Source organism: Nocardioides sp. LHG3406-4 (genome assembly GCF_049897745.1).
Lineage (GTDB): Bacteria > Actinomycetota > Actinomycetes > Propionibacteriales > Nocardioidaceae > Nocardioides.
The window spans coordinates 835,471-1,161,660 of sequence record NZ_JAFCWV010000002.1 but is presented as its reverse complement, the minus strand read 5'-3'; the positions used below and the strand labels follow the sequence as shown (position 1 = coordinate 1,161,660).

316 protein-coding genes, 2 tRNA genes, 1 rRNA gene, 2 pseudogenes and 1 riboswitch (1 of these 322 only partly in view) are annotated in these 326,190 nt (G+C 70.2%); of the genes and pseudogenes, 159 read left to right on the top strand and 162 right to left on the bottom strand.

All coding sequences use genetic code 11. From position 1 onward, the window contains the following. Both rrf and ACP7BP_RS11695 read left to right on the top strand, forming a co-directional pair. Positions 1 to 111: ribosomal RNA gene (gene rrf / locus ACP7BP_RS11700) — 5S ribosomal RNA — on the top strand; the annotation flags it as partial. 217 nt (positions 112 to 328) lie between these two features. Then, positions 329 to 691 (top strand): single-stranded DNA-binding protein, encoded by a 363-nt coding sequence (locus ACP7BP_RS11695; protein ID WP_426244770.1) that lies wholly within the window; start codon positions 329 to 331, stop codon positions 689 to 691. Here the strand turns inward: ACP7BP_RS11695 and ACP7BP_RS11690 are convergent. Continuing rightward, positions 666 to 1,808: a DUF1015 family protein gene (locus ACP7BP_RS11690; RefSeq protein WP_426244769.1), complete on the bottom strand. Its 1,143-nt coding sequence runs from the start codon at positions 1,806 to 1,808 to the stop codon at positions 666 to 668. The two genes, ACP7BP_RS11695 and ACP7BP_RS11690, sit on opposite strands and share 26 nt — an antisense overlap. Before the next feature lie 52 nt (positions 1,809 to 1,860). Between ACP7BP_RS11690 and ACP7BP_RS11685 the strand changes: the two genes are divergently transcribed. From ACP7BP_RS11685 to ACP7BP_RS11650, 8 genes are all read left to right on the top strand, one after another. Next, positions 1,861 to 2,865, top strand: a complete 1,005-nt coding sequence (locus ACP7BP_RS11685) for an HAD-IIA family hydrolase (protein WP_426244768.1) — start codon at positions 1,861 to 1,863, stop codon at positions 2,863 to 2,865. Between the two features lie 33 nt (positions 2,866 to 2,898). Next, entirely contained in the window at positions 2,899 to 3,081 is a 183-nt protein-coding gene (locus tag ACP7BP_RS11680; protein ID WP_426244767.1) for a hypothetical protein, read from the top strand. A 7-nt stretch (positions 3,082 to 3,088) separates the two neighbouring features. Next, the gene (locus ACP7BP_RS11675; RefSeq protein ID WP_426244766.1) at positions 3,089 to 3,928 is read left to right on the top strand and encodes a TlyA family RNA methyltransferase; all 840 of its coding nucleotides are present in this window, start codon (positions 3,089 to 3,091) and stop codon (positions 3,926 to 3,928) included. Beyond that, positions 3,925 to 4,896, top strand: coding sequence for an NAD kinase (locus ACP7BP_RS11670; RefSeq protein WP_426244765.1), 972 nt, complete (start codon positions 3,925 to 3,927; stop codon positions 4,894 to 4,896). Before ACP7BP_RS11675 ends, ACP7BP_RS11670 begins: the two co-directional genes overlap by 4 nt. Further along, entirely contained in the window at positions 4,889 to 6,631 is a 1,743-nt protein-coding gene (gene recN / locus ACP7BP_RS11665) for a DNA repair protein RecN (protein WP_426244764.1), read from the top strand. The genes ACP7BP_RS11670 and recN overlap by 8 nt, the downstream gene beginning before the upstream one ends. Before the next feature lie 86 nt (positions 6,632 to 6,717). Then, the gene (steA, locus tag ACP7BP_RS11660; RefSeq protein ID WP_426244763.1) at positions 6,718 to 7,905 is read left to right on the top strand and encodes a putative cytokinetic ring protein SteA; all 1,188 of its coding nucleotides are present in this window, start codon (positions 6,718 to 6,720) and stop codon (positions 7,903 to 7,905) included. Then, positions 7,902 to 8,795: a copper transporter gene (locus ACP7BP_RS11655; protein ID WP_426244762.1), complete on the top strand. Its 894-nt coding sequence runs from the start codon at positions 7,902 to 7,904 to the stop codon at positions 8,793 to 8,795. Before steA ends, ACP7BP_RS11655 begins: the two co-directional genes overlap by 4 nt. 11 nt (positions 8,796 to 8,806) lie before the next feature. Further along, complete coding sequence (locus ACP7BP_RS11650; protein ID WP_426244761.1) at positions 8,807 to 10,516, top strand: CTP synthase; 1,710 nt, start codon at positions 8,807 to 8,809, stop codon at positions 10,514 to 10,516. Positions 10,517 to 10,519: 3 nt separating this feature from the next. Here the strand turns inward: ACP7BP_RS11650 and pepN (ACP7BP_RS11645) are convergent, their stop codons facing one another. Next, positions 10,520 to 12,988, bottom strand: a complete 2,469-nt coding sequence (gene pepN, locus ACP7BP_RS11645) for an aminopeptidase N (protein WP_426244760.1) — start codon at positions 12,986 to 12,988, stop codon at positions 10,520 to 10,522. An 89-nt stretch (positions 12,989 to 13,077) separates the two neighbouring features. Here pepN (ACP7BP_RS11645) and ald point away from each other — a divergent pair, with 89 nt between their 5' ends. From ald to ACP7BP_RS11630, 3 genes are read left to right on the top strand one after another with little or no spacing between them, the layout of a single operon-like run. Further along, the gene (gene ald / locus ACP7BP_RS11640) at positions 13,078 to 14,193 is read left to right on the top strand and encodes an alanine dehydrogenase (RefSeq protein WP_426244759.1); all 1,116 of its coding nucleotides are present in this window, start codon (positions 13,078 to 13,080) and stop codon (positions 14,191 to 14,193) included. 8 nt (positions 14,194 to 14,201) lie between these two features. After that, entirely contained in the window at positions 14,202 to 15,149 is a 948-nt protein-coding gene (gene xerD / locus ACP7BP_RS11635; protein ID WP_426244758.1) for a site-specific tyrosine recombinase XerD, read from the top strand. Then, entirely contained in the window at positions 15,146 to 17,704 is a 2,559-nt protein-coding gene (locus ACP7BP_RS11630) for a DEAD/DEAH box helicase (protein WP_426244757.1), read from the top strand. The genes xerD and ACP7BP_RS11630 overlap by 4 nt, the downstream gene beginning before the upstream one ends. Before the next feature lie 7 nt (positions 17,705 to 17,711). On the opposite strand, the gene ACP7BP_RS11625 is transcribed toward ACP7BP_RS11630, so the two are convergent. Then, positions 17,712 to 18,173: an SRPBCC family protein gene (locus ACP7BP_RS11625; RefSeq protein WP_426244756.1), complete on the bottom strand. Its 462-nt coding sequence runs from the start codon at positions 18,171 to 18,173 to the stop codon at positions 17,712 to 17,714. Between the two features lie 72 nt (positions 18,174 to 18,245). Between ACP7BP_RS11625 and ACP7BP_RS11620 the strand changes: the two genes are divergently transcribed. Next, positions 18,246 to 21,365, top strand: a complete 3,120-nt coding sequence (locus ACP7BP_RS11620; RefSeq protein ID WP_426244755.1) for an ATP-binding protein — start codon at positions 18,246 to 18,248, stop codon at positions 21,363 to 21,365. Here ACP7BP_RS11620 and ACP7BP_RS11615 read toward each other — a convergent pair. Continuing rightward, positions 21,349 to 22,173 carry an ABC transporter permease gene (locus tag ACP7BP_RS11615; protein WP_426244754.1) on the bottom strand — a complete coding sequence of 275 codons (825 nt, stop codon included), beginning with the start codon at positions 22,171 to 22,173 and terminating at the stop codon, positions 21,349 to 21,351. The two genes, ACP7BP_RS11620 and ACP7BP_RS11615, sit on opposite strands and share 17 nt — an antisense overlap. Then, on the bottom strand, positions 22,170 to 23,222 hold the full coding sequence (locus ACP7BP_RS11610) for an ATP-binding cassette domain-containing protein (RefSeq protein ID WP_426244753.1): 1,053 nt from the start codon (positions 23,220 to 23,222) through the stop codon (positions 22,170 to 22,172). The genes ACP7BP_RS11615 and ACP7BP_RS11610 overlap by 4 nt, the downstream gene beginning before the upstream one ends. Positions 23,223 to 23,659: 437 nt before the next feature. Between ACP7BP_RS11610 and ACP7BP_RS11605 the strand changes: the two genes are divergently transcribed. The 5 genes from ACP7BP_RS11605 to ACP7BP_RS11585 are packed head-to-tail and all read left to right on the top strand — an operon-like array spanning position 23,660 to position 27,331. After that, positions 23,660 to 24,553 carry a ParA family protein gene (locus tag ACP7BP_RS11605; RefSeq protein WP_426244796.1) on the top strand — a complete coding sequence of 298 codons (894 nt, stop codon included), beginning with the start codon at positions 23,660 to 23,662 and terminating at the stop codon, positions 24,551 to 24,553. Then, positions 24,538 to 24,903 carry a hypothetical protein gene (locus tag ACP7BP_RS11600; protein WP_426244752.1) on the top strand — a complete coding sequence of 122 codons (366 nt, stop codon included), beginning with the start codon at positions 24,538 to 24,540 and terminating at the stop codon, positions 24,901 to 24,903. Before ACP7BP_RS11605 ends, ACP7BP_RS11600 begins: the two co-directional genes overlap by 16 nt. A 26-nt stretch (positions 24,904 to 24,929) precedes the next feature. After that, positions 24,930 to 25,802 carry a segregation and condensation protein A gene (locus ACP7BP_RS11595; protein WP_426244751.1) on the top strand — a complete coding sequence of 291 codons (873 nt, stop codon included), beginning with the start codon at positions 24,930 to 24,932 and terminating at the stop codon, positions 25,800 to 25,802. Positions 25,803 to 25,855: 53 nt separating this feature from the next. Next, a complete protein-coding gene (scpB, locus tag ACP7BP_RS11590) occupies positions 25,856 to 26,548 on the top strand; it encodes an SMC-Scp complex subunit ScpB (protein WP_426244795.1) in 693 nt (230 codons plus the stop codon). A 3-nt stretch (positions 26,549 to 26,551) separates the two neighbouring features. Beyond that, entirely contained in the window at positions 26,552 to 27,331 is a 780-nt protein-coding gene (locus tag ACP7BP_RS11585; RefSeq protein WP_426244750.1) for a pseudouridine synthase, read from the top strand. A gap of 6 nt (positions 27,332 to 27,337) precedes the next feature. Here ACP7BP_RS11585 and ACP7BP_RS11580 read toward each other — a convergent pair whose 3' ends face one another. Continuing rightward, positions 27,338 to 27,709, bottom strand: a complete 372-nt coding sequence (locus ACP7BP_RS11580) for an HNH endonuclease (RefSeq protein WP_426244749.1) — start codon at positions 27,707 to 27,709, stop codon at positions 27,338 to 27,340. 81 nt (positions 27,710 to 27,790) lie between these two features. Here ACP7BP_RS11580 and ACP7BP_RS11575 point away from each other — a divergent pair, with 81 nt between their 5' ends. From ACP7BP_RS11575 to der, 7 genes are all read left to right on the top strand, one after another. Further along, positions 27,791 to 28,627, top strand: a complete 837-nt coding sequence (locus tag ACP7BP_RS11575; RefSeq protein ID WP_426244748.1) for a helix-turn-helix domain-containing protein — start codon at positions 27,791 to 27,793, stop codon at positions 28,625 to 28,627. A 4-nt stretch (positions 28,628 to 28,631) separates the two neighbouring features. Further along, positions 28,632 to 29,018: a VOC family protein gene (locus ACP7BP_RS11570; protein WP_426244747.1), complete on the top strand. Its 387-nt coding sequence runs from the start codon at positions 28,632 to 28,634 to the stop codon at positions 29,016 to 29,018. A gap of 70 nt (positions 29,019 to 29,088) precedes the next feature. Continuing rightward, positions 29,089 to 29,493, top strand: coding sequence for a chorismate mutase (aroH, locus tag ACP7BP_RS11565; protein WP_426244746.1), 405 nt, complete (start codon positions 29,089 to 29,091; stop codon positions 29,491 to 29,493). Beyond that, positions 29,490 to 30,557: a prephenate dehydrogenase gene (locus tag ACP7BP_RS11560; RefSeq protein WP_426244745.1), complete on the top strand. Its 1,068-nt coding sequence runs from the start codon at positions 29,490 to 29,492 to the stop codon at positions 30,555 to 30,557. Before aroH ends, ACP7BP_RS11560 begins: the two co-directional genes overlap by 4 nt. A gap of 67 nt (positions 30,558 to 30,624) precedes the next feature. Then, positions 30,625 to 31,329 (top strand): (d)CMP kinase, encoded by a 705-nt coding sequence (gene cmk, locus ACP7BP_RS11555; RefSeq protein WP_426244744.1) that lies wholly within the window; start codon positions 30,625 to 30,627, stop codon positions 31,327 to 31,329. Continuing rightward, positions 31,326 to 32,072, top strand: a complete 747-nt coding sequence (locus ACP7BP_RS11550) for a lysophospholipid acyltransferase family protein (protein ID WP_426244743.1) — start codon at positions 31,326 to 31,328, stop codon at positions 32,070 to 32,072. Before cmk ends, ACP7BP_RS11550 begins: the two co-directional genes overlap by 4 nt. Continuing rightward, positions 32,069 to 33,451, top strand: a complete 1,383-nt coding sequence (der, locus tag ACP7BP_RS11545; protein ID WP_426244742.1) for a ribosome biogenesis GTPase Der — start codon at positions 32,069 to 32,071, stop codon at positions 33,449 to 33,451. Before ACP7BP_RS11550 ends, der begins: the two co-directional genes overlap by 4 nt. A gap of 3 nt (positions 33,452 to 33,454) precedes the next feature. On the opposite strand, the gene ACP7BP_RS11540 is transcribed toward der, so the two are convergent. Both ACP7BP_RS11540 and ACP7BP_RS11535 read right to left on the bottom strand, forming a co-directional pair. Further along, the gene (locus ACP7BP_RS11540) at positions 33,455 to 33,664 is read right to left on the bottom strand and encodes a hypothetical protein (RefSeq protein WP_426244741.1); all 210 of its coding nucleotides are present in this window, start codon (positions 33,662 to 33,664) and stop codon (positions 33,455 to 33,457) included. Positions 33,665 to 33,733: 69 nt separating this feature from the next. Continuing rightward, positions 33,734 to 34,444: a M23 family metallopeptidase gene (locus ACP7BP_RS11535; RefSeq protein ID WP_426244740.1), complete on the bottom strand. Its 711-nt coding sequence runs from the start codon at positions 34,442 to 34,444 to the stop codon at positions 33,734 to 33,736. 178 nt (positions 34,445 to 34,622) lie between these two features. Here ACP7BP_RS11535 and ACP7BP_RS11530 point away from each other — a divergent pair, with 178 nt between their 5' ends. Next, complete coding sequence (locus ACP7BP_RS11530; RefSeq protein WP_426244739.1) at positions 34,623 to 35,576, top strand: hypothetical protein; 954 nt, start codon at positions 34,623 to 34,625, stop codon at positions 35,574 to 35,576. Between the two features lie 63 nt (positions 35,577 to 35,639). Next, positions 35,640 to 35,713, top strand: a tRNA-Pro gene (locus ACP7BP_RS11525). Positions 35,714 to 35,986: 273 nt separating this feature from the next. Here the strand turns inward: ACP7BP_RS11525 and ACP7BP_RS11520 are convergent. Then, positions 35,987 to 36,394 (bottom strand): hypothetical protein, encoded by a 408-nt coding sequence (locus tag ACP7BP_RS11520; RefSeq protein ID WP_426244738.1) that lies wholly within the window; start codon positions 36,392 to 36,394, stop codon positions 35,987 to 35,989. Between the two features lie 535 nt (positions 36,395 to 36,929). Between ACP7BP_RS11520 and ACP7BP_RS11515 the strand changes: the two genes are divergently transcribed. After that, complete coding sequence (locus tag ACP7BP_RS11515) at positions 36,930 to 37,208, top strand: DUF6221 family protein (protein WP_426244737.1); 279 nt, start codon at positions 36,930 to 36,932, stop codon at positions 37,206 to 37,208. 12 nt (positions 37,209 to 37,220) lie between these two features. Here ACP7BP_RS11515 and ACP7BP_RS11510 read toward each other — a convergent pair whose 3' ends face one another. The 7 genes from ACP7BP_RS11510 to ACP7BP_RS11480 all read right to left on the bottom strand — a co-directional run bounded on the left by ACP7BP_RS11510 (position 37,221) and on the right by ACP7BP_RS11480 (position 43,052). Next, entirely contained in the window at positions 37,221 to 37,427 is a 207-nt protein-coding gene (locus ACP7BP_RS11510; protein ID WP_426244736.1) for a hypothetical protein, read from the bottom strand. 279 nt (positions 37,428 to 37,706) lie between these two features. Continuing rightward, positions 37,707 to 38,342, bottom strand: a complete 636-nt coding sequence (locus ACP7BP_RS11505; RefSeq protein WP_426244735.1) for a TetR/AcrR family transcriptional regulator — start codon at positions 38,340 to 38,342, stop codon at positions 37,707 to 37,709. 97 nt (positions 38,343 to 38,439) lie between these two features. Next, the gene (locus ACP7BP_RS11500) at positions 38,440 to 38,874 is read right to left on the bottom strand and encodes a MaoC/PaaZ C-terminal domain-containing protein (protein ID WP_426244734.1); all 435 of its coding nucleotides are present in this window, start codon (positions 38,872 to 38,874) and stop codon (positions 38,440 to 38,442) included. Next, positions 38,871 to 40,199: an MFS transporter gene (locus tag ACP7BP_RS11495; protein ID WP_426244733.1), complete on the bottom strand. Its 1,329-nt coding sequence runs from the start codon at positions 40,197 to 40,199 to the stop codon at positions 38,871 to 38,873. Before ACP7BP_RS11495 ends, ACP7BP_RS11500 begins: the two co-directional genes overlap by 4 nt. Beyond that, entirely contained in the window at positions 40,196 to 40,666 is a 471-nt protein-coding gene (locus tag ACP7BP_RS11490; protein ID WP_426244732.1) for a MaoC family dehydratase, read from the bottom strand. Before ACP7BP_RS11490 ends, ACP7BP_RS11495 begins: the two co-directional genes overlap by 4 nt. Further along, the gene (locus ACP7BP_RS11485) at positions 40,663 to 41,478 is read right to left on the bottom strand and encodes an enoyl-CoA hydratase/isomerase family protein (RefSeq protein ID WP_426244731.1); all 816 of its coding nucleotides are present in this window, start codon (positions 41,476 to 41,478) and stop codon (positions 40,663 to 40,665) included. Before ACP7BP_RS11485 ends, ACP7BP_RS11490 begins: the two co-directional genes overlap by 4 nt. Then, positions 41,475 to 43,052 carry an AMP-binding protein gene (locus ACP7BP_RS11480; protein WP_426244730.1) on the bottom strand — a complete coding sequence of 526 codons (1,578 nt, stop codon included), beginning with the start codon at positions 43,050 to 43,052 and terminating at the stop codon, positions 41,475 to 41,477. Before ACP7BP_RS11480 ends, ACP7BP_RS11485 begins: the two co-directional genes overlap by 4 nt. Before the next feature lie 185 nt (positions 43,053 to 43,237). On the opposite strand from ACP7BP_RS11480, the gene ACP7BP_RS11475 reads away from it, so the two are divergent. Genes ACP7BP_RS11475 through ACP7BP_RS11455 form a run of 5 tightly spaced genes read left to right on the top strand, consistent with a single transcriptional unit; the run spans position 43,238 to position 48,794 of the window. Continuing rightward, positions 43,238 to 44,767 carry an acyl-CoA carboxylase subunit beta gene (locus tag ACP7BP_RS11475; protein WP_426244729.1) on the top strand — a complete coding sequence of 510 codons (1,530 nt, stop codon included), beginning with the start codon at positions 43,238 to 43,240 and terminating at the stop codon, positions 44,765 to 44,767. Between the two features lies 1 nt (position 44,768). Then, positions 44,769 to 45,599 carry an HpcH/HpaI aldolase/citrate lyase family protein gene (locus tag ACP7BP_RS11470; RefSeq protein WP_426244728.1) on the top strand — a complete coding sequence of 277 codons (831 nt, stop codon included), beginning with the start codon at positions 44,769 to 44,771 and terminating at the stop codon, positions 45,597 to 45,599. Next, positions 45,584 to 46,543, top strand: a complete 960-nt coding sequence (locus ACP7BP_RS11465; RefSeq protein WP_426244727.1) for an LLM class flavin-dependent oxidoreductase — start codon at positions 45,584 to 45,586, stop codon at positions 46,541 to 46,543. The genes ACP7BP_RS11470 and ACP7BP_RS11465 overlap by 16 nt, the downstream gene beginning before the upstream one ends. Next, the gene (locus tag ACP7BP_RS11460; protein WP_426244726.1) at positions 46,540 to 48,291 is read left to right on the top strand and encodes an acetyl/propionyl/methylcrotonyl-CoA carboxylase subunit alpha; all 1,752 of its coding nucleotides are present in this window, start codon (positions 46,540 to 46,542) and stop codon (positions 48,289 to 48,291) included. Before ACP7BP_RS11465 ends, ACP7BP_RS11460 begins: the two co-directional genes overlap by 4 nt. Before the next feature lie 5 nt (positions 48,292 to 48,296). Then, positions 48,297 to 48,794, top strand: a complete 498-nt coding sequence (locus ACP7BP_RS11455) for a MaoC family dehydratase (protein WP_426244725.1) — start codon at positions 48,297 to 48,299, stop codon at positions 48,792 to 48,794. Positions 48,795 to 48,819: 25 nt separating this feature from the next. On the opposite strand, the pseudogene ACP7BP_RS11450 reads toward ACP7BP_RS11455, so the two are convergent. The 4 genes and pseudogenes from ACP7BP_RS11450 to msrA form a co-directional block, all read right to left on the bottom strand. Then, a pseudogene (locus ACP7BP_RS11450) lies at positions 48,820 to 49,008 on the bottom strand (hypothetical protein); the annotation flags it as partial. Positions 49,009 to 49,585: 577 nt separating this feature from the next. Beyond that, positions 49,586 to 50,233, bottom strand: coding sequence for a nitroreductase family protein (locus ACP7BP_RS11445; protein WP_426244724.1), 648 nt, complete (start codon positions 50,231 to 50,233; stop codon positions 49,586 to 49,588). Positions 50,234 to 50,383: 150 nt separating this feature from the next. Further along, positions 50,384 to 51,679: an MFS transporter gene (locus ACP7BP_RS11440; protein ID WP_426244723.1), complete on the bottom strand. Its 1,296-nt coding sequence runs from the start codon at positions 51,677 to 51,679 to the stop codon at positions 50,384 to 50,386. 13 nt (positions 51,680 to 51,692) lie between these two features. Next, positions 51,693 to 52,202 carry a peptide-methionine (S)-S-oxide reductase MsrA gene (gene msrA, locus ACP7BP_RS11435; protein ID WP_426244722.1) on the bottom strand — a complete coding sequence of 170 codons (510 nt, stop codon included), beginning with the start codon at positions 52,200 to 52,202 and terminating at the stop codon, positions 51,693 to 51,695. Positions 52,203 to 52,454: 252 nt separating this feature from the next. On the opposite strand from msrA, the gene ACP7BP_RS11430 reads away from it, so the two are divergent. From ACP7BP_RS11430 to ACP7BP_RS11405, 6 genes are all read left to right on the top strand, one after another. Beyond that, complete coding sequence (locus ACP7BP_RS11430) at positions 52,455 to 53,054, top strand: molybdopterin-dependent oxidoreductase (protein WP_426244721.1); 600 nt, start codon at positions 52,455 to 52,457, stop codon at positions 53,052 to 53,054. A 93-nt stretch (positions 53,055 to 53,147) separates the two neighbouring features. Next, a complete protein-coding gene (locus ACP7BP_RS11425; RefSeq protein WP_426244720.1) occupies positions 53,148 to 53,954 on the top strand; it encodes a ferredoxin reductase in 807 nt (268 codons plus the stop codon). Between the two features lies 1 nt (position 53,955). Further along, a complete protein-coding gene (locus ACP7BP_RS11420; RefSeq protein WP_426244719.1) occupies positions 53,956 to 54,231 on the top strand; it encodes a DUF6510 family protein in 276 nt (91 codons plus the stop codon). A gap of 860 nt (positions 54,232 to 55,091) precedes the next feature. Continuing rightward, positions 55,092 to 56,039, top strand: coding sequence for a GNAT family N-acetyltransferase (locus ACP7BP_RS11415; RefSeq protein ID WP_426244718.1), 948 nt, complete (start codon positions 55,092 to 55,094; stop codon positions 56,037 to 56,039). A 491-nt stretch (positions 56,040 to 56,530) separates the two neighbouring features. Beyond that, complete coding sequence (locus ACP7BP_RS11410) at positions 56,531 to 57,196, top strand: RNA polymerase sigma factor (RefSeq protein ID WP_426244717.1); 666 nt, start codon at positions 56,531 to 56,533, stop codon at positions 57,194 to 57,196. Between the two features lie 106 nt (positions 57,197 to 57,302). Continuing rightward, entirely contained in the window at positions 57,303 to 57,656 is a 354-nt protein-coding gene (locus ACP7BP_RS11405) for a TraR/DksA family transcriptional regulator (protein ID WP_426244716.1), read from the top strand. Between the two features lie 341 nt (positions 57,657 to 57,997). Here the strand turns inward: ACP7BP_RS11405 and ctaD are convergent, their stop codons facing one another. The 6 genes from ctaD to ACP7BP_RS11375 form a co-directional block, all read right to left on the bottom strand. Further along, on the bottom strand, positions 57,998 to 59,719 hold the full coding sequence (ctaD, locus tag ACP7BP_RS11400; RefSeq protein WP_426244715.1) for a cytochrome c oxidase subunit I: 1,722 nt from the start codon (positions 59,717 to 59,719) through the stop codon (positions 57,998 to 58,000). Positions 59,720 to 59,829: 110 nt separating this feature from the next. Next, on the bottom strand, positions 59,830 to 60,156 hold the full coding sequence (locus tag ACP7BP_RS11395) for a DUF427 domain-containing protein (RefSeq protein WP_426244714.1): 327 nt from the start codon (positions 60,154 to 60,156) through the stop codon (positions 59,830 to 59,832). A gap of 71 nt (positions 60,157 to 60,227) precedes the next feature. Then, positions 60,228 to 60,998: an SDR family NAD(P)-dependent oxidoreductase gene (locus ACP7BP_RS11390; protein WP_426244713.1), complete on the bottom strand. Its 771-nt coding sequence runs from the start codon at positions 60,996 to 60,998 to the stop codon at positions 60,228 to 60,230. A gap of 186 nt (positions 60,999 to 61,184) precedes the next feature. Next, positions 61,185 to 61,772, bottom strand: a complete 588-nt coding sequence (locus ACP7BP_RS11385) for a sigma-70 family RNA polymerase sigma factor (RefSeq protein WP_426244712.1) — start codon at positions 61,770 to 61,772, stop codon at positions 61,185 to 61,187. A gap of 470 nt (positions 61,773 to 62,242) precedes the next feature. Next, on the bottom strand, positions 62,243 to 63,001 hold the full coding sequence (locus ACP7BP_RS11380) for a uracil-DNA glycosylase family protein (RefSeq protein WP_426244711.1): 759 nt from the start codon (positions 62,999 to 63,001) through the stop codon (positions 62,243 to 62,245). Further along, on the bottom strand, positions 63,002 to 63,370 hold the full coding sequence (locus tag ACP7BP_RS11375; RefSeq protein WP_426244710.1) for a GNAT family N-acetyltransferase: 369 nt from the start codon (positions 63,368 to 63,370) through the stop codon (positions 63,002 to 63,004). Positions 63,371 to 63,541: 171 nt separating this feature from the next. Here ACP7BP_RS11375 and ACP7BP_RS11370 point away from each other — a divergent pair, with 171 nt between their 5' ends. Both ACP7BP_RS11370 and ACP7BP_RS11365 read left to right on the top strand, forming a co-directional pair. Next, on the top strand, positions 63,542 to 63,910 hold the full coding sequence (locus ACP7BP_RS11370; RefSeq protein WP_426244709.1) for a GNAT family N-acetyltransferase: 369 nt from the start codon (positions 63,542 to 63,544) through the stop codon (positions 63,908 to 63,910). Between the two features lie 3 nt (positions 63,911 to 63,913). Then, positions 63,914 to 64,531 carry a GNAT family N-acetyltransferase gene (locus tag ACP7BP_RS11365; RefSeq protein WP_426244708.1) on the top strand — a complete coding sequence of 206 codons (618 nt, stop codon included), beginning with the start codon at positions 63,914 to 63,916 and terminating at the stop codon, positions 64,529 to 64,531. A gap of 160 nt (positions 64,532 to 64,691) precedes the next feature. Here ACP7BP_RS11365 and ACP7BP_RS11360 read toward each other — a convergent pair whose 3' ends face one another. From ACP7BP_RS11360 to ACP7BP_RS11350, 3 genes are all read right to left on the bottom strand, one after another. After that, the gene (locus ACP7BP_RS11360; protein WP_426244794.1) at positions 64,692 to 65,318 is read right to left on the bottom strand and encodes a TetR/AcrR family transcriptional regulator; all 627 of its coding nucleotides are present in this window, start codon (positions 65,316 to 65,318) and stop codon (positions 64,692 to 64,694) included. Between the two features lie 40 nt (positions 65,319 to 65,358). Next, the gene (locus ACP7BP_RS11355; protein ID WP_426244707.1) at positions 65,359 to 65,790 is read right to left on the bottom strand and encodes a hypothetical protein; all 432 of its coding nucleotides are present in this window, start codon (positions 65,788 to 65,790) and stop codon (positions 65,359 to 65,361) included. 369 nt (positions 65,791 to 66,159) lie between these two features. Further along, positions 66,160 to 66,747 carry a GNAT family N-acetyltransferase gene (locus tag ACP7BP_RS11350; RefSeq protein WP_426244706.1) on the bottom strand — a complete coding sequence of 196 codons (588 nt, stop codon included), beginning with the start codon at positions 66,745 to 66,747 and terminating at the stop codon, positions 66,160 to 66,162. A gap of 324 nt (positions 66,748 to 67,071) precedes the next feature. On the opposite strand from ACP7BP_RS11350, the gene ACP7BP_RS11345 reads away from it, so the two are divergent. Continuing rightward, entirely contained in the window at positions 67,072 to 67,989 is a 918-nt protein-coding gene (locus tag ACP7BP_RS11345) for an NADP-dependent oxidoreductase (RefSeq protein ID WP_426244705.1), read from the top strand. A gap of 33 nt (positions 67,990 to 68,022) precedes the next feature. Here ACP7BP_RS11345 and ACP7BP_RS11340 read toward each other — a convergent pair whose 3' ends face one another. Continuing rightward, positions 68,023 to 69,885 (bottom strand): Na+/H+ antiporter NhaA, encoded by a 1,863-nt coding sequence (locus tag ACP7BP_RS11340; protein ID WP_426244704.1) that lies wholly within the window; start codon positions 69,883 to 69,885, stop codon positions 68,023 to 68,025. Between the two features lie 374 nt (positions 69,886 to 70,259). Here ACP7BP_RS11340 and ACP7BP_RS11335 point away from each other — a divergent pair, with 374 nt between their 5' ends. The 4 genes from ACP7BP_RS11335 to ACP7BP_RS11320 all read left to right on the top strand — a co-directional run bounded on the left by ACP7BP_RS11335 (position 70,260) and on the right by ACP7BP_RS11320 (position 74,528). Then, the gene (locus ACP7BP_RS11335; protein ID WP_426244703.1) at positions 70,260 to 71,504 is read left to right on the top strand and encodes an MFS transporter; all 1,245 of its coding nucleotides are present in this window, start codon (positions 70,260 to 70,262) and stop codon (positions 71,502 to 71,504) included. A 280-nt stretch (positions 71,505 to 71,784) separates the two neighbouring features. Then, positions 71,785 to 72,612 carry an ABC transporter ATP-binding protein gene (locus ACP7BP_RS11330; RefSeq protein WP_426244702.1) on the top strand — a complete coding sequence of 276 codons (828 nt, stop codon included), beginning with the start codon at positions 71,785 to 71,787 and terminating at the stop codon, positions 72,610 to 72,612. An 8-nt stretch (positions 72,613 to 72,620) separates the two neighbouring features. Further along, a complete protein-coding gene (locus ACP7BP_RS11325; protein WP_426244701.1) occupies positions 72,621 to 73,478 on the top strand; it encodes an ABC transporter permease in 858 nt (285 codons plus the stop codon). Positions 73,479 to 73,553: 75 nt separating this feature from the next. After that, positions 73,554 to 74,528 carry an ABC transporter substrate-binding protein gene (locus tag ACP7BP_RS11320; protein WP_426244700.1) on the top strand — a complete coding sequence of 325 codons (975 nt, stop codon included), beginning with the start codon at positions 73,554 to 73,556 and terminating at the stop codon, positions 74,526 to 74,528. 107 nt (positions 74,529 to 74,635) lie between these two features. Here the strand turns inward: ACP7BP_RS11320 and ACP7BP_RS11315 are convergent, their stop codons facing one another. From ACP7BP_RS11315 to ACP7BP_RS11290, 6 genes are read right to left on the bottom strand one after another with little or no spacing between them, the layout of a single operon-like run. Continuing rightward, on the bottom strand, positions 74,636 to 75,241 hold the full coding sequence (locus ACP7BP_RS11315) for a fumarate hydratase C-terminal domain-containing protein (protein ID WP_426244699.1): 606 nt from the start codon (positions 75,239 to 75,241) through the stop codon (positions 74,636 to 74,638). Further along, the gene (locus ACP7BP_RS11310) at positions 75,231 to 76,133 is read right to left on the bottom strand and encodes a fumarate hydratase (RefSeq protein WP_426244698.1); all 903 of its coding nucleotides are present in this window, start codon (positions 76,131 to 76,133) and stop codon (positions 75,231 to 75,233) included. The genes ACP7BP_RS11315 and ACP7BP_RS11310 overlap by 11 nt, the downstream gene beginning before the upstream one ends. A gap of 24 nt (positions 76,134 to 76,157) precedes the next feature. Beyond that, positions 76,158 to 76,529: a hypothetical protein gene (locus tag ACP7BP_RS11305; protein WP_426244697.1), complete on the bottom strand. Its 372-nt coding sequence runs from the start codon at positions 76,527 to 76,529 to the stop codon at positions 76,158 to 76,160. Between the two features lie 11 nt (positions 76,530 to 76,540). After that, entirely contained in the window at positions 76,541 to 77,047 is a 507-nt protein-coding gene (sdhC, locus tag ACP7BP_RS11300; RefSeq protein ID WP_426244696.1) for a succinate dehydrogenase, cytochrome b556 subunit, read from the bottom strand. Then, positions 77,044 to 78,783, bottom strand: coding sequence for an FAD-binding protein (locus ACP7BP_RS11295; protein ID WP_426244695.1), 1,740 nt, complete (start codon positions 78,781 to 78,783; stop codon positions 77,044 to 77,046). The genes sdhC and ACP7BP_RS11295 overlap by 4 nt, the downstream gene beginning before the upstream one ends. Beyond that, positions 78,780 to 79,493: a succinate dehydrogenase/fumarate reductase iron-sulfur subunit gene (locus ACP7BP_RS11290; protein WP_426244694.1), complete on the bottom strand. Its 714-nt coding sequence runs from the start codon at positions 79,491 to 79,493 to the stop codon at positions 78,780 to 78,782. The genes ACP7BP_RS11295 and ACP7BP_RS11290 overlap by 4 nt, the downstream gene beginning before the upstream one ends. 161 nt (positions 79,494 to 79,654) lie before the next feature. Here ACP7BP_RS11290 and ACP7BP_RS11285 point away from each other — a divergent pair, with 161 nt between their 5' ends. The 3 genes from ACP7BP_RS11285 (at position 79,655) to ACP7BP_RS11275 (ending at position 82,080) form a co-directional block, all read left to right on the top strand. Continuing rightward, on the top strand, positions 79,655 to 79,957 hold the full coding sequence (locus ACP7BP_RS11285; protein WP_426244693.1) for a UxaA family hydrolase: 303 nt from the start codon (positions 79,655 to 79,657) through the stop codon (positions 79,955 to 79,957). Beyond that, positions 79,936 to 81,096 carry a UxaA family hydrolase gene (locus tag ACP7BP_RS11280; protein ID WP_426244692.1) on the top strand — a complete coding sequence of 387 codons (1,161 nt, stop codon included), beginning with the start codon at positions 79,936 to 79,938 and terminating at the stop codon, positions 81,094 to 81,096. Before ACP7BP_RS11285 ends, ACP7BP_RS11280 begins: the two co-directional genes overlap by 22 nt. A 225-nt stretch (positions 81,097 to 81,321) precedes the next feature. Beyond that, positions 81,322 to 82,080, top strand: coding sequence for a TSUP family transporter (locus tag ACP7BP_RS11275; protein WP_426244691.1), 759 nt, complete (start codon positions 81,322 to 81,324; stop codon positions 82,078 to 82,080). On the opposite strand, the gene ACP7BP_RS11270 is transcribed toward ACP7BP_RS11275, so the two are convergent. Next, positions 82,045 to 82,839, bottom strand: coding sequence for a FadR/GntR family transcriptional regulator (locus ACP7BP_RS11270; RefSeq protein ID WP_426244690.1), 795 nt, complete (start codon positions 82,837 to 82,839; stop codon positions 82,045 to 82,047). The two genes, ACP7BP_RS11275 and ACP7BP_RS11270, sit on opposite strands and share 36 nt — an antisense overlap. 210 nt (positions 82,840 to 83,049) lie before the next feature. On the opposite strand from ACP7BP_RS11270, the gene ACP7BP_RS11265 reads away from it, so the two are divergent. The 3 genes from ACP7BP_RS11265 to ACP7BP_RS11255 are packed head-to-tail and all read left to right on the top strand — an operon-like array spanning position 83,050 to position 88,611. Then, positions 83,050 to 84,567: a 4Fe-4S dicluster domain-containing protein gene (locus ACP7BP_RS11265; protein ID WP_426244689.1), complete on the top strand. Its 1,518-nt coding sequence runs from the start codon at positions 83,050 to 83,052 to the stop codon at positions 84,565 to 84,567. 43 nt (positions 84,568 to 84,610) lie between these two features. After that, entirely contained in the window at positions 84,611 to 87,478 is a 2,868-nt protein-coding gene (locus ACP7BP_RS11260; RefSeq protein ID WP_426244688.1) for a molybdopterin-dependent oxidoreductase, read from the top strand. Then, complete coding sequence (locus ACP7BP_RS11255) at positions 87,475 to 88,611, top strand: Mrp/NBP35 family ATP-binding protein (RefSeq protein ID WP_426244687.1); 1,137 nt, start codon at positions 87,475 to 87,477, stop codon at positions 88,609 to 88,611. The genes ACP7BP_RS11260 and ACP7BP_RS11255 overlap by 4 nt, the downstream gene beginning before the upstream one ends. Before the next feature lie 24 nt (positions 88,612 to 88,635). Here ACP7BP_RS11255 and ACP7BP_RS11250 read toward each other — a convergent pair whose 3' ends face one another. From ACP7BP_RS11250 to ACP7BP_RS11235, 4 genes are all read right to left on the bottom strand, one after another. After that, positions 88,636 to 90,243 (bottom strand): SulP family inorganic anion transporter, encoded by a 1,608-nt coding sequence (locus tag ACP7BP_RS11250; protein WP_426244686.1) that lies wholly within the window; start codon positions 90,241 to 90,243, stop codon positions 88,636 to 88,638. Then, positions 90,198 to 91,220, bottom strand: a complete 1,023-nt coding sequence (locus tag ACP7BP_RS11245) for an Ldh family oxidoreductase (RefSeq protein ID WP_426244685.1) — start codon at positions 91,218 to 91,220, stop codon at positions 90,198 to 90,200. The genes ACP7BP_RS11250 and ACP7BP_RS11245 overlap by 46 nt, the downstream gene beginning before the upstream one ends. Further along, on the bottom strand, positions 91,217 to 92,215 hold the full coding sequence (locus ACP7BP_RS11240; protein WP_426244684.1) for an NAD(P)-dependent oxidoreductase: 999 nt from the start codon (positions 92,213 to 92,215) through the stop codon (positions 91,217 to 91,219). Before ACP7BP_RS11240 ends, ACP7BP_RS11245 begins: the two co-directional genes overlap by 4 nt. 224 nt (positions 92,216 to 92,439) lie before the next feature. After that, complete coding sequence (locus ACP7BP_RS11235; protein WP_426244683.1) at positions 92,440 to 93,039, bottom strand: TetR/AcrR family transcriptional regulator; 600 nt, start codon at positions 93,037 to 93,039, stop codon at positions 92,440 to 92,442. 142 nt (positions 93,040 to 93,181) lie between these two features. Between ACP7BP_RS11235 and ACP7BP_RS11230 the strand changes: the two genes are divergently transcribed. From ACP7BP_RS11230 to ACP7BP_RS11205, 6 genes are read left to right on the top strand one after another with little or no spacing between them, the layout of a single operon-like run. Beyond that, positions 93,182 to 94,834 carry an ABC transporter substrate-binding protein gene (locus ACP7BP_RS11230; RefSeq protein WP_426244682.1) on the top strand — a complete coding sequence of 551 codons (1,653 nt, stop codon included), beginning with the start codon at positions 93,182 to 93,184 and terminating at the stop codon, positions 94,832 to 94,834. Beyond that, the gene (locus ACP7BP_RS11225) at positions 94,831 to 95,778 is read left to right on the top strand and encodes an ABC transporter permease (protein ID WP_426244681.1); all 948 of its coding nucleotides are present in this window, start codon (positions 94,831 to 94,833) and stop codon (positions 95,776 to 95,778) included. The genes ACP7BP_RS11230 and ACP7BP_RS11225 overlap by 4 nt, the downstream gene beginning before the upstream one ends. After that, complete coding sequence (locus tag ACP7BP_RS11220; protein WP_426244680.1) at positions 95,775 to 96,674, top strand: ABC transporter permease; 900 nt, start codon at positions 95,775 to 95,777, stop codon at positions 96,672 to 96,674. The genes ACP7BP_RS11225 and ACP7BP_RS11220 overlap by 4 nt, the downstream gene beginning before the upstream one ends. After that, on the top strand, positions 96,671 to 97,690 hold the full coding sequence (locus tag ACP7BP_RS11215) for an ABC transporter ATP-binding protein (RefSeq protein ID WP_426244679.1): 1,020 nt from the start codon (positions 96,671 to 96,673) through the stop codon (positions 97,688 to 97,690). Before ACP7BP_RS11220 ends, ACP7BP_RS11215 begins: the two co-directional genes overlap by 4 nt. After that, complete coding sequence (locus ACP7BP_RS11210; RefSeq protein WP_426244678.1) at positions 97,687 to 98,511, top strand: ABC transporter ATP-binding protein; 825 nt, start codon at positions 97,687 to 97,689, stop codon at positions 98,509 to 98,511. The genes ACP7BP_RS11215 and ACP7BP_RS11210 overlap by 4 nt, the downstream gene beginning before the upstream one ends. 34 nt (positions 98,512 to 98,545) lie before the next feature. After that, positions 98,546 to 99,730: a P1 family peptidase gene (locus ACP7BP_RS11205; RefSeq protein WP_426244677.1), complete on the top strand. Its 1,185-nt coding sequence runs from the start codon at positions 98,546 to 98,548 to the stop codon at positions 99,728 to 99,730. A gap of 19 nt (positions 99,731 to 99,749) precedes the next feature. Here ACP7BP_RS11205 and ACP7BP_RS11200 read toward each other — a convergent pair whose 3' ends face one another. Further along, entirely contained in the window at positions 99,750 to 100,898 is a 1,149-nt protein-coding gene (locus ACP7BP_RS11200; RefSeq protein WP_426244676.1) for a CapA family protein, read from the bottom strand. A 42-nt stretch (positions 100,899 to 100,940) separates the two neighbouring features. Then, the gene (locus ACP7BP_RS11195; RefSeq protein WP_426244675.1) at positions 100,941 to 101,552 is read right to left on the bottom strand and encodes a TetR/AcrR family transcriptional regulator; all 612 of its coding nucleotides are present in this window, start codon (positions 101,550 to 101,552) and stop codon (positions 100,941 to 100,943) included. A 135-nt stretch (positions 101,553 to 101,687) separates the two neighbouring features. Here ACP7BP_RS11195 and ACP7BP_RS11190 point away from each other — a divergent pair, with 135 nt between their 5' ends. Together ACP7BP_RS11190 and ACP7BP_RS11185 are read left to right on the top strand one after the other, a co-directional pair. Further along, positions 101,688 to 102,581, top strand: coding sequence for a TIGR03620 family F420-dependent LLM class oxidoreductase (locus ACP7BP_RS11190; RefSeq protein ID WP_426244674.1), 894 nt, complete (start codon positions 101,688 to 101,690; stop codon positions 102,579 to 102,581). Positions 102,582 to 102,636: 55 nt separating this feature from the next. Next, a complete protein-coding gene (locus ACP7BP_RS11185; protein ID WP_426244673.1) occupies positions 102,637 to 103,386 on the top strand; it encodes an SDR family oxidoreductase in 750 nt (249 codons plus the stop codon). Positions 103,387 to 103,485: 99 nt separating this feature from the next. Here the strand turns inward: ACP7BP_RS11185 and ACP7BP_RS11180 are convergent, their stop codons facing one another. The 4 genes from ACP7BP_RS11180 to ACP7BP_RS11165 form a co-directional block, all read right to left on the bottom strand. After that, entirely contained in the window at positions 103,486 to 104,967 is a 1,482-nt protein-coding gene (locus ACP7BP_RS11180; protein WP_426244672.1) for an ATP-binding protein, read from the bottom strand. A 180-nt stretch (positions 104,968 to 105,147) separates the two neighbouring features. Then, a complete protein-coding gene (locus ACP7BP_RS11175; protein ID WP_426244671.1) occupies positions 105,148 to 105,834 on the bottom strand; it encodes a DNA alkylation repair protein in 687 nt (228 codons plus the stop codon). 63 nt (positions 105,835 to 105,897) lie between these two features. Next, complete coding sequence (locus ACP7BP_RS11170) at positions 105,898 to 107,145, bottom strand: MFS transporter (protein ID WP_426244670.1); 1,248 nt, start codon at positions 107,143 to 107,145, stop codon at positions 105,898 to 105,900. Positions 107,146 to 107,209: 64 nt separating this feature from the next. Then, positions 107,210 to 107,710, bottom strand: coding sequence for a carboxymuconolactone decarboxylase family protein (locus ACP7BP_RS11165; RefSeq protein ID WP_426244669.1), 501 nt, complete (start codon positions 107,708 to 107,710; stop codon positions 107,210 to 107,212). A 47-nt stretch (positions 107,711 to 107,757) separates the two neighbouring features. Here ACP7BP_RS11165 and ACP7BP_RS11160 point away from each other — a divergent pair, with 47 nt between their 5' ends. Further along, on the top strand, positions 107,758 to 109,200 hold the full coding sequence (locus tag ACP7BP_RS11160) for a PLP-dependent aminotransferase family protein (RefSeq protein WP_426244668.1): 1,443 nt from the start codon (positions 107,758 to 107,760) through the stop codon (positions 109,198 to 109,200). 37 nt (positions 109,201 to 109,237) lie between these two features. Here the strand turns inward: ACP7BP_RS11160 and ACP7BP_RS11155 are convergent, their stop codons facing one another. Beyond that, positions 109,238 to 109,786 carry a carboxymuconolactone decarboxylase family protein gene (locus ACP7BP_RS11155; RefSeq protein WP_426244667.1) on the bottom strand — a complete coding sequence of 183 codons (549 nt, stop codon included), beginning with the start codon at positions 109,784 to 109,786 and terminating at the stop codon, positions 109,238 to 109,240. Between the two features lie 228 nt (positions 109,787 to 110,014). Here ACP7BP_RS11155 and ACP7BP_RS11150 point away from each other — a divergent pair, with 228 nt between their 5' ends. The 4 genes from ACP7BP_RS11150 (at position 110,015) to ACP7BP_RS11135 (ending at position 116,203) form a co-directional block, all read left to right on the top strand. Continuing rightward, positions 110,015 to 111,025 carry an iron ABC transporter substrate-binding protein gene (locus ACP7BP_RS11150; RefSeq protein ID WP_426244666.1) on the top strand — a complete coding sequence of 337 codons (1,011 nt, stop codon included), beginning with the start codon at positions 110,015 to 110,017 and terminating at the stop codon, positions 111,023 to 111,025. 122 nt (positions 111,026 to 111,147) lie between these two features. After that, positions 111,148 to 112,605: an ABC transporter permease gene (locus ACP7BP_RS11145; protein ID WP_426244793.1), complete on the top strand. Its 1,458-nt coding sequence runs from the start codon at positions 111,148 to 111,150 to the stop codon at positions 112,603 to 112,605. Beyond that, complete coding sequence (locus tag ACP7BP_RS11140; protein WP_426244665.1) at positions 112,602 to 113,648, top strand: ABC transporter ATP-binding protein; 1,047 nt, start codon at positions 112,602 to 112,604, stop codon at positions 113,646 to 113,648. Before ACP7BP_RS11145 ends, ACP7BP_RS11140 begins: the two co-directional genes overlap by 4 nt. Beyond that, positions 113,645 to 116,203, top strand: coding sequence for an AMP-binding protein (locus ACP7BP_RS11135; protein WP_426244664.1), 2,559 nt, complete (start codon positions 113,645 to 113,647; stop codon positions 116,201 to 116,203). Before ACP7BP_RS11140 ends, ACP7BP_RS11135 begins: the two co-directional genes overlap by 4 nt. Here the strand turns inward: ACP7BP_RS11135 and ACP7BP_RS11130 are convergent. The 3 genes from ACP7BP_RS11130 to ACP7BP_RS11120 all read right to left on the bottom strand — a co-directional run bounded on the left by ACP7BP_RS11130 (position 116,175) and on the right by ACP7BP_RS11120 (position 118,280). Then, positions 116,175 to 116,810, bottom strand: coding sequence for an HD domain-containing protein (locus ACP7BP_RS11130; RefSeq protein ID WP_426244663.1), 636 nt, complete (start codon positions 116,808 to 116,810; stop codon positions 116,175 to 116,177). The two genes, ACP7BP_RS11135 and ACP7BP_RS11130, sit on opposite strands and share 29 nt — an antisense overlap. Positions 116,811 to 116,924: 114 nt before the next feature. Further along, positions 116,925 to 117,896 (bottom strand): GlxA family transcriptional regulator, encoded by a 972-nt coding sequence (locus ACP7BP_RS11125; protein WP_426244662.1) that lies wholly within the window; start codon positions 117,894 to 117,896, stop codon positions 116,925 to 116,927. A 69-nt stretch (positions 117,897 to 117,965) separates the two neighbouring features. Next, positions 117,966 to 118,280 carry a hypothetical protein gene (locus ACP7BP_RS11120; RefSeq protein ID WP_426244661.1) on the bottom strand — a complete coding sequence of 105 codons (315 nt, stop codon included), beginning with the start codon at positions 118,278 to 118,280 and terminating at the stop codon, positions 117,966 to 117,968. A 130-nt stretch (positions 118,281 to 118,410) separates the two neighbouring features. Here ACP7BP_RS11120 and ACP7BP_RS11115 point away from each other — a divergent pair, with 130 nt between their 5' ends. After that, entirely contained in the window at positions 118,411 to 119,835 is a 1,425-nt protein-coding gene (locus ACP7BP_RS11115) for a glycoside hydrolase family 16 protein (protein WP_426244660.1), read from the top strand. 51 nt (positions 119,836 to 119,886) lie between these two features. Here ACP7BP_RS11115 and ACP7BP_RS11110 read toward each other — a convergent pair whose 3' ends face one another. From ACP7BP_RS11110 to ACP7BP_RS11100, 3 genes are read right to left on the bottom strand one after another with little or no spacing between them, the layout of a single operon-like run. Continuing rightward, complete coding sequence (locus ACP7BP_RS11110; protein ID WP_426244659.1) at positions 119,887 to 120,933, bottom strand: App1 family protein; 1,047 nt, start codon at positions 120,931 to 120,933, stop codon at positions 119,887 to 119,889. Between the two features lie 31 nt (positions 120,934 to 120,964). Continuing rightward, positions 120,965 to 121,375 (bottom strand): YjbQ family protein, encoded by a 411-nt coding sequence (locus ACP7BP_RS11105; protein ID WP_426244658.1) that lies wholly within the window; start codon positions 121,373 to 121,375, stop codon positions 120,965 to 120,967. A 25-nt stretch (positions 121,376 to 121,400) separates the two neighbouring features. After that, entirely contained in the window at positions 121,401 to 122,831 is a 1,431-nt protein-coding gene (locus ACP7BP_RS11100; RefSeq protein ID WP_426244657.1) for an FAD-dependent oxidoreductase, read from the bottom strand. Between the two features lie 106 nt (positions 122,832 to 122,937). Here ACP7BP_RS11100 and ACP7BP_RS11095 point away from each other — a divergent pair, with 106 nt between their 5' ends. Beyond that, entirely contained in the window at positions 122,938 to 123,900 is a 963-nt protein-coding gene (locus ACP7BP_RS11095) for a TIGR03557 family F420-dependent LLM class oxidoreductase (protein WP_426244656.1), read from the top strand. Positions 123,901 to 124,022: 122 nt separating this feature from the next. Continuing rightward, positions 124,023 to 125,021 (top strand): NAD-dependent epimerase/dehydratase family protein, encoded by a 999-nt coding sequence (locus ACP7BP_RS11090; protein WP_426244655.1) that lies wholly within the window; start codon positions 124,023 to 124,025, stop codon positions 125,019 to 125,021. A gap of 81 nt (positions 125,022 to 125,102) precedes the next feature. On the opposite strand, the gene ACP7BP_RS11085 is transcribed toward ACP7BP_RS11090, so the two are convergent. From ACP7BP_RS11085 to ACP7BP_RS11075, 3 genes are all read right to left on the bottom strand, one after another. Further along, on the bottom strand, positions 125,103 to 126,341 hold the full coding sequence (locus tag ACP7BP_RS11085) for a DUF1501 domain-containing protein (RefSeq protein WP_426244654.1): 1,239 nt from the start codon (positions 126,339 to 126,341) through the stop codon (positions 125,103 to 125,105). A 5-nt stretch (positions 126,342 to 126,346) separates the two neighbouring features. Next, positions 126,347 to 128,044, bottom strand: a complete 1,698-nt coding sequence (locus ACP7BP_RS11080; protein WP_426244653.1) for a DUF1800 domain-containing protein — start codon at positions 128,042 to 128,044, stop codon at positions 126,347 to 126,349. A 106-nt stretch (positions 128,045 to 128,150) separates the two neighbouring features. Further along, on the bottom strand, positions 128,151 to 129,758 hold the full coding sequence (locus ACP7BP_RS11075; protein ID WP_426244652.1) for a sulfatase family protein: 1,608 nt from the start codon (positions 129,756 to 129,758) through the stop codon (positions 128,151 to 128,153). A gap of 207 nt (positions 129,759 to 129,965) precedes the next feature. Here ACP7BP_RS11075 and ACP7BP_RS11070 point away from each other — a divergent pair, with 207 nt between their 5' ends. From ACP7BP_RS11070 to gcvP, 13 genes are all read left to right on the top strand, one after another. Beyond that, positions 129,966 to 131,315, top strand: a complete 1,350-nt coding sequence (locus tag ACP7BP_RS11070) for a hemolysin family protein (RefSeq protein ID WP_426244651.1) — start codon at positions 129,966 to 129,968, stop codon at positions 131,313 to 131,315. Continuing rightward, positions 131,308 to 132,357 carry a hemolysin family protein gene (locus ACP7BP_RS11065; RefSeq protein ID WP_426244650.1) on the top strand — a complete coding sequence of 350 codons (1,050 nt, stop codon included), beginning with the start codon at positions 131,308 to 131,310 and terminating at the stop codon, positions 132,355 to 132,357. The genes ACP7BP_RS11070 and ACP7BP_RS11065 overlap by 8 nt, the downstream gene beginning before the upstream one ends. Positions 132,358 to 132,384: 27 nt before the next feature. Further along, positions 132,385 to 132,618: a hypothetical protein gene (locus tag ACP7BP_RS11060; protein WP_426244649.1), complete on the top strand. Its 234-nt coding sequence runs from the start codon at positions 132,385 to 132,387 to the stop codon at positions 132,616 to 132,618. A gap of 92 nt (positions 132,619 to 132,710) precedes the next feature. Next, positions 132,711 to 133,358 carry a CDP-alcohol phosphatidyltransferase family protein gene (locus ACP7BP_RS11055; RefSeq protein WP_426244792.1) on the top strand — a complete coding sequence of 216 codons (648 nt, stop codon included), beginning with the start codon at positions 132,711 to 132,713 and terminating at the stop codon, positions 133,356 to 133,358. Then, positions 133,355 to 134,233, top strand: a complete 879-nt coding sequence (locus ACP7BP_RS11050; protein ID WP_426244648.1) for a DUF881 domain-containing protein — start codon at positions 133,355 to 133,357, stop codon at positions 134,231 to 134,233. Before ACP7BP_RS11055 ends, ACP7BP_RS11050 begins: the two co-directional genes overlap by 4 nt. Continuing rightward, complete coding sequence (locus ACP7BP_RS11045) at positions 134,230 to 134,562, top strand: small basic family protein (protein ID WP_426244647.1); 333 nt, start codon at positions 134,230 to 134,232, stop codon at positions 134,560 to 134,562. The genes ACP7BP_RS11050 and ACP7BP_RS11045 overlap by 4 nt, the downstream gene beginning before the upstream one ends. A gap of 136 nt (positions 134,563 to 134,698) precedes the next feature. Beyond that, on the top strand, positions 134,699 to 135,355 hold the full coding sequence (locus ACP7BP_RS11040) for a DUF881 domain-containing protein (RefSeq protein ID WP_426244646.1): 657 nt from the start codon (positions 134,699 to 134,701) through the stop codon (positions 135,353 to 135,355). 75 nt (positions 135,356 to 135,430) lie between these two features. Further along, entirely contained in the window at positions 135,431 to 135,814 is a 384-nt protein-coding gene (gene gcvH / locus ACP7BP_RS11035) for a glycine cleavage system protein GcvH (RefSeq protein ID WP_426244645.1), read from the top strand. A 108-nt stretch (positions 135,815 to 135,922) separates the two neighbouring features. Continuing rightward, positions 135,923 to 136,462: an FHA domain-containing protein gene (locus tag ACP7BP_RS11030; protein ID WP_426244644.1), complete on the top strand. Its 540-nt coding sequence runs from the start codon at positions 135,923 to 135,925 to the stop codon at positions 136,460 to 136,462. 69 nt (positions 136,463 to 136,531) lie between these two features. Then, a complete protein-coding gene (locus ACP7BP_RS11025; protein WP_426244643.1) occupies positions 136,532 to 137,230 on the top strand; it encodes a MerR family transcriptional regulator in 699 nt (232 codons plus the stop codon). 43 nt (positions 137,231 to 137,273) lie between these two features. Continuing rightward, on the top strand, positions 137,274 to 137,753 hold the full coding sequence (locus tag ACP7BP_RS11020; protein ID WP_426244642.1) for a bifunctional nuclease family protein: 480 nt from the start codon (positions 137,274 to 137,276) through the stop codon (positions 137,751 to 137,753). Positions 137,754 to 137,946: 193 nt separating this feature from the next. Further along, positions 137,947 to 138,549: a MerR family transcriptional regulator gene (locus tag ACP7BP_RS11015; RefSeq protein WP_426244641.1), complete on the top strand. Its 603-nt coding sequence runs from the start codon at positions 137,947 to 137,949 to the stop codon at positions 138,547 to 138,549. 30 nt (positions 138,550 to 138,579) lie between these two features. Then, positions 138,580 to 138,687, top strand: a riboswitch (glycine riboswitch). 80 nt (positions 138,688 to 138,767) lie between these two features. After that, positions 138,768 to 141,641 carry an aminomethyl-transferring glycine dehydrogenase gene (gene gcvP, locus ACP7BP_RS11010; RefSeq protein WP_426244640.1) on the top strand — a complete coding sequence of 958 codons (2,874 nt, stop codon included), beginning with the start codon at positions 138,768 to 138,770 and terminating at the stop codon, positions 141,639 to 141,641. A 347-nt stretch (positions 141,642 to 141,988) separates the two neighbouring features. Here the strand turns inward: gcvP and ACP7BP_RS11005 are convergent, their stop codons facing one another. Further along, the gene (locus ACP7BP_RS11005) at positions 141,989 to 143,365 is read right to left on the bottom strand and encodes a metallopeptidase TldD-related protein (protein ID WP_426244639.1); all 1,377 of its coding nucleotides are present in this window, start codon (positions 143,363 to 143,365) and stop codon (positions 141,989 to 141,991) included. Continuing rightward, a complete protein-coding gene (locus ACP7BP_RS11000) occupies positions 143,365 to 144,885 on the bottom strand; it encodes a TldD/PmbA family protein (RefSeq protein WP_426244638.1) in 1,521 nt (506 codons plus the stop codon). Before ACP7BP_RS11000 ends, ACP7BP_RS11005 begins: the two co-directional genes overlap by 1 nt. Positions 144,886 to 144,919: 34 nt before the next feature. On the opposite strand from ACP7BP_RS11000, the gene ACP7BP_RS10995 reads away from it, so the two are divergent. Continuing rightward, on the top strand, positions 144,920 to 145,615 hold the full coding sequence (locus tag ACP7BP_RS10995) for a sulfotransferase family protein (protein WP_426244637.1): 696 nt from the start codon (positions 144,920 to 144,922) through the stop codon (positions 145,613 to 145,615). Positions 145,616 to 145,618: 3 nt separating this feature from the next. On the opposite strand, the gene ACP7BP_RS10990 is transcribed toward ACP7BP_RS10995, so the two are convergent. The 4 genes from ACP7BP_RS10990 to pepN (ACP7BP_RS10975) are packed head-to-tail and all read right to left on the bottom strand — an operon-like array spanning position 145,619 to position 153,130. Next, positions 145,619 to 148,612: an AAA family ATPase gene (locus ACP7BP_RS10990; protein WP_426244636.1), complete on the bottom strand. Its 2,994-nt coding sequence runs from the start codon at positions 148,610 to 148,612 to the stop codon at positions 145,619 to 145,621. After that, the gene (locus ACP7BP_RS10985) at positions 148,612 to 149,775 is read right to left on the bottom strand and encodes an exonuclease SbcCD subunit D (RefSeq protein ID WP_426244635.1); all 1,164 of its coding nucleotides are present in this window, start codon (positions 149,773 to 149,775) and stop codon (positions 148,612 to 148,614) included. Before ACP7BP_RS10985 ends, ACP7BP_RS10990 begins: the two co-directional genes overlap by 1 nt. Positions 149,776 to 149,822: 47 nt before the next feature. Next, positions 149,823 to 150,671, bottom strand: coding sequence for a formate dehydrogenase accessory sulfurtransferase FdhD (locus ACP7BP_RS10980; protein WP_426244634.1), 849 nt, complete (start codon positions 150,669 to 150,671; stop codon positions 149,823 to 149,825). After that, a complete protein-coding gene (pepN, locus tag ACP7BP_RS10975; RefSeq protein ID WP_426244633.1) occupies positions 150,668 to 153,130 on the bottom strand; it encodes an aminopeptidase N in 2,463 nt (820 codons plus the stop codon). The genes ACP7BP_RS10980 and pepN (ACP7BP_RS10975) overlap by 4 nt, the downstream gene beginning before the upstream one ends. 195 nt (positions 153,131 to 153,325) lie before the next feature. Between pepN (ACP7BP_RS10975) and ACP7BP_RS10970 the strand changes: the two genes are divergently transcribed. Together ACP7BP_RS10970 and ACP7BP_RS10965 are read left to right on the top strand one after the other, a co-directional pair. Continuing rightward, entirely contained in the window at positions 153,326 to 153,466 is a 141-nt protein-coding gene (locus ACP7BP_RS10970) for a hypothetical protein (protein ID WP_426244632.1), read from the top strand. A gap of 43 nt (positions 153,467 to 153,509) precedes the next feature. Then, positions 153,510 to 154,022 (top strand): OsmC family protein, encoded by a 513-nt coding sequence (locus tag ACP7BP_RS10965; protein ID WP_426244631.1) that lies wholly within the window; start codon positions 153,510 to 153,512, stop codon positions 154,020 to 154,022. 37 nt (positions 154,023 to 154,059) lie between these two features. Here ACP7BP_RS10965 and ACP7BP_RS10960 read toward each other — a convergent pair whose 3' ends face one another. From ACP7BP_RS10960 to ACP7BP_RS10920, 9 genes are all read right to left on the bottom strand, one after another. Further along, positions 154,060 to 154,713 (bottom strand): peptidylprolyl isomerase, encoded by a 654-nt coding sequence (locus ACP7BP_RS10960; protein ID WP_426244630.1) that lies wholly within the window; start codon positions 154,711 to 154,713, stop codon positions 154,060 to 154,062. 71 nt (positions 154,714 to 154,784) lie between these two features. Beyond that, entirely contained in the window at positions 154,785 to 155,960 is a 1,176-nt protein-coding gene (locus tag ACP7BP_RS10955; protein WP_426244629.1) for an SGNH/GDSL hydrolase family protein, read from the bottom strand. 71 nt (positions 155,961 to 156,031) lie between these two features. Beyond that, on the bottom strand, positions 156,032 to 156,601 hold the full coding sequence (locus ACP7BP_RS10950) for a TetR/AcrR family transcriptional regulator (protein WP_426244628.1): 570 nt from the start codon (positions 156,599 to 156,601) through the stop codon (positions 156,032 to 156,034). A 415-nt stretch (positions 156,602 to 157,016) separates the two neighbouring features. Further along, the gene (locus ACP7BP_RS10945) at positions 157,017 to 158,030 is read right to left on the bottom strand and encodes an amidohydrolase family protein (protein ID WP_426244627.1); all 1,014 of its coding nucleotides are present in this window, start codon (positions 158,028 to 158,030) and stop codon (positions 157,017 to 157,019) included. Then, positions 158,027 to 158,875, bottom strand: a complete 849-nt coding sequence (locus ACP7BP_RS10940) for an ABC transporter permease (protein WP_426244626.1) — start codon at positions 158,873 to 158,875, stop codon at positions 158,027 to 158,029. Before ACP7BP_RS10940 ends, ACP7BP_RS10945 begins: the two co-directional genes overlap by 4 nt. Beyond that, positions 158,872 to 159,699: an ABC transporter permease gene (locus ACP7BP_RS10935; RefSeq protein WP_426244625.1), complete on the bottom strand. Its 828-nt coding sequence runs from the start codon at positions 159,697 to 159,699 to the stop codon at positions 158,872 to 158,874. The genes ACP7BP_RS10940 and ACP7BP_RS10935 overlap by 4 nt, the downstream gene beginning before the upstream one ends. Next, the gene (locus ACP7BP_RS10930; protein WP_426244624.1) at positions 159,696 to 160,502 is read right to left on the bottom strand and encodes an ABC transporter ATP-binding protein; all 807 of its coding nucleotides are present in this window, start codon (positions 160,500 to 160,502) and stop codon (positions 159,696 to 159,698) included. The genes ACP7BP_RS10935 and ACP7BP_RS10930 overlap by 4 nt, the downstream gene beginning before the upstream one ends. Beyond that, positions 160,480 to 161,538, bottom strand: coding sequence for an ABC transporter substrate-binding protein (locus ACP7BP_RS10925; protein ID WP_426244623.1), 1,059 nt, complete (start codon positions 161,536 to 161,538; stop codon positions 160,480 to 160,482). Before ACP7BP_RS10925 ends, ACP7BP_RS10930 begins: the two co-directional genes overlap by 23 nt. A 150-nt stretch (positions 161,539 to 161,688) precedes the next feature. Then, positions 161,689 to 162,531: an IclR family transcriptional regulator gene (locus tag ACP7BP_RS10920; protein ID WP_426244622.1), complete on the bottom strand. Its 843-nt coding sequence runs from the start codon at positions 162,529 to 162,531 to the stop codon at positions 161,689 to 161,691. A gap of 84 nt (positions 162,532 to 162,615) precedes the next feature. Between ACP7BP_RS10920 and ACP7BP_RS10915 the strand changes: the two genes are divergently transcribed. Next, entirely contained in the window at positions 162,616 to 164,289 is a 1,674-nt protein-coding gene (locus ACP7BP_RS10915; protein ID WP_426244621.1) for a thiamine pyrophosphate-binding protein, read from the top strand. Here the strand turns inward: ACP7BP_RS10915 and ACP7BP_RS10910 are convergent. Further along, positions 164,286 to 165,134 carry a fumarylacetoacetate hydrolase family protein gene (locus ACP7BP_RS10910; protein WP_426244620.1) on the bottom strand — a complete coding sequence of 283 codons (849 nt, stop codon included), beginning with the start codon at positions 165,132 to 165,134 and terminating at the stop codon, positions 164,286 to 164,288. The two genes, ACP7BP_RS10915 and ACP7BP_RS10910, sit on opposite strands and share 4 nt — an antisense overlap. Positions 165,135 to 165,154: 20 nt before the next feature. After that, on the bottom strand, positions 165,155 to 166,237 hold the full coding sequence (locus ACP7BP_RS10905) for a mandelate racemase/muconate lactonizing enzyme family protein (protein ID WP_426244619.1): 1,083 nt from the start codon (positions 166,235 to 166,237) through the stop codon (positions 165,155 to 165,157). 91 nt (positions 166,238 to 166,328) lie between these two features. Between ACP7BP_RS10905 and ACP7BP_RS10900 the strand changes: the two genes are divergently transcribed. Genes ACP7BP_RS10900 through ACP7BP_RS10885 form a run of 4 tightly spaced genes read left to right on the top strand, consistent with a single transcriptional unit; the run spans position 166,329 to position 169,830 of the window. Then, positions 166,329 to 167,306, top strand: coding sequence for a cyclase family protein (locus ACP7BP_RS10900; protein WP_426244618.1), 978 nt, complete (start codon positions 166,329 to 166,331; stop codon positions 167,304 to 167,306). A gap of 3 nt (positions 167,307 to 167,309) precedes the next feature. Next, on the top strand, positions 167,310 to 167,738 hold the full coding sequence (locus ACP7BP_RS10895) for a Zn-ribbon domain-containing OB-fold protein (RefSeq protein ID WP_426244617.1): 429 nt from the start codon (positions 167,310 to 167,312) through the stop codon (positions 167,736 to 167,738). After that, positions 167,735 to 168,874: an acetyl-CoA acetyltransferase gene (locus ACP7BP_RS10890; protein WP_426244616.1), complete on the top strand. Its 1,140-nt coding sequence runs from the start codon at positions 167,735 to 167,737 to the stop codon at positions 168,872 to 168,874. The genes ACP7BP_RS10895 and ACP7BP_RS10890 overlap by 4 nt, the downstream gene beginning before the upstream one ends. Next, on the top strand, positions 168,874 to 169,830 hold the full coding sequence (locus ACP7BP_RS10885) for an MBL fold metallo-hydrolase (protein WP_426244615.1): 957 nt from the start codon (positions 168,874 to 168,876) through the stop codon (positions 169,828 to 169,830). The genes ACP7BP_RS10890 and ACP7BP_RS10885 overlap by 1 nt, the downstream gene beginning before the upstream one ends. Before the next feature lie 41 nt (positions 169,831 to 169,871). Here ACP7BP_RS10885 and ACP7BP_RS10880 read toward each other — a convergent pair whose 3' ends face one another. Together ACP7BP_RS10880 and ACP7BP_RS10875 are read right to left on the bottom strand one after the other, a co-directional pair. Continuing rightward, a complete protein-coding gene (locus ACP7BP_RS10880) occupies positions 169,872 to 170,696 on the bottom strand; it encodes an IclR family transcriptional regulator (RefSeq protein ID WP_426244614.1) in 825 nt (274 codons plus the stop codon). Between the two features lie 86 nt (positions 170,697 to 170,782). Further along, positions 170,783 to 172,369: an AMP-binding protein gene (locus ACP7BP_RS10875; protein WP_426244613.1), complete on the bottom strand. Its 1,587-nt coding sequence runs from the start codon at positions 172,367 to 172,369 to the stop codon at positions 170,783 to 170,785. Between the two features lie 68 nt (positions 172,370 to 172,437). Between ACP7BP_RS10875 and ACP7BP_RS10870 the strand changes: the two genes are divergently transcribed. Together ACP7BP_RS10870 and ACP7BP_RS10865 are read left to right on the top strand one after the other, a co-directional pair. Further along, positions 172,438 to 173,487, top strand: a complete 1,050-nt coding sequence (locus ACP7BP_RS10870) for a tartrate dehydrogenase (protein ID WP_426244612.1) — start codon at positions 172,438 to 172,440, stop codon at positions 173,485 to 173,487. 59 nt (positions 173,488 to 173,546) lie between these two features. Beyond that, positions 173,547 to 174,359: a phosphotransferase family protein gene (locus ACP7BP_RS10865; RefSeq protein WP_426244611.1), complete on the top strand. Its 813-nt coding sequence runs from the start codon at positions 173,547 to 173,549 to the stop codon at positions 174,357 to 174,359. Positions 174,360 to 174,384: 25 nt separating this feature from the next. On the opposite strand, the gene ACP7BP_RS10860 is transcribed toward ACP7BP_RS10865, so the two are convergent. Both ACP7BP_RS10860 and ACP7BP_RS10855 read right to left on the bottom strand, forming a co-directional pair. After that, positions 174,385 to 174,645 (bottom strand): GlsB/YeaQ/YmgE family stress response membrane protein, encoded by a 261-nt coding sequence (locus ACP7BP_RS10860; RefSeq protein ID WP_426244610.1) that lies wholly within the window; start codon positions 174,643 to 174,645, stop codon positions 174,385 to 174,387. 4 nt (positions 174,646 to 174,649) lie between these two features. Further along, positions 174,650 to 175,504 (bottom strand): class I SAM-dependent methyltransferase, encoded by an 855-nt coding sequence (locus ACP7BP_RS10855; RefSeq protein ID WP_426244609.1) that lies wholly within the window; start codon positions 175,502 to 175,504, stop codon positions 174,650 to 174,652. A 54-nt stretch (positions 175,505 to 175,558) separates the two neighbouring features. Here ACP7BP_RS10855 and ACP7BP_RS10850 point away from each other — a divergent pair, with 54 nt between their 5' ends. The 3 genes from ACP7BP_RS10850 to ACP7BP_RS10840 all read left to right on the top strand — a co-directional run bounded on the left by ACP7BP_RS10850 (position 175,559) and on the right by ACP7BP_RS10840 (position 176,670). Next, complete coding sequence (locus ACP7BP_RS10850) at positions 175,559 to 175,957, top strand: hypothetical protein (protein ID WP_426244608.1); 399 nt, start codon at positions 175,559 to 175,561, stop codon at positions 175,955 to 175,957. A gap of 61 nt (positions 175,958 to 176,018) precedes the next feature. After that, entirely contained in the window at positions 176,019 to 176,429 is a 411-nt protein-coding gene (locus ACP7BP_RS10845) for a VOC family protein (protein WP_426244607.1), read from the top strand. A gap of 25 nt (positions 176,430 to 176,454) precedes the next feature. Further along, positions 176,455 to 176,670, top strand: coding sequence for a hypothetical protein (locus ACP7BP_RS10840; protein WP_426244606.1), 216 nt, complete (start codon positions 176,455 to 176,457; stop codon positions 176,668 to 176,670). A gap of 15 nt (positions 176,671 to 176,685) precedes the next feature. Here ACP7BP_RS10840 and ACP7BP_RS10835 read toward each other — a convergent pair whose 3' ends face one another. Further along, entirely contained in the window at positions 176,686 to 179,244 is a 2,559-nt protein-coding gene (locus ACP7BP_RS10835) for a M14 family zinc carboxypeptidase (RefSeq protein ID WP_426244605.1), read from the bottom strand. Between the two features lie 307 nt (positions 179,245 to 179,551). Between ACP7BP_RS10835 and ACP7BP_RS10830 the strand changes: the two genes are divergently transcribed. Further along, positions 179,552 to 180,871, top strand: a complete 1,320-nt coding sequence (locus ACP7BP_RS10830; RefSeq protein WP_426244604.1) for a PLP-dependent aminotransferase family protein — start codon at positions 179,552 to 179,554, stop codon at positions 180,869 to 180,871. Between the two features lie 27 nt (positions 180,872 to 180,898). Beyond that, positions 180,899 to 181,594: an HAD family hydrolase gene (locus ACP7BP_RS10825; RefSeq protein ID WP_426244603.1), complete on the top strand. Its 696-nt coding sequence runs from the start codon at positions 180,899 to 180,901 to the stop codon at positions 181,592 to 181,594. Between the two features lie 276 nt (positions 181,595 to 181,870). Here ACP7BP_RS10825 and ACP7BP_RS10820 read toward each other — a convergent pair whose 3' ends face one another. From ACP7BP_RS10820 to ACP7BP_RS10805, 4 genes are all read right to left on the bottom strand, one after another. Next, on the bottom strand, positions 181,871 to 182,614 hold the full coding sequence (locus ACP7BP_RS10820; protein ID WP_426244602.1) for a hypothetical protein: 744 nt from the start codon (positions 182,612 to 182,614) through the stop codon (positions 181,871 to 181,873). A 244-nt stretch (positions 182,615 to 182,858) separates the two neighbouring features. Further along, positions 182,859 to 183,269, bottom strand: a complete 411-nt coding sequence (locus ACP7BP_RS10815) for a VOC family protein (RefSeq protein ID WP_426244601.1) — start codon at positions 183,267 to 183,269, stop codon at positions 182,859 to 182,861. Positions 183,270 to 183,279: 10 nt separating this feature from the next. Further along, positions 183,280 to 183,723 carry a helix-turn-helix transcriptional regulator gene (locus tag ACP7BP_RS10810; RefSeq protein WP_426244600.1) on the bottom strand — a complete coding sequence of 148 codons (444 nt, stop codon included), beginning with the start codon at positions 183,721 to 183,723 and terminating at the stop codon, positions 183,280 to 183,282. Further along, positions 183,720 to 184,961: an MFS transporter gene (locus ACP7BP_RS10805; RefSeq protein WP_426244599.1), complete on the bottom strand. Its 1,242-nt coding sequence runs from the start codon at positions 184,959 to 184,961 to the stop codon at positions 183,720 to 183,722. Before ACP7BP_RS10805 ends, ACP7BP_RS10810 begins: the two co-directional genes overlap by 4 nt. Positions 184,962 to 185,057: 96 nt before the next feature. Here ACP7BP_RS10805 and ACP7BP_RS10800 point away from each other — a divergent pair, with 96 nt between their 5' ends. From ACP7BP_RS10800 to ACP7BP_RS10785, 4 genes are all read left to right on the top strand, one after another. Next, on the top strand, positions 185,058 to 185,528 hold the full coding sequence (locus ACP7BP_RS10800; RefSeq protein ID WP_426244598.1) for a winged helix-turn-helix transcriptional regulator: 471 nt from the start codon (positions 185,058 to 185,060) through the stop codon (positions 185,526 to 185,528). Positions 185,529 to 185,611: 83 nt separating this feature from the next. Continuing rightward, on the top strand, positions 185,612 to 186,016 hold the full coding sequence (locus ACP7BP_RS10795; protein ID WP_426244597.1) for a carboxymuconolactone decarboxylase family protein: 405 nt from the start codon (positions 185,612 to 185,614) through the stop codon (positions 186,014 to 186,016). A gap of 177 nt (positions 186,017 to 186,193) precedes the next feature. Next, positions 186,194 to 187,681 (top strand): ABC transporter substrate-binding protein/permease, encoded by a 1,488-nt coding sequence (locus ACP7BP_RS10790; RefSeq protein ID WP_426244596.1) that lies wholly within the window; start codon positions 186,194 to 186,196, stop codon positions 187,679 to 187,681. Then, entirely contained in the window at positions 187,678 to 188,448 is a 771-nt protein-coding gene (locus ACP7BP_RS10785) for an amino acid ABC transporter ATP-binding protein (protein ID WP_426244595.1), read from the top strand. The genes ACP7BP_RS10790 and ACP7BP_RS10785 overlap by 4 nt, the downstream gene beginning before the upstream one ends. Here the strand turns inward: ACP7BP_RS10785 and ACP7BP_RS10780 are convergent. Together ACP7BP_RS10780 and ACP7BP_RS10775 are read right to left on the bottom strand one after the other, a co-directional pair. After that, positions 188,445 to 189,050 (bottom strand): HAD-IA family hydrolase, encoded by a 606-nt coding sequence (locus ACP7BP_RS10780; RefSeq protein ID WP_426244594.1) that lies wholly within the window; start codon positions 189,048 to 189,050, stop codon positions 188,445 to 188,447. The two genes, ACP7BP_RS10785 and ACP7BP_RS10780, sit on opposite strands and share 4 nt — an antisense overlap. Positions 189,051 to 189,057: 7 nt before the next feature. Continuing rightward, entirely contained in the window at positions 189,058 to 190,074 is a 1,017-nt protein-coding gene (locus ACP7BP_RS10775; RefSeq protein ID WP_426244593.1) for a zinc-dependent alcohol dehydrogenase family protein, read from the bottom strand. 92 nt (positions 190,075 to 190,166) lie between these two features. Between ACP7BP_RS10775 and ACP7BP_RS10770 the strand changes: the two genes are divergently transcribed. Then, the gene (locus ACP7BP_RS10770; protein ID WP_426244592.1) at positions 190,167 to 191,705 is read left to right on the top strand and encodes a UDP-N-acetylglucosamine 1-carboxyvinyltransferase; all 1,539 of its coding nucleotides are present in this window, start codon (positions 190,167 to 190,169) and stop codon (positions 191,703 to 191,705) included. A 15-nt stretch (positions 191,706 to 191,720) separates the two neighbouring features. Here ACP7BP_RS10770 and ACP7BP_RS10765 read toward each other — a convergent pair whose 3' ends face one another. Then, positions 191,721 to 191,972, bottom strand: coding sequence for a zf-TFIIB domain-containing protein (locus ACP7BP_RS10765; RefSeq protein WP_426244791.1), 252 nt, complete (start codon positions 191,970 to 191,972; stop codon positions 191,721 to 191,723). Between the two features lie 43 nt (positions 191,973 to 192,015). On the opposite strand from ACP7BP_RS10765, the gene ACP7BP_RS10760 reads away from it, so the two are divergent. From ACP7BP_RS10760 to ACP7BP_RS10750, 3 genes and pseudogenes are all read left to right on the top strand, one after another. Next, positions 192,016 to 192,816, top strand: a complete 801-nt coding sequence (locus ACP7BP_RS10760) for a glycerophosphodiester phosphodiesterase (RefSeq protein ID WP_426244591.1) — start codon at positions 192,016 to 192,018, stop codon at positions 192,814 to 192,816. Then, complete coding sequence (locus ACP7BP_RS10755) at positions 192,813 to 194,186, top strand: MFS transporter (RefSeq protein WP_426244590.1); 1,374 nt, start codon at positions 192,813 to 192,815, stop codon at positions 194,184 to 194,186. The genes ACP7BP_RS10760 and ACP7BP_RS10755 overlap by 4 nt, the downstream gene beginning before the upstream one ends. Positions 194,187 to 194,375: 189 nt before the next feature. Next, a pseudogene (locus tag ACP7BP_RS10750) lies at positions 194,376 to 194,763 on the top strand (RNA polymerase-binding protein RbpA). A 46-nt stretch (positions 194,764 to 194,809) separates the two neighbouring features. Here the strand turns inward: ACP7BP_RS10750 and ACP7BP_RS10745 are convergent. The 8 genes from ACP7BP_RS10745 to ACP7BP_RS10710 all read right to left on the bottom strand — a co-directional run bounded on the left by ACP7BP_RS10745 (position 194,810) and on the right by ACP7BP_RS10710 (position 203,298). Next, entirely contained in the window at positions 194,810 to 195,283 is a 474-nt protein-coding gene (locus ACP7BP_RS10745; RefSeq protein WP_426244589.1) for an FxsA family protein, read from the bottom strand. Positions 195,284 to 195,290: 7 nt separating this feature from the next. After that, positions 195,291 to 196,064, bottom strand: a complete 774-nt coding sequence (locus tag ACP7BP_RS10740) for a polyprenol monophosphomannose synthase (RefSeq protein WP_426244588.1) — start codon at positions 196,062 to 196,064, stop codon at positions 195,291 to 195,293. Continuing rightward, positions 196,061 to 197,617, bottom strand: a complete 1,557-nt coding sequence (lnt, locus tag ACP7BP_RS10735) for an apolipoprotein N-acyltransferase (protein ID WP_426244587.1) — start codon at positions 197,615 to 197,617, stop codon at positions 196,061 to 196,063. The genes ACP7BP_RS10740 and lnt overlap by 4 nt, the downstream gene beginning before the upstream one ends. Before the next feature lie 426 nt (positions 197,618 to 198,043). After that, positions 198,044 to 198,439: a hotdog domain-containing protein gene (locus ACP7BP_RS10730; RefSeq protein WP_426244586.1), complete on the bottom strand. Its 396-nt coding sequence runs from the start codon at positions 198,437 to 198,439 to the stop codon at positions 198,044 to 198,046. Then, the gene (locus ACP7BP_RS10725) at positions 198,439 to 199,194 is read right to left on the bottom strand and encodes an OAM dimerization domain-containing protein (protein ID WP_426244585.1); all 756 of its coding nucleotides are present in this window, start codon (positions 199,192 to 199,194) and stop codon (positions 198,439 to 198,441) included. The genes ACP7BP_RS10730 and ACP7BP_RS10725 overlap by 1 nt, the downstream gene beginning before the upstream one ends. Continuing rightward, positions 199,191 to 200,765 carry a lysine 5,6-aminomutase subunit alpha gene (locus tag ACP7BP_RS10720; protein ID WP_426244584.1) on the bottom strand — a complete coding sequence of 525 codons (1,575 nt, stop codon included), beginning with the start codon at positions 200,763 to 200,765 and terminating at the stop codon, positions 199,191 to 199,193. Before ACP7BP_RS10720 ends, ACP7BP_RS10725 begins: the two co-directional genes overlap by 4 nt. Further along, positions 200,762 to 202,276 (bottom strand): amidohydrolase, encoded by a 1,515-nt coding sequence (locus tag ACP7BP_RS10715; RefSeq protein ID WP_426244583.1) that lies wholly within the window; start codon positions 202,274 to 202,276, stop codon positions 200,762 to 200,764. Before ACP7BP_RS10715 ends, ACP7BP_RS10720 begins: the two co-directional genes overlap by 4 nt. Next, positions 202,273 to 203,298: an L-erythro-3,5-diaminohexanoate dehydrogenase gene (locus tag ACP7BP_RS10710; protein WP_426244582.1), complete on the bottom strand. Its 1,026-nt coding sequence runs from the start codon at positions 203,296 to 203,298 to the stop codon at positions 202,273 to 202,275. The genes ACP7BP_RS10715 and ACP7BP_RS10710 overlap by 4 nt, the downstream gene beginning before the upstream one ends. A gap of 151 nt (positions 203,299 to 203,449) precedes the next feature. On the opposite strand from ACP7BP_RS10710, the gene ACP7BP_RS10705 reads away from it, so the two are divergent. Both ACP7BP_RS10705 and ACP7BP_RS10700 read left to right on the top strand, forming a co-directional pair. After that, positions 203,450 to 204,919 (top strand): KamA family radical SAM protein, encoded by a 1,470-nt coding sequence (locus tag ACP7BP_RS10705; protein WP_426244581.1) that lies wholly within the window; start codon positions 203,450 to 203,452, stop codon positions 204,917 to 204,919. Between the two features lie 174 nt (positions 204,920 to 205,093). Further along, a complete protein-coding gene (locus ACP7BP_RS10700) occupies positions 205,094 to 206,047 on the top strand; it encodes a type IV toxin-antitoxin system AbiEi family antitoxin domain-containing protein (protein ID WP_426244580.1) in 954 nt (317 codons plus the stop codon). Between the two features lie 99 nt (positions 206,048 to 206,146). Here ACP7BP_RS10700 and ACP7BP_RS10695 read toward each other — a convergent pair whose 3' ends face one another. Then, the gene (locus tag ACP7BP_RS10695) at positions 206,147 to 206,599 is read right to left on the bottom strand and encodes an Lrp/AsnC family transcriptional regulator (RefSeq protein WP_426244579.1); all 453 of its coding nucleotides are present in this window, start codon (positions 206,597 to 206,599) and stop codon (positions 206,147 to 206,149) included. A 35-nt stretch (positions 206,600 to 206,634) separates the two neighbouring features. On the opposite strand from ACP7BP_RS10695, the gene ACP7BP_RS10690 reads away from it, so the two are divergent. Both ACP7BP_RS10690 and ACP7BP_RS10685 read left to right on the top strand, forming a co-directional pair. Continuing rightward, the gene (locus ACP7BP_RS10690; RefSeq protein WP_426244578.1) at positions 206,635 to 207,579 is read left to right on the top strand and encodes a 5'-3' exonuclease; all 945 of its coding nucleotides are present in this window, start codon (positions 206,635 to 206,637) and stop codon (positions 207,577 to 207,579) included. Between the two features lie 22 nt (positions 207,580 to 207,601). Next, positions 207,602 to 208,261 (top strand): SDR family oxidoreductase, encoded by a 660-nt coding sequence (locus tag ACP7BP_RS10685; RefSeq protein WP_426244577.1) that lies wholly within the window; start codon positions 207,602 to 207,604, stop codon positions 208,259 to 208,261. Here ACP7BP_RS10685 and ACP7BP_RS10680 read toward each other — a convergent pair. The 15 genes from ACP7BP_RS10680 to dop form a co-directional block, all read right to left on the bottom strand. Next, positions 208,251 to 211,049 (bottom strand): DEAD/DEAH box helicase, encoded by a 2,799-nt coding sequence (locus ACP7BP_RS10680; protein ID WP_426244576.1) that lies wholly within the window; start codon positions 211,047 to 211,049, stop codon positions 208,251 to 208,253. The two genes, ACP7BP_RS10685 and ACP7BP_RS10680, sit on opposite strands and share 11 nt — an antisense overlap. Then, positions 211,046 to 211,927: a diacylglycerol kinase gene (locus tag ACP7BP_RS10675; protein WP_426244575.1), complete on the bottom strand. Its 882-nt coding sequence runs from the start codon at positions 211,925 to 211,927 to the stop codon at positions 211,046 to 211,048. The genes ACP7BP_RS10680 and ACP7BP_RS10675 overlap by 4 nt, the downstream gene beginning before the upstream one ends. 9 nt (positions 211,928 to 211,936) lie before the next feature. Further along, entirely contained in the window at positions 211,937 to 212,377 is a 441-nt protein-coding gene (locus ACP7BP_RS10670) for a hypothetical protein (protein ID WP_426244574.1), read from the bottom strand. 12 nt (positions 212,378 to 212,389) lie between these two features. Beyond that, positions 212,390 to 213,256 carry a twin-arginine translocase subunit TatC gene (gene tatC, locus ACP7BP_RS10665; RefSeq protein WP_426244573.1) on the bottom strand — a complete coding sequence of 289 codons (867 nt, stop codon included), beginning with the start codon at positions 213,254 to 213,256 and terminating at the stop codon, positions 212,390 to 212,392. Between the two features lie 23 nt (positions 213,257 to 213,279). Next, positions 213,280 to 213,558: a twin-arginine translocase TatA/TatE family subunit gene (tatA, locus tag ACP7BP_RS10660; RefSeq protein WP_426244572.1), complete on the bottom strand. Its 279-nt coding sequence runs from the start codon at positions 213,556 to 213,558 to the stop codon at positions 213,280 to 213,282. An 8-nt stretch (positions 213,559 to 213,566) separates the two neighbouring features. Continuing rightward, complete coding sequence (locus tag ACP7BP_RS10655) at positions 213,567 to 214,598, bottom strand: helix-turn-helix transcriptional regulator (protein WP_426244571.1); 1,032 nt, start codon at positions 214,596 to 214,598, stop codon at positions 213,567 to 213,569. Further along, positions 214,595 to 215,542: a helix-turn-helix transcriptional regulator gene (locus ACP7BP_RS10650; protein ID WP_426244570.1), complete on the bottom strand. Its 948-nt coding sequence runs from the start codon at positions 215,540 to 215,542 to the stop codon at positions 214,595 to 214,597. The genes ACP7BP_RS10655 and ACP7BP_RS10650 overlap by 4 nt, the downstream gene beginning before the upstream one ends. Positions 215,543 to 215,617: 75 nt before the next feature. Then, positions 215,618 to 216,571 (bottom strand): FKBP-type peptidyl-prolyl cis-trans isomerase, encoded by a 954-nt coding sequence (locus tag ACP7BP_RS10645; protein ID WP_426244569.1) that lies wholly within the window; start codon positions 216,569 to 216,571, stop codon positions 215,618 to 215,620. A gap of 89 nt (positions 216,572 to 216,660) precedes the next feature. Further along, the gene (gene pafA / locus ACP7BP_RS10640) at positions 216,661 to 218,022 is read right to left on the bottom strand and encodes a Pup--protein ligase (protein ID WP_426244568.1); all 1,362 of its coding nucleotides are present in this window, start codon (positions 218,020 to 218,022) and stop codon (positions 216,661 to 216,663) included. 95 nt (positions 218,023 to 218,117) lie between these two features. After that, complete coding sequence (locus ACP7BP_RS10635; protein WP_426244567.1) at positions 218,118 to 219,074, bottom strand: hypothetical protein; 957 nt, start codon at positions 219,072 to 219,074, stop codon at positions 218,118 to 218,120. A 160-nt stretch (positions 219,075 to 219,234) separates the two neighbouring features. Further along, positions 219,235 to 219,777 (bottom strand): NUDIX hydrolase, encoded by a 543-nt coding sequence (locus tag ACP7BP_RS10630; protein ID WP_426244566.1) that lies wholly within the window; start codon positions 219,775 to 219,777, stop codon positions 219,235 to 219,237. A gap of 10 nt (positions 219,778 to 219,787) precedes the next feature. Beyond that, positions 219,788 to 220,843, bottom strand: coding sequence for a proteasome subunit alpha (prcA, locus tag ACP7BP_RS10625; protein WP_426244565.1), 1,056 nt, complete (start codon positions 220,841 to 220,843; stop codon positions 219,788 to 219,790). Between the two features lie 20 nt (positions 220,844 to 220,863). Continuing rightward, the gene (gene prcB, locus ACP7BP_RS10620) at positions 220,864 to 221,694 is read right to left on the bottom strand and encodes a proteasome subunit beta (RefSeq protein ID WP_426244564.1); all 831 of its coding nucleotides are present in this window, start codon (positions 221,692 to 221,694) and stop codon (positions 220,864 to 220,866) included. Beyond that, entirely contained in the window at positions 221,694 to 221,897 is a 204-nt protein-coding gene (locus ACP7BP_RS10615) for a ubiquitin-like protein Pup (protein WP_426244563.1), read from the bottom strand. The genes prcB and ACP7BP_RS10615 overlap by 1 nt, the downstream gene beginning before the upstream one ends. Before the next feature lie 51 nt (positions 221,898 to 221,948). Further along, positions 221,949 to 223,457, bottom strand: a complete 1,509-nt coding sequence (gene dop, locus ACP7BP_RS10610) for a depupylase/deamidase Dop (RefSeq protein WP_426244562.1) — start codon at positions 223,455 to 223,457, stop codon at positions 221,949 to 221,951. A 70-nt stretch (positions 223,458 to 223,527) separates the two neighbouring features. On the opposite strand from dop, the gene ACP7BP_RS10605 reads away from it, so the two are divergent. Next, positions 223,528 to 224,148, top strand: coding sequence for a class I SAM-dependent methyltransferase (locus ACP7BP_RS10605; protein ID WP_426244790.1), 621 nt, complete (start codon positions 223,528 to 223,530; stop codon positions 224,146 to 224,148). A gap of 256 nt (positions 224,149 to 224,404) precedes the next feature. Here the strand turns inward: ACP7BP_RS10605 and ACP7BP_RS10600 are convergent, their stop codons facing one another. From ACP7BP_RS10600 to ACP7BP_RS10585, 4 genes are all read right to left on the bottom strand, one after another. After that, positions 224,405 to 224,746: a hypothetical protein gene (locus tag ACP7BP_RS10600; protein ID WP_426244561.1), complete on the bottom strand. Its 342-nt coding sequence runs from the start codon at positions 224,744 to 224,746 to the stop codon at positions 224,405 to 224,407. A 7-nt stretch (positions 224,747 to 224,753) separates the two neighbouring features. Then, positions 224,754 to 226,517, bottom strand: coding sequence for a proteasome ATPase (gene arc, locus ACP7BP_RS10595; RefSeq protein WP_426244560.1), 1,764 nt, complete (start codon positions 226,515 to 226,517; stop codon positions 224,754 to 224,756). A 108-nt stretch (positions 226,518 to 226,625) separates the two neighbouring features. Continuing rightward, positions 226,626 to 227,606 (bottom strand): tRNA (adenine-N1)-methyltransferase, encoded by a 981-nt coding sequence (locus tag ACP7BP_RS10590; RefSeq protein ID WP_426244559.1) that lies wholly within the window; start codon positions 227,604 to 227,606, stop codon positions 226,626 to 226,628. A gap of 10 nt (positions 227,607 to 227,616) precedes the next feature. Further along, positions 227,617 to 228,762 carry a site-2 protease family protein gene (locus ACP7BP_RS10585; protein ID WP_426244558.1) on the bottom strand — a complete coding sequence of 382 codons (1,146 nt, stop codon included), beginning with the start codon at positions 228,760 to 228,762 and terminating at the stop codon, positions 227,617 to 227,619. Between the two features lie 68 nt (positions 228,763 to 228,830). On the opposite strand from ACP7BP_RS10585, the gene ACP7BP_RS10580 reads away from it, so the two are divergent. Then, the gene (locus tag ACP7BP_RS10580; protein ID WP_426244557.1) at positions 228,831 to 229,775 is read left to right on the top strand and encodes a RecB family exonuclease; all 945 of its coding nucleotides are present in this window, start codon (positions 228,831 to 228,833) and stop codon (positions 229,773 to 229,775) included. Between the two features lie 130 nt (positions 229,776 to 229,905). Here ACP7BP_RS10580 and ACP7BP_RS10575 read toward each other — a convergent pair whose 3' ends face one another. The 6 genes from ACP7BP_RS10575 to ACP7BP_RS10550 form a co-directional block, all read right to left on the bottom strand. Continuing rightward, positions 229,906 to 230,526, bottom strand: coding sequence for a response regulator (locus ACP7BP_RS10575; protein WP_426244556.1), 621 nt, complete (start codon positions 230,524 to 230,526; stop codon positions 229,906 to 229,908). Continuing rightward, a complete protein-coding gene (locus ACP7BP_RS10570; RefSeq protein ID WP_426244555.1) occupies positions 230,523 to 231,770 on the bottom strand; it encodes a sensor histidine kinase in 1,248 nt (415 codons plus the stop codon). The genes ACP7BP_RS10575 and ACP7BP_RS10570 overlap by 4 nt, the downstream gene beginning before the upstream one ends. A gap of 70 nt (positions 231,771 to 231,840) precedes the next feature. Next, the gene (locus tag ACP7BP_RS10565; protein WP_426244554.1) at positions 231,841 to 232,239 is read right to left on the bottom strand and encodes a hypothetical protein; all 399 of its coding nucleotides are present in this window, start codon (positions 232,237 to 232,239) and stop codon (positions 231,841 to 231,843) included. A 77-nt stretch (positions 232,240 to 232,316) separates the two neighbouring features. After that, positions 232,317 to 232,946 carry an HAD family hydrolase gene (locus tag ACP7BP_RS10560; protein ID WP_426244789.1) on the bottom strand — a complete coding sequence of 210 codons (630 nt, stop codon included), beginning with the start codon at positions 232,944 to 232,946 and terminating at the stop codon, positions 232,317 to 232,319. Positions 232,947 to 233,239: 293 nt separating this feature from the next. Further along, positions 233,240 to 234,823, bottom strand: a complete 1,584-nt coding sequence (locus tag ACP7BP_RS10555; RefSeq protein ID WP_426244553.1) for an alkaline phosphatase D family protein — start codon at positions 234,821 to 234,823, stop codon at positions 233,240 to 233,242. Positions 234,824 to 235,386: 563 nt separating this feature from the next. Then, the gene (locus tag ACP7BP_RS10550; RefSeq protein WP_426244552.1) at positions 235,387 to 235,581 is read right to left on the bottom strand and encodes a hypothetical protein; all 195 of its coding nucleotides are present in this window, start codon (positions 235,579 to 235,581) and stop codon (positions 235,387 to 235,389) included. Positions 235,582 to 235,630: 49 nt separating this feature from the next. Here ACP7BP_RS10550 and ACP7BP_RS10545 point away from each other — a divergent pair, with 49 nt between their 5' ends. The 3 genes from ACP7BP_RS10545 (at position 235,631) to ACP7BP_RS10535 (ending at position 237,397) form a co-directional block, all read left to right on the top strand. Continuing rightward, positions 235,631 to 235,960, top strand: a complete 330-nt coding sequence (locus ACP7BP_RS10545) for a hypothetical protein (protein ID WP_426244551.1) — start codon at positions 235,631 to 235,633, stop codon at positions 235,958 to 235,960. Between the two features lie 83 nt (positions 235,961 to 236,043). After that, a complete protein-coding gene (locus tag ACP7BP_RS10540; protein ID WP_426244550.1) occupies positions 236,044 to 236,649 on the top strand; it encodes a DUF1269 domain-containing protein in 606 nt (201 codons plus the stop codon). Beyond that, positions 236,585 to 237,397, top strand: a complete 813-nt coding sequence (locus tag ACP7BP_RS10535; protein WP_426244549.1) for a hypothetical protein — start codon at positions 236,585 to 236,587, stop codon at positions 237,395 to 237,397. The genes ACP7BP_RS10540 and ACP7BP_RS10535 overlap by 65 nt, the downstream gene beginning before the upstream one ends. Before the next feature lie 11 nt (positions 237,398 to 237,408). Here the strand turns inward: ACP7BP_RS10535 and cls are convergent, their stop codons facing one another. Next, positions 237,409 to 238,851 carry a cardiolipin synthase gene (cls, locus tag ACP7BP_RS10530; RefSeq protein ID WP_426244548.1) on the bottom strand — a complete coding sequence of 481 codons (1,443 nt, stop codon included), beginning with the start codon at positions 238,849 to 238,851 and terminating at the stop codon, positions 237,409 to 237,411. A gap of 48 nt (positions 238,852 to 238,899) precedes the next feature. Between cls and ACP7BP_RS10525 the strand changes: the two genes are divergently transcribed. Beyond that, positions 238,900 to 239,361 (top strand): LURP-one-related/scramblase family protein, encoded by a 462-nt coding sequence (locus ACP7BP_RS10525; protein ID WP_426244547.1) that lies wholly within the window; start codon positions 238,900 to 238,902, stop codon positions 239,359 to 239,361. 56 nt (positions 239,362 to 239,417) lie between these two features. Then, the gene (locus ACP7BP_RS10520; RefSeq protein WP_426244546.1) at positions 239,418 to 239,546 is read left to right on the top strand and encodes a hypothetical protein; all 129 of its coding nucleotides are present in this window, start codon (positions 239,418 to 239,420) and stop codon (positions 239,544 to 239,546) included. Between the two features lie 72 nt (positions 239,547 to 239,618). Here ACP7BP_RS10520 and ACP7BP_RS10515 read toward each other — a convergent pair whose 3' ends face one another. Then, entirely contained in the window at positions 239,619 to 239,852 is a 234-nt protein-coding gene (locus ACP7BP_RS10515) for an RDD family protein (RefSeq protein WP_426244545.1), read from the bottom strand. A 376-nt stretch (positions 239,853 to 240,228) separates the two neighbouring features. On the opposite strand from ACP7BP_RS10515, the gene ACP7BP_RS10510 reads away from it, so the two are divergent. After that, complete coding sequence (locus tag ACP7BP_RS10510) at positions 240,229 to 241,146, top strand: formylglycine-generating enzyme family protein (RefSeq protein WP_426244544.1); 918 nt, start codon at positions 240,229 to 240,231, stop codon at positions 241,144 to 241,146. Positions 241,147 to 241,513: 367 nt separating this feature from the next. Here ACP7BP_RS10510 and ACP7BP_RS10505 read toward each other — a convergent pair whose 3' ends face one another. Further along, entirely contained in the window at positions 241,514 to 242,647 is a 1,134-nt protein-coding gene (locus ACP7BP_RS10505) for a DUF2254 family protein (RefSeq protein ID WP_426244543.1), read from the bottom strand. A gap of 437 nt (positions 242,648 to 243,084) precedes the next feature. Between ACP7BP_RS10505 and ACP7BP_RS10500 the strand changes: the two genes are divergently transcribed. Beyond that, a complete protein-coding gene (locus tag ACP7BP_RS10500) occupies positions 243,085 to 243,408 on the top strand; it encodes an SHOCT domain-containing protein (RefSeq protein ID WP_426244542.1) in 324 nt (107 codons plus the stop codon). Between the two features lie 19 nt (positions 243,409 to 243,427). On the opposite strand, the gene ACP7BP_RS10495 is transcribed toward ACP7BP_RS10500, so the two are convergent. The 3 genes from ACP7BP_RS10495 to ACP7BP_RS10485 form a co-directional block, all read right to left on the bottom strand. Beyond that, positions 243,428 to 245,977, bottom strand: a complete 2,550-nt coding sequence (locus ACP7BP_RS10495) for a LuxR C-terminal-related transcriptional regulator (protein ID WP_426244541.1) — start codon at positions 245,975 to 245,977, stop codon at positions 243,428 to 243,430. A gap of 380 nt (positions 245,978 to 246,357) precedes the next feature. Beyond that, a complete protein-coding gene (locus tag ACP7BP_RS10490) occupies positions 246,358 to 246,597 on the bottom strand; it encodes a hypothetical protein (protein WP_426244540.1) in 240 nt (79 codons plus the stop codon). Positions 246,598 to 246,614: 17 nt separating this feature from the next. Continuing rightward, positions 246,615 to 246,923 carry a hypothetical protein gene (locus ACP7BP_RS10485; protein ID WP_426244539.1) on the bottom strand — a complete coding sequence of 103 codons (309 nt, stop codon included), beginning with the start codon at positions 246,921 to 246,923 and terminating at the stop codon, positions 246,615 to 246,617. A 174-nt stretch (positions 246,924 to 247,097) separates the two neighbouring features. On the opposite strand from ACP7BP_RS10485, the gene ACP7BP_RS10480 reads away from it, so the two are divergent. The 4 genes from ACP7BP_RS10480 to ACP7BP_RS10465 all read left to right on the top strand — a co-directional run bounded on the left by ACP7BP_RS10480 (position 247,098) and on the right by ACP7BP_RS10465 (position 250,075). Continuing rightward, positions 247,098 to 247,571: a DUF7144 family membrane protein gene (locus ACP7BP_RS10480; RefSeq protein ID WP_426244538.1), complete on the top strand. Its 474-nt coding sequence runs from the start codon at positions 247,098 to 247,100 to the stop codon at positions 247,569 to 247,571. A gap of 152 nt (positions 247,572 to 247,723) precedes the next feature. After that, complete coding sequence (locus ACP7BP_RS10475) at positions 247,724 to 248,164, top strand: DUF6325 family protein (protein WP_426244537.1); 441 nt, start codon at positions 247,724 to 247,726, stop codon at positions 248,162 to 248,164. 60 nt (positions 248,165 to 248,224) lie between these two features. After that, a complete protein-coding gene (locus tag ACP7BP_RS10470; protein WP_426244536.1) occupies positions 248,225 to 248,497 on the top strand; it encodes an SHOCT domain-containing protein in 273 nt (90 codons plus the stop codon). A gap of 423 nt (positions 248,498 to 248,920) precedes the next feature. Beyond that, positions 248,921 to 250,075 (top strand): hypothetical protein, encoded by a 1,155-nt coding sequence (locus tag ACP7BP_RS10465; protein WP_426244535.1) that lies wholly within the window; start codon positions 248,921 to 248,923, stop codon positions 250,073 to 250,075. Between the two features lie 436 nt (positions 250,076 to 250,511). Here the strand turns inward: ACP7BP_RS10465 and ACP7BP_RS10460 are convergent, their stop codons facing one another. Continuing rightward, positions 250,512 to 250,991, bottom strand: a complete 480-nt coding sequence (locus ACP7BP_RS10460) for a DUF6325 family protein (RefSeq protein ID WP_426244534.1) — start codon at positions 250,989 to 250,991, stop codon at positions 250,512 to 250,514. Positions 250,992 to 251,199: 208 nt separating this feature from the next. Here ACP7BP_RS10460 and ACP7BP_RS10455 point away from each other — a divergent pair, with 208 nt between their 5' ends. Further along, a complete protein-coding gene (locus ACP7BP_RS10455) occupies positions 251,200 to 251,595 on the top strand; it encodes a DUF1622 domain-containing protein (protein ID WP_426244533.1) in 396 nt (131 codons plus the stop codon). A gap of 330 nt (positions 251,596 to 251,925) precedes the next feature. Here the strand turns inward: ACP7BP_RS10455 and ACP7BP_RS10450 are convergent, their stop codons facing one another. The 3 genes from ACP7BP_RS10450 to ACP7BP_RS10440 all read right to left on the bottom strand — a co-directional run bounded on the left by ACP7BP_RS10450 (position 251,926) and on the right by ACP7BP_RS10440 (position 255,600). Beyond that, positions 251,926 to 252,375, bottom strand: a complete 450-nt coding sequence (locus ACP7BP_RS10450; protein WP_426244532.1) for a hypothetical protein — start codon at positions 252,373 to 252,375, stop codon at positions 251,926 to 251,928. A gap of 70 nt (positions 252,376 to 252,445) precedes the next feature. Beyond that, a complete protein-coding gene (locus ACP7BP_RS10445; RefSeq protein ID WP_426244788.1) occupies positions 252,446 to 254,785 on the bottom strand; it encodes an arylsulfatase in 2,340 nt (779 codons plus the stop codon). Positions 254,786 to 255,111: 326 nt separating this feature from the next. Then, positions 255,112 to 255,600, bottom strand: coding sequence for an SRPBCC family protein (locus ACP7BP_RS10440; protein WP_426244531.1), 489 nt, complete (start codon positions 255,598 to 255,600; stop codon positions 255,112 to 255,114). Between the two features lie 385 nt (positions 255,601 to 255,985). Here ACP7BP_RS10440 and ACP7BP_RS10435 point away from each other — a divergent pair, with 385 nt between their 5' ends. Further along, complete coding sequence (locus ACP7BP_RS10435) at positions 255,986 to 256,111, top strand: hypothetical protein (protein ID WP_426244530.1); 126 nt, start codon at positions 255,986 to 255,988, stop codon at positions 256,109 to 256,111. Positions 256,112 to 256,122: 11 nt separating this feature from the next. Here ACP7BP_RS10435 and ACP7BP_RS10430 read toward each other — a convergent pair whose 3' ends face one another. The 3 genes from ACP7BP_RS10430 to ACP7BP_RS10420 all read right to left on the bottom strand — a co-directional run bounded on the left by ACP7BP_RS10430 (position 256,123) and on the right by ACP7BP_RS10420 (position 259,030). Continuing rightward, positions 256,123 to 256,515, bottom strand: a complete 393-nt coding sequence (locus ACP7BP_RS10430; protein ID WP_426244529.1) for a hypothetical protein — start codon at positions 256,513 to 256,515, stop codon at positions 256,123 to 256,125. 33 nt (positions 256,516 to 256,548) lie between these two features. Continuing rightward, entirely contained in the window at positions 256,549 to 258,216 is a 1,668-nt protein-coding gene (locus ACP7BP_RS10425; protein ID WP_426244528.1) for a SulP family inorganic anion transporter, read from the bottom strand. Positions 258,217 to 258,298: 82 nt separating this feature from the next. Next, positions 258,299 to 259,030 carry a ZIP family metal transporter gene (locus ACP7BP_RS10420; protein ID WP_426244527.1) on the bottom strand — a complete coding sequence of 244 codons (732 nt, stop codon included), beginning with the start codon at positions 259,028 to 259,030 and terminating at the stop codon, positions 258,299 to 258,301. Positions 259,031 to 259,279: 249 nt separating this feature from the next. Between ACP7BP_RS10420 and ACP7BP_RS10415 the strand changes: the two genes are divergently transcribed. Further along, complete coding sequence (locus ACP7BP_RS10415) at positions 259,280 to 259,675, top strand: carboxymuconolactone decarboxylase family protein (protein ID WP_426244526.1); 396 nt, start codon at positions 259,280 to 259,282, stop codon at positions 259,673 to 259,675. A 5-nt stretch (positions 259,676 to 259,680) separates the two neighbouring features. Here ACP7BP_RS10415 and ACP7BP_RS10410 read toward each other — a convergent pair whose 3' ends face one another. After that, positions 259,681 to 261,930, bottom strand: coding sequence for a LuxR C-terminal-related transcriptional regulator (locus ACP7BP_RS10410; protein WP_426244525.1), 2,250 nt, complete (start codon positions 261,928 to 261,930; stop codon positions 259,681 to 259,683). A gap of 392 nt (positions 261,931 to 262,322) precedes the next feature. Here ACP7BP_RS10410 and ACP7BP_RS10405 point away from each other — a divergent pair, with 392 nt between their 5' ends. The 3 genes from ACP7BP_RS10405 to ACP7BP_RS10395 are packed head-to-tail and all read left to right on the top strand — an operon-like array spanning position 262,323 to position 264,057. Continuing rightward, a complete protein-coding gene (locus ACP7BP_RS10405) occupies positions 262,323 to 262,745 on the top strand; it encodes a DUF7144 family membrane protein (RefSeq protein WP_426244524.1) in 423 nt (140 codons plus the stop codon). A gap of 48 nt (positions 262,746 to 262,793) precedes the next feature. After that, complete coding sequence (locus tag ACP7BP_RS10400) at positions 262,794 to 263,078, top strand: hypothetical protein (protein WP_426244523.1); 285 nt, start codon at positions 262,794 to 262,796, stop codon at positions 263,076 to 263,078. 7 nt (positions 263,079 to 263,085) lie between these two features. Next, the gene (locus ACP7BP_RS10395; protein ID WP_426244522.1) at positions 263,086 to 264,057 is read left to right on the top strand and encodes a YhjD/YihY/BrkB family envelope integrity protein; all 972 of its coding nucleotides are present in this window, start codon (positions 263,086 to 263,088) and stop codon (positions 264,055 to 264,057) included. Between the two features lie 545 nt (positions 264,058 to 264,602). Here ACP7BP_RS10395 and metH read toward each other — a convergent pair. Next, positions 264,603 to 268,331, bottom strand: a complete 3,729-nt coding sequence (gene metH, locus ACP7BP_RS10390; RefSeq protein WP_426244521.1) for a methionine synthase — start codon at positions 268,329 to 268,331, stop codon at positions 264,603 to 264,605. A 129-nt stretch (positions 268,332 to 268,460) separates the two neighbouring features. On the opposite strand from metH, the gene ACP7BP_RS10385 reads away from it, so the two are divergent. Beyond that, positions 268,461 to 269,315: a PAC2 family protein gene (locus ACP7BP_RS10385; protein WP_426244520.1), complete on the top strand. Its 855-nt coding sequence runs from the start codon at positions 268,461 to 268,463 to the stop codon at positions 269,313 to 269,315. Between the two features lie 144 nt (positions 269,316 to 269,459). On the opposite strand, the gene mshC is transcribed toward ACP7BP_RS10385, so the two are convergent. The 4 genes from mshC to ACP7BP_RS10365 are packed head-to-tail and all read right to left on the bottom strand — an operon-like array spanning position 269,460 to position 272,806. Then, positions 269,460 to 270,695, bottom strand: coding sequence for a cysteine--1-D-myo-inosityl 2-amino-2-deoxy-alpha-D-glucopyranoside ligase (mshC, locus tag ACP7BP_RS10380; protein WP_426244519.1), 1,236 nt, complete (start codon positions 270,693 to 270,695; stop codon positions 269,460 to 269,462). A gap of 27 nt (positions 270,696 to 270,722) precedes the next feature. Next, positions 270,723 to 271,493, bottom strand: coding sequence for an SCO1664 family protein (locus tag ACP7BP_RS10375; protein WP_426244518.1), 771 nt, complete (start codon positions 271,491 to 271,493; stop codon positions 270,723 to 270,725). 7 nt (positions 271,494 to 271,500) lie between these two features. Then, complete coding sequence (locus ACP7BP_RS10370) at positions 271,501 to 272,076, bottom strand: DUF3090 domain-containing protein (RefSeq protein ID WP_426244517.1); 576 nt, start codon at positions 272,074 to 272,076, stop codon at positions 271,501 to 271,503. 10 nt (positions 272,077 to 272,086) lie between these two features. After that, on the bottom strand, positions 272,087 to 272,806 hold the full coding sequence (locus ACP7BP_RS10365) for a histidine phosphatase family protein (RefSeq protein ID WP_426244516.1): 720 nt from the start codon (positions 272,804 to 272,806) through the stop codon (positions 272,087 to 272,089). 56 nt (positions 272,807 to 272,862) lie between these two features. Between ACP7BP_RS10365 and corA the strand changes: the two genes are divergently transcribed. Next, positions 272,863 to 273,840, top strand: coding sequence for a magnesium/cobalt transporter CorA (corA, locus tag ACP7BP_RS10360; protein WP_426244515.1), 978 nt, complete (start codon positions 272,863 to 272,865; stop codon positions 273,838 to 273,840). 3 nt (positions 273,841 to 273,843) lie between these two features. Here corA and ACP7BP_RS10355 read toward each other — a convergent pair whose 3' ends face one another. Further along, positions 273,844 to 274,665: an undecaprenyl-diphosphate phosphatase gene (locus ACP7BP_RS10355; RefSeq protein WP_426244787.1), complete on the bottom strand. Its 822-nt coding sequence runs from the start codon at positions 274,663 to 274,665 to the stop codon at positions 273,844 to 273,846. A gap of 115 nt (positions 274,666 to 274,780) precedes the next feature. Between ACP7BP_RS10355 and ACP7BP_RS10350 the strand changes: the two genes are divergently transcribed. Beyond that, the gene (locus ACP7BP_RS10350; RefSeq protein ID WP_426244514.1) at positions 274,781 to 275,728 is read left to right on the top strand and encodes an aldo/keto reductase; all 948 of its coding nucleotides are present in this window, start codon (positions 274,781 to 274,783) and stop codon (positions 275,726 to 275,728) included. Between the two features lie 4 nt (positions 275,729 to 275,732). Further along, positions 275,733 to 275,960 carry a DUF5703 family protein gene (locus ACP7BP_RS10345; protein WP_426244513.1) on the top strand — a complete coding sequence of 76 codons (228 nt, stop codon included), beginning with the start codon at positions 275,733 to 275,735 and terminating at the stop codon, positions 275,958 to 275,960. A gap of 207 nt (positions 275,961 to 276,167) precedes the next feature. On the opposite strand, the gene ACP7BP_RS10340 is transcribed toward ACP7BP_RS10345, so the two are convergent. The 4 genes from ACP7BP_RS10340 to ACP7BP_RS10325 form a co-directional block, all read right to left on the bottom strand. Beyond that, positions 276,168 to 277,490, bottom strand: coding sequence for a M20/M25/M40 family metallo-hydrolase (locus ACP7BP_RS10340; RefSeq protein WP_426244512.1), 1,323 nt, complete (start codon positions 277,488 to 277,490; stop codon positions 276,168 to 276,170). A 4-nt stretch (positions 277,491 to 277,494) separates the two neighbouring features. Next, entirely contained in the window at positions 277,495 to 278,289 is a 795-nt protein-coding gene (locus ACP7BP_RS10335) for a hypothetical protein (protein WP_426244511.1), read from the bottom strand. Positions 278,290 to 278,325: 36 nt separating this feature from the next. Then, entirely contained in the window at positions 278,326 to 279,237 is a 912-nt protein-coding gene (locus ACP7BP_RS10330; RefSeq protein ID WP_426244510.1) for a hypothetical protein, read from the bottom strand. A 235-nt stretch (positions 279,238 to 279,472) separates the two neighbouring features. Beyond that, positions 279,473 to 279,558: transfer RNA gene (locus tag ACP7BP_RS10325), tRNA-Leu, on the bottom strand. A 162-nt stretch (positions 279,559 to 279,720) separates the two neighbouring features. Between ACP7BP_RS10325 and ACP7BP_RS10320 the strand changes: the two genes are divergently transcribed. Next, entirely contained in the window at positions 279,721 to 280,299 is a 579-nt protein-coding gene (locus tag ACP7BP_RS10320; RefSeq protein ID WP_426244509.1) for a LysR substrate-binding domain-containing protein, read from the top strand. 1 nt (position 280,300) lies between these two features. Here ACP7BP_RS10320 and ACP7BP_RS10315 read toward each other — a convergent pair whose 3' ends face one another. After that, on the bottom strand, positions 280,301 to 281,737 hold the full coding sequence (locus ACP7BP_RS10315) for a GuaB1 family IMP dehydrogenase-related protein (protein WP_426244508.1): 1,437 nt from the start codon (positions 281,735 to 281,737) through the stop codon (positions 280,301 to 280,303). A gap of 142 nt (positions 281,738 to 281,879) precedes the next feature. On the opposite strand from ACP7BP_RS10315, the gene ACP7BP_RS10310 reads away from it, so the two are divergent. After that, complete coding sequence (locus tag ACP7BP_RS10310) at positions 281,880 to 282,167, top strand: YiaA/YiaB family inner membrane protein (protein ID WP_426244507.1); 288 nt, start codon at positions 281,880 to 281,882, stop codon at positions 282,165 to 282,167. Between the two features lie 63 nt (positions 282,168 to 282,230). Here the strand turns inward: ACP7BP_RS10310 and ACP7BP_RS10305 are convergent, their stop codons facing one another. Continuing rightward, complete coding sequence (locus ACP7BP_RS10305; protein ID WP_426244506.1) at positions 282,231 to 283,448, bottom strand: acyl-CoA dehydrogenase family protein; 1,218 nt, start codon at positions 283,446 to 283,448, stop codon at positions 282,231 to 282,233. Continuing rightward, positions 283,445 to 284,806: an acyl-CoA dehydrogenase family protein gene (locus ACP7BP_RS10300; RefSeq protein ID WP_426244505.1), complete on the bottom strand. Its 1,362-nt coding sequence runs from the start codon at positions 284,804 to 284,806 to the stop codon at positions 283,445 to 283,447. The genes ACP7BP_RS10305 and ACP7BP_RS10300 overlap by 4 nt, the downstream gene beginning before the upstream one ends. Before the next feature lie 81 nt (positions 284,807 to 284,887). Here ACP7BP_RS10300 and def point away from each other — a divergent pair, with 81 nt between their 5' ends. The 3 genes from def (at position 284,888) to ACP7BP_RS10285 (ending at position 287,345) form a co-directional block, all read left to right on the top strand. Next, positions 284,888 to 285,502 carry a peptide deformylase gene (def, locus tag ACP7BP_RS10295; RefSeq protein ID WP_426244504.1) on the top strand — a complete coding sequence of 205 codons (615 nt, stop codon included), beginning with the start codon at positions 284,888 to 284,890 and terminating at the stop codon, positions 285,500 to 285,502. Continuing rightward, positions 285,499 to 286,305 carry a TrmH family RNA methyltransferase gene (locus ACP7BP_RS10290; RefSeq protein WP_426244503.1) on the top strand — a complete coding sequence of 269 codons (807 nt, stop codon included), beginning with the start codon at positions 285,499 to 285,501 and terminating at the stop codon, positions 286,303 to 286,305. Before def ends, ACP7BP_RS10290 begins: the two co-directional genes overlap by 4 nt. A 65-nt stretch (positions 286,306 to 286,370) precedes the next feature. Further along, positions 286,371 to 287,345 carry an IS5 family transposase gene (locus tag ACP7BP_RS10285; protein WP_426244786.1) on the top strand — a complete coding sequence of 325 codons (975 nt, stop codon included), beginning with the start codon at positions 286,371 to 286,373 and terminating at the stop codon, positions 287,343 to 287,345. Between the two features lie 225 nt (positions 287,346 to 287,570). On the opposite strand, the gene ACP7BP_RS10280 is transcribed toward ACP7BP_RS10285, so the two are convergent. The 5 genes from ACP7BP_RS10280 to cobA all read right to left on the bottom strand — a co-directional run bounded on the left by ACP7BP_RS10280 (position 287,571) and on the right by cobA (position 292,056). Further along, complete coding sequence (locus tag ACP7BP_RS10280) at positions 287,571 to 288,215, bottom strand: hypothetical protein (RefSeq protein ID WP_426244502.1); 645 nt, start codon at positions 288,213 to 288,215, stop codon at positions 287,571 to 287,573. 269 nt (positions 288,216 to 288,484) lie between these two features. Beyond that, on the bottom strand, positions 288,485 to 289,315 hold the full coding sequence (locus ACP7BP_RS10275) for a hypothetical protein (RefSeq protein WP_426244501.1): 831 nt from the start codon (positions 289,313 to 289,315) through the stop codon (positions 288,485 to 288,487). Beyond that, complete coding sequence (locus tag ACP7BP_RS10270) at positions 289,308 to 289,655, bottom strand: PadR family transcriptional regulator (RefSeq protein WP_426244500.1); 348 nt, start codon at positions 289,653 to 289,655, stop codon at positions 289,308 to 289,310. Before ACP7BP_RS10270 ends, ACP7BP_RS10275 begins: the two co-directional genes overlap by 8 nt. A gap of 378 nt (positions 289,656 to 290,033) precedes the next feature. Next, positions 290,034 to 290,837, bottom strand: a complete 804-nt coding sequence (locus tag ACP7BP_RS10265; RefSeq protein WP_426244499.1) for a TrmH family RNA methyltransferase — start codon at positions 290,835 to 290,837, stop codon at positions 290,034 to 290,036. Further along, the gene (cobA, locus tag ACP7BP_RS10260; RefSeq protein ID WP_426244498.1) at positions 290,812 to 292,056 is read right to left on the bottom strand and encodes a uroporphyrinogen-III C-methyltransferase; all 1,245 of its coding nucleotides are present in this window, start codon (positions 292,054 to 292,056) and stop codon (positions 290,812 to 290,814) included. The genes ACP7BP_RS10265 and cobA overlap by 26 nt, the downstream gene beginning before the upstream one ends. 49 nt (positions 292,057 to 292,105) lie before the next feature. On the opposite strand from cobA, the gene ACP7BP_RS10255 reads away from it, so the two are divergent. Then, complete coding sequence (locus ACP7BP_RS10255) at positions 292,106 to 292,633, top strand: YbhB/YbcL family Raf kinase inhibitor-like protein (RefSeq protein WP_426244497.1); 528 nt, start codon at positions 292,106 to 292,108, stop codon at positions 292,631 to 292,633. An 18-nt stretch (positions 292,634 to 292,651) separates the two neighbouring features. Here ACP7BP_RS10255 and ACP7BP_RS10250 read toward each other — a convergent pair whose 3' ends face one another. Beyond that, on the bottom strand, positions 292,652 to 293,767 hold the full coding sequence (locus ACP7BP_RS10250; protein WP_426244496.1) for a class I SAM-dependent methyltransferase: 1,116 nt from the start codon (positions 293,765 to 293,767) through the stop codon (positions 292,652 to 292,654). A 130-nt stretch (positions 293,768 to 293,897) separates the two neighbouring features. On the opposite strand from ACP7BP_RS10250, the gene ACP7BP_RS10245 reads away from it, so the two are divergent. After that, positions 293,898 to 296,009, top strand: a complete 2,112-nt coding sequence (locus ACP7BP_RS10245; RefSeq protein WP_426244495.1) for an alpha/beta fold hydrolase — start codon at positions 293,898 to 293,900, stop codon at positions 296,007 to 296,009. Here the strand turns inward: ACP7BP_RS10245 and ACP7BP_RS10240 are convergent. The 3 genes from ACP7BP_RS10240 to ACP7BP_RS10230 form a co-directional block, all read right to left on the bottom strand. Then, positions 295,985 to 299,119, bottom strand: a complete 3,135-nt coding sequence (locus tag ACP7BP_RS10240) for an ATP-binding protein (protein WP_426244494.1) — start codon at positions 299,117 to 299,119, stop codon at positions 295,985 to 295,987. The two genes, ACP7BP_RS10245 and ACP7BP_RS10240, sit on opposite strands and share 25 nt — an antisense overlap. Before the next feature lie 92 nt (positions 299,120 to 299,211). Next, a complete protein-coding gene (locus tag ACP7BP_RS10235; RefSeq protein WP_426244493.1) occupies positions 299,212 to 299,817 on the bottom strand; it encodes an FMN reductase in 606 nt (201 codons plus the stop codon). Continuing rightward, entirely contained in the window at positions 299,814 to 300,899 is a 1,086-nt protein-coding gene (locus tag ACP7BP_RS10230) for an LLM class flavin-dependent oxidoreductase (RefSeq protein WP_426244492.1), read from the bottom strand. Before ACP7BP_RS10230 ends, ACP7BP_RS10235 begins: the two co-directional genes overlap by 4 nt. A 192-nt stretch (positions 300,900 to 301,091) precedes the next feature. Between ACP7BP_RS10230 and ACP7BP_RS10225 the strand changes: the two genes are divergently transcribed. From ACP7BP_RS10225 to ACP7BP_RS10210, 4 genes are read left to right on the top strand one after another with little or no spacing between them, the layout of a single operon-like run. Further along, positions 301,092 to 301,595, top strand: a complete 504-nt coding sequence (locus ACP7BP_RS10225; RefSeq protein WP_426244491.1) for a CAP domain-containing protein — start codon at positions 301,092 to 301,094, stop codon at positions 301,593 to 301,595. A gap of 53 nt (positions 301,596 to 301,648) precedes the next feature. Next, entirely contained in the window at positions 301,649 to 302,446 is a 798-nt protein-coding gene (locus ACP7BP_RS10220) for an ABC transporter permease (RefSeq protein WP_426244490.1), read from the top strand. Beyond that, positions 302,439 to 303,254 (top strand): ABC transporter permease, encoded by an 816-nt coding sequence (locus tag ACP7BP_RS10215; protein ID WP_426244489.1) that lies wholly within the window; start codon positions 302,439 to 302,441, stop codon positions 303,252 to 303,254. The genes ACP7BP_RS10220 and ACP7BP_RS10215 overlap by 8 nt, the downstream gene beginning before the upstream one ends. Continuing rightward, positions 303,254 to 304,213, top strand: a complete 960-nt coding sequence (locus ACP7BP_RS10210) for an ABC transporter ATP-binding protein (protein ID WP_426244488.1) — start codon at positions 303,254 to 303,256, stop codon at positions 304,211 to 304,213. The genes ACP7BP_RS10215 and ACP7BP_RS10210 overlap by 1 nt, the downstream gene beginning before the upstream one ends. 325 nt (positions 304,214 to 304,538) lie before the next feature. Here the strand turns inward: ACP7BP_RS10210 and ACP7BP_RS10205 are convergent, their stop codons facing one another. From ACP7BP_RS10205 to ACP7BP_RS10190, 4 genes are all read right to left on the bottom strand, one after another. Beyond that, positions 304,539 to 305,693, bottom strand: a complete 1,155-nt coding sequence (locus tag ACP7BP_RS10205; RefSeq protein WP_426244487.1) for a PP2C family protein-serine/threonine phosphatase — start codon at positions 305,691 to 305,693, stop codon at positions 304,539 to 304,541. A 70-nt stretch (positions 305,694 to 305,763) separates the two neighbouring features. Next, complete coding sequence (locus ACP7BP_RS10200; RefSeq protein ID WP_426244486.1) at positions 305,764 to 308,244, bottom strand: GcvT family protein; 2,481 nt, start codon at positions 308,242 to 308,244, stop codon at positions 305,764 to 305,766. Then, on the bottom strand, positions 308,237 to 309,142 hold the full coding sequence (locus ACP7BP_RS10195; protein ID WP_426244485.1) for a phosphotransferase: 906 nt from the start codon (positions 309,140 to 309,142) through the stop codon (positions 308,237 to 308,239). The genes ACP7BP_RS10200 and ACP7BP_RS10195 overlap by 8 nt, the downstream gene beginning before the upstream one ends. Then, on the bottom strand, positions 309,139 to 310,731 hold the full coding sequence (locus ACP7BP_RS10190) for an amino acid permease (protein ID WP_426244484.1): 1,593 nt from the start codon (positions 310,729 to 310,731) through the stop codon (positions 309,139 to 309,141). The genes ACP7BP_RS10195 and ACP7BP_RS10190 overlap by 4 nt, the downstream gene beginning before the upstream one ends. 135 nt (positions 310,732 to 310,866) lie before the next feature. On the opposite strand from ACP7BP_RS10190, the gene ACP7BP_RS10185 reads away from it, so the two are divergent. The 16 genes from ACP7BP_RS10185 to ACP7BP_RS10110 all read left to right on the top strand — a co-directional run bounded on the left by ACP7BP_RS10185 (position 310,867) and on the right by ACP7BP_RS10110 (position 323,714). Beyond that, complete coding sequence (locus tag ACP7BP_RS10185) at positions 310,867 to 311,601, top strand: FadR/GntR family transcriptional regulator (protein ID WP_426244483.1); 735 nt, start codon at positions 310,867 to 310,869, stop codon at positions 311,599 to 311,601. Positions 311,602 to 311,626: 25 nt separating this feature from the next. Beyond that, positions 311,627 to 312,997, top strand: a complete 1,371-nt coding sequence (locus ACP7BP_RS10180; RefSeq protein ID WP_426244482.1) for a glutamine synthetase family protein — start codon at positions 311,627 to 311,629, stop codon at positions 312,995 to 312,997. A 1-nt stretch (position 312,998) separates the two neighbouring features. Further along, complete coding sequence (locus ACP7BP_RS10175; RefSeq protein WP_426244481.1) at positions 312,999 to 314,348, top strand: aldehyde dehydrogenase family protein; 1,350 nt, start codon at positions 312,999 to 313,001, stop codon at positions 314,346 to 314,348. A 42-nt stretch (positions 314,349 to 314,390) separates the two neighbouring features. After that, positions 314,391 to 315,170: a 3-oxoacyl-ACP reductase gene (locus tag ACP7BP_RS10170; protein WP_426244480.1), complete on the top strand. Its 780-nt coding sequence runs from the start codon at positions 314,391 to 314,393 to the stop codon at positions 315,168 to 315,170. 7 nt (positions 315,171 to 315,177) lie between these two features. Continuing rightward, positions 315,178 to 315,885, top strand: a complete 708-nt coding sequence (locus ACP7BP_RS10165; protein ID WP_426244479.1) for a gamma-glutamyl-gamma-aminobutyrate hydrolase family protein — start codon at positions 315,178 to 315,180, stop codon at positions 315,883 to 315,885. Between the two features lie 9 nt (positions 315,886 to 315,894). Further along, positions 315,895 to 316,272 carry an ankyrin repeat domain-containing protein gene (locus tag ACP7BP_RS10160; RefSeq protein ID WP_426244478.1) on the top strand — a complete coding sequence of 126 codons (378 nt, stop codon included), beginning with the start codon at positions 315,895 to 315,897 and terminating at the stop codon, positions 316,270 to 316,272. A 51-nt stretch (positions 316,273 to 316,323) separates the two neighbouring features. Next, positions 316,324 to 316,797: a Fur family transcriptional regulator gene (locus tag ACP7BP_RS10155; protein WP_426244477.1), complete on the top strand. Its 474-nt coding sequence runs from the start codon at positions 316,324 to 316,326 to the stop codon at positions 316,795 to 316,797. Next, positions 316,790 to 318,397: a catalase gene (locus ACP7BP_RS10150; protein WP_426244476.1), complete on the top strand. Its 1,608-nt coding sequence runs from the start codon at positions 316,790 to 316,792 to the stop codon at positions 318,395 to 318,397. Before ACP7BP_RS10155 ends, ACP7BP_RS10150 begins: the two co-directional genes overlap by 8 nt. A gap of 99 nt (positions 318,398 to 318,496) precedes the next feature. Next, positions 318,497 to 318,880 carry a hypothetical protein gene (locus tag ACP7BP_RS10145; RefSeq protein ID WP_426244475.1) on the top strand — a complete coding sequence of 128 codons (384 nt, stop codon included), beginning with the start codon at positions 318,497 to 318,499 and terminating at the stop codon, positions 318,878 to 318,880. Positions 318,881 to 318,901: 21 nt separating this feature from the next. Then, positions 318,902 to 319,882, top strand: coding sequence for an alpha/beta hydrolase (locus ACP7BP_RS10140; RefSeq protein ID WP_426244474.1), 981 nt, complete (start codon positions 318,902 to 318,904; stop codon positions 319,880 to 319,882). Between the two features lie 68 nt (positions 319,883 to 319,950). After that, positions 319,951 to 320,340 (top strand): hypothetical protein, encoded by a 390-nt coding sequence (locus ACP7BP_RS10135; protein ID WP_426244473.1) that lies wholly within the window; start codon positions 319,951 to 319,953, stop codon positions 320,338 to 320,340. Positions 320,341 to 320,385: 45 nt separating this feature from the next. Next, the gene (locus ACP7BP_RS10130) at positions 320,386 to 320,847 is read left to right on the top strand and encodes a DUF350 domain-containing protein (RefSeq protein ID WP_426244472.1); all 462 of its coding nucleotides are present in this window, start codon (positions 320,386 to 320,388) and stop codon (positions 320,845 to 320,847) included. Then, a complete protein-coding gene (locus ACP7BP_RS10125; protein ID WP_426244471.1) occupies positions 320,847 to 322,133 on the top strand; it encodes a glutathionylspermidine synthase family protein in 1,287 nt (428 codons plus the stop codon). Before ACP7BP_RS10130 ends, ACP7BP_RS10125 begins: the two co-directional genes overlap by 1 nt. Before the next feature lie 80 nt (positions 322,134 to 322,213). Continuing rightward, positions 322,214 to 322,369, top strand: coding sequence for a hypothetical protein (locus tag ACP7BP_RS10120; protein ID WP_426244470.1), 156 nt, complete (start codon positions 322,214 to 322,216; stop codon positions 322,367 to 322,369). A gap of 23 nt (positions 322,370 to 322,392) precedes the next feature. Then, positions 322,393 to 322,773: a hypothetical protein gene (locus ACP7BP_RS10115; RefSeq protein WP_426244469.1), complete on the top strand. Its 381-nt coding sequence runs from the start codon at positions 322,393 to 322,395 to the stop codon at positions 322,771 to 322,773. Beyond that, positions 322,770 to 323,714: an NAD-dependent epimerase/dehydratase family protein gene (locus tag ACP7BP_RS10110; RefSeq protein WP_426244468.1), complete on the top strand. Its 945-nt coding sequence runs from the start codon at positions 322,770 to 322,772 to the stop codon at positions 323,712 to 323,714. Before ACP7BP_RS10115 ends, ACP7BP_RS10110 begins: the two co-directional genes overlap by 4 nt. 27 nt (positions 323,715 to 323,741) lie before the next feature. Here ACP7BP_RS10110 and lon read toward each other — a convergent pair whose 3' ends face one another. Further along, positions 323,742 to 326,057: an endopeptidase La gene (gene lon, locus ACP7BP_RS10105; RefSeq protein WP_426244467.1), complete on the bottom strand. Its 2,316-nt coding sequence runs from the start codon at positions 326,055 to 326,057 to the stop codon at positions 323,742 to 323,744. Positions 326,058 to 326,159: 102 nt separating this feature from the next. Next, a protein-coding gene (locus ACP7BP_RS10100) for a maleylpyruvate isomerase N-terminal domain-containing protein (RefSeq protein ID WP_426244466.1) crosses the window boundary here: on the bottom strand, positions 326,160 to 326,190 show its end. 578 nt of this gene lie beyond the right edge of the window; the window shows 31 of its 609 coding nt (coding positions 579–609); its start codon lies beyond the right edge, outside the window; it ends in the stop codon at positions 326,160 to 326,162.

The following is a 326,190-nucleotide window of genomic DNA, read 5'->3' as shown; positions in this document are numbered from 1 at the left end:
GGCCATAGCGAAAGGGAAACACCCGGTCCCATACCGAACCCGGAAGTTAAGCCTTTCAGCGCCGATGGTACTGCAACCGAGAGGCTGTGGGAGAGTAGGACGCCGCCGGACATACACTCAGAGAGAGGGATCGCCCCAGGGCGGTCCCTCTTTCGCATTTGGTCGTTTCCTCGCCTGTGCTCATTTGGTTGCGGGGTCCCGTGCCTCGGCCGTGGGCGGCCCCGAAGCCGTCCACAGGAGCCGGCCTTTCGCGGTCATGCACAAGGTTCGAGCCACCGCGGTCGCGTCGACGGTGCCGTCCGGGAGAACTGGTCCTGGAGGTGGTCACATGGACCCACGAGTAGAGAGCACGACGGACGGCCATCCGGCTGTCAACCAGGTGATGCTGCACGGCCGGCTGACTGCCGAGCCGGAATGCCGTGAGCTGCCGAGCGGAGACGTCATCTGGACGTTCCGGGTGGTCGTCGACCGGCCGCCCGGTGGTCGGAGCCGACAGCGGCTCGACTCACTGGAGTGCGTCGCCTGGCTGGCCCGGGTGCGGCGCTCGGTGGCGAGCTGGCGGATCGGCGACGAGGTGGCTGTCGAGGGGGCACTGCGCCGGCGCTTCTTCCGGACCGGCGCGGGGGCTGCGTCCCGGGTGGAGGTCGAGGTGACCTCCGCGAGGATCATTCGTCGTGCAGCGACCGCATGAGCACACCGACGCTCGGCTTCGGCTGGAAGGAGGTCGCCTTCTCCGGCAGGAGTCGGTCCTGCATCAGGATGCGGCCGACCTGGTCGAAGGCCGGCGCCGGCAGGATGAGGGCCACGCCTTCGCCCGTACACGTGCCCACGGCGTCGAGCGCTTCCTCGACGGAGTGGTGGTAGTGGGCAGGGCTGGTCAGCGGAAGTCGGGGGAGCAGGTCGTCATGCACCAGCTCGACCGCGGCCCGCCCGATCAGCTCCGGTAGGTCGAGCACCCGCCAGTGGATCCCGTCCGAGGCCAGGACCGTCGAGGGGGTCAGCGAAGCGAGGGCGTCGTCTGCCTCGGCGACGCGCGAGCTCATGCCGGCCTGGTTGGCCGCAGCGTCGACGTCGTCGAGCGACAGTCCCGGGAGCACCCGGTGGATCGCGCCGAGGTGGAGAGGAGTGTCCTCCTGGTCGACCACCATGGCGAGACCGCGGTCCCATGGGGTGCCGGGCTCGCGCTCCTGGAGGCGCAGGTAGGCGGCGTACCGATGGTGGCCGTCGGCGATCAGCAGCGTGCTGTTCGCCAGGCCGGTGTCGACGACGGCCAGGTCCGCGGGGTCCGTGACGGCCCACAGCCGGTGCCGCTGGCCGACGCGGTCGCTGTAGACGTGGTCGGGTGCTAGGTCGATCAGCCGGTGCACCAGCGCTCGCACTGAAGCAGGTCCTCGATGGACCAGGAGGATGGGTGCTGGGTTCATCCCCATCTCGTGCATCCGCTCGGCCAGCTCGTCGGCCTGCCTGACGTGGATGCCCTCGTGCGGCAGGAGCGCGCGGTCGTCGTGGCCGGTGGCCCTGCTCGAGAGGTCGAGGGCGCCGACGAGGCCGCGCACCGTCATCCCCCCGGAGGTGTACTCGTGGAGGTAGACCGCCGAGGGCCCGTCATGCTCGATGTGGCCCTGACGTTCCCACTCGACGAGACGTCCGGCGACCGCCCGGTAGGGTCGCGCGAAGGCACGCGCGGACGACGGGTCACCGACCCGGTCGCCGTTGAGTCGCAGCGCCCGGAAGGGATGGAGACGGAGGGGTTTCGCGGGCGACGGAGGGGTCACGACCTCCGCGTCGGGCTGCCCGTCCGAGTCCATCGGAGCATCGTAGGGGGCTGTCAAGTTGCGGCCCGGAGAAGGGTGGCGATCCATGCTTGGTGAGTCCGAGAGTCCGTTGAGCGACGGCTACGACCTGGCGATGTTCGACCTCGACGGGGTCGTCTACGTCGGCGGGACGGCCATCGACGGCGTGCCCGAGCGGGTGGATCGCCTGGTGGCCGCCGGTGTGCACGTCGCCTTCGTGACCAACAACGCGTCCCGCACGGCCGCCGAGGTGGCCGAGAACCTCCTCAAGCTGGGGGTGCACGCCTCGGCCGAGGACGTCGTCACCTCGGCACAGGCCGCCGCCCGGGTGCTGCACGACCGGTTCGGCACGGGGGCGAGCATCCTGCTGCTCGGCGGGGCCGGTCTGGTCGGCGCGCTCGGTGACCTCGGACTCGTGCCGGTCACCGACCTCGAGACCCCCGACGTGGCCGCGATCGTGAGCGGCTTCGGGCCGGAGGTGAGGTGGAAGGACGTCATGCGGGCCGCTGTGCTCATCCGCGACGGGCTGCCGTGGGTGGCCAGCAACGCGGACATGACGTTCCCGACGGCGTACGGGCTGGCACCGGGGCACGGGGTGCTGGTCAAGACCCTGGCCGACTTCAGCGGGGTGCAGCCGGTCGTGGCGGGCAAGCCGGCTCGTCCGCTGCTGGACGAGACCATCCGGCGTGTGGGGGGTGAGCGTCCGCTGATGGTGGGGGACCGGCTCGACACCGACATCGAAGGCGCTCGCAACGCTGGCGTCGACTCCCTGCTCGTGATGACGGGGGTCACCGGGTTGCTCGAGCTCCTGGCCGCGACACCGGAGCTGCGACCGACGTACATCTCCCCGACGACGGAGGGGCTGTTCGAGCCCCATCCGGCGCCGAGGATGGACGCCGGGGCTGCGTCGCTTAATGGCTGGACGGCCTCGGTGGTCGACGGGCGGCTGACGGTCGTGGGCGGCGGCTCGCCAGCCGACTGGTGGCGGGTGGTCGCCGTGGCGGCCTGGCAGCACCTCGACACCACCGGCAGCCCGGCCGACACGTCGGGCCTGTCCACGCCCGGAGCCTGAGCACGCCGTCTGGGTTGGGTAGCCTCTACGACCATGAGCGAGCACGCGAACGACCCCGCTGACGCTGCGGAGCAAGCGCCCGGCGACCAGGCGGTGGACCGCGTGCTCGCCTCGCTGTCGGGGCTCGACGAGGCGCCCGTGGCCGAGCACGTCCCGGTGTTCGAGGCGGCCCACGAGCAGCTGCGTCGCGCGCTCGACGCCCCGCCGGGGAGCTGACGAGCCGGTGCCACCCCGACGGTTGCGGTTGGACCAGGAGCTGGTCCGCCGCGGGCTGGCCCGTTCACGCGAGCACGCCAGCACGCTGATCTCTGCCGGGCAGGTGCGGATCGGCGGTGCGGTGGCCACCAAGCCCGCCACCGGGATCACCACGGACGCCGCCATCGTGGTGACGCAGGACCCGGACCGCCCGGAGTACGCGTCCCGCGGCGGGCACAAGCTGGCCGGGGCGCTGAGCGCCTTCGCCGCGCACGGGCTCAGCGTCACCGGCAGGAGATGCCTGGACGCGGGTGCGTCCACCGGCGGCTTCACCGACGTCCTGCTGCGGGCCGGGGCACGAGAGGTGGTGGCCGTCGACGTCGGCTACGGCCAGCTCGTGTGGCGGCTGCAGACCGACGAGCGCGTGATCGTGCACGATCGCACCAATATCCGCGACCTCAGCCTCGAGCTCATCGGCGACCCGGTCGACCTCGTGGTCGGCGACCTCTCTTTCATCTCGCTGTCCCTCGTGCTCGACGCACTGTTCGGGTTGATGAGCGACAGCGGCGAGCTTGTGCTGATGGTCAAGCCACAGTTCGAGGTGGGCAAGGACCGGGTCGGCAAGGGCGGCGTGGTCCGCGACCCGCAGCTGCGGGCCGAGGCCGTGCTCGGGGTCGCGGACGCCGCTGCGCGTCGCGGGTGGGGTGCGGTGGCCGTCGCCACCAGCCCGCTGCCCGGTCCTTCCGGGAACGTGGAGTTCTTCCTGCTGCTCCGCCGCGGTGCGGCCGGGATCGGCGCAGACAAGATCCACACCGAGGTCGAGCGCGCAGAGGGACTGGGGGCGCCGGGTGAGAAGGTGGACCCGTGACCGGAACCGAGGCTGACGACGGCGGCGTGCGCCGCGTGCTGATGCTCGCGCACACAGGGCGTGAGGACGCTGTCGCCGCGGCGCGGGCGTTCATCGACGCGCTGACCGGCCACGGCATCATCGTTCGGCTGCTCGCGCCCGAGGCAGCGGACCTCGGCGTCGACGCGACGTCGTACGACCCGGCGCTGGAGATCGTCGGGACCGAGCAGGACGCAGGGCCCGACTGCGAGGCGGCGCTGGTCCTCGGCGGAGACGGGACCATCCTGCGCGCCGCCGAGATCACCCGAGCCAGCGGGATCCCGCTGCTGGGCGTGAACCTGGGGCACGTGGGCTTCCTGGCCGAGGCAGAGTACGACGACGTCGAGTCGATCATCGATGCGCTGGTGCACCGGCGGTACACCATCGAGGACCGACTCACCATCGACGTCAGCGTCTACCGCGACGGCGAGCTCGTCGCGCGCACCTGGGCACTGAACGAGGCGAGCGTCGAGAAGGCGGCCCGGCAGCGGATGCTCGAGGTGGTGGTCGAGATCGACGGTCGGCCGCTGTCGCGCTGGGGGTGCGACGGCGTCGTGTGCGCCACACCGACCGGGTCGACCGCCTACAACTTCTCCGCCGGTGGTCCGGTGGTGTGGCCGGGCGTCGAGGCGCTGCTGATGGTGCCGATCAGCGCGCACGCGCTCTTCGCGCGTCCGATGGTGGTCGCGCCCACCTCCGTGCTGGCCGTCGAGGTCCTCGCGCGCACCGAGGGGACCGGCGTCTTGTGGTGCGACGGCCGGCGCACGGTCGACCTGCCGCCCGGTGCCCGGATCGAGGTGTGCCGCGGCGACACCCCCGTGCGCCTGGTGCGGCTGCACGAGGCGCCGTTCACCGACCGGCTGGTCGCGAAGTTCGGTCTCTCCGTCGAAGGCTGGCGCGGCGCCAGCGACCGGCGTCGGCGCGCCGGCGCCGGAGGTCGGCATGCTTGAGGAGATCCGGATCAGCTCCCTGGGGGTGATCGACTCCTCGACGCTCGAGCTCGGCCCCGGGCTGACCGTGATCACCGGTGAGACGGGAGCCGGCAAGACCATGGTGGTCACCGCCCTCGGGCTGCTCCTCGGCGGCCGCGCCGACACCGGCGCCGTGCGCAGCGGCGCCCGGGCGGCCCGGGTCGAGGGCGTGGTCACCGCCGATGCCCTGCCGGGACTCGTCGATGCCGTGCACGACGCCGGAGGCGAGGTGGAGGACGACCGGGTCGTCCTTGCTCGCAACATCTCCGCCGAGGGGCGCTCGCGGGCGTGGGTCGGCGGGGCATCGGTGCCGGCGTCGACGCTGGCGGCCGTCGCCGAGCCGCTGGTCGCCGTGCACGGGCAGTCCGACCAGCACCGGCTGCTGCGCAGCCAGGCGCAGCGAGAGGCGCTGGACCGTTTCGGCGGCGCGGACGTGCAGCGGCTGCTCGACACCTGGACCGACCTGCACGGCCGCCTGGCCGCGACCGAGCAGGAGCTTCAGGAGGTGGTGGCCACCGCCCGCGAACGAGCCCGCGAGGCCGACCAGCTCCGGTTCGGGCTCGGTGAGATCGAGGCGGTCTCGCCCGAGCCCGGCGAGGACGCCGCCCTCGCGGCCGAGGAGTCGCGGCTCGGCTCCGCCGACACCCTGCGCGCGGCCGCCGAGCTCGCGCGCGAGTCGCTGTCGAGCGACCAGGACGACCCCGACGCGCTGACGACGACGGCGGCAGCCCGTACGGCGCTGAGCGGGGTGGCGGAGCACGATCCCGAGGCGGCCGGGCTGGCCGAGCGGATCGCCGACATCACCTACCTGCTCTCCGACGTCGCGGCCGACGTGGCGTCGTACGCCGCACGCCTCGACTCCGATCCGGCCCGGCTCGCCGCGGTCTCCGAGCGGCGCGCGGCCCTGACCGCCCTGACGCGCAAGTACGGCGACTCGGCCGACGAGGTCCTCGCGTGGGCCGCGGAGGCAAGCACCCGGCTGCTCGACCTCGACGGCACCGACGAGCGCATCGAGTCGCTGCGCACTCTTCGCACCGAGCTGCGCACCGACCTGGCCGGCGTCGGGACGGCGCTCTCGGCCGCCCGGACGGAGGCCGCCGTCCGCCTGGGGAGCCAGGTGAGCGACGAGCTCACGCTGCTGGCCATGCCGCATGCGTCGGTTCGGGTCGCGGTGTCCCAGCACGAGCAGGGGCCGCCCACCGCCGACGTGCCGGGCGGTCCGCTCGAGGTCGACGGGCGGTGGCTGCGGGTCACCGCGTCGGGGCTGGACGAGGTGGAGTTCCTGCTGGCGGCCAACACCGGTGCGGATGCCCGGCCGCTGCACAAGGGTGCGTCCGGCGGTGAGCTCTCGCGGGTGATGCTGGCCCTGGAGGTCTCCCTCGCCGGGACCAGCCCGGTGCCGATCTTCGTCTTCGACGAGGTCGACGCCGGCGTGGGCGGCAAGGCCGCCATCGAGGTCGGTCGACGGCTCGCCCAGCTTGCCCGCACGGCCCAGGTGCTGGTGGTCACCCATCTGCCGCAGGTCGCCGCCTTCGCCGACCGTCACGTCGTCGTGGCGAAGGCCAGCGACGGCAGCGTCACGACGTCGGGGCTCACCGTGCTGGACGCCGACGATCGCGAGCGCGAGCTCTCCCGGATGCTGGCCGGCCTCGACGAGTCCGAGACCGCCCGGGCGCACGCCCGCGAGCTGCTGGAAGCCGCTCGCTCGGGCTGAGTCAGTGGCGGCCGGCCCGCCACGCGCGGGGTGCGGACCTGCGCGGATCGGCCCCGCTCGGCTGACACGATTGGGAGGCCATGAAGATGCCTGCCCGAACACGTCAGTCCACCGCTCTCCCCGGCCTGCGCGGCACCGCCCGCGTGGACCGGCGGACCCGGAACCTCCTCCCACGGCTCCGCCCCGGCGACGTGGCCGTCATCGACCAGGTCGACCTCGACCGGGCCACCGCACAGGCCTTCGTCGACGCCGGCGTGGTCGCCGTCATCAACGCGGCACCGATGATCTCGGGGCGCTACCCCAACCTCGGGCCCGACGTCCTGGCGAAGGCCGGCGTCGCGATGCTCGACGGGATCGGCGCTCCGGGCCTGTCCGCGATCCGGGACGGCGCCGCCCTGCGCCTCCACGACGGTGGTGTGTACGTCGGCGACGACGAGGTCGCGACCGGCCGGCTGGTCGACGACCTGATCGTGAAGGAGGAGCTGGCTGCGGCGCGCGGCGGTCTGGTCGCTCAGCTCGAGAGCTTCACCCACAACAGCACCGAGTTCCTGCGGCGCGAGCAGGACCTGCTGCTCCACGGCACCGGCATCCCGCGGCCCGCCACCACGATCGCTGACCGTCCGGTCGTCGTCGTGGTGCCCGGTGACCACCATGCCGCCGAGCTCGCCGGCGTGCGCCGGTTCATCCGGGAGCAGAACCCGGTGCTCATCGGCGTGGACACCGGCGCCGACGCCCTGCTCGCGGCCGGGCACAAGCCCGACATCGTGGTCGTCTCGGGCCGGCGTGACGAGGATGACGGACCGTCGGCGAAGGCGCTGCGAGCAGCGCGTGACGTGGTGGTGCAGGTCGACCGCGGTGCGGGCCGCAGCGCCACCGACCGCTGGGACCGGCTCGGGGTGCGACCGCTGCGCTTCGAGAGCGGGGCCACCACCGAGGACGCCGCCCTTCTCCTGGCCGACTCCGGGAACGCCTCGGTCATCGTGGGCGTGGGCATGCACGCCACGCTCGACGAGTTCCTCGACCGGCAGCGCACCGGCCTGGCCAGCACGTACCTCACCCGCCTCAAGGTCGGGCCGAGGCTGGTGGACGCCACCGCCGTGCCGACCCTCTACTCCGGCCGGGTGCGCCCGCGGCACGTCTTCTGGGTGCTGCTGGCCGGCCTGGTCGCTCTCGCCGCCGCCATCGGCACCACCCCCGTGGGCCAGGAGTGGGCAGACAGCGTGCTCGCCGCCGGCTCCGACCTGATCGACTACCTGCAAGGACTCCGCTCGTGATCACCCTGCGCCACCACATCGTCTCGCTCGTCTCCGTCTTCCTCGCGCTGACCGTGGGGGTGGTCCTCGGAGCCGGACCCCTGTCCGAGGTCGGCCGCGCGGAGGGCGATGCCACCAGCGTCGACGCCGGGCTCAAGACCGCGGTGCGGGCCGAGCAGCAGCGGGCCGCCTTCGGTGACGCGTTCGCCGGCGGCGTCGCCGGCATCGTGTACGCCGGACGGCTGACCGACCGGTCCGTGGCCGTGGTGACCATGCCCGGCGCCGATCCCGACGTGGTCAGCCTGCTCGAGGAGCAGATCGGCGTGGCCGGTGGCACGGTCGCCGGCACCTACGCCGCGGGCGACGCCCTGGTCAGCCCGGGTGAGAAGTCGCTGGTGGACACCCTGGGCAGCCAGCTGATGACCCAGCAGCCGGACGGCGCCGTGAGCGCCGAGGCCACGACGTACGACCGGATCGGCGAGCTGATCGGCCTGGCCGTGGCGAGCGCCAAGCCCGAGGGGCAGGGTGCGGACGGCAAGGCCGCCGCGATCCTCGAAGGCCTCGCCGGTGCCGACCTGCTCAGCGGGCCGAAGGAGCAGCCGCGCCGCGCGCCGCTCGTGCTCGTGGTCCTGGGTGACGAGCCGTCGACCGACGGGGGCGACACGATCCTCGCCGGTCTCGTGAGCGGCCTGGACCGACAGGCGACCGGCGTGGTGGTGGCCGGTGACCTCGCCGACGGCGCCGGCCAGCTGGGCCGGCTGCGCACCGCGAGCACACAGGCGGCGACCGTCGACGGCATCGAGTCGCCGGCCGGCCGGGTGGCCACGGTGGTGGCCCTGGTCCGCGCCCTGACGACACCGGGAGGTGCGTTCGGGGCGTCGGGTTCGGACGGACCGCTCCCTCTCGGGTAGGCTAGAACTCCGTGAAGAACCCCTCGCCGACCAAGCATGTATTCGTGACCGGAGGCGTCGCCTCCTCCCTCGGCAAGGGGCTCACCGCCTCCAGCCTTGGCAACCTGCTCAAGGCCCGCGGTCTCCGCGTGACCATGCAGAAGCTGGATCCCTATCTGAACGTGGATCCGGGCACCATGAACCCCTTCCAGCACGGCGAGGTGTTCGTCACCGACGACGGGGCCGAGACCGACCTCGACATCGGTCACTACGAGCGCTTCCTCGACACCGAGCTCAACCAGATCGCCAACGTGACGACCGGGCAGGTCTACTCCGCGGTGATCGCCAAGGAGCGGCGCGGCGACTACCTGGGTGACACGGTGCAGGTGATCCCGCACATCACCAACGAGATCAAGGAGCGCATCCTCGCGATGGGCACCAGCGGCGGGGGCCGGCCGTTCGACGTGGTGATCACGGAGATCGGCGGCACGGTCGGCGACATCGAGTCGCTGCCCTTCCTCGAGGCGGCGCGCCAGACTCGGCACGACATCGGCCGCGACAACTGCTTCTTCATCCACGTCTCGCTGGTGCCCTACATCGGCCCGTCGGGCGAGCTGAAGACCAAGCCGACCCAGCACTCCGTGGCCGCGCTCCGCTCGATCGGCATCCAGCCCGACGCGATCGTGTGTCGCGCCGACCGTGAGCTGCCTGACGGGATCAAGCGGAAGATCTCGCTGATGTGCGACGTCGACGAGGAGGCCGTGGTGACCGCGGCCGACGCCCCGTCGATCTACGACATCCCGAAGGTGCTGCACCGTGAGGGGCTCGACGCCTACGTCGTACGGCGCCTCGACCTGCCGTTCCGCGACGTTGACTGGACCGTGTGGGACGACCTGCTCCGCAGGGTGCACCACCCCAAGGAGGACGTCACCGTCGCGCTGGTCGGCAAGTACATCGACCTGCCCGACGCCTACCTCTCCGTGGCCGAGGCGCTGCGCGCGGGCGGGTTCGCCCACGAGGCGAAGGTGCACCTGCGCTGGATCGCCTCTGACGAGTGCGAGACCCCGGCTGGTGCCGCGCGCCACCTCGCCGACGTGGACGCAGTGCTCGTCCCCGGTGGCTTCGGCGTGCGTGGCATCGAGGGGAAGCTCGGCGCGCTGCACTTCGCGCGCACCCACGGCATACCCACGCTCGGCATCTGCCTGGGCCTGCAGTGCATGGTCATCGAGTACGCCCGCAACGTGGCCGGGCTCGAGAAGGCCGGCTCCACCGAGTTCGACCCCGACACCGTGGAGCCGGTGATCTCGACCATCGAGGAGCAGAAGAAGTTCGTCGACGGCGCCGGCGACCTCGGCGGCACCATGCGGCTGGGCCTGCAGCCGGCCGACCTGCGCGAGGGCAGCGTCGCGCGCGCGGCGTACGGCGGCCAGGGCGTCGTCCACGAGCGGCACCGGCACCGCTACGAGTTCAACGACGCCTACCGCGAGCAGCTCGAGGAGGCCGGCCTGGTCTTCTCCGGCGTCAACCCGGACCTCGGGCTGGTGGAGTTCGTGGAGCTGCCCGCCGAGGTGCACCCCTACTACGTGTCCACCCAGGCGCACCCCGAGCTGCGCTCCCGCCCGACGCGTCCGCACCCGCTCTTCGCCGGACTGATCGGCGCGGCGATCGAGCGGCAGCGCGAGCTGCGGTTCCCGATCGACGAGTCCGGCCTCCGGCGGGCCGGCGAGGACGAGCAGGACTGAGCCCTAGGCGGCGCGGGAGCGGAGCTGGCGGGCCAGCGCGTCCGTGCCGATGAGCAGCCGGGCGCGAGCGAACGCCGGCAGCTCGGGGTCGGTCGCCAGTTCCCGGGCCTGCCCGAGGAACCTCTCGTCGGCGGCCGTGGCCGGGAACATCGAGGACATGATCGACCCCAGCTCGAGCAGGCCACCGGAGCCGAGGTCGGTGACCTCCTCGAGGTAGCGCTGCGTGAACGGGGCGAGGACGTCGTCCTGCCCCGGTCGCCAGAAGGCCGTGGCCAGCACGACCAGGGGCATGCCGACGTGCACAGAGCGGTCGCGGAAGACGGCGTCCCACACCTGCTGCTTGGCGTCGGCGTCGGGCCGGGCAGCCAGCACGGTGAGGGCGCGGATGCCGGACTCCGGGTCGGGGTCGAGCTCGCGCAGCCGCTCGACGGCGGCCTCGTCGTAGGAGCCGAGCTCGGCACGCCGGACCAGCACCCGCCAGGCGAGGTCGACGCTGTCTGCCGCGGCCTCGTCGAGGATCGCGAAGTGGGCGTCGGCGGTGGCGCACGAGGCGAGTGCGTTGAGTGACTGCAGCCTCAGGTCGGGTACGGCGACCAGGCCGGTCAGCACGTCGGCGAGCCCCAGCCGCAGGGACTCCACCTCGGCGGGGGGTGCCCACAGGTCGATGGCGACCCGGAGCAGGCCGAGTGCGGGCTCGACGATGGCCGGGGAGCGCTCGGTGCCGAGGACGCGCAGCCCGAGCTCGACGTACTGCGTCACGGGCAGCTCGCCCTTGAACACGGCGTCCTGGGCGGTGGCCAGGGCGAGCGCCCGCGCCATCGGCGTGGGCAGCTCACCGGCTCGCTCGAACAGCAACCGCTGCGACGCGGCGTCGGTGCGTAGGGCGGCGAAGGTGAGGTCGTCGTCGTTGAGGAGGTAGAGGTCGGCGGCGGGCAGGTCGACCGCCGTCACCGTGCCCTGCGTCGAGACGGTCGTGCTGCCCGAGGGCACGAGCCGGTCACCCTCGACGGAGTAGCCGCCGATTGTGAACGTGTGCGCGCGGGGGGCCTCGTCGGGGCTGGCGAGCTCGACCCGGGCGCCGTCGTCGTCGCGAACCAGCGTGATCGTGTCGGTCCCGGCGCGGTCGAACCAGTCGGTGGTCCAGGAGGCGAGGTCGCGGCCCGCGGCCTCGCCGACGGAGTGCATCAGGTCGGCGAGCCGGGTGTTGCCCCACGCGTGCTGACTGAAGTAGCCGCGCAGGCCGGCCACGAACGCGTCCTCGCCGACGGTGGCGACGAGCTGCTGGAGGACGCTCTCGCCCTTGGAGTAGGTGATGGCGTCGAAGGTGGCCATCGCCGCGGCGACGTCGGGCACCTCACCGCGGATGGGGTGGGACGCCGGACCCATGTCGAGGCGGTAGGCGTCGAGCTTGCGGGTGACGAGGAACCCCGCCCACGCGTCGGTGAACTCGGTGACCGACGCACTGGCCCAGGTGGCGGCCCAGGAGGCGAACGCCTCATTGAGCCACAGGTCGTCCCACCAGCGCATGGTGACCATGTCGCCGAACCACATGTGCGCCATCTCGTGCATCAGCACCGAGGCGCGCAGGGCGCGCTGCGCGTAGGTCGGCGCGGTCCGGAAGAGCACGGCGTCGGTCCAGGTGACGCACCCCCAGTTCTCCATCGCGCCGCCCATGTTGGGCACGAAGACCTGGTCGTAGCGCTCCTGCGGGAAGGCCAGGCCGAAGCGCTCGCCGAAGAACGCAAGCCCCTTCTCGGTGAGGTCGAAGAGCTCGTCGGCGTCGCGCTCGAGGAACCGGGCGGTCGACTGCCGGCTGTAGAGACCGAGGTCGTGACCACCGGCCCGACGGCGGAGCTCGTGGAAGGGGCCGGCGTTGACGACCACGACGTAGGTCGACAGCGGGGGAGTGTCGGGGAAGGTCCACACCCGTCCGTCGCCTGCAGGGTCCTCGCTGACGTCGTCCGGAGCGCCGTTGGAGAGCACGGTCCAGTCGTCGGGCGCCGTGACGGTGAAGGCGTGCGGCGCCTTCAGGTCGGGCTGGTCGAAGCAGGCCCAGGCCCGGCGGGCGTCGTCGCACTCGAAGCTGGTCCACACGTAGACCCGCTCGTCCGAGCTGTCGACGGTGCGCAGGATGCCGGCGCCGTGACCGGTGTCGGACTGGGTGGCGCTGACCACCAGGACGTTGTGGGCTTGGAGGTCGGGGAGGGGCAGACGTCCGTCTGCGGCCGAGGTGACGTCGAGCGGGACGCCGTTGAGGGTGGCCTCGGCGATGTCGGCCACGCAGTCGACGAAGGTCGCCGCTCCGGGCGTCGTACACGTGAAGGTGACGGTCGAGGTCGACGCCCACACCGGGCCGTCCAGCAGGCCGCGCAGGTCGACGGAGATGTCGTAGCGCACGACCTGGATCAGGTCGGCCCGCTCGGCCGCCTCATCGCGGGTGAGGCTGGCAGGGACGATGTTGTTGTGAGCCATCCCCCGAACATATCCGCAGGAGCCGCTGGCGGTAGGTTGTGACAGGCGTCACGACCCGGTGCGCCACGGCTCTTGAGGAGAAGAAGACGGTGAAGGTCGGCGTCCCGAAGGAAGTCAAGAACCACGAGTACCGCGTGGCGCTCACCCCGGTGGGCACGCATGAGCTCACCACGCGCGGACACGAGGTCCTGGTCCAGAAGGGCGCGGGTGTCGGCTCGCAGATCTCTGACGAGGAGTACGTCGCGGCGGGTGCCACGATCATCGACTCCGCCGATGAGGTGTGGGGCTCGGCCGACATGGTGCTCAAGGTCAAGGAGCCGGTGGCCGAGGAGTACCACCGGCTGCGTGAGGACCTGACTCTCTTCACCTACCTCCACCTGGCCGCCGACAAGCCGCTGACCGAGGAGCTGCTGGCGCGCAAGGTCACCGGCATCGCCTACGAGACCGTGCAGCTGCCCTCGGGCGGGCTGCCGCTGCTCTACCCGATGTCGGAGGTCGCGGGGTGCCTGGCACCGCAGGTTGGTGCCCACAGCCTGCTCAAGGCCCAGGGCGGCCGCGGCGTGCTGATGGGCGGCGTGGGCGGGGTCGCGAACGCCAAGGTGGTCATCATCGGGGCGGGCGTGTCGGGTCAGAACGCCGCGAACATCGCGTTGGGCATGGGTGCGGACGTGACTCTGCTCGACAACGACCTGGACAAGCTGCGGATGTCGTTTTGGCGTTACAACAACCAGGTGCACGGGCTGGCGTCGTCGACGCTGGCGATCCGTCAGCAGGTGGTCGAGGCGGACATGGTGATCGGGGCGGTGCTGATTCCGGGGGCGAAGGCGCCCAAGCTGGTGAGCAACGAGCTGGTCTCGCAGATGAAGCCTGGCTCGGTGCTGGTCGACATCGCGGTCGACCAGGGTGGTTGCTTCGAGGACACCCGGCCCACCACCCACGACGACCCGACGTTCCAGGTGCACAACTCGACGTTCTACTGCGTGGCCAACATGCCGGGTGCGGTGCCCAACACGTCGACGTACGCCTTGACCAATGCGACGTTGTCCTACGCGGTGGCGCTGGCCGACAAGGGCTGGGCGCAGGCCTGCCGCGACGACCGCAGCCTCGCGCTGGGGCTGAACACCCACGCCGGCAGCCTCACCAACGCTCCCGTCGGGGAGGCCGTCGGCATCGACGCGATCTCCCTGGACGACGCACTGGCCTGACGCCGGTCGTGCCGTCGGGATCGAGTCAGGCCGGCCCGGGCGAGGTGACCCGGGCGATCCGCATCTACCTCGATCACCTGACGGTCGAGCGCGGGCTCGCGGCCAACACGCTGTCGTCGTACCGGCGGGACCTGCGCAGGTACGCCGCCCACCTCGCCGCCGCGGGCGTCGAGACCCTCGACTCGGTCACCGAGGCGACGGTGGCGGGGTTCCTGATGGCGCTGCGGGAGGGCAACGCCGACCATGCGCCGCTGGGCGCCTCGTCCGCGGCCCGGACCGTGGTGGCGGTGCGGGGCTTCCACAAGTTCGCAGTGCGCGACGGGCTCTCGACGACCGACCCGGCCAGTGCCGTGAAGCCGCCGACGCCGGCCAAGCGGCTTCCGAAGGCACTGCCGCTGGCCGACGTCGAGGCGATCCTGGAGGCTGCAGGGTCGGCAGGCACGACCCTCGCGCTGCGTGACCGGGCGCTGCTGGAGGTGCTCTACGGCACGGGTGCCCGGATCTCGGAGGGGGTCGGCCTCGATGTCGACGACCTCGACGTCGTCGACGGCACCGTCCTCCTCCGCGGCAAGGGGTCCAAGGAGCGGCTGGTCCCGGTGGGCTCCTACGCCCGCGACGCAGTGACGGCCTACCTCACCCGCGCGCGACCCGACCTGGTGTCTACCGCGTCGGGGCCGGCACTCTTCTTGAACTCCCGCGGCGGGCGGCTCTCGCGCCAGAGCGCGTGGGCGGTGCTGGTGAAGGCCGCCGACCGCGCCGGAGTGACCCGCGACGTCTCGCCCCACACCTTGCGCCACTCCTTCGCCACGCACCTGCTCGACGGCGGCGCCGACGTCAGGGTCGTGCAGGAGCTGCTCGGCCACGCGTCGGTGACCACGACGCAGATCTACACCCTCGTCACGGTCGACAACCTGCGCGAGGTCTTCGCGACCGCGCACCCGAGGGCCCGCTCATGACCTCCGACGGCTCCGACGACTTCCTCGCCTGGGTCGAGAAGCAGGGCATCGAGCTCTATCCGCACCAGGAGGAGGCGGTGCTCGAGGTCTTCTCGGGCAACAACGTCATCCTGGCGACCCCCACGGGGTCGGGAAAGTCGCTGGTGGCGACGGCCGCGCACTTCGCGGCGCTGGCCACCGACCGGGTCAGCTTCTACACCGCCCCGATCAAGGCCCTGGTGAGTGAGAAGTTCTTCGCCCTCGTCGAGATCTTCGGCGCCGACAACGTCGGCATGCTCACCGGCGACGCGAGCGTGAACGCAGATGCCCCGATCATCGCCTGCACCGCCGAGGTGCTCGCCAACATCGCGTTGCGCGAGGGCTCGAGTGCCGACGTCGGGCTGGTGGTGATGGACGAGTTCCACTTCTACGCCGAGCCGGACCGCGGCTGGGCGTGGCAGGTGCCGCTGCTGGCCCTGCCGCAGGCGCAGTTCCTGCTGATGTCGGCGACGCTCGGCGACGTCAGCGCCCTGGCGGCGGACATCTCGCGTCGCAACGGGCGGGAGACCGCGGTCGTCGACGACGCCGAGCGTCCGGTGCCGCTGCTGTTCTCGTGGGCGCTGACGCCCGTGACCGAGACCCTCGAGGAGCTGGTCACCACCGGGCAGGGGCCTGTCTACGTCGTGCACTTCACCCAGGCCAACGCCGTCGAGCATGCGGTGTCGCTGCTCAACGCGGGGTTCAAGGTCGACACCCACAAGGACGCTCTCCTCGAGCGCCTCGCCGGCTTCCCCTTCGGCGCCGGCTTCGGCAAGACGCTGCGCAAGCTGCTGGTGCGCGGCCTCGGCGTGCACCACGCCGGGATGCTGCCGAAGTACCGCCGCCTCGTAGAGACGCTGGCCCAGGCGGGCCTGCTCACCGTCATCTGCGGCACCGACACCCTCGGGGTCGGCATCAACGTGCCGATCCGGACCGTGCTGTTCACCGGCCTCGCGAAGTTCGACGGCACCAAGCAGCGGGTGTTGCGAACCCGCGAGTTCCACCAGATCGCGGGCCGTGCCGGGCGGGCGGGCTACGACACGACCGGCTACGTCGTCGTACAGGCGCCCGAGCACGTCATCGAGAACGAGCGGGCCAAGGCCAAGTCGGCGGCCAAGAACGAGGCCAACCCGAAGAAGAAGAGCAAGCCGCAGCTCAAGAAGCCGCCCGAGGGCACGGTCGTGTGGACCGAGCAGACCTACGAGAAGCTGGTCGCCGGCGCGATCGAGCAGCTGCCGTCGCGGATGAAGATCGACAACAGCATGCTCATCAACGTCCTCACCCGCGAGGAGGACGCCTTCCCGGTGCTGCGCGCCCTGCTCACCGACAACCACCAGGATGCGCGCGGTCGGGTGCGGCTCGTCCGCCGTGCGCTGCGGCTGGTCCGGTCGCTGGTGCACTCCGGCACCGTGACCCGGCTCGACGAGCCCGACGAGTTCGGGCGACGCTACGTGCTGACGGTCACCCTGCCCCCCGACTTCGCGCTCAACCAGCCGCTGGCCCACTTCGCGCTGGCCGCGCTGGACACGCTCGACCCCGAGGCCGAGACCTACACGCTCGACGTGGTGTCGGTCATCGAGGCGGTGCTGGAGTCACCGCGCCAGATCCTCTTCGCCCAGCAGCACGCCGCACGCGGCGACGCGATCGGGGAGATGAAGGCCGACGGGCTGGAGTACGACGAGCGGATGGCGCTGCTCGACCAGATCACCTGGCCGCAGCCGCTCGCGGAGCTGCTGGAGGCGACGTACGCGATCTACCGCGAACGCCACCCGTGGCTGCCCGAGGACGCACTGGTGCCGAAGTCGGTGGTGCGCGAGATGTGGGAGCAGGGGATGAGCTTCACCGACTTCACCGGCCGCTACCAGCTCGCCCGGTCGGAGGGGCTGGTGCTGCGCTACCTCACCGACGCCTACCGCACGCTGCGCCAGACCGTCCCCGACGCGCACCGCACCCCGGAGCTCGACGACCTCGTCGAGTGGCTCGGCGAGACCGTGCGCCAGACCGACTCCTCGCTGCTCGACGAGTGGGAGGCGCTCAGCGACCCGGCGCACGTCCGGGCCGACGTCGCCCACCACGCGCCGCCGCCCCCGCCGCGACCGATCTCCCGCCAGCAGCGGCCGTTCGCGGTGATGATCCGCAACGCGATGTTCGCGCGGGTGAGCCTGGTCGCCCGTGACGACCTCGACGGGCTGCTGCGACTCGAGCGAGCGGCCGCCGACCGGCTCGACCCGCCCCGCGAGGTGGTGATGGGCCGCTCGAAGTGGGACTCCGCGATCGAGGACTACTACGGCGAGCACGACACGGTCGGCACCGACGGCGACGCGCGCGGGCCGCAGCTGCTCAATGTGGGGCCCGAGGAGCAGGGCACCCCGGCCGGTGCGGACGAGGACGCCTCGGCACGCATCCGGCGCGTCCGGCAGACGCTGCACGACCCGGCCGGCCACCACGACTGGGTGATCGAGGGGATCGTCGACTGCGACGCCTCCGACGCGGCCAGCGAGCTGGTGCTGGCGACGGTGGCGATGCGCCGCCTCTGAGGTGGCCTCAACCTCCGCCGAGGAGTGCCGCGAGCCGGCTCAGCGACTCCCGCCACCCCAGCTCGTTGTCCTCCGTGGGCACCCCGTCGGGGAGCCCCTCGTGCACGACGGCGAGGTCGGTGCCTCCACCTGGTGAGTCGGTGAGCCGGATCGTGATGGTCATCTCGCCACCCAGGGCGGGATCCGTCGTCTCGAACTCGTCGACCTCGACCACCAGCTCGTCCGGGACGAGCCGCACGAACCGGCCGTGGTAGGTGTCGACGTTCCGGGTGGTCTTCCCCCGGGCGTCCTGGGCGTCGTAGGTGAGGGAGACCCGCACGGCGCCGCCCTCACGTCCCTCGAACTCGTGCACCTCGCAGGACATCCCCGCTGGCACCCTCCACCGGCCCACCGCCTCCGCGTCCAGGAACGCTGCGTAGACACGGGCGCGGTCGGCGTCCAGGTGGAACGTGAGCCGAGTCGACCCCATGCCCCCATCCTCACGCACACGGGGCCTCTCTGGCACCCCGCCGACCAGCACCGGCTCCCTATGCTTGGCCGAGTGCCCTCCCTCCACCTGCTCCCCGGCGTGCGGTGGCGTGACGCGACGATCCCCGGTGAGCGCCTCGCAGCCCTGCTGTCGGCGCTGGCCACCAGCCCGGCGGGAGTCTCCGACCAGAGCCTCGTCGACGGGATCTGGGCCGACGACCCTCCGGCCAACCCGACCAAGGCTCTCCAGGTCCTGGTCTCCCGGGTGCGGGCCGTCTGTGGCGCGGAGGTCGTCGTGCGGTACGACGGCGGCTACCGGCTCGCGCTGGGCGACGAGGACGTCGACGCCTGGCTGCTGCGCCGGCTGACGCGCGACGCCGAGGTGGCCATGGCCGCCGGTGAACCTACGGCGGTGGACCTCGTCGAGCGGGCCTGCCTCCTGGCGAGCTCGGCTGCCGATGCCGGGGGCGACGCGGGGCCGCGTGCGGACCTGCTCGCGCAGGTCCACGCCCTGGTGCCCCGACTGGTGCGGCTGCGCGGCCTCGCCCTGGTCGCGGCGGGACGTCCCGCTGAGGCCGTGGCGCCGCTGACCGAGGCCCACACGATCGCGCCCGACGACAGCCCGGTGCTCGTCGCGCTGCTGCGGGCCGAGGCCGCGACGGTCGGCGCGTCGGCGGCGCTGCACCGGTACGCCGCCTACCGCAACGACCTTGCCGAGCGGCTGGGTGTCGACCCCGATCCCGCTCTGCAGCGGCTCCACCGGGAGCTGCTCTCGGCCGACGACCCGGTGCGCACGGGTCTCCGCTACGACGCCGACCCGCTCCTCGGCCGGGAGGACGACCTGGCCCGGCTGCGGGCGGCCATGTCGACCGGGCGGCTGACCACGATCCTCGGACCCGGTGGGCTCGGCAAGACGAGGATCGCGCACGTGCTCGCGCAGGAGTCGACCGTGCCGCGAGTGCACGTGGTCGAGCTGGTCGGTGTCGCGTCGGGCGACGACGTGGTGGCTGAGGTCGGCGCTGCCCTGGGCGTGCGCGGCTCGGTGACCTCCCGGCACGCGCTCACGCCGGCTCAGCAGGCCGACGTTCGCGGCCGGATCGCTCAGGAGCTCGACGTCGGGCCGGTGCTCCTGATCCTCGACAACTGCGAGCACGTGCTCGAGACGGTCGCCTCCCTGGTGGCCTTCCTCCTGGTCACCGCGCGAGACCTGCGCGTGCTGACCACGAGCCGGGCGCCGCTTCGCATCGGCGCCGAGCGCGTCGTACCCCTCACCCAGCTGGCGCCCCACGACGCCGCCGACCTGTTCTGCCGGCGCGGCCTGGCCGTGCGGCCCGACGCCGACCTCGACGACGCGACGGTCACCGCCGTCGTCGACCGGCTCGACGGGCTGCCGCTGGCGATCGAGCTCGCCGCCGCCCGGCTGCGCACGATGTCGGTCGCGGAGGTGCGCCGCCGACTCGACGACCGCTTCGAGCTGCTGCGCAGCCGCGACCGCGGGGCCCCCGAGAGGCACCGGACGCTCACCGCGGTCATCGAGTGGTCGTGGGACCTGCTGTCGGAGCGAGAGCAGCGCGCCCTGGCCTGGCTCTCGGTCTTCCACGACGGCTTCGACCTCGACGCGGCCGAGAGCGTCCTGGGCGCTGGGGCCGTCGACGACGTGGAGGCCCTGGTCGACCAGTCGCTGCTGGTGGTCGCTGAGACGTCCGGCACGACGAGGCTCCGGGCGCTGGAGACGATCCGCGAGTTCGCCGCCCTGCGCCTGCACGAAGCCGGCCAGGTCCACGACGCCCGTGCCGCCCAGGACGCCTGGGCGGCCGCGCTGGCCAACCGGCACGCCGCGGTCTTCGTCACCGACGAGCAGTTCGAGTCCATCGACGCGCTGCTCCGGGAGGAGAACAACCTCAGCGACGTCCTGCGCCGGGCCCTGGGCCGCGGCGACAGCGAGCTGGTCGCGCGGCTGGTGTCGGTGCTGGGCAGCCTGTGGACCATCACCGGCAACCACGCGCGGGTGTTCTCCGTCGCCGACGCGGCGATCGACGCGCTGGTCGACTGGGATCCGCCGGCGCACCTGGTGAGTGCCGCGCACGAGGCGGCGGCGATGCTGATCATCCACCTGAGCTGGATCCCCAGCCGGCCCTACGACGAGCTGGTCTCGGCCATGGCCCGGTGGGGTGAGCCGTGCACGCCTTGGGGACGTGCGGCGTACGCGATGTTCGCGACCGGGGGCGGCGACGTCGTCGCGCGCCTGGAGGCCCAGGCGGTCGGCGCGGGGGACCCGATGGTGGGAGGAATGCTCTTCATGTGGGCCGCGCTCTCGGCCGAGAACGCCGGCGACGTCGGGAGGGCGGCCGACTTCGCCCGCCGTGGCCTCGCCCTGGGCGAGCTGACGCCGTACCTCGACGCGTCGCTGCACGCCGAGCTGTCCCAGCTCGCGATGATGCTGGGTGACCATCGCGCTGCGGCTCGGCACGCCGAGAAGGCCTGGCCGATCATGATGCGGTTGCACGCGGTCGACGACGCTCGCACCCTGCGCATCTCGACGGCGCTGTGGCCGCTCATCGACGGCGACCTCGTCGCCTGTGAGCGCATCCTCGACGAGGTCGCCGCCATCTCCGACGGCGTCCAGACGGGCTCACGGATGGCGCTGACGGCTGCGCGGGCCGAGGTCGCGCTGTCCCGCGGCGACGTCGAGACCGCGCTGCGCACCTTCGACGAGGCCCTCGCGGTGGTCGCCGACGTCGAGGTGCCGGGTCTCGGGATGACGCCGTGGGTGCTGCTCGCCGCTGGTGGTGCCCTCGTCGCGCGGGTGCACCACGTCTCCGGGACGACCGATGCCCGGGCCGACGAGCTGCGGGACGTGCTCGTCGAGGGCAGCGGCTTCCTCGACCGAGGCGCCCTGACCCTCACCGACCTGCCGCTCAACGGCGTGCTCGTCGTGGCGCTGGGAGCCTGGGCCCTGCGGTTCGGCGCCGAGGAGACCTACGACGACGCGGTGACCCTCCTGGCGACGGCGAAGCGCTGGGCCTACAACCGCAGCTTCCCGACCATGGCGTGGGCGCCGCTGGCCGAGCTCGCCGAGACCCGGCGTCCCGGCCGGCTCGCCGTACTCCACGAGGAGTACGCCGGCCGACCGGGCGCCGAGCTCGTGCCCGGGGTGGAGAAGGCGCTGTCGCGGCTCACATCTTCTTGGTGAACCCCCGCACCGAGAGCGGTGCGAAGATCGCGATGACCGCCAGGCAGCCGAGGAGGGCCCAGCCGACCTCCGCCGTCACGGCGCCGTCGTTGGCGAGGTCGCGGATCGCGCTGATGATGTGGGAGACCGGGTTGATGTCGGCGAACGCCTGCAACCACCCCGGCATCGTGTCGGTGGGCACGAACGCGTTGGACAGGAAGGTCAGCGGGAACATCACCATGAGGGAGATGCCCTGCACGGCCTGCGCGCTGGAGCCGACGGTGCCGAACCAGGTGAAGATCCACGCCAGCGACCAGCCGGCGACGATCGCGAGCAGGATGGCGGCCGCGACGCCGACCACGCCGCCGCCGGGGCGGTAGCCCATCGCGATGCCGGTGGCGAACGTCAGCGTGGCCGCGATGAAGTACCGGATCATGTCGGCCACCATCGGCCCGGCCAGCGGCGCGATCCGCGAGATCGGCAGCACCTTGAACCGGTCGAACACGCCCTTGTCCATGTCCTCGCGCAGCTGGGTGCCGGTCGCGACGCACGCGGTGAGGACGGTCTGCCCGATCAGGCCGGGGATCAGCAGCGGCAGGTAGTTGTCGACGCTGCCCGAGATCGCGCCGCCGAAGATGCCGGCGAACATCGCGGTGAACAGCAGCGGCTGGATCGTGACGTCGAAGAACTGCTCGAAGTTGCGGCGCATCTTCAAGGTGGCGCGCCAGGCCATCGTCATCGTCTGGCCGACGGTGTCGGCCAGGCTGACGTGGCGCGGCAGGGCAGCCGGGTCCACGCGGCCGTGCAGGGGCTGGGTCGTGGCGGTCATCGGACGGCCTCCATCTCGGTCTCGGTCGAGCTGCCGGGGTCGCCCGGGTGGGGGTCGGCGGCGGGATCGGCGGCGGCCCCGGCATCGGACCCGGTGTCGTGCCCCGTCAAGGCCATGAAGACCTCGTCGAGAGACGGCTTCTGGACGTTCAGCGAGTCGATGGCCACGCCCTCCGCGCGGAGGGCGACCAGCACGTCGACGGCCTGGTCGCTGCGTTCGAGGGCGATGTTGAGCCGCCGGGCCTCCGGAGTCGGGACGGCTTCCTCGCCCAGCAGCCGGTGCGCGATCCGGGCCGCGTCGGGCAGCCGGTCCGGGTCGGTGACGGTGAGCTGGAGCGTCGACCGGCCGACGGAGGACTTGAGCTCGTCGGAGGTGCCCTGCGCGACCATGGTGCCGCGGTCGATCACCGCGATCCGGTCGGCCAGCTGGTCGGCCTCGTCGAGGTACTGCGTGGTCAGCAGCACCGTGCAGCCGTCGGCCACCAGCTCGCGGATCGTCTCCCACATCTGGCCGCGGGTGCGGGGGTCGAGCCCGGTCGTGGGCTCGTCCAGGAAGATCAGCGGCGGCCGGGTGATCAGGCTCGCGGCCAGGTCGAGGCGCCGCCGCATGCCGCCGGAGAACTGCTTGATCGGCTTCTTCGCGGCCTCCTCGAGGCCGAACTGCTCCAGCAGCCGGGTGGCCGTCGCGGCGGCCCGCTGTCTGTCGAGCCCCTGCAGGCGGCCGAAGAGGACGAGGTTCTCCGTCGCGGTGAGCAGCTCGTCGACCGACGCGTACTGGCCCGTGACGCCAAGCAGCTGGCGGACCACGTGCGGCTCTCGGCGTACGTCGACCCCGAAGATCTGTGCCTCGCCGGCGTCGATGGGGAGCAGGGTGGCGAGCATCTTGAGGGTGGTGGTCTTGCCTGCTCCGTTGGGCCCCAGCACGCCGAAGACCTCGCCGCGGCGGATCTCCAGGTCGATGCCGTCGACGGCCCGCATGTCGCCGAAGCTCTTGACGAGCCCGTGCGCCGAGACGGCCGGCGCGGAGGTGTCGGAATCGGTTGGGTTCATGGTGGGAGCGTGCCCGCTCGCGGTTTCACGGGGCCTTCACCGGGGCTTCACAGGGCCTTCAGCCGGCCGCGGCGTCGTACACAGGTCTGTCCACAAACTGTCCACAGGGCGGCGACGGCTGTGCACGCAAGCGGGGCCGACTGAACAGATTTCCCTTCGTGGCGTGGGGTTTCCCCCGCCGTCTTGTTGACCGTCGGAGGTGGGCATAGGGTCGCGCAGGCGGAGCAGCGACAGGGCGCCAAGTCGTCGTGTCGACATGTCGGGTGGAACAGCGAGAGGTGCACGAGATGAGCGGTGACGGGTCGTACGCTGGGTATCCCGGCCAGGGCAGCAGTGCTTCCGAGATGCCGCCGTTGCTTCGACCATCCGTCCCGCCGATCTCCCCTGGAGCTGACAGCCCCGTGAGCGACCCGATCCCGTTCGACCGGTCCCCGACGGTGCCTGAGACCGAGCCTGAGACTGAGACTGGGAGTGGGCCTGCCCGGGCGGTCGAGCTGGGTCCCACCGGACGTCCGATGCCGGTGCTCCCGGAGCCGACGGCGATCACCCAGCACGGCAACGCGCGGGTCGTCTCGATGTGCAACCAGAAGGGTGGGGTCGGCAAGACCACGACCACCATCAACCTCGGCGCGGCCCTCGCGGAGCACGGTCGCAGGGTGCTGCTGGTCGACTTCGACCCGCAGGGCTCCCTGTCGGTCGGGCTCGGCCTCAACCCGCACGAGATGGACCTGACGATCTACAACCTGCTCATGGAGCGCGACGTCGCGATCGAGGACGTCGTGGTGCCCTCGGGGGTCCCCGGGATGGACCTGCTCCCCTCCAACATCGACCTGTCGGCTGCCGAGGTGCAGCTGGTGCACGAGGTCGCCCGAGAGCAGACCCTGCAGCGCGTGCTGGCGCCGGCGATCGAGAAGTACGACGTCATCCTGATCGACTGCCAGCCGTCCCTGGGGCTGCTCACCGTCAACGCGCTGACCGCCTCCGACGGCGTGATCGTGCCGCTGGAGTGCGAGTACTTCGCGCTGCGCGGTGTCGCCCTGCTCAAGACCACCATCGACAAGGTGCGCGAGCGGCTCAACCCCAAGCTCGAGATCGACGGCGTGCTCGGCACCATGTTCGACGGCCGCACCCTGCACAGCCGCGAGGTCATGGACCGGTTGGTGCAGGCGTGGGGCGACACCGTCTTCCACACCGTGATCCGGCGCACCGTGAAGTTCTCCGACGCGACCGTGGCCGGTGAGCCGATCACGTCGTACGCCTCCGCCTCCACCGGCGCCGACCACTACCGGATGCTGGCCAAGGAGGTGCTCGCCCGATGGCGCGACGAGTGAGCCTGCCGCGGGCAGACGACCTCTTCCGTCCCACCGCTCCCGGTGCCGCCGAGGCGGGGAAGTCCGTCCGGGCCGTGCCCGACTCGGCCCACGGCGACGAGGAGTCGACCGACCCGGCGACGGGCCCGCGCAGGCCGAGCGGCCGGGTGCGCCACGACGAGAAGATGACGGTCTACGTCACCTCCGACGAGCTGCTCGACATCGAGCACACGCGCCTGTCGCTGCGTCGTGCGCACGGGCTGGCGGTCGACCGGGGCCGGCTCGTCCGTGAGGCGATCTCGCTGATCCTGGCCGACTTCGAGGAGCACGGCGACAACAGCGCCCTGGTGCAACGGCTGACCGAGCAGTGACCCACCCGTGAGGGGAGAACAGGTCGATGACCGAGCTCGCCACCGCTGATCCGGAGACCGCAGCGGCGGCCGGTTTCGAGGTGCGGCTCGACAACTTCGAGGGCCCGTTCGATCTGCTGCTGAGCCTGATCTCCAAGCACAAGCTCGACATCACCGAGGTGTCGCTGTCGCGGGTCACCGACGAGTTCATCGCGCACGTCAGGGCCGCCGGGCCGACGTGGGAGCTCGAGCAGACGACGTCGTTCCTGCTCGTCGCCGCCACCCTGCTCGACCTCAAGGCCGCCCGGCTGCTGCCGCAGGGCGACGTGGAGGACGAGGAGGACCTCGCGCTGCTGGAGGCCCGAGACCTGCTGTTCGCACGGCTCCTCCAGTACCGCGCCTTCAAGCAGGTCGCGCGGGTGCTCGAGACCCGGCTGGCCGAGGAGTCGCGGCGCCACCCCCGGGTGGTCGGCCTCGAGGACCGCTTCGCCACCCTGCTGCCCGAGGTGCTGATCGGCATCGGCCTGGAGCAGTTCGCGCAGCTGGCCGCGAAGGCGATGGAGCCCAAGCCGGTGCTCGAGGTGTCGCTCCAGCACATCCATGCCGCCAAGGTCAGCGTCCGCGAGCAGGCCGCGCTGATGGTCGACCGGCTGCGCCGCGGCGGCACGATGACCTTCCGTGCGCTGTGCGGTGACTCCCCGGACCGGCTCACCACGGTCGCGCGGTTCCTGTCGCTGCTCGAGCTCTTCCGCGAGGGCGCGGTGTCCTTCGACCAGGTCACGCCTCTGGGCGAGCTGAGCGTGCGCTGGACCGGCGCCGAGGACGGCGACATCGAGATCACCGACGAGTTCGACGGGGCACCAGCTGACGACCAGGCCGCAGACGCGACCGAGCAGGCCCAGGACGAGGAGCAGCAGTGAGCCAGGAAGCCACCCCCGGAACCGTCGACACCCTCGACACCCTCGATGTGGCGATGGCCGACCTTCGGCCGTCCCTCGAGGCGATCCTGATGGTCGCCGACCAGGCCCTCGACAAGGTGACGCTCGCGTCCGCAGTCGGCCACCCGGTCGACGCTGTCGAGGAGGCGCTGACCGACCTTGCCCGCGAGTACGACGAACAGCGCCGCGGCTTCGAGCTGCGTGCCGTGGCCGGCGGCTGGCGGTTCTACACCCGCGACGACTACGCCGGCGTGGTCGAGACGTTCGTGCTCGAGGGCCAGCAGGCCCGGCTCACCCAGGCCGCGCTCGAGACGCTCGCCGTGGTCGCCTACAAGCAGCCGATCTCCCGGGCCCGCGTCTCGGCGGTCCGCGGGGTCAACGTGGACGGCGTGATGCGCACCCTGCTCACCCGCGGGCTGGTCGAGGAGGCCGGGCAGGATCACGAGACGGGGGCCAATCTCTACCGCACGACGGCCTACTTCCTCGAGCGCATCGGCATCAGCTCCCTCGACGAGCTGCCCGACCTGGCGCCGTACCTGCCCGACATGGACGACCTCGAGGACGAGCTGGTCGCCATGTCCTCCAGCACGCCGGAGCCTCCCGCCGAGCCCGATCCCGGCCCTGTGCCGGAGCCCGACGCGGAGCCGGACGCCGAGCCCGCGCACGGGCACCCCGCCCCCCACAGCGGCGACGGCACCGAGCCCGACGCCGGCACCGAGATCGGCTGACGGGTGACGGAATCAGGGGACGAGCCCGGCATCCAGACCGACGACGACGGCCTGATCCGGCTCCAGAAGCTGCTGGCCCAGTCGGGGGTCGCCTCCCGTCGCAAGTGCGAGGAGCTGATGCTCGGAGGTCTGGTCGAGGTCGACGGCGAGGTCGTCACGCGGCTCGGCACCAAGGTCGACCCGCGCACGGCGGTGATCCGGGTCGACGGCAAGCGGCTGCCGCCCATCTCGGCGCACGTCTACCTCGTCCTCAACAAGCCGCGCGGTGTCGTCTCGACGATGTCGGACCCCGAGGGCCGGCGCACCCTCGCCGACCTGGTCGCCGACCGCCCCGAGCGGCTCTTCCACGTGGGCCGGCTCGACACCGACACCTCGGGCCTCATCCTGCTCACCAACGACGGCGACTTCGCCCACCAGATGGCGCACCCTTCACACGAGGTCGACAAGACCTACGTCGCGGAGGTGGACGGCGAGGTCTCCAAGGCCACGCTCGCCCAGCTGCGCGCCGGGGTCACCCTCGACGACGGGCCGGTGGAGGTCTCGCGGGTGAAGGTCCTCGAGGCGGGGCGGGGTGACGCGCAGGGCCGTGCCATCGTCGAGCTGGTGATCCACGAGGGGCGCAACCGGATCGTGCGCCGGCTGCTCGACCACGTCGGGCATCCTGTACGCCGCCTCACCCGCACGCGGTTCGGCCCGGTCGACCTGACCGGCTTGAAGCCCGGCGACCTGCGGCACCTGACGACCGACGAGCTCGGGTCGCTGCTCGACACCGCCCAGCTCTGACGCCGATCAGGGCTCCGGGTCGGCCTCGACGGCGAACCGACGAGCGAGCGCTCGGGTGATCTCGTACTGGCGCACCAGGAACGCCTGCTCGTCGAGCCGCTTGCGCCGCAGCCAACCGGTGACCTCGTCGTTGCACTTGCTGGCATTGCACGAGCCGCAGGCCGGCGCGATGTTGTCGAGGGTGTAGCGCCCGCCTCGGGAGAGCGCCAGCACGCAGTCGCGCTGCACCGGCCGGTCGGTGGCGCCGCAGTAGGCGCACCCGCCCCACGCGGCCTTGAGCGCGACCCACTGCTCGTCACTGAGATCGTGCTCGACGCTGTCCATCCGGCGCTTGCGACGACGGGCGATCCGGCTCTTGCGACTGCGGGCGACCGCCATCGCACCAGCCTAGGGGTCGTCCGCCCGGGATCGGCGTTGATCCACGGGTGCCCGGCCGCCGGACGGCGTACCGTCGAAGGCGTGGACACGACGACCCACCTGGCTCCGCCGGTGCCCGAGGCGCTGCGGGCGTACGTGCTCGGCATTGTGGGCTACGACTTGGAGATGCCGGGACCGGGCGTCCACCTCGGGCTGCCGTCGACGAGCGTGACCTTCGTGCTGCCCATCGACGAGCCGCTCGACATCGGCTGGCGTGAGGTGCCCGGCTCCCGTGGACGCCGGTGGTCGACGGTCTCCGGCCTGCACACGGGTCCTGCCGAGATCCACTACGGCGACCGCCAGGCCGGAATGCAGCTCGCCCTGAGCCCGCTCGGTGCGCGGGCCCTGCTGGGTCTGCCCGCTGCCGCCGTCGCGGGGGAGATGCTCACCCTCGACGAGCTGCCCTCCGCGTTGGCTGACCTGCCGGAGCGACTGGCCGGCTGCCGGGACTGGCCGACCCGGTTCGCGCTCGTGCGGCAGCGACTGGCCGTCGTCCTGGCGCGCCACGGCACGCCGGCGGTGCGCGACGAGGTCGGGTGGGCGCTGGCCGCGCTCACGCGAGGGGCGACCGTACAACGGGTGGCCGACGACGTCGGCCTGAGCAGGCGCCACCTCGGCACCCTGGTGCGGGCGGAGTGCGGGGTGTCGCCGAAGGAGTTCCACCGGATCGCGCGCTTCGACGCCAGCAAGACCCGGCTGGTGGCGGCCGCCCGTGCCGGTCGGCCGTCGCTCGCCTCCCTGGCCACCGCCAGCGGGTACGCCGACCAGGCCCACCTGACGCGCGAGTGGCGGGCCCTGGCCGGGTGCACACCGACCCGGTGGTTGCGCGAGGAGTTCCCATTCGTGCAAGACCTGGCGGGGTCGGAGGGGGAACCCTGAGGCCATGACTGCATCCGACGTACGACTCTGGCACAGCATGAGCTTCGACGACGCCGACGCGATGACGACGTGGCTGGCAGCGGTCGGGTTCACCGAGCACGCGACGTACCGCGACGAGGCCGGGAGGATCGCGCACGCCGAGTGGCTCTGGCCGGGCGGCGGCGGGCTCATGTTCGGAGACAGTCGCGGCGAGGGAGGCGCCCTCGAGGGCATGGGGCCGGCCGCGGCGTACCTCGTCTGCGACGACCCCGACTCAGTCTTCGACGCCGCCGTGGGGGCCGGAGCGACCGTTCAGCGCCCGATGGTCGACCAGGACTACGGAGGCCGCGGCGGGACCGTGCTCGACCCCGAGGGCAACCACTGGTCGGTGGGCAGCTACCAGCCGTCCTGAGACGCGGCGTCCTGCCCGCATCCGGCGTCGCTAGCCTTGCAGTGTCAACGGACGACGGAGGGCGGGCGACATGGCGGTACGAGCGGTGCGAGGGGCGACACAGCTCGATGTGGACACCCGCGAGCACATGCTCGACCGGGTGGCCGAGATGGTGCAGGACGTCCTGGACGTCAACGGCCTGACCGCCGACGACTTCATCTCGGTGATCTTCACCGCCACCTCCGACCTGGTCGCCGAGTTCCCGGCGTACGCCGCCCGCCAGCTGGGCTTCGCCGACGTGCCGCTGCTGTGTGCGCGCGAGCTCGAGATCGAGGGCTCGATGCCCCGGGTGGTGCGGCTGCTCGCCCACGTGGAGACCGACCTGCCGCGGGGCGACATCACCCACGTCTACCTGCACGGCGCCGCCAACTTGCGGCGCGACCTGGCCCGCACCCATGCCGTGCCGGACGACGACTCCGACGGGTCGTCCGCGTGAGCCTCACGGGACCTGTCGAGGTGGTCGGTGTCGGCCTGCTCGGCACCTCCGTGGCGCTCGCGTGCCGTCGTGCCGGCCTCGAGGTGCTGCTGACCGACGTGTCTCCCGAGCACCTGCGCACCGCCTCAGGGCTGGGCGCCGGTCGCCCCCGAGTCGACGCGGACCTGCCGCAGCTGGTCGTGGTCGCCGTGCCACCCGATCACCTCGGCGCCGCGGTCACCGAGGCCCTCATCCGCACCGACGCGGTCGTCACCGATGTCGGCAGCGTCAAGCAGGCGCCGCTGCGGGCCGTGCTCTCCGCGGGCGAAGCCGTCGACGCCGCGCGCTACGTCGGATCGCACCCGATGGCGGGCAGCGAGCGCTCCGGTCCGCTGGCGGCCAGCGCGGCGCTCTTCGACGGCCGGCCGTGGGCGGTCGTGCCCCACGAGGGCTCGCGCCCGGACGCGATCGCGCTCGTCGACGAGCTGGCCGCCGTCTGCGGCGCGGCCACCGTGCGCCTCTCGCCGGCCGACCACGACCGGGCAGTGGCACGGACGTCCCACCTGCCGCACCTGGCGGCCGTGCTCGTCGCGGGACGCCTCGCCGACGCACCCGCCGACCACCTCGCGCTGTCCGGGCAGGGACTGCGAGACGTCACCCGGGTCGCCGGCAGCGACCCAGGGCTCTGGGAGCAGATCGTCTCGGCCAACGACCGGGCCGTGCTCGGGGTGCTGGGGGAGTTGCGCGAGCAGCTCGACACGCTCATCGCGGCCCTGGACTCCGGCGAGCGACCCGGCCTGCACGACGTACTCACCCGCGGGGTGGCCGGCACCCGGGCGATCCCCGGCAAGCACGGTGGGCCGGTGCGACCCATGGGTGCGGTCTTCGTCGCGGTGCCCGACCATCCGGGAGAGCTGGCACGGCTCTTCGCCGACGCCGGCGCGAGCGACGTGAACATCGAGGACGTCCACATCGACCACGACCCGGCGCGACCGGTGGGCCTGGTCGAGCTCGTGGTCGAGGAGGCGCGCGCAGAGCACCTGCTGACGTCCTTGGAATCGAGAGGCTGGGTGACCCACAGGTAGGCTGCGGGCTGCGCCGGAGTCCCGGCGTTCTCCTTGCCACCCCGCTGCGCCGAAGGATGGGTCACCCGTGAGCACCACGCCGGTCGAGACACGTCCGCTGCGCGCGTCCACGGGCCTGGTCGTCGCGATCGACGGCCCGTCCGGCTCCGGCAAGTCGAGTACGTCGCGCGCCGTCGCCGCTCGGCTCGGCCTGCGCTACCTCGACACCGGCGCGATGTTCCGCGGGCTCACCTGGTGGCTGCTCCGCGAGGGTGTCGACGTCCACGACGCGTCCGCGGTCGCCGACCGGGCCGGCGAGCCGGAGATCCTGTCGGGCACCGATCCGCTCGGCCCCACGGTCGTGGTCGCCGGCGTCGACGTCTCGCTTGCCATCCGCTCCGACGACGTCACCTCGGCGGTCAGCCCGGTGAGCGCCGTCCCGGCGGTGCGGAGCCGGTTGCTCGAGCTGCAGCGCGCGGTCATCGGTGCCGGCGGGATCGTCGTCGAGGGCCGTGACATCGGCTCGGTGGTCGCGCCGGGCGCCCAGGTCAAGGTGTACCTCACCGCCGACCCCGCGGCCCGTGCCGAGCGCCGGGCAGCGGAGGAGGGCGGCAGCGACGTCGCCGCCACCCGTCAGTCGCTGCTCGCACGCGACAAGATCGACTCCGGCCGGGCCGTCGCCCCGCTGGTGATGGCTGACGGAGCCACCCACATCGACACCACGCCGTACACGCTCGACGAGGTCGTCGACCAGGTCGTCGCTCTGGTGAAGGCGGTCGGGGAGCGCGCGTGAGCGGCCTCGACTTCCACCTCGACGCCACCGCGCATCCCCGCCGCGCGCTGTTGCGCTGTGGCCGACCACAGACCCGGTGGCTGATGGGCCGGCGCTGGGCGGTGCGTGTCACCGGCGCCGAGCAGGTGCCGTCGTCCGGGCCGATCGTCGTCGCTGCCAACCACATCGGCGTCCTGGACGGACCGATGCTCGCGATCTTCACTCCCCGGCCGGTGCATGCGCTGACCAAGAAGGAGATCTTCACCGGGCGGATGGGTCGCCTCCTCCGGGCGACGGGGCAGATCCCGGTCGACCGGTACGCCGCCGACCCGGGCGCCGTGAAGACGAGCCTGCGCGTGCTGCGTGACGGCGGAGCGGTGGGCATCTTTCCCGAGGGCGCTCGGGGTGCCGGCGACCTGCAACGGTTCCACCACGGGGCGGCCTACCTGGCGCTGGTCACGGGCGCCCCGGTGATCCCGGTGACCTTCGTCGGCACGCGCACGGCCGGTGGCCACACCGACTACGTGCCGCCACGCGGGTCCAGTATCGACATGGCTTTCGGCATCCCCTGGCACGTCGTGGCACAGCCTTGGCCGCGCACGCGGGAACAGGTCCTGCATGCCTCGGCGTTGCTCCTGCAGCACATGCGCGAGACCCAGCAGCGCGCACTCGCCCACATCGGGCGCCCCCTGCCGGGACCCCTCCCGGCCACCGAACGAGAACTGGACCCCCCGACGGGGTTCGTCGAACGAGGAGCAACATGAGCGACGACATGCCCGGATACGAGCTGTCCGGGTCCGACGGGTCCGAAAGCGAGGACGTCACGGGTCCGGTTCCCGTGCTGGCCATCGTGGGCCGCCCCAACGTCGGCAAGTCGACGCTGGTCAACCGGATCATCGGCCGCCGCGCCGCTGTCGTGGAGGATCGGCCGGGCGTCACGCGCGACCGGGTGTCCTACGACGCGACGTGGAACGGCCGGGCCTTCACCGTCGTCGACACCGGCGGCTGGGACCCCGACGCCCGCGGACTCGCGCAGAGCATCGCCGCGCAGGCGGAGGTGGCCGTCAGCCTCGCCGACGCCGTGCTCTTCGTCGTCGACGCCAACGTGGGCATCACCGACTCCGACGAGGCGGTCGTCAAGATCCTGCGCAGGTCGGGCAAGCCGGTCGTGCTGGCCGCCAACAAGGTCGACGACCAGCGGGCCGAGGCCGAGGCCCACGGCCTCTGGAACCTCGGGCTGGGGGAGCCCATCCCGGTGTCGGCGCTCCACGGGCGCGGTTCCGGTGACCTTCTCGACGCCGTGCTCGACGCGCTGCCTGAGACGCCGCCGGAGACCTTCGGGGTGGTCGGCGGGCCGCGGCGGATCGCGATCGTGGGCAAGCCGAACGTCGGCAAGTCGTCGCTGCTCAACAAGCTCGCCGGGTCGGAGCGGGTCGTCGTCGACAACGTCGCGGGCACCACCGTCGACCCCGTCGACGAGCTGATCGAGCTGGGCGGCAAGACCTGGCGCTTCATCGACACCGCGGGCATCCGCAAGCGGGTCAAGGAGGCGTCGGGCCACGAGTACTACGCCTCGTTGCGCACCACGACCGCCATCGACCGTGCCGAGGTGGCCGTGCTGGTGCTCGACGGCGGTGAGACCGTCTCCGAGCAGGACATGCGGATCATCCAGACGATCCGCGACGCCGGCCGGGCCATGGTCATCGCCTTCAACAAGTGGGACCTGGTCGACGAGGAGCGTCGCTACTACCTGGAGCGCGAGATCGAGCGGGACCTGGTGCAGGTGCAGTGGGCGCCGCGGATCAACATCACCGCGCGCACCGGGTGGCACGTCGACCGGCTGGTGCCGGCTCTGGAGAAGGCGCTCGAGGGCTGGGAGACCCGGATCTCGACCGGATCGCTCAACACCTTCCTCGGGCGACTGGTGGCCGAGCACCCGCACCCGGTGCGGTCGGGCAAGCAGGCCAAGATCCTGTTCGCCACCCAGCCGTCGACGGCTCCGCCGACCTTCGTGCTGTTCACCAGCGGCAAGCTGGACGCGTCGTACGAGAGGTACATCGAGCGGCGGCTGCGCGAGCAGTTCGGCTTCGCAGGCACCCCGATCGTCATCCAGCAGCGCCCGCGCGAGAAGCGCAAGCGCTGAGGGTCACTGCGACGGCTCGGGGACGTTGGGCGCCTTGCACTTCACCTTCGGGTTGACCCCGAAGTAGTTGAGCGGCCCGGCCACGATCGTCAGCGCGATGTTGCTCGCCTCGGCGCAGTTGGTGTCGTTGTCGGTGAAGTAGTCGCGCTGGTACGCCGCCAGGGCGCCGATGACGAGCCAGACGACGATGAGCAACGCCAGAATTCGGGTCATGCCCCGAACCTAGCCCTTCGCGGGCGGGTCCGGACACCTCGCGGGGTGGCATTCCCGCACGGGGGAGGGTCAGGGCTGGAGTCCGAGCGCAGCCAGCCAGGGCATCGGGTCGATCGGACCGACGCCCGCGGGCCTGACCTCGAGGTGCAGGTGGGGACCGGTGCTGTTGCCGGTCGAACCCAGGAGGCCGATGGGCTGGCCGACCTCGACGGTGTCGCCACCGGTCACGAATGCGGTGAGCTGGTGGCAGTACCAGACCTCGGTGCCGTCCTCGAGGGTCAGCACGGTGCGCAGACCGTAGGCGCCGCTGTCCCCGACGGAGGTGACGGCGGCGTCGCCCACCGCCACGAGGCTGGTGCCGAGGGAGCCGGCGAAGTCCTGGCCGGTGTGCGCGTGCTTCCAGTGCGGCCCGGCCAGGCCGAACCCGGCCGACATCGCGTAGTCCGCGAGCGGGAGGACGTGGGTGAGATCGGACAGGTCGCCGGTGTAGCCCAGGGCGGCCAGCCGGGCCACCTCGACCACCTGCACCTGCTCGTACGTCGCAGCCTGTTGCTCGAGGGAGTCGAGGGCGCGCTCGCGCTGCCTGACCCGGCGCTCGAGCAGGTTGGCGGCGGCGTTGGGCACGCCCGCCGAGCCGCTCGCTGTTGCCCTGGCGTAGTCCGGCTGGGGGACCGAGTGGGCGGCCGCCGAGCCCGGAAGCAGCAGCGTCGCCGAGAGCCCCACGACGGCGGCCGCGAGCGCAACCTGGCCCCGCACTGCGCCGCCAGCCGTCGTTCCCATGCATTTCTCCCGGTACGTCGGACTTCATCGTGCGACGGATTGCCGAGGCAGTCCGACGAACCCGGTCAACCGGCCCGATCGGGCCATTGCGCAGCTCGGCTGCGACCCCGTATGTGCGTTCCGGAGTAGTCCGGACGGGCCCCCGGTCGTACGACGGCCCGGGCGCTAGCCTGCGGGGATGCGTCGTACCGTCGCCGTCTGCCTCTCCACGATCCTCGCCACGCTGTCGAGCGGACCCTCCCTGGCCTCGCCGGCGGATCATCAGGTGTCCGCGCCTCTGGCACGCACGACCTGTGCGGTCTTTCCCACCGACAACTACTGGCACGCTGACATCCGAGACCTGCCGACGCACCCGTCGAGCGACCGCTGGCTCGCGCGCATGTCGACCGACCGGGAGCTGCACCCCGACTTCGGAGACAGGTACGGCATCCCCGTCACGGTCGTCGGCGGCGGCCACCGCAAGGTGAGGGTGAGGTTCCTGTACGCCGACGAGAGCGACCGGCTCCGCTACCCGTTGGGCAAGGACACCCGGATCGAGGGCGGGCGCAGCTCCGACGGCGACAGGCACGCCGTCGTCGTGGACCGGAAGACCTGTCGCCTGTACGAGACCTTCGCGACGCGGAAGGCCCAGGGCAGGTGGCGGGCGGGGTCGGGCGCGACGTGGTCGCTTCGCTCGAACGCGCTCCGCCCGGACGGCTGGACGTCGGCCGACGCGGCGGGGCTGCCGATCCTGCCCGGCCTGCTGCGTTGGGACGAGGTCCGTGAGCGCCGCGTCGACCACGCGATCCGCTTCACCACGGACGTGACCTCCCGATGGCACGTGTGGCCGGCCCGGCACTACGCCGGGTCGCAGGGGAGTCACGACTATCCGCCGATGGGCGCGAGGTTCCGCCTCGAGCCGGACTTCCCGCTGGCCGGCTTCGGCGCCGATGCCGTCGAGGTCATCCGGGCGATGCAGACCTACGGCCTGGTGCTCGCCGACAACGGGTCGCCGTGGTTCTTCCAGGGCGAGAAGAACCGCAGGTGGCCGGACCGGCTGGTCGAGGAGCTGAAGGAGATTCCCGCCTCCGCCTTCGAGGCGGTGGACACGTCGCCACTGCAGGTGTCAGCAGACTCCGCTGCTGTTCGGTGAGCCCGATGCGGCCTCCTCGGGGCGCCTGCGGTAATCTTCCCCCGGCCTTCCTCGGAAGGCATTCGGGCTGTGGCGCAGCTTGGTAGCGCACTTGACTGGGGGTCAAGGGGTCGCAGGTTCAAATCCTGTCAGCCCGACCGAAGATCAGCAGGTCAGAGGCCGTTTCCGCTCATGGCGGAGGCGGCCTCTTCCTCATTCTCACCCCTTGTGCGTGCAGTGCGCGTACAGGAGCCTTGCGAGCTTGCACGAGCGCCGACGCAGCGCTGGCCGCGTCGTGCTCGGTGGACTCCAGCCGGTGGGAGTAGATGTCGGCCGTCACCGAGACGCTCGAGTGGCCCAAGCGCTCGAGACGACCGCCAGGGGAGTGCCGGCCGCGTGGTCGCCGCAGCGGCCCACCTGAAGGGCGTGAGTCAATCGCGGTAGAGATCGGCGATCGGCCGCATGCGGGACTCGCGCGTCGCGGCCCACCGCTCCGTTTCGGCTTCCATCTCGGCCTGCTCGGCCTCGGTGAAGTCGTTGGCGCTGATGTTCATGCCACGTGCCTCCATCCGCTCACGGCGCTCCAGCCCAGGCGGCAACGAAAACGGGCGATGCGTAGACCAGCCCTCCAGGGGTTCCCGCCAGGTGGGCTTGACGCCGGTCTTGACGGACAGGATGACCTCCTTGACCTCGACCTCGACCTCGAGCACGGGAGTCCAGTCGCCCGTGAAGACGACCGAGCCAGCCTCCACCCACTGGCCGACTCTCCAAGCGCCGACGCGATGGTTGAACATCTCGATGTCGACGAACGGATCGCCGTTGGCGCTCCGGGCGAGCATAGGTCCGTTCCGCCAGTACCTCACGCCTCCCAGGGTAGCCAGCGTCGGCTCGGGCACCGTCTACAAGATGCTGGAGGGCCGTGAGCGACCGGTCGTGGATCGTCTAAGCGGCCGATGGTCGCCAAGTTACTCACGGGTTTAGTTCCGCCTGGCGGGGGCATGCTCACAAGATGTTGGAAGTTGCTGAACCTACGACTCGGAATTCTGAGCGCGTACGGCTCGACGTGCAGGTCACGATTCACACCGGTCAGGGCAGGGGTGATGTCGTGGTGAATGCCCTGCGGAACGAGGGGGCCGAGCACTTGCGCAGCGACCTGGAGCTGCTCGTGTCCTCTTGCCAGGGCGACCGGATCAGACTTCTTACGGACGACGTCAAGGCCGTAGCAAGCATCGCTCGAGCAGCAGAGCCGAGCATCTACCTCGTCGGTTCCCCGCGCTACGCGTAGCCGGCTTTCCGTGGGCCTTCGGTAAGGGGTTGCCCCGACTCTCCTTTCGCGCGCATTATCGCGTAGGGGGCAGGACCGGGAGCAGACTCATGACGCAGTTGACGCATCCGATGGTGGAGTTCCTGCTGGCCAGAATCTCTGAGCGTGAAGCCGAGGCGCTTGAGGAACGAGACGAGGGCTGGCCTCCCGGGGTGCTGGGCGCGTGTGAGGCTGACCGCAACATGATCCAGTGGGCCCTGGGCATCGAAGAACTCCGCGAGATGGGCGACTCGGCTGCGCCGGCTAGCCCGCTGGGCGACACCGCGCTCCGCAGTATGGCCAGCGTGTATGCAGCCCACCCGAACTTCCGGGAGGAGTGGCGGCCATAGCTAGACGGCCAATCAGGTCTCGTCGACTGGTCGCACTCGGTCGGCTGTGACGGTGTCGAGGAACGTTGAGCCGGGTTCGCGGCTCCAGGAGACGTTGGCCTTCCACTCGTCCTTGCCTACAGGGAGCCAGGCGCGGAGCTCGCTGGGGCACCAGGTGCCGTCGACGAAGACCTCGACCAGCGGCCGCTCCCAGCCGCTGTAGACCTTCGGCTCGCGCATGGGGACAGGGTGCCAGGCGGGGCCGACAGCACGAGCGGGCCAGCACCCACATGGCCCGAGACGACCCCCGGGAGGCTTCCCCTGGACCCGGGGGCCAGCGGGTGCTTGCCACCGCGGTTCTGGCACCCGCCACCGCGCGGTACCCACGGTGGCGGCCGTCATTCGATGGTCTAGTCCCCGCCGCCCGGGTGGGCGGGCGTGGGGTAGCCGGCGAACGCGCAATCCAGCCGTCACGATCCTCAGCCTTCGCCACTGCCATATGGCCCTCGGTGACGTCGGTCAGGAGGTAGTCGCGCGGGCGGACGCCTCCGGGGCCGGCGGGCGCTGGACAGCCAAGGGGCGAAGAGCGTAGTCGGCGATCTCGTTGCCGAGCTGAGCGGCGGTCAGCGGCCCACCCGGCCGATACCACTTGTAGACCCAGTTCGCCGCGCCCAGGCAGGAGTTCACGAAGACGGTGACGTCGATCTCCGGGGGGAACCGGAGGGCGTCGAGGTAGGCGACCACGTGGGTGCGGAGGATTTCTTCGTACTGGCGCCGCTGCTCGATGACCGTCCGGATGAGCTCGTCGGGGACCTCTTCCTCCTCCTCGAAGAACACCTTGTACATCGACTGGCGCTCGCAGGTGGTCTGGACGCGGTAGGCGAGGAGGCGGTGCAGGACCTCCAGGGGCTCGTCGACGGAGGCGGCCACCTCGCGTGCGTTCTCGATCGCGTCGGCCATCACCTCCTCGTAGAGACGCACGAGGATCTCTTCCTTGTTGCGGAAGTAGTGGTAGAGGGTGGCCTTGCTCAACCCGACGGCGGCCGCGATCTCGATCATCGACGTGGCGCGGTATCCCTGGCGACTGAAGAGCTCGGCCGCGCCGTCCATGATCTCTCGTCGGGACTCGACGGCCCGGCTCGGACGTCCGACCACGCTGCTCCCTTCGCCGGTCTCGATCAGCCCGTGCGCGGGCGCTTCGCCGCGGCGGCAGGTCGATCATAGGCTGCCGCCGCGGCGGGGCTGGGTACATCTAGCCGGCGGCGACCAGGCACTTCAGGGTCGCGACGAGACACGGCGTGCCGTCGGACTTGCTGACGACGAAGCTCGAGGCCACGACGCCGTCGCCGTCGTCGCGCCGAACGATGTCGACGATCTCCGTCTCGACGTGGATCGTGTCCCCGATGAAGGTCGGCGCCACGAAGCGCAGCTTGTCGGCGCCGTAGAACGCCTTCATCGCCGGCGGCCAGAACTCGACGAGCCCGAGGCCGACCGAGAGCACCAGCGCACCGTGGGCGATCCGCTGCCCGAACCGCGGATCCTGTGCCGCGTACTCGGTGTCGGTGTGGAGCGGGTGCCAGTCGCCGGTGAACATCGCGAAGGTGACCAGGTCGGTCTCGGTGATGGTCCGGCCGCGGGTGACGTGGCGCTGGCCGACGCTGAGCTGGTCGAGGTACCCGGTGATCACGGGGCCTCCACCCCTCCCATGTCGGCGCTGCCGCGGGCGAGGTCGTTCTTCGTGACCGCGGCGACGCAGATCAGCGACAGCAGGGAGAGCACGGCCACGTACGCCGCCACCGTCATCGAGGTGTCGGTGGCCGCGAACAGGCTGGTCGCCACGATCGGGGCGATCGCGCCACCGAGCAGGACGCCGATCTGGAACGACAGCGACGAGGCCGTGAACCGGACCGAGGCATCGAACAGCTCGGTGATGAACGTGGCCTGCGGGCCGTAGGAGACGCTGAAGAACAGCGCGCCGACGACGTAGGCGAGGACCAGGAGCACGGGGTTGCCGGTGTCGACGGCCAGGAACGTCGGGAAGATCCAGACGATCATCGCGCCCAGTCCGAAGATGATCGTCCGGCGCCGCCCGTGTCGCTGACCGTAGGCACCGAAGACCGGGAGGGCGCAGGCGGCCACCAGGGCGGAGATCAGCACGGCGATGAGCATCGCAGAGCCGCTCTGCGCCCCCGTCTCCTTCGCGTAGCTCAGCGCGTAGGTGTTGACCACGTAGAAGTAGGCGCCGGTGCTGATCATCGAGCCGGTGGCCAGCGCGATCTGGCGCGGGTAGCGCCGCAGGGCAGCGAGGACGGGCACCTTCTGGATCTCGTCGCGCTCCTTGACGGCCGTGAAGGCCGGGGTGTCCTCGAGGCGGCTCCGGACGAACAGGCCGATGCCGACCAGCACGACGCTCAGCAGGAAGGGGATGCGCCAGCCCCAGGACATGAAGGCGTCCTCGGGGAGCTGACGGAAGCAGAAGAACACCGCCGTGGCCGTGAACAGACCCAGCGGGACGCCCATCTGGGGGAGGCTGCCGTACAGCCCGCGTCGACCGGGGGAGGCGAACTCGACCGAGGTCAGCACCGCGCCGCCCCACTCGCCTCCCACGCCGAAGCCCTGCACGAGGCGCAGCAGCACCAAGAGCAGCGGGGCGGCGAGCCCGATCTGGTCGTAGGTGGGCATCACGCCGATCAGGAACGTGGCGATGCCCATCAGCATGAGCGACAGGAAGAGCACCCGCTTGCGTCCGATGCGGTCGCCGACGTGCCCCAGGATGATGCCGCCCAGGGGCCGCGCGCCGAAGCCGACCGCGAACGTGCTGAACGACAGCAGCGTCTGGACCGTGGTGCTCTCGCTGGGGAAGAACAGCGGACCGAAGACGAGGGCCGCCGCGGAGCCGTAGAGGATGAAGTCGTACCACTCGACAGTGGTCCCGATCAGCACCGAGATCGCGACCCGGCGCATGGTCCTGGGGTCGGTCGCGGGAGCGCCCGCGGTCGTCGTCGTCGTCATCGGTCTTCCTTCGTGGGAGTGGGGCGGCGCAGCATCAGGCCGGTACGGCGGGCCAGGCAGACGAGCTCGTCGCGCTGGTTGGTGGCGCGGTGCTCGAAGACCACCAGGCCGGCGTTGGGGCGCGATCTCGACGCCCGCGCCTCGACGATCTCGGTGGTGACCTTGATGGTGTCGCCGGTGAAGACCGGCGCGGGGAACGTGACCTCGCTCAGGCCGAGCTGGGCCACGATGGTGCCGAGGGTCAGCTCGGGCACCGAGAGTCCGACCACGAGCGCTGCGGTGAACATGCTGTTCACCAGCGGTCGACCGAACTCGGTGCGCGAGGCGTAGTCGGCGTCCAGGTGGAGCGGTGCGGGGTTCATCGTCATCGTGGTGAACAAGACGTTGTCCGTCTCGGTCACGGTGCGCCGGGTGGCGTGCTCGACGGTGGTGCCCACCGTCAGCTCCTCGAACCACATACCAGTCATGGGTGCTCCTTCTTCCACTGATCGGGAAACTGCGGGGGGCGCCCGTCGCGGAAGGCCTGTAGGCCCTCGGCGACGGTCGGGGTGCCGAGGTGCTCCAGGAACAGCTCCAGCTCTCGGTCCAGTGCTTCGCGGTGCGGAAGGGTGCCGCCTTCGCGGTACATCTGCTTCATGCCGCGCAAGGCGGTCGGACTGTGCCGAGCGAGCCGGGCGCGGAGCGCCGCCAGCTCGCCGCGCAGCGCCTCGGCGGGGACCAGGTGGGTGACCAGGCCCCAGGCATGGGCGGTCGCACCGTCCACGAGCTCGCCGGTGAGCATCAGCCGGCGCGCGAGAGGTGGCGGCACCGCGCGAGGAAGTCGCACCGAGGAGCCGGCGCCGGGCAGCAGGCCGTACTCCAGGTGTCGGTCGCCGATCCGCGCCCGGTCGGTCGCGACGGTGAGGTCGCAGGCCAGCAGGAGCTCGCAGCCGCCGGCCACGGCGTACCCGTCCACGACGGCGATCGACACGGCCTGGGCTGCCTCGATCGCCAGGTTCACCGCGCCGATGTCGGCGACGTAGCCGCGCACCGCCTCGCGGTCGGACTGCACCGAGAGCAGGTGCGCAAGGTCCGCGCCGGCCGAGAGCGTGCCCCCGCGGCCCTGGACCACGAGCACCGGGTGACCGCCGCGATCGGCCCGGCCGACGGCCTCGAGAAGACCATCCAGCACGCGGGGAGACAGGGCGTTGAGTGCCTCGGGGCGGTCGATCGTCGCGAGCAGGGCGCCGTCCTCGTCGACCTCGAGGACGACGTCCCCGACGCGATCGGCGCTGCTCATCGCTGCACCTGGATGCCCTCGACCTCGCGGTCCCACAGCTGGTCCAGCCGCTCGCGAGCCGCCTGCATCAGCTTGTACTTCTCGATCTTCTGGCTGGCGGTCTTGGGCAGCTCAGGCAGCTGCTCGAGGTAGCGCGGCACCATGAAGTACGCCATGCGCTCGGAGCAGTAGGCGATGAGCTCCGCGTAGTCGATGGTGCTGCCCGGGCGCGGGACCACGTAGGCCATCACCTCGTCCTCGCCGAGCTCGGAGGGCACCGGCACCGCCGCGGCCTCCACGACGTCGGGGTGGCCCGCGAGCACCACCTCGACCTCGTAGGCGGAGATGTTCTCGCCCCGCCTCCGGATGGCCTCCTTCTTGCGGTCGCTGAAGTAGAGGTAGCCGTCCTCGTCGATCCAGCCGCGATCACCGGTGCGGAACCAGAGGTCCTGGGTGGCCTGCACGGTCTCGGCGGCCATGTTGTAGTACCCGAGCATGAACGAGCCCGGCTCGTTGGGCCGGATGGAGAACTCGCCGACTGCCCCGGCCTCGGCCGGGTAGCCGTCGTCATCCACGACCCGGACCTCGACCCGTTCGGTGACCCGCCCGGCCGAGCCTGTCTTGTCCACCGGGTCGTCGATCCCGAGGACGGTGATCGCGCAGTTCTCGGTCATGGCGTAGACGGAGGTCACGCGGATGCCGTACCGCTCGTCGAAGCGCTCGGCGAGGTCGGTGGACAGGGGCACGATCATCGCGGTCCGCACCTGGTGCTGCCGGTCGAGCTCGGAGCGCGGCTGCTGCCAGATGATGTTCGCCATCGCGCCCAGGGCGTTGAACTGCGTAGCACGGCTCTCGCGGACCTCCGTCCAGAACTGGCGTGCGGAGAAGCCACGGGAGACGATCACCGTGCCCTCGGCCCACAGGCCGGCGTAGACGGTGAACCACAGCGCATTGGCGTGGAACAGCGGCAGGCAGGTGTAGAGCCGCTCGTCGGGGCGGTATCCGCAGTGGACCGCCATCGCGTGCCCGACGGCGTGACCTTGGGAGTGGGGCGAGACCACACCCTTGGAGGGGCCGGTGGTCCCGGAGGTGTACATGATCAGGTGGGGATCGGACGCCTGGACGTCGGACATCGCCGCCGGTGGCGCGGCGTGAAGATCGCCGAACGCCGTGAGCTCGTCCTGCATCAGGACGGTGAGGCCCGCACCGGCGGCGGCCGCGGCGGCCGCCCGCACCCGCTCCTCACGCTCCGGCTCGGTGCAGACCAGCATCGACTCGGACTGCCTCAGGAAGTAGACGAGCAGGTCGCTCTTGGCGGCGGTGTTGAGCGGTACGCCGATCGCGCCGAGCTTGCCGAGGCCCCACAGCGAGAAGAGCAGCTCGGGACAGTTGCCCATCACGAAGGCGACCCGGTCGCCGCGCACCACCCCGTGTTGGCGGAACCCCTCGGCGTAGCTGTTCGTGATCGCGTCGACCTCGGCGTAGGTCCACACGCCCCGCCCCAGGAAGTCCAGGCACGGCTTGTCGCCCACCCGCGACGCCTTGTCCGCCAGGATCCGGCCGATGGTCCGTTCTCGCGGCTCGTAGAACTGCATGCGATCCTCCTCGTTACTCGACCCGACGGTCGAGAAAGACTGTTATGTCCGCCACGCGCTTGTCAAGGTTCCAGGGCGGATTGCTCACTGTTGAGCCAGTATTTGAAGTTGAGGGTGGACATTTCTCGACCGATTGGTCGAGTATCGTGGCTGAGTCACACCGCCCAACTGAAAGGACCGATGTCGTGAACGCACTCCGGACCGAGGCCATCCGCGACGTCGCCCAGGCGCTGGAGACCGCCCAGCGGGGGCTGAGCTCCGAGCGCTGGCCCACGAAGCTGCCGGTGCGTGAGCGGATCGCCCTCCTGCTGGACCCGGGCTCCTGGGTCGAGGACGGCCTGCTGGCCAACGCCCTGCGCGACGGCCTGCCGGCGGACGGCGTGCTGACCGGGGTGGGCCGCATCGAGGGTCGGCAGGTGGCCGTCATCGCCCACGACTTCAGCGTCAAGGCGGGCTCCTGGGGTGAGCTGTCGTGCGAGAAGCAGGTCCGCATTCTCGAACGAGCCGACCGCGACCTGCTGCCGGTCGTCTACCTGGTGGACTCCGCCGGGGGCAGGCTCACCGAGCAGCTCGGCTTCTTCGCCGGCCGCCGAGGCGCCTCGCGCATTTTCCAGCTTCAGGTCCGGCTGTCCGGGCGGGTGCCGCAGATCTGCTGCCTGCACGGCCCCTCGGCCGCCGGTGGCGCGTACATGCCGGCCTTCACCGACTGGGTGGGGATGGTACGGGGCAACGCATCGATGTATCTCGCCTCGCCGCGCGTGGCCGAGAAGGTCACGGGGGAGAAGACCACCCTGGAGGAGATGGGCGGCGCCGACATGCACACGACCGTCTCCGGGGTCGGCGACGAGGCCTTCGACCACGACTGGGAGGTGATCGCCGCCGCCCGCCGTCTGCTCAGCTACCTCCCCTCCACCTACCGGGAGCGCCCCGCCGGGCAGGCCGCGCGCCCGCCCCAGACCGCACACTGGCCGCAGAGCCTCATCCCGACCGACCCGAACGCCAGCTACGACGTCCGAGACGTCATCGACCGGGTCGTGGACGAGGACAGCTTCTTCGAGATCAAGTCGACCTGGGCGACCGAGATGGTCACCGGCCTGGCCCGCCTCGACGGGGAGGTGGTGGGGCTCGTCGCCAACCAGCCCAGCGTGCGGAGCGGCGCGATCTTCGTGGACTCGGCCGACAAGGCGACCCGCTTCATCCTGCTGTGCGACGCCTACAACATCCCGCTGGTGTTCCTGCAGGACGTGCCCGGGTTCATGGTCGGCGTCGCCATCGAGCGCCAGGGCATCATCCGCCACGGCGCCAAGATGGTCACCGCGATGGCCAGCGCCGAGGTGCCCAAGCTGACGGTGGTCCTGCGCAAGTCGTACGCCGCCGGGACCTACGCCATGTGCGCCCCCGGCTTCGAGCCGCGCGCGACCATCGCGCTGCCGACCGCCACGATCGGACCGATGGCGCCGGAGGCCTCGACCAACGCGGTCTACGCCAACAAGATCGCGGCCATCGCCGATCCCGAGGAGCGGCAGCGCTTCATCGACGAACGGGTGGCCGAGCAGGAGCTGGAGCTGGACCTCGTCGGTCTGGCCAGCCGGCTCGTGGTGGACACGGTCGTGCAACCCGAGGACTTGCGGGCCGAGCTGATCGCCCGCCTGGCCGACGCTGAGGGATGGGAACGATCGCCCTGGCGGCGCAACCACCCGGTCTGGCCGGTCTGAGATGGCCGTGCGCAGCCTGCTCTTCCTGCCGGCCGACCGCCCGGCCATGGCGGCGAAGCTCCGCACCATCGCCCCCGACGTGGCGGTGCTCGACCTCGAGGACGCCGTCGCGACGCGAGCCAAGCACGAGGCGCGCCGGACCGTCGAGACGACGCTGGCCGAGCACGACCTCGGGGGCCTGTCGGTGCTGCTGCGGGTGAACCCGCTCGGCACGCCGTGGTTCGAGGACGACCTGCGCGTCGCCGCGGACGCCGGGATCGGTGTCGTGCTACCCAAGTACGAGAAGGTCAGCACCGCGGCCCGGGTGCGCGAGGCCATCGGCGACGAGCTGCTCGTGGTCGGATTGGAGACCGGCCGAGGCGTGGCGGACTGCCGTGAGCTGCTCCAGTTCGGTGTCGACGCCTGCTACTTCGGTGCCGAGGACTACGTCGCTGACCTCGGGGGCCGGCGTACCGCAGGCGGGTCCGAGGTGCTCTGGGCCCGCAGCCGGGTCGTGCTCGCCGGCCGGCTGGCCGGAGTGGACACCATCGACCAGGCGGTGGTCAGCGTGCACGACGGGGACGCCTTCCGGGTCGACGCCGACCGTGGCCGCGATCTCGGCTACCACGGGAAGATCTGCCTGCACCCGCGCCAGGTGGAGATCGCCCACGAGGTGTTCAGCCCGACCGAAGAGGAGGTGGCCCACGCGCGCCGAGTGCTCGCCGAGGCCGGGGACGCCACCGGGTCCGGGGTCGGGATGGTCGACGGCCAGATGGTCGACGAGGTGCACCTGAAGATGGCCCGCGCGACCCTCGCGCGCGCCGGTGAGGAGCAGCAGTGCGCGTCGGAGTGATCATCCCTCCCACGGCCGACCCGGCCGGCGTGGTGGACACAGCCGTGCGGGCCGAGGAGCTCGGTTTCGACTACCTGGCGTGCGGCGAGCACGTGTTCTTCCACGGCCCGATGCAGAACGCCTTCGTCACGCTCGCGGCGGCGGCTGCGGTCACCTCACGGATCCGGCTGCTCAGCGCGCTCACGGTGCTGCCGCTGTATCCCGCGGCCCTGGCGGCCAAGCAGGCCTCCATCCTGGACCGCATCTCGCACGGCCGCTTCGACCTCGGCGTGGGCGTGGGCGGCGAGTTCCCTCCGGAGTTCGACGCCGTCGGTGTGCCGGTACGCGGTCGCGGCCGCCGCACCGACGAGGCTCTCGACCTGCTGCGGGCCCTCTTCGCCGGCGGACCGGTCGACTTCACCGGCGAGAACGCCCGCGTGGCCGGCCTGAGGCTCGATCCGCCGCCGATGCAGCCCGGTGGCCCGCCGATCTGGGTGGGCGGGCGCAAGGAGGCCGCCCTGCGCCGGACCGTGCGGTACGGAGACGTCTGGTTCCCCTACGTCGTCTCACCCGAGCAGCTCGCCGCCGGGCTGGCTCGTCTCCGCGAGCTCCACGACGAGCTGGAGGTGGACAGGGTGCTTCCGCGCGGCGCCTTCTTCGGCTGGGGTGCGGTCGACGAGTCGAGCGCGCGGGCTCGGGGAATGGCGGTCTCGGTCGTGAGCGAGACCTATCAGCAGGACTTCGCGCCACTGGCCGACCGCTACCTCGTCGCCGGTTCGCCGGCGCAGGTGGTGGACCGGCTCGGGATGTACGCCGAGCACGGCGCATCGGATTTCATCTTCGCGCCCGCGGCCGCGGACGCGCAGTCGCTCCGGCACATGGTCGATCTCTTCGCCGACCAGGTGCTGCCCCACATCCGCAGCGACGAGCCCATCGGGCCCCCAGCAGACAAGGACGCATCATGACGAGGAGCTTCACCAGCGTGCTGGTCGCCAACCGCGGCGAGATCGCGGTGCGGGTCATCCGCACCTGCATCGAGGAGGGACTGCGCGCCATCGCGGTCTACTCCGAGACCGATGCCGGGGCGCCGCACGTGCGGATGGCCGACGAGGCGCACGCCCTGCCCGGCCGCACGGCCGCCGAGACCTACCTGAGCATCCCGGCGATCATCGAGGCGGCGCTGCTCTCCGGCGCTGAGGCGATCCACCCCGGCTACGGCTTCCTCTCGGAGAGCGCGGAGTTCGCCGCGGCCGTGACCGACGCCGGCATCGTGTGGATCGGGCCGCCGCCGGCCGCGATCGAGGCTCTCGGTGACAAGGTGACAGCCCGCGACATCGCCCGACGGGTGGGCGCCCCTCTCGTGGCCGGCACTCCGGGCCCGGTCGCCGGCAGCGCCGAGGTCGAGGAGTTCGTCCGCGAGCACGGCCTGCCGATCGCCATCAAGGCGGCATTCGGTGGCGGCGGCCGAGGCATGCGGGTGGTCCGGGACGCCTCGCAGATCAGCGAGGCGTTCGAGGCGGCCACGCGCGAGTCGACGGCGGCGTTCGGCCGGGGTGACTGCTTCGTCGAGCAGTACCTCGAGCGCCCGCGCCATGTGGAGGCGCAGATCCTCGCCGACGAGCACGGCAACGTCGTGGTGGTCGGGACCCGCGACTGCACGCTGCAGCGGCGTCACCAGAAGCTGGTCGAGGAGGCGCCCGCTCCGTTCCTGAGCGACGAGCAGCGCTGCACGATCCACGACGCGGCGAAGGCGGTGTGTCGTGAGGCGGGCTACGTCGGCGCCGGCACCGTGGAGTTCCTGGTCGACGTGCAGGGCGTCATCTCCTTCCTGGAGGTCAACACGCGGCTGCAGGTGGAGCACCCGGTCACCGAGGAGACCGCCGGGGTCGACCTGGTCTCCGAGCAGCTGTCCATCGCCCGCGGGGAGCCGCTGCGCCTGACCAGCGACCCCGAGCCCCGGGGCCACTCGATCGAGTTCCGCGTCAACTGCGAGGATCCCGCCGCCGGGTTCGCCCCCTCGCCCGGCGTCATCACGACCTGGGAGATGCCCCAGGGCCCCGGGATCAGGGTCGACGCCGGGGCCGAGGCCGGGTCCGAGGTCAGCGGTCTCTTCGACTCGATGGTCGCCAAGCTGATCGTCAGCGGCCCGACCCGGGCGTCGGCGCTGGCTCGCAGCCGACGGGCCTTGCGTGACATCCGGATCACGGGGGTGCCCACGGTCCTCGACCTCGACGCGAAGATCCTCGACGACCCGGCGTTCACCGCGGCCGACGGCGACTTCGCCGTGCACACCGAGTGGGTCGGGGAGAACCTCGACCGGCTGCTGGCGCCGCTGGACGACCAGGCCGACGACGACACGTCCGTGCGGGTGCACCTGGGGCGTCGTACGCTCCAGGTCGCCCTGCCCGGCTTGAGCACGCTGTCGCCCGAGACGGCTGAACGGATCCGGGCGCAGTCGGCCGAGCTGGCGGTCAGCGAGTCCGCTCACCATGGGGACGACGTCCTCTCCCCGATGCAGGGGACGATCATCCGGGTGGGTGTCGCGGACGGTGACGCGGTCAAGGTCGGCGACCCGATCGCGGTGCTGGAGGCCATGAAGATGGAGAACCCCGTCCTGGCCCATCGCTCCGGACAGGTGAGCGGACTGACCGTGGCCGTGGGAGAGACGCGCGGACAGGGCGAGCTCATCTGCCGGATCGTCGACGCCGACTGAGCACGATGACGCACACTCGCTGTCTCGACGTTCGGGACTTCGCCGTGCCCGCCGACGACCGCTACTTCGAGGACTACCGGGTGGGCGACGTCCACCACTACGGCACCGTGGTGATGGCCGAGGACGACATCATCGACTTCGCCCGCCGCTTCGACCCCCAGGCGATGCACACCGACGTCGAGGCCGCGGCCAAGGGGTTCTCGCAGGGACTGATCGCCAGCGGCATGCACACCGCCTCGCTGTGCGTGCGGCTCCTGGTGGACCACTACCTCTCGCGGGTGGCCACGCTGCCCTCGCCGGCCATCACCGACCTCAGGTTCTCGGTCGCGGTCCGGCCGGGAGACGAGCTGTCCCTGCGCACGGAGACGACGCAGGCTCGACTCAGCAGGTCGGACCCCGGGCGCGGCGTGGTCACGACGGTGGCCTCGATGCTGAACCAGGACGCCGACATCGTGGCCGAGATGGTCTTCGTCCACCTCTTTCGTCGCCGCGCACTTCCTTGACAACGGCTCACGACACAGGCGTGGGCTAGCGTTCCAGCGTGCTCGGAGTCTGTTCGCCAGTCATTGCCCTGCCCGTTCGAGGACTCGCCGGGCGTGCCCGCGGTCGAGGTCGGCAGCGCGCGAGGAGGTCGAGTCCGAGGTAGCGGCGGCCTTCTGCCCATTCGTCGTGTTGCTCGGCCAGGACGGCTCCGACGAGGCGGATGATCGATGGGCGGGCGGAGGGCTTGACCGTCAGGGCGACCGCGAGAGCGCCAGGGCAGCGGGCCTCGTCGTCAGTGAGCTTGGTCAAGGTGGCCTTGCCCAGAAACGGCTCGAATCGCGTCATGTGGTAGCCCGCGTACTGATCCTCGGACTTGGCTGCGGCCTTCTCGCCCTCGGCCGGCCTGCACAGCTTCGCTCCGAGCCGCACCTTGAACGAGTCGGTCTTCTTGACCTCGGTGATCGCCACTTGGCGCGAGCGCGGTCGCAGGTTCAAATCCTGTCAGCCCGACCGAAAAGACCGCGTCTCCCGCGCGTGTTTCCCTCCCCGCACCATCTCGGTCATCCTCAGTGCGAGCCGTCTCGCTTGAAGCGAGCGCGCCCACCCAGACCCACGTGACTTCGATCTTGACAGGATCCCGGGGCACGAAGGCTCCGAGCCGTCCGGGGACACACCGGGGCACTGGGCCAACGACACGCGGCCCCTGACACTGGAAGACGTTGGAGGGTGTCTTCGCAGGTCAGGGGCCGTTGTCAGGCACCCCCGTGGTTCTCGACGGCGCACACCGGCGATCGATCGTTTGGCGCCACGGTCAGGCGAAGGTGAACAGCTGCTCTTCGTCGAACCGCGAGATCGGGTTGGAGTACTGCTTCTCAGGGTCGGGGTAGCCGAGCGCCAGGAGCACTGTCGTCGAGTGGCCCGTCTCGCGGATCTTGAACGCCTTGTCGACGCTGGTGGGGTCGAACCCCTCAAGTGGCGTCGCTTCAACACCGAGCTCGGCTGCCGCCATCATGGTCAGACCAACGACCATGTAGGTCTGCTTCTCCATCCAGTGGTTCACGTCCTTGTAGCCGTAGTTGCGCAGGCCGACGAAGTCGCGGGTCATCGACTCCCACAGGTCCTGCTTCGCCGGGTCGGGGAACCGGCCGTCAGCCCTCTCCTTGCTGAAGACGGCGTTGAGGTGACTCTCGGGCAGGTCTGCCCGGGTGGTGACGATGATCGTGTGAGAGGAGTTCAGTACCTTCTCGGCGTTGTCCTGGAATCGTTCGCCGAGGTTGGCCGCCAGCCGCTGCTTTCCCTCGTCGGTGGCGAGGACATAGAAGTGGTTCGGCTGGATGTTGGTCGAGGTCGGCGCCGAGCGCAGGAACTTCAGCAGCTGCTGAAGTGTGTCCTGCGGGATCGTCTTGGTGGCGTCGAAGTACCGCGTGAGGTGCTTGCCCATGAGCTTGTCGAGATCCATGTCGTTCTGCCTTCTTCTTGCGATCGGTAAGGGGGTCGGTTCGATTCGTGTCGCGGCACGGCGGTCATCTTTCGACGCTCGCCCGCTCGAAGTTGTCTGCCGGTGAGATGAGGACGTAGACCAGTGGTGGGTGCGACCGCGTCAGCGCTCCTATTGCCTGGGCGTCAGGGTCACGAATCGTGCCGATACAGCCGCGAGCGCGGCTGAGGCGAGAACGATGAGGCCTCCTGTGAGGAACACGGTCTGCAAGCTTGTCGTCGAGACAAGCAACGCCCCGAGACCGGACCCAGCCCCCACCGCGACCTGAAGGTTCGTCACGTTCACCGCGGACGCTGCTTCGGGGGACCCTGGGGCGGAGTCGAGCAGCCACACCAGCGTTCCCGGGTTCACGATTCCCCAGAACAGTCCCCACACCACCAGTAGCACCCCAGTGAGCAAGGCCCCTGTGCCCGCGAACGCCAGCGCGATGAGCGTCACCGCCACCACTGCGGCGGCGCGGGCGAAGCTGCCGATCACTCCGCGTCGGAACAGAGACCCCGCGATGATCGAACCGACGATGCCACCGACGCCGTAGATGACGTAGAGCAACGAGATCCCGTCGCTGGACAGATCTGTGTTTTCCACCAACGCCGGCGTGATGTACGTCCAGGCGGCGATCTGTCCAGTGAACGCCACTGCGCCGGCTGCCATCCCGAACCGCGCGGCCGGTCGCTTCACCACGTCCACGAGATCGTGGGCGTGCGTTCGCCCTCCGGAGGGGATGCTGGGCAGGACGAGCGCTTGTATGACCACGACGATCAGTGTCGCCACGGCGGCGATGGAGAACGTGAGTCGCCAGCCGAGGACGTTGCCGAGGAACTGGCCTGCCGGAAGCCCGACCACCATTCCACCCGAAATGCCGGCCGCGATGATCGTGATGGCGCGCGTCCCCGCAGCTGGGCCCACCAGCTTCGGCCCGACCGGTGACACGACGGTCCAGAACGCGCCGAGAGTGGCGCCGAAGACCAGACGAGCGGCCAGCACCAGGACGAAGCTGGGCGCTACCGCGACGACCACGTTCGACACGAGAACCGCCAGACCCAGGACGAGGATCAGCGAGCGCCGGTCGAAGCGCCCGGAACCCATGTAGAACAGTGGTGCTGCCACTGCGGCGCTGAAGCCGGGAACGAGCACCGTGAGCCCTGCCGGACCGAGCGAGACATCCAGTCCGTCGGCAAGCTGCGGCAACAGCCCGACAGGAAGCGTCTCGGTCATCACGATGACGAACGCGCCGAGCGCGAGCGCGCCGACGGACGCCCACCCTCGCCGGCTGTCGAGCTCCGCCGCGGGGGTGTCTGCGGCGACGGCCGGATGCTTGACGGTCACGGCAGCGGAGCATGACGCCGCCGTGAGGACGCGCACCTGCGATGGGTGATGTGTCGACGTCGTGTCATCCGGTTCGGTCATGGGTTCTCCCACGTCATGGAAGGCGCCACCCCGGACGCACGAAGTGGCAGGTGTAGCCGTTCGGCCGCTTGATCAGGTAGTCCTGGTGCTCGGGCTCCGCCTCCCAGAACGCGCCGGCAGGAGCGAGCGTCGTGACGACCTTTCCAGGCCACAGGCCAGACGCATCGACATCACGGATCGTTGCCTCCGCCACCTGCCTCTGCTCGTCGCTCGTGTAGAAGATCGCCGACCGGTAGCTCGCGCCGTGATCGTTGCCCTGCCGGTTCGGCGTCGAAGGATCGTGCACCTGGAAGAAGAGCTCCAGCAGCTCGCGGTAGCTCAAGAGGCCGGGGTCGAAGATGATCTCGACTGCCTCGGCGTGCGTCCCATGGTTCCGATACGTCGCATTCTCAACGTCACCCCCGCTGTAGCCGACGCGGCTCGACGTCACGCCGTTCAGCCTCCTCAACAGGTCTTGCATGCCCCAGAAGCAGCCGCCGGCAAGGATCGCCGTCTCCATCCCACCTGTCGTGCCATCCGCCATGGAACTCACCTCACGTGCTCGGGTCCTGGTGTCACTACGTGGGTCACCGTTCAGTCCGCGCTTCTTACCCGCGCTCGGAGGGTGGTCGGGGCGGTCGGTGGCGCTGTGCATGCGCTGGCGGCGACGGGTTCGTCATACCTCGAGACAGCCGTTGAGACGGGTCTCGCCACACGCCGTAAGCAGTGTCTGCCGCGAGGACGCTAAGGGTCGACAGGACTAGCCTGTTGTCGGAGGGAAGGGGTGGATTGGCAGATGAGTGTCATCAGCAGGGGGTTCGGCGGGCATCGGGGCACGCCCGACCCCAGAGTGCCTCCCGGGCAGTACGCGACAGATGAGTTTCCTGTCCTCTCGGCAGGACCGACGCAGCACATCGACACTGAGGACTGGGCCCTCGACATCACCGACATCGACGGTTCCAAGACCACGATGTCGTGGCGGCAGTTGATGGACCTTCCCAGCGAAGAGATCACGGTCGACATCCACTGCGTCACGAAGTGGAGCAAGCTCGGTACGACGTGGCGGGGGGTGCCGGTCGATGCTCTGCTCGACGAGACCGAGTCCGAGGCTGAATATGCGTTGGTCCACTCCTACGGCGGGTACACCACCAACCTCCCGCTCGAGGATCTCCTCAACGGAAAGGCATGGGTCGTCTTCGAGTACGACGGCGGCGAGCTGGACCCAGCTCACGGCGGCCCGGCGCGACTGCTGGTGCCTCACCTGTACCTGTGGAAGTCAGCCAAGTGGATCAGCGGGATCGAGCTCCGCCTCGATGACCAGGCCGGCTTCTGGGAGAGCCTCGGATACCACGAATACGGTGACCCTTGGCTGGAACAGCGATACGCCGGAGACTGATGGGACCACACGCCGCCCACTGCCCGGCCGCACCGCGGTGAACCGGACACGCGTTCGGACACCACAGGCGTCAAGGACACCGAGGACACGCCGATGACGACTCGCGAACCGTCAGCCGCGGAGGTCGGCGACGCCCCGCCTGGAACGCCACGACGCGAACCGATCCGGTGGCTCCGGGCGCGGCTCGAGGACAGCTGGCTCGAGACCCGCACGGCCAGAACCCTGGTGTTCAGCGTCCCCGAGTGGCCAGGTCATCTGGCGGGGCAGCACGTCGACATCAAGCTCACCGCCGAGGACGGCTACGCCGCCCAACGCAGCTACTCCATCGCATCAGCCGCGCAAGGCGACCGCCTAGAGCTCACGGTTCAGGCGGTCAGCAGGGGAGAGGTGTCGCCGTACCTGGTCGACATCATGCAGCCGGGCGACGAGCTCGAGCTGCGCGGCCCCATCGGCGGATGGTTCACGTGGACCGAGCACCTCACCGAGCCCGTCCTACTCGTCGGCGGCGGGTCCGGAATCGTGCCCCTCATGGCGATGCTCCGACAACGGGTCCTGGTCGACTCCAGCGCTCCGTTCCGGGTCCTCTACTCCGCGCGGACTCCCGATCATCTCTTCTATGCCAACGAGCTCTACGACATCAGTCAGAAGGCGCACGGCATCACCGTCGACCGCATCTACACCCGCTCAGGCCTACCCGACGACACACGCGAACCAGGACGACTCAGACCCGAGGACCTGCCGGAAGCAGCTGCCAGCTCCCGCTCTGCAACGGGCGTCACAACACGTGTGTACGTGTGTGGCCCGACCAGCTTCGTCGAAAGTGCCGCACAGCTGCTTCTCGATCGCGGACACCCCGCCAGCACCATCCGGACAGAACGCTTCGGCCCCTCAGGAGGATGAAATGCAAGACCCAGACGACCTTGCACTCGACGGGAACGCCGTCGCGGGTTCGCTCGCAGAAGTCTTCGCAGTCGATGTCACCTCGGTGCGCGTGACCTGCAACCACTGCGGTGCAACCAACCCACTGGCCGAGGCGAAGGCCTACGTGCGCGGCCCTGGGTCGGTCCTGCGCTGTGCCGGCTGTACCTCGGTAGTCGGACGTTTCGCCAAGGCTCGGGACGCCGTCTGGCTGGACCTGCGGGGCTCGGCGGCGTGGCAGTTCCGAGCAACGCCATGAGCAGCCAGGCAGCCGTGACCCGACACCTCGGCATCACCGTGATGCAGACCGCGGGAGACCCCCAGGGGAGGCACTCTGTCCAATCTTGGTGAAGAGCACCCACGTCGACGGAGCGTCATCGACGGCCACCGGACTGCGAGCAGCACCCTCACCCCGGCCGGAACCACCGGGCGTGCGTGATGGGTACACCGCCGACCGTCCTGCCGGCCACACCAGACGACTGTGAACCGCGGGCCGGGTCGCTCGAGGCGCTCGTCGATCTCGTGCCCGAAGGTTGGACGCTCGTACGCTATCGAGGGCGTCACTACGGTCTCACCCGCACCACGCGCGCGGGCGGGAGGAGCGTCAGCGTCCTGGCACAGGAGCTCGGTGGCTCCGACCTGGTCAGCGCCAACGTCTACCGGACCACAGGCGGCGACCTGCTGCGGGCCTGCGAGATGCCGCAGCAGAAGGTGCTTGACTTCCTGCGTAGATGGCAGCCCGAGGAGAAGGGGCCAGCAGGCAGACGCGGCTCGCGGCCCACGCCACAGGGTGATCGTTGACCGGCGGAGACCTCAGGCGATTGCCGACGACCAGGCGATGCAGGCGTCGCCTACGCAAATCAGCGGGGACCTCGAGCGGGAACACGGCTGAGCTCACGGTCGAGCTCTCCGATGTCACCGAGGCGCGAAGGCTCGGATGTCTCCCGTAGGAGCAGCTCCAGCAGCAACGTAAGAACCCGCGCGGCGAGGGTCACGTACAGAACACGCCGACGGCACCGTCGCCCTCGCCTGACAGCCAGGCGTCACCTTCCGGGCCCGGTTGACACGCCTCCAGATTCAGGAGTGCCGGCGTGACCACCACACGGACAGGTGCAGCTCATGGTGAGAACGAACGACTCGATCAGCGTCATCATCAACCCGATCTCCGCACAGTTCGAGGCGATCCAATGCTCGGAGGCTGTGGGAGTCCTCGCCTATCAACGGGCAGGCACGCACTTCAACCTGCGTCACACCTTCGTGTCGCGAAAGCATCGCGGAAGGGGCATCGCGGGGGTGCTGGTCCCTGGGGCACTAGCCGCCATTCGCTCTTCAGGCGGGACAATCACACCCTCGTGCGCCTATGTGAGCGCCTTCGTCAGCGAACGTCCCGAATACGAAGATCTCATCGACCCTGAGCCGTTCCGTTCGCCCGCCCGATCGGCAGCCGTCCCACCCACCCTGGATGCGATCACCGACCGCTCCATCGTGGATGTTGTCGATGTTCAGATCGACAGGATCATCAGCAATCGGATCGTCCTCCGCCCGTGGACGCTGGACGACACCGACAGTGCGCTGTCCATCTACCAAGACCCGGGCGTGATCCGGTGGACACGCCCCTTCATCCGACCCGTGACCGACGGGAACTCGATGCGTCGCCGGCTCGATGCCTGGATGTCACAGTCGAACCGCTTGCCGCATCCGCACGGACGCTGGGCGATCGAACTTGCCGACTCCGGCGCACTGATCGGAGGAGCGGCGCTGCTCAACCCCAAGCTCGACGGCCAGGAACTGCTCGCGATGTCCTGGGAGCTGGCGCCATCCGCCGTCGGACACGGGCTAGCGGCCGAAGCCGGACACGCACTGATCCACTACGCGTTCCGGGTCAGCGCCGCAACGACGGTTCATGCGGTCGTGCACATCGAGAATCAGAGGGCCATCGCCACGCTCCAACGAGCTGGGATGGTCCAGCTACCCGGCGCTCGCACCCATCGAGGGGCCGAGGTGTTCCTCTACGGGATCACACGAGACGACCTCGACTCAGTGCAGCTCGCCGCTCGCTCAGCCTGACCGACTAGCTGCACACGCCGTGATCCGCTTGCTTCCGGAGCCGGCCACCGCCCCAGCGATGTCGAACGCGCCGCTCCAATGCGCTGCGTGGCGAAAGAACAGGATCCACCTCGTACACAGAACCGAGTGAGCGACTTCAACGACGTCGCGCATGAATCGCTGATGAATGTCGCTGAATGGTTCGCGACGCCGCCGAGACACGCTGAGGGGAGGATCGGCTTCCGTACTGGTCCCGGGACGGATGCCGACACGAACAGTTGGTTGACTGCAGCAGCATTGCCGTGCACGGGAGCATGGCCCTCGACGGGGCACTACCGCTCCAGGTGACCTCAGAACTCGCGTCACATGTTCGTACCTGTCGTGATTGCGCGACCTATCTCGATCAGGTGGCGACGACATCTGCTCTCCTCGGGTCGCGCGCCGGTCGAGTCCCAAGCCCAACAGCAACGCGCGTCTCTCGTGGGGACGACGAGCCCGACGATGGACCGGCAGTGCTCGCACTGACCCAGCAGGCCTTGATGAGGCTGGCCCGGGCAGCCGACCCGGCACACGCCGACGACCTTGTTCAGGAGACCTGGGATCACTTTCTCAGCAAGCAGCCGTCAACCGTGCCAACACGTGAGGATCTGACGCAGTACCTCATAGGTCGCCTCGGTCATCATGAACGCGATGAAGACGCAGCATCGTCGGTCTGGGCGGACAGCTTGCTCGCGCATCATCCGCACAATGCGGCAGACCTCGCGGAATCCGACCTGCCACCCGACCCTGCCTCCTACGAGAGCCTGCGGAGCCTTGCCGACCTCGACGTGCTGGACGCCGACGCCGACACGGCGGAGCTGTACTTTCCCGACCTCTACAACGACGGTCCCGACAAGGGCGACTGGGTCAGCCCACCCATAGCCTGGCCCTCCATTGCACGTGTGCTTGGCCCGGACGACGAACTCGAGACCGCCGAGCTGTACTCGGTGGTCGATGAGGCACTCGATCGGCTCCCGGACGGGCTCGGAGATGTGCTGTACCTCGTAGACATCGAAGGGCATTCACTCGAAACGGCGAGCCGCCTCCTCGGCCGGAGGACTTGGGACCTCCAACGGGACTTGTCCCAAGCCCGCCACCACGTGCGAGGACGCGTCGACGACTACTTGTCGGGGCGCTGAGGTCGCTGCCGCCCCCTGTAGAGGCGCTCGACGTGCCCTGGACCGCCGACGCCCGAACAGACACACCGACAAGCTGATCGCCACTATCACCACCAAGGAGACACCGATGGATCTCGAACGGGCAAAAGAGCTCATTGCCGCCGAACGGGCACGAGTCAAGGGTTTGTTGGCAACGTCAGCCGAAGCCCGTCTTGACGACGTTGCGGCGGGACGCGAGGCGGGTGACGGCGACACAGACGGTGCGCAGCCGCTCGAGCATGAAGCTGTGGACATGGCCATCGGGAAGAGTCTGAACGATCGGCTCTCGGCCCTGGAACGAGCCGAGAAGCGCATTGGCGACGGAACCTACGGCGTCTCCGTCGAAAGCGGTCTCCCCATCCCCGATGAGCGCCTGGAGATCGATCCGGCAGCTGAGCTCACTGTCGGCGAGGCTGCCAAGCATCAGCACCACGACTACTGAGCTCCCGACAATCTCTCCGCTCCTCCGCGCTGCTTCAGTCACCGGCGGCGAGACGATCGTGGGGCGCAGTGCTGATGGCTGCTCCTCGAGGGCGAGGTCACTCGATCGAAGTCCCAGTTCTCGTGTCCGTGACCGTGGCTCCAGACTCCGTGCGGTCGACGGAACTCATCGAGACGCACTGAGTCGCGTGTCCGGTTGTGGTCCGAGGCTCGTCCACGAGCTGAAGTCAGGTTGTTTGGCCCACGTGTCGGTCAAGACGGCCATGGCCGCGTCTCGGCCCACGATGGTGCGGTCTCCGACCATCCGCAGTCCGAACCTCGTGGGCTTCGGCTACTTCGCCCTTAGGCCCCGAGGTGTCCTTCGCGCCCTTCTGTGGCCGGCGCGTCGGCCGGCCGGCCGACGCGGGCCGCCTCGCTCTCCTCCAGCTCGATCGCTGCGATATCGGGGTGGTGGAGGTCGAAGGCGGGTGACTCGGAGCGGATCCGTGGCAGGGTCACGAAGTTGTGGCGAGGCGGTGGGCTGGAGGTGGCCCACTCGAGGGAGCGGCCCCAGCCCCACGGGTCGTCGACGGCGACCTTCGGCGACTTGCGGGACTGGTAGACGTTGTAGAGGAACGGCAGCGTCGAGGCACCCAGCAGGAACGCCCCGATCGTGGAGACCTGGTTGAGGGTGGTCCAGCCGTCCTCGGTGCGGTAGTCGGCGATGCGTCGCGGCATGCCCTCGACGCCGAGCCAGTGCTGGACCAAGAAGGTGGTGTGGAAGCCGACGAACAGCAGCCAGAAGTGGACCTTGCCGAGTCGCTCGTCGAGCATCCGCCCGGTCATCTTCGGCCACCAGAAGTAGAACCCGGCGAACATCGCGAACACCACGGTGCCGAACACGACGTAGTGGATATGCGCGACCACGAAGTAGGAGTCGGAGACCTGGAAGTCGAGCGGGGGGCTGGCCAGGATGACACCGGTCAGGCCGCCGAAGAGGAACGTGGTGAGGAAGCCGATCGACCACAGCATGGGGGTGTCGAAGGACACCGATCCGCCCCACATCGTGCCTATCCAGTTGAAGAACTTCACGCCTGTGGGTACGGCGATGAGGAAGGTCATGCCGGAGAAGAACGGCAGGTCGACCGCGCCGGTGACGAACATGTGGTGGGCCCACACGGCCACCGAGAGGATCGCGATGCCGAGCGTGGCGCCGACCAGGCCGACGTACCCGAAGATCGGCTTGCGGCTGAAGACCGGCAGGATCTCGGAGACGATGCCGAAGAACGGCAGGGCGATGATGTAGACCTCCGGGTGCCCGAAGAACCAGAAGAGGTGCTGCCACAGGATCGGGCCGCCGTGGGAGCTGTCGAAGACGTGGGCGCCGAGCATCCGGTCGGCCTCGAGCGAGAGCAGCGCGCCGGCCAGGATCGGGAACGCGATCAGCACGAGCAGGCTGGTGACCAGGGTGTTCCAGACGAAGATCGGCATCCGGAACATCGTCATGCCGGGTGCGCGCATGCAGATGATCGTGGTGATGAAGTTGACGGCACCCAAGATGGTGCCGAGGCCGGCCATCCACAGCCCCATGATCCACAGGTCGCCACCGACACCGGGCGAGTTCACAGCATCGGAGAGCGGCGCGTACGCAACCCACCCCCACGCCGCGGCACCGCCCGGGGTCAGGAAGCCAAGGGCCGTGATCATGCTTCCGAAGAGGTACAGCCAGTAGCTGAACATGTTCAGCCGCGGGAACGCCACGTCGGGAGCGCCGATCTGCAGCGGCATGATGACGTTGCCGAAGCCGAAGAACAGCGGGGTCGCGAACAGCAGCAGCATGATGGTGCCGTGCATCGAGAAGAGCTGGTTGTAGAGCCCTTCGTTGACTGTCTGCATGCCCGGGTAGGCGAGCTCTTCTCGGATGATCAGCGCCATGAGGCCGCCGATCAGGAACCAGGTGAACGACGTGCCGAGGTAGAGCTTGCCGATCAGCTTGTGGTCGGTCGTTGACAACAGCGTTGTGATCCGTGTTCCCAGTTCGGGACGTTGGACCGTGTTCGTGCGCGGCGAAGTGATGGTTGCCATGGCCTACCGCCTGTGAGTCGTGAGGAACCGAGGTGTCCGACGGTGGTGCAGCGGGACGACACAGCCCACCGACACCACCGATATCGCAAGACGCGGAGGCATTGACGACCTCATCTGCCGGACTCGTCTAGCTCTCGGATCGCGGTGATGGTGCGATCGAATGCGATGTAGTCGCTGAAGTCGGCCCCGACGAGCCCGACCGCCGAGGCGTATGGGGATGGGTATGCCCAGGCAGCGTCACCATGGGTGCCGATAGCAGTCACAACGTTGAAGTACCGACAGCGGCCCTTCCACGGGCAGACGTACGGTGTCGGACTCGACTCGAGGCTCACATCTGCGGCGATGCTGTCGGGAGGAAAGTACGGGTTCCCCTCGATGGTGATGACCTGGTCGACGGTGGCGTCGGCCACGGTGAGGTTGTCGATCATGACTTTCATGGGCTCGCCTCGAGCTGGGTAGGTGACGCCGGCTGGGAACGTGGCCGGTGCTGGTGGGCTGCTGTACCCGGCTAGTTCCGTCCCGCCATGACGCCGCCGTCGACGTTCCAGATGGCCCCGGTGACCCAGCTAGCGTCCTGGGACAGCAGGAAGGCGATGGTGGAGGCGATGTCGTCGGCTTGCCCGACGCGGCCGATGGGATGGAAGTCGTCGAAGCTGTGCAGGGTCTCGTCGATCTTGTCCTTCTCGATGAATCCTTCGTAGAGAGGCGTAGCGACTACGGCGGGCGCCACGGCGTTGACCCTGATCTTGTGAGGCGCGAGCTCCACAGCGAGGTTGTGGGTCAAGGCGTGTAGCCCCGCCTTGGCCATCGAGTAGGCGCTGGACGGGGTGGCCCCAACGGCTTGGTGCGCCCACATGCTGCCGATGTTCACGATCGCGCCGCCGTTGCCAGCACCGATCATCGACTTGACGACGCATTGAGTGATGAGGAACGTGGCGCGGTTGAGGTCGAGGTAGGCGTCGTACTCCTCGACCGTGTAGTCGATGAATGCCTTGGGGATGAAGAAGCCTGCAGCGTTGACGAGGAGCGTGGCGTCGCTGTGGTCAGCAGCCAGCTGGGTGTTGAGCCCGTCGACGTCGCCAGGGTTGGTGAGGTCTGCGGCGATGCCGGTGCTTGGGCCGTTGCTCGACAGCTCAGTGACCGCCTCGTGAAGCTTGTGCGTGTCCCGGCCGACGAGCACGGTTGAGCCTCCGTGCTCGGTGATGCGTCGTGCCGTAGCAAGACCCATTCCACTGGTCCCGCCGATGATGATGACCTTCTGTCCTGTGAAGTGTGACATTCGGTTCGCCTTCTGTTGTGGGTTGTGGCCTGCGGAAGGCCTGGGTGCAGGAGGGTTAGCAGGACCTAGGCAGGGCTTCCCGGTGGAGCCGGTGGCCACCACCTCGAGCGGTCCCTCGGAGTTGGTGGCGTGCCAGCCCCTGCTGCTTACGGGCGCACCACGCCCAGTGACCTTGGCGCGGGTGGGTCAGGCGCAGTTGTTTCCGAGGTAGCCAGCGGCGGTGAGTGCCTGACGAAGCTTTTGGCGAGCGTCGAACATCGTCTTGTAGATGGCGTTCGGGTTTGACCCGAGATCCTCTGCGACCTGACGGATGGGTACGCCACGCACCGCGATCGCCTCGAACGTCTTCTGCTGCCGCTCTGTCAGGTCATCTCGGAAGACACGCTTCACGGCCTCGATGAGGTCCCGGCTCTCGGCCCGGGTCTCAGGGGCGTCGGAAAGATCTGTTGCCAACAGCGCCCACTCGTCATCCTCGATCGAGAGGTTGGCCCGTTGCCAGAAGTGCCGGTTGACCTTCGAGGAGACGTCGAAGGCCACGAATCGGTACGCCCACGTCGTGAACCGGCAGTCGCCACGAAACGTGCGCACCTTGCGGCAGATCGTCAGCGTGGCATCGGCAGCGGCCTGGTGTGCGATGTCGTCCAGCTCCGGCCCCGTCAGCGGAAGCCGAGCACCTTTGCGCCTTGCCTCGGTGTAGCCGACCTTCACCAGGACGCGATAGAGCTTCGTGACCGCTTCGTCGTATCCGACGCCTTCCGAGGTGAGGTCGTGCACCCATCGAGCGTTCTCGGCGGCGACCTGGTCGTCGACCTTCGGGTGCAACCTGGTGACGTCATCGGGCATCGATGTCGCGGCGTCACCCGACGTGGCCCCGTCTTCATGTCTGGCCGGCATGTGGAGCATCTCCTGGATAGCGGGCGGGAGTCCATGTGGTCAAGGGCTGCAGAGAGCCCTGACAGGGCGCTCCACCGCGCCCTTCAGGGGGATCCGTGGAAGTCACGCTACATGGACGGAAAGGTCCAAAACAAGTGGGGGCCGAGTGCGCTGGGCCACCCCAAAACGCCTATGCCGCCGCGAATGCCATGCACTTCATGATCCGGCGCTCCTGTGTAACAGGACCGCAGGGACCGTCATTGATGACGAATGCGATCACTGGATACCGGAATGAGCGGGAAGCCCGGGGAGGTCTCCACCGCACAGGTCTCGCACAGGCTGGCCGATGTCCCGGACGCGTGGGTCGCTCGTTACGCCAGGGCCGTGTGGACGCACTGACGCAGTCTCGGGATGACCTCTGCCTCGAACCAGGGATTCTTCGTCAGCCACCTGAAGTTGAGCGGGGACGGATGCACGAGAGGCAGGACTGCCGGGAGATAGTCGGCGAACCGTCGCACTGTCGCCGTGAGGGGCTCCCGCGTGTCCAGGTAGTGATGTTGGGCGTAGCTACCGATGAGCAACGTCAGCTGGATGTGGGGCATCGCCTGGAGGATCCGCGGGTGCCATCGGGCTGCGAAGTCCCGTCGGGGAGGGAGGTCACCGTGTGCACCCTTGCCGGGGTAGTAGAAGTCCATCGGCAGGAGCGCGAAGCGTGATGGGTCGCGAAACGTGTTCTCGTCGACTCCGAGCCAGTTGATGAGGCGGACTCCGCTGGCGTCGTTCCACGGCATGCCCGACTCTTGAGCCTTGCGGCCGGGCGCCTGTCCCACGATCACTATTCGTGCCGAGGCGTCGGCAACGTAGACCGGTTGATAGCTCGCCGATGCGGCCCAGGCATTGGCGGGATCAGCAACGATGTCGGAGCGAATCTGCTCAAGGTCAGGTGCTGTTCGCGACAACGCTCCTCCTCGGGTCGGATGGTGCTCTGCTCGCTCGAACGATCTGCAGTCCGAGCGATGTCCTCTGTCGTGGCGACGCTGGTCACGGGAAGGCGTGCCGGATGCCGCTGCGATTCGTGATCGTGAGGCGCGGGAGCGGCCCTTGGAAAGGTCGCTCCGGGCTTCGTGCACTCAGCCCGAAGCCTTCGCGTACGCGGCCTCGGCGGATTCACGATCGGAGTATCCGGGGTGTCGAAGGTCGATCAGATCTGCGTAGGTGGTCGTTCGCGAGAGGAAGTCGACGACGAACGGGCAGATCGCGGTGATCGTCCCTGCGCGTGCACGGATCTCCTCGAGCACTCGGCGCACCATCGCGCCCGCGACCCCCTGGTGCTGGTGATCCGCGTCGACCTCGGTGTGCTGGAGGGCGTACCGGTTGGGCTTCAGAAGGGTGTAGTAGAGCCACCCGCACAGCACGCCGCCTCGGTAGAGCTCGAAGCGGCCTTGGTAGGTGTTGTCGATCAAGTCTTCGTCGACCGGTGCGTGACGTCCACTGCTCATGGGCCGCTCCTTCGGGTGAGCCTGCGATGTGTGGTCGGCACCGCTGCATTTCGGACTAGGAGGTCCAAGTATGACGCGAGGCACGTGGCAGAGCGACACCGACGTGCCATAGATTGGACTGATTCGTCCGCACTCGCTATGGCGAGTGGGGGCTCACCCCCTAGACTAGAGATGAAAGCGAGAGAGCACATGGAGCCATCACCAGCCGCCTTCGAGGTGCGAAAAGACGAGACCACCCGCCTCTACGAGGCTCTGATCGATGGCCGGGTCGTCGGAAACCTGGCTTACGAGACGACCGGCGGGCGGGTGTCGCTCACGCACTCTTATGTGGACGAAGACCAGCGGCACCGGGGGGTCGCCTCGGCCCTGGCGAGCCACGCGCTGGAGGAGCTGAGTCAGACTCAGACGAAGGCTGCTGTCTACTGCGGGTTTGTTGCCGACTACGTCCAGGACCACCCCGAGTATCAGGGTGCCGTCGACCTCAACCGCTCGGCTTTCATCGCCACCCGCACCGCACGAGACACGACCAGCGGGCAGTGACGCATGGACGACCTACACGTCACCATCGAGCCTGGGCGCATCGTCACGTCGACCCTGGTCCTACGGTCCTGGTCGGCCGATGACGCCCCAGGGGCGTTCGAGATCTACGGGGACCCGCGAAGCGCCCAGGCGATCGGAATGGGACAACCTGTGCGTGACCTCGTCGAGATGCGAGACCTGTTGCGACGCTGGGCTCTGGAGTCGTCTCAGAGTCCACTACCGCAGGGACTGTGGGCCGTGGAGGCGGCCGATGACGGTCAGCTCCTCGGCGGGGCGACCCTGCTTCCCTTCGGCCCGCGCGATCCCCAGCTCGTGATGGGATGGCATCTGCGGCCCAAGGCTCGTGGTCGCGGGGTAGCCGGCCAGATCGGGCATGCTCTAGCGCACCAGGCGTTCCTGGCGAGTGAGGTCGACGAGGTCTTCGTGGCGGCGCCGGCCCGAAACGCGGGAAGCATCGCGGTCGCGAGACGTCTCGGAATGACGGCCGTCGATGACCTCGCCTGGACACGCGGCGACGTCAGGCTCGAGGTGCTCCGGATGGGTAGGGCGGACCTCCACAAGATCAGACCTGGAATCTCCCTTGACAGTTCCTACGACCCTGAGGGGCTCAACGACTGGTGAGCTCGCCAACCGGTCTGCGTGGCCGTCGGCTGCCCACGGCGGGGGAGGTCCCAGAGCGCGCGGGTGGCAAGGGCTCCCATCAACTGTTACCGGCGCTGGAGTTCGGGACATGCGCCCAGCTCGCTACCTGTCTTCGGCTCCGGGGCGATTGCCGATGGGGTCAACGTTCAGACAACGTCTCGATGTGCGCAAGCGCCATATCGAGCGAGGTTGCCATCGGGGCGACGTTCCGGGCGGTCTGGGCCAGCATGTAGCCACCTTGGAGGGCAGCCATGATCCCAGTCGCGAGCTGGTCGATCGACGCCGTGGGTGGAAGATCACCACCGTCTTGAAGCCTTCGCAACACGCCTACCAGGAGTCCCTGCCATTCGGTGAACAGCTGGGACAAGGCTTCGCGTGCGATCGTGTCGTGATCGGCGATCTCGATGGCCAGCGAGCCGAGCGCACAGCCGTAGGCGCCGTGTCGGAGCGCGTTGTTCTGGACCAGCGCATCCCGCCAGCGGCGCAGGCCCCGAACCGTCGAGACATGGCCGAGGGCCTCGCGCTCACGTTGGATGACGCGTTGGCCGACGTGGTCGACGACGGCCCGCACGAGGGCCTCTTTGCCGTCGAAGTGATGGTAGAGCTGTGATTTGCTCGCACCACTCGCCGCGAGCACGTGATCCAGCGTGGTAGGCCCGACTCCTTGGACGTACATGAGGTCGGCTGCTGCCGCGACGATTCTGGCCCGCGTCTTTTCACCGCGTGCCGTTAGGCGTCTGCCATTGTGCGAGTCAGCGGTCGTCATCACGGACTCATGCTACTGATTGACTCGTCACGGTCTGGTGTTACCGCGGTTGGCGCCCTCTGCCACTGCACAAGGGCGCGAGGGCGAGGTCGAGCGCGGCGTTGAGCGGCCAAGGGTCTTGCGCAACCTGACTCAGGGCGCTGCCGCCATGAAGCGCTGCGAGGATCATCACTGAGGTCGTGTGTGGGTCGACGTCGTCGCCCGTCGCGTGGGTGACGGAGCGGCTGGTGCCGGCTGTGGCGTTGGCCCGCAGCAGGCGATTCACTGCCTCCTCGATGAGCCCGCACCATTGATCGAGGAAGTCGGCTCGGTCGGCGACATCACCGGTCTGTCGCAGTGCCAGCGCGTACGGTGAGCGCGGTTTCATGAGTTCCTCGACCACCCGGCAGCGCCAGCTGGTCAGCTTCGCCTCGTCAGTGACTCCGGCGAGACAGGCGCTCTCGATCGCCAACACCTCCGCCAGGTGTGTCATCAGTTCCTCCTCTGCGCAGCGCGTGCCGCGCCATGCATCCTGCCACGAAGAGGGACTATTCAGTCCACTTGCCGCGCCTCCAGCAGGCCACATTTACGGTACGCACCGATTGCATCACCCGGAACTGGTTGGACGGACAAGTCCATCGGCCCTCTGGGAGGGGTGAGTTGCACAGGCCGATCCGGCGAGTTGGTCACGAAGGGCAGCGCCGCAGCGCGGGGTGGGGGAGTGCGGCGCGCACCCTCGATGCAGCTCGAAGACTTCGAGGCTCCTCAGGACAGGCCCAGGATCAGCGGGGCGCTGTCGCCGCGGCTCGGGGCGACGGCTGACGGTGCTGCTCGAGAACAGGCAGACGGCCCGATCGGGGGATCAGCGTTCGACGGGACCTGGCTCGAGGGTGGAGGTGTCCAAGTCGCTCTTGCGGAGCCGAAAGACCTGAAGACGCAGGTCGTAGTACTTGTCCGTCTCTCCGACCCACTCCATCCCGATGCGGCGTGCGGCGTGCGCGCCGCGCTCGTTCGTGGGCCGTATGACGGCAAAGACCTCTTCCTCGCCGTTGCTGAACGCATAGTGGGCCAGGGCGTGACCCGCCTCGGCCGCCAGTCCCCGGCCCCACGCCCAGGGCGCCAGCTGGTAGCCCAGCTCCAGGTCGTCGCCCTCGGGCGGCAACGGAAGGATCTGGCCCGAGCCTGCGACCCGTCCACTCTGGATCTCTTCGATGACCCATCGGCCAATCGGGCGTGCCTCGGATCCTGGAGTCGGCGTGAGCCATCTGGTGATCACCGCACGCATCTGGTCGACGTCGTTGACGCGATCCATGGCGGGGGCTAGCCACCGGGAGACCTCCAGGCTGCCGTAGATGTCGAGCGCCCCGGCTGCGTCATCTTGGCGCCACGGACGCAGCCGCACGCGCGGCGTACTGATGGGCGAACCGGCGATAGTGACCTCGTGAGTCAACGCTGCTCCTTGGTGCGGGGACGGGCGCCTCCGGCGGCGCGATCAGTGATTGGTGACGCTACGCCGTAGTGGACGAGGCCGTCCAACCCGAACCCGGAGGACACATCGAGCCGAGACACGGGTCGACACACAAGCAGCTTCCCATCATCCATCGGAGGTGAGTCCCGTGCACGGATGACCCGGGCCGGCCGGTCATGGCCCAGCGGGGTAGAGCACACGTCGAAGGAGTATCGACCACGGTCGTAAGACGCCGAGACCTGGTGCCACAGACCTGGTGAGCGGAAACTGTCATGTAGGCGAGGATTGAACACAGGGAGGCGCCAGATGAAGGCCATTGAAGTGACGGATCAGGCTGCCGGGCTGGCCGGGATGGCGCTGACCGAGCGACCCGAGCCGACGGCAGCGATCAACGACGTCATCGTCGAGATCCATGCGTCGGGATTCGTCTCGACTGAGCTGGACTGGCCCTCGACCTGGACCGATCGGGCGGACCGTAACCGAGCACCGTCGGTCCCTGGGCACGAGCTGGCCGGAGTGGTCACCGCCCTCGGCTACGGCACGACGGGCCTGTCAGTGGGACAGCGGGTGTTCGGCCTGGCCGACTGGCATCGCGACGGCACCCTGGCGGAGTACGTGGCGATCGAGGCACGCAACCTTGCGCCGCTGCCAGGCGACGTCGACTTCACGGTAGGCGCGAGCCTCCCGATCTCAGGCCTGACCGCGTGGCAGGGGCTGTTTCAACATGGCCGGCTGCAGGCCGGGCAGAGCGTCCTCGCGCACGGCGCGGCCGGCGCGGTCGGGACGATGGTGACGCAGCTCGCCCGCGAGGCCGGCGCGTATGTCATCGGCACAGGACGCGCCGCCGACCGTGAGAAGTCGCTGGACTTCGGCGCGCACGAGTTCATAGACCTCGACAACGACAACCTCGAAGACGTCGGCGGGGTCGATCTGGTCTTCGATGTCATCGGCGGCGAGATGCAGACGCGGTCCGCAGCGCTGATTCGCGCTGGAGGGACACTGGTGTCCGTCGTCGGACCGATCGAGGCGCGGCCCGCCGAGGGCCTGGCGGTCGACTTCGTCGTCGAGTCCGATCGAGCCCAACTGGGTGAGATCGTCCGGCGGGTGCGTGACGGAAGACTGCGGACGAACATCGGCAAGATCGCATCTCTCGACGATGCCCTCGCGGCCCTCAACCCGACCGAGAGAAGCAAGGGAAAGACGGTCATCCGCGTTCGTCCGTGACGGTGGGCGCTCTAGAAGCGGGAGGCCGTCGACTCATTCCCGCATGAGGGCTCGCGCTCGCGCGTCGGCGATCGCCGCGGAGAGCGTCGCGAGGTTGTACGAACCGTGGTGGCGCCTGCCGTTCACGAAGAAGGTCGGTGTCCCGGCCACGCCGGACAGGTCTGCCGATTCCGTGTCGCGGGCGACGCGCGCCGTGTGGCGGTGGGCGATCAGGTCCTCACGGAAGCGGTCGAGGTCGAGATCGAGCGCCCGAGCGTGCTCGAGCAGGTCGTGCGGGCCCAGTCGGTCCTGATGTGCCAGGAGCCTGTCATGCATCTCCCAGAACCTCCCCTGGGCTCCGGCTGCCTCGCTCGCCTCCGCAGCCAGCTGCGCGTGCGGGTGGACGTCCGTGAGAGGCAGATGACGCCAGACGTAGCGCAGGTCGGCATCGGCGAGGAGCTCGCGGACGATGGGCTCGGCACGGCCGCAGTAGGGGCACTCCAGGTCGCCGTACTCGACGAGTGTGACCGTGGCGTTGGGCGCGCCCCGGACATGGTCATGCTCGGGGTCGACGTCGGTGCACAGGTCCTGCAAGGGGGTCGCCTGACCGAGCAGGGCCCGGGCGCGACGGTCCTCCGTCATCCAGGAAGTACGGGCGAAGACGATGCCCGAGAGCACGGTCGCGAGTAGGGCTGCCGTGAGCACGCCGAGCTTGGCCTCGTCCAAGCGGTCGCCGCTCAGGGCCATGGCGGCGACGATGAAGGAGACGGTGAAGCCGACGGCCGCCAGGGTCCCGCTCCCCAGGACGCCGGTCCACCCGACCGCGGGCCTGACCGAGCCACCGGTCAGCCGCTCCACCAGCCAGGAGGCAAGCACGACGCCGATGGGCTTGCCGACGACGTAGGCCACCACGATCGCCCAGACGAGCGGGTGGGAGTAGGCGGTGGCGAGGAAGTCGGGATCGAGGGGGATGCCGGCGTTGGCGAGGGCGAACAGCGGGATGACGATGTAGCCGGTCCATGGCAGGAGGCGGCTCTGCAACAGCGCATTGGGAGACAGGCTTCGGATCACGCTCGCGTTCGCGGCCAGGGCGAGCTCCGCCGTCGGCTGCTCACGGAAGCCGAGAAATAGGCTGCTCGCCTCCTCGAGGTCTCCCCGGCTCGGCGCGTAGGCCGAGGTGGCCAGTCCCACGACGAGTCCCAGGATGATCGGGTCGACCCCGCTCTTGAGCAGGCCGGCCCAGACGACCGCGAGGAGGAGCACCGGCACCAGCACCGGGCGTGATCTCAGCCGTCGGACCAAGGCCGCGGCGGCTAGGGCGATGAAGGCGACGAGCAGCGGGCGGAGGTTCACGCGGTCGGTGTAGGCGAGGGTGACGACCACCAGCGCGACCACATCGTCGACGACGAAGACGGTCACCAGGAAGACGCGGAGTTGTTCGGGTAGGCCGCGCCCGACCAGGCTGAGCACCCCCAGGGCGAGGGCGGTGTCGGTCGAGATGACGATGCCCCAGGCGCTGGCACCGTCGTGACCTCGAAGGATCACCAGATACAGCAGCGCGGGCACGAGCATGCCGGCCAGTCCTGCGGCGCAGGGGAGGACGAAGCGGCGGCGCTCCCGTAGGTCGCCCAGGTCGAACTCGCGGCGCGCCTCCAGCCCGACGACGAGGAAGAAGATCGTCATCAGCCCGCTGTTGACCCAGACTCGTAGGCTCTCTCCGAGCTCGTGCCCACCGAGGGTGAGGGTCAGGTGGGTTGACCACAGCGACTCGTAGCCGTCGGGAGAGGCGGTGCACCACACCAGTGCGGCCAGCACCGCGGCGCCGAGGGCGAAGGCGCTGGCGGACTCGGCGGCCGCGAAGGTCCGCAGTCCGCCGGTGAACCGTTCGGCCCGATGCGTGGTCTCGCTGTACGACACGACGACATCGTGACAGCACGCGGCTCGCAGCAGCGGCCACGACATCCATGGCGGACGAGTCGAACCGTTCCTCTCGCGGTCAGCGCTGGGGGCTTTTACGGCCACGTGGGTGCTGGCTCCACCGCTGGTGCGGCGGCGACATCGACTTCGTCGGTAAGACGGCGCCACGAACGGACACAAGTGATTCGTATGACGCCGCCGTTCGTCGGGCCTACGTGCAGCGGACGCCCGACCACTCTCAGAGGAAGCAAGAGGGTGAACCACACGCGCAGACCCCGGGCGCCACCCCCAACCGCCCTTGGCATGGCCCGCGTGGGAGCGATCTCACGATGCAGTGACTCCCGGTGCTCGAGAGAGTGGAAAGGCACGACTCGATGCGACGCACGGCACCAGTGATCAACATGGCTCGCGAGCCCAGAACTCTCCGGCTGGCTTTCGCTTCCGCGGTGGTCTCCCTGATGGCGGCGTTCGCCTCGGTCGGCTCGACGATTCCCTTGTTCAACATCTACCGGGCGGAGGAGGGGTTCACCAACGCCGGCATCTCGGTGACCGTGGTCGCCTACTCCGCCGCCACTCTCGGCACTCTGTTGGTGCTGGGACGGCTGTCCAATCATCTGGGTCGACGGCCCACCTCGATCGCCAGCCTCAGCCTGCTCATGGTGGGCTGTCTGCTGCTGCTGGACGTGCACGACATCGGCACGCTGATCGCCGGCCGGGTCCTGATGGGCGTCGGCGCCGGACTGGCAAGTAGCAGCATCCCCTCCTACATCGTCGACGCCGCACCCGCCAAGCCGGCCTGGTTGGCCTCGGTCGCTTCCAGTCAGACAGTCATGCTCGGCCTGGCCGTCGGTGCCATCGCCTCCGGCGCCCTGGTCCAGTTCGGCCCGTGGCCGCGCGACCTCGTCTTCTTGGTTGTCCTCGCCCTCCTTGTCCTGTCCGTCACGCTCCTTGCCGTGAGCCCGGAGACCGTGCCTCGGGTCCCGGGGGCTTGGCGATCGCTGCGACCCCGGGTCGGCGTACCCGCGCGGGTCCGGCATCTGCTCCCCGTCGCCGCCGCGGTGTTCCTGTCCACCTGGGCGACCGGGGCCTTTTACCAAGCGTTCGTGCCTGCGTTGGTCGAAGATCAACTCCACACCCGCAGCCCGCTCATCGTCGGATTGGCCTTCGGCGCCTACATGGGCCCCAGCGCCTTGGGTGCTCCCCTCGGCGGCCGGTTCACACCCGCGACAGCCCAACGCCTCGGCATGCTCGCCTTCCTGGCGGGGATGATCGGCATCATCGCAGCGATCGCCACCGGCACGTTGGTGCTCTTCATCATCGCGACCATCGTCGCCGGCGCGGCCCAAGGGATCGCGATCAGCGCTGCCACCCGCGGTCTGCTGGACGGAAGCACCGTGGCCGACCGGGCACCGATCTTCAGCGTCATCTACCTACTCTGCTACATCGGCGCCACGATCCCCGCCCTCGTCGGCGGCCAGCTCTCCCACACCTACTCGCTACCGCATATCGCACTCGGCTACGGCGCACTTGCCCTCCTCGGCACCCTCTTCACCGTCGTCGCTGCTCGCAATCCCCACACCCGCACGACCAGGAACAGCCGGCGCGGCCGGACTCGATGACCTGCCCGGAGCTCCGGGTGCCGTGCCGATGGACCAGGAGTCGCGGGTCCAGACCTTGTCACCCCGCCCGAAGCACAGCAGGTCAGAGGCCGTTTCCGCTCATGGCGGAGGCGGCCTCCTCCTTGTTCTCGGCACCGTGCGTGCCCGGCGCCGACGGCCGCCGGCCACCGAACTCACCCTTGCAGCCGACTGGGTCCAGTGCTTCAATGTGGACAGACCTCTATCCAGATGGCGCACGCCACACCCTGGGTAGTTCCCGGAAGCTGAGAGGCAGGCCACTGTGAAGAGCCAGACAATCTCGAAGGAGACCGTCGAGCAGTTGGCGCGTGAGAACAAGCCGTTGCTGACTGTGGAGCACGCGCAGATCGGCTACGTCGTCAACGGGAAGGCCCAGGTGGCCGTCGGCGACGTGTCGTTCGAGATCTTCCCGGGCGAGAAGATCATGCTCCTGGGCCCGTCCGGGTGCGGCAAGTCGACTCTGCTCAAGGCGGTGGCGGGCTTCATCGAGCCCTTCGCCGGCGACTTCCGCCTCGCCACCCGCGAGACGCTCGTGCCGGGGCCCGACCGCGCCGTCGTGTTCCAGGAGTTCGACCAGCTCTTCCCGTGGAAGACCGTCCGGGACAACATCGTCTACCCGCAGCGCATGATCGGTCGCGACAAGGCCGAGGCCGGCCGGCGGGCCGACGAGTACCTCGAACTCATGCACCTCCAGCCTGCCGCGGACCGGTTCCCCCACCAGCTCTCCGGCGGGATGAAGCAGCGCGTCGCGATCGCCCGCGCGCTCGCCATGGACCCGGCCATCCTCCTGATGGACGAGCCCTTCGGCGCCCTGGACGCGCAGACGCGCTCCCGGCTGCAGCTCGAGCTCAACGAGGTGGCGGCGCGCACCGGCGTGACGATCCTCTTCGTGACGCACAGCATCCAGGAGGCGGTCTACGTGGGGCACCGCGTCGTCGTTCTCAACAACCCCCCGTCGACCGTGGTCGAGGTCGTGGACGTTTCTGACCTGAACGACCCGTCCGACCCACGCTTCACCGAGGCGATGACCCATCTGCGGTCGCTGCTGTCAGCCGGTGACGAGACCCTCAACGACGCTGCGTTCGAGTAGGAGACGACGTGACTGCCGTACAGCACGACCACCACGACCTGTCCATTCCCCGCGACGAAGGGCGGACCCGGACCTCGCGCAAGACCTGGGGCGACCTGCCCACCGGCCCGAGACGAGCCGCGCTGCTCGTCCTCCTGGTGGTGATCTGGCAGGTCTACGTCTCCGTCTCGGGCGTCAGCTCCCTGCTGATCTCGAGCCCGGTCGACGTCGGGAAGGCGCTGTTCACCGGGTTCACCGACGGACGCCTCTTCGAGTCCACCCTGCTGACGTTGCGGATCCTGCTGACCAGCATGGTCATCGGGATGGTCATCGCGGCCGTGATGACGACACTGGCGACCTGGACGAGGATCGGCGAGGACATCCTGGTCCTGCTGACCTCGATCCTGAACCCGCTGCCCTCCATCGCCATCCTCCCGCTGGCGATCCTGTGGTTCGGTCTCAACACGACCGCTCTCACCGTCGTCATCGCGAACGCCGTGGTGTGGCCGATCGCGATCAACGTCAGCATGGGCTTCCGGACCGTGAACCCCACCCTCCTCGCGGTGGGCAGGAACATCGGCCTCTCCGGCTGGCGCCTGGTGCGTGACGTGCTGGTCCCTGCGGCACTGCCGCACACGATCAGCGGTCTGACGACCGGGTGGGCCTTCGGGTGGCGCACGATCATCGCCGCCGAGCTCGTCTTCGGTGTCGCAGGCGGCAAGGGCGGGTTGGGCTACTACATCAACGACGCGCGCTACTTCCTGCGAACCCCGGAGATCTTCGCGGGACTGGTGACCATCGCCCTGATCGGCATCGCCCTCGACCTGCTCTTCTCGGTCGTCGAGAAGAGGACCGTCGTGCGATGGGGGATGAAGAGCGGAACCTGAGTGTCCAAGTGCCTCGGCACGCGATCAGCAGTAGGAAGAGAGATCCAGCGCATGATGTCAGTGAGAAGGAAGTCCGTGACGGGCGCCGTAGTCGCGCTGTCGGTGGGTCTGGCCCTCGGCCTCACGAGCTGTGGGGGTGAGGGTGGCGCGGCGTCCGGCGACTGCAAGCCGGCGGACAAGCTCACCATCGCCTATCAGCCCGGGCTCGGGTATGCCTCGCTCCTGATCGCCAGGCAGGAGAAGACCCTGGAGGACGCGCTGCCGGACGTCGAGGTCACCTGGCAGGAGCTCAACTCCGGCTCCGCCATCCGAGACGGGATCATCGGCGGCAACCTGCAGGTGGGCGCGGGTGGCATCGGCCCGTTCCTGGTGGGACTGGACGCCGGCGTCGACTGGAAGGTCATCTCGGGCCTGAACGACATGAGCCTGTACCTCAACGCCATGGATCCGGACATCACGAGCCTCGAGGACCTCGAGGGCGCCGGCAGCATCGCCATGCCCGCACCGGACTCGATCCAGTCCGTCATCCTGCGCAAGGGCGCCGAGGAAGAGCTCGGCGACGCGAAGGCACTCGACTCCCAGATCGTCTCGCTGGGTCACCCCGACGGGGTGCAGGCCCTCATCGGTGGTCAGCTCGCCGCGCACCTGACCTCCCCGCCGTTCCAGGAGCAGGAGATCGACGAGGGAGCGCACAAGCTGCTCGCGAGCTACGACCTGTTCGGAGAGCACACCTTCAACAGCATCTTCACCGAGACCGAGTTCGCCGACTGCAACCCCAAGGTCATCGACGCACTGGTGACAGCGGTGGCGGATGCGAACGCCATGCTGACCGACAAGCCCGCCGATGCGGCGAAGGTCCTCGCCGCAGAGCTGGACCTGCCCGCCGACGAGGTGGAGGAGCAGATCACCTCCGACGACGTCAGCTTCGTGAACACACCCAAGGGCTTCGGCGCCTTCGCCGAGTTCATGCGGTCGATCGGCATGATCAAGAAGGTCCCCGAGACCAAGGACATGTTCTACGACACGGAGGCGACAGCCGACGCCTCCTGAGGCGCACGCAGCACCATGAAGCGGGCACCGCGGCCGAGATGGCCGCGGTGCCCGCTTCTCGTGTGGTGGCTCCGACGCGTTCGAGCCTGTGTCAGAAGTCCAGCAGGTCAGTCGTCGAGCAGGGCGTAGGCAGCTGCCAGGTGGTCCTGCGTGTGCGCCCGGACCTGCTCGTACGTCGAGGTGCCGTGCGCGTCCATGGTGACGAACAGCGGGCCGAAGCTCTTGACCCTGAACTTCCAGAGGCACTCGGGCATGAGGTCCTCCCAGAGGACCTCCTCGATCTCCTCGATCTGGAGCGTCTCCCAGCTGGCGGCACCTCCCGTGATGGACAGGTAGACGCCGCCCAGGTCCGCGAAGTGCTGGAGGGAGTCGACGCTGAGGCCACCCTTGCCGATGATGGCGCGCGCACCGAGGTCCTCCAGGCAGCCGCGGGTGAAGCGGTCCATCCGCATCGAGGTCGTCGTACCCACCGAGACCGGGACGTAGCGCTCGCCCTCCATCCGCACGCTGGGGGCGGTGTGGATGAAGATGGCGCCCCGGAAGTCAGCGCCCTCCGGGCGCCGGCCCTCGTCGAAGAACCGGATGAGGGAGGCGTCGCGCACTCCCCACACGGTCCCGTCGAGCCAGACCTCGTCGCCGGCCCGCAGGTCGCGGACCACCTCGTCGGTGAGCGGAGCCTGCAGCCGCAACGTGCGCGGATCCTCAGTAGCCATAGCTGACCACTCCCTTGCTCGAGATCGTCGCGCTGGCTCGCTCGCCTCGCCAGCACTGGATGTTCACGGCAACCGGGTTCATGGAGATGTGGGTCGCGGCGTACTCGACGTGCACCGCGAACGACGTGACGCTCCCACCGAGGCCCTGGGGACCGATGCCGGTCTCGTTGATGGCGGCCAGGAGCTTGCTCTCCATGGCCGCGACGTCGGGCTCGGGGTGCGGCTCGCCCACCGGCCTGAGGATCGCCCTCTTCGCCAGGGCGGCGCACAGGTCGGCCGTGCCTCCGATGCCGACTCCGACCACCGTGGGCGGACAGGGGCGCGGGCCGGCGTCGATGACGCTGTCGAGAACGAAGCGCTTGACCCCGGAGATGCCCTCGGCGGGGGAGAGCATCTTCAGGTAGGACATGTTCTCGGATCCGGAGCCCTTGGGCACCAGCAGGATCTCCAGCTCGTCGCTGCCGTCGACGAACTCGACGTGTACGTCGGGGATGCCCGCGCCGGTGTTGTCCTGACGGTTCTCGCGCGTGATGGGGTGGACGATGCTGGACCTGAGGTCGTACTCCTTGGTCGCCACCGCGATGCCCTGTCGCAGGGCGTCGATCAGGCGGGCACCGTTGACCGCGAACTCGGTCCCGAGCTTGACGAAGAAGACACAGATGCCGGTGTCCTGGCACACGATGATGCCGGTGCGGTCGGAGACGTCGATGGACTTGACCATCACGTCCAGTCGGGTCCTGGCGCCGCCGACCTCGACCTCCGCCACGCGGTTGACCGCTGATCGGACGTCAGGTGGGAGATCGGTCAGCGCCTTCTTGTAGAGACCCGCGGAGATCTCCACGAGATGCTCGTACAACGCGTTCGATGTCGTCTCGATGTTGCTGGGCAGCATGATGGGCGCCTTTCTCGTGCGGGACTAGACCTTGCCGATGACGCTGTAGGTCAGGGAGGCGACGCCGACGAGGAAGAGGATCGAGGTCGCACCGATCCCGACCACTATCCACCGCCGCGCCGAGCCGGAGTCCGGCCGATGGTCGCGGATCACCGTGGACAGGCCGGCCATGGCATGGAGGAGCGCGGCGCCCAGCAGGAGCCCGTCCCACACGATCCAGAGTGCGGACGACCATCGCCGCGTGATGAAGGCGGCGTCGGTGTCCGCCACGTCGTTGACGATGTGGGTGAGGCCGTAGTGACCGAGCGCGAGGACTGCCAGCAGGACGCCGGTCACCCTGATGGTCAGGTAGAGACCGCGCTGCCCGACCCGGGTGGGCGGTGGTGTTGCTGACACCGATGGCCGCTTCATGCCACGAACACCGGACGAAGGATGGCGACGCTGCCGGCCAGGGTCACCAGCACGCTGGCCGCGACGACGCCGTTGAGGATCCTGATCGCGGCCTGTGCGCCCAGGTCCCAGACGTCGATCGCGATCAGCCGGAGACCGTTGAGGGCGTGGAAGAGCAGCGCGAAGAGCAGGCCGCACTCGAAGACGCGCATGACCACCGTCCCGTACAGCTCGTGGACGTCGTCGTACAGGTCGGAGGAGATCGCGAAGAGAGAGACGTCGACGATGTGCAGGGCCAGGAACGCGAAGATCGCGATACCGCTCAGCCGGTGGGTGTAGAAGGCCAACCTGTTGGCTTCGCTGCGTTCGCTGGGCAGCCGTCCCAGCCGGCGCAGGACGGTCTTGGACCAGAGGGCGCCGCCGTCGACGCGTCGCGCCTCGCGCACCACGACCACGGCAGCCGCGAGGATCACGACGTTCACTGCCGTGAACGCGCACAGGAACAGGAGCTGGGCAGTCGTCATGGCTGCTCGACCTCCACCTTCGCTGCCACCGGGGGAGCGGACCGGGTGAACTCCACCGGGCGCTCGGTGAACGAGACCGTGCCGTCGTCGTTCCGTCGAGCGACGAGGTACCTGAGCCACTCCGAGTCGCGGCGCTCCGGGAAGTCCGACCGGGCATGCGCCCCCCGGGTCTCCTCCCTCAGTGCGGCGCTCTGCACGATGACCTGGGCGACCGCCAGCTGGTTGCCGAGGTCGAGTGCCTCGTTCCAGGCGGGGTTGAAGGCGGCCGGGCCGGGGACGGAGACCTGCGCCAGCTGCTCCTGCAGGGTCTCGATCTCGGCGCTCGCCTTCTTGAGGCCGTCTGCGCTGCGGACCACGCCGCAGTGCTCCCACATGACGTCCTTGAGCCTCGTGGTGAGGTCGAAGGGCAGGATGCCGCCGGCTCTGTCGAGGGGCGCCGCGGCCACCGCCAAGGCCCGTTCGACGTCGGCGATCACGATCTCCGGATGCTCCCGGGACCTGGCGATCACGGCGGCCGTGTCGCCGGCGCGGCAGCCGAACACGGTCGACTCGGCGACTCCGTTGCCACCGAGCCGGTTGGCGCCGTGGACCCCCCCGGCGTCCTCCCCGGCCACGAGCAAACCTTCGAGTGAGGTCCGGCAGTCGGGATCGATGATCGCGCCGCCCATGTGGAAGTGGGCGGTGGGGGACACCTCCACGGGGCCGGTGGCCAGGTCGCTGCCGATCTGCCGGGTGCGGGCGACCATGCCGGGGAAGCGCTTCTCGACCTCGCTCGCGCCGAGGTGCGAGATGTCGATGAGCACGCCACCCGTGGCCGTCCCTCGGCCCTCCATGATCTCCATGTAGCTCGAGCGGGAGACGACGTCGCGCGTCGAGCGCTCCATCCGCTCCGGGTCGTACTTGGTCATGTAGCGCTCGCCGAGGGCGTTGAAGAGTCGCGCGCCCGCGCCTCGAAGGCCCTCCTCCAGCACGGCGCCGGTCATCCGGGCCCGGCCGGCCAGCAGACCGGTGGGGTGGAACTGCATCATCTCCATGTCCCGGAGCTCGAGCCCGGCCCGGATGCACATGGCGATGCCGTCGCCGGTCTTCTCGCGCGCGGGTGCGGCGATGCGGTACATCGTGGCGGCGCCACCGGTCGCGATGATGACGACGCGGGCCCGCACGATGACGAACCTGCCGCTCCTGACGTTCAGGCACGTGAGGCCGGCGATCGAACCGTCCGGCGCGCGGATGAGGTCGAGCGCCCGGACGTCCTCCAGCTCACGGGGGCCGACGCGGAACATCTGGTCGCGGAGCCGGGCCATGATCTCGATGCCGGTGAGGTCACCGCGGTGGACCGTCCTGTCGAAGGACTGCCCCGCGAAGGCCTTCTGCTTGATCGTGCCGTCCTCGGCGCGGTCGAAGAAGCAGCCCACCTTGGTCTCGAGCTCGTGGATGACCTTGGGGGCGTCGTTGACCAGGGTCCAGGCGAGCTCCTGGTCGTTGAGGTGCTTCCCGCCGTCGAGGGTGTCCTGGAAGTGGTCGTCGATGGAGTCCTGTGCGCTCAGCACGGCGTTGTACCCGCCCTGCACCATGCGGGTGCAGCCCGAGCGACCGACGGCGCCCTTGCTGATCACCGTGATGTCGAGACCCGGATCCGCGGCGTTGACGTGGAGAACGGCCATCAGCCCTGCTCCACCGCTGCCGATGACCGCGACATCGGTCAAGATCTCGTCGTACGCCGGGGCGGTCGTCATCGGTCCTCCACCCTTCCGGTGCGGATGCGGCGGATGGCCCGGGCCGGGTCGAGGCCCTTCGGGCAGACCCCGGTGCACCCGTAGATCAAGTGGCAGCGATCGGCCCCGTCCTGACCGGACACGAGGTCGAGACGGGGCCGTCCGGAAGCGTCCCGCGAGTCGTTGACCAGCACCATGGCCCGGGTGAGAGCGGCGGGGCCCAGGAACGTCTTGTGCTCGCCCGAGACGCCACAGCTGGAGAAGCAGGCACCGCACTGGATGCAGTCCAGAGCCCCGTCGATGGCCTCGCGCTCCTCGGAGTCGGGTCGCACGGTCGCCGGCTCGGTGAGCGACTCCTTCGGGTCCAGGTAGGGGGTGACCCGGGCCCACTGCTCCCAGAACGGGGTCATGTCGACGACGAGGTCCCGCACGACGGGGAAGCCGGCCATCGGTCCGATCTCGATCTCGCGGGCGTGGTCCTGGACGAGTGCCTGGCACGCCAGAACGGAACGGCCGTTCAGGCGCAGGGTGCACGTCCCGCACATGGCCACCCGACAGGAGAACCGGAATCCGATGGACGGGTCGTCGTCGCGCTGGATCGCCAGGAGCACGTCGAGGACCGTCATCGCGGGGAAGCGCTCGACCTCGAACCTCTCCTGTGAGTCAGGCGAACTCCGTCTGATGCGCACCTGCAGCGGTGGCGTGGGAGCTGCTGTGGGGTCCACCGACATGTGACTCCTACGGTAAGAGGTCTGACCATGCGTCGTCGGTCCATGTCTACGTCAGGACCGGCCTCACCGTCAAGTGCGAGACCAGCTTGTTGACACGGGCGGAAGCCGAGTTCTAGAGTTCATCACGAGGTCAGACCACTGACCAGGAAGGCAGGTTTGAGATGACCAATGAAGGTCCCACATTCCTGGCACACAAGTCCGGCGATGCCGTGGCGGTCGCCGTTCGAGATGTCGAGCCAGGGAACGCCGTGGTCGGATATCTGGACGGAACGCCCAGCGTCGAGGTCGAGGTTCGGGCCGAGATCCCTCTCGGCCACAAGGTGGCCATGGTGGACACGAGCTCAGGCTCGGATGTCATCGAGTACGGCGTTCGAACAGCAATCGCAACAGCGGACATCACCAAGGGTGACTACGTCCACACCCACAACGTGAGGAGTGCTCGGTGGCAGACAAGCGTCGCCTGACCGGATTCCGTCGTTCCAACGGAGCCGTAGGCACCAGAAACTATGTCGCCATCCTGCCGGTGGACGACCTCTCGAACGCGGCTGCCGAAGGCATCGCCGCGCTCATTCCAGGCACCCTGGCACTGCCGCACGCGTTCGGCCGACTCCAGTTCGGAGAGGACCTCGACCTCACGTTCCGGACCCTCATCGGGATCGGCTCCAACCCGAACGTCGCGGCGGTCGTCGTCATCGGCATCGAGCCGAACTGGACCAACCGGATCGTCGAGGGGATCGCCAAGACCGGCAAGCCGGTCGAGGGCATCTCGATCGAGGGTCGCGGCGACCTGAAGGTCATCGAGTACGCCTCGCGCATCGCGCAGCGGTACCTCCAGGAGGCCAGCGAGCTCCAGAGGGAGCCGGTCGAGCGCTCCGAGATCATGCTGACCACCAAGGACGGGGAGTCGGACACGACGACCGGCCTCGGGTCGTGCCGCATCACCGCCTACCTCAGCGACAAGTGGGTCGAGGCGGGCGGCACGATGATCTTCGGCGAGACGAGCGAGCTGACCGGCGGAGAGCACCTGATCGCCGAGCGCTGCATCGACGAGTCGGTGCGCAAGCGGTTCCAGGAGTTCTACGACGGCTACATCGAGATGATCGAGGCCACCGGAGCGAACCTCCTCGGCTCGCAGCCGACCCAGGGCAACATCGCGGGCGGACTGTCGACCATCGAGGAGAAGGCGATGGGCAACATCGTCAAGACGGGAACCGCGCCGATCGTGGGCGCGCTCGCGCCTGCCGAGGCGCCGACCCGGGCCGGCCTCCACTTCATGGACACGTCGTCGGCCGCAGCCGAGTGCGTGACCCTGATGGCCGCCGCGGGTGGCGTGGTCAACCTGTTCCCGACCGGCCAGGGCAACGTGATCGGCAACCCGATCCAACCGGTCGTGAAGATCACCGCCAACCCCAAGACGGCTGCGTCGATGTCCGACCACATGGACGTCGACTGCTCCGACATGCTCACGCGGGGACGGTCCGTCGAGGAGGCCGGTGACGAGCTCATCGACATCGTCGAGCGGACGATCAACGGGCGGCTCACCGCGGCCGAGTCCCTCGGTCACCGTGAGTTCACCATCACCAAGCTGTACCGCAGCGCGTAAGCGTGCAGTGCCCGGGCTGGGCGCACCGACTGACGAAAGGTCGTGACGCTCAGCCTGAGGCCTGCCCGACGTTGGAGATGCGTAGTGGACCTGATGACCGCCGACCTCGTGCAGATGCTCGCCGATGAGTTCGCGCTGGCCAACGAGGCGGCCGCCGAGGTCGCCCCGCCCCCGGACGGACCACGTCCCCGGATGCGCTGCACCCGGTCGTGACGGAGCTGCTGCGTGGTTGACCCGACCGTCCTGCTCCTGGGGACGCTGGTGGTCTTCGCAGCCACCTTCCTGGCCGGCATCGTCGGCTTCGCCTACGGGCTGGTGGCGCTTCCGTTGCTGCTGCTCGTCGGCGTCCCGCTCGGGGACGTCGTCGTCATCAACATGGTCGTCGCGCTGGCGAGCCGGCTGAGCGTCGTCGCCAGAAGGCACGCCGACGTGAACTGGGGGAGGGCCCGCCTGCTGCTCGTAGGCAGCGTGCCGGGGATCCTCCTCGGCATCGTCACTCGGAGCCACGTCGACACCGACGTGATCCAGCTCGCCGCCGGCATCGTCACCCTGGCGGCCGTGGCGGCCATCGCGGCAGGGGGGCGTCGACCACGAAGCCGCGAGTCGAGCCCGGCCCTGGTCGTCGTGGCCGGAGGCCTGGGCGGTCTCCTGGGCGTGACCACGAGCCTGAACGGAGTGCCCCCCGCGCTGCTGCTGACGGGGGACCGAACGAGCGCCCGGACCATGGTGGCGGACCTGGCCGTCTACTTCGTGCTGGGGAACCTGCTGACCCTGCTGACCCTGTCGCAGTCCGGCCAGGCTCCATCGGACTGGGTGTGGTCGGCCCTGTTGCTGTGGGTGCCGATCGGCCTGCTCGGAAGCTTCCTCGGGGTGGGGCTGGGCCCGCGCATGCCCTACACGCTGTTCCGCAGGCTCACGCTCGGGGTGATCGTGGCCAGCGGCGTGGCGTCATCGGTCCAGGCGGTGCTCTCGCTCATCGGCTGATGAGTCCGCGGCGAGTGCCTCGGCAGTGACCGCTTGGATCCGGCGGTTCGCGGCATCCCTGGCACTCTTGACGTGCGCCCGTGCGGCCCTCGCGGCAGCTGCCGCGTCGCCCCGGAAGATCGCCTCCAGGATTCGCTGGTGCTCCTGCCGCGACCGCTCGGCGCGACCCTCGATGGCCAGCGTGGTCTGCATGCCGGTCCGCAGCAGCTCGTTGAGCACTCCCTGCGTCTGCTCGAGCAGCCGGTTCCCGGCCGCCTGCACGATCCTGATGTGGAACTCCGCATCGAGCTGTTGGAGCAGGTCGTAGTCCCGGGGCTCCTCGGCGAGCGCGGCGTCGAGCCGCTCGAAGGCGACCTGGACCGCCGCGATCGCGGCGGTGTCCTTGTTCCGGGCAGCCCACTGGGCAGCGGGGACCTCGAGCACCTCTCGCATGGCGAACAGCTCCGCGAGGTTGTGGTCGAGCCTGGCCATGGACTCCCGCATGCTTCGCTGCGCGGACGGCTCCGCGACGAAGACCCCCTGCCCGTGCTTGACCACCAGGCGACCCTCGGCCTGCAGCGAGCGCACGGCCTCCCGCAGGGAGGGCCTGCTCACCCGCAGGGTCGCCGCGAGCTCCCGCTCTGACGGCAGGCGGTCGCCCGCCGAGAGCTTGTGCGACGTCATGAACCGCAGGATCTCCAGCCGGATGCGCGAGTTGAGCGTCCCGCCGCCGACCGGCTGCCAGTCGCCGGAATCTACCGGCGAGTTGTCTGTAGCCATACCACTCAACCTTCCAAGGCATTCACCAAGCCCACATGATAGCCGCAGGTCTGAGTTCTTACCTGTGCTTTTGGCCCTGTTTCCTGCCTGCGCGTCGGGCTCCACGTCCTGGCGCTACTCTCAGACGCGCGGGTCGTCGGTGCTTGCTAGGCCCTCGAGCCACATGCTTGAATGGACAGACCTCTTTCCACTGAGCGAAGGGCAGAGTCGGTGCAGTACGGATTCGCGATCGATCAACGCACCTGCATCGGCTGTCACGCCTGCACGGTCGCCTGCAAGACCGAGCACGAGGTGCCTCTGGGGCAGTTCCGCACCTGGGTGAAGTACGTAGACCAGGGCGAGTTCCCTGCCACCACGAGGGACTTCGGCGTGATGCGGTGCAATCACTGCACCGACGCACCATGCCTGAAGATCTGCCCGACCCAGGCGCTGTTCAAGCGTGACGACGGCATCGTGGACTTCGACGGTGACAGGTGCATCGGCTGCAAGAGCTGCATGCAGGCCTGCCCGTACGACGCCATCTACATCGACGCCGACACGCACACCGCAGCGAAGTGCAACTTCTGCGCCCATCGCATCGACGAGGACCTCGAGCCCGCCTGCGTGGTGGTCTGCCCCACGCACTCGATCTGGGTCGGTGACGTCGACGACCCGACCTCCGGGATCAGCCGGCTGATCAGCACGAACCCGACGACCGTCCGCTCACCGGAGCAGAACACCGGTCCGAACGTCTTCTACCTGGGCGCCGATCGGGCGGTGCTCGACCCGCTGGCCGCGCCGGTCGACGACACCTACATCTGGGCGAAGCCCGATGCCCACCGCCTGGAGACGGCCGACGACCTGACGCGGGACCCGGTGACGAACGCCCGCACCACGCTGAACACGGCGCACCCGCGCCCCTGGGGCTGGAAGGTCGTCACCTACCTGTGGACGAAGGGCATCGGCGCCGGTGCCCTCGGGCTGGCCGCGCTGGCCGTCCTGCTCGGTGTCGACCTGGGCGCCGTCGGCGACTACGTGGCTCCGGTTCTCGGCCTCTTCGGCGCGGCCACCACCGGCGCGCTGCTGGTGTGGGACCTCAAGCGCCCCGAGAGGTTCCTCTACATCTTCCTGAAGTCGAACTTCGGCTCGTGGCTGGTGCTGGGCGCCTACGCCCTGACGGCGTTCTCGGGGGGAGCGGTGCTGTGGCTGCTTGCCGCGGCACTCGACATCGGCTGGCTGACGACCGGCCTCGCGGTGCTCGGGATCCCGGTGAGCGCGATGATGGCCGGCTACACCGCGTTCCTGTTCGGTCAGGCCGAGGGCCGCGACCTCTGGCAGTCACCGGTGCTGTTCTGGCACCTGGTGGTGCAGGCGGTGATGGTGGGCAGCGGGGCTCTCGCGGTGGTCGGGCTCGTCGCCGACCTCTCCGACGAGGCCTGGCAGCTGATCGCGGTGGCGTTCGTCATCTCGACGGTCCTGCACCTGCTGATCCTCGGCCTCGAGTACTCCGGCAAGCACGCAAGCCGCCAGGCTGCCGTGGCGGCGCACATCGTCACCAGCGGGCGCTACGCCGGGACGTTCTGGTGGGCGTCCGTGCTGCCCGCCGCTGTCGCCGCCGTCCTCGGAGCGCTCACGCTGGCCGGGCTGCCGGTGCTCCTCCTGGCGCTCGGCGGGCTGGTCGTCCAGCCCGCGCTGATCGCCTACGAGAGCGTCTTCGTGCGCGCCGGCCAGGACCCCCCGCTCTCGTGACCGTGCCCGCATCGCTCCACCCGAGAACCTGGAGGAACTGGCCATGACGGCTACCCCGGATCGCAAGACGCAGCAGGTGCCGCTCCCGGGTGCTCGCACGCACGAGAACCTGCGGAACTTCCCGCCCCCGGAGGACTGGGACCACCACGTCGAGTACGACGCCAAGGCGCACCCGCGCAAGGTCCCGCACACCTACTCGTTGATCCCCACGATCTGCTTCAACTGCGAGTCCTCCTGCGGGCTGCTGGCCTACGTCGACCACGAGGACCTGTCGATCAAGAAGTTCGAGGGGAACCCGGCCCACCCGGGCTCCCGGGGCCGCAACTGCGCCAAGGGCCCCGCGACGATCAACCAGGTGCACGACCCGGACCGGATCCTCTACCCGTTGAAGCGGGTCGGCGAGCGCGGCTCCGGCCAGTTCGAGCGCGTCTCCTGGGACGTCGCGGTCGCCGACATCGCGGGCCGCATCCGCAAGGCCATCGTGGAGGACCGCAAGGACGAGGTGATGTACCACGTCGGTCGTCCCGGGGAGGACGGCTTCGCCGAGCGCGTCCTGCAGGCCTGGGGAGTCGACGGCCACAACAGCCACACGAATGTCTGCTCCTCGGGGGGACGCAGCGGCTACACGCACTGGATGGGCTACGACCGGCCGTCCCCGGACTACGCCAACGCGAAGGTGATGCTCCTCCTGTCGAGCCACCTCGAGACCGGGCACTACTTCAACCCGCACGCCCAGCGCATCATGGAGGCCAAGCAGGCCGGGGCGAAGCTGGTGGTCCTGGACCTGCGGCTGTCCAACACCGCGTCCCACGCCGACCTGTGGATCTCGCCGTGGCCGGGCAGCGAGGCCGCGATCTTCCTCTCCGTGGCGTCCTACCTGCTGCGCACGCGCAGCATCGACGAGGACTACATCCGGCGCTGGGTCAACTGGGACGTCTACCTCGAGCGACTGCACCCGGACGCACCCCGGGAGTTCGAAATCTTCCTGGACCGGCTGACCGAGGACTACGCGAAGTACACCTTCGAGTACGCCGCGCAGGAGGCCCACGTCGAGGTCGCGCAGGTGGAGGAGCTGGCCAAGATCGTGGCCGGCGCCGGCGCCAGGCTCGCCACCCACACGTGGCGCTCGGCCGCCGCCGGCAACCTCGGCGGGTGGCAGATCACCCGGAGCCTGTTCTTCCTGAACGTGCTCACCGGCAGCGTCGGCACCGTCGGAGGGACGCACCCCAACGGCTGGGACAAGTTCATCGCGCACTACCCGGACATGCCGGAGCCCAACGACATCTGGAGCGAGAAGCTCTGGCCACCTGAGTACCCCCTCACCACCAACGAGATGTCGATCCTGCTGCCACACCTGCTCAAGGACGGTCGCGGCAAGCTCGACGTCTACTTCAGCCGCGTCTACAACCCGCTGTGGGTCAACCCGGACGGATTCACCTGGATCGACGTGCTGAAGGACGAGAGCAAGATGGGCCTGCACGTCGCCCTCACCCCGACGTGGAGCGAGTCGGCGACGTTCGCCGACTACGTGCTGCCCATGGGCCATGCGTCCGAGCGCCACGACACGATGTCGTTCGAGACGCACACCTCCAAGTGGCTCGCCTTCCGCCAGCCGGTCGGCCGGGTCGCCATGGAGCAGCAGGGGATCCCCTTCGAGGACAGCCGCGACGCCAACCCCGGAGAAGTGTGGGAGGAGAACGAGTTCTGGTTCGAGCTCTCCTGGCAGATCGACCCCGACGGGGCGCTCGGCATCAGGAAGTACTTCGAGTCCAAGGCCCGCCCCGGCGAGAAGATGACCCAGGACGAGTACTACGACACGCTGTTCAGCAACAGCGTGCCTGGCCTGCCCGCTGCGGCCGAGGGACAAGGGCTCACGCCCCTCGCCTACATGCGGAAGTACGGCGTCTTCGAGGTGGCCAAGGACATCTACCGCCTCGACGAGCGGGAGCTGAGCGAGGCCGAGCTCGACGGGGCGACCGCCGACGAGACCGGCGTGCTGCGCAAGCCGGTCACGATGGAGCATGCGCCGCCGCTGGTCGGTGAGGCCGGCGCCGTGGGCATCGAGCACGCGGACGGCACCAAGACCGCCGGCTGGCTGTCCCCGTCGCGCAAGCTGGAGCTGTTCTCCACCACCCTGGCCGACTGGGGTTGGCCCGAGCAGGCAACTCCCGGGTACATCGAGTCGCACGTGTCCGCACGGCAGATCGACCGCTCGAACGACGAGTTCGTGCTGATGCCGAACTTCCGCCTGCCGACGCTGATCCACACGCGATCGGGCAACGCGAAGTACCTCAACGAGATCAGCAACACCCATCCGCTGTGGTTCAACCAGGCCGACGCCGACGGTCTCGACCTGTCAACCGGCGACCTGGTCCGGGTCTCGACCGAGATCGGCCACTTCGTGGTCCGGGTGTGGGCCACCGAGGCGATCCGTCCTGGCGTCGTGGGGCTGTCGCACCACATGGGCCGGTGGACCCAGGAGGGTCACCCCGGCAGCCGATGGGCGATGGGGAAGGTGGACCTCAACCGCTCCGACGACGGGATCTGGAAGCTGCGGTACACCGACGGCATCAAGCCGTTCAAGAGCGACGACCCCGACTCCGAGCGGATCTACTGGGACGACCCGGGTGTGCACCAGAACCTGGCGTTCCCGGTCCAGCCGGACCCGGTGTCGGGCATGCACTGCTGGCACCAGAAGGTGCGCATCGAGAAGGCACACGCCGACGACCAGTACGGCGACGTCGAGGTCGACGTGAACAAGTCGCGGGAGGCCTACCGTCGCTGGCTGGCGATGACCCGGCCCGGCCCGGGACCGGGCGGCCAGCGCCGCCCGGAGTTCATGATGCGGCACGTCACCCCGAAGCGGTCGGCGTACCGTGTGGCCGGCGCCTCGGCCGAGGGCGAGCAGTGAGCCTGCTGTCGCGCCGCCACGCCGCGGCGGACGTGGACCTCGCCGAGGTCCACCTCGCCCTGGCCCTGGTCGAGGACCCCGAGCTGCACCTGCCTCTCGACGAAGCGGGCATGGTCGAGGGAGTGGAGGTCGGCCGATCCGGCGCGGTGAGCGTCACGATCCGGCTGACCACGCCGTCCTGTCCGTTGAAGGACACCCTCGCCCGCGACGTCACGGAAGCCGTCGGCTCGGTGGCCGGCGTCGAGCGGGTCGAGGTGTCCTTCAGCGCCATGACCGAGAACGAGCGGATGCAGCTCGCCTCGCGGTTGCGTGGCTCGAGCCCCGAAGGCGGTCACCGGTTCGGACTCGGGTCCGCGACGCAGGTGTATGCCGTGGCCAGCGGCAAGGGCGGGGTGGGCAAGTCGACGGTGACCGCCAACCTCGCCGTGGCGCTCGCCCAGGAGGGGCGCCGGGTCGGCATCCTGGACGCCGACGTGTGGGGGTACTCCGTGCCCCAGCTCTTCGGGGTGCGTCGGGCACCCGTGGCGCTGAAGGGCATCATGCTCCCGGTCGAGGCGCACGGTGTGGCCCTGATGTCGGTGGGATTCCTGGTCTCCGACGAGGAACCGGTGGTGTGGCGGGGGCCGATGCTGCACAAGGCCCTCGAGCAGTTCCTCTCAGACGTGCACTGGGGCGAGCTCGACACGCTTCTGATCGACCTGCCCCCCGGCACTGGCGACATCACGATGTCGCTGCTCGAGCTGGTCCCGGACGCCGCGCTGATCGCGGTCACGACCCCGCAGGTCGCCGCCCAGACGGTGGCCGAGCGCGTCGGCCGGATGGCACGCAACTTCCGGATGCCGGTGGCCGGCGTCGTGGAGAACATGACCGAGCTGGTCTGCGGCTCGTGCCAGCACAGCACGGCTCTGTTCGGGTCGGGTGGTGGGGAGCGCCTCGCCGAGGCGATCGCCGCACCCCTGCTGGGCGCCGTACCCCTCGACATCGAGCTGCGCGAGGCCGGGGACGTCGGCGTGCCGGCGATGGTTCGCGCCCCGCATGCGCGGTCGGTCGCCGAGCTGCGCCGGATCGCCGCAACGCTGCCGGTGGTGCAGCGCAGCCTGGTCGGCAGGTCGCTCCCGCTCTCGGTGGTGTGACGCGAGGCGGTCGCCGGCGCGGGCCTAGTCGTCCGCCATCAGGTGGATCGTGGTCGTGTCACCCAGCACGCGGGTCAGGATCCTCTTCATGTGCGGACGAGCCTCGCAGATCTCGATCGTGACGCCGGAGGACTCCGTCTCCTCGATGAGATCGCGCAGCATGAGCGCCCCGGTGAGGTCCACGCGGCCCAGGCCGCTGAGGTGGACGACCACGTGCGAGAGGGCGGGCTGCTGGGCGATGAGTCGGTTGACCACCTTCTCCATCCCGGGGGCCGACCCGAAGTAGAGGACACCCGAGGGCCACAGGTGGAGTGTGTCGCCCTCGGTCCTGGACGGGACACTGACCTGGAGCTCACGCCAGAGGTGGACGGCGAGCGCGGTGCCGACGCCGAGCAGGACGGCCCTCTCGATCCTGGGTGCCATCACCAGTGTGGCGATCGCGGTGATCGCACCGACGGAGAACTGCAGGCGCGACCAGCGCCAGAGCCGCATCGGGCTGGACACGTCCACCAGGGTGACCGCGGCCGCGATCACGATCCCGGCGAGGACGGCGCTGGGCAGGTTCGCGAGTGCGCTCGTGAAGGGGAGCATCGCGAGCAGGACCAGCCCGGTGCAGGCGCCGCTCCAGCGAGTCCGGGCCCCGGCCAGGCGGTTGAGGGCCGTTCGCGAGAAGGATCCTCCGACGGGATAGCCGCCGACGATGCCGGCGGCGACGTTGGCCAGCCCCTGGCCGATGAACTCCTTGTTGGAGTCCCAGGGCTTGCGGTCCTCGGCGGCGTAGCGGCGCGCGATGGCCGCCGGCTCGGCGAATCCCACCAGGGCGATGACGACGGCCGGGACGATGAGGGAGCCCAGGTCGCCCCAGGGAAGGTCGGTCACCAGTGCCAGGCGGGCCTGCACGTCGCCCACCACCCTGCCGTCGTAGCCGACGTACGAGCTCCAGGCGGTGCCCGCCACCACGGCCAGCAGGGCACCCGGGAAGAAGGGGGAGATGCGCCGTCCCCCGAGCATGGCGATCATGGCGAGGGCCCCCAGCGCGAGATCCACCATCGACCAGGCGCCGGGGTCGCGCAGGGCGCCGAAGGCCGTCACCAGGGGGTTGGCGCCGTGGCCTCTGACCCCGACCAGGGACGAGATCTGCGAGGCCACGATGAGAATGGCCGCGGCAGAGGTGAAGCTGACCACCACGGGCTGCGACATCAGGTAGGCGATGGGCCCGCCACCCGCGAGCCCCACGGCGAGCCGGATGAGCCCGACCGCGACGGCGAGGAGTGCTGCGAGAAGGGCGAAGTGCGGCGAGTACGGGTCGGCGACGGTGGTGAGCGCCCCGAAGGTGAGCAGGCTGGCCACCGCGGTCGGTCCGCTCTGGAGGTACGGCGACGACCCCACCAGTGCGCCACCGAGCGCGGCCGCGACCGCGGCGTAGAGGCCGTGCACCGCATCGAGGCCGGCGATCTCCGCATAGGCCATGGCCTGGGGGACGAGCACCAGCGCGACGCTGAAACCGGCGATCAGGTCGCCCCGGGTCGGCCTGACCCCGACCGGTTCCCGCGCCGCACGGACGGGGGGCGCCGCGGCCGCCCTCTTCAAGAGGAGTCCACCTCGGAGCTCCTGTGCTGCAGCTCGGACCACAGCTCGTCGGGCATGTCGAGGAGATCGGTGCCGGACAGGTCGTCCACGGAGGTCCGCTTGGAGCCGGGGACGCGGCCGCCCATGTCCCGCGTCCTCTCGGCGAGGTCGAGCAGCCGCTGCGCAGCCGCGTCGGGATCGCCGCCGGCGTCGAGCTTGCTGGGATCGAGGACGACCAGCAGGTGCGCGATGCTCTGGGGCTGGTCCTGGCTCTCCTTGCTGAAGAAGTCGGGGACGTCGGCCGACAGCAGCGGGCCGACGAGACCTGCAGTGAGTGCCTCCACCATGAAGGCCAGGGCGAACCCCTTGGCGCCGCCGAGGGGCGCCAGCAGCCCGGTGAGGGCGGCCTGGGCGTCGTTCGTCGGAGTACCCTCCGAGTCCAGCGCCCAGCCGTCGGGCAGCGCCTTGCCCTCGCGGGCGTACGCCGCGATCTTGCCTCGCGCGACGGTGCTCAGCGCCATGTCGACGATGACCGGCCCTCCTGCCAGCGGAATGCCTGCGGCCAGCGGGGACGTCGAGAGCAGCGGACGGGTCCCGCCCCAGGCGGGCAGCACCGCAGGCCCGCACGAGAACACGAGGCCGACCATTCCTGACGAGGCGGCATCGGCGGCGTAGACCCCGAGCGCTCCACAGTGGCCCGAGTTGCCGACGGCGACGGCGCTGACGCCGAACCTGCCGGCCCGGTCGACGGCCTCCCGGGTCGCCCGGGTCATCTGCCAGTGGCCCATCCCGCCGGAGCCGTTCAGGGTGAGCAGGGGCCCGGTGTCCAGGACGGTGACGAGCTCGGCGTCCGCGGGGAAGCCCCCCGCCTTCGTCCGGTCGAGGTAGATGGGCAGTCGCAGGAACCCGTGCGAGCCGATGCCCCAGTGCTCGGCGAGGACGAGCACCCGGGCGGTCTCCCGGGCCTTGTCGGCTGCGAGCCCGGTGCCCTCCAGCAGTCGGGTGGCGAGCGTCATGGCTTCGTCGACAGTGACCTTCATGCGGTCACCCGCTCGTCCGGGCGGCGATGCGTGCCGACGGCGTGCCGGGCGTCCTCGCCACTCAGCACCCGCTCGATGTCCTGGCAGAGCAGCTCTCCGATGCGAGCCTGGGCCTCCTTCGTCACCCCGGCGACGTGGGGGCTGAGCACCACGTTCGGCAGCCGGTGCAGGCGACTCTCGCCAGGGGGCTCGTGCTCGCGCACGTCGAGCCCCGCGCCGTACAGGTGCCCGCGTTCGAGCGCATCCGCGAGTGCCTCCTCGTCGACGACCTCGCCGCGGCCGACATTCACCACGATGGCGTCCGGGCGCATGTGCGAGAGCAGCCGGGCGTCGACGAGATGGTGCGTCTGCGGAGTCGACGGGAGGTGCACGCTCAGGACGTCGGCTGCGCTGACGACCTCCTCGAGTGGGAGCAGGTCGATGCCGAGGTCACGGAGCTCCGGCAGCGACGGGTCGATGTGGGGGTCGTGGGCGATCACCCGCATCCCCAGTCCGCGGGCCAGTCGGGCGGTCGCCCGAGCCGTCGCACCAGCCGAGAGGAGACCCCAGGTGCCCCCGGAGAGCTCCTTGCCGGGCAGCCGGTCCCACGTGCCCTGCCGCACCTTGGCGTCCAGTGGCACGACGTGACGGGCGACCGCGAGCGCGAGGGCGAGGGAGTGCTCGGCGACGCTGGCGGCGTTCGCGCCGAGCGCCGCCACGACCACGACACCCAGCTCGTCGGCGGCGGAGAGGTCGATGTTGTCCAGCCCGACCCCGGCCCGCGCGACCACGCGGAGGGACGGTGTCGCGTGCAGGAGCTCCCTGGTGACCTGGGTCCGGTTCCGGACCACGAGTGCCGCTGCCCCGGTCGCGGTGTCGTGCAGCTGCGAGGCGTCGGCCCACGCCTCGGGCGCTCGGCGTACGGCGCGTCGGGTCGCGAGCTGCTCGAAGGCGGGACCCCAGACGTCCTCGACCACGGCGACGTCACAGCGCTCCACGTTGTCTGTCTCCTCCACGTTGTCCCCTCAGTCCGGAGGCCGACGCAGCGGTCAGACCTCTGTCCTGCCGACTCTAGGGCTGTGGGGTGTGCATCGCAACCGCCACGACGGGTGGGTCGCCCCATGATCCACCGGAGCCCCCCGAGCCACGCACCCACCCGCACTCTGAGACACGGGCCGCGTCCCGTCCGGTCCCGGGCCCGCTGGAGGCCGCACCAGGGCCGGAGTGAGGACGAGCAGGGCTAGGACAGGTCGCAGCCGGTCGTGGCGGATGCGTAGCCGATCAGGAACCTCTCGGCGTCGTCACGACCGACCGAGACCTCGGCGATGACGTGGTGCCCGTAGGCGTCCTCCAGAGCGACCAGGTTGCTCGCGATGGTGAGCGCGGGACTGGTCAGGTCAAAGACGCCGAGAGCGGCTCCCGTCGTCAGGATCGACTCGTACAGCATCACCTGCCGCTCGAACAGGGTCTTGCGGAGCGCCTTGACCACCGGGCTCCGGCCGACTTGCGGCCCGAACTCGGAAAGCAGGGCGCAGATCTCGTCGTCGGGGCCGGTGGGCAGTCCGGACCGGATCATCGCGAGCAGCCGTTCCCGCGGATCGGACGTCCCTTCGATCATCGCGCGACGCTGGACGTAGAACCGGTCCACGGCGTCGCTGTAGACCTCCCGGAACAGCTCGTCGAGGTCCGGGAAGTAGTACGTGACCAGGCCAGGAGACAGTCCGGCCTCGTCGGCGATGTGCCGGAGACGGACGGGTGCCAGTCCCTGTTCCACGATGCGGCGTCGAGCGGCGGCGATGAAGTGATCACGACGCGCCTGCTGGTCTTTGCGTCGGGCCATGGACCTCATGATGACACACGCCATCATTCGTTACCTGGTCAGCCATGCAAAGAATGAACTGGCGCCCTGCCACCTATTGACACGGGGACCGAACCTTACTTTGCTGCTGTGTTCAAAGAACGTTTGAACTCTGGGAGCTGCCATGACGATCAATCAGACGGCCGTGAAGCGACGAGGAGCCGGGGCGCTGCTGGCGGTCGCCCTGGCGACGACGGCCGCCTGCTCGGGCAGTGCGACGGAGGTCGAGAAGGAGCGGGTCGAGCTGGTCAGCGACACCCCCGCCGCCACGGCGGACGTCGACTCGGTCCGGTGGGCGCTCGGGTCCGAGCCGTCCACCCTGGACTGGGTGTACAGCTACGACTACCCGCCGAACACCGTGCTCAGCAACGTGTGCGAGAGCCTGATGCGGATCAACTCGGAGTTCGAGATCAGCCCCGGGCTGGCCGAGTCGTTCGAGCAGGTCGACGACACCACGTGGGTCTACCAGATCCGTCCCGAGGTCCACTTCCACGACGGCAGCGTGCTCACCGCCGAGGACGTCGCCTTCAGCCTCAATCGCCACCTCGACCCCGACGTGGGCTCGTACTGGAGCGGGTTCTTCACCAACGTGGAGTCGATCAAGGCGACCGGGCCGCTCGAGGTCACGGTCAGCCTGTCTGCCCCCGACGCCCTGGTGCATCAGATGTTCGCGGTCGCCGGAGGAGTCATCGAGAGCAAGGCCTTCGTGGAGAAGAAGGGCGACCAGTACGGCACCCCTGACGGGGGTCTCAACTGCACCGGCCCCTTCCGGCTGGGGGAGTGGACCAAGGGGGAGTCGATCAGCCTCGAGCGCTTCGACGGCTACTGGGACCAGGACCACGCCGCCAAGGCGGCGAGCTTCGACTTCTCGTTCATCCGGGACTCGAACGCAGCGACCAACGCGCTCCTCTCCGGCGAGATCGACGGCACGTTCGGGGTGGCGGCCGAGTCGGTGGACAAGCTCCGCAAGAGCGGTGTCGGCAAGCTCTACTACGGCGCCAACACCGCGACCAACAACCTGACGGTCGCGAACCTCGACGGGCCCTTGAAGGACGTCCGGATCCGACGGGCACTGTCGATGGCCCTGGACCGCGAGGGCTTCAGCGAGGTCGCGACCAACGGAGTCAGTGAGCCCTCCCGCGCGGTGGCCTCCCGGCTGACCTGGGGCACTGGCGAGACCGAGAAGCTGTACGCCGACGCCTGGGAGGACCTCCCCAGCGCTGACCAGGACGTGGCGGCTGCGAAGGCCCTGGTGGAAGAGGCCGGCGCGCCCGCCGAGCCGATCGTGATCGCGGCGGTCATGAGCACGCCGTCGGCCGCGGTGCTCGCCAACGAGGTGCAGGCGGCCGGGAAGCGGATCGGCCTGGAGGTGGAGATCAAGCCGATCGCCGCCGATGCCTACACCGCGCTGTTCGGGGACCCGGAGGCCCGCAAGGGGATCGACCTGTTCAGCAACACGTGGTACGCCGACGTCGCCGACCCCCTGGTGATCTACCTGAACTGGCAGAGCGAGAACTTCGCCAACTACGCGGGCTGGAAGAACGCCGACTACGACCGCCTGGTGCAGCAGGCACGCGAGGAGTCCGACCCGGTCACGCGCGCCGAGTCGGTGATCGAGCTGCAGCGGATGGCGACCGAGGAGGTGCTCTGGATCCCCGTGGTCCAGTCGCCGAACAGCGTCTTCCAGGGTGACGGGGTCACCGGGGCACCGGCGACCAACGCCTACCTCTACTACCCCTGGGCCGCTCAGGTGGGCGCGGCCGGCAACGACGGATGATCCACTTCATCGGGCGCCGCGTGCTCTGGATGGTCCTCACGCTCTCGCTCACGTCCTTCGTGATCTTCGCCAGCCTGTACGCCGCCCCCGGCGACCCGGCGACGTTCCTGCTCCAAGGCCGCTCGGCGACTCCTGAGGCACTGGCTGCGGTGCGCGACCAGTACCACCTCGGCGAGCCCATGCTCACGCAGTTCGGACTGTGGTTCGAGGGCGTGCTGAGCGGCGACTTCGGCCGGTCCATCCAGTTCCGGCAGGACGTGGGCGGGCTGATCCTCTCGCGCCTCCCGACCACCTTGCTGCTGGTCCTCCTCGCCAGCGTGCTGATGCTGGTGCTCGGGCTGCTGCTGGGCACGATGTCGGCCCTTCGCCCCGGCGCGGTCGACCGCGCGGTGCTCGTCGGCAGCACGTTCGCCGTCGCTACGCCGACGTTCATCGCCGCCGTGGTGCTGATCGGCGTGTTCGGCGTCCAGCTGGGCTGGTTTCCGACGTTCGGCAACGGCACCGGCCTCTGGGACCGGCTCTACCACCTCGCACTGCCCGCACTGGCACTCTCCGCACCCTTGATCGGGTTGGTCTCGCGGGTGACCCGGGCGTCGATGCTCCAGCAGCTGGGTCGGGAGCACGTCGACGTGGCCCGGGCCCGCGGCATCCCCGATCGGCTGGTGGTCTGGCGGCACGCGCTCAAGGGCGCGTTGCCTCCGATCCTCACCCTGACCGGAACCATCGTCGCGGGGTTGTTCGTCGGCAGCGTCGTCATCGAGACCGCGTTCGGGATCTCGGGCATCGGGCTGCTGCTGGTCCAGTCGATCAGCACCAAGGACTTCCCGGTCGTCCAGGCCATCTGCCTGCTGCTCACCGTGGCGTTCGTGGTGACGAACCTCGTGGTGGACTTGCTCCTGCCGCTGATCGACCCGCGGGTCGTGCTGGGGGAGGCACCGGCATGACCCTGTCACCGACGATCACCACGGACGGGCCGGCCGCTCAGGTCGGGATCCGGCGCCGGTTGCCCCGCGGCTGGGTCGGCGCCGGCAGCGGCCGGCTGTTCTGGGCCGCCCTCGGCACGCTCGGGCTGCTCGTCCTGGTCGGGCTCCTCGCCCCCTGGATCGCGCCGCACGATCCCACGGCCACGAGCCTGTCCGACACCCTGGCCGGGCCCAGCGCCGAGCACCTGCTCGGGGCAGACCGGTCCGGTCGCGACACCTTGTCCCGGTTGATCTACGGCGCCAGGGTCGGGCTGCTCGGCCCGCTCGGCGTGGTCCTCTGCTCGACGTTGCTGGGCGTGGTCTTCGGCCTGGTCGCCGCGTGGCGGGGCGGCTGGGTCGACACCTTCCTCTCCCGCTCCCAGGAGCTGGTCTTCGCGTTCCCCGGCCTGCTGCTGGCGTTGCTCGCGGTGGCGGCGTTCGGACCCGGCCTGCTCGCCCCGGTGCTGGCGATGGCGGTCGCCTACTTCCCCTACATCGGCCGCCTGGTCCGCAGCGCCGCGCTGGCCGAGCAGAGTCGGCCCTACGTGGCGGCGTACCGGGTCCAGGGCTTCAGCGGGTGGACCATCGCGGTGCGTCACGTGCTGCCCAACATCGGCGGGATCGTGCTCGCGCAGTCGGCCCTGAACTTCGGGTACGCCCTGATGGATCTGGCCGCCCTGTCCTACCTCGGCTTCGGGACCAGGCCGCCGGCGGCCGACTGGGGCGCGATGATCAGCGAGGGGCAGACCGCGCTGCTCGAGGGAGTGGCGCTGCCGGTGATCGCGCCCGGTGTCGTGATCGTGCTCGCCGTCATCTCATTCACGATCGTCGGCGAGGGCATCGCCGACCGGGTCGCCCGCCAGGAGGCGCCGCAATGACGCTGCTCACGATCGACCAGCTCGAGGTCCGACTGCCCGTCGACCGCGCCGCCCGACCGATCCTGTCGGGAGTGTCCCTGCACGTCGACCAGGGCGAGACCGTGGGGCTCGTGGGCGAGTCGGGTTCGGGCAAGTCGGTCACGTGTCGCACCGTGCTCGGCCAGCTGCCCCGGGGTGCGACCGCCACCGGACGGGTGCTCGTGAAGGGCGACGACGTGCTGGCGATGGACTCCCGGGCGCTGCGTCGCCTGCGCAGCAGCGAGGTGGCGATGGTGTTCCAGGACCCGCGGGCAGCCGTCGATCCGCTTCGGCGGGTGGGCGACTTCGTCACCGAGGTGCTGCGCACCAACCTCGGCTACGACCGTCGTCGGGCCGAGGCCCGTGCCTGTGAGCTGCTCGAGGAGGTCGGCATCAGGGATGCCCGGCGTGCCCTGCGCCAGTGGCCTCACGAGTTCTCCGGCGGGATGCTGCAGCGCGTGGTGATCGCCGCTGCCCTCGCTGCCCGGCCGGGCCTCCTGCTGGCCGACGAGGCGACCACCGCGCTCGACGTCACCACCCAGGCGGAGGTGGTGTCGATCCTGAAGCGGCTCGCTGCGGAGAACGACACCGGTGTGCTGCTGGTGACGCACGATCTCGAGCTGGCAGCCGCGGTCTGTGATCGCATCTACGTGATGTACGCCGGACAGGTGATCGAGGCGCAGCCGGTCGCCGACCTGTTCGCGACCCCGCGCCACCCCTACACCGCGGCCCTGCTGGCCGCCACCCCTCGACTCGACGGCGAGGCGACGGTGCCCGCCGCGATCCCGGGCCGCCCGCCCGGGCTCGGCGAGCCGCTGCGCGGGTGTCCGTTCGCACCCCGGTGCAGCTTCGCCGAGCACCGGTGTGAGACCGAGTACGCCGGCTCGCTGCCGGCCGGCCAGAACGTCGTCAGTGCGTGCGTGCGGAGCGCCGAGATCCTGACCCAGCTCTCGCGCCCCGACGACCTCCTGTCAGCAGCGGACGGAGCCGGCTCGTGAGCTCTCGCACCGAGGCGGTGCTCGAGGTCACCGCTCTGCGCAAGTCCTACGGCGACGTGGTGGCCCTCGACGACGTCTCGTTGGTGGTGGCGTCCGGGGAGTCCCTGGGCGTCGTCGGCGAGTCCGGCTCGGGCAAGAGCACGATCGCGCGCCTCGTCCTGGGTCTGGAGCGGGCCGAGCAGGGCACCATCGTGGTCTGCGGACGCGACCGCAGCGGGCGGGCCTCCGGTCGCGCGGAGCGGCTGCAGCGGGCGCGTGAGGCACAGATGGTGTTTCAGGACCCGTACCTCTCCCTCGACCCGCGGATCCGCGCGGCCGACTGCATCGACGAGGTGCTGCGGCTGCACGGCGTCCGGGACGACCGGCAGCGCCGCGACCGGGTCCGGGAGCTGCTGGAGCGCCTCGGCCTGGGGGAGCGGGAGGCCCGCTCGCTGCCGCGGGAGCTCTCCGGCGGTCAACGCCAGCGAGTGGCGATCGCCCGCGCGCTGGCCGCTCGGCCGCGGCTGCTGGTTCTCGACGAGGCGGTCTCCGCGCTCGACGTCTCCGTCCAGGCCCAGATCCTGGCCCTGCTCGACGAGATCCGACGAGAGGAGCAGGTGGCGTACCTCTTCGTCAGTCACGACCTGGCAGTCGTCCGGTCGGTGACCGAGCGGGTCCTGGTGCTCCACCGAGGCAAGGTCGTCGAGACCGGAGCGACCGAGGAGGTGCTTGCCGCGCCCCAGGCGGCGTACACGAGGCTCCTGCTGGCGTCGGTCCCCCGACAGGGCTGGGACCTGGCGGAGATCGGGCGCGCTCGCCGCGCACTCCAGGAGCAGTCGTGACCACCCCAGCGCACGGCCACCCGAAGGAGCGACAATGACCTCACTGGTCACGACCACACGACCGGACGGCGGAGCGGAGGGGCGCGTGCGCGCCAGGGAGCTGGGCATCACCGTCGGCGTCGGCCGACCCGGCCCGAACAACTGCATCACCGACGTCGCCGGCGTCAGGGTCGGGCACAGCACTGTCACGCGCGGCGAGGGCCCGCTCGAGCGTGGCCGCGGTCCGGTCCGCACCGGCGTGACGGTCGTGCTTCCGCACCAGGACGGCGTGTGGAACCACCAGGTCCCCGCCGGCTACCACTCGCTCAACGGCAACGGTGAGATGACCGGGCTGCACTGGATCCGGGAGTGCGGCACCCTGCGCTCCCCGATCGGCCTGACCAACACCCACAGCGTGGGGGTCGTGCGGGACACCCTGGCCGAGGTCGAGGTCACCGACCGGGACGCCCACGACGTCTACTGGTCGCTGCCGGTCGTCGCGGAGACCTGGGACGGCCTGCTCAACGACACCAACGGCTTCCACGTGCGGCCCGAGCACGTGCGGGAGGCACTCGCCGACGCGACACGTGACCCGGCGGTCCGCGCCCCCATCGCAGAGGGCAACGTCGGCTCCGGCACCGGGATGGTGTCGCACGGCTTCAAGGGCGGCATCGGTACGGCGTCGCGGGTGGTGGGCGAGGACGGCTTCACCGTCGGCGTCCTGGTGCAGGCGAACCACGGGTGGCGGAGCCGGCTCGCGATCAACGGCGCCCCGGTGGGGCGGATGATCGGTCCGGACGAGGTGCCGCTGCCGCAGGTTCCTGGCCTGGATGCCGGCCAGGAAGGCGGGGGCTCGGTGATCGTCATCGTCGCCACCGACGCGCCCCTGCTGCCGCACCAGTGTCGTCGGCTGGCCCAGCGTGCGAGTCTGGGCATCGCCCGGACCGGCGGCGCCGGGGAGCATGCCAGTGGCGACCTGTTCCTCGCGTTCGCGACCGGCAACCGCATCGAGACGAGCGACTACGGCTCCCACCCGCCGCGGCTGCAGGAGGTGCGCATGCTCTCGGAGGCGTATCTCGACCCGCTGTTCCACGCCACGATCGAGGCCACCGAGGAGGCGCTCGTGAACTGCCTGGTGGCCGCGGAGACGATGACCGGACGCGACGGCGTGACCGTCCACGCACTGCCGCACGACCGGCTGGTCCAGGCACTCGACCGCTTCGGTCTCCGCGAGGCGTGATCGGCCCAGCGGGCTTCCGTCATGGCGCGAATCCCGCGCAGGCGCGGAGCGCCGCCAGGTCGGCGTCGAAGCCGGCCGCGGTGGTGCCGGGGACGGGGGAGGGCAGGCCGTCCGTGCCGATGCGCGCTGGTTCCCACCCGGCGTCGGTGACCCTTGCCCGCCCGGCTGGTGACGGTGCGGGCTGCACGGTGAGCGTGAGCACTCCGGTCACGGAGGTCGCCTCCGAGGACTGGGTGTACCAGGCGTAGTTCCCGAGTCCGTACGCCACGTAGCCCCGACCCAGGCGCCCGTCGCCCTGCAGCCGGTGGGTGTGGCTGCCGACGACGATGTCGGCACCGGTCTCGACGAGGTCGGCAGCCAGCGATCGCTGCGCGTCGCTCGGGCACCGGTCGCCCTGGACACCCCAGTGCATGTAGACGACGACCACGTCGGCCGACCGGTCGGCCCGCTTCACGGCGCGGAGCAGCCGTGCCGGATCGATGGCGTCGGCGGTGCCTGGGGAGTCGGCCGTGGCGGCCCATGCCCCGGTGGGGTCGGCGGTGGGATCGGCGTCGGCGACGGTGGCGCCGATGGTGGCCACGATCGAGCCGCCGACCTCGGTGCGCGCCGGCCGGAAGGCCTGCCGGGCATCTCGGCCGATCCCGACGACGGCGAGGGGAGGGTCGGCAGCCCTCGCGTCCTCGATGGCGGCGAACGTGCCGGGCAGCGGCTCCCGGCCGAAGTCGAGGGCGTGGTTGTTGGCCATGGTCGCCACGTCGATGCCGGCCTCAGCGAGCGCGGTGAACGCTGCCGGGGGTGCTTGGAACGGGTAGCGCTTGCCGGGCTCGGGGCGACCACCGGCGCCGACGGACGTCTCGAGGTTGACGATGGCGAGGTCGGCAGCGGCCAGCGACGCCGTCGCTGGGGAGAGCGCGGTGGCAGGTTCTTCGAGCCGATCGCGCAGCACGCCCTCGAAGTGGATGTCGCCTGCCACCGCGATCGTCAGCGGGCTCTGGGCCGGCGCCGGGCTGCCCCCGGGGGTGGGATCGGGTGTCGGCGTCAGAGACGTGGCCGAGGGCGGCTCGGAGGAGCCGGGCGCCGGCCCCTCGGACGAGCACGCCACGGCCGCAGCCAGGACGGCGAAGCCGGTCGCCACGGCGACGCGACCGGGGCGGCGACGCGATGTCATCGGTGGCCCCGGACTTCCTGAGGGATGGTCGCCACGAGCTGTCTAGCGCTCGGGCAACCGGTCGGCGCGGCAGCGGAACGCACCGAGCGCGATGGCTGCTGACTGGTGAAGCTCTTCGTGGGTGGCGCCTGCGGCGGCGTGGACCGCCTGGCCTTCGGAGACGACCATGACGAAGCGGGCGAGGGCGGTGGGGTCCGCGTCGGCGGGTAGGTCGCCCTCGGCACGTGCCTGATCGAGTCTCTCGGCCAGGGCCTTCTCACCAGCGAGGCGACTGGCCGCGAGAAACTCGGCGATCGCGCTGTTGGCGGCGCTGGTCGAGAGTCCACCTTGGATCGAGAGGCATCCTGCGGGCCGGTCGGACCTGGTGAGCGCGGCGGCGTTGCGGTCGAGGTAGTCGCTCACGACCTCGATCGCGGTCGGCTGTGTCAGGGCCTCGCGGAAGTAGGCCAGCTCACGCTCGGCGTAGCGCTGCACGGCTCGGAAGAACAGCTGTTCCTTCGTCCCGAACACGGCGTACAGGCTCGGCTTGTTCACGCCCATCGTCGCGGTCAGCTCCGCGACGGACGTGCCTTCGTACCCGTGCCGCCAGAACACGTCGACGGCGCGGTCCAGCGCCGTGTCGGCATCGAAGGTCCGTGGTCGTCCGCCGGCCATCAGCACTCCTCCCGGTGGGTAAGGGTGCCAGCGTACCAATTAGCAACCGACCGGTTCGAAACTTTGCCGGCAGCTCTGCGAGCGTGCTACGTTGCGGTTATTAACCGAACGGTTCGAAACTAAGGAGTGGGCGAGATGACAGGTCGCGAACTGGCAGGCAGGCTCGGGCCGGTCGGCGTGTGGAGCATGGAGCTGCGTGGCGCGGACAGGGCGGAGGTTCAGGACGCGGCCGCGGAGCTGGACGACCTCGGCTTGCGCACGCTGTGGATCCCGGGGCTCGATGGCAGCGGCGTCCTCGACGACACGGACCTGTTGCTGGCGGCAGCGCCGCACAGCTCGGTGGTGCTGGGCGTGCTCGGCATCTGGGGCAGCTCGGCTGACCAGGTCGCGAGCCGCGTCGCGCGTCTCGACCGGCGCCACGGCCCCAGAGCCGTCGTGGGACTCGGGGTCAGCAACCCCGACGCCGCGAAGAGCAACGGCCAGCACTTCGGCAACCCGGTCGACGCGATGGGGGCCTACCTCGACGGACTGGACGCCGCGACGACGTCGCCGTCCGCATCGCGACGTCTGCTCGGCGCGATGGGCCCGCGCATGGTCGCGCTCGCAGCCGAACGTACCGCCGGGATCCACCCGTTCCTGGTCCCTCCGGAGTACTCCGCCGGGCAGCGGGCTGCGATCGGCCCGGACCCCTTGATCGCTCCTCATCAAGCGGTCGTGCTGGAGACGGATCCCGAGCGGGCCCGGGCGGCGGCCCGCGCCGGCGTGGGCATGTTCATCGGCTTCCCCGCCTACCGGAACAACCTGCGCCGCCTCGGGTACGGCGACAGCGACCTCGTGCCCGGCGGGAGCGACCGCCTCATCGACGCGCTCGTCGCCTGGGGAGACACCGACGCCATCCACCAGCGCCTGCGAGAGCAGCTCGACGCGGGCGCCGATCACGTCGCCGTACACGTCCTCGGCGGCGACGGCATTCCGCTCGCCCAGTGGCGGGAGCTGGCGAGCCTGCTCCCTGCTCTCACGGCCCTCTGACCCGCCGGCCACCAACGACCAACGATTCACCAACGCCAAGGAAGAGAGAATCATCGTGGGACAGCTAGACAACAAGACAGCGCTCATCACCGGCGGCACGTCGGGCATCGGCCTGGCCACTGCTCACCGTTTCATCGACGAGGGCGCACACGTCTTCATCACCGGCCGACGCCAGGCCGAGCTGGACAGCGCCGTCGCAGCGCTGGGTGAGAGGGCGACCGGCATCCGCGGCGACGTCGCCGAGCTCGACGACCTCGACCAGGTGTTCGCGGCCGTCACGGCGTACGGGCAAGGACTGGACGTGCTGTTCGTCAATGCGGGCGGTGGCGTGTTCGCCACGCTGGAGGAGCTGACGCCCGGGGGCTTCGACGACACCTTCGGCGTCAACGTGCGCGGCACGGTCTTCACGGTCCAGAAGGCGCTCGCAGTGCTCAACGACGGCGCATCCGTCGTGGTCACCGGCTCGACCGCCGCGAGCAAGGGCAACCCGGCCTTCGGCGTGTATGCAGCATCGAAGGCAGCGTTGCGCTCGTTCACCCGGACCTGGGCAGCGGAGCTGGCCGGCCGCAGCATCAGGGTCAACGCGATCGCGCCCGGACCCACCGCGACCCCCGGCCTCAGCGGTCTGGCGCCGGACCCGTCCCAGGCCCAGGGCCTGCTCGACATGCTCGCCGGGAACGTTCCTCTGGGGCGCCTCGGTCACCCCGACGAGATCGCCAACGCCGTCCTGTTCCTGGCCTCGGACCAGGCCAGCTTCATCACCGGCACCGAGCTCTTCGCAGACGGTGGCGAAGTCCAGCTCTGAGCGCGAAGGCACCAGCGCACCTGGGCGGCTGCCGCCGGCAGCAACCGGCAGCCGCCCCGGTGGGCGGCGAGAAGCGGCTCCTGTCGACGAGAGCCGCGATCAAGGAGCGTGCTGAGGCAAGGTGATCCGGAAGGTGCTGCCTCGGCCGAGCTCGCTCTCGAGCGCCACCACACCGTCGTGGGCGGCCACGATGGAGCTGACGATGTTGAGCCCGAGCCCGGTGCCGGGGATGTGCTTGTCGAGGGCCTCCCCGCCGCGGAAGAAGCGGCCGAAGACGTGCTCGATCTCGTCCTGGGCGATGCCCATCCCGGTGTCGATGACTTCGAGCTCGATCACCCCGTCGCCCTGCCGGAGGACCACGGTCACCGAGCCGCCCGTGCCGCCGTACTTGATGGCGTTGGACAGCAGGTTGTCCAGCACCTGACGGATGCGCTGCTCGTCGACGAGGGCCGAGATGCGATGAGGTGCGTCGACCTTGATGGCTATCCCGTCCTTCTCCGCGAAGGGGCGCGTCGCCTCGACGGCCTCGTTCACCAGCCCGACCAGCTCCACGGGAGCGCGCTGCAACCGCAGTCCGTCCTCGCCGACCTGCGCCACGTGGAGCAGGTCGGACAGCAGCTCCCGCAACCGCAGGGCGTTGCGCTGGACTACCTGCAGCTGCGAGGTGACGTCGGGAGGTAGCTCCGCGTGCTCGCACAGCATCTCGAGATAGCCGAGGACCGACGTGAGCGGGGTGCGCAGCTCGTGGGACACCGACGACACGAACTTGTCCTGGATGTGCACAGCGCGCATCAGGTCGGTGATCTCCTGATAGGCCAGCGCGGCGCCAAGCCTCGCGCCGTCGGGACCACGCACCTGGCGAGCCGAGGTGGAGAAGGCGGCGCGGGTATGGGGATCCTCGCCCACCCAGTAGGTGTACTCGTCGAACTCCTCACCCTGGGCTGCTCGGTAGGACGGCATGTCCTCCTTGGCCATCAAGGTCTTGCCGTCCTGGAAATAGACGTGCCCGAGCTGTCCCGCCTCGCCGCCGTGCCCGTCGGGGAACGGCAGGTGCATGGTCTCCCGGTGACGGCGATTCATCCTCTCGTAGCGGCCGTCGCTGCCGATGAGCAGCAGTCCCACGCTCACCGCCTCGAAGATCGCCTCCAGTGTCTGGTGCTCGTGCTCGACCTCGGCCCTGGCCGCCTCGAGCCGCTGCTCGTTCTTGTGCTGCTCGGTCACGTCGAGGACCTGGGAGATGAAGTGGAGGGGGCTGCAGTCCTGCGCCCTCACGAGAGCCACTGAGAGATCGCCCCAGACGACGCGGCCGTCCGCATGCAGGTACCGCTTGCGCAACCGATAGGAGTCGATCTCGCCGGCCAAGGCCTGATTGAACAGCTCCAGGTCGGCGTCGAGATCCTCGGCGTGCGTGAGCTCCTGGAAACCCCTCTGGGACAGGCTGACGGCGTCGTACCCGAGCATGTCGCACAGCGCCCGGTTGACCATCAGCAGAGCACCGTCGAGGCCGACCAGGGCCATCCCGATCGGTGAGTGCTGCAAGGTCAGGCGCCACAGATCGTCGGCGTCCGATGCCTCGGTCATTCGGCACCTCCTAAGCGCCGCCAACGCGAGCAACTTCTCGCCGCGTGAACAAAAACAACCTAGCCAAGGTAGTGGACGTCGCGTCGCCGTTTGTCCGCTTCGTGACTCACAATTCATCGATCGCCCCGGCACGTGCGCGCGAGCCGCGACGGGGCGTCCCTAGGACAGGGCATCCGAGCCTCACGTGGCGTGCCCGCGCCTCACCATCTCGGCGATCCAGACGGGCGCGAACGGGGACGTGCAGTTGGGAGGAGTCGGGTAGTCCTCCAGCACCCTCAGGCGCTCCCCTATGTCGATGGCGCGGGCGCGGTGCTCGGCGTGGTCGATCCCGATCCGGGCCAGGCAGCTGTTCATCGCCCACTGCAGGCGATCCGGGGCGTCCTTCATCTGCGCCTCGATGATGTCGAGCAGTCCGGCCAGATCGATGCCCTCGGGGTTCTTCGCCACACGGTCGGTGGTCAGCGCCCAGCCTGCGCTCGCGACCACGGGGTCCGGGTCCGTGAACCAGGCCAGGCGCAGCTCCTCGGTGTGCGGGCTCTTCTTCGCCACGTAGCTCACGAGCCAGTCGTGCACCTTGGGAACGCGCGCCTGGCGCAGCATGGAGTCGAGCTCGTCACGCTCGAACGACTTCGGGCGGCAGACCAGGATCGCCAGCAGCCGCGCTGCGGTGTCGTCGGTGTCCCAGAGCTGCCGCGCGAGCTCCTGCTGGGTCTTGAGCCGCTTGGCGAGCTTGCGCAGCTTGCCAAGGTTCACGCCATGGTCGTCACCGTGCTTCTCGTTCACCGAGCGGGCCCTCGGGTCGTCGAGCTCGGCCAGCTCGGCCATCACTGTCGCCAGGCTCAGCCCAGCCACCGTCGTCTCGGCCACCTCAGCCTCCTGTACGCCACGGGAGGGATCAGCCTACGACGCGGACTCGCCCCTCCGGCGTACTCAACGGCTCGGCTCGCCTCCTCCGACCCGCCGCCCGGTGAGCTGCAGGTGCAACTGCCCAGCGAGGCTGATGAACGCCAGCAGGACGGTCGCGGCCGAGTACCAGACGACCGCGGACACGATGCCCAGGGACTCGGTGAGCTGGCCGACGACGATGATAGGGATCCCCAGCGCCAGGTAGGACACGACATAGATGCCGGACACGACGCCGGCGCGCTGATTGGCCCCTGCAAGCGGGAGCACGAGCCGCAAGGCGGCCGTGAAGGAGGCGCCGAACCCGAGACCCGCGACGGCCTGTCCCAGGAACATGACCGCCAGGCTGCCGGCGAGCACCCCGCCGATGATGCCGAGCGCGCCGACGATGGAGGCGTAGATGCCGATGGTCATGGCGCGCCGCGGGTCGACGCGGGCGAACGCCAGCCCGACGACCGCGGACGTTGCGGGCGCGATGAAGCCGGCGGTGCCGTTGAGCAGGCCACTGTCGTGATGGAAGACGCTGGCGATCATGCTCGGGGCCAAGCCTCCGGAGAGCCCTGCGAGCATCCAGATCGCTGCGATGACCGGCGCGGCGGCGGCGAACTCCGCGCGGGCGGCGAGGGGGAGGGAGATCCGGGGGACCAGCGAGCGGACCGCGCCCGGGGCACGAGAGACGGTCTCGGGGGACAGGCCGACGACGACGGTGCCCAGGATCGTGACGATCGTGAGGACCGTGAAGATGACGGCGTTGGCCGTCTCCGTCACCTGGATGGCGAACCCCGCGACCAGGGAGCCGGCGCCGAGCCCGAGGGTCACGCCGACGCTCCCGAGGATCGCCCCCAGTCGCTTCCGGGCGGGCGGTGCCAGCTCGACGAGCGCCGCGGTGAACGCCGTCGTCGCCGCGCCCTGGGCCACGCCCTGCACGATGCGCCCCGCGATGACCCATTCGATGCCGGGCGCGACGAGGAACATCACGTTCGATGCGATCTGCACGAGCAGGGCACCGATGAGCACCGGGCGTCGACCCACATGATCCGACAGCCCGCCGAGCGTGAGGAGCGCGGCCAGGAAGCCCACTGCGTAGACAGCGAACGCGAGGGTCAGCTGCGTGGCCGGAAAGCCCCACTCCTCGCGATAGACCACGAGGAGTGGGGTCAGGGCTCCCGTCGCGAGGTAGATGCTCGTGAACGTGATCGCGGCACTCGCGAAGGCCACACCACCAGGGACCGTCGGGCGAGGCCGGGTGGCCGTGGACGAATGGGTCGTTGTCATGAGAGAGCTCCTAGGAAAGGACCCGGTCCGGGGTCGGTGGGTGGCGCGGGTGCCTGGTGCGTCGTCAGGCGCTGGGCGTGTAGTGGCCCGGAACCATGCGTGTGGAGACGCCGAACCGGTTGAAGGCGTTGATGGCCGTGATGGCGGCGATCAGGTGCGCCAGCTCGGTCTCGTCGAACTCGCCGGCCGCCCTCGCGTACACCTCATCGGGCACGAACCCGTCCGTGAGGACGGTGATCGCCTCCGTCAGCTCGATCGCCGCGATCTCCTGCGAGGTGTAGAAGTGCCTCGACTCCGTCCACGCGCTGAGCTGGAGGATGCGCTGCGCCGATTCGCCTGCGGCCAGCGCGTCCAGGCTGTGCATGTCCAGGCAGAAGGCGCACCGGTTGATCTGTGATGCGCGGATCTTCACGAGGTCGAGAATCCTGGGCTCGACACCCTGCTTGGCGGCCGCGTCCAGGCGGACCAGGGCCTTGAAGACGTCGGGGGCGAGCTTCATCCAGTCGAGGCGCGGGGCGTGCTCGGGAAGGCGGGGTTGGGTTTCGTGGGCTGCGTGTGTCGTCATACCGGCAACCCTAGGGTTCAATTGGCCGTGACGTAGAGTCCATTGACATGGCGTATTCGCAGACCAATCTCGTGGCTGACCTGCCGTCCGGGGCGGGGGTGGACCTTCATCTGGACCTGAACCGACGTGGCATCCGGGCCAGCCTCACGAACGCCCTGCGCGACGCCGTACGGACCGGCCGTCTCGTGCCGGGAACGCGGCTTCCTGCATCGCGTTCGCTGGCGTCCGACCTGGGTGTCTCCCGCAGCACCGTCACCGAGTCCTATGCCGAGCTGGTGGCCGAGGGCTGGCTGGTCGCCCAGCAGGGGTCGGGGACCCGGGTGGCCAGGCGTGCTGAGCCGCACAGCCGGCAGACTCGTACGAGCCGGGGGACCCCCAACCGGCGGCTGCCCACCCACGCCCTGATGCCCGGCTCCACCGAGTTCGGGGAGTTCCCCCGCGCTCAGTGGCTCGCTGCTGCTCGCCGCGCACTGTCCGTAGCGCCGCGGAGCGCCTTCGGGTACGGCGACGTGCTCGGGCGGGTCGAGCTGCGAACCGCGCTGGCGGACTACCTGGCGCGGGCCCGCGGGGTTCACGCAGACCCCGATCGAGTCGTGATCTGCTCGGGCTTCCATCACGGCCTGAAGCTGATGACGGAGGTGCTGACGGCGCGCGGGGTGCGGGCTGTGGCGGTCGAGTCATACGGGCTCCACATCTACCGTGACCTGCTGGCCGAGGCCGGCCTCCAGGTGCCGCCGCTGCACGTCGACGGTCACGGCGCGCGCACCGACGAGCTCTCGGCACTGTCCGGAGTCGGCGCGGCGCTCTTGACGCCTGCGCACCAGTTCCCCACGGGGGTGGCCCTCAGCCCCGAGCGCCGCGCTGCGGCGGTCGACTGGGCGCGCACCACGGACGGGCTGATCCTGGAGGACGACTACGACGGCGAGTTCAGGTACGACCGGCAGCCGGTGGGTGCCGTGCAGGGTCTCGACCCGGAGCGGGTCGTCTACTTCGGCACGGCGAGCAAGTCACTGGCGCCGGGGCTGCGGCTCGCCTGGATGGTGCTGCCCGAAGATCTGGTGTCCGAGGTCGCGGCGGCGAAGGGGGACGTCGAGTCGGCGAGTGCGCTGGAGCAGCTGACTCTCGCGGAGTTCATCACCTCCGGAGCCTTCGACCGCCATGTTCGCTCCATGCGCCAGCGCTACCGGCGTCGGCGCGACCAGCTGGTCGCGGAGCTGGCGGAGAGGGCGCCCCACGTGCACGTGACGGGCATGGCCGCGGGACTGCAGGCCGTCGTGGAACTGCCGCCCGGCACCGAGCGCTCCGTTCTGCAGGCGGCCGGCCAGCGCGGTCTGCTTGTCAGCGGGATGGCGGAGTTCCGGTCGCCTCTGACAGACCCCGACCGACCGGCGCCATCCCAGGACGCACTCGTGGTCAACTACGCGGCCCCCTCCGACAGTGCCTGGGCGAACGCGCTGGACGCACTGTGCAGCGTGATGCCGGGCACCTGACCCCGGCCTTGTCGTGCGCCAGGCGCGCGGACCGGTCTCAGACGCTGACGTCGAAGAGGCGCAGCTGAAGGGCGAGCATGGAGTAGTAGCCGACCAGCGTGGACAGCTCGAAGAGCTGCCTCTCGCCGAGGACCGACGCGACCGCGTCGTACTCATCCTCGGTGTAGCGACCGCCGGCCAGCAGCTGTCCGACGGCAGCCAGGGCCGCGCGCTCGACGGCATCGTCCAGCTCGTCGGCGCGCCCTTCACGAACCGCGTCGATCTCGCGGTCGAGCCCGAGCGCACGGGCGACGGCGCTGTGCGCGTGCCACTCGAACTCGCAGTCCCAGTGAGCCGCGACCCGCAGGATGCTCACTTCGCGCACCCTGGCCGAAAGGGAGGACTCGTAGCGGATCGTCGCTCCCAGGGCCTGTACTGCCTGACCGAGGCCCGGGCTCAGGAGGAAGGCGTTGAAGGGACCGTTGAGGACCCCGCGGTCGTCGAGGAGTGCGAAGTGCTGAGGGCCGGCGGCTCGCGGCCCGTGCGCGATGGCGTCGTACAGGCGGCGCTGCTCGTCCTCGAGTGAGTCGGGCGCTCCAATGCTCAAACGGGTCAACGTCTTCCCTTCCCTGGTCGGGGTGCGCGTGCGGTGGCCCCGTCTCGGCCGTCTGGCGTTCGAGGAGGCCGCTCAACCATAGGTCGGCATGACGCTGCTGACGTCGGCGACGAGCCCGGCGGCCACACATCTCAGCCGGCGGGTGGTCCGTGGACAAGGCACCCGGCAGGACCGATATGGTTAGCCTGACCTAACTACGTGAGCCGATAGGAACCTGCTGTGAAGCGCTGCGCCGCCCTCGTCTCGATGGTGCTGATGGCCTCGGCGGCCGTCTCGGGCTGCTCCGGCGACGGAGACGACGGTCCCTCGATCGTCGTCTACAACGCCCAGCACGAGCAGCTGCTCGACGAGATCGCTCCGCTGTTCGAGAAGGAGACGGGCATCCAGGTCGAGCTGCGCAACGGCTCTGACTCCGAGCTCGCCGCCCAGCTCATCCAGGAGGGCGACGCATCGCCCGCAGACGTGTTCCTCACCGAGAACTCGCCGGCCATGTCGGCCGTGGAGAGGGCCGGTCTCTTCACCAAGCTCGACGACGCGACGACCGCGCCGATCCCCGAGCAGTACCGCCCGACCAGCGGTCTGTGGACCGGCTTCGTCGCCCGCTCGACCGTGCTCTTCTACAACCCCGACCTGGTCGCCCAGGCTGACCTGCCCGCGTCGATCCTCGACCTGGCCGACCCGCGCTACGACGGCCTCATCTCCTTCTCGCCGACCGGTGCGGACTTCCAGGCGATCGTCGCCGCCGTGCTCGAGCTCAAGGGGGAGGACGCCACGCGTGACTGGCTGGCCGGGCTGGCCGCCAACGGGACGGTCTACGACGGGAACAACGTGGTGCTCGAGTCGGTCAACGCGGGGGAGTCCGCGATGGGGATCGCCTACCACTACTACTGGTACCGCGACCAGGCCGAGTCGGGCGAGGTCAGCGACAACACGGAGCTGCACTTCTTCGGCAAGCAGGACCCGGGGGCCTTCCTCAGCGTCTCGGGCGCCGGGGTCCTCGCCTCGAGCGACAACGCCGACGAGGCGCAGCAGTTCGTGAAGTTCCTCACCGGTGAGGAGGGTCAGCAGGCGCTGGCCGACAGCTACGCGCTGGAGTACCCGCTCAACCCGGCCGTCCAGCTCGCGCCGCCGGTCAAGCCGCTCTCCGAGTTGCAGCCGCCTGTCGTCAACGTCTCCGACCTCGACGGCGACACCGTCGTCGACCTGATGACCGAAGCGGGCTTCCTCTGAGCCTGGTCGAGCCCCCGGTCGCCGACACCTCTCTCGCGACACGACCGGGCGGGCTCCGCTCCGACACCTCGGCACCATGGTCGCTGGTCCTCGCCTGCCTCGTCGTTGCGGCGTTGAGCCTGATGCCGTTGGGCTTCGTCATCGTCTCCTCGGCACAGCTGCCCCCGGGTGACGCCGTCGACTTCCTCGTGCGGCCGCGCGTCGGTGAGCTGCTCTGGAACACCGCGCGACTGCTCGTGGGAGGTGTTCTGCTCAGCGCCGCGATCGGCACCGGCGCCGCCTGGCTCGTCGTACGCACCGACCTGCCGCACCCCGGGGTCTGGCACGGCCTCCTGTGTGCGCCGCTGGCCGTCCCGGCGTTCGTCAACGGCTACGGCTGGGTCTCGACCACGCACGCCGTGCAGAGCTACGCCGGCGCGGTGCTCGTCGTGAGCCTCTCGTACTACCCGTTGGTGTACCTGCCGGCCGTGGCGGCCCTGCGCCGGCTCGACTCCAGCGTCGAGGACGTCGCCGCGGCGCTCGGTCACCGGCCGATGTCTGCGTTCTTCCGCGTCGTCCTGCCGGCCATCAGCCCGGCAGTGCTCGGCGGGTCACTGCTCGTCGGGCTGCACCTGCTGGGGGAGTACGGCGCGCTGCAGCTGCTCAACTACCCGACCCTGACGACGGCGATCCTGGCGCAGTACGCCTCCACCTTCAACGGGCCGGCGGCCACGCTCCTGGCGCTGGTGCTGGTGCTCTTCTGCCTGGTGCTGCTGGTCCTCGAGCTCCTCCTGCGCGGCCGGCGCCGCCATGCACGGGTCGGCGCCGGAGTCTCGCGGAGCCCCATCCAGCACCGCCTCGGCGCCGTCCGGTTGCCGTCGGTGCTGGGGCTGTGCGTGCTCGCCGTCCTGGCGTTGGGCATCCCGCTCGTGAGCCTGGTGCGGTGGATGGTGCGCGGCAACTCGACGACGTTCCCCGCGGGCGACCTGTGGGCGTCGGCCTCCTCGACGGTCGGCCTGGCCGTCGCGGGCGGGCTGCTGGCCACCGCCGCCGCCGTGCCCGTGGCCTGGCTCGCGGTCCGGCACCGTCGTCCTCTCGGCACGCTGGTCGAGCGCAGCATCTACCCCGCCAACGCCCTTCCCGGGATCGTCGTGGCCCTGGCACTGGTGACGATCTCGATCCGCCTGGTGCCCGCGCTCTACCAGACCCTGCCGCTGCTGGTCGTCGGCTACGCGATCCTCTTCCTGCCACGCGCTGTCGTCAGCGTGCGCTCGACCTTCGAGCTGGCCCCGCCGGTGCTCGAGGACGTCGCCCGCTCGCTGGGCTGCTCGGGGCGCGCGGTCGCCCGCCGGGTGACGCTGCCGTTGCTGCTGCCGGGGCTCACCTCGGGGATGGCGCTGGTCTCCCTCGCGATCAGCACGGAGCTGACGGCCACGCTGCTGCTCGCCCCCACGGGCGTCTCCACCCTGGCCACCGACTTCTGGCAGCGCGCCGCCTCGGTCGCCTACGGTGCGGCAGCGCCGTACGCCGTGCTGATGATCCTGCTGTCCGTGCCGGCCACCGTCCTGCTCGCCCGCGCCGCGACCCGGGAGGCGCGATGAGCGACCTGCACATCACCGGACTGACGAAGTCGTTCGGCGGCACGCAGGTGCTGCAGGGCCTGGACCTCGTCGTGCCGACCGGCATCACGTCGGTGCTCGGCTCCTCGGGCTGCGGCAAGACCACGCTGCTGCGGATCATCGCCGGCTTCGTCGACCCCGACGGCGGGTCGGTCTCGCTCGGCGGCCGTGACCTGGTGGGCGGGGGCCGGACGATGGTGCGAGCCCACGAGCGCCACATCGGCTACGTCCCCCAGGAGGGGGCGCTCTTCCCGCACCTCGACGTCCGCGCCAACATCGCCTTCGGCCTGCCCAGGCGCGAGCGCAGGGGCGCCAAGATCGGCGAGATGCTCGAGCTTGTGGAGCTGCCGCAGAGCGTGGTGGGGCGGTTCCCGCACGAGCTCTCCGGCGGTCAGCAGCAGCGCGTCGCGCTGGCCCGCGCCCTGGCCTCCGATCCGGCCGTCGTCCTGCTCGACGAGCCGTTCTCCTCGCTCGACGCGTCGCTGCGCGAGGACACCGGCCGCGCGGTGGCCCGGGCGCTGCGGATCCGCAAGGCGACGGCCCTGCTCGTGACGCACGACCAGGGCGAGGCGCTGTCGCTCTCCGACCAGGTCGCCGTGATGGCGGCCGGCCGCTTCCTGCAGGTCGCCTCGCCCGCTGAGCTGTACGTCTCACCGTCGACCCCGGGGGTCGCGGCGTTCGTCGGCAACTCTGCGCTGGTCTCGGCCCAGGCCGTCGGCGCGACGGCCAGCTGCAGCCTCGGCGAGGTCGAGCTGCGCACGCCCTCGACGGGACCGGTGCTGCTCGCGATCCGTCCGGAGCAGGTGCAGGTCCACCTCCTCGAGGGCGGCTCCGCGGATGTGTACGGCGAGATCGTCGAGGTGAGCTTCTTCGGTCACGACGCCACCGTGCGCACGCGCGTGGGCGACACCGACGCGGTCGTGACCGCGCGGGTCTGGGCCGACGGCGTGCCGCCGGTGGGCAGCCGCGTCTCCATCACGGTGTCCGGCCAGGTGATCGCGTTCCCGGTCGGGGAGGCGACATGACCGAGCAGCTGCTCCCCACGGCGGGCTCGCCGCTGCTCGAGGGCCGCGACACGGCGACGGCGCTGGTCAGCGCCGCGGGGTCGGTGACCTACGGCGAGCTGCGCCGACGCGTCGAGGCGCGCCGGCAGGTCCTCGGCGACGTACGGCGGCTGGTGCTGCTCGAGGCCGGCAACGCCGAGGAGACCGTCGTCACCTACCTGGCCGCGCTGGCGGGCCGGCACCCCGTCCTCCTCGTGGGGCCCGGCGACGTCCGGCGCCACCACGACCTGGTCGAGCGCTACCGCCCCGACGTCGTCCAGGACGCCACCGGGCTTCACGAGGTGCGGACCGGCACGGCGCACGAGCTGCATCCCGAGCTGGCGCTGCTGCTCAGCACCTCCGGGTCCACCGGGTCGCCGCGCCTGGTGCGCCTGTCGCTGGCGAGCATCGAGGCCAACGCCCGGGCCATCGCGGCGTACCTCCAGCTGACTGAGCACGACCGGGCTGCCACCACGCTGCCGCTGCACTACTGCTACGGGTTGTCCGTGCTCAACTCCCACCTCGCCGTGGGCGCAGGCGTCGTCCTGACCGACCTGTCGGTGGCCGACGAGTGCTTCTGGGATCTCGCGGTCCGGCACGGGATCACCGGTCTCGCCGGGGTTCCCTACTCGTTCGAGCTGCTCGAGGCCAGCGGATTCGAGCGGCGCTCCGTGCCGAGCCTGCGCTACCTCACCCAGGCCGGCGGCCGGATGGATCCCGAACGGGTGCGGGCGTGGGCCGGGCTGGCCGGCGGCCGGGGCGTCGACCTGTTCGTGATGTACGGCCAGACCGAGGCCACGGCCCGGATGGCCTATCTGCCTCCCGACCTGGTCGCGACCCGCCCCGAGGCGATCGGCGTGCCCGTGCCCGGTGGTTCGCTGCGGATCGAGCCGGGACCGGGGCTCGAGGACGGGGTCGGCGAGCTGGTCTACACAGGGCCCAACGTGATGCTCGGCTACGCCGAGGAGCCCGCAGACCTCGGCCTCGGGCGCACGGTCGACGAGCTGCGCACCGGCGACCTCGGTCGCCGAGGACCCGATGGCCTGTTCGAGGTCGTCGGGAGGATCGCCCGTCGCGCCAAGGTCTTCGGTCTGCGCGTCGATCTGGACCTGGTCGAGAGCCGGCTGGCCGAGAGCGGGGTCACCGCCCGGGTGGTCGCCGACGACGCCCGCGTGGTGGCCTTCGTCGACCGGCCTCGGTCGACGAGCCGGGTGCGGGCGCTGCTCGCCGAGGCCACCAGCCTCCCCCCGGGTGCGCTCGGCGTCGAGAAGGTCGACGCCCTCCCCCTGACGTCCAGGGGCAAGCCCGACTACGCGGCCCTCGTCGCGCAGCTGGAGCGGGCGGAGCGCCTGGTCGAGCCGCAGCACCCGACGGAGGTCACGCCCGAGTCGGTCCGCGACCTCTATGCCCTGCTGCTGCGCCGGCCGGACGCCACGGTTGACGACAGCTTCGTCACCCTGGGTGGTGACTCCCTGTCGTACGTCGAGGCCACGGTGCGTCTGAGCTCGGCCCTCGGGAACCTGCCCGACGGCTGGGCCCAGCTCACGCCGACCCGGCTGGCCGCGGCCGCACGTGGGAGGCGTCGCTTCGTCGTCCGGATCGACGCGTCGGTCGTGCTTCGCGCCCTGGCGATCGTGATGGTGCTCGTCACCCACGCCGACATCGCGATGGTGGCGGGCGGCGCGCACGTGCTGCTGGCCGTCGCCGGCTTCAATCTCGCCCGCTTCCAGCTGGCACTGCCCGACCGGGCCGGCCGCATCCGTGGACTCCTCCGCGGTGTGGGCCACGTGGCGGTCCCCGCCATCTGCTGGATCGGAGCCGTCGCGGCGTTCACGAGTGCCTACGACACCCCCACCGTCTTCCTGCTCAACGGCTTCCTCGGCCGCGACACGTGGGACGACAACTGGCAGTTCTGGTTCATCGAGGCGGTCGCGCTCGGCTACCTCGCCCTGGCGGCGCTGCTCGCGCTGGTGCCGGCCTTCGATCGGTGGCAGCGACGTGCGCCCTTCACCGCCGCCCTGGGTGTCCTGGGCGTGACCCTGGTCGCCCGCTACGCCACGGTGGGCATCCACGCCGGCCCCACCGAGCGCTACTCCGCCACCGTGGTGCTGTGGTGCGTGGCTCTCGGATGGGCCGCGGCCGCGGCCAAGGGGCGCTGGCAGCGCCTCCTGGTCGCGGTGATCGCCGTCGCGGCGACCGCCGGCTTCTTCGCCGACGGCCAGCGCGAGGCGATCGTCGTGGTCGGGGTCGTGGTGCTCCTGGCGAACAGGTCGGTGCCGCTCCTGCGACCGGTGGCGAGCGGCATCGGCATCGTCTCGGCGGCATCGCTGTGGATCTATCTCACGCAGTGGCAGGTCTACCCGCGCCTCGAGGATGCCGGCCACCCCTACGCCGCGGTGCTGATGTCGATCCTGGTCGGCGTCGGCGCCCATGCCTGCCACCGGTCGGTCACCTCGTGGACGCTCCGACTCCTCCGTCGGCTGCGTCGAAGAGGACAGGTCGCTACGGCTACTCCGGCCAGGCCGAGCTCTCGATGACCTCGACGAAGTCCGTACGCCGGAAGCCGGGCACGAAGTGCTCGAGGACGTCGGCGTTGACGGTGCCGAACGTGGAGTCCGGCCGGTGTGCGAAGCCGTCCGTGAACGCCTGCAGGATCTGACGCTTGAAGTCCGGGCGGGGGTGCGCCTCGGTCACGGCCTTGATCTCGTCGGCCACGTTGTGGAGGTTCAGGCCGAGGACGTCGGTCTCGACGCCCGCGGTCGTCGCCGCGATCTCGGGCGCCATCTGGTAGGGCACCTCGGGTGTCGTGTGCAGTGCGATCGCGGTCCACACCGTCTGCGCGTCAGCCTCCGAGTAGCCGTGATCGAGCAGGAACGCGCGCGCCTGGCCGGCGCCGTCGAGCTCGAAGCGCTGCTCCTCGCTCCGGTAGGGAGGGACGAGTCCGGTGTCGTGGAAGAGCGCGGCCACGTAGAGCAGCTCCGGGTCGGGGCTGATCCCGAGCTTGCGGGCCTGCAGGCTCCCGAAGAGGAACACGCGGCGTGAGTGGTTGTAGATGAGAGGCGTGGTCGTCTCCCTGATCAGCTCCGTGGCATCCCTGACCACCGACGTGTCGGGGATCTGGACTCCTGCAATGGTCTCGGTCACTGGTGGCTCCTGGATCGTGGGTGCTTGTCCTGTGCTCCCAAGTCTCCGCTCCCGAGCTTCGAGGCGCGCCGCTGGGAAGGTCGTGAAACCCACGGAAACGGTCATCCGAGCCAGTCAGCCGGCCGAGCCGGTCGTCCTGAAGCGGCGCTGATACCTGAGAGGAGAGATCCCCAGCCGGCTGACGAAGGCGCGGCGCAGCGTCTCCGACGTCCCGAAGCCGGACAGCTCCGCCGCCTGCGTGACGCTGTGGCCTGCGTCGAGGTGTGCCTTCGCGAGGTCGAAGCGCACCAGTCCGAGGTACTTCGCGGGCGTCGTGCCGAGCTCCTCATGGAACAGGCGGGTGAGATGCCGTGGGCTCACCCGGGCCATCTCGGCCAACGTCGTCGTGGTGTACGGGAAGGTCGGATCCGCCTTCACCTGGTCGACGAGGCGTCGCAGGATCGGGGTCCGCGGGCCAGGCCCCTGCAGGGTCGCCGAGAACTGCGACTGCCCTCCGGCCCTCTGCATGTAGACCACCAGGGACCGCGCCACCTCCCGGGTCACGTCCTGCCCGCGGTCCTCCTCCAGAAGCGCGAGGGCCAGGTCGATCCCCGCGCTGACACCGGCGGAGCTGTACGTCGTGTGGTCCTTCACGAAGATCGCGTCGGGCTCGACCACGGTCGACTCGTGCCTGCGGGCCAGCTCCGCGGTGTGCTTCCAGTGCGTCGTGGCCCGCTTTCCGTCGAGGAGCCCGGCCGCGCCGAGGACGAAGGCGCCGGTGCAGATCGAGGCGGTCCGCACGGAGTGCTCTGAGAGGTGCACGGCCGCGGCCCGCAGCTCATCCGGCACCGGCGTCGCGGGGAACACCTCGCCCCCGGCGACCAGCACCGTGCCGTAGCGGGCACTCGAGAACGCGGAGCCCTCGACGGGCAGACGCACGCCGATCGAGGTCTTCACGTCCTCGCCGTCGACCGAGAGCATCGAGATCCGGTAGTCGGCGCCGTAGAGGTTCGCCTCGGCGAAGACCTCTGCGGGCCCGACGACGTCGAGCAGCTTGGTGCCGTCGAAGACCAGAACGCCTATGTCGTGCGGCTCAGTTGCAGTCACGGTGTCCCTCTCGGCATCCCACGGTAGAGGACACGGGCACGGTAGCGCTCCCGCTCGTTCCAGGATGCGCTAGGCGCCATCGAAGCCGTTGAGCAGCAGGAAGAAGAGCACGACCCCGGCCAGCGCCATGATCACGCCGACCACCGCACCCATCGTGGCGCCGCGTCGTCTGGTCGCGCCGTCACCGGCCAGCCCCGGCAGCAGGTAGCCCACCAGTGCGCCGACGAGCGCCATCGCGACGAGCTGGGCCGGCACGATGAGGTTCTCCGAGCCCTGGCCGTCGAGGACGGACGCAGCGGCGGGCAGGCTGAGGATGCCGGCGACCAGGAGCAGGGCCAGCGCGACGACGCGCTGCACCGTCGTACCTACGCGTGACTCGGCCATGCCGCCTCCTGACGATGCAGTCTCCACCCGAGGGTGCAGGAGCGCCACCACATTCGGAAACCCGCCACGCGGACCGCACCACGAACCTAGGCTGGGGCCAGCCCCCCAGCCAGAGATCCCAAGGATGTCCATGACCTCGCGCCTGCGCGCACTCGCCCTGCTCATCACCGGACTGCTCGCCATGGCCACCTTGGTGGCGGTCCAGTCTCCTGCCCAGGCGGCGTTCGGTCGGCTCCACCTGCCGACGGCGACGCCCATGGCGGGAGTGCCCTTCTCCATCACCGGGCAGCTCGAGAGCAAGGTGAAGCGGCCCGTCAGGCTGCAGCAGCAGCGGGGCAGCAGATGGGTGACCATCGCGAGGACCACGGCGCGCCGGAACCAGTCGTTCACGTTCCGTGGCGTGGTCCTGAGGAGCGACGCCAACCTGCGCGCGGTCGCCCGGCGGTTCAAGGCGAAGGTCAAGCTGCCCAAGATCGTCACCAAGGCCGTGGCCGTGCCGGTGCTGGTGCAGAGGGGCAGGATCGCCGCGCTGCCGCCCGTGGCCCAGCAGGGTACGACGCCCTCGGCGCCCGCCGAGGGACCCATCGTCTCGGCCGGGTTCACGCCCGCCCGGCCCGGCCGCACGGTGCAGCTCCAGCAGCAGAGGGGCGGCGGGTGGGAGACAGTGCGGACCGCACCCCAGGACCGCTCCGGCTACGCGGTCTTCGAGGCCAGCGCGGGCAAGACCTACCGAGCGGTCACGGTCGCGGCCGGCGGGGCTCCGGCGTACACGACGGACCAGGTCACCGCACGCGAGTGGAAGCCCGCCTTCGAGGACACGTTCTCCGGCCCGACCCTGAACCCGGCGCTCTGGCAGGACCAGACCGAGAGCTACAGCTACGACACCGGGATCCGCACCTGCGCCCGGCAGGACCCCTCGGTGCGCGCGATGACGGGGGAGACCCTCGAGCTCGGCATCGGCTACGACACCACCCGTGCGGGCCAGAACTGCCACTACACGTCGGCGTACGGCGAGGGCGACTCGCCGTACCTGCTGAACACCCAGGTGGCGACGCAGAAGTCGTTCACCTACCGCTACGGCTACGTCGCGGCGAGAATCCGCTTCGCCGCACCCCAGGGCGCGCACTCCTGCTTCTGGATCCTGCCCGAGGGCGGCAAGGTCCCCGGTGACCCGGCGCGGGGTGCGGAGGTCGACGTCGCGGAGTTCTTCGGCGAGGGCGGACCTCGTGACGCGGTCGGCGGGTTCATCCACACCCTCGACAGCGCGGGCAACAACGAGAAGCTGGGCGACCTCTTCAAGCCCACGTCGCTGATGAAGCCGACCGGCGACAGCTGGTCGACGAGCTACCACGTCTTCTCCCTCGAGTGGACCCCTCAGGAGTACGTCTTCCGGGTCGACGGCCGTGAGTTCTGGCGGACCAGCCAGCGGATCAGCCAGGCCGACGAGTACCTGGTGCTCAGCATGCTGACGTCCAACTACGAGCTGCGCTACCTCACGCCCGAGACGCTCGCTGCGAAGACGAGCGTCGACTGGGTCCGGGTCTGGAAGTCCTGACCGAGTCCTGACCACCTCGGGCCGGCCCGAGGCGCCTCAAGCCGTCGGCAGTCAGTCCTCGCGGCGCAGGATCACCCCGCGGGCGCGCAGCAGCCGGGCTAGCTCGAACCCGTCGGGCGCGCAGACAGCCCCCTCGGGGAGGACGCCCGCGCTGAGCACGTCGCCGTCCTTCGGGGCGGAGGTGCCGTGCGTGGCCAGCTGCTCGGTGCCGCTCAGCTGGCGGATCGCCACGCCGAGGACCCGCTCCGGGTGCGCGGCCGCCGCCTCGGCGTACAGGGACGGGTCGTGCTGGCCGTCGTCGCCGACCAGCAGCCAGCTGACGTGTGGGAGCTCGTCGATCAGCCGGCGCAGCTGCTCGCGCTTGTGCTCCCGCCCGGACCTGAACCAGCCCGTAGGGGTGGGGCCCCAGTCGGTGAGCAGCAGCGGCCCCTGTGGGTAGCCGTGCCGCCGCAGGAACCCACCCAGGGCGGGGGCGGTGTTCCACGCACCCGTGGAGAGGTAGACGACGAAGACGTCGGGGACGGCGTCGACGATCTCGCGGTAGAGGTCGGCCATGCCCGGCACCGGCTGTCTCGCAGACTCTCTGACGAGGAAGGCGTTCCGCAGGGCGACCAGGGGCCGGGGCAGCATCGTCACCATGACCGTGTCGTCGATGTCGCTCACGACGCCCACGGCCGTCTCGGCCCCCACGGTCCGCACCTGCACCTCGACCGGGCTGATGCTCGAGGTCGCCAGGCGCGCGGTGTGCCAGCCGGGGGGCAGGTCCGACTCCAGGCGGGCGTCGACGTAGCCGCCGTCGTCACTGACGACGACATGCGTGCGCTCGCCCAGCTCGACCGTCACGGATACGCCGGGTGCCGCGGTTCCGAGGAAGCGTCGCCACCCTCGACCGTCCCGGACCTCGGCTGGTGTCGAGCCGGGTGACCTCAGCACAACCCGGGCCAGGACGCGGGTCCAGCCGTCCGCCCCGTAGCCGGTCACGGGTACGACGGTGGGCACCCAACCGCGCCGCCGGAGCCTGCCGGTGACCGCGGCCTGGAGCCGGCGCTCGACGCGGGCCGAGACGTGCAGCCGCGGCGTTCCCTGGTCCGGTGTCATCCGCGCAGTCTTGCGCACGCGTCCGCCGGCCTCAGCGGGCCGAGACCAGGAAGCTGAGCCGCACGTCGCGCTCACCGTTGTCGGCGTTCAGGTCGACCAGGCAGATGCTCTGCCAGCGACCGAGCGCGAGCTGCCCGTCGAGCACCGGCACGGTCGCGTACGGCGCGACGAGCGCCGGCATCACGTGCGAGCGGCCGTGGCCCCGGCTGCCGTGCTGGTGCCGCCAGCGGTCGTCGGCCGGGAGGAGGTCGGAGAGCGCGGCCAGCAGGTCGTCGTCGCTGCCGGCGCCGGTCTCCAGGATGGCGATGCCGGCCGTGGCGTGCGGCACGAAGACGTGCAGCAGCCCGGACCCGCGGCTCGAGGCGAAGGCGGCACAGTCGTCGGTGAGGTCGAGGACGCTGTCGGCGTCGCCGGTGCGGCAGTGCCGGATCTCGGTGTCCATGACGGCGATCGTGCCAGCCCGGCGGCTAGGACCGGCGGCGCAGCGGCCGGGTCGCCGGACCCTCCAGCACCTCGCCGTCCGCGGTGAACCGGGAGCCGTGGAGCGGGCAGTCCCAGCTCTCCTCCGCGTCGTTCCACCTCAGCACGCCGCCCAGGTGGGTGCACACGCCGACCACCGTGCACGGCGGGTCCGTGGCCGGCGCGTCCGCGCCGGGGAGCCGGTTGCGCACGGCGCGAGCCAGGCCGCCGATCTGCGCGACCCCCACGCCGGCGTTGGTCTTCAGGATCTCCGCCACGCCCGCCGGCCCGGTGACCCGCCGGCCCAGGGTGGTGGCCCAGGACGGCTTCTGCCCCAGCATCTGGGCCGAGATGGTGCGGGCCGCCGCGACGGCATTCGTCATTCCCCACTTCTCGTAGCCGGTGGCGACGTAGATGCGCCCGCCACCGCGGGGGAGCGCGCCCATGTAGGGGATGCCGTCGTGGCTCTGGTAGTCCTGCGCGGACCAGTGGTGCGTCTCCACCGCGCCGGGGAAGTGGGTCTGCGTCCAGTCGCGGAGGGTGTCGTAGTGAGCGATCGCGGAGCGCATCCGCCCGACGACGTGCCCGCTTCCTCCGACGAGCAGGAGCGGCCCGCCCTCGGCCGGCACGTCACGCACCGAGCGGCTGTCGGAGCCGGCGGAGAGATACATCCCCTCCGGCGGCTCGACTCCGCGGAACGCCAGGGCGTAGGAGCGCTGGGGCTCCAGCTTGGCGAAGTAGAGCCCACGGTCGAGGATCGGGGTCCCGGTGGCGATCACCACGTTCTCGGTGCGCAGCGTCTCGCCTCCGGCCAGGCTGACGGTCGGCATCCCGCGACGAGAGACGCTTCGCACGCGGTGACCCTGGTGGAGCGTGCCGCCGTGGACCCTGAGCTGCTCCGCCAGTGCGGCCAGCACGTGCATCGGGTCGAACTGGGCCTGCTCGGCCAGCACCGTGCCGCCGACGTTCGGGAAGGGCACGTCGAGCCGGTCGTGCCACTGCACCGGCAGCCCGAGCGAGCTGGCTACGCGGTGCTCCTCCTCGACGTCCGGGCGCTCGTCCTGGGTCGCGGCGTACGTCGCGGCCGGGCGGCGCTGCACCGCGACGCCGTGGTCGTCGCAGAAGCGCAGCAGCCAGGCCATGCCCTCACGGTTGGCATCGACGTACGCCGTCGCGACGCGCTGCGACTGGTGGCTCCTGATCCGGGACAGGTGGGTGCCCTGGAGGAGCGAGAGCTTCGCCGTCGTGTTGCCGGTGGTCACGGCACCGACGTGGCGGGCCTCGACGACCGCGACCTGCTGACCGGCACGGGCGAGCAGGAGCGCCGTGGCGAGCCCGGTCAGGCCCGCCCCGACGACCACCACGTCGAGCAGGTCGTCCTCGTCAGGCAGCGCGTCGTCGGGGATCGGGGCGGCACGGTCGAGCCAGAGAGAGGTCACGACGGGTCGGGTACCCACCGCGGGCAGACCTCATGCGCGAGCGGCATGGCCCGGCCCACGGCGGGTACTGGGCCAAGCGAACCCGTCACCAACGCGAGGAGACCCCATGCGACTCGGCTACTTCCTGTCCTGCGAGGAGTACACCCCGGCGCAGCTGGTCGAGCAGGCCGTGCTGGCCGAGCAGGCCGGCTTCGAGTGCCTGTGGATCAGCGACCACTTCCACCCGTGGAACGACGAGCAGGGCCAGAGTCCGTTCGTCTGGTCGGTGATCGGCGCACTCTCGCAGGCCACGACGCTGCCGGTCACCACCGCCGTCACCTGCCCGACGGTGCGCATCAACCCGGTCGTGATCGCCCAGGCGGCGGCCACCAGCGCCGTGATGCTGGAGGGCCGGTTCACCCTCGGCGTGGGCAGCGGGGAGGCGCTCAACGAGCACGTGCTCGGCGACGCGTGGCCCAGCGTCGACGTACGCCTGGAGATGCTCGAGGAGGCGATTGGCCTGATGCGCGAGCTGTGGCAGGGCGACTTCGTGAACCACCGCGGCCGCCACTACACCGCCGACACCGCGCGCATCTACACGCTGCCCGACGAGCCCCCACCGGTCTTCGTATCCGGCTTCGGCCCGAAGGCCACCGACCTGGCGGCCCGCATCGGCGACGGCTACATCACCACCTCACCCGACCGAGACCTGCTCGACCGGTTCCGCAAGGAGTCGGGCGGGAAGCCCACCCAGGGCGGGGTCAAGGTCGCGTGGGCGCCCACCGAGGACGAGGGCGCCGAGCTCGCGCACCGCATCTGGGGCAACAGCGGACTGCCGGGCGAGCTGGCCCAGGTCCTGCCCTCGCCCAGGCACTTCGAGCAGGCGGCGGCGCTGGTGACCCGGGACCAGGTGCGCGGCTCGGTGTCGTGCGGCTCCGAGGTCGACCGGCACGTCGACGCCCTGGGGGAGTACGTCGACGCCGGCTTCGACGACCTCTACGTCGCCAACATGGGACCCCACTACGCCCAGATGATCGAGGCGTTCGGCGCGGAGGTGCTGCCCGCGCTGCGCGAGCGGGCCGGTGCCTGACCGCGGTGCGCGGCCCCGTTTGCGCCATGACGAAGCGGGTACCGAGAGGCTCGGCTGTCACAGAGGACGGACATGAGCGACCACAGGCTGCACGCCCACCCGCCGGCCCGGAGCGACGGGTCATGAGGGTCCTGGTCACCGGCGCCTCCGGCAACATCGGCAGCGCCGTGGTGCGCGAGCTGTCGGCCGCGGAGCACGAGGTGCTCGCTGTCGCGCGCCGCCGCCCGGTCGTGCCCCGCACGACCGCCCACTCGACGGTGGAGTGGCGGTGTGTCGACGTGTCGCGCGACGACCTCGACGACCTGGTCGCCGGCGTGGACGCCGTCGTGCACCTCGCGTGGAAGATGCAGCCGACCCATCGCCCGGAGGAGACGTGGGCGACCAACGCCGTCGGCACCCGGCGCCTCCTCGACGCGATGGCGCGCAGCGGGACGCCCGCGCTGGTCTGCGTCTCGTCGGTCGCCGCCTACTCGCCCGTGACGCACGACGACCCGGTCGACGAGACCTGGCAGACCGACGGGGCGTCGTCGGCGGCGTACTGCCGGGAGAAGGCCTACGTCGAGCGGATCCTCGACGCCTACGAGGCGGCCTCGCCCGGCCCGCGCACGGTGCGCATCCGACCGGCCTTCGTCTTCCAGCGGTCCGCGGCGAGCGAGCAGCGGCGCATCTTCGGTGGCCCGCTCGCGCGCCCGGCGATGTTCGAGCGGCGGCGCATCCCGGTCCTGCCCGTCCCCAGCGGGCTGCGGTTCCAGGCGGTGCACGCGGGGGACGTCGCCCGCGCGGTGTGCGTGGCCGTGACCCGACCGGTGTCCGGCGCGTACAACCTGGCCGGCGGTGGCATCCTCGACCGTCCGGCGCTGGGTGAGCTTGTGGGCGCCCGGACGTTCCCGGTGCCGCCGCGAGTGGTGCGGCACGCCATCGACGCGGCCTGGACGCTGCGGGCGGCTCCGGTGCCGGGCGACCTCTTCAGCGGGCTGATGGGCCTGCCGATCATGTCCACCGAACGTGCTCGCGCGGACCTGGGCTGGACCCCCCAGCACACGGGTCCCCAGGCGCTGGCCGCCCTGTTCGAGGGGGCTGCCGCCCGGGCCGGCAGCGGCCTGCCGCCGCTGCAGCCCTGACGGGATTCTCCGGGGACCGGGTCCCCGGAGATCGCACGTCCCCTGTTCGTGCGATCCCCGAAGCCGGCGGCTCGTGTCGGGTCAGAGTCGCATGACGCCGACCGGCTCGCGGGCGAAACCGGGAAAGACCCGGGACACGTCCGCGCCGAAGCGGGCGCTCACCACCTCGGCGAGGACGCTGCGGTAGTCGGTGGTGACGAGCAGGTCGGCGTCGGGTCCGCCGCTCAGCCCGGGCCACCTCGAGTAGTAGCGGCCACCCGCCACCCCCGCGCCGGCGACGAACATGACGTTGCCGTAGCCGTGGTCGAGCCCCCAGTTGCTGTTCTCGGTGACCCGCCGGCCGAACTCGCTCATCGTCACCAGGGTGACCTTGCCGGCCATCGGCCCGAGGTCGGAGAAGAACGCCGCCAGCGCTCTCGCCAGGCTCGACGCGTTCGTGCGCATCTGGCCCCACTCGAGGGTCCCCAGGTCGGTGTGCATGTCCCAGTCGCCCTGGTCGACCGTGATGACCTGCACGCCGACATCGGCGCGGATGACCCGGGCCGCATGCTCGAGCGCGTTGCCCAGGTCGTCGTCCGGGTACGCCGCACCCGCCTTGGCCACTGCGGCCACGGGCGCGAACTCGTCGACAGCCTGGAACGTCGCCCGCGCCGTGGCACCGAGCGCCGAGGTGTCCTGGCCCCACAGCGTGTTGAGCGAGCGACGCCGGCCGTTGCCCGTGTCCCACTTGTCGTCGCCGGCGATCGTGATGCCGTCGAGGTCGGTGGCCGACATGTAGGGCTGGGGCCCGTAGAGCGACGTCGGCGGCACGGCGTCGCCGAGGTTGAGGCCCTGGAGCGGCGAGCTGGTCGCGTCGAGGCCGATCATCCGGTTCAGCCAGCCGTTGCGCGTCGTGGAGCCTGCCGCGGCGTCCTCGACCTCCTCCATCGCGGCGAAGTGCGATCGGTTGGGCGCGGGCAGGCCGGTGGCGTGCACAGCGGCGAGACTGCCCGCGGTCCACATCGGCAGCAGCGGCTCTAGCGCCGGGTGCAGGCCGAACATGCCGTCCTTGGCGAGCAGCCGCGCGGACGGCACGCCGATGCGCGGCCGAGCCTGGTAGTACACCGGGTCGGCATGCGGCACGACCAGCGATAGCCCGTCCGCCGCGCCACGCAGCGAGAGGACCACGAGGACCGCTGGTGCCGGCGCTGCGGCGTACGCACTGGTGGCGACCTGGGACGCACCGAACATCATCGCGGTGCCGGCGACGCCGGCAGTGCCGAGCATCAGGCCGCGGCGCGAGACGCGGGCGAACTCCGTGCAGCAGGTGGGTTCGGTCATGGCGGTCACCGGCTCATGTGGGTGGGGGAGTCGAGGAGGGTGGTGAGCAGGCGCGGCATCCCCCACTTCACGAGGTCGTGCTTGCGGGTGATCACCGTCTTGCGGCCCACGCCCACGGCCTCACGGCACGCCGTGAGCATCGTCGGCGACGCGGGGCGCTGGAGGAGCTGCCGGGACAGGTGGTCCACGAGCCGGTCGAAGCGGATCTGCCGCTGCGGCAGCCACCTGCTGTGCGAGGTGAACGTCGCCCCCGTCGAGGGCCACCACTGGCCGCTGAGGGAGTAGTGGACGTCGAACGCCGCGAGCATCCGGGACGTGGTCGCCCACGACGCGTTGTCGATCGGGGCGCCGTCGGGTCGCGCCCACCCGAAGGGCAGCGCGCCGAGGCTGCCGACCTGCCACAGGATCGCGTTGGCCGCATCCTCGTCCCTGGTCGGCCGGGACGGTCGGATGCCGAGGACGCGGTACGTCGCCACGACGTCCTCGCCGGGGTCGCGGACCTTGGCGCCCACGGAGCCGGCGAAGGCGGACGACCCGACGAGCGCCCGGAGCACCGGGACGACGCGGCCGTCGTTGGCGAGGTAGACGGCCGCCAGCTGGTCGACCAGCGTCTGCGGCGGCTCGTCGCGGACGAGCTTGACGGCCAGCTTGCGGCAGATCCGCTGGGCCGTCGCGGGATGGAGCGCGAGGTACCGCAGGTAGCGCCGGGTCAGGTCGCGACCGTCGCTCGACGCGTTGGCATCGGAGAAGCCCATTACGGACACCGGCCCGGTGGCATGGTCCGTGGGGACGTAGGTGGCGCTCCACGTCTTGTAGGTGTCGACGCGCCACCCGGTGAGGATGCGCGCGGAGTCCTTGACGTCGCTCTCGTCGTAGTTGCCGCGACCCACAGTGTGCAGCTCCAGCAGCTCGCGACCGAGGTTCTCGTTCGGGGCGCGCCGCGTGGAGACGGCGTTGTCGAGGAAGATGCCGAGTGCCGGATGCGTGACGGCGTCGGTCAGCAGGTCGACGAACGACCCGAGAGCGTGTCGGCGCACCAGCTCGCCGTAGTCCACCCGGTAGGTGAACGAGCCGTCGCCGTTGACCGGCACGTGCAGGTGGTTCTCCCAGAACTCCGTCATCACCTCGAGCACCTGGCGCTGGGAGTGGATGCGTCGCATCAGCACCCAGCGCTGCAGGTCCTGCATCACCTCCCACCCCGGCTCGACGCCGCTCTGGGTGTTGGCCCACAGCAGCTGCGGGCCGTTGGCGAGTCCGGGCCACCACGCCTTCAGGCCGTCGGCGTACCCGTCGGGGATGGACGCGGGCTCGAGCTGCCGCTCGAACCAGGCCCGCGCTCCGCCGGCCTTCTCGACCTGCTTGGCCAGCGCTGGCGTGACGCCGTAGGAGAACCGACCGACGAGGTGCCGGTCAGCGGTCGCGAGCACGACCGTCTTCTTCCTGTACGCCGTCGAGCGCGCCCGCTTCCCAGCCTTCTTGCTCTTCCTCGGATGCTTGCCGTGGCCGCCCTTGCCCGGCTCCCGGTCGCGGTGGTGGTGCTTGCCGCGGCCGTGCCGCTCCGGTCTCCGGGCCGCGGCTGCGGGGGAGAGGAGGTCGACTCCGGAGCCGGCGACGACCAGGCCCGCGGTGGCGGCGACCCGGGTCAGCACCGCCCGGCGGGACGCGACAGCGTCCAGCGTCGTCGGGTCGGCGGGGGAGTGCACGTCACCAAAATTAGGTAGCCGCCGGCAGGCGCGTGACGGGTTCCGGCAGCAAATGGCCGATCGGCCAGCACGACATGGCCCACGCGGGCCCCACGCCGTCCCAGGATCAGGGCTTGGCGGGCGCCGCCGGCTCGGGCAGCTGTCCGAAGGCCGGGTTGCAGGTCCAGGACGCACACGCCACGAGCTGCTGGCGACGCGTCTCGAGCTGCGTGCGGATGGCGGCGTACGCCGGGTCGTCGGCGCGGTTGACCAGCTCGTAGGGGTCCCGGGCCCGGTCGTAGAGGATCACGTCGTCCCCGGCACCGCGCACGGCGTAGGTGAACCGGGAGGTGCGCACGCCGCGGTAGGCCCAGCCGTCGCCGTAGGACGTGCCGGTCTGGACGAGGGTCGTGTCGCGGAACGGGCTGGCCTGGCCCGCGAGCGCCGGTGCGAGGGACGAACCGTCGACGGCCCGCAGCGGGGTGACGCCCGCCAGGTCGGCGAAGGTCGCCGGCAGGTCGACGAGGGTCACGGGCAACGAGGACGTGGAGCCCGGCACGACGCCCGGGCCGTGCACCAGGAGGGGCACCTGCATGGACTCCTCGGTGAGGACGTTCTTGCCGACGAGACGGTGCTCTCCCATGGAGTAGCCGTTGTCGCTGGTGAAGAACAGCCAGGTGTTGTCCCACTCGCCGGTCTCCTTGAGCGTCGCCACGAGCGACTCCACGGAGCGGTCGACCGCACGCAGGGAACGGATCCGGGCCAGGAAGGTCTCGCGGACCTCCTGCACGGTTCGTCGTGTCCTCCCACGCAGGAAGTCCGGGAGGCTGCCCTGAGTCGCGACGTTGAAGCTCGGCTTGCCCAGCGACGGTGGCACGGCGTCGGCGTAGGCGTCGCGGTCACTGCTCTCGACCGGCGGCGGCTCGGTGTTGCCGTGCCCGTCGAATCGGTAGTGGGGCGCGAGGTGGAAGGAGTAGAGGAGGAACGGCCGGTCGTCGCGCGCGAACGTACGGACGGCGGCGTTGGTGCGCTCCTCCACGGCGTTGGTGACGTAGTAGTTGTCGTAGGTCGCCACCCCCTGGCCGTCGTTGAAGAAGGCGAAGTCGAAGTAGTCGTAGATGCCCTGGACGAGGGGGTCCCACAAGGTCCAGCCCGGGTTGCGGCCGGCCTGGGCGTGGTAGCCGTTGAGGTACTTGCCGACGAAGCCCGTCTGGTAGCCGGCGTCCTGGAACCACTGCCCGATCGTCTGCGTCGGATCGAGCGCCTCGTAGCCACCGTGCGGGCCGTTGTTGTGCTGGACGCCGTTGTTCTGGGCGTACTGACCCGTGATCATCTCGGCCCGCGCCGGGCAGCACAGCGGGTGCGGGGAGATGGCGTCGGTGAACTCCATGCCGTCCTCGCCGAGCGCCGCCCGGGTCAGCGGCATCCACCGGAGGTCGTAGTCGGTCTGGTCGTCGGTGAGTACGACGACCACGTTGGGCCTCGACGACTGCTCGGTGTCGTCATCGGAGCCGTCGGTGGCGGCCGGACCGACCCCCGCGCCGCGACGCGGTCCACCACCCGCGCCCGGGAAGCCCTTGGCCGGCCCGGAGGGCACGCCTGTGGCGAGCGCGAGACCGTCGCCGTGGCTGGCGGTGTCACCGGACCCGGCGCCGACCGAGGCGGCGACGACGACCAGGCCGGCGAGGCAGACGCCCACGAGCGCGGCGGCACCGCTGCTCCTCCAGCCGCTCATGGATCGTTCCCTGTTGTCGATGCGTCAAGGTCGTGGCCGGCACCCAGGCAGCGGGTGCGGGATGGGCCAAGAGTAGGCCAGGGCCGATAGAGTGCCGGCATCATCACCGACACGGAAGACACGATCTCTCCACATGGACGGGCCTCAAAGTAGCCAGCCCCCGAACCGAGACTCCAGAACAGGTCTGATCGCCCCGGCAGGTGCCCGGTGCTGACTCCGTGGATCCTTCTCGCGGTCTCCCTCCTCCTCGTGGTGGCCTGCGGGCTTTTCGTGGCTGCCGAGTTCGCGCTGGTGACCGTCGACCGGGGCGCCGTCGACCGGGCCGCTGAGTCCGGGGACCAGCGCGCGGTCGGGGTGCAGCGTGCCCTGCGGAGCCTTTCGACGCAGCTCTCCGGCGCCCAGGTCGGCATCACGGTCACCAACCTGGCCATCGGCTACCTGGCCGAGCCGGCCATCTCGCAATTGGTGGACGGCCCGCTCGGGTCGATCGGCGTACCGGAGCGGCTCGTGCCCGGGATCTCGCTCGGCCTGGGCCTGGCCCTCGGCACCTTCCTCACGATGGTCTTCGGCGAGCTGGTGCCGAAGAACATCGCCATCTCCGCACCGCTGGCCACGGCCCGGGCCACCCAGGGCTTCCAGCGCGTCTTCACGCGGGTCATGGGCGGTCCGATCGCCGTGCTCAACGGGTCGGCCAACGCCATCGTCCGGCGCCTCGGCATCGAGCCGCAGGAGGAGCTGCGCTCGGCCCGCAGCGCGCAGGAGCTCGCGTCGCTGGTGCAGCGCTCGGCCGACCAGGGCACCCTCGACGCCGAGACCGCCGAGCTGATGGAGCGCTCGGTGGAGTTCGGCAGCCGCACGGCCGGGGAGATCATGACGCCGCGAGTGCGCACCACCAGCCTCGAGGAGGGCGACCGCGCCGCCGCGGTGATCGAGATGGCCCGCAGCACCGGCCACTCGCGCTTCCCGGTGCTCGACCCCGAGGATGTCGTCGTCGGCACCGTCCACGTCAAGCACGCGGTGGCGCTGCCGGTGCACGAGCGCGCCACGACGCGCGTCAAGCACATCATGCTCAAGCCGATCGTCGTCCCCGACTCGCTCCGCCTGGACCCGCTCCTGGCACTGCTGCGCGGTGACGGCTTCCAGCTGGCTGTCGTCCTGGACGAGTACGGCGGGCAGGCCGGCATCGTGACGCTCGAGGACGTCGTGGAGGAGATCGTCGGTGACATCGCCGACGAGCACGACCGACACGGCACCCGCGCACGGCTGCGGCGGGACGGGTCGTGGGCGCTGTCCGGCCTGCTGCGACCCGACGAGGTCGGCGACCTCACCGGGATCGAGCTGCCCGAGGACGAGGCCTACGACACCATCGCCGGACTGGTGCTCCAGCGGCTCGGCCGGGTGCCCCGCAACGGAGACGTGGCCGAGGTGACCGTCACCGAGCTCGACGAGTCCGGCGAGCCCCGCGAGCAGCACGTCGAGCTGGCCGTGGAGCGGATGGACGGCCTGCGGGTCGACCGGATCTCCATGCGCGTGCGACAGGACACCGGCGATGAGTGACTTCGGAGCCGTGCTGGTCGCGGTAGTGCTGCTGGCGCTGAACGCGTTCTTCGTGGGGGCGGAGTTCGCCCTCATCAGCGCCCGGCGCAGCCAGATCGAGCCGCGCGCCCAGCAGGGCTCACGGGTCGCGCGCACCACGCTGATGGCGATGGAGAACGTCTCCTTGATGATGGCCGGCGCCCAGCTCGGCATCACCATCTGCTCACTCGGCCTGGGTGCGGTGGGCGAGCCCGCGGTCGCGCATCTGCTCGAGCCGGTCTTCCATGCCCTGCACGTCCCGGACGGCTGGCTGCACCCCGTGTCGTTCGTCGTCGCGATGTCGATCGTGGTCTTCCTCCACGTCGTCCTCGGCGAGATGGTGCCCAAGAACATCGCGCTGGCGGGCCCCGACCGGTCGGCGCTCGCCCTCGGTCCGCCGATGGTGCTGATCGTGACGCTGCTGCGCCCGCTGATCGTCGTACTCAACGCGATCGCGAACGCCACGCTGCGGCTGCTCCGCATCGAGCCGAAGGCCGAGATCAGCTCCACCTTCACCCGGGAGGAGGTGGCCGCCCTGGTCGAGGAGTCCCGCGGGGAGGGCATGCTCGAGGACGACGAGTACGGCCGGCTCACCGGTGCGCTCGGGTTCATCGAGAAGACCGTGTCGTCGGTGCTGATGCCCGTCGACGGGCTCACCACTGTGGCCCGGGGGGCCACGGTCGCCGACGTCGAGGAGGTGTGCGCGGCGACCGGCTACAGCCGCTTCCCGGTCCAGGACGAGGACGGCGCGCTGCTCGGCTACCTCCACATCAAGGACGTCCTCGAGACCGACGAGGCGCGTCGGGCCCGGACCATCGACGACAAGTGGATCCGTCCGTTCGCCAACGTCGCGCCCGACGAGCTGTTGCACGATGTGCTCGAGAGCCTCCAGCGGCGCGGCGCCCACATGGCGCGGGTCGTCTCCCGTGAGGGCGTGACCCTGGGCATCGCCACCCTCGAGGATGTGCTCGAGGAGCTCGTGGGCGAGATCCGGGACGGTTCCCACCAGGACGAGAATGTCTGACCCGGCAGTGGCGAGGATGGGGGCAGCGTGAGGAAGGTTCCGTACGTCAGTGTCCGGCGCAAGGCGCTGTCGGCAGTGGTCGCAGGGCTGCTCATGGGCGCGTTCTGGTTCGTCGTGATGCTCGCGGACGACGCGACAGTGGCCGAAGCGGCAGCGAGAGCGCTGCTCACGGGACTTCTCTTCGGGGTGATCTGGGGCCTGCTCTGGTCGGCCTGGATGACCTGGCTCCACCGCCGGTCGCAGCAGCAGGGTCCGGGATAGGTCGGCACGGCTCCGCGGTGCGCCGAGTGCGTGCCTGCGCTGGATAGGGTGGGCATACCCCCTCCCGATCACCTCACCGACCAGCCCCGAGGATCCTCGCCGTGCCAGAGCCGACGTCCGAGCAGCCGCAGGAAGCGGCTCCCGACGCGACTCCCGAGCCCGCTGCCGACCCGGTGCCGCGCAGCTCACGGGTCTGGACGGTGCCCAACATCTTGAGCATGCTCCGGCTGGCCGGGGTGCCGGTGTTCCTGTGGCTGGTGCTCGGCCCCGAGGCCGACGGGTGGGCGCTGGCGCTGCTCATGGTCTCCGGGGTGACGGACTACCTCGACGGCTACCTCGCCCGCAAGCTCAACCAGTTCTCGACGGTGGGTGAGATCCTCGACCCGGTCGCCGACCGTCTCTACATCCTCGCCGTCGTCGTCGGCCTGGCACTGCGCGACATCATCCCGTGGTGGGTGGCGATCATCCTGCCGCTGCGCGACCTGCTGCTCTGGGGGCTGGTGCCGTTCCTGCGCACCCGCGGATACAGCGCGCTGCCGGTCCACTTCCTCGGGAAGGCGGCCACGTTCAACCTCCTCTACGCCTTCCCGCTGCTGCTGCTCGGCGAGGGCGAGGGCACCCTCCCGAACCTCGCCAGGGTCTTCGGCTGGGCGTTCGCCTTCTGGGGGATCGGCCTCTACTGGTGGGCGGGCCTGCTCTACGCCTGGCAGGTCCGCAAGCTGCTGGCCGAGCCCCGATGAGTGCGCAGAGGCCCCGTCCCGAGTCTCCGCCGCTGCCCGAGCACGTCACCATCCCGCTGCTGTCGAAGATCACCGCGCAGTCGATGGACGAGGATTACGAGCACGTCGCGCGCGCCCGGGCGGCGGGGGCGCAGCCTCCGGAAACGCGGACGACGCGCACGTGGAGCACCGTCGTGGTCGCGGTCTTCGGGACGCTGGTGGCCATCGCCGGGGTGCAGACCGCGCGCAACGCCGACTCCGACGCCCTGGGCAGGTCGGCCCTGATCGGGCAGATCCAGGACGAGAAGGGCCAGCTCGCCGCCATCCAGGACCGCGTGGGCGAGCTGGTCGCTGCCAACTCCACCCTCGAGGAGACGCTGCGCACCATGGGTGATCGGCAGGACGACCTCGCTGCGCGCGTACGCCGGGTCGCGAGCCGCACCGGCTTCGGCCCGGTGACCGGGCCGGGAGTGGTGTTCCAGGTCAACGACGCCGAGGGCGGCGACGAGACCCAGGTGGTGCGCGACGACGATCTGGCGATCCTGGTCGACGGGCTGTGGGCCGCCGGCGCGGAGGCCATCGCCATCAACGGTCAGCGGCTCACCGCGCGCACCTCCATCCAGAACTCCGGACGTGCGATCCACGTCAACACCCGCCCCCTCGCCCCGCCGTACACGGTGGAGGTGATCGGGAACCAGGACACCCTCCCGGCGCGGCTGCTCAACACCGCCCACGGGGCGGCGTGGTACGCCCTGGCCCGCAGCTTGGCCTTCCGTTTCAGCATGGACAATGATGACGACCTGTCCCTGCCCGCGGCCCGGATGCTGCCACTGCGTCAGGCCCAGCTGGGGTCGGCCGCGGATCTCGCCCGCAAGCAGAAGGAGGCACTTCCGTGATCGCCGCTCTCGGACTTCTCGTCGGCATCATCGCCGGGCTGCTGCTCAAGCCCGACGTGCCGCTCGGTCTCGAGCCCTACCTCCCGATCGCGGTCGTGGCGGCTCTCGACGCCGTCTTCGGTGGCATGCGGGCGTTCCTCGACGGGATCTTCGACGACAAGGTGTTCGTCGTGTCCTTCCTGAGCAACGTCGTGATCGCAGCGGCGATCGTCTACCTCGGTGACCAGCTCGGCGTCGGCGCGCAGCTCTCGACGGGCGTGATCGTCGTGCTCGGCATCCGGATCTTCTCCAACGTCGCGGCGATCCGCAGGCACATCTTCCATGCCTGATCCCACGCCTGATTCCACGCCTGATTCGAGGCCCGACCCGGGGCCCGTCCCGAGCTCCGGCCCGAGCTCCGACGGCGGGCGCGACCGTCTCGTCCGGGCACTGATGCGGCCGTCGCGCTCCCAGGCGATCGTTGGAGTGCTGCTGGCGGCCCTGGGCTTCGCGGCGATCGTGCAGGTGCGCACCAACCAGCTCGACGACACCTACAGCGGTCGGCGCGAGCAGGACCTGATCGAGATCCTGGGCGGCCTCACCGGAACGTCCGACAAGGCCCGCCGCGAGATCGCGCGGCTCGAGGACACCCGCAACGAGCTCCAGTCCGACACCAGCGCCCGCAGCGCCGCCATCGACCAGGCCGAGGCGCGGCTCGAGACGCTGAACATCCTGGCCGGGCTGGTGCCGGTCACCGGCCCCGGCCTGCGCATCACCATCACCGAGGAGACCGGCCGGGTGAGCATCGACTCGCTGCTGGACACCGTGCAGGAGCTGCGCACCGCTGGGGCCGAGGCGATGGAGTTCAACGACGAGGTCCGTCTGGCGGCCCAGAGCTCCTTCAACGACGTCGGAGGCACCATCGAGGTCGACGGCGTGGCGCTCGAGGCGCCCTACGTGCTGGAGGTGATCGGCGAGCCGCACACCCTGCACAGCGGGCTGACCTTCCCGAGCGGTCCGATCGCGTCGCTGGAGACCGAGGACGGCGCCAGGGTGAGCGTCGAGGAGCTCGACTCGCTCGACATCGAGAGCGTCCGCACCGCCGAGCGGCCGGAGTTCGCACAGCCCGGCGACGAGCAGTAGCCTCACCGCCAGCACGCAACGCCTTTCATGTGTCCAGTTCATGTGTCCAGACACCAGCATCTCCCAGGAGCAGGCATGTACCCCGAGGACCTCAAGTACACCGCCGAGCACGAGTGGGTGCGCAGCCCGGGCGACCACGACGCCGCCGTGCGAGTGGGCATCACGCACTTCGCCCAGGACGCCCTCGGCGACATCGTCTACGTCTCGCTGCCCGAGGTGGGCGAGATCATCACCGTAGGTGACACGTGCGGCGAGCTCGAGTCGACCAAGTCGGTCAGCGACATCTACGCGCCCGTGAGCGGTCAGGTCGTGTCCCGCAACGAGGCCCTCGACGCCACCCCCGAGCTGGTCAACAACGACCCGTACGCCGGCGGCTGGCTCTTCGAGGTCGTGCCCGACGACGCCGCGGCGGTCGACGGCCTGCTCGACGCGGCGACGTACCAGCAGAGCCTCTCCTGACGCGTCCGGAGCCGCTCCCGACGAGTTGTCGCGGCTGGTAGGTTCGGGGCAACCTTCACCCTCAGCCCTCGCGTGAGGGTTCGGCAACGCTCGGAAGCGGAGGACGACATGCCGTTCTGCACGGCCTGTGGCAAGCAGAATCCCGACGACGCGCGCTTCTGCGCGCAGTGCGGCACGCGCATCGCCACCACGGACGAAGCCGCGCCCGCCGCCGACCGACCGGGTGAGTCGACGGCCACCATCACCTTCGGCAACCCGCCCGAGCGACCGGGCGAGCGCGCGGCCGAGGCGTCGGACCGCCAGCTCAACGCGGTCGACGCGGCCGCCGTCGACGCCCTGCCCGCCGGCCATGCGCTGCTCGTCGTGCAGCGCGGCCCCGGCGCCGGCAACCGGTTCCTGCTCGACACCGACCTCGTCACCGCCGGGCGGCACCCCGACTCGGAGATCTTCCTCGACGACGTGACGGTCTCGCGCCGGCACGCCGACTTCCGTCGCAGCGGCACGTCGTTCAGCGTCTCCGACGTCGGCAGCCTCAACGGCACCTACGTCAACCGCGACCGCATCGACTCCGTCGACCTCAACGACGGCGACGAGGTGCAGATCGGCAAGTACCGCCTCGTCTTCTTCTCCGGGCACGTGAGCGGCTGACCGGTGGGTCTCTCCAGCTCAGCCGGCTCATCGACCGGGTCCGCTGGGTCGTCGGCCGGGCGCGCCCGGATGACGATCGGGCAGGTCCTCGACCTGCTCCGCCCCGACTACCCGGGGATCACGATCACCAAGATCAGGTTCCTGGAGGACAAGGGCCTGATCACCCCCGAGCGGACCCCGTCGGGCTACCGCAAGTTCGCAGCCGAGGACGTCGACCGGCTGCGCTACGTCCTGCGGATGCAGCGCGACCACTACCTCCCTCTCAAGGTGATCGGCGAGCACCTCGACGCCATCGACCGGGGCCTCGAGCCCCCACCGATCGACTCTGCCGTGCCGACGGTGCCGAAGGTGTCGCTCTCCAGCGACGGGCTGCCGTCGCCGGAGTCGTTCGCCCGCCGCTCCGACGTACGCCTCTCCAGGCGCGAGCTGCTCAAGATCGCCGAGGTGAGCGACGACCTGCTGACCCAGCTGGAGCAGTACGGCCTGGTCTCGCCGCGCACCGGCACCGGTCACTTCGACACCGACGCGCTCGTCGTCGCGCAGACCGCCCGGGAGCTCGCCGACTTCGGCTTCGAGCCCCGGCACCTGCGCGCGTTCAAGACCGCGGCGGACCGTGAGGTGGGCCTCGTCGAGCAGGTCGTCGCGCCCCTCAAGCGCGGCCGCGACGCCGGCGCCAAGGGGCGTGCCGACGACGCGACCACCGAGATCGCCGCGCTGTCTGTGCGGCTGCACGCCACCTTGGTCAAGCAGGGACTCGGACGCATCTGACGCGCCCGGCGTGGGCCACCGCCCCGGGAGTAGGGTTCTGATTGTGCGCGAACTCGATGTCATCGGAGTACGGGTCGAGATGCCCTCCAACCAGCCGATCGTGCTGTTGCGCGAGGTGACGGGGGAGCGATACCTGCCGATCTGGATCGGCGCGGTCGAGGCCACCGCCATCGCCTTCGCCCAGCAGGGCGTGACCCCACCTCGGCCGCTGACGCACGACCTGATGAAGGACCTGCTGGAGGCGACGGGCACCGAGCTGACCGAGGTTCGCATCACCGACGTGAAGGATGGCGTGTTCTACGCCGCTCTCGTGCTGGACGGCGGCTCGGGGGAGAACACCGAGGTCAGTGCCCGGCCCTCGGACTCCATCGCGCTGGCTCTGCGCACCGGCTCGCGCATCGTCTGCGCCGAGGACGTGCTCGACGAGGCCGGCCTCGCCGTGCCGGCGGAGCAGGAGGACGAGGTGGAGCGCTTCCGCGAGTTCCTGGACCAGGTCACGCCGGAGGACTTCGAGTCGCACTGACTCCGCCTGACTCTCACTCTCAAGTAGAGGTTGAGGGTTGCGACACGCCGCCGCGCTCGTTGACCACTCTGCGGCGGAGGCCTACCTTGAACTGTCTCCGTTGTAACTCCATCGTTGTCGTTGCACTTCCCCGCAGCCGACGTTCCCCGAAGTTACGCAACCCGGAGCAGACCGTTGGAGGGTCGCCGTGGGCGTGAACGAGAACGAGCAGGACAAGGTGCGTCAGGCGAAGGCTGCCGAGGCGGCCGAGCTGGCCGGCGAGCAGGGCCTGCTCTTCACCGACGACGTGTCTACGCTGCCCAGCGACACCGGCTACCGCGGCCCGACGGCCTGCAACGCGGCGGGGATCACCTACCGCCAGCTCGACTACTGGGCCCGTACGGGACTCGTCGAGCCCACCGTGCGCGGGGCCACCGGCTCCGGCTCGCAGCGGCTGTACTCCTTCCGGGACATCCTGATCCTCAAGGTGGTCAAGCGTCTCCTGGACGCCGGCATCTCTCTCCAGCAGATCCGCACCGCGGTGGCCCACCTGCGGGAGCGCGGCACCGACGACCTGACCCGCGTCACCTTGATGAGCGACGGCGCGTCGGTCTACGAGTGCACCAGCAACGACGAGGTCATCGACCTGCTCCAGGGTGGTCAGGGTGTCTTCGGGATCGCCATCGGCGGGGTGTGGCGCGAGATCGAGGGCACGCTCGCCGAGCTGCCCAGCGAGCGCACCGCCGCCGACGACGCGGACACCTCCGCGGCCGGCGACGAGCTCGCCGCGCGGCGCGCCGCCCGCAACGCCGGCTGATCAGGCATCCGATAGACTTCGCAGCGCCGACCATCCCGCGCGGGAGAGTCATGGCACTGCCCCCGAGAGGGGGCAGGCGTGCGCCGAAGGGGCAATTCCTCCCCGGAACCTCTCAGGCACCCGGACCGCGCGGAGCAGGCAACTGTGAAGCCGCGTCCCAGCACTGGACGAGGTGACAGAGGGGGAGGGGACCAGCCGCCCGACCCTGGAGATCCCCGATGCCCCGCTCTGATCGACCCAGTCTCGCCGAGCTCGACTCGGTGCTGCCCTTCGTGGACAGGCACATCGGCCTCGACGACGACGCCGTGACGACCATGCTGAAGGCGGTCGGGTTCGAGTCCCTCGACGACCTGATGGCGGCCGCCGTGCCCGGTGGGATCCGGCAGGCGGCCGCCCTCGACCTCCCACCGGCAGTCACCGAGGACGCCGCCGCCCGAGAGCTGCGGACCCTGGCCGCGCTCAACCGGCCGGCCGAGGCGATGATCGGGCTCGGCTACCACGGCACGATCACCCCGCCGGTGATCCGTCGCAACGTCCTCGAGGACCCGTCCTGGTACACCGCGTACACGCCGTACCAGCCGGAGATCTCGCAGGGCCGCCTCGAGGCGCTGCTCAACTTCCAGACCGTCGTCGGCGACCTCGCCGGGCTGCCCACTGCCAACGCGTCGCTGCTCGACGAGTCCACCGCCGCCGCCGAGGCCATGACACTCGTGCGCCGCGCGAACCGCAAGGCCTCCGGACCGTTCGTGGTCGACGCCGACGCCCTGCCGCAGACCATCGAGGTGGTGCGGACCCGCGCCGAGGCGATGGGTATCGAGGTCGTCGTGGCCGATCTCGCCGACGGGCTGCCCGACGGTGAGCTGTGCGGAGTGCTCGTGCAGTACCCCGGCGCATCTGGGCGCATCCTCGACCCCCGCGCGGTGATCGAGGAGACCCACGCACGCGATGCGCTCGCCGTGGTGGCCGCCGACCTGCTGGCCCTGACGGTGCTGGAGTCACCGGGCCACCTGGGCGCCGACGTGGTCGTCGGCTCCTCCCAGCGCTTCGGGGTGCCGCTCTTCTACGGCGGCCCGCACGCCGGCTACATGGCCGTCTCGGCGGGCCTCGAGCGGCACCTGCCCGGCCGGCTGGTCGGCGTGTCCGTCGACGCCGAGGGTCGGCCCGCCTACCGGCTCGCCCTGCAGACCCGCGAGCAGCACATCCGCCGCGACAAGGCGACCTCGAACATCTGCACCGCCCAGGTGCTGCTTGCCGTGGTCGCCTCCATGTACGCCGTCTACCACGGACCGCAGGGCCTGGCCGCGATCGCGACCCGCACCCACCGGTACGCCGCGCTGCTCGCGCGGGGCCTGCGCTCCGCCGGGCTCGACGTCGTCAACGAGACGTTCTTCGACACCCTGACCGTGGCCGTTCCCGGCCGGGCAGCCGAGGTCGTGGCGGCGGCGAGGTCGCTCGGCCTGCACCTTCGCCTGATCGACGCCGACCGCGTCGGCCTGTCGACCTCCGAGACCACGACGCGGTCGACGGTGACCAGCGTGCTCAAGGCGTTCGGGGTCGCCGCCGACATCGACGCTCTCGACGCCGAGACCGACGACGCGCTGCCCGGCTCACTGGTCAGGGCAACGCCGTACCTCACGCACGAGGTGTTCTCGAGCCATCACAGCGAGACCCAGATGCTCCGCTACCTGCGCCGGCTCTCGGCCCGCGACTACGCGCTCGACCGCGGCATGATCCCCCTCGGCTCCTGCACGATGAAGCTCAACGCCACCACGGAGATGGAGCCGGTGAGCCTGCCGGGCTTCGCCGACCTGCACCCCTTCGCCCCGGCCGAGGACGCCGAGGGCTACCGCCGTCTCGTCGCCGACCTGGAGGGCTGGCTGGCCGAGGTCACCGGCTACGACCAGGTCTCGATCCAGCCGAACGCCGGCTCGCAGGGCGAGCTCGCCGGCCTGCTGGCGATCCGGGGCTACCACCGGGCTCAGGGCGACGACGGCCGCAACGTCTGCCTGATCCCGTCGTCGGCGCACGGCACCAACGCCGCCTCGGCCGTGATGGCCGGCATGAAGGTGGTCGTGGTCAAGGCGGCCGACGACGGCTCGGTCGACCTCGACGACCTCCGCGCCCAGTGCGAGAAGCACGCCGACACGCTGGCCGCGATCATGGTGACCTACCCGTCGACGCACGGCGCCTACGAGGACTCCATCGGCCGGCTGTGCGAGATCGTCCACGCCCACGGCGGCCAGGTGTACGTCGACGGCGCCAACCTCAACGCGCTGCTCGGCTTCGCGCGGCCCGGCGAGTTCGGCGGCGACGTCTCGCACCTGAACCTGCACAAGACCTTCTGCATCCCGCACGGCGGCGGCGGACCGGGCGTCGGTCCGGTGGCCGTGCGCGCGCACCTGGCGCCGTACCTGCCCTCCCACGCGCAGCACCCCGAGGCCGCCAAGCGCGAGGGCATCGGCCCGATCAGTGCCGCGCCCTACGGCTCGGCGGGCATCCTGCCGATCTCGTGGGCCTACATCAGGTTGATGGGTGCCGAGGGGCTGACCCGCGCCACGGCGACGGCGGTGCTGTCGGCCAACTACGTCGCGGCGCGGCTGGGCGAGCACTTCCCGGTGCTCTACCGCGGGCACGGCGGGCTGGTCGCGCACGAGTGCATCCTCGATGTGCGCGGACTCACCAAGGACACCGGCGTGAGCGTCGACGACGTCGCGAAGCGCCTGGTCGACTACGGCTTCCACGCGCCCACCATGTCGTTCCCCGTCGCCGGCACGCTGATGGTCGAGCCGACGGAGTCCGAGGACCTCGGCGAGATCGACAGGTTCTGCGACGCGATGATCGCCATCAAGGGCGAGATCGACCGGGTCGGGGCGGGGGAGTGGAGCGCCGACGACTCGCCCCTGCGGCACGCCCCGCACACCTCTCGGGCCCTGGTCGGGGAGTGGGAGCGTCCCTACTCGCGCGAGCTGGCGGTCTTCCCCAGCGGGATCGACCCCGACAAGTACTGGCCGCCGGTCGCGCGCATCGACCAGGCGTACGGCGACCGCAACCTGGTGTGCGCCTGCCCGCCCCCGGAGGCCTTCGCGGAGTGAGGGACCTCCCTCAGACCGCTGGCCGGAACGGTTGTCTAGACCGCCTGGACCGGGCATTGCCACCCTCCCACCACCGACCTAGCCTGCCGGGCAAGGGCTGGGGAGCCCGACGGTCCGTCACCGGGCCGGGGGGAGGGGATCGCTATGGTGCGTGGGGACGTACATCCGAGATCGTGGGGGCGAGGGGTCACCTCGACCGTCGAGGGGGTGGCGGCGCCGTGATCCGGTTCTACTCGCCGCAGCCGCAGGACGAAGAGGTCGTCGAGGTGCTCTTGCCGCGGCAGCGGGACCAGGCTGGTGCGGACGCGGTCAACGCCGCTTCGGCGCGGGCCCAGCCAGCGCAGGGGTCACCTCGCCTGGCTGACGGAGCTCATGTTGAAGTCAGAGACGCGTAGCGCCGGCATCGCCGTACGGCTGAAGTAGTCGTCGCCCCACTCGCGGCTGAAGGCGGGCACGGTCGCGGAGGCGTGACTGAAGCGCGACAGCAGGTCGACCGGGCTCTCGTTGAAGCGGAAGTTGTTGACCGCGCCGGTGATCTCGCCGTTCTCGACCAGGTAGACGCCGTCGCGGGTGAGCCCCGTGAGCAGCAGCGTCTGGGGATCGACCTCGCGGATGTACCACAGGCAGGTGAGCAGGAGCCCCCTGTCGGTGCCGGCCACGAGGTCCTCGGTGCTGCCGGTGGCGCCCTCGACCTCGAGCACGAGGTTGTCGATCATCGGCGTGGCCGGCTGCCCGGTCATGGCCGCGCTGTGTCGGGTCTGGAGGAGGGCAGCGAGGTTGCCGCCGGCGATCCAGTCGGTGCGTGAGAGCGGCAGCCCGTTGTCGAAGACCGACTCGGTGTTGTCGGAGGAGCCGGCGACGTTGAACGGCGCGCACCCGAGGCCGTCGTAGGTGGGGTCGGAGAACAAGGTGACCTCGGGCCGGACGATCCGCTCGCCGATCCGGGTGCCGCCCCCGCGGCGGCTGAAGACCGACTGGCCCTCGTGGGCCACGCGCGCGCCGGCGCTCCAGTAGGCGTCGATCATCAGGTCGGCCACCGAGCTCGGGGGCAGGATGGTGTCGTAGCGCCCGGCCGGCAGGTCGACCTGCCGGGCGCCCCAGCCGAGCCGGGTGGCCAGCTCGGCCTCCATGGCGAGCGCGTCGACGTGGGCGAAGTCGCGGGTCGCGCCGCCGACCCACGCACTCTGCGTGAGGTCGGCCGTCTTGCCCGTGCAGCCGTAGTGGCCCGTCGGCTGGACGTGGCGCAGGCGCAGCCCGGTGCTCGAGCCGAGGTAGGTCGTGGTGAGCTCGTGGTTGACGAACCCGTAGAGCACCCGGCGACCGTCGCCGGCCCGGCCGAACGCCTCGCCCAGCGCCGGCGCGAACTCGTCGTACACGTGGATGTCGGTGGTGACGGGAGCGTCGTCCCAGTCGCCGGCGGCCTCCCCGGACACGAGCTCGGCCGCGTCCTCGGCGGGCGAGGCAGCGCGCGCCGCGGCGTCGGCCGCCTCCACCAGGGTGGTGACCTGCTCCGGGCTGCTGGCAGAGCTGGTCACCGAGCCCGAGCCGGCCCCGACGAACGAGATCACCGTGACCGACACGGCGTGCATGACGCCGTTCGTGGTCAGGGTGTTGTTGGCCCACCGCAGGTTGGCGCGGGTCTCGTTGCGGACGATCGCGATGCAGTGGTCGGCGCGCGAGGTCGCGAGAGCGTGCTCGACGAGCTCCTGCGGGGTGCTGGTCATCAGTGGCCTGCCTCGTCGTTGGTGTTGAGGATGCGTACGTCGCGGAACAGCGCGGTCGGGCAGCCGTGGCTGACCGCCGCGGTCTGCCCGGGCTGGGCCTTGCCGCAGTTGAAGGCCCCGTGCAGCTGCCACGTCTGCGGACCCCCGACCGCCTCCATCGAGCCCCAGAACTCGGTGGTGGTGGCCTGGTAGGCGGCGTCGCGGACCTGTCCGGCCAGCTGGCCGTCCTCGATCCGGTAGAAGCGCTGGCCGGTGAACTGGAAGTTGAAGCGCTGCATGTCGATGGACCACGACTTGTCGCCGACGACGTACAGACCCCGGTCGACCTGGCCGATGAGGTCCTCGGTCGTGGGCCCGTCGGCTGCCGGCTGCAGCGAGACGTTGGCCATCCGCTGGATGGGGATGTGGCCGGGTGAGTCGGCGTAGGCACATCCGTTGGACCAGCCGTCGTTGAGCTCCGGCTTCTGGTGGCCCATCGAGCGGTCCAGCTGGTAGCCGACGAGGATGCCGTCCTTGACGATGTCCCACGCCTGGGTCGCCACACCCTCGTCGTCGTAGCCGACCGTCGCGAGGCCGTGCTCGACGGTGCGGTCTCCGGTGACGTTCATGACCGGCGACCCGTAGACGAGCGAGCCGAGCTTGTCGTAGGTCGCGAACGACGTGCCGGCGTAGTTGGCCTCGTAGCCCAGCGCGCGGTCGAGCTCGGTGGCGTGCCCGATCGACTCGTGGATCGTCAGCCACAGGTTGGACGGGTGGACGACCAGGTCGTAGGTCCCGGCCGCGACGCTCGGCGCGGCCAGCTTCGCCGCGAGCAGCTCGGGCACCTCGTCCAGCTCGGCATCCCAGTCCCAGCCGCCGTCGGTGAGGTACTCCCAGCCCCGACCGACCGGCGGCGCGATGCTCGTCATCGAGTCGAAGACCCCGGTGACCCGGTCGCTGCCCATCGCCTCGAAGGTGGGCTGCAGCCGGACCCGCTGCTGGGTGGTGCGGGTGCCGGCGAGGTCTGCGTAGAACTTGTTCTCCAGCACCTGGTAGAGGCTGGCGGACGCGTGCTCGACCGCGCCGTGCGAGGTGAGCCGGTCGGTCCACCCGATCAGCACGTCCGCCTTCTCGGCGGTCGGCACCGCCAGTGGGTCCAGGTCGTACGCCGACACCCAGGTCACGTCGTCGTAGACCGGCTCGGGGGCGATCTCCACCGGCGTGGTCGTCATGGCCGACGCGACCTCGGCCACCGCCACGGCGGCCTCCGCCACCCGGCGCGCCTCATCGGAGGTGAGGATCACGCCGCTGGCGAATCCCCATGCGCCGCGATGGATGACCCGGACCGCGAAGCCGAGGTCCTCGGCGTCGGTCGCGCCCTGGAGAGCGCCGTCGCGGACCCCGAGGTACTGGTAGCGCACCCTCTCGAAGCGGAAGTCGGCGTGCGTGACCCCGAGCTCCCGCGCCCGGCCCAGCGCCGCCTCCGACAGGGCGCGAAACGGGAGCTCGACGAAGGTGGGATCGATGCCCTGTTGGCTCATGGGCCGAACCTATCCGACCGATAGGGTCGCGCCCATGACCTCACCGGCCTGGCTCGGCATCGGCGCCCAGCGCTCTGGGACGACGTGGTTCACCGACCTGATGTGCCAGCACCCGTCGGTCGGGCTCGGGTCCAACGGCAAGAAGGAGCAGCACCTCCTGCACAAGGTCGGTGACGGCCTGGAGCCGCTGTCGGCGTACCTCGATCTCTTCCCCGGCGACGAGCTCCGGCGCGGGGAGTGGACCCCGCAGTACCTCCGGCACTCCTCGGCTCCCTTCACCGCGGCTCGCGTGCTCGCCCCGGAGGCGATGGTGCTGGCGATCCTGCGGGACCCGGTCGAGCGGTTCCTGTCGGCGATGAGGCTGGCCGCGACCCGGGCCACATCGCCCTGGCCCTACCCGGTGCCGATCACCGTGCAGACCTTCAGCGGCTTCTACGCCGACCAGTTGGCGATGTGGGCGAACGCGGTGGGCCGGGACCGGATGGTCGTCATGGTCTACGAGGACGTACGTCGCCGGCCGCAGGCCGCGGTGGACTCCGTGTGGGCGGGCCTCGGCCTGTCGCCGGTGCCGCTGACCGACGTCGATCGGCCGTCTCGGTCGAGCAGCCACGCGACGTGGGCGGCGCCGGAAGGGCTCGTGGAGTCGCTGGGCGTGCTCTACCGGCCCCAGCTGTCGCGGCTCGAGCGCGACTGGGGCCTCGACCTCAGCAGCTGGCCGACCGCGTCGTAGGGGTCAGCCGCGACTGGTCTCCACCCGGGACCCGGACCGCTCCTTGAGGACACGCAGCTGGGTCGGGATGCGGTCGCGCATCTCCGCGACGTGGCTGACGACGCCCACGACGCGCCCGCCGTCGCGCAGGGCGTCGAGAGTGTCCATGACGTCGTCGAGGGTGTCGGCGTCGAGTGAGCCGAAGCCCTCGTCGACGAAGAGGGTGTCCAGGTCGGCGCCGCCGGCCTCGTGGGCGATGACGTCGGCGAGGCCGAGGGCCAGGGCGAGGGAGACCACGAACGTCTCACCGCCGGAGAGCGTCGCCGGGTCGCGGGTGTCTCCCGACCAGTCGTCGCGCACGAGCAGGCTGAGACCCCCGCGCGTCTCTCCGGCGCCGCGCTGGCCGGTGTGCTCGAGGGAGTAGCGCTGGTCGCTCATCCGGCGCAGCCGGTCGTTGGCCGCGGCGACCACCTGGGAGAGCCGGTAGGACAGGACGTAGGCCGAGAGCCGCATCTGGAGCCGGTTGTCGGGGGACTTGCCGTCGACGAACGACGACAGGCCGGTGGCGACCTCGAGCCGCTCGCGAAGCGGCGCCCAGGCCGCGAGGGCGACAGCGAGCTCCGCACGCAGGCCGTGGAGGCGCTCGACCCGGCGTCGGGCGCGGTCGAGCAGGCTCACCGCGTGCTCCGCCTGGTCGGTCGCGTCGCGGACGGCGTCGGAGAGGCGATCGAGGTCTGGAGGCGGCAGGAGGCCCGCGGCTCGTGACTCCGGGTCGGCGACGATGGCTCCTGCTGCGGCGAGTGCTTGGGTGTGCTGCTCGATGCGCCTGGTCAGGTCGGCCCGCTCTGCGTCGTCGAGGAGACAGGCGCGGGCCTCGGCCGAGTCGCTCAGGCCGTGCAGCGCGAGCGCCTCGTCGAGCACGGCACGGTGCCGGGCCCGGGCCTGCCGTGCCTGGCTCGAGGCGCGCAGTCGATCGGCGGCGGTGCCGGCGAGCTCGGCGACCCGGTCGACGTGCTGCAGCAGGGCGTCGAGATCGGCGTGGCCCGAGCCGGCGAGCTCGGCGTCGATGGCCACGAGAGCCTCCCTCTCCTCCTGCAGCAAGGCTGACCGGGTCTGATCGAGAGACACGACGTCGGCCTCCAGGCCGCGCACCGACTCCTCGGCGAGCGCCAGCTCCGCCTCAGCGGCCCTGACCGACGCTGCCCTGTCGTCGAGGGCGGCGGCATCCGCACGGAGGGCGGCGACGCGTGCCGACGCTGCTGCCACGGCGGCAGCCAGGTCGTCGGCCTCTGGACCGGCGACCTCGCGGGCGACGGCCAGTCGGCTGGTCAGCTCGCGGACCTGGTCGGCATGGGCGTGCTCGACGGCGCTGGCGTCGTCGACCGCGCGACGGGCGGCGCGCTCGGCCTCGGCGTCGGGCGCGTCCGGCCCGGCCGCTGCCTTGTGCGGGTGCTCCGCCGAGCCGCAGACGGGGCAGCTGGCGCCGACGGCGAGCTGGCCGGCGATCTCGGCGGCCATTCCAGTGAGGCGCTGCTCCCGCAGGTCGAGCCAGGTGGCGGTGAGCGCCTGCACGATGCCGACCGACTCTCTGTGCGCCACGACAGCCTCGTCGAGGACCACGGTCAGTCGGTCCGCGTCGAGCCGGGCGGCGGCGCGGCGCTCCACCGCGCGGAGCTCGACCTCGGCCGCCGGCAGCGTCTGGCAGGCGACCTGCGAGGCGGCGTGCGCCAGACGCCCCTGATCGATGCGCCCGGGCAGCTCTGCGAGGTCGGCGCTCGCGGCGGTGAGGGCGGTGTGCAGCTGCGCGCGCCGCGACGCTAGGGCCTCGACCTCGCGGCGTACGGCGAGGCATCGGTCGCGGCGCGGCAGGAGTGCGCGCACCCGAGCGCCGGTCTCGACGGCATGCCGGTGGTGGCGCTCGACCTCCGCGAGGTCGATCGTGGCCTCACCATCCAGGTGCGAGGCCAGGTGGGTGGTGACGGCTGCGGCGTCGCGTGCGGCCACCTCGGCGTCGTGGTCGGCCCGGTCGGCGGCGTCGAGGAGCGGAGCGAGCGCAGCGGCACGCAGGTCGGCCTCGAGCCGCTGTCGGCGTGCCTCGTGGGCCGGCCCGTCCGCTTCGAGACTCTCGAGGTCGCGCAGCGCAGCGCGCCGCCGCGCCTGGGCCTGGGCAGTGGTGCGACCGGCAGCCAGGGCCTCGGCGGCGGTGGACTCCGCGGTGCGCGCCTGGGCGGCGGCCGACTCGGCGACGACGAGCGCGCCGCCGGCGTCGGTGGCGACCGTGTCGAGCCAGGGCGCCAGGTCCGGCGCGGAGCTCTCGAGGGCATGAAGGTCCCAGTCGTCGGGGAAGCCGACGTCGGCTGCCTCGGCGTACCGCTGCAGCAGGTGGGCGATGCGGTCGTGCTGGACACGCGACTGCTGCCGGAGGGTGAGCCGGTGGTCGCGCAGCCAGCGCTCCATCTGCTCGAAGCGGCCGGTGCGGAAGAGCCGCTGCAGCAGGGCGTGGCGCTCCTCCGAGCGGGCCCGCAGGAACGCCTGGAACCGGCCCTGCGGGAGCATCGCGACCTGGCAGAACTGGGTGAGGTTCATGCCCAGCAGTCCCGTGACGAGGTGTCCGGCCTCGTCGATGCGCGAGGTGAGCGGCACCCATCCGCCGTCGACGCGCTCGCTCAGGGTCACCGACGCCTGCTGGACGGTCGTGCCGGTGCCGCGTCTCTTGGGTCGCTCCCACGACGGCGCCCGGACGATCCGGAAGCGGCGCCCGGCCAGGGTCGCCTCGAGGCACACCCGCGGAGCGAGCCCCGGCGGCGCATGGTCGGATCGCAGGCGCTTGGCGGTGCTGCGGTCGCCGGGCACGTCGCCGTACAACGCGAAGCAGACGGCGTCGAGCACGCTCGTCTTGCCGGCTCCCGTGGGTCCGGAGAGGAGGAACAGGCCGGCGTCGGAGAGGGCGTCGAAGTCGACGCCGACCTCGTCGGCGAACGGGCCGAACGCGGTGATCTCGAGACTGTGGAGGCGCATCAGCCGGCTCGGGTGACGTGCAGGACGTCGGCGTCGGGGTCGTCGTGGCAGGCGTCGTGGGCGGCCAGCAGCAGTGCGGACTCGGCGGCCGTGGCGGGGACGCCGCGCAGGTCGGCCACGAAGTCGAGGGCGATGGCGTGGTCGGAGCGGCCGTGGACGCGGGTCTGCGGGGTGTCGCCGACGGGCTCGCCGAGCGGCTCGAACCCGATGACCAGCGTGTGCGGGAACCGGCCGCGCAGCCGCTCCATGGCACGCAGTGGCCGCGGCAGGTCGGTGAGGGTGGCGTGGACCCAGTCGTCGGCGTGGCGCGCCAGCGAAGCGTCGGAGAGCAGCTCGTCGATGTCGCCGCGCAGGCGAGCGAGCCGCCGCGGCACCGGCGCCTCGACGAACTCGGCAGCTGCGAGGCCGCGGGCGTCGAGGTCGACGAGCCAGGAGCCCTTGACGTGGTCGGCCTCGGAGAACGAGTAGGCCAGCGGGGAGCCGCTGTAGCGCACGTGCTGGGTCAGCGTGTGCCGACCGTGCAGGTGGCCGAGGGCGACGTAGTCGATGCCGTCGAAGGTGGACGTCGGCACCATCGAGACCCCGCCGACGCTGATGTCGCGCTCGGACTCCGACGGCTGGGCCCCGGCGACGAAGGCATGGGCCAGCACGACCGAGCGGGACCTGCGGCCGGACAGATCGGCTCGGACCCGGCGCATCGCCTCGACCAGGGCGGCCTCGTGGGAGCGACCGGCCAGCTGCCACGGCTCGCGCAGCGCGTCGGGGTCGAGGTAGGGCAGGGCGTGGACCGCGACCTGGCCGTGCTCGTCGTCGAGCAGGACCGGGGTGCCGACGGTAGCGGGGTCGGTGCGGATGTGGACGCCTGCTGCGTCGATCAGGCGGGACCCGAAGCCGAGGCGCAGGGCGGAGTCGTGGTTGCCGCTCGTGACGACCACCCGCGCCCTCGACGCGGCCAATCGGGCGAACGCATCGTCGGCCAGCCGGACGGCATCGACGTGGGGGAGTGCGCGGTCGTAGACGTCTCCTGCGACGAGCACGACGTCGACCCGCTCACGCTCGACCACCTCGAGCAGGTGGTCGACGAAGGCAGCCTGGTGCGCCAGCATGCCCTCGCGGTGGAAGGACCGCCCGAGGTGCCAGTCAGAGGTGTGGAGGAGGCGCACACGACGAACCTAGACGCGGGGACCGACACCCCGGCGCACCCACGCCGTCAGGCGTAGCGGACGCACCGGTCGCCGTGTGCGAAGCCGTAGAGGACCAGGCCGGAGTCGCGGGCCAGCTGCACCGACAGGCTCGTCGGGGCACCGACCGCGACGAGCGACCCGACGCCCGCCGAGACCGCCTTGTGCACGAGCTCGAACCCGGCCCGGCCACTGACGAGCAGGCAGGAGACCGACACCGACTTACCGGCCAGCACCCTGGCTCCCGCGACCTTGTCGACGGCGTTGTGCCTGCCCACGTCCTCGCGTACGACGAGCAGCGTGCCGTCGGGCTCGCACAGTGCTGCGGCATGTGCGCCGCCGGTGCGCGAGAAGACCTTCTGGTGCCCGCGCAGGGCGTCCGGCAGTCGTCGTACGACGTCGGGCTGCGGCACCTCGCCGGCCCACCGGCTGGCGCCGGGCGGCACGTCGAGCGCCGCGTCGATGCTGTCCTTGCCGCAGACGCCGCACGCGGACGACCCGGTCGCCGAGGTGTCGTGGCGGGTACCGGGATCGCGGACGGGCGGCTCGCGCAGGGTGAGCGTCACGACGTTGAACTCCTGGTCCGGCGCGAGGGCGGTGTCGGTGCAGTAGGCCACGCTGGCCACGTGACCCGCACCCAGACTCCCACCGGGGAGCAGCCCCTCGTGCGCGGCCCACCCGGCCGCGAGCTCGAAGTCGTGGCCCGGGGTGCGCATGGTGACCCAGGCCCGGTGTGCCGGCACGCCCGGCCAGGCGAGCCGGATCTCGAGCGGCTCCTCGGTGGCCAGCCGGTCCTCGCGCCGCGACACGGTGTCGCCAGCGTGCACCTCGACCCGGGTGCGGGTCGTGGGTCCGGGACGGCGAGCCAGGTCCGTCATGTGGGGCTGCCGTACGCCTTCTTGACCGCGATCCTCCGGCGCAGCTCGTCGGTCATGTCGACGAGGTTGCGGCGCACCGTGAGATCGAGGGACCTGCCTGCGATCAGCTCCTCGGCCCGGGCCACCACGTCGTCGGACAACGCGGTGATCGGGAAGAAGGACCGCACCGCGGTGCCCAGCACCCAGCCGGCGTGCACCTGCTCCAGGTCGACGAGCGCGTCGAGGTAGCGGCCGGCGTAGGTGCCGGTGAGGTGCTCCTGCCCGCTCCGCCACATGCCCAGGCCGGCCGCCTCGAGCTCGTAGTTGGGCACGTCCGCCTCACCGGTGAAGCGCTGCCACGCCCAGGCCTTGGCCTCGGCGTCGGGCAGCGAGGCAGTCGCGCGGGAGTGCTCGACGCTCGCTTTGGCGGTCGGCTCGGCCGCGAGCGCGGCGTCGAGCTCGTCGCGGGTCGTCTGACCCAGCGAAGCGAGCGTCACGAGGATCGCCCAGCGCACGTCGAGGTCGACCTCGACGCCGTCCGGCACGTGACCGGCGAGCCAGGCACGGAGCGTGCCGGCGTCGGTGGCGCTGTCGACCGCAGCCTGGAACGAGGCGAGCTGCAGCGTCGAGCCCGGCTCGCCCGAGGCGGTCTTGGCGATCATCACCTCGTGGATGCGGGCTCGTGCCGCGACCGGGTCGGCGGCGAGCCCGGCGGCCTTGCTGATCGCCCACGGCATCGTGAAGGACACCGCGTCGTCGTTGTCCTCGTTGGGCATGCCGGACTCGACCAGGTCGATGACGTCGGCGGGGTCGATCGCGGCGTTGTGGAAGGCGCTGCGGACGTTGTTCCAGATCCCGGAGCGCAGCCGGGCGTCGTCGGTGGTCGGCAGCGCGTCCTTCAGCAGGGTCACCGTCTCCGGGTCCGGCTGCACCAGTGCCCAGGTGTCCTCGTACGGATCGAGCACGACGGCCGCCCCGGCGCGAGCGGAGAGGGGCGTGTGGTCACCGGCCACCGTGAGCGACTCGATCTTCCACGCCTCGCCCGGGGTGGCCGTCGCGACCCGGAGGACGTGCACGCGCTCGGCGGGGGCCCCGGCGGGAGGGGTACGGCGGACGACCGACGCCTCTCGGTCTAGCACCAGCGCGTCGGGACCGGCGGTGCGCAGCCACGACGAGGTGAACTCGGACAGGTCACCCGCGCCGGCCTTCTCCCACGACCCGAAGAGGTCGTGCATGTCCGCGTTGCCGAATCGGTGGGACTCGAAGTGGTCGATGGCCCCCCTGAAGAAGACGTCGTCGCCGATGCGGGCGTTGAGCTGCTTGAGGATCGAGGAGCCCTTGGCGTAGGAGATCCCGTCGAAGTCCTGCAGCGCCGCTGTCGCGTCGAAGGCGCCGTTGCCCGCGACCGGGTGGGTCGAGGGCCGCTGGTCGGCCACGAGTCCCCACTGTCGGCGGGCGTACGCGTTGTGGGTCCAGGCGTCGTCGTACTCCGTGACGTCGGCGGTGACCCGGTTGCCCATGTACTCGGCGAAGGACTCGTTGAGCCAGAGGTCGTCCCACCACTTCGGCGTGGTGATGTTGCCGAACCACTGGTGCGCCATCTCGTGCGCGAGCGTGGTGGCGCGCTGGATGCGCAGGCCTCGGGTGACGCGCGAGCTGAAGATCAGCGGGTCCCGGAAGGTCACGCATCCGGGGTTCTCCATCGCACCGGCGTTGAACTCGGGCACGAAGGCCTGGTGGTAGTTGCCGAACGGGTAGCGGATGCCGAAGAGCCGGTGGAACTCGTCGAAGCACTGCCTGGTCATCGTGAGCAGCTCGTCGGCATCCTTGTCGAGGTCGGCGGCGAGCGAGGCGCGCGCGCTCAGGCCGAGCGGGATGCCGTCGTGCTCGTCGGTCACGAGGTGGTAGGGGCCGGCGACGATGGTGACGAAGTACGTCGACAGCGGCTGGCTCTGCTCGAACTCCCACACCCCGGGCTCGACCTGCTGACCCGGCGCGTTGCCGATGACCACCCAGTCACGGGGGGCGACGACGTGGAAGGTGTACGGCGCCTTGAGGTCGGGCTGGTCGAAGCAGGCGAAGATCGTGGGCGCGGCGTCCATGAAGCTCATGCCGTAGACGTAGTGCTTGCCGTCGGCCGGGTCGACGGACCGGTGGAGTCCCTCCCCATCGTTGCGGAACGGCATCACCGCGTCGACGACGAGCTCATGGCTCCCGGCAGACGTCTCGAGCGGCAGTCTGCCGCGGTCCAGCGTGTCGGGGTCCAGAGGCAGGCCGTCGAGGGTGATCGCGTTGACGCTGACCGGCTTGAGGTCCACGAACGTCGACCCACCGCGGGAGCTGAAGCGGACCGTGGTCACCGACGTGAACGTCGCCTCGTCCGCTGCGAGGTCGAGGCGCACGTCGTACGCCTCGACCTCCAGGAGGGCATGACGCGCCTGAGCTTCGGTGTGCTGGAGGGACTGGGCGAGTGAGGTCACCTGCTCACTCTAGGAGGGCCTCGGCGAGGTCCCGTCCTGTGACGGTCGTCTCGTGGGGGAGATCACCTCGGAAACGGTCATCCGACAATATTTGTCACCATAGAATGTAATGGTCGCCAAGCGTGGCACGTCCATTACACAGATCTCGAACAGAACTGACAGCTGGTCCGGCAGGGACCGAAGGGATGACGCATCATGAGTTCGCAGTTGCACGAGGCCTACGGGATCGTCCGGGCACGCACCCACTCGCGCGAGGACCAGGCGCTGCTGCGCTCCGTCGAGCTGTCGCGCGAACAGGCTCGCCGGCCCCTGACGTGGCGCATCTTCGGACGCTGATCCTCTGGACCACCCGAGGGGTGCTTCTGGCAGGCTCCTCCACATGACCGACGCCGTACCTCCCACGCCCCAGCTCACCGACGAGACCTTGCGGTCGATCGACCTCACGCGCATCGGCGAGGGCCGATTCAAGGCCACCAACGCCCGCGGCGGCGAGACGTTCATCGGAGGCGGGGGAGACGACCCCGACTTCACCCCGGTGGAGCTGCTGCTGGCCGCGATCGCGGGCTGCAGCGCCGCCGACATCGACGCGATCACCCGCAAGCGCGCGGAGCCCTCGACGTTCGACATGGTCGCGTCGGGGCACAAGATCCGCGACGAGCACGGAAACCACCTGGTCGGGCTTCGGGTGACCGTCGACATCGCCTTCCCCGAGGGCGAGGCCGGCGACGCGGCTCGCACGGCACTGCCGCGCGCGGTGGCCCAGACGCGCGATCGCCTGTGCACCGTGGGCCGCACGGTCGCTCTCGGCGAGCCCATCGAGTACGTCGACGTCTCGGCAGGTGATGCCGGCCAGCCGCCGGCCGACGGGCCGGCCGCACCGCCTCTGGGCTGACAGCGGCCGACTCCTGAGGCCGGACGCCGACTCGGGGTCAGCTGGTCGTCACCGACTCGATCTCCACCGGGGTCTTCGGCTCGCCGTCAGCCGTGCCCTCGACGGTGCCGTCGGCGGCGACCTTGCGCACGACCTCGAGGCTGGACTCGTCGATCGTGCCGAACACCGTGTACTCCGACGGCAGCTGCGTGTCCTCGTAGACCACGAAGAACTGGGAGCCACCCGAGTCGGGCGCCGAGGTCTTGGCCATCGCCAACGTGCCTGCCGGATAGGCCTCGTCGCCGTCGAGCTCGTCCGGGATGGTGTAGCCGGGGCCGCCGGTCCCGCTCGCGGTCGGATCACCGCACTGCAGCACGAAGAGGTTGAACGTCGTCAGCCGGTGGCATGACGTGGAGTCGAAGTAGCCCTGGTCGGCCAGAGAGACGAAGTTCCCCACCGTGCACGGAGTGGCCGAGGCGTCCAGCGTGGCCTCGAGCGTGCCGACCGACGTCTTGATGGTCGCCGTGATGTCGCCGTCCACCGTGGCCGCGGGCGGCGGGGGAGACACCTCTTTCGCCGGCTCAGCCCCGGTCTCGACGTAGTCGCACGCCGGGCGGCCATCGGTGTCGATGGCGTCGCCTCCTGAGTCGTCACCGCACGAGGCGAGCAGGAGGAGAAGGACCGCAAGGGGAGCCAGCATTCGCGTGCGCATGGCCGCGATAGTAGGCGAGATCCCTCGCGGGCCGCCGACCTGCGTCCTCGGCACCGTGGCCGGGCCGAGCCTCAGCCGTCGCCGCCGAAGGGCCCCGAAGGAGCGAAGGCCAGCGCGGCGAAGCGCTCGCCCATGCGCTGGTGAGTGGCGGCGTCGGGGTGCAGCTCGTCGGGTAGAGGCAGCTCAGCCGAGTCCGCGGCGCCGTAGAGCTCGCGTCCGTCGAGGTGGTGCAGATGCGGATCAGCAGGGGCGCGCTGGGCCACGATCCGGGCCACCTCGTCCCGGATGACTGCGAGGGTCAGCTTCCCGCTGGCACGGTCGGCCGGGTCGCCGGTGGCGCGGAAGAGCAGCCGACCGGTGCTGAGGCCCGCCGAGTCCGTGGCGGTGGGACCCGGGGTGTCCTCGTGGATCGGGCACAGGATCGACGACACGACCAGCAGCGGCGTCTCCGGGTGCCCGTCGCGGATCGTGTCGAGGAAGCCGTGGACCGCGGGCGCGAAGGCGCGCAGGCGCATCAGGTCCAGGTTGACCAGGTTGATGCCGATCTTGAGGCTGACGAGGTCGGCCGGGGTGTCTCGCATGACCCGGGCCACGAACGGGTCGAGCAAGGCGCTGCCGGCGAAGCCCAGGTTGATCAGCTCCACGCCACCGAGCCGGGCGGCGAGCGCCGGCCAGGTCGTGGTGGGGCTGGCCGCGTCGGACCCGTGGCTGATCGAGCTGCCGTGATGGAGCCAGACCGGGCGGTCCCTCTCGCGGGGCTGCACGGGCGCATCGGTGCGGAGGGCGATGAGCTCGGTGGTCTCGTTGTGCGGAAGCCAGATCTCCACGTCCTTGGGGTCCGAGCCCAAGCCGGTGAAGCGGACGGTGGCCGGCTCCCCGGCCCGGGCCTCGGCTGTCCCGGTGGCGAGGTCGATGGTCAGGGTGTTGCCCGTGGAGACGATGGCCTGGCCGGCGAGACGACCATCGACGAGGAGGTCGTACACGCCGTCGGGCCGCGGCGGGGCGCCGACGTAGACCCGCTTGGTGGCCAACGTGTCCAGCTCGATGCTCGTGGCCCTCGTGCGAAATGCCACCCGCACTCCCGTTGGCTGCGCCTCCGCCATGGCCAGCTGTCCGTCGGTGCACTGGGCGCGCGCCCAGGCGGGCAGTCGGTGCGGCAGCACGCCGCGCTCGGTGCGCTCGGTCTCGATCGCCCCGCGCAGCAGGTCGTCGGTCAGTGGCGTGGTGGTCCAGCTCGGGTGGCGCATGGGATCGTCCTGGTGCTCGAAGGTCGGTGGCTCGGTCGTGGCGGAGGAGGGCGGCGTCGGTGGCCGGGCGGTCAGGCTGGCGGCCAGTTCCGCAGCAGGGCGTCGAGGGCGTCCAGGACTCGTGGCCAGGACTCGGCGGCGGCAGGGGAGCTGTGGTCGTAGGCCCCGGCCATCTCGAGGCTGACGTAGCCGTGGAAGACGCTGCCCAGCAGCCGGACCGCATGTGTCTGCTCCGACTCCGGCACCTCGTAGCCGCGCAGGACCGCCTGCGTCATCTGGACGTGCCTGCCCCCGGCGCTGGCTGCAGCGACCTCGGGGTCGAGCCGGTGTCGCGCGGCGGCGTAGCGGCCAGGATGCTCGACGGCGTAGTCGCGGTAGACGTTCGCCAGGGCGACCAGGGCATCCCTGCCGGCCCTGCCCGCGAGTGCTGCGCTGCCCCGGTCGGCCATCTCCTCCAGCGCGAGCAGGGTGATCTGCGTCTTCAGGTCGTCGGTGCTGGCCACGTGGGAGTACAGGCTGGCGGGCTTCACGTCGAAGCGTCGCGCGAGCTCCGAGACCGTGAGGTCGTCGAATCCCACGTCGTCGGCAAGCGCCGCGCCCGCTCGGACGAGCCGCTCCCTGGTGAGTCCTGCGCGTGCCATGTCGCTCCCTCGGATGTCGGAGGGCCGAGTCTGCTCTACCTAATGCATATAGGCAAATTGCTACGCACTATAGGGTTGTCGTCCGGGCCGCACCGACGTCCGGCGTGTCCTCCGGCTGGAAGTCGCGGGCCCAGTGCTGACCCACGAGGTCGTGGCCGAAGCTGTGCTGCTGCTCCTCCTCGTCGACCGGGCTGAGTCCCGCGGTCTGTAGATCGTCCGGGCGGAGGCCAGCACGTCGTTGGTCCACAGCGTCATCCGCCGGTAGCCGGCGTCTCGGGCGAAGCCCAGGCGTGCTCGCCGCCTGCCAACCGCCGCGCGAGCGGATCACGGCTGCGGGGACAGGCAGCTCGCGGCCCCGCCCGTGGGCTCCGCTCGACCCGCCTGATCGACGCCCGACGACCGCCCGCGCCGTACGTCAGGCCGAGCCCTCGCCCCGGGGCGGCCGTCGCGTGAGGAGCTCGCGCGGTGTGCTCACCGAGACCTGCTCGGCGACCGCGGCGTCGGGGATGGCCGCCTCGATCGAGGCGAGCGGCGTCGCGTCGGCCATGTCGAAGGGGTAGTCGGTGCCCAGGCAGAGCCGGTCGGCTCCCACGCGTTCGAGCAGGAAGCGGAGGGAGTCCGTGTCGTGGGTGAGGGTGTCGAACCAGAAGCGGCCGAGCAGCGACCGCGGGGAGACCGACAGCTTCTGCTGCGGCTCCGGGCGCACCGACCAGCCGTGCTCGAACCGGCCGATCTGGTAGGGCAGGAAGCCGCCGCCGTGGAGGAGGGCGATGCGCAGGTTCGGGTGGTCGGTCAGCACGCCGCCGAACATCAGCGACCCCGCCGCCACGGTGGTGTCCGTCGGGTTGCCCACGAAGTTGTGCAGGTAGTGGTCGTGCATGCGCTGGGCGCCCGCCACGTTGTCGGGGTGCAGTACGACGGCGAGGCCGGCGTCGGCCACCGCACCCCAGATCGGGGCGAGGTCGGGGTCGTCGAGGTTGCGGCCGGCCACGTTGGTGCCGAACTCGAGTCCCACCACCTGCTCGATGGACAGCAGGCGGTCGAGCTCCTTGAGCGACAGGTCGGTGTCCTGCAGCGGCAGCGTGCCGAGCACGACGAACCTGTCGGGATGGGCGAGCGCCATGTCGACCATCGCGTCGTTGTGCAGGGTCGCGGCGGCAGCCGCCTCCTCCGCCCCGTGGGCGTACGAGAAGTGGGTGGGCGGCACCGAGAGGGCCTGGGTGCGGACACCCGAGGCGTCCATGTCGGCGAGTCGGGCGGCGGTGTCGCTCATGCCCGCGGGCGTCGGGCCGCTGACCCGCCCGGAGGGGTAGTGGAAGTAGAGCTCGCCGTCGCGGTCCTCCAGCCTCGGAGCGATGGACGGCGCGTTCTCGGCCAGTCCCACGAGCAGGGGAGCGGGGATGGTGTGGGCGTGGATGTCGATGGTCACGGGTTGTCATTCCTGTCGTGGGTGGATTCGGGCCGGCGCCAGAACACGATGCGGCGCTCGGCGGCCCAGATGATGAGGTAGGCGATGAGCCCGAAGGCGAGGAACACGAAGATCAGGACCCACACGGCCGGGGTGTCGTAGCTGGAGCGGTAGCGCAGCATGAGGAAGCCCAGGCCGCGGTCGGCGCCGACGAACTCCGACACGATCGCTCCGATGATGGCCGTCGTCGCGCCCATCTGCAGCCCACCGAAGATGACCGGCAGGGCGAAGGGGATCTTCACCTTGCGCAGGATCTGCCAGCGGGAGGCGCGCAGCGACCGCATCAGCGAGATCGAGTCCGCCTCGGCCATCGCCAGCCCGGACAGCGTGGTGATGAAGACGGCGTAGAAGCAGGCGATCGCTGCCTGGACGACCTTGCCGTCCAGCCCGAAGCCGAACCAGGCGATGATCAGCGGGGCCAGGATCACCGTGGGCACCGACTCCGCGGCGCTCAGGAGCGGCAGGTACGCCGCGCGGAGTCGCGTCGACGAGCCGAGCAGGACGCCGAGCAGGAAGCCGATCGCCGCTCCCAGGGCCAATCCGAGGACGATCTCGCCGACGGTGCGGGACACGTGCTCGAGGAACCCGTTGGCGCCGTACACGCGGGGGACTGCGTCCCACACGTCCGCCGGCGCCGGCAGCAGGATCGGAGCCACCAGCTCGGCCTGTGCGGAGAGGTACCAGACCAGGTAGAGCACCGGCGCCACGGCGACGGAGAGCCAGTACGGCGACCGGAAGCGTGGGCGTCGTGCCGGACCCGACGCGCTGGCGAGGGTGGGGGACGGCCGCGTGACGGTGCTGCTCATGACTTCCTCCCTCGGGCCTGCTCGGACCAGAAGACGACCCTCTGCTCGAGGAAGTCCATCGCCGAGACGAGGCTGACGGCGATGACCAGCACCGTGGTCACCACGGCCATGGTCAGCGGCATGTTGAGCTGCAGCGAGTACTCCTTCGCCAGGGTGCCGAGCCCCCCGGACGAGGCCGCGAGGATCTCGGCGACCAGGACGCCGGTGAAGGACAGCAACATGGCGTGCTTGATCCCGACCATCACCATCGGGATCGCGGTCGGCATCTGCAGCTTGACGAAGGTCTGGGTGCGCGAGGCGTTCAGCGACCTCATCAGGGTGAACTCCTCCCTGCTCGGCATGGCCAGGCCGATCATCGTGTCGATCCACACGGGGAAGAAGCAGATGGCGACGGCGATCGCGATCTTGCTCTCCGCGCCGAAGCCGAGCCAGCCGATGAACAGCGGCGCCAGCACGATCTTGGGCAGGGCCTGCAGCGCGATGGTGTACGGCGTGATCGCGGTCCGGATGAACGGCGAGGCGCCCATCACGATGCCCAGGAAGAGGCCGAAGGCGCAGCCGAGCACCCAGGCGATGAGGACGGCCAGCAGGGTGCCGCGCAGGTCCTCCCACCAGTAGCCGCTCTCGAAGAGCTGGCCCAGTCCTCGGAGCGTGTCGGTGGCGGTGGGGATCACCGTCCGGTTGAGTACGCCGGTGCGAGGCAGCACCTCCCAGGCAGCGATGAGCACCCCCAGGGTGCCGAGCATGATGCTCAGCGTGATCGCTCGCTCGGAGGGGTGCACGCGGGTGCGTGCCTTGACCTCACGGGTCGCGACTGTGGTCATCGCAGGTCCAGCAGGGCGCGGGCCTCGAACATGATGTCGGCGAACTCCTGGGTGCGCATCAGCTCGGTCTCGCGGGGCCGGCCGAACGGTACGTCGATCACGTCGATGAGGCGTCCCGGCCGGGCGCTCATGACGGCGATCCGGTCACTCATGAAGACCGCCTCGGAGATGTTGTGCGTGACCAGGATGGTGGTCTTCTTCGTGTGGGCATGGACCCGCAGCAGCTCCTTGTTCATCGTCTCCCGCGTGAACTCGTCGAGCGCTCCGAAGGGCTCGTCGAGCAGGAGCAGGTCCGGGTCGTGGATCAGCACGCGACACAGGGCCGCCCGCTGCTGCATGCCGCCGGAGAGCTGCCAGGGGTAGGAGTCGGCGAACTCCGAGATGCCGACCATCTCGAGCAGCTCGTGAGCGCGGTCGAGGTAGTCGCTCTTGGAGCGGCCGAACACCTCGATGGGCAGCAGCACGTTCTTCAGCGTCGTCCGCCAGGGGAGCATCACGGCCTTCTGGAACATCATCCCGATGTCGCGGCGCGGCCCGGTGATCTGCTCGCCCTTGACGTGCACCGTGCCCGCCGAGGCCGGCAGCAGGCCGCCGATGATGTTCAGCGCGGTGGACTTCCCGCATCCGCTCGGCCCGAGCAGCGAGATGAACTCGCCGTTGCGGATCTCGAGGTCGAGCCCCTCGAGGGCCGTGACGGTGCCACGGCCGCTCGAGTAGGTCTTCGTCAAGCCCCGTGCGCTGACCAGGGCGTCATCCCCGCCGACGTCGTCCAAGGAGGACTCAGCCTGTGTACTCTGCGGCATCCTGCTGCACCTGCTCTCGATCGAAGTCGTTCGCGAAGTCCAGGAAGTCCTCGTTGAGGAAGGCGTCCAGGTCGTACTCCGGCGCGTTCTCCATCGTCGAGGCGATGGTGTCGAGGAAGTCCTTGGTCGACTCGACCTGGTGCTCGCCGAGCCGATCCGGGTTGGGCGGCTTCACCTGCTGCTCGGCGAGGTCGAAGCGCAGCTCGCCCTGGGAGACGCCGTCCTCGTTCTCCTCGAACGCCTCGGGGATCGCCTTCCGCATGATGTTCTCGCACTCCTCCAGGTTGGCGAAGCAGAACTCGATGCCCATCGCCGTGCCGCGAGCGAGCCGGCGCAGTGCCTCCGGCTTCTCGTCGACCACCTCCTGGGTGGTGATGATCCCGCGGGCGGGGAACGTGTCGAAGATGCTGGGGGTCAGGTCGGCGAGGTTCAGTCCGGCGGTCTGCAGCGCGAAGATGTCGTTGTACGCCGTGGAGTAGGCGTCGACGCGGTCCTCGGTGATGGCGGAGAACGTCTCGGGGCCACCGGACCCGATGGGGATCAGGCTCACGTCCGAGATGGGGTCGATGTCCTCGGCCCTGAGCGCGGCCTCCAGGAACGCGACCTCGCCGCCGCCCGGCTCCGAGATGCCGATGCGTGCCCCGTCGAGGTCGGCCACCTCCTTGATGCCGGAGTCCTCGGGAGCGAAGATGCCGAAGATCGCGCCGTTGCTGTAGGTGAAGATGTCGACGAGCGGGATGCCCGACAGCAGGCCCTCGCCGACCGAGGGCATGGACGGGTTCGCCGCGTCGACGTTGCCCGCGGCCAGCTGCTCCACGGCCTCGCCGCTGCCGCCCGCCGCATTGAACTCGACGTCGAGGTTGAGGTCGTCGTAGTAGCCGAGCTCGTCGGCGACCGCCCACCCGAACCACTCCGCGGTGAAGGTGCCTTCGGCGGCCATCGCCATGCTGATGGAGAGCCTGGCGTCGGGATCCGACGACTCCTCCTCGGAGTCCCCGCCGCCGCACGCGGTGGCCGTCATCAAGAGAGCTGTCACGGCTGCTGCCGCTCGGAAATGCTGTCGCCTCATCCTTGGTCTCGCCCCTTCGCGTCGCCACCGATGGTCGGTGTGCCGGTACACCATGTCCCGGGTGTGACGAGTGTCACCGCTCGTCGGAACCAACAGTCTGACGAACTCGAGCACTTGTCAAGACAGTGTCTCGCTCAGCGAGTCGCCCGCCAGGGAGGTCCCAGCGCTCCGATGCCACTGGCCGAGGTAGCCCAGGCGGCGCGACAGCTCCTGGGCTGCGCGACGCACGTCGGCGCCGAGCCGGGCCGGGTCGCGCGGGCCGAGCCGGTCGGCGGGGCAGCTCAGGGTGAGCGCGCCCAGGCAGGCACCCGACGCCCCGAAGAAGGGCGAGGAGATGGCGGCGCCGTTGTGGACCCACCGGCCGACGCTGGCGGAGTAGCGCCGGCCACGGTCGGTGGCGATGACGCGACGGAAGGCCTCGGCGTCCAGGAGGCTGGCCGGTGTCCAGCGCTCGAAGCGGGCCCGGTCGAGCACCTGGTCGACCTCCTCGTCCGGCATCCCGCACAGGATCGCCGTGCCCGAGGCGGCCGTGGTGAGCGGGAAGGGCTTCCCGAGCTCGATGACGTAGCGGATCGGGTGGGTGCAGTCGATCTTGTCACGGAAGACGACGTGGTCGCGCTGACGCACGGCCAGGTAGCAGGTCTCGCTGTGCCGCAGCACGAGGTCGCGCAGGATCGGGCGGGCGGCATTGGTCAGGCTGTCCTGCCCGTGGGTCACCGCGGCCAGTGAGAACAGGCGCGGACCGACGACGTACCGGCCGTGCTCAGGGTCGCGGCGCACGCAGTCGAGCTCCTCGAGCTGCAGCAGCAGGCGGGAGACGGCGCTTCGGTCGATGCCGGTGAGCCGCGCCGCGGCCCGGACGCCGACGCCTTCGGGTCGGGCGGCGACGAGCTCGATCAGGGTCACCAGCCGGGCCGCGGTCCCGGTGGTGCGTCCGTTCTCTTCGTAGGAGGGGAGCACGCGGTCATGTTAGGTTACTGAACGGGACACTGTCTCATTCATTACACCTGGATCCGCCCCGCGGGGTCGGAAGGAGCGAGCGACATGGCGACGGCTGCGGATTACCTGGCGACGGCGATCGAGGCCTACGAGGTGGACGCGGTGTTCCTCGTCCCGACGGTGCTCAGCGACACCCTCGTGGCGATGGAGCAGCACACCGACATCCGGCGCGTGGTGACCCACGGCGAGAAGGCCGCGGCGTACATGGCTGACGGCTACGCCCGGTCGAGCGGACGCCTCGGAGTCTGCATGGCCCAGAACGTCGGTGCGGCCAACCTCGCTGCCGGCCTCCGGGACGCGTACCTGGGGTCGTCCCCGGTGCTCGCGCTGACGGGTGGTCCCTACGAGACGAGCCGCGGCCGACACTACTACCAGGAGATCGAGGACTTCCCGCTCTTCAAGCCGGTGACGAAGGTGAGTGGCCAGGTGCACGACGCGGCCCGGCTCCCCGACATGCTGGCCCACGCGGTGCGGACCTCGATGTCGGGCCGGCCCGGCCCGGTCCACCTCGAGCTCGCCGGCCACACGGGGGACGTCCTCGAGGCGCAGGAGCTCGACGCCGAGGTGCCGCAGGTCCCGCACCGGCTTCCGGCACCCGTCGTCCAGCCCGACCCCGACGCCGTACGCCGGGCGGCCGAGGTGCTGCGAGGGGCGCGGCGTCCGGTCATCGTCGCGGGTGGGGGCGTGCGGACGGGTGGTGCGGGTGCACAGGTGCTGGCGCTCGCCGAGCAGCTGCAGGCGCCAGTCGCCACCTCGCTCAACGCCAAGTCCGTCGTCCCCGCCGACCATTCCCTCGCCGTCGGGGTGCCCGGGCTCTACGCGCGCGGCAGCGCCAACCAGGTGCTGGTCGAGGCGGACCTGGTCCTCTTCGTCGGGACGCAGACGGGCAGCCAGCTCACCCTCACCTGGACGGTCCCGCCGATCGACGTCCAGGTGATCCAGATCGACGTCGAGCCCACGGAGCTGGGGCGGCACTACCCGAGGACCGTCGGGATCCAGGGCGACGCGGGCCGCACGGTCGATGCCCTGCGCGAGGCGGTCGAAGACCACCGGCTCGACGGCACCTGGGCGCGACGAGCCCAGGACCTGGGCCGGGCGTGGCAGGAGGAGAACCGGGAGTACCTGACCTCGGAGGCGATCCCGATGCGCCCCGAGCGGCTCTCCAGCGACGTGGGCCGGCTGCTGCCCGACGACGCCCTCCTGGTGGCGGACACCGGCCACGCAGGCATGTGGACCGGCGGCTACGTCGACCTGCGCGAGGGCCAGGACTACATCAGGGCCGCCGGGTCCCTCGGCTGGGGCCTGCCGGCCGCTCTCGGTGCGGCGCTCGGCCGCCCGGACCGGCCGGTGGCACTGTTCACCGGTGACGGGGGCCTGTGGTACCACGTGGCCGAGCTGGAGACCGCGGCCCGCTGGGACATCCCGGCCGTCATCGTGGTCAACGACAACCGGTCGCTCAACCAGGAGATCAACCCGTACACGAAGGCCTACGGCGGGTCGCTGACCGGTCGGCACCACGAGCTGTGGCACTTCCAGGACATCGACCTGGCCGCCCTGGCGTCGGCCTTCGGGGTCGGCTCCCGCCGGGTCACCCGCCCAGGGGACCTCGACTCCGCCTTCGACGAGGCGTTCAGCCACGGCGGCCCGTTCCTGCTCGACGTCGTCACGGACATGGAGGTCGTCGCCCCGAAGGGGGTGGCGACCCCGGCGGCTCGCTAGGGGCGGTGGCGCGCCTGCGCGCCGACGACCTGGTTGCGGACGCGGCCCAGTCGCTCGACCTCGACCTCGACGACGTCCCCCGGCTGGAGGAGCCGGACGGGGGTGCGGGCGTAGCCGACCCCCGACGGGGTGCCGGTGGCCAGCAGGTCGCCCGGCCGGAGCGTGAGGGTGCGCGAGACCTCGGCCAGGGTCTCCCCGACGCCGAAGATCATCTGGTCGGTCGAGGCCTCCTGCACGGTCTCACCGTTCACCCGCGTGGCCAGGCGCGGGCCCCGGCTCAGGTCGCCGATCTCGTGGGCCGGCGTCATGGCGCCCAGCGGGCCGGACGCGTCGGCGTTCTTGCCGACGGTCCACTGGCTGGTGAGCTTCTGGGCACGGCGCGCGGTGACGTCGTTGAAGGGGGAGTAGCCGACCACCGCGGCCAGGGCCTCCTCGGGGGTCGCGTCGACCAGCGTCCGACCGACCCACGCCATGACCTCCCCCTCCCAGTCGAGCCCGTCCTCGTCGGGGGGCACCGGGATGGCGGCGCCGTCGACGGTGAGCGAGTCGGTCCAGCGGCCGAAGATGGTCGGATGGTCGGCTCGCGGCGTACCTGCGAAAGAGCCCTCGGCGACGTGGTCGGCGTAGTTGAGGCCGATGCAGAGGACCTTGGCCGCCGGGAGCACCGGTGGCACCGGTCGCAGCTCCTCCGGGCCGATGCGCGGTCCGGTCGCCGGACCGCTCGCATGCTCGTGAGGTGCGGCCCAGAAGGCGTCGAGGGACGCGACGACGCGGGCGCTCCCGTCGTCGTCCAGGTCCACGACGTCGATGTCGCCGTCGCTGCGCAGCTGGCCGATCAGCTTCATGAGGTCCTCCTGCGTGGCGGTCAGGCCGCGTAGCGGCGCAGGGTCTCGCGACGGATGTGGGTCCCCAGCCCGGCGGCCGCGCTGGGCCCGACGCGGCCGTTCTCGATCGCGGGGCTGTGGTCGAAGAAGCCCTCGGGGTACCAGTCGAAGTACTCGACTGCCAGCGCGGGCACCACGCACAGCAGCAGCTGGCTGTGCACCTCCCACGAGGTGTGCGGAGCGACCGGCACGTTCCAGGCCTCGGCGAGGGCGGCGATCCGCATGAACTCGGTGACCCCGCCGACGCGGTGCACGTCGGGCTGGAGGATGTCGACGGCCCCGAGCTCGAGCAGCTCGCGGAACCCGTAGCGGGAGTACTCGTTCTCGCCGCAGGCGATCGGGACCGTGGTGCGCGAGCGCAGCGCGGCGTAGTCGCGAGGGGCGTCGGCCAGGAGTGGCTCCTCGAACCAGGTGACGTCGAGATCGGCCAGGGCCGGCGCCAGGCGGGTGGCCTCGAGCAGCCCGTAGCGCTGGTTGGCGTCGACCATCACGCGTCCCGAGGGGCCCAGCGCGTCGCGGACCAGCCCGACCCGCTCGACGGCGTCGGCCAGGTCCGCCCCGACCTTGACCTTGACGCCCCAGAAGGAGCGCGCGTCGTACTCCTGGGCGGCGGCGACGAGCTCGTCGTGCGAGTACGACAGCCAGCAGCCGTCGCCGTAGACCGGGACCGAGGGCTGTGCGGTGCCGAGCAGGCGGTGGAGAGGGACGTCCATGCTGCGGGCGCGCGCGTCCCAGAGCGCGATGTCGACCGCCGAGATCGCGTACATCGCGACGCCCTTGCGGCCGCGGCTCAGGGCGTGGACGTACATCCGCTGCCAGGTGTCCCGGACGTGGTCGGGGTCCGAGCCCGTCACCAGCGGGGCCAGCTCGGTGCGCACGAAGGACGCGATCGACTCCGCGCCGCCCCCGATGACGTGGCTCCACCCCTGCCCGGTGACCCCGTCGGCCGTCTCCACCTCGACGACGACGACCCCCAGCGAGGCGTACGTCGCCGACGAGCTGCTGATGGGCCGCGGCTGGGGCACGTCGAGCACCCGGACGTCGACTCGCTGGACTCGGCTCATCTCGTCTCCCGGTTGACAGGGCCCGCCTTCTGCAGCACCGTATGAGACAGTGTCTCACACAATGAAGCGTGCAAGCGATACGGAGGACCCGATGACCGACGGCCCCAGCATCAAGACGGTGCGTGCCTTGAGCGAGAAGTACTCCAACTGGGGCCGATGGGGGTCCGACGACCAGGTGGGAACCCTCAACCACATCAGGCCCGAGGACGTCGTCGCGGCCGCCCAGCTCGTGCGCAAGGGCCGCATCGTGGAGATGGGGCTGCCGATCGACGACGCGGGCCCGCAGAGCGGGGGAGGGGGCTTCGGCCGCTTCAACCCGATCCACCTGATGATCCGCGACGGGGCCGACGTGGTCGCCGGCACCACCATCCGGGACTTCTACGGCGGCGAGGACAAGTACCTCCGCGGTGCCGACGACGTCCTGATCATGCCGCTGCAGAGCGGCACGCAGTGGGACGCATTGGCCCACATCTTCTTCGAGGGCAAGATGTACAACGGCGTCGAGGCGATGATGGTGGGCAGCAAGGGCGCCCTGGTCAACGACGTGACCTCCGGCTGCGGCCGGATGATCGGGCGCGGGGTGCTCCTGGACGTCCCCGCAGCGAAGGGGGTGCCGTGGCTGGAGCCCGGCTACGCCGTGACCAACGCCGATCTCGAGGCGTGCGAGGAACGGCAGAACGTGACGGTCGGCCGCGGCGACTTCGTGTTCGTCCGCACCGGGCAGATGGCGCAGGTGCGCGACCGCGGCAGCTGGGGTGACTACGCCGGCGGCTCCGCGCCCGGCCTGGGTCTCGACGCCGTGCCGTGGGTGGCCGAGCGGGAGATCGCCGCGCTGGCAACGGACACGTGGGGGATGGAGGTCCGGCCCAACGAGACCCCGGACACCAACCAGCCGCTGCACATCGTCTTCATCGTGCACATGGGCCTGTGGGTGGGTGAGATCTTCGACCTCGAGCCGATCGCGGTCGCCTGCGAGGAGGAGCAGCGGTGGGAGTTCATGTTCTCCGGTCCGCCGCTGCCGATCACCCGAGCCGTCGGGTCGCCCCTCACCCCGTTGGCGATCTTCTGATCCATGGCCGACACCACCACGGACAAGCCTCTTCCCCAGCCGCGTGGCGAGGAGGCCGACTTCTTCGCCGCAGCACGTGCGCACCGGCTCGCCTACCAGCGGTGCCGCGCCTGCGACCGTACGGCGAGCTACCCGCGCGTCCTGTGTCCGCACTGCGGATCTCTCGAGGTGGCCCTGCTGACCTCGGAGGGACGCGGCGTCGTGCACGCCTTCACCACCCAGATGCGGCCCGGGGGGCCGGGCTTCGCCGCCGATGTTCCCTACACACTCGCTCTGGTCGACCTGGAAGAGGGCTTCCGGGGCTTCGGCGACCTCGTCGGCGTCCCGGTGGACGAGGTCAGGATCGGTCTCCCGGTGCAGGTCGTCTTCGACGACGTGACCGATGACGTGACGCTGCCGCGCTACACCCCCAGAACCGGAGAGGGCTCATGAGCCTGCGCAGCAGGGCCGCCATCGTCGGCGCGGCCGAGGCCGACGTGACCCCCGGTCACGGCCGGTCCCCCCTGGGACTGGCCGGTGAGTCCGCGGTCCAGGCCCTGGCGGAGGCTGGCCTGACGATGGCCGACGTCGACGGCGTGTTCACCACCTCGTCCTACCACGGGTTCCCGGGCCTGAACGCCTGCGAGTACCTCGGACTCGACCCCAGGCATGTCGACACCACGGCGATGGGCGGGTGCTCGTTCGTGTCCCACCTCGGTCATGCCGCCGCTGCGATCGAGACGGGGCAGTGCGACGTCGCGCTGGTGACGTACGGAAGCACCCAGCGAAGTGACGGGGGGCGCCTGGTCAGCCTGGCGGAGAAGCTGGTCTTCGAGGAGCCCTACGGCTTGATCCACCCGATCGGGGCCTTCGGCATGATCGCCCACCGCCACATGTCGGAGTACGGCACCACGAGCGAGGACCTCGCCCGGGTGGCGGTGTCGGCGCGCGAGTGGGCACGACTCAACCCAGCCGCGCCGTCGCACGAGCCGCTCACCGTGGAGGACGTGCTCGCGTCGAAGATGATCGCGACGCCGCTGCACAAGCTCGACTGCTGCCTCGTCACCGATGGTGGTGCCTCGGTGGTGCTGACCTCGGCCGAGCGGGCGCGGGACCTCCCGCAGCGTCCGGTCTACGTGCGGGGGGCGGGCGAGGCGGTGAACCACCGCAACATCCTGGCGATGCCCGACCTCACGACGACGCGGGCCGCCGACAGCGCGGCGCGGGCCCTGCGGATGGCCGATCTCCGCGTCGAGGACATGGACTCGGCGCACGTGTACGACGCGTTCACCATCAGCCTGCTGATCCTCCTGGAGGACCTCGGCTTCTGCCCGAAGGGCGAGGGCGGGGGTTTCGTCAGCGACGGGCACATCGCCCCTGGCGGCAGCCTGCCGCTCAACACGACGGGCGGGGGCCTCTCCTACACCCATCCCGGGATGCTCGGGATGTTCCTCATCCTCGATGCCGTGGAGCAGCTGCGCGGAGCTGCCGGCGGCCGGCAGGTCGACGGCGCCACGCACGCGCTCGTGCACGGCATGGGACTCACTCTCGCGGCGCACGCAACGGCCGTCCTTTCTACGGAGGCATGATGACCGAGAACCCCTTCGGAACCTGCGACGCGGTCACCGTGACCGTTCTGGTCGACAACTTCATCGACATGCTCATGCCCGACGCACCGGACATGCGTCGCGTCGGCATGCCGGAGCACTTCGCGCCCCGTCGGGGTACGCCGCTGGCCGAGAACGGCATCTCGTTCCTGCTCCGCGTGGAGCACGGGCACCGGGAGACGACCGTCCTGTTCGACGCCGGCATCAGCGCTCTCGCCCTGCGCCACAACGCCGAGGTCCTCGGGATCGACCTCACCACGGTGGACCAGGTCGTGATCAGCCACGGGCATCCCGATCACTTCGGTGGCATCTACGGCGCGCTGGAGGCGATCGGGCGGCCCGTGCCGGTCACCGCGCACCCACACGCCTTCCGTCCGCGGATGATCACCCGGGCCGACGCGGTGCTGCCGTACTTCAACCGCGACCTGACCGAGAGCGCGGTGCACGACGCCGGAGGACGGCTGGTCCTGGTCCGCGACCCCATCCCGGTCGCACCCGGGGTGTGCACCAGCGGCGAGATCGAGACCACCGTCGACTTCGAGCACGAGGTCCCCTCCGGACGGCTCTGCATCTGCGACGGGCGCCTGGAGCCCGACCCGATCGACGACTACCTGACCCTGATCCTGAACGTGAAGGGTCTGGGCCTGGTCCTGCTCGACCCGTGCGGGCACGCAGGCGTCGTGAGCGCGACCAGGCACGCCCAGCGGCTCACCGGGGTCGACCGGGTGCACGCCCTGATGGGCGGCTTCCACCTCGGCCACCCCGGCATCTCGCAGGAGAAGATCGACAGCACCGCTGCCGAGCTGCAGAAGCTGTCGCCTGCCCTGGTCTCGCCCATGCACTGCAGCGGCTTCCGCGCCCAACGCGCAGTGGCCGAGGTGCTGCCCGACGCTTTCCGGCAGATGGCCGTCGGCACCCGCCTGGAGTTCCGCGCCTGAGCTCACGCGCCCCGGTCAGGAAGCCGCACCGGGGCGACGAGCTAGTCGGAAGGACCCCAGGCGCCGTCCCACCCGAGCCGGCGCGACAGGCCGTTGGCAGCCTGCAGCACCGACGGGCCGATGGTCGACGCCGTCTCCGGACCGAGACGATCGATCGGAGCACTGACCGTGAGAGCGCCGCGGCACTGTCCCGTCGCGTCGAAGAACGGGGAGGCGACGCCCGCACCGCGGGCCACCCAGCCACTTGCGGAGTAGGCGTAGCCGCGCTCACGGTCCTCCACCAGCTGGCGGCGATAGGCGACCGGATCGACGATGCTGCTCGGCGTGTAGGGCACCAGACCCTGTCGGATCGCGCGCTCCGCGACGCCCTCGGGCAGGGCGGAGAGAATCGCTCGCCCGGCCGCACCGGTGGTCAGGGGGTACGGCGTGTTGAGGTCGACGACGTACCTGATCCGCTGAGTGCTGTCGATCTTCTCCTTGAACACCACCCGCTCGTCCTGCAGCACCGAGACGTACGTCGTCTCGTTGTGCTCCGTGGCCAAGGACTGGAGGAAGGGACCGGCGGCACGCCACAGCGAGTCGCGCTGCCGGACGGCGGCCGCCACGGCGAACATGCGCGGGCCTGCGGAGTAGGTGCCGCGGTCGTCGATCTGCTCGACCCAGCCGACCGTCTCGAGCTGCCGGAAGATGCGGCTGACCGCGCTGCGGTCGATCCCGGTCTCGCGGGCGGCCTCGCGGGGCCCGATCCCGCCTTCACGGAAGCCCACCAGCTCGAGAAGGGTCGCGACCCGGTAGCTGATCGAGGGCGGGGTCGGCGCAGCGCCCTCGTCCTTCGCGGCTCCTGCGTCGTCCTGGTCGTCAGCCATCTGCTCTCCTCGGTCAGCGCCTGATCGTATCCGGAGGCCCGCCCCCGGCGCGCCGCCGACCCGTGGGCGCGTCGGCGCCCGCCGGGTCAGGACGGGCGGGAGGCCAGCACGTGGTCGTACCGGTCGGGGCCGGCGTCGAGCCCGCGCAGCTTCGTCTTCTGGATCTTCGCCGTCGGGGTCTTGGGCAGGTCGGTGGTGAACTCGACGTAGCGCGGGACCTTGAACGACGCGATGTGCTCGGCGCACCAGGCGACGACGTCCGCGGGCACCAGGTCGCCCCCGGGCCGGACGACGACGTAGGCGAGCACCTCCTCGTCCGTCAGCTCCGAGGGCACGCCGACGACCGCGGCCTCGAGGACGTCGGGGTGGCGCTCGATGACGCGCTCCACCTCGAGAGAGGAGATGTTCTCGCCACGTCGACGCACGATGTCCTTCTTGCGGTCGAGGAAGTAGAAGTAGCCCTCGGCGTCCATCCATGCGTTGTCGCCGGTGTGCAGCCACCCGTCGGAGTCGAGCGCCTCCTCGGTCCGGACCGGGTCGTTGAAGTAGCCGCGCATCATCGCGGCGTTGCGCAGCAGCAGCTCGCCCGGCGTCCCCGGCGAGACCACACGGCCCGCGTCGTCGACGATGCGGGCCTCGGTACGCCGGACCTCGGGGTCGGGATGATGGCGAGGGGTTCCCATGGAGCCGGGACGCCGCTCGCCGTCGATGGACTCGGCGAGCCCGAAGGTGGTCTCGCTCATGCCGAAGCCGGAGACGATGGTCAGCCCGAACCTCTCCTCGAGCGCCAGCCGGGTCTCGTGCGCGAGCGCCGGCACGCCGTAGGCAACCTTCACCTCATGGTCCTGGTCGTCGTCGGAGATCTCCTTCTTGGAGAGGATCGCGGTCATGGCCCCGATGTAGTTGAAGGCGTTGACCCGGTGCCGGCGTACCTCCGGCCAGAAGCGGCTGGCGCTGAACCTCGGAGCCAGGACGAGGGAGCCACGGGCTCCGATCGCGCCCATGCTCGAGTAGGCCTGGGAGTTGATGTGGAACAGCGGCAGGCAGGCGTAGATGCGGTCGCCGTCGGCCATGCCCATCCAGTGCGGGTAGCTCTGGCCGGTGAGGACGAAGTTCTCCTGGGTCTGCATCACCCCCTTGGGGTTGCCGGTGGTGCCCGAGGTGTAGATCAGGCTCATCAGGCTGTCGGGGCTCGGATGGGCTGCTGGAGGCGTCGGGTCGGCGGCGGCCAGGGCCTGGGTGAAGCAGCCCTGACCCTCAACCGGCTCGAGCGTGAGCACCGACCGCACGTGCGGCAGCGTCGTGGCCAGGTCCCGCAGCAGCGGCAGGTAGGCGCCGCTGGTGAGCACCAGGACCGACTCCGAGTCGGAGACGAGGTAGGCCGCCTCCTGCTGCTTGAAGCCGGTGTTGATCGCGACCAGGACCGCCCCGATCTTGGCGAGGCCCAGCCAGGCGGCCATGAAGTCGGGGGAGTTGTCGAGCATGAAGGAGACCCGGTCCCCGGGTCGCACTCCCAGCTCGAGCCAGGCATTGGCGGCCCGGTTGATGTGCAGGTCCATGTCGGCGTAGCTGGTCTGCGAGTCGTCCCCGGTCCAGATCAGGTAGGGGCGTTCGGGTACGGCGGACACCGCGTCCTCGAAGAACGAGCGGAAGTCGCGGGCCGGTGTGCCCATGTTTGCTCCTGGGATAGTCTGCTAAGACAGTGTCTCATTAAACAACGAGAATGCTAGGGAGCCAACTCATGCAGCGTCATCGGATCGATGTGATCGCCGGCGACGGGATCGGCACGGAGGTGATGCCGGTGGCGGTGGCCTGCGTCGAGGCGGCCGGGGCTCGGCACGGGTTCGACATCGACTGGCGGCACCGGGACTGGGGGAGTGAGCACTACCGACAGACCGGTTCGATGATGCCCCCGGACGGCCTGGACGAGCTCGCCACCGGGGACGCGATCCTGCTGGGCGCGGTGGGAGCCCCGGACATCCCGGACCACGTGACGCTCTGGGGCCTGCTCATCCCGATCCGCCGAACCTTCGACCAGTACGTCAACCTGCGCCCGGTCCGCATGCTGCCGGGGGTGACCTCGCCGCTGCGCGGACTCGACGCCCTGGACATGGTCATCGTCCGGGAGAACGTCGAGGGGGAGTACTCCGAGATCGGGGGCCGGTTCAACCGCGGGCTTCCTGACGAGACCGCGGTCCAGGAGTCGGTCTTCACGCGACGCGGGGTCTCGCGAGTGGCGACGTACGCCGCAGAGCTCGCGTCGCGCCGGTCCGGGCGGCTGGTGTCGGCCACGAAGTCCAACGGCATCATCCACACGATGCCGTTCTGGGACGAGGTGGTCGCCGACGTCGCGGCAACGCACGGCGTGAGGGTCGAGTCCGTGCTGGTGGACGCGCTCGCGGCGCGCCTGGTCCTCGACCCCCGGAGCGTCGACGTCCTGGTGGCCTCCAACTTGCTCGGGGACATCCTCTCCGACCTGGCCTCGGCGGTGGCGGGCTCACTCGGCATGGCCCCGAGCGGCAACATCAACCCCGGCAGGGAGCACCCGTCGATGTTCGAGCCCGTCCACGGGTCCGCGCCGGACATCGCCGGCCAGGGCATCGCGAATCCCGTCGGTCAGATCTGGGCTGCCTCGATGATGCTGGAGCACCTGGGCGAGCAGGCGGCTGCAGACGACGTCATGGCGGCCGTCGCCTCGGCGCTGGCCGAGGGAGCGCGCACCAGGGACGTCGGTGGCACCTGCGGCACCGCGGAGATGGGTGACGCAGTGGTGGCCCGGCTGAGGAGCTGACGCTGCAGCGGCTCGGCTCTCGGGCGGCGCCGTGCGGGCCGCGGCCTAGGCTCGCGGTCGTGCAGACGCAGACACATGATCTCGCCTTCACCGCGACGGAGGTTCGCAAGAGGTACGTCAGCTGGGACCGCGGCGAGGCGGAGCGGGAGTGGAGCTGCCTGACCCTGCTCGCGCGGCACGCGCCCGGGGTCGCCCCGCGTCCCGTGCGCCGGGAGTCCCACGACGGCGCTCCGGTGGTAGTCATGGAGCGGCTGCCGGGGGAGCCGTTGGGCGGCGCACCTCTGACGCCGATGCAGACCGCAGCGCTCGGGCGCGTGCTGCGGCGTGTCTACGACGTGCCTCTGGAGAGCGTCCTGGCCGCCGGACTCGAGGAGCGCCGCTACGGGCCGACCTCGTTCGCCCTGACCGTGGCCGACTGGCTGAGCGACTCCTACGAGCTCGGCGAGTGCCGCGACCCGGAGCTGGTGGGCGGCGCCGTCGACGCGGCCGCCAGGTGGCTCACCACCCGCACCTTCCCGCAGCCGCAGCTGGTGGCGCTCGGGATAGCCGACCTGAACCCAGCGAACGTCCTGTGGGACGGGCAGACCTGTCGCCTCGTCGACTTCGAGGACGGCGGGCTCACGGATCCGGCGTACGAGCTGGCCGACCACCTCGAGCACCTCGCCGGTCGCCTGGGCGGGGTCTTCGATGCCGAGGCCCTGGTCGACGCGGTCGGGCTCTCGGACGCGGAGCGGGAGCGGATGCGTGCCTACCGCCCGCTGTGGGCCGCCTTCTGGCTGGCGATGCTGCTGCCGGGCAACGGTGGATTCCGGCGCAACCCGCCGGGGACCACCGAGGCGCAGGCCGCCCACGTCATGGCCCTGCTCGACTGAGTCGAGGCACCGGCCGGCGCCTGGGTCAGACGGTGCTCTTGTTCTTCCCCGCGACGCCCTCGGCGACGCCGATGAGAAGGACGGCCGCAACGACCGCGAGGACGAACCCGAGGATGTTGAGCTCGAAGATGCCGCCGGTGCCGAACAGCTGCGCGATCAGGCCGCCGATCAGGGAGCCGACGAGACCCAGCCCGAGCGTCGCGAGGATGCCCAGGTTCTGCTTCCCGGGCTTGATGAGGCGCGCGAGGGCGCCGATGATGAGGCCAGCTACCAGGAATCCGATCATGACCTCAACCTACCCCTGCCCCGTTGGGGCGGGTGGGATCGAGGCGTCCGGCGGCCTCACGAACGCGCCCGATCGCCATCAGGTGGTTCGTGATGTCACGGATGCCCGGCAGGTGCCCGGTCTTGCGCGCCAGGGTCAGTGCGGCGGCGAGTAGCTCTGGGTCGTCGTCCCGGACCTGTTCCAGCGCGAGTCCGGCGACGCCTTCGATGGCACAGAGCTCCACGTCGTGGAGACCGGCCTCCAGGAGCTCCGACTCGAGCTCCTCGGCAGTGTGGAAGTGGCCGGCAGGGAAGCGTCCTCCTGTGGGCGTGCCGTGCTCGAGAAGGTCGACCCACTCCTTCGGATAGGGATGGGGAATGTCCTCGGCCAGCGTGACCATGGCGTGGCGGATGAACCGAGGGATCGCGGCGACGAAGACGAGCCCACCGGCAACGACGACGCGAGCGGCCTCCTCCAGACAGGTGCGCCGTTCCTCGGGGGAGTGCAGGTGGTAGAGCGGGCCGAAGAGCAGCGCTGCATCGAACGAGTCGCCTTCGAAGCGGAGTCGGCGGGCATCCCCGACCTGCGCCGTGAAAGTGCCGTGGCGCCGCGCCTGCACGACCTGTGCCTCCACGGGGTCGATGAGGGTGACCTCGTGCCCCGCCTCAGCCAACCGCGCAGCATGGACCCCGCTAGCGCCGCCGATGTCGAGGATCCTGGACCGAGGGCCGACCCGGTCGGCGATCATCTCCTGGACACGGATGAGCTCGAGAGCGCCTTGGGCGGAGCGGCTCGTCAGCCTCGCGGACTCGTCGAACTGGCGCGCGTAGTAGACCTGGATCGCAGCATCGATCCTCGCCTGATCCATCGCCCGATCCATGCCCAGAGCCTAGGTCAGCGGCGCCTGGCGCTGACGGCGTGAGACTCTCCCGAGGTGAAGGTTTACGTCGCCGGTCCGCTCGCCGACATCGAGACCGTCCGCACGGTGCAGGACGCTGTCGTCGCAGCCGGCCACGAGATCACCCTCGACTGGAGCCGCGGACCGGACGTCACGTTCACCGCCGACTACGGCTCACTCCCGTCGGTCTCGGCCCAGCTCGCGGTCGACGACCTCGATGCCGTCCTCACCGCTGACGCCGTCCTGGTGGTCGCCTCCAGGCACGAGGGTCGTGGCATGTTCGTCGAGCTCGGCGCTGCGCTCGCCCGAGCGCGGCGCGGCGACCTGGCCCACCTGGTCGTCGTCGGGCCCATCCGGCACGAGACGGTCTTCTACTACCACCCCTCGGTCACGCGGGTGCCGGACGTCGGCGAGTGGCTCGCGGCACTGACCTGACTCGCCTCGTCGAGCCGCGACTGCGCGGTCCAACGCGGAGGTGATGCGGTAGAACGGTCGGATGCCGGAGTTCCCGCATCTGATGCACACCGCGATCGACGCGACCGACGCTCGCGGGCTCGCCGAGTTCTATCGCGAGCTCCTCGGGCTGCGGTACCGGTCTGGCGACGAGCCGCCGGCCGACGGGTCCGCGGACGACGACAGCTGGCTCGTCCTCGTCGATGCCGACGGCAGGCGCAAGATCGCCGTGCAACGCGTCGACTCGCTGCCTCGTTCGACCTGGCCGAGCCACGAGGTGCCGATGCAGCTGCACCTCGACTTCTCGGTCAGCTCACGGCTCGAGCTCGAGCGCCAGAGGGAGCGGGCCATCGCTCTGGGCGCGACGGTCCTGCTCGACCGCACCGACGATCCCGAGGCGCTCTACGTCCTCGCCGATCCCGCCGGCCACCCGTTCTGTCTCCTCACGCGCTGAGGGGCAGGGTTCCTAGAATCGCGCCATGACCAACGCCACCCACAGCGTCCGTGAAGCCCGCCGTCTCGCCGAGAGTGCGGCCGCCGTCGTACGGGACGACACCTCGTTCAACACGTCCGCCACCCAGGTGCTCCTCGACCTGACCCGGGCCGTGACGGAGCTGGCCGGGGCGGTCGAGGAGCTTGCCCGCGGGGGCGTGGCGCCGAACGGTGCGCCAGCCGCCGGCGACTCGGACGGCTGACGCACCACGCGGACCTCAGTCGGCCAGGGGAGCCCCGGTGTCGGTGAACTGAGGCTGCAGCTCGGCGAACTGATCTGGATTGACCTCTTCCGCCGGGCCGGCGTAGAGGGCGTTGAACACCAGGTTGAACGTCGAGCGGGGCAGCGAGCGGAACGTGACCTCGCTGCCGTACGTCACGACCTGTCCCTTGCCCACGTCGAAGGAGACGACGTTCGAGGCGCCGCGGATGTGGTCCTCGCCGCGGAGGTAGCCGCTCGCCAGCACGTCACCCTGCGCCGGGTAGGAGGACACGACCTCGGCCGAGTCGTCGGTGACGTTCCATGCCTGGGTGTCGTAGAGCCACACCGGCCAGGAGTCCGGCATGCCCCAGGCGACCGGGTTGTCGGTGTCGAAGTCCTGGTTCAGCAGGCTTCCACCCGTCACGAACTCGTTCTCGTCGTCGGGCAGGGCCTCCTCGATCGGGAGGTCCAGGAGCTCCTTGGCCGTGCCGACCGAGTTTCCGACGGCGAGCAGCGTGCCGCCCTTGCGCACGAACTGCTGGAGCTTCCTCCACCCCTTGTCGCCCACGCCGTACGCCCACGAGTAGTCCGGCCCGTACTTCTCCGGGTCGAGCCCCTCGACGATGTCGGCCTTCGAGATGCCGTGGGGGAGCAGGATGGTGTCGTAGAGGTCGTTGAGCGACTTGCCCTGGAAGTCCTGTGCGGCGACGACGTCGTAGTTGATGCCGTACTGGTCGAACAGCCACATGTCCCAGCCTCCCGGCATGTTGCCGATGCCGCGGAACAGGCCGACTCGCGTCTTCGGCTTCAGGTTGAGGCCGTCGACGCGGGGACTGCGCGGTGCGGTGGCGACCGGGAGTCCCACCTTGGCTGACACGGTCTCCAGGACGGAGCGCGCCTGGGGGGTCGCCCTGATCACGTAGGTGCCGGCGGGGAACTCGGCGCCGGCGCTACGGAACGAGTCCGCGGAGCGGAACGTCGGGATGCGTGCATCCTGCAGCGCGGAGACGATCTGGATCGTGCCGTACGACTCGGGCCGCACGAGGTAGGCCCCTCGTGTCCCGGGGTCCGCCGGCATCTCCACCTCGGGAACCTCCACCGACTCCACGGGCTCGAGCTCCGCGGAGAACTCCTGCATCACCTCGGCCACGTCGACCCCGAGCTGCAGGGGGAGACTGGTCGTGGACTCGGCGTAGGGGAGCAGGACCGGACACGTGTCGCAGAGCCGCACCTCGGGGTAGATGTCCTTGCCCAGCACCTGGTGCGCCCAGTTGCCGAGCGGCTGCTTCATCTTGATCACGTAGGAGCCTGCGCCGTAGTTCCGGCCTCCCGCGGTGAACGGGGCTGTCGCCCGGTGCATCTCGACCTGCGTCCACTCGAGACGCTCGAGCATCTCGTAGGTGGCGTAGGGGTCGCGCTGCTTCGCGTCGACCACGAACGCGTAGGTCCCGGAGTCGACGCCCTCGGTCATGAACTCCCGCGGCACCTCGTAGAGGTTGTCGTAGAGCAGCTGCTCGCCGTTCTGAGCTGTGTACTCCATGCCGGCGTACGTCGCGGTGTTGGCGTAGCTGACGATGTCGGCCAACGTCCACGTGCTCTTGTCATAGGGCTCGATCATGCTCTGGATGGCCTGCTGCGGCCCCAGCGGCCCGCCGTCGACGGAGACCTGCGGATAGGCGAGATCCTTTGCGCCGGCGATCTCGCTCAGGTAGACGGCCGACCCGGTGAAGGGGAAGTAGCCGACGGGTTGCTCGAGGGTCCAGAAGATGTCGTAGCCCTCGTTGCCGACCCCGGTCTTGTCCTCCGCGGCAAGAGCGCGGGCGGCGTGCCGGCCGATCGCGGCCGACGCCGCGTTCATGTTCGCAGGCACGTTCTCGCTGGTGATGCCGCCGTAGGGCGGCACGAAGATCCGCTCTCCGCTGTTGCCCTGCTGGTGCATGATGTGCACGACCGCGGGACGCAGCTTCTTCATCAGGTCGAGCCGGTAGCGGGCCTCCACCTGGGTGAACATCGTCCAGTCCCGGTTGTCGTCGTGGCCGGTGTACTTGTGGTAGAGGTCTGGGTAGGTGCGGTTGTACTTCGTTCCGGCGGTCTTGTTGAAGTGGTCGACGACGAGACGCTGGCCGTCGGGGTTCTGCGACGGGACCAGCACGATGACCGAGTTGTTCAGCACGGTCTCCGTGAACGTCGAGTCCTCGGTCGCAAGCCGGTACACGATGTCGTTGATGGCCTGGCCGTTCCCGACCTCGGTCGAGTGGACGGTGGCCTCCAGGTAGTAGAAGGGGACACCCTCCTTGGCCAGCGCCCGAGCCTCGTCCTCGGAGGTGTTGCGCGGGTCGGACAGCTGCTGGTTGATCTCGACGAGCCTGTCGAGCCGGTCGAGGTTCGCGGGCGAGCTGATGTAGGCGGTGCCGTACTCGTTGCCCATGGTGGTCTCGCCGACCGCCTCGTAGTCGACGCGATCGGACTTCTCGGCGATGAGGCCGAGGTACTCGAGGACGTCCGGGTAGGCAGCGAGCTTGCCCTCGGCGCCCATGGCGAACCCGAAGAACTCTGCGGGCGTGGGGATGTCCACGCCCTGAGCGCTGGGGAGCGTGGCGGACTTGCTCGTGTCCGCCCGTTCCTGGGCGAGCGCACCGGAGTCTGCCCCGACGACGATCGCCCCGACCAACAGAGACGAGGCCGCCAGCGCTATTGCGCCACGGCCGATTGAACTTCGCACATGCATGATGACCTTCTTCCCGAGATGGTTGTCACCCGGACGCTAGTGAAGAATCGGGTTCTGGTCTCCGGGCCATCTGTTCGCTCCTGTTCGCACTTTCCGGCCCGCCGGCGCGTCGGCTTGTTTGACAGCAGCCGTACGGCGGCGATATCGACATGCCATGGTCGCCCAGCTGTCCGCCTCTGCACTCGCGCCTCGGATCACCGACGTCTCTGCGCGGGGGATCGCGGATCAGCTCGCCTACCTGATCAGGACGGGGCAGATCTCGCGGGGGACTCGGTTGCCGCCGGTTCGCGCACTGGCTGCCGCGCTGCACGTCGGGCCGACCACCGTGGCCACGGCCTGGTCGAGGCTCAAGGCGCTCCACCTGGTCTACTCGGAGTCGAGGAGCGGCACGTTCGTCCTCGACCAGTGCGCCCTGACCGGTCGCCGGCGCGCGGCCCTGGAGGCGGCGGTCAGCGTGCTCGACCTGTCCAATGCGCACCCCGACCCCGAGCTGCTGCCCGACCTCACCGAGCCGTTCGCGGAGGCGCTGTCGAGGGTCGACTCGGGGTCGTACCCCGACGACTTCACCGAGCCACTCCTGCTCAAGGAGCTCCGGAGCTCGTGGCCGTTCGAGGCGGCGGGGTTCACCGCGACCCTGGGCGGGCACGACGCGATCTCACGCATCGCCGACACGGTGCTCCAGCCGCATGACCGGGTCGTGGTCGAGCAGGTCGGGGCGCCGTCCCTCCTCGACATCATCGACGCGCACGCGTCCCTACCGGTCTTCGTGCCGTGCGACGACGAGGGGCCGATCCCGGAGCACCTCGCAGAGGCCATGAAGACGCGCCCGGCGATGGTGCTGCTGCAGCCGCGCATGGCCAGCCCGAACGGCCACGCGCTGACCCGGCAGCGGATGGGGGCCTTGGCCGAGGTGCTGGCTGAGCACGACTGCCTGGTCGTCGAGGACGACGCGATGCCGGAGCTGGCCCGAACGCCCGCGGTCTCCCTGGGTGAGGTCCTGCCCGAGCGGACGGTGCTGGTGCGTAGCTGGAACAAGTCGCACGGCCCGCAGCTCCGCGTCGGCGCCATGGGCGGCGCGGGTCACGTGGTGGCCAGGGTGCGCGCCGCCCAGCAGCTGACGGGCAGCTGGCCCTCCGCGGTGTCCCAGCGGGCGCTCGCGCTGATGCTCACCGACGACGCCACCCAGCGACTGACGCGCCGCGCTCGGGGGATCTACGCCGACCGGCGCAAGGATCTCGTGACCGCGCTGGGCCGCGTGGGACTCCACACCACGGGCGTGGCAGGGCTGTCGGTGTGGGTCGAGGCGGATGAGGGCCCACGAGCCGTGAGCCTGCTCGGGCAGCGCGGCATCGGGATCGCACCGGGACGGCTGTTCGCTCCCCACGAGCACGGTCGCGGACACGTCCGCGTCGCTACCACGCTCGCCCATCACCGCCACGACGAGATCGCCGAGGTCCTCGCCGTCGGGGGATAGGGGTGAGCGGCATACCAACGAACGGATATGACCCTGCCTATCCAGTCCGAGCATGTTCTCGCCAGGAGAGGATCAAGAGATTTGAGAAAGTACATACTCTTCGATCACGACGGTGTTCTGGTGGATACCGAACTCTGGTACTACAAGGCTGGCGAGCGCGCGTTGGCAGACATTGGTTTCATTTTGGACAAAGATCAATATCTGCAGGACATGAACCTGGGATCGGGCACGTGGGCCCAAGCCAGGGCGGCAGGTATCGATGAACGGACGATCAGCAAGCAGCGTAAGGCTCGCGATGACTATTATCAGCAGTATCTCAGAACAGAATCCATCGAGATCGAAGGCGTGATCGACACCCTTGCTGAGCTGTCTCAATACGTCCGCATGGCCATCGTGACGACTGCAAAGCGTGTGGACTTCGAAATCATCCACGAGAAGCGCGACATCAGACAATTCATGGACTTCGTCCTTGTCCGCGAAGACTACGAGTTCGCCAAGCCTCACCCAGAGCCTTACCTGGCCGGCTTGGAGCGTCTCGGAGCCACCCAGGAAGAGACACTGGTCGTCGAGGATTCATCCAGAGGCTTGAGCTCAGCCGTGGCGGCCGGCATTGACTGTGCGGTCGTCCATCACGACTTCACACAGCTACAGGACTTCTCACGGGCTAGCTACCGAATCGATACTCTGGCCGAATTGACGGATATCATCCTTGATACATTCTGAAGAGCCGTGGCAAGGGGGCGTGGTTGGCCACTGCAGCGTTCTCGCAATCGGACAGAAATTTTGGCAAACGTCCTCGCGGTTGATTCATCTGAGGCAATACGCAGACTACGACTGGTAACCGTCAATATTCGACCACGCAGTATTCGGTCTGACAGCGGCATGTCAGTGCGTTCCGTTGTCGGGACAGGTCGATGTGGGCTCGCTAGCGCGGGCCTTCACCGGGGGCGTCTGAGGACCGGGAGCGCCTCGGCCTCCATGCCCCACCTGGCGGCAGCCTCAGGACCGTGGTGGCCGCAGGGTGGGTTCGGCACTCGGAACTAGGGTGTAGTTGTTCCCGTAGACGAGGTACGGCGTGTCTTCGGGTAGCTCCCTCAAGGAGGCCATGATGTGGAAGAGGGCTTCATCAATGGTTCCGCTCACGACCAACATGCTGGACAGGTCGTCGGCCGACATGACGATGCGCACCATGCGTCCGCTCGGATAGACCACGTCTATCGGTCCGTCGTCGCCGGAGGCCGTGGCGCTCTCGGCCCACTCGTTCAGGCGCTCCACGACGTGGTGGAAGTCGTCATCGTCGATCGGTGCTGGGCCGGGCCCTCGATCGACTCGGGGTGGTGGGGTTACTGCGAGCGGATGGTCATCGTCGGCATCGTCCTCACGGGCGGGCAATGGACGCGACCGCCAGTCATCCAGGATGTGCCTTACCTTCCGGACTTCGACCGGCAGGCTTGTCTCCAGGAACTCCCAGTAGTCGACGTAGCTCCCCGCGGGACTGTTGTCCAGGTCGCGGGTCATCGTCAGGGCGGCCCAGTCAATGGATGGGTGGGCAGCCAGGAACGCCTCATCCAGTCGCAACACCGCGTCATCGAAGCGACGCATGATCGCTTCGCCGGCCAATCTCAGCATCGGGTCGTGGCCGTAGGCCTCATGGCCGCGCCTCACGAGCTTGGCGCCAGCTGCCGCGAAGTCCACGATCTGTCCAAGAGCGCTGATCGTGCGCTCATCCAGTGGCCGGTCCATAACCGCACCTTGACACAGCCACAAGGGCATCGCAGGTGGTGCGGACCTCAGCTGTCCAGGGGAGGGTCATCGCTTGCATCAGTTGCAATAGTGCCTGTTCTATCTGACATAATGTCAGTTATCGGCGAAGCGGCAGAGAGGCGCAACCCAGCGATCTCAGGCCAGCTATCCCGACTCGTGCTGGATGACCAGGCGCTGCGCAACGACATCTGCTGGTCGGTGTTCGACTGCTGAGCCGGCCTGCTCAGGTCAGCTCCTGGATGCGGACCATGTTGCCCGCCGGGTCGCGGAAGGCGCAGTCGCGGATGCCGTACGGCTGCTCGGTCGGCTCCTGGACGACCTCGGCGTCACCGGCCTGAAGTCGGTCGAAGGTGCCGTCGAGGTCCGTGGTCGCCAGGTTGATGCTGGCGAAGGTGCCCTTGGCCATCATCTCGGTGATGGTGCGACGCTCGTCGTCGGTGATGCCGGGGTCAGCGGCCGGCGGGTGCAGGACGATGGAGACGCCGGGCTGATCGGCCGGACCGACGGTGATCCAGCGCATCCCCTGGTACCCGACGTCGTTGCGGACCTCGAAGCCGAGCGTGTCGCGATAGAAGGCGAGAGCGGCGTCGGGGTCGTCGTGTGGGAGGTAGGCCTCGCGAATGGTGATGTTCATGTCTGTGAGGCTAGGCGTGGGTCGGAGCCGGCGCTTCTCGATTCCTGATCGGTCTCGTCACCTTCTTCGCCACGCACGGAGGCATGCCGGCCGTGGCGCGCGCCGCCTGGTCCCGATAGGTGCTCGGCGGCACGCCTACCAGCTCGGTGAACCGAGTGCTGAACGTGCCCAGTGACTGGCACCCGACCGCGAAGCAGACCTCGGTGACGCTGAGGTCGCCACGACGCAGCAGGGCCATCGCCCGCTCGATCCGTCGCGTCATCAGGTAGGTGTACGGCGCCTCGCCGTAGGCGCGCCGGAACTCCCGGCTCAGGTGCCCGGCCGACATGTGCGCGCCGCGGGCCAGCGCTTCGACGTTCAGGGGCCGGGCGTACTCCCGGTCGATCCGGTCCCGGACGCGGCGCAGCCGCACGAGGTCGCGCAGCTGCTCCGCCGCGGCCGGTCTGGTGGTCACCTGCGCGATGGTGTCACGTCCGCGCGGACGTTGCCTAGCGTCGTCGTCGCCTCTTCCCGGGCCACACTGCGCCGCGCCAGCACCGCACCGACGATGACCGCGACGAAGAACGCCGTGAACACGATGGCGCCGCCCAGCAGGCCGTCCCGCAGGCCACGGACCGTCACCACCCAGCCCAGCAGCGGTGCCCCGATGCCCTGTGACAGGTAGCCGACGAGGTAGCCCCCGGACACCATGCTGGCCCGGTGATGCGGTGCGGCGTACTTGCTCAACACGGTGAGCCCACCGGCGAAGTTGAAGGCGTACGCCGCGCCGGCGCAGGCAGAGGCGATGAAGAAGATGACCATCGAGTGGCTGGCGCCGGTGACGACGTAGAGCCACACGGCGGCGATGGAGCCGATCGCCCCGAGCGTCACCAGGGACCACTCGTTGAAGCGCCGGGCACAGAGCGAGGTGAGGGTGATGCAGACGGCGAAGACCGAGAGCAGTGCCCCGGTGACCAGGGAGTTGGTCGATCCGGCGAGCTGCTGCGCGATCCTGGCTCCCAGGGGAAGGACGATCGCGCCGAGCAGGAACGCGGAGGTGAACGCGATGGCGCCCGCGACGAAGATCCCCCGCCTCCCCTGCGGGATCACGATGGAACGCACCCGCCACGGCTCCGCTGCCTCGTCCCTGGTGTGGGCGGGGATCCCGAGGACGAGGATGGTCACGGTCACGATGGACAGGGCCAGCACCACGAAGTGAAGGCGCATCGGCTGGGGCGCGTACTCGGTCAGCGCTCCCCCGACGGTCATCGCCAGCGCGATCCCGAGGGCGGAGACCCCGGTCGCCAGGGCACTCGCCCTCCCCTCCTGGCCGGGGCGGCTGAACTCCACCATGGCCACGCTGGCCGCGCTGAGAGACAGTCCGACCCCCAGGCCCATCAGCGCCCGCCCCACCAGCAGCCACGCGACGTCGCCGGCGACCACGAAGCACAGCACACCGAGCAGCTCGGCGAGCATCCCCCAGATCATCGACCGTCGGCGGCCGATGTGGTCGGAGAGGTCGCCGAGCACGATCAGCACGGGGATCAGGGCGATCGGGTACGCCGCGAAGATCCACGCCACGGTCGTCGTCGAGACGCCCCATTCCGACTGGTACAACGGGTAGGTCATGGTCGGACAGGCGCTGCACCACAGCGCCAGCGCGACCACGGCGCCGGCAAGCCAGAAGCTGGTGCGAGAGCTGAAGACGGGCATGAGGCTCCTGAAGACGAGAGTGGCGAGGCTGAGTTGCCGAGAGCAACTTAGCCAGGCTGGGTAGCAAATTGCAATTCATCTCGTATGCTGGGTGGCATGGTGAAGGTGCTCGGCAAGGACTCGACGTGCTCGATCGCGCGCAGCCTCGAGGTGCTGGGCGACGCCTGGACCCTGCTCATCGTGCGGGAGGCGATCCTCTCGGGAGCCACCCGGTTCCAGGAGTTCCGCGATGCCCTGGGCGTCGCACCCAACATCCTCTCCAAGCGCCTGGCGACGCTCATCGAGGAGGGCGTGATGGAGCGGCGCACCTACCGCGACGACGGGGCACGCGCTCGAGACGAGTACGTCCTCTCTGAGGCTGGGCGCAGCCTCAGCGTCGTGATCGCCGCCCTCGGCGAGTGGGGGCGACTGCAGCGCCCACGCCCGGACGGTACGTCGCCGGGATTCACCCTCGAGGACTCCGGTGAGCCCGCGCGGCTGGCCTTCGTCACCGCCGACGGTGAGGTCGTGTCCCCCGCGCGGCTCGTCGCTCGTCGTACCGAGGACTCACGCGTCCCCGCGACCTGACCCGCACCCAGCCAGCACAGTCAGCACAGTCAGCACAGTCAGACATCAGTCGCACTCCGTCACATCTATCCCGAAGGTCTCGCATGTCATCAGAAGAGCAGTCCACGAGCTACGCCCGCGCCCTGGACCACGCCGAGGAGATGCTCGGATTCCGGCTCGAGCGATTCCTCGAGCCCACGCCCGGGGAGCCGGAGAACGCGAGCGACTTCAAGCGCATCGCCACCACCCACGCCTTCGACGACGCCTGGCCGCGCACGACGCACCTGGACACGCGCACCCGGGCCCTCGTCTCGGTCGCGACCGTGGCCAGCCTGGGCATCGCCGAGCCCCTGCGGGGGCAGATCCGGATCGCTCTCCGGCAAGGCGTCACCAAGGAGGAGATCGTAGAGGCGTTCATCCAGATCGCGGTGTACGCAGGGGTCGCGCGCGCCTTCGACGGCTACTCCATCGCCGCGCAGGTGTTCGCCGAGCAGGACGACGCCAGCTGAGTCGAGGCTCGTAGCGGCGCACGTCAGTCGTCCTCGTCGTCGCTCGGGCCGGCAACTCGTTGCCCTCGATCTGCGACGGCTCCTCGGCCTTCGACGCCCCGGGTGACCGGCCGGCGTGGACTAGGCTCAGCACCTCTAACCACATAAACCCGACACACTTAGTGAAGAGTGGTGGACGTGAAACGTCGCTGGCGCATCCCCGCGTTGCTCCTGGTCTGGGTAGGCCTGTTCCTCGGTACGACGCCCTCGACGGCCATCGCGGACACCACCCCGGCCGACGGCCAGGTCGTCCGCGTCGGGACCGAGGGGATCTACCCGCCGTTCAGCTTCCACGACCCCGACAGCGACGAGCTCACGGGCTACGACATCGAGGTCGTCAAGGAGGTCGCGAAGCGGGCAGGCTGGCAGCTGGAGTTCGTCGAGGCGAACTTCGACGCACTCTTCCCGGCGCTCGACGCCGACCGGATCGACCTGATCGCCAACCAGGTGACGATCAACCCGGAGCGAGAGGCGCGCTACCTCTTCTCCGAGCCCTACACCTACTCACGCACCGTGATCGTCACGGCCGCCGACGACGACTCAATCACGACGCTCGATGACATCAAGGGCAAGACGGCCGCCCAGTCGTCCACGACCAGCTTCGCGGAGATCGCCACCGAAGCCGGTGCCAAGGTGCGCTCGGTCGAGAGCTTGGCGCAGGCGGCCGAGCTGCTCTCCCAGGGCCGGGTCGACGTGATCCTCAACGACAACATCGCGATCCTCGACTACCTGGCTGCCAGCGGCGACACCTCCGTCAAGATCGCCGGCGACGCCAACACAGAGGTCAACGAGCAGGCGCTCACCTTCCGCCAGGACGACACCGATCTGCGCGACCAGGCCAACGCTGCGCTGAAGGAGATGGCGGACGACGGCACCCTCACGAAGATCTCGGAGGGCTTCTTCAAGGCGGACGTCTCCTCTGCGGACGGCGGCGGCGAGGCCGACCTCTCCGGTCGCGCCGGCAGCAAGACGACCTGGCAGGTCCTGCAAGCCGCCACCGGCCCGATGTTGAAGGCCCTCGTCCAGTACACGATCACGCTTTCACTCCTCAGCATGGCCCTCGGCCTCCTGCTCGCCCTGCTGGTGGCGCTGGCTCGGCTGTCCTCGCGACCCTGGCTGCACTGGCCGGCCCGGGGCTTCATCTCGGTCATCCGCGGCACCCCGCTTCTGGTGCAGCTCTTCATCGTGTTCTTCGGCCTGCCCCAGATCGGCATCAAGTTCGACAGCTACCCCGGTGCCGTCCTCGCGCTGTCGCTCAACGTCGCGGCCTACTCCGCCGAGATCATCCGGTCGTCGATCCTCTCGGTGCCGCGCGGACAGTCGGAGGCCGCTGCCACCGTGGGCATGGGCTACACCCTGACGATGCGGCGGATCGTGCTGCCGCAGGCCGCGCGCACCGCCGTACCCCCGCTGTCGAACACGTTCATCTCCCTGGTCAAGGACACCTCCCTGACGTCGATCATCCTCGTCCCGGAGATGTTCCGCGTGGCCCAGAACCACGCTGGCTCCACCACCGAGTACTTGCCCCTCTACTCCCTGGCCGCACTGTTCTACTGGGTCGTCTGTGCCGTGCTGGCGGTCGGCCAGAACCGCCTCGAGACCCGACTGGAGAGGTCACTCGCATGAGCTCCGATCCCCTGCTGTCCGTCACCGACCTCCGCAAGTCGTTCGGCGAGCACGAGGTGCTGCGCGACATCGGCTTCGCCGTCGACTCGGGCACGGTCACCGTGCTGCTCGGCCCGTCCGGCTCCGGCAAGACGACCGTGCTTCGTTCCCTGAACACGCTCGAGGTGCCCGATGCCGGCGTCGTACGCATCGACGAGGTCGAGGTCGACTTCGCCCAAGCCCGGGGCCGACGCGACGCCGAGCGCGACTTCGCGCAGCTGCGCCGGCAGAGCGCGATGGTCTTCCAGGCACACCACCTCTTCCCGCACCGCACCGTGCTCGAGAACCTGACCGAGGGGCCCATCCATGCCCAGGGCCGCCCCGAGGACGAGGTCGTCACGGAGGCGCGGGTGCTGCTCGAGCAGGTGGGCCTGGCCGACCGTGCGGACGCCTACCCGAGCCAGCTCTCGGGAGGACAGCAGCAGCGTGTGGGGATCGCGCGCGCGCTGGCGCTCAAGCCGAAGCTGATGCTCTTCGACGAGCCGACGTCCTCGCTCGACCCCGAGCTCGTCGGCGAGGTGCTCGGCGTGATGAAGGACCTTGCGGCCGAGGGCTGGACGATGGTCGTGGTCACCCACGAGATCCGCTTCGCGCAGCACGTGTCCGACCAGGTGCTCTTCCTCGACGCGGGCGTCATCGCCGAGCGTGGCCCGGCCGCACAGGTCATCGGGGACCCGAAGGAGCCGCGTACCCGCCAGTTCCTCCAGCGCATCCTGGACCCGATCTAGCCGAGCAGCTCCTCGATCGCCGCGATCGAGGTCGCCGCGTCTCGATGGAGTACGGCGTGCCACCCCGCTGCCCGTGCGGCTGCGACGTGGGGCGCATGGTCGTCCAGGAAGGCGATCTCCTCGGGGCGCACCGCGAGCCGTCGAGCGGTCAGCTCATAGACGGCGGGGTCCGGCTTGGCCAGCCCGACCTCGTGGGAGTAGACGATGTCGTCGGTGATGTTCTCGAAGCCGTGCCCGCGCTCAGCCTCGCGCGCTCCGGGTGCGGAATTGCTCAGGATCCCCGTCGTGAGCCCCCGGCCACGCAGCCCGGCGAACCAGTCGAACAGCGGTTGGTCGGGCGTGCCGACGTACCACCTCCAGAAGTCCGCCACCAGCTCGTCCGCCTGGCTGTGGGTGAGCTCTAGCTCGGCCTGCCAGTGCCGCCGGATGTCGCACTCCGAGAGCCCGCCCACCATCCCGTCACCGGGCAGTGCCCGGACGCGTGCGGCGAATGCGTCGGTGGGAAGGCCGTGGCGCGACAGGAACGGCCTCGGAAAGACGCTGTCGTCGATGACTTCGAGCACCGAGCCGATGTCGAGGACCACGGCCCGCACGGGACTCACGACAGGCTCACGGCAGGAGCATGACCTTGACCGCCCGGCGCTCGTCCATGTCGCGGTAGCCGTCGGCCACCTCGTCGAGCGGACGCACGGAGTCGAAGACCAGGCCCGGGTTGATGGAGCCGTCGAGGACCTTCGGCAGCAGCTCGTCGAGGTAGGCGCGCACCGGTGCGACGCCGCCGAAGAGGCCGACGTTCTTCTGGAACATCCGGCGCACCGGTAGCTCCACGCCGTGGGGCACGCCGACGAATCCGACCCGGGAGCCGGGACGCGCGACCGCGAACGCCGTCTGCATGGACTGGTCGGTGCCGACGCACTCGAGGACCGCATCGGCGCCGACGCCGGCGGTGATCTCACGGATCGCCTCCTCGCCCTCCTTGCCGCGCTCGGCGATGACGTGGGTGGCACCGAAGGCCTTGGCGATCTGCTGACGCGGCTCGTGGCGGGACATGACCACGACCTTCTCGGCGCCCATCACCGACGCGGCCAGCACGCCGCAGAGGCCGACCGCCCCGTCACCGACCACGACCGCGGTCCCGCCGGGGCGTACGCCGGCAGCGACGGCCGCGTGCCAGCCCGTGGGCATCACGTCGGAGAGCGACAGCAGCGACTTGAGCATGTCGTCGTCACTGGGCGCCTCGGCCTTGAACATCGTGCCCTCGGCTTGGGTCACCAGCGCGTACTCTGCCTGGCCGCTCTCGGTGAACCCCACGTTCTCGCACGCCGAGGTGATGCCCGCACGGCAGTGGGCGCACGTGTTGTCGCAGTGGCAGAAGGGCACGATGACGAAGTCGCCGGCCTTGAACGACGTGACCGCCGACCCGACCTCCTCCACCACGCCGACGCACTCGTGGCCGATCGTCGAGCCCGCCGTGATGGGATTCTCGCCGCGGTAGGGCCACAGGTCCGAGCCGCAGATGCAGCCCGCAGTGACCTTGATGACGGCCTCGGTGGGCGATCCGATGGAGGGTGTGGCGACGTCGGTGAGTCGGATGTCACGGGCAGCGTGGATGGTGGTGGCTCGCATGGTCCGATCCTCGCACGGGGCGTGTCGCTCACGACATGGAGGCGGAGCGCGCCAACCTTGTTCTATCTCATATCTGAGATACGGTGTTCGGCATGGCTGATCTACTCCAGCGTGACTACAAGGCCCGCATCGGCAACCTGATCCGGGACGCCCGCAAACACCGGGGCCTCACCCAGGCCAAGCTCGCCGAGCTGCTCGGCACCTCGCAGAGCGCCATCAACCGCATCGAGAAGGGTCACCAGAACCTCTCACTGGAGATGCTGGCCCGCATCGGCGCCGCCCTCGACTCGGAGATCGTGGCCCTGGGCGCCGGGCCGACCCACCTTCGGGTCACCGGTCCCACGACGCTCTCGGGCAGCATCGAGGTGAAGACGTCCAAGAACGCCGGCGTAGCGCTGCTGTGCGCTGCGCTGCTCAACCGGGGCAGGACGACGCTGCGCAAGGTCGCCCGCATCGAGGAGGTCAACCGGCTCCTGGAGGTGCTGGCGTCCCTGGGAGTCCAGACCCGCTGGCTCAACGAGCAGAACGACCTCGAGATCGTCCCGCCCGCCGAGTTCGACCTGGCCCACATCGACGAGGACGCGGCGCGGCGTACCCGCTCGGTCATCATGTTCCTCGGCCCGCTCCTGCACCGCGCCGAGACGTTCGAGCTGCCGTACGCCGGCGGCTGCAACCTCGGCACCCGCACCATCGAGCCGCACATGGCCGCCCTGCGCCCGTTCGGCCTGGAGGTCAAGGCCACCGACGGCGCCTACCACGCCAACGTCAACCGGGCGATCGAGCCGCTGCGACCGATCGTGCTGACCGAGCGCGGCGACACCGTCACCGAGAACGCACTGATGGCCGCCGCCCTCCACCCGGGCACGACCGTGATCCGCAACGCGTCGTCCAACTACATGGTCCAGGACCTGTGCTTCTACCTCCAGAAGCTCGGCGTCGGCGTCGAGGGCATCGGCACCACGACGCTCACCGTGACAGGTCGGCAGACCATCGACGTCGAGGTCGACTACGCACCCAGCGAGGACCCCATCGAGGCGATGTCCCTGCTGGCCGCCGCGATCGTCACCAAGTCGTCGATCACCATCCAGCGGGTGCCCATCGAGTTCCTCGAGATCGAGCTGGCCCTGCTCGAGGAGATGGGTCTGCAGTACCGCCGGTCCGAGGAGTACCTCGCCCTCAACGGGCACACCCGACTGGTCGACCTCACCACGCTGCCGTCGCAGCTGCGGGCCCCGCTCGACAAGATCCACCCGATGCCGTTCCCCGGGCTCAACATCGACAACCTGCCGTTCTTCGCGGTCATCGCCGCCGTCGCCGACGGGCAGACCTTGCTGCACGACTGGGTCTACGAGAACCGCGCGATCTACCTGGTCGACCTCAACAAGCTGGGCGGCAACGTCAAGCTGCTCGACCCGCACCGGGTGATGATCGAGGGTCCGACGTACTTCAGCGGCACCGAGATGATGTGTCCGCCCGCGCTGCGGCCGGCCGTGGTGCTCCTGCTCGCGATGCTCGCCGCGAAGGGCACGTCGGTCCTGAGGTCGACCTACGTCATCCACCGCGGCTACGAGGACCTCGCCGAGCGCCTCAACCTGCTGGGTGCCAACATCGAGACGTTCCGCGACATCTGAGGACGCCGCCGGCTGTCAGCCGAAGAGTGTCTCCACCCACGCCCTCGCCCGCTTCGCCGCGGTCGGGGGCGCGGTCATGTCGGGGGTGATCCGCGGGAGCGGAGCGGTCTGCTGGGCGGCGTTGCGGTGCCAGTCGGTCTCGGCCTCGACCAGGGTGCCGAGCTCGGCGCGGTCGAGGAAGACGCCGTGCCCCTCCGGGCACTGGCTGACCTGGGTCGCTCCGACGGGGCGCTCCACCATCTCGGCTCCGCACCGAGGACAGCTCATCGATTCCATGCCCCGACGTTACTCCTGGTGAATACTGCTCCGCGTGATCGACCGACCGACTGGACGCCCGTTCCTCGACGATCCCGGCCCGGTCCTGGCGTTCGCGCACCGCGGCGGCGCCTACCACCCGGAGATCGAGCAGCTCGAGAACACCCTGGCCGCGTTCACCCACGCGGTCGGGCTCGGCTACCGCTACCTCGAGACCGACGTGCACGTGACCAGCGACGGCGTGCTCCTCGCCTTCCACGACACGGTGCTCGACCGGGTGACCGACGCGCGGGGCGTCCTCGCCTCCCTGACGTACGCCGACGTGCGCCGTGCCCAGATCGGTGGGCGCGAGGTGATCCCCACGCTGGCCCAGCTCATGGAGTCGTTCCCCGACGTGCGGTTCAACATCGACCTGAAGGCGGCCGGTGCCGTGCCGGCGCTGGTCGAGCTGATCGACGAGCACGAGGCCTGGGACCGGGTGCTGGTCGGCTCCTTCTCGCGTCGGTCGCTCGCTGAGTTCCGGCGGCTTTCCGGGGGCCGCGTGGCGACCTCCGCGCACCCGCTGGAGGTGGCGGCGTACCTCCTCTCCCCCAGCGCCCGACTGGCCAGGCTGCTCACCCGCGGCCGTCCGAACGCCCTGCAGATCCCGCACCGCCGGGGCCCGCTGCTGGTCGCCACCCGCGGCATCGTCCGCCGCGCGCACGCCGCGGGCCTCCAGGTGCACGTCTGGACCATCGACGACCCCGACGAGATGCGCACCCTGCTGGACCGCGGTGTCGATGGCCTGATGACCGACCGCACCGACATACTCAGGGACGTGCTCCGCAAGTGCGGGCAATGGAGGGAACCCGCATGAGCGACGAGACCCGCAAACCCGCCCACGGTCACGGCATCGCCGACCTCACCCCCCTCCACCGGGCAGCCGAGCAGCGGTCCTGGTACTTCTACGACTGGGCCAACAGCGCCTTCGCCACCACCGTCGCGGGCGTGCTCTTCGGCCCCTACATCAAGGCGATCGCCGAGGAGGCCGCGGTCGACAACCGGATCTCGGTGCTGGGCATCGCGATCGCCCCGGGGGCGTTGCCGCCGTTCATCGTGACCGCGTCCACGATCATCTCGGCGGTCCTGCTGCCGCTCCTCGGTGCGGTGGCCGACCGGACCTCACGGAAGAAGGACCTGCTGGCGGGCTTCGCCTGGGCGGGAGCGCTGGCGACGAGCCTGCTGTTCTTCGTGACCGGCGACAACTGGCAGCTCGGCACGCTGGCGTTCCTGGTGGCGAACCTGTGCTTCGCCGCCTCCGCCGTGTTCAACGACGCCATCCTGCCGCTGATCTCCACCGAGAACGAGCGCGACCGGGTCTCCACCCGGGGCTGGGCCTACGGCTACGCCGGGGGCGGGCTGCTGCTGGCCCTCAACTTCATCCTCGTCACGTTCCACGACACGTTCGGCGTCACCGAGGGCCTGGCCGCACGCATCAGCATGCTGTCGGCCGCCGTCTGGTGGGCCGCCTTCACCTTCATCCCGTTCCGAGGCCTGAAGAACCACCCGCCCCATCATGTGGAGGCCGTGACCGGCGGCGTGGTCTCGCGCAGCTTCGGGCAGCTGGGGGCGACCCTCAAGGACATGCGCAACTACCCGGTCGCGCTCACGTTCCTGGTGGCCTACCTGTTCTTCAACGACGGCATCCAGACCGTCATCTCGCAGGCGTCCATCTACGGCACCGACGAGCTGGGCTTCGAGCTCGGCACCGTGCTGGCGACGTACCTCCTCGTGCAGTTCGTGGCGGTGGGCGGCGCCCTGCTCTTCGGCCGGCTAGCCGGGCGGGTCGGCGCCAAGCGGATGATCGTGGTCGGGCTGGGGATCTGGTGCGCGATCGTGACGGCCGCCCTCGTGCTGCCGGACGGCCAGCTCGTCCCGTTCCTCCTGCTGGGCGTCGCCATCGGGATCGTGCTGGGCGGCACCCAGGCGCTGGCCAGGTCCTACTTCTCGCTGCTGATCCCGCGGGGCAAGGAGGCGGAGTACTTCAGCTTCTACCACGCGATGGACCGCGGTACGTCGTGGTTCGGGACCCTGGTCTTCGGCCTCGTCTACCAGTTCACCGACTCCTACCGGCCGGCGATCTTCGCCCTGATCGTGTTCTTCGTTGTGGGCGGCCTGCTCCTCATGCGTGTCGACACCGAGCGAGGCATCCGGGAGGCCGGGAACGACCTCCCGGCCGTGGTCTGAGCGTGATCTGAGTCCCATCCGGGCGTGACCTCGCGCACGTCGCCGACTCGGCAAATCGGCGGAATCTTGCCCAGCCCACTAACGTTGAAGGCTAAAGGACGGTCGGCGCCGCCACCACGCGGCGTCATGAAACCCCAACTGGGCCGTCCCATTCCCGTACCCGGGAAGCAACTGTCTGGAGGTGGCTCAATGGCGGAGCGCACATTGCGTGGCGCGAGGCTCGGCGGGCAAAGTTTCGAGGACGAGCGCGGGATCGAGTTCGCGGCTCGTCAGCAGGTCGGTTATCGCTGTCAGCTTGGGACACACGTTCGAGATCACGATGTCGGTCGAGGCCGACATCCCCGCGACGTGGGAGTGCCCGCGGTGCGGCGGCGAAGGGCTGAGCGTCGACGGCATCGCCAAGGAGGAGAAGGTCGAGAAGCCGGCGCGAACCCACTGGGACATGCTGCTCGAGCGTCGCTCCGAGAAGGAGCTCGAGGACATCCTCAAGGAGCGTCTGGAGCTGCTGCGTGGCGGCGAGATCGGCCCAGCACACCTGCACCGCGCCAACTCGAAGAAGCGGGTCAAGTCGGCCTGAGACGTGCCGGCCGCGAGGCCCGGTCCCCGAGATCAGACCGCGCGGCTCAGTCGTCCACCACATCGCCCCGGACCACAGGTCCGGGGCCTTGTGCTGTGTGGGGGCGGCCGGCCGGACCCTGAGGGGGTACGCCGGCGGCGAGCAGCCGTCGGGAGAGGGCCGTGGTCAGCATCCGCCGGGCCACCGGCCGGGTGAGCGGCAGGATGAGCAGGATGCCGAGCAGGTCGGTGACGAACCCCGGGCTCAGCATCAGCGCGCCGCCGAAGACGATGAGCGCCCCGTCAGCGAGCTCGCGGGCCGGCATCCGCCCGGACTCGAGCGCCGACCGGAGGGCGCGCCAGGCGCGGGCCCCCTCGCGCCGGATGAGCCAGCCACCCAGCACGCTGTCGGCGATCAGCAGCGCGATCGTCCACCACGCACCGATCACCTGGCCGACCTGGATCAGCACGTAGATCTCCGCCAGCGGCACGACCACGAGGGCGACGAAGAGCATCCACAGCGGGATGCGGCGGCGAGTCACGCTCCCATCATGGTGCACGACGTGAAACGCGGCGACCTCCGAGCCAGCGCCGCAGCTGGGCGCGGCGATCGGTGAGGCCCCAGATCGTGATCTTCCTCAGCGACTCGACCGCGACCTGACCGGTCATCTTGGAGTGGCCGCGCACCCGCTCGACGAAGTCGATGGGCACCTCACGCACCCGAAGCCCGGCGGCCAGCACGCGGTGCGTGAGGTCGGTCTGGAAGACGTAGCCCGTAGACGTCACGCTGTCGAGGTCGACGGCCTCGAGGGCGTGCCGCCGGAAGAGCCGGAACCCGGCGGTGGCGTCCCGCACGGGCATCCCGACCAGCAGGCGGACGTAGAGGTTCCCCGCGCGCGACAGCAGCTCGCGCGAGCGTGGCCAGTTGATGATCGAGCCGCCCGGGACGTAGCGCGAGCCGATGACGAGGTCGGCGTCGGCGAGCGCCTCCACCAGCCGGTGCAGCTGCTCGGGCTGGTGCGAGCCGTCGGCGTCCATCTCCCCGACGACGTCGTAGCCGCCGTCGAGTGCGACCCGGAAGCCGTGGAGGTACGCCGCGCCGAGGCCCGCCTTCTCCCTGCGGTGGACGACGCGGATCGCCGGGTCGTGCGCGGCCAGCGAGTCAGCGATCCTCCCGGTCCCGTCGGGCGAGCCGTCGTCGACCACGATCACGTCGACGTCGGGCTGCGCCGCGCGCAGCCGCCCGATGATCCACTCGAGGTTCTCGGCCTCGTCGTACGTCGGCACCACCATCACGGTGCGGCCCTCGGTCGGCGCGGTCATGCGGGATTCCCGGCCGCGTCTCTGGCGGGTTCCGGGGTCGTGTCCCCCGCCTGCTCGGCGGTCCGGCGAGTGGCGGCGCGCCGCGGTCTGCGGGCGGAGAAGAGCAGCGCGACCAGAGCCAGCGCCAGGCAGACCCGCCCCGGCCACGACCCCATCCGGACGGCGGGGGTGAGCCCGGCGCGGAGGCCGACCTCGCGCACGAGCACCTGCTGGGTGCGGGCTCCCGCGGACTCCAGGACCTGCCCGTCGGGGTCGATGATGCCCGAGACGCCGTTGACGGCGGCTACGGCGACGTACCGCCCCGTCTCCATGGCCCGGAGCCGGGTGATCTCGAACTGCTGCTCGATCTGCGAGGTCCCCATGAAGCTCGCGTTGCTGGTCTGCACCGTGAGCAGCTGGCCGCCCCGGGCCACCTGGTCGTGGATGCCGTCGTCGTAGGCCACGTCGAAGCAGATGGCGTCGGCCACCAGGACGCCGCCGATGCGCAGCGGCTCCCGACGGGTGCCCTGGGCCATGTCGCGCGGGATCAGCCGCAGCTTGCCGAAGTTGCCCTTGAAGACGGTGTCGCGCCACGGGATGTACTCACCGAAGGGCACCGGGTGGCGCTTGGTGTAGCGGTCCCCTCCCCCGGTCGTCGGATCCCACACGATGCCCTGGTTGAGGACCTCGTCCTGGTCCGGGGCGTCGACGATCCCCCCGACCAGCACCGGCACGCCCACGGCTCCGACGGCCTCGAGGATCCCGCGGTTGGCCTCGGGGTCCAAGAAGGGGTCCACCGCGGTGGAGTTCTCCGGCCAGATGACGAAGTCGGGTGCCGCGACCTCGCCGCTGGAAACCCGGTCGGCCAGGGCGACGGTGGCCTCGACCTGGTTACGGGTCACGTCGCGGTGCACGGCGACCAGGTCGTTGCCCGTGCCCGGGAGGTTGCCCTGCACGACCGCCACGGTGGTCCGCCCGGCAGGCTCCGTCGAGTACGTCGCCACCGCGGCCGCTGTGACGGGCACGAGCACGGCCGCGAGAGCCAGCAGAGCGGCTCGTGGCCGCCGCCACCCGCCCAGCACCAGCCAGCCGAGCATCGTGCCGCTGACGGCCAGCAGGAGGCTCACCCCGGAGAAGCCGAGCCAGGGCAGCGCCTCGGCCCACGGCGTACCGGCGACGGCGTAGGACAGCCGTCCCCACGGCATCCCCCCGACGGGCCAGCCCCCGCGGATGGTCTCGACCCCGACCCAGGCGCAGGCCGTCCACAGCGGCCACCAGCGCAGGCGCATCAGCCACGCCAGGGCGGCACCCAGCGGGGCGAAGAAGGCGGTCTCCAGGGCGGCGAGCGACAGCCACGCGTCGGGTCCGACGGAGCGCATCCAGAACATCAGCACGAAGCAGAAGGCGCCGCCGAACAGCAGGGTCGGCAGCCACGCACGCCGGGCCGGCTGACCGTGCACGCAGCACACGAGCACCGCCACCGACAGCGGGATGAGCACGGCGAGCCCGACGGGCTCGAACGCCAGGGCCAGGAGCACGCCGCCGAGCAAGGCGGCGAGACTCCGGAGCAGCACGGGGCAACGCTACCGAAGGAGTGGCTGGCACGCGGCATCCGATGCAGTCGACGGAAGGGGCCCGAACCCTTCGAACCAACCCGGAGCGGACTGGATGCCGGCGCCGCGCTGTTGTCTACGGAGCTGAAGCCCCTTCCGTCGTCGCCCCCGTGGTGCGGGACCGACCTCCGTGAACCGGGTCGGGCGAGCGCTGGCTCCACACCCACCAACACGACCACTCGGTTGTCGGTCCGCAGGCCACGATCTGCACAGGCGGACCCCGGAACCCTCGGTCCTTGAGCCTGGTGCTGTCAACCTCTCGCTGACCTGCACCAACGCGTGTCTGCGCAGGTCAGCGCGCGGGCCGGGCGGACCAATTGCCGGGTCCGGTTTCGACCCTCGCGGCGTGTCCCGCACGACACGCCGACGAGGGTGGTCCAGACACGGTCAGGCCGACACCGCAGGTACGACGACGGTGCCGGTCGCCGACGTCGCCAGCAGCGGCTCGTCGAGCACGCTCGCGGCACCCGGAGCGCCCTCGGTGGCGGCCCCGCGCGCGACGACGTACACGGCGAACTCCATGACCCGGGAGCGGGTGCCGGCCCTGACCAGCTCGCACGTGACCTCGAGGACGTCGCCCGCGATCACCGGTGCGCGGAACTGCACGTCGGAGTACGACGCGAAGAGGCCCTCGTCGCCGTCGGTGCGGATGCACATCTCGGTGGCGACGTCGCCGAAGAGGCCCAGCGAGTAGGCGCCGTCGACGAGGTTGCCGGCGTAGTGGGCGTGGGAGTAGGGCACGTAACGACGGTGGACGACGCGTTCGCCGATTGTTGCGGACATCAGGACACCTTCTTCTCGGGCTGTGTGAGGGTCAACCGGTGCACGAGGTAGGACGCCACCTCGCCGGGCGTCGTACCGCGGCTGAAGACCCGGTCGACGCCGAGCTCGTCGGCCATCGTCTCGTCGAAGCGCGGGCCGCCCACCACCAGCAGCGGCCGGGTGGCCGAGGGGTAGGCCTCGCGGAACGCCGCCGACATCTCCCGGGTGTTGAGCAGGTGGGCGTCGCGCTGGGTCACCACCTGGGAGACGAGTACGGCGTCCGCCTTCTCCTCGCGGGCCGCCTCGACGAGCTGCGGCACGCTCACCTGCGCACCGAGGTTGACGACCTTGAGCTCGCGGTAGTACTCGAGGCCCTTCTCGCCCGCGAAGCCCTTGATGTTGAGGATCGCGTCGATGCCGACGGTGTGGGCATCGGTGCCGATGCAGCCTCCGACGACCACCAGGCGGCGACGCATCGCACGCTTGATGGCGGCATTGGCCTCCTTGGGGGTCAGCAGCGGGTAGTCGCGCTCCATGACCTCGACGACGGAGGTGTCGACCAGGTGGTTGACCCGGCCGTAGACGACGAAGAACGTGAAGTCGTCGCCCATCGGCTTGGCGTGCACGACCAGTGCCGGGTCGATGCCCATCTTCTGGGCCAGCTGGGCGGCCGCGCCCTCGGCCACCTTGGAGTGCCGCATCGGCAGGGTGAACGACACCTGCACCATCCCGTCGCCCGTCGTGTCGCCGTACGGGCGGATGATGTGACCGCTCATCGCTCCTCCAGGATCTCGCTGGCCGGGTTGTAGTAGTCCTTGGCCTTCTTGGCGACGCCGTCGAGGCCGCGGCCCTTGTGGGCGGGGCGCTTCATCAGTCCGAACGTGCCGTCGGCGATGGCGTCGAGCAGGCCGTTCTCGTGCCCCTTGATGTCCTGCAGGAGGCCGATCGACTCCCCCAGCACCTGGCGGGCTCGACGGCCGATGAAGCCCTGGGGGTCCGGGTTGAAGTCCTCGTGCAGGTTGCCCGCGGCGTTCATGACGTAGCGGACGTTCTGCAGGGCCAGGTCCCGGTCGGAGAGCCACGGCGTCACGACCGCCTCGGTCATCATGCCGACGAGGAGGATCCCCTGACCGGTGAGTGCGCCCACGAGGTTGAAGAAGCCGTCGAGCAGGTAGCCGCGGAACACGTCGCCGGTCATGTGCCGGGTCGGCGGCATCCACTTCAGCGGGGCCTTCGGGAAGAGGTCGCGCGCCAGCATCGCGTGCGCGAGCTCGAGGCGGAAGGAGTCGGGCACGTCGGGGTCGATCTCGAACGCGTGGCCGAGGCCGAGCTGCCAGTCCTCGAGGCCGGCCTCCTTGGCGAAGTACTCGTTGAGGAGCTGGCTGGTGGTGACCGTGTGCGCGGCGTCGACAGCGTCGGCGGTGGTGAGGTAGTTGTCCTCGCCGGTGTTGATGATGATGCCGGCGCGAGCGTGGACCTGCCGGCTGAAGCGCTGGTCGACGAACGTGCGGATCGGGTTGATGTCGCGGAAGAGGATGCCGTACATCGAGTCGTTGAGCATCATGTCGAGACGCTGCAGGCCGGCCAGTGCCGCGATCTCCGGCATGCACAGGCCCGAGGCGTAATTGGTGAGCCGCACGTAGCGGCCCAGCTCCTTGCTGGTCTCGTCGAGGGCCGCGCGCATCAGGCGGAAGTTCTCCTGGGTGGCGTAGGTGCCGGCGAAGCCCTCGCGGGTCGCTCCCTCGGGCACGTAGTCGAGCAGGCTCTGGCCGGTGCTGCGGATGACCGCGATGACGTCGGCGCCCGCGCGGGCGGCGGCCTGGGCCTGCGGGATGTCCTCGTAGATGTCGCCCGTCGCGACGATGAGGTAGATCCACGGCGTGCGCGGGGCGTCGCCGATGCGCTTGATGAGACGCTCCCGCTCCGTACGGCGAGCGTCGATCCTGCGAATGCCGGCCCCTACGGACTTGCGGGACGCCGCCCGCGCCCTGGTGGCGTCCTTGCCCTCGGGCAGCCGGAAGCGCACGGACCCGGCGCCGGCCTTCTGGGCCAGCGTCGCCAGGTCGTCGGCCTCGCCGCGGACCAGCGCGTCCCACACCGGCAGCGCGATGCCGTGGGCGAGCCCGCCGTCGTCGTGCAGGTCGGCACGGACCGCGTCGGTGAGCCGGTTGACCCACGGGATGCCGTCGGCGTCGGCACCCTCGAGCCCGGCCAGCCGCAGGGTCGCGCGCTCCACCGAGACGGTCGTGTGCCGCTTGGCGACATTGACGATCGGACGGCCGACGGTGCGGGCGAGCGCGCGTGCCTCGCGCACCTGGGCCGGGTCGAGCTTGAGCTTGCCGCTCACGGGTTCGCCTTCCAGATCGTGGCGCCGGAGGCGAGAGTACGCCGCGCGGCAGGCAGGGGCAGGTCGGGATGCAGCATCGGCCAGCCGTCGGGGCCGAGGCCGCCCGGGACGTCCCACGCGGCCAGGTCGGCGCGCTTGCCGACCTCGATGCTGCCGGACGCGTCGTCGCCGCCGGCGAACCAGCCGCCGGCGGTGTGCGCGGCGAACGCGGTGGTGGTGTCGAGTCGCTGCTGCTCGTCGTGGTGGTAGCACGCGGCGCGCACCGCGGCCCAGGGACCGAGAGACGTGACGGGCGAGTCGGAGCCGAACGAGAGCCGGGTGGCCGCAGCGAGGTCCCGGAGCGGGTTCATGCCGCGCCACCGCTCCCCCAGCCGGTCGGCGTACATGCCGTTCGGACCGCCCCACAGGGCGTCGAACATCGGCTGGACACTGGCGACCACCCCGAGGCGGCCGAGCACCTCGATGACGCGCGCCGAGGGCATCTCGACGTGCTCGAGGCGGTGCCGGTGGCCGACCAGGGTGTCGACGCCGAGGGTGCGGGCGGCCAGCTCGAAGCCGTCGGCGACGGCGTCCATCGCGGCGTCGCCGATGCAGTGGAAGCCGGCCTGCAGCCCGGCCCGGCTGCACTCGACGACGTGGTCGCCGATCTGCTCCGGTGTGAGGTAGCCGTGGCCGCAGTGCGCGTGCGCGTCGTCGTACGGCGAGGTGAGGGCCGCCGTGCGGGAGCCGAGCGCACCGTCGGCGTTGAGGTCGCCGGCGAGCCCGCGTACGCCGAGGGCGCGGGCCTTCTCGACCACGCCCGCCTGGCCCCAGTAGAGCGTGGCGATCAGCCCGCGCTCTGCGGCTGCCTGGCGCACCAGGGCGATCTCGGACTCCGGCCCGATGTGGGGTGCGGCGATCTCGTGGAAGCCCGCGAAGCCGTGCCGCGCCAGCTCACCGCACGCCACGCGGGCCGCGGCCAGGCGCTGCTCGTCGGAGGTGCGCTCGGCGAGTGCATCGCGGACGACATGGTGGGCGTCGCGCTCGACCCGGCCGTCGGGAGCCCAGCCGATGGCCGTCTCGAGGTCGCGGATCGTCGCGGCGAAGGAGTGGGAGACCACTGCGGAGTGACCGTCGATGCGGGCTAGGTAGACCTCGCGACCGGGCACGGCCCGCTCGACCTGGTCGGCCGTGGGCGGCTCGGCGACCGGCCAGCGCGACTCGTCCCAGCCGTTCCCGACGAGCAGGTCCCGGGGATGCGCCGCGGCGTACGACGACAGCAGGTCGAGGGCGTGCTCGCTGCTGGTCGCGACGGAGAGGTCGAGCTGGGTGAGGGCGAAGCCGGTGCGCACCGCGTGGACGTGGGAGTCGACGAACGCCGGCGTGATCAGCGCTCCCTCGACGTCGACGACCTCGTCAGCGCCATCCCAGGCGGCGGGATCGTCGCCCACCCAGGCGATCGTGTCGCCGTCGACGGCCACCGCGGTGGCTCCGGCGCCCAGCACCCGGCCGTTGCGGAGGAGGGTCCTCATGCGTGCCTGCCCTCAAAGAGTGCGCGGACTCCGTCGTGCTCGCGCAGCAGGTCCATGGCGTAGGCGGCGTGCCCGGGCACGTAGCCGTTGCCCACCAGCATGGTGACGTCGGCTGCGACGCCCTCGGCGCCCAGTGCCGCCGCCGAGAACGACGTCGCCATGGAGAAGAAGATGACCGTGCCCCGCTCGGCGGTGGCCAGGATCGCACCGCCCTCGCAGCCGGGGACGTCCACGCAGACGATCGTGACGTGGGCAGGTCCGCCGGCAGCGACCACCGCGTCCCGGAGCGCGACGGGGTCTCGCGCGTCGGCGACCGTGACCACGTCGGCGAGGCCGGCGTCCTCCAACAACGCCGCCTCGCGCTCGTGGGGCACCACGCCGACGGTGCGGGAGGCGCCGGCTTCGCGCGCGGCCGCCAGGCTGAGCGAGCCGGACTTGCCGGCCGCGCCGACGACCGCGACCACCGGGTCGGCGTACTGCTTGACCACGCGGGCCGTCAGCGCCGGCGCACCGCACACGTCCATGACCGAGAGGGCGAGGTCGCGCGGGAGGTCCTCGGGGATGACCGCAGCGATGGACCGGCCGAACAGGACGGCGTACCCGTCGCATGGCACCTGCTCGGAGAGGCCGTCCCAATCGCGCAGACCGTCCTCGATGACGAGCGGCGTGAGGGTCAGCGAGACGAGCGTGGCGACGCGGTCACCCACGGCCAGGCCGAGCGGGGACTCCGGACCGACCTCCTCCACCACTCCCACGAGCATGCCGCCGGAGCCGGTCTCGGGGTTCTGCATCTTGCCGCGCGCCGCGACGATGTCGAGGACGGCGGCGCGGATCGCGTCGCCCTGCCCGGCATGCGTGCGCTCGAGCTGGCGGTACGACGCGGCGTCGAGGTTGAGCTTCTCGACGCGGATCCGGACCTCGTCGGGCCAGAGCTCGCGGCGGGTCTCGAGACGCGCGGCGGCCTGGGGCAGGACGGCGCGGTCGTCGAGCACCCGGTGCAGGCCGGTGGGATCGCTGGCCACGGCTCATCCTCCACTTCCAAGTGACATTCGCAGGAAATACTCCGGTGTGGTGATGTGCATGCCGGAGGATCTGTCGTCTACTCTGGCAGAGCCGTGGTGCACGGCACAAACGCACACGCCGACCACCCACCCGAGTCCCCGGGAGCATCGCATGAGCATCGAGACGGCCGCCCACCCTGTTGATTCCTGGCGGGACTCAGCGCAGCCCTATCCCTACACGCGGGCCGAGCTGGTCGAGCCCGACTGGACCCGCTTCCCCGGCTGGCGCGACGTCACGGCCGAGGAGTGGGCGTCGGTGCAGTGGCAGCGGGCCCACTGCGTCAAGAACGTCAAGCAGCTGCGCGAGCTGCTGGGCGACCTCGTCGACGAGACCTTCTACGCCGACCTGGAGCGCGACCAGGCCGAGCGGGCCACCATGTCCATGCTGGTGCCCCCGCAGATGATGAACACGATGGTCCCGCAGGCTGCACCCGCCGGGCCCGGCTCGCTGACGGACGCGTTCTACGCCGACCCTGTGCGGCACTACATGATCCCTGTGCTCAGCGACCGTCGTACCGACTGGGCGTCGCACCCGCACGCCACCCGCGACTCGCTGCACGAGCACGACATGTGGGTCGCCGAGGGCCTCACGCACCGCTACCCCACCAAGGTGCTCGCCGAGCTGCTGCCGACCTGCCCGCAGTACTGCGGGCACTGCACGCGGATGGACCTCGTCGGCAACTCGACGCCGGTCATCGAGAAGCTGAAGTTCGCCGGCAAGCCCAACGACCGGCTCGGCGACATGATCGACTACCTAAAGCGCACCCCGTCGGTGCGTGACGTCGTGGTCTCCGGCGGTGACGTGGCGAACATGCCGTGGCCCCGGCTGGAGTCGTTCCTCATCTCGCTGCTGGAGGTCGAGAACATCCGCGACATCCGGCTCGCCACCAAGGCCCTGGTCGGCCTGCCGCAGCACTGGCTGCAGCCCGACGTCGTCGAGGGCGTCACCCGGGTGGCGACGCTGGCCCGCTCCCGGGGCGTCTCGCTGGCGATGCACACCCACGCCAACCACGCGAACTCCATCACCCCGCTGGTCGCCGAGGCGAGCAACGCGATGCTGCAGGCCGGCCTGCGCGACGTACGCAACCAGGGCGTGCTTCTCAACGGGGTGAACGCCGACCCGCACGCCCTGCTGGACCTGTGCTTCAACCTGCTCGATGGCGCGCAGATCATGCCGTACTACTTCTACATGTGCGACATGATCCCGTACTCCGAGCACTGGCGGGTCTCGGTCGCCGACGCCCAGCGGCTGCAGCACCACATCATGGGCTACCTGCCGGGCTTCGCGACGCCGCGCATCGTCTGCGACGTGCCGTTCGTCGGCAAGCGCTGGGTGCACCAGCTCACCGACTACGACACCGAGCGCGGCATCTCCTACTGGACCAAGAACTACCGCACGTCCATCGAGGCCGCCGACCCCGAGGCGCTCACCCGCACCTACGAGTACTACGACCCGATCCACACGCTCCCCGAGGCCGGCCAGCGGTGGTGGGCCGAGCACGGCCGCCTCGACGAGTCGGCTCTCAAGGCTGCGGAGGTCGCCGAGGCGTCGCGGCGTACGGCGGCGCTGCAGGCGTACTGAGGGGGCCGTCTGCGGTCACCGGATATCCGGTGACTTCCGGGGTTCGTGCCCATCGCAATGGCCACGAACCCCGGGAGGACCACTCAAAGTTCCGAATCTCCAGAGCCACCCGGCCTATCCACAGGCCGCAGGACGCAGGGTTCGTGGCACCGGGGTCCTGGGCATCGTGCACGTATGAGCCAATCTCAGCCGGTAGATCTCCAAGGGGTCGTCTTCCTCCGTCGTGAGCTCGCCGCGGCGGGATACTCCGACGCCGCCATCGCAGCGAACGTGCGGAGCGGGCTCTGGCACCGCGTGCGGTTCGGGGCGTACGTCGCAGGGGACCTGTGGCGCTCCCTGTCCGTCGCGGACCGCCACCGGGTGCTGTGTCGTGCCGTTCTCCGCACGTCTCATCCGACCGCCGTTCTGAGTCACGTCTCCTCGGTCATCGAGCGGGGCGGACCGGTGTGGGGAGTGCCGTTGACCCACGTGCACACGACTCGGGCCGACGGCAGGGGCGGCCGCCGAGAATCCGGCAAGGCGCCGCACCGTGGTGTGCTGCCGCCCGAACACGTCGAGATCGTGAACGGGGTGCCGGTGACCATCGCGGCGCGGTCCGCCGTGGAGGTGACCACCATGACGGACGTCGAGTCGGCGCTGGTGTCGGTCAACGCCCTGCTGCACGACCGCGCCATGACGCTCGAGGAGTTCTCCGGTCTGGCGCATGACCTTCGCTACTGGCCTCGCAGCCTCTCAACGGACCTTGTCCTCCGCCTCGCGAACCCACTCGTCGAGTCGGCTGGGGAGTCGCGGGTCGACTACATGTGCTTCACCCAGCACCTTCCCCGTCCTTCTGCGCAGGTGGTCATCACCGATGAGCAGGGCCGGGCGTTCGCACGCGTGGACTTCGCTTGGCCGGAGTTCGGTGTCTTCTTGGAGTTCGACGGCAGGGAGAAGTACGCCCGCTTTCGCCGTGCTGGAGAGACCCTGGAGGCGTTCCTCATGCGCGAGAAGAGTCGCGAGGAGCGCATCTGTCAGCTCACCGGCTGGGTCTGCCTCCGGATCGGCTGGGCCGATCTCGACAACCCCTCCCTCATTGCGAGTCGGATCAGGCGAATGCTCGAGTCGCGCCGACCGCTGGGAGCGTGACAGACGCACCTTCGAGGGCGTGTCGTGGGGTTTGTGCCCATCCCTGAGGCCTCGAACCCTTGGAGTCACCGGATATCCGGTGACTCCAAGAGACCACCCTCACCCCACCGGCCGGTTCTCGTACGGCGTGGAGAGCACGATGGTGGTGCGGGTGGAGACGTTCGCGGCGGCGCGGATCCGGGCGAGCAGCTCCTCGAGGTCCAGCGGCGTGCCGACGCGCACCTTGAGGATGTAGGACTCCTCGCCTGCGACCGACCAGCACGACTCGATGCCGGGGAGGTCGCGCAGCCGCTCGGGCGAGTCGTCGGGTTGCGAGGGGTCGATGGGCCGGATCGAGATGAACGCTGTCAGCGACAGGCCGAGCTCGTTGTGGTCGACCAAGGCGGCGTACCCCTTGATGAGGCCGCGCGCCTCGAGCCGCTTCACGCGCTGGTGCACCGCCGAGGTCGAGAGGCCGGTCGCCTTGCCGAGGTCGGTGAACGACATCCGGCCGTCGGCGCCCAGCAGGGTCAGGATGTGGCGATCGGTGGCCTCGACCTCGCTCGTGCTCATCCCGAGAGGGTAGTGGTACGTGGCAGGATCGCGCCGTGACCTCTCCCGCTCCCCGCCTCATGCTGCTCGACACCGCGTCCCTCTACTTCCGGGCCTTCTTCGGCGTGCCCGACACGGTGCGCGCCCCCGACGGCACACCGGTCAACGCGGTGCGTGGGCTGATGGACTTCATCAGCCGGCTCGTCGGCGAGTACCACCCGACCCACCTGGTCTGCTGCTGGGACAACGACTGGCGGCCTCAGTGGCGCGTCGACCTGCTTCCGACGTACAAGGCGCACCGGGTCGAGGCACCCCGGCCCGCGGGCATCCCGGACGTCGAGGTGGTGCCCGACCCGCTCGAGGCCCAGATCCCGATCATTCTCGACGTGCTCGCCGCCTACGGCATCTGCGTCGTGGGCGCCGACCACCACGAGGCCGACGACGTGATCGGCACCCTCGCCACCGACGCAGGCATGCCCGTCGACATCGTCACGGGCGACCGCGACCTCTTCCAGCTCGTCGACGACGAGGCCGAGGTGCGCGTGCTCTACATCGCGCGCGGCGTCGGCCGCCACGAGAAGGTCACCAACCAGGTCGTGCGCGAGAAGTACGCCGTCGATGCCAACCAGTACGCCGACTTCGCCACGCTGCGCGGCGACAGCTCCGACGGCCTCCCGGGCGTGGCGGGGGTCGGCGACAAGACGGCCGCCACCCTGCTCGGCCGCTTCCACGACGTGCCCGGCGTGCTCGCGGCCGCCGAGGACCCCGACTCCGACCTGGCGCCCGGCCCGCGGGGCAAGATCAGGGCCGCGGCCGACTACCTCGCCGTGGCTCCGCAGGTGGTGGCCGTGGTTCGCGACCTCGACCTCGGCGAGTACGACGCCAGGCTGCCGCGCACGCCGCGGGACCCCGACCAGGTGGTCGCGCTCGACCAGCGCTGGGACCTCGGCGGCTCCGCGGTGCGGCTGGTGCAGGCGCTGCAGGGCCCTGACGAGGAGTAGTCGCGCGGCCTACGCTGGGCTCATGAGCCGCATCGCGATCGTCGGCGGCCACGGACAGGTGGCCCGTCATCTCCTCCCGCTGCTCGGCGCCCTGGGCCACCAGCCGCTCGCGCTGGTCCGCCGCGACGAGTACCGCGCCGAGCTCGAGGCCGTGGGCGCGGCGGTCGGGTTGCTCGACATCGAGCAGGCCGACGCCTCGGCGTTCGCCCACGCCTTCGAGGGCTGCCACGCGGTGGTGTTCGCGGCCGGTGGCGGCCCCGACGGCAACATCGACCGCAAGCGCACCGTCGACCTCGAGGGGGCGCTCAAGACCATCGACGGCGCACGACGGGCCGGGATCTCGCGCGTCGTTCAGATCTCGGCCATCGGCGTCGACGAGCCCGTGCGCGACGATGCGGAGCCGGTCTGGAAGGCGTACATCGAGGCCAAGCGCGACGCCGATGTCGCCCTGCGCGGCAGCGGGCTCGACTGGACCATCCTGCGGCCCGGACGACTCACGGACGACCAGCCCACGGGCCGGGTCGACCTTCGACCTTCGATCGCTCGCCGGGAGATCCCTCGCGCCGACGTGGCCGCCGTCGTGGCCGCCGTCCTCGACACCGGTGCCGGCATCGGCGCCCAGCTGGACCTGGTCAGCGGCGACACCCCGGTGGACCAGGCGGTGGCGGTCCTCAGTCGGTGAGCGACGAGTAGGCCACGATCCCGCGCCGCAGCCGGCGTACGGCGTCCCGGGCGACCCCTCGCAGGGGCGAGTCGCCTGCCGCGTCGGCCACCTGGCCGGTGAGGTCGAGCAGCTGCTTCATCCAGCGCACGAAGTCGCCGGCGGCCAGCGACGTGCCTCCGAGGACGTCGTCCAGCTCGTCGCCCTCCGCCCACCGGTAGGCCGCCCAGGCGAATCCCAGGTCGGGCTCGCGCAGGAAGTCGAGCTTGTGCTCCCGCTCGAGGGCGTCCAGGTCTGCCCACAGCCGCACCATCTCGCCGATGACGTCCTTCACCGGCCCGCCCGGCAGCCGCGGCGACGACGCGTCGTCGGCGCGCCTGGCCTCGAAGACCAGCACCGAGAGCACGGCCGCCAGCTCCGAGGGGCTCAGGTCGTCCCACAGCCCGTGGCGCAGGGACTCCGCCGCCACCAGGTCCATGTCGGTGTAGATGCGCATCAGGTGGCGACCGCGGTCGGTCACCTCGTCAGCGTCGAGGTAGTCGAGCGTCGTCAGCACCGCGCAGACCCGATCGAAGGTGCGGGCCACGGTGTTGGTGCGCTGCTCCACCCGCCGCTTGAGCGTCTGGGCGTCGCGGTCGAGCTTGAACCACCGCTCCGCCCACCGGGCGTGGTCCTCCCGCTCGGGGCACTGGTGGCAGAGGTGCTCCTTGAGCTGCCTGCGCAGCGCCGCGATCTCGCGCTCGGTCGCCTCGTCGACCGGGGAGTCGTGCCGGCTCGCGCGCTGGCGCGACGGGGGCGTCAGGTCGTGGGTGCGGCTGCGCAGCGCGGCGGAGAGGTCGCGACGCATCTGCGGGTTGCGGCCGTTGAACGACTTGGGGACCTTCAGCCGCGCGAGCGACTCCACGGGCACCGGGAAGTCGATCATCGCGAGCCGCCTCGCCTGCCGGTCCATGGTCACGACGTACGGGCGCGGGTCGCCGTCGCCTGCTGTGCCGGGCTCGACGACGACGGCGAAGCCGGCGAACTTCCCCGCCGGCACCTCGATGATGTCCCCCGGCCGCAGCCGGCCCAGTGAGGCGGCTGCCTCGTCACGCCGGTCGGTGCGCCGGGAGCGGGCGGCGCCCTTCTCGACGTCGGTGATGCGTCGGCGCAGCGCGGCGTACTCCATGAAGTCGCCGAGGTGGCAGGTCGCTGCCTCGGCGTACCCGTCGAGGGCGTCCTCGCTCTTGCGCAGCTGCCGGGCGAGGCCGACGACGGCCTTGTCGGCCTGGAACTGCGCGAAGGACTGCTCCAGGGTGGCCCGGGCCCGCTCACGGCCGAACTGGTTCACCAGGTTGACCGCCATGTTGTACGACGGCCGGAACGACGACCGCAGCGGATAGGTCCGCGTAGACGCCAGCCCGGCCACCTCGCGAGGATTCATCCCCGGCTGCCAGAGGACGACGCCGTGGCCCTCGACGTCCAGCCCACGCCGGCCGGCCCGGCCGGTCAGCTGGGTGTACTCGCCGGGGGTGATGTCGGCGTGCGTCTCGCCGTTCCACTTCGACAGCTTCTCGATGACGACCGTGCGGGCGGGCATGTTAATCCCGAGGGCCAGGGTCTCGGTGGCGAAGACGACCTTGCAGAGGCCGCGCACGTAGAGCTCCTCCACGCACTGCTTGAACGCCGGCAGCATGCCCGCATGGTGCGCGGCCACGCCTCGGGTCAGGCCGTCCAGGAACTCGTGGTAGCCGAGCACGTGGAGGTCGTCGTCGTCGAGGTGGCGGCAGCGCTCCTCGACGTACGCGTGGATCGTGTCGCGCTCCTCGGGCGAGGTCAGCCGGACGTTGGCGCTGAGGCACTGGGTCACGGCCGCGTCGCAGCCGACCCGGCTGAAGATGAACACGATCGCGGGCAGCAGCCGCTCGCGGTCGAGGCGGTCGATGACGTCGACGCGGCTCGGGATCCACACGCGTCGGCCGTTGCCCACCTGCTTGCCTCGGCCGGGTCGCTTGTCGCGAGGGGATCGGCGGTCCTTCATGCGGGTGCTGGCCCAGTCGTCACGGGCGATGCGCATCAGCTCGTTGTTGACGGGCGCCCCCTCCTTGACGAACCCGGCGGAGGCGTCGACGTCGGAGGACGCGAAGAGGTCGAGCAGCCGTCGGCCGACCATCACGTGCTGGAACAGCGGCACCGGCCGCTTCTCCTCGACGATCGTCGTGGTGTCGCCGCGGACCGTCTCCAGCCACTCGCCGAACTCCTCGGCGTTGGACACCGTCGCCGACAGCGACACCACGCTCACCGACTCGGGCAGGTGGATGATCACCTCCTCCCACACGGCGCCCCGCATGCGGTCGGCGAGGTAGTGCACCTCGTCCATCACCACGAAGCCGAGCCCCAGCAGCGTCTGGGAGCCGGCGTACAGCATGTTCCGCAGCACCTCGGTGGTCATCACCACGACCGGGGCCTCGCCGTTGACGGTGTTGTCGCCGGTCAGCAGCCCGACCTGGTCGGCGCCGTAGCGTGCGACGAGGTCGTTGTACTTCTGGTTCGACAGCGCCTTGATCGGCGTCGTGTAGAAGCACTTGCGGCCGGTCGCCAGCGCCAGGTGCACGGCGAACTCGCCGACCACTGTCTTCCCGGAGCCGGTCGGCGCTGCCACGAGCACTCCCCTGCCGTCCTCGATCTCGCGGCAGGCCCGCAGCTGGAAGTCGTCCAGCGGGAAGGCGTACTGGCCCACGAAGTCGGTCAGGACGGGGTGCCTGCGATCACGCTGGAACGCCGCGTACTTCTCCGCTGGCCCCCGCTGGCTCTCATCACGTTCGCTCATGCAAGCACCCTCAACGCGCCGGGGGCGCTCTCGATCGTCAATGGCAGGGCGCCGAACCGCTCCCCGTCGGCGTAGGACATGATGCCCGGCGCCGCCACGCTGACCGTGCGGACCCGGTGGTGCTCGTACTGGGGAAGGGTGACGTGGGTCCCCTTGAAGAGCTTCGGGTAGGCGCGCACCAGCCCCACCTTGCTCAGCCTCCCGACGATCACGACATCGAGCAGCCCGTCGTCGAGGACCGCGCCCTCCGCCATGCGCAGTCCCCCGCCGTACGACGGCCCGTTGCCCACGGCGACCAGCACCGCCTCCCGGTGGACGACCTCGCCGTCGAGCTCGAGCGTGTAGGGCAGGGCGGCGAAGGTGCGCAGCTCCGCCAGCGTGGCCAGGTTGTAGCGCATCTGGCCACGCGGCCAGGTCATCTTGTTGGCCCGCTCGTTCACCACCGCGTCGAAGCCGGCGGCCAGCACCGTGACGAAGTACTTCGAGCCACAGCGCGCCAGGTCGACGGTGCGGGTGCGGGAGGCGATGACCACGTCGGCGGCGGCCACCGGGTCGCGCCGAGGAAGGTCGAGGCACCGGGCGACGTCGTTGCCGGTGCCGGCCGGGATGATGCCCAGCGGGACCCCGGTGCCGGCCACGGCCTGCACGCCCAGGTGCACCAGGCCGTCGCCGCCGCACAGGACCAGGGCCTCGACGCCGTCGCGGACGCAGTAGCGGGCCAGGTCCAGGGCCTCGTCGGCGTCGGCACCCTGCAGGCTGCGGACGGCGAACCCGGCGTCCCGCAGCCGGGCGAGTGCTGCGTCGCGGATGCGCTGGGCGCTGCCGCTGCCGGCCGACGGGTTGGTGAGGAGCGCGATCTCGCGCGGGGTGCCGGCCACGTCCCGACCCTATCCGGCGGTGCCCGGTGGGCGTGCTCGCCGCGGCGCCTGCGAGCCGATGCGCAGGTGGGCGGCGAAGCGCTCCGGGGCCGCGCCCACGGCCTTGGCCAGCCGGCTCACGGTGTCGAGCACGAGGTCGGCACCGAACGCGGTCCCGGGTACGGCGAGCACCAGCCGGTCGTCGTACCGACCGATGAGCACCTGGCCGTGCTGCCAGGCCTGGTGCGCGGCCGCGCGGCTGCGGTCGCACGTCACCGGGGCGGGGTAGGCCTCGTCGACGGCCAGCAGGTCGCAGGCGAGCGGGTGGTGGTCGTCGTCGGGGGACGTGAGGATGCCGCGGACGTGATGGCCGGTGCGCAGACCTGCGTCAGCCGACCAGGTGACCTCGCCGGTCCCGAGCCAGTCGGGCAGGTCGAACGGGTCGACGAGGACGATCGGCGGAGGCGACACCACGTCAGCCTCTCAGATGGGTGAGAGCTCGTCGTCGCCCCACTGGTCGGTGCCCCGCTCCCGTCGGCCGCGCATGCGGTCGGTGAAGCGGGCGATGACCTCGGCGATGATGAAGAGGACGAGCATCGGGATCGCGAGCGCCAGCATGGAGAACGGGTCCGTGGACGGCGTCGCCACCGCAGCGAAGACGAACGTCCCGATGACGATCCAGGGCCGGTAGCGGCCGATCGCCTTGCCCGACACCACGCCTGCGAGGTTCAGCATGATGACGAACAGCGGGATCTCGAAGGCGACGCCGAAGACCAGCAGCATCCGGGTCAGGAACGAGAAGTACTCGCCGAACTCGACCAGGTTCGCGAGACCGCCCGGGGTGAACCCGATGAGCACCTCGAGGCCGCGCGGGAGCACGTAGTAGCCGACGGCGACGCCGATGACGAACAGCGGCCCGGCGATGGACACGAAGACGCGCGACCACTTCTTCTCCTGCGGGCGCAGGCCGGGGACGATGAACCCCCAGATCTGCGACAGCCAGTAGGGGCTGGCCACCACGATGGCGGCGACGCCGCACAGCTTGAGCTGGAGCAGCAGCGGGCCGGTCGCGCCCTTCACGTAGGCCTCGGTCTGCACCGTGGCACCCAACGCCTCCCGGGCGTCGTTGTAGGGCTTGAGCACGAGGTCGAGCAGCGAGGAGTCGGTGAACGGCAGGGGCGAGTCGTAGAACGGCAGAGCCAGCCCGAAGAGCACCACGAGCACCAGCGCGGAGCGGATCAACCGCGCCCGCAGCTCCCGGAAGTGGTCGGTGAGGGCCATCCGCCCGTCGGCGCCGATGGGGTGCCTCGGGGCACCGCTGAGCAGGCTGAAGAGACCGCGAATCTTCACGGGTGAGGTGGCGTCGCTCGTCGTCAGGCGGTGGTGTCGCCGCGGTGCTCGCGGTGCTCACGGGCGATGCGGTCGCTCTCGGCCTGCCTGGCCTGCAGCTCGCGCAACTCGAGCTCGCGCTGCTCGGTCGTCTTGGTGTCGTCGTCGTCGCCGAGACCCTTGGTCTCCGCCTTGAAGATCCGCAGCGCGCGACCGCTGCCGCGGGCGAGCTCGGGAAGCTTGGACGCACCGAACAGCAGGACCAGGACGGCCAAGATGATCAGCAGCTCCGTCGTGCCGAGCCCGGCAATGAACGCGTACATAGGAGTCCTCACGGTTGCGGAAGCCTGTCGGTTGAGTCTACGTCGTCGTGCTGGTAGAGCCTCAGCGCCCGCTGCGCGGTGGCGGTGACCTCGTCGCCGAGCTGGGCGGGCGACACAACTCTGGCGTACGGCGCGAGCCGCAGCAACAGGCGCTCCAGCCAGCGTTCGTCTGCCACGAGCATCTGGACCTCCGACGCGCCCCCCGGGAGCGGGCGGACCGCCTCGACGGGGTAGTACTCCGGCACCCACTGGGCCTGGGGCCCGAGCTCCACAGTGACGAGCATGGCGTCGTCGGACCCCCGGAAGAACCCGTCGCTGACGTCCTTCGGCTCGTCGTCGTGCGTCTCCACCGGGCTGTCGAGGACGGCGAGATCGTGGATGCGGTCGAGGCGGAACAGCCGGGGTGCCTCGGCCGAGTGGCACCAGCCGTCCAGGTAGCTCGCACCGGGAGACGTCACGATCCCCCGGGGGTCGACCAGGCGCTCGGTCGCCTCGTCCCGCGTCGGCACCCAGTAGGTCAGGTGCACCTGGCGGCCGCGCTGAAGAGCGTCGCGCAGCTGGTGCAGCACCTCGGCCTCGGCGGAGGGCTGCTCGTCCACCTCGATGCGGCCGGCCCCGCTGCCCTCGGCCGCGGCGGCCTCGAGCTTGGCGAGGGTGCGGTCGACGACCTCGCGGGTCGACGGGGCTGCCCCTCCTCTGACTGCTCGCAGCGCGACGATCAGCGCCGTCGCCTCGGTCGGCGTCAGCCGTAGGGGCCGGGCGAGGTAGTCGGCGTTGGAGACGCGGATGACCCCGTCTGCCTCCTGGCCTTCGAGCGCGTCCAGGTCGACGTCGATCAGGTCGTCCGGGTAGCCGCCGGGCAGACCGCACATGAGCAGGACCTTCAGGTCCTTCATCAGCTGGCTCGCAGAGATCCCCAGCGCGGAGGCGGCCTCCTCGAGACGTACGCCGTCGCGGCCGTGGAGGTACGGCACGAGCGTGAGCAGCCGGTTGACCTGGTCCTTCGCGCCTCCCGGTGGCGGTGCCGTCGTCGCGCTCATCGGGCACCCGCCGTGACCAGACGGGAGAGCCGGTCGACGACGGCCTCGCGCAGCCGGGGCGGGGCCTCGACGTAGACGTGGTCGCCGTAGGTGAGCACCTCGTCGGCCAGCACGGTGACGCTGCCCTGGAGCGTGAGCCGATCCCATCCGGACTCGTCGTCGGGTCCGGGCACCCCCTCCTCGACGGAGTCGGCGTCGCGACGCAGGCCGTAGCCGGTGCCGGTGCGGGCGAGCAGCGTGATCTGCTCGCGCTCCGGGGCGGGGGCGAGCCGGCGGGCCACGGCGCGGATGTCGGTGCCGGGCGGGACGTCGTACGCCCCGGGCTCGCCGGTGATGGTCGCCTCTCCCACGATCCGTGAGAGCCGGAAGACTCGCTCGTCGCGGCGGTCCACGTCGTACCCGACGGCGTACCACCGTCCGGAGTAGCGCACGACGCCCCACGGCTGGACGTGGCGGCGGGTCGGCTCGGTGGCGCCGGGGCGGCGGTAGTCGAACTGCACCGCCGAGCGCTCCTGCGTCGCCTCCCAGAACACGTCGAACGCCGGCTCGTCGGCACCGATGCGCGGCTGCACGAGATCCAGGGCCGACAGATCCAAGGGCACGCCGCTGGCGGTCAGCTTGCGTACGGCGTCGGTCGCCGCCTCCGCCAGCCGGGCGTGCTCCCACACCTTGCCGGCCAGGCCGATCACGGCGGCCTCGTCGGCCTCCAGGCTGATCTCGGGAAGCGCGAACTGGTCGGGACGGATCCGGTAGCCGACCTCGTCGTCGAAGTAGACGTCCAGCTTGCCCACCTCGATGGGCACGCCGAGGGAGCGCAGCTCCTCCTTGTCGCGCTCGAACTTCTTCTCGAACGCGTCGAGCGACTCCCCGGGGTAGAGGAACTCGCGGATCCGCTCCTTGGAGACGTAGCGGCGTTGCACCAGCAGCATGATGAGCAGGTTCATCAACCGCTCACTCTTGCGGGCCACCACGGCGGTTCCCCTCCCCCGGACGAGTCAGGCCGGGACGGCTCAGGCGGCTCAGACCGCCGCGAGGATGTCGACGACGAAGTAGAGCGTGTCGGTGCCCTTGATCCCGGCGTCCTTGTTGCCCTGCGCGCCGTACCCGAGGTCCGGCGGAATGGCGAGGATCATCCGCGAGCCGACCGTCTGGCCGACCAGGGCGTCGTCCCAGCCCTTGATGACCTGGCCGACACCGATCGGGAACGACACGGGCGAGCCCGCGCTGTAGGACTCGTCGAAGGGCTTGTCGCCCTTGTAGGTCTGGCCGAGGTAGTTGACGTAGATCGTCTGGCCCTTCTTCACGACCGCGCCGTCGCCCTTGACCGTCTTGGTGATCAGGAGGTTGTCACCGGGCTCGGGTGCCTTGGAGAAGTCCAGGCCGGTGATCGTGCCGTCGTCGTCGGTGATGGCGGGGGCCCACTTGGCGACCGGCTTCTCCTCGCCCTTCGGCTCGGTGCCGATCTTCTCGACGAGGTCGAGCACGAACAGCACGCTGTCCTGGTTGCCGAGGCCGAGCTGGGCACCCTGCTCGGGGGAGAAGGCATCCCCGGCCGGCGCGGCTACGGCCACCCGGGACCCGACGGTCTGGCCCTCGATGCCCTTCTTGAGCGCCGGGGTGAGCTGGTCGTTGACGTTGAGGAGCTCGGGCGTGCCCGCGTCGTACGTCGTGAAGGCCTGCTTCTCGGTGAAGCCGTTGCCGATCCATACGTGGGTGAGCACGTTGTCGCCGTCGGCGATCTCCTCGCCGTCGCCCTCGGTGATGACCTTGGTCTCGACCTTCGAAGGGTCGAGCTTCTCGTCGAAGGTGACCTTCGGGGCCTTGCCCTGGTCGCCCGAGACCTTCACGACCGAGAGTCCTGCCCCCGATCCGGAGCTCGAGCCCGAGCCCTCACCGGAGTCGTTGCCGCACGCGCTGAGCGTGAGGGCGGCGAGGAGGAGGGCGGCCGGAACGGCCAGTACGCGACGAGACACGGTGCTACACCTTTGGTTGTGGACGGAGTGCGCGGTCACCCTATCCGGGTCACCTGAGAGGCCTCTCAGCGAATCCCCGGCGGTGGGGATCACATCCCGTCGATGAGTCGCTGCACCCTCTCGTCGTGGGCGCGGAACGGGTCCTTGCACAGGACGGTGCGCTGGGCCTGGTCGTTGAGCTTGAGGTGCACCCAGTCGACGGTGAAGTCGCGGCGGCGCTCCTGGGCGCGGCGGATGAACTCGCCACGCAGCCTCGCACGGGTGTTCTGCGGGGGCACCGACTTCGCCTCGAAGATCTTCAGGTCGCTGGTCACGCGGGCGACCGCCCCACGCTTCTCGAGCAGGTAGTACAGGCCGCGGTCGCGGTGGATGTCGTGGTAGGTCAGGTCGAGCTGGGCGATCCTGGGATGACCGAGCGGCAGGCCGTGCTTGGCGCGGTAGCGGTCGATCAGCTTCCACTTGATGACCCAGTCGATCTCGCGGTCGACCAGTCCGAGGTCGCCGGACTCGACGGCCTTCAGGCCGCGCTCCCACAGGTCGAGCGCCGCCTCGATGAGAGGGGTGGCGATCTCGCGGCGGTCGACGAAGTCGCGCGCCTTGGCGAGGTACTCCCCCTGGATGTCCAGGGCGCTGGCCTCGCGCCCGTTGGCCAGCCGCACCTTGCGGCGCCCGGTCATGTCGTGGCTGATCTCGCGGATGGCTCGGATGGGGTTCTCCATCGTGAGGTCGCGCATCACGACGCCCTCCTCGATCATCCGCAGCACCAGGTCGCAGCTGGCGACCTTCAGCATGGTGGTCGTCTCGCTCATGTTGGAGTCGCCGACGATGACGTGCAGCCGGCGGTACTTCTCCGCGTCAGCGTGCGGCTCGTCCCGGGTGTTGATGATGGGCCGGCTGCGGGTGGTGGCGCTGGAGACGCCCTCCCAGATGTGCTCAGCGCGCTGGCTGACGGAGTACGTCGCGCCGCGCGGCGTCTGGGTCACCTTCCCCGCCCCGACGATGATCTGGCGCGTGACCAGGAAGGGGATCAATACGTCGGCGAGCCGAGAGAACTCACCCGCCCGGCCCACCAGGTAGTTCTCGTGGCAGCCGTAGGAGTTGCCCGCCGAGTCCGTGTTGTTCTTGAACAGGTAGATGTCGCCGGCGATGCCCTCGTCGCGCAGCCGCTGCTCCGCGTCGAGGAGGAGCCCTTCGAGGACCCGCTCCCCCGCCTTGTCATGGGTGACCAGCTCGACGATGTCGTCGCACTCCGGGGTGGCGTACTCCGGGTGGCTGCCCACGTCGAGGTAGAGCCGGGCGCCGTTGCGCAGGAAGACGTTGCTGCTGCGCCCCCAGCTGACGACCTTGCGGAACAGGTAGCGCGCCACCTCGTCGGGGCTCAGCCGCCGCTGGCCCCGGAACGTGCACGTGACGCCGTACTCGTTCTCGATGCCGAAGATCCGCCGGTCCACACCCACACCCTAGGCCGTCGGGTGTTGCGTGGGGGGCGTGTCGGCGTGCCGGGGGCACGCCGTTTGGTCCCAAACCGCAAGTTCTGACGCCGAGATCATGCGGTTCCTGCCCAATCGACGACCCCCATATGTCTTCGCCATCGGTTCATGACCCGGGCGCGGCCCGGCTCGGCGTACAGCGAGTTGTCCACCATGCGACGCCAGACGCGGAGCCTGCTGACCAGGTGCGGTCGACCCAGGGCGCGGTCGAGCTCGTGCATCACGACGCCGGGGTGGTTCAGCAGGTCATCCAGCGTGAATCCCCGGCGGACGTAGGGCGTTCCTGTCCACCCACGCTCGCGCCTGAGATCCGCCCGGTGCTGCAGCTTGTCGCGATGCCCGGCGCCGTCGTACTCGTGCACGAACGTCGTACCACCGACGAGGAGGTCAGCACGGCCGATCAATCGCCCGGAGCCATCTCGGAGCTCGACCTGGGGCCTGACCGCGATCTCCATCGCGTCGTGGAACAGCCGGAGCAGCGTCTCGCCGGCCGACTCGCAGCGCTCGGTCGCCAGCCCGTACGCCGCGCGCAGCCGTGCGACGCCCGGTCGGCGGGTCTCGAGCAACCGCTCCATGGCCGCCGGGGCGAGATGGCCCAGCTCGAGCGCGGAGTCGATCATGATGACCAGGTCGAGGATGCCCAGGTCCCGGGCGGCCCGCAGCAGGATCTCCTCGGCAGCGTCCACCGGAAGTCCGTGCATGATGCGGGGCTCTGGCTCGCGCACCAGCCGGGAACAGATCAGTCCGGGGCGCCGCGGCCGCCTGTCACCTTGGACCGCTGCGAATACGGGGACCTGCTCCGGCAGTTGCGGGAGCCGCCAGCCGAGCAGTCGTGCCGCTGTGACGTGCGTGAACACCGCGTCGGCAGGCAGCACCAGGAGGTACGCCGCCAGGTCCCGCCGGAACTCCTCGTCGTCGCCAAGACCGTCACGGAGGCGCAGGAAGAGACCATGGCTCACCCTGCGGTAGTCAGCCACCCGGACCTCTCCCCGGATCGGTGCGTCGTCATCCATGCGGACGAGCCTGCCCGGGAATCGACGCTCTGAGGGGTCACAGGGTTGCGGCTTGTGGATAACCCCGTCGTGCACAGCCTGAAGGCCGTGGATTGGTCCCAAACCACATGCTCAAGGCCCCGAAACATGCGGTTTGGTCCCAAACCGCAGCACCGCAGCCCTACAGCAACCCCGCCGCATCCAGCGCCAGGTACGTCTGCTCCGTGGCACCCAGCAAGCCGGCACGCAGGTCGTCGCGCACGGTGGCGACGTCGACCACGACCACCTCGCAGTCCTCGAGCGCGTCGAGGTCCTGGTCGTACGCCGGGATGCAGTCGCGGGCGACGGCGGCGTACGTCGGCCGGGTCCGGCTGTTGTGATGCACCGAGGCGACGACCTCGACGGAGCCGGCGGCGTACCCCGTCTCCTCGCGGAGCTCACGCCTGGCGGCGACGACCGCCTGCTCGCCGGCGTCGACGAGGCCCCCGGGCAGAGACATGACGACGCGGTCGGGTCCGGGCCGGAACTGACGCACCATCACCATCTTCCCCTCCGGCGTCAGCGCCAGGACGGCCACGGTCTCGGGGAGGTCCAGCATGTCCCACGTCGCCTCGGTGCCATCAGGCAGCCGGAAGCCCCGCCGGAGCACCCGGAAGAACCCGTCGAAGGCCACCTTGTCACCGGTGGCGACCCAGGCGCGGTCCGCGTCGGCGGGGACCGTCACAGCTCCACCGTCACAGCTCCCCCGGGTCGGTGGGCTTCGGGGTGTCGGGTTGGGGGTCCGGCGGGGGCGGCGTACCCGGATCCGGCTCCGGAGCGGGCGGCGTCGGCGGGATGGGCGTCGGCTGGGCGGGGTCGGACGGCTCCCGCGACGGCGAGGGCGATGGCGGGGTCGGCGGAGACACAGGCGGAGCGATCGGCGGAGCCACCGGCGGCTCGCCGGTGACCGGGTTCTCCAGCGGGGGTACGGTGCCACTGACCTGGTCGGTCGGGTCCGCCGGGTCGTCGGGCGCACCGTCCGAGGGTGGCGTCCCGACGGTGGTGTCGGACTCGTCCGGGCCAGCGGCGATCTCGGGGCCGCGCTCACCCAGCAGCTCGGTGAGCCGGGGCGGACGGATGCGGACGAACTTGCGCGGCTGGGTGCGGGTGCGGTCCAGGATCGCCACCTCGAGATCGCCGACGGGGATCACCCGGTCGGCCGGCTCACCCCGCTCGTCGACGGTGTGACCCAGGGCGGACACGGCCACGGCGAGAGCGTCGGTCAGCGTCGCGCCCTCCGTGTAGTGCTCCTTGAGGTGCGCGGCCACCGTGTCGGCGGCACCGCCCATGACCGCGAACCCGTGCTCGTCGGCCACCTGGCCGTCGTACGTCAGTCGGTAGAGCTGGTCGTCGGCCGCCTCGTCACCGATCTCGGCGACGAAGAGCTCGACCTCGTAGGGCTTCTCGCCACCCGAGGAGAAGATCGTGCCGAGCGTCTGCGCGTAGGCGTTGGCCAGCCCACGGCCCGTCACGTCACGCCGGTCGTAGGCGTAGCCACGCATGTCGGCCAGGCGTACGCCGGCGATGCGCAGGTTCTCGAACTCGTTGTAGCGGCCCACCGCGGCGAAGGCGATCCGGTCGTAGATCTCCGACACCTTGTGCAGCGCCTGCGACGGGTTCTCGGAGACGAACAGCACGCCGTCGGCGTACTGCACCGCCACCACTGAGCGCCCGCGCCCGATGCCCTTGCGCGCGAAGTCGGCCCGGTCCTTCATCAGCTGCTCGGGCGAGACGTAGAACGGCATGCTCATGGAGTTGTCCTCAGCTCAGATCAGGTCAGGGCCGCGGCCGGGCCGTCGGGACGGTCCATCCGGGCGGCCAGCATCCGGTCGGCGATCGCCGCCACCTCGGCGTCGGGCACCCGACGACCGCCGTCGGCGGTGATCACGTGCACCACCGGGAAGATCCGCCTGGTCAGGTCGGGACCGCCGGTGGCGGAGTCGTCGTCGGCCGCGTCGTACAACGCCTGGACGACCGCCGTCACGCAGCCCTCCTGGTCGAGGTCGTCGCGGTAGAGCTTCTTCAGCGAGCCGCGGGCGAACAGCGAGCCGGAGCCCACCGAGTGGAACGCGGTCTCCTCGTAGCGTCCGCCGGTGACGTCGTAGCTGAAGATCCGGCCCTGGCCGACGGTCAGGTCGTAGCCGGCGAAGAGGGGTACGACGGCCAGCCCCTGCATGGCCATGCCGAGGTTGGCCCGGATCAGGGCGGCGAGGCGGTTGGCCTTGCCGTCCATCGACAGGGTCGTGCCCTCGATCTTCTCGTAGTGCTCGAGCTCGGTCTGGAACAGCCGCACCATCTCGACCGCGAGGCCGGCGGTGCCGGCGATGCCGACCGCGGAGAACTCGTCGGCGGGAAACACCTTCTGGATGTCGCGCTGGGCGATGATGTTGCCCATCGTCGCGCGCCGGTCACCGGCCATGACGATGCCGCCGGGGTACGTCGCGGCCACGATGGTCGTACCGTGCGGGGCCAGGTCACCCGCATGCCCGGCGGGGATCGCCCGGCGTGACGGCAGCAGGTCCGGCGCCTGCTGACCGAGGAAGTCGGAGAACGACGACGAGCCGGGCACCAGGAAGGCGGCCGGCAGTCGGGGTTCGTTCATCACTGCCCGCCCTTCTGGATGAACGACTTCACGAAGTCCTCGGCGTTAACCTCCAGCACGTCGTCGATCTCGTCGAGGATCGCGTCAACGTCGTCATCGAGCGCTTCCTTGCGTTCGGCGACATCACTCTCGACCACCTCCTCCTCGGCGTCGGCGCGCTGCGACTCGGTGGACTTGCGTGGCTGCTTGTGCTCCTGGGCCATGTACCGACCCTATAGGGCATTGCCGAGCCAGGGCGGCAAGCATCCAGCGGGTCAACGAGTCAGGGCGTCGAACAGCTGTTCCGCGGTGTCACACGAGTCGATCAGCGCGCCCACGGAGGCGCGGGTGCCACGCAGCGGATCGATCGTCGGCACCCGCTGGAGGGACTCGCGCCCGGGCAGGTCGAAGATGACCGAGTCCCAGGACGCGGCGGCCACGTGCTCGGCGTACTTCTCGAGGCAGCGCCCGCGGAACCACGCCCGGGTGTCCTCCGGCGGGTCATGCATCGCCGCCTCGACCGCGCCGTCCTCCAGCAGTCGCTCGATGCGTCCGCCGGCCACGAGGCGGTGGTACAGGCCCTTCTCGGGGCGGATGTCGGAGTACTGGAGATCGATCAGGTGCAGCTTGGCGTCGTCCCAGTCCAGCCCGTCGCGCTGGCGGTACTGCTCCAGCAGCTTGAGCTTCGCCACCCAGTCGAGCTCGCCGGCGCACAGCATCGGGTCCCGCTCGAGCCGGTCGAGCACCGATTCCCAGCGGGCGAGCACGTCGATGGTCTGCGGGTCGGCGTCGGCACCCAGTCGGTCCTCGACGTACTTGCGGGCGAGGTCGAGGTACTCCAGCTGCAGCTGGACGGCGGTCAGCTCGCGACCGTCGTGCAGTTTGACGAGGTGCTTCAGGGTGGGGTCGTGCGACACGGCCCGCAGCGCGGAGACCGGCCCCTCAACGGCGAGGTCGGAGGCGATGAACCGGTCCTCGATCATCGCCAGGACCAGGGCGGTTGTGCCGACCTTGAGGTACGTCGACACCTCGGCCAGGTTGGCGTCGCCGATGATCACGTGGAGACGGCGGTACTTCTCGGGGTCCGCGTGCGGTTCGTCCCGCGTGTTGATGATGGGCCGCTTGAGGGTCGTCTCCAGCCCGACCTCGACCTCGAAGTAGTCGGCCCGCTGGCTGATCTGGTAGCCGTGCTCCCGGCCGTCCTGCCCGATGCCGACCCGGCCGGCCCCGCAGACGACCTGCCGGCTGACGAAGAACGGCGTCAGGTGGCGCACGATCTCGTTGAACGGAGTCGATCGGCGCATCAGGTAGTTTTCGTGGGAGCCGTAGGAGGCGCCCTTGTTGTCGGTGTTGTTCTTGTAGAGCAGGATCGGCGCGCCGCCGGGCAGCTGGCTCGCCCGGATCGAGGCGTCGAGCATGATCTGCTCGCCGGCCTTGTCCCACTTGACGATGTCCAGCGGCGTCGTGCACTCGGGAGTGGAGTACTCGGGGTGCGCGTGGTCGACGTACAACCGGGCGCCGTTGGTCAGGATGATGTTGGCGAGGCCGAGGTCCTCGTCGGTCAGCTGGCTGGGGTCGGCGACCTGTCGTGAGAGGTCGAAGCCGCGGGCGTCGCGGAGCGGCGACTCCTCCTCGAAGTCCCACCGCGCGCGGCGCGCCTTGATGGTCGACGACGCGTAGGCGTTGACGATCTGGCTCGACGCGACCATCGGGTTGGACAGGGGCTGGCCCTGGACCGAGATGCCGTACTCGACCTCGGTACCCATCACCCGGCGCACGCTCATGTACCTGAGCCTACGCGGCACCCTAGAGTCGGAGGCGCCTGCAACGACGCGTCGAGGAGGTCCCGTGGGAATGTGGGACGACCGGGTGCTGCCCCGGCTCGTCGATCGGGCGCTGTCCGCAGCGGAGATCGCAGAGCTGCGGGCCGAGGCGTGTGCCGGGCTGCGCGGACGGGTCCTGGAGATCGGGTTCGGCAGCGGGCTCAACGTGGAGCACTACCCCGCAACCGTGGCGTCGGTCAGCGCGGTCGAGCCCTCCGACGTGGCCTGGGCGCTGTCCGCCGACAGGCGGTCGAGGAGCGCGGTGCCTGTCGAACGCACCGGACTGGATGGTCAGCGGCTCGCTGCACCCGACGGCAGCTACGACGGCGTGCTGTCGACGTTCACCCTATGCACCATCCCGGACGTCGGCACCGCCCTGGCGGAGGTACGCCGCGTGCTGCGGGCGGGCGGGCGCTTTCACTTCCTCGAGCACGGGCACTCCCCCGACGACGCGGTGGCGCGCTGGCAGCGTCGCCTCGAGCCCATGCAGCGCCGTGTCTTCGGTGGGTGCCACCTGACCCGCGACATGACCGCGCTCGTCGCCGAGGCGGGCCTGGACGTCACCGAGCTCCGGACGTCGTACCTGCCCGGCCCGAGGCTGTCGCGCCCGTGGTCGTACGCCTACCTGGGGCAGGGCGCGGAGAGCGCCTGAGCGAGGCTCCGTCATCCCGCGTCAGTGAGAGCCGGTCAGCGGCGCCGGCGGAGCATCGGCAGCAGGACCAGCACCAGGACGACGATGACGGCCAGAATGACGATGAACTTCATGTGGGTGCTCCTCGGGGTGGTGGATCTGCCGATTGGTCCCAAACCGCAACATCTGGGACCCGAAACCTGCCGATTGGTCCCAAACCGCAACATCCGGGACCTGAAACCTGCCGATTGGTCCCAAACCGCAGGTTCGCGGACATTCAGGGCCTCCGCGACTGCCAGGCGTGCGCCCAGTTGACCATGACCAGCGCGAAGAGGGCGCTGAGCAGGGCGACCCCCTCGCCCTGGATCCCCAGCACGATGCTGACCGGGATCGCCGCCAACAGCGAGACGATGCCGAGCGCGAGCTGCCGCGCGCCGGCCGACTCGTTGGCGCGTTGGGAGCGCTCCCGCGACGCGACCTCGACGCCGACCCGTCGTTCTATCTCGCGTTCGACCCGGTCGGCGAAGGAATCGACCAGGGCGGCGTCGTACGACGCCCCGAGCTCGCGCCGGGCCGCCAGGGCGGCCTCGATGTCACGGTGCTCGAGCTCGTCGGACACGCGCGCCTCAGAGGTACTGGCCGGTGTTCGCAACCGTGTCGATCGACCGGCCCGGCTCGGTGCCCTGCTTGCCGGTGATGAGCGTGCGGATGAACACGATCCGCTCGCCCTTCTTGCCGGAGATGCGGGCCCAGTCGTCGGGGTTGGTGGTGTTGGGGAGGTCCTCGTTCTCCTTGAACTCGTCGACGCAGGCCTGGAGCATGTGCTGCACCCTGAGTCCGCGGCTGTCGTGGTCGAGGAGGTCCTTGATTGCCATCTTCTTGGCCCGGTCGACGATGTTCTGGATCATCGCGCCGGAGTTGAAGTCCTTGAAGTAGAGGACCTCCTTGTCGCCGTTGGCGTAGGTGACCTCGAGGAAGCGGTTCTCCTCGGACTCGGTGTACATCCGCTCGACGGTGGCCCGGATCATCGCGGCCACGCAGGCGTCGCGATCACCGCTGAACTCCGCCAGGTCCTCCGCGTGCAGCGGGAGGTCGGCGCGAAGGTACTTGCTGAAGATGTCCCTGGCCGACTCGGCGTCCGGCCGCTCGATCTTGATCTTCACGTCGAGGCGCCCTGGCCGCAGGATCGCAGGGTCGATCATGTCCTCGCGGTTGGAGGCGCCGATCACCAGGACGTTCTCGAGCAGCTCGACGCCGTCGATCTCGCTCAGCAGCTGAGGCACGATCGTGTTCTCGACGTCGGATGACACGCCCGACCCACGGGTCCGGAACAGGGAGTCCATCTCGTCGAAGAACACGATGACGGGGGTGCCCATCGACGCCTTCTCGCGCGCCCGCTGGAACACCAGCCGGATGTGCCGCTCGGTCTCGCCGACGTACTTGTTGAGGAGCTCGGGCCCCTTGATGTTGAGGAAGTAGGACTTCCCCTCGGCGCCCGTCTTGGCCGCGACCTTCTTGGCGAGCGAGTTCGCGACCGCCTTGGCGATCAGCGTCTTGCCGCAGCCGGGCGGGCCGTAGAGCAGCACGCCCTTGGGCGGCTTGAGCTGGTGCTCCTTGAAGAGCTCCGGGTGGAGGTAGGGCAGCTCGACGGCGTCGCGGATCGCGTCGATCTGCGTGACGAGCCCACCGATCGCGTCGTAGTCGATGTCGGGGACCTCTTCGAGCACGAGCTCCTCGACCTCGGACTTGGGCACCCGCTCGTAGACGTAGCCCGCCCGAGAGTCGAGGAGCAGCGAGTCCCCGGCGCGCAGGGTGGTGTCGAGGAGCGGTGCAGCCAGGCGTACGACGCGCTCCTCGTCGGCGTTGGCGATCACCAGAGCGCGTTCGCCGTCGGCGAGTAGCTCCTTGAACATCACGACCTCGCCGATCTGCTCGAAGTCGAAGCCGGCGACGACGTTGAGGGCCTCGTTGAGCATGACCTCCTGGCCGCGCACGAGCCGGTCCAGGTCGACACCCGGGCTGACGTTGACCCGGAGCTTGCGGCCGCCGGTGAACACGTCGACGGAGTCGTCCTCGTTGCGCGCCAGGAACGTGCCGAAGCCGGCGGGCGGCTGCGCCAGCCTGTCGACCTCTTCCTTGAGCTTGGTGATCTGGTCGCGCGCCTCGCGCAACGTCTGGGCGAGCCGCTCGTTCTGGCTCGTGACAGCCGAGAGGGAGCGCTGGGTGTCGGCCAGGCGCAGCTCGAGGCTGCGCGAGCTCCCCGGTGCGTCAGTGAGCCGGCGGCGCAGATCGGTGACCTCGGCCTCCAGGAATCGCACCTGGCTGATGAGCTCGTCTGCGCTGCGACTCGGCTCCCCCGGGCTGGTGCTGCCGCTGTCTGATGTAGACATCTGGTCACCTCCTGTCTTTCGGACACTACCCATTGATGGGAACAACGGAAGGGCAAATCCTGCCGTGTTGGTCACGATTTGGACGGCGGTACGACGCCAGCCGGCACTTCAGGAGTCGAACCGCTCCTCGGCCACCTGGGGCGGGAGGTCGCCCGGACGCGGGCCGGAGTAGTCGACACCGTAGGCGCCCGGCGCCGGGCGGCGCCTCTTCATCGGGGCCCGCTCCCCGGGCGCCATCCGCCGAGCGGTGACGAGGAAGGCGGTGTGACCGATCATCTTGTGACCGGGACGGACGGCGAGGCCTTCCACGTGCCAGTCACGGACGAGGGACTCCCATGCCTGCGGCTCGGTGAAGCCGCCGTGGGCCCGGAGGGTCTCCACGATGCGGGACAGCTGGGTGGTGGTGGCGACGTACGCACACACGATGCCACCGGGACTCAGGGCACCGGCGACGGCGTCGACGCACTCCCACGGGGCGAGCATGTCGAGGATGATCCGGTCGATCGGGTGCCCGACCCCCGGCAGCTCCTCGGCGAGGTCTCCGAGCCGCAGCTCCCAGGCGGGATGGGGCTCGCCGTCGGCGGTGGAGAAGAACTGGTTGACGTTGGCGCGCGCGACGTCGGCGAACTCCTCACGGCGCTCGAACGACAGCACCTGGCCGAACGGTCCGACCGCCCGCAGGAGCGAGCAGGTCAGCGCGCCGGAGCCCACGCCCGCCTCGACCACGCGCGCGCCGGGGAAGATGTCGGCCATGGCCACGATCTGGGCCGCGTCCTTGGGGTAGACCACGGCCGCGCCGCGCGGCATCGAGACCACGAACTCCGAGAGCAGGGGGCGGAACACGAGGTACTCGCCGCCCGCGGAGGACGCGACGGTGAACCCCTCCTCGCGGCCGATCAGGTCGTCGTGCTCCAGGTGGCCCCGGTTGGAGAAGAAGCGCTTGCCGGCCACCAGCTCGAAGTTGTGGCGCCGACCCTTCTGGTCGGTGAGCCGCACCCACTCACCCTCCCGCAGCGGGCCACGGTGTACGCCGGACCAGGCCTCCGCGGGGACGTCGTCGCTGCCGGCTGGGGTGGTCGGGTCGGACATGCGCGGAACCCTAGTGCCCGGCCTCCCGGAACGCGCGATCGACGTCGGCGGTCGTGAGGACGCCGTGGATGGTGCCGTCGGACTCGACCAGCAGGTACTCCTCGGCAGGCCGGCGGCTGATGGCCACGACCAGATCCTCGCCGGAGATGTCGGCGGGCAGGGTCAGTCCCTCGTCGAGCCTGCGGGTGACCATGGAGGTGGCCAGCCAGGGACGCCGGTCCTCGGGTGTGGCGAGCAGCGCCGCCTCGTTGACGATGCCGAGCGGGGTGCCGGCGGACGTCACGGTGACGATGCTGCCTGCCTGCGCGTCCTGCGCCCGGCGTACGGCCTCGGCAAGAGGCAGGTTCTCAGGCACGGTGAGGGTACGGCGTGCGAGCGGCCGCGCGACCAGGCGCGGGAGCCGCTGTCGCAGTCGCGCGTGTGCCATGGCGGCGGTGGCGCCGGTCCACAGGAACATCGCCACGACGAAGACGAGAAGGTAGTCGACGAGGTCGGGACTGACGGCGAACACTGTGATGAGTACGACGGGCCAGGCCAGCACGGCGAGCGCCGTGACCCGGCCACCCCAGCCGGCGACGATGGTGCCGCGGTGCTGGCTGCCGGTCGCGCCCCAGACCGCCGACTTGAGCACGCGTCCGCCGTCGAGCGGCAGCCCGGGGACGAGGTTGAGGACGCCGACGAGGAGGTTGGCCCCCGCCAGGCCCTCGACGGCGACGCGGAGCAGTCCCTCGGGAGTCACGAACCACAGGGCCAGCGCCGCGCCCCCGACGACGAGGGAGGTCAGCGGGCCGACCACGGCGATGAAGAACTCATGGCGCGGGCGGCGCGACTCGCTCCCGATCGCGGTCATGCCACCGAGGAAGTGGAGGGTGATGGAGGCGACGGGGTAGCCGTAGCGGCGGGCCATCAGCGCGTGGGAGGCCTCGTGGAGGAGCACGGACCCGTAGAGCACGACTGCGAAGACCACACCGGCGACGTACTTCCAGACACCCAGGCCGGGTTCGACCTGCTCGATGCGGGGAGCGACCAGGAACGAGATGAGCGCCGCCACCAGGAACCACGACGTCGTGACGAGGACCTCGACGCCCCCGATGGTGCCGATCCGGAACGTGCCGGGAGGCCGGGGCGGGACGGGCTCGGCGGCGTTGTCGGACACCCTGTGACCCTAGCCGGTGGCGCCCACCGCTCAGGTGGCCTGTCGGTGGGCCAGCCTAGGGTGAGGACATGTCCAGCAGTGACCCGTCACCGGCCGAGCGCCGCTCGACTCCGGTCGACGGTGTGGAGGTGCTGGGGGCGCTCTCGCCCAGCCGCGCCGGCGACTTCATGACGTGCCCCCTGCTCTACCGGTTCCGCACGATCGACAGGCTGCCTGAGGAGTTCTCGCCCGATGCCGTGCGCGGCACGGTCGTCCACAAGGTGCTGGAGGATCTCTTCGACCTGCCCGCCGTCGCCCGCACGCCCGACCAGGCGCGCGCGATGCTGCCCGGCGCCTGGAAGGAGGTGCTCGAGCAGGAGCCGCTGCTGTCCGACCTGTTCGCGCCGGTGCTCGAGGGCTCGGGCGGTGCCGGACTCCACTTCGACACCTGGCTGGCGTCGTGCGAGACGGTGCTGGAGAAGTACTTCTCGCTGGAGGACCCGCGGCGCATCGAGCCCGCCGAGCGCGAGCTCTACGTCGAGGCCCTGCTCGAGTCGCGGCTGCTGTTGCGCGGGTTCGTCGACCGGCTCGACGTCGCGCCCAACGGCATGATCCGCGTCGTCGACTACAAGACGGGCCGCTCGCCGGGCGAGATGTTCGAGGCCAAGGCGCTGTTCCAGATGCGGTTCTACGCGCTCGTCATCTGGCGGACCCGCGGCGTCGTGCCGGCCATGCTCCAGCTGGTCTACCTCGGCAACGGCGAGATCCTGCGCTACGCCCCCGACGAGGCCGACCTGCTGGCGACCGAGCGCAAGGTCGAGGCCGTCTGGCACGCGATCCGGCTCGCCGAGGAGACGGGCGATTGGCGCCCAAGCCCCAGTCGCCTCTGCTCCTGGTGCAGCTACCAGGCGCTCTGCCCGGCGTACGGCGGCACTCCCCCGCCGCTCCCGACCAGGGAGCCGCAGGTGCCGGCGCCGGACGTCGATCCCGCTGGTGACATTGACAGCGACGAGGGCGTGACCGGGCGCATGTGAGGTCCGCGGGCGGCCCGTGCCTCGGCGCTGATGGTGCGGATTGGTCCCAAACCGCATGATTTCGGCTCCAGAACCTGCGGTTTGGGACCAAACGACAGTCCCCGAGCGCAGTCGGCCCCTCGAGCCCCCGCTACTCCGTCGGCCCCTGACGCTCCATCCACAGGGCCGCCTGCGTCCGATCGGCGACGCCGATGCGGCTGAACGCCGCGGTCAGGTGGGCCTTCACGGTGCGCTCGGAGATGCCGAGCCGGCGGCCGATCTGCTTGTTGGCCAGCCCCTGGCGCACCAGCTCGAGGACCTCCCGCTCGCGCGGGGTGAGCTCCACGGTCGGCGTGGGTCTGCGGGCACCCAGCAGCGCCCGGGCGGCCTTCGGGTCCAGCGGCGACTCGCCCCGGCTGACCGACCGGATCCCCTCGATCAGGTCGTCGGGTTCGGCGTCCTTGAGGAGGTATCCCACCGCGCCGGCGTCGAGCGCGGCCACGATCCGCTCGCCGTCCGAGAACGACGTCAGGACCAGCACGTCGGCGAGTCCCTCGGCGACGATGCTGCGGGTGGCGCTCACGCCGTCGACTCCGGGCATCTGCAGGTCCATGAGTACGACGTCGGGTCGCGTCTGCCGCGCGGCATCCAGCGCGGCGGCACCGTCGGCGGCTGTGCCGACCACCTCGATGTCGTCGGTGCCCGCGAACAGCTGCACCAGCCCGCCCACAACGACGGCGTGGTCGTCGACCACCAGGACCCGGATGCTCATCTGGGCACCTCCAGCCGGACCGTGGTCCCGGTCTCGGGCGCTGAGCGCACCACGAGGGTTCCCCCGTTGTCGCGGGCCAGGCTCTCGAGCCCCCGCAGCCCGTAGTGCGCCTGGTCGCTCACGGAGTCGGGGTCGAAGCCCTGGCCGTCGTCGGTGACCGTGAGCACGACGGCGCCGGAGTGGTCGCGGACGTCGATGTCGAGGGTGGACGCGCGGGCGTGCCGCAGCGTGTTGCGCACGGCCTCCTGGGCCACCCGCCAGAGCAGGTTCACGGTCCGGTCGGCCACGTGGTCGTCGAGATCGACGTCGACGCGCACCGTCACCCCGGCGGCGGCGGCGGGAGCGCTGAGGTCCTCCAGGGCCGCGGGCAGGGTCTCGATGCTGAGCCCCGGCGGGTGGATCTCGACGAGAAGCGAGCGCAGCGACCGCAGTGAGTCCCGCAGCGAGCTCCCCACGCCGACCAGGGTGGCTCGTTGGGGCTCCCCCGCGGTACGGGCCAGCGCAGAGACGGCGTAGGCGGACCCCGCCAGCTCCTGTACGACGCCGTCGTGGAGGTCGCGGGCGATCCGTCTCCGCTCTGCCTCGGAGGCGCTCGCGGCGCTGCGCATCAACCGCTCCCGTTCGGCGGAGGCACGCGTGACGCGGCGGGTGAGCACCCAGAGCATGCCCGTGGCGACCGCCACGAGGATGACCAGGGCGCCCACGGTGATCCGCTGGAAGGGGCCGATCACCTCCGCCTGGCGCTCCTCGATGCCCTCGACCGAGTAGTACGCCTCGAAGAGCAGCGGCTCCCCGCCCGGGGCCACGATCCGGGTGTAGACCTCGACCAGCCCCTCGCCACGGGGCTCGAACCGGTTCTCCGGCCTCGTCAGGTCCGCCAGCTCCGCGTCGGTGCCGCCGTCGCGCAGGATCTCGAGCTCGTCCTCGCCGAGCTCGAAGCGCTCGCCGATGATGTGGGTGTGGTCGGAGTAGACGACGGTGCCATCCTCGGTCCACAGCTTGATGCGGCGTACGTCGCGCACCAGGAGCCGGTCGAGCGCCAGCCGGTCGAAGCGGTCGACCGCCCCGGGGTCGCCGGCCACGAGCCCGCGCGACACCGCAGGCTCGGCGACCGAGCGAGCCAACACCTCGGTGGTGGCCTCCGCGTCGGCGAGGGCCTCGTCCCGGGCGGCGTCTGAGTTCAGGACCCGGGTGGCCGCGACGAGCGCCAGCAGCATAAGGAGCCCGGTGGCCAGGAACTGCACCACCGGGCTCCTCACGAGCTGTGCCCCCCTGATCGCCATCGTGCGCCCAGTATGGCCAGCGGGAGCCTCCTCAGAGCGAGACCCGCGCGACGCAGACCTCTCCGGTGCGCGCGTTGGTGCCACGGAAGACGAAGCGGTCGGTCCCAGAGGTGTTCACCGTGCGGCGCTCCACCTCGAACGAGCCGCTGCGACCGCCGGTCACAGACGAGCCCCGAGCAGACGAGCTGCCGTTGTGGTTCAGCGCCCACGACCAGGTCTGACCGGTCCGGTTGCTGTCGATCTCGCCCTCGACCTCGATCCGGCCGTCGTCGGGCTTGGCCTTGATCTTCCAGTCAGTGCTCCCGGAGCACGGGCCGGTGCGGATGACGCGGCCGTCGTCGTCACCGGCCGCCAGCGCGGTGTGGCCGCCCAGGACGGTGACTCCGCCAGCGATCAGGATGCTGACGATGATGCGGGCCCTGGTGTGCATGCGAGCTCCTCGGTTGTCGGGACTCGAGCATCCGACACGACGAGTCACCCCCACCAGTGTCCAGTGGTACTAGGACCTCACAGCTGGTACGACGCCAGCTCGTCGGCCCCGATGCCCACCAGCGTGTCCCGGAAGACCCGCCGCGGCCCGTCCAGCACCGGCACGTGGTTCTGCACCACCAGCACCGTGCAGCCGGCGGCCTCCGCCGAGCGGGCGCCGGTGTTGGAGTCCTCGATCGCGATGCAGTCGGCCGGGTCGAGGCCGAGCTCGCCGGCCGCCTTGAGGTACGGCGCGGGGTGCGGCTTGCCGTGGGAGACGGCGTCCCCGGTGACGACGGTGGCGAAGGTGCCCTCGGGCAGGGCCGACAGGATGGGGGTGACGAATCGCCGCCAGGACATCGTCACCAGTGCGCAGGGCACGTCGTGGGCCCGGAGGTCGGTGAGCAGCTCGAGGGCGCCGGGACGCCACGGCACCGAGTCCTCGACCCGGTCGACGACGGCATCGAGCAGCTTCTCAACGATCTCCGACGGCTCGAGGTCGATGCCCATGTGCTCGCGGATGTAGCGCCCGGAGTCGATCAGGTCGTTCCCCACCAGGTTGAGGGAGTGCTCCTCGCTCCAGGTGCCGCCGTACTTGTCGGCCAGGTCGAACTCCGCGCCGATCCAGTAGGGCTCAGTGTCCACCAGGGTTCCGTCCATGTCCCACAGGACGGCCGCCGGCAGCCGCGCGGCCCCATCCGGACGCTGACCTGCAGGCTCTCGAGAAAATGCGGTACTCAGAATGACCTCCGAACCGTTCCATGCGACAACTCGGGCGACGGCCCGTGCGACGGCCCGTGCGACGACTCACCCTAAGACCGAGGGACGCAGCATTCCCCATCCTCACGGGGACCCGCGGCAGCCAGACACCGCCAGACCCGTCCGTTGCCGCCGCCGGCGCACCTGAACGGCACATAGCAACAAACGCCATGACCGTAGCGACCCGAGCCGGCCCCGTGCATCTAGGACGGCACCCGGACTCCTCCCGGGCGTCCGTCTTGGATGACAAAGCTGGCCACGGTGCGCACCGGCGCTCCCGGTCGGGAGACGAAGTCGACGCTCCGGAAGTCTGCGGTCCAGTCATGGGGCGTGACGACGTTCCGGACGTAGCCCCGGTCGCGGTTGATGAACTTGAGGTGCGGGTTCTCCTGCATCTGCTTCTTGTCACCCGTCGGGTTGGGCGCCGCGTCCCCGCCGGAGCTGATGGACGTCCCGACGATCTCCGTGGCCACCGTTGCGGAGGTCGGGTCGTCGAAGTCGGCCTTGACGTCGCAGAGGTAGTTCATGTGGACATCCCCGGTCAGTACGACGGGGTTCCTGGTCCCGGCGGCCACCATCTGGTCACGCAGGCGGTTTCGCGCGATGGGGTAGTTGTCCCACGAGTCGTCGTTGAAGCCTTGGTCCGGTCCGACCGTGAAGTCGCGCTGGGAGAAGACCACCTGCTGGGCGAGCACGTTCCAGCGAGCCGACGGTCCGGCCAGCGCCTGCGTGAGCCAGGCTTCCTGCTCGTCTCCCAGGATCGTGCGCCCAGGGTCGAAGCGGTCCGCCGGCGACACCTGGTCACTGCGGTACTGGCGGGTGTCCAGAACGTAGAAGTCCATCAGGTCCCCGAACGTGAGGCGGCGGTTGATTTGGAGGTGGGATCCGGCCGGCTGCTGCCCTCGACGCACCGGCATGTGCTCGTAGTACGCCTGGAAGGCGGCGGCGCGTCGGGCCCGGAACTGCTCCACGGGAACATCCGGGTCCACGTCGTCGCTGGCCCAGTTGTTCGCCACCTCGTGGTCGTCGAAGGTGACCATCCACGCAAACGCCGCATGGGCGGCCTGCAGGTTGGCGTCGGACTTCACCTGACCCAGCCTCACCCTGTAGTCCGGGAGGGTCATCACCTCGCGCGCCGGCAGGTAGCCGCGCCCGATGGTTCCCTGTCCGTCGCCCGTATACATGTAGTCGCCCAGGAAGGCAACGAGGTCGAGGTCCTCCTCTGCCATGTGCGCGTAGGCGGTGTAGAACCCAGCCGGATAGTTCTGGCAGCTCGCCATCGCGAACGCGAACCGGCTCAGGGGTGCGCCGGCCGCAGGCGCGGTCTTCGTACGCCCCACGGGACTGATCTCCGCACCCACCCGGAACCGGTAGTAGTAGTCCGCGCCGGGCTCGAGGCCTGTCACCTCGGCGTGCACCGAGTGCGCCTCATCGGGGATGGCCAGCTCGGTCCCGCTGCGAACGACCCGCCGAAAGCTCTCGTCCGGGGAGATCTGCCAGTGCACGGGAACCGGACGTCGGGGCATGCCTCCGAGGCCGTCCTCGGACAAAGGCTCGGGCGCCAGCCGGGTCCACAACACCACACCGCCGGGCAGCGGATCTCCGGACGCCACTCCCAACGTGAACGGTCCTCGCACCGGGCCCACGTCCCCGCGTGCGGCGGCGCGTGCCGGTGTGGCCCCGAAGGCCGAGGCCCCCAGCGCTGCCGTCCCGGCCGCCCCGACCTGGAGCAGGCCCCGCCGGGTTGGGGTCCACAAGGCTCTCGGCGGAACCGAACTGTCCTGCATCTGCACTCCTCGATGTCGACGGGTCACCAGGTGGCGACACGCCCGGGGATCTCAGCAGCAGCCCGGCAACGGTTCTCTTCCGCGCGGAGAACTTCCGGCGAACTGCGGCCGTCCGGACGCCGGCGTGCCCCTCGATCAGATGGCGAGCATCGGCAGATGGGCGGTGACGTGACCGACGCGTAGTCAGTCAGCCGCCAGTCGATGCATCGTCATCGCCGTCGTGCTCGATATCGCGCCAAGTGGCTAGCAGGTAGATGGCAGGCACGGTTCGCGCCTCATGAGGCACGCGTTGCCATTGCGGTGAAGTCGTCCGGGAGGCCCAGGTTCACGCCAGCCTCTCCTAGCGGATCTGCGCCGACGACGTAGGCGGTGAACTCCAGCGGCCACGTCATGCCCGTTCGTCGTGTCGGCGATCCCGGTCCAGGCACCCGTAGCCGACCCGGCCACCTCCCGGGCACGCGCTTGCACGCACCACGATCCAAGGCAGAACGCACAGGGCACCCTCGTCGATGCGCGAGTGCACCACGCCAAGCGACCCTAGATTCGTCGCTGGTCTACGACATCTAGCCGTGCTCCGGCTGCGGTCGCTCAGCAGCCCACGAATGACCGCAGAGCACCGCCGGCGGCTCGTCGACCGGCTGCACGAGGCCGGCATCGGCGCGGAAGTTGAAGATGTGGAAGCCCCACTCCTGGTGCCAGCCGCGCTGCGGGTTGGGGTCCTCGTAGAGGGGGTGCCGTCGAACTGCACCAGCGCCCACTCGGTCGCGAAGTGGCCCGGCACCCAGCCGAGGATCAGACCGCCACGACGTGCGCAACTTCCTCTACGCCATCGCCGTGTACTGGCTCGAGGAGTTCCACGCCGACGGGCTGCGGGTCGACGGCGTCACCTCGAGGCTCTACCTCGACTGCGCCCGCGACGAGGGCGAGTGGTCGCCCCACCAGTACGGCGGCCGGGACAACCTGGAGGCGGTGCGGTTCCTGCAGGAGATGAACGCCACCGTCTGCAAGCGCGTGCCCTGCATCGTCACGATCGCCGAGGAGTCGACGTCGAGGCCGCAGGTCACCGGCACCGCGTCAAGCGGCGGTTTCGGGTTCAGGCGGACATGGGCTGGAGGGAAGCTCGTCCTGAACGGGTGACGTCTGCGGCCACTCGCTGGCGCACACTGGGATCTACGGGATAGCCCGGGGCCGCTCCCCTCACAGGAAGGGAGGCCACCGTCATGTCGAACTGGTCAGGCAAGCGCAGCCGGGCGGGTCGGCAGTCGAACAGGGGGTCGCAGCGGAGGTCGGCCGTTGATCCAACCGCCCCGGCGCTCACCGTCTGGATCTACGACTCGGCGCTGGGCGCTGCAGCCGGTGAGGTCCGGCTGAGGAACCTTCGGAAGCGAAACGCGCTCGAGGTTCATGACGCAATCACCGTTTCGTGGATGCCGGGTTGTCATGAACCGCGGATCGGACACCTGCGGCTCCAGACGTCGGCGGCGGCGATCCGGGGCTCGGCGCTCGGCGGGTTGGTCGGACTGATCTTTCTTCCCCCTTCGCCCGGGGTCGCAGCCGGTGGGGGGATCGCCGCATTGGCCAGGCGACTCCGCGGTACCGGGATCGACCAGATGTTCCTGGAGGAGATGAAGGCGCACCTGCATCCTGAGACCTCAGCACTACTCATGTTGTCGGGCGAGGTCGATCTTGACCAGGTCCGCCCGGTCATCGAGCGCGGCTTGGTGCGTGGTGACGTCGTTCTCATGCACGCCCAGTTGCCCCATGACGCTTCAGAAGCACTCCGGGACGCCGTACGCCAGCTCCAAGGAAACAGTCACGGCACGTAGTCAGACCCACCGGTTACGGGCGGTCGCCACCCGTCACGAAGGGTTGACGGTCGACGGCTCTCGGGGTCCCTGCTCGTGCCGCGAGCCGGCGCGACCGGATCTCGCCTCCGGGGTCGGTCTCAGCGTCGGGATCGGCCCGAGAGAGCCGCACGTAGCTGCGGCGCAAGGAGGCGGCCGTGACGGTGAGAGCTACGGCGGCAACGGCCCGCCCCACCAGAGCCCCCTCGCCCAGCTCTTCGATGGCGAGGAGGGCGAACACCATCGAGGCAAGGCCGCGTGGACCGAACCAGCCCATGAAGAGGACGCTTCGGCTGTTCAGGCCCGTCCTCAGGAGAGCCAGCGCGACCGGGAGCATGCGCACGACGGTGAGGCTGAGGACGGCGTAGACCACCATGGCCAGGTCGAGGGCGTCGAGGACCACCGGCACGAGTGCCGCTCCGAACTTCGCGCGTGCGACTCGGTAGAGGATTTGACGGAGATTGATGTCGACTCCGGCACTGCTCTCACTGACCTCGAGAGCAGCCTCGCGGCCGTCGAGGACAACATCGCGGACGTCAGGGCCGACGCCGAGTCCGAGTTCGCCGAGCCGCTCGATGCGGTCGAGAGCAGCTTCGCTGCCCTCAAGACCAGCGTCGACGCGGCTGTCACGGCTGCTTCGGCCACGACGCTGAGCGCGGCCGGCTCGGCGCTGTCCAAGTTCGGCACCGATGTGAAGACGCTGATCGATGACATTCAGTCGACCTGCTGAGCGGACGCGGGTCACTGCAGAGCTGCGGTCAGTCTCATCACGTTGTCCCAGTACGCCGACCCCCGGGATCGGGCCAGCCAGTCGTCGAGGAGGAGCTCCTTGGACACCACCCGGTAGGCGTCCTCCACCCTCCGCATCTCGGCGACGGACTCTTGTCCGAGGAGCATGAGCGAGACCTCGTAGTTCAGGCCGAAGGAGCGCATGTCCATGTTGCTCGAGCCCAGCACCGCGACGTCGTCGTCGACGCTGAAGAACTTCGAGTGCAGGATCGACGGCGCGGGGTACATGTAGATCCGCACTCCTGCCCGCAGTAGGGCCTCGTAGTAGGAGCGCTGGGCGTGGTAGACCATGAACTGGTCGCCGGCCTCGCTCACGAACAGCTCCACGTCGACCCCGCGCTGGCCCGCCGTGGTGATGGCGTAGAGCAGCGACTCGTCCGGGACGAAGTAGGGACTCGTGATCGACAGTCGGCGTTGTGCCGAGTAGAGCAGCGTCGTGAAGGCGCGCAGGTTGTTCTCGGTCGCGAAGCCTGGCCCGCTCGGGATCACCTGTGCCTCGACCTCTCCTGCTCGTGGCGGTGCCGTGCCGATCTCCTCGGTCAGCTTGACCCCGGTCTCGCTGTACCAGTCGGTGGCGAAGAGGAGGTTGAGCGCGCTCACCACCGGACCTTCCACGCGCGCCACCAGCTCGACCCACTCACGTCCGAGCTCGTGGTTCTTCGGCTTGTTGTATCCGGGCTCGATCAAGTTCTGCGACCCGGTGAACGCGACCGCGCCGTCGACGACCAGGATCTTGCGGTGGTTGCGCAGGTCCGGCCGCCGCCACTCGCCCTTGAGCGGCTGGATCGGCAGCATCGGGTGCCACTCGATCCCCGTCGTGTCCAGCCGTGCCGTGAACTCCTTGTACCCAGGTATCCCGCGTGACCCGAGGTGGTCGAAGAGGAGACGGACCTTGACCCCGCGCGCGACCGCGCGTACCAGCGCCTCGTAGAACGGCCCGGTCACCTCGTCCCAGGCGGTGATGTAGAACTCGACGTGCACCCAGGTGACAGCGCGTCCGACCTCGTCGGTCATCGCCGCGACCGAGTCGGTGTACCCGGGGATCAGGTCGACCCGGTTGCCGGGCATCGCCGGCAACGCCCCCAGGTTCCGGTTCAGGATCGCCACCGACTTCACGTATGCCGGCCCGAGAAAGTCAGTCTCGAGACTGGGCACCTGCGCGGTCCGCTCCGCCACACGCGCGTTGACCTCGGCCTGCCGCTCGAACCGCCGACGTTCGAGCCGGGTCCGACCCAGCACGAGGAAGATCACGAACCCGAGCAACGGGATGAGCATGATCAACAACAGCCACGCCATACCGCTGGAGGGTCGCCTGTTTCTGGGCACCAGCCCCAGTGCGATCACCTTGATCGCCAGATCGAGCAGGTACAGGCCGATCGCGACCCAGGCAGCCATGCCGGTCAGCCTGCCGCTCGCGAGGCCAACAGTCCTCACACAACGTGGGTGAAGCCCGCGCAAGAGCGCGCGGTCCTCCGGGCTGCACGCCCACCCTGGGCCACCTCGTCCTTCCTGGAGGATGTGGGCCGCGCCTGGCCAGGCCTACGCTCCTTGCACCATCAGGCCACGGAAGGCTCGACCATGGGCAGATTTCGCAACCGCGGAAACGAGGATGCACACCGCTTCCAGATGAGGGAGAAGCTGGCGTCGATCGGCGACGACTACTGGATCGAGGACGATCAGGGCAACCGCGCCTACCGCGTGAACGGCAAGGCACTCAGGGCCCGCGAGACGTTCGTGCTCGAGGACGCGACCGGCCAGGAAATAGCGACGATCCAAGAACGCAAGCTCAGCGTGCGCGACAAGATCGCTATCGAGCGTGACGGGCGCAATCTGGCCACCGTCCACAAGGCGCTCGTGGGCATCCGAGCCCGGTTTGCGATCGACCTCGACGGGGGCGGCGACTGAAGGCGCGCGGGAACATCGTCGACCACGAGTACGAGATCGAGCGCAACGGAGATCGGGTGGCCCAGATCTCGAAGCGGTGGTTTCGAGTCCGTGAGACCTACGGCATCGAAATCCAGGATGGTGAGGACGTGGGACTCGTGCTCGCGACGGTGGTCGCGCTCGAGTCGCTGACGGACGACGACTAGCCGCTACGGCGGGATGGGGGCGCTCCACCTCGGGTCGAGCGCGCACCACATCAAGCCGATGGGAAAGACCACTCAGAGGACGGTGCGCGCCAGTGCGCGAAGGAGGCGAGGTCGAGCTCCTCGCGCATCCAGAACCCGGATTCCCATGATGTGGTCTCCGTAGGCGCGCCCACTGATCCACCATGCGATGGTCAGGTACACCATGGCGACCAGCAAGAAGCCGTCATGGTCCAGTGCTGTGACAGGTCCGGCAGGCTGAAGGCGCGCGGGCGGGCCGATGGCGTCGTCGGCTGAGATCCCCGCCATGTGCGCGTTGCGGACGGTCTCGGAGGATGCAGTCGGAGACGAACCCGGGCGACCACAAGTTCCGCCACCTCGGCCCGGAGAGTGTCGATCCTGTTCGAACGAGCGTCACCGCGACGCGGACTGTTTCCCCGACGACCCGGCCGCAACGTCGAGCAACAAACGCGCGTCTGAGCTCGGACTAGCTCCGGCGGTCCGCCGCGGACCTGCCACCGGCTGCGTCACCCGTCCAGCCTCTCCACGAGCGAGGCGTGGGGCCTCACTCGCCCTAGATGAGGCGTCGCCCGCAGCGCGAGGCACGTCATCTGCTCAGGACGATGCCCGCGACGACCGGAACCGTGAGGGTCGATGCGCACGACAGGGAGTCAGGAAGGATGCGATGAGCAACGTGACGTCGGCGCAGGCGATGGTCGGCATGGTGAGGGTCAGCGGTGGTTCCTATCTCGCCGGCGACGACCGCTTCTACGCCGAGGAGCGGCCCGTCACCGAGGTCACCGTGGGAGACCTATGGGTCGATGTCCACCCGGTGACGAACGCGCTGTTCCGTTGGTTCGTTGAGGCCACTGGCTACGTCACGGTCGCCGAGTCACAGCCTCCGGCCGAAGACTTCGACGGGGCACGTCCGGAGGATCTCGTCCCCGGCTCCCTGGTCTTCACGGGAACCAGCGGTCCGGTTCCCCTCGATGACTGGACACGATGGTGGTCCTGGGTACCCGGTGCCGACTGGCGGCGCCCCCAGGGCGGCGACTCCACACTCCTTGGCCGCGAACTGCACCCAGTGGTGCACGTCGCATTCGAGGACGCGCAGGCGTACGCCACGTGGGCGTCCAAGGCGCTGCCTACCGAGGCCGAGTGGGAGTTTCTCGCTCGAGGCGGGCTCGCCGGAGCGACGTACGCCTGGGGCGACGACTTCATGCCGGGCGGCAGGGTCATGGCCAACACCTGGCACGGCCGCTTCCCGTGGGAGAACATTGGTCCCCATGGATTTCACGGGACCTCCCCGGTAGGCACGTTCCCAGCCAACGGGTACGGCCTCCACGACGTCACTGGGAACGTCTGGGAGTGGACGAACACCCCCTGGACCGCCGACCGGTCCCCGGAGCGCACACCCGCCTCCTCGTGCTGTGCGCCGGTGAATGCGACGGCACTGGCAGAGACGGATCGTCGGGTGACCAAGGGAGGGTCGCACCTGTGCGCGCCGTCGTACTGCCTGCGCTACCGCCCGGCGGCAAGGCAGGGGCACAGCGTGCGGAGCTCGACCTCCCACCTCGGGTTCAGGTGTGTTGTCCGAGAGTGACTCACTGCGCGGTCATCCGCACTGGACGAGTTGCCGGCCGCAACTTCCGGTGAGACCTCGGCCCATGGTGCGAACCGCAATCGTGGCGCTCGTCGGGTGGCCATAGCCGGCGCAGTCGGCGTCGCTGCGGCCGTGACGAAGGTCAGTGGCAACGCGATGAGGTACAGGATCGGACCGAACAGAGCGTCGACCACACCGAGCATGAATCCCGCCCCCAAGAGGGTCAGGCGGGCTGGTGGTCAACGGATGGGGAGCAGTTCCACTGGGGCATCGTCGGCGCAATGGTCATCTCGATCGTCACCGCCCTCCTGGGTCGGGTGCAATGTCCGGTTGTCGCTGCCCAGAGCTGAGTCGAGGATGGCAGGAGTCAGGTCTCGGCTGAGTCAGCGGCCCGCCGGGCCCGGACCTGATCGTCCAGCCCGTTGAGTGCGGTGTGCCGCGACGGTGGCGACATTGCGAAGAGGTTCGTGACCAGTCGTTGCATCCGCTCGAGCACCATCGGAGCCGATGCGGCGGGCAGCAGATCCTGGACTCCGGTGCGCAAGTAGTCCTCCCAGGTCGGCAGTACCAGACGGACGCGGGAGACGCCGGCGCGGTCGGTGATGTCGTCCACCCAGAGTTCGCGGGCGGCCAGCGCGCAGAGTAGGCCCTCGGTCGCGTCGACGGCGTCCACCGCCGTGGCCGGGTCGTTGACTGCCGGGGAAAGCGCGCGCAGCCCGATGTCTGCCAGGAGCCGAACCGCGAGCATCGGGTCCTGGTCGAAGGACCGCTCGGCCCCGCGGACGACCGCGGCGCGCACGACTCCGTCGGCGAGGTCGCCTCGGTGCAGGTCCGCCAGCGGAGTCGCCTCGTGCACGGTGTCGCCCACACCGAGGCGGAACACCACCAGCGCGTCGGCGTGAGTCGCCGCGTCCACCAGACGTCGCAGGTCGAACTGCTGGATCACCCCCGGCGGCCCGGCCCAGATAACGGTGCGGCGCGGGGCCGTCAGGTGCTCCGCCGCGGGAGCCGACGCGTCGGATGCCGATGACCGGAGCGGGTACACGTCGCCGATCACCGCGAGCCCCCGGGCGACCACCGCGGCCAGCACCTGGCCGAGCTGCAGCGACAGGAACGCGCGGGTCTGCAGCGCGCGGATCAACGCGAACACAACGAGCGCCGCAACGACCGCCGTGATCGGCACCAGCAGCGAGACCCGGTCGTTGGTGCCGCTGGCCAGCCCGGCAGTGACGGAGAACACGAACACACCGATCGCGAACGCAAAGGTCCGCCACACCAGCGGGTCGTCACGGAACAGGTTCAGCCGGGGCGTGAAGGTGCTGGCCGACCACTGCACCACCCCGAACAGCAGCGAGAAGACGATGGTGACCACGCCGATCACCCCGAGCCCTACGGTGAACAACGGCTCGACCAACTGACCGCCCTTGACGGTGGGGCCGCCGCGCACCCGGGGCAGAGCCAGTCCCAGGGTGAGTCCAGCAGCCGCGTACAGCAGCTGCACCAGGCTCGCGCGGAGCGGACGCCGGGCCCGCAACAGACGCGGCGGCGGTCGTCGGTCGAGGGGTCCGCCGCTACCGGCCGAGCGGCTCATCTTTCCGGCGCATCGCGGCGGAGGCCAGCAGCCCGGACTACGGCTGACGGGACGGCGGCTGACGAGACGGCGGACGCGGCGCTGTTCGGCCCGGCGATCGCCAGATCGTGAACCGGGGTCATGACACACCTCCGGGGTCTAGCGGTCTACTCAACCTAGTGCGCGAGGGCCTGGTTGGCCTCACCCGATCAGGATGACGGTTGCTCGGCCGAAGCAGTGGCCCGGAAGGCGCACCTCATCCTCCTTGAAACCACTCATCCGCTGAGGGTGACGCTCACAAACGCGCGCACGGGTCACGATTGAGATGCATACGATTCCGGGTGCATCCTCGATCGAAAGGTCCTCTCATGGACGACTACCCGCTGCTTGGGATGTTCTTCACGATTCTCTGGTTCTTCCTGTTCGTCGCCTGGATCAGTGTCGTCATCGGGGTGCTGAGCGACATCTTCAGGAGCGCGGACATCTCGGGAGCCGGCAAGGCCGGATGGACGCTGCTCGTCGTCGTACTGCCACTGCTCGGGGTGTTGCTGTACCTGATTTCGCGCGGCAACTCCATGCAAGAGCGGGACATTCAGGAAGCAGCGCGACGCGAACAGGCGCTCCAGGCCTACATCCGCGACGTCGCCGGGACACCGGCCCCCACGGCTACGACGCGCCCTCCCACTCCCTGATCGCTCAGCGCTAGGCTGATCATTGCGAGAGCAACTGCAGCTCCCGCGCCCGCCTGACGGCCGCGTTCCGGCGCGTGACACCGAGCTTCCGGAGAATGTTGCGTACGTGTGTGCGAATCGTGTTGACGGAGATGTACATGACGCTGGCGATCTCCTCGGTGCTCAGCAGGTTCGCGAGGTGACCCAGGACCTCCAGCTCCCTCTCCGTGAGCCCTTCCACGACAGGCCCGGTGCTGGGAGTGACGGACGGCTTCGCAGCTGACAACCGCTGCGAGGGTCGTCCCGAGACCTCAAAGAGCCAGCCGTACTCAGCGCACAGCTCGACGTCCCGAACGAGGAGCTGCCGTACCGCAGCCGGCGCCTCGTGGAATGGGCGGCGCAACCGCTCCGGCGCGGCGAGCCCAAGAGCCTGGCGCAGCGCCTGGTGCGCCCGGACTGGTGCACCTTCGCGGAGCCGACGAGCGCACTCGACCAGCCAACCCGAGACCCGGGTCGGAGTGGAGGTCCGCGGCGACAGCACGGAAGCCAAAGCGGCGTCGGCGGCATCTGTATCACCCAGCTGCGACTGCGCAAGTCCTACGACAAGGGTTGCTCCGGGGTCGTCGTCGAGGCCTTCCACCTCCAGAATCGCCTCCGCCGGCTCCCCAGCGGCCACCCGGAGGTAGGCCAGCTCGACCCGTAGCTGCTCACTCAGCCAGACATCTTCCTCGGGGACCCCGGCAGTCGCCTGCTCGAGGCCGCCGAGTGCGCCCGGTCGGTCACCGTGCGCGACTTGCAGGCGCGCCCGGATCAGGGACTGCAGGGCAGCCGGAATCGGGTCCATCGGGGCAAGCTCCAACTGCTCGACCGATCGAACGTGATCAGCCGCCGCACGGAGGTCGTACCGCTCCATCTCCACCCAAGCGAGCGCCGTCCTGGCGACGGACGACCAACCTGTCGCGCCGATGCCCATGTCCTCGATGGGGCCCACTGCCCGGGCCCCGAGCTTCGCGGCCCGGGATAGCTCCCCCAAATGGCAGGCAATGAGGGCGCGATATCCAAGCCCCTCCGCGAGGATCGGCTCGGAACCGGTCTCGCTCGACGCCGCGACTCCAGCCTTGAACATCACGTCGGCCTTGGCGAGTTCTCCTTGTCGCATAGCCGCCATGCCCATGCTGGTGTGGACAAGGGCCCTCAACTCTGGATGAGAATCTATTCTCGACCGGCTGCCCTGCGGTTCCAGCGCCTGCTCGGCCGCCTTGGCCAGCACCATCGCCTCGCTCGGGTTTACCGAGGATCGTGCGCGCACCGCGTCCAGCACTCGCGCAGTGACGTTCTCGGCCCAGCCGTGAGAGCCGGACCGTTCCCCGGACCGAGTGCGCACATCAGCCAGCTCGTGGGTGACCCCCTGCCTGTCGCCCGCACCCAGCGCAAGGGTTGCCCGGACGAGGGCGGCGGACGGATCCGCCACTTCGTCAGGAATCGACCGCAACGATCGTGCCAAGACGCTCGTTCCGTTGTCGATCAACAGCTGGCCGACCGCCAGGTCGTCGACGACCTCGGTGGCCGCCTCTTCCCAGGCGCCGATGGCGGCGAAATGACCGACTGCAGAGGTGATGAGACCTTCGCGGGCAAACCATTCAGCCGCCTCGCGCTGGAGCCGCCTCATCTCGTCAGGAGCCTCGTAGGCAAGCTCGGCGCGCAGAAGGTCCCTGAAGAAGGGGTGGTATCGGTAGAAACCCCGATGGCCGGGGACCGGTTCGATGAACACATTGTTCCGAGTCAGGAAGGCCAGCACCCGCGCGGCCGAGGGACCACCGAGTGCCTCGGCCAGCCCGGGCTGGATCGTCTCGGGGATGCTGGTGGCCAGCAGCAGTGCCCTTACCTCAGGGCTCTGGGCATCCAGCACCTCGCGCACGAGGTACTCCGCGATGTTGCCGGTGTCCCCTACGATTTCCGCAACGGCATCGTCGGGATGCTGCCGCAGCAGCAGCAGTTTGGCGGCGAAGCGCAGGCCCGCCGCCCACCCCCTCGTCCGAACGTTGAGCGCATGGACCGACTCCGGCGCCAAGGTCACGCCCGCCCGTTCGAGCAGCTCACCTGCCTCCTCGTCAGTGAAAGCCAGATCCGTCATGCGCACCTCGACGACCTTGTCGTCCAGGCGATAGCGGTACAACGGGAGCACAGGATCGGCTCGCGTCACCATCACCATCCGGAGACGGTGGCCGCTGTGCCGCAAGAGGAAATCCAGATCCTCCGCCACCTCGGCGGAGAGCAGTTCGTACCCGTCGACCACGACGGTGAGTCGGTTCGGGTGGCTGGCAACCGCCTCTGCTATCCGCCGACGAACGTGGCGGTCGAGCCGGCCGTCGCCCGCGGGAACGGCCCGCGGCGGAAGCCGCACGCCCAGGCTCTTCAGGCACTCGACGACACCGGGCCAGAACGCGACGTCCACACCCTCGAAGGTGATCCAAGCTGTGCGGTCCTGCTCTTCAGCTTCGGCGACCCAGTCGGCCAGCAGAGCCGTCTTCCCGGTTCCCGCTGGCGCGCTGAGCAGAACGAAAGGGCTGGTCTCGCCACGATCGAGCATCTGCAGGAGGCGTGGGCGCCGACAGTACGACGCAGGAACCGCCGGAGCGCCGCACCAGCCAGCGTTCGCCGCAGTTTCGTGGGGGGCATCGCCAAGGTAGGGAATCATCGCCGACCGCAACTCCATCCCTAGAGCGCGTGTCCGAAGCACGCAATCACTACTTGGAACCGGGAGCACCAGGCAACTAGTTTCAGTCGTTCTCTACCAGACCTGGGGCCCGCAACTGACCCATCTGGCGCCGCTCATGACCCACGTGGCACATGCATTGTAGCCCAAACGGGATATATCTGATCGAAAAGGAGTATTAAGCGAGGGGAATCGTCCGCGGAGCCAGTTGGCGGGCTATGAGTCAGTGCATGTCGGGCTCGCGCGCCGGGTCATCATTGACCCGCGGGGGCCTGCCTCCTGCGCCCGGTCGACGGCTCGCTGACCCGGACGCTCTCAATGGTCAAGCCCTCAGCGTTCAACATGTCGACGACGTCGGCCACGTCCGAGCCCGTGCTGGCAACTGCCCGGAAATCGGTGCCCGCGCATCTCTCAGCGGCGGGCGACTGCAAGGCGTGACGAAGCGCGGGGCCGAGCTCCCCGTCGACAGTCAGCTCGAACACGGCCTCGTCCACCGGGCGCCTAGCGCTATTCACAGGTCATCCTCGGCCGGCTTCTCGTCCACGCTTCTCGTCACGACCCGACGGACTTCCACTACTTCGAGACCGAAGGTCCGCAGCCGTGCGAGAAACCCGTGGAGTTCCGCCTGGTCCTGACATCTATAGACCAGCACGGTCCTCGTCTCCTGGGAGGTGACCTCGACGTCCGCGAATTGGTGCAGGACGTGGTGAGGGACCAGTCCGGCGACGCGAACCTCGAAAGCCCGTCCGCCGGCATCGCGCGACTCTGTGGACGGCGGCAAACCAGCGGCGATCCGGGGTTCGCGCGGATTCTGATCCACGATGCTCAACTCGACTTCCCGCGGCAGGTGGCCTCGGCCGCGTCACGACACTTCTCCGCATCCTCCGACTCGGTGCGAGCCACGTCATCGTCCTCAACAGATGAGTGGCCTTGGCGGAATGGCGTCGAGGAACGTCCCCCGGGGTGAATGAGGACCGTTCGCTGTGCGCGCGGCATGGTCGGCATCAACGCGACGATCGAAGGAGAGTCGATGAGCCACTACGCAGATCCCCAGCCCGCGGCGGCAACGTCCGACAGCTACAACTCCCCGTCGGCATGGGTCGGGTGGATCGGCTTCGCCGGGGTGATCATGACCATTCTCGGCACATTCCACATCATCGAGGGCCTGGTCGCCCTGTTCAACGACGACTACCTCCTCGTCGGGAAGTCCGGTCTGGTCATTGACGTTGACTACACCGCCTGGGGATGGGTCCACCTCATCGGTGGTGTGATCGTCCTGGTGGCGGGTCTGTGTGTGTTCGCCGGGCAAGTCTGGGCCCGCGCCGTCGGGACGGTCATCGCACTGCTGAGTGCGGTGTTGAACCTGGCCTTCTTGAGTGCCTACCCCGTGTGGTCCTTGATCATGATCGGCCTGGCCGTGGTCGTCATCCTCGCGCTCACGGTTCACGGCTCGGACATCAAACCCTGAGCCTGCGGCTCACGCTTCTCGTCGGCTCGGCCCCTTCCAGCGCAGGCGCCGCTCGTCCGAAGCGGGTGAGGAGAAATGGGCGCTCGGCCCCTAGCGTCGGGGTGAGGACGCCTCGTCCGAAGCGACGGGGTCGCTGTTGAGAGGGATGGATGATGACGGACGAGGTTGAGCTCGGGCCAGTCGACTACCTGATCGTTGAGTTCCCCGGGAACAAGATGACCGGCGAAGGGCTAGCGGAGCTCGTGGCGCTGGTCGACCGCGGAATCATCCGAATTCTGGACCTGGTCTTCGTCCGCAAGGACGAGGCAGGCGAGGTTGCCGCCTTCGAGCTAGCCGACTTCGACGGCGACGGCCAGCTGGATCTCGCTGTCTTCGAGGGTGCCGCTTCAGGGCTCCTCGACGAAGACGACATCGCGAACGCGGGTCGCGTCATCGAGCCTGGCAACGCCGCGGGGATCATCCTATTCGAGAACGCGTGGGCCGCACCGTTCGTCGCGGCGCTACGGCGCGGCGGTGCAGAGCTCGTGGCGAGCGGACGGATTCCCGCAGCAGAACTTCTCAGCGCCCTGAAGCTCGCGGAGACAGCCAGGTAGCCGGGTTGTCCCACGAGGTGTCGCCCCACGTCATCCATCAGAGTGCGAAAGGACAGGTCCATGCCGGGACTTCTACGAGGAGTCGCCAGGACCGCCGTGGTCGCCGGAACGGCTACTGCTGTGTCGAACCGTGTCGCGCGGCGACAGGCGAACCGCTGGGCCGCTCAGGCGCAACCGCAAGATCCTGGGGCGTACGACGCGCCGCCCGCTCCGGCTCCGTCTCCGACCACGACCGACGTGATCCAAGCGCTCACCCAGCTCGGTGAGTTGCACGCCAGCGGTGTGCTGACGGACGAGGAGTTCGCGGCCCAGAAGGCGAAACTTCTCGGTTAGGGCGTCGCGTTGGGCGGTCAGCTCACTGGCATCACCCGGGGAGGACGATCCGTGGGGATGTGCCACTGACGACTCTCGTGTCCCGGAGCTTGCTCCTCCGCGACTGTTGGACGACCGCTGCCCGTCGGCCCAGGGCCAGTCCCGTAGCGGATCATCCTCTGCGTGTGAGGCGCCCGAGCGCGTTCCGACGGACCTTGGAGGTATGCAGCCGAGCCTGACGGGCGGGGACCCCCGATGACGACAGCGTCGCCCGCTGCAACACCAGCCGAGCCCGCAGCACCCCGTGCTTCCGTCGGCGGAGCGATCGCAGCGGCCGTCTGCATCGTGCTCGCAGCCTTGCTCACCACGCCGGCGGCCCTCGCGTACTGGGGTCAGCGCACGGTGACCGACACCGAGCGTTATGTGGACACGGTGGGTCCACTGGTGGACTCACCGGAGGTACAGGCAGCGATAGCGGCCAAGGTCACCGAGGCTCTCCAGCAGCAGGTCGACGTCGAGGCGATACTCAATGAGGCGTTCGCTGGTGTCATCACGGAGCGACCACGTCTCGAGGCCCTGGTAGGCCCACTCGCCGGCGCGATCAACGGGCTGATCGACAGTCAGGTCCGGGCCTTCATCGCCTCGGACACCTTCGACGACTTCTGGGTCACCGCCAACACCAGGCTGCAGCAAGCCCTGGTTCGCGTCCTAGAGGGAAACGAGACCGGGGCAGTGTCGCAGCAGGGCGACCAGGTCGTGCTGGACGTGACGGAGGTGATCGACCAGGTCAAGCAACGGCTGGTCGATCGCGGGCTCACCATCGTCGAGAACCTCCCCATCCCCGACGCGGACCGGCAGATCGTGCTGTTCGACGCGCCCCAGCTGAGACAGGCACGCACCACGTACGCGTTCCTGCACCCGGTCGCCACCTGGCTGATCGCAGTCGTCGCCGGGCTCTATCTCGCCGCTGTCGTGCTTTCTCGCCGCCGACCGAGGATGACCGTCATCGTCGGCGTGGTTCTGGCGGCGAACTCGCTGCTGGTCGCCTGGGCGCTCTCGGCCGGCCGCCAACTGTTCGTCGACTCGCTCTCCGACACGGAGTTCGGACCCGCCGGCACCTCGATCTTCGACACCTTGCTGTCCTTCCTCATGCGGGGCCAGCGAGTGCTGTTGTGGCTCGGCCTGATCCTGGTGATCGCGGGCTGGTTCGCCGGGCGCACCACGTTCGCGACCGCGTTCCGGAGGACGTTGGGCGGCGGCCTGGAGACGGCGGGTGCCGCGCTTGCCGGCGGTCCGACCGTCGGTCCCGGCCGCTGGGTCGCGGCCAACGCAGCCTGGCTGAGGGTGGTCGTAGGCGTGCTCGGCGCTGTGGTCCTGCTCTGGGGCAACGAAGTCTCAGAGAGCCGGTTGGTCTGGGCCCTGGTGCTCGTGGTCGCGCTCCTCATGGTCGTGCAGATCCTGATCGGCACCGGAAACGCGTCCCGCCGGGCCGGCACACCATCGGGCGACAACACGAACGTCCGCGAAGATGGCACTGACCCCTTGGGAAAGCCGGGCCTGCCTGGTGGCGAGACGATCCCGGCGAGACCTCGCACTTAGCCTTCGCTATGCGGGAGACCAAGATCCTCGCAGGCGAGTCGAGCGCTCCCGAGGCCCATCGGGTTCGATCATGCCGGGTGGCTCAGCTCGGACCACGGAGCCAGACCGTTGCCAGCGGCGGGACCACGATCGTCGCGTACGCCGGCAGCCCTGGAGTCGAGTGGGCCGGGGAGTCGAGTGGGCCGACCTCGAGGCCTGCGAGCCGGCCGAGGTTGCCACGCCCAAGCCGCCGTACGCCGGGGCGTCGGTGTTGACCAGCTCGCTCCACTCTCCGGTGCTCGGCAGCGTTCAGCGGCGACGGCCTCGTCGTCGGTCCTGTCTGCGGTCGACCCCATGGACGACCACCGCGGCTGTCGCGGCGGTGGTGGCGACTCGTGCCACTGGGGCCGGGCCGATCACCGCGGCGCGGCGCATCCGTCGTCGTGCGATGCCCATGTCAGGCCCCATCCTTGGCGAGTTCTTCGTCGTCTTCTTCGATCACTGCCAGCAGGGCCTGCACGGGGATCCGTCCGCTCGCCACGAGTTGCCCGCCGGCTCGGCGTACGGCAGACCCGAAGGGCGCGGCCCAGGTGTTCTCCCAGACGAGTACCGCGGCGGTGCTGCCAGGTTCCACGGCGGCCGCGACGGCGGTCACGTCGTCCTCGCTGAGCAGCATGGCCAGGTCCGTCTCGTAGGTGCGGAGAGCCCCGACCTCCGTGTCATCGAGGTCGGAGAGCTCGAACGCCTCGAGGGATCCGTCTGCGTCCTTCCTCATGATCAGAAGGTCCAGGACGCGCACGATGCCGCGTTCCACCAGGTCTTGCAGCTCGGGGACGATCTCGCCCTTGAACCGACTCCCAGGGAACTCGACCACGATCCAGTCAACTGGTCCGAGCTCTTCAACGTCGTCTGTGGTGTCCAGGTTGGTCTCGGTCACAACACACTCCTCGTGGCCATCTAACTCGTGGAACGCGGCGACTGCCCGTCCCCATCTAGCGTGGGTGAGACCCGTCCCGCGCGACTCATCCCATGCGGATGATTGCGCCGAGACCGCGCGAGCGAGCTATTGAGGGCGAACGCGTGTTCACGACTTGACGGCCGCCTAGAGGATGGTTCGAATCGTCGTGCCGTGAGACGCTCGGCGGGTGGATGAGATCAGCTTTGACGACGTGATGGAACAGGTCGTGCACGGCTTCGAGATCGGTGGCGTGGCGATCCTCGTGGTGGGCTCGCTGGCGGCCTTTGTCACCGCGGCGTTCACGTACCGGCGCTTCGGAGGCTTGCGGGCCTACGAGGGGCTGCGTCGAAACGTAGGGCGAGCCATCCTGCTCGGGCTCGAGTTCCTGATCATCGCGGACATCGTGCTCACGATCACCGTCGACCCGACGCTCGAAAGCGCCTTAGCTCTCGGACTCATCGTGCTGGTCCGGACCTTCCTCAGCTTCTCCCTCGAGATCGAACTTGAAGGCGCCCTGCCTTGGCGTCGAGCGACCCCAGGGAAGGGGCCAGACGTCACCACCGGTCAGGCCCCAACGTCATAGCGACAACCGAGGCAACGCGCCGGAACCTGCCCGGGCGTGCAGCAGGGCCGGTGGTGCCTGGCAGGAGCGACCTCCGGACGCAGCATTGCTAGTTGGAGCGACGACCTCACGGCGGGCCTCACCGTGCCAGCCCGAGCGCTGTCCATCGCGTGCTGCACGGGGAACGCACGCCCGGGCGGATGGCGAGATCGGCCGCCTGACTGAACCACGCACGCACCCCACCTTCTCCTCCGATAGGCAGGTTGTGATCGCCGCTGACACGGGAACGACCGGCTGCTCGAGCGGCGCGCAGCCGACCCGCTTCTGAACCCGCCGTTATCGGACAGGCGATCATGGCCCACCGTCGGCGGTATGGCCGGTGCTCGAATGCCCGCCCGAGGTGCGGACCTGGCCCCGGGCTGTTCCCGCGTCCTCCGCACGGACGGCGACCTCAAGGACGGCCTTGCCCGCAGTGAGCCGTAGCACGACGGGCTTCTCGCCCATCCGCTTGACCTCTCCGACATCGGCGGCGCGCTCTTCCTCGAGCGCGTCGACGGCGACCAACTCGTTCCGGAACAGGAAGGGTGCTCTAGTCCACACCACCACGTCGCGCACCCAGCGACCGTACCCGCGCCGCCACTTCGGACCCAGACCTTCGACGTTCCCGTCGGCGACCCGGATAGCGCCATGGAAGGCCCCGGACTGGTGGTTCACCCACCGCTTGCGGGAGAGCACGACGGCGACGAACACGACGAGGACGACAATGTCCACGCCGAGCAGTGCAAGGACCGCGATCACCATCGCGGGCACCGTTGATTATCGACCGGCATGCCAGCGAACGGCCGGTCGAGCGAGTGGCCACTGGCTTTCCTCATTGCCTCGCCATGGCAATGCGGAGGCGCTCCTCGGGGTCGATGTAGTGGTCCTGGTCATCGTCGCCGAGGTCGAGCTGCACCCAGTGGATCTTGCCTGTGAACCGGCTGGTCGCCGGCGTGTAGTCGGGGGTCACAGTTGTGCCGGTCTCGCAGCCGATGTCAGTTGTCTCGTCGGCGGAGAAGAACATCGGTTGGGTTGCCTCAACACGTCCACGGCCGGCCGGCTGTCCGTCGTGGTAGATCGTGACGTCGCCACCCTTGGCCAGCCCTCCGCCGTCATAGGCGAACTCCATCCGCACTTGGTGATGACCGGCCGGGATCGGGTCGTCGGCCTCAGTCGCGAACTCCTGGATGCCGAGCACGTTGTAAACGAACTTGGCCTTGCCGTCCTTGACGTAGACCGCCCAGCCGCCGAACCGGCCGCCTTGCGCGATGATAACGCCGTTGGCACCGCCGTCGGGGACGTCAATGTCGGCGGTCACTGAGAACGACTTGTTCTTGATGCTGACTACGCTGTTCTCTGAGAGCCGGCCCATCCCGGGGAAGAACAGCTGGGAGGTGCCGCGGATCAGGGAGGGTCGCCCTGCTAGCTCGGGATTGAGTCGGTCGCCGGTGCGGTCGTCCAGTGGCAACACGTTGTACTTGGTGGCCTCGATCAGCCACAGCCGCTGCAGCTTGGCCAGCATGTCCGGGTCTTCTGCGGCCAGGTTGCGGGCCTGGCTGTAGTCGCGGTGTCCGTCGTACAGCTCCCAGGTGTCGTCATCGAACGCGGGCATCTCCCCGCCGACCATGATCCACGGTGTCTTGTGCTTGGTGACCGCGCTCCAGCCCTTGTGGTAGATGCCGCGGTTGCCGAACATCTCGAAGTATTGAAGGTCGTGCCGCTCCGGGGTGTCTGGCTCGTTGAAGGTGTAGAGCATGCTGGTGCCCTCCATCGGCGACTGCAGTACGCCGTTCAACTCAGTCGGCTCGGGCAGCCCGGCAGCCTCGAGGATGGTGGGGGCCAGATCGATGACGTGGGTGAACTGCGAACGCAGGCCGCCGGACTCCACGATCCCGGCGGGCCAGTGCACGATCGTCCCGTTGCGGGTGCCGCCCCAGTGCGAGGCGACCTGCTTGGTCCATTGCAGTGGAGTGTTCATCGCCCAGGCCCAGCCGACCGAGTAGTGGTTGTAGGAGCCCTGGCCGCCGAACTCGTCCATCTTGCTCAGCATGAACTCGGGGGTCTCGAGGGCGGCCATCCCGTTGAAGTTCGCCATCTCGTTGAAGGCGCCGTTCATCGTCCCCTCGGCGGACGCACCGTTGTCGCCGATGATGTAGTAGATGAGGGTGTCGTCGAGGACCTCGAGAGCTTCGAGGGCGTCGATCAGCCGGCCGACATGGTGGTCGGTGTGCTCGAGGAACCCGGCGTAGACCTCCATCTGGCGCGCCAGTACCGGCTTGAGCGCGTCGGGCATGTCCTCCCAGGCGGTGATCTCGTCGTGCCGGGCGGTGAGCTCGGCTTCAGCCGGGATGACCCCGAGCTCCTTTTGCTTGGCAAAGATGCGTTCGCGCTGCACATCCCATCCGTCGTCGAACTGGCCTGCGTACTTGTCGGCCCACTCCTTGGGCACGTGGTGCGGGGCGTGGGTGGCGCCGGGTGCGTAGTAGACGAAGAACGGCTTGTCTGGCATTAGCGCCTTCTGCTGCCGAATCCAGCTCACGGCATGGTCGGTGAGGTCCTCTGTGAGGTGGTAGCCCTCCTCGGGCGTGGCCGGCGGCTCGATCGGTGTGGTGCCGTCGTACAGCGCTGGGTCCCACTGGTTGTTCTCGCCGCCGATGAACCCGTAGAAGGTCTCGAAGCCACCTCCGCCCGACGGCCAGGCGTCGAAGGGACCCATCGGGGAGGACTGCCAGACGGGAACCTCGTGACACTTACCGAACTGGGCGGTGGAGTAGCCGTTCAGCTTCAGGGTCATCGCCAGCGGTGCCTTGGTGTTCGGGCGTAGCGAACTGTTGCCTGGCGCCGACGTGGCGGTCTCGGTGATGCTGCCCATGCCGACTGAGTGGTGGTTGCGACCAGTCAGGAGGGCCTGGCGGGTCGGCGCGCAGAGGGCCGTGGTGTGGAAGCGGTTGTACTTCAGCCCGCCCGTGGCCAGTCGCTCGGCGTTCGGGGTATGGCACGGACCCCCGAAGGCGCTTGAGGCACCGAAACCCACGTCGTCCAACAAGATGACCAGCACGTTCGGAGCACCCTCCGGTGGAGTAAGAGGCTCGATCGGAGGAAATGCCGTGTCCGGATCCTTTGCGTCGTAGGTCACCAAACCTGGAGTCGGCCGATCGGGGATCGGCAGCATGGAACGGGCGTGGCTGTCAGGACTCATCGCGGACCTCGCATCGGGATCTGGATCTGTGACTCAACTCCAGCTCACTATCCGACCCTCACCATCATGGCGCATCACCCAGATCGCATGATCTGGCTCTCCCGCTCCTCAAGTGGGCTTTCGGGCCGACTGATTGCCCGGGATCGCGCCGCCTCGAGAAGACAGCCTGGTCCGGGGCAGTGGCGTTGTTACCGCACCAGTTCAGGAGCCGAGGGCCCCGCTGCTGGCGGAGTATGGCAAGAAGAACGACCCGCCTCCCTGTCGTCCTGCAAGCTCGGGCCTCCATGTGTCCCGACCTGTTACGCCACGCGAGACCGCAGACCGCGGGCGACACTCCGCAGCGACCAGGCGGTGATCGGATCGGCGAGCCGCAGGACGGGGGCAAGTGCGGGGTGTGGTTCGAGGACGATCGTCCACACGAGACGCGACCCGTTGGGTGTGCCTTCCACGAAGAAGTCCTCGGCCAGACGACGTAGACCCGGGGTTGAGGCCTCCACCGCCGCGAACGTCTTACGGCGACCTTCCTCCCAACGGTAGTAGCGCTCCCGGGCCGTCAAGAATCCCAAGAGCGTGAGTTCGCAGGTTGTGCCCACCCCGAATGGACGCGGCGAGGTCCAACGCATTCTGGTGACCATCGGGCTCCAGGAGACCAGCGCGTCGTCGGATGTCAGCGCGGCCCAGGTCTGCTCAGCCGGAGCAGGCACATCGACGCTGTTGACGTACCGGAACGGCGCCACCTCGAAGAAGTCATCGTGGGTTTCGGCGAGTGTGTGCCAGCGGACCTTCATCGCAGACCTCCCTGCTTGCTCTCTTCGGGAACCCGACACGTACTGCGGTGCCCCAAGGCGCGGCTCCTCCGCCGTTCGCGCGTTTCACAGTTGTCGTGACCATGCCCGCCTGGTCGGCTGCCGACGCTACGAGTCCGGAAGCTGTTGACCGTCACCCACATCGGATGAAGACGCGGCGCTGCGCCGCGTCCTACTCTGGATCTGTCAGCGACTCGAGTGCCACGGTGGCGAGCAGGAGACCGATGTCCTCGCGTTCACCGACTTCGACTCCGTCGATGTCGCGGAGCGGAACTGGTGCCCAAGAACAGACGACTGTCCACCGGTATGGCGTGGCCGTTGTTGATCATCCTCATCCCGTGTCGTCGGACAAGAGTCCGTCGCCGAGATGCGGAAGGTGGAGGACGCCTACCGGGTGGTGTCCAAGGAGCTCCTCCTCGACGACTGGCTGGCCCGATCCCGGGGATCGGCGTACTGGGACAACGTGATGAGACTGACCGCAGCTCTGCAGTGACCCCCGTCCGCTCAGCAGGTCGACTGAATGTCATCGATCAACGTCTTCACATCGGTGCCGAACATGGACAGCGCCGAGCCGGCCGCGCTCAGCGTTGTGGCCGAAGCAGCCGTGACAGCCGCGTCGACGCTGGTCTTGAGGGCAGCGAAGCTGCTCTCGACCGCATCGAGCGGCTCGGCGAACTCGGACTCGGCGTCGGCCCTGACGTCCGCGAGGTTGTCCTCGACGGCCGCGAGGCTGCTCTCGAGGTCAGTGAGAGCAGTGCCGGAGTCGACATCAATCTCCGTCACACCCTCTACCGAGGCCTGGAGGTCGTCGATCGAGCCGCACACGGCTGGGTCGTCCTCACCGCAGGCGGTCAGCGAGACAGCCAGGAACAGGGTTGCGGCGATGGTGATTTTCATGAGTTCTTCTCCTTTGTCGAGATCGCTGTACGGTCATCTGTCGGGGTGGACGACCCAGGTCTGGGCCTCGTTGAGGGCGGCCCAGGTGGACTCGCCGAGGACAGGCGTCGCACCGAAGGCCCGGTCCGGGGGCGCTACCGAGACCGGCACCGTCCTGGCCAGGAGCGCTGCCATGTCCGGGTCGAGCCCGGACACGTAGAGCCGGCCACCCGCGGCGCCTAGCTGCGCGGCGTACTCCGCGAGGATGCGGAAGAAGGTCGCACCGAGCGAGGTGCGGCCACGCAGGCGAAGGACGACGGCGGGCGCCCTGGCCTCCGCCACCTCGGGCAACCGAGCCTGCAGGGTGCGGGCGCCGGCGTAGAACAGGCTGCCGTAGACGTCGAGGACAGTCACCCTGTGACTGGCCAGGATCAGTGGGGCCGGCTGCTGCCTGAACTGGTGGTCGTCGGTGGGGACGAGCTCGACGACCGTGAGGTCCATCGCCTCACGGTTGAGCTGCAACAGCAGCGAGAGAGCCACCCCCGTGCCGACTGCAACCGCGACCGGCATCAACAGCGTCGCGGCGAAGGTGGCGACGATGGCGATCTGAGAGAGCCGGCCAGTGCGCCAGATCGTCACGAGCTGGCGAGGTCGGACCGCCCCGACTGCGGCGTAGATCAGTACCGCGGCCAGCGTGGGCATGGCGACCATGCCGACGAGCCCCGCGAAGACGAGCAGGATGACCACCATCCAGACGCCCGACCAGATCGACGCCCACCGAGTCCGCGCGCCAGCCGACACGTTCAGGGCCGTCTGACCCACCGAACCGCCCACGGGTAGGCCACGCAGGAGTCCGGAGGCCGCGTTGGCCACGCCCTGGGCGACGAAGTCCTGGTTCATGTTCGAGGGTCGGCCGTCGGCGTTGGGCGCCGACTCGCTCACACCTGCTCCCTGAACCAGCACGATGACCGCGATGGCCATGGCATTGACGATGAGATCGAACGAGATCAAGTCCAGGTCGGGGACAGCTGGCATCGGCAGTGACCGCGGGATCTCGCCCTGGTCCTCGACCCGGGCCACCTCGGCGCTGGCTAGGATCACCACGAGCGTGGGAATGACGAGTGCCACCAGCGCGCTCACGGTGTTCACCCGAGTCCGCGCCAGGCCGAAGAGGATGACCAGCGCGCCGACCCCGGTCAGGAGCGATTCCAGGTTGACGTCCTCGAGATGGGTGAGCACGTCGAACGCCTTGGTGACCGCGTTGGGCCCTTCGGCGGCATACCCGGCCAGGTCGCCGAACTGGCCGCAGAGGATGTTCACCGCAACGCCAGTGAGGAACCCGGTCATGACCGAGTGGGATACGAAGCGGGTGTAGCGGCCCAACCTGAGCAGCCCGGCGGCGACCATGACGAGGCCGGCCAGGAGGGTGAGCAGGAACAACGCCTCCGGACGCTGGTCCGAGTCGAGACCCGACACCGCCGAGCCGGCGGCCAGCGCTGCAGCCGTGGTGGTCGTGATCACGATCAGCCGCGTGCTCGAGGTCAGCCCACCGGCCACCGGACCCGCGAAGCTCGCATACAGGCCATACACCGGGTTCACACCAACCAGCACCGCCGACGCCATGCCGTCGGGGACACTGCTGATCGCGCCCGGCAGCCCCGCAACGGCGTCCTTGCCGATGTACCTGCGGTCGGGCTTGATCGAACGGCACCAGGAACGCACTCCCCCGACGATCCCTTCCAGGCCGCCTCGCGTACTTGCCGCTGAGTCCGTCATCACGAGTCCGCCGCGTCAGTCCGACGGGTCAACCGAGGGTGTGGATGGCGTACGCCACGGCGAAGCCGAGCGTGGTGACGACCCCGACGAGCTTGCCGCCGTGCTCGAACGCCTCCGGCGTCATCGTGTTCGCGAGCATGGTGAGGATCGCGCCCGCGGCAAACGCCAGGACGAAGGCGGCGGTGGCGGGTGGGGAGTCCTGGAACAGGCCGTAGCCAGCCATGGAGGCGACCGCCGAGACAAGGGCGATGCCGATCCACATCCACAGGACTCGCGATGTCCGCCAACCTGCGCTGAGCAGGCCGGTCGACGACGAGATCGCCTCAGGCAGGTTGGAGATGAAGACCGCAGCCAAGTACGCGACGCCCACGGCGCCCCCTTCGTAGATCGTCAGCCCGATCACCATCGACTCAGGGATCCCGTCCAGCACAGTGCCGAGCACGATCGCCAGCGGAGAATCGCCTTCTTGACCTCCCGTAGCAGCCTTGCGATCGCCGCCGCCGAGGCGCGAGATCAGCCAGTCGCCGCCGAAGAAGACCCCGCAACCAACGAAGAGGCCCCAGGCGACCGCGCCCTCACCGGACGACTTCTCGGCTGCTTCCTCGACCAGGTCGAACGCGACGGCGCTGATCAGCACGCCCGCGCCGAAGCCCATGATCAGCCCGATCACGCGGAGACTGAGGTGCAGCCACATCGCGATCAGCGACCCGATCACCAGCGAGGATGCGGACGCCAAACCCCACGCGAACGCTGCACCCATGACTTTCCTCTTCTCAGTCCTAGGTCTTTGAACGTAGGGAGCGGGCCAGCCGGGAGCATCACACTGACTGGGTGAAGGCCACGAGGGAGTTCTAGAACGGCCCCGAGAGCTGGTTCGGCCTGCTCGGCCGAAACCCCTGCCGCGGCCGTACCGTCGTCCATTGACAGGCCCGCCGTTCGTAGGCGGCGACCCCACATGTCACATCATGTGAGTGATGCGCTCGGCCCTCGGCCGGCGGTTCAATGGGGCGTGACAGACCACGACGTCGTACGTGTTGCTCGGAGAGAAGCGTGGGAAGTGGACTACACCGAAGTCCTTCGCCGGCTGTCCCTCCACGACGAGCGCGTCGCGGCGACCGTCCTCGGCGCGAGCGCCATGCCCTCAGGTCTCGCCCCGAGCCTGGACCCGAGAACGCTGGCGCTCGTGCGGCTCGCTGCGCTGGTCGCGGTCGGGGGTGCCGTTCCGTCGTACGGTGCCCAGACTGATGCCGCTGTAGATGCGGGTGCGACGGTCGACGAGATCGTCGACGTGCTAGTGGGGGTGGTTGCGGTCGTCGGTCTGCCGCGGGTTGTTGCTGCGGCGCCGAAGCTCGCGCTGGCGCTCGGCCACGACGTCATGGAGGCCGAGGATCCTACCGATACCTGATCGGGTCAGCCGCCGAGTAGTCCGAACCTCATCGACTGCTCGACGGCGTCGTTGCGCGAAGAGACGCCCAGCTTGCGGTAGATCGAAGCGACCTCGGAGCTCACCGTGTTGCGGCTGACGAACAGTCGTTCCCCGATCTCACCGATCGTCAGGTGTGTCTGTAGGTAGGGCAGCAAACGCAGCTCCGCACCTGTGAGGGGGGCTGCGCCGGTTGCGCCGATCTGGGCGTTCCGGTCCACAGACTGGCGGACCGTCACTACCTGGTCGACAAGCGCGCCCAAGTTCGGCCGGTGGAGCAGAATCTCGTCAATCTCCCGTAGAAGGTGACGAGCGATGGACTGGTCTCCTCGGGTTGAGTACACCTTAGCGAGCTGCAGCCGGGCGCTCACTGCGATGACGGGCAGCACGAAGGTGCACAACGGACGCGCCCGCATGGCTCGGGCGAGCTGGCGGTCCGCGCCGTCAAGATCGCCCCGGTGCACCGCAAGACGAGCGGCCACTGCGAAGGCGACCACGCTGACCGCGTAGTCGTGCAGCCGGTGCTCGTCGATGACCTCCAGCGCTCGATCGACGCGTTCAGTCGCTTCGGCCCACCGGCCGTGATCCATCGCCAGCACAGCGAGCTCGGCCTCGCCGTCGACGACCGTGGCGGTCTTGCCCGCCGCCGCCCCGACCGCGACCGCCTCTGCGAACAGCAAGCCCGCGTTGTCCACGTCATCGGCGAGCAAGTGCGCGTGCGCGGACATCAGCAGCGCCGTGTCTCGCCAGGGGCTCCATGCCGGCTCCTGGGCCACCGCGAGGTCGGCGTCAGCCATCATCTGTTCGGGTCCTCTGGCGCACATCACCGCGCGAAGCATTCCCCGGGCGGAGTCGAAGGACGCCGTACCGTCCGTCGGCACCTGGTCGAACGAACTGGTTTCAAGGATCTCCGCCCACCGTTCCGCCGCTGCGGTCTGACCGGTCAAAGCCGCCACCCAGCCTGCCAGCACGGCGAGCGGTGGATGCCCCTCGACGACGGGGTCGTCCAGCGCGGAGAGCCACCGTTGCACGGTGGACATCTGGCCGGCGCTGTAGGTCGGCAAGATCAGCTCGGTGACCAGTTGGACGCACCGGTCTCGCTCGGTGGTGTTCAGCAGGTGCTCGATCGCCAAGAGCGGAGACCCGTTCGACTCATACCAGTCGGCAGCGCGCAGGTGCAGCTTCGTGCTGACGTCGGGCTCGACGCGTCGCAGCTCGCCCAGCAGGAACTCCCGATAAAGCGCGTGGTAGCGGAACCACTCGCGGTGACGATCTAGGGGGACTAGGAAGACGTTCGATGCCTCCAGTGCACGCAGCTGCTCCTGTCCGCCGGATTCCCCGAGCACGGCATCAGCCAGCGGGGCACACAGCTGGTCGAGCACCGCGGTACGCCGCAGGAACCGTTGTGTTCTCTTGGGCAGCAGCATGAGGGACTCGCGGTACAAGTAGTCGGCCACGTAACGATCGTCGCCGGAAACCGCCACCTTCCGGTCGCGGTTGTGGCGTGCGATCACCGCGGCCAGGTAGAGACCGACCGGCCAGCCTTCGGTGCGCTCAGTCACTTCAGCCGCCAGCTCGGATGAGACGTCGACCTGAGCCTCGGCGAAGACCTGTTCGGCCCCGGCCACGTCCAGGGCCAGGTCGCGCCCCTCGAATTCCACGGCGTCGCCCGACGCGCGGAGCCGTGGCAGGTGGGGTTGTTCGAACCGGCTCGCCGCAACCACCTGGGAGCCTTCGGGGATCCCCGCGATGGCCACGCCCAGGGCGTCGTGACAGGCGGACGCATGTAGCTCCTGGAGGTCGTCCACCATGAGCACGAACGGCTCCGGGGTCGACCTGAAGGCCGCGGCGAGGCGGGGGGCGGCGCGTCCCAGCGCATCCCCGCCCCGGCCGCCCATGTCGGCGGCCAGGCCGTCGTTGCCTGGCGTGACTCCCGCGTAGGCCGAGGCCAGCAGGGTGAGCAGGACTCCGGGGTCGTCGTCGTAGCGGTCCAGGGACACCCACGCGACCCGTCGATCCTCGGCCCGCGCCCATTGCGCCAGGAAAGTCGTCTTTCCGTAGCCCGCAGGCGCCGTCACGCCGACCACGCGACACCCGCTCGCACGTGCCGCTTCGACGATCTTTGCGCGGCTGACTGACCCTGAGCGAGGCTGTGGAATCGACAGCTTCGACGCGAGCAGGGACTGCTCGAGCTCAACTGCGGCCTGGTACGCGGACGCTGGTCGGGTGGCCTCCACGGTGTGACCCTACGCACGCGGCACGCTTGACCCCTCCTCCGGAGCGGATGACCTCTCCGTGAGTACCGAGACTGGAACTTGACGAGTTCACGCGATCTGCGTGATGCGGCGCCTCACCACGTCTGGTGCAATCACAGTCGGACACGCACTAGGTATGTCGATGACGACCGAGACCATCGACATCGCCACAGCGCATCACGGGGCAGAGGAATGACGATGCCAGGAGCCCGCTGTCCATGCCTGCGCCTGGAGAGTCCGCCCGAGCCGGGTTTTCACATGATGAGGGTGATTCGGCACCGGAGGTCCCACGGTTCCATGGTCATGAACACACCGTTCCCCGCGTGGCCGGCTGTCGCAGCGCCGAACCGTGCGGCACGTCAAGGAGGATCCACATGACCGATCAGAGCTATCAGCCCGCAAGCCCACAGGAAGCTCCCAGTGGCTGGGCCACCGGATTCATAGTCTTCGCCGGCGTGATGATGATCATGGCCGGCGCATTCCAGGCCATTGCCGGCCTGGTCGCACTCTTCGAGGACGAGTTCTACGCTGCCACCCGCAACTACCTGTTGCAGTTCGACGCCACCAGCTGGGGCTGGATCCACCTACTACTCGGGCTGCTGGTCTTCTTCGCCGGCTTCGCCGTCCTGTCGGGGCAGACCTGGGGCCGGGTCCTAGGCATCATCCTGGCCGTCCTGAGCGCCGTGAGCAATTTCGCGTTCATCCCGTACTACCCGTTCTGGGCCATGGCGATCATCGCACTCGACGTCTTCATCATCTGGGCCCTGGCCGCCCACGGTGATGACATCAACGGGTGATCCCCGGCCGGTGGCTGAACCTAGTAGCGGCACGACTGGAGAGATCCGATGAAGAGCACTGCCGCGTCGGCGCGCGACGCCTTCGAGCAGGCTCGTCCATTCGCGCTGACGCTCCTGTTTGTCTCCACGGCTCTCGCCATCACCTTGTGGGTCGTGGGGCCGGTCGGTGCGCTGCTCGCCGTACCGCTCGGCCCGCTCGTCAAGGCGATGCTGATCGAATCCGACCCCCGTACTCGCTGGGCCCTCCCCCTCATCTCCGGCACGCCCGCAGCCAGCGAGCCGCCCAAACCTAAGGCGACGCCCGAAGCGCGCCGCGCGCCAACCACGGGATGAGCTCCAGATGGCTCCCTCGACAGAACCCGCTACCACCGACGATGCGGACGGGACGAACGAGGACGAATCGGCACTCGAGGCGAAGATGAGGGCCGTCCTCCACCATCTTCCGTCCTGGGTGCAACTGCTGTCGGCGTGGCTGCTCTCCCGGTGGCCCGGCCGGATCGTCATCAACGGTCTCGAGTCGTTCGTCCGGCTCGACATGTTCGACCGGTCGATGACCGTTGCCGCCCAGTTCTTCACCTCGGTCTTTCCAATCCTGATCTTGTTCGCGACCTGGGCGGCCAAGTCGGATGCCGACCGGCTGGGGCACGCGGTGAGTCTGCCCGACGAGACCCAATCGGTCCTCCAAGACGCGGTGCAGGGCGACGGGAGCGCGTCGTTCGGCATCCTCGGGACCCTGCTCGTCCTGGCCTCCGCGACCAGCCTGTCGCGGGCCCTGGCGCGTGCCTTTGCCGCAATCTGGGACATCCCCACACCTAAGAGCAAGCTGGCGTCCGTGTGGCGCTGGCTGGCCGTGGTCCTGGGGCTGACCCTCGCCCTCGTCCTCGCGCGGACCGTGAGCGACTCGGTGAGAATACTGCCGCCTCGAGACGTGTGGCCGTTCCTGGTGTCCTTCGGACTCGACGTCGCGGTCGCCCTGATGGTGCCCTGGCTCCTCCTTGCCGGCGCGGTGCGCGCGCGGATCCTGATTCCGGGCGCGGTGTGCTTCGCCCTGCTGATGCTCACCGTCCGTCCCGCAACGGCCGCCTGGCTCCCCCATGCGCTGGAGGTCAGTGCCGACCGGTATGGCCCCATCGGGGTTGCGTTCACCTACCTGGCGTGCCTGTACACCGCGTCCCTCTGCTTCCTGGCGTCAGCCGTCCTCGGCCAGGTGATCGCCACCGACCGCGGCGGGCTCGGCCAGTGGATCCATGGTCCGGAAGAGGCGAAGGAGAGCAACGATCACAGCGCAGAGGTTGCCAGCAAGGACTCATGAGGCCCTCAGGTTGAGGCAGATTCGTTTCCTGTGTGATGTCGGAAGCTGCGCGCGGCACAGAGTGGGCTACGGCGACCCTGGACGCATCGAGCGTGGACGGGATCGACCGCTGGGCCTTCTTCCAGCGCGTCACCCTTCCCGAATCGTCGAAGGCCGCGCCTGTCTCGTCGTACCGGTGCGCGAGAGGCTCGTCCCCGTCGACCGCTCCGCCAACCCCGTGTTGATGGGGACAATCCGCGGCCGGCTCCGCCCGCGACAGGGACGCACAGCGCCCACGCCCGGGCCTACTCGAGCTGATCTCCACGCAGCGCTGATCCACCGCTCCGAGACCCGTAGCGTTCGGCATCTGACGCCAGTTTCTCCAGGGCCCCAGTCGAGCCGCTCCATGCGACTATCCGGCCCGTAGGCGGGATGCTCCCGGATGCACCTGGGTGACGATCCTAGGCAGTGACTCCTGAGCTGACCTGCAGTAACGCGTAGCAGAGGGTTCCAGAAGGACCCTCAGGCCACCCCTGTGCCGTCCATGTCCCAGAGGGCGGCCCTCATCAGTCCTCCGGGTCGTAGCCGAGGTTGGGCGAGAGCCAGCGCTCGGTCTCCCTGAGCGACCAACCCTTGCGGTCGGCGTACTCCGCGACCTGGTCGCGGCCGAGGCGGCCGACGACGAAGTACTGCGACTGCGGGTGCGAGAAGTACCACCCCGACACCGCGGCGCCCGGCCACATGGCCATCGACTCGGTGAGCCGGATCCCGGTGTTCTTCTCCACGTCGAGCAGGTCCCAGAGGAGCTGCTTCTCGGTGTGGTCGGGGCATGCGGGGTAGCCCGGCGCCGGGCGGATCCCGTGGTAGCGCTCGGCGATCAGGTCGGCGTTGCTGAGCTCCTCGGTCGGCTGGTGCCCCCAGAAGTCGGTGCGCACCCGCTGGTGCAGGCGCTCGGCGAAGGCCTCGGCCAGCCGGTCGGCGAGCGACTCGAGCAAGATGGCGGAGTAGTCGTCGAGCTCGGCCTTGAACGCCTTGATGCGGTGCTCGACGCCGATCCCGGCCGTGACCGCGAACCCGCCGATGTGGTCGGCGAGGCCGGTGTCGCGCGGGGCGACGTAATCGGAGAGCGCCCGGTTGGGGACCCCGTCGCGGTGCTGGCCCTGCTGGCGCAGGTGGTGCAGCGTGGTGCGCACCTCGGCACGCCCCTCGTCGGCGTACACCTCGATGTCGTCACCCACCGCGCTGGCCGGGAAGAACCCGTAGACCGCGTTGGCGGTGAGCCACTTCTCGTCCACGATCTTGTCGAGCATCGCCTGGGCGTCGTCGTAGAGCTTGCGCGCGACCTCGCCCGTGGTCGGGTTGTTGAGGATGTCGGGGAACTTGCCCTTCATCTCCCAGGCGTTGAAGAACGGCTGCCAGTCGATGTACTCGCGCAGCTCGCCGATGTTGTAGTCCTCGAGCACGTGCACGCCCGACTGCGCCGGCGCCGGCGGCTGGTAGCCCTCCCAGTCGATCGGCGTGGCGTTGGCCCTGGCCTGCTCGAGCGTGGCCATCGGCCGGTCGTGCTTGGTGGCGTGGCGGGCGCGCAGCGAGTCGTAGTCGGCCTTGACGTCGGCCATCAGCTTCGCGCGGCCGGTGTCGTGCAGCAGCGCGGCCGCGGTCGGCACGGAGCGGGAGGCGTCCTTGACCCAGACCACCGGACCGTCGTACTTCGGGTCCACCTTGACCGCCGTGTGGGCGCGCGAGGTCGTGGCTCCGCCGATGAGCAGCGGGATGCTGAGGCCCTGGCGCTGCATCTCGGTGGCGAAGTTGACCATCTCGTCGAGCGAGGGGGTGATGAGGCCGGACAGGCCGATGATGTCGGCGCCCACCTCAGCGGCGGTGTCGAGGATCTTCTGGGCGGGCACCATCACGCCGAGGTCGATGACCTCGTAGTTGTTGCACTGGAGCACCACGCCGACGATGTTCTTGCCGATGTCGTGGACGTCACCCTTCACGGTCGCCATCACGATGGTGCCGTTGGTGTCCTTGGCGGTGGCGAACTCCGGGTTGTCGAGCTTCTCCTGCTCGATGAAGGGGATGAGATAGGCGACGGCCTTCTTCATGACCCGGGCGCTCTTGACCACCTGCGGCAGGAACATCTTGCCGGCGCCGAAGAGGTCCCCGACGACGTTCATGCCGTCCATGAGCGGGCCCTCGATCACCTCGATCGGCCGGCCGCCGCGGGCGGCGATCTCCTGGCGCAGGATCTCGGTGTCGTCGGTGACGTGGGCGTCGATGCCCTTGACGAGGGCGTGCGTGATCCGCTCCCCGATGGGCAGCGAGCGCCACTCCGCCTCGGTGGCCTCGTCGACCTCGCCGACGCGGTTGTAGGTCTCGGCGATCTCGAGCAGCCGCTCGGCCGCGTCCGGGCGCCGGTTGAGCACGACGTCCTCGATGCGCTCGCGCAGCTCGGGCTCGACCTGGTCGTAGACCACCAGGGCGCCGGCGTTGACGATGCCCATGTCGAGGCCGGCCCGGATGGCGTGGAAGAGGAAGACGGCGTGGATCGCCTCGCGCACCGGGTTGTTGCCCCGGAAGGAGAAGCTCACGTTGGAGATGCCGCCGCTGACCTTGGCGCCGGGCAGGTTCTCCTTGATCCAGCGGGTGGCCTCGATGAAGTCCAGCCCGTACGACGCGTGCTCCTCGATGCCGGTCGCGAGGGCGAACACGTTGGGGTCGAAGATGATGTCCTCGGGCGGGAACCCGACCTCGTCGACGAGGATGTCGTAGGCACGCTGACAGATGGCCTTGCGGCGCTCGAGGTTGTCGGCCTGGCCGTCCTCGTCGAAGGCCATCACGACGGCGGCGGCGCCGTACTTGCGGCACAGCTTGGCCTGCTCGCGGAACTTCTCCTCGCCCTCCTTCATGGAGATCGAGTTGACGATCGGCTTGCCCTGGACGTTCTTGAGGCCGGCCTCGATGACCTCCCACTTGGAGGAGTCCACCATCACCGGCACCCGGCTGATGTCGGGCTCGGCGGCGATCAGCTTGGTGAAGCGGTCCATGGCCGCGACGCCGTCGATCATGCCCTCGTCCATGTTGACGTCGATGACCTGTGCGCCGTTCTCGACCTGCTGCACGGCAACCGACAGGGCGGCGTCGTAGTCGCCGTCCTTGATGAGCTTGCGGAAGCGCGCGGACCCGGTGATGTTGGTGCGCTCGCCGATGTTGACGAACAGGCTCTCCTCGGTGATGTTCAGCGGCTCGAGGCCGGAGAGTCGCATCACCGGCGCGGCCTCCACCGGCGTACGGCGCTCCTTGCCGGCCACCGCGCTCGCGATCGCGGCGATGTGCTCGGGGGTCGTGCCGCAGCAGCCACCGACGAGGTTCAGGAACCCCGCGTCGGCGAACTCCTCGAGCACGGCCGCAGTCTCCTCGGGCGCCTCGTCGTACTCGCCGAACGCGTTCGGCAGGCCGGCGTTGGGGTAGCAGGAGACGAACGAGTCGGCGAGGCGGGACAGCTCGGCGAGGTAGGGCCGCATGTCCCGGGCACCCAGCGCGCAGTTGAGGCCGACGGCGAGCGGTCGGGCGTGGCGGATCGAGTCCCAGAAGGCCTCGGTGACCTGGCCGGAGAGGGTGCGTCCCGACGCATCGGTGATCGTCCCCGAGATGATGACCGGCCAGCGACGCCCGAGCTCCTCGAAGAGCTGCTCGACGGCGAAGATCGCCGCCTTGGCGTTGAGCGTGTCGAAGATCGTCTCGATGATCAGCAGGTCCGCGCCGCCGTCGACGAGCCCGCGGGCCGCCTTCAGGTACGCCGCGGCGAGCTGGTCGTAGGTCACGTTGCGCGCGCCCGGGTCGTTGACGTCGGGCGAGATCGATGCCGTGCGCGTCGTCGGGCCGAGCGCTCCGGCGACGAAGCGCGGGTGGTCGGGCGTCGCCACCTTGTCGCAGGCCGCGCGCGCCAGCCTGGCCGACTCGAGGTTGAGCTCGTAGGAGAGCTCCTCCATGCCGTAGTCCGACAGCGAGATGGCGGTGGCGTTGAACGTGTTGGTCTCGATGATGTCGGCGCCGGCCTCGAGGTACTCCTCGTGGATGCCGCGGATGATGTCGGGCTGGGTGAGCGTCAGCAGATCGTTGTTGCCGACCAGGTCAGTTGGCCAGTCGGCGAACCGCTCGCCCCGGTAGCCCGCCTCGTCGGGTCGGTCGCGCTGGATGGCCGTGCCCATCGCACCGTCGATGATGAGCACACGCTCGTTCAGCAGTGCGGTCAGCTGCTCGGTGGCATCTGGACGGTGGTCGGACACGGGCATCCTCTCGGGCGGCCGCACGGGGGCGGGACACCCAGCCTAGGTAGGGGGTCCACAGGGCGGACGGCGTTCCCGCATCGTGACACCGCGCCAAGACCACGACGAAATCCACGACCGGACTAGTGTTGCGGGGTGATCGAGATCGATGACCTCACCGACCTGGTGAATCCCGTGGTGATTGCCGCCTTCGAGGGGTGGAACGACGCGGCCGAGTCGGCCTCCCAGGTGGTCGCCCACCTGATGGCCGTGTGGGACGCCACCGTCGTCGGCGCGATCGACCCGGAGGAGTTCTACGACTTCCAGGTCAACCGGCCGATGGTCTCGACCGACGACAACGGCCACCGTCGGCTGATCTGGCCGACCACCCAGATCGCGGTCGCCTCGCCGCCGAACCTCGACCGCGACGTCATCCTGATCCGCGGCATCGAGCCCAACATGCGCTGGCGCCAGTTCTGTGCCGAGCTGCTCGCCGCCTGCGACGAGCTCGGCGGCGAGCTCGTGGTCACGCTGGGCGCCCTGCTGGCCGACACCCCGCACACGCGGCCGATCCCGGTGACCGGTACGGCGACCGAGCCCGACCTCGTCGACCGGCTGAAGCTCGAGCAGTCCACCTACGAGGGACCCACCGGCATCGTCGGGGTCTTCCAGGACGCCTGCGACCGGCTCGACATCCCCTCGGTGTCCTACTGGGCCGCCGTACCCCACTACGTCGCGCAGCCGCCCTGCCCCAAGGCCACGCTCGCGCTGATCGGGCAGATCGAGGACCTGCTGGGGGCCAGCATCCCGCTCGGCGACCTGCCCGAGGAGGCCCGGGCCTGGGAGCGCGGCGTCGACGAGCTCGCCGAGGAGGACGAGGACATCGCGGAGTACGTCCAGGCCCTCGAGGAGACCCGGGACACCACCGACCTGCCCGAGGCCTCCGGCGAGGCGATCGCCCGGGAGTTCGAGCGGTACCTCAAGCGGAGCCGGGGCGAGGAGCCGGACTGAGCTGTCGCGGGTCGGCTGGGTCGGCTGGGGTCTGCCGATTGGTCCCAAACCGCAACATTTCGGCCCCTGGACCCGTCGTTTGGTCCCAAACCGCAGATTTCACGCCCACGGACCTGCGGTGTGTGACCACACTGCAGGCACTCCTCAGAGCGCCAGCCCCAGCGACGCGTCGAGCAGGTCGCGTACGACGTCGGCCGCCGCGGCGTCCGACTTGTCGGCGGGACCCGACGTACCCAGCGTGGCATCGACCCACGCCTGCACCGCGGCCACCGCGACCGGGGCGTCGAGGTCGTCGGCCAGGGCAGCCGTGACGGCGGAGACGACGGGCGCGGCCGGCGCCCCGCCGCCGAGCGACAGCGCCGAGCGCCACTGCTGCAGGGTGTCGACGGCGTCGAAGAGCGCCTGGTCGGTCCACTCCCAGTTCTCGCGGTAGTGGTGGCGCAGCAGCGCCAGCCGGATCGCCATCGGGTCGATGTCGCTGTTGCGGAGCTGGGAGACGAAGACCAGGTTGCCGCGGGACTTCGACATCTTCTCCCCGTCGTAGGCGACCATCCCGGCGTGGGCGTAGACGCGGGCGAAGTCGGCGCCCGAGGCGACCTGACCCTCCCCCGCGCTCATCTCGTGGTGCGGGAAGACGAGGTCGGACCCGCCGCCCTGCACGTCGAACGACTCACCGAGGTGCTCCTTCGCGATGGCCGCGCACTCGATGTGCCAGCCGGGCCGGCCCCGGCCGAAGGGACTGTCCCAGGAGGGCTCGCCCTCGCGCTCGGCGGTCCACACCACGCAGTCGAGGGGGTCGCGCTTGCCCTCGCGGTCGGGGTCTCCGCCGCGCTCGGCGAAGACGAGGCACATCTCGTCGCGCTCCATCCGCGAGATCTCCCCGAAGCGTGGGTCGGCGCCGACCGAGTAGTACAGGTCGTCGTCCACGCGGTAGATCGCGCCGGCGTCGTCGAGGCGCTGGATCAACGCGGTCACCAAGGGGATCGACTCGACCGCCCCGACGTAGCTCATCGGTGGGAGCACCCGCAGCGCCTCCATGTCCTGGCGGAACAGCTCCGTCTCCCGCTCCGCCAGCGCCTGCCAGTCGATGCCGACCTTCGTGGCGCGTTCGAGCAGGGGGTCGTCGACGTCGGTGACGTTCTGCACGTAGTTGACGTCGTGCCCCGCGACGCGCCAGGCCCGGTTGAGCAGGTCGAACGCGACGTACGTCGCCGCGTGCCCGATGTGGGTGGCGTCGTACGGCGTGATCCCGCAGACGTAGAGCCGCGCCGGGCCCTCGGGACTGGTCTCGACGAGGGTGCCCGTGGAAGTGTCGTGGATCCGCACGGGGGGACCGGGTTCGGGCAGGGAGGGGACGTCGGGGACCGACCAAGCACGCATGTCGCGAAGCCTACCCAGCGCTCCGAGTCAGAACGGCGGCCAGGGGATGGCTGGCCCGCGTGCGTGCGGCGCGGGCATCACCGGGTCGGCGAGCAACCGGCGGCACCGGGACGCGAGAGCGTCCAGCTCGTCGTCCGCCAGCAGCTCACGGAGTACGCCGTCGCGCGCGTGGCCCAGCACGGTCGCGACACCGTCCAGCTCGTCGTCGGCCAGGGGCTCGCCGAGCCAGCCCCACAGCACGGTCCGCAGCTTCGGCTCGACGTGGAAGGACACGCCGTGGTCGACGCCGTACCGGTGCCCGTCGGCCATCGCCAGCACGTGCCCGCCCTTGCGGTCGGCGTTGTTGACGAGGACGTCGAACACCGCCATCCGCCGCAAGGCGGGCGAGTCCTCGTGCACCAGTGACACCGAGCGGTCCCGCTCGTCGACGCCGTCGAAGACGTGGCGGTAGCCCTCGGGCAGCCGGCCGGTCCGGACGATGTCGACAGCGGTCTGGTCGGGGTCGGGCTCCATCCAGGCCTGGACCATGCCGGGGCCGTGCGGGCCGTCGCGCAGCACCGTGGGCGGCACGACGTCCCAGCCGAGCATCTCGGAGACGACGTACGCCGCCACCTCCCGAGAGGCCAGGGTGCCGTCCGGGAAGTCCCACAGCGGCCGCTCGCCCGCGACCGGCTTGTAGACCACCCGGATGTCGGCGAGTGCTCCGATGAAGGTCGCGTTGGACGCGGGCATCACCCGGCCGTGCAGCTCGATGTCGCCGTCGAGCAGGTCCTCGGTGCCGACCGTGCGGTCTGCCATCAACGGCTCAGGGGTCGCGGCGGCGGAACCCGTTGGCGCGCACGCACAGGTGTCCGTCGGGGTCGATCGGGTTGCCGCAGAAGGGGCAGGGCGGGCGGCCGGCCTCGATGACGCGTGCCGAGCGCTTGACGAACGCGCGGGCCATCCCGGCGCCCAGCCGGACCAGGAAGATCTCCTCGGGCTCGGGCTCCTCGAGCTCCTCGTCCACCTGCTCCGGCGACACGACCGCCGCCTCGGTGTAGGGGAACACCTCGATGACGATGCGCTCGTCGGAGGGGTCCCACGACAGCGTCATCGTGCCCGCGCGGAACTCCTCCTCGATGGGCTGCTCGAGCGGGTGGTCGTCGTCGAGGTCCAGGGGTGCGACCGCCGGGATCAGGGACTGCGTCTCCTCGCTGGCCATCAGCTCGTCCAGGAGCTCGTCGACCCGCTCCACGAGCGCGGCGACCTGCTGCTTCTCCAAGGCCACGGTGACCAGCCTGGGTCCGGTCCGCGCCTGCAGGAAGAAGGTGCGTTGACCGGGCAGGCCGACCGTCCCCACGACGAAGCGGTCCGGTGGGTCGAACGAGTGCACGACGGGCATGTAGCCCACCCTATGACCGCGTGCCAGTCGGGCTGGGGCCCGCTCCCCCGCCGACGGCGGCGTCGGGACTCACCCGGCGCCGGGACCGCTTCGCCGGCCGCAGCCACGAGAGGTCCCCGGCATGGGTGTTGCTGGCCTGGACGTAGGGCCGGGCGTCGGTGTAGCGGATGATGCTGACCGACGCCGGGTCGACGACGATCCGCTGGAACTGGTCGAGGTGCGTGCCCAGCGCGTCGGCCAGGATCGACTTGATGATGTCGCCGTGGCTCACGGCGACCCAGACAGCGTCCTCGCCGTGCTCGTCGCGGACCTGCCGGTCGTGGCGGCGTACGGCGGCGACCGCGCGGTCCTGCATGGCCCGCATCGACTCGCCCCCGGGGAACGCCGCGGCCGACGGCTGCTGCTGCACCAGCTTCCACAGCGGCTCCTTGGCGAGCTCCTTGAGAGCTCGGCCCTGCCAGTCGCCGTAGTCGCACTCGGTGAGCTTGGCGTCGCGGCTGGCCCGCAGCGACTCCGGATGGGCGGCCACGATGGCGGCGGCGGTCTGGCGGCAGCGTTCGAGCGGGCTGGTCACCACGGCACGCAGGGGTACGGCGGCGAGCCGCTCCGCCATCACCCGCACCTGCTGCTCACCGGCGTCGTCGAGAAGGACGCCGGACTGGCGGCCGGCAAGCACCCCGCTGGCGTTGGCCGTCGTCCGGCCGTGGCGGACGAGGATCACGGTTGGCATGGCGGCGACTGTAGCCGGACGCTCGGGGCCGGACGTTCGGGGTTAGCCTGCGTCCTGTGATCGTCGACAACGCGCTGTACCGCGACGGGGTGCGGGTCCCGGTCGACTGTGACATCGCCGACCTGGCCGCGATGCGCGAGCGCATCGGGCCCGGGGACTTCGTCTGGGCCGGGCTGCACGAGCCGACCGCCGACGAGCTCGACGAGGTCGCGGCCGCCTTCGGCCTCCACCCGCTCGCCGTCGAGGACGCGCTCAACGCCCATCAGCGGCCCAAGCTCGAGCTCTACGACGACAGCCTGTTCCTGATCCTCAAGACGCTCTGGTACGTCGACGAGAACGACGCCGTCGAGACCGGGGAGATCAGCCTGTTCGTCGGCAACGACTTCGTCGTCTCGGTGCGGCACGGTTCGGGCAGCGGGCTCCGCGACGCCAGGCTCGGGCTCGAGCAGCGACAGAAGGTGCTGGCGCACGGTCCGTCAGCCGTCGTCTACGCGGTGTGCGACGAGGTGGTCGACCACTACGAGGAGGTCGCGGCCTCGCTGACCGAGGACGTCGACGAGGTCGAGGAGTCGGTGTTCAGCACCGAGCGCACCAAGGACGCGGAGCGCATCTACGTGCTCAAGCGTGAGCTGGCCGAGGTACGCCGCGCCGTCCTCCCCCTGCGTGACCCGATCAGCAGGTTCAGCGATGCCCGGGTGCGCGGCATCGATCCCAACTCGGGGCCGTACTTCCGCGACGTGGGCGACCACCTGTCGCGGGTCTCGGACACGATCGACTCGCTCGACCTGCTGCTCTCCTCGGCCTTCGACGCGCACCTGGCGCAGATCTCGGTCCAGCAGAACGACGACATGCGGAAGATCTCGGCCGGGGCCGCACTGGTCGTCGTACCCACGCTGATCGCCGGCGTCTACGGCATGAACTTCGACCACATGCCCGAGCTCGGCTGGACCTTCGGGTACCCGTTCGCCCTCGCACTCATGTTCGGCTGCTCGGGCGTGCTGTGGTGGTGGTTCAAGCGGTCCGGATGGCTCTGACCGTCACGCCGCCAGCACGCCCGTCGCCACGAGGATGAGCGTGGCGGCTCCGAGAGCGACCCGGTACAGCACGAACGGCGTGTAGGACTTCGTCGAGACGTAGCGCAGCAGCCAGGCGATGGCGGCGTACCCGACGACGAACGACACCACGGTGGCCGTGATGGTCGGTCCCCAGCCGTAGGTGTTGTCGCCGTGCGGTATCTCCTTGAGCTCGAAGAGCCCGGCACCGACGACGGCGGGGATGGCGAGCAGGAAGGCGTAGCGGGTCGCCGCCTCGCGCTCGAAGCCGAGGAAGCGGCCCATCGAGATGGTGGCGCCGCTGCGGGAGACGCCGGGGATGAGGGCCAGCGCCTGCGCCGCCCCCATCAGGATCGAGTCGCGCAGGGTGATGTGCTTGACCTGCCGGTTGTCCGCACTGACGCGGTCGGCGATGCCCAGCACGACGCCCAGCACGATCAGGGTGGCGCCGATGATCCAGAGGTTGCGGAAGTCGCGCTCGATGACGTCCTTGAGCAGGACGCCGAGGAGGACGATCGGCAGCGAGCCGATGATGATGAACCAGCCCATCCGGGCGTCGAAGTGCCCGCGGTACTCAGGCTTGACCAGCGACAGCACCCAGGTCGACCCGATGCGCCAGATGTCCTTGCGGAAGTAGATGAGCACGGCGAGCTCGGTGCCGATCTGGATGACCGCCGTGAACGCCGCACCCGGGTCGCCCCACCCGAAGAGCTCGGGGAAGATCCGCAGGTGCGCGCTGCTGGAGATGGGCAGAAACTCGGTGAGACCCTGGATGACTCCGAGCACCACGGCCTTGAACAGATCCAACACGGCGCGAAGCCTACGGTGCACGGTCGGTCGCCCGACGACCCCCGGGTGCGGCGTCGGCGTGGCGCCGGGCCGGGTGCCCGGCCGACAGAGGGCTGGTCGATAGCGTGGCGCCATGCAGCTGCGTTCAGTGGGCTCGACGGGTCTCAAGGTCTCCCGGCTCGGCCTCGGCACCATGACCTGGGGTCGCGACACCGACGAGCACGAGGCGCGCGACCAGCTCGTCTCGTTCGTCGAGGCCGGAGGCACGCTCCTCGACACGGCGGCGGGGTACGGCGACGGTGCGTCCGAGCAGCTGATCGGCACGCTCATCGGCGATGTCGTCGCCCGCGACGAGGTGGTGCTGGCGACGAAGGCCGGCATCTCCCGGCGTGCCGGCGAACGCGTCACCGACACCTCCCGGGGCCACCTGCTCTCCGCGCTCGACGCGTCGCTGCGGCGGCTGGCCGTCGACCACGTCGACCTGTGGCAGGTGCACGTCTGGACCGACCAGACGCCGCTCGAGGAGACCCTGGCGGCCCTCGACTTCGCGGTGTCGACCGGCCGGGCGGCGTACGTCGGGATCTCCAACTACACCGGCTGGCAGACCGCCCAGGCCGCCACCTGGCAGCGCGCCGTCCAGGGCCGTACGCCGCTGGCGTCGACCCAGGTGGAGTACTCCCTGCTCAACCGAGGGGTCGAGCACGAGGTCGTGCCCGCTGCTGCGGCGCTGGGACTCGGCGTACTCCCGTGGTCGCCGCTGGGCCGCGGCGTGCTGACCGGCAAGTACCGCAGCGGCACGCCGTCGGACTCCCGCGGGGCGTCACCGCACTTCGCGAACTTCGTCGGGAGCTACCTCGACGAGCGCGGCCGGAGCATCGTGGAGGCGGTCGCCCGGGCGGCCGAGGGCCTGGGCTGGACCCCGCTCGAGGTGGCCCTGGTCTGGGTGCGCGACCGCCCGGGCGTCACAGCCCCCATCGTCGGCGCCCGCACGGCCGCCCAGCTGTCAGGAGCCCTGGGAGTGGAGGAGCTGGTCCTGCCCACCGAGATCGTCGACGCCCTCGACGACGTCTCGGGAGAATGAGCACATGAGCCGCGTCTCCCGTCGCCCGCCGTCGACCCGCGGGGTGGAGTGGGAGTTCCAGAAGGTCACCTTCTCCCGCGAGTTCCCGCGCGGCGTGGTGACCAAGCTCCTCGTGGAGCGCGCCGAGCACGGTGGCTGGGAGCTCGACCGGGTCCGGATCGGGCCCGACGGCGTACGCCGCGTGGTGCTGCGCCGCAAGATCATCCGGCAGCGGCTGACGCTGTCGGTGTGAGTCACACCAGCCTCAGGGGTTGCGCCGAGGTCGTGGTTTGGTCCCAAACCGCAACCAGATCGGCCCGGAGCATGCGGTTCGTGCCCAATCGACGTGGGCTGGCGAGGCACCCCGATCGAGTCGCCTGAGCATTGCCGATTGGTCCCAAACCGCAACCAGATCGGCCTCAGACCCGTCGATTGGTCCCAAACCGCAGACCAGCGCTGCTCACACCTCGTCGAGGAACCGGTCGAACACCCGCGCCCCGAACTCCAACGCGTCCACCGGCACCCGCTCGTCGACCCCGTGGAACAGCGCGGTGAAGTCGAGGTCCGCAGGCAGCCGCAACGGGGCGAAGCCGTATGACCGCATCCCCAGCTTGGTGAAGTGCTTCGCGTCGGTGCCGCCGCTCATCAGGTACGGCGCAACGACCGCCTCGGGGTCCTCGGCCAGGATCGACCGGCTCATCGCATCGACCAGGCTGCCTTCGTACGGCGTCTCCCAGGGCTGCTGCCGGGAGATGAAGTCGATCGAGACGCTCTCGCCGCACAGCTCGGCCAGGGTGGCGAAGAACTCGTCCTCGTAGCCGGGCAGGAAGCGGCCGTCGATGTGCGCGCTGGCCTCGGTCGGGATCACGTTGACCTTGTAGCCGGCGTCGAGCTGGGTCGGGTTGGCGGTGTTCCGGATCACCGCGCCGAGCATCCGCGAGGCGTCGCCGAACTCCTCGATCAGGGCCTCGGCGTTCTCGGGCGTCGCCGTGGTGCCGGCGAGCGACGCGACCGCGGCCAGCAGCACCTCCATCGTCGGGGTGAGGCGCACCGGCCACTCGTAGGCACCGATCCGGGCCACCGCGCCGGCGAGCTCGGTCACCGCGTTCTCGTGGTTGATCATGGAGCCGTGCCCGGCGCGCCCGCGCGCGGTCAGCTTCATCCAGGCCATGCCCTTCTCGGCGGCCTCGATCAGGTAGAGGCGCCTGCCGCGCACCGTGGCGCTGAAGCCGCCGACCTCGCCGACAGCCTCGGTGCAGTCGGCCAGCTCGTCGGCCATGTCCTCGATCAGCGCCTCGGCGCCGTTGTGGCCGCCGGCCTCCTCGTCGGCGGTGAACGCCAGCACGATCGGCCGGTCCGGCACCCGGCCGGCCCGCGCCCGGGCCCGGACGACCGACAGCAGCATCGCGTCGAAGTCCTTCATGTCGACCGCGCCCCGGCCCCACACGTAGCCGTCCCGCACCTCCCCGGAGAACGGGTGCACCTGCCAGTCCTCCGCGGCCGCCGGTACGACGTCCAGGTGGCCGTGCAGGAGCAGTGGCTCCCGGTCCCCGGACCCCCAGCGCGCGACCACGGAGGTCCGGCCCTTCTCACGCTCGTGCAGCGTCGAGGAGATGCCGACCTCGTCGAGCAGCCCGGCGACGTACTCGGCGGCCTGCCGCTCCCCGGGGCCCTCGCCGTCGCCGTAGTTGGACGTGTCCATCCTGATCAACCGGTGGCAGAGGTCCACCACCTCGCCGGCCGGGTCGTGCGCTGCCTGCGTGGTCCCCGTCGACGTCGTCATGCCCTCATCCAACACGACCGAAGGAGAGCCCGGCACCGGCGAGCGCCTCCCGGAGCCGGTCCAGCGCGAAGGGCCCGACCCCGTGCAGCGCGGCCACCTCCTGCTCGGTGACGCCGGTCAGGGACTCGAGCGACGTGAGGCCCGCAGCGGTGAGCGCGCGGGACGCGGGTGCCCCGGTGCGTGGCAGCGGAGTACCCGACGGAGGCGCGGGCCGCTCGCGAGGCGGTCGACCGTGGTCGACGACGGCGATCCCGCGTGGCGACAGCCGGTAGCCGATGTCGAGGGACTGGGTCAGCCCGCGCTCCTTGAGCTTGCGTACGTCGCGCTTGAAGCTCGGAGTGTCCCGTCCGACCTCCTCGGCCAGCTCTGGCGCGCGGCGACCCGGGAACCGGTCGATGAGGTCGAGCGTCACGCGGGTCCATGGCCCGACTGACGACGATGCGTCGAGCCGGTCCAGCCAAGCGTGGATCGCGCTGATCTCCGCCTCGTCCGGCACGGTCTCCCGCAGCGTCTCGCGCGGGTCGCGTCCGGCATGCCGCAGCCCGACGCGGAACACCGGGTCGTGCGGTCGCCCCTCGAGTGCGACGAGCAGGTCGGCCAGGGACGCGGCTCCCGCGCGACGAGCGTCCTCCTCGGTCAGCGAGGCCGGGTCGACCTCATCGACGGAGGTCACCTCGACCAGGCCGACACCGGTGCGCATCCGGGTTCCGACCTTGAGACGCGGCCGGAACCAGCGCCGGAACGCCAGGTCGACCTCCCCGGCCACGATGGCCGCCAGCTCGGCGGGTCGGATCATCATGTGCCCAGTCCATCACGCCCGGGTGGCGGGCCCGACTCACGAGGCGGGGTCGAGGACCTCGTCCCACTCGCTCTGCTCGGCGTCCGCCAGGGCCCTGCCGACCTCGTCGGCGTCGGGCAGGTCCCCGGTGTCGTCGCGGAACATGGCGCTCAGCCGCATGGTGCCGTCGTGACTGACCTGCTCCGGGACGCCGTCGCGCTCGGTCACGACGTACCCGTCGCCCTCCCGGCACTCGAGGTAGCCCTCGATGGGCTCGCAGGCCGGCCCCGTCGCCACGCCGATCTCCACGTCGAGGTGAGGTGCGTCGTAGTCCTGGTCGGTCGTCGACTCGGGCTCGTAGCGCAGGGAGTATCCGGTCATCTGTGATTCGCCACCGTTCGGCCGCACGGAGGTGGTGCCGATGAACTCCGCCCGGGTGCCGTCGATCTCCGGGAGGTACGGCGTCAACCCGGCCGCCTCGAGCTTGCGGGTCTGATCGGCCCGGTGCCGGGCGTCGTCGACGAGCTCGCCGACGCTCGGGCCGGCGGTTGCGGCGAGGAAGAGCCCCACGACACATGCCACCACGCCCAGGGCGGTGGCGCCCGTGTCGTCCTCGGCCCAGCGCACGACGGCCACGGCGGCCGGAGCGGCAAAGGCGGCAGCAGGGATCCCCGCCAGCAGGCACACCGAGGTATGCCCACCCGGGTCCCCGATGAGGGCCACGGCCGTCAACGCGACCAGAGCGGTCACGGCGAACGCTGCGGAGGTGGCGAGCGCGAGACCACGCGCACGAGGCACCCCCGCAAGCCGCAGGAGCAGTCCGAACAGCAGCACCATCACCGCCGCGGCGGTGAGCCAGCCGTACAGCGCGCCGTACGTCGTCGTCGCCAGGGCTGCGCGCAGCGGCACGATGAGCAGCAGCCCGGTCAGGAAGGCGCCGACGAGCTGTCCGGCCGCGGGATCGACCACCTGGGCACGCTCTGACACAGGCCCTCGGCGGAGCGCGTGATGCCCTCGACGGCTCTCGACTCGGGCGGCACTGAGGTGGCGGGCATGCCCTCACCCTTCCGCAGGTCACGGGGCACCAAACCCTCGCCGACGGATGCCGGGCCGCTCCTCAACCAGGTCGATCTCCACGTTCCGAAATGGCAAACGTCCCACCATCAGGGGCTGCCTGCTGGTGGGACGGATCCCGATCTTCGTGTGTCCGAGGGGGGACTTGAACCCCCACGCCCGATAAAGGGCACTAGCACCTCAAGCTAGCGCGTCTGCCAATTCCGCCACCCGGACGAGTGCTGCAGAACAGTAGCAAAGCAGCACCCCGGATCCTGAATCGGGGCGGCTGCGGCGAACGCTCGCCATGCGCCCCGTGCGGATCGCGTCGGGCCCGGTCTCCCAGACCTGGTGCCGGTGCCTGCGGCCGGCCGGCCTGGCAGTGGATACGGTGTCGAGGTGAGCGACGTTCTGCGGGTGGCCTTCGTGACCGGCTCGGCCCCCGACAAGTGGGCGGCCCGCTGGCGCGAGCGGTCGCGCACCCGCCTCGCGCTCACGATGGTCGAGGAGTCCGAGCAGCGCCGGGTCCTCGACGACGACACCGCCGACATGGTGATCGCGCGTCTCCCGATCGACGAGACCGACCTGCACGTCGTACGCCTCTACGAGGAGCTTCCGGTCGCGGTCGTGTCCCGCGAGCACCCCGCCGCGGCGTACGACGAGCTTCCGGTCGCCGACCTGCTCGACGAGCAGTTCGTGCTCGGCCCACCGGCCGGCATGACCCCGGTGAGCGACCAGCTCGACTTCCCCCCGATGAGCCAGCGCGACGCCGTCGAGGTGGCTGCCAGCGGCTCGGGCGTGGTCGTGCTGCCGATGTCTGTCGCCCGGCTGCTTCAGCGCAAGGACGTCGCCCACGTCGTGCTCACCGACCTGCCCTCCACCCAGATCGCGCTGGTCTGGAAGAGGGACCGCGACGACGACGACACCCAGGCCTTCGTCGGCGTGGTCAAGGGCCGTACGTCGCGCAGCTCGCGCTGACCTACCAGGACGTCGACAGCGGGCGACCCTCGTGGAAGCCCGCCGCGCTCTGCACGCCGACCACGGCGCGCTCGTGCAGCTCCTCGAGCGTCGCGGCTCCGGCGTACGTGCACGCCGACCGGACTCCCGCGCAGATCTCGTCGATCAGGTCCTCGACCCCGGGCCGGGCCGGGTCGAGGTACATCCGCGACGACGAGATGCCCTCCTCGTAGAGCCCCTTGCGAGCCCGGTCGTACGCCGACTCCGTCGCCGTGCGGTTGGCGACGGCGCGCGCGGACGCCATCCCGAAGCTCTGCTTGAACAGGCGTCCGTCGGCGTCCTGGAGCAGGTCGCCGGGCGACTCGTGCGTGCCCGCGAACCACGACCCGATCATCACCGACGACGCACCCGCCGCCAGCGCGAGCGCGACGTCGCGCGGGTGGCGCACTCCCCCGTCGGCCCACACGTGCCTGCCCCGGGCGCGCGCCGCGGTTGCGCACTCGACTACGGCGGAGAACTGGGGTCGGCCGACGCCGGTCATCATCCGCGTCGTGCACATGGCGCCGGGCCCCACGCCGACCTTGACGATGTCGGCACCTGCATCGATGAGGGCGTCGGCGCCCTCGGCAGAGACAACGTTTCCGGCCGCGACCGGCACGCCCGGGTCGAGTGACCGCACCGCGCGGAGCGCGTCGATCATCCGGTCCTGGTGGCCGTGCGCGGTGTCGACCACGAGGCAGTCGACGCCCGCCGCGAGCAGCTCCTTGGCCTTCACCGCGAGGTCGCCGTTGACGCCTACGGCGGCCGCGACACGGAGCCCTCCGGAGGCGTCCACGGCGGGCGTGTAGAGAGTCGCGCGCAGGGCGGCGAGCCGGGTGAGCACCCCTGCGAGCCGACCGTCGGGATGCACGGCCACGGCCAGCGGCCGACGCGACGCGTCGATGCGGTCGAAGGCGTCGCGCGGGTCGGTGTCGGCGTCGATCCTCACGAACGACGGGTTCATCACGTCGCGCACCTGCGCGAAGCGGTCGACGTCGGCACAGTCCGCCTCGGCCACCACTCCCACGGGCCGCCCGTCCTCGACGACCACGGCGGCCCGGTGCGACCGCTTGGGGATCAAGGAGAGCGCCTCCGCCACCGTCTGCTGGGGCGCGAGCTCGATGGGGGTGTCGAAGACGAGGTGCCGGCTCTTCACCCAGCCGACCACGTCGGCGACGACCGGGATCGGGATGTCCTGCGGGATCACCACCAGCCCGCCGCGCCGGGCCACCGTCTCGGCCATCCGCTTGCCCGCCACAGCAGTCATGTTCGCCACGACGAGTGGCAGCGTGGCGCCGGTGCCGTCAGCGCTGGCGAGGTCGACGTCGTACCTGCTGGCGACCGCGGACTGCCGAGGCACCATGAAGACGTCGTCGTAGGTCAGGTCGTGGGCGGGGACCCTGTCGTGGAGGAAGCGCACGCACCCCAACGTACCCGCGGGCGCCTCGGGAGCTCGTGGCCGCGAGGGCTTCGCGAGCATGACGGGCGTGGGTAGCGGTACTCACCGACGGTTGCGTACCTGCCCAGGTCACGTGGCCCCGGATCTCGACCAGCGTGGAGCCATGAGCACTCCGAACCAGTCCAAGAACACCAACGCCTTCTACATGCAGGCCGCCATCTCCTTCGGCATCGCCCTGCTGACGATGGTCTTCGCGATCATCTACCTGCCCGTCGACCCGTGGATCCGCGCGTTCCTCGGCATCGGCACGCTCTACCTGACCACCTCGGCGTTCACTCTCGCCAAGTGCGTGCGGGACGCCCAGGAGAACCAGTACGTCGTGTCCCGTCTCGACCAGGCCAGGATCGACAAGATCCTGGCCGACCACGATCCCTTCAAGGCGGTCTCCTGACCCGGTCCGCCATGCGTGACGAAGGCCCACCCGCAGCAGCGGGTGGGCCTTTGGCGTGTCAGGTCACTTCAGCTCGGCGGACGACAGCCCGAGCACGCGGCGGGCCACGATCAGCTGCTGGATCTGCTGGGTGCCCTCGAAGATGTCGAGGATCTTGGAGTCGCGTGCCCACTTCTCGAGGAGCTCGTGCTCGCTGTAGCCGACCGAGCCACACAGCTCGACGCACGAGAGCGTGATGTCGGAGGCGACGCGACCCGCCTTCGCCTTGGCCATCGAGGCCTCCAGCGAGTTGGGCCTGTGGTTGTCGGCCATCCAGGAGGCCTGCATCGTCAGCAACCGGGCTGCCTCCCAGTCGGCCTCCATCTGGATGAACTTTGCGGCCGCGGCGACCTGCACCCCGACGGGGCGGTCGTAGTCGATCCCGACGCCGGCCCGCTGGAGCAGGTCCCGGGTGAGATCGAGCGCAGCCTTGGCACACCCGATGGCCATGCCGGCGACCAGCGGCCGGGTGTTGTCGAAGGTCGCCATGGCACCGGCGAAGCCCTGCTTGTCGTCGATGTCGGCACTGCCGAGCAGGTTGGCGGCAGGGATGCGGCAGTCGGTGAAGGTGATCGCCGCGGTGTCGGAGGCGCGGATGCCGAGCTTGCGCTCGAGCCGCTCGACCTTCATTCCGGGCGTGCCCTTCTCGACCACGAACGGCTTGATGGCCGCCCGGCCGAGCGAGCGGTCCAGGGTCGCCCACACCACGACACTGTCGGCACGCTCCCCGGCTGTGACGTAGATCTTCTCCCCGTTGATCACCCACCAGTCGCCGTCCCTGACCGCGGTGGTGCGGATGTTCGCGGAGTCCGATCCGGTGCCGGGCTCGGTGATCGCCATCGCGGCCCAGCTGCCGCCGAAGCGCTTGAGCTGCTCGGCGTCGGCGACCGAGGCGATGGCGGAGTTGCCCAAGCCCTGCCGGGGCATCGCGAGGAGCAGGGCGGTGTCGCCCCAGCACATCTCGGCGATCGAGAGCACCGAGGCCAGATGGGCCCCGTTCCTGACGGAGCCGTCGCCGGCACCGGCGTGCTCACGGCGTACGCCGGAGGCACCAGCGCCCTCCGACGAGCCGGACTCGGCGAACCCGTCGATCATCGCCGCGAGCATGTCGAGCTCCTTGGGGTACGCGTGCTCGGCGCGGTCGTACTTGCGGGAGATCGGGCGCAGCATGTTCATCGCGACCTGGTGGACCTGGTCGACCAGCATCCGGTGCCGCTTGGGGGTCTCGAGGCTGATGGTCATACCAGGACGCCGCCTTCCATGATCGCGACGGCACGCAGGTCGCGGTACCACCGTTCGACCGGGTGCTCCTTGACGAAGCCGTGGCCACCGAGGAGCTGCACGCCGTCGAGCCCGATCCTCATGCCCTTGTCGGCGCACAGGCTGCGGGCCATCGCCACGTCGCGGGCGACGTCCCTCCCCTGTGCCGCACGGCTGGCGGCGCGCCAGGTGAGCAGGCGCATCGCCTGGAGCTCGATCGCGATGTCGGCGACCATGAACGCCACCGACTGGCGGTGCGCGATCGGCTCGCCGAACGCCTCGCGCTCCTTGACGTACGGCGTGACGTAGTCGAGCACGGCCTGGCAGGTGCCGACCGCGAGAGCACACCAGGCGAGCCGCGAGAGCCGCACGCACTCGGCGTACGTCGACCCGTCGGCCTCGCCGAGCACCTCGGCCGGAGCGCCGCTGAGCGTGAGGGTGGCCAGCGAGGCGGCGCGCACGCCCATGGACGGGTCGTCCTCGACCTCCAGGCCGTTCGCGCCCGACTCGACGAGGAACAGCGTCGGTCGCCCGTCGAGCATGGCGCCCACCACGAAGAGCTCAGCCTCGGCGCCGCGCGGGACCATGGACTTCACCCCGCTCAGCGAGTAGCCGTCGCCGGTGCGTGTGGCCGTGGTCGCGGGGCGCATCACGTCGAAGAGCACGGTCGGCTCCGACAGCGCCAGGGCAGCGGCGGGCACGTCGTCTCCGGTGAAGGCCGGCAGGTAGGTCTGCTGCTGCTCGTCGCTGCCCCACAGGCCGAGCGCGGTGGCCACGGCGCCCGGGGCGAGGGTCGCGACGGCGAGCCCCATGTCGCCGTGGGCGAGCGCCTCGGCGACGAGCACCCCGGCCACGGCGGACCGCTGCTCGGAGATGCCACCGAGGCTCTCGGGAACTCCCAGGGTCGGCAGCCCGATCTCGAGGCCGGCGGCGAGAACCTTGTCGGGAGCCGCGCACGCGTCGTCGGCCGCCGACGCGGCCGGGCGCACGACGTCGGCGGCGAACTCGGTCACCACGTCGACGAGCAGCTGCTCGTCGTCCGTCGGCGTCAGGTCGAAGACCCCGGTCGCCTGCGCGGCCGGCACCCGTACGCCGGCAGCGCCCCTGCGGCCGCGCCGGGCGAAGGCCCGGCTTGCCGCGGTGGCGGTCCTGAACCCGTTGCGGGTGGCGGCGTAGACGGCCTGCTCGGCCTGACGGCGGAGGCCGACGCGGTCGATCAGGTCGCTCTGGGCCAGCTTGTTGAGCGCGGCGACGGCGTAGCCGAGGGGGTCGCGGCTCTCGCTCGAGGCGAGGCCGAAGCGGGCGCGACCAGGAGGTCGCAGCCGGGGAAGGTTGGGCATACGGCTAAACGTAACTCTGTGTTACACGATGCGCCATCAGGCGCTGCGTGTCGCGGGTCACCCGCTCCCTAGGATGTCGCCATGTCGCGCAAGAACGCCGAACCCACCCTGCGGGCGCCGTACGGCCCGCTTCCCGAAGGCGGCACCGTCCGCGCCATGACCCGCTGGGGCACACCCGTGATGCACCGTCCCCAGGCACTGGTCAGCGGGTACGACGACGCGCTCCGGTCGCTGGCCGCCGACATGGTCGCCACGATGTACGCCGCCGACGGTGTGGGGCTGGCCGCGTGCCAGATCGGCGAGGACGTGGCGATGTTCGTCTTCGACTGCCTCGACGACGATGACGAGCGCTGGGTGGGCGTCGTGTGCAACCCCGTCATCACCCTGCCGGAGGGGCGCGACCGTCGCCTCGACGACGGCGACGAGGGCTGTCTGTCGTTCCCGGGAGCCTTCGTGGAGTGCCCGCGACCCGACTGGGCACGAGTCGACGGCTTCGGCCTGGACGGAGAGCCGGTCTCCTACGAGGGCACGGGACTGCTGGCCCGGTGCCTGCAGCACGAGACCGACCACACGCTCGGCACGGTCTTCGCCGACCGGATCTCGGCCAAGGTGCGCAAGAAGCTCGAGAAGGCACAGGAGAAGGTCGCCGGCGACTTCCCTCCCGACTGGCCGGCCGGCGGGGGCCACGACGCGTGAGCGCACCCCAGCGCGTCACCACCCGCAACGCCCGCTTCCAGCAGTGGGAGGCCCTGCTCACGAACCGGTCGAAGCGGCATCGCCTCGGGGAGTTCCTCGTGCAGGGCGTCCGGCCGATCACGCTCGCCGTCGACCACGGCTGGCGCGTGCGCACGCTGCTCCACGACGGCCGCAGTCAGTCGTCGGCCTGGGCAGGCCGGCTGTGGGACACCCTGGACGCCGAGCGCTTCCTCGTCGCTCCGGAGCTGCTCGCCGAGCTGGGCGGCAAGGAGGAGCCGCCGGAGCTGCTGGCGGTGGTGGAGATGCCCGAGGACGATCTCGAACGACTGGGCGACCACGCCCAGCACGGTCCGCTCGTGGTCTTCGACCGGCCGTCTAGCCCGGGCAACATCGGCACCCTGGCCCGCTCGGCCGACGCGTTCGGCGCCGCCGGCCTGATCGTGACCGGTCATGCAGCCGACCCCTACGACCCGCGCTGCGTGCGGGCCAGCACCGGCTCACTGTTCGCCCTCACGGTGGTGCGCGCGCCGGGCCATGCCCCGGTGGTGGAGTGGGCGCACGAGCACGGCTACCGCATCGTGGGCACCGACGAGTCCGGCACGGTCGACGTCGACGCCGCCGACCTCTCGGGGCGCGTGCTCCTCGTGGTGGGCAACGAGACGAACGGGCTCAGCCAGGGGTGGGCCGAGGCGTGCGACGAGGTGGTGAGCATCCCGATGGCAGGCAGCGCCAGCTCGCTCAACGCGGCGACCGCCGGGTCGTTGGTGCTCTACACGGCGATGCGGCAGCGGGCGGCGCGATAGGCACGCAGTCTCTTACTGGGTGTGTCCCTATTGGCTGGGTGAGTCGCGTAGGCACTGTGCGGGGCATGCCGTACCCAAGCGATCTGACCGATGAGCAGTGGGACCTGCTCGAGCCCGTCTTCCACGCGCCGGGCAAGCGCGGCCGCAGGCACGCCGATGACCTCCGGAGCGTCGTGGACGCCATGCTGTACATCGCCCAGACCGGTTGTCAGTGGCGCTACCTCCCGGAGTCGTTCGGGCCGTGGACGCGGGTCTGGTCGCAGTTCCGCCGCTGGTCACGCAACGGCACGTGGGCACAGGCGTTGACGGTGTTGCACGCGGTCGCACGCCGACAGGACGGAAGGGCGGAGGAGACCGCCTCGATGGTCGTCATCGACACCCACCTCGCACGTGGAGCATCGAACGGGGGGTTCACGTTCCACGACCGAGGTGGCCCCTACGGTCGCACCAAAGGCGCCAAGCGTGTCGTGGCCGTCGACGTCACCGGCCTTCCGGTGGCTGCCGTAGTCGTGGCCGCTTCCACCCACGAGAACCGGGCCAGCGACCTGATGTTGGAGCACCTGACCCAGCAGGGCGTCACCGACCGGCTCGAGCTCGTCTTGGTGGATCGCGGCGTCACTGCGGCCGCCGCACGGGACCTCGGTCGGGAGCATCACGTCGAGGTCCGTCGGGTGGGTGGGACGACAAGCAGCCGGTCTTCCGCCCCATCGGGCACGCCTGGCGCGTCGAGGTCGCCCACGGCCGCCTCGGACGCTCTCGCCGGCTGGCGAAATCGTTCGAGAACACGACCACTTCGGCCTCGGGCTGGCTGCAGGTCGCCTGCATCGCCACGACATTGCGCCACCTGTCCCGAGAACGAGCGCGCCGGCGCCCAGTTGGCCTCGCAGCCCGAGCACGCCGGGGGCGGACCGCACTCATCGCGGCAGATCAGGACGCCGCCGGCGCGACGCTTGTCGACCCGGCCTTACGTGGCGCGGCACTCGGCGGCGCGGACGTCCGTCGCTGTGAAGGGACCCGGCTGCTGCGGTTCCGGGGAGTAGAAGATCACGGTGACGCAGTCACCTACTCGCATGGACGAGGTGACCCGGTTCTTTATGAAGCACTCACCGGTGCCTCGGGCGCGGCGACGCACACCCCCGTGCCGTGGACCTCGCTGACCTGGCCGGTGAGCGAACTCGTCGGCGCCGGCGCCACGCCGCAACCTGACGTGGACGCAGCAGCAAAGGCGACCTCAGCGGAGACCCAAACGCGCATGACTCACTCCTCTACCAGTAACCGCATGGTGCACCAGACAAGAGCGACGAGGCGCTCATCGGCAGAGCCGGACGAGGCTTGTGGCGCCGGCCTACTGGATTCGGGTCTTGGTCGCGCCCTACCTCGGTTCCCGTCCTCGGTCGTGAGGGTGAGTCGAGTCCTGGGCCGGGGCGTACCGAGGTGCAGGGCGCCGAGCGCGTTGCGCATATCCGGGCTCGTTCCCAGTGCAACTGGGGCGGGTAGGGGCTGGGGACGTAGAAGTTCCAGCAGTTGTCGTACCAGGAGAACCGGTCCCCCCAAGCGGTGATTCCGCGCAGCATTCGGGATGGGCACCCCGGCTGTTGCTCGTAGTCCTCGCTGGCCTCGAACTCGGCGTTGAAGGCGGCCACCTCGTCCGCGCCGAGCCGGGCCTGCCGGACAGTGGCGGTGTACTCGCACAACACGGCGTCGATGAAGTTGATGTCGTGCTCGAGGACGAGCGGCGTGTCGAGCGTGCGGTTGGGGGCGCACCGCGCGCGGAGGTTCACCGCGGGAGGCGTCTGGATAGACCGCTGCTTCCACAGCGCGTGGCTGAACGCGGCGACGACGTCGTCGCCGCCCCGGTAGGTGGCGTCGCCCCGGTCGAGGTCGCCGCAGCCGCCAGGATTTACGGTCACCGCCAGGTCAGTGTCGCGGTAGCTGAACCACAGCACCTGGGTGGGGCGCCGACGCCAGCGCGGATGTCGCCCTCGTCCCATAGGGTTCCGGCGTTCACGATGCCAGCGACGAGGAGTGGCTCAGCGCTGGCCGCCGGGCCTGCAGGGCAGGCGACGGTGGGCGACACGGTGGACATTGCCGACGTCGACTCACGCGCCATGGAGCGGGCGCGGGGCTGAGGAGTTCCCCGAGCAGGTCGAGGGCGGTCACCGCGCCGACTGACTCTGCGTCAGTCGGTGCGCCGCCACGTCCGCACGGCCAGGGCAAGGCACGCCGCTGAGACGACGGCGCGGAACCAGCCGAAGTCGTCGTCGAGCAGCCAGATCCCGGTCGACAGGCCTAGGAGCCCCCAGAGCGCCGCCTCGAACCGGCGCTTGTGAGCGTGGTCCGGGGTGAACCGGGCGGCGTACTCCTCGGGCGTGCCGAACTCCTCATGCACCGACCGCCCAACCTCGGCAGCGTGGGCATGAGCCTCGGCCACAATGCTGTGCACCCGTCCGCCCGGCAGGGAGTACCGAGTGCGCAGGATCTCGGTGAGTGCCGCCGACCACTGCGCCTCGGGAGGGGTGGTAGCCGTCAGGTGGCGCGACCTTCGGTGTCGGCGGCTCCACGCCGCCAGTCCGATCGTGGTGCCCAGGCCGATCACCATCGAGATGGCCCCGAACCGCAGGACGTTCTCGGTCGTGGCCCCGTCCCGGACCTGCAAGAGCACGAGGAACACGAGGGCGGACGCCGCCGACAGGGCGAGGCCGTGCTCGAGCGCCCAGCGCCAGGAAAGGACGTCCGGAGTCGTCAGCACCAGGTGGCCCTCGCTGCTCCACCGCCCGTAGAGCGAGTTGGCGTGCTCGCGGGAGCTCCCGAAAAGGTCGGTGGGTGACTCCTGCGTCTCCCGGACCAGGGCGAGTGCCTCCTGCATGCCCTCTCGGACCTGACCGGCATCGACGTCGCGCGTCAGCAGCGCCCACGCGACGGCCCAAGCCCAGACGCCGTCCATGTCCACGCCGCGCGCGTGGCCGAAGGCGTCGATGGTCGCCGCCAGCGGCGTGGTGGCCTCAGCCATGGTTGATCGTCTCCCTGCTCATCCTCGACAGCGTCTCTGCCAGCTCCTGCCAGGAGGCGAGCTCTCGGTCCAGCCGTTCGCGGCCGCTCCCGGTCAGGTCGTACTCCTTGCGTCCCGGACCGCCGTGCCCCTCGACCCACGCAGCCTCGACGTCGCCGGCCTCCTCGAGCCGGCTGAGCGCCGGGTAGAGCGAGCCGCCCTTGAGCAGCCCGAAGCCGTGGGCGGCGAGCGACTGCCCGATGGCGTAGCCGTGGAGGCGCCCGTCGGTGAGGCTCGCCAGCACGGCGAGGTCGAGCGCGGCGCGAACCCAAGGGGCCGGCCACCTAGCTGCATCGGTCATGTATCTAAGTACAGCACATATCTAGTACTTGCACCGACGCTTCAGCTCCCCGCCAGTTGGGCGCTCCACCAGATCGTCCGATGGTGCATCACCATCGCGTCTTCGAGGTGGGCACCGAATAGGTGATAAGTGCCCTCGTGCACCGCAGCGCTTGGAGATGGATGGCGAATGCATCTGGGCTCGCCGGGCCCCCGACCGGCCCTAGGTCACGGGCGATGCTCTATGCCTCTGCGTGTCCGTCCCCACATCCGCTCATCGGCAGATCCGGTAACTGGCGTCGCCAATAGGGACAAACCCAGTTAGGACGTCATACGGATGGGGCCGCCGGAGGCTCTGTCCGTATGACGTCCTGGGCGCGCACGGAAGACGACCGGCTGGTCAGCGGCGCGCGGCGACGTAGCAGGCGACCGCGGTCGCGGCGGCGACGTTGAGAGAGTCGATGCCCTCGCGCATCGGGATGACAGCCCGACGGTCGGCACTCTGCTCCCACCGGCTGCTGAGGCCGTGGCCCTCCGAGCCGAGGACGAGGGCGAGCCGGTCGACTCCGGCGACTGCCTCCTCGACCGGCACGGCATCGTCGGCGAGCGTCAGTGCCACGGTGGTGAAGCCGGCGTCGACGAGCCCCGGCAGGGCGTCGTACCAGTCGGGGAGACGGGTCCACGGCATCGTGAAGACCGCGCCCATCGCGACCTTGATCGCCCGGCGGTAGAGCGGGTCGGCGCACCTCGGGGCGAGCAGGACCGCGTCGAAGCCGAGTGCGGCGCCGGAGCGGAAGATCGCACCGACGTTGGTGTGGTCGACGATGTCCTCGAGCACCAGCACCGATCGTGCGCCGTTCAGGACCTCCTCGACCGACGGGAGGGCACGGCGCTCGAGCGAGGCCAGCGCGCCCCGGTGCACGTGGAAGCCGGTGACCTCCTCGGCCAGTGCCTCGGACAGCACGAAGCACGGCGCGTCGGAGGTCGCGAGGACGTCGTCGAGGCCGCCGAGCCAGCGCTCGGCCATCAGGAAGGACCGCGGGGCGAAGCCCGCCTCGACCGCACGGCGTACGACCTTCTCGCCCTCGGCCAGGAAGAGCCCGTGCTCGGCCTCGAGGTGCTTGCGGAGCTCGACGTCGCGCAGGTCGCGGTAGTCGGCCAGCCGAGGGTCGGCGGGGTCAGTGATCGGGGTGAGAGAGGCCATCGCCCGAGAAGTATCCAGCACGCGCGACGCGCACCACCTCGCCGATCACGATGATCGCCGGCGGCGCCACGCGCTCCTCCGCCATCCGGGCCGCGAGCGTGCCGAGCGTCGCCAGCACGGTGCGCTCCTCCGGCATGGTGCCGTCGACGATCACGGCGACCGGTGTGTCGGGGTCGCGGCCGCCGTCGAGGAGTGCCTTCGCGATGGCGGGAGCGTTCTCCACGGCCATCAGGAGCACGACGGTGCCCCGCAGCGCCGCGAGCGCCGGCCACTCGACGAGCGAGTCGGGGTGTCCGGGCGGGACGTGCCCGGAGACGATGGTGAAGTCGTGGGCGACGCCGCGGTGGGTGACCGGGATCTGCGCGACCGCCGGCACGGACACCGCCGACGACAGACCGGGGATCACCGTCACCGGCACGCCCGCCTCCTGACAGGCGAGCAGCTCCTCGTAGCCGCGGCCGAACACGAAGTTGTCGCCGCCCTTGAACCGGATCACCCGCTTGCCCTGCCGCGCGCGGTCGATGAGCAGCTCGTTGATCTGCTCCTGCCGGGCCGAGCGGCCGCGGGGCAGCTTCGCGACGTCGATCAGCTCCACGCCGGGAGCCAGCTCGTCGAGGAGCTCTCGTGGTGCCAGCCGGTCGGCCACCACCACGTCGGCACTCGCCAGAGCGTGGCGCGCGGCCACCGTGACCAGCTCGGGATCGCCGGGCCCACCGCCGACCAGCACCACGCCGGGCGTCGTGTCGAGGGCGCCGGACGCGTTCAGGTGGCCGTCACGCAGCGCGGTGATGATGTCGTCGCGCAGGGCCGCTGACTGCTTCGGCTCGCGGTTGCCCAGCACCGCCACGGTGACCGAGCCGTGCCGGCCGGTGGCCGGCGTCCAGGCCGTGGCCTCGATCGCGTCGTCGCTGCGGACGCAGAAGATGCGCCGCTCGTCCGCTGCCGACGAGATCGCCGCGTTGGCGTGGGGGTCGTTGGTGGCGGCGATGACGTACCACGCGCCATCGAGGTCGGCGTCCTCGAAGCGGCGCAGCACCAGGGTGATCTCGGCGGCCATCCCCTCCAGCGCGGGGGTGACCTCGGGAGACACGACCGTCACGTCGGCGCCCGCCGCGATGAGCGCCGGCACCCGCCGCTGGGCCACGTGCCCACCGCCGACGACGACGACCTTCTTGCCGGTCAGGCGGAGGCCGGTGGGGTACGGCGGATGGTCGGTCACGCGTCCATTGTGGTGTGACGCCCGGTTGCCGCTGGCTACAGTCCGAGTCATGAGCATCGAACGCCCGATCGCCCCGAACCCGTACGACTTCCTGCCGGCCACCGCGTCGTTCACCGTCACGAGCGACGATGTGACGGACGGGCAGCCGCTCAAGGACGACCAGGTCGCCGACGGCGGCAACACCTCGCCGCAGCTCTCGTGGGAGGGCGCGCCCGAGGGGACGAAGTCCTACGTCGTCACCTGCTTCGACCCCGACGCCCCCACGCCCAGTGGCTTCTGGCACTGGGCGCTCGTGGACCTGCCGGCAAACGTCACGTCGCTCGACGCTGGAGCCGGCGCCGTCGGGGCCGATCTGCCCGGCGACGCCTTCATGCTGCGCAACGACGGCGGCGAGGCCGGCTTCATGGGTGCCGCTCCCCCGCAGGGCGACCAGGTGCACCGCTACTTCTTCGTCGTGCACGCCGTCGGCGAGGACTCGCTCGGCATCGACGCCGACGCCTCCAACGCCGTGATGAGCTCTAACCTGGCGTTCAAGGCGGTGGGCCGGGCGACGGTGATGGGGACCTACCAGCACTGACGCCCGGCCACCCCCACCTCAGGGACGCGCCTCGAACACCAGGTTGAACGGCGTCTCCGCGACCCTGCGGAACCGGGTGAAGCCGGCGTCGGTGACGACCTGCCGGATGGCCGCCTCGCCCGCCTGGGCGCCGAGCGCGTAGCCGCCGGGCTGCGACATGGCGTTCGGCACGCACAGGTACGTGGAGAACCCGTAGTAGAGCCTGCCCACCGGGTTGAGGTTGGACTCCACCGTGTCGCCGGCCGCGGGCTCCACGATCATCCAGGTGCCGTCGGTGGCCAGGCTGCCGCGGATGCGCTGTGCTGCGCCCAGCGGGTCCCCCATGTCGTGGAGGCAGTCGAACGTGGTCACCAGGTCGAGCCCGCTCTCCTCCAGGGACTGCGCACCGGAGACCGTGAAGCTCACCCGGTCGCCGAGCGCCGCCTCGGTGGCGCGATCGCGGGCCGCCCGGATCGAGCCCTCGTGGTAGTCCGAGCCCACGAACCGGCTCTTCGGGAAGGCCTCCGCCATCAGGATGGTCGAGGCGCCGTGGCCGCAGCCCAGGTCGGCCACTGAGGCACCGCGCTCGAGGCGTTCCTGCACCCCGTCGAGGGCCGGGATCCACTCGGTGAGGAGATGCATCAGGTATCCGGGACGGAAGAACCGCTCGCAGCCGGTGAACACGTCGCCGTCGTGCTCGTGCCAGCCGAAGCCGCTGCCGTCGCGGAAGGCCTGCTCGATCTGCGACTGCGCCTTGAGTGCGCCGAGGGCCAGCTCGTAGGCCCCGGGCAGGAAGACCGGTCCGTCGGGATCGGTCAGCGCGAACGCCTGCTCCGGCGTCATCGAGTACGTCGCGCTGGCGGCGTCGTACTGCACGTAGCCGCCGGCCGCCTGGCCTCGCAGCCACTCCTCGACGTACCTCGGGTCGGTGCCGGTGGCGGCGGCCAGCCGCCGGGAGTCCGTGGCTCCTTGGGCCAGCGCGCGGTAGAGGCCGAGACGGTCGCCGAGAAGGACGTTGCCGGCGCCGACCGTGGCACCGAGGTCGCCCACGAACCGGCCCACGAACGCCATCAGCGCGTCCATGTCGATCGGGGCCGGCTCCGGGGCGGTGGGCTGGTCTGCGGACTGGTCGCCGGACTGGACAGTGCTGGTCATGAGGGACTCCCCTGGTCGGTGCATCCGGGTGGATGCTGGTGAGCAGCAGCGTCGCCCGCCCCGGTTGCAGCCACCTTGCAGCGCAGATTCAGGGCAGATCCAGGGCAGCTGCAGGAACGGAGGTACCACCGTGCGAGCACGCGAGCCGGACCTGCGGGGGTGGGTCCACCGCGACGGCGTTCGCGTCGGCTACGAGTCGTTCGGCGACGGCGACACCGTCGTGGTCTTCCCGCCTGTCGACCTGATCGTGCACAGCGCCATCTGGAAGGCGCAGGTGCCCTACCTCGCCCGGCACTTCCGAGTGGTCACCATCGATCCCCGGGGCAACGGCCGCTCCGACCGGCCGCTCGACCCCACGGCGTACGCCGAGCTGGAGCACGTCGCCGACACGATCGCCGTGATGGACGAGCTCGGCGTCGCCTCAGCGGTGCTGGTGGGCATCTGCAACTCCGCCTGGCTGTCGCTGATCTGCGCTGCGACGCACCCTGACCGTGTCCTCGGTGTCGTGGCGATCGCGCCCTACGCCAAGGACACGACCCCGCCCCTGCGCTCACGTCGCGACGCAGCTGCGAGGTTCGACGAGAGGCTGTCGTCGTACGAGGGGTGGCACTGCTACAACCGGCACAGCTGGCTCGAGGACTGGCCCGGTTTCGCCCGGTTCTTCTTCGAGGCCGTGTGCAACGACCCGCACTCCACGAAGCTGGTCGAGGACGCCGTCGGCTGGGCACAGGAGAGCACGGGCGAGGTCCAGGTCGCCGCAGCGGATGCGCCGGCGTACGTCGAGACGGTCGAGGACGCCGAGAGGATGCTTCGCTCGATCGAGCGCCCCGTCCTCGTCATCCACGGGACCCATGACGCCTGCCAGCCGGTCGGGCGCTTCGACACCGTCGTCCGGCTCACGGGCGCGGAGCGGCTCGTCATCGAGGGCGGCGGCCACCTGCCGATGGCGCGCTACCCGGTGGCGGTGAACCATGCGATCAAGGGGTTCGTCGACCGGGCGGCGCAGATCCTGCCGCCGGACAGGCGCCTGGACCGGGGCTCCCGAAGACGTCCGAGTGTCCTCTACCTGAGCTCGCCGATCGGCCTCGGGCACGTCCGTCGTGACCTGGCGATCGTCGAGGCCCTGCGCGAGGTGCGTGACGTCGACGTGCAGTGGCTGACCCAGTCCCCCGTCAGCGACTTCCTCGAGCACCGTGGGGAGCGGGTCCACCCGGCCTCCAGGTTCCTGGCCAGCGAGTCGGCGCACATCGAGGCCGAGTCGGGCGAGCACGACCTGCACGCCTTCCAGGCCATCCGCCGCATGGACGAGGTGCTGGTCAACAACTTCATGGTCTTCGACGAGCTGGTCAGCCGTGAGGGCTTCGACCTCTGGGTCGGCGACGAGGCCTGGGACCTCGACCACTTCCTGCACGAGAACCCCGGGCTCAAGCGCGCCCCGTTCGTCTGGATGACGGACTTCGTGGGCTGGGTCCCGATGGCCGACGGCGGCGAGCACGAGGCGATGCTCGCGGCCGACCTCAACGCCGAGATGGTCGAGCACGTCGCGAGGCTCCCCTCCCTGCGCGACCGGGCGATCTTCGTGGGCGATCCGGACGACGTCGTCGACCTGCCCCTCGGTCCGGACCTGCCGGGCGTGCGGGAGTGGACCGAGGCACACTTCGACTTCGCCGGCTACGTCATGGGCGCGCGGCCTGACCCGGCGGAGCGCGGCGCACTTCGCCGGCGCCTGGGGTACGCCGACCGCGACGTGGTGTGCGTGGTCAGCGTCGGCGGCTCCAGCGTGGGGCGGCCGCTGCTGCGCAAGATCGTCTCGGCCTACCCCGAGGCGAGCCGGCGGATCCCTGGACTGCGCATGGTCGTGGTCACCGGGCCCCGCATCGACCCCTCGTCCCTGATGGCGCCGGAGGGAGTCGAGCTGCACGGCTTCCTACCGGACGCCGACCTGCACCACGCCGCCTGCGACGTTGCCGTGGTCCAGGGTGGGCTGAGCACGACGATGGAGCTGACGGCGAGCGGCCGGCCGTTCCTCTACTTCCCGCTCGGCCACCACTTCGAGCAGCAGGTCCACGTCCGGCACCGGCTCGAGCGCCACCGCGCCGGTCGGTGCCTGAGCTACCTCGACGTCGACCCGGCCGGCATCGCCGACGCGCTGGTCGAGGAGGTGGGACGGCCCACGTCGTACGTCGAGGTGCCGCCCGGCGGCGCGCACCGGGCGGCTCAGCTGGTCGCCGAGCTGATCTGAGCCAGCTCGGCCTCGGTGCGCTCGCGCAGCGCGGCCCAGGTCGGACCGGTCGCGCCGAGCAGCGGAGCGAGCAGTCCGGCGGCCCGCTCGGGGTCGGCGTCGCGCCAGGCACGGGCGGCCAGCAGGTAGACGTCCGACGCGGTGACCCACGCACCGCCCGCGGGAGGGTCGATCGCCTCGACGAGCCGCGTGGCCTCGGCCCGGACGGCCTCGTCTCCCGTGGCCACGGCCAGCGGGGCGAGACAGCGCAGCCGCCACGCCTGTGCCTGGGCGGGACTGGTCACCTCGAGCCCGCGTCGGGCGACGGCCGCCGCCTCGTCGGTCCGCCCCGCCTCCAGGAGCGTCGCGGCGTAGATGCCGGCCGCGGCGGCGTACCACCACGGGTGATCGGTGCGCGAGGTCTCCTCGAAGGCACGCAGGCCCTGCGCGGCAGCTCCGTCCAGGTCGCCCGCCAGCCGGCGGAACCACGCGTCATGGGCCCGGAAGAACCCCGAGTAGGCGGCGTAGCCGCTCCTGCGGTTCAGCTCGACCGCCTCCTCGACCCTTTCTGCGGCAGCCGACCAGTCACCCGCGGCGGCCGGCACATAGGACGACTCGAAGACCGTCCACTGCAGGAGCCAGGTGGCCTGACGGCGCCGCAGGAGGGGCTCCAACTCGTCGACGACCTCGGCGAGCTCGACCGCGGCGCCCAGGTGGGCCAGCACGGTCTTGAGCCCGTCGAGGGCCAGCACCAGGGCGTCCTCCGAGGACGCGGCCCGGCACCGGACCAGGTTGTGCCGCGCCCGCTGGAGGGCGGCCCCGAAGCGCAGCTCGCTGGCCTCGAGGATGGCCAGCCGGCCGGAGAAGTCGCTCTCCGCACGCCGGTCGCCGAGACCGGACGCGAGCCGCAGCCCTGTCTCGAGCGATTCGGCGACCTCGCCGTAGGGCAGGTGCAGAGCCACCGGCACGTCGCCGCCGCGGGCCCGCAGGGCGGCCATCTCGAGCCGCCGGTCGCCGGCGAGCCGAGCGATCCGCAGTGCCTCGTCGACGTCGGCGAGTGCTGCTGCGAAGGCCGTCCGGGCCTCGTGTGCCCGCGCCCGGACCAGCAGGATCCTGGTCCGGAGCGAGAGGGCGACGGCCGCCTCGAGGCCGCGGTCGAGAAGGGCGACCGCGTCGTCCGCGGCCGAGCGGGAGAGCGCCGCGCGCCCGGCCAGCAGCCACCCCTCGGCGGCCCGTTCGGGGTCGCCCGCTTCGAAGGCGTGCTGTGCCATGGTCTCCGGCCGGTCCGCCGACAGGTCGGCCGCGCGGCGGTGGTGGGCCACGGCCACGGCCGGTGGCAGCGCGGTGTGGACGCACTCCTGCACCAGGTCGTTGACGAACTCATAGTGGGTCCCGACCCGGACGAGCAGTCCGCAGCGGACCAGCTCCTCGCACGCGTGTGCCGCAGCCAGCTCGCTGAGGCCGCAGAGGTCGGCGACGACCTGCGGGTCCACGCGGCCGGGAACGACCGAGGCTCCCTCGAGGACGCTGCGTGCGGCCGGGTCGAGGCGCCAGACCCGTGCCTGTACGGCGACCGCCAGGGTCTCGGGGACGCCGTCGTCACCTGCCGCGAGCGCCCGGAGGCACTCCACGACGCTCAGCGCATGACCAGCGGTGCGGGCCTGCACCTCTGGCGCGCGGGCCGACAGCCCCGCCGCCGAGGCGAGGGCCTCGACCGCCGACGGTGGGAGCGCCCCGACCGACAGCCGGGTCGCGCGGTCGGCCACCCGGGTCACGGTCTCGACAGACTCGGAGCGGACGGCCCCCACGAGCAGCACCGGCGCGTCCGCCACCCGGTCGACGAGGTGGCCGAGGAGGTCGCTGGTCGCCGACCCGCCCTCCTGGAGATCGTCGAGCATGAGCAGCACGGGGCGGCGCATGGCCAGTCTGCGGAGCACGGCCGCGACCGCGTCGTAGGCCCGTCGCCGTTCGATCGCCGGGCTCGGAGTCGGCTCGAGAGGCACCGCGACGAGCCCGGTGAGCTCGGGCACCAGGGAGGTCCACACCCAGGTGTGGTCACCGACGAGCTGGGCGAGCTCTGCGGGGCCTGCGGCCAGGAGGACCGGGCGGAGGGCGTCGACGTACGGCTGGAGGAACAGCGAGCGCTCGGCCGGGCGGCAGCGTGCCCGGAGCACGTGTCCCCCGCTCGCCTCGGCCACGGCCGCCGCGGCATCGAGGAGCCGGGTCTTGCCGTTGCCTGCCTGCCCGTCGACGAGCACCAGGCTCCCCGCGCCCGACCCGGCGCGCACCCACTGGTCGTCGAGGACCCTGAGCTCGGGCTCCCGCCCGACCAGCACCGGGCCTCTGGTGCGGTGACCGGATGCCGTCCCTTCGGACGGCAGCACCTCCCCGCGCAGGAGGGCGAGGTGCAGCCCGCGGGTCCGGCTGTCCGGCTCGGCGCCGAGCTCCTCGCGCAGGCGTCGCGCGAGCTGCTCGTACGCCGTGAGCGCGGCCGTCGCATTGCCCCCGGATGCGTGCGCACGCATCAGCTCCCGGACGGCCCGCTCGTCGAAGGGGTCGGCCGCCACGGCGTCCATGGCCGCGGCAGCCGCCGCGGCAGGATCCGTGTCGAACACCGCGGCAGCGAGCAGGTGCCTGGCCCGCCGCCTCAGCTCGTCGGCTTCCCGGCGGACGGCGAGCACCCACTCCGCGTCCGCCTGGTCGGCGAGCGCCGGTCCGGCTCCGAGCAGCCCGAGAGCCCGGCGGGCAGCGGCGGCGGCCAGTGCGGTGGCTCCAGCGGCGGCACGGTCCCCCGCCTCGGCCACGAGCCCGGCGGCCTCGTCGAGGTCCACGACGCAGGCGTCGGTCGCGAGCGCGTAGGCGTGGCCGAGCGTCACCAGCAGGCTGTCACCGAGGACCCTCCTGGTGCGACTGACGAGCGTGGCGACGTTCGCTGCCGGATCGGCGGGCGGCGTCGCGGGCCACAGCGCGTCAGCGAGCCTGTCGGCCGTGACCGCCGAGCCGCGAGATGCGGCCAGGAGAGCCAGGAGGGTGCGCGCCTTGCGGCTCCCGAGCTCGTGGCCGGTCAGCGTGCCACCAGGGGTGTCGACGGTCATGGCCGACGAGAGCCGGATCCGGACCAGAGCGGCCACGACCCCTCCTCCCAGCCGGGGCTGCTCCCAGTATCGCGCCGGCACCCCCGGGCAGCCAGCCTGCTACGGCCGGCAGAACGGGGGTGCGAGACTCAGCGCGCGAGCAGCGTCGCGAAGTCGGTCACGTCGGCGTAGGGGTCCTCGACCTCACGCGCCGGCGCGGCCGTCACCAGGGTGGCGAGCTCGGCGCCCGCCGTCTCGATCCGGTCGTTCAGGGCAGTGGCCCGGCTGCCGCCGAAGTCCTCGGTGGCCGCGAAGACAGCGGTCGGGACGACGACCGCCTTGAGGTAGGCGAAGAGCGGCCGCATCGCGTGCTCGAGCACCAGGCTGTGCCGGGCGGTGCCGGCCGTCGCGCCGAGCAGCACGGGGGTCCCGCGCAGCGAGTCAGGCTCGAGGACGTCGAAGAACGTCTTGAAGAGCCCGGAATACGACGCGGAGAAGACCGGCGTCACCGCGATCACGCCGTCGGCGCGACGTACGGCCTCCAGCGCCTCCTCGAGCTCACCGGTGGCGAATCCGGTGACCAGGCGGTCGGCCAGCCCGTGCGCCAGGGCCCGGAGGTCGACGACGTCGACCTCGACCTCCTCACCCTCCATCCGGAGGGCTCGGGTGGTGGCGGCTTCGAGCTGCTCGGCCAGCAGTCGCGTGGACGACGGGTTGCTGAGCCCGGCGGACACGACGGCGATACGGCGGGTCATGGGGTGACCTCCTGTTGCGCAGAGTTGACGAGGGTGGCGTGGGTGGGGGCGTCGGGCACGTGCGCGGGGCGACCTTCGGCGAAGCCCGCACGCAGGTCGGGCAGGATCTCACCGAGCAGGTCCAGCTGCTCCAGCACGGTCTTGAGGGGCAGTCCGGCGTGGTCCATCAAGAAGAGCTGGCGCTGGTAGTCCCCGACGTACTCGCGGAAGCCCAGGGTGCGCTCGAGCACCTGCTGGGGCGATCCCACGGTGAGCGGCGTGGCCGTGGTGAAGTCCTCCAGAGACGGGCCGTGGCCGTAGACCGGGGCGTTGTCGAAGTACGGCCGGAACTCCTTCACCGCGTCCTGGCTGTTCTTGCGCATGAAGGCCTGACCACCCAGCCCGACAATCGCCTGGTCGGCGGGGCCGTGGCCGTGGTGCTCGAAGCGGCGGCGGTAGAGCGCGACCATCTGCCGCGTGTGCGACGCCGGCCAGAAGATGTGGTTGTGGAAGAAGCCGTCGCCGTAGAACGCGGCCTGCTCAGCGATCTCGGGGCTGCGGATCGAGCCGTGCCAGACGAACGGGGGTACGCCGTCGAGCGGGCGCGGCGTCGACGTGAAGCCCTGCAGCGGGGTGCGGTGCTTGCCGGCCCAGGTGACGACGTCCTCGCGCCACAGGCGGTGGAGCAGGGCGTAGTTCTCGACCGCCAGCTCGATGCCGTCGCGGATGTCCTTGCCGAACCACGGGTAGACCGGGCCGGTGTTGCCGCGTCCGAGCGTGAGGTCGACCCGCCCGTCGGCCAAGTGCTGGAGCTGGGCGTACTCCTCAGCGATCCGGACCGGGTCGGTCGTGGTGATCAGCGTGGTCGCGGTGGAGAGGATGATCCGCTCGGTCTGGGCCGCGATGTAGGCCAGCGTGGTCGTCGGGGACGACGCCGCGAACGGCGGGTTGTGGTGCTGTCCGAGAGCGACCACGTCGAGACCGACGTCCTCCGCCTTCTTGGCGATGGCGACGGTCGACTTGATGCGCTCGTGCTCGGTGGGGGTGACGCCCGTCGTGGGGTCCTCCGTGACGTCGCCGACGCTGAAGATGCCGATCTGCATGTCACTCCTTTGGTTGAAATCTGAACTATATGTCCAAACGGCCACCCACCCCTGGTTATTCCGGCCCCTTCGCGCCTCCCCCGTTCGGTCAGGACTCTCTGACCGGTCTCATGAAGCGTCGGGAAGTGCGGACCGCGAGACTCGCGACGGTACCGTGCACCGTCCTTTTCCTACCCCCGGAGGAAAGTCATGATGACGCGCGCCCGCGCGACCCTGGCAGGGGCACTGCTCCTGCTCCTCGCGACCCTGGCCACGGCCCCGACGGGGACCGCTGAGACCCCAGGCCACGGCGGACCGCACCCGGTCCTCGCGCGCAGCGCCGGCCTGGGCGACTTCGAGGAGCGCACGCTCGACGAGATCAACGAGGTGCGGGTGCAGCACGGGCTGGACCCGATCCGCCGTGTCATCCCGTGCCTCGACGAGCTCTCCGAGACCTGGGGCCACCGGATCGCGGCCGAGGGCCTGTGGGAGCACCGCGACATGTCGCGCGTCGTGCGGGCCTGCCGGCTGTCCTGGACCGGGGAGGCCCTGGCCCGTGGCACCTTCACCCCGCGCTCACTCGTCGCGATGTGGATGGCCTCACCACCGCACCGCGCCATCCTGCTCACCCCTCGCGCCCGGCTGGCCGGCATCGACGTACGCCGGGGGCCGGGCGGCCAGCTCGCCGCGGTGCTCAACCTGGGTGACCGCGGCTGATGGTCTAGGTTGGGCGGTCTGCCCAAACCACGCCTGACCTCCCGGGAGTTCGCATGCTCTACGTCGCTGTTGCGACGCGGACCTTCAGGCGCTACTCCACCTACGTCGGCGCCACCGTGGCCGGCATCTTCACCAACTCCGTCTTCGGGGTGATCTACAGCTTCGCCTACCTCGCGCTGTGGGAGCAGCGTCCCGACGCCGGCGGATACGACTCCGTGGACGCGGTCACCTATGTCTGGCTCGGCCAGGCGCTGCTGATGACCGTGGCGGTGTGGGGCGGCGGCACCACCGACGACCTGGCCGAGCGGATCCGCACCGGCGACGTGGCCATCGACCTCTACCGGCCGGTCGGCGTGATGGGGTGGTACCTCGCGGGCGACCTCGGCCGGGCGGCGTACCACCTGCTCACGCGAGGTGTGGGGCCGACGGTCCTGGGCTGGCTGCTCTTCGACATCCGGCTACCCGGGAGCCCGGTCGCGGCGGCCGGGTTCCTAGTCAGCCTGGTGCTGGCCGTCGTGGCGAGCTTCGCGATCCGCTGGCTGGTGGCGTGCTCGGCGTTCTGGCTGCTCGACCAGAGCGGGCTGCGCATGATGGCGGGTGCGCTCGCGCTGTTCTTCAGCGGGATGGCGCTGCCGCTGGTGATCTTTCCCGAGCCGTGGCGCTCGATCGCGCTGGCGCTGCCGTGGGCGTCCTACCTCCAGACACCGGCCGACATCTGGCTCGGCAAGCGCGAGGGTCTCGACCTGCTGGTCGCGCTGGGCCAGCAGGCCGTCTGGATCGTCGTCCTGCTCGGGATCGGCCGGCTCGTGCTCTCGGCGGCGACCCGCAAGGTGGTGGTCCAGGGTGGCTGACCTGACCATCCTCCGGGCGGCGCCCCGGCAGTACCTCTGGATCGCGCTCATGTGGATCCGCGCGGCACGGGCCTACCCAGCGTCGTTCTGGACGATGACGGTGGCGAGCGCGTTGATCACGGCCCTCGACTTCGTCGGCATCGCCATCATGTTCGCCACGATCGACACCCTCGGCGACTTCGGGCTGCGCGAGATCGCGCTGCTGTACGGCGCCAGCGGCGTCGCCCTGGGGCTGGCCGACATGGCGATCGGCAGCGTCGAGCAGATCGGGCAGCACGTGCGCACCGGCTCGCTCGACACGATGATGACCCGCCCGGTGCCGCTGCTGGTGCAGGTGTGCGCCGACAAGTTCGCGCTGCGCCGGCTCGGCCGGATCAGCCAGGCGACGGTGGTGTTCGCCTGGGCGTCGCTGTCCGTCGACTGGACCCCGGCCCGCGCCGCCGTCGCGCTGATGATGGTGGTCGCCGGCTTCGGCATCTTCTTCGCGTTCTTCGTGGCGTTCTCGTGCATCCAGTTCTGGACCGCCGACGCCAGCGAGTTCGCCAACGCCTTCACCTACGGCGGCAACACCATGACGCAGTACCCCCTCACGATCTTCCCGCGGGAGGTGCTGGTGTCGCTGACGTTCCTGCTGCCTGTGGCGTTCGTGAACTGGTACCCGTGCCTGTTCATCCTCGGCCGCGACGACCCGTTCGGGATGCCGTCGTGGTTCGCCTTCCTCTCCCCCGCCGTCGCCGTCGTGCTGGTCGCCCTGGCGGCGCTCGCCTGGCGCACCGGTGTCCGCCACTACACCTCGACGGGAAGCTGATGTCGCTCATCCACGCGCACGACCTGCGCCGCACGTTCGTCGTACGACGCAAGACCGCCGGCCAGCGCGGCCTGCGGCGCCAGCGGGAGGAGGTGCACGCCGTCCACGGCGTCACGTTCTCCGTGGAGCCCGGCGAGATGGTCGGCTACATCGGCCCGAACGGCGCCGGCAAGTCGACGACGATCAAGATGTTGACGGGCATCCTGGTGCCCAGCAGCGGTGAGCTGACGGTTGCCGGGGTGGAGCCGAGCCGGCACCGCACCGAGCTGGCCCGCAAGATCGGCGTCGTGTTCGGTCAGCGCACCACCCTGTGGTGGGACCTGCCGCTGCGCGATTCCTTCGAGCTCCTGCAGAGGATCTACGCCATCCCGCGGTCGCGATACCGGGAGAATCTTGAGACCTTCGTCGAGCTGCTCGACCTCGGCGACCTCCTCGACACCCCCGTGCGACAGCTCTCTCTCGGCCAGCGGATGCGCGGGGACATCACCGCCGCGCTGCTGCACGACCCTCAGGTGCTCTACCTCGACGAGCCCACGATCGGCCTCGATGTCATCAGCAAGGGCCGGCTGCGGGAGTTCCTGCGCACCCTCAACGCCGGGCGCGGCACCACGCTGCTGCTCACCACCCACGACCTCCAGGACATCGAGGCGCTGTGCGACCGGGTGATCGTGATCGACCACGGCACCTTGGTGTACGACGGCACACTGGCCGGCCTGCACGAGCACGGTGGCTCGAGCCGCACCCTCGTGGTCGACCTGGTCGACGAGGCGCCGGCGATCGAGGTGCCGGGCGCGTCGGTGCGCCGGGTCGAGGGTCCGCGTCAGTGGCTGAGCTTCCCCGCGGATGCCAGCGCGGCACCCATCGTCGCGGCCGTGGCGGCGTCGTACTCCGTGGCGGACCTGTCGATCCAGGAGCCCGACATCGAGGACGTCATCAGGCAGCTGTACTCGCGGTCCTGATCTCGGGATGCGCTGTTCTCCGGGCCGCTCCGGATGGTTGATCAACCGTTCGACCACCCGCCCGCTTTGGTCAAACGATCGACCAACGGCGAGGGGCCCGAAATGCAGGGAGCTAGCCGACCACTCCTCGAGCCCCCAGCAGGTTGATCAACCGTTCGACCACCCACCCGCGTCGATCACACGACCGACCAACGGCGAGGAGCCACATGTGGCGGGGGTCAGCCGGCAGCTTCCAGGGCCGCCCAGGAGGTCGATCAACCGTTCGGCCAAGCACCCACTTTGATCAAACGACCGACCAAACGGCGAGAGCTTCATGTGGAGGGAGTCAGCCGGCGGCCGTGCTCACCGTCCTGACCTCGATGCCCACGTCGACCGAACGCGCGAGGATCAGCACCGCCCGGTCGTCGTCGCCCTGGGCGACCCGGCGCACGATCCGACGGGCCGCGCCGGAGAAGCCCAGTCGCACGGCTTCGCGAGCCACCTCCTGGAGCCAGGCGATCCCGGTGTCGATGTCGCTGCCCCGGGACTCGATGACGCCGTCGGTGTAGAACATCAGCGCGTCCCCGGGGGCGAGCTGCCCGACGGTGCCGTGCAACTCAGGGTGCTGCACGATGCCGAGGGCTGTGCCGCGGGCGTTGTCGATCTCCCACGCGCGCTGTCCGTCGGCGGTGTGGGAGTGCCAGTGCAGGGCGGGCGGGTGCCCGGCGCTGGTGATGGCGTAGCTGCCGTCCTCGAGGTCGACCAGCAGGTGCACGGCGGTCGAGAACGACTCATCGGAGTGCTGACGGAGCAGGAAGTCGTTGGCGGCGAGCATCAGCTCACGAGGTGGCAGGGCCCCGATCAGGCCGCCCAGCGCGCCGGCGAACTGCAGCGCCTGAGGACCGGCCGTCAGACCCTTGCCGCACACGTCGACCAGCACCATCTCGAGGTGGCGGTCGTCGCGCAGGTCGACGACCAGGAAGTCCCCGGCGTAGCGGCCACCGTTCGCCGGCTGCACCGCCGACTGCGCCTCCCAGCCCGCCGGCAACGTAGGGACGGTGCCCTGCGAGCGCAGCCGGTCGCGCAGGTCGACGAGGAGAGCCTCGCTGAGCGGCATGGGCAGGCCGGACCGCTGACGGCTCGACTGGTAGAGGATCAGCGCGATCGCCACGGCCAGCGAGGCCAGCGCCGCCGCCCGCGCGCCGGTGACCGCGCCCTCGTGCACCAGAGCCGTGGTGGCTGCGAGGCCGACGTACGCCGACAGGATCACCAGCGGTGCGAAGCGCAGGAGCAGCATGCCGATGAGCAACCACACGAAGTAGGCGGTGAGCGGGAGCAGGTCGTAGGCGCTCCACGACACGACGAACGACAGGGTCACACCGCCCAGCAGGACCAGCAGGGTGAACACCTGGCTCTCGCTGGAGCCGCTGCGCCACCCGTCCACTCGCGCGCGCACGTACGCCGAGAGGCGCTGCGTGAGGCTCGCGAAGGACATCAGCATGGGCGCAGCCTAGGTGGGCCAGCCCGGTAGTTCGGGAAGTTGGGGAAACGCGTTCTGGGCGGGGTCTCCCTCACAGGGGAGCGCGCAGTGAACCGACGACCCGATGCCGTCGGCCGGCGACGTCGATCTGGAGCTCGGCCCGGTCGAGCCAGTCCTGACGCACGGGGCCGTCGTGGCGCAGGTAGGCCAGCCCGACGCCCGCGCCGACGGTCTCGCCCCAGGCGGCGCTGGTCACCTGGCCCACCGGCTCACCGTGGCTCAGCAGCAGCTCGCCACCCCACAGGACGGGCTCGGGGTCGGCGACCACGAACGAGACCAGTCGACGCCGTGCGCCGCCGCCGGCCAGCCTGCCGCGGTGCGCGGCGAGCGCGTCGCGGCCCAGGAAGTCCTTGTCGCGGTCCAGGGCGGTGGCGAAGACCAGCCCCGCCTCGACGGGCGTGAAGTCGGGCGTCAGCTCACGACCGAAGGCGCGGTAGCCCTTCTCCAGGCGAAGCGACTCGATGGCGTGGTAGCCGGCCTCCGCGAGGCCCAGCGGCGCACCGGCTTCGAGGATCGCGGCGTACACCGCCGCTGTGGCGTCCGTAGGAGTCATCAGCTCCCAGCCCAGCTCGCCGACGTAGGTCATCCGGGTGGCGCGCACCCGTGACCCGGCCAGCGTCACCTCACGGCTGGTGGCGAACGGGAACGACTCCTCCGCCAGGTCCGTCTCGACGAGGCCGCCCAGCAGGTCGCGCGAGCGCGGGCCCATCACACCCAGCACCGAGAACGCGTCGGTGTGGTCCTCGACGGTCGCCGACGCCCCGACGCGCGACGCCAGATGTCGGCCGATCCAGTCCAGGTCACGCACCGTGGTCGCCGAGCTGCTCACGAGCAGGAACTCGTCGGCCGACACCCGCGTGACGGTGAGGTCGGCCTCGTAGGCGCCGCGCGTGCTCAGCAGCGGGGTGTAGACGCAGCGGCCCGGCTGCACGTCCACGTCGTTGGCGCAGACCCACTGCAGCCCTTCGAGCGCGCCCGAGCCGCGGACGACGTACTTGGAGAACGACGTCTGGTCGAAGACGGCGACGGCCTGCCGGGTGGCGCGCTGCTCGGCCGACGACCAGGGCTGCCAGACCGGAGTGCCCCACGTGTGCCGAGTCCCCGCGGCCTCGGCGTCCGCCGGCGTCGGGGCGAAGTAGAGCGGTCGCTCCCACCCCATCCGGGTGCCGAACGCCGCCCCGGCGGCCGCGAGCCGGTCGTGCAACGGCGAGGTGCGGATCCCCCGCCCGGTCTCCGGCTCGCGCAGCGGCCACGGGATCGCGTAGTGCAGGCCGAGCGTCTCCGCGACTCGCGACCGCAGCCAGTCGTTGTCGGCGGCGTACGGCGCGAAGCGGCGCACGTCGACCCCGACCAGGTCGCTGGTGGGCTCACCAGCGACGATCCACTCGGCCAGGGCCCGGCCGGCGCCTCCCGCAGAGGCGATGCCGACCGAGTTGAAGCCTGCTCCGACGAAGAACCCGCGCAGGCCGGGCAGCTCCCCGAGCAGGAACTGGTTGTCGGGCGTGAAGCTCTCCGGACCGTTGTAGAACTTCCGGATGCCGGTCTCCGCGAGCGCGGGGATGCGCACGAGGGCCTGGTCCATCAGCGGCGAGAAGTGCTCCCAGTCCTCCTCGAGCAGCTGGAACTCGAAGGGATGCGGGATCGCGTCGGGGGCGACCCACGGCTTGGCGTCGGGCTCGAAGCCGCCGACGACGAGGCCGCCGCCCTCCTCCTTGAAGTAGGTCCACCCGTCCGGGTCCCGCAGGATCGGCAGGTCGGGGTGCACGCCGGGGACCTGCTCGGTGACCACGTAGAAGTGCTCGGCGCTGTGCAGCGGCACCGTGACCGGCACGCCGGCGAGCTCGGCGACCGCCTTGGCCCACTGACCCGCGCAGTTGACGACCACCTCCGCCTCGACGTCCCCACCATCGGTGCGCACGCCGGTGACCCGAGGCCCGCCGGGGCCGTCGTCGGTGAGCAGGCCCGTGACCCGCACACCCTCGTGGATCCGGGCGCCGCCCTGCCGCGCTCCCCGGGCCAGCGACTGGGTCAGGTCGGTGGGGTTGACCCTCCCGTCCCCCGGCAGCCAGATCGCGCCGAGCAGGTCGTCGACCTGCATCGGCGGCCACAGCTCGTGCGCCTCGTCGGCCGTCAGCATCCGGCACTCCAGGTCGTACGCCGCGGCGTTGGCGGCCGTCCGCCGCAGCTGCACCATCCGGTCCTCGGTGCGGGCCACGATCACGCCTCCGACGTTGCGGTAGCCGGTGGCAAGGCCTGTCTCGGCCTCGAGCCGGGCGTAGAGCTCGGCGGAGTACTGCACCAGGCGGGTGCCGCCCTCGGTCGCCCGCAACGGCCCCACCAGGCCGGCCGCGTGCCACGTCGTACCGCCCGAAAGGTGCCCCTGCTCGAGCACGAGCACGTCGGTCCACCCGGCACGGACCAGGTGGTAGGCCGTGGAGCAGCCCACGACTCCCCCACCGATCACGACGACCCGGGCGCGCCCGGGCAGGTGGCTGGTCGATGATTCAGGCATCTGCGGCCTCGGCCAGCAACCGGTCGAAGTGCGGGCCTCGGAAGGTGGCCACCGCCTTCTCATAGCGGTGCCGACCCCACTGCGCGAAGTCGAAGTCGAGGGGACTGGTGGCCGCCTGGATGAAGCCCCACAGGGACCAGCCGTACTCGCTGCGCAACGCGCCGAGCCGGACCCGCGCCCGGTCCCCGGCGGTCGGCCGGTGGAAGTACGCCTCGACGTAGGCGTCGATGCGCTCGGGCGGGAACTCGCACTCCGTGACGGTGTTGCCGAGCTCGAACTCCACGTCGTTGTTGCCGGAGTACTCGTAGTCGATCAGCCAGATCCGGTCGCCGTCGTCGATGAAGTTGCCGGCGAGCAGGTCGTTGTTGCAGGGCACGGTCACCCGAGGCCGCGCCGCCAGAGCGCGGTGTACGGCGTGCCAGGCGTCCGCATGGTCGTCGTACCTGCCGGGCAGGGCGAACCCCTGCTCACGCACCGTCTGCCGGTAGGCGGCCTGCCGGGCGAGCATGTCGAACTCCCCGGTGAACCGCGGGCCGGCGTGCAGCCGGCGACACGCCTCGGCAGCGCGGCCGAGCACAGCGGGATCGCCGAAGGAGTCGTTCTCGAGTGTGCGCCCGAGAAGATGCCCGATCACCAGCACGCCGAGATCGGGGCGGTAGTCGAAGACCTGAGCGCCGACTCCGGCCTCGGCGGCCGCCCGAGAGTTGAGGTGCTCGGCCTCCCGGTCGATGCCGAGGAGCCGGGTGTCACTGCTGCTGTGCCTGACGACGTACGACGCGTCTGGCGTGTCGACGCGGTAGTTGCGGTTGGTCAGCCCGCCCGAGAGCTCCTCCACCCGCACCCGGTCGGAGAGACGAGGCACCTGGTCGAGGAGCGCGTCGAGCTCGGTGTCCGTCAAGCGTCGAAGGCCTCGACGACGGCCTCGTCGATGGTGTGCTTGGGCCCGGTGAACCACGTGTGGGCCGACGCCTTCCACCAGATCGTCAGGAGCAGCAGGGCACCCAACGTGACGATCGGTGCGTAGTTGACGAACTTCCAGCTGAAGTCGTCGCTGAAGGGCACCGCGCCGGGCACGAACGGCATCATCAGGTAGAGCGAGACCACGATGATCTCGGCCACCGCGATGAGGTTCATCCACTTGTACTTCCTGCCGTTGTTCCACGATCCGACCTCGAAGGCATCGCCCTGGCGCCACCGCAGCCAGATCGGGATGGCGAAGGCCAGGTAGAGCCCGATCACCGCGATCGAGGTGACGGCGTAGAAGGCGACCGGCACGATCAGTGGAGCGTCCTCGGTGCCGACGTTGACCTCGATGAGGGCCGGCAGGGTGACGATGGCGGCCGTCACGGCCACGAAGACCACGGCGTTGGCCGGGACCCGCTTGCTGGTGAGCTTCCTGAGCCAGCCGGAGCCCGGGATGCCCCCGTCGCGCGCGAACGCGAACGTCATCCGGGAGGCCGACGTCATGCACGACGTCGCGCAGAAGAACTGCGCCGACGCGGAGATGAAGAGCACCAGCGTCGCCCAGTCCTGGCCCAGCGACGAGTTGAAGATGTAGGCCACGCCACCGCCGCCCACGCCCGCGTTGTCGGGGTTGCCGTCCGCGCCGTCAGGCACTGCGAAGACCACGCACAGCAGGAGGATGTAGCCACCGATCACGGAGTAGAGGATGGAGCGCCAGATCCCCTTGGCCGCGGCCTTGGACGCCGAGGCGGTCTCCTCCGAGAGGTGCGCCGAGGCGTCGAACCCGGTGATCGTGTACTGCGTCAGCAGGAAGCCGAACGGGACGATCGCGAACCAGAAGCCGAAGCTGGTGGTGCTGCCCTCGGAGAACCCGGAGTTGTTGAAGCGCTCGGTGAAGACGTAGCCGAACGACTGGTGCTGGTCGGGGACGAGCACGAGGATCACCACGATGGCGGCGGCGCCGACGACGTGCCACCACACTGAGACGTTGTTCATGATCGCCATCAGGTGGCTGCTGAAGATGTTGAGCAGGGCAGCCAGGGCCAGCACGACGAGGAAGATGACGAACACCCGGGTCAGGGAGTAGTCGTCCGCCCAGCCCTCGGAGAACGTGCTGAGCGTCAGGTCGATGAAGGTCGCACAGCCGTAGGACACGCCGGCCGTGACCGCGACCAGGCCGATCAGGTTGAGCCAGCCGGTGAAGAACCCCGCGGCCGGGCCGCCGAGCTTGGAGGCCCACCAGTAGATGCCGCCGGACGTCGGGTACGCCGACACGAGCTCCGACATCGTGAAGCCGATGATCAGGATGAAGACGCCGAGGATGGGCCACGACCACGAGATCGAGATCGGGCCGCCGTTGTTCCAGCCGGCACCGAAGTTGGTGAAGCAGCCGGCCAGGATCGAGATGATCGAGAACGAGATGGCGAAGTTGGAGAAGCCGGACCACGACCGGTTGAGCTCCTGGCTGTAGCCGAGCTTCGCCAGGTGCTTCTCGTCGTCGGTCAGGTTGGTGTTGTCGGCCATGAGCCCTCCCGGGTCCAGCAAAATGACGATTGGTCGGAGGTTAGACCCGCTGGGATGCGCCGTCCAGAGGCATGGGAAAATCGGTATGAACTCCGACCATTGACACCCGTGACGCCTGCTCAGGAGACTGACGCCGTGACCGCCGCACCGCACGAGCACCTCAGTGAGGCGGTGCTGCGTCCCGTGCGCGGGCACCATGCCTTCGAGGCCTGCGTCGAGCAGCTGGGGCGCGCGATCCGCCTCGGGATCTACCCGCTGGGCAGTGCGCTGCCGCCCGAGCGGGAGCTGGCGGCCCGGCTCACGGTCAGCCGCGCCACGCTGCGCGAGGCGATGGCGGCGCTGCGCCAGGCCGGCCTGGTCGAGACGACCCGCGGCCGCGGAGGCGGCACGGTCGTCACCGCCAGGCCCCGCAGCCCCTACGCCCGCCGCGTCGCCCGGATCACCGCGGCCCAGCGCCGCGACTGGATCGACGCGCTGGAGTTCCGGCGGGTCATCGAGCCGGGTGCGGCGTACCTCGCGGCGTCGGCGGAGCTGGGCGACGTCCAGCTCGACCAGCTCCGGGGGGCCGAGTCCGCCGTCTCGGCGGCCACCCGGCCGGCCGACCACCGGCAGGCCGACTCGGTCTTCCACCTGACCCTGGCGGCCCTCAGCGGGTCGCCCCGCACCATCGAGGCGGTGACCTCCGTCCAGTCCTCCCTGGACGAGATGCTGGGCTCCATCCCCGTCCTGGACGCCAACATCAGCCACTCGCACCGCCAGCACCGCAACCTGCTGACCGCTGTGGAGCACGGGCGCGCCGAGCGCGCCCGACGGGTGATGGAGCAACACTGCGACGACACCGCCGCCCTGCTGCGCGGACTACTGGGCTGAGCTCGGCCGACCCCGGAAGGACACCATGACCGCACCCAACGACCGCTTCCTGACCCAGGACCGGCTCCGTGAGCTGATCGAGGCCGACGCCGTCGACACCGTCGTGCTCGCGTTCACCGACATGCAGGGCCGGCTCCAGGGCAAGCGCCTGCACGGCCGCTACTTCCTCGACGTCGCGCTCGAGCACGGCACCGAGGGGTGCAACTACCTGCTGGCCGTCGACGTCGACATGAACACCGTCGAGGGGTACGAGATCTCGTCCTGGGAGCGCGGGTACGGCGACATGGAGTTCGTGCCCGACTGGGACACCCTGCGTCTCCTCCCCCACCTGCCGGCGACGGCGATGGTCCAGTGCGACCTGGTGTGGCCCGACCACTCGCCGGTCGTGCAGTCACCGCGCACCGTGCTGCGCGCCCAGCTCGACCGGGTGGCGGAGCGGGACATGGTGGCGCTGGCCGGCACCGAGCTCGAGTTCATCGCCTTCAACACCAGCTACGAGGAGGCGCACCGCGGGCGCTACCGCGACCTCGACCCGGTCAACCAGTACAACGTCGACTACTCGATCCTCGGCACCACCCGGGCGGAGCCGCTGCTACGCAGCATCCGCAACCACATGTACGCCGCCGGGATGGACGTGGAGGGCGCCAAGGGCGAGTGCAACCACGGCCAGCACGAGATCGGCTTCCTCTACGCCGACGCGATGGTCAGCGCCGACAACCACAGCGTCTACAAGACGGCGGCCAAGGAGATAGCGGCCCAGAACGGCCAGTCGATCACCTTCATGGCCAAGTACGACCAACGCGAGGGCAACTCGTGCCACATCCACCTCTCGCTGCGAGGCACCGACGGCAGCCTGGCCTTCTGGGACGACGCCGCGGATGCCCGGAGCGCGCTCTACGACCGGTTCGTCGCCGGGGTGCTCGCCACCATGGCCGACTTCACCCTCCTCTACGCACCCAACATCAACTCCTACAAGCGGTTCGCCGCCGGGTCCTTCGCCCCGACGACGATCGGCTGGGGCCACGACAACCGCACCTGCGCCGTACGCCTGGTCGGTCACGGGGCGAGCGCGCGCATGGAGAACCGGGTTCCCGGGGGCGACGTCAACCCCTACCTCGCCCTCGCCGCGATGCTGGCCGGTGGCCTGCACGGGATCGAGCAGGAGCTGGAGCTGGAGCCGGAGCTGGTTGGCAACGCCTACGCCAGCGCCGACCATGCCCACGTTCCCCAGACCCTGCACGCGGCTCGCGAGGCCTTCGCCGGGTCCGCGGTCGCCCGGTCGGCACTGGGCGACGCCGTCGTGGACCACTACACCAACATGGCCGACGTCGAGCTCGCGGCGTACGGCGCGACCGTGACCGACTGGGAGCTGTTCCGCGGCTTCGAGAGGCTGTGACGTGACCACCCTGATCTCCCCAGCGACGGGCCAGCGCATCGGCGAGGCGCCCTCCGCATCACTCGCCGAGAGCGACGCGGCGATCGAGCGAGCCGCCGAGGCCTTCCCGGCATGGCGCGACGTCACGCCCGGCGAGCGAGCAAGGCTGCTGCGACGCTTCGCCGCCGTCGTCGACGAGCACATCGAGGAGCTCGCCGACCTCGAGGTCCGCAACGCCGGGCACACCCGCGGCAACGCGCGCTGGGAGGCGGGCAACGTCCGCGACTGCCTCAACTACTATTCCGCCGCCCCGGAGCGCCTCTTCGGCCGGCAGATCCCGGTGGCCGGCGGGGTCGACGTGACGTTCCACGAGCCCCTAGGGGTGGTCGGCATCATCGTGCCGTGGAACTTCCCGATGCCCATCGCGGCCTGGGGGTTCGCGCCGGCGCTCGCCGCCGGCAACACGGTGGTCCTCAAGCCTGCCGAGCTCACGCCCCTGACCGCGATCCGCATCGGCGAGCTCGCTCTCGAGGCCGGCCTGCCTGAGGGGGTGCTGACGGTCGTGCCGGGCAAGGGCTCCGTCGTCGGCGAGCGCTTCGTGACCCATCCGCTGGTGCGCAAGATCGCCTTCACCGGCTCGACCGAGGTCGGCAAGAGGATCATGGCGGGCTGCGCCGAGCAGGTGAAGAAGGTGACCCTGGAGCTCGGCGGCAAGAGCGCCAACATCGTCTTCGCCGACGCCGACATCGCCGCCGCGGCCGCCAGCGCGCCGTACGCCGTCTTCGACAACGCCGGCCAGGACTGCTGCGCGCGCTCGCGCATCCTCGTGGAGCGCAGTGCGTACGACGAGTTCCTGGGCCGGCTCGAGCCCGCTGTCACGGCGCTGCGGGTGCTCGACCCTGGCGACGAGGCGAGCGAGATGGGCCCCCTCATCTCGGCCGGGCACCGCGACTCGGTGCGGCGCTACCTCGGCGACGTGGACGTCGCATTCGCCGGGACCGACCCGGGCGGCCCCGGCTTCTGGGTGCCGCCGTCAGTCGTGCTGACCGACGACACGGCCGCCCCGATCTGGCGCGAGGAGGTCTTCGGGCCGGTCGTCGCGGTGATGCCGTTCGACGACGAGGCGCACGCCGTCGAGCTCGCCAACGACAGCGACTTCGGGCTGTCGGGATCGATCTACACCAGCGATCTCGGCCGCGGGCTGCGCGTGGCGCGCGGCGTGGAGGCGGGCAACCTCAGCGTCAACTCCCACTCCTCGGTGCGCTACTGGACCCCCTTCGGCGGCTACAAGCAGTCGGGCCTGGGTCGCGAGCTCGGCCCCGACGCCCCGCACGCCTTCACCGAGGAGAAGAACGTCTTCATCGCGCACTGAGTCACCCCCGCACGAGCCACCACGAGAGGAACGATCCAGAAAATGACAGGACGCATCGAGGGCAAGGTCGCCGTGATCACCGGCGGCTGCTCCGGCATCGGGCTCGCCACGGTCCGGCGGTTCGCCGAGGAGGGCGCCCGGGTCGTCATCGGCGACATCGACCGGGCCGCCGGCGAGAAGCTCGTCGCCGACCTCGGCGGCAGCTCGGTGGCGACGTACGTGTCGGTGGACGTGACCTCGAAGGAGCAGGTGGACGCCCTCTTCCAGACGGCGAAGGACACCTACGGATCGGTCGACATCGCGTTCAACAACGCCGGCATCTCGCCGCCCGAGGACGACTCGATCCTCGACACCGACCTCGACGCCTGGCGCCGGGTCCAGGAGGTCAACCTCACCAGCGTCTACCTCTGCTGCAAGGCCGCGCTGCCCCACATGCTGGCCCAGAAGTCGGGCTCCATCATCAACACCGCGTCGTTCGTGGCCGTGATGGGAGCGGCCACCTCGCAGATCTCCTACTCCGCCTCCAAGGGCGGCGTGCTGTCGATGTCACGCGAGCTCGGGGTCCAGTTCGCCCGCGAGGGCGTGCGGGTCAACGCGCTGTGCCCCGGCCCGGTCAACACCCCCCTGCTCAAGGAGCTGTTCGCCTCCGACGCCGAGCGCGCCGCCCGCCGGCTCGTGCACGTGCCGATGGGCCGTTTCGCCGAGCCCGAGGAGATGGCGAACGCCGTGCTCTTCCTCGCCTCCGACGAGTCCAGCTTCATCACCGCCAGCACCTTCCTGGTCGACGGTGGCATCTCCGGCGCCTACGTCACCCCGCTCTGAGGCAGCCGTGTCCGCCCCTGTCATCGGACTCACGACCTACCGCGAGCAGGCCGCGTGGGGCGTCTGGGAGCAGCGCGCCGACCTGCTCCCCTCGGGGTACGCCGGCGCGGTCGAGGCCGTCGGCGGCGTGCCGGTGCTGCTGCCGCCGGTGGGCAGCCCGGGGGCCGCGGCGACGGTCGTCGGGCGGCTCGACGCGCTGGTGCTGTCGGGGGGTGCCGACGTCGACCCCGGCCGGTACGGCGCCGACCCGCACCCGCGGACCGCGGGGTGGCGACGAGACCGGGACGCCTGGGAGCTGGCCCTGCTCGACGCCGCGGCCGAGAGCGACCTGCCGGTGCTGGGCATCTGCCGGGGCATGCAGCTGATGGCGGTGCACGCCGGCGGCGTACTCGACCAGCACACGCCGGACCTGGTCGGCCACGATCGGCACGGCCCCGGCGCCGATGCCTACGGCGACACGGCGGTGACCACCGTCGCGGGCACCCGGGTCCACGAGCTGGTCGGCGGCTCGCTCACCGTGCGCTGTCACCACCACCAGTCGATCGCCTCGGCACCCGGCTTCGCCGCCTCGGCGCACGCCTCCGACGGGACGCTCGAGGCGATGGAGCGGCCCGGGCGACGCTTCTGGCTGGCCGTGCAGTGGCATCCCGAGACCGTCGAGGACGTCGGGCTGCTCGCCGGGCTGGCCGCGGCCGCGTCCGGGCCTACCGGGTAGGTTCCGCCCGTGACCACGGATCCCGGAGACCTGGAGAGGATCGTCGCCTTCGCGATGGATCTGGCCCGCGAGGGCCGGACCGAGCTCCTCGCGGAGTACGTCGACGGGGGCTTCCCGGCAAACCACCCCGACCCGGACGGCAACACCGCACTGATGCTCGCGGCCTACCACGGGCACGCCGACACGGTCTCGATGCTCCTGGAGCGCGGGGCCGACGTCGACCGGCTCAACAACCGCGGTCAGTCACCGCTGGCGGGCGCGCTCTTCAAGGGCGAGGACGAGGTCGTGCAGGTGCTCCGCACCGCCGGCGCGGACCTCGACGCCGGCACGCCCTCGGCACGCGACACGGCGCGGATGTTCGGCACCGAGCACCTGCTCGCCGACTGAGTCACCGCACCTTTTTTTGACTCATTCCAGATTAGGTGGTTGGTTAGGGGCGTGCCCCCGTCCTCGTCGTACGTCGCTCCCGACGTGCTGCTGCACGAGCACGGCCTGCGAGTCACCCAGCCCCGGCTGGCTGTGCTCGCCGCGCTCGCCGAGGCGCCGCACTCCCGCACCGACGCGGTGCTGGCCGCCGTACGCCTGACGACCGAGGTCTCCACCCAGGCCGTCTACGACGTGCTCAACACGCTCACCGAGCGCGGGATCGTCAGGCGCATCCAGCCCACGGGCTCGGTGGCCCGCTACGAGCTGCGCACCCGCGACAACCACCACCACGTCGTGTGCCGCGCCTGTGGCGCCGTGGCCGACGTGGACTGCGCCACCGGGCAGGCCCCCTGCCTCGTGGCGTCCGACGACAGCGGCTTCGTCATCGACGAGGCCGAGGTGACCTGGTGGGGCGTGTGCCCCGCCTGCCGTGACCAGAACGCACACCAGTCAGACCCGCCAACCCCAGGAGTGACGCATGCCTGAACTGCCCCAGCCCGACGACGGCACCTCGATCGCCACCGCCCCCTCGCAGGAGGCGCAGCTCGGCTCGACCACGGACACCGGCGCGCCCGCGCCCAGCGACCGGAACACCCTGACCCTGGGCGGCGACGGCCCGATCCTGCTGCACGACGTGCACTTCCTGAACCAGATGGCGCACTTCAACCGCGAGCGCGTGCCGGAGCGCATCGTGCACGCCAAGGGCGCCGGCGCGTTCGGTGAGTTCGAGACCACCGAGGACGTCAGCCGCTACACCAAGGCGGCCCTCTTCCAGCCGGGGGTGCGGACCGAGATGCTGGCCCGCTTCTCGACCGTGGCGGGCGAGCTGGGCTCCCCCGACACCTGGCGCGACCCCCGCGGCTTCTCGCTGAAGTTCTACACGACGGAGGGCAACTACGACCTCGTCGGCAACAACACGCCGGTCTTCTTCATCCGCGACGCGATGAAGTTCCCGCACTTCATCCGCAGCCAGAAGCGCCGCGGCAGCTCGGGCCTGCGCGACACCACGATGCAGTGGGACTTCTGGACGCTCAACCCGGAGTCGGCGCACCAGGTGACCTACCTGATGGGCGACCGCGGCATCCCGAAGACCTACCGCCACATGAACGGCTACGGATCCCACACGTACCTGTGGGTCAACGAGGCCGGCGAGAAGCACTGGGTCAAGTACCACTTCCACAGCAACCAGGGCGTTGAGGGTCTGACCGACACCGAGGCCGCGCGGATCGCCGGCGAGGACGCCGACTTCCATCGGCGCGATCTGCACGAGGCGATCGCCGGCGGGGAGTCCCCCACCTGGACGCTGTCGATCCAGGCGATGCCCTACGAGGACGCCAAGTCCTACCGCTACAACCCCTTCGACCTCACCAAGATCTGGCCGCACGCCGACTACCCGCTGATCAAGGTCGGCACGATGACCCTGAACCGCAACCCCGAGAACTTCTTCGCGCAGATCGAGCAGGCCGCCTTCGCGCCCAGCAGCGTGGTTCCCGGCATCGGCTTCAGCCCCGACAAGATGCTGCTCGGCCGGGCCTTCGCCTACGCCGACACCCAGCGCTACCGCATCGGCCCGAACTACCTGCAGCTCCCGGTCAACCGCCCCACGGTGGAGGTCAACACCTACACCCAGGACGGCCCGATGGCCTACGACCACCGCGGCGACGCCCCGGTCTACGCGCCCAACAGCTTCGGGCGCGGCTACGCCGACGAGGTCGGCGAGGCCGACGAGTCGTGGGAGACAGACGGCGCGATGGTGCGGCAGGCCTACACCCTGCGCGCGGACGACGACGACTTCGGCCAGGCCGGCATCCTCGTTCGTGAGGTGTGGACCGATGAGATCCGGGAGGCCTTCGTCAGCACCGTCTCCGGCATGCTGGGCGAGGTGGCCGACGACGACGTGCTCGAGCGCGCGTTCACCTACTGGCACAAGGTCGACGCCGACACCGGCAAGCGCATCGAGGAGCTCGTCCGCTCCGGGTCCGAGCCGGGTACGGCGCCCGGCATGGGCTCCGAGGGCGACCCGACGGAGCCTCACCAGACCATCGGCGAGGACCGCACGCACGCCGGCGACGGCTCGCCGGCCTGACCCTCGCCGACTGATCGACCGGCACGACCGGCCCGCTCCCGATCTCGGGGGCGGGCCGGTCTGCTTCCCCCTGGCGGCCGGCCGGGTTAGCGTGCCCGCGTGAAGCGCGCGCCACACGAGAACGTCGCGACCGTCCTGGTCGAGCCGGTCGCCCTGCGCGACCTGGAGCTGGCGCTGATGGTGCTCGACCTGGCCCTGTGGCCGGTGCGCACCGCCCCGATCTGCGTCGACGGCCCGCGCCAGGAGTTCCAGCTGCGCCGACGGCTGCTCGACCAGCACCGCGGCGACTGGGACCTCGCCGCCGCGTGGACGCCGGTGTGGATCGGCTTCGGGGCGAGCTGGCGCCTCGGTGACGAGCCGCTCCCTTGGGAGGCGCACCGGACCCTGTGGCGCGTCCTGGAGGCGTTCGCGCCGCACGTGCGCTTCCGGCGCCGACTGGGTGGGGTCCCCCGGCTGCCGGTGCCGCAGGACGCGTCGCCGTGACACTTGGGCATACTTCGGCCCATGGCCAACGACGAGACGGGTGAGCGGCTCGAGGACGTCCTCGGCGCGCCGTACACCGTCGAGACCATCGACCTGGACCCCGACGACGAGGGCGAGGTCGTCGCTCACCTCGTGTCCCGACCGGCTGTGGGCCCCACCCGCGGCGCGGTCCTGCACCTGCACGGGTTCGCCGACTACTTCTTCCAGACCGAGTACGCCGACTGGTGGGCCGGCCGCGGCTACGCGTTCTACGCCCTCGATCTGCGCAAGTACGGCCGCTCGATCCTCGAGCACCAGACCCCCAACTACGTCACCGACCTGCGGGAGTACTTCGCCGAGATCGACGAGGCCTGGCGGCTCATCACCGAGCGCGACGGGCACCGGCGCGTCGTCGGCTCGGCGCACTCCACCGGCGGGCTGACCCTGCCGCTGTGGGTGAACGACCGACGTCGCGAGCTGGCGGGGATGGTGCTCAACTCGCCGTGGTTCGACATGCAGGGCGCGTGGTGGGTGCGCAGCGTCGGCACCACCCTGGTCAAGGAGGTCGGCCGCCGACGGCCGAAGCGAGTGATCCCGCGGACCGTCTCCGGCCTCTACACGCGGTCGCTGCACCACGAGCACGAAGGCGAGTTCAGCTTCAACCTCGACTGGAAGCCGGTCGAGTCGTGGCCGGTCTACGCCGGCTGGCTGCGCGCCATCCGGCAGGGGCACGCGGAGCTGCACGGCGGCCTGGAGGTCGGCTGCCCCGCGCTGGTGCTCTCATCGGCGCGCAGCACCTGGCCGTCGGCCATGGGCGACGACGTGCACCGCCACGACATCGTGCTCGACGTGGAGCAGATCCGGCGCTGGGCTCCCGCGCTCGGGCGCCACGTCACCAGCATCGCCGTCGAGGGTGCCCGGCACGACGTGACGCTCTCGCTCCCCGACGCGCGCGCGACGGTCTATCGCGAGCTCGGCACGTGGGTCACGGCGTACGTCGACCCCGCCCCGGCGGCCGGGTAGCGCGTTCCCGACCGGCGGCCGCCTACCCTCGGACCTATCCTGACCGCCCATCCTCGAAGGATCCCGACATGACCACCACCGCCCGGCGCCGCATGCGATCGACCGGCGTCAGCCTGGGTGTCACCGCGCTGATGGCCGCTGGGCTCACCGGCTGCGCCTCGTCGCCGGACTACGCGGCGGTCTGCGTCGACCCCCAGACCGACCAGCGTGTCGACGACGGCCAGTGCGACGACGACGGCAACAGCACCGGGGCGGGCACGGGGTTCTTCTGGTACTTCCTGGGTGCCAGCTCCCGGGTGCCCGCGGTCGGCGGCACCGTCTCGGGCGGCACCTTCAACGGCTCCTCCCTCAACGGCACCGTGCAGCGCGGCGGGCTGCCCGCCGAGGGCGGCTCGTCGGTGAAGTCCACGACCAAGAGCGGCGGATTCGGCGGTGGCAGCCGCGGGTTCTCCGGCTGACCCTCCGTCCCTCCATCCGACACCGACGCCCCACCAAGGATCGCCATGCTGGAGTCTCTGCTCAACGCCCTCGGGCACGCCGTCGTCTACGCCGTCCTGGCCGGTGCGTTGCTCGTGGCCGCCTACTACGTGCTCGACCTGGTCACGCCCGGCCACCTCGGCAGCCACCTGCGCGGGATCGACGAGACCGGGGCCGAGTCGGTGCACGCCGCGTCGCGCTCGGCCGGCGTCGTCACGGCCGCCTGGCTGTTCTCCAACGCGATGGTGCTGTTCACGGCCATCTGGACCAACGGCGCGACCTCGCTCGGCTGGGCCCTGGGCTGGACCGTGTCGTTCGGCGTGCTGGGCATCGCGCTCAACGCGGCGATGTTCTTCGTCGTCGAGGTGGTGACGCCGGGTGACCTGCGGCGGATCGTGACCGCGCCGGGACCGGTGCGCCCGCTGGCGTACGTCGCCGCCGCGTCGGCCGTCTCGGTCGGCCTCATCGTCTGCGCAAGCATCGCCTGATGTGGCGCCACGCCTCCCGCCCCCGCAAGGACTGGGAGCGCATCGTCACCGAGCAGGGGCTGATCTTCCCGGTCACCTCCAAGCCGGACGGCTCCACCGTGCCGTACTGGAACGAGTCGGCGTGGTACGAGGTGACCCTCGACGAGGTCGAGACGCTCGAGGCCGCGACCGAGGAGCTGTGGGCCATGTGCGTCGACGCCGTGGGCCACATGGCGACGACGATGACCGACGAGCGGCTCGGCCTCCCGGAGGGCACGCTGCGCCTGGTGCGTGCCTCGATCGAGCGCGGCGACCCCTCGGTCTATGCCCGCTTCGACCTGGCCTACGGCGGCGACGGCACGATCAAGATGCTCGAGATCAACGGCGACACCCCCACCGGGCTCGTCGAGACGGGGGTGGCCCAGTGGCGCTGGATCGAGGACGTGATGTCCGACATCGACCAGTGGAACAGCGTGCACGACCGCCTCGTCGCCCGGTGGCGCGAGCTGCTGGTCTCGGGCGCCCTCGACGGGGACCAGGTGCACTTCCTCTACGACCTTGGTGACGAGGGGTCCTACGACGACGGCGAGATGGAGATGACGGTCCACTACCTGATGGACTGCGCCGTACAGGCCGGCCTGAAGGTCATGGCGCACCCCATCTCCCACGTGGGCTGGAACCCCGACACGCGCGACTTCCGGGACGCCAACGACCAGCCGATCCGCAACGCCTTCAAGCTCTACCCGTGGGAGCAGATGCTCGCCGAGGAGTTCGGCCGGCTGCTCCTCGAAGGAGCCGAAGCCACGCCCGTGCACTGGTTCGAGCCGGCGTGGAAGGTGCTGCTGAGCACGAAGGCGATCCTCCCGGTCCTGTGGGAGCGCCACCCGGGCCACCGGCTGCTGCTCCCGGCCTACTTCGACGACCCTCGCGACCTGACCGACTGGGTCGCCAAGCCGCTGCACGGCCGCGAGGGCGACGGGGTCCGCATCCACCTCTCCGACGGCACGGAGGTGTCCATGCCCGGGGTCTACGGGGCCGAGGGCTACGTCTACCAGCAGTACGCCCCGCTGCCCGTCTACGGCGGCAACTACGTCGTGCTGGGCTCCTGGGTCGTCGGCAGCGAGGCCGCGGGCATGCTGGTGCGCGAGTCCGACGGCATGATCACCGACTACTTCAGCCGGGTCGTCCCGCACGCGATCAGCGACGGGCTGTCCCCCGACGACCCCACGGTCCAGGAGTGGCTGGCCGGCCGGGTCGGACCCCAGGCACCCCAGCTGCCGCCACGGCCCGGGGCAGGTCCGGGCTAGCTCGGCCCGTCGTCGATCTGCACAGAACCTCCACACGTCCTGCCCGGTTCGCGACCAGCGGCGCCCCTAGCGTTCGACCCATGATCAGCGTGCGAGGACTCACCAAGCGGTACGGCGACATCAGCGCCGTCGACGACATGACCGTGGCCTCGTCGCGCATCATCCTCGCGGCCTGGGCCGCGGCCGCCCTGCGGGCCGGCGGGTGGCGCCTGCTGCGCTCCGACGCCGATCGATGACACCCTCCGAGGAGGAGACCACCATGAAGACACCCCGCACCTACTACGGCCTCGCCGTCGCGGTCGCAGTCGCGACCGTGCTCTTCCTGATCCTGGCCATCGGGGCCCTCGGCATCCTCGGCGAGGGCGGCCGACCCGATCGCGTGTACGCCGCCGTCCTCGCGGTCCTCGTCGTCGGGACCGTCGTCGCCCGGCTCCGGGCCCCGGGCATGGCGCTGGTCCTGATGGCGACGGCCGGCGCGCAGGCCCTGGTGACGGTCGTCGCGCTCGTGGTCGGGCTGCCTCCCGAGGGCGCCTCGGTGGCCGACATCCTGGTCGTCAACGCGATGTACGCCGGCCTCTTCACCCTCTCGGCCTGGCTCTTCCGCCAGGCGTCGGAGGCACGTGCCATCGTGGAGGCATGACCGACTCTCACCCAGCCCAGTCCCCCGTCGTCTCCCCTGTCGTCTCCCCCGTCGTCGTGGTCACCGGAGCCAACGGCCTGGTCGGAGCCCGCCTCTGCGCGACGCTGGCCGAGCGCGGCGCCACCGTGCGGGCCGTCGTACGACGCCCTGGCGCCGCGCCGACGCTCGCCGGCGTCGAGGAGCAGGTCGGCGACTTCACCGATCCCGGGTTCGCAGCCGGCGTGGTCGACGGGGCGGACGCCGTGGTCACGACCGTGCACCCGATGGACAGCGACCTCGAGACCCAGCACCGGATCGGGGTCGAGGGCACGACCGCCATGGCCCGCGCGGCGGCCGCTGCTGGCGTCGAGCGCCTGGTCCACATCTCCACCGCGGCGGTCTACGACCGCTCACCGGGCGTCGGCGACGTGCATGAGTCCTCGACGCTGGTGGACGACGACGCCGGCGCCTACGCCGTGACGAAGCGCGACGCCGACGCCGCGCTCGCCGACGTCGAGGGGATCACCCGCGTGCTCCTGCGCCCGCCCGCGATCCTCGGAGCCGGCGAGTCCTCCGTCTGGAACACCCTGCGCCCCGCTGAGGTCCGCGACGACCCGCAGGCGCGGCACGCGGTCCCGGAGCACACCTTCGCCTGGGTGCACGTCGACGACCTCGCCGCCCTGGCCGCCGACGTGGCGACCGGCCGCGTCGCGAGCTCTGTCGACCCCGCCACCGGACCGGTCGCCGGCGCCTGCACCCCGGTCAACGTCGCCGCGGGTGCGGCCACCATGCGCGACTACTACGAGACCGTCACCGGGGCGCTCGGCCTCGAGCCGACCTGGGACGACGCCCCCGCCTGGACCGGCCGGATCATGTCGGGTCGTGCCCACCGCTGGGGCTGGACGCCGAGCGTGGATCTCACCCGCGCCCTGGCGGAGATCGATGCAGGGCTGCGGGCCTGATCTCGGCCACCCGGCGTCCAGCGACGGTCAGGCAGCGGCCACCGTGGCCGCACCCTCCTGGGAGAGCGCACGGCGGACCACGTCGAGGACGTCCCCGACCAGGTGGACCGTGACGGCCTCCCGCACGTCGGCGGGCACGTCATCGAGGTCCGGCTCGTTGCGCTGCGGCAGGAACACCTCGGTCAGGCCGGCGCGCTGGGCGGCGAGCAGCTTCTGCTTCACGCCTCCGATGGGCAGCACCCGGCCGTTGAGGGTGACCTCGCCGGTCATGCCGACCTCCGACCGCACCGGTCGCCCGGTCGCGAGCGACGTGAGCGCGGTGACCATCGTGACACCGGCCGAGGGCCCGTCCTTGGGCACGGCGCCGGCCGGGACGTGCACGTGGATCGCCCGGTCGAGCACCGCGGGGTCGACGCCGAGCTCGGCCGCGTGCGAGCGGACGAAGGTGAGGGCGATCTGCCCCGACTCCTTCATCACGTCGCCGAGCTGGCCGGTCAGCGTGAGTCCGGCCGGACCGTCGTGCGCCGACGCCTCGATGAAGAGCACGTCACCGCCGAGCCCGGTCACGGCGAGACCCGTCGCGACACCGGGCACCGAGGTGCGCTCGTGCGCCTCCGGGGTGAACCGCGGCCTGCCGACCAGGTCCTTGAGCTCCGCCAGGCCGACGTCGACGTGGGACGCACCGGCCGCGAGCCGGGTCGCCGCCTTGCGCAGTGCCTTCGCGAGGAACCGCTCCATCTGCCGTACCCCCGCCTCGCGGGTGTAGTTGGCCGCGATCTCGCGCAGCGCCTCGTCGGAGACGCTCACCTCGTCGGCGGTCAGCGCGGCCCTCTCGAGCTGCCGCGGGAGCAGGAAGTCACGCGCGATGGCGACCTTGTCGTCCTCGGTGTAGCCGTCGAGGGTGACCAGCTCCATCCGGTCGAACAGCGCCTGCGGGATCTGCTCGACCACGTTGGCGGTGGCGATGAACAGCACGTCGGACAGGTCCAGGTCGAGCTCGAGGTAGTGGTCGCGGAACGTGTGGTTCTGTGCCGGGTCCAGCACCTCGAGCAGCGCCGCGGCCGGGTCGCCGCGGTAGTCGGCGCCCACCTTGTCGACCTCGTCGAGCAGCACCACCGGGTTCATGGAGCCGGCCTCCTTGATCGCCCGGACGATGCGGCCCGGGAGCGCCCCGACGTACGTCCGTCGGTGACCGCGGATCTCGGCCTCGTCACGCACTCCGCCGAGGGCGACGCGCACGAACTTGCGGCCCAGGGCGTTGGCCACGGACTCGCCGAGCGAGGTCTTGCCGACTCCGGGAGGCCCGGCCAGCAGGATGACCGCACCGGAGCCCCGGCCCCCGACGACCTGGAGGCCGCGCTCGGCGCGGCGGGCGCGGACGGCGAGATACTCCACGATCCTCTCCTTCACCTCGTCGAGGCCGTGGTGGTCGGCGTCGAGCACGGCACGGGCTGCGACGATGTCGGGGGAGTCCTCCGTCGTCACATGCCACGGCAGCTCGAGCACGGTGTCGAGCCAGGTCCGGATCCATCCCGTCTCGGGGCTCTGGTCGCTGGCGCGCTCGAGCTTGTCGACCTCGCGGAGCAGCGCAGTGCGCACGGCCTCCGGCACGTCGGCGGCCTCGACCCGGGCGCGGTAGTCGTCCGTGCCCTCGGGCTCGCCGTCGCCCAGCTCCTTGCGGATGGCGGCCAGCTGCTGGCGCAGCAGGAACTCGCGCTGGCTCTTCTCCATGCCCTCGCGGACGTCCTCACCGATCTTGTCGGTCAGCTCGGCCTCGGCGAGGTGGTCGCGGGTCCAGCCGATCAGGGTGTCGAGGCGCGACTCGACGTCGGGGTTCTCGAGGAGCTCCCGCTTGCGGTCCGCGGAGAGGTACGGCGCGTAGCCCGCTGCGTCCGCGATCGCGCCGGGGTCGGTCATCTGGTGGACGGAGTCGATGACCTGCCACGCCTCGCGGCGCTGCAGCACAGCCACGACGAGTCGCTTGTACTCCTCCGCGAGCTCGCGTGCGCGGTCGGTGACGTGGTCGTCGACGGGCTCGACCTCGACCCACAGGGCCGCGCCGGGTCCGGTGACGCCGCTGCCGATGCGGCCGCGTCGCTCGGCCTTGAGCACGGCGGCGGGACCGCCGCTGCTGAAGCGACCGACGCGCTCGACGCTGGCGATCACGCCGAACGACGCGTAGCGGTCCTCGAGCCGCGGGGCGACCAGGATGCGGCCGTCGCTGCTGGCGCGGGCCGCGTCGACCGCAGCCTGGGAGGACTCGTCAAGCTCCAGGGACACCACCATGCCCGGAAGCACGACGAGGTCGGAGACGAACAGAACGGGAAGACGGGTGTCGGACACGGGTGCCCTCGCTTTCGGAAACCTTGAGTGGTGTCGACTCAACCTTCGAAGGCGTGGCGATGTTCCGCCGAGGACTCGTGTTCGTTGTCAGCGAAACTCGGCTCAGACGACGCTGAATCCGGGAGGCAGAGAG

Coding starts and splice junctions, on each gene's coding strand:
- scpB (WP_426244795.1), top strand. CDS start 25,856: ATGGCCGACCTTCGGCCGTCCCTCGAGGCGATCCTGATGGTCGCCGAC.
- ACP7BP_RS10845 (WP_426244607.1), top strand. CDS start 176,019: ATGCCGGAGTTCCCGCATCTGATGCACACCGCGATCGACGCGACCGAC.
- ACP7BP_RS10500 (WP_426244542.1), top strand. CDS start 243,085: ATGGACGACTACCCGCTGCTTGGGATGTTCTTCACGATTCTCTGGTTC.
- ACP7BP_RS11180 (WP_426244672.1), bottom strand. CDS start 104,967: ATGACCGAGGCATCGGACGCCGACGATCTGTGGCGCCTGACCTTGCAG.
- ACP7BP_RS10400 (WP_426244523.1), top strand. CDS start 262,794: ATGAAGAGCACTGCCGCGTCGGCGCGCGACGCCTTCGAGCAGGCTCGT.
- ACP7BP_RS10265 (WP_426244499.1), bottom strand. CDS start 290,837: ATGGCCTCTCTCACCCCGATCACTGACCCCGCCGACCCTCGGCTGGCC.
- ACP7BP_RS11260 (WP_426244688.1), top strand. CDS start 84,611: ATGACGGCTACCCCGGATCGCAAGACGCAGCAGGTGCCGCTCCCGGGT.
- ACP7BP_RS10590 (WP_426244559.1), bottom strand. CDS start 227,606: ATGTCCGACCCGACCACCCCAGCCGGCAGCGACGACGTCCCCGCGGAG.
- ACP7BP_RS10965 (WP_426244631.1), top strand. CDS start 153,510: ATGACCGACGCCGTACCTCCCACGCCCCAGCTCACCGACGAGACCTTG.
- ACP7BP_RS11485 (WP_426244731.1), bottom strand. CDS start 41,478: ATGAGCAGCGCCGATCGCGTCGGGGACGTCGTCCTCGAGGTCGACGAG.
- ACP7BP_RS10210 (WP_426244488.1), top strand. CDS start 303,254: ATGTCGCTCATCCACGCGCACGACCTGCGCCGCACGTTCGTCGTACGA.
- ACP7BP_RS10445 (WP_426244788.1), bottom strand. CDS start 254,785: ATGCTGCCGATCCCCGATCGGCCGACTCCAGGTTTGGTGACCTACGAC.
- ACP7BP_RS10115 (WP_426244469.1), top strand. CDS start 322,393: ATGAAGACACCCCGCACCTACTACGGCCTCGCCGTCGCGGTCGCAGTC.
- ACP7BP_RS10305 (WP_426244506.1), bottom strand. CDS start 283,448: ATGACCATCAGCCTCGAGACCCCCAAGCGGCACCGGATGCTGGTCGAC.
- ACP7BP_RS10915 (WP_426244621.1), top strand. CDS start 162,616: ATGGCGACGGCTGCGGATTACCTGGCGACGGCGATCGAGGCCTACGAG.
- ACP7BP_RS10955 (WP_426244629.1), bottom strand. CDS start 155,960: ATGCGCCACCCGAGCTGGACCACCACGCCACTGACCGACGACCTGCTG.
- ACP7BP_RS10205 (WP_426244487.1), bottom strand. CDS start 305,693: ATGCTGATGTCCTTCGCGAGCCTCACGCAGCGCCTCTCGGCGTACGTG.
- ACP7BP_RS11690 (WP_426244769.1), bottom strand. CDS start 1,808: ATGGACTCGGACGGGCAGCCCGACGCGGAGGTCGTGACCCCTCCGTCG.
- ACP7BP_RS10250 (WP_426244496.1), bottom strand. CDS start 293,767: ATGACCAGCACTGTCCAGTCCGGCGACCAGTCCGCAGACCAGCCCACC.
- ACP7BP_RS10200 (WP_426244486.1), bottom strand. CDS start 308,244: ATGCCTGAATCATCGACCAGCCACCTGCCCGGGCGCGCCCGGGTCGTC.
- ACP7BP_RS10870 (WP_426244612.1), top strand. CDS start 172,438: ATGCAGCGTCATCGGATCGATGTGATCGCCGGCGACGGGATCGGCACG.
- pepN (WP_426244760.1), bottom strand. CDS start 12,988: ATGGCTCACAACAACATCGTCCCTGCCAGCCTCACCCGCGATGAGGCG.
- ACP7BP_RS10565 (WP_426244554.1), bottom strand. CDS start 232,239: ATGCACACCAGGGCCCGCATCATCGTCAGCATCCTGATCGCTGGCGGA.
- ACP7BP_RS10855 (WP_426244609.1), bottom strand. CDS start 175,504: ATGGATCGGGCGATGGATCAGGCGAGGATCGATGCTGCGATCCAGGTC.
- ACP7BP_RS11630 (WP_426244757.1), top strand. CDS start 15,146: ATGACCTCCGACGGCTCCGACGACTTCCTCGCCTGGGTCGAGAAGCAG.
- ACP7BP_RS11535 (WP_426244740.1), bottom strand. CDS start 34,444: ATGGGAACGACGGCTGGCGGCGCAGTGCGGGGCCAGGTTGCGCTCGCG.
- ACP7BP_RS10770 (WP_426244592.1), top strand. CDS start 190,167: ATGGCTGATCTACTCCAGCGTGACTACAAGGCCCGCATCGGCAACCTG.
- ACP7BP_RS10860 (WP_426244610.1), bottom strand. CDS start 174,645: ATGATCGGATTCCTGGTAGCTGGCCTCATCATCGGCGCCCTCGCGCGC.
- ACP7BP_RS10680 (WP_426244576.1), bottom strand. CDS start 211,049: ATGAGCGAACGTGATGAGAGCCAGCGGGGGCCAGCGGAGAAGTACGCG.
- ACP7BP_RS11295 (WP_426244695.1), bottom strand. CDS start 78,783: ATGACGACCGCCCCGGCGTACGACGAGATCTTGACCGATGTCGCGGTC.
- ACP7BP_RS11695 (WP_426244770.1), top strand. CDS start 329: ATGGACCCACGAGTAGAGAGCACGACGGACGGCCATCCGGCTGTCAAC.
- ACP7BP_RS10815 (WP_426244601.1), bottom strand. CDS start 183,269: ATGAACATCACCATTCGCGAGGCCTACCTCCCACACGACGACCCCGAC.
- ACP7BP_RS10940 (WP_426244626.1), bottom strand. CDS start 158,875: ATGAGCAGCACCGTCACGCGGCCGTCCCCCACCCTCGCCAGCGCGTCG.
- ACP7BP_RS10370 (WP_426244517.1), bottom strand. CDS start 272,076: ATGCCCGTCGTGCACTCGTTCGACCCACCGGACCGCTTCGTCGTGGGG.
- ACP7BP_RS10150 (WP_426244476.1), top strand. CDS start 316,790: ATGCCTGAACTGCCCCAGCCCGACGACGGCACCTCGATCGCCACCGCC.
- ACP7BP_RS11430 (WP_426244721.1), top strand. CDS start 52,455: ATGAGTGTCATCAGCAGGGGGTTCGGCGGGCATCGGGGCACGCCCGAC.
- ACP7BP_RS10990 (WP_426244636.1), bottom strand. CDS start 148,612: ATGCGCCTCCACAGTCTCGAGATCACCGCGTTCGGCCCGTTCGCCGAC.
- ACP7BP_RS10825 (WP_426244603.1), top strand. CDS start 180,899: ATGACCCTGCCTATCCAGTCCGAGCATGTTCTCGCCAGGAGAGGATCA.
- ACP7BP_RS11290 (WP_426244694.1), bottom strand. CDS start 79,493: ATGTCGGTGGACCCCACAGCAGCTCCCACGCCACCGCTGCAGGTGCGC.
- ACP7BP_RS10395 (WP_426244522.1), top strand. CDS start 263,086: ATGGCTCCCTCGACAGAACCCGCTACCACCGACGATGCGGACGGGACG.
- ACP7BP_RS11205 (WP_426244677.1), top strand. CDS start 98,546: ATGACCTCACTGGTCACGACCACACGACCGGACGGCGGAGCGGAGGGG.
- ACP7BP_RS11480 (WP_426244730.1), bottom strand. CDS start 43,052: ATGCAGTTCTACGAGCCGCGAGAACGGACCATCGGCCGGATCCTGGCG.
- ACP7BP_RS10910 (WP_426244620.1), bottom strand. CDS start 165,134: ATGAAGCTGATCGGCCAGCTGCGCAGCGACGGCGACATCGACGTCGTG.
- ACP7BP_RS11405 (WP_426244716.1), top strand. CDS start 57,303: ATGGATCTCGAACGGGCAAAAGAGCTCATTGCCGCCGAACGGGCACGA.
- ACP7BP_RS10705 (WP_426244581.1), top strand. CDS start 203,450: ATGAGCATCGAGACGGCCGCCCACCCTGTTGATTCCTGGCGGGACTCA.
- ACP7BP_RS11065 (WP_426244650.1), top strand. CDS start 131,308: ATGAGTGACTTCGGAGCCGTGCTGGTCGCGGTAGTGCTGCTGGCGCTG.
- ACP7BP_RS11105 (WP_426244658.1), bottom strand. CDS start 121,375: ATGGACACCGAGATCCGGCACTGCCGCACCGGCGACGCCGACAGCGTC.
- ACP7BP_RS10830 (WP_426244604.1), top strand. CDS start 179,552: ATGGTCGCCCAGCTGTCCGCCTCTGCACTCGCGCCTCGGATCACCGAC.
- ACP7BP_RS10905 (WP_426244619.1), bottom strand. CDS start 166,237: ATGAGCCGAGTCCAGCGAGTCGACGTCCGGGTGCTCGACGTGCCCCAG.
- ACP7BP_RS10575 (WP_426244556.1), bottom strand. CDS start 230,526: ATGAGCATCCGGGTCCTGGTGGTCGACGACCACGCCGTCGTTGTGGGC.
- ACP7BP_RS10765 (WP_426244791.1), bottom strand. CDS start 191,972: ATGAGCTGTCCTCGGTGCGGAGCCGAGATGGTGGAGCGCCCCGTCGGA.
- ACP7BP_RS10540 (WP_426244550.1), top strand. CDS start 236,044: ATGTCGAACTGGTCAGGCAAGCGCAGCCGGGCGGGTCGGCAGTCGAAC.
- ACP7BP_RS10935 (WP_426244625.1), bottom strand. CDS start 159,699: ATGACCACAGTCGCGACCCGTGAGGTCAAGGCACGCACCCGCGTGCAC.
- ACP7BP_RS10890 (WP_426244616.1), top strand. CDS start 167,735: ATGAGCCTGCGCAGCAGGGCCGCCATCGTCGGCGCGGCCGAGGCCGAC.
- ACP7BP_RS10230 (WP_426244492.1), bottom strand. CDS start 300,899: ATGCAGATCGGCATCTTCAGCGTCGGCGACGTCACGGAGGACCCCACG.
- ACP7BP_RS11120 (WP_426244661.1), bottom strand. CDS start 118,280: ATGGCCGAGTCACGCGTAGGTACGACGGTGCAGCGCGTCGTCGCGCTG.
- ACP7BP_RS10480 (WP_426244538.1), top strand. CDS start 247,098: ATGGTCGGCATCAACGCGACGATCGAAGGAGAGTCGATGAGCCACTAC.
- ACP7BP_RS10580 (WP_426244557.1), top strand. CDS start 228,831: ATGTCCAGCAGTGACCCGTCACCGGCCGAGCGCCGCTCGACTCCGGTC.
- ACP7BP_RS11165 (WP_426244669.1), bottom strand. CDS start 107,710: ATGACGACACACGCAGCCCACGAAACCCAACCCCGCCTTCCCGAGCAC.
- gcvH (WP_426244645.1), top strand. CDS start 135,431: ATGTACCCCGAGGACCTCAAGTACACCGCCGAGCACGAGTGGGTGCGC.
- ACP7BP_RS11200 (WP_426244676.1), bottom strand. CDS start 100,898: ATGACATCGCGTCGCCGCCCCGGTCGCGTCGCCGTGGCGACCGGCTTC.
- ACP7BP_RS10335 (WP_426244511.1), bottom strand. CDS start 278,289: ATGATGATCCGACCCGCCGAGCTGGCGGCCATCGTGGCCGGGGAGGTC.
- def (WP_426244504.1), top strand. CDS start 284,888: ATGTCGCGCAAGAACGCCGAACCCACCCTGCGGGCGCCGTACGGCCCG.
- ACP7BP_RS10340 (WP_426244512.1), bottom strand. CDS start 277,490: ATGACGACGTCGACGGGGACCACGCAGGCAGCGCACGACCCGGCCGGC.
- ACP7BP_RS10110 (WP_426244468.1), top strand. CDS start 322,770: ATGACCGACTCTCACCCAGCCCAGTCCCCCGTCGTCTCCCCTGTCGTC.
- ACP7BP_RS10300 (WP_426244505.1), bottom strand. CDS start 284,806: ATGCCCAACCTTCCCCGGCTGCGACCTCCTGGTCGCGCCCGCTTCGGC.
- ACP7BP_RS10535 (WP_426244549.1), top strand. CDS start 236,585: ATGACGCTTCAGAAGCACTCCGGGACGCCGTACGCCAGCTCCAAGGAA.
- ACP7BP_RS11415 (WP_426244718.1), top strand. CDS start 55,092: ATGGTGAGAACGAACGACTCGATCAGCGTCATCATCAACCCGATCTCC.
- ACP7BP_RS11030 (WP_426244644.1), top strand. CDS start 135,923: ATGCCGTTCTGCACGGCCTGTGGCAAGCAGAATCCCGACGACGCGCGC.
- ACP7BP_RS10725 (WP_426244585.1), bottom strand. CDS start 199,194: ATGAGCGGTCACATCATCCGCCCGTACGGCGACACGACGGGCGACGGG.
- ACP7BP_RS10435 (WP_426244530.1), top strand. CDS start 255,986: ATGCGGAAGGTGGAGGACGCCTACCGGGTGGTGTCCAAGGAGCTCCTC.
- ACP7BP_RS11190 (WP_426244674.1), top strand. CDS start 101,688: ATGACAGGTCGCGAACTGGCAGGCAGGCTCGGGCCGGTCGGCGTGTGG.
- ACP7BP_RS11135 (WP_426244664.1), top strand. CDS start 113,645: ATGACCGAGCAGCTGCTCCCCACGGCGGGCTCGCCGCTGCTCGAGGGC.
- ACP7BP_RS10555 (WP_426244553.1), bottom strand. CDS start 234,823: ATGCAGGACAGTTCGGTTCCGCCGAGAGCCTTGTGGACCCCAACCCGG.
- ACP7BP_RS10470 (WP_426244536.1), top strand. CDS start 248,225: ATGCCGGGACTTCTACGAGGAGTCGCCAGGACCGCCGTGGTCGCCGGA.
- ACP7BP_RS11355 (WP_426244707.1), bottom strand. CDS start 65,790: ATGACACACCTGGCGGAGGTGTTGGCGATCGAGAGCGCCTGTCTCGCC.
- arc (WP_426244560.1), bottom strand. CDS start 226,517: ATGTCTACATCAGACAGCGGCAGCACCAGCCCGGGGGAGCCGAGTCGC.
- ACP7BP_RS10255 (WP_426244497.1), top strand. CDS start 292,106: ATGAGCATCGAACGCCCGATCGCCCCGAACCCGTACGACTTCCTGCCG.
- ACP7BP_RS10170 (WP_426244480.1), top strand. CDS start 314,391: ATGACAGGACGCATCGAGGGCAAGGTCGCCGTGATCACCGGCGGCTGC.
- ACP7BP_RS11115 (WP_426244660.1), top strand. CDS start 118,411: ATGACCTCGCGCCTGCGCGCACTCGCCCTGCTCATCACCGGACTGCTC.
- ACP7BP_RS10235 (WP_426244493.1), bottom strand. CDS start 299,817: ATGACCCGCCGTATCGCCGTCGTGTCCGCCGGGCTCAGCAACCCGTCG.
- ACP7BP_RS11570 (WP_426244747.1), top strand. CDS start 28,632: ATGACTGCATCCGACGTACGACTCTGGCACAGCATGAGCTTCGACGAC.
- ACP7BP_RS11625 (WP_426244756.1), bottom strand. CDS start 18,173: ATGGGGTCGACTCGGCTCACGTTCCACCTGGACGCCGACCGCGCCCGT.
- ACP7BP_RS10605 (WP_426244790.1), top strand. CDS start 223,528: ATGTGGGACGACCGGGTGCTGCCCCGGCTCGTCGATCGGGCGCTGTCC.
- ACP7BP_RS11540 (WP_426244741.1), bottom strand. CDS start 33,664: ATGACCCGAATTCTGGCGTTGCTCATCGTCGTCTGGCTCGTCATCGGC.
- ACP7BP_RS11420 (WP_426244719.1), top strand. CDS start 53,956: ATGCAAGACCCAGACGACCTTGCACTCGACGGGAACGCCGTCGCGGGT.
- ACP7BP_RS10130 (WP_426244472.1), top strand. CDS start 320,386: ATGCTGGAGTCTCTGCTCAACGCCCTCGGGCACGCCGTCGTCTACGCC.
- ACP7BP_RS11245 (WP_426244685.1), bottom strand. CDS start 91,220: ATGAAGGTCACTGTCGACGAAGCCATGACGCTCGCCACCCGACTGCTG.
- ACP7BP_RS10900 (WP_426244618.1), top strand. CDS start 166,329: ATGACCGACGGCCCCAGCATCAAGACGGTGCGTGCCTTGAGCGAGAAG.
- ACP7BP_RS11490 (WP_426244732.1), bottom strand. CDS start 40,666: ATGACTGGTATGTGGTTCGAGGAGCTGACGGTGGGCACCACCGTCGAG.
- ACP7BP_RS10685 (WP_426244577.1), top strand. CDS start 207,602: ATGAGCCGCATCGCGATCGTCGGCGGCCACGGACAGGTGGCCCGTCAT.
- sdhC (WP_426244696.1), bottom strand. CDS start 77,047: ATGACGACTGCCCAGCTCCTGTTCCTGTGCGCGTTCACGGCAGTGAAC.
- cls (WP_426244548.1), bottom strand. CDS start 238,851: ATGGCTGCCTGGGTCGCGATCGGCCTGTACCTGCTCGATCTGGCGATC.
- ACP7BP_RS11285 (WP_426244693.1), top strand. CDS start 79,655: ATGACCAATGAAGGTCCCACATTCCTGGCACACAAGTCCGGCGATGCC.
- ACP7BP_RS11685 (WP_426244768.1), top strand. CDS start 1,861: ATGCTTGGTGAGTCCGAGAGTCCGTTGAGCGACGGCTACGACCTGGCG.
- ACP7BP_RS11335 (WP_426244703.1), top strand. CDS start 70,260: ATGCGACGCACGGCACCAGTGATCAACATGGCTCGCGAGCCCAGAACT.
- ACP7BP_RS11000 (WP_426244638.1), bottom strand. CDS start 144,885: ATGAGCCAACAGGGCATCGATCCCACCTTCGTCGAGCTCCCGTTTCGC.
- prcA (WP_426244565.1), bottom strand. CDS start 220,843: ATGAGCATGCCGTTCTACGTCTCGCCCGAGCAGCTGATGAAGGACCGG.
- ACP7BP_RS10345 (WP_426244513.1), top strand. CDS start 275,733: ATGAGCCGCGTCTCCCGTCGCCCGCCGTCGACCCGCGGGGTGGAGTGG.
- ACP7BP_RS11600 (WP_426244752.1), top strand. CDS start 24,538: ATGGCGCGACGAGTGAGCCTGCCGCGGGCAGACGACCTCTTCCGTCCC.
- ACP7BP_RS11520 (WP_426244738.1), bottom strand. CDS start 36,394: ATGCTCGCCCGGAGCGCCAACGGCGATCCGTTCGTCGACATCGAGATG.
- tatA (WP_426244572.1), bottom strand. CDS start 213,558: ATGTACGCGTTCATTGCCGGGCTCGGCACGACGGAGCTGCTGATCATC.
- ACP7BP_RS11085 (WP_426244654.1), bottom strand. CDS start 126,341: ATGACCGAACCCACCTGCTGCACGGAGTTCGCCCGCGTCTCGCGCCGC.
- ACP7BP_RS11005 (WP_426244639.1), bottom strand. CDS start 143,365: ATGACCAGCACCCCGCAGGAGCTCGTCGAGCACGCTCTCGCGACCTCG.
- steA (WP_426244763.1), top strand. CDS start 6,718: ATGCCTGCCCGAACACGTCAGTCCACCGCTCTCCCCGGCCTGCGCGGC.
- der (WP_426244742.1), top strand. CDS start 32,069: ATGAGCGACGACATGCCCGGATACGAGCTGTCCGGGTCCGACGGGTCC.
- ACP7BP_RS10775 (WP_426244593.1), bottom strand. CDS start 190,074: ATGCGAGCCACCACCATCCACGCTGCCCGTGACATCCGACTCACCGAC.
- ACP7BP_RS11025 (WP_426244643.1), top strand. CDS start 136,532: ATGACGATCGGGCAGGTCCTCGACCTGCTCCGCCCCGACTACCCGGGG.
- ACP7BP_RS10805 (WP_426244599.1), bottom strand. CDS start 184,961: ATGCCCGTCTTCAGCTCTCGCACCAGCTTCTGGCTTGCCGGCGCCGTG.
- ACP7BP_RS11510 (WP_426244736.1), bottom strand. CDS start 37,427: ATGCGCGAGCCGAAGGTCTACAGCGGCTGGGAGCGGCCGCTGGTCGAG.
- ACP7BP_RS10430 (WP_426244529.1), bottom strand. CDS start 256,515: ATGAAAATCACCATCGCCGCAACCCTGTTCCTGGCTGTCTCGCTGACC.
- ACP7BP_RS10635 (WP_426244567.1), bottom strand. CDS start 219,074: ATGGATGACGACGCACCGATCCGGGGAGAGGTCCGGGTGGCTGACTAC.
- ACP7BP_RS11390 (WP_426244713.1), bottom strand. CDS start 60,998: ATGTCACACTTCACAGGACAGAAGGTCATCATCATCGGCGGGACCAGT.
- ACP7BP_RS11140 (WP_426244665.1), top strand. CDS start 112,602: ATGAGCGACCTGCACATCACCGGACTGACGAAGTCGTTCGGCGGCACG.
- dop (WP_426244562.1), bottom strand. CDS start 223,457: ATGAGCGTGCGCCGGGTGATGGGTACCGAGGTCGAGTACGGCATCTCG.
- ACP7BP_RS10700 (WP_426244580.1), top strand. CDS start 205,094: ATGAGCCAATCTCAGCCGGTAGATCTCCAAGGGGTCGTCTTCCTCCGT.
- ACP7BP_RS11445 (WP_426244724.1), bottom strand. CDS start 50,233: ATGGATCTCGACAAGCTCATGGGCAAGCACCTCACGCGGTACTTCGAC.
- mshC (WP_426244519.1), bottom strand. CDS start 270,695: ATGCGTGCTTGGTCGGTCCCCGACGTCCCCTCCCTGCCCGAACCCGGT.
- ACP7BP_RS10875 (WP_426244613.1), bottom strand. CDS start 172,369: ATGGGCACACCGGCCCGCGACTTCCGCTCGTTCTTCGAGGACGCGGTG.
- ACP7BP_RS11145 (WP_426244793.1), top strand. CDS start 111,148: ATGCCGTTGGGCTTCGTCATCGTCTCCTCGGCACAGCTGCCCCCGGGT.
- ACP7BP_RS11370 (WP_426244709.1), top strand. CDS start 63,542: ATGAAAGCGAGAGAGCACATGGAGCCATCACCAGCCGCCTTCGAGGTG.
- ACP7BP_RS11095 (WP_426244656.1), top strand. CDS start 122,938: ATGCGACTCGGCTACTTCCTGTCCTGCGAGGAGTACACCCCGGCGCAG.
- ACP7BP_RS10785 (WP_426244595.1), top strand. CDS start 187,678: ATGAGCTCCGATCCCCTGCTGTCCGTCACCGACCTCCGCAAGTCGTTC.
- ACP7BP_RS10740 (WP_426244588.1), bottom strand. CDS start 196,064: ATGACCGCGCCGACCGAGGGCCGCACCGTGATGGTGGTGCCGACGTAC.
- ACP7BP_RS10475 (WP_426244537.1), top strand. CDS start 247,724: ATGACGGACGAGGTTGAGCTCGGGCCAGTCGACTACCTGATCGTTGAG.
- ACP7BP_RS11595 (WP_426244751.1), top strand. CDS start 24,930: ATGACCGAGCTCGCCACCGCTGATCCGGAGACCGCAGCGGCGGCCGGT.
- ACP7BP_RS10270 (WP_426244500.1), bottom strand. CDS start 289,655: ATGACCGATGCAGCTAGGTGGCCGGCCCCTTGGGTTCGCGCCGCGCTC.
- recN (WP_426244764.1), top strand. CDS start 4,889: ATGCTTGAGGAGATCCGGATCAGCTCCCTGGGGGTGATCGACTCCTCG.
- ACP7BP_RS11110 (WP_426244659.1), bottom strand. CDS start 120,933: ATGACACCGGACCAGGGAACGCCGCGGCTGCACGTCTCGGCCCGCGTC.
- ACP7BP_RS10375 (WP_426244518.1), bottom strand. CDS start 271,493: ATGGCAGACCGCACGGTCGGCACCGAGGACCTGCTCGACGGCGACATC.
- ACP7BP_RS10795 (WP_426244597.1), top strand. CDS start 185,612: ATGTCATCAGAAGAGCAGTCCACGAGCTACGCCCGCGCCCTGGACCAC.
- ACP7BP_RS10970 (WP_426244632.1), top strand. CDS start 153,326: ATGAGTTCGCAGTTGCACGAGGCCTACGGGATCGTCCGGGCACGCACC.
- ACP7BP_RS11530 (WP_426244739.1), top strand. CDS start 34,623: ATGCGTCGTACCGTCGCCGTCTGCCTCTCCACGATCCTCGCCACGCTG.
- ACP7BP_RS11215 (WP_426244679.1), top strand. CDS start 96,671: ATGACGCTGCTCACGATCGACCAGCTCGAGGTCCGACTGCCCGTCGAC.
- ACP7BP_RS10225 (WP_426244491.1), top strand. CDS start 301,092: ATGACGCGCGCCCGCGCGACCCTGGCAGGGGCACTGCTCCTGCTCCTC.
- ACP7BP_RS10285 (WP_426244786.1), top strand. CDS start 286,371: ATGCCGTACCCAAGCGATCTGACCGATGAGCAGTGGGACCTGCTCGAG.
- ACP7BP_RS10510 (WP_426244544.1), top strand. CDS start 240,229: ATGAGCAACGTGACGTCGGCGCAGGCGATGGTCGGCATGGTGAGGGTC.
- ACP7BP_RS10190 (WP_426244484.1), bottom strand. CDS start 310,731: ATGGCCGACAACACCAACCTGACCGACGACGAGAAGCACCTGGCGAAG.
- ACP7BP_RS11090 (WP_426244655.1), top strand. CDS start 124,023: ATGAGGGTCCTGGTCACCGGCGCCTCCGGCAACATCGGCAGCGCCGTG.
- ACP7BP_RS10420 (WP_426244527.1), bottom strand. CDS start 259,030: ATGGGTGCAGCGTTCGCGTGGGGTTTGGCGTCCGCATCCTCGCTGGTG.
- metH (WP_426244521.1), bottom strand. CDS start 268,331: ATGCCCGTGTCCGACCACCGTCCAGATGCCACCGAGCAGCTGACCGCA.
- ACP7BP_RS10960 (WP_426244630.1), bottom strand. CDS start 154,713: ATGCGCACGCGAATGCTGGCTCCCCTTGCGGTCCTTCTCCTCCTGCTC.
- ACP7BP_RS11050 (WP_426244648.1), top strand. CDS start 133,355: ATGAGTGCGCAGAGGCCCCGTCCCGAGTCTCCGCCGCTGCCCGAGCAC.
- ACP7BP_RS10350 (WP_426244514.1), top strand. CDS start 274,781: ATGCAGCTGCGTTCAGTGGGCTCGACGGGTCTCAAGGTCTCCCGGCTC.
- ACP7BP_RS11160 (WP_426244668.1), top strand. CDS start 107,758: ATGGCGTATTCGCAGACCAATCTCGTGGCTGACCTGCCGTCCGGGGCG.
- ACP7BP_RS11680 (WP_426244767.1), top strand. CDS start 2,899: ATGAGCGAGCACGCGAACGACCCCGCTGACGCTGCGGAGCAAGCGCCC.
- ACP7BP_RS10655 (WP_426244571.1), bottom strand. CDS start 214,598: ATGAGCGCGACGACGGCACCGCCACCGGGAGGCGCGAAGGACCAGGTC.
- ACP7BP_RS11170 (WP_426244670.1), bottom strand. CDS start 107,145: ATGACAACGACCCATTCGTCCACGGCCACCCGGCCTCGCCCGACGGTC.
- ACP7BP_RS11395 (WP_426244714.1), bottom strand. CDS start 60,156: ATGAAAGTCATGATCGACAACCTCACCGTGGCCGACGCCACCGTCGAC.
- aroH (WP_426244746.1), top strand. CDS start 29,089: ATGGCGGTACGAGCGGTGCGAGGGGCGACACAGCTCGATGTGGACACC.
- ACP7BP_RS10895 (WP_426244617.1), top strand. CDS start 167,310: ATGGCCGACACCACCACGGACAAGCCTCTTCCCCAGCCGCGTGGCGAG.
- ctaD (WP_426244715.1), bottom strand. CDS start 59,719: ATGGCAACCATCACTTCGCCGCGCACGAACACGGTCCAACGTCCCGAA.
- ACP7BP_RS10365 (WP_426244516.1), bottom strand. CDS start 272,806: ATGCCAACCGTGATCCTCGTCCGCCACGGCCGGACGACGGCCAACGCC.
- ACP7BP_RS11345 (WP_426244705.1), top strand. CDS start 67,072: ATGAAGGCCATTGAAGTGACGGATCAGGCTGCCGGGCTGGCCGGGATG.
- ACP7BP_RS10840 (WP_426244606.1), top strand. CDS start 176,455: ATGACCAACGCCACCCACAGCGTCCGTGAAGCCCGCCGTCTCGCCGAG.
- ACP7BP_RS10650 (WP_426244570.1), bottom strand. CDS start 215,542: ATGAACCTGCTCATCATGCTGCTGGTGCAACGCCGCTACGTCTCCAAG.
- ACP7BP_RS11360 (WP_426244794.1), bottom strand. CDS start 65,318: ATGACGACCGCTGACTCGCACAATGGCAGACGCCTAACGGCACGCGGT.
- ACP7BP_RS10995 (WP_426244637.1), top strand. CDS start 144,920: ATGACCTCACCGGCCTGGCTCGGCATCGGCGCCCAGCGCTCTGGGACG.
- ACP7BP_RS10695 (WP_426244579.1), bottom strand. CDS start 206,599: ATGAGCACGAGCGAGGTCGAGGCCACCGATCGCCACATCCTGACCCTG.
- ACP7BP_RS11610 (WP_426244753.1), bottom strand. CDS start 23,222: ATGAACCCAACCGATTCCGACACCTCCGCGCCGGCCGTCTCGGCGCAC.
- ACP7BP_RS11515 (WP_426244737.1), top strand. CDS start 36,930: ATGACGCAGTTGACGCATCCGATGGTGGAGTTCCTGCTGGCCAGAATC.
- ACP7BP_RS10820 (WP_426244602.1), bottom strand. CDS start 182,614: ATGGACCGGCCACTGGATGAGCGCACGATCAGCGCTCTTGGACAGATC.
- gcvP (WP_426244640.1), top strand. CDS start 138,768: ATGCCCCGCTCTGATCGACCCAGTCTCGCCGAGCTCGACTCGGTGCTG.
- ACP7BP_RS11230 (WP_426244682.1), top strand. CDS start 93,182: ATGACGATCAATCAGACGGCCGTGAAGCGACGAGGAGCCGGGGCGCTG.
- prcB (WP_426244564.1), bottom strand. CDS start 221,694: ATGAACGAACCCCGACTGCCGGCCGCCTTCCTGGTGCCCGGCTCGTCG.
- ACP7BP_RS11440 (WP_426244723.1), bottom strand. CDS start 51,679: ATGACCGAACCGGATGACACGACGTCGACACATCACCCATCGCAGGTG.
- ACP7BP_RS10615 (WP_426244563.1), bottom strand. CDS start 221,897: ATGGCCCAGGAGCACAAGCAGCCACGCAAGTCCACCGAGTCGCAGCGC.
- ACP7BP_RS11470 (WP_426244728.1), top strand. CDS start 44,769: ATGGCCGTGCGCAGCCTGCTCTTCCTGCCGGCCGACCGCCCGGCCATG.
- ACP7BP_RS10120 (WP_426244470.1), top strand. CDS start 322,214: ATGATCAGCGTGCGAGGACTCACCAAGCGGTACGGCGACATCAGCGCC.
- ACP7BP_RS10405 (WP_426244524.1), top strand. CDS start 262,323: ATGACCGATCAGAGCTATCAGCCCGCAAGCCCACAGGAAGCTCCCAGT.
- ACP7BP_RS11365 (WP_426244708.1), top strand. CDS start 63,914: ATGGACGACCTACACGTCACCATCGAGCCTGGGCGCATCGTCACGTCG.
- ACP7BP_RS10135 (WP_426244473.1), top strand. CDS start 319,951: ATGACCACCACCGCCCGGCGCCGCATGCGATCGACCGGCGTCAGCCTG.
- ACP7BP_RS10880 (WP_426244614.1), bottom strand. CDS start 170,696: ATGGCTGACGACCAGGACGACGCAGGAGCCGCGAAGGACGAGGGCGCT.
- ACP7BP_RS10730 (WP_426244586.1), bottom strand. CDS start 198,439: ATGTCCGCAACAATCGGCGAACGCGTCGTCCACCGTCGTTACGTGCCC.
- ACP7BP_RS10885 (WP_426244615.1), top strand. CDS start 168,874: ATGACCGAGAACCCCTTCGGAACCTGCGACGCGGTCACCGTGACCGTT.
- ACP7BP_RS11425 (WP_426244720.1), top strand. CDS start 53,148: ATGACGACTCGCGAACCGTCAGCCGCGGAGGTCGGCGACGCCCCGCCT.
- ACP7BP_RS11495 (WP_426244733.1), bottom strand. CDS start 40,199: ATGACGACGACGACGACCGCGGGCGCTCCCGCGACCGACCCCAGGACC.
- ACP7BP_RS10755 (WP_426244590.1), top strand. CDS start 192,813: ATGAGCGACGAGACCCGCAAACCCGCCCACGGTCACGGCATCGCCGAC.
- ACP7BP_RS10980 (WP_426244634.1), bottom strand. CDS start 150,671: ATGACGGACCTGGCTCGCCGTCCCGGACCCACGACCCGCACCCGGGTC.
- ACP7BP_RS10140 (WP_426244474.1), top strand. CDS start 318,902: ATGGCCAACGACGAGACGGGTGAGCGGCTCGAGGACGTCCTCGGCGCG.
- ACP7BP_RS11580 (WP_426244749.1), bottom strand. CDS start 27,709: ATGGCGGTCGCCCGCAGTCGCAAGAGCCGGATCGCCCGTCGTCGCAAG.
- ACP7BP_RS10275 (WP_426244501.1), bottom strand. CDS start 289,315: ATGGCTGAGGCCACCACGCCGCTGGCGGCGACCATCGACGCCTTCGGC.
- ACP7BP_RS11315 (WP_426244699.1), bottom strand. CDS start 75,241: ATGGCTACTGAGGATCCGCGCACGTTGCGGCTGCAGGCTCCGCTCACC.
- ACP7BP_RS10220 (WP_426244490.1), top strand. CDS start 301,649: ATGCTCTACGTCGCTGTTGCGACGCGGACCTTCAGGCGCTACTCCACC.
- ACP7BP_RS11460 (WP_426244726.1), top strand. CDS start 46,540: ATGACGAGGAGCTTCACCAGCGTGCTGGTCGCCAACCGCGGCGAGATC.
- ACP7BP_RS10515 (WP_426244545.1), bottom strand. CDS start 239,852: ATGGCGGGGATCTCAGCCGACGACGCCATCGGCCCGCCCGCGCGCCTT.
- ACP7BP_RS11225 (WP_426244681.1), top strand. CDS start 94,831: ATGATCCACTTCATCGGGCGCCGCGTGCTCTGGATGGTCCTCACGCTC.
- msrA (WP_426244722.1), bottom strand. CDS start 52,202: ATGGCGGATGGCACGACAGGTGGGATGGAGACGGCGATCCTTGCCGGC.
- ACP7BP_RS10450 (WP_426244532.1), bottom strand. CDS start 252,375: ATGGTGATCGCGGTCCTTGCACTGCTCGGCGTGGACATTGTCGTCCTC.
- ACP7BP_RS11075 (WP_426244652.1), bottom strand. CDS start 129,758: ATGAGCGGCTGGAGGAGCAGCGGTGCCGCCGCGCTCGTGGGCGTCTGC.
- ACP7BP_RS10440 (WP_426244531.1), bottom strand. CDS start 255,600: ATGAAGGTCCGCTGGCACACACTCGCCGAAACCCACGATGACTTCTTC.
- ACP7BP_RS11455 (WP_426244725.1), top strand. CDS start 48,297: ATGACGCACACTCGCTGTCTCGACGTTCGGGACTTCGCCGTGCCCGCC.
- ACP7BP_RS10495 (WP_426244541.1), bottom strand. CDS start 245,977: ATGCTCGATCGTGGCGAGACCAGCCCTTTCGTTCTGCTCAGCGCGCCA.
- ACP7BP_RS11195 (WP_426244675.1), bottom strand. CDS start 101,552: ATGGCCGGCGGACGACCACGGACCTTCGATGCCGACACGGCGCTGGAC.
- ACP7BP_RS10125 (WP_426244471.1), top strand. CDS start 320,847: ATGTGGCGCCACGCCTCCCGCCCCCGCAAGGACTGGGAGCGCATCGTC.
- ACP7BP_RS11375 (WP_426244710.1), bottom strand. CDS start 63,370: ATGAGCAGTGGACGTCACGCACCGGTCGACGAAGACTTGATCGACAAC.
- ACP7BP_RS11220 (WP_426244680.1), top strand. CDS start 95,775: ATGACCCTGTCACCGACGATCACCACGGACGGGCCGGCCGCTCAGGTC.
- ACP7BP_RS10180 (WP_426244482.1), top strand. CDS start 311,627: ATGACCGCACCCAACGACCGCTTCCTGACCCAGGACCGGCTCCGTGAG.
- ACP7BP_RS11310 (WP_426244698.1), bottom strand. CDS start 76,133: ATGCTGCCCAGCAACATCGAGACGACATCGAACGCGTTGTACGAGCAT.
- ACP7BP_RS11235 (WP_426244683.1), bottom strand. CDS start 93,039: ATGGCCCGACGCAAAGACCAGCAGGCGCGTCGTGATCACTTCATCGCC.
- ACP7BP_RS11615 (WP_426244754.1), bottom strand. CDS start 22,173: ATGACCGCCACGACCCAGCCCCTGCACGGCCGCGTGGACCCGGCTGCC.
- ACP7BP_RS10800 (WP_426244598.1), top strand. CDS start 185,058: ATGGTGAAGGTGCTCGGCAAGGACTCGACGTGCTCGATCGCGCGCAGC.
- ACP7BP_RS10950 (WP_426244628.1), bottom strand. CDS start 156,601: ATGGCACGCGCAGGACTCACCAGGGAGCGGCTCGTCCGAGCGGGCGCG.
- ACP7BP_RS10715 (WP_426244583.1), bottom strand. CDS start 202,276: ATGAGGACCCTCCTCCGCAACGGCCGGGTGCTGGGCGCCGGAGCCACC.
- ACP7BP_RS11270 (WP_426244690.1), bottom strand. CDS start 82,839: ATGGCTACAGACAACTCGCCGGTAGATTCCGGCGACTGGCAGCCGGTC.
- ACP7BP_RS10310 (WP_426244507.1), top strand. CDS start 281,880: ATGAGCACTCCGAACCAGTCCAAGAACACCAACGCCTTCTACATGCAG.
- ACP7BP_RS10930 (WP_426244624.1), bottom strand. CDS start 160,502: ATGCCGCAGAGTACACAGGCTGAGTCCTCCTTGGACGACGTCGGCGGG.